The sequence below is a fragment of the Variovorax sp. VRV01 genome (assembly GCF_014852545.1).
GTDB lineage: Bacteria > Pseudomonadota > Gammaproteobacteria > Burkholderiales > Burkholderiaceae_C > Variovorax > Variovorax beijingensis_A.
The window spans coordinates 56041-503085 of sequence record NZ_JACVBS010000001.1; the positions used below are offsets into that span (position 1 = coordinate 56041).

Annotated in this window: 433 protein-coding genes, 7 tRNA genes and 1 riboswitch (2 of these 441 cut by a window edge); of the genes, 244 read left to right on the top strand and 196 right to left on the bottom strand. The window is 67.8% G+C overall.

What is annotated here, in order from left to right; translation table 11 throughout:
* From uvrA to IB278_RS00280, 4 genes are all read left to right on the top strand, one after another.
* Positions 1–3664 carry the 3' portion of an excinuclease ABC subunit UvrA gene (uvrA, locus tag IB278_RS00265; RefSeq protein WP_192322353.1) on the top strand. It extends 2186 nt beyond the left edge of the window, so only the last 3664 of its 5850 coding nucleotides appear in the window; its start codon lies beyond the left edge, outside the window; its stop codon occupies positions 3662–3664.
* A 122-nt stretch (positions 3665–3786) separates the two neighbouring features.
* Positions 3787–4836 (top strand): ornithine cyclodeaminase, encoded by a 1050-nt coding sequence (locus tag IB278_RS00270; protein WP_145739979.1) that lies wholly within the window; start codon positions 3787–3789, stop codon positions 4834–4836.
* 8 nt (positions 4837–4844) lie between these two features.
* Positions 4845–5894: a histone deacetylase family protein gene (locus IB278_RS00275; protein WP_186454107.1), complete on the top strand. Its 1050-nt coding sequence runs from the start codon at positions 4845–4847 to the stop codon at positions 5892–5894.
* A gap of 101 nt (positions 5895–5995) precedes the next feature.
* A complete protein-coding gene (locus IB278_RS00280; protein WP_145739983.1) occupies positions 5996–6979 on the top strand; it encodes a tripartite tricarboxylate transporter substrate binding protein in 984 nt (327 codons plus the stop codon).
* Here the strand turns inward: IB278_RS00280 and IB278_RS00285 are convergent.
* Positions 6966–7535 carry a TetR/AcrR family transcriptional regulator gene (locus IB278_RS00285; RefSeq protein ID WP_145739985.1) on the bottom strand — a complete coding sequence of 190 codons (570 nt, stop codon included), beginning with the start codon at positions 7533–7535 and terminating at the stop codon, positions 6966–6968. The genes IB278_RS00280 and IB278_RS00285 overlap by 14 nt on opposite strands.
* An 89-nt stretch (positions 7536–7624) precedes the next feature.
* Here IB278_RS00285 and IB278_RS00290 point away from each other — a divergent pair, with 89 nt between their 5' ends.
* Positions 7625–8887 (top strand): MFS transporter, encoded by a 1263-nt coding sequence (locus IB278_RS00290; protein ID WP_145739987.1) that lies wholly within the window; start codon positions 7625–7627, stop codon positions 8885–8887.
* On the opposite strand, the gene IB278_RS00295 is transcribed toward IB278_RS00290, so the two are convergent.
* Positions 8877–9713, bottom strand: coding sequence for an HAD-IIB family hydrolase (locus IB278_RS00295; protein WP_192322354.1), 837 nt, complete (start codon positions 9711–9713; stop codon positions 8877–8879). The genes IB278_RS00290 and IB278_RS00295 overlap by 11 nt on opposite strands.
* A 98-nt stretch (positions 9714–9811) precedes the next feature.
* On the opposite strand from IB278_RS00295, the gene IB278_RS00300 reads away from it, so the two are divergent.
* From IB278_RS00300 to IB278_RS00320, 5 genes are all read left to right on the top strand, one after another.
* Positions 9812–10807, top strand: a complete 996-nt coding sequence (locus IB278_RS00300; protein ID WP_145739991.1) for an ATP-binding cassette domain-containing protein — start codon at positions 9812–9814, stop codon at positions 10805–10807.
* Complete coding sequence (locus IB278_RS00305; RefSeq protein ID WP_192322355.1) at positions 10804–11646, top strand: ABC transporter permease; 843 nt, start codon at positions 10804–10806, stop codon at positions 11644–11646. Before IB278_RS00300 ends, IB278_RS00305 begins: the two co-directional genes overlap by 4 nt.
* Positions 11647–11761: 115 nt before the next feature.
* Positions 11762–12952, top strand: a complete 1191-nt coding sequence (locus IB278_RS00310) for a hypothetical protein (protein ID WP_225612634.1) — start codon at positions 11762–11764, stop codon at positions 12950–12952.
* Positions 12949–13989 (top strand): DNA methyltransferase, encoded by a 1041-nt coding sequence (locus tag IB278_RS00315; RefSeq protein ID WP_192322356.1) that lies wholly within the window; start codon positions 12949–12951, stop codon positions 13987–13989. Before IB278_RS00310 ends, IB278_RS00315 begins: the two co-directional genes overlap by 4 nt.
* Before the next feature lie 92 nt (positions 13990–14081).
* Positions 14082–14885: an ABC transporter permease gene (locus IB278_RS00320; RefSeq protein WP_145739995.1), complete on the top strand. Its 804-nt coding sequence runs from the start codon at positions 14082–14084 to the stop codon at positions 14883–14885.
* A 7-nt stretch (positions 14886–14892) separates the two neighbouring features.
* Here the strand turns inward: IB278_RS00320 and IB278_RS00325 are convergent, their stop codons facing one another.
* The 4 genes from IB278_RS00325 to IB278_RS00340 form a co-directional block, all read right to left on the bottom strand.
* Positions 14893–16527: a peptide chain release factor 3 gene (locus IB278_RS00325; RefSeq protein WP_192322357.1), complete on the bottom strand. Its 1635-nt coding sequence runs from the start codon at positions 16525–16527 to the stop codon at positions 14893–14895.
* A gap of 147 nt (positions 16528–16674) precedes the next feature.
* Positions 16675–18660 (bottom strand): serine protease, encoded by a 1986-nt coding sequence (locus tag IB278_RS00330; protein ID WP_192322358.1) that lies wholly within the window; start codon positions 18658–18660, stop codon positions 16675–16677.
* Positions 18661–18869: 209 nt separating this feature from the next.
* A complete protein-coding gene (gene phaP, locus IB278_RS00335; RefSeq protein ID WP_145739999.1) occupies positions 18870–19361 on the bottom strand; it encodes a TIGR01841 family phasin in 492 nt (163 codons plus the stop codon).
* A gap of 143 nt (positions 19362–19504) precedes the next feature.
* On the bottom strand, positions 19505–20143 hold the full coding sequence (locus IB278_RS00340) for a hypothetical protein (protein ID WP_192322359.1): 639 nt from the start codon (positions 20141–20143) through the stop codon (positions 19505–19507).
* A 117-nt stretch (positions 20144–20260) separates the two neighbouring features.
* Positions 20261–20329, top strand: a riboswitch (S-adenosyl-L-homocysteine riboswitch).
* Between the two features lie 66 nt (positions 20330–20395).
* Here IB278_RS00340 and ahcY point away from each other — a divergent pair.
* From ahcY to IB278_RS00360, 4 genes are all read left to right on the top strand, one after another.
* The gene (gene ahcY / locus IB278_RS00345) at positions 20396–21835 is read left to right on the top strand and encodes an adenosylhomocysteinase (protein ID WP_124958737.1); all 1440 of its coding nucleotides are present in this window, start codon (positions 20396–20398) and stop codon (positions 21833–21835) included.
* Positions 21835–22626: a TlyA family RNA methyltransferase gene (locus tag IB278_RS00350; RefSeq protein WP_192322360.1), complete on the top strand. Its 792-nt coding sequence runs from the start codon at positions 21835–21837 to the stop codon at positions 22624–22626. Before ahcY ends, IB278_RS00350 begins: the two co-directional genes overlap by 1 nt.
* A gap of 9 nt (positions 22627–22635) precedes the next feature.
* A complete protein-coding gene (metF, locus tag IB278_RS00355; RefSeq protein ID WP_192322361.1) occupies positions 22636–23460 on the top strand; it encodes a methylenetetrahydrofolate reductase [NAD(P)H] in 825 nt (274 codons plus the stop codon).
* Positions 23461–23549: 89 nt separating this feature from the next.
* Entirely contained in the window at positions 23550–24152 is a 603-nt protein-coding gene (locus IB278_RS00360) for a septal ring lytic transglycosylase RlpA family protein (protein ID WP_192322362.1), read from the top strand.
* Positions 24153–24176: 24 nt separating this feature from the next.
* On the opposite strand, the gene IB278_RS00365 is transcribed toward IB278_RS00360, so the two are convergent.
* Entirely contained in the window at positions 24177–25127 is a 951-nt protein-coding gene (locus tag IB278_RS00365; RefSeq protein ID WP_192322363.1) for a 23S rRNA (adenine(2030)-N(6))-methyltransferase RlmJ, read from the bottom strand.
* Positions 25128–25320: 193 nt separating this feature from the next.
* Between IB278_RS00365 and rplM the strand changes: the two genes are divergently transcribed.
* From rplM to erpA, 3 genes are all read left to right on the top strand, one after another.
* Complete coding sequence (gene rplM, locus IB278_RS00370) at positions 25321–25752, top strand: 50S ribosomal protein L13 (RefSeq protein ID WP_015867439.1); 432 nt, start codon at positions 25321–25323, stop codon at positions 25750–25752.
* A 12-nt stretch (positions 25753–25764) separates the two neighbouring features.
* Positions 25765–26157: a 30S ribosomal protein S9 gene (gene rpsI / locus IB278_RS00375; RefSeq protein ID WP_015867438.1), complete on the top strand. Its 393-nt coding sequence runs from the start codon at positions 25765–25767 to the stop codon at positions 26155–26157.
* 179 nt (positions 26158–26336) lie between these two features.
* Entirely contained in the window at positions 26337–26702 is a 366-nt protein-coding gene (gene erpA, locus IB278_RS00380; protein WP_007827949.1) for an iron-sulfur cluster insertion protein ErpA, read from the top strand.
* Positions 26703–26807: 105 nt separating this feature from the next.
* Here the strand turns inward: erpA and IB278_RS00385 are convergent, their stop codons facing one another.
* Both IB278_RS00385 and IB278_RS00390 read right to left on the bottom strand, forming a co-directional pair.
* Complete coding sequence (locus IB278_RS00385; RefSeq protein WP_192322364.1) at positions 26808–27935, bottom strand: anhydro-N-acetylmuramic acid kinase; 1128 nt, start codon at positions 27933–27935, stop codon at positions 26808–26810.
* Positions 27936–27964: 29 nt separating this feature from the next.
* The gene (locus IB278_RS00390) at positions 27965–29305 is read right to left on the bottom strand and encodes a M23 family metallopeptidase (RefSeq protein ID WP_145740013.1); all 1341 of its coding nucleotides are present in this window, start codon (positions 29303–29305) and stop codon (positions 27965–27967) included.
* 157 nt (positions 29306–29462) lie between these two features.
* Here IB278_RS00390 and tyrS point away from each other — a divergent pair, with 157 nt between their 5' ends.
* The gene (gene tyrS / locus IB278_RS00395) at positions 29463–30695 is read left to right on the top strand and encodes a tyrosine--tRNA ligase (RefSeq protein WP_192322365.1); all 1233 of its coding nucleotides are present in this window, start codon (positions 29463–29465) and stop codon (positions 30693–30695) included.
* A 39-nt stretch (positions 30696–30734) separates the two neighbouring features.
* On the opposite strand, the gene IB278_RS00400 is transcribed toward tyrS, so the two are convergent.
* Together IB278_RS00400 and IB278_RS00405 are read right to left on the bottom strand one after the other, a co-directional pair.
* Positions 30735–31352: an OmpA family protein gene (locus IB278_RS00400; protein ID WP_145740017.1), complete on the bottom strand. Its 618-nt coding sequence runs from the start codon at positions 31350–31352 to the stop codon at positions 30735–30737.
* Positions 31349–31843, bottom strand: a complete 495-nt coding sequence (locus tag IB278_RS00405; protein ID WP_145740018.1) for a FecR domain-containing protein — start codon at positions 31841–31843, stop codon at positions 31349–31351. The genes IB278_RS00400 and IB278_RS00405 overlap by 4 nt, the downstream gene beginning before the upstream one ends.
* 140 nt (positions 31844–31983) lie before the next feature.
* Between IB278_RS00405 and IB278_RS00410 the strand changes: the two genes are divergently transcribed.
* Entirely contained in the window at positions 31984–32898 is a 915-nt protein-coding gene (locus tag IB278_RS00410) for a cation diffusion facilitator family transporter (protein ID WP_192322366.1), read from the top strand.
* Complete coding sequence (gene dtd / locus IB278_RS00415) at positions 32895–33335, top strand: D-aminoacyl-tRNA deacylase (protein WP_145740021.1); 441 nt, start codon at positions 32895–32897, stop codon at positions 33333–33335. The genes IB278_RS00410 and dtd overlap by 4 nt, the downstream gene beginning before the upstream one ends.
* Positions 33336–33350: 15 nt before the next feature.
* On the opposite strand, the gene ybeY is transcribed toward dtd, so the two are convergent.
* On the bottom strand, positions 33351–33809 hold the full coding sequence (gene ybeY / locus IB278_RS00420) for an rRNA maturation RNase YbeY (protein WP_145740023.1): 459 nt from the start codon (positions 33807–33809) through the stop codon (positions 33351–33353).
* Between the two features lies 1 nt (position 33810).
* Positions 33811–34752, bottom strand: a complete 942-nt coding sequence (locus IB278_RS00425; RefSeq protein WP_145740024.1) for a PhoH family protein — start codon at positions 34750–34752, stop codon at positions 33811–33813.
* A 169-nt stretch (positions 34753–34921) separates the two neighbouring features.
* On the opposite strand from IB278_RS00425, the gene ruvA reads away from it, so the two are divergent.
* A complete protein-coding gene (ruvA, locus tag IB278_RS00430) occupies positions 34922–35494 on the top strand; it encodes a Holliday junction branch migration protein RuvA (RefSeq protein ID WP_124958725.1) in 573 nt (190 codons plus the stop codon).
* A gap of 14 nt (positions 35495–35508) precedes the next feature.
* On the opposite strand, the gene IB278_RS00435 is transcribed toward ruvA, so the two are convergent.
* From IB278_RS00435 to IB278_RS00465, 7 genes are read right to left on the bottom strand one after another with little or no spacing between them, the layout of a single operon-like run.
* Complete coding sequence (locus tag IB278_RS00435; protein ID WP_145740026.1) at positions 35509–36135, bottom strand: YdeI/OmpD-associated family protein; 627 nt, start codon at positions 36133–36135, stop codon at positions 35509–35511.
* Positions 36132–37085: a phosphatidate cytidylyltransferase gene (locus tag IB278_RS00440; RefSeq protein ID WP_145740028.1), complete on the bottom strand. Its 954-nt coding sequence runs from the start codon at positions 37083–37085 to the stop codon at positions 36132–36134. Before IB278_RS00440 ends, IB278_RS00435 begins: the two co-directional genes overlap by 4 nt.
* Positions 37082–37804, bottom strand: coding sequence for a lysophospholipid acyltransferase family protein (locus IB278_RS00445; RefSeq protein ID WP_225612636.1), 723 nt, complete (start codon positions 37802–37804; stop codon positions 37082–37084). The genes IB278_RS00440 and IB278_RS00445 overlap by 4 nt, the downstream gene beginning before the upstream one ends.
* Entirely contained in the window at positions 37801–38241 is a 441-nt protein-coding gene (locus tag IB278_RS00450) for a hypothetical protein (protein ID WP_145740029.1), read from the bottom strand. The genes IB278_RS00445 and IB278_RS00450 overlap by 4 nt, the downstream gene beginning before the upstream one ends.
* On the bottom strand, positions 38234–39583 hold the full coding sequence (locus IB278_RS00455) for a phosphatase PAP2/dual specificity phosphatase family protein (protein ID WP_145740031.1): 1350 nt from the start codon (positions 39581–39583) through the stop codon (positions 38234–38236). Before IB278_RS00455 ends, IB278_RS00450 begins: the two co-directional genes overlap by 8 nt.
* 19 nt (positions 39584–39602) lie before the next feature.
* Entirely contained in the window at positions 39603–41372 is a 1770-nt protein-coding gene (locus IB278_RS00460) for a bifunctional alpha/beta hydrolase/class I SAM-dependent methyltransferase (protein ID WP_145740032.1), read from the bottom strand.
* Between the two features lie 42 nt (positions 41373–41414).
* Complete coding sequence (locus IB278_RS00465) at positions 41415–42017, bottom strand: CDP-alcohol phosphatidyltransferase family protein (RefSeq protein WP_145740034.1); 603 nt, start codon at positions 42015–42017, stop codon at positions 41415–41417.
* 86 nt (positions 42018–42103) lie between these two features.
* Between IB278_RS00465 and ruvB the strand changes: the two genes are divergently transcribed.
* The 3 genes from ruvB (at position 42104) to IB278_RS00480 (ending at position 45103) form a co-directional block, all read left to right on the top strand.
* Positions 42104–43168 (top strand): Holliday junction branch migration DNA helicase RuvB, encoded by a 1065-nt coding sequence (gene ruvB / locus IB278_RS00470; RefSeq protein ID WP_145740036.1) that lies wholly within the window; start codon positions 42104–42106, stop codon positions 43166–43168.
* 6 nt (positions 43169–43174) lie between these two features.
* The gene (dmeF, locus tag IB278_RS00475; protein WP_192322367.1) at positions 43175–44143 is read left to right on the top strand and encodes a CDF family Co(II)/Ni(II) efflux transporter DmeF; all 969 of its coding nucleotides are present in this window, start codon (positions 43175–43177) and stop codon (positions 44141–44143) included.
* Between the two features lie 90 nt (positions 44144–44233).
* Positions 44234–45103, top strand: coding sequence for a UDP-2,3-diacylglucosamine diphosphatase (locus IB278_RS00480; protein ID WP_192322368.1), 870 nt, complete (start codon positions 44234–44236; stop codon positions 45101–45103).
* 18 nt (positions 45104–45121) lie between these two features.
* On the opposite strand, the gene IB278_RS00485 is transcribed toward IB278_RS00480, so the two are convergent.
* From IB278_RS00485 to IB278_RS00495, 3 genes are read right to left on the bottom strand one after another with little or no spacing between them, the layout of a single operon-like run.
* Positions 45122–46411, bottom strand: a complete 1290-nt coding sequence (locus IB278_RS00485) for a c-type cytochrome (protein WP_192322369.1) — start codon at positions 46409–46411, stop codon at positions 45122–45124.
* 7 nt (positions 46412–46418) lie between these two features.
* On the bottom strand, positions 46419–47150 hold the full coding sequence (locus IB278_RS00490; protein WP_145740044.1) for a c-type cytochrome: 732 nt from the start codon (positions 47148–47150) through the stop codon (positions 46419–46421).
* Positions 47147–47335: a DUF2970 domain-containing protein gene (locus IB278_RS00495; protein WP_145740046.1), complete on the bottom strand. Its 189-nt coding sequence runs from the start codon at positions 47333–47335 to the stop codon at positions 47147–47149. Before IB278_RS00495 ends, IB278_RS00490 begins: the two co-directional genes overlap by 4 nt.
* A gap of 98 nt (positions 47336–47433) precedes the next feature.
* On the opposite strand from IB278_RS00495, the gene IB278_RS00500 reads away from it, so the two are divergent.
* Both IB278_RS00500 and alkB read left to right on the top strand, forming a co-directional pair.
* Complete coding sequence (locus IB278_RS00500; RefSeq protein ID WP_192322370.1) at positions 47434–48888, top strand: PLP-dependent aminotransferase family protein; 1455 nt, start codon at positions 47434–47436, stop codon at positions 48886–48888.
* Positions 48885–49547 (top strand): DNA oxidative demethylase AlkB, encoded by a 663-nt coding sequence (gene alkB, locus IB278_RS00505; RefSeq protein WP_192322371.1) that lies wholly within the window; start codon positions 48885–48887, stop codon positions 49545–49547. Before IB278_RS00500 ends, alkB begins: the two co-directional genes overlap by 4 nt.
* A 297-nt stretch (positions 49548–49844) precedes the next feature.
* Here alkB and IB278_RS00510 read toward each other — a convergent pair whose 3' ends face one another.
* A complete protein-coding gene (locus tag IB278_RS00510; RefSeq protein ID WP_145740051.1) occupies positions 49845–50171 on the bottom strand; it encodes an NIPSNAP family protein in 327 nt (108 codons plus the stop codon).
* A 229-nt stretch (positions 50172–50400) separates the two neighbouring features.
* Positions 50401–50477: transfer RNA gene (locus tag IB278_RS00515), tRNA-Met, on the bottom strand.
* Positions 50478–50625: 148 nt separating this feature from the next.
* Here IB278_RS00515 and IB278_RS00520 point away from each other — a divergent pair.
* The gene (locus IB278_RS00520) at positions 50626–51294 is read left to right on the top strand and encodes a sigma-70 family RNA polymerase sigma factor (protein WP_145740053.1); all 669 of its coding nucleotides are present in this window, start codon (positions 50626–50628) and stop codon (positions 51292–51294) included.
* The gene (locus IB278_RS33780; protein ID WP_225612637.1) at positions 51291–52514 is read left to right on the top strand and encodes a hypothetical protein; all 1224 of its coding nucleotides are present in this window, start codon (positions 51291–51293) and stop codon (positions 52512–52514) included. The genes IB278_RS00520 and IB278_RS33780 overlap by 4 nt, the downstream gene beginning before the upstream one ends.
* Positions 52515–52554: 40 nt before the next feature.
* On the opposite strand, the gene IB278_RS00530 is transcribed toward IB278_RS33780, so the two are convergent.
* Positions 52555–53334 (bottom strand): enoyl-CoA hydratase, encoded by a 780-nt coding sequence (locus IB278_RS00530; protein ID WP_192322372.1) that lies wholly within the window; start codon positions 53332–53334, stop codon positions 52555–52557.
* Between the two features lie 167 nt (positions 53335–53501).
* On the opposite strand from IB278_RS00530, the gene IB278_RS00535 reads away from it, so the two are divergent.
* Positions 53502–54104, top strand: a complete 603-nt coding sequence (locus IB278_RS00535) for a DUF2325 domain-containing protein (protein ID WP_192322373.1) — start codon at positions 53502–53504, stop codon at positions 54102–54104.
* A 7-nt stretch (positions 54105–54111) separates the two neighbouring features.
* On the opposite strand, the gene IB278_RS00540 is transcribed toward IB278_RS00535, so the two are convergent.
* The 3 genes from IB278_RS00540 to IB278_RS00550 are packed head-to-tail and all read right to left on the bottom strand — an operon-like array spanning position 54112 to position 57847.
* Positions 54112–55968 (bottom strand): M61 family metallopeptidase, encoded by a 1857-nt coding sequence (locus IB278_RS00540; RefSeq protein WP_192322374.1) that lies wholly within the window; start codon positions 55966–55968, stop codon positions 54112–54114.
* Positions 55968–56690 (bottom strand): DsbC family protein, encoded by a 723-nt coding sequence (locus IB278_RS00545; RefSeq protein WP_145740061.1) that lies wholly within the window; start codon positions 56688–56690, stop codon positions 55968–55970. The genes IB278_RS00540 and IB278_RS00545 overlap by 1 nt, the downstream gene beginning before the upstream one ends.
* A gap of 20 nt (positions 56691–56710) precedes the next feature.
* Positions 56711–57847 (bottom strand): FAD-dependent monooxygenase, encoded by a 1137-nt coding sequence (locus IB278_RS00550; RefSeq protein WP_145740063.1) that lies wholly within the window; start codon positions 57845–57847, stop codon positions 56711–56713.
* A 97-nt stretch (positions 57848–57944) separates the two neighbouring features.
* Here IB278_RS00550 and IB278_RS00555 point away from each other — a divergent pair, with 97 nt between their 5' ends.
* Positions 57945–58826, top strand: coding sequence for an MOSC domain-containing protein (locus IB278_RS00555; protein ID WP_192322375.1), 882 nt, complete (start codon positions 57945–57947; stop codon positions 58824–58826).
* A 13-nt stretch (positions 58827–58839) separates the two neighbouring features.
* Here the strand turns inward: IB278_RS00555 and rbsD are convergent, their stop codons facing one another.
* The 6 genes from rbsD to IB278_RS00585 are packed head-to-tail and all read right to left on the bottom strand — an operon-like array spanning position 58840 to position 64938.
* On the bottom strand, positions 58840–59238 hold the full coding sequence (gene rbsD, locus IB278_RS00560; protein WP_145740067.1) for a D-ribose pyranase: 399 nt from the start codon (positions 59236–59238) through the stop codon (positions 58840–58842).
* Positions 59235–60203, bottom strand: coding sequence for a ribokinase (gene rbsK, locus IB278_RS00565; protein ID WP_145740069.1), 969 nt, complete (start codon positions 60201–60203; stop codon positions 59235–59237). Before rbsK ends, rbsD begins: the two co-directional genes overlap by 4 nt.
* Positions 60200–61309: a LacI family DNA-binding transcriptional regulator gene (locus IB278_RS00570; protein WP_145740071.1), complete on the bottom strand. Its 1110-nt coding sequence runs from the start codon at positions 61307–61309 to the stop codon at positions 60200–60202. Before IB278_RS00570 ends, rbsK begins: the two co-directional genes overlap by 4 nt.
* A 25-nt stretch (positions 61310–61334) precedes the next feature.
* Complete coding sequence (locus IB278_RS00575; protein ID WP_145740073.1) at positions 61335–62318, bottom strand: ABC transporter permease; 984 nt, start codon at positions 62316–62318, stop codon at positions 61335–61337.
* Positions 62315–63937 (bottom strand): sugar ABC transporter ATP-binding protein, encoded by a 1623-nt coding sequence (locus IB278_RS00580; RefSeq protein ID WP_192322376.1) that lies wholly within the window; start codon positions 63935–63937, stop codon positions 62315–62317. Before IB278_RS00580 ends, IB278_RS00575 begins: the two co-directional genes overlap by 4 nt.
* A gap of 44 nt (positions 63938–63981) precedes the next feature.
* Positions 63982–64938: a sugar ABC transporter substrate-binding protein gene (locus IB278_RS00585; protein ID WP_145740075.1), complete on the bottom strand. Its 957-nt coding sequence runs from the start codon at positions 64936–64938 to the stop codon at positions 63982–63984.
* Positions 64939–65151: 213 nt separating this feature from the next.
* On the opposite strand from IB278_RS00585, the gene ychF reads away from it, so the two are divergent.
* Both ychF and IB278_RS00595 read left to right on the top strand, forming a co-directional pair.
* A complete protein-coding gene (ychF, locus tag IB278_RS00590; protein WP_145740077.1) occupies positions 65152–66243 on the top strand; it encodes a redox-regulated ATPase YchF in 1092 nt (363 codons plus the stop codon).
* Positions 66244–66252: 9 nt separating this feature from the next.
* On the top strand, positions 66253–66927 hold the full coding sequence (locus IB278_RS00595; protein WP_145740079.1) for a glutathione S-transferase: 675 nt from the start codon (positions 66253–66255) through the stop codon (positions 66925–66927).
* Between the two features lie 10 nt (positions 66928–66937).
* Here the strand turns inward: IB278_RS00595 and IB278_RS00600 are convergent, their stop codons facing one another.
* Positions 66938–67408, bottom strand: a complete 471-nt coding sequence (locus IB278_RS00600; protein WP_015867395.1) for a YqaA family protein — start codon at positions 67406–67408, stop codon at positions 66938–66940.
* 181 nt (positions 67409–67589) lie between these two features.
* Here IB278_RS00600 and dusB point away from each other — a divergent pair, with 181 nt between their 5' ends.
* The 3 genes from dusB to purH are packed head-to-tail and all read left to right on the top strand — an operon-like array spanning position 67590 to position 70532.
* Positions 67590–68648 carry a tRNA dihydrouridine synthase DusB gene (gene dusB, locus IB278_RS00605; RefSeq protein WP_025569407.1) on the top strand — a complete coding sequence of 353 codons (1059 nt, stop codon included), beginning with the start codon at positions 67590–67592 and terminating at the stop codon, positions 68646–68648.
* Positions 68649–68667: 19 nt separating this feature from the next.
* Entirely contained in the window at positions 68668–68904 is a 237-nt protein-coding gene (locus tag IB278_RS00610; RefSeq protein WP_007838304.1) for a Fis family transcriptional regulator, read from the top strand.
* A gap of 20 nt (positions 68905–68924) precedes the next feature.
* A complete protein-coding gene (gene purH / locus IB278_RS00615; RefSeq protein ID WP_192322377.1) occupies positions 68925–70532 on the top strand; it encodes a bifunctional phosphoribosylaminoimidazolecarboxamide formyltransferase/IMP cyclohydrolase in 1608 nt (535 codons plus the stop codon).
* Positions 70533–70578: 46 nt separating this feature from the next.
* On the opposite strand, the gene hemL is transcribed toward purH, so the two are convergent.
* Together hemL and thiD are read right to left on the bottom strand one after the other, a co-directional pair.
* Positions 70579–71874 (bottom strand): glutamate-1-semialdehyde 2,1-aminomutase, encoded by a 1296-nt coding sequence (gene hemL, locus IB278_RS00620; protein ID WP_192322378.1) that lies wholly within the window; start codon positions 71872–71874, stop codon positions 70579–70581.
* Entirely contained in the window at positions 71874–72839 is a 966-nt protein-coding gene (gene thiD / locus IB278_RS00625) for a bifunctional hydroxymethylpyrimidine kinase/phosphomethylpyrimidine kinase (RefSeq protein ID WP_145740084.1), read from the bottom strand. Before thiD ends, hemL begins: the two co-directional genes overlap by 1 nt.
* A 111-nt stretch (positions 72840–72950) precedes the next feature.
* Here thiD and IB278_RS00630 point away from each other — a divergent pair, with 111 nt between their 5' ends.
* The 6 genes from IB278_RS00630 (at position 72951) to IB278_RS00655 (ending at position 83006) form a co-directional block, all read left to right on the top strand.
* Positions 72951–73121: a rubredoxin gene (locus IB278_RS00630; RefSeq protein ID WP_007838397.1), complete on the top strand. Its 171-nt coding sequence runs from the start codon at positions 72951–72953 to the stop codon at positions 73119–73121.
* An 82-nt stretch (positions 73122–73203) separates the two neighbouring features.
* On the top strand, positions 73204–73602 hold the full coding sequence (locus IB278_RS00635) for a response regulator (protein WP_015867390.1): 399 nt from the start codon (positions 73204–73206) through the stop codon (positions 73600–73602).
* Entirely contained in the window at positions 73603–73968 is a 366-nt protein-coding gene (locus tag IB278_RS00640) for a response regulator (protein WP_015867389.1), read from the top strand.
* Positions 73969–73987: 19 nt separating this feature from the next.
* On the top strand, positions 73988–74521 hold the full coding sequence (locus IB278_RS00645; protein WP_145740086.1) for a chemotaxis protein CheW: 534 nt from the start codon (positions 73988–73990) through the stop codon (positions 74519–74521).
* A 42-nt stretch (positions 74522–74563) separates the two neighbouring features.
* A complete protein-coding gene (locus IB278_RS00650) occupies positions 74564–76873 on the top strand; it encodes a methyl-accepting chemotaxis protein (RefSeq protein ID WP_145740088.1) in 2310 nt (769 codons plus the stop codon).
* A 76-nt stretch (positions 76874–76949) separates the two neighbouring features.
* The gene (locus tag IB278_RS00655; protein ID WP_145740090.1) at positions 76950–83006 is read left to right on the top strand and encodes an Hpt domain-containing protein; all 6057 of its coding nucleotides are present in this window, start codon (positions 76950–76952) and stop codon (positions 83004–83006) included.
* Between the two features lie 29 nt (positions 83007–83035).
* Here IB278_RS00655 and IB278_RS00660 read toward each other — a convergent pair whose 3' ends face one another.
* Positions 83036–84124 carry a helix-turn-helix transcriptional regulator gene (locus IB278_RS00660; RefSeq protein WP_192322379.1) on the bottom strand — a complete coding sequence of 363 codons (1089 nt, stop codon included), beginning with the start codon at positions 84122–84124 and terminating at the stop codon, positions 83036–83038.
* A gap of 218 nt (positions 84125–84342) precedes the next feature.
* Between IB278_RS00660 and IB278_RS00665 the strand changes: the two genes are divergently transcribed.
* On the top strand, positions 84343–85974 hold the full coding sequence (locus IB278_RS00665; protein WP_192322380.1) for a hypothetical protein: 1632 nt from the start codon (positions 84343–84345) through the stop codon (positions 85972–85974).
* Positions 85971–86363 carry a hypothetical protein gene (locus IB278_RS00670; RefSeq protein WP_025569396.1) on the top strand — a complete coding sequence of 131 codons (393 nt, stop codon included), beginning with the start codon at positions 85971–85973 and terminating at the stop codon, positions 86361–86363. The genes IB278_RS00665 and IB278_RS00670 overlap by 4 nt, the downstream gene beginning before the upstream one ends.
* On the opposite strand, the gene IB278_RS00675 is transcribed toward IB278_RS00670, so the two are convergent.
* Positions 86314–87861, bottom strand: a complete 1548-nt coding sequence (locus tag IB278_RS00675; protein WP_145740094.1) for a cryptochrome/photolyase family protein — start codon at positions 87859–87861, stop codon at positions 86314–86316. The genes IB278_RS00670 and IB278_RS00675 overlap by 50 nt on opposite strands.
* Between IB278_RS00675 and IB278_RS00680 the strand changes: the two genes are divergently transcribed.
* The 7 genes from IB278_RS00680 (at position 87862) to IB278_RS00710 (ending at position 93227) form a co-directional block, all read left to right on the top strand.
* Positions 87862–88461, top strand: a complete 600-nt coding sequence (locus tag IB278_RS00680) for a YqgE/AlgH family protein (protein WP_015867381.1) — start codon at positions 87862–87864, stop codon at positions 88459–88461.
* Complete coding sequence (gene ruvX / locus IB278_RS00685; protein WP_025569394.1) at positions 88461–88910, top strand: Holliday junction resolvase RuvX; 450 nt, start codon at positions 88461–88463, stop codon at positions 88908–88910. The genes IB278_RS00680 and ruvX overlap by 1 nt, the downstream gene beginning before the upstream one ends.
* Complete coding sequence (pyrR, locus tag IB278_RS00690) at positions 88907–89404, top strand: bifunctional pyr operon transcriptional regulator/uracil phosphoribosyltransferase PyrR (protein WP_145740095.1); 498 nt, start codon at positions 88907–88909, stop codon at positions 89402–89404. Before ruvX ends, pyrR begins: the two co-directional genes overlap by 4 nt.
* Positions 89404–90366: an aspartate carbamoyltransferase catalytic subunit gene (locus IB278_RS00695; RefSeq protein ID WP_145740096.1), complete on the top strand. Its 963-nt coding sequence runs from the start codon at positions 89404–89406 to the stop codon at positions 90364–90366. The genes pyrR and IB278_RS00695 overlap by 1 nt, the downstream gene beginning before the upstream one ends.
* The gene (locus IB278_RS00700; RefSeq protein WP_145740097.1) at positions 90363–91649 is read left to right on the top strand and encodes a dihydroorotase; all 1287 of its coding nucleotides are present in this window, start codon (positions 90363–90365) and stop codon (positions 91647–91649) included. Before IB278_RS00695 ends, IB278_RS00700 begins: the two co-directional genes overlap by 4 nt.
* A gap of 16 nt (positions 91650–91665) precedes the next feature.
* Complete coding sequence (locus tag IB278_RS00705; protein ID WP_145740099.1) at positions 91666–92412, top strand: lysophospholipid acyltransferase family protein; 747 nt, start codon at positions 91666–91668, stop codon at positions 92410–92412.
* A gap of 581 nt (positions 92413–92993) precedes the next feature.
* Complete coding sequence (locus IB278_RS00710; RefSeq protein ID WP_192322381.1) at positions 92994–93227, top strand: hypothetical protein; 234 nt, start codon at positions 92994–92996, stop codon at positions 93225–93227.
* 56 nt (positions 93228–93283) lie between these two features.
* Here the strand turns inward: IB278_RS00710 and IB278_RS00715 are convergent, their stop codons facing one another.
* Positions 93284–93556, bottom strand: a complete 273-nt coding sequence (locus IB278_RS00715) for a DUF4242 domain-containing protein (protein WP_145740102.1) — start codon at positions 93554–93556, stop codon at positions 93284–93286.
* 134 nt (positions 93557–93690) lie between these two features.
* On the opposite strand from IB278_RS00715, the gene IB278_RS00720 reads away from it, so the two are divergent.
* The 9 genes from IB278_RS00720 (at position 93691) to IB278_RS00760 (ending at position 110619) form a co-directional block, all read left to right on the top strand.
* The gene (locus IB278_RS00720) at positions 93691–94704 is read left to right on the top strand and encodes an AraC family transcriptional regulator (RefSeq protein ID WP_192322382.1); all 1014 of its coding nucleotides are present in this window, start codon (positions 93691–93693) and stop codon (positions 94702–94704) included.
* Positions 94705–95155: 451 nt separating this feature from the next.
* Positions 95156–97471: a TonB-dependent receptor gene (locus IB278_RS00725; RefSeq protein WP_192322383.1), complete on the top strand. Its 2316-nt coding sequence runs from the start codon at positions 95156–95158 to the stop codon at positions 97469–97471.
* A gap of 1024 nt (positions 97472–98495) precedes the next feature.
* The gene (locus IB278_RS00730; protein ID WP_145740108.1) at positions 98496–99623 is read left to right on the top strand and encodes a VWA domain-containing protein; all 1128 of its coding nucleotides are present in this window, start codon (positions 98496–98498) and stop codon (positions 99621–99623) included.
* Positions 99623–101692 (top strand): SWIM zinc finger family protein, encoded by a 2070-nt coding sequence (locus IB278_RS00735; RefSeq protein ID WP_192322384.1) that lies wholly within the window; start codon positions 99623–99625, stop codon positions 101690–101692. The genes IB278_RS00730 and IB278_RS00735 overlap by 1 nt, the downstream gene beginning before the upstream one ends.
* A gap of 94 nt (positions 101693–101786) precedes the next feature.
* Positions 101787–105614 (top strand): DUF4132 domain-containing protein, encoded by a 3828-nt coding sequence (locus IB278_RS00740; protein WP_192322385.1) that lies wholly within the window; start codon positions 101787–101789, stop codon positions 105612–105614.
* A 43-nt stretch (positions 105615–105657) separates the two neighbouring features.
* Complete coding sequence (locus IB278_RS00745) at positions 105658–106779, top strand: ATP-binding protein (RefSeq protein ID WP_145740112.1); 1122 nt, start codon at positions 105658–105660, stop codon at positions 106777–106779.
* Positions 106770–109346, top strand: a complete 2577-nt coding sequence (locus IB278_RS00750; protein ID WP_318646663.1) for a DUF5682 family protein — start codon at positions 106770–106772, stop codon at positions 109344–109346. The genes IB278_RS00745 and IB278_RS00750 overlap by 10 nt, the downstream gene beginning before the upstream one ends.
* 232 nt (positions 109347–109578) lie before the next feature.
* Entirely contained in the window at positions 109579–110043 is a 465-nt protein-coding gene (locus tag IB278_RS00755) for a helix-turn-helix domain-containing protein (protein ID WP_192322386.1), read from the top strand.
* Positions 110044–110070: 27 nt separating this feature from the next.
* Positions 110071–110619 carry a PIN domain-containing protein gene (locus tag IB278_RS00760; protein WP_309932333.1) on the top strand — a complete coding sequence of 183 codons (549 nt, stop codon included), beginning with the start codon at positions 110071–110073 and terminating at the stop codon, positions 110617–110619.
* A 28-nt stretch (positions 110620–110647) separates the two neighbouring features.
* Here the strand turns inward: IB278_RS00760 and IB278_RS00765 are convergent, their stop codons facing one another.
* The 3 genes from IB278_RS00765 to IB278_RS00775 form a co-directional block, all read right to left on the bottom strand.
* Positions 110648–111877 carry a tyrosine-type recombinase/integrase gene (locus tag IB278_RS00765; protein ID WP_192322388.1) on the bottom strand — a complete coding sequence of 410 codons (1230 nt, stop codon included), beginning with the start codon at positions 111875–111877 and terminating at the stop codon, positions 110648–110650.
* Between the two features lie 175 nt (positions 111878–112052).
* Positions 112053–112127: transfer RNA gene (locus IB278_RS00770), tRNA-Arg, on the bottom strand.
* Positions 112128–112179: 52 nt separating this feature from the next.
* Entirely contained in the window at positions 112180–112416 is a 237-nt protein-coding gene (locus IB278_RS00775) for a hypothetical protein (RefSeq protein WP_025569434.1), read from the bottom strand.
* Positions 112417–112730: 314 nt separating this feature from the next.
* Between IB278_RS00775 and IB278_RS00780 the strand changes: the two genes are divergently transcribed.
* The 4 genes from IB278_RS00780 to IB278_RS00795 all read left to right on the top strand — a co-directional run bounded on the left by IB278_RS00780 (position 112731) and on the right by IB278_RS00795 (position 116800).
* Entirely contained in the window at positions 112731–113756 is a 1026-nt protein-coding gene (locus tag IB278_RS00780) for a Bug family tripartite tricarboxylate transporter substrate binding protein (protein ID WP_145740118.1), read from the top strand.
* A 116-nt stretch (positions 113757–113872) separates the two neighbouring features.
* Positions 113873–114397 (top strand): tripartite tricarboxylate transporter TctB family protein, encoded by a 525-nt coding sequence (locus IB278_RS00785; RefSeq protein WP_145740120.1) that lies wholly within the window; start codon positions 113873–113875, stop codon positions 114395–114397.
* Between the two features lie 21 nt (positions 114398–114418).
* Positions 114419–115948, top strand: a complete 1530-nt coding sequence (locus IB278_RS00790; RefSeq protein ID WP_025569431.1) for a tripartite tricarboxylate transporter permease — start codon at positions 114419–114421, stop codon at positions 115946–115948.
* Between the two features lie 15 nt (positions 115949–115963).
* Positions 115964–116800: a cytidylate kinase family protein gene (locus IB278_RS00795; RefSeq protein WP_145740122.1), complete on the top strand. Its 837-nt coding sequence runs from the start codon at positions 115964–115966 to the stop codon at positions 116798–116800.
* A 15-nt stretch (positions 116801–116815) separates the two neighbouring features.
* Here the strand turns inward: IB278_RS00795 and IB278_RS00800 are convergent, their stop codons facing one another.
* The gene (locus tag IB278_RS00800; protein WP_025569429.1) at positions 116816–117424 is read right to left on the bottom strand and encodes a Crp/Fnr family transcriptional regulator; all 609 of its coding nucleotides are present in this window, start codon (positions 117422–117424) and stop codon (positions 116816–116818) included.
* Positions 117425–117580: 156 nt separating this feature from the next.
* On the opposite strand from IB278_RS00800, the gene oxc reads away from it, so the two are divergent.
* The 11 genes from oxc to IB278_RS00855 all read left to right on the top strand — a co-directional run bounded on the left by oxc (position 117581) and on the right by IB278_RS00855 (position 129794).
* On the top strand, positions 117581–119401 hold the full coding sequence (gene oxc, locus IB278_RS00805) for an oxalyl-CoA decarboxylase (RefSeq protein ID WP_192322389.1): 1821 nt from the start codon (positions 117581–117583) through the stop codon (positions 119399–119401).
* A gap of 30 nt (positions 119402–119431) precedes the next feature.
* The gene (gene frc, locus IB278_RS00810; RefSeq protein WP_025569427.1) at positions 119432–120709 is read left to right on the top strand and encodes a formyl-CoA transferase; all 1278 of its coding nucleotides are present in this window, start codon (positions 119432–119434) and stop codon (positions 120707–120709) included.
* A gap of 73 nt (positions 120710–120782) precedes the next feature.
* Positions 120783–121220, top strand: coding sequence for a PAS domain-containing protein (locus tag IB278_RS00815; RefSeq protein WP_025569426.1), 438 nt, complete (start codon positions 120783–120785; stop codon positions 121218–121220).
* Entirely contained in the window at positions 121220–122470 is a 1251-nt protein-coding gene (frc, locus tag IB278_RS00820; RefSeq protein ID WP_025569425.1) for a formyl-CoA transferase, read from the top strand. Before IB278_RS00815 ends, frc (IB278_RS00820) begins: the two co-directional genes overlap by 1 nt.
* Positions 122471–122623: 153 nt before the next feature.
* A complete protein-coding gene (locus IB278_RS00825; protein WP_374710065.1) occupies positions 122624–123007 on the top strand; it encodes a hypothetical protein in 384 nt (127 codons plus the stop codon).
* 8 nt (positions 123008–123015) lie between these two features.
* The gene (gene sucC, locus IB278_RS00830) at positions 123016–124194 is read left to right on the top strand and encodes an ADP-forming succinate--CoA ligase subunit beta (RefSeq protein ID WP_145740126.1); all 1179 of its coding nucleotides are present in this window, start codon (positions 123016–123018) and stop codon (positions 124192–124194) included.
* 315 nt (positions 124195–124509) lie between these two features.
* Positions 124510–125409, top strand: a complete 900-nt coding sequence (sucD, locus tag IB278_RS00835; protein ID WP_145740128.1) for a succinate--CoA ligase subunit alpha — start codon at positions 124510–124512, stop codon at positions 125407–125409.
* Positions 125410–125448: 39 nt separating this feature from the next.
* A complete protein-coding gene (locus tag IB278_RS00840) occupies positions 125449–126234 on the top strand; it encodes a fumarylacetoacetate hydrolase family protein (protein WP_192322390.1) in 786 nt (261 codons plus the stop codon).
* A 38-nt stretch (positions 126235–126272) separates the two neighbouring features.
* A complete protein-coding gene (locus IB278_RS00845; protein WP_192322391.1) occupies positions 126273–127286 on the top strand; it encodes a 2-dehydropantoate 2-reductase in 1014 nt (337 codons plus the stop codon).
* Between the two features lie 78 nt (positions 127287–127364).
* On the top strand, positions 127365–128780 hold the full coding sequence (pyk, locus tag IB278_RS00850) for a pyruvate kinase (RefSeq protein ID WP_192322392.1): 1416 nt from the start codon (positions 127365–127367) through the stop codon (positions 128778–128780).
* Between the two features lie 66 nt (positions 128781–128846).
* Entirely contained in the window at positions 128847–129794 is a 948-nt protein-coding gene (locus IB278_RS00855) for a LysR family transcriptional regulator (protein WP_145740136.1), read from the top strand.
* Between the two features lie 42 nt (positions 129795–129836).
* Here IB278_RS00855 and IB278_RS00860 read toward each other — a convergent pair whose 3' ends face one another.
* Complete coding sequence (locus IB278_RS00860; protein WP_186454109.1) at positions 129837–130001, bottom strand: hypothetical protein; 165 nt, start codon at positions 129999–130001, stop codon at positions 129837–129839.
* 505 nt (positions 130002–130506) lie between these two features.
* On the opposite strand from IB278_RS00860, the gene oxlT reads away from it, so the two are divergent.
* Positions 130507–131832, top strand: coding sequence for an oxalate/formate MFS antiporter (gene oxlT, locus IB278_RS00865; RefSeq protein ID WP_192322393.1), 1326 nt, complete (start codon positions 130507–130509; stop codon positions 131830–131832).
* A 23-nt stretch (positions 131833–131855) separates the two neighbouring features.
* Here the strand turns inward: oxlT and IB278_RS00870 are convergent, their stop codons facing one another.
* Positions 131856–132092, bottom strand: a complete 237-nt coding sequence (locus IB278_RS00870) for a hypothetical protein (RefSeq protein WP_025569788.1) — start codon at positions 132090–132092, stop codon at positions 131856–131858.
* Between the two features lie 114 nt (positions 132093–132206).
* Here IB278_RS00870 and IB278_RS00875 point away from each other — a divergent pair, with 114 nt between their 5' ends.
* Complete coding sequence (locus tag IB278_RS00875) at positions 132207–133061, top strand: LysR family transcriptional regulator (protein ID WP_192322394.1); 855 nt, start codon at positions 132207–132209, stop codon at positions 133059–133061.
* Here the strand turns inward: IB278_RS00875 and IB278_RS00880 are convergent.
* The 7 genes from IB278_RS00880 to IB278_RS00910 all read right to left on the bottom strand — a co-directional run bounded on the left by IB278_RS00880 (position 133058) and on the right by IB278_RS00910 (position 142454).
* Positions 133058–133327 (bottom strand): hypothetical protein, encoded by a 270-nt coding sequence (locus tag IB278_RS00880; RefSeq protein ID WP_225612638.1) that lies wholly within the window; start codon positions 133325–133327, stop codon positions 133058–133060. The genes IB278_RS00875 and IB278_RS00880 overlap by 4 nt on opposite strands.
* A gap of 109 nt (positions 133328–133436) precedes the next feature.
* The gene (locus tag IB278_RS00885) at positions 133437–137510 is read right to left on the bottom strand and encodes a translocation/assembly module TamB domain-containing protein (protein ID WP_192322395.1); all 4074 of its coding nucleotides are present in this window, start codon (positions 137508–137510) and stop codon (positions 133437–133439) included.
* Positions 137511–137524: 14 nt separating this feature from the next.
* Positions 137525–139444: an autotransporter assembly complex protein TamA gene (locus IB278_RS00890; protein WP_192322396.1), complete on the bottom strand. Its 1920-nt coding sequence runs from the start codon at positions 139442–139444 to the stop codon at positions 137525–137527.
* A gap of 72 nt (positions 139445–139516) precedes the next feature.
* Entirely contained in the window at positions 139517–140704 is a 1188-nt protein-coding gene (locus tag IB278_RS00895; RefSeq protein WP_192322397.1) for a vWA domain-containing protein, read from the bottom strand.
* Between the two features lie 25 nt (positions 140705–140729).
* Positions 140730–141326, bottom strand: a complete 597-nt coding sequence (locus IB278_RS00900) for a GNAT family N-acetyltransferase (protein ID WP_192322398.1) — start codon at positions 141324–141326, stop codon at positions 140730–140732.
* Between the two features lie 25 nt (positions 141327–141351).
* Positions 141352–141603: a hypothetical protein gene (locus IB278_RS00905; RefSeq protein WP_192322399.1), complete on the bottom strand. Its 252-nt coding sequence runs from the start codon at positions 141601–141603 to the stop codon at positions 141352–141354.
* Positions 141600–142454: an AAA family ATPase gene (locus tag IB278_RS00910; RefSeq protein WP_145740151.1), complete on the bottom strand. Its 855-nt coding sequence runs from the start codon at positions 142452–142454 to the stop codon at positions 141600–141602. The genes IB278_RS00905 and IB278_RS00910 overlap by 4 nt, the downstream gene beginning before the upstream one ends.
* Positions 142455–142616: 162 nt before the next feature.
* On the opposite strand from IB278_RS00910, the gene IB278_RS00915 reads away from it, so the two are divergent.
* Positions 142617–143309, top strand: coding sequence for a c-type cytochrome (locus IB278_RS00915; RefSeq protein ID WP_145740152.1), 693 nt, complete (start codon positions 142617–142619; stop codon positions 143307–143309).
* A gap of 67 nt (positions 143310–143376) precedes the next feature.
* On the opposite strand, the gene pcaG is transcribed toward IB278_RS00915, so the two are convergent.
* Positions 143377–143985 (bottom strand): protocatechuate 3,4-dioxygenase subunit alpha, encoded by a 609-nt coding sequence (gene pcaG, locus IB278_RS00920; RefSeq protein WP_145740154.1) that lies wholly within the window; start codon positions 143983–143985, stop codon positions 143377–143379.
* A gap of 20 nt (positions 143986–144005) precedes the next feature.
* The gene (pcaH, locus tag IB278_RS00925; protein WP_192322400.1) at positions 144006–144731 is read right to left on the bottom strand and encodes a protocatechuate 3,4-dioxygenase subunit beta; all 726 of its coding nucleotides are present in this window, start codon (positions 144729–144731) and stop codon (positions 144006–144008) included.
* 107 nt (positions 144732–144838) lie between these two features.
* Here pcaH and IB278_RS00930 point away from each other — a divergent pair, with 107 nt between their 5' ends.
* Positions 144839–145825, top strand: coding sequence for a LysR substrate-binding domain-containing protein (locus IB278_RS00930; protein WP_192322401.1), 987 nt, complete (start codon positions 144839–144841; stop codon positions 145823–145825).
* On the opposite strand, the gene IB278_RS00935 is transcribed toward IB278_RS00930, so the two are convergent.
* Complete coding sequence (locus IB278_RS00935) at positions 145822–146256, bottom strand: DUF1841 family protein (protein ID WP_192322402.1); 435 nt, start codon at positions 146254–146256, stop codon at positions 145822–145824. The genes IB278_RS00930 and IB278_RS00935 overlap by 4 nt on opposite strands.
* 285 nt (positions 146257–146541) lie before the next feature.
* Between IB278_RS00935 and IB278_RS00940 the strand changes: the two genes are divergently transcribed.
* The 7 genes from IB278_RS00940 (at position 146542) to IB278_RS00970 (ending at position 158551) form a co-directional block, all read left to right on the top strand.
* Positions 146542–149688, top strand: a complete 3147-nt coding sequence (locus IB278_RS00940) for a hypothetical protein (protein ID WP_192322403.1) — start codon at positions 146542–146544, stop codon at positions 149686–149688.
* An 84-nt stretch (positions 149689–149772) separates the two neighbouring features.
* Positions 149773–150276 carry a peptidoglycan-associated lipoprotein Pal gene (gene pal, locus IB278_RS00945; protein ID WP_192322404.1) on the top strand — a complete coding sequence of 168 codons (504 nt, stop codon included), beginning with the start codon at positions 149773–149775 and terminating at the stop codon, positions 150274–150276.
* A 78-nt stretch (positions 150277–150354) separates the two neighbouring features.
* Entirely contained in the window at positions 150355–153429 is a 3075-nt protein-coding gene (locus IB278_RS00950; protein ID WP_192322405.1) for a Mur ligase family protein, read from the top strand.
* On the top strand, positions 153426–153722 hold the full coding sequence (locus IB278_RS00955; RefSeq protein WP_145740164.1) for a hypothetical protein: 297 nt from the start codon (positions 153426–153428) through the stop codon (positions 153720–153722). Before IB278_RS00950 ends, IB278_RS00955 begins: the two co-directional genes overlap by 4 nt.
* 80 nt (positions 153723–153802) lie before the next feature.
* Positions 153803–155647 (top strand): peptidase domain-containing ABC transporter, encoded by a 1845-nt coding sequence (locus tag IB278_RS00960; protein ID WP_145740166.1) that lies wholly within the window; start codon positions 153803–153805, stop codon positions 155645–155647.
* 49 nt (positions 155648–155696) lie between these two features.
* A complete protein-coding gene (locus IB278_RS00965) occupies positions 155697–157001 on the top strand; it encodes an HlyD family type I secretion periplasmic adaptor subunit (protein ID WP_225612639.1) in 1305 nt (434 codons plus the stop codon).
* Positions 156998–158551 carry a TolC family protein gene (locus IB278_RS00970; RefSeq protein WP_192322406.1) on the top strand — a complete coding sequence of 518 codons (1554 nt, stop codon included), beginning with the start codon at positions 156998–157000 and terminating at the stop codon, positions 158549–158551. Before IB278_RS00965 ends, IB278_RS00970 begins: the two co-directional genes overlap by 4 nt.
* A 27-nt stretch (positions 158552–158578) precedes the next feature.
* Here the strand turns inward: IB278_RS00970 and IB278_RS00975 are convergent, their stop codons facing one another.
* The 16 genes from IB278_RS00975 to IB278_RS01050 form a co-directional block, all read right to left on the bottom strand.
* Positions 158579–160012: a sigma 54-interacting transcriptional regulator gene (locus IB278_RS00975; RefSeq protein WP_192322407.1), complete on the bottom strand. Its 1434-nt coding sequence runs from the start codon at positions 160010–160012 to the stop codon at positions 158579–158581.
* Between the two features lie 53 nt (positions 160013–160065).
* Complete coding sequence (locus IB278_RS00980; protein ID WP_192322408.1) at positions 160066–161961, bottom strand: TadG family pilus assembly protein; 1896 nt, start codon at positions 161959–161961, stop codon at positions 160066–160068.
* A gap of 13 nt (positions 161962–161974) precedes the next feature.
* Positions 161975–162466 carry a TadE family protein gene (locus tag IB278_RS00985; RefSeq protein WP_318646664.1) on the bottom strand — a complete coding sequence of 164 codons (492 nt, stop codon included), beginning with the start codon at positions 162464–162466 and terminating at the stop codon, positions 161975–161977.
* The gene (locus IB278_RS00990) at positions 162463–162933 is read right to left on the bottom strand and encodes a TadE/TadG family type IV pilus assembly protein (protein ID WP_192322409.1); all 471 of its coding nucleotides are present in this window, start codon (positions 162931–162933) and stop codon (positions 162463–162465) included. The genes IB278_RS00985 and IB278_RS00990 overlap by 4 nt, the downstream gene beginning before the upstream one ends.
* 30 nt (positions 162934–162963) lie before the next feature.
* Positions 162964–163404, bottom strand: coding sequence for a DUF3613 domain-containing protein (locus tag IB278_RS00995; protein WP_225612640.1), 441 nt, complete (start codon positions 163402–163404; stop codon positions 162964–162966).
* Positions 163401–164333, bottom strand: coding sequence for a hypothetical protein (locus tag IB278_RS01000; RefSeq protein ID WP_192322410.1), 933 nt, complete (start codon positions 164331–164333; stop codon positions 163401–163403). The genes IB278_RS00995 and IB278_RS01000 overlap by 4 nt, the downstream gene beginning before the upstream one ends.
* The gene (locus IB278_RS01005; RefSeq protein WP_192322411.1) at positions 164330–165295 is read right to left on the bottom strand and encodes a type II secretion system F family protein; all 966 of its coding nucleotides are present in this window, start codon (positions 165293–165295) and stop codon (positions 164330–164332) included. Before IB278_RS01005 ends, IB278_RS01000 begins: the two co-directional genes overlap by 4 nt.
* Positions 165292–166272, bottom strand: a complete 981-nt coding sequence (locus tag IB278_RS01010; protein ID WP_192322412.1) for a type II secretion system F family protein — start codon at positions 166270–166272, stop codon at positions 165292–165294. The genes IB278_RS01005 and IB278_RS01010 overlap by 4 nt, the downstream gene beginning before the upstream one ends.
* Positions 166265–167581 (bottom strand): CpaF family protein, encoded by a 1317-nt coding sequence (locus tag IB278_RS01015; RefSeq protein WP_192322413.1) that lies wholly within the window; start codon positions 167579–167581, stop codon positions 166265–166267. Before IB278_RS01015 ends, IB278_RS01010 begins: the two co-directional genes overlap by 8 nt.
* A gap of 9 nt (positions 167582–167590) precedes the next feature.
* Positions 167591–168886, bottom strand: a complete 1296-nt coding sequence (locus IB278_RS01020) for an AAA family ATPase (RefSeq protein ID WP_225612642.1) — start codon at positions 168884–168886, stop codon at positions 167591–167593.
* Between the two features lie 23 nt (positions 168887–168909).
* Positions 168910–170277, bottom strand: a complete 1368-nt coding sequence (locus IB278_RS01025; protein ID WP_225612643.1) for a type II and III secretion system protein family protein — start codon at positions 170275–170277, stop codon at positions 168910–168912.
* A 49-nt stretch (positions 170278–170326) separates the two neighbouring features.
* Positions 170327–171313: a Flp pilus assembly protein CpaB gene (gene cpaB / locus IB278_RS01030; protein WP_192322414.1), complete on the bottom strand. Its 987-nt coding sequence runs from the start codon at positions 171311–171313 to the stop codon at positions 170327–170329.
* A gap of 65 nt (positions 171314–171378) precedes the next feature.
* Positions 171379–171879, bottom strand: a complete 501-nt coding sequence (locus IB278_RS01035; protein WP_192322415.1) for a prepilin peptidase — start codon at positions 171877–171879, stop codon at positions 171379–171381.
* A gap of 7 nt (positions 171880–171886) precedes the next feature.
* Positions 171887–172069: a Flp family type IVb pilin gene (locus IB278_RS01040; protein ID WP_192322416.1), complete on the bottom strand. Its 183-nt coding sequence runs from the start codon at positions 172067–172069 to the stop codon at positions 171887–171889.
* Between the two features lie 414 nt (positions 172070–172483).
* Positions 172484–173911, bottom strand: coding sequence for a L,D-transpeptidase family protein (locus IB278_RS01045; protein ID WP_192322417.1), 1428 nt, complete (start codon positions 173909–173911; stop codon positions 172484–172486).
* On the bottom strand, positions 173911–175101 hold the full coding sequence (locus IB278_RS01050; protein ID WP_192322418.1) for a tetratricopeptide repeat protein: 1191 nt from the start codon (positions 175099–175101) through the stop codon (positions 173911–173913). The genes IB278_RS01045 and IB278_RS01050 overlap by 1 nt, the downstream gene beginning before the upstream one ends.
* 361 nt (positions 175102–175462) lie before the next feature.
* Between IB278_RS01050 and IB278_RS01055 the strand changes: the two genes are divergently transcribed.
* Positions 175463–176176, top strand: a complete 714-nt coding sequence (locus IB278_RS01055) for a helix-turn-helix transcriptional regulator (RefSeq protein WP_318646665.1) — start codon at positions 175463–175465, stop codon at positions 176174–176176.
* Positions 176177–176324: 148 nt separating this feature from the next.
* Positions 176325–177341, top strand: a complete 1017-nt coding sequence (locus tag IB278_RS01060; RefSeq protein ID WP_145740198.1) for a Bug family tripartite tricarboxylate transporter substrate binding protein — start codon at positions 176325–176327, stop codon at positions 177339–177341.
* Positions 177342–177371: 30 nt separating this feature from the next.
* Here the strand turns inward: IB278_RS01060 and IB278_RS01065 are convergent, their stop codons facing one another.
* Together IB278_RS01065 and IB278_RS01070 are read right to left on the bottom strand one after the other, a co-directional pair.
* Positions 177372–178844 (bottom strand): esterase-like activity of phytase family protein, encoded by a 1473-nt coding sequence (locus IB278_RS01065; protein ID WP_192322419.1) that lies wholly within the window; start codon positions 178842–178844, stop codon positions 177372–177374.
* Between the two features lie 94 nt (positions 178845–178938).
* Positions 178939–179724, bottom strand: coding sequence for an IclR family transcriptional regulator C-terminal domain-containing protein (locus tag IB278_RS01070; protein ID WP_192322420.1), 786 nt, complete (start codon positions 179722–179724; stop codon positions 178939–178941).
* Between the two features lie 158 nt (positions 179725–179882).
* On the opposite strand from IB278_RS01070, the gene IB278_RS01075 reads away from it, so the two are divergent.
* The 5 genes from IB278_RS01075 to soxR are packed head-to-tail and all read left to right on the top strand — an operon-like array spanning position 179883 to position 183974.
* On the top strand, positions 179883–180584 hold the full coding sequence (locus IB278_RS01075) for a 3-oxoacid CoA-transferase subunit A (RefSeq protein WP_015867205.1): 702 nt from the start codon (positions 179883–179885) through the stop codon (positions 180582–180584).
* Positions 180581–181231, top strand: coding sequence for a 3-oxoacid CoA-transferase subunit B (locus tag IB278_RS01080; protein WP_192322421.1), 651 nt, complete (start codon positions 180581–180583; stop codon positions 181229–181231). The genes IB278_RS01075 and IB278_RS01080 overlap by 4 nt, the downstream gene beginning before the upstream one ends.
* Positions 181232–181264: 33 nt before the next feature.
* Entirely contained in the window at positions 181265–182470 is a 1206-nt protein-coding gene (gene pcaF / locus IB278_RS01085) for a 3-oxoadipyl-CoA thiolase (protein WP_192322422.1), read from the top strand.
* Positions 182470–183444 carry a Bug family tripartite tricarboxylate transporter substrate binding protein gene (locus tag IB278_RS01090; protein ID WP_192322423.1) on the top strand — a complete coding sequence of 325 codons (975 nt, stop codon included), beginning with the start codon at positions 182470–182472 and terminating at the stop codon, positions 183442–183444. Before pcaF ends, IB278_RS01090 begins: the two co-directional genes overlap by 1 nt.
* A gap of 47 nt (positions 183445–183491) precedes the next feature.
* The gene (gene soxR / locus IB278_RS01095) at positions 183492–183974 is read left to right on the top strand and encodes a redox-sensitive transcriptional activator SoxR (protein WP_021009115.1); all 483 of its coding nucleotides are present in this window, start codon (positions 183492–183494) and stop codon (positions 183972–183974) included.
* Here the strand turns inward: soxR and IB278_RS01100 are convergent.
* Together IB278_RS01100 and IB278_RS01105 are read right to left on the bottom strand one after the other, a co-directional pair.
* Positions 183955–184206: a hypothetical protein gene (locus tag IB278_RS01100; RefSeq protein ID WP_192322424.1), complete on the bottom strand. Its 252-nt coding sequence runs from the start codon at positions 184204–184206 to the stop codon at positions 183955–183957. The genes soxR and IB278_RS01100 overlap by 20 nt on opposite strands.
* A gap of 64 nt (positions 184207–184270) precedes the next feature.
* Positions 184271–185011, bottom strand: a complete 741-nt coding sequence (locus tag IB278_RS01105; protein ID WP_192322425.1) for a response regulator — start codon at positions 185009–185011, stop codon at positions 184271–184273.
* Between the two features lie 202 nt (positions 185012–185213).
* On the opposite strand from IB278_RS01105, the gene IB278_RS01110 reads away from it, so the two are divergent.
* From IB278_RS01110 to IB278_RS01120, 3 genes are read left to right on the top strand one after another with little or no spacing between them, the layout of a single operon-like run.
* A complete protein-coding gene (locus IB278_RS01110) occupies positions 185214–185633 on the top strand; it encodes an organic hydroperoxide resistance protein (RefSeq protein WP_015867198.1) in 420 nt (139 codons plus the stop codon).
* 47 nt (positions 185634–185680) lie between these two features.
* Positions 185681–187060: an ATP-binding protein gene (locus tag IB278_RS01115; RefSeq protein WP_192322426.1), complete on the top strand. Its 1380-nt coding sequence runs from the start codon at positions 185681–185683 to the stop codon at positions 187058–187060.
* A gap of 26 nt (positions 187061–187086) precedes the next feature.
* Positions 187087–188877 carry a cytochrome c biogenesis protein DipZ gene (locus tag IB278_RS01120; protein ID WP_192322427.1) on the top strand — a complete coding sequence of 597 codons (1791 nt, stop codon included), beginning with the start codon at positions 187087–187089 and terminating at the stop codon, positions 188875–188877.
* A gap of 34 nt (positions 188878–188911) precedes the next feature.
* Here the strand turns inward: IB278_RS01120 and IB278_RS01125 are convergent, their stop codons facing one another.
* The 5 genes from IB278_RS01125 to rtcR form a co-directional block, all read right to left on the bottom strand.
* Complete coding sequence (locus tag IB278_RS01125) at positions 188912–189163, bottom strand: hypothetical protein (RefSeq protein WP_145740213.1); 252 nt, start codon at positions 189161–189163, stop codon at positions 188912–188914.
* Between the two features lie 141 nt (positions 189164–189304).
* On the bottom strand, positions 189305–190252 hold the full coding sequence (locus tag IB278_RS01130) for an ornithine cyclodeaminase family protein (protein WP_192322428.1): 948 nt from the start codon (positions 190250–190252) through the stop codon (positions 189305–189307).
* On the bottom strand, positions 190249–191085 hold the full coding sequence (locus IB278_RS01135) for an alpha/beta hydrolase (RefSeq protein WP_192322429.1): 837 nt from the start codon (positions 191083–191085) through the stop codon (positions 190249–190251). The genes IB278_RS01130 and IB278_RS01135 overlap by 4 nt, the downstream gene beginning before the upstream one ends.
* Positions 191086–191140: 55 nt before the next feature.
* Positions 191141–191479: a VOC family protein gene (locus IB278_RS01140; protein WP_192322430.1), complete on the bottom strand. Its 339-nt coding sequence runs from the start codon at positions 191477–191479 to the stop codon at positions 191141–191143.
* Positions 191480–191531: 52 nt separating this feature from the next.
* Positions 191532–193142 (bottom strand): RNA repair transcriptional activator RtcR, encoded by a 1611-nt coding sequence (gene rtcR, locus IB278_RS01145; protein ID WP_192322431.1) that lies wholly within the window; start codon positions 193140–193142, stop codon positions 191532–191534.
* Between the two features lie 699 nt (positions 193143–193841).
* Between rtcR and IB278_RS01150 the strand changes: the two genes are divergently transcribed.
* From IB278_RS01150 to rtcA, 5 genes are read left to right on the top strand one after another with little or no spacing between them, the layout of a single operon-like run.
* Entirely contained in the window at positions 193842–194993 is a 1152-nt protein-coding gene (locus IB278_RS01150; protein WP_192322432.1) for a slipin family protein, read from the top strand.
* A 38-nt stretch (positions 194994–195031) separates the two neighbouring features.
* Positions 195032–196255 (top strand): RtcB family protein, encoded by a 1224-nt coding sequence (locus IB278_RS01155; RefSeq protein WP_192322433.1) that lies wholly within the window; start codon positions 195032–195034, stop codon positions 196253–196255.
* A gap of 3 nt (positions 196256–196258) precedes the next feature.
* A complete protein-coding gene (locus tag IB278_RS01160; protein WP_192322434.1) occupies positions 196259–196609 on the top strand; it encodes a zinc-ribbon domain containing protein in 351 nt (116 codons plus the stop codon).
* A 36-nt stretch (positions 196610–196645) separates the two neighbouring features.
* Positions 196646–197491, top strand: coding sequence for a nucleotidyltransferase domain-containing protein (locus IB278_RS01165; RefSeq protein WP_192322435.1), 846 nt, complete (start codon positions 196646–196648; stop codon positions 197489–197491).
* Positions 197488–198525, top strand: a complete 1038-nt coding sequence (rtcA, locus tag IB278_RS01170) for an RNA 3'-terminal phosphate cyclase (RefSeq protein WP_192322436.1) — start codon at positions 197488–197490, stop codon at positions 198523–198525. The genes IB278_RS01165 and rtcA overlap by 4 nt, the downstream gene beginning before the upstream one ends.
* Before the next feature lie 28 nt (positions 198526–198553).
* Here the strand turns inward: rtcA and IB278_RS01175 are convergent, their stop codons facing one another.
* On the bottom strand, positions 198554–200197 hold the full coding sequence (locus IB278_RS01175; protein ID WP_192322437.1) for an adenylate/guanylate cyclase domain-containing protein: 1644 nt from the start codon (positions 200195–200197) through the stop codon (positions 198554–198556).
* Positions 200198–200226: 29 nt separating this feature from the next.
* On the opposite strand from IB278_RS01175, the gene IB278_RS01180 reads away from it, so the two are divergent.
* Positions 200227–200970, top strand: a complete 744-nt coding sequence (locus IB278_RS01180; RefSeq protein ID WP_192322438.1) for a Crp/Fnr family transcriptional regulator — start codon at positions 200227–200229, stop codon at positions 200968–200970.
* Positions 200971–200976: 6 nt separating this feature from the next.
* Here IB278_RS01180 and IB278_RS01185 read toward each other — a convergent pair whose 3' ends face one another.
* Positions 200977–201456: a DoxX family protein gene (locus IB278_RS01185; RefSeq protein ID WP_192322439.1), complete on the bottom strand. Its 480-nt coding sequence runs from the start codon at positions 201454–201456 to the stop codon at positions 200977–200979.
* A 227-nt stretch (positions 201457–201683) separates the two neighbouring features.
* Here IB278_RS01185 and IB278_RS01190 point away from each other — a divergent pair, with 227 nt between their 5' ends.
* On the top strand, positions 201684–202442 hold the full coding sequence (locus IB278_RS01190) for a sulfite exporter TauE/SafE family protein (protein ID WP_145740236.1): 759 nt from the start codon (positions 201684–201686) through the stop codon (positions 202440–202442).
* A 15-nt stretch (positions 202443–202457) separates the two neighbouring features.
* On the opposite strand, the gene IB278_RS01195 is transcribed toward IB278_RS01190, so the two are convergent.
* The 4 genes from IB278_RS01195 to IB278_RS01210 all read right to left on the bottom strand — a co-directional run bounded on the left by IB278_RS01195 (position 202458) and on the right by IB278_RS01210 (position 205311).
* Positions 202458–202817, bottom strand: a complete 360-nt coding sequence (locus tag IB278_RS01195) for a DUF1428 domain-containing protein (protein WP_145740238.1) — start codon at positions 202815–202817, stop codon at positions 202458–202460.
* A gap of 64 nt (positions 202818–202881) precedes the next feature.
* Positions 202882–204369, bottom strand: a complete 1488-nt coding sequence (locus IB278_RS01200; protein ID WP_145740239.1) for a DHA2 family efflux MFS transporter permease subunit — start codon at positions 204367–204369, stop codon at positions 202882–202884.
* Between the two features lie 40 nt (positions 204370–204409).
* Positions 204410–204829 (bottom strand): VOC family protein, encoded by a 420-nt coding sequence (locus IB278_RS01205; protein WP_145740241.1) that lies wholly within the window; start codon positions 204827–204829, stop codon positions 204410–204412.
* A 38-nt stretch (positions 204830–204867) separates the two neighbouring features.
* Positions 204868–205311 (bottom strand): VOC family protein, encoded by a 444-nt coding sequence (locus IB278_RS01210; protein WP_145740242.1) that lies wholly within the window; start codon positions 205309–205311, stop codon positions 204868–204870.
* 130 nt (positions 205312–205441) lie between these two features.
* On the opposite strand from IB278_RS01210, the gene IB278_RS01215 reads away from it, so the two are divergent.
* Entirely contained in the window at positions 205442–206104 is a 663-nt protein-coding gene (locus tag IB278_RS01215; RefSeq protein WP_192322440.1) for a TetR/AcrR family transcriptional regulator, read from the top strand.
* A gap of 15 nt (positions 206105–206119) precedes the next feature.
* On the opposite strand, the gene IB278_RS01220 is transcribed toward IB278_RS01215, so the two are convergent.
* From IB278_RS01220 to IB278_RS01245, 6 genes are read right to left on the bottom strand one after another with little or no spacing between them, the layout of a single operon-like run.
* Positions 206120–206611, bottom strand: a complete 492-nt coding sequence (locus IB278_RS01220) for a MarR family winged helix-turn-helix transcriptional regulator (RefSeq protein WP_145740247.1) — start codon at positions 206609–206611, stop codon at positions 206120–206122.
* A 40-nt stretch (positions 206612–206651) separates the two neighbouring features.
* Positions 206652–208409 carry an acyl-CoA dehydrogenase family protein gene (locus tag IB278_RS01225; protein WP_192322441.1) on the bottom strand — a complete coding sequence of 586 codons (1758 nt, stop codon included), beginning with the start codon at positions 208407–208409 and terminating at the stop codon, positions 206652–206654.
* A 7-nt stretch (positions 208410–208416) separates the two neighbouring features.
* Positions 208417–209406, bottom strand: a complete 990-nt coding sequence (locus IB278_RS01230; RefSeq protein ID WP_192322442.1) for a Bug family tripartite tricarboxylate transporter substrate binding protein — start codon at positions 209404–209406, stop codon at positions 208417–208419.
* Between the two features lie 46 nt (positions 209407–209452).
* Positions 209453–210217, bottom strand: coding sequence for an SDR family NAD(P)-dependent oxidoreductase (locus IB278_RS01235; RefSeq protein ID WP_145740252.1), 765 nt, complete (start codon positions 210215–210217; stop codon positions 209453–209455).
* Between the two features lie 25 nt (positions 210218–210242).
* Positions 210243–212096: a feruloyl-CoA synthase gene (locus tag IB278_RS01240; RefSeq protein WP_145740254.1), complete on the bottom strand. Its 1854-nt coding sequence runs from the start codon at positions 212094–212096 to the stop codon at positions 210243–210245.
* Positions 212093–212866 (bottom strand): crotonase/enoyl-CoA hydratase family protein, encoded by a 774-nt coding sequence (locus tag IB278_RS01245; RefSeq protein ID WP_145740257.1) that lies wholly within the window; start codon positions 212864–212866, stop codon positions 212093–212095. Before IB278_RS01245 ends, IB278_RS01240 begins: the two co-directional genes overlap by 4 nt.
* Before the next feature lie 104 nt (positions 212867–212970).
* Here IB278_RS01245 and IB278_RS01250 point away from each other — a divergent pair, with 104 nt between their 5' ends.
* Positions 212971–213837 carry an amidohydrolase family protein gene (locus IB278_RS01250; RefSeq protein WP_145740259.1) on the top strand — a complete coding sequence of 289 codons (867 nt, stop codon included), beginning with the start codon at positions 212971–212973 and terminating at the stop codon, positions 213835–213837.
* Between the two features lie 28 nt (positions 213838–213865).
* Here the strand turns inward: IB278_RS01250 and kefC are convergent, their stop codons facing one another.
* Complete coding sequence (gene kefC, locus IB278_RS01255; RefSeq protein WP_145740261.1) at positions 213866–215716, bottom strand: glutathione-regulated potassium-efflux system protein KefC; 1851 nt, start codon at positions 215714–215716, stop codon at positions 213866–213868.
* 2 nt (positions 215717–215718) lie between these two features.
* The gene (locus tag IB278_RS01260) at positions 215719–216381 is read right to left on the bottom strand and encodes an NAD(P)H-dependent oxidoreductase (protein WP_145740262.1); all 663 of its coding nucleotides are present in this window, start codon (positions 216379–216381) and stop codon (positions 215719–215721) included.
* Positions 216382–216473: 92 nt separating this feature from the next.
* Here IB278_RS01260 and IB278_RS01265 point away from each other — a divergent pair, with 92 nt between their 5' ends.
* Both IB278_RS01265 and IB278_RS01270 read left to right on the top strand, forming a co-directional pair.
* A complete protein-coding gene (locus tag IB278_RS01265; RefSeq protein ID WP_145740264.1) occupies positions 216474–217094 on the top strand; it encodes a ParA family protein in 621 nt (206 codons plus the stop codon).
* Between the two features lie 52 nt (positions 217095–217146).
* The gene (locus IB278_RS01270; protein WP_145740266.1) at positions 217147–217617 is read left to right on the top strand and encodes a MaoC family dehydratase; all 471 of its coding nucleotides are present in this window, start codon (positions 217147–217149) and stop codon (positions 217615–217617) included.
* Between the two features lie 8 nt (positions 217618–217625).
* Here the strand turns inward: IB278_RS01270 and trmL are convergent, their stop codons facing one another.
* The gene (gene trmL, locus IB278_RS01275) at positions 217626–218087 is read right to left on the bottom strand and encodes a tRNA (uridine(34)/cytosine(34)/5-carboxymethylaminomethyluridine(34)-2'-O)-methyltransferase TrmL (protein ID WP_015867166.1); all 462 of its coding nucleotides are present in this window, start codon (positions 218085–218087) and stop codon (positions 217626–217628) included.
* Positions 218088–218106: 19 nt separating this feature from the next.
* Positions 218107–218823, bottom strand: coding sequence for a ComF family protein (locus IB278_RS01280; RefSeq protein ID WP_145740268.1), 717 nt, complete (start codon positions 218821–218823; stop codon positions 218107–218109).
* Positions 218824–218846: 23 nt separating this feature from the next.
* Here IB278_RS01280 and IB278_RS01285 point away from each other — a divergent pair, with 23 nt between their 5' ends.
* The 8 genes from IB278_RS01285 (at position 218847) to IB278_RS01315 (ending at position 225285) form a co-directional block, all read left to right on the top strand.
* Complete coding sequence (locus IB278_RS01285; protein WP_145740270.1) at positions 218847–219761, top strand: class I SAM-dependent methyltransferase; 915 nt, start codon at positions 218847–218849, stop codon at positions 219759–219761.
* A gap of 168 nt (positions 219762–219929) precedes the next feature.
* Positions 219930–220406 (top strand): DUF2244 domain-containing protein, encoded by a 477-nt coding sequence (locus tag IB278_RS01290; RefSeq protein ID WP_015867163.1) that lies wholly within the window; start codon positions 219930–219932, stop codon positions 220404–220406.
* Positions 220407–220466: 60 nt separating this feature from the next.
* Positions 220467–221645 carry a cytochrome c oxidase subunit II gene (gene coxB / locus IB278_RS01295; RefSeq protein WP_145740272.1) on the top strand — a complete coding sequence of 393 codons (1179 nt, stop codon included), beginning with the start codon at positions 220467–220469 and terminating at the stop codon, positions 221643–221645.
* A gap of 46 nt (positions 221646–221691) precedes the next feature.
* The gene (gene ctaD, locus IB278_RS01300; RefSeq protein ID WP_015867161.1) at positions 221692–223323 is read left to right on the top strand and encodes a cytochrome c oxidase subunit I; all 1632 of its coding nucleotides are present in this window, start codon (positions 221692–221694) and stop codon (positions 223321–223323) included.
* Between the two features lie 23 nt (positions 223324–223346).
* Positions 223347–223472: a cytochrome oxidase small assembly protein gene (locus tag IB278_RS33785; protein ID WP_370878952.1), complete on the top strand. Its 126-nt coding sequence runs from the start codon at positions 223347–223349 to the stop codon at positions 223470–223472.
* Positions 223473–223500: 28 nt separating this feature from the next.
* Positions 223501–224127, top strand: coding sequence for a cytochrome c oxidase assembly protein (locus IB278_RS01305; protein ID WP_192322443.1), 627 nt, complete (start codon positions 223501–223503; stop codon positions 224125–224127).
* Positions 224124–224333: a DUF2970 domain-containing protein gene (locus IB278_RS01310; protein WP_145740275.1), complete on the top strand. Its 210-nt coding sequence runs from the start codon at positions 224124–224126 to the stop codon at positions 224331–224333. Before IB278_RS01305 ends, IB278_RS01310 begins: the two co-directional genes overlap by 4 nt.
* Positions 224334–224403: 70 nt before the next feature.
* The gene (locus IB278_RS01315; protein WP_145740277.1) at positions 224404–225285 is read left to right on the top strand and encodes a cytochrome c oxidase subunit 3; all 882 of its coding nucleotides are present in this window, start codon (positions 224404–224406) and stop codon (positions 225283–225285) included.
* Between the two features lie 74 nt (positions 225286–225359).
* Here IB278_RS01315 and IB278_RS01320 read toward each other — a convergent pair whose 3' ends face one another.
* Entirely contained in the window at positions 225360–225581 is a 222-nt protein-coding gene (locus tag IB278_RS01320) for a twin transmembrane helix small protein (protein ID WP_015867156.1), read from the bottom strand.
* A gap of 36 nt (positions 225582–225617) precedes the next feature.
* On the opposite strand from IB278_RS01320, the gene IB278_RS01325 reads away from it, so the two are divergent.
* From IB278_RS01325 to IB278_RS01350, 6 genes are read left to right on the top strand one after another with little or no spacing between them, the layout of a single operon-like run.
* Positions 225618–226427 (top strand): SURF1 family protein, encoded by an 810-nt coding sequence (locus IB278_RS01325; RefSeq protein ID WP_145740279.1) that lies wholly within the window; start codon positions 225618–225620, stop codon positions 226425–226427.
* Positions 226411–227094: a hypothetical protein gene (locus IB278_RS01330; RefSeq protein ID WP_145740281.1), complete on the top strand. Its 684-nt coding sequence runs from the start codon at positions 226411–226413 to the stop codon at positions 227092–227094. Before IB278_RS01325 ends, IB278_RS01330 begins: the two co-directional genes overlap by 17 nt.
* A gap of 6 nt (positions 227095–227100) precedes the next feature.
* Complete coding sequence (locus IB278_RS01335) at positions 227101–228321, top strand: COX15/CtaA family protein (protein WP_145740283.1); 1221 nt, start codon at positions 227101–227103, stop codon at positions 228319–228321.
* Positions 228318–229223, top strand: coding sequence for a heme o synthase (gene cyoE, locus IB278_RS01340; RefSeq protein WP_145740285.1), 906 nt, complete (start codon positions 228318–228320; stop codon positions 229221–229223). The genes IB278_RS01335 and cyoE overlap by 4 nt, the downstream gene beginning before the upstream one ends.
* Before the next feature lie 24 nt (positions 229224–229247).
* The gene (locus tag IB278_RS01345) at positions 229248–229865 is read left to right on the top strand and encodes an SCO family protein (protein ID WP_145740287.1); all 618 of its coding nucleotides are present in this window, start codon (positions 229248–229250) and stop codon (positions 229863–229865) included.
* 25 nt (positions 229866–229890) lie between these two features.
* On the top strand, positions 229891–230730 hold the full coding sequence (locus IB278_RS01350) for a DNA alkylation repair protein (protein WP_145740289.1): 840 nt from the start codon (positions 229891–229893) through the stop codon (positions 230728–230730).
* A gap of 52 nt (positions 230731–230782) precedes the next feature.
* Here IB278_RS01350 and rpoH read toward each other — a convergent pair whose 3' ends face one another.
* Both rpoH and IB278_RS01360 read right to left on the bottom strand, forming a co-directional pair.
* On the bottom strand, positions 230783–231724 hold the full coding sequence (gene rpoH, locus IB278_RS01355) for an RNA polymerase sigma factor RpoH (protein WP_145740290.1): 942 nt from the start codon (positions 231722–231724) through the stop codon (positions 230783–230785).
* A 146-nt stretch (positions 231725–231870) separates the two neighbouring features.
* On the bottom strand, positions 231871–232335 hold the full coding sequence (locus IB278_RS01360; RefSeq protein ID WP_145740292.1) for a DUF962 domain-containing protein: 465 nt from the start codon (positions 232333–232335) through the stop codon (positions 231871–231873).
* Between the two features lie 165 nt (positions 232336–232500).
* Here IB278_RS01360 and IB278_RS01365 point away from each other — a divergent pair, with 165 nt between their 5' ends.
* From IB278_RS01365 to IB278_RS01375, 3 genes are all read left to right on the top strand, one after another.
* Entirely contained in the window at positions 232501–233214 is a 714-nt protein-coding gene (locus IB278_RS01365; protein WP_192322444.1) for a response regulator, read from the top strand.
* Between the two features lie 10 nt (positions 233215–233224).
* Positions 233225–235018 (top strand): hybrid sensor histidine kinase/response regulator, encoded by a 1794-nt coding sequence (locus IB278_RS01370; protein WP_145740295.1) that lies wholly within the window; start codon positions 233225–233227, stop codon positions 235016–235018.
* Positions 235019–235146: 128 nt separating this feature from the next.
* Positions 235147–236184: a hypothetical protein gene (locus tag IB278_RS01375; RefSeq protein WP_192322445.1), complete on the top strand. Its 1038-nt coding sequence runs from the start codon at positions 235147–235149 to the stop codon at positions 236182–236184.
* A 24-nt stretch (positions 236185–236208) separates the two neighbouring features.
* Here IB278_RS01375 and ftsY read toward each other — a convergent pair whose 3' ends face one another.
* Positions 236209–237453 (bottom strand): signal recognition particle-docking protein FtsY, encoded by a 1245-nt coding sequence (gene ftsY, locus IB278_RS01380; RefSeq protein ID WP_192322446.1) that lies wholly within the window; start codon positions 237451–237453, stop codon positions 236209–236211.
* 29 nt (positions 237454–237482) lie between these two features.
* Between ftsY and IB278_RS01385 the strand changes: the two genes are divergently transcribed.
* On the top strand, positions 237483–238934 hold the full coding sequence (locus tag IB278_RS01385) for a M16 family metallopeptidase (RefSeq protein ID WP_225612647.1): 1452 nt from the start codon (positions 237483–237485) through the stop codon (positions 238932–238934).
* 17 nt (positions 238935–238951) lie between these two features.
* The gene (locus IB278_RS01390) at positions 238952–240298 is read left to right on the top strand and encodes a M16 family metallopeptidase (protein WP_192322447.1); all 1347 of its coding nucleotides are present in this window, start codon (positions 238952–238954) and stop codon (positions 240296–240298) included.
* 9 nt (positions 240299–240307) lie between these two features.
* Here the strand turns inward: IB278_RS01390 and IB278_RS01395 are convergent, their stop codons facing one another.
* The gene (locus IB278_RS01395; RefSeq protein WP_192322448.1) at positions 240308–241225 is read right to left on the bottom strand and encodes a LysR family transcriptional regulator ArgP; all 918 of its coding nucleotides are present in this window, start codon (positions 241223–241225) and stop codon (positions 240308–240310) included.
* Positions 241226–241306: 81 nt separating this feature from the next.
* On the opposite strand from IB278_RS01395, the gene IB278_RS01400 reads away from it, so the two are divergent.
* From IB278_RS01400 to pcp, 7 genes are all read left to right on the top strand, one after another.
* Positions 241307–241942, top strand: a complete 636-nt coding sequence (locus IB278_RS01400; protein WP_145740304.1) for a LysE/ArgO family amino acid transporter — start codon at positions 241307–241309, stop codon at positions 241940–241942.
* A gap of 30 nt (positions 241943–241972) precedes the next feature.
* Complete coding sequence (locus tag IB278_RS01405; protein ID WP_145740306.1) at positions 241973–242641, top strand: RsmD family RNA methyltransferase; 669 nt, start codon at positions 241973–241975, stop codon at positions 242639–242641.
* A gap of 43 nt (positions 242642–242684) precedes the next feature.
* Complete coding sequence (gene coaD, locus IB278_RS01410) at positions 242685–243188, top strand: pantetheine-phosphate adenylyltransferase (protein WP_015867138.1); 504 nt, start codon at positions 242685–242687, stop codon at positions 243186–243188.
* 10 nt (positions 243189–243198) lie between these two features.
* Positions 243199–243846, top strand: coding sequence for a 5-oxoprolinase subunit PxpB (gene pxpB, locus IB278_RS01415; RefSeq protein ID WP_192322639.1), 648 nt, complete (start codon positions 243199–243201; stop codon positions 243844–243846).
* On the top strand, positions 243843–244841 hold the full coding sequence (locus IB278_RS01420) for a biotin-dependent carboxyltransferase family protein (protein ID WP_192322449.1): 999 nt from the start codon (positions 243843–243845) through the stop codon (positions 244839–244841). Before pxpB ends, IB278_RS01420 begins: the two co-directional genes overlap by 4 nt.
* Before the next feature lie 70 nt (positions 244842–244911).
* Positions 244912–245652, top strand: coding sequence for a 5-oxoprolinase subunit PxpA (pxpA, locus tag IB278_RS01425; RefSeq protein ID WP_192322450.1), 741 nt, complete (start codon positions 244912–244914; stop codon positions 245650–245652).
* A gap of 16 nt (positions 245653–245668) precedes the next feature.
* On the top strand, positions 245669–246328 hold the full coding sequence (gene pcp / locus IB278_RS01430; protein WP_192322451.1) for a pyroglutamyl-peptidase I: 660 nt from the start codon (positions 245669–245671) through the stop codon (positions 246326–246328).
* Here pcp and IB278_RS01435 read toward each other — a convergent pair.
* A complete protein-coding gene (locus IB278_RS01435; protein ID WP_192322640.1) occupies positions 246316–247035 on the bottom strand; it encodes an alpha/beta fold hydrolase in 720 nt (239 codons plus the stop codon). The two genes, pcp and IB278_RS01435, sit on opposite strands and share 13 nt — an antisense overlap.
* A 109-nt stretch (positions 247036–247144) precedes the next feature.
* On the opposite strand from IB278_RS01435, the gene IB278_RS01440 reads away from it, so the two are divergent.
* On the top strand, positions 247145–247837 hold the full coding sequence (locus IB278_RS01440) for a histidine phosphatase family protein (protein ID WP_145740314.1): 693 nt from the start codon (positions 247145–247147) through the stop codon (positions 247835–247837).
* A gap of 6 nt (positions 247838–247843) precedes the next feature.
* Here the strand turns inward: IB278_RS01440 and IB278_RS01445 are convergent, their stop codons facing one another.
* From IB278_RS01445 to IB278_RS01455, 3 genes are all read right to left on the bottom strand, one after another.
* A complete protein-coding gene (locus IB278_RS01445) occupies positions 247844–249439 on the bottom strand; it encodes an N-acyl-D-amino-acid deacylase family protein (protein ID WP_192322452.1) in 1596 nt (531 codons plus the stop codon).
* Positions 249440–249552: 113 nt separating this feature from the next.
* Entirely contained in the window at positions 249553–250911 is a 1359-nt protein-coding gene (locus IB278_RS01450; RefSeq protein WP_192322453.1) for a tetratricopeptide repeat protein, read from the bottom strand.
* 31 nt (positions 250912–250942) lie between these two features.
* Positions 250943–251341 carry a tautomerase family protein gene (locus IB278_RS01455; RefSeq protein ID WP_192322454.1) on the bottom strand — a complete coding sequence of 133 codons (399 nt, stop codon included), beginning with the start codon at positions 251339–251341 and terminating at the stop codon, positions 250943–250945.
* 112 nt (positions 251342–251453) lie between these two features.
* Here IB278_RS01455 and IB278_RS01460 point away from each other — a divergent pair, with 112 nt between their 5' ends.
* On the top strand, positions 251454–252323 hold the full coding sequence (locus IB278_RS01460) for a LysR family transcriptional regulator (RefSeq protein ID WP_192322455.1): 870 nt from the start codon (positions 251454–251456) through the stop codon (positions 252321–252323).
* Positions 252324–252360: 37 nt separating this feature from the next.
* On the top strand, positions 252361–252987 hold the full coding sequence (locus tag IB278_RS01465) for a YitT family protein (RefSeq protein ID WP_192322456.1): 627 nt from the start codon (positions 252361–252363) through the stop codon (positions 252985–252987).
* 36 nt (positions 252988–253023) lie between these two features.
* Here IB278_RS01465 and IB278_RS01470 read toward each other — a convergent pair whose 3' ends face one another.
* From IB278_RS01470 to IB278_RS01500, 7 genes are all read right to left on the bottom strand, one after another.
* Positions 253024–254439, bottom strand: coding sequence for an amidase (locus tag IB278_RS01470; RefSeq protein ID WP_192322457.1), 1416 nt, complete (start codon positions 254437–254439; stop codon positions 253024–253026).
* On the bottom strand, positions 254436–255923 hold the full coding sequence (locus IB278_RS01475; RefSeq protein ID WP_145740327.1) for an ABC transporter substrate-binding protein: 1488 nt from the start codon (positions 255921–255923) through the stop codon (positions 254436–254438). The genes IB278_RS01470 and IB278_RS01475 overlap by 4 nt, the downstream gene beginning before the upstream one ends.
* A 205-nt stretch (positions 255924–256128) precedes the next feature.
* Positions 256129–257613: an ABC transporter substrate-binding protein gene (locus IB278_RS01480; RefSeq protein ID WP_192322458.1), complete on the bottom strand. Its 1485-nt coding sequence runs from the start codon at positions 257611–257613 to the stop codon at positions 256129–256131.
* A gap of 135 nt (positions 257614–257748) precedes the next feature.
* Entirely contained in the window at positions 257749–258579 is an 831-nt protein-coding gene (locus tag IB278_RS01485) for an ATP-binding cassette domain-containing protein (protein ID WP_192322459.1), read from the bottom strand.
* Complete coding sequence (locus tag IB278_RS01490) at positions 258576–259565, bottom strand: ABC transporter ATP-binding protein (protein WP_192322460.1); 990 nt, start codon at positions 259563–259565, stop codon at positions 258576–258578. The genes IB278_RS01485 and IB278_RS01490 overlap by 4 nt, the downstream gene beginning before the upstream one ends.
* 5 nt (positions 259566–259570) lie before the next feature.
* Positions 259571–260446, bottom strand: a complete 876-nt coding sequence (locus tag IB278_RS01495; RefSeq protein WP_145740333.1) for an ABC transporter permease — start codon at positions 260444–260446, stop codon at positions 259571–259573.
* On the bottom strand, positions 260443–261393 hold the full coding sequence (locus tag IB278_RS01500) for an ABC transporter permease (RefSeq protein WP_145740334.1): 951 nt from the start codon (positions 261391–261393) through the stop codon (positions 260443–260445). The genes IB278_RS01495 and IB278_RS01500 overlap by 4 nt, the downstream gene beginning before the upstream one ends.
* Before the next feature lie 63 nt (positions 261394–261456).
* Between IB278_RS01500 and IB278_RS01505 the strand changes: the two genes are divergently transcribed.
* On the top strand, positions 261457–261756 hold the full coding sequence (locus IB278_RS01505; RefSeq protein ID WP_192322461.1) for a YfhL family 4Fe-4S dicluster ferredoxin: 300 nt from the start codon (positions 261457–261459) through the stop codon (positions 261754–261756).
* Here IB278_RS01505 and IB278_RS01510 read toward each other — a convergent pair.
* The 8 genes from IB278_RS01510 to IB278_RS01545 all read right to left on the bottom strand — a co-directional run bounded on the left by IB278_RS01510 (position 261742) and on the right by IB278_RS01545 (position 268267).
* On the bottom strand, positions 261742–262236 hold the full coding sequence (locus IB278_RS01510) for a hypothetical protein (RefSeq protein WP_192322462.1): 495 nt from the start codon (positions 262234–262236) through the stop codon (positions 261742–261744). The genes IB278_RS01505 and IB278_RS01510 overlap by 15 nt on opposite strands.
* Before the next feature lie 51 nt (positions 262237–262287).
* Positions 262288–262920, bottom strand: coding sequence for an aminoacyl-tRNA hydrolase (gene pth, locus IB278_RS01515; protein ID WP_145740337.1), 633 nt, complete (start codon positions 262918–262920; stop codon positions 262288–262290).
* Positions 262921–262994: 74 nt separating this feature from the next.
* The gene (locus tag IB278_RS01520) at positions 262995–263663 is read right to left on the bottom strand and encodes a 50S ribosomal protein L25/general stress protein Ctc (RefSeq protein ID WP_145740340.1); all 669 of its coding nucleotides are present in this window, start codon (positions 263661–263663) and stop codon (positions 262995–262997) included.
* Positions 263664–263759: 96 nt separating this feature from the next.
* Complete coding sequence (locus tag IB278_RS01525) at positions 263760–264731, bottom strand: ribose-phosphate pyrophosphokinase (protein WP_145740342.1); 972 nt, start codon at positions 264729–264731, stop codon at positions 263760–263762.
* A gap of 140 nt (positions 264732–264871) precedes the next feature.
* Positions 264872–264948 (bottom strand) — tRNA-Gln (locus IB278_RS01530).
* Between the two features lie 66 nt (positions 264949–265014).
* Positions 265015–265905, bottom strand: coding sequence for a 4-(cytidine 5'-diphospho)-2-C-methyl-D-erythritol kinase (ispE, locus tag IB278_RS01535; RefSeq protein WP_192322463.1), 891 nt, complete (start codon positions 265903–265905; stop codon positions 265015–265017).
* Entirely contained in the window at positions 265902–266426 is a 525-nt protein-coding gene (locus IB278_RS01540; protein ID WP_192322464.1) for a lipoprotein insertase outer membrane protein LolB, read from the bottom strand. The genes ispE and IB278_RS01540 overlap by 4 nt, the downstream gene beginning before the upstream one ends.
* Positions 266423–268267, bottom strand: coding sequence for a tetratricopeptide repeat protein (locus IB278_RS01545; protein ID WP_192322465.1), 1845 nt, complete (start codon positions 268265–268267; stop codon positions 266423–266425). The genes IB278_RS01540 and IB278_RS01545 overlap by 4 nt, the downstream gene beginning before the upstream one ends.
* A 71-nt stretch (positions 268268–268338) precedes the next feature.
* Between IB278_RS01545 and mutM the strand changes: the two genes are divergently transcribed.
* From mutM to mutY, 3 genes are all read left to right on the top strand, one after another.
* A complete protein-coding gene (gene mutM, locus IB278_RS01550) occupies positions 268339–269151 on the top strand; it encodes a bifunctional DNA-formamidopyrimidine glycosylase/DNA-(apurinic or apyrimidinic site) lyase (RefSeq protein WP_145740350.1) in 813 nt (270 codons plus the stop codon).
* An 89-nt stretch (positions 269152–269240) separates the two neighbouring features.
* Complete coding sequence (locus IB278_RS01555) at positions 269241–271205, top strand: dynamin family protein (protein WP_192322466.1); 1965 nt, start codon at positions 269241–269243, stop codon at positions 271203–271205.
* Between the two features lie 7 nt (positions 271206–271212).
* Positions 271213–272274, top strand: a complete 1062-nt coding sequence (gene mutY / locus IB278_RS01560) for an A/G-specific adenine glycosylase (protein WP_192322467.1) — start codon at positions 271213–271215, stop codon at positions 272272–272274.
* A gap of 15 nt (positions 272275–272289) precedes the next feature.
* Here mutY and rapZ read toward each other — a convergent pair whose 3' ends face one another.
* From rapZ to IB278_RS01575, 3 genes are read right to left on the bottom strand one after another with little or no spacing between them, the layout of a single operon-like run.
* Entirely contained in the window at positions 272290–273168 is an 879-nt protein-coding gene (gene rapZ / locus IB278_RS01565) for an RNase adapter RapZ (protein WP_145740354.1), read from the bottom strand.
* Positions 273168–274847: a DNA repair protein RecN gene (gene recN, locus IB278_RS01570; RefSeq protein WP_192322468.1), complete on the bottom strand. Its 1680-nt coding sequence runs from the start codon at positions 274845–274847 to the stop codon at positions 273168–273170. Before recN ends, rapZ begins: the two co-directional genes overlap by 1 nt.
* Before the next feature lies 1 nt (position 274848).
* Positions 274849–275760: an NAD kinase gene (locus tag IB278_RS01575; RefSeq protein WP_145740358.1), complete on the bottom strand. Its 912-nt coding sequence runs from the start codon at positions 275758–275760 to the stop codon at positions 274849–274851.
* Between the two features lie 28 nt (positions 275761–275788).
* Here IB278_RS01575 and hrcA point away from each other — a divergent pair, with 28 nt between their 5' ends.
* The 6 genes from hrcA (at position 275789) to greB (ending at position 279605) form a co-directional block, all read left to right on the top strand.
* A complete protein-coding gene (gene hrcA, locus IB278_RS01580) occupies positions 275789–276796 on the top strand; it encodes a heat-inducible transcriptional repressor HrcA (RefSeq protein WP_145740359.1) in 1008 nt (335 codons plus the stop codon).
* A gap of 32 nt (positions 276797–276828) precedes the next feature.
* Positions 276829–276905: transfer RNA gene (locus IB278_RS01585), tRNA-Ile, on the top strand.
* A 64-nt stretch (positions 276906–276969) separates the two neighbouring features.
* Positions 276970–277046 (top strand) — tRNA-Arg (locus IB278_RS01590).
* A 301-nt stretch (positions 277047–277347) separates the two neighbouring features.
* Positions 277348–277929 carry an adenylyl-sulfate kinase gene (gene cysC / locus IB278_RS01595; protein WP_225612648.1) on the top strand — a complete coding sequence of 194 codons (582 nt, stop codon included), beginning with the start codon at positions 277348–277350 and terminating at the stop codon, positions 277927–277929.
* 23 nt (positions 277930–277952) lie between these two features.
* The gene (locus tag IB278_RS01600; protein WP_225612649.1) at positions 277953–278984 is read left to right on the top strand and encodes a hypothetical protein; all 1032 of its coding nucleotides are present in this window, start codon (positions 277953–277955) and stop codon (positions 278982–278984) included.
* A gap of 39 nt (positions 278985–279023) precedes the next feature.
* Complete coding sequence (gene greB, locus IB278_RS01605; RefSeq protein WP_145740363.1) at positions 279024–279605, top strand: transcription elongation factor GreB; 582 nt, start codon at positions 279024–279026, stop codon at positions 279603–279605.
* 16 nt (positions 279606–279621) lie between these two features.
* On the opposite strand, the gene IB278_RS01610 is transcribed toward greB, so the two are convergent.
* The 4 genes from IB278_RS01610 to IB278_RS01625 all read right to left on the bottom strand — a co-directional run bounded on the left by IB278_RS01610 (position 279622) and on the right by IB278_RS01625 (position 283758).
* A complete protein-coding gene (locus IB278_RS01610) occupies positions 279622–281880 on the bottom strand; it encodes a RelA/SpoT family protein (RefSeq protein ID WP_145740364.1) in 2259 nt (752 codons plus the stop codon).
* Positions 281881–281980: 100 nt separating this feature from the next.
* Complete coding sequence (rpoZ, locus tag IB278_RS01615; RefSeq protein ID WP_015867100.1) at positions 281981–282184, bottom strand: DNA-directed RNA polymerase subunit omega; 204 nt, start codon at positions 282182–282184, stop codon at positions 281981–281983.
* 30 nt (positions 282185–282214) lie between these two features.
* Positions 282215–282835: a guanylate kinase gene (gmk, locus tag IB278_RS01620; protein WP_015867099.1), complete on the bottom strand. Its 621-nt coding sequence runs from the start codon at positions 282833–282835 to the stop codon at positions 282215–282217.
* Between the two features lie 8 nt (positions 282836–282843).
* On the bottom strand, positions 282844–283758 hold the full coding sequence (locus IB278_RS01625) for a YicC/YloC family endoribonuclease (RefSeq protein WP_025569636.1): 915 nt from the start codon (positions 283756–283758) through the stop codon (positions 282844–282846).
* 91 nt (positions 283759–283849) lie between these two features.
* Here IB278_RS01625 and IB278_RS01630 point away from each other — a divergent pair, with 91 nt between their 5' ends.
* The 20 genes from IB278_RS01630 to IB278_RS01725 all read left to right on the top strand — a co-directional run bounded on the left by IB278_RS01630 (position 283850) and on the right by IB278_RS01725 (position 307165).
* Positions 283850–284857 carry a serine/threonine protein kinase gene (locus IB278_RS01630; RefSeq protein ID WP_015867097.1) on the top strand — a complete coding sequence of 336 codons (1008 nt, stop codon included), beginning with the start codon at positions 283850–283852 and terminating at the stop codon, positions 284855–284857.
* On the top strand, positions 284854–285768 hold the full coding sequence (locus IB278_RS01635; protein WP_015867096.1) for a PP2C family protein-serine/threonine phosphatase: 915 nt from the start codon (positions 284854–284856) through the stop codon (positions 285766–285768). Before IB278_RS01630 ends, IB278_RS01635 begins: the two co-directional genes overlap by 4 nt.
* A gap of 64 nt (positions 285769–285832) precedes the next feature.
* Entirely contained in the window at positions 285833–286564 is a 732-nt protein-coding gene (gene rph / locus IB278_RS01640; RefSeq protein WP_025569633.1) for a ribonuclease PH, read from the top strand.
* Between the two features lie 13 nt (positions 286565–286577).
* Complete coding sequence (gene rdgB, locus IB278_RS01645; protein ID WP_025569631.1) at positions 286578–287177, top strand: RdgB/HAM1 family non-canonical purine NTP pyrophosphatase; 600 nt, start codon at positions 286578–286580, stop codon at positions 287175–287177.
* A 3-nt stretch (positions 287178–287180) separates the two neighbouring features.
* Entirely contained in the window at positions 287181–288440 is a 1260-nt protein-coding gene (gene hemW, locus IB278_RS01650; protein ID WP_192322471.1) for a radical SAM family heme chaperone HemW, read from the top strand.
* Positions 288441–288472: 32 nt separating this feature from the next.
* Positions 288473–288560, top strand: a tRNA-Ser gene (locus IB278_RS01655).
* A gap of 677 nt (positions 288561–289237) precedes the next feature.
* Positions 289238–290557: an MFS transporter gene (locus IB278_RS01660; protein WP_192322472.1), complete on the top strand. Its 1320-nt coding sequence runs from the start codon at positions 289238–289240 to the stop codon at positions 290555–290557.
* Between the two features lie 29 nt (positions 290558–290586).
* Positions 290587–291789: a serine hydrolase domain-containing protein gene (locus IB278_RS01665; protein WP_192322473.1), complete on the top strand. Its 1203-nt coding sequence runs from the start codon at positions 290587–290589 to the stop codon at positions 291787–291789.
* 8 nt (positions 291790–291797) lie between these two features.
* Positions 291798–292526, top strand: a complete 729-nt coding sequence (locus tag IB278_RS01670) for an aspartate/glutamate racemase family protein (RefSeq protein WP_192322474.1) — start codon at positions 291798–291800, stop codon at positions 292524–292526.
* A 54-nt stretch (positions 292527–292580) separates the two neighbouring features.
* Positions 292581–294008 (top strand): dihydropyrimidinase, encoded by a 1428-nt coding sequence (gene hydA, locus IB278_RS01675; RefSeq protein ID WP_192322475.1) that lies wholly within the window; start codon positions 292581–292583, stop codon positions 294006–294008.
* Between the two features lie 25 nt (positions 294009–294033).
* A complete protein-coding gene (locus tag IB278_RS01680; RefSeq protein ID WP_145740376.1) occupies positions 294034–294789 on the top strand; it encodes an aspartate/glutamate racemase family protein in 756 nt (251 codons plus the stop codon).
* A 63-nt stretch (positions 294790–294852) separates the two neighbouring features.
* Positions 294853–295560, top strand: coding sequence for a GntR family transcriptional regulator (locus tag IB278_RS01685; RefSeq protein WP_145740378.1), 708 nt, complete (start codon positions 294853–294855; stop codon positions 295558–295560).
* 19 nt (positions 295561–295579) lie between these two features.
* Entirely contained in the window at positions 295580–296470 is an 891-nt protein-coding gene (locus IB278_RS01690; protein ID WP_145740380.1) for a LysR family transcriptional regulator, read from the top strand.
* A 131-nt stretch (positions 296471–296601) separates the two neighbouring features.
* On the top strand, positions 296602–297576 hold the full coding sequence (locus IB278_RS01695; protein ID WP_192322476.1) for a Bug family tripartite tricarboxylate transporter substrate binding protein: 975 nt from the start codon (positions 296602–296604) through the stop codon (positions 297574–297576).
* Positions 297577–297580: 4 nt separating this feature from the next.
* Complete coding sequence (locus tag IB278_RS01700) at positions 297581–298762, top strand: CaiB/BaiF CoA transferase family protein (protein WP_145740383.1); 1182 nt, start codon at positions 297581–297583, stop codon at positions 298760–298762.
* On the top strand, positions 298759–299517 hold the full coding sequence (locus tag IB278_RS01705) for an enoyl-CoA hydratase (RefSeq protein WP_145740385.1): 759 nt from the start codon (positions 298759–298761) through the stop codon (positions 299515–299517). Before IB278_RS01700 ends, IB278_RS01705 begins: the two co-directional genes overlap by 4 nt.
* Before the next feature lie 138 nt (positions 299518–299655).
* Positions 299656–300597: a class I SAM-dependent methyltransferase gene (locus tag IB278_RS01710; RefSeq protein WP_225612650.1), complete on the top strand. Its 942-nt coding sequence runs from the start codon at positions 299656–299658 to the stop codon at positions 300595–300597.
* 554 nt (positions 300598–301151) lie between these two features.
* The gene (locus tag IB278_RS01715; protein WP_225612651.1) at positions 301152–302390 is read left to right on the top strand and encodes an HlyD family secretion protein; all 1239 of its coding nucleotides are present in this window, start codon (positions 301152–301154) and stop codon (positions 302388–302390) included.
* Between the two features lie 42 nt (positions 302391–302432).
* Complete coding sequence (locus tag IB278_RS01720) at positions 302433–303770, top strand: hypothetical protein (RefSeq protein WP_145740390.1); 1338 nt, start codon at positions 302433–302435, stop codon at positions 303768–303770.
* Positions 303758–307165 carry an efflux transporter outer membrane subunit gene (locus IB278_RS01725; protein ID WP_145740391.1) on the top strand — a complete coding sequence of 1136 codons (3408 nt, stop codon included), beginning with the start codon at positions 303758–303760 and terminating at the stop codon, positions 307163–307165. Before IB278_RS01720 ends, IB278_RS01725 begins: the two co-directional genes overlap by 13 nt.
* Positions 307166–307182: 17 nt before the next feature.
* Here the strand turns inward: IB278_RS01725 and IB278_RS01730 are convergent, their stop codons facing one another.
* Positions 307183–307464, bottom strand: coding sequence for an HU family DNA-binding protein (locus IB278_RS01730; RefSeq protein WP_015867040.1), 282 nt, complete (start codon positions 307462–307464; stop codon positions 307183–307185).
* A 317-nt stretch (positions 307465–307781) separates the two neighbouring features.
* Between IB278_RS01730 and IB278_RS01735 the strand changes: the two genes are divergently transcribed.
* From IB278_RS01735 to IB278_RS01750, 4 genes are all read left to right on the top strand, one after another.
* Positions 307782–307928 carry a hypothetical protein gene (locus IB278_RS01735; RefSeq protein ID WP_185738382.1) on the top strand — a complete coding sequence of 49 codons (147 nt, stop codon included), beginning with the start codon at positions 307782–307784 and terminating at the stop codon, positions 307926–307928.
* Between the two features lie 100 nt (positions 307929–308028).
* Positions 308029–308436, top strand: a complete 408-nt coding sequence (locus IB278_RS01740; protein WP_192322477.1) for a hypothetical protein — start codon at positions 308029–308031, stop codon at positions 308434–308436.
* On the top strand, positions 308429–308674 hold the full coding sequence (locus tag IB278_RS01745; protein WP_192322478.1) for a hypothetical protein: 246 nt from the start codon (positions 308429–308431) through the stop codon (positions 308672–308674). Before IB278_RS01740 ends, IB278_RS01745 begins: the two co-directional genes overlap by 8 nt.
* Before the next feature lie 20 nt (positions 308675–308694).
* Positions 308695–308961: a general secretion pathway protein GspL gene (locus IB278_RS01750; RefSeq protein ID WP_225612652.1), complete on the top strand. Its 267-nt coding sequence runs from the start codon at positions 308695–308697 to the stop codon at positions 308959–308961.
* Between the two features lie 33 nt (positions 308962–308994).
* Here the strand turns inward: IB278_RS01750 and IB278_RS01755 are convergent, their stop codons facing one another.
* The 5 genes from IB278_RS01755 to IB278_RS01775 all read right to left on the bottom strand — a co-directional run bounded on the left by IB278_RS01755 (position 308995) and on the right by IB278_RS01775 (position 314573).
* A complete protein-coding gene (locus tag IB278_RS01755) occupies positions 308995–311001 on the bottom strand; it encodes an AsmA family protein (RefSeq protein ID WP_192322479.1) in 2007 nt (668 codons plus the stop codon).
* 178 nt (positions 311002–311179) lie between these two features.
* Positions 311180–311626 carry a universal stress protein gene (locus IB278_RS01760; RefSeq protein WP_145740399.1) on the bottom strand — a complete coding sequence of 149 codons (447 nt, stop codon included), beginning with the start codon at positions 311624–311626 and terminating at the stop codon, positions 311180–311182.
* A gap of 139 nt (positions 311627–311765) precedes the next feature.
* Positions 311766–312947, bottom strand: coding sequence for a major royal jelly family protein (locus IB278_RS01765; RefSeq protein ID WP_225612683.1), 1182 nt, complete (start codon positions 312945–312947; stop codon positions 311766–311768).
* Positions 312948–313003: 56 nt separating this feature from the next.
* On the bottom strand, positions 313004–313798 hold the full coding sequence (locus tag IB278_RS01770) for an SDR family NAD(P)-dependent oxidoreductase (RefSeq protein ID WP_145740401.1): 795 nt from the start codon (positions 313796–313798) through the stop codon (positions 313004–313006).
* Between the two features lie 70 nt (positions 313799–313868).
* Positions 313869–314573 (bottom strand): type 1 glutamine amidotransferase domain-containing protein, encoded by a 705-nt coding sequence (locus IB278_RS01775; protein WP_145740403.1) that lies wholly within the window; start codon positions 314571–314573, stop codon positions 313869–313871.
* A gap of 121 nt (positions 314574–314694) precedes the next feature.
* On the opposite strand from IB278_RS01775, the gene IB278_RS01780 reads away from it, so the two are divergent.
* Positions 314695–315633, top strand: a complete 939-nt coding sequence (locus tag IB278_RS01780) for a LysR family transcriptional regulator (RefSeq protein ID WP_192322480.1) — start codon at positions 314695–314697, stop codon at positions 315631–315633.
* A 74-nt stretch (positions 315634–315707) separates the two neighbouring features.
* On the opposite strand, the gene ureG is transcribed toward IB278_RS01780, so the two are convergent.
* The 7 genes from ureG to IB278_RS01815 form a co-directional block, all read right to left on the bottom strand.
* The gene (ureG, locus tag IB278_RS01785; protein ID WP_145740407.1) at positions 315708–316358 is read right to left on the bottom strand and encodes an urease accessory protein UreG; all 651 of its coding nucleotides are present in this window, start codon (positions 316356–316358) and stop codon (positions 315708–315710) included.
* A gap of 18 nt (positions 316359–316376) precedes the next feature.
* The gene (locus IB278_RS01790; protein ID WP_192322481.1) at positions 316377–317048 is read right to left on the bottom strand and encodes an urease accessory protein UreF; all 672 of its coding nucleotides are present in this window, start codon (positions 317046–317048) and stop codon (positions 316377–316379) included.
* 65 nt (positions 317049–317113) lie between these two features.
* Positions 317114–317728 carry an urease accessory protein UreE gene (gene ureE, locus IB278_RS01795; protein ID WP_192322482.1) on the bottom strand — a complete coding sequence of 205 codons (615 nt, stop codon included), beginning with the start codon at positions 317726–317728 and terminating at the stop codon, positions 317114–317116.
* A gap of 113 nt (positions 317729–317841) precedes the next feature.
* Positions 317842–319560, bottom strand: coding sequence for an urease subunit alpha (ureC, locus tag IB278_RS01800; RefSeq protein WP_192322483.1), 1719 nt, complete (start codon positions 319558–319560; stop codon positions 317842–317844).
* Between the two features lie 3 nt (positions 319561–319563).
* Positions 319564–319869, bottom strand: a complete 306-nt coding sequence (locus tag IB278_RS01805; protein ID WP_192322484.1) for an urease subunit beta — start codon at positions 319867–319869, stop codon at positions 319564–319566.
* Positions 319870–319877: 8 nt separating this feature from the next.
* Positions 319878–320477, bottom strand: a complete 600-nt coding sequence (locus tag IB278_RS01810; protein ID WP_145740415.1) for a HupE/UreJ family protein — start codon at positions 320475–320477, stop codon at positions 319878–319880.
* A 28-nt stretch (positions 320478–320505) separates the two neighbouring features.
* Positions 320506–320808 carry an urease subunit gamma gene (locus IB278_RS01815; RefSeq protein ID WP_015867014.1) on the bottom strand — a complete coding sequence of 101 codons (303 nt, stop codon included), beginning with the start codon at positions 320806–320808 and terminating at the stop codon, positions 320506–320508.
* Between the two features lie 105 nt (positions 320809–320913).
* Here IB278_RS01815 and IB278_RS01820 point away from each other — a divergent pair, with 105 nt between their 5' ends.
* The 3 genes from IB278_RS01820 to IB278_RS01830 all read left to right on the top strand — a co-directional run bounded on the left by IB278_RS01820 (position 320914) and on the right by IB278_RS01830 (position 326379).
* Entirely contained in the window at positions 320914–324543 is a 3630-nt protein-coding gene (locus tag IB278_RS01820; protein WP_192322485.1) for an ATP-binding protein, read from the top strand.
* A gap of 14 nt (positions 324544–324557) precedes the next feature.
* Complete coding sequence (locus IB278_RS01825) at positions 324558–325589, top strand: response regulator transcription factor (protein WP_145740422.1); 1032 nt, start codon at positions 324558–324560, stop codon at positions 325587–325589.
* A 79-nt stretch (positions 325590–325668) separates the two neighbouring features.
* Positions 325669–326379 carry a hypothetical protein gene (locus IB278_RS01830; protein ID WP_225612653.1) on the top strand — a complete coding sequence of 237 codons (711 nt, stop codon included), beginning with the start codon at positions 325669–325671 and terminating at the stop codon, positions 326377–326379.
* Positions 326380–326410: 31 nt separating this feature from the next.
* Here IB278_RS01830 and IB278_RS01835 read toward each other — a convergent pair whose 3' ends face one another.
* Entirely contained in the window at positions 326411–326719 is a 309-nt protein-coding gene (locus tag IB278_RS01835; RefSeq protein ID WP_145740424.1) for a DciA family protein, read from the bottom strand.
* Positions 326720–326914: 195 nt separating this feature from the next.
* On the opposite strand from IB278_RS01835, the gene secA reads away from it, so the two are divergent.
* The 5 genes from secA (at position 326915) to IB278_RS01860 (ending at position 334398) form a co-directional block, all read left to right on the top strand.
* Positions 326915–329707, top strand: a complete 2793-nt coding sequence (gene secA, locus IB278_RS01840; protein WP_192322486.1) for a preprotein translocase subunit SecA — start codon at positions 326915–326917, stop codon at positions 329705–329707.
* Between the two features lie 34 nt (positions 329708–329741).
* Positions 329742–330971, top strand: coding sequence for a bifunctional glutamate N-acetyltransferase/amino-acid acetyltransferase ArgJ (gene argJ / locus IB278_RS01845; RefSeq protein ID WP_192322487.1), 1230 nt, complete (start codon positions 329742–329744; stop codon positions 330969–330971).
* A gap of 82 nt (positions 330972–331053) precedes the next feature.
* Positions 331054–331929: an ATP-binding protein gene (locus IB278_RS01850; RefSeq protein WP_192322488.1), complete on the top strand. Its 876-nt coding sequence runs from the start codon at positions 331054–331056 to the stop codon at positions 331927–331929.
* The gene (locus tag IB278_RS01855) at positions 331926–332381 is read left to right on the top strand and encodes a (deoxy)nucleoside triphosphate pyrophosphohydrolase (RefSeq protein WP_145740432.1); all 456 of its coding nucleotides are present in this window, start codon (positions 331926–331928) and stop codon (positions 332379–332381) included. Before IB278_RS01850 ends, IB278_RS01855 begins: the two co-directional genes overlap by 4 nt.
* A 61-nt stretch (positions 332382–332442) precedes the next feature.
* Entirely contained in the window at positions 332443–334398 is a 1956-nt protein-coding gene (locus IB278_RS01860) for an acyltransferase family protein (RefSeq protein ID WP_192322489.1), read from the top strand.
* 5 nt (positions 334399–334403) lie between these two features.
* Here IB278_RS01860 and IB278_RS01865 read toward each other — a convergent pair whose 3' ends face one another.
* From IB278_RS01865 to IB278_RS01910, 10 genes are all read right to left on the bottom strand, one after another.
* Positions 334404–334616 (bottom strand): DNA gyrase inhibitor YacG, encoded by a 213-nt coding sequence (locus tag IB278_RS01865; RefSeq protein WP_145740436.1) that lies wholly within the window; start codon positions 334614–334616, stop codon positions 334404–334406.
* Between the two features lie 58 nt (positions 334617–334674).
* Positions 334675–335430 (bottom strand): cell division protein ZapD, encoded by a 756-nt coding sequence (gene zapD, locus IB278_RS01870; protein WP_018906807.1) that lies wholly within the window; start codon positions 335428–335430, stop codon positions 334675–334677.
* Between the two features lie 36 nt (positions 335431–335466).
* Positions 335467–336486 carry a hypothetical protein gene (locus tag IB278_RS01875; protein WP_145740438.1) on the bottom strand — a complete coding sequence of 340 codons (1020 nt, stop codon included), beginning with the start codon at positions 336484–336486 and terminating at the stop codon, positions 335467–335469.
* A gap of 6 nt (positions 336487–336492) precedes the next feature.
* Positions 336493–337986, bottom strand: coding sequence for an MBOAT family O-acyltransferase (locus IB278_RS01880; RefSeq protein WP_145740440.1), 1494 nt, complete (start codon positions 337984–337986; stop codon positions 336493–336495).
* A gap of 78 nt (positions 337987–338064) precedes the next feature.
* Positions 338065–338670, bottom strand: coding sequence for a dephospho-CoA kinase (gene coaE, locus IB278_RS01885; protein ID WP_192322490.1), 606 nt, complete (start codon positions 338668–338670; stop codon positions 338065–338067).
* 10 nt (positions 338671–338680) lie between these two features.
* Positions 338681–339646 carry a prepilin peptidase gene (locus IB278_RS01890; protein ID WP_145740443.1) on the bottom strand — a complete coding sequence of 322 codons (966 nt, stop codon included), beginning with the start codon at positions 339644–339646 and terminating at the stop codon, positions 338681–338683.
* Entirely contained in the window at positions 339646–340875 is a 1230-nt protein-coding gene (locus IB278_RS01895; protein ID WP_145740446.1) for a type II secretion system F family protein, read from the bottom strand. The genes IB278_RS01890 and IB278_RS01895 overlap by 1 nt, the downstream gene beginning before the upstream one ends.
* Before the next feature lie 29 nt (positions 340876–340904).
* Positions 340905–342638: a type IV-A pilus assembly ATPase PilB gene (gene pilB / locus IB278_RS01900; RefSeq protein ID WP_145740448.1), complete on the bottom strand. Its 1734-nt coding sequence runs from the start codon at positions 342636–342638 to the stop codon at positions 340905–340907.
* Positions 342639–342751: 113 nt separating this feature from the next.
* Positions 342752–342828 (bottom strand) — tRNA-Pro (locus tag IB278_RS01905).
* A gap of 49 nt (positions 342829–342877) precedes the next feature.
* Entirely contained in the window at positions 342878–343870 is a 993-nt protein-coding gene (locus tag IB278_RS01910) for a polyprenyl synthetase family protein (protein WP_145740450.1), read from the bottom strand.
* Positions 343871–344058: 188 nt separating this feature from the next.
* Between IB278_RS01910 and rplU the strand changes: the two genes are divergently transcribed.
* The 4 genes from rplU to proB all read left to right on the top strand — a co-directional run bounded on the left by rplU (position 344059) and on the right by proB (position 346976).
* Positions 344059–344370, top strand: coding sequence for a 50S ribosomal protein L21 (gene rplU, locus IB278_RS01915; protein ID WP_015866992.1), 312 nt, complete (start codon positions 344059–344061; stop codon positions 344368–344370).
* A 12-nt stretch (positions 344371–344382) separates the two neighbouring features.
* Positions 344383–344640, top strand: coding sequence for a 50S ribosomal protein L27 (rpmA, locus tag IB278_RS01920; RefSeq protein WP_015866991.1), 258 nt, complete (start codon positions 344383–344385; stop codon positions 344638–344640).
* A gap of 70 nt (positions 344641–344710) precedes the next feature.
* Positions 344711–345799 carry an Obg family GTPase CgtA gene (cgtA, locus tag IB278_RS01925; protein WP_145740452.1) on the top strand — a complete coding sequence of 363 codons (1089 nt, stop codon included), beginning with the start codon at positions 344711–344713 and terminating at the stop codon, positions 345797–345799.
* A gap of 37 nt (positions 345800–345836) precedes the next feature.
* Positions 345837–346976: a glutamate 5-kinase gene (gene proB, locus IB278_RS01930; protein ID WP_145740454.1), complete on the top strand. Its 1140-nt coding sequence runs from the start codon at positions 345837–345839 to the stop codon at positions 346974–346976.
* Between the two features lie 64 nt (positions 346977–347040).
* Here proB and IB278_RS01935 read toward each other — a convergent pair whose 3' ends face one another.
* A complete protein-coding gene (locus IB278_RS01935) occupies positions 347041–347643 on the bottom strand; it encodes a CNP1-like family protein (protein WP_225612654.1) in 603 nt (200 codons plus the stop codon).
* Positions 347588–348259 carry an RNA pyrophosphohydrolase gene (locus tag IB278_RS01940; RefSeq protein WP_145740456.1) on the bottom strand — a complete coding sequence of 224 codons (672 nt, stop codon included), beginning with the start codon at positions 348257–348259 and terminating at the stop codon, positions 347588–347590. Before IB278_RS01940 ends, IB278_RS01935 begins: the two co-directional genes overlap by 56 nt.
* 145 nt (positions 348260–348404) lie before the next feature.
* Here IB278_RS01940 and IB278_RS01945 point away from each other — a divergent pair, with 145 nt between their 5' ends.
* Together IB278_RS01945 and IB278_RS01950 are read left to right on the top strand one after the other, a co-directional pair.
* A complete protein-coding gene (locus IB278_RS01945) occupies positions 348405–350150 on the top strand; it encodes a proline--tRNA ligase (RefSeq protein ID WP_145740457.1) in 1746 nt (581 codons plus the stop codon).
* Positions 350147–350821, top strand: a complete 675-nt coding sequence (locus IB278_RS01950) for a lytic transglycosylase domain-containing protein (protein WP_145740459.1) — start codon at positions 350147–350149, stop codon at positions 350819–350821. The genes IB278_RS01945 and IB278_RS01950 overlap by 4 nt, the downstream gene beginning before the upstream one ends.
* Positions 350822–350927: 106 nt before the next feature.
* Here the strand turns inward: IB278_RS01950 and IB278_RS01955 are convergent, their stop codons facing one another.
* The 6 genes from IB278_RS01955 to hemA form a co-directional block, all read right to left on the bottom strand.
* Positions 350928–352211 carry a hemolysin family protein gene (locus IB278_RS01955; RefSeq protein WP_145740461.1) on the bottom strand — a complete coding sequence of 428 codons (1284 nt, stop codon included), beginning with the start codon at positions 352209–352211 and terminating at the stop codon, positions 350928–350930.
* Between the two features lie 145 nt (positions 352212–352356).
* Positions 352357–352857 (bottom strand): cupin domain-containing protein, encoded by a 501-nt coding sequence (locus tag IB278_RS01960; RefSeq protein ID WP_145740463.1) that lies wholly within the window; start codon positions 352855–352857, stop codon positions 352357–352359.
* Between the two features lie 14 nt (positions 352858–352871).
* A complete protein-coding gene (gene grxD / locus IB278_RS01965; protein ID WP_145740465.1) occupies positions 352872–353204 on the bottom strand; it encodes a Grx4 family monothiol glutaredoxin in 333 nt (110 codons plus the stop codon).
* 29 nt (positions 353205–353233) lie between these two features.
* Complete coding sequence (prmC, locus tag IB278_RS01970) at positions 353234–354085, bottom strand: peptide chain release factor N(5)-glutamine methyltransferase (RefSeq protein ID WP_145740467.1); 852 nt, start codon at positions 354083–354085, stop codon at positions 353234–353236.
* Positions 354082–355170 (bottom strand): peptide chain release factor 1, encoded by a 1089-nt coding sequence (prfA, locus tag IB278_RS01975; protein ID WP_192322491.1) that lies wholly within the window; start codon positions 355168–355170, stop codon positions 354082–354084. The genes prmC and prfA overlap by 4 nt, the downstream gene beginning before the upstream one ends.
* 101 nt (positions 355171–355271) lie before the next feature.
* The gene (gene hemA, locus IB278_RS01980; protein WP_192322492.1) at positions 355272–356543 is read right to left on the bottom strand and encodes a glutamyl-tRNA reductase; all 1272 of its coding nucleotides are present in this window, start codon (positions 356541–356543) and stop codon (positions 355272–355274) included.
* 132 nt (positions 356544–356675) lie between these two features.
* Here hemA and IB278_RS01985 point away from each other — a divergent pair, with 132 nt between their 5' ends.
* The gene (locus IB278_RS01985) at positions 356676–356951 is read left to right on the top strand and encodes a hypothetical protein (RefSeq protein ID WP_145740473.1); all 276 of its coding nucleotides are present in this window, start codon (positions 356676–356678) and stop codon (positions 356949–356951) included.
* Positions 356952–357108: 157 nt separating this feature from the next.
* Positions 357109–357876, top strand: a complete 768-nt coding sequence (locus IB278_RS01990; RefSeq protein ID WP_145740474.1) for a Crp/Fnr family transcriptional regulator — start codon at positions 357109–357111, stop codon at positions 357874–357876.
* Between the two features lie 9 nt (positions 357877–357885).
* On the opposite strand, the gene IB278_RS01995 is transcribed toward IB278_RS01990, so the two are convergent.
* The 3 genes from IB278_RS01995 to flgA all read right to left on the bottom strand — a co-directional run bounded on the left by IB278_RS01995 (position 357886) and on the right by flgA (position 359430).
* Positions 357886–358332: a flagella synthesis protein FlgN gene (locus tag IB278_RS01995; RefSeq protein ID WP_192322493.1), complete on the bottom strand. Its 447-nt coding sequence runs from the start codon at positions 358330–358332 to the stop codon at positions 357886–357888.
* Between the two features lie 5 nt (positions 358333–358337).
* Positions 358338–358634 carry a flagellar biosynthesis anti-sigma factor FlgM gene (flgM, locus tag IB278_RS02000; protein WP_192322494.1) on the bottom strand — a complete coding sequence of 99 codons (297 nt, stop codon included), beginning with the start codon at positions 358632–358634 and terminating at the stop codon, positions 358338–358340.
* 82 nt (positions 358635–358716) lie between these two features.
* Positions 358717–359430 (bottom strand): flagellar basal body P-ring formation chaperone FlgA, encoded by a 714-nt coding sequence (gene flgA, locus IB278_RS02005; protein WP_192322495.1) that lies wholly within the window; start codon positions 359428–359430, stop codon positions 358717–358719.
* 166 nt (positions 359431–359596) lie between these two features.
* Here flgA and flgB point away from each other — a divergent pair, with 166 nt between their 5' ends.
* The 16 genes from flgB (at position 359597) to flgL (ending at position 376538) form a co-directional block, all read left to right on the top strand.
* The gene (flgB, locus tag IB278_RS02010) at positions 359597–360007 is read left to right on the top strand and encodes a flagellar basal body rod protein FlgB (RefSeq protein ID WP_192322496.1); all 411 of its coding nucleotides are present in this window, start codon (positions 359597–359599) and stop codon (positions 360005–360007) included.
* A gap of 15 nt (positions 360008–360022) precedes the next feature.
* Positions 360023–360439 (top strand): flagellar basal body rod protein FlgC, encoded by a 417-nt coding sequence (flgC, locus tag IB278_RS02015; RefSeq protein ID WP_124960768.1) that lies wholly within the window; start codon positions 360023–360025, stop codon positions 360437–360439.
* Positions 360440–360462: 23 nt separating this feature from the next.
* Positions 360463–361149, top strand: a complete 687-nt coding sequence (locus IB278_RS02020) for a flagellar hook assembly protein FlgD (RefSeq protein ID WP_145740484.1) — start codon at positions 360463–360465, stop codon at positions 361147–361149.
* 92 nt (positions 361150–361241) lie between these two features.
* Positions 361242–362456 (top strand): flagellar hook protein FlgE, encoded by a 1215-nt coding sequence (flgE, locus tag IB278_RS02025; RefSeq protein WP_027730591.1) that lies wholly within the window; start codon positions 361242–361244, stop codon positions 362454–362456.
* Between the two features lie 7 nt (positions 362457–362463).
* Positions 362464–363210: a flagellar basal body rod protein FlgF gene (locus tag IB278_RS02030; protein WP_145740485.1), complete on the top strand. Its 747-nt coding sequence runs from the start codon at positions 362464–362466 to the stop codon at positions 363208–363210.
* Between the two features lie 41 nt (positions 363211–363251).
* Positions 363252–364034: a flagellar basal-body rod protein FlgG gene (gene flgG, locus IB278_RS02035; RefSeq protein ID WP_018906819.1), complete on the top strand. Its 783-nt coding sequence runs from the start codon at positions 363252–363254 to the stop codon at positions 364032–364034.
* A 98-nt stretch (positions 364035–364132) separates the two neighbouring features.
* Entirely contained in the window at positions 364133–364804 is a 672-nt protein-coding gene (locus tag IB278_RS02040; protein WP_145740487.1) for a flagellar basal body L-ring protein FlgH, read from the top strand.
* A 116-nt stretch (positions 364805–364920) separates the two neighbouring features.
* The gene (locus tag IB278_RS02045) at positions 364921–366036 is read left to right on the top strand and encodes a flagellar basal body P-ring protein FlgI (RefSeq protein WP_145740489.1); all 1116 of its coding nucleotides are present in this window, start codon (positions 364921–364923) and stop codon (positions 366034–366036) included.
* Between the two features lie 8 nt (positions 366037–366044).
* A complete protein-coding gene (gene flgJ / locus IB278_RS02050; protein WP_192322497.1) occupies positions 366045–367016 on the top strand; it encodes a flagellar assembly peptidoglycan hydrolase FlgJ in 972 nt (323 codons plus the stop codon).
* Between the two features lie 10 nt (positions 367017–367026).
* Positions 367027–367533: a chemotaxis protein CheW gene (locus IB278_RS02055; protein ID WP_145740493.1), complete on the top strand. Its 507-nt coding sequence runs from the start codon at positions 367027–367029 to the stop codon at positions 367531–367533.
* 24 nt (positions 367534–367557) lie between these two features.
* Positions 367558–369234 (top strand): methyl-accepting chemotaxis protein, encoded by a 1677-nt coding sequence (locus IB278_RS02060; protein WP_192322498.1) that lies wholly within the window; start codon positions 367558–367560, stop codon positions 369232–369234.
* Positions 369235–369320: 86 nt separating this feature from the next.
* A complete protein-coding gene (locus IB278_RS02065; protein ID WP_192322499.1) occupies positions 369321–371021 on the top strand; it encodes a methyl-accepting chemotaxis protein in 1701 nt (566 codons plus the stop codon).
* Between the two features lie 20 nt (positions 371022–371041).
* Positions 371042–371557: a chemotaxis protein CheW gene (locus tag IB278_RS02070; RefSeq protein WP_145747820.1), complete on the top strand. Its 516-nt coding sequence runs from the start codon at positions 371042–371044 to the stop codon at positions 371555–371557.
* A gap of 104 nt (positions 371558–371661) precedes the next feature.
* The gene (locus IB278_RS02075; protein ID WP_192322500.1) at positions 371662–373209 is read left to right on the top strand and encodes a methyl-accepting chemotaxis protein; all 1548 of its coding nucleotides are present in this window, start codon (positions 371662–371664) and stop codon (positions 373207–373209) included.
* A gap of 125 nt (positions 373210–373334) precedes the next feature.
* Positions 373335–375293 (top strand): flagellar hook-associated protein FlgK, encoded by a 1959-nt coding sequence (gene flgK / locus IB278_RS02080; RefSeq protein ID WP_145745721.1) that lies wholly within the window; start codon positions 373335–373337, stop codon positions 375291–375293.
* A 36-nt stretch (positions 375294–375329) separates the two neighbouring features.
* Positions 375330–376538 (top strand): flagellar hook-associated protein FlgL, encoded by a 1209-nt coding sequence (gene flgL / locus IB278_RS02085; RefSeq protein ID WP_192322501.1) that lies wholly within the window; start codon positions 375330–375332, stop codon positions 376536–376538.
* A gap of 18 nt (positions 376539–376556) precedes the next feature.
* Here the strand turns inward: flgL and fliR are convergent, their stop codons facing one another.
* From fliR to fliF, 13 genes are all read right to left on the bottom strand, one after another.
* Positions 376557–377351: a flagellar biosynthetic protein FliR gene (gene fliR / locus IB278_RS02090; RefSeq protein ID WP_192322502.1), complete on the bottom strand. Its 795-nt coding sequence runs from the start codon at positions 377349–377351 to the stop codon at positions 376557–376559.
* Between the two features lie 12 nt (positions 377352–377363).
* Positions 377364–377633, bottom strand: coding sequence for a flagellar biosynthesis protein FliQ (gene fliQ, locus IB278_RS02095; RefSeq protein ID WP_015866953.1), 270 nt, complete (start codon positions 377631–377633; stop codon positions 377364–377366).
* Between the two features lie 9 nt (positions 377634–377642).
* Positions 377643–378404, bottom strand: coding sequence for a flagellar type III secretion system pore protein FliP (gene fliP / locus IB278_RS02100; RefSeq protein WP_145745718.1), 762 nt, complete (start codon positions 378402–378404; stop codon positions 377643–377645).
* On the bottom strand, positions 378401–378886 hold the full coding sequence (gene fliO / locus IB278_RS02105; RefSeq protein ID WP_192322503.1) for a flagellar biosynthetic protein FliO: 486 nt from the start codon (positions 378884–378886) through the stop codon (positions 378401–378403). Before fliO ends, fliP begins: the two co-directional genes overlap by 4 nt.
* Positions 378883–379344: a flagellar motor switch protein FliN gene (gene fliN, locus IB278_RS02110; RefSeq protein WP_192322504.1), complete on the bottom strand. Its 462-nt coding sequence runs from the start codon at positions 379342–379344 to the stop codon at positions 378883–378885. Before fliN ends, fliO begins: the two co-directional genes overlap by 4 nt.
* Complete coding sequence (fliM, locus tag IB278_RS02115) at positions 379337–380338, bottom strand: flagellar motor switch protein FliM (protein WP_124956755.1); 1002 nt, start codon at positions 380336–380338, stop codon at positions 379337–379339. The genes fliN and fliM overlap by 8 nt, the downstream gene beginning before the upstream one ends.
* Positions 380339–380359: 21 nt before the next feature.
* The gene (gene fliL / locus IB278_RS02120) at positions 380360–380857 is read right to left on the bottom strand and encodes a flagellar basal body-associated protein FliL (RefSeq protein WP_145745716.1); all 498 of its coding nucleotides are present in this window, start codon (positions 380855–380857) and stop codon (positions 380360–380362) included.
* Between the two features lie 107 nt (positions 380858–380964).
* Positions 380965–382329: a flagellar hook-length control protein FliK gene (locus IB278_RS02125; protein ID WP_192322505.1), complete on the bottom strand. Its 1365-nt coding sequence runs from the start codon at positions 382327–382329 to the stop codon at positions 380965–380967.
* Positions 382330–382344: 15 nt separating this feature from the next.
* Entirely contained in the window at positions 382345–382800 is a 456-nt protein-coding gene (gene fliJ / locus IB278_RS02130) for a flagellar export protein FliJ (protein WP_145745714.1), read from the bottom strand.
* 26 nt (positions 382801–382826) lie between these two features.
* The gene (gene fliI / locus IB278_RS02135) at positions 382827–384263 is read right to left on the bottom strand and encodes a flagellar protein export ATPase FliI (RefSeq protein ID WP_145745713.1); all 1437 of its coding nucleotides are present in this window, start codon (positions 384261–384263) and stop codon (positions 382827–382829) included.
* A gap of 6 nt (positions 384264–384269) precedes the next feature.
* The gene (gene fliH / locus IB278_RS02140; RefSeq protein ID WP_225612655.1) at positions 384270–385013 is read right to left on the bottom strand and encodes a flagellar assembly protein FliH; all 744 of its coding nucleotides are present in this window, start codon (positions 385011–385013) and stop codon (positions 384270–384272) included.
* A 117-nt stretch (positions 385014–385130) separates the two neighbouring features.
* Positions 385131–386126, bottom strand: coding sequence for a flagellar motor switch protein FliG (fliG, locus tag IB278_RS02145; RefSeq protein WP_145745712.1), 996 nt, complete (start codon positions 386124–386126; stop codon positions 385131–385133).
* Positions 386123–387802: a flagellar basal-body MS-ring/collar protein FliF gene (gene fliF / locus IB278_RS02150; RefSeq protein WP_145745711.1), complete on the bottom strand. Its 1680-nt coding sequence runs from the start codon at positions 387800–387802 to the stop codon at positions 386123–386125. Before fliF ends, fliG begins: the two co-directional genes overlap by 4 nt.
* Before the next feature lie 293 nt (positions 387803–388095).
* Between fliF and fliE the strand changes: the two genes are divergently transcribed.
* From fliE to IB278_RS02255, 21 genes are all read left to right on the top strand, one after another.
* A complete protein-coding gene (fliE, locus tag IB278_RS02155) occupies positions 388096–388413 on the top strand; it encodes a flagellar hook-basal body complex protein FliE (protein WP_015866941.1) in 318 nt (105 codons plus the stop codon).
* A 166-nt stretch (positions 388414–388579) separates the two neighbouring features.
* Positions 388580–389818, top strand: a complete 1239-nt coding sequence (locus IB278_RS02160; RefSeq protein WP_145745710.1) for a FliC/FljB family flagellin — start codon at positions 388580–388582, stop codon at positions 389816–389818.
* A gap of 123 nt (positions 389819–389941) precedes the next feature.
* Complete coding sequence (locus IB278_RS02165; protein ID WP_145745709.1) at positions 389942–390289, top strand: flagellar protein FlaG; 348 nt, start codon at positions 389942–389944, stop codon at positions 390287–390289.
* Between the two features lie 42 nt (positions 390290–390331).
* On the top strand, positions 390332–391780 hold the full coding sequence (gene fliD / locus IB278_RS02170; protein ID WP_145745708.1) for a flagellar filament capping protein FliD: 1449 nt from the start codon (positions 390332–390334) through the stop codon (positions 391778–391780).
* Between the two features lie 27 nt (positions 391781–391807).
* On the top strand, positions 391808–392230 hold the full coding sequence (gene fliS / locus IB278_RS02175) for a flagellar export chaperone FliS (protein WP_145745707.1): 423 nt from the start codon (positions 391808–391810) through the stop codon (positions 392228–392230).
* A gap of 25 nt (positions 392231–392255) precedes the next feature.
* Positions 392256–392585 (top strand): flagellar protein FliT, encoded by a 330-nt coding sequence (locus tag IB278_RS02180; protein WP_261380349.1) that lies wholly within the window; start codon positions 392256–392258, stop codon positions 392583–392585.
* 24 nt (positions 392586–392609) lie between these two features.
* Entirely contained in the window at positions 392610–393845 is a 1236-nt protein-coding gene (locus IB278_RS02185; protein ID WP_192322506.1) for a flagellar hook-length control protein FliK, read from the top strand.
* Entirely contained in the window at positions 393842–394135 is a 294-nt protein-coding gene (locus IB278_RS02190; RefSeq protein ID WP_145745705.1) for an EscU/YscU/HrcU family type III secretion system export apparatus switch protein, read from the top strand. The genes IB278_RS02185 and IB278_RS02190 overlap by 4 nt, the downstream gene beginning before the upstream one ends.
* Before the next feature lie 201 nt (positions 394136–394336).
* Positions 394337–394675, top strand: coding sequence for a flagellar transcriptional regulator FlhD (flhD, locus tag IB278_RS02195; RefSeq protein ID WP_186454215.1), 339 nt, complete (start codon positions 394337–394339; stop codon positions 394673–394675).
* On the top strand, positions 394672–395280 hold the full coding sequence (flhC, locus tag IB278_RS02200) for a flagellar transcriptional regulator FlhC (RefSeq protein ID WP_145745703.1): 609 nt from the start codon (positions 394672–394674) through the stop codon (positions 395278–395280). Before flhD ends, flhC begins: the two co-directional genes overlap by 4 nt.
* Before the next feature lie 63 nt (positions 395281–395343).
* On the top strand, positions 395344–396204 hold the full coding sequence (motA, locus tag IB278_RS02205; RefSeq protein WP_145745702.1) for a flagellar motor stator protein MotA: 861 nt from the start codon (positions 395344–395346) through the stop codon (positions 396202–396204).
* 18 nt (positions 396205–396222) lie between these two features.
* Entirely contained in the window at positions 396223–397170 is a 948-nt protein-coding gene (motB, locus tag IB278_RS02210; protein ID WP_192322507.1) for a flagellar motor protein MotB, read from the top strand.
* A gap of 43 nt (positions 397171–397213) precedes the next feature.
* Positions 397214–399271 carry a chemotaxis protein CheA gene (cheA, locus tag IB278_RS02215; RefSeq protein ID WP_192322508.1) on the top strand — a complete coding sequence of 686 codons (2058 nt, stop codon included), beginning with the start codon at positions 397214–397216 and terminating at the stop codon, positions 399269–399271.
* A gap of 27 nt (positions 399272–399298) precedes the next feature.
* Positions 399299–400612 carry an EAL and HDOD domain-containing protein gene (locus IB278_RS02220; RefSeq protein ID WP_192322509.1) on the top strand — a complete coding sequence of 438 codons (1314 nt, stop codon included), beginning with the start codon at positions 399299–399301 and terminating at the stop codon, positions 400610–400612.
* A 12-nt stretch (positions 400613–400624) separates the two neighbouring features.
* Entirely contained in the window at positions 400625–401446 is an 822-nt protein-coding gene (locus IB278_RS02225; RefSeq protein ID WP_145745698.1) for a CheR family methyltransferase, read from the top strand.
* 61 nt (positions 401447–401507) lie between these two features.
* The gene (cheD, locus tag IB278_RS02230; protein WP_145745697.1) at positions 401508–402149 is read left to right on the top strand and encodes a chemoreceptor glutamine deamidase CheD; all 642 of its coding nucleotides are present in this window, start codon (positions 401508–401510) and stop codon (positions 402147–402149) included.
* Positions 402146–403228 carry a protein-glutamate methylesterase/protein-glutamine glutaminase gene (locus IB278_RS02235; RefSeq protein WP_145745696.1) on the top strand — a complete coding sequence of 361 codons (1083 nt, stop codon included), beginning with the start codon at positions 402146–402148 and terminating at the stop codon, positions 403226–403228. The genes cheD and IB278_RS02235 overlap by 4 nt, the downstream gene beginning before the upstream one ends.
* A 30-nt stretch (positions 403229–403258) precedes the next feature.
* Positions 403259–403654: a chemotaxis response regulator CheY gene (gene cheY, locus IB278_RS02240; RefSeq protein WP_026284205.1), complete on the top strand. Its 396-nt coding sequence runs from the start codon at positions 403259–403261 to the stop codon at positions 403652–403654.
* Between the two features lies 1 nt (position 403655).
* Entirely contained in the window at positions 403656–404312 is a 657-nt protein-coding gene (gene cheZ / locus IB278_RS02245; protein WP_124956710.1) for a protein phosphatase CheZ, read from the top strand.
* A gap of 78 nt (positions 404313–404390) precedes the next feature.
* Positions 404391–404942, top strand: coding sequence for a nucleotidyltransferase family protein (locus IB278_RS02250; protein WP_192322644.1), 552 nt, complete (start codon positions 404391–404393; stop codon positions 404940–404942).
* Between the two features lie 16 nt (positions 404943–404958).
* Entirely contained in the window at positions 404959–405432 is a 474-nt protein-coding gene (locus IB278_RS02255; RefSeq protein WP_192322510.1) for a VOC family protein, read from the top strand.
* Here the strand turns inward: IB278_RS02255 and IB278_RS02260 are convergent.
* From IB278_RS02260 to ugpB, 11 genes are all read right to left on the bottom strand, one after another.
* Positions 405429–406160 (bottom strand): RNA polymerase sigma factor FliA, encoded by a 732-nt coding sequence (locus IB278_RS02260; protein ID WP_145745694.1) that lies wholly within the window; start codon positions 406158–406160, stop codon positions 405429–405431. The genes IB278_RS02255 and IB278_RS02260 overlap by 4 nt on opposite strands.
* Complete coding sequence (locus tag IB278_RS02265) at positions 406135–407031, bottom strand: MinD/ParA family protein (RefSeq protein WP_192322511.1); 897 nt, start codon at positions 407029–407031, stop codon at positions 406135–406137. The genes IB278_RS02260 and IB278_RS02265 overlap by 26 nt, the downstream gene beginning before the upstream one ends.
* Positions 407028–409382: a flagellar biosynthesis protein FlhF gene (flhF, locus tag IB278_RS02270; protein WP_192322512.1), complete on the bottom strand. Its 2355-nt coding sequence runs from the start codon at positions 409380–409382 to the stop codon at positions 407028–407030. Before flhF ends, IB278_RS02265 begins: the two co-directional genes overlap by 4 nt.
* Complete coding sequence (flhA, locus tag IB278_RS02275; protein WP_145745691.1) at positions 409379–411472, bottom strand: flagellar biosynthesis protein FlhA; 2094 nt, start codon at positions 411470–411472, stop codon at positions 409379–409381. Before flhA ends, flhF begins: the two co-directional genes overlap by 4 nt.
* Positions 411469–412617: a flagellar biosynthesis protein FlhB gene (gene flhB, locus IB278_RS02280; RefSeq protein WP_192322513.1), complete on the bottom strand. Its 1149-nt coding sequence runs from the start codon at positions 412615–412617 to the stop codon at positions 411469–411471. The genes flhA and flhB overlap by 4 nt, the downstream gene beginning before the upstream one ends.
* Before the next feature lie 125 nt (positions 412618–412742).
* Positions 412743–415193 carry a DUF3772 domain-containing protein gene (locus IB278_RS02285; protein ID WP_192322514.1) on the bottom strand — a complete coding sequence of 817 codons (2451 nt, stop codon included), beginning with the start codon at positions 415191–415193 and terminating at the stop codon, positions 412743–412745.
* Positions 415194–415267: 74 nt separating this feature from the next.
* Complete coding sequence (gene ugpQ, locus IB278_RS02290; RefSeq protein WP_192322515.1) at positions 415268–416017, bottom strand: glycerophosphodiester phosphodiesterase; 750 nt, start codon at positions 416015–416017, stop codon at positions 415268–415270.
* Between the two features lie 3 nt (positions 416018–416020).
* Entirely contained in the window at positions 416021–417028 is a 1008-nt protein-coding gene (locus IB278_RS02295; protein ID WP_145745687.1) for a sn-glycerol-3-phosphate import ATP-binding protein UgpC, read from the bottom strand.
* A gap of 3 nt (positions 417029–417031) precedes the next feature.
* Positions 417032–417883 (bottom strand): sn-glycerol-3-phosphate ABC transporter permease UgpE, encoded by an 852-nt coding sequence (gene ugpE, locus IB278_RS02300; RefSeq protein ID WP_145745686.1) that lies wholly within the window; start codon positions 417881–417883, stop codon positions 417032–417034.
* 33 nt (positions 417884–417916) lie between these two features.
* The gene (gene ugpA / locus IB278_RS02305; protein WP_015866909.1) at positions 417917–418798 is read right to left on the bottom strand and encodes a sn-glycerol-3-phosphate ABC transporter permease UgpA; all 882 of its coding nucleotides are present in this window, start codon (positions 418796–418798) and stop codon (positions 417917–417919) included.
* A 98-nt stretch (positions 418799–418896) separates the two neighbouring features.
* A complete protein-coding gene (gene ugpB / locus IB278_RS02310; protein ID WP_145745685.1) occupies positions 418897–420210 on the bottom strand; it encodes a sn-glycerol-3-phosphate ABC transporter substrate-binding protein UgpB in 1314 nt (437 codons plus the stop codon).
* A gap of 228 nt (positions 420211–420438) precedes the next feature.
* Here ugpB and serA point away from each other — a divergent pair, with 228 nt between their 5' ends.
* The 19 genes from serA (at position 420439) to IB278_RS02405 (ending at position 439881) form a co-directional block, all read left to right on the top strand.
* Positions 420439–421671 (top strand): phosphoglycerate dehydrogenase, encoded by a 1233-nt coding sequence (gene serA, locus IB278_RS02315; RefSeq protein WP_192322516.1) that lies wholly within the window; start codon positions 420439–420441, stop codon positions 421669–421671.
* Between the two features lie 194 nt (positions 421672–421865).
* Complete coding sequence (locus IB278_RS02320; RefSeq protein WP_192322517.1) at positions 421866–425741, top strand: DUF3683 domain-containing protein; 3876 nt, start codon at positions 421866–421868, stop codon at positions 425739–425741.
* The gene (locus IB278_RS02325) at positions 425738–426175 is read left to right on the top strand and encodes an HIT family protein (protein WP_192322518.1); all 438 of its coding nucleotides are present in this window, start codon (positions 425738–425740) and stop codon (positions 426173–426175) included. Before IB278_RS02320 ends, IB278_RS02325 begins: the two co-directional genes overlap by 4 nt.
* A complete protein-coding gene (locus IB278_RS02330) occupies positions 426175–426588 on the top strand; it encodes a gamma-butyrobetaine hydroxylase-like domain-containing protein (RefSeq protein ID WP_145745681.1) in 414 nt (137 codons plus the stop codon). The genes IB278_RS02325 and IB278_RS02330 overlap by 1 nt, the downstream gene beginning before the upstream one ends.
* 155 nt (positions 426589–426743) lie before the next feature.
* The gene (gene ubiE / locus IB278_RS02335; protein ID WP_124956674.1) at positions 426744–427475 is read left to right on the top strand and encodes a bifunctional demethylmenaquinone methyltransferase/2-methoxy-6-polyprenyl-1,4-benzoquinol methylase UbiE; all 732 of its coding nucleotides are present in this window, start codon (positions 426744–426746) and stop codon (positions 427473–427475) included.
* A 34-nt stretch (positions 427476–427509) separates the two neighbouring features.
* Positions 427510–428520 carry a Tim44 domain-containing protein gene (locus tag IB278_RS02340; RefSeq protein ID WP_145745680.1) on the top strand — a complete coding sequence of 337 codons (1011 nt, stop codon included), beginning with the start codon at positions 427510–427512 and terminating at the stop codon, positions 428518–428520.
* A gap of 48 nt (positions 428521–428568) precedes the next feature.
* The gene (locus IB278_RS02345; protein ID WP_192322519.1) at positions 428569–429141 is read left to right on the top strand and encodes an SCP2 domain-containing protein; all 573 of its coding nucleotides are present in this window, start codon (positions 428569–428571) and stop codon (positions 429139–429141) included.
* On the top strand, positions 429138–430703 hold the full coding sequence (gene ubiB, locus IB278_RS02350) for a ubiquinone biosynthesis regulatory protein kinase UbiB (protein ID WP_145745678.1): 1566 nt from the start codon (positions 429138–429140) through the stop codon (positions 430701–430703). Before IB278_RS02345 ends, ubiB begins: the two co-directional genes overlap by 4 nt.
* Before the next feature lie 12 nt (positions 430704–430715).
* Entirely contained in the window at positions 430716–432155 is a 1440-nt protein-coding gene (locus IB278_RS02355) for a sodium:solute symporter family protein (protein WP_145745677.1), read from the top strand.
* A 94-nt stretch (positions 432156–432249) separates the two neighbouring features.
* A complete protein-coding gene (locus IB278_RS02360) occupies positions 432250–432594 on the top strand; it encodes an FmdB family zinc ribbon protein (protein ID WP_145745676.1) in 345 nt (114 codons plus the stop codon).
* Positions 432595–432604: 10 nt separating this feature from the next.
* Entirely contained in the window at positions 432605–433225 is a 621-nt protein-coding gene (locus IB278_RS02365) for a DUF502 domain-containing protein (protein ID WP_145745675.1), read from the top strand.
* A 33-nt stretch (positions 433226–433258) separates the two neighbouring features.
* The gene (gene aspS, locus IB278_RS02370; RefSeq protein ID WP_145745674.1) at positions 433259–435064 is read left to right on the top strand and encodes an aspartate--tRNA ligase; all 1806 of its coding nucleotides are present in this window, start codon (positions 433259–433261) and stop codon (positions 435062–435064) included.
* Between the two features lie 7 nt (positions 435065–435071).
* On the top strand, positions 435072–435545 hold the full coding sequence (nudB, locus tag IB278_RS02375; RefSeq protein ID WP_145745673.1) for a dihydroneopterin triphosphate diphosphatase: 474 nt from the start codon (positions 435072–435074) through the stop codon (positions 435543–435545).
* Positions 435542–436294, top strand: a complete 753-nt coding sequence (locus IB278_RS02380) for an endonuclease/exonuclease/phosphatase family protein (RefSeq protein WP_192322520.1) — start codon at positions 435542–435544, stop codon at positions 436292–436294. Before nudB ends, IB278_RS02380 begins: the two co-directional genes overlap by 4 nt.
* Before the next feature lie 64 nt (positions 436295–436358).
* Positions 436359–437090 carry a GTP cyclohydrolase I gene (gene folE, locus IB278_RS02385; RefSeq protein ID WP_015866893.1) on the top strand — a complete coding sequence of 244 codons (732 nt, stop codon included), beginning with the start codon at positions 436359–436361 and terminating at the stop codon, positions 437088–437090.
* Positions 437091–437092: 2 nt separating this feature from the next.
* Positions 437093–437515 (top strand): BLUF domain-containing protein, encoded by a 423-nt coding sequence (locus IB278_RS02390; RefSeq protein WP_192322521.1) that lies wholly within the window; start codon positions 437093–437095, stop codon positions 437513–437515.
* Positions 437516–437531: 16 nt separating this feature from the next.
* Complete coding sequence (locus IB278_RS02395) at positions 437532–438413, top strand: DMT family transporter (RefSeq protein ID WP_145745669.1); 882 nt, start codon at positions 437532–437534, stop codon at positions 438411–438413.
* 2 nt (positions 438414–438415) lie between these two features.
* Complete coding sequence (locus IB278_RS02400) at positions 438416–439249, top strand: DUF429 domain-containing protein (protein WP_192322522.1); 834 nt, start codon at positions 438416–438418, stop codon at positions 439247–439249.
* Between the two features lie 131 nt (positions 439250–439380).
* A complete protein-coding gene (locus IB278_RS02405; protein ID WP_145745667.1) occupies positions 439381–439881 on the top strand; it encodes a BON domain-containing protein in 501 nt (166 codons plus the stop codon).
* An 87-nt stretch (positions 439882–439968) separates the two neighbouring features.
* On the opposite strand, the gene IB278_RS02410 is transcribed toward IB278_RS02405, so the two are convergent.
* The 6 genes from IB278_RS02410 to IB278_RS02435 form a co-directional block, all read right to left on the bottom strand.
* Entirely contained in the window at positions 439969–440529 is a 561-nt protein-coding gene (locus tag IB278_RS02410) for a ferritin-like domain-containing protein (protein WP_145745666.1), read from the bottom strand.
* Complete coding sequence (locus tag IB278_RS02415; protein ID WP_192322523.1) at positions 440526–441023, bottom strand: hypothetical protein; 498 nt, start codon at positions 441021–441023, stop codon at positions 440526–440528. Before IB278_RS02415 ends, IB278_RS02410 begins: the two co-directional genes overlap by 4 nt.
* A complete protein-coding gene (locus tag IB278_RS02420; RefSeq protein ID WP_145745664.1) occupies positions 441010–441393 on the bottom strand; it encodes a phage holin family protein in 384 nt (127 codons plus the stop codon). The genes IB278_RS02415 and IB278_RS02420 overlap by 14 nt, the downstream gene beginning before the upstream one ends.
* Before the next feature lie 47 nt (positions 441394–441440).
* Positions 441441–441815, bottom strand: a complete 375-nt coding sequence (locus IB278_RS02425) for a hypothetical protein (RefSeq protein WP_124956642.1) — start codon at positions 441813–441815, stop codon at positions 441441–441443.
* A gap of 54 nt (positions 441816–441869) precedes the next feature.
* Complete coding sequence (locus tag IB278_RS02430; RefSeq protein ID WP_015866884.1) at positions 441870–442034, bottom strand: DUF1328 domain-containing protein; 165 nt, start codon at positions 442032–442034, stop codon at positions 441870–441872.
* Between the two features lie 192 nt (positions 442035–442226).
* Positions 442227–443546 (bottom strand): CHASE3 domain-containing protein, encoded by a 1320-nt coding sequence (locus tag IB278_RS02435; RefSeq protein ID WP_145745730.1) that lies wholly within the window; start codon positions 443544–443546, stop codon positions 442227–442229.
* Positions 443547–443677: 131 nt separating this feature from the next.
* On the opposite strand from IB278_RS02435, the gene IB278_RS02440 reads away from it, so the two are divergent.
* Complete coding sequence (locus IB278_RS02440; RefSeq protein ID WP_007837167.1) at positions 443678–444310, top strand: response regulator transcription factor; 633 nt, start codon at positions 443678–443680, stop codon at positions 444308–444310.
* A 28-nt stretch (positions 444311–444338) separates the two neighbouring features.
* Here IB278_RS02440 and IB278_RS02445 read toward each other — a convergent pair whose 3' ends face one another.
* Complete coding sequence (locus IB278_RS02445) at positions 444339–444752, bottom strand: response regulator (RefSeq protein ID WP_015866881.1); 414 nt, start codon at positions 444750–444752, stop codon at positions 444339–444341.
* Between the two features lie 233 nt (positions 444753–444985).
* Between IB278_RS02445 and IB278_RS02450 the strand changes: the two genes are divergently transcribed.
* Positions 444986–446998, top strand: a complete 2013-nt coding sequence (locus tag IB278_RS02450) for an AsmA family protein (RefSeq protein WP_192322524.1) — start codon at positions 444986–444988, stop codon at positions 446996–446998.
* 15 nt (positions 446999–447013) lie between these two features.
* On the opposite strand, the gene IB278_RS02455 is transcribed toward IB278_RS02450, so the two are convergent.
* Positions 447014–447045, bottom strand: the final stretch of a protein-coding gene (locus IB278_RS02455; RefSeq protein ID WP_145745661.1) for a HesA/MoeB/ThiF family protein. Its footprint extends 727 nt past the window's final position; the window shows 32 of its 759 coding nt (coding positions 728–759); the start codon falls outside the window, past its right edge; it ends in the stop codon at positions 447014–447016.

Here is a 447045-nt window from a genome sequence, read left to right on the forward strand (position 1 = left end):
GGGCGCGCACGACCGCCTGCTGGGCGCCGATCACCTGGGTGACGTGGTCTTCGTCGACCAGTCGCCCATCGGCAAGACGGCGCGCTCCAACCCCGCGAGCTACGTGGGCGCATGGGACGCGATCCGCGAGATCTTCGCCACCGCCGCGCTCTCGCGCCAGCGCGGCTACACCGCGAGCAAGTTCAGCTTCAATTCCGGCGATGGCCGCTGCCCGACCTGCGGCGGCTCGGGCTTCGAGCACGTCGAGATGCAGTTCCTGTCGGACGTGTACCTGCGATGCCCCGATTGCGACGGCAAGCGCTACCGCCCCGAGATCCTCGAAGTGAAGGTCGAGCGCAAGGGCCGGGGCTACAACGTGGCCGACGTGCTCGACCTCACCGTGGCCGAAGCCGCAGCGGTGTTCGAGGCCGACCGCGACGTGTTGCGCGTGCTGCAGCCGATCTCCGACGTGGGGCTCGACTACGTCAAGCTCGGCCAGCCCGTGCCCACATTGAGCGGCGGCGAGGCCCAGCGCCTCAAGCTCGCGGGCTTCCTGGCCGAGGCGGCCAAGAGCGCGACCGCCAGCAAGCAGTCGGTCGCGCGCCGGGGCACGCTGTTCCTGTTCGACGAGCCCACGACCGGGCTGCACTTCGACGACATCGCGCGGCTGATGCGCGCGCTGCGCAAGCTGCTCGACGCCGGCCATTCGCTGATCGTGATCGAGCACAACCTCGACGTGATCCGCGCCAGCGACTGGTGCATCGACCTCGGCCCCGAAGGCGGCGAGGGCGGCGGCATGGTGGTGGCCGAGGGCACGCCCGAGCAGTTGCGCGAGAACCGCGCCTCGCTCACCGGCGCGGCGCTGGCCGACTACGACCTGGCGATCGGCCCCGAGGCCTACAAGGTGGCCGAGCGCGCCGCGCGGCGCTACATCGCCAATGCGAAGGCGGCGCCCGGCGGCCATGCGATCGAGATCGTCAATGCGCGCGAGCACAACCTCAAGAACCTCAGCGTGAACATTCCGCGCGGCAAGTTCAGCGTGGTGACGGGCGTGAGCGGCTCGGGCAAGTCGACGCTGGCCTTCGACATTTTGTTCAACGAAGGGCAGCGGCGCTACCTCGAATCGCTCAACGCCTATGCGCGCAGCATCGTGCAGCCCGCGGGCCGGCCCGAAGTGGATGCGGTCTACGGCATTCCGCCCACGGTGGCGATCGAGCAGCGCCTGTCGCGCGGCGGCCGCAAGAGCACGGTGGGCACCACCACCGAGGTCTGGCACTTCCTGCGCCTGCTGTACGTGAAGCTCGGCATCCAGCACTGCATCCATGACGGCGCGGCGGTGCAGCCGCAGACGCCCGACAGCATCGCCGCGCAGCTGATGCGCAACTTCAAGGGCCAGCACATCGGCCTGCTCGCGCCGCTGGTGAGCAACCGCAAGGGCGTGTACACCGAGCTGGCCGACTGGGCGCGGCCGCGCGGCTTCACGCACCTGCGTGTGGACGGCGAGTTCCTGCCGACCACCGGCTTTCCGCGCATCGACCGCTTCAAGGAGCACAGCATCGAGCTGCCGGTGGCCAGCCTCGACGTGCTGCCCTCGAAGGAAACCGAACTGCGCGAGGCGCTCACCAAGGCACTCGAGCACGGCAAGGGCGTGGTGCACGTGCTGAGCCAGCTCGACGGCCTCAAGGCCGCGATGATGGCCGGCGCACCGGCCTCGGGCATCGGCCGCGTCAACGTGTTCTCCACGCTGCGCGCCTGCCCGGTCTGCAGCACCAGCTATGCCGAGCTCGATCCGCGCCTGTTCAGCTACAACAGCAAGCACGGCTGGTGCCCCGACTGCGTGGGCACCGGCGTCAAGCTCAGCAAGGACCAGCGCAAGGTCTTCGACGACTCGATCCGCGACGACGACAGCAAGGGCCGCGAACAGACCTTCGCCGAGCCCGAGATCGAAGACCTGGCCGACACCGCCTGCCCGACCTGCGAAGGCACGCGGCTCAATGCGACGGCACGCGCGGTGAGCTTCGGTGCCTCGCCGGCCGACGGCATGGGCGGCATCGGCATCACCGAGCTTGCGCGCATGAGCGTGACCGAGGTGCGGCAGTGGTTCGAAGGCCTGGCGCTCACGGGGCGCGAAGCCGAGATCGCACGCGACCTGGTGCCCGAGATCAGGAGCCGGCTCGAATTCCTGGAGGAGGTGGGCCTGGGCTATCTCACGCTCGACCGCGGCGCGCCCACGCTCTCGGGCGGCGAGGCGCAGCGCATCCGCCTGGCGGCGCAGCTCGGCAGCAACCTGCAGGGCGTGTGCTACGTGCTCGACGAGCCGACCATCGGCCTGCATGCGCGCGACAACCAGATCCTGCTCGACGCGCTGCACAAGCTCGGCGACAAGGGCAACACGCTGGTGGTGGTGGAGCACGACGAAGACACCATCCGCCGCGCCGACCACATCATCGACATCGGCCCGAGCGCCGGCAAGCGCGGCGGCCGGCTCGTGGCCGAGGGCTCGGTGGCCGACATCCAGAAGGCCGGCGATTCGCAGACCGGGCGCTACCTGCGCGATGCGATCAAGCATCCCTTGCACGCACGGCGGCTGATTCCTGCGCCAGACCCGAAGGCCGAGGACAGCGGCCATTGGCTCACCGTGCACGGCGCCGACCTGCACAACCTGCAGGACGTGACTGCCACGCTGCCGCTGCACCGCCTGGTGGTGGTCACCGGCGTCAGCGGCTCGGGCAAGTCCACGCTCGCGCGCGACGTGCTGCTGGCCAGCGTGCATGCCATCGTGGTCCAGCGCATGACCAAGGCCGGCCGCGACGCCGATGCCGCGGGCAAGCGCCCGGCCTGGTCCGGCTGCGAGCGCGTCGAGGGCTACGAGACCATCGACCGCGTGCTCGAGGTCGACCAGACCCCCATCGGCAAGACGCCGCGCAGCTGCCCGGCCACCTACATCGGCTTCTGGGACACCATCCGCAAGCTGTTTGCCGACACGCTCGAGGCCAAGGCGCGCGGCTACGGGCCCGCGCGCTTCAGCTTCAACACCGGCGAGGGCCGCTGCCCCGGCTGCGACGGCGCCGGCGTGCGCACCATCGAGATGAGCTTCCTGCCCGACGTGAAGGTGCCCTGCGAGGTCTGCCACGGCGCGCGCTTCAACCCCGAGACGCTGGCCGTGAGCTGGCGCGGCAAGAGCATCGGCGAGGTTCTGCAGATGGAGGTGGACGAGGCGGTCGAGTTCTTTGCGGCCATGCCCAACATCAGCCATCCGCTGCAGCTGCTGAAGGACGTGGGGCTGGGCTACCTGACGCTGGGGCAGCCCTCGCCCACGCTTTCGGGCGGCGAGGCGCAGCGCATCAAGCTGGTGACCGAGCTCAGCAAGGTGCGCGACGACGTCACGCGCCGCGGCCAGAAGGCGCCGCACACGCTGTACGTGCTCGACGAGCCGACCGTGGGCCTGCACATGGCCGACGTCGAGAAGCTGATCCACGTGCTGCACCGGCTGGTGAACGGCGGCCACAGCGTGGTGGTGATCGAGCACGACCTCGACCTGATCGCCGAGGCCGACTGGATCATCGACCTGGGTCCCGAGGGCGGCAACGCCGGCGGGCGCATCGTGGCCGCGGCGCCGCCGGAGGAAGTGGTGCGGCTCGGCACGCACACGGGCGTGGCCCTGGCGCCGGTGCTGGCACGTTGATGCGCGCAGGCGCACAATGGCCTGAACCCTTGGCGCAGGCGCATCCTGGATCAGCCATGGTGGAGCGATTGGACCGATGAAGGGATGAAGCGCCGCGTCCGGGCTACGCAAGGAGCCGCGCCATGACCCGCTTCATCGATGTTCACAGCCTGGTTCGCCTGGTGGACGAAACCGGCGTTCCGGAATTCCTCAAGGCCCTGGCCGACGCGCTGCGCGACGACTTCATGCGCTGGCGCGAGTTCGACAAGAAGGCGCGCGTGGCCAGCCACTCGCACCTGGGCGTGATCGAGCTGATGCCGGTGGCCGACGACGGCGCCTACGCCTTCAAGTACGTCAACGGCCATCCGCACAACACGGCCGTGGGGCTGCCTACGGTCATGGCCTTCGGCGTGCTGGCCGAGGTCGACACGGGCTACCCCGTGCTGCTGTCGGAGCTCACGCTCACCACCGCGCTGCGCACCGCCGCCACCTCGGCCATGGCGGCGCAGGCCCTGGCGCGGCCCGGCGCGCGCAGCATGGCGCTGATCGGCAACGGCTCGCAGAGCGAGTTCCAGGCGCTGGCCTTCCATGCGCTGCTGGGCATCGAGGAGGTGCGCGTGTTCGACATCGATCCGCGCGCCACAGACAAGCTGGTGCGCCACCTGTCGGCCTGCACGCCGCTCGAGGTGGTGCGCGCGCCGTCGGTCGCCGATGCGGTGCGCGGCGCCGACATCGTGACCACGGTCACGGCGCACCAGGGCCACGCGGTGGTGCTCGCGCCCGGCATGATCGAGCCGGGCATGCACATCAATGCGGTGGGCGGCGATTCGCCCGGCAAGACCGAACTGCACCCTGACGTGCTGCGCCTGGCGCGCGTGTTCGTCGAATACGAGCCCCAGACCCGCATCGAGGGCGAGATCCAGCAGCTGCCGGCCGACTTCCCGGTGCACGAGCTCTGGAAGGTGCTGCTCGGCAGCGTGCCCGGGCGCGAGAGCGCCGGGCAGGTCACGGTGTTCGACTCGGTCGGCTTTGCGCTGGAGGACTACACGGCGCTGCGCTACATCCACCAGCTGTCGCTGGAGCGCGGCATCGGCCAGCAGATCGCGCTGGTGCCCGAACTCGACGACCCGAAGGACCTGTTCGGCCTGACGGCGTCCGGCCGGCGCCGGGCGGTGCTGCGGCGTGCGGCATGATGCGCGGCATGCTCACCATCTACAACGACCAGCACACATTGCACCAGGGCAAAGTCGAGATGTTCCGCGGCGAGCTGGTGCCGTGCTTCGAGGTGCCCGCCCGCGTCGACCATGTGAAACATGAACTGGAGCGCCGCGGCCTCGGCCCGCTGCAGGTGCCCGATGCCTTCGACGAGGCACTGCTGGCCAGGGTGCATGCGCCGCGCTACCTCGACTTCATCGCCCATGCCTGGGACGAGTGGGTGGCGCTCGATCCGTCGAACGCATCGCGCGATGCCCTGCCTTCGTACTGGCCCACGCGCGGCATGCGCACCGATGTGTTGCCGAAGAGCTTTCCCGCACGCATGGGGCTGTTCTCTTTCGATGCGGGCACGCCGCTCATGGCCGGCAGCTGGGCCGCCGCGCGCCACGGCGCCGCCTGCGCCTGGACCGCGGCGCAGCGCGTTGCTGGCGGCGAGCGCGCCGCCTTCGCGCTCACCCGGCCGCCCGGCCACCATGCGGGCGCCGATTTCTTCGGCGGCTACTGCTTCGTCAACAACGCCGCCGTGGCCGCGCAGGCGCTGCGCGATGCGGGCGTGGCGCGCGTGGCGGTGCTCGACGTGGACTACCACCACGGCAACGGCACGCAGGCCATCTTCTACGAGCGCAGCGACGTGCATTTTGCGAGCCTGCATGGCGATCCGCTGACCGACTATCCCTACTACCTGGGCCATGCCGACGAGCGTGGCGCGGGCGCCGGGCTCGGCTTCAACCACAACCTGCCGCTCACGCGCGGTGCGGACTTCGCCACCTGGCGCGCGGCGCTGAAGGCCGCGCTCGGCGGCATTGCCGAAGTGCGCGCGGGCGCGCTGGTGGTGTCGCTCGGCGTCGACACCTTCGAAGGCGACCCGGTCGCGGGCTTCCGGCTCCAAAGCGACGACTACCTGCGCATGGGCGAAGACCTGGCGCGCGCCGGCCTGCCCACGGTGTTCGTGTTCGAGGGCGGCTACGCGGTGGCGGAGGTGGGCGTCAACGCCGTCAACGTGCTGCAGGGTTTCGAGCAGCAGGCCGCGGGCTGAGCCGCAGGCGACAGCAGTCGGGTGAGCACCGATTGCCGCCGCGCCAAGGGCAGGGCCCAATGCGCCCTTTTGCTTTTTTCCCGTTCCAGGAACCCGCCACCATGTCCCGCCGATCCCTTCTCCGTGCCGCCACGCTCGCCGCAGCCTGCGGGCTTCTTCTGTCTCCGCTGGCGGCGCTCGCGCAGGCCTTTCCCTCCAAGCCGGTCAAGCTGGTCATCGCCTTCCCCGCGGGCGGGCCCACCGACATCACGATGCGCCAGCTGGCCGACAACGCGAGCAAGATCCTCGGCCAGCCCGTCATCATCGACAACAAGCCCGGCGCCGGCGGCACCTTGCCCGCGCAGGCGCTGCAGACCGCGCAGCCCGACGGCTACACGGTCGCGCAGATTCCGCTCGGCGTGTTCCGCCTCGGCTACACCACCAAGATCAACTGGGACCCGCTCAAGGACATCAGCTACGTGCTCAACGTCACGGGCTATGCCTTCGGCATCGTGGTGCCGGCCGACAGCCCGTTCAAGACCTGGGCCGACTTCGTCGCCTATGCCAAGGCCAACCCCGGCAAGCTCACCTACGGCTCCACCGGCAACCTCACGAGCCCGCATCTCACGACCGAACTGATCGCACAGAAGGCCGGCATCCAGCTGCAGCACGTGCCCTACAAGGGCAGCGCCGACCTGATGCTCGCGGTGGTCAGCGGCCAGCTGATGGCGGCCGCCGACAGCACCGGCTTCGCGCCGCAGGTCGAGGCCGGCAAGCTGCGCGTGCTCAACACCTGGGGCGAGAAGCGCCTGGCCAAGTTCCCCGATGCGCCGACGCTGAAGGAACTGGGCTACGACATCGTGCAGAACTCGCCCTTCGGCATCGGCGCGCCCAAGGGCACGCCGCCCGAGGTGGTGAAGAAACTGCACGACGCCTTCAAGCAGGCAATGGAAGAGCCGAGCTATGTGGCCTCGCTCGGCCGCTACGACATGCTGCCCAACTACATGAGCTCGGCGGCCTACACCAGGTTTGCGCAGGACACGGTGGTGCGCGAGAAGGCGGTGATCGAGAAGCTGGGGCTCGCGAAGGAAGTCAAGACGAACTGAGCACGAACAGCTCGTCCACCAGCCGCTTCGCCAGTGCCGGCTTCACGGGGTCGCCGCCGAACACGAGGCGAAACACGATCGGCGCGATCAGGTGATCGATCACCTGCTGCGCCTCGGGTGCCCGCTCGCCACGGGCGTGCGCCTGCTCGACCAGCTTCAGCGCTTCCTTGCGGCGGTTGCGCAGGCAGTCGGTGTCGGCGCCGCCGTCGGCCAGTGCGGCCGCGGCTTTCAACAGCGAGGTGTTGCAGGGGCGCGCAAGGTGCGTGATGAGTTCCTGCGCCCATGCCGTCAGGTCCTGCCGCAGCGAGCCCGTGTCGGGCAGGGGCCGGTTCGGGTCCAGCCGGTGCGCCGCCGTCTCGGCCAGCAGGCCCGACAAGTCGCCCCATCGGCGGTAGATGCTCGAGGCGCTGACGCCGGCGCGCTCGGCCACCGCCGGGACGGTCACACGTTCGCGCCCCTGTTCGGCCACCAGTTCTTCGAGCGCAGTGCGCACCAGCGCCTGCACCTGGGCGCTGCGGCCGCCGGGACGCTTGTTCGGAAGGACGACATCGTTCATGTAAGGACTTTAACGCAAAGATATTTGCTTTAGGAGGGATGCGAGTCTAGAATCGTAAAAGCTAAAAAAGTTGCGTTAAGGATTCGCCCATGCCGTCCTCCTGTCCTGAGCTTGCCGCTGCCACTGCCGCCGCGTCCCGTGCCAAGCCGTGGCGCCTGCCCGCGGCCGCCGGATTTGCGCTGCTGGCGACGGTGCTGTTCGCGTTCTTCTTCGCGGCTGCCGCGCCGTCGCCGCTGTTTGTGGTGTTCCAGCACGCCTGGGGTTTCTCGTCGTCGATGCTCACCGTGGCTTTCGCCGTCTACGCGATCGCGCTGCTGATCTCGCTGCTGGTCGCGGGATCGCTGTCGGACCATATCGGGCGCCGGCCCGTGGTGCTGGCAGCGCTGGTGCTGCAGGCGCTGGCGATGGGGCTCTTCCTGCTGGCGCACGGCATCGGCGGGCTGATCGCCGCGCGCGTGGTGCAGGGCGTGGCCACGGGCGTCGCAAGCGGCGCGCTGAGCGCGGCGGTGGTCGAGGCCGCGCCGGCTGCGCGCAAGCGGCTGGGCGCATTGATCACGAGCGTGTCGCCGCTCGCGGGGCTCGCGGCGGGAGCGCTGCTGACGGGCATGGCGGTGAAGTTCAGCGCCGCGCCGGTGACGCTGGTGTTCGGCGTGCTCGCCGCGGTGTTCGCACTGGGCGCGGCCGCGGTGCTGTGGATGCCCGAGACCGTCACGCCGCGTGCCGGTGCGCTGGCTTCGCTGGTGCCGCGTGTGTCCATTCCCGTTCGGGCGCGGGCCGACTTTGCGCGCGGCCTGCCGGTGTTCATCGTGGTGTGGGCGCTGGGCGGCCTGTATCTGTCGCTCGCACCCTCGCTGATGCACCATGTGTTCGGCATCGACAACGGCGTGGTCAACGGCCTCACGGTGGCGGTGCTTTCGGGCTTCGGCGCGATCGCGCCCGCCCTGCTCGGCCGCCTTGGCGCGCCGCGATCGGTCATCTTCGGCACGGCCAGCATCGCGGCCGGTCTGGCGTTGCTGCTCGCATCGCTGGCCACCCGATCGCTCGCGCTGTTCTTTGCCGGCACCGCGATCGCGGGACTGGGCTTCGGCGGCTCTTTCTCGGCGCTGGTGCAGACGCTCGCACCCCAGGCCGATTCGCACGAGCGCGGCGAGCTGTTCGCCGCCATCTTCGTGGTGAGCTATCTTGCGTTCAGCCTGCCCGCAATGCTGGCCGGCTTCCTGGTGGCGCCGCTCGGATTGCTGGACACGGTGAAGGGCTATGCGGCCGTGCTGCTGCTGATTGCGGCCTTCGGCACCTGGCGCCAATGGTCGGTGCTGCGCCGCTGCGCCCGCAGCGGGCCGGTCAACGGGTAGCACGGGCCGAGAGAATCGCGCGCACCGCCTCGGCAAAGCCCGCGCCGCGCTCGCCCTCCGTCACATAGCGCGGCAGGTGCTCCAGCTGCGGCACGAAGCGCGCGACGTTCGCCACGCCGATGCTGCTCGCGAAGGTGCGGAACATGAGCTGGTCGTTGGTGGAGTCGCCCACGTAGGCCCAGCGGTCGAGTTCGTCGTCGAGCGTGCGGCCCCAGAGCTCGCGCACGATCCAGCGTGCGCCTTCGAGCTTGTCGTTGTCGCCGTACCAGCCGTTGATGTGGATGCTGCTCACGGTGGCGTGCATGCCTTCGCCGCGCATCAGCGCGACGACCTGCGCGATGGTCTCTTCGCCCAGTTGCACGAACTCGCTGTGGTCGATGGCGATGTCGGTCTCGCGGCCCGGTGAATCGGTGGCGCGCCGCGCGCCCGGGATCTCGCGCTCGATGCGCGCGAGCACAGCCTGCATGCGCTCGAAGTTGGCGCTGCGCGTGGGCGCATCCTGCATGTAGCGCTTCTCGATCTTGCCCTCGGCCGTGGGCAGCAGCGCCACCGCGCCGTTCTCCGCCACGATGGCATCGACCGGCCAGGTGTTGACGAAGGGCAGGCTCCAGCCGACGGGCCGGCCCGTGATGGCCACGATGGAAAGGCCCGCGGCCTTGAGATCGCCGAGCGCCTGCAGCGCATCGGGCGTGATCGCGCCCTCGGTGGTGAGCGTGTCGTCGATATCGGTGAACATACCCGCGAGCGTACGGCGCACGGGCGCGGACCAGCGGTCCAGCGGCAGCAGGTGGGTGGGCGAGGGCGGAAGGGAGGTCGGCGAAGGCATGGGGAGCGGGCAATCTCTGCAGAGCCCGTGATCGTACCGGCGGTTTCGTGTAGCATCCCGCCCCCGCCGCGCGTTCCAACGCCGGCGCGGCGCTTTCCATGCCCCACATCCTCGTCGACCAACTCCTCAAGAGCTACCGCATCTCCGAGCGCGAACCGGGCGTCATGGGTGCGCTGCGCGGCCTCGTGCAGCGCCGCCAGCGCACGGTGCAGGCGCTGTCGGGCGTGTCGTTCTCGCTCGAGCGCGGCGAACTGCTGGGCTTCATCGGGCCGAACGGCGCGGGCAAGTCGACCACCATCAAGATTCTCTCGGGCATCCTGCGGCCCGACGGCGGGCGCGTGGAGATCGACGGGCGCGATCCCTTCGCGGACCGCGAGCGGCACGTGGCGCGCATCGGCGTGGTCTTCGGCCAGCGCACGCAGCTGTGGTGGGACCTGCCGGTGGGCGACGGCTTCGACCTGCTGCGCGACATCTACCGTGTCGATCCGCAGCGCTATCGGCGCACGCGCGACGAACTGGTCGCGCTGCTGCATCTGGAGCGCGTGCTCGGCCAGCCGGTGCGCCAGCTCTCGCTGGGCCAGCGCATGCGCGCCGAGATCGCGGCGGCACTGCTGCACGAGCCCGACATCCTGTTTCTCGACGAGCCGACCATCGGCCTCGATGCGCCCTCGAAGCTCGCGGTGCGCGACTTCGTGCGCCGCGCCAACCGCGAGCGCGGCACCACCGTGCTGCTGACCACGCACGACATGCACGACATCGAGGCCCTGGCCCAGCGCGTGATCGTCATCGGCCACGGACGCGTGCTGGCCGACAGCCCGGTCGAGGCGCTGCGCGCGCAGGTGATGGCCGAGCGTCGGCTGGTGGTCGACTTCGCGCAGGATGCGGCGCTGCCCCAGCAGGTGCCCGGCGCCACGGTGCACGCGCGGGACGGCCAGACGCTGGTGCTCGATTTCGATCCCGCGGTCACCTCTGCGCCCGCGCTGATCGCGCGCATCGCGGCCGAGCACGCGGTGGAAGACATCCGCCTCGAAGGCCTGGCCATCGAGGCCGTGATCGCGCGCTTCTATGCCATGCACGGAGCGGCCGAGGCGTGAGCCCGCGCGATCTGCTTCGCCCCTATGCCGCGGCCTTCGTGTCGCGCTTCATGCAGATGCTGCAGTACCGCACTGCGGCGCTCGCCGGCTTTGCAACGCAGTGCTGGTGGGGCGGCATCAAGGTGATGGTGTTCGCGGCGTTCTATGGCGGCAGCGCCGTCGCGGGCGCGGCGTCGCCGATGTCGCTCGCCCAGGCCATCAGCTACACCTGGCTCGCGCAAGGCCTGCTGGTGCTGCTGCCCTGGCTCGGCGACCCGGAGGTGGCGCAGGCCGTGCGCACCGGCGCGGTGGCCTACGACCGGCTGCGGCCGGTGGATGCCTACGCGCTGTGGTTCGCGCGCAGCGCCGGCTGGATCGCGGCGCGGCTGTTGCCGCGCGTGGCGTTGATGGCAGCCTTCTCGGCGGTCGCGTTACCGCTGGCAGGGTTGGGCGAATGGGCCTGGCAGCCGCCCGCGAACGCGGTGGCCGGCATGGCGTTCCTGCTGTCGGTCGGGCTCGCGCTGCTGCTGTCGACCGCGATGGTGATGCTGCTCAACGTGGCGGCCACGGCGGCGCTCAACGAGCGCGGCATCAGTGCGGTGGCCACCCCCGTGGTCATCGTGTTCTCGGGCAACCTGCTGCCGCTGGCGCTGCTGCCCGACGCCTGGCAGACCGCGCTGCTGGTGCAGCCGCTGGCGGGGCTGTTCGACCTTCCGGCGCGGCTGTATTTCGGGCAGCTGGGCGGCTGGCATGCGCTCGGTGGACTGGGGCTGCAGTGCTTCTGGATTGCCGTGCTGGTCGCGCTCGGGCGGGTGGCGATGGGGCGCACCATGCGCAGCCTGCAGGTGCAGGGTGGCTAGGGTGGCTGGCTTGCACCGTGTCGGCGCTTCCCGCGCTGGCGTGCGCAGGGGGCCGCTCCAACCATCGGAGGCCGTGCTGCCGTATCGTGGCGGGTGCGACAATCCCGCCGCTGCCATGCGCCCTGCCATTCCCGCTGAAGCCGATACGCCGGTGCCACGCGCTGCGCGGATCGCGACCTGCGCGATGGAGCAGGTCGCGGTGGCCGACCTGCCGCGCAGCGCGAGCTCCCCCCTCTTCGAGCGCCTTCGCCGCGCTGTGCACGGCGTGACCCTTCGCACGCCGCCCCTGAACGAAGCCGCGCGCTGGCACACGCACACGATCGGCGGCATCGAGCGACGCCTTGCGCAGCCCCTCACGTTCACGCCGTATGCCTCCGTGAAGCCTTGTTCGGCACGCTGCGGCTTCTGCTCGGAAAACCTGCGCAAGGCCGGGGGCGGCACCTCGGCGTCCCGGCTGCGCCCGGCGTCCGGCTACTTCGACGGCCTGTCCCGCGCGCTGCGGGCCTTGCGCGGCGTACCGTTGTCGTGGTCGCTCTCGGGCCTGGAAACGAGCGACGACGCCGACTGGATGCTTCGGCTGCTCCACACCCTGGCCGCGGGCGAAAGCGAGGGGCCGGTGGTCGAGGACCGCGTGCTCTACACCAACGGCGCGGGCTTTGCCGGGCCGCAGGGCGAGGTGCTGCGGCGCGCGCTGCCAAGCTTCGGAATGAGCTGGCTGGAACTGTCCCGCCATCACCACGACGGCGCGGCCAACCAGGCCATCATGCGGTTCCGCCCCGAGGTGGCCATCGGCTACCAGACCGTGTTCGAACGCACCGCGCGCCGGCTCGCCGATACGGTGGCGCTGCGGCTCGTGTGCATCCTCCAGCGTGGCGGCATTGCGCAGCCGCCGGACGTGGCCGCGTACCTCGCGTGGGCACGGGAATGCGGCGCCGGCACCGTCGTCTTCCGGGAGTTCTCGCGGCTCGGCGACGGCTATCGCGACAACGCCACCGCGCGCCACCTGCGCACGGAGCGGGTCTCGATGGACGCGCTGCTGACGGCCTGCCTCGACGACCCCGGCGTCTCGCGCGGGTGGACCCTCGAAAGCCTCACCGAGGGCTACTACTTCTGGAACCTGCGCCTGCGCACCGGGAACGGCCTGACGGTCGTCTTCGAAAGCGCCGACTACGGTGCCATGCACGCGCGCCATGCCACCGGCGATGTCTACAAGCTCGTCTACTTTGCCGACGGCCAGCTCTGCGCCGGCTGGGAACCCGGGCACGACGTGTTGCTCGACACGCGCACCGCGCAGGCCTGCCCATGACCGGTCACAGCTGGCTGAGGCTCGACCATGAATCGCCGCGCCACCGGCTGCCGGACGACCTGCGCGCGCGGGACCCGATGGGTGGGCGCGATTGCGGATGGGTCGAGCAGATGCGGCCCTTCGTGTGCCGGTTCTCGCAACCGGGCGACACGGTGTTCGATCCATTCGCCGGCTTCGGCACGACACTGCTCGCGGCGCGCCTCGATGGCCGACAGGCCTTGGGCTGCGAAGTCGATGCCGGCCGCATCGACCTCATCCGCGAGCGGCTGGCACGCCACGGCCTCGCACACGGTACGACGCTCCTGCACGCCTCGTGCGATGCGCTCGAAGACGCTGCGCTCCCGCCCTTCGACCTCTGCCTGACGAACGTGCCCTACTTCGGTTGCCGCTGGGCCGGTACGCAGACAAGCTCCCAGCTCTACGGCAGCCAGAGCTATGCGCAGCACCTCGACGGCCTGCGCAACGTCTTCCACCGCGTCCGCGCCGGATTGCGCGAGGGGGGCGCCTGCATCGCGATGGTGCAGAACCTCCGGATCGGCGATCGCGTGCTGCCGCTGGCCGTCGACCTCGCGCGCATCCTGGGTTCGCTCTTCGCGATGGAAGAAGAGCGCGTGCTGGTCTATCCGCACGACGCGCAAGACAGCGACGCCGATGCCCGCACCGACCGGCGCCACGAGTACGCGTTGGTCTTTCGCAAGCAGCGCGAGCGCATCGACCTGCCAGCCACCGTTGCGTTGCTCGATGCCATGCGCGCAGAGGGACACGACTTCACGCTGTTCGGCAGCTTCGCGCGCTGGCAGCAGGACCCGCAAGGCACGCCGCCCGCAGACGCCGACATCCGCGTCGACGCCGAGCCGCAGCGCCTGGATGCCCTGCTGCGATGGCTGCGCGAGCGCGGCTTTTCGGTGACGAGCTGGGGCGATCCGGTCGCCGTGCCCCTTCACCTCGACAGCTACCGCGGCCGTTTTTACTTCCGAGCCGACCGCATCGATGCCCGCGGCGCATTGATCCGGCTGGACATCTGTTACGAGCAATGAGTGGCACGACGCAATCTGCACAGCGGTTGAGCGGCCCGCACGAGGACCGCGCCCTGGACCACGGCGAAACAAGCCGAGAAAGCCGCTGAAAGATGGGCGCCCTCCCTCTCTTCTTCCGCCTCATGGCCGCCTCCATCAGCGGCCAGGCCAGATACCCGGCGTCCGCGCTGCTGCTCACGACAGGCCAGTTCCTCGGCACAGGCATCGAGGTGGTCGCCGTCTGGGCGCTGTTCCATCGCTTCGGCGAGGTGCAGGGCTGGGGCATCGGCGAGGTCGCGCTGTTCTACGGGCTGGTGAACTGCATGTTCGCGATTGCCGACGCGCTGGGCCGCGGCTTCGACGTGCTCGGCACCGAGTTCCTGCGCACCGGCACCTTCGACCGGCTGCTGCTGCGCCCGCGGCCGCTGGCGTTGCAGCTCATGGGGCACGACGTACGAATCAGCCGCCTGGGCCGGCTGCTGCAGGGCCTGGTCGTGCTGGTCTTCGCGACCGTCCAGGCCGGCATCGCATGGACCCCGGGCGCCGTGGCGCTCGCCGTGTTCGCACTGGCCGGCGGCATCGCGCTCTTCCTCGGCATCCTGGTGCTGCAGGGCACGCTGTCGTTCTGGACCGTCGAAAGCCTGGAGATCGCCAACGTGCTCACCTACGGCGGCGTGCAGGCGGCGCAGTACCCGCTGGCGCTCTATGCGCAGTGGTTCCGCCGCGTGCTGACCTTCATCGTGCCGCTGGCCTGCGTGGCGTACTACCCGGCGCTCGCGATCCTCGGCAAGCCGGATCCGCTGGGTGCGCCGGGCTGGGTGGGCATGGTGTCGCCGCTCGCGGGCTTCGTGTTCCTCGCGGCGGCATTCGGCGCATGGCGCATCGGGCTGCGCCACTACGCTTCGACGGGCAGCTGAGCCTGCGTCAGCCCGCGTTCTGCAGCGCCAGCCCCGCGTGCTCCCGCAGCGGATGGAAGTGGATCTTCGGAAAGCGCTCCTGCGCGAGCCGCACGTCGTAGGGCGAAGTGCACAGGAAGGCGAGCGTGTCGGCCGCGTCCTTGGCCATGCGCTGTGGATAGGCGTTGACGAATTCGCGCAGCTCGGCCGGCGAATCGGCCGTGATCCAGCGCGCGCCCGTGTACTGGCAGCCTTCGAGCCGCACGTCGGCGTCGTACTCGGCCTTCAGGCGGTGCTGCACCACCTCGAACTGCAGCTGGCCGACGGCACCCAGCAGCATCGGCCCTCCGATCTCGGGGCGGAACACTTGAATGGCACCTTCCTCGCCGAGCTGGGCCAGGCCCTGCTGCAGCTGCTTGGTGCGCAGCGGGTTCTTCAGGATCACCGTCATGAACAGCTCGGGCGCGAAGAAGGGCAGGCCGGTGAACTGCAGGCTCGCGCCGTCGGTGATGGTGTCGCCCAGCTGCACGCCGCCATGCGTGGTGAAGCCCACGATGTCGCCTGCATAGGCCTCTTCGACCGCCTCTCGGCGCTGGCTCATGAAGGTGACCACGCTGGTCGGCCGCAGTTCCTTGGCGGTGCGCTGCACCTTGAGCTTCATGCCCGGCGTGTACTTGCCCGAGGCCATGCGCACGAAGGCGATGCGGTCGCGGTGATTGGCGTCCATGTTGGCCTGCACCTTGAACACCACGCCCGCGAAGTCCTTGTCCTCGGGCTGGATCTCCTTCACCACGGGCTGGCGGTTGACCATCGTGGTGCTGGTGCGCGACTGCGGCGACGGCGCGAGGTCGACCAGCGCGTCGAGCACTTCCATCACGCCGAAGTTGTTCACGCCGGAGCCGAAGAACACCGGCGTCTGCTTGCCGGCCAGGAAGGCTTCGCGGTCCCAGGTCGGTGAGGCGCCGGTGGCCAGCTCCATGCTTTCCATGGCGTGCTCGAAGTCGGCGCCGAAGCGCTTGGTGAGCGTCTCGCGCTCGCTCAGCGGAATGGTCTCGAAGTCCTGCGGCAGCCGCTCGCTGCCCGACTCGAACACCGTCATCGCCTGCGTGCGCAGGTTCATGATCCCGCGGAAGCTCTTGCCCTGGCCCACGGGCCAGGTCATCGGCACGCAGGGCATACCGAGCTCGCGCTCCACCTCGTCGAGGATGTCGAGCGGCTCGCGCACCTCGCGGTCCATCTTGTTGACGAAGGTGATGATGGGCGTGTCGCGCTGGCGGCAGACCTCGATCAGCCGGCGCGTCTGCGCCTCCACGCCGTTGGCCGCGTCGATCACCATCAGGGCCGAGTCCACCGCCGTGAGCACGCGGTAGGTGTCCTCCGAGAAGTCCTTGTGGCCGGGCGTGTCGAGCAGGTTGATCACGTGGTCGCGGTACAGCATCTGCATGACCGACGACGCCACCGAGATGCCGCGCTGCTTTTCGATTTCCATCCAGTCGGAGGTGGCGTGGCGCGAGGCCTTGCGCGCCTTCACCGAGCCGGCGATCTGGATCGCGCCCGAGAAAAGCAGCAGCTTCTCGGTCAGCGTGGTCTTGCCGGCGTCAGGGTGGGAAATGATCGCGAAGGTGCGACGGCGGCGGGTTTCGGAGAGAAAGGGGGATGACACGGGAACTCCAGGGAACCCGTGATTTTCGCAGATGTGCGTCTGCCCGCGCCGGGCCGGGTCGAGCCTCCACTCAACGTCGACTAGAACGGTGAATCCTATGGATCGAACAGTCGACCCACAGAACGCCGCTGCTACAAGGCAAGTGAATCAAAGGCTCGTCCAACCGAAATATGCAATTCCCTCGTACGTGTACATCGGAAGATTTTGTTGAATGCTGTCCCGCTCGCTGGCGTTGATTGTGTAGAAATGGGTCTGAACTTTCGTTTGATAGAACCGGAACATTGGCGTAGCGCTGCTGCTCTGCGAGGTGTTTGCATACCAAGCTACTCCCTCGAACAGGTACCACGGCCAATTGCCCTGCACCCGAGCGCGTTCCTGCTCGTCGATGGTGTAAAAGTGTGCGCCCGTGCGTGTGTTGTAGAACCGATAAACTGGGCTGGTGCCTGGTGCTGCGGCGCCAAACGCGAAGAAGGCAGGGCCTTCGTAGCTGTACTCGTGCAGCTTCGTGATGACGAGGTCACGCTCCGGCACGTTGGAGGTATAGAAATGCGCACCTGTCTTGGTGTTGTAGAAGCGGTAGATGGTCGTGCGCACTGTGGTCGATGGCGCGTTGAGCCACTGCTGCAGCGCAGCGTTGAAAGGAAGATCGAAGCGTCCGTAAAAGTCGTATCCGGCGGGCTGGCTGCACGAAGACGCTCCGCCCAACAACTGCCCGACGAGATAGTCCTTGCCGTTCAACCTCCGGAACAGCCCCGAGCCGCTGCTGCCGCCCTCGGTCACGCCTCGATTCCACCTGACGGCCAGAAACTTGGCGTCGCTTCCCGTTGAGGAGTTGCAGCTCGAACTTCCACAGGCTGCGGTTCCGAGATAGTCGCCTTCACTGTACTTCTGCAAGTCACCCTTCGGATGATGCACGCCGTAAACACCTTGCATGCCGTCAAAGGAGCGAGGTTCGAAGGGGCTTGATCCGGCAAACAACGCCCCGGCCGGCGGTTGCGAATTCAGCCGCATGAAGGAGGTGTCGGTCGTCGACTCGGCATAGAGCAGCGTCGCACCGGAACCGATTGTGACCAGTGCCGGACTGACCTGCGTGCTGTTGCAACTGGCTGACTTGTAGGACCACAAGGTGTAGAGAGTCGACGCAACTGTCTGGTTGGAGATGCAATGGTTGGCGCTCAGGAAGTAGGGCGTACCCGTCGACATGCGGTCGTTGAGCAGCGTGCCGGTGCACACATAATTGCCTCCGTCCTGGATGAAGTCCATCAACGCTACGGACTTGCTGAGGGTGTCGTATTGGGACGCACACGTAACGTCAAGATTGCATGTCCCTGCTTCCCCGATTTTCTGCAACGAATCCTGTTTGGTGATGTCGACCGCCACGTGGGACAGCATGGGAACGGCCACCTTGACTGCATCCAGCACGGCGTTGGGCGGTACCTCGATTTCGACAGTGAGCGCTTCTCCTCCCATGTTGGGCGACCAATAAATTCGCGCGTTGTCGCTTGAATCGCCTGCATCGAGATTGCGTTGGATGGTCGCGAGGATTTCCTGTGCAGACACCTCGTACAGCTTTTTGCTCGTGTCTCCATAGAAGCTCACCATGGTGCCCAAGGGAAGACTCTCAACACGCAGCCCGATGCGAACACCCTTCGCATCCGGTGAAGCGAATCGCAACGCGGCCAGTTTTCCGCCTCGTTCCGACGGTGTCCAACTCATCATGCTCGACACCGACTGGACATTCGCTGTTTCGGCAATGCGGCGCGCAACGCCGATCTTGGTGGGCGTGCCGAAAACCGCAGGTGCCGACTTCAATGGAAGGGCGCTCTCTGTCGGGAGCGACGGCAGGAGGACGTGCCGTGGCACCGGCCGGGCCCCCGCGGGGCGGTCCTTGAACGGGCTGACATCGATTGCCGCGAGTTCTGGCGTCTGCACCCTGGACTCGATGAGCACGGGGGCGGCGTTGGCGTTGGCGGCAGGAGCCGGTGGCGTGCTCTGGGCTGCCGTTTCGGTGCCCGCCACTGCGGCGACTGGGGCGAATCCACCACTGCCACCACCACCGCTTGATCCTCCACATGCAGCCAGCAGAGCTGACAACATGATCGTGCTCAAACCTATCCCGAGACCTGCGCGCATACCTGCTCCCTGAACGTTACGTCTTGACACGCGATTGTCCAGCAAGGCAAGGTTTTTCCAAATTTGCACCGGGATTTACCGTGCGAAACATCACGGGGTCGGTGACTTTGTGCAACAGATTTGCGCTTGTGCGAGCCAGCAGATTAGGCCGCCCAGAAAACTCAATACCAAATGGCTACAGCCAAAGGTTTTAATGCCCTCTTTCGAGATTACTTGCGCTGCAGTAACTTCGTCACTTCATCCACATTGGCCTGGATCCGCTGGCGCACCAGTTCGAACGCGTCGGCCTGCGACTTGGCCGCGAGGTTGGCCAACTCCTTGATGTCGTCGATGGCGCGCTGGAACGACTGACGGCCGAGTTCGTCGAGCTTGGCGAGGTTGGCCTTGGCATCCTTGCCGGGCATTTCCTTGGCGGCCGTCTGCCATTCGGCGATGGCGCTCTTGATCATCTCGGTCTGCCGCTGCACCACGGTCTGCAGGCCCTGGTAGGACTTCTGGTTCGCCTGCATCAGCGCCTGGAGGTCCTTTTGCCCGCTCTCGAGCAGCTTGCTCGCGCCGCCAGTCAGGTTGAGGTCCTGCAGGCGGTCGGTCATGGCCTTGAGATTCTTCAAGGGGTCGAGCATGTCGGCGGCGTCGGGAGCCGCCTTGGTGCTGCTGCTGGCGGTGGTCTTCTTCGCGGCGGCTTTCTTGGCAGTGGCCATGGTGCGGTATCTCCTGTGTCGGGTGAAGAACGGGTGAGCGGCAAGGACCGGCCGGACGGCCGACGGTCCCTCGCCACGATACGCCGCGGCAGCCCGCCCGCGGCGCCGCGGCGGCAAGAATTGCCTGCGGGATTTCCCTTGGGCTACATCGGTGGCGCGAAGCCGTTGCGTCCGGCGGTGACGCGCAGCGCCGTGGGCACGCCGTTCCTTTCCTGCGCATTGACCAGCACCTTGGCGCCGGGCACCAGCAGGGCCTCGGTGCCGGGGCGGAAGGTCACGACCGGCACGTCGGGCGGCACGATGACGGTCTTCTCGCCGCCCTTGTAGGTCAACCGCAGCTGCTGCCCGCCGCGCACTGATGTCGGCGCCGCGGCCAGGTCGGCCACGGTGGCGTTGGTCATGGTGCTCTGCGGCAGCAGGTCCCAGGGACGGTGGCCTTCGCCCGTGCCGCGCGCGGCCTCGGGGAACACCACCACCTCGAGCGCCTTTTGTGTGCCGTCGGCCTGCGGCATGGCGGCGGTGCCGATGAAGCTGCCCTGCCTGATGTCGGACAGCTTGATCGGGTAGACCTCCGACACGGCCATGTCGCCCGGCCTCGCCAGGCTGACGACCTCGCCGCCGCGGTCCTGGACCACGAGGGCCTTGGCGTCGATGCGCACGATGGTGCCGCGGATGCGTACCGGATCGGGGGCGGCCTGCGCAGAGGCCAGGACCGGCGCGCCGGCCACAAGAAGGAAGGCGGCCGAGGCCAGCAGGACGGGGGAGAGTCTGGACAAGCGCATGGGTGGAACTTCCGGCGTTGGGGTCAGGTCAATGTATACCTCGGATGCGAAATGCGCTTTCCGGCATGTGGGATGCCCCGGCGGTTGGCTCGCCTTGGCGCCCCGTCTACAATCCGCGGTTCCGAGGAGCGTTGCAGCGCCGTCAGGCGTGAGGCTCGGACCACATCGCAACCACGCTCACCCGCTGTTCTCGCGGTGAGTCTTTTCCCCGAACGCAGTGGCACCTTTCAAACTAGCTTTGTTGGAGTTCTCATGAGCGCTGTTCTCAAGCCCACCCCCGTTTCCACCGCCGACCAGGCGATTGCCGACCTCTCGCTGGCCGCCTGGGGCCGCAAGGAAATCCGCATCGCGGAAACCGAAATGCCCGGCCTGATGGCGATCCGCGAGGAATTCTCGAAGGCGCAGCCGCTCAAGGGCGCGCGCATCACGGGCTCGCTGCACATGACGATCCAGACGGCCGTGCTGATCGAGACGCTGCAGGCGCTCGGCGCCACCGTGCGCTGGGCCTCGTGCAACATCTTTTCCACGCAGGACCATGCCGCCGCCGCGATTGCCGCTGCCGGCACGCCGGTGTTCGCGATCAAGGGCGAATCGCTGAAGGACTACTGGGACTACACGCACGCCATCTTCGACTTCGGCCCCAAGGGCTCGCAGGGCGAAGGCCCCAACATGATCCTGGACGACGGCGGCGATGCCACGCTGCTCATGCACCTGGGCCAGCGCGCCGAGAAGGACCTGGGCGTGCTCGCCAAGCCCACCAGCGAGGAAGAGCGCATCCTCTACGCCGCCATCAAGGCCAAGCTGGCGGTCGATCCGACCTGGTACACCCGCAAGTCGGCCGAGATCATCGGCGTGACCGAGGAAACGACCACCGGCGTGCACCGCCTGAACGAGATGAGCGCCAAGGGCACGCTGCTGTTCCGCGCCATCAACGTGAACGATTCGGTCACCAAGAGCAAGTTCGACAACCTCTACGGCTGCCGCGAATCGCTGGTGGACGGCATCAAGCGCGCGACCGACGTGATGATCGCCGGCAAGGTGGCCTGCGTGGCCGGCTACGGCGACGTGGGCAAGGGCTCGGCCCAGGCGCTGCGCGCGCTGAGCGCGCAGGTGTGGGTGACCGAGATCGACCCCATCAACGCGCTGCAGGCCGCGATGGAAGGCTACAAGGTCGTCACCATGGAATACGCCGCCGACAAGGCCGACATCTTCGTGACCACCACCGGCAACCGCGACGTGATCCGCCACGAGCACATGGCTGCCATGAAGGACCAGGCCATCGTCTGCAACATCGGCCACTTCGACAACGAGATCGACGTCGCGTCGATCGAGAAGTACGAGTGGGAAGAAATCAAGCCGCAGGTCGACCACATCACCTTCCCCGACGGCAAGAAGATCATCCTGCTGGCCAAGGGCCGCCTCGTGAACCTGGGCTGCGGCACGGGCCACCCGAGCTTCGTGATGTCGTCGTCGTTCGCCAACCAGACCATCGCCCAGATCGAGCTCTTCACCAAGCCCGATGCCTACCAGGCCGGCAAGGTCTACGTGCTGCCCAAGCACCTCGACGAGAAGGTCGCGCGCCTGCACCTGAAGAAGGTCGGCGCGATGCTGACCGAGCTGACGGACGAGCAGGCCGCCTACATCGGCGTGAGCAAGAACGGCCCCTACAAGCCGGACACGTACCGGTACTGATGCGCGCTGACCAATTGCTGGTGGAGCGCGGCTTTGCCGCGTCGCGTTCGCAGGCCGTGCGGCTGATTGCCGGCGGCATGCGCTGGCGCGATGCGGGCAGCGCGGACGCGTGGCGCCCGGTGGTGAAGAACCGCGACGAGGTACCCGAGTCCGCCGAGGTCGAGCTCGACGATGCAGCCGAGGCGCGCTATGTGTCGCGCGGCGGGCTCAAGCTCGAAGGCGCGCTGGCGGCGAGCGGCGTCAGCGCCGACGGCAAGCTGTGCCTCGACGTGGGCCAGTCGACCGGCGGCTTCACCGACTGCCTGCTGCAAGCCGGCGCGGCGAAAGTGGTGGGCGTCGACGTCGGCCATGGGCAGCTGCATCCGAAGCTGCGCGAGGACGAGCGCGTGGTGGCCATCGAGGGCATCAATGCGCGTGCGCTGTCGCCGGACGACCTGCAGGAAGAAGAGGGCGAAGAGCCTTCCGAACTGCGCTTCGACCTGATCGTCGGCGACCTGTCGTTCATCTCGCTCACGCTGGTGCTGCCGGCCGTGGTGCCGTTCCTGGCCGGCGACGGCCAGCTGCTGATGCTCGTCAAGCCGCAGTTCGAACTGCAGCCGGGGCAGGTCGGCAAGGGCGGCATCGTGCGCGACGCGTCGATGTACGCGGTGGTCGAAAAGCGCCTGCGCGATGCCTGCGAGGCGCTCGGGCTGCGCGTGCTGCAGTGGTTCGACAGCCCCATTGCCGGCGGCGACGGCAACCGCGAGTTTTTCATTCACGCCGTTCGCGCGGACCAGGCGAACGGTTCCTAGGAGACGCAGGTGCGCCTTCCATTGAGCTTCGAATTCTTTCCGACCAAGACGCCCGAAGGCGCGGTCAAGCTGCGCGCGGTGCGCCAGCAGCTGTATGCGCGCCAGCCCGAGTTCTGCTCGGTGACCTACGGCGCAGGCGGCTCCACGCACCAGGGCACTTTCGGCGCGGTGCAGGAGATCCTGTCCGAGGGCGTCGATGCCGCCAGCCACTTCTCGTGCATCGGCGCCACGCGCGCCACCGTGCGCGAACAGCTGGCCGAGCTCAAGGCGATGGGCGTGAAGCGCCTGGTCGCCCTGCGCGGCGACCTGCCGAGTGGCTACGGCATCGGCGGCGAGTTCCAGTACGCGAGCGACCTCGTGGCCTTCATCCGCGAGGAGACCGGCCGCGACTTCCACATCGAGGTGGCCTGCTACCCGGAGGTGCATCCGCAGGCACGTTCGCCCGAGGCCGACCTGCAGGCCTTCGCCGCCAAGGTGAAGGCCGGCGCCGATTCCGCGATCACGCAGTATTTCTTCAGCCCCGAGGCGTACTTCCGCTTCGTCGACGACACCCGCAAGCTGGGGCTCGACCTGCCGATCGTGCCGGGCATCATGCCGATCACCAGCTCGACGCAGCTCATGCGCTTCTCGGATGCCTGCGGCGCCGAGATCCCGCGCTGGATCCGCCTGCGGCTGCAGGGCTTCGGCGACGACACGGCCTCCATCAAGGCCTTCGGCCTCGACGTGGTGACCGACCTCTGCGCGCGGCTGCAGGGCGGCGGCGCGCCGGCGCTGCACTTCTACACGATGAACCAGTCGGCGGCGACGCTGGCTGTATTGGAGCGCCTCGGTTGAAGGGGGGGCGTCCAGGAGCGGGGAGCCCGCTGCGCGCGGCGTTTCGGGTTGCGCTTGTCGCAGCAGCCTGTGCGCTGGCCGGCTGTGCGATGCCCCCCGCCACCGAGGGCGGGCCGACCGACAAGGACGCCAAGCTCCTGCCGCTGCCGCGCCAGCTGGCCGTTCCGCCGGGTGCTCCGGCACGATCGAACGTGCCTTCGGTTCGCTACGACCTTGCCGTATCGGGCGCCGGCGAACTGGGGCCCGACGACGGCGTGCCTGGAGACGGCGGCCCGCGCGAGATCTTCGAGCGCGGCGGGGCCTCGTGGTACGGCATCCAGTTCCACCAGCGCAAGACCGCGAGCGGCGAGCGCTTCGACATGACGGCCATGACGGCGGCCCACAAGACCTTGCCGTTCAATACCCGCGTTTGCGTGCGCAGCCTCGTCAACGGCAGCGAGGTGCTGGTGCGCATCACCGACCGGGGGCCTTATGCGCAGGGCCGCATCATCGACCTGAGCCGCGCCGCGGCCGAGCGCATCGGGCTGATCGGGCTCGGCATCAAGCAGGTGGCGCTGACGATCATCGATCGCGAGGGCATGCGTTGCGGCGGCTCCGAGGTGGAAGAGGGCGAGGCTCAGGCGCAAGCTCCGGCGGCTGCACCGGCACCCGCACGCCGTCAGGTGAAAGTGCCGCCGCGCCGCCGCCGATAAGTCCGGCAGAAGGCCGGCCGGGGCCTAGCCGCCCGAGTCGAGCGAGAAGGTGGCGTGCCGGTCCTGGGCCAGTCGTTCCGCCAGCTGGGGCAGGGCGACCGCCAGCAGCGGCTTCAGCGTGTAGGGCGGGTTGATCAGGAACATGCCGCTGGCCGGAAGGCCCGGACGCTGGGTTTCGCCCGTCGGGGTGGTGGTCAGCTTGCTCGACTTGACCGTGAGCGTGGCGTGCAGCCAGGGCTTGCCGGCCTTGGTGGCCAGGGTCTTGAGCCGGCGCGGCAGGTCATGCGCCTCGGGGCGCGGAATGATCGGGTACCAGATGGCGTAGGTGCCGGTGGCAAAGCGCTTGAGCGCCTCGGCCGCGAAGTCGAGCACGCGGCCGTAGTCGCTCTTGATCTCGTAGCTCGGGTCCATCAGCACCAGCGCGCGGCGCGAGGGCGGCGGCAGGAACTTGGTGGCGCTGCCGAAGCCGTCCTCGCGCAGCACCGCGATCTGGCGGCCCGCCTCGAGCTGGGCGATGTTGGCGTCCAGCGTGCGGGCATCGGTCGGGTGCAGCTCGAACAGCTTGAGCTTGTCGTGGTCGCGCAGCAGATGCTGCACGATGAATGGCGAGCCGGGATAGATGCGGGCGCCGCCCTTGGGGTTGAAGTCGTGGATGACGCTCAGGTAGCGTGCAATCGCGTCGGCCAGGGGCGCCTCGGCTTCGGGCGTTGCCTTTTTGGCGGCGGACTTGGCGGCAGGGGTCGGCGAGGCAGGTGCTTTCTTGTCCGCCAGCAGTCGCAGCACGCCTTCGGCGGCCTCGCCACTGGTGCCGGCGTAGTCGCCGTCCAGGCGGTACAGGCCGGCGCCGGCATGGGTGTCGACCACGGTCAGCGCTGCTTCTTTTTCGAGCAGGTGGTCGAGCGTGGCAATCAGCACCGTGTGCTTGAGCACGTCGGCGTGGTTGCCGGCGTGGAAGGCGTGGCGGTAACTGAACATGGGGTCAATGGTAACGGCTTGGGCGGGCGGCCGGCTCGAATTTGCCCAGATTGGCCGATTCTTCGTATAATCGCGGGCTTCGCAGCGTTTTTGTAGCCCCGCGGCGGAGAATTATCCCCACCTAAGAGATTCCCGTCAGAGGAACGCCGACCGTGGAAAAGGGCTCGCCAAACCCTCTTTATAGAGAAAACTCATGACCAAAACGTTCAGCGCCAAGCCCGCTGACGTGACGCACGAGTGGTTTGTGATTGACGCGACCGACAAGGTCCTCGGACGAGTAGCCAGCGAAGTTGCTCTCCGTTTGCGCGGCAAACACAAGGCCATTTACACGCCTCACGTCGATACCGGTGACTTCATCGTCATCATCAACGCAGCCCAGCTGCGCGTCACCGGCGCCAAGCCGATCGACAAGGTCTACTACCGTCACTCGGGCTACCCGGGCGGTATCACGGCCACGAACTTCCGCGACATGCAAGCCAAGCATCCGGGCCGCGCCCTGGAAAAGGCCGTCAAGGGCATGCTGCCCAAGGGCCCGCTCGGCTACGCGATGATCAAGAAACTCAAGGTGTACGGTGGTGCAGAGCACCCGCACACCGCCCAACAGCCCAAAGTGCTGGAACTGTAAGGAGCCTTGAGAATGATTGGTGAATGGAACAATGGCACCGGCCGTCGCAAATCGAGCGTCGCCCGTGTGTTTCTGAAAAAGGGCACCGGCAAGATCACGGTCAACGGCAAGGACATCCAGGAGTTCTTCGGCCGCGAAACCTCGATCATGATTGCCAAGCAGCCCCTGGTGCTGACCAACAACCTCGAAGCATTCGATGTCATGGTCAACGTCAACGGCGGCGGTGAATCGGGCCAGGCCGGCGCAACGCGCCACGGCATCACCCGTGCGCTGATCGACTACGACGCAAGCCTCAAGCCGGTGCTGAGCCAGGCCGGCTACGTCACGCGCGATGCACGTGAAGTCGAGCGCAAGAAGGTCGGTTTGCACTCTGCACGCCGCCGCAAGCAGTTCAGCAAGCGCTGATCCTGTTCATCGCGAACAAAAGCCGCCTTCGGGCGGCTTTTTCATTGCCGCGGCCTTGGCGGATGTGTGTTCGACCCCACTTGTGTTGGGTGCTCGCTGCCTCCCGCCAGCCAGGAATGCGGCATTGCAGTAGCATTGGTCCATTGGCCGCATGTACGGCCCCCAAGGAGTTATCCCCCATGAGCGCTGTTGCCGAAAACATCCAGACCCAGATGCCCGAACCGATCGTCTTCACCGACAGTGCGGCTGCCAAGGTGGCCGACCTGATCGCCGAAGAGGGCAATCCCGACCTCAAGCTGCGCGTGTTCGTGCAGGGCGGCGGGTGCTCGGGCTTCCAGTACGGTTTCACCTTCGATGAAATCACCAACGAAGACGACACCACCATGACCAAGAACGGCGTGTCGCTGCTGATCGATGCCATGAGCTACCAGTACCTGGTCGGCGCCGAGATCGACTACAAGGAAGACCTGCAGGGCGCCCAGTTCGTGATCAAGAACCCGAACGCCACCAGCACCTGCGGCTGTGGATCGAGCTTCTCGGCTTGATGCCCGGCCCAGCATTCGATCTTCAGAAGAAAGCCGCCTTCGGGCGGCTTTTTGCTGCCCGCTGCAACGGCCATGAACGCCAATGAGCCTCGGCGGGCCGACCGGTCAGGCGGGGTAGATCGCCCCGAGCACGCGGCCGCCCCTTGCGCCGGTCACGCTGGCCAGGTTGCCGGCTTCGCGCCGTACCGTGCTTCGGGCCAGCCAGGCAAAGGCCGCGGCCTCGACCTGCAACGGGGGTAGGCCGTGCGCCGCGGAGGCAGCCACTTCCACGCCGGGCAAATGCGCGCGCAGGCGCTCGAGCAGATGATCGTTCAGCGCCCCGCCACCGCAGACGATCAGCAGTTTGCTATCGTTTCCGTAGCGAAAAACGTCCGCTGCGCATACGCCGGCGGTGAACTCGGTCAGGGTGGCCTGCACGTCGGCGGGCGCCGCGCCGGCAGCCGGGGCCAGGCGGGCCGAAAGCCACGCGGGATTGAACAGGTCGCGCCCGGTGCTCTTGGGAGGCGCCTTCGCAAAATACGGATCGGCCTGCAGCCGCGCGAGCAGGTCGGGCAGCACCTGCCCACTGGCGGCCCATTGCCCGCCGCGGTCGAAGGGCTGGCCGGTATGGAGCTGGCTCCAGTGGTCCATCAGGGCATTGCCGGGGCCGCAATCGAAGCCGAGCACCGCCGGCTCTCCCGGCGCGTCGGCCGCGGGTAGCAGGCTCAGGTTGGAAATGCCACCGATATTCAGCACCGCCACGGGTTCGCCAGCGCGTGCGAACAGCGCACGGTGGAAGGCGGGCACCAGCGGCGCGCCCTGTCCACCCGCGGCCAGGTCGCGGCTTCGGAAGTCCGCCACCACGTCGATGCCGGTCAGCTCGGCCAGCAGCGAGGGGTTGCTGATCTGCAGGGTGTAGCCGACGCCGTCGAACTCGGTGGGCCGATGGCGCACCGTCTGCCCGTGCGCGCCGAGGGCCGTCACCTGGCTGGCAGGAGTGCCGCTGTCCGCCAGCAGCTGGCTGGCGACGCCAGCATAGATGCGGGCCAGGCCGTTGCCGGCCAGCGCGGCACGGTGGAGCTCGTTGTCGCCGGGGGTGTTGAGCGCCATCAGCTCGGCGCGCAAGGCGGCTGGAAAAGGCGCCGTGGCATAGGCCCGCACGGCGATGCGGCCATTCGCGAAATCGGCCAGCACGCCATCGACCCCGTCGAGCGAGGTGCCCGACATCAGGCCGATGAACAGTTCGGCGGCCATCTCGATGGGAAGGCGAGCCGCGCCGGGGCTCAGTCCGCGCTGGCCTGGATGACCGAGAACGCGGCCGCCAGCTCGGTGCGTGCGCCGACTGCAATGCGCTCGAAGGCCGGGCGCAGGGACGCAGTGATGGGGGCGCCGCCCTCCTGGGCGATGGAGGTCGGGTCCTGGTACTCGCCGTTCACGCGGAACTCGAAGTGCAGGTGAGGGCCCGTGGCCCAACCGGTGGAACCCACGGCGCCGATCGTCTGGCCCTGGGTGATGCTTTCGCCGGCCTTGACGTTGATGCGGCTCAGGTGGGCGTAGGCCGTCTGCTGGTTGTTGCGGTGCTTGATGATGACGATGTTGCCGTAGCCGTTTTGCGTGCCGGCGAAATCGACCGTGCCGTCGCCGACGCTGCGCACCGCGGTGCCCGTGGGGGCCGCGAAGTCGATGCCGTTGTGCTGGCGCCAGCTGTTGAGGATCGGATGCATGCGCATCGCGAAGCCGCTCGACACGCGCGAGAACTCGACCGGCGAGCTCAGGTAGGCCTTGCGCAGGCTATCGCCATTCGGACGGTAATAGCTGCCCTTTTGGCCCGGGGGCTGGAACCACACGGCCTGGTGCACCTTGCCGCCGCTCTCGAACTCGGCCGAGAGCACGCGGCCGCTGCGCAGCGCCTGGCCGTCGGCTTCGAAGGTTTCGTAGACCACGGCGAAGCGGTCGCCCTTGCGCAGCGCGCGCACGTCGACGTCGCCCGCAAAGATGTCGGCCAGCTGGCTGGCCACCGCGTCGGGCACGCGGGAGTCGTCGGTGGCGGCGAACAGCGAGGTGCGGATGACGCCGCTGGCCAGGCGCGTGCCCGGCGTCAGCGTGTCGCGCTCGGTGAGCGCCACGAAGCCGACCGGCGTGCGCTCGATGACGAAACGCTTGAAGCCGCCGTCGCCATCGGGAATCCAGCGGGCGCTCAGCTTCTTGAGCTGGTTTTCCTGCGTGGCTTCGGCCGTGACGGTGCGCCCGGCGCGGGCGAACAGGGCGTTGCGGGCCTCGCTGCTGCCGCGCACGAAGGCGGTGGCGGCAGGGTCGGAAATGCCCAGGCGCTTCAGCAGGGCCTCGGCCGTGTCGCTGGAGCGCGTGATGTCGGTGCGAAACAGCGTGAAGCTGAAGTTTTCCAGCGATTCGCTCTGTTCGGCGAAAGACAGCGGAGCGGTCGCTTCGAGGATCTGCTGCACCGGGAGGTCGGAGGCGTCGGGGCCCAGGGAGGCCACTGCCAGGGTTCCGGCGCTCAGCAAGGCAGCCGCGATGGCTGCGGTGATCTGCTTGGGATAGGTCCGGAACGTATAGGCCACGCGAGAAGCCAAAAGCTCCTCGGCGGCGAGAATGCCGTTGATCAAACTATGAATTCCAGCTCAGGTTCTGCAAATCCGCGCTGCAAAGCCCAGGACGGACAGGGCGGCAGGGCGGTGCGGAAAAAGCGCCGCTTAGAATTCGGCGCTAGAAAAGTCGGGCTGAGTATAGCTTCGGCAACCTGAAAATCAGCTAAAAAAGCCTATGAATGCCGAATCTGTTACATCCACAAGCCTCTCGGATGGTGTAAGACGAGCGCTCGAAATATCGCTCCGGGGCACCGACGAGCTGCTGCCGCAGGATGAATGGGTGCGCAAGCTGCAGCGCTCGGAAGCCACTGGGACGCCGCTGCGCATCAAACTGGGGCTCGATCCGACCGCTCCCGACATCCACATCGGCCACACCGTGGTGCTCAACAAGATGCGGCAGCTGCAGGATCTGGGGCACCGGGTCATCTTTCTGATCGGCGACTTCACGACCACCATCGGCGACCCCTCGGGCCGCAACAGCACCCGACCGCCGCTCACCCGGGAGCAGATCGAAGCCAACGCCCAGACCTACTACCGGCAGGCCAGCCTGGTGCTGGACCCCGAAAAAACCGAAATCCGCTACAACTCCGAGTGGAGCGACCCGCTGGGCGCCCGGGGCATGATCCAGCTGGCCGCCAAGTACACCGTGGCGCGGATGATGGAGCGCGACGACTTCAACAAGCGCTTCAAGGCCGGCCAGTCGATCTCGGTGCACGAATTCCTCTACCCGCTGATGCAGGGCTACGACTCGGTGGCCTTGAAGAGCGACCTCGAGCTGGGCGGCACCGACCAGAAGTTCAACCTGCTCGTCGGCCGGCATCTCCAGCAGGAATACGGCCAGGAACCGCAGTGCATACTCACTATGCCGCTGCTGGAAGGGCTCGATGGCGTCGAGAAGATGTCCAAGAGCAAGAACAACTACATCGGCATCAGTGAGGACGCCAACACCATGTTCGCCAAGGTGCTGTCGATCTCCGACGAGCTGATGTGGCGCTGGTACACGCTGCTGAGCTTCCAGTCGCTCGCGCAGATCGAGGCGCTCAAGGCCGAGATCGCGGCCGGCCGCAACCCCAAGGATGCGAAGGTGGCGCTGGCCAAGGAAATCACCGCGCGCTTCCACAGCGCGGCGGCGGCCGAGGCGGCGGAACAGGATTTCATCAACCGCAGCAAGGGCGGCGTGCCCGACGACATTCCCGAGCTGTCGCTGGCCGGAGCGCCACTGGGCATTGCGCAGCTGCTCAAGCAGGCCGGCCTTGCGCCCTCGGCCTCCGAAGGCAATCGGCTGATCGATGGCGGCGGCGTGCGCGTCGACTCCGTGGTGGTCAGCGACAAGGCGCTCAAGCTGCCCGCGGGCCGCTACGTGGTGCAGGTCGGCAAGCGCAAGTTCGCGCGCGTGACCCTCGGCTGAGCGGGGCCGGCAGCGCGGCGAGCGCCGCGCGCCTGGCCGTCAGCGGACTTCGATGGTGACGCGCCGGTTGCGCGGCTCGTCCACTTCGTCCGCGGTGGGTACCGCGAGTTCGCGCTCGCCGCGGCCCACGGCCTCGATGCGCCTGGCCGGGAACTGCCGTTCGATGAAGAGCTGCACCACTTCCTGCGCGCGCCGCTGCGAGAGCATGTCGTTCTGCTCGAGCGCGCCCTTGGTGTCGGTGTGCCCGGTCACCACGATGTCGCTGCCGCTGCGGGTTTGCGCGGCAATCAGCGCCTCGTTCATGACCTGCTGCGACGCGGGCGTGAGCGTGGTGCCGCCAACTTCGAAATACACGGTGTAGCGCTGCGGCGCGGGCGGCCGCATGTCGAACAGGATCTTGTGGTCCGCCTGCACCTTGGCCGGGTCGGCTTGGTCGACCACCGGTGCACCGGAGGCGCCGACGGCGGCGGTTGCACGCTGGTAGGGCCTGGAAAGGACTTCCTCGCCGTCCTTCGCGCGCACGATCACGGCGGAAGGCTTGTCGTCCGCCTGCGGCAGCAGCACCACGCGGGTGCCTGGCGCCGAACATGCGGCCAGCAGTGCCGCGGCCAGTGCGGCAATGGAAAGAAGGCCCCGGTTCGTCGTCGCCTCCCTCATGGCTGCCCGTCGGTCTGCACGATGAAGTCGGTTCCGCGGATGCCGATGGTGGCGGTTTGCGTCTCCACCCGTATCGCGTCGGGATTGGTCTTGCCGATCAGGCCGGTGATCATGCGCATGGAGCCTCGCAGCAGCGAGACGAGCACGCCGCCTTCGTGCGTGGTGGCATTGAAGTGGAATTCCTTCAGGTCCAGCCGCGACGAAGGCCCGACCACCAGCGTCGTGTCGTCGCGCAGGACCACCGAGGCGGATGAGTCGGGACCGGTCACGATGCGGTCCACGGCAGCCAGCGCATCGCCTGCGTTGGCTGCGCGGAGCGTGCCGGCGGTGCTGAGCAGCTGCACGTTGCCCCGCACCGATTTCACGAACCCTGCCTGCGGTTCTGCAGCGGGGATGGCGCCCGCAGGACGGGAAGGCGCCTGCGCTTGAGCCAACGCCGCTGCGCCCCAGAAGGCGAAGCCTCCCACGGCGATCAGGAATTTTTTCATCATCACTCTTCTGCGAATGTCTCGCGGTGCCACAAATATTAAATACATGGAGTCGGCAGATGGAGGCCGCGCTCGATAATTCGATCGCGGATGCGGACCTTTGCCGCATTCTTGCCGACTTTTATCGCCTACGCCTTCCCTGCATGACTTTCACGCCCAAGACGCTGCTTCGTGTTTCCGTGGCGGTTGCGCTCGTCACCATCCTGCTCAAGGGCCTGGCGGGCTATGTGACCAACTCGATGGGCTTGATCTCCGATGCGATGGAGTCCTTCGTCAACCTTGCGAGCGCGATGTTTGCACTGGGCATGGTGACCATCGCCTCGCGGCCGGCCGACGAGGACCATCCCTACGGCCACCACAAGGCCGAGTACTTTTCGTCGGGCTTCGAGGGCATCCTGATCGTCGGCGCCGCCGCCGCCATCCTCTGGGTCTCGGTGCAGCGGCTGCTTGCGCCGCAGCCGCTGGAGCAGCTGGGCTGGGGGCTCGGGCTCTCGGTGGTCAGTTCGGGCTTCAACGCGGCCCTGGCTTTTGCGCTGTTCCGCGCCGCGCGAACGCACCGCTCGATTGCGCTCGAAGCCGATGCGCGGCACCTGATGGCCGACGTGTGGACCTCGGCCGGGGTGGTGGTCGGCATCGTGGCCGTGCACTTCAGCGGCTGGCTCTGGCTCGATCCGGTGCTGGCCATTGGCGTGGCGCTCAACATCGTGCGCGAAGGCGTCAGGCTGGTGTGGCGCTCGTCGCAGGGGCTGATGGACGAGGCCCTCGACGCCGAAACCATTGCCACGCTGCGCACCACGCTCGACCAGTTTGCCGCACGCATGCCGGAAGGCACGCGCATGCGCTTCGACGACATGGTGACGCGGCGCGCGGGCCAGCGCCGCTTCGCCGACCTGCACATGCATGTGCCCGGCGAGTGGACGCTGCAGCATGCCGCCGCGATGCGCGACGAACTGGAGCAGGCGCTGATGGACGCCGTGCCGGGCCTGCGCGTGACCATCCAGCTGCTGCCCCTGGGCATGGAAGCACGCGGCCCGCGCATCGAGGAAGAAGCGGTATGAAAGCCGTCGTCCAGCGCGTGGCCAGCGCGCGTGTCGACATCGCCGGGCAGACTGTCGGCGCCATTGGCGCCGGCCTGCTCGTGCTGCTGTGCGCCGAGCGCGGCGATGCCGATGCGATGGCCGACCGCATGCTGGCCAAGCTCTTGAAGCTGCGCATCTTTTCGGACGAGGCGGGCAAGATGAACCGCAGCGTGCAGGACATCGGCGGCGGCTTGCTCGTGGTGAGCCAGTTCACGCTGGCCGCCGACGTGAGCGGCGGCAACCGGCCCAGCTTCACGCAGGCGGCGGCGCCTGACGAGGGGCGGCGGCTCTACGACTATTTCGTGGACCGGGCCCGCGCCGCGCATCCGGTGGTGGCCACCGGGGAGTTCGGCGCCGACATGCAGGTTCACCTGGTCAACGACGGGCCGGTCACCATCCCGCTGCAGATGGCGTAGCGCCGCGCGCGGGCCTCAGCGGCCGTACGGATTGCGGATGCCGAGGCCCGCGAGGATCTCGATCTCGCGCGCTTCCATGGCCTCGGCGTCGGCCTCGCCGGTCTCGTGGTCCCAGCCCTGCGCGTGCAGCGTGCCGTGGACCAGCAGGTGCGCGTAGTGGGCGGCCAGGGTCTTGCGCTGTTCCTTCGCCTCGCTCGCGACCACCGGCGCGCACAGCACCAGGTCGGCCATCACCATCGGACTCTGGGTGTAGTCGAAGGTCAGCACGTTGGTGGCGTAATCCTTGCCGCGGAACTCGCGGTTCAGGCGCTGACCTTCCTCGGCATCGACGATGCGCACCGTGATCTCGCCGTCGATCTCGAGCGCATGGCGGATCCAGCGTGTGACGGCGTGGCGCGGCAGCGCGGCGCGGTGCCGTTCGACGCCCTTGAAGCGCGCGAACTGCAGCGAAAGGGAAAGTGCGGGCAGCGCCATTTCAATGCGCTCCGGCGCGCTTGCGTTGCCCGTCGTAGGCATCGACGATCTTGGCCACCAGCGGATGCCGCACCACGTCGGCGCTGGTGAAGTGCGTGATCGAAATGCCGTTCACGCGCCTGAGCACGCGCTCGGCATCGATCAGCCCGCTCAGCTGCTGCTTGGGCAGGTCGATCTGGCTCACGTCGCCGGTTACCACCGCCTTGGCGCCGAAGCCGATGCGCGTGAGGAACATCTTCATCTGCTCGACCGTGGTGTTCTGCGCTTCGTCGAGGATGACGAAGGCGTTGTTCAGCGTGCGTCCGCGCATGAAGGCCAGCGGTGCGATCTCGAGCGCATTGCGCTCGAAGGCCTTCTGCACCTTCTCGAAGCCCATGAGGTCGTAGAGCGCGTCGTACAGCGGGCGCAGGTAGGGGTCGACCTTCTGCGTCAGGTCGCCCGGGAGGAAGCCGAGCCGCTCGCCCGCTTCCACAGCCGGTCGCGTGAGCACGATGCGCTGCACCGCGGCGCGCTCGAGCGCATCGACCGCGCAAGCCACGGCCAGATAGGTCTTGCCGGTGCCGGCCGGGCCGATGCCGAAGGTGATGTCGTGCTTGGCGATGTTGTCGAGGTACAGCGCTTGCGTGGGCGTGCGCGCGCGCAGGTCGGCGCGGCGGGTGACGAGCAGGGCCGCGTCCTCGTCGCTCATCGAGCCGTCGCCCGCGAGCGTGAGCTGCACCACGGCCGGATCGATCGGACGCTGCGCGATCTCGTACAGCGCCTGCAGCACGTCCATTGCGCGCTGCGCGGAGGCCTTGGGCCCATCGACCTTGAACTGCTCGTGGCGGTGCGCGATCTTCACGCCCAGCGCCTCCTCGATGCGGCGCAGGTGCGCGTCCAGCGGGCCGCACAGGTGGCCCAGGCGCGAGTTGTTGGGCGGGGTAAAGGTGTGTCGCAGAATCACGCGGTATCCATTTCCATCTTTTTGGCAGCCCTATGCAAGACCAGTCATGCTCGAAAAAACGCAATCCAAAGCGGGGAACACCGCGGAACCGGCTTTGCCGGGCCGCCGGTGTTGCCCCCTTGAGGGGGGAGGCGGCTACACGAAGTGAGCAAGCAACGGGGGTGGGCCAATGATAGGCAAACTCACCGGCATCCTGGCCGAGCGCAACCCACCGCAGGTGGTGGTGGACTGCAACGGCGTCGGTTACGAGGTCGATGTGCCGATGAGCACGTTCTACAACCTGCCCGGCACCGGAGAGCGCGTTTCGCTGCTCACGCACTTCGTGGTGCGCGAGGACGCGCAGATTCTCTACGGTTTCGGCACCGCCGAGGAGCGTGCGGCCTTTCGGCAACTCATCAAGATCACCGGCGTGGGCCCGCGCACCGCGCTCGGCCTGCTGTCGGGGATGAGCGTGGGCGAGCTGTCGCAGGCGATCACGACGCAGGAGCTCGGCCGGCTGGTGAAGATCCCGGGCATCGGCAAGAAGACCGCCGAGCGGCTGCTGCTCGAACTCAAGGGCAAGCTGGGTGCCGACATCGGCCTGCCCGCGCATGCGGCCACCGACGCGCAGGCCGACATCCTGCAGGCGCTGGTCGCGCTGGGCTACAGCGACAAGGAGGCCGCGCTGGCGCTCAAGGCGCTGCCCAAGGACGCGACGGTGAGCGAGGGGATCAAGCTGGCGCTGAAGGCGTTGGCGAAATAAGGCGCCGGACCCGCTCAGGGGTGGATCTTCTCGCCCTTCGCGAGCATTTCCACGAACTGCGCAATGCGCTTCGCCCGCGTCTCGGGCTTCTTCGCGCCCTGCGTGCGGAACAGCACCGCATAGCGGTTGCGCGAATCGAGCGTGGCGAAGAAGGCGGCGGCCTTGGGGTTGGCGTCGAGCGCGGCCTGCAGGTCAGGCGGCACGGTGGCGACGCTCTGGGCATCGTAGGCCGCATGCCAGCGGCCGTCGGCTCGGGCGCGCTCCACTTCGGCCAGGCCGGCGGGCTGCATGCGGCCTTGGCCGATCAGCTCCAGGGCCTTGTCGCGGTTGATCTTCGACCAGGTGCTGCGCGCGGTGCGCGGGGTGAAGCGCTGCAGGAAATACTGCGCGTCCTCGCTCTTGCGCTGGCCATCGATCCAGCCCCAGCACAGCGCCTCTTCAAGCGCCGCGGGGTGGTCGATGGAGGCGATGCCGCTGTCCTTCTTCGCGATGCGCAGCCACACGCCGGCGGCGGTGGCATGGTGGCGCTTGAGCCAGCGCTCCCATGCGGCGGCGCTGCTGCATTCGATGGGTGTGTCGTGCGGAACGCGCTGCTCGGCGGCTGCGGGCTTTCTCGTGCGCGTGCTGCTGCCTGTGCTCATGGCACCCACCAGTAGCGCAATGCGTGGAAGTAGATCGGCGCCGCGAAGATCACCGAGTCGAGCCGGTCGAGCATGCCGCCGTGGCCCTCGATCATCGAGCCCCAGTCCTTCACGCCGCGGTCGCGCTTGATGGCCGACATCACGAGTCCGCCGAAGAATCCCATGAGGCAGATGGTGAGCGCCATCAGCGCGGCCTGCCACGGGTTGAATGGCGTGGCCCAGTAGAGCGCCGCGCCCAGCGCCGTGGCGCTGGCCACGCCGCCGACCAGGCCTTCCCAGGTCTTGGAAGGCGAGAGCTCGGGCGCCACCTTGCGCCGGCCGAAAAGCTTGCCCCACACGTACTGCAGCACGTCGCTGCCCTGCACCACAATCACGAGAAACGCGATCAGCAGCAGGTTGCGGCCCTCGAAACCGGGGATCTGCAGCGTGAGCAGCGCGGGCACGTGGCTGATGCAGAACACGCACACCATCAGGCCCCACTGGATCTTGGAGGTGCGCTCCAGGAAGCGCTGCGTGTCGCCGCCCACGGCCGCGAGAATCGGCAGCACCAGAAAGGCGTAGACCGGAATGAAGATCGAATAGAGCCCGTACCAGTCGATCCACACCAGGAAGTACTGCACCGGCAGCCCGATGTAGAAGGCGGCCGCAATCGCATGATGGTCGCCGCGCCGCGTGTAGGCCAGGCTGATGAACTCGCGCAGCGCATAGAACGAGATCAGGTAGAACAGCACGATCACGCCGCCCTTGCCGAACGCAAAGGCCAGGCCGATCACCGCCACCATCACCCACCATGCGTTGACGCGCGCATTGAGGTTGTCGATCACCGAGTTCGGCTGCCCCGCCGCCACGCGCCACTTGAGCAGCGCGCCGATGGCCGAGGCGAGGATCAGCACGCCGGCCACGCCGCCGAACAACTGCAGCGTGGTCTGGGTGGAAGCGGAGATGTTCATGGGGCTGCTGCTGCCTTTTCTTGCTCGGGCAGGCGGTCGTATTCGGGGCGCAGGTCGAGCATGGCGGCGCGCGCGCGGGCGATGAAGGCATTCTTGTCTTCGCCTTCTTCGAGCCGGATCGGCGTGCCGTAGCGCACCGTGCAGGCCAGCGGAATCGGCACCAGCGTGCCCTTGGGCAGCACGCGCTTGAGGTTCTCGATCCAGACCGGCACCAGCCGCACATTGGGGCAGGCGCGCGCCAGGTGATAGAGGCCGCTCTTGAGCGGCAGCAGGATGTCGTCGCCGGTGTTGCGCGTGCCCTCGGGGAACATGATGAGCGAGTCGCCGCCGTCCAGCGCCTCCTTCATCTGCTCGACCGGGTTCTCGCCCTGGCCCGAGCCGTCGCGCCGGATCATCAGTGCGTTGAACACGTCGGCGCCGATGAACTGGCGTAGCCTGGAGGCCATCCAGTAGTCCTGCCCGGCCACGGGCCGCGTGAGCGCGCGCAGGTCGGGTGGCAGCGTGGCCCACAGCAGCACGAAATCGCCATGGCTCGTGTGGTTGGCGAAGTAGAGCGTCTGCTCGGCCTTGGGCGTGGTGCCGCTCCAGATGGCGCGCACGCCGGTCAGGAGGCCCGCCGCGCCGATGATGAGCTTGCCCGCGACCACGGCCAGCGCGCGGCGCAGTACCGTGCTTTCGGGGCGGTGGTCTTTTTCGTTTTTGTCGTCTTCTTCGGTCAAGAGAGATCCTGTGTCATCAAGGCAAGAAGGAACATCGCGCTCTGGCAGGCGACCACGATGGCATGCCGCTGCATGAGCTGGCGGGTGCCCTGCACGCGGTCCTCGAGCGGGCGCAGGGCCTTCGACGCCTCCGCATTGCGCAGCCCGAGCCGGTCGAGCGCGGTGTCGAGCGCGTCCAGCGATGCGATGGCGCTGCGCGCCAGGTCGGCGAACAGCGCCTGGTCGAAGCGCAGCCTGAATGCGAAATAGCGCTCGAGCGCGCCCAGCACCAGCACCGCGCCAAACCCCATGGCGGCCGTGCTCGACAGCGAGCGCAATGTGAGCGCGAGCACCAGCGCCGCAATGCATGTGAGCGCGAAGCCCCACACCGCCAGCACCGCCGCGGCGCGCAGCAACGCGGCCAGCGAGGCGCAGGTGGCGCGTTCGCTGTCAGTCATGGGGCGGTGCTCCCGAAGCGGCGGTGCCCAAGGGCGCGAGCGACATCCGCCACGCCGGCCGCAGCACGATCTGCGGTCGCGCCAGGCGCACGGCATCCTCGGCCTGCGCCAGTCCGCCCACCGCACCGTAGCGGCCCAGCCAGGCGATCACGGCGGCGGCGCTGCGCGAAAAGCCCAGCGCGCAGCAGACCCACACGGCCGCGCCGTCGGCATTGCGGCGCTGGCCTTCGATGACCGCGGCGGCGCGCTGCAGCCGCACGGTCGGCGGCACGGTCAGGTCGAGCATCGGCACGCAGCGCGCGTGCGGCACGCCGGCCGGCACCTGCAGCTCGGCGCACAGGCTCACGAGACGGGGCCGGCCGGCGGCAATCCATTCGGCGCGCGTGGGCCGCCGCCCGAGCAAGAGGCCCGGCACCACTTCGACGAAAGCCGGCAGCCTGCGCGTCCAGAGCCATGCGTTGACGGCCGCGCCGAGGCGATAGGGTGCGAGCAGCCAGCGTGCCGCCCAGCCCATGCGGCCTTGGCCATTCATCTGGAAGCCGCGCGCGCCAAAGCCGATGTAGTTGAGTGCCACCAGCGCCAGCGAGGCCGAAGGCCAGGCGAGCCACAGCGCAACGCCGCCCAGCTGCATGGCCGCCGCGAGGAACAGCGCCGCGCCCACGGCGTAGAAGCCCGCGAGCTTCCGGCGCTGCGCATCGCGCGTGCAGCGCCAGGCGCGCGGCATCGACACCGTGCGCTCCAGCGGCCACAGCCAGACGCAGAACAGTCCGAGCAGCGCGCCGGTCGGAATGTCGATGAAATGGTGCTGCCAGGTCGTGAGCACCGAGGCACAGATCGCGAACGCCCACACATGCAGCACCAGCCTGGCCCACGCGGCGCGCAGGAACTGCCGGTACCAATCCCAAAGGATCACCGCCAGCGCGATGTGCAGCGAAGGCGCCTGGTTGTAGGGCTGGTCGAAGCCGCGCAGGGCGTTGAACAGGAAGGCTGGCGCGCCCTCGACCGCCGGCTGCCCGAAGCTGAAATGCAGCGGCCAGATCACGAAGCAGGTGCAGGCGATGAGTGTTGCGCTCACCAGCCGCAGGGCATGCCGGTCGAGCGTGTGCCTGCTGCGCGCAAGGTACAGCGAGAGCGCGTAGAAGACGTTGATCGTCCAGTACGGAAAGATCGTCCAGGCCCAGAAGGGCAGCTGCCGCTCCCACTCGAAGGCCATCGAGGGCACCTGCGCGCGCGTGGCGGCCCACCAGTTGGCCAGGCCGTAGGTCGCATAGAACAACGGCCCCAGGAACACGAGCCAGGCGGTGGCGCGCTTCCAGGGCCGTTGTGCGAGCCAGTGCTTCATCTGGTGCGCAGCCCGACGCTCACGCGACCCTCACCGCGAGCGAGACGGTGAAGATGCCCCACTCGTCGATGCGCTGGTCGATCTTGCGGAAGCCCGCTTCCTCCACCAGCTGGTCCATCTCGGCCTGCGTGCGGCGACGCATCACCCAGGCTTCGCCCTGGCGATGGCTGGTGAGTGCGCGCGCAATCATCTCGAGCTGCGGATGCCAGGGCTGGCCGGTGTAGACCAGGTAGCCGCGGTCTTCCACCGCATCGCCCACGCCCGCGAGCGAGCGCCGCACCATCTCGTTGTCGGGGAACAGCTCGTAGAGGCCCGACACCACCGCGAGCGTGGGGCGCGGCGTCACGGTGGCCAGGCTGAGGCGGTCGAAGGCGTCGGCCTGCACGAACTGCGCCACGTCTTCCAGGCCCTTCTCGGCAATGAGTGCGCGGCCGTCGCGCACGTTGATGTCGCTGTAGTCGCGCAGCAGGATCGAGCTGGCCTTGACCGGGCTCGCAAGCACCGCGTCGAGCACATAGCGGCCATGGCCGGCCGCGATGTCCATCACGCGCACTTCGCGATGCATCTCGGCCAGGCGCTCCATGGCGATGCGGATCAGCTCCTCGACGTGGATCTTGCGCTGGCGGATGCCGCGCCAGCCGATCGAGTCCAGGTAGGTCCGGTCGATGGCGCGGCCCAGCGCGCCCTTGCCCTGCGGTTCGTTGCGGTAGACGTAGTCGAGCGTGCTGCCCGAATCGAAGCCGGTGTCGTGCCCGAGCTTCACGCCGCGCGAAAGCATGCCGCCCAGGCGCAGGCCGGCGCGCGTCAGCCCCCAGTAGGCGCCGCGTGGCGAGAGCGGCGCCAGCGGCTCGGCCAGCGCGCGCGACTCGTCGGCGGTGTTGCCGCCCAGGTGCGCGGCGCGCAGGTCGACCGGCGCCGGCGGCTGGTCGAACAGCTGCAGGATGAATTCGCGGATGGCCTGCACCGCCGGCGCGCGGTCCTTCTCGCCCAGTGTGTCGTGGAAGAAGCCCGGCAGCTCGAGCTTGGTCTTCACGGCGCTGCCCAGGCGCTCGAAGAACTGGTGCTGCGGCTTGTGGTGCACCACCCAGTCCGATCCCGAGATCAGCAGCTGCACGGGCAGCGTGATCGCGTTGGCATCGGCCACCACGCGGTCGGCGGCTTCGTAGAGGCCGAGCAGGATGTTGACGGCGATCGGCCGCGAGATCAGCGGATCGCTCTCGTAGCTGGCGATGCGCTCGGGGTCGTGCGTGAGGAACTTCGCCTTCACATAGCTGTTGACGAAGAACAGGCCGCGCAGCTTGTGCAGCAGCCCCAGCCCCGCGCGCGCGAACGGCACGTAGAGCTTGACCTTGAAGGCCGGCGAGGCCAGCGTGAGCCCGCGCACCTTGGGCGCGTAGTCATGCGCCCAGGTGGAAACCAGCACGGCGCCCACGCTCTGCGCAATCACGTGGACGTCGTGCTCCGCCACGCCGTGCGTGCTGCCGATGTGCTGGACGAAGGTCTGCACGTCGCGCACCGAGGTGGCAAAGCTCGGGCTGTAGCCGCGCTGGCCCGGCGAGCGGCCGTGGCCGCGCGCGTCCCACGCGAAGAAGTCGAAGTCGGGCAGGTCGAGCTCGTCGACCAGGTGCGCCATGCGCGCGCCGTGCTCGTGGCCGCGGTGGAACAGCACGATCGCGCCGCGGCGCGTGGCGCCGGTGGCCGGCCAGTGCCGGTAGAAGAGCGATTCGCCGTCGTGCGTGCGGAACTGGCGCTCCTGCGGAATGCGTTGCTGGGTGTTGTTGTCGGTCATCGGATCCCTGTGGCTATTTCTCTGTGTTCGTCGTGTGCGGGTTTACGGCGCCTCGGCCAGCGCGCGGCGGACGCGGTTGACCACCGTCCAGGCCACGAGCACCGCGGCAAGCGGCATCAGCCACGCCGCCCAGCCCGGCAGCGGCCAGCCCAGCGCCACATAGAGGCCGAGCGCGCCGAACACGAAGGCGCGGTCGCTCTTGCCGAGCGGCCCGTCGTAGCGGCGCGAGGCACCCACCGTGGGGCCCAGCGCGCCCGCGAATTCGCTCAGGCCCGCCAGCACGATCACCGTGCCGACCCAGAACGGGCTGAACGGCTGCACCAGCGCAAACGGCAGGTACAGCGCGGCGTCGGAGACCACGTCGGTCAGCTCGTTGAGGAAGGCCCCGAGCCTGCTCTGCTGGCCGTGCTCGCGTGCCAGCATGCCGTCGATGGCGTTGAACGCCATGCGCACGAACATCCACGCCGGGATGAGCCCGAAGGCGGCCATCGACGGCGCCGCAAAGAAAAGCCAGAGCCCGAGGACGACCGAAATCGCGCACGCGGCCAGCGTGACCTGGTTGGCGGTGACGCCCAGGGCATGCAGGCGCCCGACGAGCGGCCGCAGCAGCCCCTGGAACCGTGGTTTCAGTTCGTAGATCGACACGTGCCGGCTTCCCCTCGTTTGTTATATGGCCGAAGCATTCTGCCAGTGTGGCAGGCACTAAACTCGTGCTCGCAGCCCCTCATTCCATGACCATCCAGACCGACGACTTCGCCCCTGCCCCGCCCCGCGTGGTGTCCGCCGCCCCCGCTTCGCCCCAGGAAGAGGCCATCGAGCGGGCGCTGCGCCCGAAGCTGCTCGACGAATACGTGGGCCAGGCCAAGGTGCGCGAGCAGCTCGAGATCTTCATCGGCGCGGCGCGCAAGCGCAAGGAAGCGCTCGACCACGTGCTGCTGTTCGGCCCGCCCGGCCTGGGCAAGACCACGCTGTCGCACATCATCGCGGCCGAGCTGGGCGTGAACCTGCGCCAGACCTCCGGGCCGGTGCTCGAAAAGCCCAAGGACCTGGCGGCGCTGCTGACCAACCTGGAGCCCAACGATGTGCTCTTCATCGACGAGATCCATCGCCTGAGCCCCGTGGTCGAGGAAATCCTCTACCCCGCGCTGGAGGACTACCAGATCGACATCATGATCGGCGAAGGCCCCGCGGCGCGCAGCATCAAGCTCGACCTGCAGCCCTTCACGCTGGTGGGCGCCACCACCCGCGCCGGCATGCTCACCAACCCGCTGCGCGACCGCTTCGGCATCGTGGCGCGGCTGGAGTTCTACACGCCCGAGGAACTGGCGCGCATCGTGCGGCGCAGCGCCGGCCTGCTCAAGGTGGACACCGACGCGGCCGGCGGCTTCGAGATCGCGCGCCGCTCGCGCGGCACGCCGCGCATCGCCAACCGCCTGCTGCGGCGCGTGCGCGACTACGCCGAGGTCAAGGGCAACGGCCGCATCACCGAGGACATCGCGCACAAGGCGCTCGCCATGCTCGACGTCGACCCGCAGGGCTTCGACCTGATGGACCGCAAGCTGCTCGAAGCCGTCATCCATCGCTTCGACGGCGGCCCGGTGGGCCTGGACAACGTGGCGGCCAGCATCGGCGAGGAGCGCGACACGATCGAGGACGTGATCGAGCCCTACCTGATCCAGCAGGGCTACCTGCAGCGCACGCCGCGTGGGCGCATCGCCACGCTGGCGGCCTACCGCCACCTGGGTGTGACGCCGCCTTCGAGCCGGTCCGACGGACAGGACCTCTTTGGAGTCTGACAACCCATGCATACCCATGACCTGAGTGCCTGGCAGCACGACCATCACTTCGGCGCTGGCAACGAATCGGCCGAGCGCAGCACCCGCCTCGTGATGTGGATCACCGCCGCAATGATGGTGGTCGAGATCGGTGCCGGCTGGTGGTTCAACTCCATGGCGCTCCTGGCTGACGGCTGGCACATGAGCTCGCACGCGCTGGCCATCGGCCTGAGCGCCTTCGCCTATGCGGCCGCGCGGCGCTACGCGCGCGATCCGCGCTTTGCCTTCGGCACCTGGAAGATCGAGGTGCTGGGCGGTTTTGCGAGCGCGCTGATGCTGCTCGGCGTGGCGGTACTGATGGTGGTGGGCTCGATCGAGCGGCTGCTCTCGCCCTCGGCCATCCACTACCGCGAAGCCGTGGCGGTGGCCGTGCTCGGGCTGGTGGTCAACCTGGTCTGCGCGCGGCTGCTGGGGTCGGCGCACCATCACGGGCATGGGCACGACCATGGCCATGGCCATGGCCATGCGCACCATCATCACGACGACCATGGCCACGCGCACGGACATGACCTGAACCTGCGCTCGGCCTATCTGCACGTGGTGGCCGATGCCGCCACCTCGGTGCTGGCCATCGGCGCGCTGCTCGGCGGCTGGTTCTTCGGCTGGTCCTGGCTCGACCCGGTGATGGGCATCGTCGGCGCGGTGCTGGTGGCCGTGTGGGCCAAGAGCCTGCTCAAGGAAACCGGCAAGGTGCTGCTCGACCGCGAGATGGACCATCCCGTGACGGCCGAGATCCGTGAAGGCGTCGAAACGATGCTGGCCGATTCGGAAACCCGCGTGTCCGACCTGCACGTGTGGCGCGTGGGCCGCGAGGCCTATGCCTGCGCGCTCACGGTGGTGACGCACTCGCCCACGCTCACGGCCGACGAGGTGCGGGCCTGCTTCTCGATGCACGAGGAAATCCGCCACTCGACGGTCGAAATCCAACGCTGCTGAGGACGCCCCCCGAAGCGCGGCCTTCGGCGTCACCGATATGTCACGGGATCGCCATCGCCCGGTCACGCGTTGGTGGGAGCCTACCCGTCCATGCAACGCGACGATGCTTTCCTGCGCGCATGGCGCGACACCGCGACCCGGGCCCCCGAGCCGGAGGACGAGGATCTTGCGCGCCCGCCGCTGCGCTGCCGCACCCTCTGGATCTCCGACCTGCACCTGGGCACCCCCGGCTGCCAGGCCCGCGCGCTGCTCGATTTCCTGAAGCACACCGAGTGCGAGACCCTGTTCCTGGTCGGCGACATCATCGACGGCTGGCAGCTCAAGCGGAACTGGTACTGGCCGCAGGCGCACAACGACGTGATCCAGAAGCTGCTGCGCAAGGCGCGCAAGGGCACGCGCGTGATCTTCATTCCGGGCAACCACGACGAGTTCGCGCGCAAGTACCTGAACCACAACTTCGGCGGCATCGACGTGGCCGAGGAATGGATCCACGAGACCGCCGACGGCCGCAAGCTCTGGATCATCCACGGCGACCTCTTCGACGGCGTGATCCAGTGCGCCAAGTGGCTCGCGCACGTGGGCGATTCGCTCTATGAATTCACGCTCAAGCTCAACCGCCACCTGAACTCGCTGCGCGCACGCATGGGACTGCCGTACTGGTCGCTTTCCAAGTACCTCAAGGGCAAGGTCAAGCGCGCCGTGAGCTACGTGGGCGACTTCGAGAACGCCGTGGCGCGCGAGGCCCGCAAGCGCGGCGTGCAGGGCGTGGTCTGCGGCCACATCCACCATGCCGAGATGCGCGACATCGACGGCATCCTCTACTGCAACGACGGCGACTGGGTCGAGAGCCTGACGGCGCTCGCCGAGCATGCCGACGGCACGCTGGAGATCATCGACTGGTCGCAGTACATGCCGGTGCCGGCCAAAGCGGGCGCGCAGAACCAGCCCGTGGCGGCCTGAGCGGGCACTGCCAGCCCTTCAGCGCCGCATCGTGTCGAGCTGCGTCACGGGCGGGCTGTCATTGCCCCACGATCCGCGGATGAAGGTGAGCACCGCGGCCACGTCGGCCGCATCGAGCACTTGCCCGAACGGCGGCATGCCGTAGGGCCGCGGATTGCCAGCGGTGGAGGGCAGGTAGCCGCCGTGGGCGATCACCTGGATCAGGTTGGTCGTCTGCGCCATGTTCACGGCGCGGTTGCCCGCCAGCGGCGGAAAGGCGCCCGGCGCGCCCTGGCCCTGGTCGCCGTGGCAGTAGGCGCATTGCTGGTCGTAGATTTTGGCGCCGCGGGCCATGGTGCCGGCATCGCGGCGCGTGGACGCGGCTGCCGTGCGTACGGGCGCCGCAGGTTGCGCCGGCACGCCGGGCAGGTCTTTCAGGTAGCTGGCCATCGCGGCCAGGTCGGCCTCGCTCAGGTACTGCGTGCTGCGAAAGACCACGTCGGCCATCGGCCCCATGACCGAGCCGCGCGGCGCAACGCCGTTCTTGAGCAGCGCGACCACGTCGCCCGTCGGCCAATCGGCCACGCCGGCCTGGTGCGGGTCGGCAAGCGATGGCGCATACCAGTTCTCCACCGCGATCAGCCCGCCTGAGAGGCCCAGCTTCGCCTGCGTTGCGCCGAGCGAATCGCGGCTGCCGTGGCAGGCGATGCAATGGCCCAGCCCGCCGACCAGGTAGGCGCCGCGGTTCCATTCGGCCGGCTTGCCCGCGTTGGCCACGAAAGCCTCGGGCTTGAAGGAGAGCGCCCGCCAGACTGCGAGTGCGGCCTGCGTGTCGTAGGGAAAGCGCAGCCGATGCGCCAGGTTGGGCACGGGCGCGGGCGGCACGTTGCGCAGGTAGGCGTAGATGGCATCCGAGTCTTCGCGCGTGACCTGCGTGAAGTTCGGGTAGGGGAAGGCGGGGTACAGCAGGCGGCCGTCCTTGCTGCGGCCGTTGTGCATCGCGCGCCAGAAGTGCGCGCTGCTCCAGCTGCCGATGCCGTTCTGCGCGTCGGGCGTGAGATTGCTCGAATACACGGTGCCGAAGGGCGTCTCGATCGGCAGCCCGCCGGCATAGGGCTGGCCGCCGCGCGTGGTGTGGCAGCCGGCGCAGTTGCCGGCCAGCGCAAGGTAGCGCCCGCGTTCGACCAGCTGCGGCGTGGCGTTGAAGGCTTCGGCCTGTTCGGGCAGCGGGTCTTCGCCGCGCAGGTTCAGCGCGACGATGCCGCCGGCCGCCGCGCCCAGCAGCAGCACGAGAATCAACAGCGTCCAGCCGAGATGTCGCATCTTCATCGGCGCCTCACTTCGGCATGCCGCCGCAGCGCATCGGCAGTGCAGCGGGCAGCGAGGCAGCGGGCTTCGGATCGGCCGGCATCGGCTGCACCGCGAGCCAGCTGGCCACCGCATTGATGTCCGTGGTGGTCATGCGGCGGCCGATCTCGGCCATGCAGTCGGGCGCCAGCGCATGCCGCTCGCTGGTAAGCCAGGCGCCGAGCTGCGAGGACACGTAGAGGCGGGGCAGCCCCAGCAGCCCCGGAATGGCCGGCTGCACACCGGTGAGCGCGGCGCCGTGGCACTGCACGCAGGCCGGAATGCGCCTTGCCGCATCGCCTTCGAGCGCCAGCTGGCGGCCGCGCGCCAGCTGTGCGGGCGGCGCGTCGCTGGCAGGCGAGACGGGCGGGTAGGGCAGGTCCAGGCCCGCGAAGTATTCGGCCATTTCCATCAGGTAGGCGTCGGACAGGTGCTGCACCATGTAGCTCATGTCGGCGTTGAAGCGCCGGCCGTCGCGAAAGCTCCGCAGCTGGTTGAACAGGTAGCCCGCGGGCTTGCCCGAGAGGCGCGGAAAGTAGCCGGCGTTGGTGGTCGCGCCTTCGCGCCCGTGGCAGGCGATGCAGGCGGCCACGCGCTGTTCGATGTCGCTCGCGGAAGAGGCGGCCGGTGCGGCGGGCGCCGCCGCCATGGCGAAGATGCCGTGGCCGAGCAGCAGCAATGCAATCGCGGCGATGCGGCGGGCTGCGTTGTTCTTCTTCATGTGCCGGCCGCGAAGCGCGCCAGCGCCAGCAGTCCCGCAATGAGCAGCAGCACGGTAACCAGCGCAACGCCGATCAGCGGCAAGAGCCCCACCTGTGCGGTGCGCCGGTCGGCCTCCGCGCGGCGGCCGCCCAGCCCGATGAAACTCCAGAGAACCGCGCGTACCGCGCGCATGAGATTGGACATGCACCGACTGTGCCGCAAGCGCAGCCAAAAAAACAGATGCAGATCCAAACCAAATCACCGGTGCAGATAAAGTCCCACCGAATGAAGGCCGCCCTGCCATGAAGCGCTACGAAGCCCTTGCCGCCGACATCGAGGCGTCGATCCGCCACGGCACGCTCAAGACCGGCGACCGCCTGCCCTCGGTGCGGCACACCGGCGAGAGCCGCGGCGTGAGCGCCTCCACCGTGTTCCAGGCGTACTACCTGCTGGAGGCGCGCGGCCTGGTGCGCGCGCGGGACCGCTCGGGCTACTACGTCACGGGCGGCGGGCTGCGCGATGCGCCGCCCGAGGCCAACCTCACGTCGCGCCCGGCCGAGGGCCCCAGGTCGCTCGACGTGAGCGACCACGTGTTCGACATCCTCGAGGCCAGCATGTCGCGCAAGGTGGTTCCCTTCGGCTCGGCGTTCCCGAGCCCGCTGTTGTTTCCGCTGGCACGGCTGGGCCAGTTCATGGCCGCGAGCGCCAAGTCGCTCGATCCGTGGAGCACCGTGGACGACCTCACGCCCGGCAGCGCGGCCCTGCGCCGGCAGATCGCGCTGCGCTACCTGGGCGACGGCATGCAGGTGCCGGCCGACGAGATCGTCGTCACCAACGGTGCGCTGGAGGCGCTCAACCTGTGCCTCGCGGCGGTCACGCGCCCGGGCGATTCGGTGATCGTCGAATCGCCCACCTTCTATGCGGCCCTGCAGGCGCTGGAGCGCATGGGCCTGCGAGCGATCGAGGTGCCGACGCATCCCGGCGAAGGCATCGACCTGGGGGCGCTGGAGCTGGCCATTGCGGCGCACCGGCCCAAGGCCTGCTGGCTCATGACCACGTTCCAGAACCCGCTCGGCAGCCTGATGCCCGACGCGAAGAAGAAAGCCCTGGTGGAGTTGCTCGCGCGGCATGCGCTGCCGCTGATCGAGGACGACGTGTATGCCGAGCTCTACTTCGGCGACCGGCGCCCGCCGCCGGCCAAGGCCTTCGACACGCAGGGCCTCGTGCTGCATTGCTCGTCTTTCTCGAAATGCCTGGCACCGGGCTACCGCATCGGATGGGCATCGGCCGGGCGCTTCGCGCGCAACGTGGCGCGGCTGAAGCTGACGACCACGCTCAGCACCTCGGTGCCCGCGCAGCTCGCGCTGGCAAGCTACCTCGAAAAAGGCGGGCTCGACAAGCACCTGCGCAAGCTGCGCCAGGTGCTGGCTGTGCAGCAGGCGAGCTTTGCGCAGGCAGTGGGCCACTACTTTCCTGCGGGCACGCGCGCCACGCGGCCGCTGGGTGGCTACTTCATGTGGGTCGAACTGCCGGCGCAGGTCGATGCGCTCGCGATCCATGCGCAAGCGCTGGAGCGCGGCATCAGCGTGGCGCCCGGGCCCATTTTTTCGGCCACGCGCGGCTTCGCGCACTGCCTGCGCCTGAACTATGGGCATGCCTGGGACGCGCAGAGCGAAAAGGCGATGCAGACCCTGGGGCGATTGGTGGCAGCGGCCGTGGCAGGCGGCCCGCCGCGCGAGAAAATCGTGCTGCCGTGACCTTCGACCTTTTCTCCGATGCCCTCGAAGATGCCGCATCGCCGCGCGGCAAGCAGTCGATCGGGCCCGGTGCGTTCGTCCTGCGCGGATTCGCGCTGCCTTGTGTCGACGAACTGCTGTCGGGCCTGCACGAGGTCGAGCAGCGCGCCGCCTTCCGCCACCTGGTAACCCCCGGCGGCTTCACGATGTCGGTTGCGATGACCAACTGCGGCCGGCTCGGCTGGATCTCGGACCGGCGCGGCTACCGCTATGGCGAGCACGATCCCGAAACAGGCCTGCCCTGGCCCGCGATGCCGGCCGCTTTCGCGCGCCTGGCCAAGGCATCGGCCGCCGAGGCCGGGTTTGCGGACTTCGAGCCCGACGCCTGCCTGGTGAACCGCTATGAGCCCGGCACGCGCCTGTCGCTGCACCAGGACAAGGACGAGCGCGACTACGGCGCGCCCATCGTCTCGGTATCGCTCGGCATGCCGGCCACCTTCCTCTTCGGCGGACTCGCCCGCAGCGACAAGGCCGCCCGCATTCCGCTGGTGCACGGCGACGTGGCGGTGTGGGGCGGGCCCGACCGGCTGCGCTACCACGGCGTGCTGCCGCTGGAAGACCGGCCGCACGCGCTGCTGGGCCGCCGGCGCATCAACCTGACTTTTCGCAAAGCGGGATGAAGCGGCCGCTCAAGTCAAATTGATGACTTGTTCCTTTTTTCTGTGCACAACTCTGTGGGTTGTCTGAGGACCAGGGTCGGCGGAGCCAGCATTGACGGGGGTTGGCACTAGGTTGCCTGCGGAATGGGCAGGGGGTGGAGCGGTGGAAAAACGCGGGGCGCCTGGAACGGATGTCTCGAAAAATCGAGCCGAATTCGTGACATACATCACGCTTGGGCGAGAGGACGCGATTTCATGGGAGCCCCCAAGGACCTGTCGGAAAGCACTGCGCGCCGCTCCCGTCCACCGCGGAAGAGACTATTTCGCAGGCGAGAAAGAGGTTGGCGCCAAGAACGAGTTGTCCATCTTCGCAACGATCGGTCCGGCTGCCTCGCTCGCCTTTCTGACCTCGACCCATTCGGGATCGACGACGAACTTGCCCCACTTGGTCTCACGATCGGCCAGGCTCTCCCAGACAAGCATGTAGGTCAGCGCGTTGCTGTCAGGTCCGACGGCAGTCGTCCAATATCCGAGCTGACGAATTCCCAGCCGATTCCAGATGCCCACGGTGTGGTCGCGAAATCTGGCAAGAACGTCGGGTAGGCGGCCAGGCATTGCGGTATAGACGCGCAGTTCGTAGATCATCGACCTCAGTCCTGAAAAGATGGTTGCGAGTTGACGGGGTGGCGGGCACGACCGCCCGCTCACATTGTGCTGCCAGAGGTCCATCCACCGTCAAAGGAGATGGTGCAGTGACTGCGCAATGCCTCGGAAGCACCCGGACTGATGCGGGAGCAAGCGCAATGAAAAAAGCCCCAAGTAGTTGATTTACTTGGGGCTTTTAAGCTTCAGCGAGCCATCGCGGAAGCAGTGTTGGTGGCTCTTCACGGACTCGAACCGCGGACCTGTGGATTATGATTCCATCGCTCTAACCGACTGAGCTAAAGAGCCGTTCGGCACAGTTTTGTGCCGAGCCCAAGATTATAGCGCAGGCTGCGGGTCCCGAATCAAGCCCGGCGCGAAGCACTCGGTGTCTTTTTTGCGATGGCCGACCCCGAAGCCGGCCGCCGCCCGTACAACCCCGGGTGAAAATCCGCCGATGTCTGCGCTGCCCCGCGCCCCTTCCGCCAAAGCCGCCACCGAGCGCGACGCCATGCCCGACGACCAGTTGATGCTGGCCTACGCGCGCGGCGATGGCGCGGCGTTCGACGTGCTCTATGCGCGCCACGAGGGCGGGCTGTTCCGCTTCGTCAAGCGGCTGCTGGGCACCCGACTGGCCGCGCAGGCAGACGAGGTGTTCCAGGACACCTGGGTGCGCATCATTTCGGCGCGCGACAGCTTCTCGCCGCAGGGCGCCGCCTGGCGCACCTGGGCCTTCACGATCGCGCACAACCTGGCGATGGACCGGCTGCGCGTGAGCGGGCGCGAGGTGGCGCTCGATGCGCATCCGGGCGATGGCGACGACGCTGCCTTTCCCACGCTCGACCGCGGCGTGCGCGGCGCGATGGATGCCGCGGCGCATCCGTCTGCCGAAGAACTCGCGTTCTGGCGCGCCGCCGGCCGGCGCCTGCTGGCCTGTCTGGACGAATTGCCGCCCGAGCAGCGCGCCGCGTTCCTGCTGCACCATGAAGACGGGCTGACCGTCGAAGCGCTCGCGGCCAGCCTGCAGATCGGCTTCGAAACCGTGCGAAGCCGCCTGCGCTATGGGCTACAGAAACTGCGCGCCTGCATGGAACGCTACCTGTCGGTGCTGGAGCAGCGCGCATGAACACCGGCGGCGGCAACGGCACCCCCGGCTTTGAAGATGGCGCCGAGGACGCGGCGCTGCGCGATCCCGCACTGCGCCGGGCGCTCGACCACGCGCCCGACAGCGATGCATTGCCTGATCCGCGCACCCGCGACGCGATCCGGAAGATGGCGCACAACCTCGCGCCCATTCCCGCGGCGGCGCCGGCGGTCGAAGACAAGGGGGCCGCGCCTTGGTGGCGCCGGCTGTTCGGTGGTGGCGGAGGGTCGCATGCCCGCATGCCGTGGAACGCGGCCTTTGCGACCGTGCTGCTGGCCACCTTCGTGACCGTGCTGTGGCACCGCGAACCGGTGCCCGATGCGCGGCTGGATGGAAAGGCGGGCGTTGCCTCGGCGCCTGCGACCGCTCCGGAGGCGGCGCCGTCTGCGGCTGCAGTTCCGGGCCCAACCGCGGCTCAGGCGCCAGCGCCAGCTCAAGCACCGGCACCAACTGCGGTACCAGCGCCGGCTCCGGCGCAGCCCGAAGCGGCGCGAGACGCGGTGGGCGAAGAGTCAATGCGAAGCAGGGATATCGCAGTGCGCCGATCGGCGCCGCCGCCCTCCGGCGAGAAGGAGGCTGCTGTACCGGCGCCAGAGCCCCAGATCAGCCAGGCAGCGCCAGAGTCCTTGCCACTTCCCGCACCAGCATCACCAGCAGCAGCGATCGCACCGGCGCCGCCTCCTGCCGCCATGGCTCCCGCAGCGCCGCCCGTCACCCGCGAGGCGGTCAGCGGCGACGTTGCTGCTTCCTCTCCAGCCCTGTCGGCGCCGCAGCGCAGCCCCAGTGCCGAGGCCTCCAGCATGTTGCGCTCGGCCCCCGCGCCGCGCGCGGCTGTGGTGGCTGGCAAAGCCGCGGCGAGCCCGGCGGAGGGCGCCGCTGCGTTCTCGGCGCTCGACCAATGGACCTCGCTGAACGCGACACGCGCCGGGCAGGGCGTGCGCCACGCGCGCGGCGACACCGAGGGGCTGGCCGCGCTGGTCAACACGCTGGCCCGTTCGGCCACCACCGCGCCGGGCGCCGAGCTGGCCGCGCCGGTCGAGGCGCGGCTGGAGCTCTACCGCGGCGGCACCTTGCTCGCGGTACTCGAGATCGCGGGCGACCAGGTGCGCTGGACGCCGCAGGGGGCGGGAGCTGGCGCCTCGGTCGGCACGCCGCCGGCGCCGGCGCTGGCCGAATTGAGGGCGCTGCTCGCGCGCCAGTAGTGCGGGGGGCGGCGAGGGGCGCGGCCCCGCGCGCTGTCGCTCAGGCGTTCTTGAAGTCCGGCTGGCGCTTGGCGAGGAAGGCGTCCATGCCTTCCTTCTGGTCGGCCGTGGCAAACAGCGCATGGAACAGCCGGCGCTCGAACATCACGCCGTCGGAGAGGCCGCTCTCGAAGGCGCGGTTGACCGACTCCTTGGCCGCCATCACCGCGATCTGCGAATAGCCCGCGATGACCAGCGCGGCACCGAGCGCCTCGTCGGCCAGCTTTTCATAAGGCACCACGCGGCTCACGAGGCCCGCGCGTTCGGCTTCGGCGGCGTCCATCATGCGGGCGGTGAGCGCCATGTCCATGGCCTTGCTCTTGCCCACCGCGCGCGGCAGGCGCTGCGTGCCGCCGGCGCCGGGGATCACGCCGATCTTGATTTCGGGCTGGCCGAACTTGGCGCTGTCGGCCGCAATGATGAAGTCGCACATCATCGCCAGCTCGCAGCCGCCGCCCAGCGCGAAGCCGCTCACGGCCGCGATCACGGGCTTGCGGATCGAGCGGATGGTTTCCCAGTTGCGCGTGATGTAGTCGCCCTTGTAGGTGTCGATGAAGCTGTACTTGGCCATGGCGGCGATGTCGGCGCCGGCCGCAAAGGCGCGTTCGCTGCCCGTCAGGATGATGCAGCCGATGGCGTCGTCGGCGTCGAAGGCCTTGAGTGCGGTGCCCAGCTCGGTCATGAGCGCGTCGTTGAGCGCGTTGAGCGCCTTGGGCCGGTTGAGGGTGATGATGCCGACCTTGCCTGCTTCGGTCCGCACTTCGATGTTTTCGTAGCTCATGGTGTCTCCGGGAGAAGGAAAAAACGCGCTTCACTATACCCAGCATCCGGCGCAGGCGCGCTGGCGGCGGTTGGTGCGCACAGCCGCCTGCCACCGCCGAGTCCACTTCGTCTTCGGGGCCTAGTTGAGAATTGATCTCATCTAGAATGCCCGCCATGGAGTTCCCGATGCAAGAACATGCCGTGCTGCTGCGGGCCTATGCCCGGGTCCAGGAACGCTGCTCGCAAGTGATGGCCGAGCAGGCCGCGCGCATCGCGCAACTCGAGGCGCAGGTTGTGCGGCTGCGCGGCGCGCTGGTGGCGCGCGATTCCGCCGTTGCGATCGTGCGCGAAGAACTCGCGGCGCGCGCTGCCGCGGGCCGTGCGCTGCCGAAGCGCCTCGATGCGCTGCTGGCACCGGCGGCAAGCCGCCGCCGCGCCATGCCGCGGCCCCATGACGCGGCCCCGGCCGACCTGCGCGAAAAGGCGGTGCTGTGCGTCGGCCGCGAGGAAGATGCACCATCGCTCGCGCGGCAGCTGGTGGAGATTGCCGGCTGCCGCTACCTGCACCACGACGGCGGCGACGATGCCGACGAGCTGGCACTCGAAGCTGGGCTGCGCGCCGCCGACCTTGTCATCTGCCAGACCGGCTGCGTGAGCCACGGCGCCTACTGGCGCGTGCAGGACCATTGCCGGCGAACCGGCAAGCCCTGCGTGCTGGTGGGCGAGCCGCAGCCGATCCAGTTCGTGCGGCAGCCGCCGGCCGCCGCTGCCACGGAAAGCGAACGCTAGCGGGTTCTCAGCGCCGCGCGCCCGGCGCGAGCCAGGCCGCGATCTTTGCCGCGTCGTGCGAGAACAGCCGCCAGGTGGTTGCGCCTTCCGGCAGCACCAGCGGCAGCCTCAGCAGCTTGCGGTCGCGCGCCACCAGTGCGGTGCAGCGCGTGGCGTCGCCGAGGTACAGCGCCAGGTCGTCGAGCTTGGCGATGCGCCAGGCCTGCGCGGGGCGCTGCTGGCCCTTGCGGCCGATGGCGGGCAGTTCGATGCCGATCCACTCGTCGTTGGCCGAGAAGCCGGCCTTTTCGGCGGCGCCGCCGCGCAGCACCACCTTGACCTGGACGCTGCCGTTGGCCTCGGCCACGCGCAGGCCCAGCGCCTGCGCCTGCTGCGAGGGGTCTTCGAGCGCGGCCACGCCGTGCGCGCGCAGCAGTTCGGCCAGCGGCAGTTCGTCGGTCGAGTGGATCCACTGCGCGATTTCTGCCGCATAGGAGCGGCCGCCCACGGCCTCGAGCGCCGCGGCCACGTCGGCTTCGCTGATCGGGCCGCCATCGCCTTGCGTCCACAGGTGGCGCATCACGTCGTCGAGCGTGCCCTTGCCTTCGCGGCGCAGCGTGAGGTCGAAGCACAGCGCCACCAGCGCGCCCTTGGTGTAGTAGCTGACGGTACCGTTGGGCGTCTGCTCGTCCTGCCGGTAGTACTTGACCCAGGCGTCGAAGCTCGCCTCGGCCACCGACTGCACGAGCCGGCCCGGCGTCTGCAGCACTTGGTTCACGGTCTTATTGAGCAGGCGCAGGTAGCCGGCGTCGTCGATGCGGCCGGCGCGGCGCAGCAGCAGGTCGTCGTAGTAGCTGGTGAAGCCCTCGAAGAACCACAGCATCTGCGTGTAGTTCTCGCGACCGTAGTCGTAGTGCGCGAATTCGGCCGGCCGCATGCGCTTGACGTTCCAGGTGTGGAAGTACTCGTGGCTGATCAGGCCCATCAGCGTGGTGTAGCCCTCGGGCTGCTTCTTCGCGCCGCGCTGCGGCAGGTCGCGCCGGTTGCAGATCAGGGCGGTGGAGTGCCGGTGCTCGAGCCCGCCGTAGCCGTCGTCCACGGCATTGAGCATGAACACGTAGCGGTCGATCGGCGGCTTGGGGCCGCCCCGTTTGCCGGCCTTGTCGCCGTGCCAGAAGCGGATCTCGGCTTCGCAGATGGCCTGCGTGTCGGCGATCAGGCGTTCGCCGTCGAACGAGGCGGCGGCACCCGCGATGACGAAGCGGTGCGGCACGCCGCAGGCTTCGAACTCGGCGCTCCAGAAGGGGCCCATCTCGACCGGGCTGTCGGCCAGCTCGTCGTAGCCGGCGGCCAGGTAGCGGCCGAAGCCGTGCTTGTCGATCTTCGCGGGCACGAGCGCGGTGGCGCACGACCAGCGCGCATCGTCGCCGGGCGGCAAAGCGGGCGCGCTGATTTCCAGCACATGCGGCGCATCGGCCTGGCCCTCGACGCGCAGGCACAGGCTGGTGCCGTTGAAGAAGCCGCGGCCGGCATCGAGCCAGGCGGTGCGCACCGAGTTGTCGTAGGCGCAGACCTGGTAGTGCAGCACCAGCGGCTGGCCCGGCACGCAGTCGACCTGCCAGCTGCACTTGTCGAGCTGCGTCAGCGCGGGTTTGCGGCGTCCTTGCGTGGCGCGCAGGCCCTGCAGGTTCTTGGCGAACTCGCGCACCAGGTAGCTGCCTGGAATCCACACCGGCAGCGCCACGCGCTGCTGCGCGGCGGGGGCCTCGATGGTCAGGGTGACGGCGAACAGGTGTGCATGCAGGTCGGCGCACTCGATGCGGTAGTGCACTGCGGCGGCCGGCGCAGCCGCTCGCGCGCGCCGGGAAACGGTCGGCGCGGCCATCAGTTGATGGAGGCAGCGAGTTGCTTCTCGACCTGGTCCGCGGGAATGGCGCCCGGCGCGCGGGTGCCGTCGCTGAAGATCAGCGTGGGCGTGCCGGTGATGTTGTACTTGCGGCCGAACTCGACGTTGCGCTGCAGCGCCGTGACGTCGCAGCTGGTTGCCGCGGTGGCGGGCTTGACGCTGGTTTCCATCCAGTCGCCCCAGGCCTTGCCCTTGTCCTTGCTGCACCAGATGTCGCGCGACTTGACGGCCGAATCGGGGCCGAGCACCGGGTAAAGGAACAGGTAGACGGTGACGTTGTCGACGGTCTTCATGTCTTTCTCGAAGCGCTTGCAGTAGCCGCAGTTCGGGTCTTCGAACACCGCGAGCTTGCGCTTGCCGCTGCCGCGCACGATCTTGATGGCGTCTTTCACGGGCAGCTTGTCGAACGAGACCTGGCTGAGCTTCTCGATGCGCTCCTCGGTCAGGTTCTTGCGCGCATTCACGTCGATCAGGTTGCCCTGCAGCAGGTAGTTGCCCTGCTCGTCGGTGTAGTAGATCTGGAAGCCGTTCACGCGCACTTCGTAGAGGCCCGGCAGCGGCGACTTGGTGACTTCGTCGATGGCGGGGAACTGCGGAATGCGTGCCGGAAGGTTCTTGCGGATCTCGGCCTCACCGGCCAGGGCCGTAGCGGCCGCAGCCAGCGTGCAGGCGGCGAGAAGAAGGTTGCGTGCGAGTTTCATTGGAAGTCCGGTCGATGGATTCATGCCTTCAAGCCCATCGCCTGGTTGGCGATCCAGTGCTTGAGGAGGCGCGTGCGGTCGAAGCCGCGCATGCCCCAGTTGCGCAGCGCGGGCAGGGGCCCCACGCTGTGCGAGAACAGCTGCTGCAGGCCGTCGGTGGCCAGGCTCATCTGCAGCACGTCGGCGCGGCGCGCGCGCTCGTAGCGGCGCAGCAGGCGCGGATCGCCCACGCTGCGCCAGTACTCGCGCTGGCGGATCACGTCGGCCAGCATGGCCGCATCGGCCAGGCCCAGGTTGAGGCCCTGGCCTGCGAGCGGATGCACCGTGTGGGCCGCATCGCCGGCCAATGCCCACGACTGCGCAGCCGTACCCTGCGCCTGCGGCATGGTGCCGGTCCAGCGATCGGCAATGGCGCGCGCGAGCGGCCAGGCGGCGCGCTCGCTCGTGAGCCGAAGCGGGCCGAGCGCGCCATGGCTGGCTTCGCTCACCGCGGCGTTGAATTCCTCGTCGCCTTGCGCCAGCAGCGCGGGCGCGCGGAGCTGGTCGACCGACCACACCAGCGCCAGCGAACGGCCCTGCACGCCGCCCATCGGCAGCAGCGCCAGCACCTCGCCCGTGTCGTTGAACCACTGGCGCGCCACGCCGTCGTGTGGCTGCGCCGCTTCGAGCCGCGCCGCAATCGCATGCTGCGGATAGCGCGTGACGGCATAGCTCACGCCAAGCGCGTCGCGCGTGGCGCTGGCCTTGCCTTCGCACACCACGGTAAGCGGCGCGGGCACGGGTGCAGCCACGACCTCCACCTGGGGCTGGAAGCGCACCGCATCGGCCAGCTGCTGTTCGAGCGCCGGCACGTCGACGATCCAGGCCAGCGCATCGACCTTCTGCCGCACGGCGCTGAACTGCACGCGCCCGCCTTCGTCGCCGTGCACGAGCATTTCGCGCACCGGCGTGGCATGCGCGGCGTCGGGCCAGGCGCGCAGCGATTCGAGCAGGGTGCGGGAGGCGGTGTTCAGCGCATAGGCCCGGATGTCCTGCTTGCCGGCCGCGGCGGGCGGAACCACCAGCGCGACGCGCACGCGCTCGCGTGCGAGCAGCAGGGCCAGCGTGCGGCCCACGATGCCGGCGCCACGAATGCAAACTTCAGGAGGGAGGGCCATCCGGCCATTGTAAGAACAAGCCCAATCCCGGGCTGCGCCCTGGCGGGCCGATGCGGGACAATCGCGGCCCAATTCCAAGGAATCCAAGGAACCCCACGTGCCACAGCCCGCCTTCGACATTGAAGCCACCATTGCGCGCCTGTTCGTCTACCCCGTGAAATCGTGCGCGGGGGTCGAGCTTCCCGAGGCGTTGCTGACCGAAACCGGCCTGGAATTCGACCGCGCCTGGATGGTGGTCGACGCCCAGGGCGAATTCGTGACCCAGCGGCAATTGCCGCGCATGGCGCTGATCCGTCCGCAGATGAAGCACATGGAAGTGGTGCTGCGCGCGCCGGGCATGCTGGCCCTGCACCTGGCGTTCGACCGGGTCGAGAAACCGGTGCGCGTGCGGGTCTGGAAGGACGAGGTGGCGGCCTACGACATGGGCGACATCGCCGCCCAGTGGTTCAGCGACTTTCTCTCCGAGCCGGGCAAGCCGCAGGCGCTGCGGCTGGTGCGCTTCGACCCCGAGCACAAGCGCCTGTCGAGCCTGCAGTGGACCGATGGCATCGAGGCGACCAATCAGTTCGCCGACGGCTTTCCGCTGCTGGTGGCCAGCGAGGGTTCGCTGGCCGAGCTCAACGAGCGGCTGGCCGCCGCGGGCCACGATGCGGTCGGCATCGAGCGCTTCCGGCCGAACATCGTGCTGGCCGGCATCGAATCGCACGACGAGGACCGGGTCGATGCACTGCACGTCGCCACCGGCGAAGGCGAGGCCGAGCTCAAGCCCGTCAAGCCCTGCACCCGCTGCCCGATTCCCGACATCGACCCAGCCACGGCCTCGAGCAGCCCCGAGGTCGGCGACATGCTGCGCACCTACCGCGCCGATCCGCGCGTCGACGGACGCATCACCTTCGGCATGAACTGCATCGTGCTGCAGGGCGTGGAGCACATGCTCAAGGTGGGGCAGCCGGTAGGCGCGAACTACCGCTTCGACTAGGCCCTGGCCGGCTCTAGAAGGTCACGCCGGCGTACAGGACGATGTTGGCGTAGGGCGTGCATTCGCCCGTGCGGATCACCGCCCTGGCGCGTGCGCTCAGGCGCTTGAGTTCCTCGTGCGACACCGTCTCCGGCAGGGCGGCCAGCTGGCCTTCGCACCATGCCGGCAGCTGTCCCGCCGGCAGCTGCCCGATGGCTTCGCGCGCGATCAGCGCGCGCTCCACCTGCATCTCCGAAAGCACGACCTTGAGCACGTCCGCGACCCGCGGAATCCCCGGCGTGAGCGCCAGGTCGATGCGCCGGGGGCCGTCGGGAATCGGCAGGCCGGCATCGCCGATCACCAGCATGTCGCCATGGCCGAGCGCGGCAATCACTTGCGAGAGTTCGGCATGCAGCAGGGCGGTACGTTTCACAGCGCGGTCCAGTCGGGAGGCATGGGGCTTTGCAGCACGGCGTCGCGCTGCGGAATGGAAGGCTGGGCGCCGGGCCGCTGGATGCACAGCGCGGCGGCGCGGATGCCCAGGCGCACGGCTTCGTCGAAGGACTGGCCCTCGCCCAGTGCCACGGCCAATGCGCCCAGGAAGGTGTCGCCTGCGGCCGTGGTGTCGACCGCCTGCACCCTGGGCGCGGGATGGTGGCGCGCGCCGTCGGCATCGATGGCCACGGCGCCGCGCGCGCCCAGCGTGACGACCACGCGCGCGACGCCCTTGGCACGCAAGGCCTGGCCGGCCAATGCGGCTTCCTGCGGGCTGTCGGCGGCCTGGCCGCACAGCGCCTCGGCCTCGATCTCGTTGACGACCAGCGTGTCGATGCGCGGCCACAGCGGCTCGGCGATCGGCTGCACCGGCGACGGGTTGAGCAGCACCCTGCAGCCGGCCTCGTGCGCCACCGAAATGGCGCGCGCGACCTGGTCCATCGGTATCTCGAACTGCGTCACCAGGAAGGCCGCGCCCTGCAGCTGCTGCCGCAGCGCCGCCGCGTCGATCTCGGCCTGCGCGTTGGCGCCCGGAATCATCACGATGCGGTTCTGGCCGCTGTCTTCCACCAGGATCAGCGCGGTGCCCGTGGGCTCGCTGCGGCTCGTGCGCAGCGCGGCGGTGTCGATGCCGTCGCACATGAGCGCGCCGCGCAGCGCCTGGCCGTGCGCGTCGGCGCCCACGCAGCCGATCATGGCCACCCGGGCGCCTTCGCGCGCGCAGCTCACGGCCTGGTTGGCGCCCTTGCCGCCCGGGATATGGGCGATCGAATGGCCCAGCAGGGTTTCGCCCGCGGCCGGTGCATGCGGCACGCGCAGCACGATGTCCATGTTCAGGCTGCCGAGCACCACGATGCGTGGCGGCTGGGCGGCGCTGGAAGAGGGAGAAGGCTTCGAACTCACGGGGTGCGGGACTTTCGGCTTGGCGCGGCTGCCGCTTCGGACGCGGGGGCGGAAGAGGACGAGGAAGAAGAAGACGGTGCGGCGGCCTCGCGGAAGCTCGCGTGCCGCGCGGTCGAGGCGCGCACGCGCAGCTCGGGCTGCAGCACCACCTTGCGCGCATCGCGCCGTTTGCCGCCCACGCGCTCCAGCAGCATGTCGACAGCCAGCGCGCCGATGCGCTCCTTGGGCTGCGCCACGGTGGTGAGCGGCGGGCTGGTGTAGGCCGAGAGTTCGATGTCGTCGAAGCCCACGATCGAGAGCTCGTCAGGCACGCGCACGCCGCTTTCATGCGCGGCGCGCAGGGCGCCGATGGCCATCAGGTCGTTGCAGACGAAGACGGCCGAGGGCGCCTCTTCGGTGCGCAAGATGGCGTGCATCGCCTCGTAGCCGCCCTGGCTCGTGAAGCCGCCGCGCCACAGCAGGGCGTCGGCATTCGGCGCGGTGCCGTTCTCGGCCAGCGCCATGCGCCAGCCCTCGATGCGCTGCTCGCTCGGCATCACGCCCACCGGCCCGCCGATGCAGGCAATGCGCTTGTGGCCGAGCGACAGCAGGTGCCGCACCGCGAGCAGGCCGCCCTGCATGTGGGCGGTTTCCACCAGGTCGCAGGCCGGATCGGCAATCTCGCGGTCGACCAGCACCGTGGGAATGCGCAGGCCGTGCAGCTGCGTGACGAGCGAGTCGTCGTCGCCGGCGCCGGTCGACACCACGATCAGCCCGTCGATGCGGCGCTCGGCCAGCACCTGCAGGTAGACGCTCTGGCGGCGCGGCTCGTCGTCGGTGTTGCACAGCACCAGCGTGTAGCCGGCGCCGAAGCAGCGGTCTTCGACGATGCGCACGATCTCGGCAAAGTAGGGGTTCGAGCTGTTCGGAATCAGCATGCCGAGCGTCGAGGTGGTGTTGCTCTTGAGGCTGCGCGCCATCGCATTGGGCACGTAGCCCAGCTCGCGGATGGCCTGTTCCACGCGCTCGCGGCCCTTGGCGCTCACGTGGCGCGTGTCGTTGACCACGTGCGAGACGGTGGTGACCGAAACTCCCGCGCGCAGCGCGACGTCCTTGATGGTGGCCATGGTGGCTTCCCCTTTTGTTGCAGCGTCAGGCCAGGCGGCGATCGGCCCGGCGCTGGCGCAGGGTGTCGATGATCACCGCAACCACGATGACCGCGCCGGTGATGATGCGTTTGCTCGGCTCGCTGGCGCCCACCTGCGCGAGTCCGGCCTCGAGCACCGCGATGATCAGCACGCCGAAGAAGGTGTTGACTACCGAGCCGCGCCCGCCCATGAGGCTGGTGCCGCCGATCACCACGGCCGCGATCACCTGCAGCTCGATGCCGACGCCGGCATTGGGGTCGGCCGCTTCGAGCCGCGCCGACTGCATCAGTCCCGCGAGCCCGGCCAGCAGGCCGGTGGCCGCGAACACGATGATGCGGATCGGCCGCGGATCGATGCCCGCGAGCCGCATCGCTTCTTCGTTGGTGCCGATGCCCACCACGTGCCGGCCGAACACCGTGCGCGTGAGCACCAGCTGGCCGGCGGCCACCAGCACCACCGCCAGCACGAAGGCCGCGGAGATGCCGCCGAGCCACGGCGCGGCCAGGCCCGAGATGGCATCGCCCACGTACTGGGTGCGCGAATCGGTCACCAGGTAGGCGCCGCCGCGCACCGCCTCCAGCATGCCGAGCGAGACGATGAAGCTCGGCAGCCGCCATGCGACCGACACCGCGCCCGTCACGCTGCCGCACACCAGCCCGGTGGCCAGGCCCAGCGCCGCGGCCACCGGCACCGAGAGCTTCCACTGGAGGATGGCGGCGGCCGTGACCGCCGCGCTGAGTGCAAGCACCGAGCCCACCGACAGGTCGATGCCCGCGATGATCAGCACGAAGGTCATGCCGACCGCCATCACCGCGAGCGCGGGAATCTCGTTGGCAATGGAGATGAAGGTTTCGCGTGTGAGGAAATATTCGCTCAGCGTGCCGAAGAGCGCGACCATGCCCACGAGCACGACGGTCAGGCCCACGTAGGTGCCCAGCTGGCCCTTCAAGGCGGAGGGCGGGGCGGAGGTAGCAGCGGCTGCGGTCATGGTGTGTCGGCGGTGGCCGGTTGGCCCGGATTCGAATCGGAAATGGCGGAGCCCGCCGTGGTGGGGGTTGCCGCATTGGCGGCGCGGCCTGCCGCATCGCTGAAGGCGGCGGCCAGCAGCGATTGCTCGCTCCACTGGCCGCGCTCGAACACCGCGACCAGCCGGCCGGCGCTCATTACGCCGATGCGGTCGCACATGGCCATGAGTTCGCGCAGGTCGCTCGACACCATCAGGAGCGCCTTGCCGGCGTCGGTCATGCGGTCGAGCTCGGCGTACAGGTCGGCGCGCGCACCGACGTCCACGCCGCGCGTGGGCTCGTCGAGCAGCAGCACCTTGCATTCGCGGTGCAGCCAGCGCGCGAACACCACCTTCTGCTGGTTGCCGCCGCTCAGGGTGGCCACCGGCTGCTCGATGCTGCGCGAGCGGATGCGCAGCAGCTCCACCAGCCTCCTGGCAATGCCGCGCTCCTTGGCGCGCTGCAGCCAGCCGGCGTGCGAGATCGCGCCCAGGTCGCTCAGCGTGGCGTTGACGCGGATCGATTGCGCAAGCAGCAGCCCCTGCGACTTGCGGTCCTCGGTCACAAGGCCGATGCCGGCGCGGATGGCCTGCATCGGCGAGCGCCAGCCCTTGCGCACGCGCAGCACCGGCTGCGTGGCGGCGATGCCGTCGTAGAGAAGAATTTCGCCGCGGTCGGCGCGGTCGGCGCCGAACAGCAGGCGCACGAGTTCGGTCCGGCCCGAGCCAACCAGGCCCGCCAGGCCCATGACTTCGCCTGCATGCAGGTCGATGTCGACGTCCTTCACGGCCTCGGCCCGGCCGATGCCGCGCGCGCTCAGCAGCACCGGCCCGGCCACGCGGCGGTCGCGGCCTTCGTGCTCGTGCACCGCGCGGCCCACCATGCGCTGCACCAGCTCGGCTTCGCGCACGCCGGCCATGGCGCGCACGTCCACCAGCCGGCCGTCGCGCAGCACCGCCACGCGATCGGCGATGCGCTGCAGCTCCTCGAGCCGGTGCGACACGTAGACGATGGCCACGCCGCGCGCCTTCAGCAATTCGATCTGCTCGAACAGGTGCGAGGTCTCGCGCGGCGTGAGCATGGCGGTGGGCTCGTCGAGCACCAGCACGCGCGTGTCGTCCTGCAGGTTGCGCGCAATCTCGACCATCTGCTGCTGGCCGATGCCCAGCCGCGCCACGGGCGTGGCCGGGTCGATATGTTCCATGCCGATCTTCGCGAGCTGGCGCGCGGCCAGTTCGTGCAGCTTGCCGCGGCGGATCCAGCCGGTCTGGTTGGGCAGCCGGTCGAGCAGCAGGTTCTCGGCCACCGACAGCGTGGTGACCAGCCCCAGCTCCTGCATGACCATGCGCACGCCCAGGCGCTCGGCGTCGCGGCGGGAAGCAGGCTGGAACGCCGCGCCGCCCAGCAGCATCTGCCCGCGCGTGGGCTGCACCAGGCCGCAGACGATCTTCGAGAGCGTGCTCTTGCCGGCGCCGTTCTCGCCCGTGAGCGCGAGCACCTCGCCGGCGTTCAGCACCAGCGAGACGTCGTCGAGCACCGGCGCCGCATAGTCCTTGCCGAGCGCGCTCAGCGAGAGCACGGGCACGGCAAGGCCGGTATTCATGGCGGCGGCAGGTGCGTTCAACGTCGGCTCTTTTTCTTCTGGGCTTACTTCGCGGAGGACTTGGTGACCAGCACCACGTCGGTCTTCACTTCGGCCGGCATGGCCGACTGCGGCTTCTTCTCGGCCAGCGCCTTGAGCGCGGTCTCGATGCCGAACACCGCCTGCTTGGCCGCGAACTGGTCGGCGGTGGCAAGCACGCGGCCGTCCTTCAGCATTGGCTTGATGGCGCCGATGTTGTCGTAGCCCACCACCAGCACCTTGCCGGTCTTGCCCGCGGCCTTGACGGCAGCGACCGCGCCCAGCGCCATGCTGTCGTTGCCCGCAAGCAGCGCCTTCAGGTCGGGGTGCTCGCGCATCATGCCGGCGGCCACCGTGTTGCCCTTGTCGATTTCCCACTGGCCCGACTGCACGCCCACCACCGTGGCGCCGGCGGCCTTCATGGCGTCCTGGTAGCCGAGGGTGCGCTGCTGCGCATTGAAGGTGGTCGACACGCCTTCGATGATGCCGACCTTGTCGCCGGCCTTCAGGCTCTTGGCGAGCTCGTCGCCCACCAGCTTGGCGCCGGCGCGGTTGTCGGGGCCCACGAAGGGCACCTGGATGCCCTTTTCCTTCAGCGCGGCGGCGTCGAACTGGTTGTCGATGTTGACCACCAGGATGCCGCGGTCGATGGCCGCCTTGACCACCGGCACCAGCGCCTTCGAATCGGCCGGCGCGATGACCAGCGCATTGATCTTCTGCGCCATCATCTGCTCGACCATCTTGATCTGGGCGGCCGTGTCGGTCTCGTCCTTGATGCCGTTGGCCACCAGCGTGTATTCCGAGGCATGCGCCTTCTGGTGCGCCTTGGCGCCGTCTTCCATGGTGCGGAAGAATTCATTGGCCAGCGACTTCATGACCAGCGCGACCTTGGGCTTGTCCTGGGCCAGGGCGGGCGAGGCGGCGAAGGCGCCCAGCAGCGCCAGGGCGGCTGCGCTTTGCAGCGTGCGGCGGGTGAACTTCATGGGTGATGTCTCCTGAGGTGGTTGAGCGGTTCGCCGGTCTGTGGCCGGGGCACCGATGTTAACCAACGAAAACGTTTGCGCAAACGTTTGCTAATCCGGTTTAACCCTGATTTTTCTGGGCACCTTCCAGGGCGAGCGAAGCGGCCTGAAGTACGCACGGCCGAGGGAAAACCTGGACAGCCTAAAATCCCCGGTTACCCAAGAGGACCCCCCATGAGTTTGCAATGCGGCATCGTCGGCCTGCCCAACGTCGGTAAATCCACCCTTTTCAATGCGTTGACCAAGGCCGGCATCGCGGCGGAAAACTATCCGTTCTGCACCATCGAGCCCAACGTGGGCGTGGTGGAAGTGCCCGATCCGCGGCTCGCGCAACTGAGCGAAATCGTCAAGCCCGAGCGCGTGGTGCCCGCGATCGTCGAGTTCGTCGACATTGCCGGCCTGGTGGCCGGCGCCAGCACGGGCGAGGGCCTGGGCAACAAGTTCCTCGCGCACATCCGCGAAACCGACGCCACCGTGAACGTGGTGCGCTGCTTCGACGACGAGAACGTGATCCACGTGGCCGGCAAGGTCGATCCGATCTCCGACATCGAGGTGATCCAGACCGAACTCTGCCTGGCCGACCTCGCCACCGTCGAGAAGGCGCTGCACCGCCACACCAAGGTGGCGCGCTCCGGCGACAAGGATGCGCAGAAGCTGGTCGGCCTGCTCGAACGCTGCCAGGCCGCGCTGAACGAGAACACGCCGGTGCGCGCGCTCGAGTTCACGAAGGAGGAGCAGCCGCTGGTCAAGTCGTTCACGCTGATCACCGCCAAGCCCGCGATGTTCGTCGGCAACGTGGCGGAAGACGGCTTCGAGAACAACCCCTACCTCGACCGCCTGCGCGAATATGCGGCGAAGCAGGGCGCGCCCGTGGTAGCCATCTGCGCCAAGATCGAAGCCGAACTCGCCGAGATGGACGATGAGGACAAGAAGATGTTCCTCGCCGAAATCGGCCAGGAGGAGCCGGGCCTCAATCGCCTGATCCGCGCGGCCTACAAGCTGCTGGGCCTGCAGACCTACTTCACCGCCGGCGTGAAGGAAGTGCGCGCCTGGACCATCCACATCGGCGACACCGGCCCCCAGGCCGCCGGCGTGATCCACGGCGACTTCGAAAAGGGCTACATCCGCGCCCAGACCATTTCGTTCGAGGACTACATCGCCTACAAGGGCGAGCAGGGCGCGAAGGACGCGGGCAAGATGCGCTCGGAAGGCAAGGAATACGTGGTCAAGGACGGCGACGTGATGAACTTCCTGTTCAGTTCGTAGAGCCGCGTCATGCTCACCGTCCATCACCTCAACAATTCGCGCTCGCAGCGCGTGCTTTGGCTGCTCGAAGAACTTGGCCTGCCCTACGAGATCGTCCACTACCAGCGCGACCCGCAGACCATGTTGGCGCCCGCTTCGCTGCGGGCCGTGCATCCGCTGGGCAAGTCGCCGGTGGTGACCACGGACGACGGGCTGGTGCTGGCGGAGTCGGGTGCGGTCATCGAAACGCTGATCGAGCGCCATGGCAGCGGCCGCTTGGCGCCCGCGGCGGGCACGCCGGAGGCGGTGCGCTATCGCTACTGGCTGCATTTCGCGGAAGGCTCGGCGATGTCGCCGCTGCTGCTCAAGCTGGTGTTCGACAGGGTCGAGAACGGCAGGATGCCCTTCTTCGCGAAGCCGATCGCGAAGATGATCTCCGGCAAGGCCAAGGCGGCCATCGTCACGCCCAATATTGAAAGCCACCTGGATTTCATGGAAGCCGAGCTCGGCAAGAGCGAGTGGTTTGCCGGCAGCGAATTCACGGGTGCCGACATCCAGATGAGTTTCCCGGTCGAAGCCGCGCAGGCGCGCGGCGGCCTCGATGCGAAGCGGCCCAGGCTGATGGCGTACCTGGAGCGCATCCATGCGCGGCCCGGCTACCAGCGCGCGCTCGAACGCGGCGGCCCCTACGGCCTCCTGAGCTGAAGCGTTTGCTTCACGACGGGAACACGTAGAGCAGCGCGACCGTCATGCAGACATAGCGCAGGAACTTCCCGATGGCCATGTAGCCCAGGCATGGCCAGAACGGCAGCTTGAGCCAGCCCGCCACCGCGCACAGCGGATCGCCCACCAGCGGCAGCCAGCTCAGCAGGCAGGCCTTGGGCCCGAGCCGCTCCAGCCAGCCCAAGACCCGCACATGGTGTTTCGAGTGCGAATATTTGTCGGCCACCTTGTGCGCGCCGTAGCCCATCCACCAGTCGACCGCGCCGCCCAGTGTGTTGCCCACCGTCGCGACCAGGATCGCCGGCCAGAACATGTCGGGGTTGAGCTTGAGCAAGCCGAAAAGAATGGGCTCCGAGCCCACCGGCAGCAGCGTGGCCGAGACGAAGGCCGCGATGAACAGCGTGGAGAGTCCGTATTGCGGAAGCGCAAGGAGCGCCAGGAGTGCGTCGAGCCAGGCTTGCATAAGGTGAAATGAGTCGACGCAGTATAGGCAGCGAACCTTCTGCGGCAGGTCGGAGAAAACGCCGGATGCAACCGGTGCTTGCGGTGTACCGCGCGCGCAAATCGTTTCAGCGCATGGAATCGCGCGTGGCTACAATCGTGCCTCATTTTTCAGCAGCCGCTCTCGCGACGCTTTCCACTTCATGACCTTGCAGATCGGCACCCACACGCTGGAAAACCGCCTGTTCGTTGCGCCCATGGCCGGTGTGACGGACCGGCCGTTCCGCATGCTGTGCCGCGAACTCGGCGCGGGCTACGCGGTCAGCGAGATGGTCACCTCGCGCAAGGAACTCTGGAACACGCTCAAGACCTCGCGCCGCGCCAACCACGACGGCGAACCCGGTCCCATCGCGGTGCAGATTGCCGGCACCGATGCGGCCATGATGGCCGAGGCTGCGGTCTACAACATCGAGCGCGGTGCGCAGATCATCGACATCAACATGGGCTGCCCGGCCAAGAAGGTCTGCAACAAGTGGGCCGGTTCGGCGCTGATGCGCGACGAGCCGCTGGCGCTCGAAATCGTGCAGGCCGTGGTCGATGCGGCAGCGCCCCACAACGTGCCGGTCACGCTCAAGATGCGTACTGGCTGGAGCGAAGAGCACCGCAACGCGGTGAAGCTCGCGCGCGATTTCGAATCGGCCGGCGTGCAGATGCTCACCGTGCACGGGCGTACCCGCGAGCAAGGCTACAAGGGCAGCGCCGAGTACGACACCATTGCCGCCGTGAAGGCCGCAGTGCGCGTGCCGGTGGTGGCCAACGGCGACATCCGCTCGCCCGAGAAGGCGCGCGAGGTGCTCGCGGCCACCGGCGCCGATGCGGTGATGATCGGCCGCGCCGCGCAGGGGCGGCCCTGGATCTTCCGCGAGATCTCCCATTTCCTGGCCACGGGCACGCACCTTGCACCGCCGCTGGTCGCCGAAGTGCGCCGCCTGCTGCTCGACCACCTGGTGGAGCACTACGCGCTCTACGGCGAATTCAGCGGCGTGCGCACCGCGCGCAAGCACATCGGCTGGTATGTGCGCACGCTGCCGGACGGTGAAGCCTTCCGCGCGCGGATGAACACCATCGAAGACTCCGCTGCGCAGCTGCGCGCGGTCGGCGATTATTTCGACGGGTTGGCGGACCGCATGGACCGCATGCCCGTGCACCAGGCGGCCGAAGAGCTGTCCGGTGAAGAGGAGGCGGCCTGCGCCGCCGATTGAGAGGAAGAGAAGAAAAAACATGAGCAAGAAACACATCGAGGACTGCGTGCGCACCAGTCTGGACAGCTACTTTCGTGATCTGCGCGGCACCGAACCCGACGGCATGTACGAGATGCTCGTGCGTGTGGTCGAGAAGCCCCTGCTCGACGTCGTGATGACGCGCGCCGAGGGCAACCAGTCGAAGGCCGCGCAATGGTTGGGCCTGAATCGCAACACGCTTCGCAAGAAGCTGGTTGAACACAAACTCTTGAAATAAATAACTCCACGGCATATTCCATGGCCCACACCGCACTCATCTCCGTCTCCGACAAAACCGGCATCCTCGAATTCGCGCAGGCGCTGCATGCGCTGGGCATCAAGCTGCTGTCCACCGGCGGCACCGCCAAGCTGCTGGCCGATGCCGGCCTGCCCGTGACCGAAGTGGCCGACCACACCGGCTTTCCCGAAATGCTCGACGGCCGCGTGAAGACGCTGCATCCCAAGATCCACGGCGGCCTGCTCGCGCGGCGCGACCTGCCCGCGCACGTCGCGGCCATCAAGGAACACGGTATCGACACCATCGACCTGCTGGTGGTCAATCTCTATCCCTTCGAAGCCACGGTGGCCAAGGCCGGCTGCACGCTGGAAGACGCGATCGAGAACATCGACATCGGCGGCCCGGCCATGGTGCGCAGCGCGGCCAAGAACTGGAAGGACGTCGGCGTGCTGACGGACGCCTCGCAATACCCCGTGGCGCTGGCTGAACTGCAGGCCGGCGGCAAGCTCAGCGACAAGACCAGGTTCGCGTTCTCGGTGGCCGCGTTCAACCGCATCGCCGACTACGACGGCGCGATCAGCGACTACCTCTCGGCCATCGACTTCGACGCCAGCATCGGCCAGCCCTCGCCCACGCGCTCGCTGTTCCCGGCGCAGAGCAACGGCCGCTTCGTGAAGGTGCAGGACCTGCGCTACGGCGAGAACCCGCACCAGCAGGCCGCGTTCTACCGCGACCTATATCCGGCGCCCGGTTCGCTCGTGTCGGCGAAGCAATTGCAGGGCAAGGAGCTCAGCTACAACAACATCGCCGATGCGGATGCCGCATGGGAATGCGTGAAGAGCTTCGACGTGCCCGCCTGCGTGATCGTCAAGCACGCCAACCCCTGCGGCGTGGCCGTGGGCAAGGACGCGGCCGAGGCTTACGCCAAGGCCTTCAAGACCGACCCGACCTCGGCCTTCGGCGGCATCATCGCCTTCAACCGCCCGGTCGATGGCGAGACCGCGCAGGCCATTGCCAAGCAGTTCGTCGAAGTGCTGATGGCGCCGGGCTACACGCCCGAGGCGCTCGAAGTGTTCCAGGCGACCAAGGCCAAGCTCAACGTGCGCGTGCTCGAGATCGCACTGCCCAAGGGCGGCAGCACCGACTGGGACAACGGCCGCAACGCGATGGACGTCAAGCGTGTCGGCTCGGGCCTGCTGATCCAGACCGCCGACAACCACGAGCTGGCGCTGGCCGACCTCAAGGTGGTCAGCAAGAAGCAGCCCACGCCCGAGCAGCTGCAGGACCTGCTGTTCGCATGGAAGGTCGCCAAGTACGTCAAGAGCAACGCCATCGTGTTCTGCGCCGGCGGCATGACCATGGGCGTGGGCGCCGGCCAGATGAGCCGCCTCGACTCGGCGCGCATCGCGAGCATCAAGGCCGAGCATGCGGGCCTGTCGCTGAAAGGCACGGCGGTGGCAAGCGACGCCTTCTTCCCGTTCCGCGACGGGCTCGACGTGGTGGTCGATGCCGGCGCGAGCAGCGTCATCCAGCCGGGCGGTTCGATGCGCGACCAGGAAGTGATCGACGCTGCCGACGAGCGCGGCGTGGTCATGGTGCTCTCGGGCGTACGCCACTTCCGGCACTGAGTCTCTGCCCCTCGGGCAGGGGCGCCCTTCGGCGCCCCGCAGGAGGTCAGGGAGATGGGATCGTCCTGAAAACCTGCCGCGCAGCTTCGATGGTGGCGGCAATGTCTTCCTCGCCGTGCGCGGCGCTCACGAAGCCGGCCTCGTAGAGCGCCGGCGCGATGTACACGCCGCGGTCGAGCAAACCGTGGAACAGCGCGTTGAACTTCGCGTTGTCGGTGGTCATCACGGTGGCGTAGTTCTGCGGCAGCTCGTTCATCAGGAAGAAGCCGAACATGCCGCCTTCGCTGTCGGCGTTGAAGGGCTGGCCCTCGGCGGCTGCCGCGGCTTTCAGGCCGTCGACCAGCGTGCGGGTCTTCTTCGCCAGTGCTTCGTAGAAGCCGGGCTTCGAGATTTCCTTCAGCGTGGCCAGGCCGCAGGCCGTGGCCACCGGGTTGCCCGACAGCGTGCCGGCCTGGTAGACCGGCCCGAGCGGCGCGAGCTGTTCCATGATGGCGCGCGGGCCGCCGAAGGCCGCCAGCGGCATGCCGCCGCCGATGACCTTGCCGAGCACCGTGAGGTCGGGCGTGATGCCCAGCACGCCCTGCGCGCCGTGCAGGCCGACGCGAAAGCCGGTCATCACTTCGTCGAACACCAGCAGCGCGCCGTGCTGCGTGCACAGCTCGCGGCAGCGGGCGGCGAAGGCGGGCGTGGCGCGCACGAAGTTCATGTTGCCGGCAATCGCCTCGATCATCAGGCAGGCGATGTCGTTGCCGTGCAGCGCGAAGGCTTCCTCGAGCTGCGCGATGTTGTTGTACTCGAGCACCAGCGTGTGCTGCGTGACCTCGGGCGGCACGCCGGCCGAGGTGGGATGGCCGAAGGTGGCGAGGCCGGAGCCGGCCTTCACCAGCAGCGCGTCGGCATGGCCGTGGTAGCAGCCTTCGAACTTGATGATGTGCTTGCGGCCGGTGGCGCCGCGCGCCAGGCGCAGCGCGCTCATGGCGGCCTCGGTGCCCGAGCTCACGAGCCGCACCATCTCCATCGACGGCATCAGCGCGAGGATGGCTTCGGCCAGCTCGATCTCGCGCTCGGTCGGCGCGCCGTAGGAGAAGCCCTCGAGCACGGCCTTCTGCACCGCCTCGACCACCGCGGGGTGGCCGTGGCCCAGGATCATCGGCCCCCAGGAGCCGATGTAGTCGATGTAGCGCTTGTCGTTGGCGTCCCAGAAATAGGCGCCCTCGGCTCGGCGGATGAAGCGCGGGGTGCCGCCCACGGCCTTGAAGGCGCGCACCGGCGAATTGACGCCGCCGGGAATGACGGCGCGGGCGCGCTCGAAAAGAATGTCGTTTTGGTCAGCGTTTTGCATCAGTGTCGGGTGTCGTGGGGGGGCAGGGCAAAGTCTTGCGGCGCATCGGGGTCTTCATCGTCGTCCTCGTCGTCTTCCGGCTCGGCCCAGAACAGGCGGTCCGGCAGCACGTGGCCCATGCCGGGCCGGAAACCCGCGTCGAGGCAGCGGTCCATGTAGGCCAGGGCCTCGGTGGTGGCGGCCACCAGGTCGGTGCCGCTCGCGAGCAGGGCGGCCAGCGCGGCCGACAGGGTGTCGCCCGCGCCGGCGAAGACGGCTTCGAGCCGCTCGTATTTCTCGCTGGCGAGCACCGATTGCGGCGAGGCCAGCACGTTGTCGATGAACTGGTCGGGCAGCACCATGCCGGTCACCAGCGTGTAGGGCACGCCGAATTCGCCGGCGGCCTTGGCAATGTCGCGCGCGCCGGGCGGGCGCTCGCCGCTCCAGTCGGGCAGCAGCCAGCGCCACAGCGTACTGTGGTTTCCAACCAACACTGTGGCCTGGGGCAGCAGCAGCTCGCGGAAGGCGTCGAGATAGCCCTCGATGAGATTCTCGTCCCACCAGGAAAGGTTGGGCATGTAGGCCACCAGCGGCACCTCGGGGTAGTCGGAGGCGGTCTCGGCGATGGTGCTCAGCGCGTCGGGCGTTCCGACGAAGCCCACCTTGATGAGCTGGACCTCCACGTCCTCGAGAATGGCGCGCGCCTGCTCGGCGATGGCCTCCTCCTCGAAGGCGAAATGGTCGAAGATCTCGGCCGTGTCGCGCGCATAGGCGCCCGTCACCACCGGCAGCATGTGCGCGCCGACCGAAGCCATGGCCAGCGCATCGGCGCCCAGGCCGCCGGCGCCACTCGGATCGCTGGCGTTGAAGACCAGCACGCAGGGCGGATTCAGGTCGCGCTCGGCCACCTCTTCGGCGTCCGGCGGGGGGTCGTTAAGATTGCCCGGTTTGCGGGCGTGGTCTGCTGGATGTAAGTAGATGGTCATACGCCGGGCGAAATCCCCTGGATGGTGGCATAGGCGCGACGTTTACCGTCCGCCAGTGAGATACGCATAGATACACTCGTTGCATTTAATGAACAAGGACTTTAAGCTCCGATGAATACGAAAACTTGGATGTGCCTGATTTGTGGGTGGATCTATGACGAAGCGGTTGGTGTACCGGAAGACGGCATCGCGGCAGGCACGGCCTGGGCCGATGTCCCGATGAACTGGACCTGTCCTGAGTGCGGTGCGCGCAAGGAAGACTTCGAAATGGTTGAAATCTAAAAGCATGGCATAGGGCTACGCGATTTGCGCCGATGTACGGCGCGGCGGGCATCCAAGTCTCATCTCAGCAGGAGCATGTGCAATGGGGCCGAATGGATCAGGTTACAAGGTGCTCGTCATTGACGACAGCAATACGATCCGGCGCAGTGCCGAAATATTTCTGAAGCAGGGCGGACACGAGGTTCTTCTCGCGGAAGACGGCTTCGACGCGCTCTCCAAGGTTAACGACCACAAGCCGCATCTGATTTTCTGCGACATCCTGATGCCGCGGCTGGACGGCTACCAGACCTGCGCCATCATCAAGCGCAACGCTCATTTCTCCAATGTTCCGGTCGTGATGCTCTCCTCGAAAGACGGCGTCTTCGACAAGGCTCGCGGCCGCATGGTCGGGTCGCAGGACTACCTGACCAAACCTTTCACCAAAGACCAGCTGCTGCAGGCCGTGCAGCAGTTTGGCACCCTTCAACAGGAAGTGCAGTAAATGCCCATTCGAAAAATCCTCGTCGTCGACGACTCCAAGACGGAACTGGTGTTCCTCTCGGACCTGCTCCAGAAGAACGGCTTTGCGGTCAAGACCGCCGAAAACGCCGAAGACGCCATGCGCCGCCTCGAAGAGGACCAGCCCGACCTGATCCTCATGGACGTCGTGATGCCCGGCCAGAACGGCTTCCAGCTGACGCGCGCGATTGCCCGCGATCCGCAGTACGCCGCCATCCCGATCATCCTGTGCACGAGCAAGAACCAGGAAACCGATCGCGTCTGGGGCATGCGCCAGGGCGCCCGCGACTACATCGTGAAGCCGGTCAACGCGGCCGAGCTGATGTCCAAGATCAGCGCGCTGGCCTGAGCAGGCGCCTGCCGAGTCCATGGCCAATCGCGACGCTCTCCGAGCCTTCCAGTCCCGGCTTGCAAGCCGCCTGCAGGCTGCGCGCACGACCGGCGTCGCCGCCTCGTGGCTCGCGGTCGAGGCGGGCGAGGGCAAGTACCTGTTTCCACTCGGCCACGCGGGAGAGATCTTCCCGTGGACGCCACCCCAGCCCGTGCCCTACACGCAGCCCTGGTTCCTGGGCGTTGCCAACCTGCGCGGCGGCCTTTATGGCGTGGTGCACCTGTCGGCATTCGCCTCGGGCGCGCCGGACAACACGGTCGCCACCGAGGCGGCCCGCATGCAATCGCGGCTCGTTGCCCTCAACGAGCTGCTCGAAGTGAACTGCGCGCTGCTGGTCGACCGGCTGGCGGGACTGCGCGGCGCCGAGGCCTTCACGGCTTCGGAGCCGCCAGGCGCACAGGCACCCGCCTGGCTGGGGCATCTGTACACCGATGCGGCGGGCGAGCGCTGGCAGGAAGTCAACCTGCAGGCGCTTTCGCAGCAACCCGAGTTTTTGAGTATTGGCGCCTAGTGCTTCCGCACAGCCCAAAGACAACCACCTGAAGGACCGACCGTGAGCTCGATCGCCGACAAGTTCAAGAAATTACTGCCCGCGAACAGCGGCAACGACAAGGCCCGCGTCGACGGCTCCGGTTCCATATCGCTCGACGACGTCGACACGGTTCAGGCGCTGGAGGAAAAGACCATTCGGCTGGCCCGCAAGGACGGCGCCCCGGCCGCGCCGCTGCCCGCCGGCTTTGCCGACGAGCTGCTGGGCGGCGGCGAGGCTGCCAACGAAGCGGCGTCGCCCGAAGGGGCCCCGGCGCAGGCGGCCGGCCGCGCGGGTTCGAACCCGGCGCGCCAGCAGCGCATCCTGGCCATCATGCTGGCGGTGGTGGTGCTGCTGCTGCTGCTGGTGGCCGGTTCCGCCATTCTTCGCGCCGAGCGCCTGGCGCAGCAGGTGGCCGCCACCGGCCAGTCGCTGATGCAGTCGCAGCGGCTCGCGAAATCGATCTCCCAGGCCCTCGTGGGCAGCGCGCCCGCATTCGTCGAAGTGAAGGACAGCGCCGACGACCTCACGCGCCGCGTGCAGGGCCTGACCAACGGCGACGATGCCTTGCGCCTGGAGCGTGTGGGCAACCAGTACGACGAGGACATGGCCAAGATCAACCCCCTGGTCGTTCGTGCCGATGCCAGCGCCAAGGTCGTGCTGGCCCAGCGCCAGATCCTGACCCAGGTGGGCGCCGCGCTGCGCGACATCAACCAGCAGTCGTCCGCGCTGCTCGAAATGACGGAAACCGTCGCGTCGCTGAAGATGCAGCAGAACGCCACGCTGCCCGAAATTTCGGCGGCCGGCCAGCTCGTGATGCTGACCCAGCGCATCGGCAAGTCGACCAACGAATTCTTCACGGTCGAGGGCGTGAACCCCGACGCCGTGTTCCTGCTCGGCAAGGACCTGAACACCTTCCAGGAAACCACCCGCGGCCTGCTTGACGGCAATGCGCAGCAGCGCTTCCCCGGCTCGAAAGATCCGCAGACCCGCCAGCAGCTCGAAGCCATTCTCAAGACCTACGAGCAGATGCGCACGCAGGCCTCGGCCATTCTGGGGAACCTGCAGGGCCTGGTGGCCGCGCGCGAGGCGCAGGCGTCCATCCTGACCGACAGCGAACCGCTGCGCAAATCGCTCGGCGAGCTGCAGGACAAGCTGTCCGCGCGCACCGGCCTGGGCGCCGGAACGATCGTGATGCTGTTCGTGCTCTCGCTGGCCGCCCTGGCGCTGGCCGGCGCCATCGGTTTCGTGCAGGTGCGCGAAGGCCGCGAACGTGCCGCCGTGGCCGAGCGCGAGCGTCTCGCGGCCGAGCAGGCCAGCGAAGAGGCGGGCCGCATCAACAACGCCAACCAGGCCGCCATTCTTCGGCTGATGAACGAACTGCAGACAGTGGCCGAAGGCGACCTGACGCAGGAAGCCACCGTGACCGAGGACATCACCGGCGCCATCGCCGACTCGGTGAACTACACGGTGGAAGAACTGCGCCTGCTGGTGGGCAACGTGCAGAACACGGCCACCCGCGTGGCGCAGACCACCTCGCAGGTGGAAAGCACCTCGACCGAACTGCTCGCCGCCTCGACCGAACAGCTGCGCGAGATCCGCGAAACCGGCCAGTCGGTGGTGACCATGGCCGAGCGGATCAACGGCGTGTCCTCGCAGGCGCAGGAGTCCGCCACGGTGGCGCGCCAGTCGCTGCAGGCCGCGTCCTCGGGCCTGCAGGCCGTGCAGAACGCCATCGGCGGCATGAACTCCATCCGCGACCAGATCCAGGAAACCTCCAAGCGCATCAAGCGCCTGGGCGAATCGTCGCAGGAGATCGGCGAAATCACCGAGCTGATCTCGGACATTACCGAGCAGACGAACGTGCTGGCGCTGAACGCCGCCATCCAGGCCGCATCGGCCGGTGAAGCCGGCCGCGGCTTCTCGGTGGTGGCCGAAGAAGTGCAGCGTCTGGCCGAACGCTCCGCCGACGCCACGCGCCAGATCTCGGCGCTGGTGAAGGCCATTCAGACCGACACGCAGGACGCGGTGGGCGCCATGGAGCGTTCCACGCAGGGTGTGGTCGAAGGGGCCAAGCTGTCCGACAATGCCGGTACCGCGCTGTCCGAGATCGACCGCGTGTCGCGCCGGCTTGCAGACCTCATCGAGCAGATTTCGCAGTCCGCCTCCCGCGAGGCCGATTCGGCCAACGTGGTGGCCGCCAACATCCAGCACATCTTTGCCGTGACCGAACAGACCGGAGAAGGTACCCGCAACACCGCCCAGCAGGTGCGCGAGCTGTCGCAGATGGCCGAAGAACTGCGCCGCTCCGTCGCCCGTTTCAAGATCGCCTGATGAAGCTCTCCCCCAGTCTTCGCGCACTTCGTGTCGCTTCGGAAAACTGACAGATAAAGAACGGCGAGCATCCAACGTGTCGACTCAAACCCCTGCCACGGCCCTCCTCGCTGGCAACGTGCCGGCCACCGAAGACCTTGGGCCGCTGGCCTGGGTTCTGGGAGAAATCCAGAAATCCCTCGACAGCGTCGGCAAGTCGCTGCGGCGCTTCGTGCGCGACGTGGGCAATGCCTCGGAGCTCGAAAGCGGCCCGCTGCAGATGGCCCGCCAGCAGCTGCACCAGTCGGTCGGCGCGCTGCAGATGGTGGGCAACACCGCACCGGCGCTGGTGCTCGGCGCCATCGAGTTCGCGGTGCAGGGCTTCATTGCCGAGCCGCAGCGCTGCACCGACAGCGCGGTCCAGAAGATCGAGCGCGCCGGCTTTGCCGTCATCGATTTCCTCAACGCGCTGCTGGCCGGCAAGGCCGTGTCGTCGGTGGCGCTGTTCCCGCAATACCGCGACGTGCTCGAACTGGTTGGCAACGAGCGCGTGCATCCGGCGGATCTGTGGAGCACGGCCTGGCGCTGGGTCGAAGTGCGGCCCGCACTGACCCAGGCCGCCGTCAGCTATGACCCGGCCGTGCGTTCGCGGCTCGACCGCGAGGTGCTGCAGCTGGTCAAGACCGGCGACCCGCAGGCCGCGCGACGGCTGCATGCGCTGTGCCTGGGGCTCGGGCGCGGTGCGCTGCTGCCCCGCGTCGCCAGCTTCTGGACCCTGGCCGCAGGCTTCTTCGAGGCCCTGGCGCTCGGGCTGATTCCCGCCGATGCGTATGTGAAGCGCGCCGCTTCCCGCGTGCTGCTGCAGTACGCCACCCTGGCGCGCGGCGACAGCACGGTGTCCGACCGCCTGGGCCAGGACCTGCTGTTCTTCTGCGCCCAGGCCGCGCCCGGCACGCAGGACGAAGCCGCCACCCTGCGCACCGTCCGCACCGCCTGGGGCGTGGCCGGCGAGCGGCAGGTCGACTATACGGTCGAGCAGTTCGGCCGCTACGATCCGCTGGTGCTGGCGCAGGCGCGCAAGCGCATCGAAACCGCCAAGGAAATGTGGTCGGCGCTCTCGGGCGGCGACATCACCCGCACGCGCCAGGTGGCCGACACCTTTGCGCAGCTGGGCGAATCGCTGCAGAAGCTCCATCCGCCGATCTCGCCGATGGTGGAGGCGCTCACGCATGCGGTCGAGGCCTCGGTGCGCTCCAGCCAGCCGCCCGATACCGAGCTGGCGATGGAAGTCGCCACCTCGGTGCTCTACCTGGAAGCCGCGCTCGAAGACCTGGACCCGAGCGATCCGCAGCTCACCTCCCGCACCCTGCAATTGGCCGGCCGCATCGAGCGCGTGCGCGAAGGCGGGCATTCGGAGCCGCTCGAGCCCTGGATGGAGGACCTGTACCGGCGCGTGAGCGACCGCCAGACCATGGGCACCGTGGTCGACGAACTGCGCAGCCACCTGAGCGAGCTCGAGAAATCGCTCGACCAGTATTTCCGCCGCCCCGCCGAAAAGGCCCTGCTGCGCACCGTGCCGAGCCAGCTGCTGCAGATGCGCGGCGTGTTCTCGGTGCTGGGGCTCGACCAGGCCGCCAGCACCGTCCAGCGCATGCGCGACGACGTCGAGCAGATGCTGGTGGGCAACGCCTCGCCGGTCGAGGAGATGCAGAGCTTCGATGCGCTCGGCAACAACCTGGGCGCGCTGGGTTTCCTGATCGACATGCTGGGCTACCAGCCGACGCTCGCCAAGCGCCTGTTCGTGTTCGACGCCGATGCCGGCGAACTCAAGCCGCTGATGGGCCGCCAGGCCGCCGATGGAGCCGCGGAGGCTGCAACCCCCGGCGCTGCGCCCGCGGCCGCCGAAGCGGTGCTCAGCATCGAGGAGGTCGATGCCCAGATCGCCTCCAAGCTTGCCGCGCTCGCCACGCCCAACCGCAAGGCGAAGGTCTCGCCCATCGAGGAATTCAGCAGCAAGGCCGACAGCTGGACCCACAAGATCGCCGGTCCTGCGGCCCTGCCCGATACCGAGGTGACCGAGCTCGAAGAAGACGACCTGCAGAACATCTTCCTGGACGAAGCCCGCGAGGTGGTGCAAAACGGCCTGGCCGCCATCGACGAGCTGGGCAGCCACCCCGACGACACCGAGGAACTCACCATCCTGCGGCGCGCGTTCCACACCCTCAAGGGCAGTTCGCGCATGGTCGGCCTGACCGATTTCGGCGATGCCGCCTGGTCCTTCGAACAGGTGCTCAACACCTGGCTGGCCGACCAGCGCGCTGCCACGCCCGACCTGCTCACCGGCACCCGCAAGGCGCTCGAGGAATTCAGCCAGTGGGTCGAGGCCATTGCGTCCGGCGCCCAGCACGGCTGGCAGTCGGCGCATTTCAGCCGCGTGGCCAATGCCCTGCTGGCGGGCGAACCCGTGCCCACCGCCCCCACGTGGGTCGCCGATGCCGACGCGCTGGCCGTGGCCGCGCGCCACATTGCCGCGGAGCCGCCGCCGGCCGCTCCCGCACCGGAACCCGCGCAGCTGCTGGAGCTTCCGGAACTGCCCGACCTGTCGCTTTCCCCCGCGGCGCCGGTGGAAACGGCACCCGCCGCGCCATCCGAACTGCCGCCGCAAACGGCGCCGGCCGCTGCAAAGCCCGAAGCCGACGACGACTTCGCCTCCACCGATTTCCTCGACTTCGAATCCCGCCCGGCGCCGGAAGCCGAAGCAACCGAGGCCTTCGACCACAGCGCCGACTTCGATTTTCTCGCGCCCGCGAAAGCGCAGGCGCCGGTCGAGTCGATCGCGCGCTTCACGGCGGAACCCGCCGTCGAACCGGCGCCGGCCGCCGATGCGCCCGAATCGCCGGCCCTGGAGGGGCTGCCCGACCTCGACTGGGCGACCGAGATCGTGCCGGCAAAGGCGGAAGAGCCCGTGGTGCTTGCCGAGGAGCCCGCACCGGCGCCGCCGGAAGCGCCCGCACCAGCAGCAGCGGTGCCCACCGAAGAACCCGTGGCCGCGCCGGCCCTGCTGCTGGAGCTTGAAGAATCCGCCGTTGCCGCCGCCGCCGACGAAGCACCGCCCGCGGCTGCAGAATCGGCGCCCGCCGTCGCCGCCGAAGAAGTCGCCCGGCCGGTGGAGGCCGAGGAAACCGCCGAAGCCGCCGCGGCCTCCGGTGCCGAAGACCAGGTCAAGGTCATCGGGCCGCTGCGCATCGGCATTGCGCTCTACAACGTCTACCTCAACGAGGCCGACGAGTGGTCCAGGCAGCTCGCCACCGAAGTGGGCGAGTGGGCGCTCGAATCGCACGAGCGGCTGCCCGACTCGACCATTGCGCTCGCGCATTCGCTGGCCGGCAGCTCGGCCACGGTCGGCTTCCACAGCCTCTCGGGCATGGCGCGCCTGCTCGAAGCCGCGCTGCAGCATCTGCAGATGCAGGGCAGCGGCTCGCGCGAACAGGGCGTGGTGCTGGTGGCCGCGGCCGACGAGCTGCGCCGCCTGCTGCACCAGTTCGCCGTCGGCTTCCTGCGCGAACCGTCCGAAGGAACGCTGCAGGCGCTGCGCGACATTGCCGCCGCACCGATGCCGGCCGAGGCTGCCGCGCGCGTCGAAACCCGCACGCTCCAGCACCTGGTGGCGCAGGGCAACGTGGCCGACGTGGCGCTGGACGACTCCGAAGACGCGATCGACATGGTCGATGCGGTCGACGTCGACCTGTTCCCCATCTTCGAAGAAGAAGCGGCGGAGCTGCTGCCCCAGCTGGGCCAGGCGCTGCGCCAATGGGCGCACCACCCCGACGACAGCGCGCCGCGCGCCTCGGTGCTGCGCACGCTGCACACGCTCAAGGGCAGCGCGCGGCTGGCCGGCGCCATGCGCCTTGGCGAGCGCGCGCACCGCATGGAGTCCGAGATCGAAGTGCTCGGCACCCAGGGCGGCGCCGACCGGGCCGAGATCGAGAAGCTGCTCACGCGCCTCGATGCGCTGCAGGCCACCTTCGACGCCCTGCGCGCCGCGGACGATGCCACCCAGGCCGAAGTGGCCCAGCTGGTGGCCACGGCCTCGGTGACTTCGCCGGGCGTGCAGCTGGTGCAGGTTCCTGCCGATACCGGCGTGTCCGCCAACGACGAGACGCTGATGGCCGGCAACGAGAACGCCGACGCAGCCGCGGAAGCCGCCGCCGCGCCATCGCTGCTGCCGCGTCCGGCCCACGCGCTGCTGGCGCCGCTGCGTGCGGTGTCGAGCCAGGCCGTGCGCATCCGCACCCAGCTGCTCGACCGCCTGGTGGCGCAGACCGGCGAGGTCATCATCACGCGCTCGCGCCTGGAGGCCGAGCTCGGCCAGCTGCGCGGTTCGCTCACCGACCTCACGGGCAACCTCGACCGCCTGCGCCAGCAGCTGCGCGACATCGAGGTGCAGGCCGAAAGCCAGATGCAGTCGCGCCTGGCCCAGGCCAAGGATTCGCAGCAGAGCTTCGACCCGCTGGAGTTCGACCGCTTCACCCGCGTGCAGGAACTCACGCGCATGATGGCCGAGTCGGTGAACGACGTGGCCACCGTGCAGCGCACGCTGCAAAAGACGGTGCAGGCCACGGAAGACGACCTCAGCGTGCAGGCGCGCCAGACGCGCGAACTGCAGCGCGGCCTGCTGCGCACGCGCATGGTGGAGTTCGAGGGCATCTCCGATCGCCTCTACCGCGTGGTGCGCCAGGCCTCCAAGGACACCGGCAAGCAGGTGCGCCTGGACATCGTCGGCGGCTCCATTGAAATGGACCGCGGCGTGCTCGACCGCATGACGCCCGCCTTCGAGCACCTGCTGCGCAATTGCGTGGCGCACGGCATCGAGGAACCGGCCGTGCGCGAGAAGGCCGGCAAGGACGCCAACGGCCTGATCGTGATCGACCTGCACCAGGAGGGCAACGACGTCTCGGTGAGCTTTCGCGACGACGGCGCCGGCCTCGACCGCGGCCGCATCGCCGAGCGCGCCCGCACGCTCGGCCTGCTCGCGCCCGGTCAGGAACTCTCGCCCGAGGAAGCCACCGAGCTGATCTTCAAGCCCGGCTTCTCGACCGCCGGACAGGTGTCCGAGCTGGCCGGCCGCGGCATCGGCATGGACGTGGTGCGCGCGCAGATCGCCGCGCTCGGCGGCCGCATCGAAACGCACAGCACGCCAGGCCAGGGCACCACCTTCAAGCTGGTGCTGCCGCTCACCACCGCTGTGACGCACGTGGTGATGCTGCGCGCGGGCGAGGTGTCGATCGGCGTGCCGTCCAACCTGGTCGAGCTGGTGCAGCGCGTGAGCAGCACCGAGCTCGAGGCCGCCTACCTGCACAACAGCCATCCGTTCGGCAGCGAGCAGGTGCCTTTCTACTGGGCCGGTGCATTGCTGCAGGCTTCGGCGCGCAGCGAGCATGCCGCGAGCCGGAACAACACCGTCGTGATCGTGCGAAGCGCGGCGCAGCGGGTGGGCCTGCACGTGGACGAAGTGCTGGGCAACCAGGAAGTCGTGGTCAAGAACCTCGGGCCGCAGCTGGCCCGGCTGCCGGGCCTGGCGGGCATCTCGGTGCTGGCCTCGGGCGCGGTGGCGCTCATCTACAACCCGGTGGCGGTGGCCGCGGTGCATGGCGAACAGGCACGCGAGCGCCAGGCCGCCGCGCTGGCCGCGCCGGCGCATGCCGCCGGCGCCGGCCACGGCGCACCGCAGGAACCGCTGCCGGTGCTGGCCCCCGCGGCGCCGCAGGTGCCGCTGGTGCTGGTGGTGGACGACTCCATCACCGTGCGCCGTGTGACGCAGCGCCTGCTGCAGCGCGAAGGCTATCGCGTGTCTCTCGCGGCCGACGGCCTGCAGGCGCTCGAACGCCTGCAGCAGGAGCGTCCGGCGGTGGTGCTGTCGGACATCGAGATGCCGCGCATGGACGGCTTCGACCTGGCGCGCAACATCCGCGCGGACGATTCGATGGCCGGCCTGCCGATCATCATGATCACCTCGCGCATCGCCGAGAAGCACCGCGACTACGCGCGCACGCTGGGCGTCAACCACTACCTCGGCAAGCCCTACTCGGAAGAAGAGCTGCTGCGCCTGGTGCGCAGCTATACCAGCGAGCCCGCCGCGCTGGCTGCGGCCTGAGCCGGGGCCGCCGCCGGCATCCTGGATGCCTACGGCGCGAGCAGCGCCTTGCGCACCAGGTCGACCTGCCGCGTGCAGCCCATCTTGGCCATCAGCGAGCCGAGCTGGCTGCGCACCGTGTGCACCGACACGCCTTGCGCGCCGGCATGCTGCTTGGGCGACTGGCCCGCGGCGAGCGCCGCCAGCACGCGCGCCTCGGCAGGGGTGACGCCGAAGGCGCCGCAGAGGCTGTCGATCGAAGGCACCGCCTGCGAACGGCCGGGGCGGATGCGTGCCAGCACCAGCACCTCCTCGCCGAGGCTCAGCTGCGGCGCGGCGCGTGCCATTTCCAGTTCCAGTTCTTGCAGGCCTGCCGATCCGCCGGAGATGGGCAGCCGGATCCGCTGACGCGATTGCGCCGCCAGGCGCAGGCCGGCCGCGAGCGCCTGCTGCGTCTGCGCATCCGGATGCCAGAGCCGTTGGCTGCGCAGGCGCAGCGAGCGGCTCGCGCCGAAGAATTCCTGCGCGCCGGCCGATGCGCGCAGCACCGTGCCCGCGGGCGTCACCAGCAAGACCGCCTCGCCGAAGGCCGCGAGCGCGGACTCGGCGCCGTCGAGCCACAACCGGGCGCGCCCGTCGCGGCGCGCCAGCCCCTGGCGCAGCGCCTGGGTGACGCGGCGGATCCGCGTGCTGTCGAGCAGCCGGCGCGCATGCGCGGCCGTGCTGCGCTGCACCGTCAGGCCGCCGCGGCGCTGCGCCCCCTCGTCGACGATGCATGCCAGCATCTGGCGCGCGCCGTGGCGGCACATGAAATCGGCGTAGTAGAGGTTCTTCGAGAGAAAGGCCGGCGAGAACAGCTCGTGCGTGTCGAACCAGCTTCCCGGCGCGGCGCCGAGGGTCGGCGGAATCAGGATGTCGTGGGCGCAGAAATGCTGCACATATTCGCGCTCGGCGGCCGGTGAAACGCTGACCTGCTGAAAACTCAGCAGCTCGCTGCCGCGTTCCAGCAGGATGAAGGTGGCGCTGTCGCCGCCGATCACCTGCTGCATGCCCTGCAGCAGGTCGCGCCATGGCGGCTGCGGATCGTCCAGGTGCGCGATGGCATCGAGCGTGCGGCGCAGTGCGAGATTCCGGTTCATGTGATGCCTCCCTGGCCTGCCGGTTTTTTCCCGCTGCCATGATGCGCGCCCGCGTTGCGGGGTGTCAACGCGCAAGGGGTACCTGCTACCGCTTCGCCGATCGCCGCGCATCGTGCATTTGCGTGATGCGCCGTGCGCATCGCCCTCCCAGACTGTTGAGAACGAAGGTTCGCTTTTCGGGCGGCCTTCGTACTCGACACCACCTGGAGGAAAAGACCATGTCCATTCGATTCACCAGAACCGCCGTCCCGTCGGCCTGCGCAGGCCTCCTGCTGGCGCTGTCCGCCTGTGGCGGCGGAGGAGGCGGTGGGGGCGGCGGCTTTGCGCCGTTCGGCCCCCCGGGCGGCGCCAACCCGCCATCGTCCCCGTCGCCGGTCACGGTGTCGGGCAAGGTGGTGGTGCTCGGTCCGGTGAGCGGGGCGCTGGTCTGCGTGGACCGCAACCGCAACGGGGCCTGCGACGAGGGCGAGCCCGCCGTCGCCAACAAGACCGGAGAGGACGGCGCCTACAGCTTCGCCTACACGCCGGCCGACGCGGCCGCAGCGGCCGAACTCGCCGCCGCGCCGCTGCTGGCGCAGGTGGACGGCGGCAATCCCTCGCTGCCATCGTTCTCCCAGCCCTTCACCATGAGTGCGCCGGCCGGACACCGCGGGCAGGTCAATCCGCTGACCACGCTGCTGCAGGCGGGCGTGGCGGGCGGCCTGGCGCCCGAGCGGGCCGAGGCGCTGGTGCTGCTGCAGCTGGGCCTGCCCGAGGCCGCCCAGCTGTACGACTACCAGGGCGTGGCCGTGACCGACCCCGGCCGCTTCGAGGACAACGCCTTCACCGCCGCGCTGGTCACGGCCGATGCGCTGCACAGCGGTGTGGCCTTGCGGCTGGCCGATCCGGCGACTGTCACGCCGGTGGCCTCGGACCAGCTGGCCCGGCTGGATTTCACGCGCGCCGACGACTACCGTGCGCGGACCTATCCGACCGATGGTGTTCCCGATCCGGCCACCGGCAAGCTGAAGCTCACCGACCGGCGCGAAGGCCTGACCAACGGTACGCCGACCCCCCACGACACGCTCTACGGCACCGTGCAGCTGGGCGCCAATGGCTGGGTGCGCTGCGATGAGAACGCGGCCTTCACCAGCACCCTTGGCACGCCGAGCCGCAGCGACTATTGCGCGGGCACCGCGCGCAGCCTCGGCCACACGGCGGTCACCGACATCTCCGGCCGCAAGATGGCCGAAGTGGTGGCCGAGATGCAGGCGGGCGATGGCAACAGCATCTTCGGCGTCGTGCCGCCGGCCGCTTTCGCCAACCCGGACGCCACCTTCCCGGCCGGCTCGCAGCTGCGCTACCGCCGCGGCGTGGACCTGGCGCAACCCTATTCGATCAATCTGGCCAACCCCAGCGAGACGACCGGCTTCGCCACGCTGGAAGCGTTGATCGCGGCCTTCCCGGCCTCGGGCGCCACCCTGCCGGCCGGCACCGGCACCCTCAGCCTGGGCGTGCTGAACGAGCAGCAGACGCGCCTGCTTCGCGCGGCCTTCACCGGCCCTGGCACGGTGCAGTACTACGCCTGCAACTTCGATTCCGCCACCAACGCGTACGACACCTGCGCGGCCGCCGAAACCGGCACGGTGGAGGTCCGCACCGAGGGCGGCGCGCGCGTGCTGGCCTTCAACGGCGGCCATCCGCCGACCGGCGTGGGATCGCTGCGCACCTTCGGCGAATACAGCGGCAAGGTCTATGTGGTGCGCGCGACCAAGTCCGATACGCGATACAACCTCAACGCCGCGCGCCGCCTGAACGGCGTGGCCTGGGAGGCGATGAAGCCCCAGCTGGGCATCGGGAGCGCGGTATGAAGCGCATCTCGTGGCGTGCCGCAGCCTGCGCCGGCATGCTGGCCATGGCCGCCGGGCTGGCCGCGGCGCAGGCGGCCGACGGACTGGAAGGCGACTGGACCGCGCGCATCACGCTCAAGGACGGCCGCCAGATCAACGCGCAGATGCAGCTCCAGTCGGCAGGCGGCACCTGGCGCACGCTCTTGCAGAGCCCCGCCGATCCTTGCGTCGGCATCCCGATCCCGATGCTTTGGCGGCGCGTGGACAGCGGCGTCTACGAGCTGCACTTCCAGAGCAGCAAGGCGCTCACCGGCTGCCGCGACAACCTCGTCACCTTCCAGCAGCTCGACGCGGGCACGCTCAGGGGACGCTCCGACGCCGGCGCGGAGATCGTGCTGACGCGCCGCTGAGCGGCGGCTGGTCGGCGCCGCGCACGGCACCGTAGCGCCGCAGCGTTTGCTCGCGCGCCTCGGCATGGTCCACCACCGGCCTCGGGTAGGTTTCCCCGAGCTTGATGCCGGCGGCCTCCAGTTCCACCGGCGACGCCGTCCAGGGGGCATGGATGGCAGCATTCGACAGCCCCGCGAGCTGCGGCAGGTAGCGCCGGATGAACTTGCCCTCGGGGTCGAAGCGCTCGCTCTGCGTCACCGGGTTGAAGATGCGGAACCAGGGCTGTGCGTCGCAGCCGCTGGAGCTGGCCCATTGCCAGTTGCCGTTGTTCGAAGCCAGCTCGAAGTCGTTCAGGTGCAGCGCAAAGTAGCGCTCGCCGCGACGCCAGTCCAGCCCCAGGTCCTTGCAGAGGAAGCTGGCCACCACCATGCGCAGGCGGTTGTGCATGTAGCCGCTCTGGTTGATCTGCAGCATGGCCGCGTCCACCAGCGGGTAGCCCGTGCGGCCCTGGCACCAGGCCTCGAACAGCTGGTCGGCATGCTTGCCGTGGTGCCACTGGATCTTGTCGTACTCGGGCCGGAAGCTCTTCGACTCGCCGTCCGAATGCACGTGCGGAAAGTGCACCAGGATCTGGAAATAGAACTCGCGCCAGATCAGCTCGCTGAGCCAGGTGGCCGCGCCCGCGTCGCCCTGCAGGAAGAGCTGGTGCGCGACCCCGGCCAGCTGCCGGATCGAGACGGTGCCGAAGCGCAGGTGCACGCCCAGGTAGCTCGGTCCCCGCACCGCCGGAAAATTGCGCGCGGCGTCATAGCGGTCGATGCGCTGGAAGAAGTCCTCGAACAGCGTTGCCGCGCCCTGGCTGCCGGTGGGAATGCCGAGCTCGGAAAGATTGCTCCGCCCAAAGCCGAGATCCTCGAGCGAAGGCACCGGCGTGCGATCGGCCGCAGGCGGCGGCGCCAGCGCGTCGGCATGGCTGCGCACCGGGTACGGCTTCAGGAAGAAGGAATCGACCTTGGCGAGCCAGGCCCGCTTGTAGGGCGTGAACACCGTGTACGGCTGGCCTGTCTTGTTGAGCACCTCGTCGCGCTCGAAGACGGTGGAGTCCTTGTAGGTATAGAAGCTCACGCCCGCGTTGGCCAGGGCGCCCAGCACCTGGGCATCGCGCGCCAGCGCGTCGGGCTCGTTGTCGCGGTTGGCGAAGACGGCCTGCACGTCCAGGCTGTGCGCGAGCGCCGGGATTTCCTCGATGGCGTTGGCGTGCCGCACGATCAGCCCGCCGCTCAGCGCCCGCAGTTCTTCCTCGAGCTCCACCAGCGATTCCCGGATGAATTCCACGCGCCGGTCGATGCGGGGCAGGGGGTCCAGGATCGTCCGGTCGAACACGAAAACGCACACCACCTGCCGGCAGGCCCGCAGCGCGTGGTACAGGGCCGCGTTGTCGTCCACGCGCAGGTCGCGGCGAAACCACATGAGCCCTTTGGGATAGGTCTTGTCGACGGCCAGTAAAATCGGCGGCATATGGCTGCCGATTCTGCCCCGATGAACCTCACGCATCACTTTCTGATCGCGATGCCGGGGATGGAAGATAAAACTTTCAACCGCAGCGTCGTCTACCTGTGCGAGCACAGCGAGCGCGGCGCGCTCGGGCTGGTGATCAACAAACCCAGCGACATCAACCTGAAGGTGCTGTTCGAGAAGATCGAACTGCACCTGTCGCGTCCCGAACTCGGCGACGCACCCGTCTTCCAGGGCGGGCCGGTACAGACCGAGCGCGGCTTCGTGCTGCACGAGCCGGTGTTCACCCATGCCGAAAAGCCCGAGGAATCGGTCTACGCCTCGACCATGACCATTCCCGGCGGCCTCGAAATGACCACCTCCAAGGACGTGCTCGAGGCCCTGGCCACCGGCGCGGGCCCGCGCAAGGTGCTGGTTTCGCTGGGCTATTCGGCCTGGGGCGAGGGGCAGCTCGAGTCCGAACTGGCCGAGAACAGCTGGCTCACCGTGGGCGCCGATCCGGCCGTGATCTTCGATACCCCGGTGGAGCAGCGCTACGACAGGGCGCTGCTGCTGCTGGGCCTGGAAGCCTGGAAACTGTCGCCGGAAGCGGGACACGCCTGATGGCCGCTGCCATGCCGGACGTTCCCGCTCCTCCCGCCGCCCCTGCTGCCGTTGCCGTTCCTCCCCACTTCCAGAGCTTCCTGGCCTTCGACTTCGGCCTGAAGCGCACCGGCGTCGCCAGTGGAAACCGGCTGCTCGGCGCCGCGACGCCACAGGCCACCATCAAGGCCGAGGGCGACGCCCGCTTTGCGCAGGTCGAGGCCCGCATCAAGGAATGGCAGCCCGACGCGCTGGTGGTCGGCGTGCCTTACCACCCCGATGGCGCCCCGCACGAGAACACCCGCCGCGCGCAGAAGTTCGCGCGGCAGTTGCGTGGCCGTTTCAATCTCCAGGTGTTCGAGGTCGACGAGCGCTACAGCACGACCGAGGCGCTGGCCTCCGGCGCCCGCGATGCCGATGCCGCCTCGGCCTGCATCATCCTGGAGCAATTCCTAAGGAGTCTTTCGTGAGTTCAATACCCGATGCCGAAGCGCTCTACACAGGGCTCCTGGCGGGCGTGAAAACGCTGATGCGCCCCGACACCAAGCTAGTGGGCATCACCTCCGGCGGCGCCTGGCTGGTCGAGCGGCTGCAGAAGGACCTGGGCCTGCCTGGGGCACCCGGCGTCATTTCGTCGGCCATGCACCGCGACGACTTCGCGCGCCGCGGCCTCTCGGCCAGCGCGCAGACCGCGCTGCCCTTCGACGTGAACGGCGCCGACGTGCTGCTGCTGGACGACGTGCTCTACACCGGCCGCACGATCCGCGCGGTGCTCAACGAGCTGTTCGACTTCGGCCGCCCGGCCCGCGTGCGGCTCGCGGTGCTGGTGGACCGCGGCGGACGCGAACTGCCGGTGGCGGCCGATTTCGCGGCCGCGAAGCTCACGCTGCCCGATACGCAGCTGCTCGCATTGGCCCGCGCCGACGACGGCGCGTTCAGCCTCAAGGTGGAAGAAAGCAAGTAATGCTCTACAAGCGAAATCCCCAGCTCAACAAGAACGGCGAACTGATCCACCTGCTGTCGATCGAGGGCCTGCCCAAGGACATCGTCACGCACATCCTCGACACCGCCGCCAACTTCACGAGCGTGAGCGACCGCGAGGTGAAGAAGGTGCCGCTCCTGCGCGGCAAGAGCGTGTTCAACCTGTTCTTCGAGAACTCGACGCGCACCCGCACCACCTTCGAGATCGCGGCCAAGCGCTTGAGTGCCGACGTCATCAACCTGGACATCGCGCGCTCCTCGGCCACCAAGGGCGAGTCGCTGCTCGACACCATCGCCAACCTGAGCGCGATGGCGGCCGACCTGTTCGTGGTGCGCCACAGCGAGTCGGGCGCGCCCTACCTGATCGCGCAGCACGTGGCGCCGCACGTGCACGTGGTGAACGCCGGCGACGGCCGCCACGCGCACCCGACGCAGGGGCTGCTCGACATGTACACGATCCGCCACTACAAGAAGGGTTTTGCGAACCTCACGGTGGCGATCGTCGGCGACGTGCTGCACTCGCGCGTGGCGCGCTCCGACATCCATGCGCTCACCACGCTCGGCTGTGCCGAGGTGCGGGTGGTCGGCCCCAAGACGCTGGTGCCCGGCGACATGGCCGGCATGGGCGTGCGCGTATGCCACACACTCGAAGAGGGCATCAGGGACTGCGACGTCATCATCATGCTGCGCCTGCAGAACGAGCGCATGAGCGGCGCGCTGCTGCCCTCGTCGCAGGAGTTCTTCAAGACTTACGGCCTCACGCCCGAGAAGCTGCAGCTGGCGAAACCGGATGCCATCGTCATGCACCCGGGGCCGATCAACCGCGGGGTGGAAATCGATTCGGCCGTGGTCGACGGAAAGCAGAGCGTGATCCTCCCGCAGGTCACTTTCGGCATCGCCGTTCGCATGGCCGTCATGAGCATCGTCGCAGGGAACGAAGCATGAGCAGAACACTGATTACCAACGGCCGCGTCGTCGACCCCGCCTCGGGCACCGACAGGAAAGCCGACATCGCCATCGCCGACGGCAAGATCGTCGGCATCGGCCGCAGCCCGGCCGGCTTCCAGGCCGAGCGCATCATCGACGCCGCGGGCTGCATCGTCGCGCCCGGCCTCGTCGACCTGGCCGCGCGACTGCGCGAGCCCGGCTACGAGCACGAAGGCATGCTCGAAAGCGAAATGGCCGCGGCCATCGCGGGCGGCGTCACCAGCCTCGTGTGCCCGCCCGACACCGACCCCGTGCTCGACGAGCCGGGCCTGGTCGAGATGCTCAAGTTCCGCGCCGAGAAGCTGCAGGGCGCACGGCTCTTTCCGCTCGGCGCGCTCACGCGCAGCCTCGCGGGCGGCGTGCTCACCGAAATGGCCGAACTGACCGAAGCCGGCTGCATCGGCTTCAGCCAGGCCGACGTGCCGCTGGCCGACACCCAGGTGCTGCAGCGCGCGCTGCTCTACGCGAGCACCTTCGGCTACACCGTGTGGCTGCGGCCGCAGGACCGCGACCTTGGCAAGGGCGTGGCGGCCAGCGGCCCGCTGGCCACGCGCCTGGGCCTCTCGGGCGTGCCGGTGTCGGCCGAAACCATCGCGATCTTCACCATCGTCGAGCTCATGAAGAGCACCGGCGCGCGCGTGCACCTGTGCCGCATCTCCAGCGCCGCGGGCGTGGCGCTGGTGCGCGCGGCCAAGGCGCAGGGCCTGCCGCTCACCTGCGACGTCAGCATCAACTCGCTGCACCTGGCCGACACCGACATCGGCTTCTTCGACAGCCGTGCGCGCCTCAATCCTCCGCTGCGCCAGCAGGGCGACCGCGATGCGCTGTCGGCCGCGCTGGCCGACGGCACCATCGATGCGCTGGTGTCCGACCACACGCCGGTCGAGGCCGATGCCAAGACGCTGCCCTTTGCCGAGGCCGAGCCCGGCGCCACCGGGCTCGAGCTGCTGCTGCCGCTCGCGCTGCAGTGGGGCGAGCGCAGCGGCGCGGGCATCGTGCGCGCGCTGGAAGTCGTCACGTCCGCGCCCGCGCGGCTGCTGGCGGCCACCGATGCAGGCACCGGCATCGGCCGGCTGGCCGAGGGCGGCGTGGCCGACCTGTGCGTCTTCGATCCGGGCCTCGAATGGCAGGTGCAGCCCGAAGCGCTCAAGAGCCAGGGCAAGCACACGCCGTTCTCGGGCTATCCACTGCTGGGGCGCGCGCGCCACACCCTCGTCGCCGGCCGCGTGGTCCACGGCTGAAAGGACCCGCTTCTCGATGGTTCATTCACTGAAGGCCTGCTGGCGCCTGCTGCATGCGGTCGGGCACGCGCTGGGTGGCTGGTGGACGATCCGTTTCACCTTTCCGGGCCTTTCGCAGGCGGAGCGCAACCTGCGCGTGCAGCAGTGGTCGCAGCGCCTGCTCGAGATCATGGGCATCACGCTCCAGGTGCAGGGCAGCCCGCCCGCGCAGGGGCCGGTGCTGCTCATCAGCAATCACCTCTCCTGGCTCGACATCACGGCCATCCATGCCGCCTGCCACGTGCGCTTTGTCTCGAAGGCGGGCGTGAAGCACTGGCCGCTGATCGGTACGCTGTCCACCGGCGCGGGCTCGCTCTACATCGAGCGCGAACGCCGCCGCGATGCGCTGCGCGTGGTGCACCACATGACCGAGGCGCTGCGCAACGGCGACCTGATCGGGGTGTTCCCGGAAGGCACGACGAGCGACGGGCGCGGGCTGCTGCCCTTCCATGCCAACCTGCTGCAGGCCGCCATTTCGTCGGGCGCGCCCGTGCTGCCGGCCGCACTGCGCTTTGCCGATGCGGCCACCGGGGAAACCAGCCAGGCGCCGCGCTACATCGACGACGACAACCTGCTGACCTCGCTCTGGAACACGCTGCGCGCGCCGCCGCTCCTGGCCATCGTGCGCTTCGGCGAGCCGCAGCCCTCGCACGGGCGCGACCGCCGCGCCTGGGCCCAGGCGCTGCACGAAGACGTGCAGCAGCTGCGCCGCGAGACCCACTAGCCGCACGGCGCCGGCGGCAGGCAAAAAAAGCGCTCCCGAGGGAGCGCTTAACGACGCACGGAGCGTCGTGAGGAGGAACCGCGATTCGTGCGCTCGACATTGGCCGCGCCTGCGGCCACCGCGTGCGGGAGAAATCAATCCATGCGCGTGGGCAAGTGCCTACAGGGCTGCTCGCTGGAGGGTGCCGGCTATCCCGGCCATGAGAATTGCCAAACCCGCCCGGTGCCGAAGCGTTGCACCATCGAGGCTCTACGCTGGAGAACCCGATGAGAATGCTGAGGAAAATCGTGGGCGGTGCCATCTCCCTTGCGGGAGCAGTGGTGCTCGTCGCCCGGCACCTGTGAAGGCGGCCTGCCGGCCCCTGAAAAGCGGGGGCGCACTCGCCGCGCCGGCCGCATGAATACTATGGTTTGTAGATAAGCGCACAGCAACACTACTGCCCGAGGGGCCGTGCAACCGCACCGGCATTCGGCGCCCATAATCCGCCTGCGACCGCGCCAGAGGCCGCATCGGATACCCCCGGCTCCGCTCCATTCGGGACGAGCCAGCCATATTTTTTCTGGCTTTCACGGGATGACATCATGAGCGTACTGCAGATGTTTCTACCGGCGTCCGAACCGGCGCGCAGCGAGGCCCTCGAGCTGATACGAAGAACACACCACCTGCCACGCCACCTCGTGAGAGGCACCGGGCGAAGAGGGCTGGGCGAATCCGGACCGGGCTTGCTGGTTGGGCCGGTGCAGAGCCAGCAGCAGGCGTCGTCGCGGGGCTTGCAGATCGTGGCCGCGCCGGAAGGCCGGCAGCAGGCCGAATGAGGGCGGCGCCTTCGCGCTGATCCGGCGGCCTTGTTCGGCCGCCCTGCTCAGTAGTCTCACTCGGCCGTGGCCGGGTCGATCACGCTGTACACCCGGTCCACCCGGTCGGCTGGAAAGCCGCCGAGTTCCGCATGCCTGCGCACCAGCGCCTCGTTGGCCGCCTGGTAGATGCAGTAGATCCGGTCGTCGGTCACGTAGCTGTGGATCCACTGGATCTCGGGGCCCATGCTGCCCAGCACGCCGCAGGACTTCTGCGAAATGGCTTTCAGGTCTGCCGGCGTGAACTTGCCGGCGCCGGGGATGTGCCGTTCGATGAGGAATTTGGGCATGGCGATACTCCTGTCTGGATAAAATCGGTCGGAGCGACCAAGACCTATGGTGCCGACGCGAAGCACCGTTGTATTGCCCGCTGCGCCGGACTTGTTGACCGAAACCCCGCCCTCGCTTGCCCCGGGAGGTGACCATGGATGTCTTGTCGGACGTGCTGCGGACCATCCGCCTGGAGGGCGCGCTGTTCCTCAACGGGGACATGCATGCGCCCTGGTGCTTCAAGGTGCCCAAGGGCGCGCACATGGCGCAACTGCTCAGGCCCGGCGCGCAGCGGCTGGCCATCTGCCACCTCGTGCTGCAAGGCGAATGCTGGGCCCAGGTCGACGGCGGAGAACCGATCCGCGCGCATGCCGGCGACGTGATCGCCGTGCCGCATGGCGACTCGCATGTGCTGGGCAGCGGCCTGCTCCAGGCGGCGGTGGATGTGGCGCATGTGGTGAACCCGCGCGCGCCCGAACTGGAGCGCATCCGCTACGGCGGCAATGGTGAGCGCACGGTGCTGGTGTGCAGCTGGTTCGCATACGAAGGCGATGCGCCCAACCCCCTCATGGCGAACATTCCGCGCCTGTTCACCACGTCGCTGCGCAGCAGGCCGGCGGGCCCGTGGATCGAGCAGTCCGTCAACTACGTGCTGGGCGATGCGGCATCGCGCACGCCCGGTTCCGAGATGGTCGCCGCCAAGGTGGCGGAGGTGCTGTTCGCCGAAGTGCTGCGCGGCTACATCGAATCCATGCCCGCCAACAATCCCGGCTGGCTGGCGGGCCTGCGCGACCCCCACGTGAGCCGCTGCCTGGCGCTGATGCACGGCGAACCCGCACGCAACTGGACGGTCGACGAGCTGGCGCAGGAGGTTCACGTCTCGCGCAGCGTGCTGGCGGACCGCTTCACCGAGCTGGTAGGCGCGCCGCCCATGCACTACCTGGCGCGCTGGCGCATGATCCTGGCCGCCGGCATGCTGCGCAAGGACCAGGGCAACCTGGCGCGCATTGCCGAAGGGGTCGGCTACGAATCGGAAGCGGCTTTCAACCGCGCATTCAAGCGCGAGTACGGCGTGTCGCCGGGGGTTTGGCGGCAGAACGGGGCGCGGGCCTCGGTGCCGGATGCGGTGCTTCGACAGGAATCGCAGGTATGTCAAAAATCCGCATGAATATTGAATTCTTTGGGCTGGCACAAAAAAGATACCAACAAAAGTACCGTCGAATTTCAATCCATGGCTTGGATGCATCGTAGGAGGACCCCTTCGAGCCGATTTTGTCGACGCTGCGGTCGACGGGCCTTCCGAGATCAAGCTGTACTGATCTTCGGCGTTCATTTCGAACTGCCGATCTGCTGAAAGCCTGATTCCTCGCAGCTAACGCAGGCGCCTCGGCTGATGCCGCAGCAGCCACCGCCGGCTTGCCCCCACCGCTGTTGCCGCTGCTCCGGAAGACGACCGCGCCGCCTCCTCGGCCGCCAACCGCTCGGCCTGCTCCGGGTCGACGCCGCCACCGGGCGGCGCTGCCCGACGGTCCAGTACAGCCAGGTGAGCTCGGCATTGACCGCGCCGGCCAGGCGCTGGCGGCTGGCGGTGATCAGCGCGCGTTCACTAGAGTATGCGCATGTCCTTCTGCCCATGCGATCTCCTCGCCCGTTCCCTGGCCGTCAGCGCGCTCGCCCTCGGGTTCGCCGTGGAGGCCCATGCACAGCCGACGCCTTTGGACGATGGCGAAACGCTCCCCGCCATCACCGTGGATGCCAGGGGCCGTTCGGAAGCCGCCCAGCAAGTTCCGATCCCGCTGACTTCGATCGATGGCGAGGCCCTCGAGACGCAGCAAAGCTGGCGGCTCGAAGACCTGCAGCAATGGTTGCCGAGTACCAGCATCACCTTCGGCGATCCGCGGCAATCGGCCATCGCGGTGCGCGGCGTCGGCAGGAATCCATCGAACGACGGCCTCGAGGGCAGCACGGGCATCTACCTCGACAACGTCTACCTGGGCCGCGCGGGCATGGCGACATTCGACCTGCTCGACATCGAGCGCGTGGACCTGCTGCGCGGGCCGCAAGGGACGCTATTCGGCAAGAACACGACCGCTGGCGTGCTGGCGTTGCACACGCGGCCGCCGAGCCGCGAGACCGAGCGCAGCCTGCAACTCTCGATCGGACAGCGCGGCCTTGCGCAGGGGCAAGCCATCTTCTCGGGCGCCTTGTCGGAAGAGACGGCGGGCCGGCTGCTGGTGTACGGCACCCATGAACGCGGCAACATCGAGAACATCTACGATGGCGGCAGCGTCAACGGAGGCAATCGATCCGGCATTCGCGGCCAGTGGCTGCTGCGCCGTGGCGACGCCTTCAGCCTGCGCCTGATCGCAGATGCGCACCGCGAGCGCTCCACGTACGGCACCCGCGTCATCTACTCGCTGGGAAGCGGACCGGCGGCAGCCCGCGCACGGGCCGGCGGCGCCACCGGCATCGTCACCGACCCGCGGCGCTATGCGGTCAACACCGACGGCGTAGAGCGGGTCGATCTCGACCAGGGTGGCGTGTCGGCCGAAGCGAGCTGGAAGCTCGGGTCCGGCGCCACCGTCACGTCCATCACCGCCGGCCGCTCATGGAAGTTCGTGCCGACGACCAATGACAACCTCAATATCCCCGTGCTGATCGACGGCGGCTCCCGCGTGCGCCAGCAGCAGTTCTCGCAGGAGCTGCGCTACGCGGGGCCCACCGGCGGTGCGGTCGACTATGTGGTGGGCGCGTTCTACATGCGCCAGCGCATGCGCAACGAGATATTCACCGTGTTCGGTCCGCGGGCGGACATCGTTCTGCAGGGAACGTCCTTGCCGGTGCTCGCCAACGCGAGCACCGTGAGCTTCGGCGCGCTCGACACGGAGAGCTTCGCGCTCTTCTCCCAAGCCACCTGGCACGCCACGTCCAGGCTCGACCTCACGGCCGGCCTGCGCATCACGCAGGAGCGCAAGGACGGGCGCACCCATCGCGGCGATTCGACCGGTGGTGCCGCTGCCACCGCGTTCCTGCGCAATCGTCCGATCGTGCTTGGTGCCTACGACACAGGCCCCCTGGCCATCCGGAAGACCAGCCCATCGGCGCTCCTGGGTGCGAGCTACCGGCTGGATGACGATGCGATCGGCTACGCGAGCTTTTCGCACGGCGAGCGGTCGGGCGGGATCAATCTGGCGGGGCCGGGTGCCGCTCCCGGCCCGCTCGGCGCCTCGTCGCTGATCATCGGGCCCGAACGTGTCGACAGCCTGGACGTCGGCGTCAAGAGCAGCCTGTGGAATGATCGCCTGACACTCAACCTGAACGCCTTCTTGGCAGGCGTGCGCGGCTACCAGACGTCGATGTTCGTGCCCGCCGGCGCAGGCGCGGGCAACTACGTCGAGATCCTCACGAATGCGGGCGATCTCCGTAGCCGGGGACTGGAGCTGGATGCCACTGCGCGACCGACGCGCGGGCTGACCGTGTGGGCCAACGCTGCCTTCAACGATGCACGCTATCGACGCTATGAGGACGCGCCTTGTCCGTCAGAACGCGCGTTCATGCCGCAGGGGCGCTGCAGCCTGACCGGACGGCAGGTTGCCGGGACGCCGCGCTGGACATTCAACGTGGGCGCCGAATACCGCAGGTCCGTGAGCCCCACCACCCAGCACTTCGTTTCAGCGGCGTACGCGTGGCGGTCCGCACAGGACGGCACGCTCGACGGGTCGGTCCACTCGCGCATCCCGGCCTATGGCCTGCTGAACCTCGCCACCGGTTGGAAGGTCGCACGGGGCAATGAAATCTGGAGCATTTCGCTTTGGTTGCGCAACGCGCTCGACAAGAAGTATTTCCCGACCGTGGCCGCGACCGCGAACGGTGCCTACGTGGCATCGGTCGGGACGCCGCGCACGCTGGGACTGACAGTCCGGCTGGACTACTGACCTGTTGGATTCCGCCGATCTCTGACCCCAGTACCTGCACGAATCTGCTGCACGGACAGCCGGAAGGCATTGATGTGAGAACGCCTGTGTGAGGCGCTTGGCCCTTCCCAAGGCCGCGGTCGATGCGCCGGCGATGAAGTAGCGCAGCGATCAGAGTTCCATAAGCCCTGGATTCTGAACCGCGTCGGCAGGGCGCCGGGCCTGCCACGCCGGCGGTCCAGGCCCGCCGGTTTCGTGCCACGTCGCCGGCTACATCCAATTTGGACGCTCCTTCGCGGCTCACGCACGATCTATCTCGATGTTGCCGCTGCTGCGTCCTCTTTGCTTGATCGTCTACTACGACTTCCATGGCCAAGGAACTTACAAGAGCGACGAGCCCTTAGATTCGAGAAGACTACCCATCGGCGTGGTACGTCGAACAGGAAGCGTATCTCGCCACCCTCTGCAGACCCGGAGTGAAACGGCTGAGTAGCTTCGGCTTGCTCGTTGAACGCAAAAATCGCGCTCAACGTAAGGCAGCTTTGGAGAATTCTGTACAGCCGCTTAGGGCCCGAGTGGGCATCGAAGCCTTTGGTCATCGAGCTATCTGAAAATTGTGGGGGTGGGGCGGCTCAGCGGACCTGCACACAAGCTTCGATGGCAGCTTTCAGGGTGGCGATTTCCTGTGGCCCCAACGCTGTTGGTGACGGCGGCACGCTCGGCGCCTTTGTCGCTTGCATTTCCTGCACTGTTTCAAGGGCAGCAACGGGTCGTACATGCCCGTCGCTGCCGCCGCTCCCGCAAATCGACGATCACTGTGTCGCCGCCGACTTCCGCGGTCTGGTATCGGCCGTCGGGCGAGGTGAATGCGTAGGCCGCCACTTGCCCGGACAGAGGTGCGATCAGTGCAACAGACGGATGAAGCCTGGTCATGAGGAAAAGAGACGAGTAAGGCGTGAGCATGACGCGCGCTGCCGTCTGATAAGCTGCCGGCGCTCCTCTCCCCCGGCTGTTCCTTCCACCCGTCCTTGCGAACACATTGCGCATGTCGTCCGAAGAAACCCTGCGCCGCTGGCGCCTGATCCTCGGCCGCTATGCGGCGCAACCCCTGTCGCAAACGCAGTTCTCGGCGGGCGACTGGAGGCTCGACCAGGCGCTCGAATATCTCTACGGCCGTGAATACGAAGGCCGCGGCCTGGGCAGGCCCAATGGCGGGCCGGGTTCGCTCGACCCGAGCCAGTTGCGCGCGGTCGACTGGCTCAACCGCTCGCGGAGTCTATTTCCACAAGAGGTGTTCGAGCGCATGCAGACGCAGGCGATCGATCGCTACCAGCTGACCGACCTGCTCTCCGACCCGGCGGTGCTGCGCTCGCTCGACGCCACGCCCGGCCTCGCCAAGGCGCTGCTGGGCATGCGCGGGCGGCTGTCGGGCCAGATGCGCGACGCGGTGCGCGAGGTGATCCAGAAAACCGTCGACGAGATCACGCGCAAGCTCAGGAACGACTTCGTCAACGCGCTCGTCGGCCGGCGTAACCGCATGCGGCGCTCGCACATCAAGAGCGCGCAGAACTTCGATGCGCGCGCCACCATCGCGGCCAACCTCAAGCACTACGACGTGGAGCGCAGGCAAATCGTCATCGAGCATCCGCGCTTCAATGCGCGCGTGAAGCGCAACCTGCCCTGGGACGTGGTGCTTTGCGTCGACCAGAGCGGCTCGATGATGGATTCGGTGATCTACAGCGCCGTCATTGCCGGCATCATGAGCTCGCTGCCCGCGGTGCGCGTGAAGCTGGTGGTGTTCGACACCAGCGTGGTCGACCTCACGCACCTGGCGCACGATCCGGTCGAGGTGCTGCTCACGGTGCAGCTCGGCGGCGGCACAGACATCGGCCGTGCGGTGGCGTATTGCGAGTCGCTGGTGGGCAACCCGCAACGCACGGTGTTCGCGCTCATCAGCGACTTCATGGAAGGCGCCGCGCCCGGGCCGCTCCTGGCCGCGGTGCAGCGCATGGCACAGTCGCGCGTCAAGCTGCTCGGGCTGGCCGCGCTGGACGAATCGGCCAACCCCGTGTACGACCGGCAAATGGCGCAGCGCCTGGCCGACAAGGGCATGCACGTGGCGGCCCTCACGCCCACGCATTTCGCGCAGTGGCTCGCGGAAGTGATGAACTGATGGCCTGGTACGACGGCTATCGCGCCTACGACGACGACACACTGGCCACGCTCGCCAACCCTGGCTTGCTTCGGCGTGCCGCAAAGGACGTGGAGGCGGGCAAGATCGCATGGGCAGAGTACGGCACCGAAGCTGGCGTGGTGACGGCGGACGGCCAGCGCGTGCAGCTCGATGCACGCGGCCCGCAGCAGGCGCGTTGCGACTGCCCGGCACCGGGCATCTGCAAGCACATACTTGGCGCGGCGCTGTGGCTGCGTGCATTGGAGCCGGCCGCGCCAGGCAGGCCAGCCGGCGTGCCTTCGGACGGGCCGCAAGAGACACGCGCGCCGGCCGGTGCCGACCCGCTCGCGGAAATCCTCGCGCTCGATGCCGCGGCCCTTTTCAAGGCCGCGGGCGTGGCGGCCGTGCGGCGCGCCGCAGCCGCTGCCAGCAGCATTGTCGAATGGCGGGTGCAGGGAGGCGCGCTCGTCATGGACTTGCCCGAGCTCGGCGCCTCGTGCCGCTGGGTGGCAAGCGCGGGTTTTACGGGCATGGTGTCCGAGGTGCTTGCCGCGGAACGCAAGGCGGTGCACCTGATCGCCATTGCCGCGCTGCGCAGCGCGCACGGACGGCCCTTTGCATGGCCCGCGAGTGCACGGCCCGCGCCGGTCGAAGACACCGCGCGCCTCGGCGAGCGGGAGCGTGCGTTCCTGCTGCAGGTCGAGTCGATGCTGGAAGAACTGCTGACGGGCGGCCTCTCGCACGTGAGCGAGCTGACGTCGGCGCGCCTCTTGGCACTCAACATGTCCGCGCGCGGCGAGGGCTTGCCGCGCCTGGCGGCCTTGCTGCGCAACCTGGGCGGCACGGTCGACCTGCTGGTGCGGCGCGATCACCGCGCCGAGGAGCGCGACGCTTTTGCACTCATGGCGCGCATCCATGCGCTGTGCGCCGCGCTTGCGCGGGCCGAGGGCGGCCTCGCCGCGGCGTTGCGCGGCCGGCTCAAGCGCGACTTCGACGAATCGGCCGCCCTCGACCTGCTGCCCCTCGGTGCCCACTGGTGGCAGACGCGCGGCGGCGCGCGCGGCCTCACGGTGGCGTTCTGGGACCTGGCCGGTGCGCGCGTGCTGCAGGCCTCGCTCGCCCGGCCCGACGCAAGCGACACAGCCTTCACGCGCAGCAGCGCATGGTCCGCGAACGCGCTGTGGTCCGGCGCGGGCGCCGCGCAGAGCGTGTGCGAAGCCGCCTTGCGTCTCGAACAACCCCGCCTTGCCGAAGACGGCCGCCTGGCGCTTGGCGGCGCCACGCGTGCCCAGCCTCTGCCTGCCTGGGCGGCGGACGATCCGCGCCTGGAGTCGATCGGCTGCGGCAACTGGTCCGAACTCGGCGAGCGCTTGCGCGACGCCACCGGCCTTTCGGCCGAGCCTTTCGACGCCGTGCTGCTGCGGCCTTCGGACACGCGCCCGCCGGTGCTCGACGAAGCACAACAGCGCCTCGACTGGCTGGTGCAGGACGATGCGGGCCAGTGGCTGCGCCTTGGCATCCCCGTCGGCCCGGAGCACCGGCAGCGCGTCGACAACCTCGACCGCCTCGCCGCGCGCCGTGCTCCAGTGCATGCCGTGCTGGTGCGTATCGAGCGCTCTGCCGCGAGCACCGAACTCATGCCCGTCGCCGTGCTGAGCAGCAACGCGAAGAAGGCGCTGCAAGCGGTGTCGCTCGACTTTGCCGACGAGGCCGCGCGCACCACGTCGCTCGCCAACCGCATCCTGCGCATGCTCGAGGCGCGGCAGCAGCAGCGGCAGGCGGCGCCCGTGGGTGCGCCCACGCTGGCGGCGCGCCTGCTCGCTCCCCTGACAGAAGTGACCGAGACGCAGGCCGCCACCGGGCGCATGGCATTGACGGCGGCGCAGCGGCAGCGCCTGCACGATGCACTCGACCGCGCAAGCTCTGTCGGCCTGGAGGTGCTGTCGAGTGCGCTGCGTGCGCACCTCGCTGCGCCGGCTGCGGTGCCGTTGCTGAAGCTGGGCTTTCTGTGCCAGTTGCTTGGCGAACTCGACGGCTTGCCGGAGCAAAGGAAAGCGCAGCCGGCTTAGAACCTTTGGCTTCGGTTGTTTCCGCAGGCCGCGAACTGGCCGAAGCGTCACGTCCAACTGCCAAAATCAGCGCCCAGGAGAACGAGGAGAACGCATGGGATTTCTGGACAAGATCTTGGGCGCCGTCACGGGCAGCGCCGGCACCGCAGCCGCCAACGGCCTGACGCGCGAGCAGGCGCAGCTGTTGAAGCAGGCCTTCGAGCCGCTCGAAAAAGCAGGCAAGGAGCTGCCCCAGAAGGGCACCGCGTTCCTGGTCGACGGCACGCAGGAAACCGTGCTGCTCGACCTGCAGGCTGCCAAGTCCTTCGAGCCAGGGCAACTGCTCGGAGCCCCCGGCCGCCTGCGTTGGGGTTTCAGCAACCACCAGAACAAGGCGCTGGAGAAGATCGGCAACCAGAGCCTCGAGCAGCGCGGCCGCTTCTACGCCAGCGTGGATGCCGGTGCTCCTGCGCTCGACGTGCTGGTGCGACTGGGCAAGCTGCTGGCTGCAGCCGACGGCGGACAGTCGCTCGAGCATCCCGGCGCGCCGGTGCCCGACTGGCTTCAGTACCTCATCAACGACGCGGTGTTCGCGAGCTTCAGCAAGAGCAGCTCCGGCAACGCTGCCGAGCGCGATCTCGCCAAGCACCGGCCCGCGTGGAACGTGCATCTCATTGCAGCCTTGCTTGCGCACGAAGGGCTCGATCCGCATGTCGCCCTGCAAGAGGTCTTCGAGCGCAAGGGACTGGACAGCTGGTACCACGACCGGCTCGACGGCCTGGTCGAGGCCCCTGCCGTCGCCGACTACATGCGCAGCCAGCGCGATGCCGCCGAGGCGTTGCCCGCAAAGCTGTCGGCTGCGGGCCGAGTTCTGCTGGCCAGGCGCATCGGCAAGGACAAGGCGCTTTTGAACGACTTTGCGCCGCTGTTCCTGCGCCTGGCCATCGACGGCAGCAAGACGGTGCGCGCCGAGGCGACGCCGCACCTCGAGGGCATTGCCGAGGCACAGCGGCTCGAACTCCTGGGGCAACTGCTCAAAGACGGCGACACCACCCAGCGCACGCAGGCCGCCGAACTGCTTGCGCGCCTGCCGGGTGACGCCGCGCGCGCGTTGCTCGCCGTGGCGGCCGGCACCGAGACCAGCAAGGCCGTGCAGCAGGCCATCCGCTCGGCCATGTCGCGGCTCGACGCCGCGGGCGACGCGGGCGAGCTCGAATTGCCCGAGCCGCCGGCCTGGCAACCCTTCGAGGACATTCCGCTTGGTGAAGAGGCGGTGCAGTTGCTCATTGCCAACCGCATCGAGCTGCTCGAGAAGAACCGCGTCGCGGCCGAGGCCGAGATCGAGGAGAACAAGGCCTCCAAGCAGACCTACAGGTACAAGTGGCGCCAGGACAACTACGCCGCCCACAAGAAGCTCACCGACGAGGACATGCGCGTGGCCGTGCGCGTGCTCAATGGACAGGGCAGCAAGAACGACCAGAACCGCGCGAAGAACGGCCAGCTGCAGCAGGTCGTGGGTTTCGGCAATCGCCTGCAGTCGATGCCGGGGTTCGGCATGCCGCACTTGATCCGCTGGCTGGCCGTGTCGCGCCACTGGACCAGCTTCTGGTTCGACGACGGCTTTCACAAGTGGCTCGGCCGCCAGCCCGTGGGCTCGGTCGACCTGCGCGCGCTGGCCGAGCTGCTCAAGCGCTCCGGCATGCCGATCGACGATGTGGCGCACACCGCGCTTTACCAGTATTGGAACCAGGCCACAGCGGTCGAGGTGTTGCCGGCCGACCGCGTGTGGCCTTTCTTCGCGGAGCACCCCGAGTACATCGACGAAGGCCTGGGCCTTGTCGCGCCGCCAAAGCGGGAAGGCCGCCAGACCCAGCTCGACCTGAACGCCACGCTGCGCACGCTGGCGGTCTTTCCGACCGTGCAGGCACGTTGGCTGCCGCGGGTTATGGAACTGGCGCTCGGCGAAGGCAAGACGCACCGCGCGGCCGCGCAGAAGGCACTGTCGATGCTGCCCGACATCGGCCGGCGCGTGGTCGAGTCGCTCGGCGCCACCAAGAGCGAGGTGCGCATCGAGGCCGCCAACTGGCTGGCTGAGCTCAGGTACGCCGAGGCCGTGCCCGCCATTACCAAGGCGCTCGAGAAGGAAACCCGCGAGACCGTGCGCGCGGCCTACCTCACGGCGCTCGAGGCGCTGGGCGACGACATCTCCGCGCGCCTTGCACCGGCGATTCTTCTGGCCGAGGCGAAGAAGGGCCTGAAGGCCAAGCCCCCGGCGGGCCTTGCGTGGTTCTCTCTCGACGCGCTGCCCGCCTGCAAATGGCTGGACGGCAGCCCGGTAGAACCCGAGATCGTGCGCTGGTGGGTGGTGCTCGCCTGCAAGCTCAAGGAGCCGGGCGGCAACGCGCTGCTCACGCGCTACCTCGGCCTGCTCGATGCAGCCAGCCGCCAGGCCATCGGCAGCCTGGTGCTGCGCCAGTTCATCGCACACGACACGCGCCACCCCACGCTCGACGAAGGCATTGCGCATGCCAACGCCCATGCACCGCAGCGCTACCAGGGCAACCAGCAGCGCTACCAGAACGCGAAGGCCGAGCACAAGCAGTACTACGAAGCCGACTTCCAGAAGACGCAGGAGCAGGTCTTCGAGGAGTGCAAGCGCGAGAAGATGGGCGAATACCTCGGCAGCGCGATTGGCGAAAAAGGCACTCTTGCCCTGACCGCCCATGCGCCGGGGCACGAGGTCGTCACGCTGCTGCAGCAGTACATGCGCGACCATTACCAGCGCCGCTCGCAGATCGAAGCCATGCTCGAAGGCGTGGCACCGGGCAACGACCCAGTGGTGATCCAGTTGCTGCTGGGCATATCGCGCCGCTACCGCACTGCCTCTGTCCAGGAGAAGGCGCGCGCGCTGGTGCAGCAGATTGCCGACCGCAACGGCTGGACGCAGGACCAGCTCGCCGACCGCACCATTCCCACCGCGGGCCTGGACGACACCGGCAAGCTCGAGCTCGCGTACGGCGACCGCATCTTCACCGTGGTGCTCGACGCCGCGATGAAGCCCGAACTGCGCAACCCAGAAGGCAAGATCGTCAAGGCCCTGCCCGAGCCGCGCCAGAACGACGACCCCGTGCTCATCAAGGATGCGAAGGCCCAGTTCTCGACCAGCAAGAAAGAGCTCAAGCAGGTCATCGACCTGCAGACCGCGCGCCTGTTCGAAGCCATGTGCACCGGCCGTATCTGGCCGCAGGCCGAGTGGCGCGAATACCTGCACCGGCACCCGATTGCCGGGCGTCTGATACAGCGGCTCGTGTGGCTCGAACTGGATGCGGAAGGCGCGGTGCGCGGCAGCTTCCGGCCCACCGAGGACGGCAGCCTGATCGACACGCAAGACGACGAGGTCGAGCTTGCGGCCGACAGCCAGCTGCGCCTGGGTCACGCTTCGCTGGTCGACGAAGGCACAGCGGCCACGTGGAACAAGCACTTCAAGGACTACAAGCTGGTGCCGCTCTTCGCGCAGATGACGCGCAAGTCCCCTGCAGTAGCGTTTATCGACGACAAGGGCCAGCCGGTGAGCGAAATCAACGACAGGCTGGGCTGGATCAGCGACACCTTCACGCTGCGCGGCAGCTTTGCCAAGCTCGGCTACCAGCGCGCCCAAGCCGAGGACGGCGGCTTCTTCTACCAGTACACCAAGGAGTTTTCGTCGGCCGGCGTGCGCGTGGCCATCGAGTTCTCGGGCAACACCCTGCCGGAAGAGAACGTGCCCGCGGCGCTCAAGACGCTGGGCTTCGAGGACATGAAGACCCGCGGCTACAGCGACCGGGCGCTGCCGCTGTCGAGCGTGCCGCCAGTGCTCCTGGCCGAGGCCTATGCGGACTACCTGGCCATCGCACAGGCCTGCGCCGGGTTCGACGCGGGCTGGGAAAAGAAGATGCCGTGGTAAGCCCGCCGCGCCGCCCCGCAGAAAAACCAGCAGCAACATCATCATGAGCACCGGCACATCACCGTCTTCTTCCCCCGCGACCCAGGCCGTGCGCCTTGCCCCCGAGGCGCGCTATGCGGACGAGCTCGCGCGGCTGCATGCGGCCGACACCGATGCGCGGCCCACCGGATGGAAGCTCTCGCCGCGCGCGGTGCGGCGCTTCATCCTCGGCGACGAGAAGCTGCAGGTGAGCCGCAAGTTCTACGGCGATGATCCGCTGGTCGACCGCGCCATCGTGACGCTCATGGGCCACCAGGGCCTCATGCTGGTGGGCGAGCCAGGCACCGCGAAGTCGCTGCTCTCGGAGCTGCTTGCAGCCGCCGTCAGCGGTGATTCGGGCCTCACGGTGCAGGGCACCGCCGGCACCACCGAAGACCACATCAAGTACAGCTGGAACTACGCACTGCTGCTGGCCGAGGGGCCGAGCCAGCGCGCGCTGGTGCCTTCTGCGCTCTACCAGGCCATGCGCGCGGGCAAGCTGGTGCGCTTCGAGGAAATCACGCGCTGCCCGCCCGAGATCCAGGACGTGCTGATTTCGTTGATGAGCGACAAGCAGCTCATGATTCCAGAGCTGGGCGACGATGCCCGGCTCTATGCACAGCGCGGCTTCAACATCATTGCCACGGCCAACCTGCGCGACCGCGGCGTGCACGAGATGTCGTCCGCGTTGAAGCGCCGGTTCAACTTCGAAACGGTAAAGCCCATCCGGGACCATTCGTTCGAAGTCGAACTGGTGATGGCCCAGCTGAAGCGCGAACTCGACGGCGGCGGCGAGTCGCCGGTCGATGTGCCGCGCGACGTGGTGGCGCTGCTGGTTACCACCTTCCAGGAGTTGCGCGCGGGCCAGACGCAGGATGGCACCGCCATCAAGGGCCTCGATGCCGTGATGTCCACGGCCGAGGCGGTGAACGTGGGTTATGCGGCGGCCCTGCAGGCGCGCCATTTCAACGGCGGCCGGCTCACCGTGCGCGAGATCGCGGGCCAGCTGCAAGGCGTTGTTCTGAAGGACAGCACCGACGATGTGAAGCGCGTGCGCCACTACTTCGACACCGTCGTGCGCGAACGCGGCAAGCGCGACGCGCAATGGAAGGCCTTTCACGACGCGGCACGTGCGCTGTGGCAGTAGTTGCAGAAGCCGGCAGCGTTCTGCCTGCCGGGCTGGAGGCCGCGCGCGGCCGGCTGTTCGGCGAGGGCGGCGAGGGCGTGTTCTTCGTGCCCGTGAGGCACCACAGCCCGGCCTGTGCATTCGCATTGAGGGCGCTGCTGCGCGAGGTCAGGCCGGCGGCTGTGCTGATTGAAGGACCGGACGACCTGGACGCACTGCTGCCGCTGCTGCAGCACCCGCAAACCACCGCCCCCGTTGCATGGCTGTGCCAAAGCACCCGGCAGGTTCCGGTCGATGACCCCGACTCGGAAGAGAAGACGCACACGGGATCGCGCACGTCGTTCTTTCCCTTTTGCGACTACAGCCCCGAGTGGATTGCGGTGCGCGAAGGGGCGGCGCTCGGCGCGCGCCTGGGGCTGATCGATCTTCCCTGGAGCGACAAGGCCTGGCATCGCGACGAAGGCGACGAGGGTGGGGGCGACGAAGGCGATGCACGCGACGCAGCGCGCAGCCTGATGGAAGAGCGCCATTTCGCGCACAGCCGCTACCTCAACGCCATGGCCGCCCAGATCGGCTGCGTCGACCATCAGGAGCTGTGGGACCGCCTGTTCGAACTGCGCACGTCGGTCGCTCTCGGCCACTGGCGTGCCTTCTTTTCCGACGTGTTCAGCTGGTGCGCCATGGCGCGGCTCGACTACGAGCCCGAGGTGCTCGAGGCCGAGCTGAGCCTGCCGCGGGAGCGCCACATGGCGGCGCATATCCGTCGCTGGCGCAACGAGGTCGAGGGGCCGATCGTGGTCGTCACCGGCGGCTTCCACACGCTCGAGCTGGTCAACCAGTGGCAAAAGGCCAAGCCCTCGAAGGCGCCCGCCGGCAAGGACGCACCAGACAACGCATGGCTGATCCGCTACAGCTTCGAGCGGCTCGACGCGCTCAACGGCTATGCCTCGGGCATGCCGTCGCCCGGCTACTACCAGCAGGTGTGGGACCGGCTGGAGGCTGGCGAAGCCGATCCGTTCACCGCGGTGACGCTCGACAGCCTCGCCCGCTTTGCGCGCCAGACCCGTGCGCAGGACCAGGTCGATGCGGTGTCCACCGCGCTGGTGCAAGCCGCCGCCGCGCAGGCCATGCGGCTCGCGTCGCTGCGCGGCAATGCGGGGCCGGGCCGTCAGGATCTGCTCGATGCGATCCGCTCCTGCTTCATCAAGGGGGCGATCGACGAAGGTACGCGCGGCTTTACCGCCGACCTGCGCAACTTCCTGAGCGGCACGCGCATCGGCGACGTGCCGCCTTCGGCCGGCTCGCCGCCGCTGATCGAGGACGCACGGCGGCTCGCCCGCCAGGCCGGTGTGCGGCTGGACGACAGCACCGCGCGCGTGGCGCGGCTGGATCTTTATCGAAAGCCTTCGCACCGCGAGCGCAGCCGCTTCTTCCATGCCATGGCGTACCTCGATGCCGGGCTCGGCACCTGGCTCGCGGGCCCGGATTTTCTTGGCAACAGCCGTTTGCATTTGCTGTTCGAAGAGTGGCGCGCCGCCTGGTCGCCGCTGGTGGAGGCGCGGCTGATTGAACTGGCGGGCGATGGCGCAAGCGTGGAGGCCGTCTGCATGGCCAAGCTGCGAAAGGAAGAGATCGCGCTGTCCGACGAGGGCCGCGGACGCAGCGCGAGCGCGGCCGTGGCGCTGTTGCTGCGCGCCTGCCTGGTCGGGCTGCAGTCGCGCCTGCCCCAGCTGCTCTCGATGCTTTCCACGCACCTCGACGAAGATGCCTCGCTCGGCTCGGTGGTCGAGTGCGGGCATCGGCTCGTCACGCTCTGGCGTGCGCGGGAGCCGCTGGGCGTGCAGCAGCATCCGCAGCTGCGCAGCCTGCTGGAGCGGGTATGGCCCGCGGCGCTGTTCCTGCTGCCCGATGTGGGCGGGTGCCCAGAAGAAGGTGAGGCGGGCGCGGTGAAGCAACTGCTTTCGCTGCGCGAGCTTGGGCGCCTGCTGGCCTCGCTGCAAGGCGAACCGGGGGAAGCCGGTGACGGTGCCATCGACCTCGACCTGCTGCGTACGCAACTCGAACGATTCGCGACCGGCGCGTCGGCCGCGCCCGCGGTGGCCGGCGCTGCTTCGGCCCTGCTGTACCTCGATGGACACTGGGACGAGAACGCGCTCGACACCGTGGTGCGGCAACGCTTCGGCGCGGGCGCGCAGCCGCGCGACGCGGTACGTTTTCTCAACGGGGTGATGGCCGCGGCGCCCGAACTGCTGCTGCGCCTGCCCGCGCTGCTCGAAGGCCTCGACGGCCTGGTGCAGGGCTGGGACGCCGAGGCTTTCGTGGCGCATCTGCCCGATCTGCGGCAGGCCTTCACGCGCCTCAAGCCGCAAGAGACGTCCGACCTGGCCGGCCGCATTGCCGCGCTGCATGGCATGGGCGAAACAGGGGGCCAGGCGCTCTACCAGATGCACTACGAAACCACCGAACAAGACCTGCACGAAGGCGCGCAACTGCAGCTCGCGCTGGTCGAGTGCATGCGCCGCGACGGGCTTGCCGCGTGGCTGGCGGCCCCAGAGCACAAGAAGAACAACATCGAGAGCCCGACATGACCATCGATCTCCAGACGCTCAAGTGCGGCGAATGCGGCAGCAGCGCGCTCAAACGCCCCTCTTGGGAGGCATGGCCACCAGACTGGTGGCCGCAGGATCCGGCCGCTGAATGAAGGCACCCGCTGACAAGCGTGCCATCTTCTTTCCGGCGCCCATCAGTTGCGAATATTGCGTTTAATGCGTATATTTCGCTTGGGGCGCCGGCGTAGCGCCAGCTATGAAAGGACCCAGCATGACCCAGATACTCGACCCAGCCAGCGAAATGGAAGCGGAAATGGCCGGTGCGGCGACGGCGTGCCTGGTTGCGGCCCTGGGTCACTCGAAGGCAAAAGCGATCAAAATAACCATCGAAGTGGACGGGGACGGCAAGGGCGAAGCCCCGGTTCTGCTCCTGCCTCCGCGTGCCTTGCACTTCCTTGCCGACGTGTTGCGCCAGATGGCCAAGCGCGAGCCGATGATGCTCGTCCCGCAGAAGCGGGAACTCACGACGCAGCAAGCTGCGGCACTCCTGAATGTGTCGCGCCCCTTCGTGATCAAGGAGATCGAGGCTGGCCGGCTGAAGTGCCGGCTGATCAACCGGCACCGCCGCATCGAGTTCGAAGAGCTCATGCGCTACAAGGACGAGCAGAAGCAGCGGTCGGCCGGCGCCCTCAAACGATTGAACGACCTCTCCCAGGAGATGGGCGAGGAGCTGTGAGTGACAGGAAGCGCCCGGTACACAGCGGTGCTCGATGCCAACGTCCTGTGTCCGGCGTTGCTGCGCGACGTGCTGCTCAGCCTGGCCGACGCGGACCTCTATAGCGCGAAGTGGTCCGTCCACATCCGTGATGAGTGGACGCGCAGCCTGCTGCGGGACCGGCCCGGCATGGGAGTCCAGATTGCCGCTGCCGCGCAAGCCATGGAGGACGCCATTCCGGACTGCCTCGTCTCAGGCTACGAACACCTGATCGAGGGCCTGAAGCTACCGGACCCCGATGACCGCCATGTGCTGGCGGCTGCGATCACTGGACACGCGGATGCGATCGTGACGTGGAACGAGAAGGACTTTCCCAGGGAAGTGCTGGACCCATTCGGCATCGAAGTACAGACCCCTGACGAATTCGTCCTCAACCAGTTGATGCTGGAGAAGCTCACCGCCCTCGCGGCTTTGAAGCGAATGCGCGAGCGCTGGGCCCGGCCGCAGGTCGACGCGATCGCGCTGGTCGCCCTGCTCGAAAAGCGCGGGTTGCCCCAGACTGCGGCGCACCTGCGCGATGTCGTGGCACTCCTCTAACTGGCTTGGCAGGAGATCGCGGACTTGGCTATGTCATCTGGCGCGGCTTCAAGGGAAGCACGTCGGCACCGATGCGCAGCTTGTCCAGGTAGTCCGCCCAGCGCTGCATCATTTCCCGACGCGCGGGGAGATGTGCGGTGCGGTTGTACGCACGACCGTTGGTATCCCTGACCATGTGGGAGAGCTGGTGCTCGATGAAGTCCACGCGCTCGCCGAGCACTTCATCCATGAGGGTCCGCGCGGTTGCCCTGAAGCCATGGGCCGTGTGGACTTCGGCGCTGTAGCCCATCCCGCGCAGAGCGGCGTTGATCGTGTTCTCGCTCATGGGGCGTTCACCCGTCCGTATGCTGGGAAACACAAACCGTCCATGGCCTGTGATCGGGTGGAGGTTCCGCAGGATCTCCACCGCTTGGGTTGCCAGCGGCACGACGTGATCGACCTTCATTTTCATCTTCGGGCCGGCGATGCGCCACTCGGCCGCGTCCAGGTCGATCTCAGCCCATTCCGCGGTGCGCAACTCGCCAGGCCGGACAAACAGCAGGGGGGAAAGCTTCAGCGCGGCAACGGTGGTGGGGTGGCCGCTATAGGCATGGATCGAGCGCATCAGGTCTCCGACTCGCTTGGGCTCGGTAATGGCGGCGAAGTGCTTGGTCGCTTTCGAGGCCAGAGCCTCGCTCAGATCGGCGGTTACGTCCCTCTCTGCCAGTCCTGACACCACTGCGAAGCGAAACACCTGTCCGCAAAGCTGCTTGACGCGGTGGGCGGTATCGATAGCGCCGCGTGCTTCCAGCTTGCGGACCACTCGCTCCAGAATGTCGCGCGGACCGATGGTGGACATGGGCATCTTGCCGATGAAGGGGAACACGTCCTTCTCGAGCCATGTCTTGACCTTGAGCTGCGTTCCGCTCGCTCGTTTGGCCGCAGTCTTTCCCAGCCACTCGTGCGCAACCGCCTCGAACGTATTCGCCGCTGCGTCGGCTCTGGCTCTCTTTTCTTCGCGCTTGGCCGCGCTCGGGTCGGTCCCGTCTGCCAGCAGCTCGCGGGCGGCGGCGCGGCGATCCCGAGCTTTGGCCAGCGAGACCTCTGGGTAGGTTCCCAGCGCCAGCGTTTTCCGCTTGCCGGCGAAGGTGTAATCCATTCGCCAGTATTTCCCGGCCGTCTTCACCAGCAGGTACATGCCGGCGCCGTCGGCATATTTGTCGCCGATGGCCTTCCCGGTGGGCTTCACCTGCCGAACAAACGTGTCTGTCAGTGCCATCTCCACTCCTCAACGGTATCTCGTCACGGGGATTTCCGGGATACCGGCAAAAGTAACGGTATTTCCGTGCGATGGGATCGCTACGCCGCGCGTCGTCGCGAGGCAAAGAAAAACCCGCTACGCCTTGGAGCGTACGGGTTTCTGATGAGGGGTGAGACGCCGTGATTCGGGTCTTTGGTGCCTTCGACAGGAATCGAACCTGTATCTGAGTCTTAGGAGGACCCCGTTCTATCCATTGAACTACGAAGACGGAGGGCGGCCCGGACTTTACCAGTTCGGCGCGCCGCCGCGCAGCGGCCGGCTCAGCGCAGGCCGATGCGCGAGGCGTGCCAGCGCAGCACGTCGGCGCGCAGCGGGTCGGTGGCCTCGATGCGGTTGGCGCGCACCTGCAGCGCGCGCATCTGTTCGACTTCCTCGATCACCTTGCCGGGGCTCAGCAAGGCCTGAACGAGCACGCTGGCCTCTTCGGCGAACGCCTTGAGCGCGCCAGCCAAGCCACCGGATGCGCTCGCGCTGGTCGATCGGTCAAGGGTGGACATACGGGAACTCCTGGAATGGGGTGGTCGGGAACAGAGGCTATTTTAGGGTTTACCCGGATTCCACCTGGATGCAAGGCAAAAAGTGCACGCGATCGGTGCTGTGGCATGCGCTCGTCCGCATGCCGTTTCCCTTGATGGCTCCGCCGCCAAGCCCGTGTCTGCCCGGCAATCGGCGCGGGCTAACCCCAAGACAAAATCTTGGAAAAGTTGACCATGGTCAAGCAGGCTGAGTTCTTCCTGCGCGCACCATCGCCCCTGTTCGCATCTCGGCTCAGATCCACAAAAAAAAGAGCGCACCTTACACAGGAGACAACATGATGAAGAACTTCTTTTCGCGCACCCGCGCTTGTCGGGCCAAGGTCTTCACCGCAGCCATGTTGGCGCTCGCGGTCGCTGCGCCAGCCTCCGCATGGGAGCCCACCAAGCCGGTGGAGTTCGTGATCCCGGCGGGCACCGGCGGCGGCGCCGACCAGATGGGCCGGCTGCTGCAGGGCATCGTCATCAAGTACAAGCTGATGAAGGAGCCGCTGATCGTCGTCAACAAGTCGGGCGGCGCGGGGGCCGAGGGCTTTCTTGCCGTGAAGGAAGCCAAGGGCGATCCGCACAAGATCATCATCTCGCTGTCCAACCTGTTCACCACGCCCATGGCCACCGGCGTGCCCTTCAACTGGAAGGACATGACGCCGGTCGCGATGATGGCGCTCGACCAGTTCGTGCTGTGGACCAACGCCGAGCAGCCGTACAAGAACGCCTCGGAGTTCATCGCGGCGGCCAAGGCGGCGGGCCCGAGCAAGTTCAAGATGGCCGGTACCGGCTCCAAGCAGGAAGACCAGATCATCACGGTGGCGCTCGAGAAGGCCACCGGCACCAAGTTCATCTACGTGCCGTTCAAGGGCGGCGGCGAGGTGGCGGTGCAACTGGTGGGCGGCCACGTGCAGTCGACCGTCAACAACCCGATCGAGGCGGTGGCCCAGTGGCGTGCGGGCAAGCTGCGCGCGCTGTGCGTGTTCGACGACCAGCGCATGCCGTTCAAGGCCAAGGTGACGGAGACGCAGTCGTGGAACGATATCCCCACCTGCAAGGAAGCGGGCGTTCCCACCAAGTACACGATGCTGCGCGGCATCTTCATGCCCGCCGGCGTGACGCCCGACCAGCTCGCCTTCTACGTGGACCTGCTGACCAAGATCGCTGCCACGCCGGACTGGAAGGAATACATGGAGAAGGGCGCCTTCAACCCGACCTTCATGACCGGCGACGCGTTCACCAAATGGCTCACGGAAGCGGAAGCCACGCACCGCACGCTGATGACGGAAGCCGGCTTCCTGGCCAGCAGCAAGTAGCAATCATCGAGCGTCGCGCGGCGCTCCTTGCCTGACGAGACGGCCGCCCGCAGGGGCGGCGGGGCGGAGCGCTGCACTTTGGGTTTCACGGCATACACACGAACGATGGGGACTCCATGGAGCACGAAGAGAATTCTGCAGACGGTCCGGTGCGCACCGGCGTAGCGACCCACGTGGTCGAGGCAGTGGTCGCACTGGTCCTGGTGGCCATCGGCCTGTTGGTGATCTACGAGAGCCAGCGGCTGGGCTCCGGCTGGACCAGCGACGGGCCCGGCGCGGGGTACTTCCCCTTCTACATCGGCGTGATCATCACGATTTCCGGCGCCGGCATCCTGTACCAGGCATTGCTGGGCAAGCACAGGAAGACCGAGGTCTTCGTCGACTCGGTGCAGCTCAAGCGCGTGCTGTCGGTGCTGCTGCCGGCCACGGTGTACGTGGGGGCGATCTCGTTGCTCGGCCTCTATGTGGCATCGGCGATCTACATCGCGCTGTTCATGGTGCTGCTGGGCAAGTACTCGTGGGTGAAGAGCGCCATTGCGGCGCTGGTCGTCAATGTGGTGTTCTTCTGCATGTTCGAGGTGTGGTTCAAGGTGCCGCTGTTCAAGGGCGCGCTCGATCCTCTCCGGTTTCTCGGCTACTGAATCTCACGGAGCAAATGCGAAATGGATGAAATCAGTGCCCTGATGCAGGGCTTCTCGGTAATCCTCACGCCGATGAACATCGGCCTGATGTTCGTCGGCATCATCCTGGGGGTGCTGATCGGCGTGCTCCCGGGATTGGGCGGCGCCAACGGCGTGGCGATCCTGCTGCCCCTCACGTTCACGATGTCGCCGACCTCGGCGATCATCATGCTGTCGTGCATCTACTGGGGGGCGCTGTTCGGCGGGGCCATCACCTCCATCCTGTTCAACATCCCGGGCGAGCCGTGGTCGGTGGCCACCACCTTCGACGGCTACCCGATGGCGCAGCAGGGCAATGCGGGCGCCGCGCTGACCACGGCCTTCACCTCGTCGTTCGTCGGCGCGCTGCTGGCGGTGATCATGATCACCTTCCTGGCGCCGCTGGTGGCCAAGTTCGCGCTCAAGTTCGGCTCGCCCGAATTCTTTGCGGTGTACCTGCTGACCTTCTGCAGCTTCGTGGGCATGGGCAAGGGCTCGCCGTTCAAGATCCTGGCGTCGATGGCGCTCGGCTTCGCGCTGGCCAGCGTGGGCATGGACACGGTCACGGGCCAGCTGCGGCTCACCTTCGGCCAGTCGGAGCTGATGCGCGGCTTCGACTTCCTGATTGCGGTGATCGGCCTGTTCGGCATCGGCGAGATCCTGCTGTCGATGGAAGAGGGCCTGAAGTTCTCGGGCAAGAGCGCGAAGATCGATCCCAAGGTGGTGCTGCAGACCTGGAAGCAGCTGCCGCAGTACTGGGTGACTTCGCTGCGCAGCTCGCTGATCGGCATCTGGATGGGCATCACGCCTGGCGGCGCCACACCGGCTTCGTTCATGGCCTACGGCCTGGCCAAGAAGATGTCCAAGCGCGGCTCCAAGTTCGGCACCGGCCAGATGGAGGGCGTGGTGGCCCCCGAGACCGCGGCGCACGCGGCCGGCACCAGCGCGCTGCTGCCAATGCTGGCACTCGGCATTCCGGGCTCGCCCACCGCCGCGGTGCTGCTGGGCGGCCTGCTGATCTGGGGCCTGCAGCCCGGACCGCTGCTGTTCGTCGAGCAGAAGGACTTCGTCTGGGGCCTGATCGCCAGCATGTACCTGGGCAACATCGTGGGCCTGATCGTGGTGCTGAGCACGGTGCCGCTGTTCGCTTCGATCCTGCGCATTCCGTTCTCGATCATTGCGCCGGTGATCATCGTGATCTGCGCCATCGGCGCCTACACGGTGCACAACGCGATGCTCGACATCTGGTTCATGCTCGGCTTCGGCGTGGTGGGCTACCTGTTCAAGAAGCTCGACTTTCCGCTGGCGCCGCTGGTGCTGGCGCTGGTGCTCGGCGACAAGGCGGAAGACTCGTTCCGCCAGGCCATGCTGGTCTCGCAGGGCGACGTGACGATCATGTTCTCGAACCCGCTGGTCGGCGGCATCACCACCCTCGCGCTGCTGCTGCTGTTCTGGCCGCTGATCTCCAAGGCGCTGGCGTTCGTCAAGCCCAAGAAGCCTGACGAGTTCGCCGTCGAGCGCCCGGTGGACTGAACGGAGAACAACCACATGCCAGTCATTGCACTCACCCAGGAGATGGGTTCCCTTGCCAAGGACGTGTCGCTTCGGCTTGCCGAAACGCTCGGGCTGGAGGTCATGCGCCACGAGACGATCGAGCGCGTGGCCGACCGCATGCAGGTGCCGACCAGCTTCATCGGCCGCCTGCGCGACGGCAAGGCCGGCTTCGTCGAACGGCTCACCGCCGACCGGCGCAGCCTTGCGCTCTACACGGCCGAGGAGCTCTTCGCGCTGGCCGACCGCGGCAACGTGGTGCTGCGCGGCTGGGGCGCGACCTGCCTGCTGCGGCCGGTGCCGCACGTGGTGTGCGTGCGCATCACGCGCTCGATGAAGAAGCGCGTTGAATGGCTGATGGCGCACCTTGAAACCGATGATGCCGAATTCGCCGAAGCCGAGATCCGTCGCAGCGACGACGCGCACGCGGCGCGCATGCATGCGCAGTTCGGCGTGACCTGGGGCGACCCGGTGCTCTACGACCTGGTGCTCAACACGGACCGCCTCTCGGTGGACAGCTGCGTGGCGCAGATCCGCGCGCTGGTGGAGCGCCCGGAGTTCGCCGAGACACCGGCCTCGCGCGCGCTGCTGGCCAACATGGCGCTTGCGGCGCGGGTGAAGTCGGCACTGAAGGACAACGAGGCGACCGGCGACATCCGCGTGACCGTCGAGGCCAACCAGGGCCAGGTCAAGCTGAGCGGCATCGTGCTCGATGCGCAGGAGCGCATGCTCACGCAGGATGTGGCTTCCAGGGTCGACGGCGTGAGCGGCGTCGACAACGCGCTGCGCCTGATGACCGTTCCGCGCCGCTTCGCGTCCGCCAAGCAGACCTGAAAAAGAACAGGCGAGCTAGATTTTTCCGCGCTTTCGGAGCCGGCTCAGGGTTTCCGCGGAGAGATTGAGATACGACGCGAGCTCCTTGCTGGGGATGCGGTCTTCCAGCTCGGGGTGCTTGCGCATGAAGCGGTGCACGCGGCCCGGCGCGTCGAGCAGGTGAAGCGTGATGGTGTGCGCCATGATTTCGCTCATACCGCGCATCACGCAGTACTCGAACAGTTCCTTGGTCTCGGGGTGGCGGTCCAGGAAAGCGATCCACTCCTTCAGCGGCAGGCTGGCCACGCGGGCCTTGGTGACGCAGACGATGCCGTAGGGCGTGGGCGTGCCCAGCCGCAGCGCCGCGTAGCTGGTTTCCATGTCGTGCGCATCGGCAAAGCGCAGGATCATTTCCTTGCCCTCGGGGTTGCTCACCACCCGCTTGAGGATGCCGTCGAGGATGAAGTACTGCTCCATCTCGCGCACGCCCTGGTGCAGCAGGAAGTCGCCCTTGTTGCCGTCCACGATGACGAGATGGGTTTCCAGCTCGGCGCGATCGCTCTCGCTCAGGTCCTTGAGAAGGATGTTCTGCCGGAGCTGCGCGCGAATGATGTTTTTCTCCGGGTGGTTTTCCAACAGCGTCATGGGTCCCGTCTTGCTCGAATGCGCAACAACAACTTCTGGTTCATCTGGCCGGTGCCGTTTTCCGGAAAGTTGACCGAGGTCAACGCCCGAAAGCATGCCCCCGAATCATAGTCCCGGCTCGGGCCTCGGCCATTCACCCAAGCAAGAAGGAGAGACATGTCTTCAGTAAGAACGGACAAAGAGGCATCCACCACCCTGGACGACGCCCTCAAGCCCAAGAACAGGGCCAACGACGGCGACGCGGTCGTGCTGGCCCTCAAGCAGCCCACGGAGGAGGCGCACGACACGACGATCGATGGCTTCCACCTGGTCATCGATGCGCTCAAGCTGAACGACATCGACACCATCTTCGGCCTGCCGGGCATTCCCATCACCGACCTCACGCGCATGGCGCAGGCAGAGGGCCTGCGGGTCATCTCGTTCCGCCACGAGCAGCATGCGGGCAACGCCGCCGCCGCGGCCGGCTTTCTCACGCAGAAGCCCGGCATCTGCCTGACGGTGTCGGCGCCCGGCTTCCTGAACGGCCTCACGGCGCTGGCCAATGCCACCACCAACTGCTTCCCGATGATTCTCATCAGCGGCTCGAGCGAGCGCGAGATCGTCGACCTGCAGCAGGGCGACTATGAAGAGATGGACCAGCTCGCAATCGCCAAGCCGCTGTGCAAGGCCGCCTTCCGCGTGCTGCACGCGGAGGACATCGGCGTGGGCATTGCGCGGGCGATCCGCTCGGCCGTGTCGGGCCGCCCCGGCGGCGTGTACCTGGACCTGCCGGCCAAGCTGTTCGCGCAGACCATGGATGCAGCCAAGGGCAGGGCTTCGCTCATCAAGGTCATCGATCCCGCGCCGCGCCAGATCCCCGCACCCGACGCGGTCAAGCGCGCGCTCGACCTGCTCAAGGGCGCCAAGAAGCCGCTGATCCTGCTCGGCAAGGGCGCGGCCTACGCGCAGGCCGATGCCGACATCCGCGCGCTGGTCGAGAAGACCGGCATTCCCTACCTGCCGATGTCGATGGCCAAGGGCCTCTTGCCCGACACGCACGCCCAGTCGGCCGCGGCCGCGCGCTCCTACGTGCTGCAGGAAGCCGACGTCGTGATGCTGGTGGGCGCGCGCCTGAACTGGCTGCTGTCGCACGGCAAGGGCAAGACCTGGGGCCAGGACAAGGGCGCCAAGCAGTTCATCCAGATCGACATCGCGCCGACCGAGATCGACAGCAACGTGGCCATTGCCGCGCCGGTGATCGGCGATATCGGCTCCTGCGTGGCGGCGCTGCTCGCGGGCGTGGATGCCAAGTGGGTCAAGCCGCCGGCCGAATGGACCGGCGCCATTGCCGAGCGCAAGGACAAGAATCTCTCGAAGATGGCCGTGACGCTGGCCGCGCGGCCCTCGCCGATGAACTTCCACAGCGCGCTCAGCGTGATCCGCGACCAGGTGAAGGCGCGGCCCGACGCCATCGTGGTGAACGAAGGCGCCAACACGCTGGACTTCGCGCGCAGCATCGTCGACATGTACGAGCCGCGCAAGCGCCTGGACGTGGGCACCTGGGGAATCATGGGCATCGGCATGGGCTTTGCGGTGGCCGCCGCGGTGGTCACCGACAAGCCGGTGATCGCCATCGAGGGCGACAGCGCCTTCGGCTTCAGCGGCATGGAGGTGGAGACCATCTGCCGCTACAACCTGCCGATCTGCATCGTCGTCTTCAACAACAACGGCGTCTACCGCGGCACCGACGTGAATGCGAGCGGCACATCCGATGTGGCGCCCACCGTGTTCGTGAAGAACGCGCGCTACGACAAGCTGATGGAAGCCTTCGGCGGCGTGGGCGTCAACGCCACCACCGCGGATGAACTGCAGAAGGCGCTGGCCGAAGCCGTGGCTTCCCGCCGTCCCACGCTCATCAACGCCGTGATCGACGAGACCGCCGGCACTGAAAGCGGCCGCATCACCAGCCTCAATCCGGCCACGGCCAAGAAGAAGTAAGCCTTTCCATTCAATCAGGAGATACGCAGCATGAGCAGCAACAACAAACCCCTCAACGGCATCAAGATCATCGACTTCACGCACGTGCAAGCCGGTCCGGCCTGTACCCAGATGCTGGCCTGGTTCGGCGCCGACGTGATCAAGGTCGAGCGCCCCGGCGCCGGCGACGTCACCCGCAGCCAGCTGCGCGACATTCCGAACGTCGACGCGCTGTACTTCACCATGCTCAACAGCAACAAGCGCTCGATCACGCTGGACACGAAGAAGCCCGAGGGCAAGGCCGTGCTGGAGAAGCTGATCCGCGAATCCGACGTGCTGGTGGAAAACTTCGGCCCCGGCGCACTCGACCGCATGGGCTTCACCTGGGCGCGCATCCAGGAACTGAACCCCAAGATGATCGTCGCCTCGGTCAAGGGCTTCAGCGACGGCCACCACTACGAGGACCTGAAGGTCTACGAGAACGTGGCGCAGTGCGCCGGCGGCGCCGCCTCCACCACCGGCTGGTGGAAGGGCGAGAACTCGGTGCCGACGATCTCGGCCGCCGCGCTGGGCGACTCCAACACCGGCATGCACCTGGCCATCGGCATCCTGACGGCCATCATCGGCCGCCAGCAAACGGGCAAGGGTCAGAAGGTGGCCTGCTCGATGCAGGACGCCGTGCTCAACCTGTGCCGCGTGAAGATGCGCGACCAGCAGCGCCTGGACAGCGTGGGCTACCTGGAGGAATACCCGCAGTACCCGCACGAGATGGACGCCTTCAAGGACAAGGTGGTGCCGCGCGGCGGCAATGCCGGCGGCGGCGGCCAGCCGGGCTGGATCCTGAAGTGCAAGGGCTGGCAGACCGACCCCAACGCCTACATCTACTTCACGGTGCAGGGCCACGCCTGGGACCCGATCTGCGACGCGCTCGGCAAGCCCGAGTGGAAGACCGATCCCGACTACATGACCCCCAAGGCCCGCCAGCCGCACATCGACCAGATCTTCGCGACCATCGAGGACTTCATCAAGGACAAGACCAAGTTCGAGGCAGTGGACATCTTCCGCAAGCACGACATTCCCTGCGCCCCGGTGCTGTCGATGAAGGAACTGCTGCACGACGAGTCGCTGCGCAAGAGCGGCTCCATCGTCGAAGTGCCGCACAAGGAGCGCGGCAGCTACTGGACCATCGGCAGCCCGATCAAGTTCTCGGACCTCAAGCCCGAGGTCACCGCCTCGCCGCTCCTGGGCGAGCACACCGAAGAGGTGCTGGCGGAACTGGGCTACACCAAGCAACAGATCGACAACCTGAAAGAAGCAAAAGCCGTGTAGCGGCTCCCCTGGCGCCGCCCGTTCGAAGGTACGGGCGGCGCCGGGAAATCGACATGAAGCGCCAGAGGAAAACATGCAAGCGAACGTTGATTTGAAGCAGCTCGTCGAAGGCGCCGGCGACGCGATCATGGTGTGCGACGCGCAAGGGGCGATCACGCTCTGGAACCGCGCGGCCGAGCGCATCTTCGGCTTCACCGAAGCCGAGGCGCTGGGCCAGTCGCTCGACATGATCATTCCCCAGCGGCAGCGCCAGCGCCACTGGGACGGCTACCAGAAGACCATGGAAACCGGCATCACCAAGTACGGTGCGGACTTGCTGCGCGTGCCGGCGCTGCACAAGGACGGGCACACGCTGTCGATCGCCTTCACGGTGTCGATGCTGTTCTCGCAGAGCCGTGAAGTCACGGGCATCGTCGCCATCGTGCGCGACGAAACCACCCGCTTCGCCGAAGAGCGTAAATTGCGCGCTCGTCTGCAAGAAGCAGAGGCCACGATCAAAGGAGACAGCTGATGAGCAGCAAGGCACTTGAGGGCGTTCGCATCCTCGATTTCACCCACGTGCAGTCCGGTCCCACCTGCACCCAGCTGCTGGCGTGGTTCGGCGCCGACGTGATCAAGGTGGAGCGCGCCGGCGAAGGCGACGCCACGCGCGGCCAGCTGCGCGACATTCCCGGCGTGGACAGCCTCTACTTCACGATGCTCAACCACAACAAGCGCTCGATCACGCTCGACACCAAGAAGCCCAAGGGCAAGAAGGTGCTCGATTCGCTGATCAAGACCTGCGACGTGCTGGTGGAGAACTTCGCGCCCGGCGCGCTCGAGCGCATGGGCATCACCTGGGCCCACATCCAGGAGCTCAACCCGCGCATGATCGTGGCGTCGGTCAAGGGCTTCGGCCCCGGCAAGTACGAGCACTGCAAGGTGTACGAGAACGTGGCCCAGTGCGCCGGTGGCGCGGCCTCGACCACCGGCTTCGAGGACGGCCCGCCGGTCGTCACGGGCGCGCAGATCGGCGACAGCGGCACCGGCCTGCACCTGGCGCTGGGCATCGTGGCGGCGCTCTACCAGCGCAACAGCACGGGCCGCGGCCAACAGGTGCTCGCGCCCATGCAGGACGCGGTGCTGAACCTGTGCCGCGTGAAGATGCGCGACCAGCAGCGGCTGGAGCGCACCGGCACCATGCACGAATACCCGCAGTACCCCGACGGCAAGTTCGGCGACGCGGTGCCGCGCGCGGGCAATGCCTCGGGCGGCGGCCAGCCGGGCTCGATCCTCAAGTGCAAGGGCTGGGAGACCGATCCCAACGCCTACATCTACTTCATCACGCAAGGCGCGGTGTGGCCCGCGGTGTGCAAGGTCATCGGCGAGGAAGGCTGGATCGACGACGAGGCCTACGCCACGCCGGCCGCGCGCCTGCTGCACCTGAAGCCGATCTTCGCGCGCATCGAGCAATGGACCATGACCAAGACCAAGTTCGAGGCCATGGACATCCTCAACCAGTACGACATTCCGTGCGGGCCGATTCTCTCGATGAAGGAAATCGCCGCCGATCCGTCGCTGCGCGAGACCGGCACCATCGTCGAGGTCGACCACCCCACGCGCGGCAAGTACCTGACGGTGGGCAACCCCATCAAGATGTCCGACAGCCCGACCGAGGTCACGCGCTCGCCGCTGCTTGGCGAGCACACCGACGAGGTGCTGATGCAGCTGGGCTACACCGCCGGCGACGTCGAGGCGCTGCGCGCCGAGGGCGTCATCTGAACTGAGGCGCGGTTTTTTAAAGGCACCGTAAAACCGCAGGCGGTAATACGCCTGCGATGGGAATTCGTCGCCGGTTATGTATAACTTATCAAGAATGCATTCAATAAAATAGTTTAACTATTATTTATCTATCATCGAATCTACATTTTGATCATGCCGATCCGCAAACCATTTGACGCCCGGCATTCAATTTCTAGGAGAAATTTCATGATCGATGATTTGCCAATTCAATACTGGAGCAGCGAAACCGAGCGCAACGCCTACAACGCGGCGTTCTACGAATTGGGGTTCCGCTGGCACTGGGACCGTGAAGTCTATTGCCAGCTGCTGCGCGAAAGCCAGGACGGCGTCGAGCGGATCTGCCATTACCTGCGCACCCACCAGCCTCATCTTTTGCGCGCCTACGACGCCAAATTCCTGGCCGAGGTGATCGAGCAGAAAAAGGAAGAGCATCAAAAGCGCGAGCTCGAAGCCGGCGCCATGAAAAAGCGCTATTTCAACTGGGCCGAAACCCGCGGCGCCGAACTCGGCACCTGAAAGCCATCATGAATATCCACGAATACCAGGGCAAGGACGTATTGCGCAAGTACGGCGTTCCCACGCCGCGTGGATATGCATGCTTTTCGCCCGACGAGGCGGCCGATGCCGCCGCGCGGCTTGGCGGCCGGGCCTGGGTGGTCAAGGCGCAGATCCATGCGGGCGGCCGCGGCAAGGGCGGCGGCGTGCGGCTGGCCTGGTCGGCGGCCGAAGTGCGGCGCCATGCCGACGAACTGCTCGGCATGACCCTGCGGACGCACCAGACGGGCCCGCAAGGCCGGCTGGTGAAGCGGCTGCTGGTGGAGGAGAGCGTCGAGATCGAGAAGGAGTTCTACCTCGGCATGGCGGTCGACCGCGAATCGCGCCGCGTGGCCCTGATGGCCTCGAGCGAAGGCGGCATGGACATCGAGGACGTGGCGGCGCGCACGCCGGAAAAGATCCGCAAGCTCTTCGTCGATCCCTCCACCGGCGTGAAGGCGGCTGAGGCCGACGGCCTGGCACGCGACATCGGCTTTTCCGGAAAGCTGCTGCCGCAGGTGCGCACGCTGGTGCAGAACCTCTACCAGGCCTTCGACGCCTGCGATGCTTCGCTGGCCGAGATCAACCCGCTGGCGCTCACGCGCGACGGCCGCGTGCTGGCGCTGGACGCCAAGTTCAACTTCGATCCGAACGCGCTGTTCCGCCAGCCCGAGATCGCCGCGATGCGCGACCTCGACGAGGAGGACCCGGCCGAGGTCGAGGCCTCGAAGTTCGATCTTTCCTACATTGCGCTCGACGGCGACATCGGCTGCCTCGTGAACGGCGCGGGCCTCGCGATGGCCACGATGGACGCGATCAAGCTCTACGGCGGATCGCCCGCCAATTTCCTGGACGTGGGCGGCGGCGCCACGGCCGAGAAGGTGACCGAAGCCTTCAAGCTGATGCTGCGCAATCCGAACCTGCGCGCGATCCTGGTCAACATCTTCGGCGGCATCATGAAGTGCGACGTGATCGCGCGCGGCGTGGTGGCCGCGGCGCGCGAGGTCCAGCTGGCCGTGCCGCTGGTGGTGCGCATGAAGGGCACCAACGAGAGCCTGGGCAAGACCATCCTCGGGCAGTCGGGCCTGCGGATCATCAGTGCGGACGACATGGCGGAGGCGGCCGGGCTGGTCGTGACTGCGGCACGGCGGGGGGGCATAGGACCATGAAGTCTTTTGTGCATCGCGTTGTGTTTGGCTTGCCCTGTTCAGGGCGCGCTCCCGCCGACGGGGTACGCGGCGAAGCGAATGTCCCCCGCCTTCGGCTCCTCCTTTATTTCGCTGCGCAAGGCACCCCATCGGCGGGATCGTTGGACAGAGCGGTCGTTGATCAGCGATACACGAGCATCGTGCCCTCGGGCACAGGGCATCGGGTGCTCCCCGCAGCGAGATCAAGGAGGAGGCCGAAGGCCGGGGGACATTCGCCGAGGGGAGTACCCGGTGGCCTGTGCACGCGCCCTGAACAAGAACAACAGCGAGGCTGACATGTCGATCCTCATCAACAAGCACACCCGCGTCATCACCCAGGGCATCACCGGCAAGACCGGCCAGTTCCACACGGCGATGTGCCGCGACTACGCCAACGGCCAGAAATGCTTCGTCGCCGGCGTGAACCCGAAGAAGGCGGGCAAATCCTTCGACGGCATTCCGGTGTTCGGCACCGTGGAGGAAGCCAAGGCCGAGACCGGCGCCACGGTATCGGTGATCTACGTGCCGCCGCCGTTCGCCGCCGCGGCCATCGACGAGGCGGTGGATGCGGGGCTCGAGCTCGTCGTGTGCATCACCGAAGGCATTCCGGTGCGCGACATGATCCGCACCCGCCACCGCATGGAAGGCAGCAAGACCCTGCTGCTCGGCCCCAACTGCCCGGGCCTCATCACGCCCGAGGAAATCAAGATCGGCATCATGCCCGGCCACATCCACCAGAAGGGCCGCATCGGCGTGGTGTCGCGCTCCGGCACGCTGACCTACGAGGCCGCGAGCCAGCTCGCGAGCTTCGGCATCGGGCAGTCGACCGTGGTGGGCATCGGCGGCGATCCGGTCGGCGGGCTGCGGCACATCGACGTGCTGAAGATGTTCAACGACGACCCGCGCACCGACGCCGTGATCATGGTCGGCGAGATCGGCGGCAGCGACGAGGAAATCTGCGCGCGCTGGATCAGCGAGCACATGCGTAAGCCCGTGGTCGGCTTCATCGCCGGTGCCAGCGCGCCGCCGGGCAAGCGCATGGGCCACGCGGGCGCCATCGTCTCGGGCGGCAAGGGAACGGCGCGGGAAAAACTGGCAGTGATGAAGGAGTGCGGCATCCACGTGACCGACAACCCGGCCGAGATGGGAAAGCTGCTCGCCTCGCTGGTGATCCCCGACTACCTGCCCTTCGACTGAACGCAGAACCACTCCAACAGAAAGCAAAGGAAGGCCGACATGCAGCAGCAACAGCAGCAACAACAACGGTGGCTCCGTTTCGAACACGGCGGTGAAACCGGCTTCGGCACGCTCGAAGGCGATGCCGTGCACGAGCACCGCGGCAACATGTTCGACCGCCCGGAGCCGACCGGCCGCGTGTTCCTGCTCTCCGGCGTGCGGCTGCTCACGCCCACCGAGCCGACCAAGGTCATCGCGCTGTGGAACAACTTCCACGCGCTCGGCGAGAAGCTCAAGCTCGCGGTGCCGGCCGAGCCGCTGTACCTGCTGAAGGCGCCCAACTCCTACCTTGCGCCCGGCGCGGCCATCCGCAAGCCCCTGTGCGAGGGCAAGGTGGTGTTCGAGGGCGAGCTCGGCATCGTCATCGGCAAGGCGTGCACGGCCGTGTCCGAGGCCGACGCGCTCGGCCATGTGTTCGGCTACACCTGCGCCAACGACGTGACCGTGGCCGACATCCTGAACCGCGACGCCTCGTTCGCCCAGTGGGTGCGGGCCAAGGGCTTCGACACCTTCTGCCCGATGGGCCCGGTGGTGGCCACCGGCCTCGATCCCGCCACGCTCACCGTCACCACGCGGCTCGACGGCGAAGTGCGGCAGAACTATCCGATCAGCGACATGCGCTTTTCGGTCCAGCAACTCGTGAGCCTGATCTCCCAGGACATGACCCTGCAGCCCGGTGACGTGATCCTGTGCGGCACCTCCATCGGCGTCGGCTCGATGAAGCCCGGCAGCCTGGTCGAAGTGGAGATCGGCGGCATCGGCAGGCTCGGCAACCGCTTCGGTTGAAACCCGCGCCGGAAGAATCAACAACCTTGGGGATCGACATGAAGATAGCAGTCATCGGAGCGGGCGCCATCGGCGGCCTGGTGGGCGCGAAGCTCGCCCTGGCCGGCGAGGACGTGACGTTCATCGTGCGCGGGAAGAATCTCGACGCCATTGCCACCAACGGCTTCAAGCTCATCGGGGCCGATGGCACGGAACAGGTGGCGCGCAACGCCCGGGCCACCGACCGCTACGAGCAGGCGGGCCCGCAGGACATCGTGATCCTCGCGATGAAGGCGCACCAGGTCGAGGCGGTCGCGAACGATGTGCCCAAGCTCTTCGGGCCCGAGACGGTGGTGGTGACGATGCAGAACGGCATCCCGTTCTGGTACTTCCACAACCACGGCGGCGCGCTGGCAGGCACGCCCGTGCGCAGCGTCGATCCCACCGGCCTGGTGGCCGCGAAGATCCCGGCCGGGCGCGTCATCGGCTGCGTGGTGTATCCCGCCTCCGAACTGACGGCGCCGGGCGTGGTGAAGCACATCGAGGGCGACCGCTTTCCGGTCGGCGAGCTCGATGGTTCTTCGAGCGAGCGCGTGAACCGCGTCTCGGCCTGCCTGGGCGCGGCCGGCTTCAAGGCGCCGGTGCTCGACAACATCCGCGCCGAGATCTGGCTCAAGCTCTGGGGCAACCTGACCTTCAACCCGATCAGCAGCCTCTCGCACTCCACGCTGGTCGACATCTGCCAGTACCCGCCGTCGCGCGAGCTGGCCGCCGCGATGATGCGCGAGGCGCAGGCGGTGGCGCACAAGCTGGGCATCGAGTTCCGCGTGACGCTCGACAAGCGCATTGCAGGTGCCGAGAAGGTGGGCAAGCACAAGACCTCGATGCTGCAGGACGTGGAGGCCGGGCGCGCGCCGGAGATCGATGCGCTGGTGGGCGCGGTGGTCGAGCTGGCCCGGCTCACCGACACGCCAACGCCGCACATCGACACCGTGTATTCCCTCGTCAAGCTGCTGGCGCGTACGATGGAAGAGCAGCGCGGCCGCGTCTGCCTTCACGAGATGGCGGACTAGCTCCACTCAGGCTGCGCAATCCGGCGCCGAGGGGGCGCCGGTCGTGCGCTGTGATCGATCGATGAAATGGAACGGATGATGCGACGTACACGCAGCGCGAAGATCGTGGCCACACTGGGCCCCGCCACCACCGACGAGCCGGCCATCCGTGCCCTGTTCGAGCGCGGCGTGGACGTGTTCCGGCTCAACTTCAGCCATGGCACGCAGCATGACCATACGCGCCGCCTCGACACCATCCGGCGGCTCGAGAAGGAGTTCGGCCGGCCCATCGGCGTGCTGCTCGACCTGCAGGGGCCCAAGCTGCGGCTGGGCACCTTCGAAGGCGGCCGCGCGCAGCTCGATGCGGGGTCGCGCTTTCGGCTCGACATGGACGCGGCGTGCGGCAGTGCGCGCCGCGCGCCGCTGCTGCATCCGGAAATTTTCGCGGCGCTGCAGGTGGGCACCGATCTGCTGCTCGACGACGGCAAGCTGCGGCTGCGCGTGGACAGCTTCGGCCCCGACTTCGCCGAGACCACGGTGCTGGTCGGCGGCCCGATCTCCGACCGCAAGGGCGTCAACGTGCCGAGCGTGGTGCTGCCGATCTCGCCGCTGACGCCCAAGGACCTGGACGACCTGGCCTGCGGACTGGCCATGGGCGTGGACTGGGTGGCGCTGTCCTTCGTGCAGCGCCCCGAAGACATCGAGGAGGCGCGCGCCATCATCGGCAAGCGCGCCTGGATCATGGCCAAGCTCGAGAAGCCCGCGGCCATCGACCACCTGGACGCGATCGTCGACCTGTGCGATGGCGTCATGGTGGCGCGCGGCGACCTTGGCGTGGAGCTGCCGCCCGAGCGCGTGCCCGAGCTGCAGCGCCTGATCGTGCGTGCCTGCCGCAAGCGCGGCAAGCCGGTGGTGGTGGCCACGCAGATGCTCGAATCGATGATTGCCGTGCCGGTGCCCACGCGCGCCGAGGTGTCCGACGTGGCCACTGCCGTGTACGACGGCGTGGACGCGGTGATGCTGTCGGCCGAATCGGCTTCCGGCAAGTACCCGCTGGAGGCCGTGGCCATGATGGACCGCATCATCTCGCGCGTGGAGGCCGATGCCTCGTACCGCATCGGCATCGACGCCACGCACGAGGCGTCGCTGTCGACCACGGCCGACGCGGTGTGCGCATCGATGCGGCAGGTGGCCGCGCTGCTTGCGCCTGCTGCCACCGTCACCTACACCTCGTCGGGCTTCACCAGCCTGCGCGCCGCGCGCGAGCGGCCGGCCGTGCCCATCATCAGCCTCACGCCCGACGTGGCCACGGCGCGCCGCATGGCGATGGTGTGGGGCGTGCATGCGGTGCTGGTCGACGACGTGCACGACGTGGCCGAGATGATCGAGTGCGCCTGCCGCAACGCCTGCACCGAGGGCTTCGCGAGCAGCGGCACGGACGTGGTGGTGGTCGCGGGCCTGCCGTTCGGGCTGTCGGGAACGACGAACCTGCTGCACGTCGCGCGCATACCCTAGGCCCTCCCCGAGAGCGGCCCCGGGGCGCAGTACGATGCCCGCTCGATTGCAGCCACTCTTTTCCGAATGAAGCACGCGACCCTGCGCCAGTTGAAAGTCTTCGAGGCGGTGGCGCGGCTGCTGAGCTTCTCGCGTGCGGCGGAGGAGCTTCACCTGACGCAGCCGGCCGTCTCCACGCAGGTGCGCAAGCTCGAGGAGCACGCGGGCAATGCGCTGTTCGAGCAGTTCGGCAAGAAGATCTACCTGACCCCCGCCGGCACCGAGCTGCTGCAGATCAGCCGCGCGATCATCCAGCAGTTCGAGGCGGCCGAGAACGCGATGCTGCAGTTCAACGGCGTCTCGGGCGGCAAGCTCAACGTGGGCGTGATCAGCGCGGGCGATTACTTCTTTCCGCGCCTGCTGGTGGAGTTTGCGAGCCGGCACCGCGGCGTCACGCTGAACTTCACGGTGCACAACCGCGAAGGGCTCATGACCCACATCGCGGAGAATCTCACCGACCTGGCGATCATGGTGCGGCCACCGACGGACCTGGACACCGTCAACCAGCCGTTCGCGCCGCATCCCTACGTGATCGTCGCGGCGCCCAACCATCCGCTGGTGGGCGTGCCGCGCATCCCGCTCGCGCGGCTCATGCGCGAACCCTTCGTGGTGCGAGAGAAAGCCTCGGACACCTGGCATTCGATGGAGGAGGGCTTTGGCGGCGACCTCAGCGGCATCAACATCGCGATGGAGATCCGCAGCACCGAGACCATCAAGCAGGCGGTGATCGCGGGCATGGGCGTGAGCTTCGTGTCGGCCCACACCATCAGCCAGGAGATGCGCGCCGGCAGCCTGCGCGTGCTCGATGTGCAGGGCTTTCCGCTGATGCTCAACTGGTACGTGGTGCACCGGCGCAGCAAGCGGCTGCCGCCGGTGGCTCAGGCCTTCAAGGACTTCCTGCTGGCCGACGGGCCGGCGCTCATCTCGCAGATCGTGCCGTTCGAGAGTCCCAACGAAAAAGAGCGCGGCGAATGACTCGCGCGCGCTCTTGATGGAGAGTGAATCTGCTGCGGCGGCTCAACGCTGCACGGCCGCCGAACGGCGTTGCATCAGCGCGGCGCGTGCGGCCTTGTAGAAGATCACGATGGGCATGGCGGAGAACAGTTCGCGCATGGCATTGCTGGCGGTCGTCGACGAGGCCGGCGTGCGGAAGGCGCTGGAATTCAGGGTGGTGTGGCTCATGAGGGCTCCAGGAAGATTGAATCGAAAAGACCGAAGGGATTACCCTGGATTTTAGGGTTTACCCTAGACGGGCGCAAACGCCATTTTTGGGTTTCTTGACCGAGGTCAATTTTTCTGGCCACAAAACAGGTCTCTGCATCCGCGCGCTGCTGGAGTGCTTCGCAAGCGGATGCGGGCGGGCGCGCAATGCGCGATGCGCCACACGCAACGCGAAGGCCATCGCATGCGCCGCGGCGTATGCACGCGAGCCGCGCACGCGCCGAGGCCTCGTGCTAGGGATATCACGGGGGACGCGAGAGCGCGCGATTCGTGTGAACTTGACTGCGGTCAAGAGTTTTTGAGTCGCTCGGTCCGACAGTCATTCACGCGCAGAAAACTGGCGATTCCCCTGCCGCGTAGCGATGTCAAAGAAGCCTCGTCGCCTGTCGATGCGCATCGATCGCTCGACCGATTGCTCCGTATTCGCAGCCTGTCGGAATTCAACGAAAACACCTAGGACAACTCCATGACTCGGCCCACCTCCACGATCGCAGGTTCCAACCCCGCGATATATCCCCCATCCGAAACCTATGGCGCCAGCGCGACCCGTTCCGAGGCCTACCGATGGGGCCAGCTGCTGATCGGCATCGTGTGCATGGCGATGATCGCCAACCTCCAGTACGGCTGGACGCTGTTCGTCAATCCGATTGCGGAGAAGCACGGCTGGAGCCGCGCCGCCATCCAGGTGGCCTTCACCATCTTCGTGCTCACGGAAACATGGCTCGTGCCGATCGAAGGCTACCTCGTCGACCGCTTCGGCCCGCGGCCGGTGGTGCTGGTGGGCGGCATCCTGTGCGGCCTCGGCTGGGTGATCAATTCGGTGGCCTCCACGCTGCCGCTGCTCTACATTGCGGCGGCCATTGGCGGCATCGGCGCCGGCGCCGTGTACGGCACCTGCGTGGGCAATGCGCTCAAGTGGTTTCCAGACCGGCGCGGCCTTGCGGCCGGCATGACGGCCGCGGGCTTCGGCGCGGGCTCGGCGCTCACGATCATTCCGATCTCCGCGATGATCCGCACCAGCGGCTACGAAGCGGCGTTCCTGTATTTTGGGATCGGGCAGGGGCTCATCGTGTTCCTGCTCGCATGGATGCTGACCCGCGCGCCCCATCACGCCAAGGCATCGAACAGCCGCAACGTGCAGCAGGCGGGCCGCGACTATGCGCCTTCCGAGGTGCTGCGCTCGCCCGTCTTCTGGGTGATGTACGCGATGTTCGTGATGGTGGCCGCGGGCGGTCTCATGGCCACGGCCCAGCTCGCGCCGATCGCGCAGGATTTCAAGATCATGGACGTGCCCGTCAACATCATGGGCCTGGTGCTGCCCGCGCTGACCTTCGCGCTGGCGATCGACCGCGTGCTCAACGGGCTCACGCGGCCCTTCTTCGGCTGGGTGTCCGACAAGATCGGGCGCGAGCAGACGATGTTCATAGCCTTTGCGCTCGAATCGGTGGGCATCCTGATGCTCTACCACTACGGCCACAACCCGATCCTCTTCGTCGTGCTCACGGGCATCGTGTTCTTTGCCTGGGGCGAGATCTACAGCCTCTTTCCTTCGACCTGCGCCGACACCTTCGGCTCCAAGTACGCGGCGTCCAACGCCGGCATGCTCTACACCGCCAAGGGCACGGCCTCGCTGCTGGTGCCGCTGTCCAGCGTGCTCGCGGCCGCCACCGGCAGCTGGCAGGCCGTGTTCATTGCCGCCAGCGCGGTCAATGCGGCCGCGGCGCTGCTCGCCTGGTTCGTGCTGCGCCCGATGCGGCGCAAGCACATCGAGCAGAGCCGGCATTCGTCGTAGTCCGCAAGCGCCGCTCGCCGCCTTCAGCGCAGGCCGATGCGCGAGGCGCGCGAGCGCAGCACCTCGGCCCGCGCGGGATCGGTGGGCTCGATGTCGTCCGCCGCGACCTGCAGCGCCCGCATCTGCTCCACATCGCCGATGATCTTGTTGGGGCTCAGCAGGGCCTCTCCCAGCATCAGGGCTTCGTCGACGAGCGCCTTGAATGCTTCAAGAAAACCTTCGGTTGCGCCGGCACGAAACGGTTCGCGAAGAGTGGGCATCGATCAACTCCTGGTTGCGTTGGATGCCTTTATCTTGGGCCCGCCTTCGCATCAAGTAAAACGATATTAATTGCCAGTTGAGTGCAAAATTAATGCACTCAAACGGGATGTGGCATGGACATCAACCTGGCCCGGACTTTCCTCGAGATCGTGCAGACGCGCAGCTTCCAGCGCGCCGCCGAGCGGCTGCACGTCACGCAGACTTCGGTGAGCGCGCGCGTGCGAACGCTCGAAGAACTGCTGGGCCGGCCGCTCTTCGTGCGCAACAAGGCGGGCGCGGTGCTCACCGCGGCCGGCGAGCAGTTCCTGCCGCACGCGACCACGCTGGTGCAGGTGTGGGAGCGCGCGCGCCACCAGGTCGCGGTGCCCAGCGGCAGCCGCGCGGTGCTCGCCATCGGCTGCGAGATCAGCCTGTGGGACCCGCTGCTGCTGCAATGGCTGCTGTGGATGCGCACGGCCGCGCCCGAGCTGGCCATCCGCACCGAGGTGGGCTTTCCGCACGACCTGCTCGACAAGGTGGCCGCGGGCGTGCTCGACATCGCCATCGCCTACGCGCCGCAGCAGCGGCCCGGCCTGCGCGTGGAACTGCTCATCGAGGAGAAGCTGGTCATGGTCACGACCGCACAGCGCCCGCGCGTGCCGCGGCCCGCGGACTATGTGTACGTGGACTGGGGCCCGGAGTTCGCGGCGCAGCACGGCCTGGCGTTTCCCGAGCTTTCCAATGCCGCGGTGAGCGCCGGGCTCGGGCCGCTCGGGCGCGAGTTCCTGCTGGCCGCGGGCGGCACTGGCTATTTCCGGCACGACGTGGTGCGCAGCCACCTCGAATCGGGCCGGCTGCGCCGCGTGCCCCACACGCCGGAGTTTCTCTACCCGGCGTATGCGGTGTATGCGGTGGGAGCGGACGCCGCCATCGTCGATCCCGCGCTTGCGGGCCTGCGGCAGGTGGTCAAGGCGAAGCCGGAGGCCTAGGCAGCCAGCATGTGCCTTGCACGCTCCACGCGCTCTTCATGCGACTGCAGCAGCGACTCGTAGTACAGGCACAGCGGCATGGCAACGAACACCATGCCCGCGACGTAGACGATCAGCCCCATCAGCGGAAAGTCGTCGCCTCCCCAATAGGGAATGGACGCCACCGCGGCGCCTGCTGCAATGACTGCCATCACGCACTGGAGCGCGTGGCGCAAGAACGTGGTTCGCGAGTAGCCCGGCGGGTCGTACTTCTGACGGTCCAGCATGGAACACTCGCCCTTGTCTCCTTCACCGTGCATCGTCGTTCCTTGTTAGAAGGGCGTTAACGATTTTTAACCCTGCGAATTACCGCGGTCAAGGCGGCAGACCCGCAGCTCAGTCGTACTTGAGCGTGTAGATCAGGTCGAGCCCGCTGGTCTGGCCGGCCTGTCCGCGCAGCGTGAGGCGCTGCGTCAGGTCGTAGAAGATGAAGATGGTGCCGAAGGTGCCACCCAGGCTGCGCTCGTAGGTGAGGTAGAAATCCTTCGACAGCCGCTTGCCGAGCGTGACGGCCGACTCGCGCAGGTCGCCGCCGTTGCCGGGGCCCTTGAAGCCGAGTTCGTCGAGGCCGAAGCGGCTGGCCAGGCTGCCGCCGCTCGTGCCCTTGCTGACATGGCCGATCAATGCGAGCGCCGCCTGCTGCAGCAGCGCCGATTCGCCGCCGCTGGTGGCCGAGGCGCGGCCGAGCACCACCCAAGACAGTGTCTCGGCGTCGGACAGCGCGGGCTCGGAATAGAGCTTGACGCGCGGCGACTGTGCGGTGCCCGTGATCTGCACGCCGGCGCGCTGCGAGATGTTGGGCCGGATGGCCAGGATGTCGAGCGCGGGATTGTCGAAGGGCCCGTTGAAGCGGGCCACGCCGGTTTCCACGTCGAGCTGCTGGCCATAGGCGCGGTATTGGCCGCGCACGGTCTTCACCTCGCCGGTGATGCGCGGCGGCGCATCGAGCCGGGTGCTGCGGATCTCCAGGTCGCCCTCGAGCCGCGTGGTGATGCCGCGCCCCTGCACCGCGAAGTCGTCGCCGAGGTCGAAGTTCACCACGATGTCGGGCGGCTTCGCGGTCTGCGGCCTGGCGGCCTGCGCCTCGTTGCGCGCGGCATCGCGCCGCGCCTGCTCGGCCATCTCGCGGTCCTTGGCGGCGGAGCGCACCACCACGTCGGTGCCAAGGCTCGGCGCGGTCTCGTCGGGCAGGATGATCACCGCGCGGTCGGTCCTGAGCTTGCCGCGCACGCTGAACTGGCCGTTGTCGAGCCGCGCCTGCAGGTTGCCCGAGAGCGTGAGCTGCCGGTCGGTGCGCACCAGCACGCGCAGCGCGCGCAGGTCGGCCTGCAGCGCCATGCGGATGCCCGTCCCCGCGGCGCCGGCCGCACCCCAGGCCATGTCGCCGCGTGCCGAGAGCGAGCCGCCGTCGCTCGCGGCCTGGCTGGCCGCGGTGCTGCGGTTGCCGCTCTGGCCGCCGATGCGCACCGTGCTGCCGGCGCCGCCCTTGAGCGTGAATTCGGTGATCTCGACGCGCTCTCCGGTGAGCGTGGCGCGCAGCCGGCCGTCGCGCAGGTCCAGCCCTTCGACCGGCGCGCGCAGCGCGAGCTTGTCGGCGCCCAGCGTGCCGTTCCAGCGCGGCGCCGCGCGGTTGCCCGAGAGCGCGGCATCGGCATCCAGCGTGCCCGCCACGCGCCAGCCCGGTGGCGCGAGCATCGACCACACGCCAAGGTTGGGCAGCGTGGCCTTGACCTTGCCGGCCAGCGGCGCATCGGGCGCCCATTGCCAGCCGCCTGCGCGCTGCTGCATGCGCGTGTCGAGTTCGGCGTTGATCCTGCCCGCGCGTTCGCTGTCCCAGGCCAGCGTGGCGCGCACGGCCTCGCCTTGCGCATCGAGCCGCAGTTCGGCCTGGCGCAGGCCGGCCGGCGTGCTGGGCGTGGTGCCTTGCGCGGTGGCGGAATTCATCGTGCGCTCGCTGGCCGTGCCGGTGCCGCGGCTCGTGATGCGCGTGACCAGTGCGGCCTCGCCCGCCTGCACGCGGATGTCGCCGCTCTGGCGCGCGATCCGCGCATGGGCGCGCAGGGTGTCGCCGGCATCGATGTCCCAGTCGCCGTCGAACAGGAGGTCGCCGCTCACGCCGATCTCGTTGAAGGTGGCGCTGGCGCCGAAGGCCTCGGCCCAGGCCATCGGCAGCCCCTGCAGCTTGCCCTTGGACTGCAGGCGGAAGGCCTGGTTGGGCGCCGCGCCGCTTTGCGTGAAGCGCAGCGGCTGCCATTCGATGCGCACGGTGCCGGGCGCCGGCCCGCGCAAGGTGGCGGCAGCGGCCGAGGCTTCGAGGTCGAGGCGGCTGCTGCTGCCGCTTCCGCTGGTCTTGAGGGTGGCGGTGAGCTCGCGGCCGAGCTCCAGCGTCCAGGGCGCGCTGGCGGTGGCGGGCCGCGTGCTGTCCTGGGCCTGCAGGCGCAGGCTGGCGAGCGCCGCGCGCCACTGGTTGGGTCCTGCAAGGCCGCCGCTCGCGCGCGCGTCGAGCGCGAGCTTCTGCGTGCCGGTGCTGGCTTCGCCCTGCAGCGAGAGCGTGGCCTGCGCCAGGCTGCCGGCAAGGTCCGCGCGCAGGTCTTTCAGCTGGACCGTGGTGGCCGCTGCATTGCCATCGGCAGCCGGCATGCGCAGTTCCAGGTGCGGCACGCCCAGCGCGGCCTTGAGGCTGGGCTCCGCAACGCCGCGCTGGACCGGCGCATGGGGGTTCTCGAGCCGGCGCTGGATGGTCTGCCAGCCGCCCTGCCAGCTGGCGTCGAGCCGCGCGGAGCCCTTGGCGGTCTTGCCCGCGAACAGCTTCGACAGTTCGGGCAGGCCTTCGATCCAGCGCTGCACGGCTTCGGCGTCGTCGATGCGCGCCTTGATCTCGCCGGCCCCCTGCGCCGGCGCCATGCGGCCTTCGAGCTGCGCGCCGCCGCCCGGCAGCGTCAGGTCGAGCTTGCCGCTCGCGGCCTGCTCGGCCACGCGCACCTGGAGCCGGCCCGCGATGCTGGCGCGCTCGGCCTCGAGGCGCAGCGTGCGCAGGTCCAGCACCTGGTTCTTCCACTGGCCCTGGGCGAGCACGCGGTCGAGGCCGAAGCCCGGCATGGCCGCACTGCCGGCACCGCCCGCGGCACGCAGCGCGAGGTCGAAGCCGATGGTGTCCTCGCGCTGCTGCGCCGTGGCCGTGCCGTTGATCGGCGCGCCCGACAGGTCGCTGTGCAGCAGGCCGGGCCGCACGCCGCGCACGGTGGCGCGCGCCTGCCAGGGTGCGGGCGCGGGGCTCCAGCGGCCTTCGGCGTCGATGCGACCGCCGCCCGCGCGCAGCGTGGCTTCGGGGATCGTCCAGCTGGTGCCGTCGAAGCCCACGCGCGCCTCGACCTGCTCGAGCGGCAGCGCGCCCTTGTCCCAGGGCCCGGGCAGCGCGTTGCGGATGCTGGCCGAGGCCTGCCAGGCGGCGGGCCCGGTGGCTGCGTCGGGCTGCAGCTCGACCGTGCCGGTCAGGCGGGTCCGCGGTGCGCCGGGCCAGAGGCTGGCCGCGTCGACGTTGCGCAGATCGGCCTTGGCATCGATGACGGGCTGCGGCAGCCAGGGCGCGACGTTCGCCTGCAGCTTCGCTTCCATGGGCGCTTCGGCATCGGGCTCGGCCGGCTTCAGCTCGGCCGCCACCTGCAGGCGCGCGCCGGTGCCCGCGAGAGTGCCCTTGATGGCGGCCTGGGCCAGCACCTCGATGCTGCGGCCCTCGGCCAGCGGCGCCTTCACGCGGCCATCGAGCGCGGCGTCGAGCGCCATCGGCGCGGGCCCCTGCAGCTTGACGCGCGCGCTGTAGTGGCCGTCGGCAATGTCGACGCCCTTGACCTCCAGCTGGTGCTCCGCGCCGGTGTAGCGGTAGCTGCCCGCAAGCTGGTTGGCCTGCAGCGCGGGCGGGCCGGTCCAGCGCAGCTCGTCGATGCGGAACGGCAGCTCGACCTCGATGGGCAGCGCGAGCTGTTCGAGCGGCTCGGTGGGCGTGTCGCTCGGCGGGCCGCGGCGTTCGATGAGCAGCCGTGCCGCATGCACTTCGCCGAGCTGCAGCTTGCGCTGGAACAGCGGCGCCAGCTGCCAGCCGACGCTGGCCTCCTGCACCTCGACCGACAGTTTCTCGCTTTGCCAGCGCAGCCAGCCGATGCGCCCACCGGTGCGCAGCGAGCCCGTGACCTCGCGGCTTTCGAGCGTCTGGCCGGCGGGCAAATAGCGCGCGGCCTTGGCCAGCGCGAAGGCCAGCGACTGGTTGGAGCCGATCCACCACCATGCGGCCGCGCCGATCACGAGCACCAGCGCGAGCAGGCCCGCGAACGTCCAGCCCAGCGCACGCAGCGCGCGCCGCGTGCGGGAGCGCTGTGTGCGTGGCGTGGACTGGGGTTCGGCGTCGGTCTGCATCGATGCGTGCGCGCTCAGAAAGTGAAGCCCAGGCGAAAGTGCAGGCGGAACTTGCGCGTGTCCACGCCGTAGGCAAGGTCGGCCTGCACCGGCCCGACCGGGCTGCGCCAGCGCGCGCCCACGCCCACGCCGACCTTCGGCTTGAGCTCGCCGGGCTTGTCGGCCACGGCGCCGGCGTCCACGAACACCACGCTCTCCCATTCGGTGAGCTTGTCGTTGTAGACGAAGGGCCGCTGCCACTCGGCGCTCACGACGCCGAGGTAGCGGCCCGCCACGATCTGGCCGTCGCTGCGCACGGTGCCGATCTGGCGATAGCTGTAGCCGCGCACCGTGGTGTCGCCGCCCGTGAGGAACATCAGCGTGGAGGGAATCTGCGCGCTGTCCTTGGCGGCCACGGCGCCGGCCTCGGCGCGCAGCTGCAGCCGGCTGCGGCGCGCCAGCGTGGCGGCGTCGCGGTCTTCGGCGAAGCCCAGCGGCAGCACGCCGAGCCAGCGCGCATAGGTGCGCGTGAAGGGCAGGCGCTCGCCTGTCAGCGTGTAGCCGGCGCCCAGTTCGAGCGCCAGGCCGAAGCCGCGCGTGGGCACGGCGTTGTCGTCGAAATAGCGGCCGGTCCAGCCCCAGTTGGCGGTCACGGCAGAGGCCGAGGGCGGGGCGTTGGTGCCGCGGTTCTGCGCGTAGTCGTACTGCAGGAAGTAGCTGCGGTCGATGTGGCCGCTGGACTTGCTGCGCCCGCTGCGCAGGCGGCCGCTGTCGACCACGTAGCTGCCCGAGGTTTCGCTCTTGAGCCCGGCGCCCGCGAACCATCGCCAGCCGCGGTCATCGGGAATGGCGTTCCACTCGGTGCCCAGCGACTTGATGTCGCTGTCGACCGACAGGCGCGACACGGCGCGCCAGCCGAGCAGCGGCAGCCGGTTGTGGATGTGGTCCACCGACAGCCGCGGGCCGTTGTCGGTGGTGAAGCCGGCGCCCAGCACCACCTTCTGCATCGGGGCTTCGCGCAGCTGCGCGATCACGGGGGCTGCCAGCGGCGTGCCGCTTTCGGTGTCGAGCGTGAGGAACACCGAGTCGTAGTAGCCGCTGCTGGCCAGGCGCTGCTGCGCGTCGAGCAGCTTCTGCTGGTCGTAGTCGGCGCCGGTGGGAAGCTGCGCGATGCGGCGCGCACCATCGGCGTCGTAGCGCTCGGTGCCGCGCAGCACGAGCGGGCCGAAGCGGTAGGCCGGGCCCGACTGGTAGGTGACGCTGAGCCGCGCCTCCTGCCGGTCGGCATCGATCTCGGCGCGGCTCACTTCGACGCTGCCGGTCGGAAAGCGCCTGGCCGTGAGGCTGCGCAGGGCAATGGTCTTGGCGTTGTCCCAGCCCTGCTGCGTGAAGGGCTGGCCTGGGCGCAGCGTCCAGCCGGTGCGGATCGAATCGCGCTGCGCCTCGGCCGTGGGGTCGTCGGCAATCGCGCCGCCGTAGCTGATCTGCACATTGCTCACGCGCGTGAGCTCGCCCGGTTGCACCGTGATGACGATCTCGCGCGGCGCCTTGGAGCTGGCCGGCGTTTCGTTGAGCTCCAGCGTCAGCGTGGGCGTGAAATAGCCCAGCGTGCCGAGCAGTTCGCGTGCATTGCCTTCGGCCGCCACCATGAGCCGCGAGATCTCGGTGGCGCCCAGGTCGTCGAGCGTGCGGTAGCGTTGGATGTCCAGGTGCAGCGTGAGGTACTCGCGCACCGCGTCGGGCCCGCGCACCTCGACGGTGAAGGCGTCGCGCCGTGGCGCGTCCTTGCGTGCTTCGCCGGCGGCCGCGCCATCGCCGCGCACCAGCGCGGGGGTGGCCGTGTCCTGCGCGCTGTCCTTCTTCGGCAGCAGGCTGCATCCCTGCAGAAGCAGTACGCCGCAAAAAAGCAAGGCCGGCAAGCACGCCGGCGCAATGACTGGAACCACCCTGAGCATGGGCGGATTTTGACAGCAAGGCGCGACGGTTCCGTAAGCATCCGGAAACAGTTCCGGGCTTCGCGCCGCGCCTTACTTAGAAAGCATTCGCATTGCTTCTTCGAGGCCGCGCAGCGTGAGCGGGTACATGCGGTTGGACATGAGCTGCTGCATCACCGCGATGCTCTGGCGGTACTGCCACACGCCCTGGGGCTCGGGGTTGATCCAGGCGAACTTGGGGAAGGTGTGCGTGAGGCGCTGGATCCATTCGGCGCCGGCTTCCTCGTTGTTGTATTCGACGCTGCCGCCGGGCTGCAGGATCTCGTAGGGGCTCATGGTCGCGTCGCCGACGAAGATGAGCTTGTAGTCCTTGTTGTACTTGCGCAGGATGTCCCAGGTCGCGAACTTCTCGGAGAAGCGGCGCTTGTTGTTCTTCCACATGAAGTCGTAGACGCAGTTGTGGAAGTAGAAGAACTCCAGGTGCTTGAACTCGGTCTTCACGGCCGAGAACAGTTCCTCCACGCGCTGGATGTGCTCGTCCATGGTGCCGCCCACGTCCATCAGCAGCAGCACCTTGACGTTGTTGTGGCGCTCGGGCCGCATCTTGATGTCGAGGTAGCCGGCATTGGCTGCGGTGGAGTGGATGGTGTCGTCCAGGTCCAGCTCTTCCTCGTGGCCCTCGCGCGCGAACTTGCGCAGCCGCCGCAGCGCCACCTTGATGTTGCGCGTGCCGAGTTCCTGGCTGTCGTCGTAGTCCTTGTAGGCGCGCTGGTCCCACACCTTCACGGCGCTCTTGTTCTTGCCCGCGCCGCCGATGCGCACGCCCTGCGGGTTGTAGCCGCCGTGGCCGAAGGGCGAGGTGCCGCCGGTGCCGATCCACTTGTTGCCGCCGTCGTGGCGCTCCTTCTGCTCCTCGAAGCGCTTCTTGAGCGTTTCCATGAGCTCGTCCCAGCCCATCTTCTCGATCTTGGCCTTTTCCTCGGCCGTGAACTCGCGCTCCAGCGTCTTGCGCAGCCAGTCGAGCGGCACTTCCTTGGTGAAGTCGGCCAGCATCTCCACGCCCTTGAAGTAGGCGGCGAAGGCGCGGTCGAACTTGTCGTAGTGCTTCTCGTCCTTGACCAGCGCTGTGCGCGAGAGATAGTAGAAGTCGTCCAGGCCGAAGGCGCCGTCGGAGTTGGGCCCCACCACGTCGGCCTGCAGCGCCTCGAGCAGCGTGAGGTATTCCTTGACCGAGACCGGCAGCTTGGCCGAGCGCAGCGTGTAGAAGAAATCGATCAGCATGGTCGGGCTTTCCTTGGACTTCTCTTCAGCTTCGCGGCTTGTCGAGCAGGTAGAGCAACTGGGCCTTCACCTCGGGCCACTCGCCCACGGCAAGGCTGTACATGACGGTGTCGCGGATGGTGCCGTCGCGGCGCATCGCGTGGCCGCGGATCACGCCGTCCTTTTTGGCGCCGAGCCGCTCGATGGCGCGCTGCGAAGCGAAGTTGAAATTGTCGGTGCGCCAGCCCACCACGTTGCAGCCGAGGGTATCGAAGGCGTGCGTGAGCATGAGCAGCTTGCAGGTGGTGTTGACGTGGGTGCGCTGGCAGCGCCTGGCGTACCAGGTGTAGCCGATCTCCACGCGCTTCACGGCCGGCAGGATGTCGTGAAAGCTCGTGGTGCCGAGCACGGTGCCGGTTTCGGCCTCGGTCACGGCAAACGCAAAGCGGTGGCCGGCTTCGCGCCCCTGCAGCGCGGCTTCGATGTAGGCGCGGGTGTCGTGCGGCTCGGGCACCGAGGTGACGCGCAGCTTCCAGAGCTCGCCGTCGGCCGCGGCGGCGCGCAGGCCTTCTTCATGGGCGAGCGACAGCGGCACCAGCGCCAGGTCGCGGGCCTTCAGCGTGACAGGTTCGACGAACGCCATCTTCCAGACACCCTTCTGAAATTTTTCAGCGCTGCGGCTTGCCGTACTTGCGGTCGTACCACGCGCGCGCCAACTGCACCCCGCCGCCACCGCCCACGCCGATCAGCAGGATGCCGAAGATCTCGCGGTTGCCATAGCCATTGGGGCCGAAGGCATCGAGCCCCAGCTGGAGCCCGATCCAGCGGCCGAGCAGCGCACCCGCCACGAACAGCACCGCCTGCGCCACGCCCAGCCTGAGCAGCTGGCCCACGGGATGCGGCGCTTGTGGCTGGCTCATCGGTTGTTGCGCTGCATGAAGACGAGCTTCTCGAAGAGCGTCACGTCCTGTTCGTTCTTGAGCAGCGCGCCCACCAGCGGCGGCACGGCCACCTTGTCGTCCTTGCTCTGCAGGGCCTCCAGCGGAATGTCCTCGGCCACCAGCAGCTTGAGCCAGTCGAGCAGCTCGGAGGTGGAGGGCTTCTTCTTGAGGCCGGGCAGGTTGCGCACGTCGTAGAAGGTCTTCATCGCGGACGTGAGCAGTTCCTGCTTGAGGCCGGGGAAGTGCACCGCGACGATGCTCTTCATCGTTTCCGCGTCGGGGAACTTGATGTAGTGGAAGAAGCAGCGGCGCAGGAAGGCGTCGGGCAGCTCCTTCTCGTTGTTGGAGGTGATGAACACCACCGGCCGGTGCTTGGCGCGGATGAGCTCGCGCGTCTCGTAGCAGTAGAACTCCATGCGGTCGATTTCGCGCAGCAGGTCGTTCGGGAATTCGATGTCGGCCTTGTCGATCTCGTCGATCAGCAGCGCCACCGGCTGGTCGGCCGTGAAGGCCTGCCAGAGCACGCCCTTGACGATGTAGTTGTTGATGTCGCTCACGCGCTCGCCGCCGTCGAGGTCCTTGAGCTGCGAGTCGCGCAGGCGGCTCACGGCGTCGTATTCATAGAGGCCCTGCTGCGCCTTGGTGGTCGACTTGATGTGCCATTGCAAAAGCGGCAGCCCGAGCGATTGCGCCACTTCCTCGGCCAGCATGGTCTTGCCCGTGCCGGGTTCGCCCTTGACGAGCAGCGGGCGCGTGAGCGTGATGGCGGCATTGACGGCCAGCATCAGGTCCTGAGTGGCGACGTAGTTGTCTGAGCCCTTGAATTTCATGAGTGAACGCGAGCAAGGTGGAGAAGGCGGGGTGGAGAAAAGAACACACTCGATTCGCTTCGCGCAGCCACTTGGACGGCTTGAAGGGGTTCCCGGGGGACCCTTGCATATAATCGAATGTTGATTCGAAAAACTGTATCTCCACGAGATTGTGCGCGCAAAATGAACAAGTTGTTGACCACGATGTTTGCCTTCGCTGTCGCTTGCGTGACGGTCTCGGCCCAAGCCCAGCAAGTCACGGGCAATGCCCAGGAGGGCGCCAAGAAGGTTGCCATGTGCGTGGGCTGCCACGGCATCATCGGCTACCAGGCCAGCTTTCCGGAGATCCACAAGGTTCCGATGATCGCCGGCCAGAGCGCCAGCTACATCACCTCGGCCCTCACCGCCTACAAGGGCGGCGACCGCAAGCACCCCACCATGCGCGCGATTGCCGACACCCTGAAGGAGCAGGATATCGCCGACCTGGCCGCCTACTACAGCCAGCTGGGCCTGAAGGAAGGCGACGCGCCCCCGGCCGCGCTCGCCAAGCCCATGCCTGACAACGTGCAGGCCCTGGTGTCGCGCGACAAGGACAACAGCTGCACCAAGTGCCACGGCGCCAACTTCAACACGCCCAATGACGGCACCGTGCCCAAGCTGGCCGGCCAGCATGCCGACTACCTCTTCGTGGCGCTCAAGTCGTACCGCGTCAAGAACAACCTGCACCTGGGCCGCTCGAACGCGGTGATGGCGCAGCAGGTCGAACCCAAGAAGTTCACCAACGCCGAACTCAAGACGCTCGCCAGCTACATCAGCTCGCTGCCCGGCGACCTCAAGACGGTGCCGGAATCGCGCATCCACCGCGCCGCGCAGTAAGCGTCGGCCCGTCCCATGAAGAAAGCCCGCATCGAGCGGGCTTTCTTGTTTGCGGGGCCGGCTGTGTTCAGACGTCGAAGAACACCGTCTCCTGGGGCCCCTGCATGCGGATGTCGAAGCGATAGCTCACCGCGCCGCCTTGCTCCACGCGCTCGGCAATCAGCGTGTGGCGCCGCTCGGCCGGCACGCTGGCCAGCACGGCGTCCTTGGCGTTGGCTTCGGCCTCGTCGCTGAAATACACGCGCGTGAAGGCATGCAGCAGCAGGCCGCGCATCAGCACGATCGCATTGATGTGCGGGGCTTCTCCCGGCGATTCGGCGCCCGGCTTCACGGTGTGGAACACGAAGCGGTTCTGGGCATCGGTGCCGGTGCCGGCGCGGCCGAAGGCGCGAAAGCCCATTTCGCGCGCTTCGGCGGGCGTCTGCGGATAGCGGCCCTCGCCGTCGGGCTGGCTGATCTCGACCAGCGCATCGTTGATGGGGTTGCCGTCGCCGTCGATCACGCGGCCTTCGAGGCGGATGCGCTCGCCGGAGGCGTTGTCCAGGGCTACCACGGTGTCGAAAGGCTGGTCGAAGTCGTAGCCGTACTGCGCGGCGGTGAGGCCGTAGGCGAAGTAGGGGCCCACGGTCTGGGAGGGGGTCTGGCCGAAGTCGGCTTCCTGTGCGGTCATCAACATGGTGTGTGTCTCCTTCTTGCTCAGCGGTTTTCGAACGGCGTCTCGTCGGCGCCGCGCAGCACGACGTCGAACTGGTAGCCCAGTGCGTAGCCTTCCTCGGTGATGTCGAGGCTGAAGTCGGCAATCAGCCGGTTGCGGTAGCGCTCGGGGGTGCCGGTGACCATGGGGTCGTACTGCAGCAGCGGATCGCCGGGGAAATACATCTGCGTGACCAGGCGGCTGGCAAAGCTCTGGCCGAACAGCGACATGTGGATGTGCTGCGGGCGCCAGGCGTTGGGGTGGTTGCCCCAGGGGTAGGCGCCGGGCTTGATGGTGAGGAAGCGGTAGCGGCCCTCGCTGTCGGTCAGACAGCGGCCCGCACCCAGGAAGTTGGGGTCGAGCGGCGCATCGTGCTGGTCGACCTTGTGCACGTAGCGGCCGGCGGCGTTGGCCTGCCAGATTTCGACCAGCGTGTTGGCCACCGGGCGGCGGCGTTCGTCGAGCACCTGGCCGGTGAGGATCATGCGTTCGCCGAGCGGCTCGCCGTTCTTGCACGCATTGCGCGTCAGGTCGTGGTCGAGCTCGCCGATGCTGTCGTGGCCGTACACCGGCTGCTGCAGTTCGCCGAGCGAGGCCTTCAGCGGGACCAGAGGCTTTTGCGGGCCGCGCTTCGCGGTCGACTTGTAGCCGGGGTAGATGTAGGAAGGGTGGGCCTTCCAGTCGCGGGGGGTGAGGATGGCGGGGGAGGCCTGGGTTTTCGTCAACATGCCGTTGTCTCCTGTCGTGGGACGAATCGAATTCGGAAGCTGAACTTTAGAAGTCCCGTTCGATGATGTAAATTGAAGATTGGTCTGTTTTGCATAACCATCAGTAATTGAAAACTCCCGCCGACCTTCGCCAGGACTTTGTGCGCAACGTGCAGCTGCGCCACCTGCGCTGCCTTGTCGCGGTGGCGCAGGAGCGCCATCTCGCGCGCGCCGCCGAGCGGCTGTCGCTGAGCCAGCCGGCGGTGTCCAAGACGCTGTCCGAGCTGGAGGCCATCGTCGGGGCGCGCCTGGTCGAGCGCGGCAATGCCGGGCGGCGCGGCGTGCAGGGGCTCGCGCCGGCGGGCGAACAGCTGCTGGTCCACGCGCTGCGCGTGCTCGAGGCCATCGACGCCAGCGCGCAGGCGGTGGCGCCGGCTTCCGGCGAGCGCGTCGAGCGGCTGCGCATCGGCGCGCTGCCGAGCGTGGCGCCGGCGCTGCTGCCGGCGGCGCTCGCGCGCTTTCGCGAGCGCTGGCCTTCGGTGCAGGTGGTGGTGAAGAGCGCGGCCAACCCGGTGCTGCTCGATGAGCTGCGCGCCGGCGAACTCGACCTGGTGGCGGGCCGCATGAGCGATCCGCGGCTGATGGGCGGGCTCAGCTTCGAGCTGCTCTACACCGAGCCGCTGGTGTTTGCGGTACGCCCCGGCCATCCGCTGGCGAACCGGTCGACCCGGGCGGTGTCGGTGCAGGCGGTGCTCGATTTCCCGCTGGTGGTGTATGGCGAGGGCACCATCCCGCGCCACAACACCGAAAGCTTTCTGTCGGCCCGCGGCCTCGCGCTTCCGCCGCACGCGCTGCAGACGCTCGACGTTGCGGTGGCGCGCGGCCTGGTGGCGGTGTCCGATGCGGTCTGGATCACGCCGCTGGGCGCCGCGCGCGGCGAGCTGGCCGACCAGCGGCTGGTCCGGCTGCGCATCGAAACCGCCGGCACCGACGAGCCGGTGGGCCTGCTGCTGCGCAGCGACGCCGAGCCCTCGGCGCTGCGCAGCGCCATGGCCGCGCTGCTGCGCGAAGGCGCCAGGCAGCAGGGCGCGCCGCCTTCCCGGAAGGCCGGTTAGTCCTTGGTTGCACGCCGCTGCACGCACGCGACGTAGCCGTCGCCATCGGGCGGGCGGCCGGCGCGCTGGCTCTCCCACATCATCTGGCCGAGGCACTCCATGGCCTCGTGATGCGCGTCGAGCAGCGAGCCACGGCGGGCAGCCAGCAGCTCGACGGCCTGGCGGATGCCTCGCGGCTGGTCGATGGAGCACTGCTCGCTGATCGAAAGATGCATCGACAAGTGCAGGAACGGGTTCTCGCGGCCGTTCGAACCGTCGTACACGCGGGCCACGGCGGCATCGGCGTCGGCCAGGTCCTCGTGGTATTCGGGGTGCGCGTCGATCCATCCCGCGGCAATCGTCTCGAGCGCTTCCATCGGCAGGCCTTGGAGGTGCTTGGCGTACACGTCGCAAAAGAAGCGGCGCACGTCTTCCTGGGAGGGATTGAACATATCTGTATGGAGAAGCTGGAAAGGAAAAAGAGGGGAGAGAAAACCGCGCGCCTGCAGCTCGAAAGGTGCCCGATGTTCCGGTAGCGGGACGTTACGCCGTAACGTAACGAATGGTCAAAACAGCATCCAAAGCGCTGTTTCGGTCGATCGCGCGGACACCGGTTTTCAGAAAAATATCCATAAAAATCAATAGCTTGCGTTCTTGACGACCCGGTGGCTCAAAAGAGTTGGCAGCACGGCACGCTAGTTGCCCCTGTAGATGCATCTTTTGTCACAGAGGCTGTCATGAACGCACCACAAGCACCGACCAATTCGACCGAAGGACTTGCCGCCAGTGGCGTTGCTCCTGTGGTCATCGCCCAAGCCACCAGCACACCGCTCGGCGCACCCGCCGCGATGAGCTCGTCGGCACCTGCCGCCGCTGCGGCGGCACCCGCCAGCGTGGGCACATTGTCCAATGCTACGCCGGGCGTCGCGGTGATGCGCGAGGGTGTCCGCATTCCGGTGGACGGCAACCAGACCCTGATCGCGGGTGACCGCGTGATCGTTCCCGAAGGCGGACAGGCCAACGTCCTGTTCCCCGGCTCGGCCACCAACAAGGCGCCGCTGGCCGGCGTCTTCACCGGCGGCACCGACGCCACCATCGGCTCGACCAAGCTGCCCGGCGGCCTCGAACAAGTGAATGTGGACGTCGCCTCGGGCGACCTGCAGGTGACCCCACCCGACAGCGACGCCGACGCGGCCGCACTGGCCGTCACCAAGAAGGTCGCGGCCGGTAGCGGCCTTGGCCTCGGCGAATTCGCGCTCGGCGCACTGGGCGCGGCTGCGCTTGGCGCCGCGCTGGGCGGCGGTGGCGGTGGCGACGGCGGCGGAGTGATCCCGTTCTTCGCCGGCGGTGGCGGTGAGGGCGATGCGGATGCAGACGCCGACGCGGATGCCGATGCGGATGCCGACGGTGATGCAGACGCCGACGCCGACGCCGACGCCGACGCCGATGCCGACGCAGATGCTGACGCTGATGCTGACGCTGATGCTGATGCTGATGCTGATGCTGACGCTGACGCTGACGCTGACGCTGACGCTGATGCTGATGCTGATGCCGACGCAGATGCAGATGCAGATGCAGATGCAGATGCAGATGCAGATGCAGATGCAGATGCCGATGCCGACGCAGACGCAGACGCAGACGCCGACGCAGACGCGGACGCAGACTCCGATGGCGGCGACAGCCTGCTCGATCCGGGCGATGGCGCGGCCGGCGGCCTGGTCGGTTCGATCGGCGACACCGCGGGTCTTGGCGACTCGCTCGACCCGGTGCTGGGCGTGGTCGACGGCGTGACCGACGTGGTCGACGACGTGCTGGCCCCGGTGCTCGGTTCCGAGTTCTCCGAGAACGATCCCAACCAGCTCGATCCGGCGGACGATTTCGTCGAGACCGTGGCTGAAGGCGTGGGCGGCGTGGCCAGCCCGATCGTCGATGGCCTCCTGGGCGAAGGCGCGACGGGTGCGCTGGTCGACCAGCTGGTCAAGCAGGTCGACTACGTCACCGACGCCCTCCAGAACGGTCTGGACAACCTGGTGGGCGAGGAAGGCATCCTGAGCGGCCTCACCGGCAGCCTTGGCCTGGACGGCGCGCTCGAGGAGCTCGTGGGCGACGACGGCGTGGTCGGCAACGTGGTCGAAGGGCTGCTCGGCCAGGACAGCCTCCTCGCCGGACTCGTCGGCGAAGAAGGCCTGGTGGGCGGCCTGCTCGCCGAAGGCGGCGCGCTGGACGGCCTCATCGGTGAAGGCAGTGCCATCGGCAGCCTGCTGGACAACGTGGTCGGCGACGAAGGCATCGTCGGCGGCCTGCTCGGCGACGACGGCGCCCTTGGCGGCGTGCTCGGCGGCGTACTGGGCGAAGAGGGCCTGCTGGGTGGCCTGATCGGCGAAGGAAGCCCCGTGGGCAGCCTGCTCGGCGGCGACGGCGTGGTGGGCGGCCTGCTTGGCGGCGACGGCGCGCTGTCCAGTCTGCTGGGCAGCGACGGCCTCTCCGGCGGCCTGCTGGGCCAGGACGGCGTGGTCGACAACCTCTTGGGCGCCGACGGCGCGGTGGGCGGCCTGCTCGAAGACAGCCCGCTGGGCGGCTTGCTCGGCGGCGAAGACGGCCTGCTCGGCGGCGTGACCGATGGCGTGCTGGGTGAAGACGGTCTGCTGGGCGGTGTGCTTGGCGATGACGGCGTGGTCGGCGGGCTGCTCGGCGAAGACGGCTTGCTCGGCAGCGGCGGCGCCATCGGCAGCCTGCTTGCCGAGGACGGCCTGCTCGGCGGCGTGCTCGGTGAGGATGGCCTGCTGGGCGGCCTGCTCGGCGGCGACCTCTTGGGCGGTGACTTGCTCGGTGGCGATCTCCTGGGTGGCGTGCTGGGTGAAGACGGCCTGGTCGGCAACCTGCTTGGCGGCGACCTCCTGGGCGGTGACTTGCTCGGCGGTGATTTGCTGGGTGGCGTGCTGGGTGAAGACGGCCTCGTCGGCAACCTGCTTGGCGGCGACCTCTTGGGCGGTGACTTGCTCGGTGGTGATCTGCTGGGCGGCGTGCTGGGTGAAGACGGCCTGGTCGGCAACCTGCTCGGTGGCGACCTCTTGGGCGGTGACTTGCTCGGTGGCGATCTGCTGGGCGGCGTGCTGGGTGAAGACGGCCTGGTCGACAACCTGCTTGGCGGCGACCTCTTGGGCGGTGACTTGCTCGGTGGCGATCTGCTGGGCGGCGTGCTGGGCGAAGACGGCCTGGTCGGCAACCTGCTCGGTGGCGACCTCTTGGGTGGTGATCTGCTCGGTGGTGACCTGCTCGGCGGCGTGCTGGGCGAAGACGGCCTCGTCGGCAACCTGCTCGGTGGGGACCTCTTGGGTGGCGACCTGCTCGGTGGTGATCTGCTGGGTGGCGTGCTGGGCGAAGACGGCCTGGTCGGCAACCTGCTCGGTGGCGATCTGCTGGGCGGTGACTTGCTCGGCGGTGACCTGCTCGGCGGCGTGCTGGGCGAAGACGGCATCGTCGGCGGCCTGCTCGGTGGCGATCTGCTTGGCGACGATGGCCTGGTCGGCAGCCTGCTCGGCAGCGATGGCCTGCTCGGCGGCGTGCTGGGCGGCAGCGGCCCGGCGGCCAACATCCTGGAGCCGGTGCTCGACACCGCAAGCACGCTCGGCGAGGCACTGGAGCCCGTGGTGGCCGCCGTGTCCGAGGTGGCAGAGCCCGTGACCGACATCCTGGCCGGCGCAACCCCGACGCTTGACCCGGTGATCGAGACCGTCCACAACAGCCTGGTGCACACCGTGGAGGACGCCGCGCCGATCGTGACCGACGTGGTGACCCCGATCACCAGCCTGGTGGACCAGGCCGCCGGCACCGGCAGCGTGCTCACCCCGGTGACGAACATCCTGCACGGCCTGCTGGGCTAAGGAACAAGAGCAGTAGAGGAGAAGGAAGAAAAACAACGCACCAGGGCCAGGCCGCCACCGGCCTGGCCCGAGAAAGGATTTGATATGAAGAACAGCAGCAGCTACCGGATACTGACCATCGTCGCCCTTGCAGCAAGCCTTGCCGCTTGTGGAACGGCCTCCAAGAGCGGACGCGAAGACGCGACCTACTACTACTCGAACAAGGCGCCGGTGGCGAAGGTGGAACCGCCCCCGCCCGCACCGGTGCAGAACGGTCCCGTCGCGCTGAAGATCGTGTACTTCGACTTCGACAAATACGACATCAAGCCGCAGTACCGCAACGTGGTGGAAGCGCATGCGAGCTATCTCAGGAACCGTCCCGCCAGCAAGGTGGTGATCGAGGGCCACACCGACTTGCGCGGCGGCCGCGAATACAACCTCGCGCTGGGCCAGCGCAGGGCCGAATCCGTGCAGCGCGCGCTCACGCAGCTTGGCGTGCCGGGCGAACGCATCGAGGCCGTCAGCTGGGGCATCGAAAAACCTGCATCGCTCGAAACCACCGAGGAGGGCCATCAGCTCAATCGCCGAGCCGAATTCAGCTACCGCTGAAACACGGAGAAACGCGATGCCTTCGATGGGAGTTCCCGGTCCGGGTGCGACCGGCCTCCCGCATTCGACTGGGGCCGAATGATGTCCTTCTCCGACCAGCTCCATGCCTGCCACGAGCGCCTGGTCTCGGTGTGTGCGGCGTTGCCGGCGCCTTATCCGGCCTTTACGCTTTTCTTCTCGGTGAGCGACGGGTCGCAGCGCGCGCACGTGGTGCACGCGCGCGCGGCCGATTTCGAAACCGCGTGGCACGAAGGTGCCGAGGCCGTGGAGCGCTGGGTGCGCGACTGCGGCATCGTCTCGCCATGGCTGCGCATCGACTGGGTCGAGGGCGCAAGCCCGATGGACTGGGCGCAGTTCAAGGCCCAGCTCGCCGGCGTCAAGCGCAACTACTTCCGCCTCGGCCTGGCCTTCGACCAGGACTTCGAGACCGCGTTCACCGAGCAGGAGCTCAACGCCAACGCCATGCTGAGCGGCGATTCGACCATTGCGCATGCGGTGGTGAATGTGCGCAACTTCGAGGCCTATGGCCAGGCGCGCTTCGCACGTGCGCTCCCGCTCGAGCTGCCGGCCGACCGGCGGGTCTACCTGCTGGCGACGGTGGGCGTGTTCTGCCAGGCCGACGGCGTCGTGCACAAGCTCGTGGGCACGGGGCTCGATGCCGGACGCCGCCAGGCGCCGGCCCTCACTCCGCAGTCGGCGCTCGACCTGGTGCGCAGCGGCGCGTCGTACCTCGCGCGCCAGGTGCAGGACGACGGGCTCTTCGTGTACGGCTACTTTCCGTGCTTCGACCGGCGCATTCCGACCTATGACGCGATGCGCCACGCGAGCGTGCTGAGCGCCATGATCGAGGCGTGGGAGCTCGTGCGCGACGACAAGCTGCGCCTGGCCATCGACCGCGCGCTCGATCATCTCGCGAACACGCTCATCCGCAGCTACACGCTCGCCGACGGCACCGAGGTCGCTTTCCTCGTCGACACCGGCGAAGAGATCAGGCTGGGCGGCAATGCCGCCTGCGTGCTGGCCCTGGTCAAGTACTGCGAGGCCATGGACACGCGCGACTGGCTGCCGCTGCTGGAAAAGCTGGCGCTGGGCATCGCGTCGCTGCAGGACGGCGCCACCGGCAGCTTCAGCCACGTGCTGCATGCCGGCGACCTGCGCGTGAAGCAGGCCTCGCGCGTCATCTACTACGACGGCGAGGCGGCCTACGGCCTCATGCGCCTTTACGGCCTCACGCGCGATGCAAGGTGGCTCGCCGTGGTCGAGAAGGCCTTCGACCACTTCATCGCGAGCCAGCACTGGCAGGCGCACGACCACTGGCTGAGCTGCTGCGTCAACGAACTCACGCGCTGGAACCCGCAGGAAAAGTACTTTCGCTTCGGCCTGCAGAACGTGGCCGGGTACCTGGACTTCGTGCTCGACCGCAAGACCACCTTTCCGACGCTGCTCGAGCTCATGCTCGCGGCCCAGCAGATGCTGCAGCGGCTCGAGGCCACGCCCGCCATGCGGCACCTGCTGGACGAGCTCGACACCGAGAAGTTCTACCGCGCGCTGGAGTACCGCGCCCACTACCTGCAGAACGGCTTCTTCTGGCCCGAGATGGCGATGTACTTCCGCCGGCCTTCCACCATCGTCGGCTCCTTCTTCATCCGGCACCACGCGTTCCGGGTGCGCATCGACGACGTGGCGCAGTACGTGTCGGGCTTCGTGGCCTATCGCCGCTACCTGCTGGAGCGCCCGGCCGTGCCCGGCGCGGGGAGCGCGAGGGACGACGGCGGCGCCGCCTGGACCGCGAGCGAAATGGCGCGCGTGACCGGCGGCGAATGGGTGGTGCGCCCGGAAGACGGCTGGCGCGCCAGCGGCGTGACGCAGCGCTCCTTCCTGCGCAAGGGCCGCGTGGTGTTCGAGCACCAGCCGCGGCCCTCGAAGACGCCGCTGGCCGCGGTGGCGCTCAAGGGCGTGCTGCAGCCGGCGGCCGCCGTGCTGTGCACCGATCCCGCACCGCACCTCGACAAGCGGGTACCGGTGCTCCAGGTGGACGACGTGCCGCAGGCCGTGCTCGCGCTGGGCGCGCATGCGCGCACCGAATTCACGGGGCGCGTCTGCGGCGTGCTGGGCAGCGGCACGACCGGCAGCACCGTGGCCGCGATGCTGGCCGACGCCCTGGCCGTGTGGGGCGAGGTCGGCCGCCCCGAAGGCAACGTCAGCCTGCCCTCGGGCATGGCCTGGAACCTGACCTGCATGCCGCGGCATGCGGCCTACTGGGTGCTGGAGATGGGCTCGCCGCACATGCTGGCCTCGACCCAGCTGGTGCGGCCGATGCTGGCCGTGGTGACGGGGCTGTCGGCCGCGTCGCAAAAGCACCGCGGGCCTTCGGAAGCCGCCGCGCGCATGGACAGCCGCATCTTCGAGGGCATGGCGCCCGGCGACAGCGCGGTGCTGAACCGCGACCTCCCCGAGTTTGCGACCTTTGCCGAAGCCGCCATGGCGCACCAGCTGCAGATCGTGACCTATGGCGAGCACAGGGACGCCGACGTGCGGCTGCTCTCGTTCGACCATGGCGAGGTGCAGGCCCAGGTGCTCGGCGAGCCGTTCCAGCTTCGGCTCAATGCGCCGGGGCGCCACATGGGCGCGAGCGCCGTGGCGGCGCTGGCGGCCCTGCAAGCGATGCGCCTGAAGCTGGCCGCCGCGGTCGAGCCCTTTGCGCAGTTCGAGCCGCCGGGCGGACGGGGCGCGCTGCACACCATCCACATCGGCGGCGGCAGCTTCAAGCTGATTGACGAGACCTACGACGCCAACCCGAGCTCGATGCGCGCGGCGCTGGAACTGCTGTCGCAGGCGCCCTGCGAGCCGGCACGCCGCGTGGCGATCCTCGGCGACATGCAGGAGCTCGGCCCCGCCGCGCAGCGCCACCACCTCGATCTGGAGCCCGAGCTGCTCGCATCGCAGCCCGACCGCGTGCTGCTGTGCGGCCCGCTGATGCGGGCGCTGCATGCGCGCATCCGCACCAAGGTGCGCTCGCACTGGTTCGTCGATGTGTCCGATCTGTCGACCGCGCTGGGCGGTCTGCTGCAGCCCGGCGACTGGGTGCTGGCCAAGAGTTCTGCCGGCGTCGGCCTGTCCCGGCTGGCCCGGGTTCTGAAAGCATTGCCATGATCAAACTGAATGCCCAAGCCTCCTTGCCCTACCGCCGCGAGGCGGCACCGCAGCGCCGGTGGTGGCTGGGCTGGCTGCAGCTGCTTTGCGCCTGGCTGCTTTGCATGTTGCTGTGCGCCAACGTCGCGCTGGTGCTGGCGCAGGGCCTGCCGAAAGACGAGGCGGCGCCGGTCGCGGCAAGAAAAGCGGCGGACTGCAGCCTGTGGGTCGAGACCGCCAAGGATGCTGCGGCGGCCCATGCCGAATCGGTGTCGCACACGCTGAGACGTATGTCACGCTGCAGCACTTCGTAAGCATAGATTTTGTCTTGTAACAACTGGGTAACAGTCGATAATGGCGCAGGCGTCATTGCCGGACGGATCGGCCCTTTCCCATGATCAAGTTTCTCTTGCCCAGCCAACTGGTGGCCGAGGTGCCCGAAAAACCAGGTGCGAGTCCGTATGCGGGTGCCCTGCACACCGCGTTCCGGGCTGCCTACCCGCTGGTCAAGAGCGCGGCCTGGCGCTCGCTGCCCATCAGCCTCTTCGGCCTGCTGCCATCGATCTTCCTGCTCCAGGTGTATGACCGCGTGCTGTCGCGCAGCGGCGTCTCGACGCTGGCCGCGCTGGTGTGCGGCATCCTGTTCTTTCTTTGCATCGAGTTCTGGCTGCGGTCGGGGCGTTCGCGCCTGTTGCGCAATGCGGGCGCCATCATCGACCACGGCGTGTCGGGCGCGCTGCTGCATTCGATGCTCAATCGTCCGCTGCGTGCGCTCGAAGCGCGCCCCGCCTCGATCTGGCATCAGTTCTTCCGCGACGTGGCCTCGGTGCGCGGCACCGTCACCGGCGGCCTGGCGCAATCGATCTTCGACTTGCCGATGGCGGTCTTCGCACTGGCCGTGATCGGCATCGTGGCCTTGCCGGTCTTGCCGGTGGTGGTGCTGTTCCTTGCCATCATGGTCTTCCTGGCCTGGTGGTGGGCCGACGAGGTGCGCAGCGGGCGGGTCGAGGAAGTGCAGCGCGGCCGCGGCCTCGACCGCATGACCTCGGAAATCTGCAACGCGCGCGAAACGCTCAAGACGCAGGCCAACGACGGTCCCACCATCGAGATGTGGCGCCAGTCCTATAACTCCTGGCTGAGCGAAAGCTTCAGCAAGAACGGGCAGATCGAAACCGCGCGCGACGGCACCACCGTGCTGATGATGGTCTTCTCGGTCATCGTGGTCACGGTGGGCGCCATTTCGGTGATGGAGCAATGGATGACGGTGGGCGGCCTGGTCGCCTCCAACATGCTGGCCCTCAAGGCGCTGCAGCCGGTGGCCGGCCTGGTGTCGAGCTGGCGCTCGCTGGCCGCGGCCAAGGAAGCGGCCAAGCGGCTCGAGACGGTGCTCGGCGAGCCGGTCGAAAAGGCACCCACCGGCATGACGCTGCCGCAGCCGCTGGGCCGCGTCACGCTGAAGGACGTGAGCTTCAGCTTCACGGAAGACGCGCACCGGCCGGTGCTCGAGAACGTCGACCTCGACATCGGGCCGGGCGGGCTGCACGTGATCGTCGGGCGCAACGGCGCCGGCAAGTCGACGCTGGTCAAGCTGCTCTCGGGCCTGTACACGCCCACGCGCGGCGTCATCAGCATCGGCGAGTACGACCTTTCGCAATTCGGCCGCGAAGAGCTCTCGCGCTGGATCAGCTACCTGTCGCAGGAGGTGTACTGGTTCGGCGGCCCGCTGATCGACACCATGCGCCGCACGGCCCCGGGCCAGAGCGACGAGCAGGTGGTGGCGGCCTGCAAGCTCTCGGGCGCGCACGACTTCATCTCGCGCATGCCCGACGGCTACCGCACCGTGGTGGGCGAGGGCGGCACCGGCCTCTCGGTGGGCGAGCGACGCAAGCTCGCGCTGGCCATGAGCTTCCTGCGCAAGCCTTCGGTGCTGGTGCTCGACGAGCCCAGCAACGATCTCGACTTCCAGAGCGAGCGCACCCTGCTTGCCACGCTGCTCGCGGTGGCCAAGGTGCGCACCGTGGTGGTGGTCACGCATTCGCTTCGCATCGTGTCGGCGGCCAGCGTGGTCTACCACGTGACCGGGCAGGGCAACGTCGAACAGGGCACGGCCGCCGTCATGGTGCCGAAGCTCTTCGGCGTGAAGAAGGCGCTGGTGGCGCTCCCCGATTCCACCGCGGGCGAGGACGATGCCGAGGCGCATCCGCAGCAAGGCGCCGCCGCCAACCGTTCCATGGCCTGAGCAGCCGATCGATCGAAGAGTAATTGGGGACCGCGACTTGAAATCAGATTTGCCGCAGATACTTCAGGACGAGGATCACAAGCGCGCCACGCAGACATCGCCCGAGGGCCGGCGCCGAAAGTGGGTCATTGGCGGTGCGGTTGCGCTGCTGGCCGTTGTGGGCCTGGGCTTTCCGATGGAAACCGTGGTGGTGGCGCCGGGCCGCGTGATCCCGTCGGACCGCGTCAAGTCGATCCAGCATCTGGAAGGCGGCATCGTCAGCAACGTGCTGGTCAAGGAAGGCGACAGGGTCACGCAGGGCCAGTCGCTGGTGGAGATCGACCTGGGCGGCAGCGGCCTCAATTTCGAGGAACTCACCGCGCGCTATGCCGCCACCCAGGCCACCCGCATCCGGCTCATGGCCGAGAGCCGCGGGCAGCCGCTCAGGCGCGAGAGCTTTGCCGCCGACATCGACGAGAGCGTGCTCGACGGCGAAACCGGCGCCTACGAGGCGCGCGCGCTCGAGCAGCGCGGCGTGATGGCCGGTGCGGTGTCCGGCCTGGAGGGCGCGCGCAGCAAGCAGCTCGAGCAGCAGGCCAAGGTCAAGGGCCTGAACGACCGCCTCGCGCTGATGCAGAAGGAACTCGAGATCTCGGAACAGCTGCTCAATGAAAAGCTGGTCGGGCAGGTCGAGGTGCTCGAGAAGCGCCGGCAGGTCGAAGGCGTGCGAAGCGAGCTGGCCGTGGCGCGCCAGGGCGCCATTTCCGCGAGCGCCGCCATCACCGAGGCGCAGGCCAAGATGGCCGAGGCCGAAGGCCGCTTCCGGCGCCGCGCGTCCGACGAGCTGGCCGCCGTGGAGCGCCAGTTCGCGAGCCTGAGCGAAGACCTCGCGCGTGCACGCACCCAGCGTTCCCGCACCATGGTGAAGGCGCCCGCCGACGGCATCGTCAAGGGGCTGCGCAGCGCCAGCCCGGGCTGGGTCATCAAGCCCGGCGAAGCCATCATGGAAGTGGTGCCCGACAAGGACGAGGTCATGATCGAGGCGCGCCTGAATCCGAACGACCGCGGCTTCGTCGAAGTCGGCCAGGCGGCGCGCGTGAAGATCACGGCCTACGACTACCTGCGCTACGGCGCGGTCGAAGGCAAGGTCACCCTGGTGGCCGCCGATGCCGACCGCGATCCGGCCATTGCCAATTCGGCGCCGTACTACCGCATCCTCGTCAGCACCGACCAGGCCTACGTGGGGCGCGAAGAAAACCGCGTCACCGCCGGCATGGAGTCGGAGGTCGACCTGAAGGTGGGGACCGATCCGTTCATCTGGTACATCCTTCGTCCCGTGCTCAAGCTGCGGCGCGAAGCCTTCCGCGAACCATGATGGGCCGCAACCTGGCTGGCCGGCGCCGAACGGGCCCCGGTGTTCTTTGCGCAGTGCTGTGCGCGAGCTTCGCGCTTCCTCCTGGCGCCCTGGCGCAGGAGGCGCCCGCGCAGCTGGCGGCGGCGCGCCGGCTTTCCGCGCCGTCGATCGGCGCCGCCAGCTATGCGCAGCGCGTCAAGCAGGCGCTCATTGCGCTGTCGCAGGACTACCCCGAAGTGCAGACCGCGCAAGCCGCCGCCAACACCAGCAGCTTTGGCGTGGACGCCGCCAAGAAGGCCCGCTACCCGCGCTTCAAGATGGGCACCGCCTCCGGCACCTACAACAGCGGCGCGGACAACGCCAAGAGCGAGAGCTACACCGTGCTGACCGCCGAGGCGCGCCTGAGCCTGATCGACGGCGGTGCCATGAACGCCGCGGTGCGCGCCGCCGAGGCCGGCAACCAGGCCGACGACGAGGCCGTCGCCACCACCTCGCAGAAGGTAGTGCTCGACGCACTGACCGCCTACCTGCAGGTGCAGCGCTTCGACCTCAAGAAGCAGATCGCGCGCAAGTCCACCGAGGTGGTGGCCGAGCTCTCGAAGGCCGAGGCCCGCCGCGTGGCCCTGGGCGCCGCCGGCGAGAACGACCTCAACATGGCGGCCGCGCGCCGCGCCAGCGTGGCTGCGCGCGAGTCCGACTTCCAGGCGCAGCGCGACGAGGCGCTGGCCAAGTTCAACACCTACTTCAGGTTCACGCCCAACACCGATTCGCTGCCCGTACTGGCCGCGCCCGCGTACTGGCGCATCGCCTCGCAGGAAGAGGCCCTGCGCCGCGCCGAGGAGCGCAGCACCGAGATCGCCGAAGCCAAGGGCCGCGTGGCGCGCGCCCAGGCCCTGGTCGACCAGCAGGAGGCCAGCATCTGGCCGACCGTGGACGCGGTGGTCGTCAAGAGCAAGGACCCGCGCGGCGTGTCGCCGCAAGACCCGACGCGCGCGGCCTTCGAGCTCAACTGGAACTTCGGCAACGGCTTCGACCGCCAACTGCGCCTGAAGTCGGCCCTGGCCGAAGTCGCCAACCAGGAAGCCAAGCTCGAAGGCGTGAAGCTCAACCTGCTGGAGCTCACCTCGGCCTCATGGGCGCGCACCGTGTCCGGACGCGAGCGCGAGCGGCAGCTGGCGGAGGCCGTCAGCACATCGGGCCAGGCCTTCCGCGGGCGCCGCCGGCTGATGGAATTCGGCCGCGAAACACTGCCCGCGGTGCTCGACGCGCAGCTCGACTACTACAACCTGCTGTTCGACTACGTCGACGCCGTGTTCGACCTGCGCATCACCGAGCTGCGCCTGGCGCGCACCACCGGCGAACTGCGCATCGACCCGGACGCGAGCAACGCCTGGATCGACCGCATCTTCGGCCCGCCGAACCGCCCCGCGCTGAGCGAAGACGGCCTGCTCACCGCGCTGTGCATCTCGAGCAACGCAGGCTGCGCGAGCGAGCCCGTGGCCGACCGCGGTGCCACCGCAACCGCGGCGAACCCGCCGCTGCGCCGGGCCGCGCGGCTGGCAAATCGCTGATCGTTGGTTGGCTGGATCGAAGCGAGTTCAGACATCCTCGGGGATGCCCGGCTCGCCGTCGAGGATCTGGTACTTGCGCATCTTCTCCCACAGCACCTTGCGGCTGATGCCCAGGTGCTGTGCCGTGTCCTGGCGCTTCCAGTCGTTGATCTCCAGCGCCGCGATGATGCGGTTGCGCTCGCTGCTGTTCCATCCCTTGCGCTCGCCATTGCCGTCCAGCGCCACGCCGTTCATCGCGCCGCCGCCATGGCCGTTGCGCTCCGCAGCAGCGCCCGAGGCCAGCGTCGGCGTGCCGCGCGTGAGCGCGATGGCGCGCTGGATCAGGTTCTGGTCCCAGCTGTGCAGCTGGCGTGCGATCACACCCACCCGCTCGGCCAGGTTGCGCAGCTGCCGCACGTTGCCGGGAAAGTAGGTTTCGGCCACCGCATCGCTGAGCCAGTGCGGCGTTTCGCCGAGCGCCTCGAGCTCGTCGCCCAGCACGTTGGCCAGCAGCGCCTTGAAGATCGCGATCTTGTCGATCTCCCCGCGCTCCTCCAGGCTGGGCACGTGCAGCTCGATCACCGCGAGCCGGTAGAACAGGTCGGCTCGGAACTCGCCGCTGGCCACCATCTCGCGCAGGTTGCGGTTGGTGGCGGCCACCAGCCGGAAGTCGACCCGGATCGGCGCCGTGGCACCCAGCCGCGTGACCGCGTTGTCCTCCAGCACGCGCAGCAGCTTTACCTGCTGGTAGCGCGGCAGGTCGCCGATCTCGTCGAGGAACAGCGTGCCGCCCGTGGCCTGCTCGAAATAGCCGCGATGCGCATGCACGGCGCCCGTGAACGAGCCCTTGGTGTGGCCGAAGAACAGCGACTCGAAGAGACCATCAGGAATCGCGCCGCAGTTCACCGCCACGAACGCGCCCTTGCTGTAGTGCTGGTGCCCCAGGTGCAGCTGCTGCGCGATGCGCTCCTTGCCCACCCCCGTTTCGCCGCGCACCAGCACGCTGTGGTTGCAGTCGGCAAAGGCCGCCACTTCGGCCAGCAGCGACTTCATCGCATCCGAATGCGCCACCAGCACATCGGGCGCCTGCGGCGCCACGTCGCGCGCACGCAGCTGCCGCACCAGCTTGGCCACCATCGTGCGCAGCTCGGCGCAGGTGAAGTCGTAGGGCAGCACGTGCAGGTACTCGGGCGGATAGGTGCGCGAGTCCCGCTCCCGCGAGGCCGCCGCCACCCAGATCACCGGCATGCCCTGCAGCAGCTCGGTGGCATGCGCCAGGCCGCCGCTGTCGATCACCGTGACACTGAGGATGGCAACCGAAGGCCGCAGCGCAGTGCCGCGGTCCTGCTGCGGAGGCGGCAAGCCATCGGCCCGGATCACCTCCACGTCGAAGCTCGCCATGCACCGCGCGATACGGTCGAGGATGTCGGCCTTGCCTTCCCAGACAAAGAGGTCGAGTTCGTCGAAGTTGGGGGAGCTCATTTAGACGCTATTCTCAAATTTCACAAGTGCTTGGTGTAAGTTCGTATGCAAACTCAATAGACCAAGCGTGCATTGCCGTCACAGCTGGCAGAGAGTAGCTGTACATCCGCGTACCCAATTTGGATGCCAAGCGTCTTGAGAAGGGGGGCGAGCAGTGCACTGTCGAGCTGGCTAAGCACTGGTAAGAGTATGAAGTTGAGAGCCCCCAGTACGCCGGAAATGACGGTAATCAGGCCGTTGGCGATAGTATCCAAAATGGGGGCAGATGTAGCGAGCTCTATCTTGAGCATTCCCGAACCAATGGCGCTCGCGATTGCAGCGCCAAGGTTTTGCTCCGTACCAACGGTGTGCATCAGATCCTGCTGCGATGCGGGGATTGTGGGATCGAATTGATAGTTCAGCGTCTGCCTCGTAGTGGTTCCACTCCCTGGGATAGAGAGATCCATCTTCGCCAAGAGCTTGATGTCGATCGGTATCCCGCCTCCGAGGATGCTCAGAAGAGTGACTTGGATATTTAGTAGATCGAACTGCTCTTTCGGCAGGTCCTTCCACGCGCTCGTTCTGTTCGTGAACGCGGTTGGAACTTTCCCCAGGAAAATATGTGCAAGGCCGGGGGCCGCTGCGATCTTGACGTCGTATTTGCTATCGGGCCCATTGCATTGAATCGAATCGAGTTCGGCGTCTCCTGACGCAACTTCTGCATAGATAGGCAGCCTGATAAGCTGGCCTGATGGCAATGAAACTCTGACAACGAGCGGAATGTTCAATAGGTCGCTTCCGGCAACCGGAGTCAGGATCTGAGTGTCCAGAAGTATTCGGATCTGGCCGGTGTGCGCCCGGGTTTTTGCTGTACCGTCCGGATAGTAGCCTGGGGGCCCAATGGCAATACTGGGGGGCTCGATGACCTTGGCCTGAAGTTGCACATTCGCGAGCGGTTTGAGTGGAATCGCGATCCCCGCTGAGACAGCTGATTGACTATCAGCGATCTGCAACGCGACCAGCAGGAGATTCAATGCGTTGATGTTTCCGTTCAATGCGGTGCGTGGATCTTCGGTGTTGAGATCGACGTTGAGCAGACCGGCTTGCTCGGCGGTGCTCAGCAAATTAATTCGTACTGTGCTTAGGTCGAGCCCTCCACTCAGATCCAAAAGGCCGTTCAACACACCGGCGGCGAGCCCAGCCGTGGCACTGTCGTTGTTTTGAGGCAGTACTTCGATTGCTGCAGTGAGCAAATCGGCCAAAGTGACATTGGCACTCGCCAACTGCTCGTATGTGCCCACATTGAGGTTCAAGGCATCCGCGATCCCGAGCAGATTGAGCTTGGTGTTGAGCAGGCCGGTGTAGTCACCAATGCTCAGGTTGACGGTTGTTCCCAACAGCATGCTCAGTACTTGATTGAGCAACCCCTCGTTCAGCCGCGCGACTCCACTCCCGATCGATATTGCACCGAGGGGTTCGTTTAGCGAAGCAACCGCCTGGACGCAGATGGTGCGACTGGCCTGAAAGAAGGGGAACAACGTCGGTGGAGCTTTCTCTATTCGCACACGAATAGCATTCTTTGTTGACGCATCAGGAAGGAAGTGATCGTCTACATTGGAAAAGCAGCCCGCATTAGCTGGTGTTGTATTCGACGATGCCCAGTGACCGCATTCCGGTTGTTGGAGCACGATGCCTGGTATGTTCTGACCTGCATTGGCAACGGCAGCTCCTTGCGCGGCAACACATACGTCAGTGCCTGCCGAAGGCACGAGCTTCTGCGCGCCGGCCAATGCGGCCAGATCCGCAGTCTTCTGAAACTCGCGCTTCATATAGAAGAGATACCCCAACTCCGTGCCAACGAGTGTGATCACGATCAGGCTCAGCGCAATGGCCGTGTTGATGAGGACGGAGCCTCGGGCGCGCCGGTGGCCGCTCGGTTGAAAAGCTTGGCGCGTCGTGGATGCGTTCATGCCAAAAGCCGTTTCATGATGTTTTGAGCGCAGCGGTGGCGCTGCCTTGTAATTGGTCAGGCACCCAACTGGTATCCAACAGCGACACAGAAGGCAGGATGCGATTGTTCTTGTAGAGGTAGGTGACAGTCACTACGCAGCTTGCAGCAGTCGACGCGGCCGCGACGGTGACATTGGCGGAGATCCAGTTCTTTCTGCTGACCGTATCGGCATTGTGGGAAGTGGGAACGACGAGTGAGCGCGCAAGCGAATCGAAAACGACTTGGCGCACGCTTTCCTGATCCGGTGGTTGCGGCAGCAGCATCGCTGCGCGTGCACCATCTTCTGCGGCGCGTGAGACGGCTTGCTGCGTGTAGAAGATCGCGCCAAAGCTCACCAGTCCGTACATCACAAGAAAGAGAAATATGAAAACGAAGGCGAACTCGATAGCGGCAACACCACGCTGAACGTGGAGAGCGGTGGTTCTGCTGCGCAGTCGGATGCTTGCGGCGGACACGGCTTTCACCTCAACTCAAGCAGCATGCTCGCCTTGCCGGCGATCTGGGTCGGCACGGCGAAGCTCGGCAAAGGAGGCAGCAGCGATCCAAGGTTGTCGGCTCGTACGAGAACTTCGACTTGGCATCGTTGGCTCCATGACGGTCCGCAAGTGATCGGAGAGCATTGGTTGATTCCCTCAACTCGACAGATCTGTGCAGACACGATGGGCTTCACCACTTGCGGCATCCAGTCGCTTTGAAAGGCTGCGACATCCGCTGCGCGCTTTCTTCGGTCCTCGAGACTGCTCTGATATTGAAGTGCTGCTCTCGCGCCGTCTTCGGCCGCGTTCTGCAGTCCGAGCCGGAAGGCGAACAGCATCCCGTAGCAGATGACGGCATAGAGAATGCTGAAGAAGACCATGAACACCACCGCGAACTCAATTGCATACACGCCGCGTTGGTGGCGCGGTGTTGAGAGTGCCCGGATGGTCTTCATTGACCGCAATGAGTCAGCTGTTATGGCCGCCTACTTCGCACCGCCGCTACCGGTGGTGCTCTTGACCGACGAACTCAAACGTTCCGGTATCGGAAATTCGAAACTCTTCAGATAGCGCTCATAGCTGCGCTGCGCAACGCTTCCCCCGATTGGGCGCGGTGTCTTGGACGCGATATCGCCACTGCGCTGCCAAGCCAGCAATCCTTGGGTGGCGTCACCCACTTGTAGCGGCGCATAGTCAAGCTCCTCGGCATCCTCGGCATCCTCGGCATCCTCTGCGTTCGCGGCTTCGTTCTGAGGCGGATTGGTCGACGTATGAGGCGTGGCCTGCGCGGTTTCCACCGTGGAAGAGAGGGTCGAACCGGAAGTTGCCGCGCTCTGCGCCATCGCTGCTGACGGAAAGGCAAGAATTGCGATGAGCCAGCTGTATGCGGACAGGGCGCGGAAAGCGGTGTCGATTTTTTTGTTCATGGTGTACCTCGCGAAGTCGAGATCGGTGACAGGGTTGTCGAGGAGGCGTTTGTCGCTTGATTCGATTGAATGGCGGTGCGCTCACCAATCATGTTGGAGGAGCGCGATGCCTTGAGCACGAGTGGCGGAGCAACTTCGTCGCGGACTGTCATCCCAGTAGCGAGGGCTGAGGCGGAGGTCACAGCACCGCCACGACGGAGTTGCTGCGCAGCCTCCTTGATCGCCAGACGTGCGGCGGGAGACATCCGGTTCGCATCCATCATGGCGGCCGCCTGCTCTTGCTGATTGCTGAGTTCGAGATACAGCGCAAGATTGGCCTGTGCCTGTGCACTATCAGGACGAAGCTGCAGAGCCTGCATCAGCGGAAGCCGGGCTTCGTCGATCGAGCCCGCACGCAATTGGGCATAGCCCAGGTCGCTCAGCAGCAAGGCATCTGTTGGCGCTCGGTGCTGGGCTTGTCTCAGAAACTGCACAGCTTCGGGGTAGTTGCTGCGCGCTCCGGCCAGGAGTCCTAATCCACGGTAACCGGCCCCCTCAAGCGGTGTACCCATCAGCCGCTTGTAGGAGGCTTCGGCAGCGGTGGCCTGCCCTGTTTGGCGCAGCGCTTCGGCGCGCACGCGTGTGGACTCGGGCGATACGCCCCACCGTCGTTCGAGTGCGTCGATGTGCGCGAGCGAGGCAAACCACAGGTCTTCCTTCTGCATCTGCTCGACGAGCTTGAGATAGGTTGCTTGGGTGTCTACAGACGCCCCCGCCTTCGTGTCCGCGGCTGCTTCGGCGGCCATACGCTGTTGCGCGTCCGCGCTGGCGGCGTACTGATCCTTGATGCTCGAGCAGCCGCTGAAGACGAGAGCCGCTACGCCCGCGGAGGCGAAAGTCAGCAGGCGACGCATGGCGGGCGAGCAGGTGCAAAAGTCCAGCGTTTTCATTTGGCGACAGCTCCAAGAGATCGGAATATCGCGATGAAGCCTGGTCCTGCCGTAACGATGACCAGCGCTGGCATCAGCGTGGACACCATGACGGCAGTCATCTTCACAGTGATCTTTCCGATTTTTTCCTTCATTTCGGAACGCCGGTGTTCGCGCAGCCGGTCGCTGAAGATGCGCAACGGTTCCTGTACGGCGCCGCCGTGCTTGTCGACCTGCACCAGCAAAGACACGAGCCCTCGGAGGTTCTCGTTCTTGTGCAAGGTGGCGAGGCGCTGCAACGAGTGCTCGCGGCTGCGACCGCGGCTGTACTGGTTGTTGGCCAAGGTCAGTTCGTAGCCGAGCACGCGCAGCACATGCGAGAAGTCGCTGGCCATGATCTGCAGACTCTGATCCAGGCTCAGTCCAACGCCCTGAAGAAGACGCAGCAGGTCGATGAAGAGCGGAAGCTCCTGATTCGCCCGCTCGCGTCGCGTGGCAGCAAAACGGCCGAGCACCCATTTCGGCGCCATGAAGCCAATGACGAACGCAGCCGCAAGGACGATAACGACGGTGCGCTGTGTATGGCCCGCGCTCCACAGAAAATAGGCGAGAAATGGAAGAAGGAACGCAAGAAAAACACGAACCACCAAGAAGACCAGTTGCGCCCGCTTCGAGGAAAGGCCGCACTGGTCGATGAGATTGCGGTCTTCATCCGCCACCAGCGTCCGGCCGAGCCGCGAATCGAGCCAGTGGAACGGCAGTTCGATATCGGACTTCGTCGAGGTGTCTGACTCTCCACCAATATCGGCGGAAGCTTTCGAAAGATCTGGAGTCTTCACAACCTGGTGGATGGCACGGCCTATGACTTTTCCGCTCCGCGCGCGACGCAGTTCGGCCGCAATCAGTGCGCCCGCTCCCGCCATGAGCCCTAGCGCGAGTAATGCCAGGCTAAGAACGGCGAGTTGATTGGGCGACAGCGTCATGACAGTCTCGCCAGTCGATAAAGGAGGGCGGCGCCGACCAGCTGAAGGCCTGCCGAAGAGAAGATCAGCATGCGACCTGTACCGTCATTCCACATCCCTACGAAGTAGCCGGGATTGGTCATGATGAGGAAGGCGCCCACGCCCACGGGGAGCAGCCCCAGGACCCAGGCGGAGAGCCGGGTTTCCGATGACATGGCTACCAGCTCGTGCTCCGCCTGCTCACGGTCGCGCATGAAGTTACCTACGCGCTCCAGCAGCAGATCAGAGCGGCCGCCATAACGCACACCCAGGCCGAGAATGGAGGCCAACAGAAACATCTCGTCTATTCGGACACTGCTGGCTGTCTGATGCAGCGCGCGGTCGAGATCTATGCCCGCACGCACCAGGGATGCCGCGCGTTCCAGTTGGCCGCGTAATGGAGCCTCCGTTGTGGCAATCGCCAGCTGGAAAGCCGCTTGCGTGGAATTACCAATGGTGATCAGGCGCACCATAGCGTCGATGTAGCCGGGCAACTGGCTGACCAGCTTGCGTCGGAATTTCTGCAGCCGCAGCCAGATCGCAAAGACTGCGAGGAGTGCCAACAAGGTGAGCGCACTCAACGCCGCAATCGAGCCGCCGAACAAACCGGCAAGAGCAGCCAACATCACGATGGCTACCAGACCCAGTGCGGCCATGCGCGGCTCGATCACGCCAATCAGCCACTCGGGCATGGCTCTTTCAAGAAGCCCGGCGGGTTCAGAAGCCGTGGCGCTCGCATCGGTTTCGAGCCACGGGTCAGTCATGAGCGCATCGCTCGGCAGATCCCGCAAGGGCATCGGCGTTTGCACCGCAGCCGCCGTGCTGGCCAGGATCTGCTGGTCCAAATGGCGCGTCGCCGCCTGCCGAGCCTGCCGCCCCTTTGCCCATTGCCACAGCAGCAGCCCCGCGGCTGCAAGCAGCAGCGCGACGCAAGCCACCGTCAGCAGGACCTTAGCCACGGCTGTCTCCCTGCTGGCTTCGTGCCAGCGACTGGCGGAAGCGCGTGATCTTGGGTGAATGCGGCGCAATGCCCAGCGATATCCAGCGATCGCGCTCCTCGCCGTCGGGCGAGGTGATCGGCTCGTAGCGATAGAGCTCCTGCATTGCGACCACGTTATCGTTGACGCCGGTGACTTCGCTCAATGAAAGGATGCGGCGCTGCCCACTCGACAGGCGTCCGATCTGTACGATGAAATCGATGGCATTGGCAATCTGCCGGCGCAGGCTCACTTCGCTGCCCTGGTAGCCGGCAAAGCCCGCGAGCATCTCAAGCCGGTAGAGGCATTCGCGCGGTGAACTGGCATGGATGGTGCCCATCGAACCTTCATGGCCCGTGTTCATCGCCTGCATCATCTCGATCACTTCGGCGCCGCGCACCTCGCCCACGATGATGCGGTCCGGCCGCATGCGCAGGCTGTTGCGCAGCAGGTCGCGGATCGACACCACGCCCGTGCCGTCGAAGCCACCGGGGCGGCTTTCGAGCCGGACGACGTGGCTGGTGCCTAGCGAAAGCTCCGCCGTGTCTTCGATGGTGATGACGCGCTCGCGCGCAGGGATGAAGGTGGCAAGCGCATTGAGCAGCGATGTCTTGCCCGAGCTGGTGCCGCCGCTCACAAGGATGTTGCAGCGCGCCCGCACCGCAATCTCCAGCAACTGCGCCATGCCGGCGTCGAAGGTGCCGAGCTTCACCATGTCGGCCGGCGTGAGCGGTTCCTTGCGGAACTTGCGGATCGAGACCGAGAGCCCGTCGATGGCCAGTGGCTCGATGATCACGTTGATACGGCCGCCATCGGGCAGGCGCGCATCGACCATCGGATTGGATTCGTCGAGGCGCCGGCCGAGCGGCGCCAGGATGCGGCGCACGATGCGCATCACGTGCTCTGCATCGGCAAAGCGCACGGTCTCGCGCTCCAGCATGCCGTGGCGTGACACGTACACGTTTTGGTAGCCGTTGATCAGGATGTCTTCGACGGCAGGGTCGTTGAGCAGGTCTTCGAGCGGCCCGAAGCCTGCAAGCTCCTTGGTCAACGCATCGGAGATGAGCTGCATCTCACGGTTGTTGATTGGCACGCGGCGCAGCCGGACGAAGCTGTCGACCTCCAGTTCGACAAATTGCTGGATCGAAGCGCGCGACCAGCGGCCGAACTCCGCCCCCAGTTCTTCGATGCGGCTCAGCAGATGGTCATGCGTCCAGCTCTTGATGTCCTGGAACTGCTGGGAGTTGACGAACGCCTGGTCGTCGTCGGCGAATTCGAGATCGTTGGACATAGAGGCGTTTCAACCTTGACTAGAGCTTTTCCAGAAGCCGGCAACTTGCGACATTCGAGCCAACCAATTGGACTCCTTGGCTGGCGGCTCGCCCGCGTCGGACATGTATTGCTGGTTCAATCCGCGTGCGAGGCCGGCCACGGCTTGCGAATACGCGTCGTTGCGCGCGGTGCGCACCAGCATCTCGCCGCGGCTCGCTGCCGCCAGAAGTTGCGTTCCTCGCGCCGGCAGCAAATGGTGCAGCGGCAGTTCGAGACGATCGGCAATGTCCTTGGCCGGCAGCCCCACATGGCTGTCGAACTTGTTGACCACGAGCGACAGCCGATCGGTGTCGATGCCTCGGGTGCGCAGTTCCTTGAGCATGTTCGCGGTAGAGACGATCGCGCCGATGCTCTGGTCGCACACCACCCAGCTGTGCTGGGCAATCTTCACGGTCTGTGCAACGAAATCGAGGGTTGAAAAACCGCCGAGGTCGGCAATCTGAAAATCGAAGAAGTCGCCGAGCCGCTTGATCAGCGCCATCGAATCGGCATGCGAGATCTCGCGCACCTGCGCAAGGCTTGCGGGCAGCGGAAGTACAGCCACGCCGCTCGTGTGATGGGCCAGCGCGGTGTGTAGCAGCGTTTGGTCGAGGCGGCGCAGGCTGCGCACGCCATCGACAAAGCTGAAGCCGCTTTGGGTGTCCAGATACAGAAGACCGTCGCGGGCCGGCAACCCGAGATCGAGCAACGCCACGCCGCGGCGCGTGTTGCGGCTGTGAGATGGTGCGGCTGCTTGGGACGGATGCTCATTGAGCATCAACGCCAGGCTGGCTGCGAGCGTGGTCACGCCGATGCCTGGCCTTGCGCCAAGCAGTGCAAGCGTGCAGCCACGGGCACGGCTTTGCAGCGTGCTTTGACGATCGACCAGCTTGCGCAGCGTGTTGATTGCATCGGTCGGCGGCGCGCTCATGTCGACGAAATCGTCCACGCCGGCACGCAGCGCGGCAAGCATGGAAGCCGGCTCGGCTGAAATGCCTGTCGCCAGCACCGGCAGTGTCGGCCATTCGCGCTTGAGTCGCTGATGGAGTTCGCCCGCCGCCGCGGCGTGGTCGCCCGAGAAATCGAGAAAGACCGCCGCCGGACTGAGCATGGCGATCCGCTCGTCGATCGACTTGGGCTCGGAGGGAAGGATCACCACCGCGCCCAACTGGTTGAGCGCGTCGCTCAGCCATGTGATGTGGCTGCTGTTCTGCGATGCGAAGAGATAGGTCTCTGCACCGATTTCAGGAAGGCTGTCGCGTGGAGCGTTCATGGCGTCGGCCAAGGGCTTTGCGTAGTTAGGTTCGGTCAACGCGAGAAGCCCGGCACCGTCGTGCCTGAAGCCGGCCCCAGCAGATGCGCGCGCCACACGGGGCCATCGCGCTGTTCGGCGCCACCCGGCAGATACGGACCAAGATCCGTACCTCGCGCAATCGGCTTCACCAGATGCGGCGTGACAAGGATCACCAGCTCCTTCTCGTTCATCTGGTATTTGTTCTGCTTGAAGAACGTTCCGAGCACCGGAATGTCGCCGAGCAGCGGAACCTTGTCGGCATTCGAAGTCGTGGTGCGGCTCACGAGGCCGCCGATGATGAAGCTCTCGCCGTCGCCCAGTTCCACCGTGGTGTCGGCGCGGCGCGTGCTGATGGCCGGCACTGCGACACCGCCGATGCTGAGCGAGTTGGTGTAGTCCAGGTCGCTCGCTTCAGGCGCCACCTTCAGCACGATGCGTTCGTTCGACAGCACGGTGGGCGTGAGCGTGAGGCCAATGCCGAAAGGCTTGTATTCGATGCTGGTGGTCCCAAGGCCCTGGGGTGCGGGCACGGGCAGTTCGCCGCCCGCCAGGAAGCTCGCGCTCTGGCCCGAGAGCGCCACCAGCGTCGGTTCAGCAAGCACGCGGGCCATGCCGTTGCCTTCGAGGAAGCCGACGTTCAGGCCAATGCCGGCCTTGCCGAAGTTGAACAAAAGGCTGAAGGCCTGGGCGAGCGGGTTGTTGTATTCCCCGCTGATCGAACCATCACTTGCGAACGTTGTGGAGCGCAGCGACGACGGCGTGAACACGCCGAAGCTGAAGCCGTTGGAATTGGCGCGCGTGCTGAAGATGTTGAGGCCGGCCTGCTTGAGCACGCTGCGGTTGAACTCGACGATCTTGACTTCGACCTGTACGGTACTGCTTCGCACATTGACGACGGAGCGGTCGATCAGCGCCGTTTTTTCTCCGCCGGCGGCCATGGCCGCGTCGCGTGCTTCCTGGTGCGCGGTCATGCTGTTGAGCGAGCCGGAGAGCGTGGAGGCGCGGCGCCGCACTTCAAGCGCATAGACCGTAGCGGTCGATTGGCCCTTTTCCCAGATCATCAGCGTGGTCCGACCCGCAGCCTTGCCGGTGATGATGAGCCGCGCGGCCGGTGAGTTGGGTGATTGGCGGGTGAGTGCGACGCCGGCGACCGTTTCGTCGGCGGTGGCCATGCGCTCGATACCCTTGCTGATCAGCAACTCCTTCTGCGTGCCGGCATCGACCCGCAGTTGCAGCGCGGGGCGGGCGGATGCCGCCTCTGCCGCATCCGCGGCGGCGGACACTCCGGGCCAGACGCCCGATGCCAGCAAGCACAGCGCTGCGAGTGTGGGACGCAGAGGACGTGCCGGACCGGTTGTTTTCGCGCGAAAGGCGATCGTCATGGTGTTCGTTTCCTGCGGGGCGTGAATGGGCGTGCCACTTGTTTGCTGGTCAGTAGTTGATGGTTTCGCTGCGGTCGCCGCGAATGACTTCGACCTTGAGCCCGCCGCGGGACTCACTGGTGGTAGTCGTTGGAGCCCGCGCGGAAGAGACGGCCGGGACACGCAGGGCGCCCGGCTTGCCACCGGTCACGAAATCTGCTGTGGTGACGCCGGCCTGCGCGCGGTCCAAACCTTCGAGCGGCGGGCGGCGCGGTTCGCCGGCTTTCAGCGGAGGCGGCTGCAGGGCGGTGGGCAGCTCGGCAAAAAGCTTCGGATCGGGTTCCGACATGTCGGTCGGGTTGCGCAGCGCCAGCAGCAAGCGGCCGCTGTTTTCAGCCAGGGTCAGCCGGTTGATGTCCTCCACCGGAACGGCGAGCACTGCGGTGCGGGCCGCTTCGGCGCGCTGGGCCTGCTGCGCGCCACCGTTCTTGTCCATCTTGGAAGGCAGGCCGTCGACGGAAGCGGTGCCGTAGGCGAGCACACGCTTACGCGACAGGAGCAGGCGCGCCTGGCTGCGGTCAATGTCCTTGCCGTCGGACTTGAGCATCAGGAACACGTCGACAAAGTCGCCGGGCTGAACCTTGTTGCCCACGCCCATGGTCTCGTCGGCCTTGATGGCGACCGCACGTTCGCCTTCGGCGACGCGCAGGGCCAGACCGGAAACGAGCTGGCCTTGGAGTAATGGCGAGCCTTCGCTCAGGTCGATCACCGGCACGCGGCCCGCGAGCGGCCCGGTTTCCTGGAAGGCGCCCACGGGATTGATCGTCAGGCGCTCGATGCGAAGTGCGTCGGCCGGGATCGCCTGTCCCGCAGGCAGCGGCTTGGCCGCCACGACCACGGGGAAGGTCTGCGCCTGGGCGGCCTTGCTGGAAGCTGCAGCGGAGGGGGCGACGGCGACGGGCGGTGGGGGCTGGCGGCTGAGCATCCATGCATAGCCGCCGAGCGCGAGGGCCAGGAGCACGAGGATGGCGGCGATGACTTTGGTGAGATTGATCATGGGCGGCGTGTCAAGGGAGGAGCAATTCGAGAGCCATCGATGAACAGCTCGTGGCGGCGGAGCGATTAGCTACCCTGTCGACCCCAAACCATCCACACCGCGGCGGCCAGTGCGAGATAAGCCGCATAAGGAACGACGCGAACCCGGCGAGATGGGACGTCGGGTTCGGAAGAGCGCGACGGGCCGGCCAGGAACAGGGCGAGTCGCGGAAAAAAAGGCCAGCGCTTAAGGGATAGCCAGAGGACGCCATGGATGCTGGCCAACAGACTGGCAATGATCCAGATCGGCGCCAGGGCCGACACGCCGACCCACAGTCCTAAGGCGCCAGCGAACTTCACGTCACCTGCCCCCATGAGGCCTGTGGCATAGAAGAGCAGGAGAAATCCGAAGCCTGCCCCCCCGCCGAGAAGTGCCGCACGCCAATCGTGCCCGAGAGGCCCGGCTCCCAAAGCCAGCGCTCCGAGCGCAAAGACAGCGCCTGCGAGCACAAGCCAATTGGGTGCGCGGCGCATCCGGACGTCATAGACGACAACAAGAATCAGCCACAGGAGAAAGGTGACCTTCAATTCAAATTCAAAGAGTTTTAGGAAGCGCGCCGGCGATGGTCGTAAACATATTTGTCAGCGCAAGCCCAAGGCCGCTATCCGCGCTAAATGCTGTTACCAAAACAACTGCCATCAACCCCGCAATAATTCCATATTCAATTGCAGTAGCACCTTCTTCATCGCGCAGAAAACGAGTAATAGAGCGAAGCATGATTTCCCCTTAAAAAAGTGTTAACAAGTGAGGCTGGCCAGGTGGATGTTATACAGCGTAACTCCGTGTATCAACAACAGTAACCCGTGGGTTCAAGGCCTTCCTGTGCTAGGCCGTGTGGTCTAAGCAGGAAGGCGGCCAGCCCTTCGCCGTCCCCAGGAAGCCCTCGCTTGGAAGCATGAGTAACAGTCCTGGAACACATTTTTCCCTCTGACACGGTGTATGCGCATCCCATGAATGAGTGAACAACGTTACGTTCCTTGGGAACATTCAGCCGGTGTTTGTTACGGGAACAAAGTCGTTACGTGTTACGTAGCACGCGGTTGTAACGGTAGATGTAACGCCCAAGATAGGTGCGTTGCTTGTGCAAAAAGTCACACCTATGGGGTACCTACCCCTCCGCCGAGAGGGGTCTCAGCCGAGGATTTCTTCGTGGAAAAGCTTCCACTCGCTGCCTTGGCGCAGCCAGTACTGGCGCCTGGTGCGCCCGCTTTTCTCGCCTTCGAAGACTTCGCCGAAGGTGGCGACCATGGTGTCGTCGCCGTCGCGCCAATGCAGGAAGGACATGTCCTTGAACTGCACGCGTTTGCCCTGGGCATATTCCACTTCGTCGTGGAGCACCGAAAAGCCGTCGGTGTTTTTCTTGCTGCTGCTGTTGCGCTGGAAATCGGGCAAATAGAATTTCTTCAATTGCGCTTCATTGCCATTGGCCCTGGCATCTTTCCAGGCCGAAATTGCACTGGTGAAGGTCTGGGCTTCCTTTTCGGCCTGCGGGCGCGGAATCCACTGCAGGCTGGGCGCGGTGACCACGGGGGTGGCGCCGATCTGCACCTTGCGCAGCAGCTGCTTCAGGTCGGGGTTCGCCATGACGACGCAGCCGTCGCTCGCGAGCGGCGCGCGCGAGAACTGCTGGGGCGGGGTGCCGTGCAGCCAGATGCCGCTGCCGGTCTTGCCGCGCCGCACGTCGTAGGGGTTGGGGTAGTTGATGGGTAGCGCGCCGGCGCCGTAGAAGTCGCGCAGCGACTTCGGGTCGAGGCTGCTGGTGACGTAGTACACGCCCAGCGGCGTGCGCGCATCGCCCTCGGTGGCCTTGCCGATGCCCGACTTGCCGACCGAAACGTAGTAGTCGGCCACCAGCTGCAGCCCCTTGTCGGAGTTCTCGAGCAGGTAGAGCCGCGAGCGCGAGGCGTCGACCGCAATGGCATAGCGGCTGCGCGTGGACAGCGCCAGGAACTGCGAAGGCACGGTGCCGGCCGGCGGCCTGTCGCGCAGAGCCTGCAGGCGGCGGCGGGATTCCTCGCGCAGGTCGGCCATGGCGGGGTCGCTGCGCAGCCGCGCGATGCCGGTGGCGTCGGAAAAGGCGTGCGCGGGCGGCACCTGGGTTGCGAGCAGGTCGGCATAGACGAGCTGCGCGAGCTGGAAGTTGGGATAGTCGCGCACCAGGTCGCGGGCCTTGGCCAGCGCGGGGCGCGGCTGGCCGCGTCCGAACAGTTCGTAGACCGCGATCAGGCGGGCTTCGGCGCTGCTGGCCTGCTGAAGGGCTGCGGGGGAAGATGCGGCTGCCGCCTTGCTGCGCGGGGCGCCCTTGGCTGCGGCCGCGATTCTTGCGTCTGCGGCGGAAGCCTTTTTTGCCGTCCTGGCCTTGGCTTCCCGGGCGGCTGGGCGGCCGGCCGAAGCCTTGGCCTTGGCGCCGCTGGTCTTGGCGTTCGCGGACTTGGTCGATGCGGCCGCGCCGTGTGTTGCCAACAGCAGGGCCGATGCCGCCATGAGCGCGGCAAGCATGTTCGCGCCACGCCGCAGCGCGGGGTTCCGAAGCCGGCTGCGCCGGACGATGTCTGCCACTAGCCGCCGACGCTTTCCTTGCGAATGTGCCACTGGTTGCCGGCGCGCTGCAGTTCGAGCGTCTTGCGGCTCGAGATGTTGAGGTTGTCGGCGCGGTAGATCTGGCGGAACTTGGCGGTCGCGGCTTGTCCGTTGACGCTGATCACGAGGTTCTCGATGTTCACGCTGATGCTCGACTTGCCGACGATGCGCGCGCGGCGTTCTTCTTCCCAGCTCTTGCGGCTTTGTCCGCCGCCGGGGTTGAAGTCGGCGCCGTAGGAGGCAAGGTAGCGGTCCATGTCCTGGCCGGCCCATGCGGCAGCCCATCCGCGCACGGCCGATTCGACTTCGGCGGTGGCGGTGGAAGAGGGCGCGGCGGCCGGTGCTGGCGCGGGCGCCGCGGGCACCGGAGCAGCCTCGGGTGCCTTGGCCACCACCGTGGGGGGCGGTGGCGGTGCTGCAGGCGCTGGTGTGGCTGCGGGAGCCGCTGCTGCCTTGACGGGTGCCGGTGCAGGCGTGGGGGCGGGCGCGGGCGCCGGAGCGGCAGGCGCCTTCGCGACGGGAGCGGGCGCCGGAGCAGGTGCCGCAGCATTCGCAGCCGGCGCCGCGCGGGACGTGGCATCGGGCGCTGCCGCCGCGACAACGGCGGAGGGCTTGCCGCCGGCCGGCGCCGGCGTGAACAGGGTGCGGATCACCGCGAGCTTGGGCTGCACCGCGGTGTTGTTCTGGTCGAGCTGCAGCGCCTTGCTGTAGGCCTGGCTGGCCAGCCGCGCATACACGTCGCCGAGGTTCTCTTGCGCGGTGGCATAGCTCGGGTTGGTGCGGATGGCGCTCTCGAGCGCGCTGCGCGCCTTGTCGAACTGGTTCTGGCTCGCGTAGATGACGGCGAGGTTGTTGTAGGGCTCGGGCAGTTCAGGGGCGTCCTGCGTGAGCTGGGTGAAGGCGGCAATGGCCTCGGCGCGCTTGCCGGTGTCGAGCTGGATCACGCCCTTGAGGAAGCGCATCTGCGGGTCCTTGGGCTTGTCCTTCAGGAAGGCATCGGCGCGGGTCATGGCCTCGTCGAGCTTGCCGGCCTGCATGAGCCGGTCGACTTCATCATGCTCAATGGCGGCGAGCACCGGCAACGCCATGCCACAGGCGGCGGCCAGGAGCAGGGCACGCACGGTGGGTGAAAAGCTGAAGCGCGTGCGCGGCAGGGGGCTCTTTGGCATTGCGGACGAGACCTGGTAGGGGGAAGGAATGATGCGGCAGGGATTGTAAGTGGGGGAGTAACCTTCGGACACAGTGCGGGCACCCGAATTGACCGCTTCAAACCTGTGTGGCCGAGGGGTGTGTTACGTAACAGGCGCTGTGGCAAATGCGTAACGCGAGGCCTCAAAAACGGCCGTTCCAGCCGCACCTTCCAAGCCTCTGAAAAGCAGGTCCAGAGCCGGTTCGCCAATGAAGATCGAAGTGCCTGCATGCATCGAAATGCCGGGCGCCACACGGCCTCCCCGGCCGGGCATCGTTCATGCAATGTTCAGGCCAAAGATCAATCTCGGCACGCCTTGTGCGGCCGAAAGGAAAGTGCGCGTGGCCAATCAGATATCCGCCGGCAGCCCTGGTGCCGGCATGCGCGGTGGCACCCTCGTCGTCGAGGGCAGCCCGAGCGTGTCCGAGCGCATGCGGCGCATTCTTGCCATGGCAGCGCCTGGCCTGCAGCTGGCGGCCGCTTCGACGCAGGCCGAGGCCCGCTTCATGCTGGCCGCGCAGGCCTTCAGCGTCGTTCTCGTGGGCATGGACGGGCCGGAGACCGATGGCGCGGCATTGATCCGCCACGTTCGCACGGCCCATCCGCACATCGACGCCATCGCCATGTCGGAAACCGACGATGACGGCCTGGTGGGCGCCGCCATTGCCGCGGGTGCCGTGGGCTACGTGCTGACCGAGGCCGACGATGCCGAACTCGCGTTCCTGCTGCGCTCCATCGAACGCGGCGGCGCGCCGGTGGATTCGCGCATTGCGCGCCGCATCCTCGGCCTGTTCGCGGCCTCCGCCCAGCCGAAGCCGATCGCCATCCAGCCCATGCCCGCGGGCCCGGCAGAGGGCAAACCGCTGCTGTCGCCGCGCGAGCTGAAAGTGCTGCGCCTCATTGCCCAGGGCTGGAGCAACCAGCAGATTGCCGAGGCGGTGTCGCTTTCGGTCAACACCATCGAATTTCACGCGAAGAACATCTACCGCAAGCTGTCCGTCAAGTCGCGGACCCAGGCGGTGCACCAGGCCACGCAGCAGGGCCTTTTCAACTGACACGGCGCGGACTGGGGCGCGGAGGCTGGCGCGCGGGCGTGCCTGCAACAGGGTCAACGGTTGCGCAATGCAGCACGATCCTGTAACGTTATGTAAGTGCGACGTCAGCAACGTTGCCGGACTCTCTCCCACTCTTTCTGGAGCCATCTTGAAGATCACCAAACGCCGCTTGCTCGAAAGCGGCGCAGCAGCAGTTGCCGCATCGCTTTTTGCACCCGGTTCGTGGGCCCAGCGCGCCGGCACCGCCGCTGCCGGCGGCGACGCCGCCTGGCCGACCAAGCCCGTTCGCATCCTCGTGGGGTTTCCCGCCGGCGCATCGCCCGACCTGGCGGCGCGCGCCATTGCCGAGCCGCTGTCGAAGATCCTGCGTCAGCCGGTCACGGTCGAGAACAAGCCCGGCGCCAGCGGCAACCTGGTGGCCGACCAGGTGGCCAAGGCGACCGACGACCACACCATCGGAGCGCTGATCAACGGCAATCTCACCATTGCCAGGCTGCTCAATCCCAAGCTGAGCTTCGACCCCGAGAAAGACTTTGCGCCGGTCGGCATGATCGGCACCGCGCCGCTGGTGCTGGCGGTGTCGGGCAACGCCCCGGGCAAGACCTCGGCCGAACAGCTGCTGTGGGTGCGCAACCTCGGCAGCGGCGGCAAGTACGGCACGCCGGGCGTGGGCACGGTGGGCCACCTGGGCATGGAACTCATCAAGAGCCGCGCCGCCATCACGGCGCAGCACAAGCCCTATACGGGCAACCCGCAGGTCATTGCGGGCCTGCTGGCGGGCGAGATCCAGCTGGCCCTGCTGCCGCCCGGGCTGGCCCTGCCGCACGTCAAGTCGGGAAAGATCAAGGCCATTGGCGTGACCTCGCCCGAGCGCAGCCCGCTGGCGGGCGAGCTGCCCACCATCCGCGACGCCGACGTGCGCGGCGCCGACCTGGAAATCTGGACCGCGCTGGCCGCGCCCGCGGGCATGAAGCCCGCGGCCATCGCCAGGCTCAACGCCGCGCTGGTCGAAGTCATCAGCTCGGCCGACGTGAGCCAGGCGCTGCTGAAGACCGGCTGGCAGGCCCAGCCCGGCTCGCCCGACGCGCTGGCCAAGCGCATGCGCGCCGACACCACGCGCCTGGGCGGCGTGATCATCATGAAGGGCATCCAGTCGGAGGGCTGATGCCCTCCGGGGCCCGCACCGGGGGCGTCGTCAGGTCTTCGGCGTGCCGCGCTTGAACAGCGGCTGCTCGAAGCGGATCGTGATGATCTCGGTGTCGTCCGGCTTGCCGGGCACGCGGCCGTCCTCGCTCGGGAAGTTGGTGTCGATGGCGACGGCGAGCGTGTAGTCGTCCACCACCTCGACGCTCTCGACGGAGTCGAAGGGCATGCTGAACTTGCCGTTCGCGACGTTGGCCAGCGGACCGCCGATGTCGGCGGGGTCGGAGATGTTCAGCAGGTCGACCAGCAGCGTCTTCTTGAGCGCGCCGTCGGCGTCCTTCACGTCCAGGTCCACCATGTAGAGCCGCTTGACCACGGCTTTCGAGCCGTAGAGGCTGTCGCGCTCGATCAGCACGAACCTGTTGCCGCCGATGTTGGTCATGTCGCCGATGACGATCTGGTTGTCCTTGGCAGGCCCGTCCTTCCTGTAGACCGGGTTCTTGCCGGTGTAGAGCATCGAGGCGGGATCGAACTCGAAGAAGTTCAGGTAGCGCTCGTCGTCGGCCACCGGGCGCAGCGAGGCCAGCGATGGCGCTGCCTCGGGCACCGCATAGAGGCGGGTCTTGTCGCCGTTGAAGGCCAGGCTCTCGAAGCCGCGGCTCGAAAGCGAAGTCGCGGTGGCGCCTTCGTTCATCACCAGCGGGTTGGACGGACTGCGCAGGAAGGGATGCGGCACCGGGTCGGCCATCAGCGTGCCATCCTTGTCGAAGTGCAGGATGTAGGGGCCGAACTCCTCGCCCACGAAGTAGGTGCCGTCGTTCGCGCGGGCGATCGACTCGACGTCGAGATCGAAGCCCGTCAGCAGGCGCCCGCTGACGATGCGCGAATCCACCGGCTTGCCGCTGTCGACGAGGTTATTGCCCGAGACCGTCTGGTAGTTGGCGAAGTCGGCGGTGATCTTCAGGTCCACGCCCTTGCCGTCCTTCAGGAAGCCCTTGGCGTCGTTGAAGGCGATGTGGCTGTTGGCCTTCACGGTGCCGGGAACGGTCGTGCCGTTGGCCACCGTGCGGAAGTCAATGCTGACGTTGTAGAAGCCGACCACGAAGTCGCCGGAGTTGCTCTTGCTGCCGTAGCCGTTGTCGGGCATGGCGGTCCAGGTGCCGTCGTCGTTCTTCAGCAGCGCCGAGAAGCCGGGCAGCGGCTGGCCGTCGACGAAGGGCGGCGTCACGCCGAGCGCGCTGGTGATGAACTGGCCGGTGGTCGGGCCGGGCCGGCGGAAGCTGTCGGGCAGCGAGGCCCAGCCGGTGAGCTTGTGCGGCAGGCCGGCGCTGGGGTCCTGCGGTGGGGGCGCAGGCGCAGGCGAAGGCGCGGGTGCAGGGGCCGGCGAAGGAGCGGGCGTGCCCGCCACGGGTGGAAAGACGATGCCGTTGTTGCCACCGCCGCCGCACGCGGCGAGGACTGCGGATGCAATGGCGGCGATCGCCAGATGGCGCGGCAAGGCGGACGAGATGAAGCGACTGGACATGATTGACCCTCCGGTTTTGTTGTGAGGGTGCAATCTAGAAAGCCGGTGTGACCTGGCCGTGAATGTCCTTTCGCTCAGGGCGAATCGGGGGCGCTCAGAGCAACCGCGAGATCCGGTCCGCCGCTTCGCGCAGTGCGGGCAGCATGGTTTCCTGCATCACCTTGGCGCTGGTGCGGTTGGCCTGCCCGCTGATGTTGAGCGCGGCCACCATGCGGCCCTGGCGGTTGACGATGGGCGCAGCCACCGAGATCAGGCCTTCTTCCAGTTCCTGATTGACCAGGCACCACTGCTGCCTGCGCGCCTGCGCCACCTTGGCCATGAGGGCATCCACGTCGGTCACCGTGTGCTTGGTGAGCGCCTGGCGGTCGGAGGCCTCGAGACGCGCGCGCACCTCGTCGTCGTCCAGGTCGGCCAGCAGCAGCCGGCCGAGCGAGGTGCAGTAGGCCGGCAGGCGCGAGCCCACGCCCAGGCTGATGTGCATGATCTTCTTGGTGGGCACGCGCATCACGTAGACGATGTCGGTGGCATCCAGCACCGCGGCCGAGCAGGACTCCTGCACCTGCTGCACCAGCGCTTCCATCACCGGTTCGGCGCGGTTCCAGATCGGCATCGAGGAAAGATATGCAAAGCCCAGGTCGAGGATGCGCGGCGTGAGCGTGAAGAGCTTGCCGTCGCTCACCACGTAGCCCAGCGTCTGCAGCGTGAGCAGGATGCGCCGCGCGCCGGCCCGCGTGAGCCCGCTGGCGGCCGCTACCTCGCTGAGCGTCTGGCGCGGCGCGCTTTCGCTGAACGAGCGGATCACCTGCAGGCCTCGCGCGAACGACTGCACGTAGCTGTCGCCGGGGGCGGGCGTCTCTGTTTGCGGGGTATGGGTTGCCATGTGGAACGATCCTCTTTAGAATTCATTATACGAACAAATGTTCTTCATACGAACAAATCGGCGATTCGCAGAATCAGCCGGTCGGGTCGGATGGTTCGGGCAGGTCGTTCGCACGGTTCGATTTCTCTTTCTTTCCCTCACTCCCGGAGACAGGCTTCATGATCAACAAGATCGCGCGCTCGGTCGCCGATGCCCTGGCAGGCATCCCAGACGGCGCCACGGTTCTCATCGGCGGTTTCGGCACCGCCGGCATTCCCGGCGAACTCATCGACGGCCTCGTCGAGCAGGGCGCCAAGGACCTCACCGTCGTCAACAACAACGCCGGCAACGGCGAAACCGGCCTGGCCGCGCTGCTCAAGGCCGGCCGCGTGCGCAAGATCATCTGCAGCTTTCCGCGCCAGGCCGACAGCCAGGTGTTCGACGGGCTCTACCGCAGCGGCAAGATCGAACTCGAACTGGTGCCCCAGGGCAACCTGGCCGAGCGCATCCGCGCCGCGGGTGCGGGCATCGGTGCCTTCTTCTGCCCCACGGGCTATGGCACGCAGCTCGCGGGCAACCGCGAAACCCGCGAGATCGACGGCAAGCAGTACGTGCTCGAATACCCGATCCACGGCGACGTGGCGCTCATCAAGGCCGAGCGCGGCGACCGCTGGGGCAACCTGGTCTACCGCAAGGCCGCGCGCAACTTCGGCCCCGTGATGGCCATGGCCGCGAAGAAAACCATTGCCACCGTGCACGACATCGCCGAGCTCGGCACCCTCGACCCCGAGACCGTCGTGACCCCGGGCATCTTCGTGCACCAGGTGGTGCGCATCGAACGCGTGGCCACCCAGGCCGGCGGCTTCAAGAAGGCAGCATGACCATGACAACCTACCAACGTCGCACCAAGGACCAGCTCGCAGCCCGCGTGGCGCAGGACATCTTCGACGGCGCCGTCGTCAACCTGGGCATCGGCCAGCCCACGCTGGTGGCCAACCACTTGCCCAAGGGCCGCGAGGTCATCCTGCAGAGCGAGAACGGCATTCTCGGCATGGGCCCCGCGCCCGAGGCCGGCGAGGAAGACTACGACCTCATCAACGCCGGCAAGCAGCCCGTGACGCTGCTGCCGGGCGGCTCGTTCTTCCACCATGCCGACAGCTTCGCGATGATGCGCGGCGGCCACCTCGACATCTGCGTGCTCGGCGCGTTCCAGGTCTCGGCCACCGGCGACCTGGCCAACTGGCACACCGGCGAGAAGGATGCCATTCCCGCGGTCGGCGGCGCCATGGACCTCGCCATCGGCGCCAAGCAGACCTGGGTCATGATGGACCTGCTGACCAAGCAGGGCGCAAGCAAGCTGGTGAAGGAATGCAGCTATCCGCTGACCGGCATCGCCTGCGTCAAGCGCGTGTACTCCGACCTGGCCACGCTCGAATGCACGCCCGAGGGCCTGAAGCTCGTCGACCTGGTCGAGGGCCTGAGCCGCGAGGAACTCGAGAAGCTGGTCGGCCTGCCGATCGCTGCCTGATCCCATTCAACCCATCAGAGAGAGACAACTCACATGACCACCCAAGCCTTCATCTGCGACGCCGTCCGCACCCCCTTCGGCCGCTACGGCGGTTCGCTCAGCAGCGTGCGCACCGACGACCTCGGCGCCGTGCCGCTCAAGGCGCTGATGGAACGCAACAAGAACGTCGACTGGCAGGCCGTGGGCGACGTGCTCTACGGCTGCGCCAACCAGGCCGGCGAAGACAACCGCAACGTGGCGCGCATGTCGGCGCTGCTCGCGGGCCTGCCGCTCGAGGTTGGCGGCGGCACCATCAACCGCCTGTGCGGTTCGGGCCTCGATGCCGTGGGCACCGTCGCGCGTGCCATCCGCGCCGGCGAAGCCGGGCTGATGATCGCCGGCGGCGTCGAAAGCATGAGCCGCGCCCCTTTCGTCATGCCCAAGGCCGAGAGCGCCTTCAGCCGCAACAACGCGGTGTACGACACCACCATCGGCTGGCGCTTCGTCAACAAGCTCATGAAGGCGCAGTACGGCGTCGACTCCATGCCCGAGACGGCCGAGAACGTGGCCACCGACTACAAGATCGAGCGCGAGGCGCAGGACCTGATGGCGCTCAACTCGCAGCTGCGCGCCGTGGCCTCGCAGAAGTCCGGCTTCTTCGACGCCGAGATCGTGCCCGTGACCGTGCCGCAGAAGAAGGGCGACGCCATCATCGTCAACAAGGACGAGCATCCGCGCGAAACCAGCCTTGAATCGCTCGCCAGGCTCAAGGGCGTGGTGCGCCCCGACGGCACCGTGACGGCCGGCAATGCCAGCGGCGTGAACGACGGCGCCTGTGCGCTGCTCCTGGCCGACGAAGCCAGCGCCGCCAGGCATGGCCTCACGCCCCGCGCCCGCGTGGTCGGCATGGCCACGGCCGGCGTGGCGCCGCGCGTGATGGGCATCGGCCCGGCGCCCGCCACGCAGAAGGTGCTGGCGCTCACCGGCCTCACCATCGACCAGATCGACGTGATCGAACTCAACGAAGCCTTCGCGGCGCAAGGCCTGGCCGTGCTGCGCCTGCTGGGCCTGCAGGACAACGACCCGCGCGTCAACATCAACGGCGGCGCCATTGCGCTCGGCCACCCGCTGGGCGCCAGCGGCGCCCGCCTGGCCACCACCGCGGTCAACCAGCTGCACAAGGGCGGCGGCCGCTATGCGCTGTGCACCATGTGCATCGGCGTGGGCCAGGGCATTGCCGTGATCCTGGAACGCGTCTGATGGACCGCGCCCGACGCGGCCTGCTGCTGGGGCTGGCGGCCGCGGCAGCGCTGCCCGCGCATGCGCAGGCCGACGCCCGGCCGATCCGCATCGTCGTGCCCTTTGCGGCCGGCGGCGGCAACGACGTGTTCGCGCGCCAGATGGCCAAGGGCCTGGGCGAGCTGCGCAGGCAGGGCGTCATCGTCGACAACAAGCCCGGCGCGGGCGGCAACCTCGGCACCGAGCAGGTGGTGCGCAGCGCGCCCGACGGCAGCACGCTGCTGCTGGGCCACACGGGCACCGTGTCGATCAACCCGGCGCTCTACAAGGGCCTGAAGTTCGATGCGCGCAAGGACCTGCTGCCCGTGGCCATGTTCGCTTCGTCCGCGCTGGTGCTCGTGGTGCCCGCCGCATCGAAGATCCGCAGCGTGGCCGAGCTCGTCGCCGAAGCCAAGGCGCGGCCGGGCCTGCTCGACTACGCCTCCAGCGGCAGCGGCACCGGCGGCCACCTGACCGGCGAGCTCTTTGCAGAGCGCACCGGCACGCGGATCAATCACATCCCCTACAAGGGCACCAACCCCGGCCTCACCGACCTGGCGGGCGGGCAGGTGCAGATGATGTTCAGCGTGGTTCCGCCCGCGCTCGCGCTGGTCAAGGGCGGCCGGCTGCGCGCCATTGCGGTCACGGGCGCAAAGCGCCTGCCTTCGCTGCCCGACGTGCCCACCGTGGCCGAGTCGGGGCTGCGCGAACTCGCGGGTTTCGAGAGCACGCTGACCTACGGCATCCTCGCGCCGCGCGGCACGCCGGACGCCTTCGTGAAGGAGCTTTCGGCGCAGATGCTCCAGGTGGCGGGCAGCGCTGAATTCCAGTCGCGCCTGGGCGTGGAAGGCGCCGTGCCGCTGCTCGGCGGCCCGGCCGAGTACGCTGCCCTCATCGCGAAGGAAAGCGCGCTGTGGGCGGATATCGTCAAGGCTTCCGGCGCCACCGTCGAGTGAGCACGCGGTCTCCAGCCCTCAACTAAAGTCGAGGGCCAGAGGCCTCCATGAAATCCAAGCCAGCAGAACCACCGCACGATTTTCCCGCCACGCTGTCCGTGGGCGAGGTCGCGCAGCGCAGCGGGGTGCCGGTGTCCACCCTTCACTTCTACGAAGCCAAGGGCCTCATTGCGAGCCACCGGGCGCCAAGCAACCACCGCCGTTATGCGCGCGACGTGCTCCGGCGCGTGGCGTTCATCCGCGTCGCGCAGCGGGTGGGCATTGCGCTGGCCGACATTGCCGATGCGCTGGCCACGCTGCCCACCTCGGCCGCGCCCAGCCGCGCCGACTGGGCGCGGCTTTCCGCCGGCTGGCGCGCGGAGCTGGACGAGCGCATGGCCCAGCTCAAGAAGCTGCGCGACACGCTCGACGACTGCATCGGCTGCGGCTGCCTGTCGATCGACCGCTGCCGCCTGCGCAATCCGGCCGACAAGCTGTCGTCGGAAGGGCCCGGCGCCCGCCGCCTGGTGATCAGGCGCGCGGAAGATTGAGGGACTGCCGCACTTCGCCGAGGGGGAGCAGCGGCATCAATTCGTTTCTTTCCGCCGCAGACATTGCGAGCATCAGCCGCTCGAATTCGGCGCGGTAGCAGGGCAGCATCAGCGTGGCCGTCAGCGCATGGACGCCGTCGTTCTGCGCAAGGTGTGCATGGCATGCCGCGATGCTTCGATGGATCTGGAGCGCCTGCGCGACGCGGGCGGAGGGTTGCGGGTCATGGTTCATGCTGCGCAATGTGCAGCCTCAACCTAACTTGAGGTCAAGCGGGATGAAAAGCCCTGGTTCGCGGTCAGTCCATGGCTGCGACGGCCGAAGCGAGCACATAGCCTTCGCTGCGCACGGTCTTGATGTAGCGGGGCTCGCGCGCATCGTCGCGCAGGCGCTGGCGCAGCCGGCTCACGAGCAGGTCGATGGAGCGCTCGAAGAGCTCGGCCTCGCGGCCCTGGGTGAGGCCGAGCAGCTGGTCGCGGCTCAGCACTTTCTGCGGATGGTCGAGGAACACGCGCAGCAGCCGGTATTCGGCGCCGCTCAGCGCCACCATCGTGCCGCTGTCGTCGATCAGGTGGCGCGCCACCGTGTCGACCTGCCATTCGCCGAAGGCCAGTTTCTGGGAGGGCTCGACCGCGCCCATGTTCGGCGGCAGCATGCGCGTGCGGCGCATCACGGCGCGCAGGCGCGCGAGCAGCTCGCGGGCGGAAAAAGGCTTGGCCAGGTAGTCGTCGGCGCCCATCTCCAGGCCCAGGATGCGGTCGGCCTCCTCGCTGCGCGCGGTCAGCATCAGGATGGGCGTGGCCTTGTACTTGCCGGTGCGCAGGTCGCGGCAGAGCGTGAGCCCGTCTTCGCCCGGCAGCATCAGGTCGAGGATGATCAGGTCGAACGGGCCCGACTCTTCGAGCGCGGCGCGCATGTGGCGGCCGGTGGGCACCGCGACCACGCGCAAGCCGTTCTTCACCAGGTAGGTGGTGAGCAGTTCGCGGATTTCCCGGTCGTCGTCGACGATGAGGATGTGGTCGGAGGTCTTTGGCGTCATGGCAGTGAGCAAAAAGGGTGGGTGCGGGAAGCGCCCCGCAGCCGCAATGTAGCCTCCCGCCCGCTGCCGGCCGGCGGTTTTGTATTCGCAAGTATCTGGGGCGGCGGGCGCGGTACACAGGCATACGCGATCTGCGCGGGCAGGGGGAGGGCGGCTCAACAATCCGTGCGTTCCCGAACCAACCCTTTCCAAGGAAACCACCATGACCCGCATCGAAAAAGTTCTCTACACCGGCAAGACCCGCACCTCTTCGGGCGGCCGCGACGGCGAGGCGCGCAGCTCCGACGGCCGCCTGGACATCAAGCTCTCGTCGCCCGGCAGCGCCGGCAGCGGCACCAACCCGGAACAGCTGTTCGCGGCCGGCTGGTCGGCCTGCTTCATCGGCGCCATGGGCAAGGCGGCGGGCAGGATGAAGGTCGCCTTGCCGCCTGACCTGGCCGTCGATGCCGAAGTCGACCTGGGCACGGCGGGCAGCGAGTACTTCCTGCAGGCGCGCCTCAACGTGAGCCTGCCGGGCCTGGACCGCGAAGTGGCGCAGGCCCTGACGGATGCGGCGCACCAGACCTGCCCCTATTCGAAGGCCACCCGGGGCAATATCGACGTTTCAATCCACCTGGTGTGAGCCAGCGGCGGCGTGCAGAGCCACGCCGCATGAACAAGAAGGTGTCCATGTCCTCGACTTCCGCGAATCCTCCTGCGAACCCGGCCGGCGCTGTGCGCGGCTGGCACCGGCTGCTGCCCGGCTCGCTGTTCTCCCGCGTGACGCTGATCATCGTGGTGGGCCTGGCGATCGCGCAGCTGCTCACCTTCGCGGCGATCCGCTACGAGCGGAACATGGCGCTGCGCGAGCTGATGATGATCGGCATCGAGCGCGACATCGCGAGTTCGGTCGCCATCCTCGACCGCCTGCCCGCGGCCGAGCGCGCCGGTTGGCTCGACCGGCTGGAGCGGCGCAACTACCGCTTCGTGCTGGGCGGCAGCGCAGAGGGCACCGAACCGGCCTCGGAGCAGTCGCGGCAGTTTGCCGCGGCCATCGTCGATGCGATGCGCCCGTTCCCGATCGTCAAGGTCGGCGAGGTGGCCTGGCCGCCCGAGGGCCTGCAGATCCAGGTGCGCCTGGGCGACGGGTCTTCCGTGGTCGTTCATGCGATGCGCGTGGGCATGCCGGTGTCGGGCTGGGTGATGTGGCTGCTTGCGGCCCAGCTGCTGGTGCTGGCCGTGTGCGCCTGGTATGCGGTGCGCCTCGTGACGCGGCCGCTCGCGCAGCTTTCCGAGGCGGCCGACGGGCTCGGGCCCGACCTCAAGGGCCGCACGCTCGCGGAAGAGGGCCCCACCGAGGTGGCGCATGCGGCGCGCGCCTTCAATGCCATGCAGCAGCGCATTGCCGGCTACATGTCCGAGCGCGTCGAGATCCTCGCGGCCATCTCGCACGACCTGCAGACACCCATCACGCGGATGCGGCTGCGCACCGACCTGATGGACGACGAGCGCGACCGCGAGAAATTCCGCCAGGACCTCGACGCCATGCACTCGCTGGTGCGCGAAGGCGTGACCTATGCGCGCACGCTCCACGGCGCCGCGGAGCCGCCGCTGCGCATCGATGCCGACGCGCTGCTCGAGAGCATGGTGGCCGACTACGAAGACGTGGGCCAGCAGGTGCGGCTCGAAGGCAAGGCCGGCGCGCCGATCGTGAGCCGCCCCCATGCGCTGCGCCGCATCCTGATGAACCTGATCGACAACGCGCTCAAGTTCGGCAGCGACGTGCGCCTGCGCGTGCATGCCGAAGAAGACGGCCGGCTGGTTCTGAGCGTGCTCGACGACGGCCCCGGCATTCCGCCGGACGAGCTCGATGCCGTGCTCAAGCCCTTCTACCGCGTCGAGAGTTCGCGCAACCGCAGCACCGGCGGCACCGGGCTTGGCCTGGCGATTGCGCACCAGCTGGCCATGGCCATGGGCGCCGAGCTCACGCTGAAGAACCGCGCCGAAGGCGGGCTCGAGGCCCGGCTCGCGCTGGACGCCGCGCCCGCCCGCACCGCCCTCCAGGGCTGATTCGCCACCGACAACCCCCAAACATCATGCTCGTCCTCCTCATTGCCTACCTGGGCGGGGTGCTCACCATCCTGAGCCCCTGCATCCTGCCGGTGCTGCCTTTCGTGTTCGCGCGCGCCGACCGTCCGTTCCGCTCGCACGGCCTGCCGATGCTGCTGGGCATGGCGCTGGCCTTTGCCGCCGTGGCCACGCTGGCGGCGGTGGGCGGCGGCTGGATCGTCACGCTCAACGAGTACGGGCGCCAGGCCGCCATTGCCGTGCTCGCGCTGTTCGGCGTGAGCCTGCTGTTCCCGAGCGTTGCCGACCGCATGAGCCGGCCGCTGGTCGCGCTGGGCATCCGCATGTCCGAGCCGCGCGGCGATGGCGGTGCGGCAGCGGCCTCGATGTTCTCGCCGTTGTTGCTGGGCGTGGGCACGGGGCTGCTCTGGGCGCCGTGCGCGGGGCCGATCCTCGGCCTGATCCTGACGGGCGCGGCGCTCAATGGCGCGAGCGTCGGCACCTCGCTGCTGCTGCTGGCCTATGCGGCCGGCGCGTGCACCTCGCTCGCGGCCGCGCTGCTGTTCGGCGGGCGGCTGTTCTCCATCATGAAGCGTTCGCTGCATACCGGCGAATGGGTGCGGCGCGCGGCCGGCGCGGCCGTGCTGGCGGGCGTGGGGGCCATTGCGCTGGGGCTGGACACGGGCCTGCTCGCACGCCTTTCCCTGGGCACCACCTCGGCGCTGGAGCAGGCGCTGGTGGACAAAATCAAGCCAGGCAAGCCGCACGCGGAGCCGGTCGCGCTGCGCGAAGCCCCGGGCCTGATGCGCGTGTCGGACAACCGAACGGCCCCGCCGCCCGCGCGCGAACTCAAGGTCGAAGGCCGCTTTCCCTCCTTGGCGGGCGCCACCGAATGGATCAACTCCGTGCCGCTCGCGCCCGAGGCCCTGCGCGGCAAGGTGGTGCTGGTCGACTTCTGGACCTATTCGTGCATCAACTGCCTGCGCACGCTGCCCTACCTTCGGGCATGGGCCGAGAAGTACAAGGACGCGGGGCTGGTGGTCATCGGCGTGCATTCGCCGGAGTTCGCGTTCGAGAAGAAGCCGGCCAATGTGCGCAAGGCCGTCAAGGACCTGGGCATCGGCTTTCCGGTGGCGCTGGACAATGACTTCGCAGTCTGGCGCGGCTTCGACAACCAGGCCTGGCCCGCGTTCTATTTCATCGATGCCGAGGGCCGCATCCGCCACCACCAGTTCGGCGAGAACCGCTACGACAAGGCCGAGCAGGTCATCCAGCAGCTGCTGGCCGAGGCCGGGCAGACCCGCATCGCCGCCGGGCTGGTGGCGCCGCTCGGGCAGGGCACCCAGGCCGCGCCCGGCGCCGAGCCGCCGCTGTCCGGCGAAACCTACCTGGGCCACGAGCGCGCGCACGGCTTTGCCTCGCCCGGCGGCATCGCGCGGGACCGCGCGACGGTCTACCGGCCGGCCGCCTCGGCGCTGCGCACCAACCAGTGGTCGCTGGCGGGCGACTGGACGGTGGAGGCCGAGCGCGCGGTGCTGAACAGCGCCAATGGCCGCATCGCCTATCGCTTCCAGGCACGCGACCTGCACCTGGTGCTGGGCCCGGCGGCCAACGGCAGGCCGGTGCGCTTCAGGGTGCTGGTGGATGGAAAGCCGCCGCTCGCGGACCATGGTGCCGACACCGATGCACAGGGCCACGGCGTGATCGATGCACAGAAGCTCTATCAGCTGGTGCGGCAGGCGGAGGGCAGCCGGGAGCGGCTGTTCGAGATCGAGTTTCTCGACGCCGGCGCGCAGGCCTACGCGTTCACTTTCGGTTGAGCGCTGACGCGGCTCGGGCGGGCGAGGGTGCCTGTCAGGCGGCCCAGGCGCTCAGCGAAAGCCGCCGCAGCATGTCGGTCTGGCGCGATTCCTCGGCATCCCGCAGGCTCTTGGCGGCGCGGGCGGCCACATAGCTGACATACAGCGTCTCGATGGCCTTGGCCCAGTCGTGCATCTTCTGGGACACCGCGCTGGTCGAGGTGGCCGAGGCATCCTCGGCCGGACAGGCGGGCACCTCGAAGCCGGCTTTGCTGAGGATGGTGGCTTTCTGAAAAATGGTAAGCATGGGGCGGGCCTCCTGGCCTTTGGGTATGGGCATCAGGTTAGCGTCGGCGCAAGAGGCGTGCCATCCGCTGCATGACGTATGTGACTGTCGGTAAGTGACGCTCCCGCTGCGCCGCGGCCGCGGTTTTCTAGGCCTTAAGCCTTAGGCCGGCGTCGATTTGGCGTGCTGCCAGACCAGCGTGGCGGCCGCCAGGTCTTCGAGCGCGCTGCCCACGGCCTTGAAGACGGTGCGCTCTTCGCTGCCCGTGCGGCCCGCGCGTTCGCCCCGGCAGAGTGCGGCCAGCGTGCCTTGCACCGCATCGGCGCGCAGCGTGCCGGCCGCGATGGCGTCGAGCAGTTCGCCGGCCTTCTGCAATGCCTCGGTGGTGTCGACGAAGGTGCGCGCCCCGTCGAAGCAGCGCACGTCGGCCTCGCGCATGGCGGGCGTGAAGCTGCCGATCAGGTCCAGGTGCGAGCCCGGCGCCAACCATTCGCCGCGCACCAGCGGCGCGGTGGCCAGCGTGGCGCAGCTCACGATGTCGGCCTGGCGCACGGCCGCTTCGAGGTCCGTGGCGGCCCGGGCGTTGACCCCTTCGGCCCGCCATTGCGTGGCCAGGGCCTGGGCGCCTTCGGCCCGGTGGTTCCACACGAGCACCTCGTCGATGGGCCGCACGCCCGCATGCGCGGCGGGCAGCAGCCGCGCGATGCGGCCGGTGCCCAGCACCAGCAGGCGGCGCGCATCGGTGCGCGCCAGGAACGAGGCGCCCAGCGCCGATGCCGCGGCCGTGCGGCGCGCGGTGAGTTCGTTGCCGTCCATCATGGCCAGCGGCACGCCGGTGCGCGCGTCGTACAGCACATAGGTCGCATGAAGGCCGGGCAGGCCGCGTGCGCTGTTGCCCGGAAAGACATTGATGGTCTTGATGCCCAGGAAGCCCGCGTCGCTCCACGCCGGCATGATGAGCACGGTGCCCTTGTCGGCGCCGGCGGTTTCGATGCTGTGCACATGGCGCGGCGGCACGTGAGCTTCGGCCGCGAAGGCTGCGCGCAGCGCGGGCACGAGCCGCTCGAAGGCCAGCGGCTCGCGAGTGGCGGTTTCGTCGAAATGCTTCATGGCTGGCGTGGACGCAGCGAGGCGTCGAAGAATTCCACCAGCGCCTGCTGGCAGGTGGCGCCGAAGCGCTCGGTCATCGGCTCGAGGTGGCCGGCGCCGGGCACCTCGAGCAGGCGCCGGGGCTCGCGCGCGGCCTCCAGCAGGCGCCGCGAATGGGAATCCGGAATGATCCGGTCGACCGTGCCGTGGATCAGCAGCAGGGGGATGGGCGCGACGGCGGCGACGTATTTCGATGCGGCGTAGTCGTCGCCCACCAGCAGCCCGGCGCCGGGGAGCTTCTCGTTCGCAATCGAGGAATACGAATAGAAGGTCGATTCGATGGCCGCTGCCTTCACGCCGGCCCGGTTGCCCGAGCCCAGCACCGCAATCGCGTTGGCGCCGCCCAGGCTCTGGCCGAAGACGAGGAGGCGCTCGGGGTCGACGTCGCCGCGCGATCGCACGTGGCCGAGCGCGGCGCTGGAATCCTCGAACACGCCCTTGGGCTCCGGCTTGCCGGCCGATTCGCCGTAGCCGCGGTAGTCGAACACGAACACGTTGAAGTCCTGCTTCGGCAGCCAGGCCACGAAGCGCCAGTGCGTGCTCATGTTCTGGGCGTTGCCATGAAAGTGGACCACCGTGCCCTTGGCCTCCTTCGGATTGCTGCGGCCCGCGGCAGGAAGAAACCAGCCGGTCAGGCGCGTGCCGTCGGCGCTGGCGAACTGCACCGCCTCGTAGCGCAGCCCGAGCGCGTCGGGCGTTTCGTAGCGCACGCGGTCGGGGTAATAGAACATCGACTGGACGCAGCCGGTGAGAAAGGGGGACAGGGCTGCGAACAAGGCCAGCTTCCAGTTCATGGGGGAGTGCTTTCCGTGGCGCCCGGCCCGCGTGGGCGTCTTCCGGATCGGCCGCTCAGGCCTGCTGCCGGAACCCAAGGTGATAGCCGTTGCAGTCCACCACGCCGAACTCCGTGGAGCCGTAAGGCATGTGCTGCAGCGGCCACGCAATGGAGGCCTTGTCCTTGACGGCGGCGTAACAGGCCGCCGCATCCGCCACGGCGAAATAGAAGGTGCCGGAGCAGGTGGGCGGGCTCTTCCAGAGATCCTGCTGCGTGAAGATGAGCTTGCCGCCCTGCTTCTCGACCGTCAGGGTGCCTTCTGCCGAATCCTCAGCCGCGAAGCCGAGGACATCGGCGTAGAAGCGCCGGGTCTGGGCCAGATCGTGGCAGCGCAGGAGCAGTGTCAGCGGCATGGGTTTCTCCGTGGAATGCGGCAGTTCCGGCGCAGGATAGCTCAGCCCGCGCTCAGCCCGCGGTAATGCGGCTCCATTCGAGCCCGTGCTTGGCCAGGTACTTGCGCAGCCGGTCGGCATCGTTCACCACGCTGCGCTGCGTGCGCGAGGCCTGGAAGAGTTGCCGCCCCGCATCCGACAGGCTGCGCGATTCGCGGCACACGCGCACCACCGCTTCGAGCTGCAGCCGGTCGAACAGGTCGAGCGCGGCCGCGCGGTCATCGCCGAGCAGGCTGCCGAGGCCGACGTCGGCAGCGCCTGCGCTTGGCCTTGCCGGGCCCTCGCGGTTCCAGAGCCAGCGCAGCCGCTCGATCTCCGCCTCGACCAGCGCCACCGGAATGCGTCCGCCATCCGCCAGCGTGGCCAGCCGCGTCACGCTGGCCGAGAGGTCGCGGAAGTTGCCGCACCACAGCGCCTCGCCGCTCTGCGCAAAGCGCAGGTAGGCCGCGCGCGCCTCGGCGTTGAAGCGCACCACGCGGTGGTTCTCGGCCGCATGGAGGGCCAGCAGGTGGTCGATGTTGGGCTCGATGTCCTCGGGCCGCTGTGCGAGGCCGGGCAGGTTGTAGGTCCAGAGATTGATGCGCGCGAACAGGTCTTCGCGGAACCGCCCCTCGGCCACGTCGCTGCGCAGGTCGCGGTTGGTGCCGGCGATCAGCTGGAAGTCGCTCTCCACTTCCTTGTCGGCGCCGACCGGGAAGAAGCGCTTCTCCTCGATGGCCTTGAGCAGCATGGCCTGCTCGTCGAGCCCGAGCTCGCCGATCTCGTCGAGGAACAGCGCGCCCTGGTTCGCCGTGCGCAGCAGTCCGGCCCGGTCGCTTGCCGCGCCGGTGAAGGAGCCCTTCCTGTGGCCGAACAAGGTGGAGGCCGCGCCGTCGCCGCGCAGCGTGGCGCAGTTCACCTCGACGAAGGGCCCGCTCATCTGGTGCCGCGCCTGCTTCAGCTCGAACATGCGCCGCGCGAGAAAGGACTTGCCCGCGCCCGTCGGCCCCACCAGCAGGATCGGCGCGCGCGATCGCACGGCCACGCGCTCGATCTCGTCGATCAGTGCGTTGAAGCGCGCGTTGCGCGTGGCGATGCCGCTCTTCAGGAAGGCGACCGCGTCGCGCTGCTCCGCATCGAAGCGCCGCGCGATCACGTCGTAGCGCGACAGGTCGAGGTCGATCAAGGTGCACTTGCCGGCCTCGCCTTCGCGCTGCTTCCGGGGCGGCGAGGTCTGCGCGAGCACGCCCGGCACCACGCGCGATTCCGACAGCAGGAACATGCAGATCTGCGCCACGTGCGTGCCGGTGGTGATGTGCGTCCAGTACTGCTCGCGCTCGGTGTCGAAGGTGTAGGCGCGCGCCCAGTCGTACAGGCGCGTGTAGACCTCGCCGAAATCCCAGGGGTCCGCGAGGTCGAAAGGCACGAGGTTGACCGTGGTCTCGGGCGACACGGCCTCGATGTCGGCCTTCACCACCTCGGCCAGCGCCTTGTGCTTGAGCGTGTAGAGCAGCTCCATGCGCGAGACCACCATGTCGTCGTGCTGCGCGAGCGAGACGGTGGGGCGCCACTTGTTCCAGCGGCCCGCGCCCTGGCCGGCGTCGAGCTGGGTGCCGAGGAAGCCGATGACGACGACTGGTTTCATGGATAAAAGACTAGCTGAATTTCTATATTTATTAGGATCCTATCAGGACCGAAGGCGAAGCGGTACGCGCGCCGGAAGAAAAATTCCTGTTGAATATCAATGACTTGCACTGCTCGCGGGAGGATTCCGGTGCGGATCCTCATCACCTGGCACGGCGGCTGCAATGGATGAACCGTCCGGATGCAGTTCATCCGCTCGCAGGTGCCGCATGAAAGCGGCCCGGTGCCGCAGGCCAGATCCTGTCTTGGGTCCGCGGTATGCCGCTGTTGAACTGGCTGGCGACTGAACTTGATTCAGTTCTGCTCATGGTTGAGCACCGTGCTAACCACATGGCGTTGCGGGTTCGATTCCCGCGAAAAACCCTGGCAGTGCTTGCACTGCCATCTGATGGGGCGAAAGCCCCCCGCCCCGGCACACCGGAGCGTGCGGCGCAAGGCGAAGAGGCCTTGCGGGCGCGCGACACCGTGCCAAGCGCAGGCGGCTTGCGCACCGTGCGTGCGGCAAGGAGCTGCGTGCCGCCATCGGACGGCGAGGGAAGTGACGGCGTTGCCCATGCGGCGCCGGGCACCGACCGGACCCGACGACCGCTGCACGAAAGCCTGGCCCCACCGCAGTGCCCGCCGCCTGCCCTTTCGAGGGCCTGGATCGAATGAACGAACGACACGAACAACTGAACCGAACAACGAGTGGGAGAAAAAAATGCTGGGTTTCAATCAATACACCGTCAAGAAGAACGAACGCGCGCTGCTGCTGCGCAATGGCGACTTCGAGCAACTGCTCGGCCCGGGAAAGCACCGGGTGTTCTCGCGCTTCGATAGCCTGAAGCTGGAGCGCTTCTCGCTGGCCGAGCCGGCGTTCGAGCACGAACTGGCCGACTACTTCCTGGCGCGCGAGCCCGAACTGGTCGAGCGCGAGTTCGTGCAGGTGTCGCTCGGCGAAACCCAGGTCGGCCTGCGCCATGAAGACGGCGTGCTGGTGCAGATCCTGCCGCCCGCCACGCGCAAGCTGTACTGGCGCGGCCTGCGCGAGCAGCGCGTGGACGTCGTCGACGTGGCGGCCGATGCGCGCCTGCCGGCGGGGCTGCTGGCAAAGCTGCAGAGCGTGGCCCTGCGTCCACGTGCGGTGCAGGGGCTCGACGGCGTGCTGCTGGTGCAGGTGCCCGAATTCCATGCCGGCGTGCTGACGCTCGAAGGGCAGATGCAGGCGATGCTGCCGCCGGGAAACCACGGTTTCTGGCGCTTCAACCGGCAGGTGGCCGTGACTTGCGTGGACCTGCGTTCGCAGATCGCCGAGGTGAGCGGCCAGGAGATCCTGACCCGCGACAAGGTGGGGCTGCGGCTGAACCTGTCTGCGGTATGGCGCTTCACCGACGTGCGCCAGGCGCTGGCGCAAATGCCCAAGCCGGCCGAACATGTCTATCGCGAACTGCAGTTCGGCCTGCGTGCCGCGGTGGGCGAGCAGACGCTGGACGCGCTGCTGGAGAACAAGGCGGCCATCGACCAGACGGTGCTGGCGCAGATGCGCGAGCGGCTGAAGGATTCGGGCGTGGTGCTGGAGAGCGTGGGCGTGAAGGACATCATCCTGCCGGGCGAGATGAAGACCATCCTGGCCCAGGTGGTGGAGGCCGAGAAGTCGGCCCAGGCCAACGTGATCCGCCGCCGCGAGGAAACCGCGGCCACGCGCTCGCTGCTGAACACCGCCAAGGTGATGGAGGGCAACCCTGTCGCGTTGCGGATGAAGGAGCTCGAGACGCTGGAACGCGTGGCCGAACGGATCGACAAGATCTCGGTGGTCGGTGGCCTGGACCAGGTGCTCAACGGATTGGTGACGCTGCGGCCGAACGGTTCCTGAGGCGCATTGAAGAACGAACGATGGAAGAGAGAAAAGAAATGGAACAGAACTACAAACTGCATGAAGTGGCCAACGGCGTCCCCGTGAAGATGTGGACGAACGGCGTGCCTGTGGAAGACGAGGCGCAGAAGCAGCTCGAGAACGCCGCGCGCCTGCCCATCGTGTTCAAGCACATCGCGGCCATGCCCGACGTGCACTACGGCATCGGCGCCACCGTGGGTTCGGTGATCCCGACCTTCAAGGCCATCATCCCGGCCGCGGTGGGCGTGGACATCGGCTGCGGAATGATGGCCTGCAAGACCACGCTCGATGCGCGCGACCTGCCCGACAACCTGGGCCCGCTGCGTTCGGCGATCGAGAGGGCCGTGCCGCACGGAAGCAATCCCAGGCGCATGGGCCGCGACAAGGGCGCGTGGGAAACGCCACCCGACGAAACCGACGCCGCCTGGGCCAAGCTGGTGGATGAGTTCGACCTGATCTGCGAGGACTACCCGCGCATCAGGAACACCAACAACCACAAGCACCTGGGAACGCTGGGTACCGGCAACCACTTCATCGAGGTGTGCCTCGACGAAGCGGGTGCCGTGTGGTTCATGCTGCACTCGGGTTCGCGCGGCGTGGGCAACGCGATCGGCACGCACTTCATCGAACTCGCGAAGAAGGATGCCGAACTGCACCAGCGCAACCTGCCTGACCAGGACCTGGCGTACTTCGAGGAAGGCGCCAGGTACTTCGGCGACTACGTGCGCGCGGTGGGCTGGGCCCAGAAGTTCGCGCGTGCCAACCGCGAAGTGATGATGCAGCGCGTGGTCGCGGCCGCGCGCAAGGTCATCAGCAAGCCCTTCGAGGCGCACGTGGAAGCGGTGAACTGCCACCACAACTACGTGAACCGCGAGACGCACTTCGGCGAAGACGTGCTCGTCACGCGCAAGGGCGCGGTGAGCGCCAAGGCTGGCGAGCTCGGGATCATCCCGGGCAGCATGGGGGCCAAGAGCTACATCGTGCGCGGCAAGGGCAACCCCGAGTCGTTCATGAGCTGCAGCCACGGCGCGGGCCGCAAGATGAGCCGCACCAAGGCGAAGAAGCTCTTCACCATCGCCGACCAGATCGCCGCGACCGAAGGCGTGGAATGCCGCAAGGACGCCGACGTGATCGACGAGATCCCGATGGCCTACAAGGACATCGACGCGGTGATGGAGGCGCAGAGCGACCTGGTGGAGGTGGTCCACACGCTCAAGCAGGTGGTGTGCGTGAAGGGATAGGCCATGAAAAGCAACAAGCAGCGCCGCGCCGAGATCAAGGCGCACCGCCTCGAACGCGCCGCGCGCCGGCTGGCCGAGCAGCGGCTGTCCGTGGACGCGCGGCCCGTGAGCGGTGCCGGCCTGGTGGTCGCCGATACGGCGCTGCTGGCCGCGCACAACAATACCTACGGGCCGCTGCCCGCGTTCTACGTGGACAAGGCCTTCACCTGCCGCGACTGCGGCGCCGACGAAGTGTGGACGGCCAAGCAGCAGAAGTGGTGGTACGAGGTGGCGCTGGGCAACATCAACAGCACGGCGGTGCGCTGCCGTGCCTGCCGGATCGCAAGGCGCGCTTTTGCGGCAGGCCTGCAATGAACGAATAAAACCAGACGAAGCGGCGACGCTGATTCCATGACTGCACAAGAAGAAAAATCCGGCGAGCTCCTGCGCTCTGCCCATCCCATCGACCCCGCCATGCGCGCGCAGATCATGCAGGCCCTGCGCGATATCGAAACGCGCCATGACGTCACGGTGCTGTTCGCCTGCGAATCCGGCAGCCGCGGCTGGGGCTTTGCCTCGCCCGACAGCGACTACGACGTGCGCTTCATTTACGTGAACCGACTGCCTTGGTACCTCACGGTGACGCCGCGGCGCGACGTGATCGAGCTGCCGATCAGCGGCGAGCTCGACGTGAACGGCTGGGACCTGCGCAAGGCGCTGGGCCTGATGCGCGAGTCGAACCCCACGCTGCTCGAATGGCTGCGCTCGCCCGTGGTGTACCGCGACGATGCGGCCGCGATGCCGCGTTTCCGCGCGCTCTCGGAGGCGGTGTTCTCCAACGCGCGCGGCTGGCATCACTACACCTCGATGGCGAAGAAGAACTTCCGCGAGCACCTGCAGGCCGACGAAGTGCGCTACAAGAAATATCTTTACGTGCTGCGTCCGCTCTTGGCCGCGCGCTGGATCCGCACGCAGGCCGGCGTGCCGCCGATGCGCTTCGCCGAGCTGGCGCAGCGCACGCTCGACGCCGTGCACGACGCCGCGCTGATCGATGAAATCAACGCGCTGCTCGCAGTGAAGATGCGCGCCGGCGAGGCTGCGACCAGCCCGCGCTGGCCCGGCATCCATGCATTCATCGAGGCCGAACTCGCGGCCCATGCGGCCGAGCCGATCACGCCGCTGCCGCAGGCCGAGAACGCGGGACTCGATGCATTCCTGTACGAGACGGTGCTGCGCATCGAAGGAGGCCGCGCATGATCGAACTCGACGGTTCGCAGGGCGAGGGCGGCGGGCAGATCCTGCGCACCAGCCTGGCCCTGTCGGTCGCCACGGGCCAGCCCGTGGCCATCGAGAAGATCCGCGCAGGCCGCGCCAAGCCGGGCCTGATGCGCCAGCACCTGGCCTGCGTGAATGCCGCGGCGCAGATCAGCGGCGCGCAGGTCGAAGGGGCCGAGCTCGGCTCGCAGTCGCTGCGCTTCGTGCCCGGGCCGGTGCGCGCGGGCGACTACCGCTTCGCGATTGCCAGCGCGGGCAGCTGCATGCTGGTTCTGCAGACGGTGCTGCCGCCGCTGCTGCTGGCCGGTGCGCCGAGCCGTCTGCATCTGAGCGGCGGCACGCACAACCCGATGGCGCCGCCTTTCCACTTTCTGGAGCGCGCCTTCGCACCGCTGGTGCGCCGCCTGGGCGCGGACCTGCAGCTGGTGCTGCGCCGCTGCGGTTTCTACCCTGCCGGCGGCGGCGAGGTCGAAGCGGCCATCGTGCCGGACGTTGATGGACTGCGGTCTTTCGATCTGATGAGCCGCGGCGCGCTCCTGTCGGCCCATGCGGAGTGCCTGGCGCCGGGGCTTGCGCGCCACGTCGCCGCGCGCGAGCTGGAGACGCTGGGCAAGGCCATGGGATGGTCCGGCGAGCAGCTGCGCACCGGCACCGCGCGCCAGAACGAAGGGCCCGGCAACGCGCTGCTTGCCACGCTGGCGTACGAACACGTCACCGAGGTCTTCACGGCTTTCGGCGAAAAGTCGCTGAGCGCCGAGCAGGTGGCGCACGGGCTGGTGAAGGAGCTGCGCGGGTTCCAGAAAAGCCAGGCGGCCGTGGGGCCGCATCTTGCGGATCAGCTGGCGCTGCTGCTGGGCCTGGCGGCATGGCGAAGCGGCCGCGGCGGCAGCTTCACCTGCAGCGAAGTGACCGGGCACACGCGCACCAACTGCGCGGTGATCGAGCGCTTCCTGCCGGTGCGCTACGCCATCACGCAAGCGCCCGATGCGGCCACGGTGGCAGTGGCGCCGGCCTGAAGCAGGCCGCGTCGGTCGGCTGCTGCTGCTAGTCGGAGCAGATCACCGCGATCGGCTCGGAGCGGCCGCGCACGGCCAGCATCTCGACCTGTCCTCCGGCATGCGCGAAGCCGGCCTGCTGCGCGGCATACACCGAGACCACCAGGCGCGACGCGGCCGTCTTGGCGTGGTCCTGCAGCCGGCTCGCGGTGTTGACCACTTCGCCGATCGCGGTGAAGGTGGTGGTGTCGAGGTAGCCCACTTCGCCCACGGCCGCGCGTCCGGCGTGCAGGCCCATGCCGAAGTCCAGGCGCTGGCCGAACTGGGCTTCGAAGCCTTCGCTCCACGCATCCATGCGCTGGCCGATCAGTTCGGTCGCGCGCAGCGCCTGCCGGCAGGCGGTGGGCAGGTCGGTGCCGAGGCCGAAGATCGCCATCACGCTGTCGCCGATGAACTGGTTCGGCACGCCGCCGCATTCGCGCACCGCGGCGCCCACGGTGGCAAAGTAGCGGTCGAGCACATAGGCTAGGTCGAAGGGCCATTGCCCTTCCGCCAACCCCGACCAGCGTCGCAGGTCCACGAACAGGATGGCCACGTCGCGCTCGCGGCCGAAGCTGCTGGCCGGCGCCGGCTGTCTTCCGCGGCTTGCGGGCGCGAACAGCGGGATGACCTCGATGTCGCCTCGCGGGCGCAGTTGGCAGGCCAGCCGCACGCCTTCCGGTGCACGCACGCGGTCGAGCGTTCGCTGCTCGTCGCGGTCGGGCGGGTCCCAGTGCTGTGCGGGGCCGAGCACGCGCACGCGGCAGGTCGAGCAGCGCGCCCGGCCGCCGCACACCGAGAGATGGGCGATGCCGTGCGACCGACTCGCTTCCAGCACGCTCCAACCGTGCGGCACGTGCACCGTGCGGCCGGGGTAGCGCAGCGCAATCGACGCGCCGCGCGCGCGGCGCGCGAACCAGTTGCGCGCCGCATAGGCTGCCAGCAGGGCGGCCAGGCCGAGCGCGTAGAAGAGCTTGATGCGGCCCTCCGCCATGCCGAGCGCCCGGCCCTGGGCCGGGGTCGGCAGCACCGCGGGCGGCACGCCGGTCCACTGGAATTCCCGCCCCATCGAGACGAAACCCATCATCGCCGCGAGCGGCAGCACCACGGCAATGGCCAGCAGCAGATAGGAAAGGCGGCGGTAGGCCGGCCGCGCCCGCAGCGCGAAGTGGATGCCGAGGCAGCCATGGGTCCAGGCCGCGAGCAGCATCGTGAACTGCGCGCCGGCGCCCGGCAGGCTCCACAGGCCCGAGACCACGCGGACATAGGAGCCCTCGATGCCATAGGCCAGGAAGGCGCCGCGCATGGCGGTCAGGTGGGTGGCCAGCAGCAGCGGCAGCGCAAAACCCAGCAGCACGCGCAGGCCCTCGAGCGGCGGCATGCGCAGCGTGCGGCGCTCCCACAGCGCGGCCACGGCCAGCGCCAGGTGCACGGCGGCCGCGCCATACAGCAGCAGCGTGCCCGGCAGGCTGTGCCAGAAGAGCTGCACGTTGCGCAGCACCGCCTCGGCCGCAGCGAAGGAGGCAATGCCCAGCGAATGGTTCAGCAGGTGCGCCGTGACATAGGCCATCAGCACCAGTCCGCTCGTCCATCGGAGGTTGCGCCGGGTCGGCGGTTTCGGCAGCCGGGCGATGGGTGGGGAGCGTCTGTCCATGAATGGCTTCGAAAGGGCACCCGAGCATAATGCGCGCGCCCCTCTCCACCGGCATGGCCTCCACTCCAATCACTCCCCGTTCCAGCCTCGCGCTGCGCCGCATCGCGCTGTTCGAAGGCCTTTCAGACCAGCGGCTCGACCTGCTCGCGCAGCAATGCCTGTGGCACAGCGTCGAGGCCGGCAAGCCCTTGCTGCTGCGTGCCGAGCAGCAGGGCGAGGTGTTCCTGCTGGTCTCGGGCCGGGTCCGCGTGACCACCTACGCGGCCAACGGGCGGCAGGTGACCTTCAGGGATTCGGAAGCCGGCGAGCACTTCGGCGACATTGCCGCCATCGACGGCGGGCCGCGTTCGGCCGACGTGGTCACGCTGCTGCCGAGCGTGCTTGCGAGCCTCGACCGCGCCGCCTTCCTGGCCCTGCTGCGCGAGGAGCCGCTGGTGGCCGAGCGGGTGATGCAGCGGCTGGCCTCGCTGGTGCGGCAGCTGTCGGAGCGCGTGATCGACCTGAGCACGCTGGGGGTCCAGAACCGGCTGCATGCCGAGCTGCTGCGCCTCGCGCGGGCTGCGGGCGTGGCGCACAACCAGGCGCGGCTGGAGCCGGCGCCCAGGCACGCAGCCCTGGCGGGCCAGATCAGCACCAACCGCGAGCAGGTGACCCGCGAACTCAACGTGCTGGCACGCAGCGGCGTGCTGCAGAAGGACGGCAAGGCCCTGCGGGTGGCCGACGTCGCCCGGCTCGAGGCGATGGTCTCGCAGGTGCGGGGCGACGCCGGCTGAGCCGGATCAGTTCCAGCGGCCGCGCAGCCCGCCAAGGCTGAATCGGCCCGCGCCCAGCAGCACCACGGTGAGCGCGCCGAACAGGTACAGGCCCTGCAGCTCGAGCGCCCAGCCGCCCTGCTTGGTCAGAGCGAACAGGTCGGCCATGTGCACCAGGCCGAAGGCCGCGAGCATGTTGATGACGACCACGCCGGCCGCGGCGCGGGTCCAGAAGCCGGCGATCATGAGGAGCGGCGCCACGATCTCGCCCACGTACACCAGGTAGGCCAGCCCGCCCGGCAGGCCGGCCTTCGCCAGCATCGCGCTCACGAAGCCCACGCCGGCCGAGATCTTGAAGATGCCGTGCAGCAGCACGAGCACGCCGATCGCCAGGCGCAGCAGCAGCTTGCCGGCGTCGTCCGGCGTGGCGGGGGAGAAGGCGGAGGAAGCCTGCGAAGGTGCGATCGGCGCACGCGCGGCGTTGGCGGCTACGGTCTGGGTGTTCATGGCGGATCCTTGAAAAATGAGAGGGCGGCCGCGGAGTGCGGCGGTTGCGGTTCCAGTGTGCGCAGCCGCTGCCTGGCGGTATGTGCGTTTACGCACAGTTTCCGAAGACGGTCCACGGCCGCAAAGTGCCGTGCCGAAGCGCCTGCAGGGCCCGCGCCATCCTGCTACGCTCGGGTGGCCCGCCAGCGCCGACACGGCGGGCTTTTTTCTGCGCCGCTTCCTTTCCCATGGTCTTTCCCCTCATCACCGATCCGCATTTCTATGCGGTGGCCGTTCCCGCCGTGCTGCTGCTGGGCATCAGCAAGAGCGGCTTCGGCGCCGGCTTCGGTTCACTGGCGGTGCCGCTGATGGCCCTGGCGGTCACCGTGCCGCAGGCCGCGGCCATCCTGATGCCGCTGCTGCTCTTGATGGACCTGCTCGGCCTGGCCGCCTTCCGCAACGACTTCGACCGCGCGCTGCTCAAGTTCCTGATTCCTTTCGGACTGCTCGGCACGGTGATCGGCACGCTGCTGTTCCGCACGCTCTCGGCCCACACCGTGGCCGGCATCGTCGGCGTGTTCACGCTGCTGTTCCTTGCGCAGCGGCTCGCGTTTCCGCCCAGGCCGGACGATCCGCTGCCCTCGCGCGCGGTGGGCGCGGCGCTCACCGCGGTCTCGGGGTTCACCAGCTTCATCGCGCATGCCGGCGGGCCGCCGATCAATGCCTACGTGATTCCGCTGCGGCTCAAGCCGGTGGTGTTCACCGCCACCATGGCGTATTTCTTCTTCGTGGTGAACCTGAGCAAGTGGATTCCCTACGCATGGCTCGGCCTGATCGACCTGCGCACGCTGGCCACATCGGCAGCGCTGATGCCGCTGGCGCCGCTCGGCGTGTGGGTGGGCATCCGCATTGCCCGGCGCATCGATGCGACCTGGTTCTATCGCTTCGTGTACCTGGGCATGCTGCTCACAGGCCTCAAGCTCGTCTACGACGGATTCTTCGCCTGAGGCCGGAGCTTTCGCTCAGAACTCGACGATCGACTTGAAGCCGCCGAAGATCATCCGCTTTCCGTCGAAAGGCAGGGTCTTGGGGTCCATCGCGGCAATGCGCGGGTCGGCCATGACCTTGGCGTTGACCGCGTCGCGGTGCTTGCGCGACTTGTAGACGATCCACGAGAAGGCCACGGTTTCGTCGGCCTTCTGCTTCACGCTCTGCGGAAACGAGGTGAATTTTCCCGGCTTCACGTCGTCTGCAATGCATTCCACATATTCGAGCGCGCCGTATTCCATCCAGATCTTGCCGGCCTTGCGGGCCAGCTTGCGGTAGGCCTCGACGTTGTTCGAGGGAACGGGGACGAGAAAGCCGTCGACATAGCGAGCCATTGAAAGTCTCCTTGAAAGAAACGGAAAATAGAAAAGAAAAGCGGGTCGCCGGATGGGCGGGCCCTCAAGACGCCGCTGCACGGTTTGCCGTGCTTGCGGATGCCGCGGCTCCCTTGTTGTTCTTGTCGTTCCGAGTGGACCCCGGAGATGCGGTGCGAAGCAGCAGCGCCCCAAGCAAACCTGCCAGCGCCGCGAACACGGCGCCGACAAGAAACGCGAGGTTGTAGCCGCCGGTGAGCGCAAGGGGCATCTGCGCCCCGGCCGCTTCCATCGAACTGGTGCGCGCCGCGGCGGCACTGGCCAACACGGCGAGCCCGAGTGCGCCGCCCATCATGAAGGCGGTGTTGACCACGCCCGAGGCGAGGCCCGAATCGGCCGGGTCGACCTCGCTCATGGCCGCGAGCAGCACCGGGTTGAACGCCATGCCGGCACCCAGGCCGAGCAGCATCATCCCGGGCAGCACGTCGATGACGAAACTGCCGTTGACGGGGGCGCGCGCGAAGAGTGCAAGGCCGATGGCCGCGAGCCAGAGTCCGGCCGCGAGCGGCTTGCGGATGCCGAAGCGCATCACCAGCCTGGCCGAGAGGCCGAGCGAGAACACCGCCATGATGATGTTGGCTGGCAGGAAGGCGAGGCCGATCTGCATCGGCGTGTAGTTCAGTACCAACTGCATGTAGAGCGCGGAGATGAAGAACCACGCGAACATCGCCGCCGCCCACAGCACGCCCACCACGTTGGCGACCGACACACTGCGCAGGCGGAAGAGACCGAGCGGCATCAGCGGGTGCTGCACGCGCGCCTCGATGGCGATGAAGATCGCGAGCAGCACCACGGCAGCGCCGAGCAGGCCCAGCGTTTGCGCGGAGCCCCAGCCGGCTTCGTTGCCGTTGACCACACCGTAGACCGCGAGCATGAGCGACAGCGTGACAGTGACGGCGCCGGCCACGTCGAGCTTCTCGCCATGCGCGTGGCCGCGCGCGCTGGGCAAGAGCGCCATGCACAGTGCATACACGGCCACGCCGATCGGCAGGTTCACCAGGAAGATCCAGTGCCAGCTCAGCGAACTCGTGAGCAGCCCCCCCAGCAGCACGCCGATGCTGCCGCCGCCCGCGCAGACGAAGCCGTAGACGCCCATCGCCTTGGCACGGTCGGCCGGCTCGGTGAACAGATTCATGATGAGCGAGAGCGAAACGGCCGAAACCACCGCGCCGCCCAGCCCCTGCACCGCGCGCGCCGCGACCAGCAGCACCTGCGAATTGGCGAGGCCGCAGGCCAGCGAGGCCAGCGTGAACAGCACGAGGCCGATCAGGAAGAGCCTGCGGTGGCCATACAGGTCGCCCAGCCGTCCGCCCAGCAGCAGGAAGCCGCCGAAGGTCAGCATGTAGGCGTTCACCACCCAGACCAGCGAGGTCTCGGTGAAGCCGAGGTCGGTGCGGATCGAGGGCAGTGCCACGTTCACGATCGTGGTGTCGAGCACGATCATCAGCACGCCGAGGCACAGCACCATCAGTGCGAGCCAGCGCTTTCGGTTGTTGTCGAGTGTGTCGGTCATGAAGAGCGGTTCCTGCGGGTTGCGGATGGGAGGGGCGGGGTCAGACCAGCGGCTTGCCGCCGTTGATGAGCCAGGGCGTGCCGAAGCGGTCGGTCACCATGCCGAATCCCTCGACCCAGAAGGTCTTCTCGAAAGGCATCGTGACCTTGCCGCCTTCGGCGAAGGCGTCGAACACGCGCCTGGCTTCCGCGACGGTCTCGATCGTCAGTGCCACGCCGAAGCCCTTCATGCCTTCATAGGGCTGGCCGGGCATGGTGTCGGAGGCCATCAGCATGCCGTCGCCGTAGGCCAGGGCCGCATGCATGATGCGTTTTTCGGCGCCGGGCGGAAACTGCCCGGCGCCCGGGGCTTCGCCCATGGTCATCATCATCTGCATGGTGCCACCAAGCGTCTTTTCATAGAAGCGCATGGCCTCGGCCGCATTGCCGTCGAACGAGAGATAAGCGTGGATGGGAGACATGAGGTTTTCCTTGGTTGTTTTCTTGCCGAGCCCTGCTTTCAGGCGGAGGCGGCGGGCGCCACCACCAGCAGCCAGCCCACGCCGAAGCGGTCCGCGAGCATGCCGAAGCTGGAGCTGAAGAAGGTCGGCGTGAGCGGCTGCATCACCTGGCCGCCGTCGGCCAGCGCATCGAACCACTGGCGCGCCTGGGCGTCGGTGGAGGCGGTGAGGGCCAGCATGATGCCCTTGAACTCCGGCTGGCCCGAGCACCGGCCGTCGGAGGCCATCAGCTCGGTTTCGCCGATGCGCACCACCGCGTGCATCACCTTGTCGGCCGCCGGCGCGCCGCCGCCGCAGCTGGCGTCGGCATCGGACGAGGGCGGCATTTCGGGCGCCTCGCTGTAGCGCATGAGCTGCACGACCTCGGCGCCGAGCGCCTTCTTGTAGAACCCGAGCGCTTCGTCGCAGCGGCCTTCGAAGGACAGATAGGACTGGACTTTCATGGCATTTCCTTTGGACTGAGGATGAAAGGATGCGCAGGGACCTGCGCGCATACGGAATAACTAAGTTTGTGTACACCGTCCACAAAGAATAGCAGACATAATGGACACTGTCCACATGGAGATTTCTTTGATGAGCCCCCGCATCGTCCCGCCAGCCCCCAGTCCGCCCGCGGCCCGCAGCACCTACCGCCACGGCGACCTGCGCCGCGCGCTGCTCGACGCAGGCATCGAACTGGCGCGCGACGGCGGCCCCGAGGCGGTGGCGCTGCGCGAAGTGACGCGGCGCGCGGGCGTGGTGCCCAATGCGGCCTACCGCCATTTCGCGAGCCGGCGCGAGCTGCTGCTGGCGGTGCGCGCGGCCGCGCTGTCGGCGGCAGCCGGGGCCATGGAGAAGGAGCTGGCGGTGCTGCCCTGCGACCAGCCGCCCGTCGACTTCGCGCGGGCGCAGGTGCGGGCCATCGGTACCGCCTATCTGCGCTTTGCCCAGGCCGAGCCGGGCCTGTTCCGCACCGCCTTCGTGGTGTCGTCGGAAGACGCCGAAGGGGAGGTGGGGCCGGCGAGGGCCGGCGCCAGCGGCAAGGACCCGTTCCAGCTGCTGGGCGCCGCGATCGACCGGCTCGTGGAAGCGGGTGCGCTCGACCCTTCGCACCGCCCGAACGCCGAATACCTGGCCTGGTCGGCCGTGCACGGCCTGGCGCTGCTGATCATCGAAGGACCGCTCAAGGGCATGGATGCGCAAGCCAGCCACGCGCTGGGGCAGCGGCTGATCGACATGGTGGAGCGGGGGCTCTAGCCTGGGCGGCCTCGGCTACAGATAGATCTTCTGCAGCAGCCGGATCAGCGTTTCGCGCTCGCGTGCCGTGAGCCGGGCGCTGGCGTCGGCCTCGAGCTGCGTCACGGTCTGCTCGGCCTCGCGGATCAGCTTTTCGCCGGCCTCGGTGAGGTGCAGGCCCACCGCGCGGCCGTCGTGCGGATGCGGGCGGCGCTCGATGAGCCCGCGGCTGTCGAGCGTGGCGACCAGGCTCACCAGGTTGGGCGGCAGGATGTCGAGCGTGTTGCACAGTTGGCGCGAGGTGGCGCCCGGGTTGTGCGCGAGCAGCGACAGCACCGAGAAGTCGATCTGCTTGAGGCCGTACGGCGCCATGCGCTCGGCGAACACGCTGCTCACGATGAGCCAGGCGCGGCGCGCGTTGTAGCCGACCAGGGCTTCCAGCATGCGGGCGTCGAGCCGCTCCGATTTGCCGCTTGGCGCTGCGGCCGGCTCTGCTTTGGCGGGACTGTTCTTGGATGGACGGGGCATGGCCCGAGCGTAACTCGTGGCCGGCCCGGCCGGGCTTCCGTCAGCGCGCGGCGGCGGGAGTTTTTGTGGCGTCGTGCGTCATCGCGACACCTTCGCAGGCGCGCTTGACGATGGCCAGCCGCATGTCGAATTCGGGCAGCACCCAGCGCCGCAGCGCGGCCGCCGGGCCGGCCCTGGCGGCGCGCTCGGCCGGCGTTGCCTCGGCCGCATCGATGCGCGCCCAGGCCCAGGCCAGCATCGCGAGCATCACCGCGCGCAGGTAGTCGTCGGCCACTTCGTAGGACAGCACGGGGTTGGCATGCGCGGCCATCGCGATGGTGGTGCCCAGGTAGCGCAGCTGCGCAAGCCGGCGCTGCACGTCGGCATCGGCCTCGCGCGAGGCGTCGAGCGCGTCGCGCAGTTCGAGCAGCACGGCCGACATCGCGGCGCCGCCGTCAGGCAGCACCTTGCGCACCAGCAGGTCGATGGCCTGGATCTCGTTGGTGCCCTCGTAGATCATGGTCACGCGCGCATCGCGCACGATCTGCTCGATGCCCCATTCGCGCACGTAGCCGTGGCCGCCGAACACCTGCAGGCATTCGCTCGCGCCATGGAAGGCCTGCTGCGTGCAGGCGGCCTTGAGCACGGGCGTGACCAGCGAACACCAGTGCTGCGCGCGTTCGCGCGCCTTGGGGTCGGCGTCGTGCGCGGCCACGTCGAGCATCAGTGCGCTGCGGTAGGCAAGCGTGCGCGCGCCGTCGATCCAGGCGCGCTGGGTGTCGAGGATGCGGCGGATCGCGGGGTGCTCGGCGATCAGGTCCGCGGCTTCGGCGCCGCGGCTGGCGGGCACGGCGCCGGGCGCACGCATCTGGCGGCGCTCGGCCGCATAGGCCTCGGCCTTCTGCCAGGCGGCGTCGAGCAGGCCGATACCCTGCAGCGCCACATGCAGGCGCGCCGCATTCATCATCACGAACATCGCGGCCAGGCCGCGGCCCGGCTCGCCGACCAGCCAGCCGGTGGCGTCGTCGAAGCGCATCGTGCAGGTGGGGCTGCCGTGCAGGCCCATCTTCTCTTCGATGCGCTCGCAGTGCACCGCATTGCGCGTGCCGTCGGGCTGCAGCTTGGGCACGAGCACCAGCGACAGGCCCTTGGGGCCGGCGGGTGCATCGGGCATGCGGCACAGCACCAGGTGCACGATGTTGGGCGTGAGGTCGTGTTCGCCGCCCGAAATGAAGATCTTGCCGCCGTTCACGCGCAGGCTGCCGTCGGCCTGCGGCACGGCGCGCGTGCGCACCTGGCCCAGGTCACTGCCCGCGTGGGCCTCGGTCAGGCACATGGTGGCGAGCCATTCGCCGGTGGCAATTTTCGAAAGGTAGCGTGCCTTCAGTTCGTCGCTGCCGTGGTGCTTGAGGCAGGCGTAGGCGCCGTGCAGCAGCCCCGGCGCCATCGTGAGGCCGTGGTTCGCCGCGCTCAGCCATTCGTAGAGGATGGCTTCGAGCACGGCCGGCAGCCCCTGGCCGCCGTCTTCGACTGCGGCCGACAGGCCGGGCCAGCCGCCGTCGACGAGGGCCTGGTAGGCCGCGCGGAACCCGGGTGGCGTGGCGACCTCGCCGTTGGCGAAGCGGCAGCCGATTTCGTCGCCGCCGCGGTTGATGGGTGCCACCGCCTCGGCCACGAAGCGCGCGGCTTCCTCGAGCACCTGTGCCTGCAGCGCTTCGTCGACCTCGGCGAAGGGCGCGAGCGCACGCAGCCTCGAAGGTGCATCGAGCACCGCGTTCAGGATGAAGCGGCTGTCCTCGGGGCGGGGGCGGTAATCCATCGGTGTCTCAGGACTCGGCGGTGAAGCCGATCTTCTTGACCAGCGGACCCCAGCGCTCGTATTCGGACTGGAGCGATTTCTTCATGTCCTCGGGCGAGGAGCCGTGCGCGACCAGGCCGACCGACAGCAGGCCGTCGGCCACGGCCTTGTCCTTGAGCGCGGCCTGGATCGCCGTGCTCGCGGCGGCGATGACGGGGGCGGGCGTCTTCGCCGGCGCGAAGAAGCCGAACCATTCGTCGGCCACGATTTCCGGGAAGCCCTGTTCGGTGAAGGTGGGCACGTCGGGCAGGTAGGCTGCGCGCTGGGCGCCCGAGGTGGCGAGCACGCGCAGCTTGCCGGCCTTGGCGAAGGGCAGGTAGTCGCCCACGGGCGTCATGCTCGAGGCGATCTGCCCGCCCACCACGTCGTTGATGGCCGGCAGCGAGCCGCGGTAGGGAACGTGGCGCAGGTCGGTGCCGGTGTTCAGGCCCAGCAGCGCACCCAGGAAGTGCGGCGTGGAGCCCGCGCCCGGCGAGCCGTAGCTGGCCTGGCCGGGATTGGCCTTGGCCCAGGCGATGTAGTCCTTCAGCGTCTTCACGCTGGCCGGCACCATCGGGCCGACGGCCAGGCCGTGCGTCATCACGGCGCCGATGGAAACCGGCGCGAAATCGGCAAGGCCGTAGCTCAGCTTGGTATAGATGTGCGGGTAGGTCGAGAGCGCCGAGGCCTGCGCGAGGCACAGCACCGAACCGTCGGCCGGCGAGGTCTTGAGCGTGTCGAGCGCGATGCGCCCGCCCGCGCCGGGCTTGTTCTCGACCACCGCGTTGATCTTCGAATAGGGCGTGTCGCCCAGTTTCTCGGCCACCCGGCGCGCCACGCTGTCGCCCGCGCTGCCGGCCGGAAAGCCGTAGTAGATCTTGGCCTGCTGCACGGCCTGGGCGAGTGCGGCAAGCGGATGCAGGGCGCCGAGCGCGGCTGCGCCGCCGAGTGCCTGCACGAATTGGCGTCTGTTGGTCATGGTGTTGTCTCCTTGTCTTCCGGGCTCTGTTTGCTGGGGCTGAAAATCAGCGCGGCGCCATGCGCAGGGCGCCGTCGAGGCGAATGACTTCGCCGTTGAGGTGGCCATTGGTCACGATGTGGCAGGCCAGCTCGGCAAATTCCGAAGGCTTGCCCAGGCGCGGCGGAAACGGGATCGATGCGGCCAGCGATTGCTGCACGGCCTCGGGCAGTTCCATCAGGAGCGGCGTGGCGAAGAGGCCCGGCGCCACCGTGCAGACGCGGATCGCATGCTGCGCGAGGTCGCGTGCCATCGGCAGCGTCATGCCCACGAGGCCGCCCTTGGAGGCGCTGTAGGCCTGCTGGCCCACTTGGCCGTCGAAGGCCGCGACCGAGGCGGTGAAGAGCATCACGCCCTTCTCGCCGTTGTCGAGTGCTTCCAGCTTGGCGCAGCGGGCCGCAAAGAGGCGCGCCATGTTGTAGCCGCCGATCAGGTTGATGTTGACCACGCGCACGAAGTCTTCGAGCGGCGCCGGGTTGCCGTCCTTGCCGACGATGCGCTTGGCGCTGCCGATGCCCGCCACGTTCATCAGGATGCGCGCGGTGCCGTGGGCGGCCTCGGCCTTGTCGAGCGCGGCATTGACGCTGTCGGTGTCGGTGATGTCGCAGACGCAGGCGACGCCGCCGATCTCTGCGGCCACCTTCTCGGCCAGCTCGGCGTTGCGGTCGAGCACGGCCACCTTGGCGCCCAGGCGCGCCAGTTCGCGCGCGGTGGCTTCGCCCAGGCCCGATGCGCCGCCGGTCACGAGTGCGGCTTGTCCTTCGATCTTCATGGTGTATGTCTCCTCGGGTGGTGGTTCAGCGGGGCTTCAGGGTGAAGGGCAGGGTGTCGGCATGCAGCGCCTCGACGATTTCGGCGCGGTGCTTGAGCACGGCGCGCTGGTTGATGGAGCCCTTGTCGGTCACTTCGCCCTTGTCGATGGAGGGCGGCTCGGCCATCAGGTGCAGCCGTGCGATGCGGTTGGCGCTGCCGGTGCCCATGGCCGCCAGCGCGTTGGCCACCTGCTGGAAGTGCGCCTGCACCGGTGCGCTTTCGAGCACCTGCTGCATGGTGGCGCTGCCGGGCAGGCCGGCCAGCTCCCGCACCTTCTGCGTCGGGAAGACCAGCGCGCCGACTTCCTTCAGGTTGATGCCGGTCAGTACCGCGTCCTGCACATAGGGCGCGCCGGCCGCGATGATCTTGGCGCGCAGCGGGCCCACGCTCACGAAGGTGCCGGTGGCCAGCTTGAAGTCTTCGGCGATGCGGCCGTCGAAGCGCAGCCCGCGGTGGATGTTCGACTCGTCGATCCATTTCACCGCGTCGCCGGTCGAGAAGAAGCCCTCTTCGTCGAAGGCTTCGGCCGTGGCCTCGGGGGCGCGCCAGTAGCCGGGCGTGATGTTGGGGCCGCGGTAGCGCACCTCGGTCTTGCCGTCGACCTCGATCAGCTTGAGCTCGATGCCGGCCGCGGGCAGGCCCACGTCGCCCGACTTGACCTCGGGCCCCGTGACGTAGAGCGCGAACGGGCCGGACTCGGTCATGCCCAGGCCCGTGCCCATCACGATGCGTTCGCCGACCTCGGACTCCTGCGTGCGGTGCAGGCTGTCCCACACGGGCTGCGACAACGCGGCGCCCGAGTAGAAGAACATCTTCACGCGCGACAGCAGGTTGCGCCGTAGCACCGCATCGGTTTCCATGGCGTGCGCAATGGCCTCGAAGCCGGTCGGCACGTTGAAATAGATGGTGGGCGCGATCTCGCGCAGGTTGCGCAGCGTCTCGGCCATGCCGCCTGGCGTGGGCTTGCCGTCGTCGATGTAGAGCGTGCCGCCGTTGTCAAGCACGATGCCCACGTTGTGGTTGCCGCCGAAGGTGTGGTTCCAGGGCAGCCAGTCGACCAGCACCGGCGGCTCCTCGCCCAGGGCGGGAATCGACTGGCGCAGCTGCTGCTGGTTGGCGCACCACATGCGGTGCGTGTTGATCACCGCCTTGGGCATCTTGGTGGAGCCCGAGGTGAAGAGGAACTTGGTGATGGTGTCGGGGCCGGTGGCGCGCATCGCGGCGTCGATGGCGGGCGTGGCGGGCGTGGCGGCCAGCGCATCGAACGCTGTGACCGCGCGGCCTTCGGGCGTGCCTTCGGCTATCACGACTTCGGTGTCGGCAGGCACGGCGGCGGCGATGGCGCGGCCGAAGCGCGCGGCGTCGGCGGCGAACACCAGGCCCGGCGTGAGGGTGTCCAGCACGTGGCGCAGCTTCTCGAAGTCCTGGCTCACCACCGAGTAGGGCGGCGACACCGGGCAGTACGGCACGCCCGCATAAAGGCAGCCGAGGGCCATCAGGGCGTGTTCGATACCGTTCTCGCTGAGGATCGCGACCGGGCGCTCCGCATCCAGCCCGCGGTCGAGCAGTGCCTGGCCGATGCTGCGCGCCTTCTGCAGCGCCTCGGCGTAGCTCACGCGCTGCCAGTCGCCGGTGCTGCCGTCGGCCAGCCGTTCGCGGCGGGCGATGAAGGTGCGCTCGGGCGCCTGTTCGGCCCAGTGCGCGAGGCGGTCGGTCATGCGGTCGCGGTAGGGTCCGAGCGCTGTCTCGGCCCGCAGGTACTGCGTGCCCGGCGCACCTTGGCGCAGCACGGCGCGCGTGACGCCGAAAGCCAGCGGACGGTATCGGATGGTGGTCATTCCTTGCTCACTTTCGCGCCGCGGCCTTCGAGAAAGTCGCGCACGCGGGCCTTGGCTTCGGGCGCGTTCTGCACGATGCCGGACATCAGCGCTTCGGTGAAGAAGCCGTGGTCGGCCGACTGCTCGGCGATGCGCGGCAGCGCATGCATCAGCGCGTAGTTGGTCAGCGGGGCGTTGGTGGCCACGCGCTTCGCGAGTTCGAAGGCCTTGTCGAAGGCCGCGCCCTCGTCGACCAGGTACTGCGCGAAATTGGCACGCTCGCCGTCCTCGGCGTTGTAGACGCGGCCGGTCATCATCATGTCGGTCATGCGGGCCACGCCGATCAGCTTGGGAATGCGCACCGAGCCGCCGCCGCCCACGAAGATGCCGCGCGAGCCTTCGGGCAGTGCGTAGAAGGTGCTGCGGTCGGCCACGCGGATGTGGCAGGCGCTCGCCAGTTCGAGGCCGCCGCCCACCACCGCGCCGTGCAGCGCCGCGATCACCGGCACCGGGCCGTGCTGGATCAGGTCGAGTGCGCCGTGCCACAGCCGCGAATGCTGCATGCCCTGGCCGGCGTCGCGCTCCTTCAGCTCGCTCAGGTCGAGGCCGGCGCAGAAATGCGGGCCCTCGCCGTCGAGCACCGCGGCGCGCACCGTGGAAGGCAGCGTCTCGAAGGTGTTGCGCAGCGCGAGGATCAGGCCGTCCGAAAGTGCGTTGCGCTTGGCGCCGCGCGTCAGGCGGACGATGGCCACGTCGTCGCGGATGTCGAGTTGGAGGTCGGGATTGGTCATGATTGCATTCGTGTGTGAGTTGGATTATGGTTATGATAAATAATCAATTCAAGGCACTTGAGCCCCCCGATCCCTAGGGACTTACCCGTACTGGAGACAACGACATGGACCACCAGAACCTGATCGCCATCGACATCCACACCCACGCCGAAGTGAGCTGCTGGAACCCGTTCGACAACTACGGCGAGGAATACGACCGCGCCGCCGACAAGTACTTCGGCTCCAGCGGCCGGCCCACCATTGCCGAGAGCGTGGCCTACTACCGCGAACGCAGGATCGGCCTGGTGATGTTCATGGTCGACGCCGAATCGAACATGGGCCGCCGCCGCATCCCGAACGAGGAAATCGCCGAAGCCGCGCAGAAGAACAGCGACATGATGATCGCCTTCGCGAGCATCGATCCGCACAAGGGAAAGATGGGTGCGCGCGAGGCGCGCCGGCTCATCGAGGAGCACGGCGTGAAGGGCTTCAAGTTCCACCCGACGGTGCAGGCCTTCCATCCCTACGACAAGATGGCCTGGCCGCTCTACGAGGTGATTGCCGAGCACCAGCTGCCGGCCATCTTCCACACCGGCCACAGCGGCATCGGCTCGGGCATGCGCTGCGGCGGCGGCCTCAGGCTGGAGTACAGCAATCCGATGCACCTGGACGACGTGGCCATCGACTTCCCGGACATGCAGATCGTGATGGCGCACCCCAGCTTCCCCTGGCAGGACGAGGCGCTGAGCGTGGCCACGCACAAGCCGAACGTCTGGATCGACCTGTCGGGCTGGAGCCCCAAGTACTTTCCGAAGCAGCTGGTGCAATACGCCAACACGCTGCTGAAGGACCGCATCCTGTTCGGCAGCGACTATCCGCTGATCACGCCTGACCGCTGGCTGAAGGACTTCGAGACCGCCGGCTTCAAGCCCGAGGTGATGCCGGGCATCCTGAAGGGCAATGCGGTCAGGCTGCTGAAGCTGGAGGGCTGAGCGCCCGGAGGCGGGCCCAAGGGGCGGGCTACGCGTCCGCCTCTTCCTTGTCCTCGATCAGGTTCCAGTCAAGGCCCGAGCGGCGCTGCCGTTCCTCGCGTTCGCGCGCCATCTGTTCCTCGAACTGCTGGCGGCCGGCCTTGCTGGCCGCGATCAGCTTGGCGCGGTCCTTGTAGTGCGGGTACATCTCGTCGCTGAGCTTGAGGTTCCGGCGGCGAAAACGCATGGCCGATTCGCGCGCCTCGTGCGCCGGCCAGCCCAGCGCCTCGAGCGTGCTGCGCGCGCTGCGCAGCGACGATTCGAACACCTCGCGCTCCACATCCGTCACGCCGCGGTCGCGCAGCTGGAAGAGGTGGTTCACGTTGCGGGCCCGCGCGATGATGCGGGCCTTCGGAAAGTGCTCCTTCACGAGGTCGACGATCTCCAGCGACTGCTCGATGTCGTCCACCGCCACCACGATGGCCTTGGCCGTGCCGGCACCCGCGGTGCGCAGCAGGTCGAGCCGCGTCGCGTCGCCATAGAACACGCGGAAGCCGAACTGGCGCAGGCCTTCGACGGTGTCGGCGTCGTGGTCGAGCACCGTCACGCGCAGGCCCTGCGACATCAGCATGCGGCCCACGATCTGGCCATAGCGCCCGAAGCCGCAGATCAGCACCTTGGCGTCCTGCTGCTCCGAGATTTCTTCCAGTTGCGTGCCGTTGCTGCGGCTGTAGCGCGGCAGCACGAACTTGTCGAGCAGCACCAGCAGGAGCGGCGACAGCAGCATCGACAGCGCCACCGCGCCGATCAAAAGCGAGGTGGTCTCGGGCGGCAGCACGTCGGGCCCCGCAGCCTGGAACACCACGAACGCGAACTCGCCGCCCTGCGCCAGCAGCAGCGTGAACACCGGCCGCTCCTGGTAGGCCAGGCCCATGGCCTTGGCCAGCGCGTAGATCACGGCCAGCTTGATGGCCATGAAGCCGACCACCAGCAGCGCCATCAGCCCGGGACTCGCGATCAGCACGCCGAAGTCGATCGACATGCCCACGGCAATGAAGAACAGGCCCAGCAGCAGGCCCTTGAAGGGTTCGATGTCGGTCTCGAGCTCGCGCCGGTATTCGCTCTCGGCCAGCAGCACGCCGGCAAGGAAGGCGCCCAGCGCCATCGACAGGCCCACGAACTGCATCAGCGCGGCGATGGCCACCACCAGCAGCAGCGCCGCGGCGGTGAAGATCTCGGGCGTATCGCTGCGCGCGATCCAGCGCAGCAGCGGCCGCAGGGCCAGCCGGCCGCCGAGGATGATGCCGGCGATCACGCCGACGATCTTCAGGCCCTCGAGCGTGCGGTCCAGCCCGCCGAGCGACTGTTCGGCCGCCGTGGCGCCCGCCAGGAGCGGCAGCAGCGCGAGGATCGGGATGGCCGCCACGTCCTGGAACAGCAGGATCGAGAAGCCCGCCTGGCCGCTCGGCGTCTTCAGCAGGTTGCGCTCGCCCAGCACCTGCAGCGCAATCGCCGTGGAAGACAGCGCCAGGCCGAGCGCCGCCACCAGCGCCACGCGCCATGCCACGCCCGCGGCAAAGCCGACGGCGAACAGCGCCAGCGCGCAACTCAGCACCTGCGCGGTGCCCCAGCCGAAGATCGGCCGGCGCAGGTTCCACAGGCGCTTGGGTTCGAGCTCCAGGCCCACCAGGAACAGCATCAGCACCACGCCGAACTCGGCGAAATGCAGCACGTCTTCCACGCTGGAGACGAGCCCGAGCCCCCAGGGGCCGATCGCGATGCCGGCCACGAGGTAGCCGATGATCGAGCCCAGGCCCAGCGCCTTGGACAGCGGCACCACCAGCACGGCGGCGCCCAGGTAGATCAGGCTGTTGGTCAGCCAGGCGGGTGCGTGTTCCATGCTCAGGCCATGCCTTTTTCGTCGTTCTGTTCTTCGGCGTCGGCCGGGCGGTCGGTTTCGGGCACCGGGCAGGCCACGCAGGCTTCGAGCTCCTCGAGCTCGGGCCATTGGGGATAGCTGCCGAGCCGCTGGGCGAACACGTCGACGTGCGCCGCCACCTCGTCCTCGGCGGCGCTGCGTGCGCCGTGCAAGACCAGCGGCGGCAGGAAGCGCATGCCGCACAGCGCCGCGGTCTGCTCGTAGGGCGGCAGAAAGGCGTCGAAGAAATAGCGGTGGTAGCTCTGGGGGTGGTAGCTCGGCTCGGGGCTGCCCGTGGTGGCGACCAGCCAGCAGTCCTTGCCCTGCAGGGCCGTGCCGCCAGGACCGTAGGCCCATCCGTAGCTGAGCACGTCGTCGAGCCAGAGTTTCTGCAGCGCCGGCATCGAATACCACTGGATCGGGTGCAGCAGCACCACCAGGCTGGCCCTGGCGAGCCGAGCGTGTTCGGCCTCGACGTCGATCGCGAAGTCGGGGTAGCTGCCGTAGAGGTCGTTCACCTCGACCCCTGGCACGCCGCGCGCGGCGGCCAGCATGCGCCGGTTCACGCGCGAGTCGCGCCAGTGCGGGTGGGCCGCGAGCACGTAGATGCCGCCGGTGTCGCCGGCGGCCGATGTTGTTGTCGTCATGCCGCGAACATAGCGCAGGTTTGGCGCTTGCCGGGACCGGGCGCATCCCGTGTCGCTACGATGCGGGGGTTTCCAGCTCTGGAGGAGATGCTATGCCGGTGGTTCTGGTCGCCAATCCCAAGGGCGGCGTGGGCAAATCGACGCTCGCAACGAACATTGCGGGCTACTTTGCGAGCCGCGGCCATGCGGTGATGCTGGGCGACGTGGACCGCCAGCAGTCCTCGCGCCTCTGGCTCGGCCTGCGCCCGCCGCAGGCGCGCCCCATCGCCACCTGGGAAGCCACCGGCGACAGCGCCGTAGTGCGGCCGCCGCGCGGCACCACGCACGCCGTGCTCGACACCCCCGCCGGACTGCACGGCTGGCGCTTCAAGGAGGTGCTGGCGCTGGCCGACCGGGTGATCGTGCCGCTGCAGCCGAGCATCTTCGACATCTACGCCACGCGCGACTTCCTCGACCGGCTCAAGGAGCAGCGCCGCGCCGAAAAGACGAGGATCAGCCTCGTGGGCATGCGCGTGAACGCCCGCACCCTGGCGGCCGACCGGCTGCACGAGTTCATCGCCAGCCTCGGCGTGCCGGTGCTCGGCGAGCTGCGCGACACGCAGAACTACGTGCAGCTCGCGGCGCGCGGGCTCACGCTGTTCGACATCGCGCCGGGCCGGGTGCAGCGCGACCTGGCGCAGTGGCAGCCGATCTGCGACTGGCTGGAAGGCTGAGGACCGTGGCTGTCGCAAGGCCGACAGCCAGGCCGCCGGCCTTCGCGCCAGAATGCCCCGCATGACCAAAAAGACATTCCAGACGCTTCAGGATCTTGCGGCCTGCGTCGGCCAGGAAGTTGCCGTGAGCGACTGGATCGCCATCACGCAAGAGCAGGTGAACCAGTTCGCCGAGGCCACGGGCGACCACCAGTGGATCCATGTCGACATCGAGCGTGCCAAGGCCGGGCCCTTCGGCGGGCCGATCGCCCATGGCTTCCTGACGCTGTCGCTGCTGCCGCGCTTCTTCGAGACGGCGCTCGAGGTGGTCGAATCGCGCATGGGCGTGAACTACGGCCTGAACCGGGTGCGCTTCATGTCGCCGGTGCCGGTGGGCAAGCGGCTGCGCGCGCGCATGAAGCTGCTCACGGCGGAGCCGATCGCCGACGACGGCATCCAGATGACCTGGGAAGCCACGATCGAACTCGAAGGCGTGGCCAAGCCGGCCTGCGTGGCCGAATCGGTGGTGCGCCGCTACCGCTGAGGCTCGGCTCAGCCGAAGCCGTTCTGGCGCCAGGCCTCGAAGACGGTCACCGCCACGGCGTTCGAGAGATTCAGGCTGCGCTGCCCCTCGCGCATCGGCAGCCGAAGGCGCTGCGGTTCGGCAAAGCCCTCGCGCACCGCGGGCGGCAGGCCGCTGGTTTCCGAGCCGAACACCAGCCAGTCGCCCGGCTGGAAGCGCACATCGTGCACGGCCCGCGTGCCGCGCGTGGTGAGCGCGAACATGCGCTCGGCGGCCGGCCGCTCGGCCTCGAGCAGCGCCTGCCAGCCGGCGTGGCGCTTCACTTCGGCATATTCGTGATAGTCGAGCCCGGCGCGGCGCAGCAGGCGGTCGTCCATCGAGAAACCCAGCGGCTCGACCAGGTGGAGCGTGCAGCCGGTGTTGGCGGCTAGGCGGATCACGTTGCCCGTGTTCGGCGGGATTTCGGGCTGGACCAGGACGATATGGAACATTCGCCGATTGTCGCGGTGCTCAATGCGGCGGATCGGTGCGCGCGAACACGATGGCCGCGACATGCGCCGCGCCCGCCAGCCGCAGCGCCGCGGCGGCCGCGAACAGCGAGGCGCCGCTGGTCATCACGTCGTCGACCAGCACCACGCGCCGGCCTTGCAGCTCGTGGGCGCGCAAGGGCTCCACCGCGAAGGCGCCGCGCAGGTTGCGCAGGCGCTCGGCGCGCGCAAGACCGCTCTGCGCCGGCGTCTCGCGGGTGCGCAGGAGCAGCGCCGCGTCGGTCTTGCCGGGCGCGAGCCGGCGCGCTAGTTCGAGCGCCTGGTTGAAGCCGCGCTCGCGCAGCCGGGCCGGCGCCATCGGCATGGGCAGCACCCGGTCGCACTGTTCCAGCGCCGGCTCCACCCACGGCACGCTGCGCATCAGCGTGGCGAGCGGTCCGGCCCAGCCGGCCTCGCCATGGAACTTGAATTGAGCAATGCAATCGGGCCAGGGCCACACATAGGCGCAGGCTGCGAAGCAGGCGTCGAGCGGCGGCGGATCGCGCAGGCATTCGCTGCACCGGGCCACGCCCTCCGGCACCGGCAGGGCGCAGCTGCCGCAGCGCGCGGCCGGCGGCGCGAAGCGCGCCACGCAGGCATCGCAGACGCGCCGCGAAGGCCATGCGCGGCACACCTCGCACTGGCTGGGCAGCCGTGCGAGCAGAGAGGTCAAAGGCCGGTCGGCCCAACGGCTGAACATGGGCTCAATATACTCACGGCCCCATGGCCACCGACCCCGCAAGAAGACCGCCGACCATCGATCCCACGGCGGCCGCGCGCTGGAGCCGGCTCGCGCCTGCCGACGGCTCGCCCTGGCTGCACGAGGAAATCGGCCGCCGCATGGAAGACCGGCTGCAATGGATCAAGGCGCAGCCGCGCACCTGGGCCGACTGGGCGCCGCTGCGCGGCGGCCTCGAGGCGCACGAGCTGGTGGCCCGGCGCTACCGCGAAGCCGCCTGCTTCGTGATCGAACCCGAGGCGAACCTGGCCGCCGCGGCCGGCGAGGCGCTGGCCGCGCCCTGGTGGAGTGCGCGCCGCTGGCAGGGCAGCAAGCTGCGCTTCGACGCACCGCCCGAAGACGGCGTGGACCTGCTCTGGGCCAACATGTCGCTGCACATGGCGGCCGACCCCGAGGCGCTCATCGCGCGCTGGCACCGGCTGGTGGCGACCGACGGCTTCCTGATGTTCTCGTGCCTGGGCCCCGACACGGTCCGCGAGCTGCGGGCACTGCACGCGCGCCTGGGCTGGCCGGCCGCGGGCCACGAATACACCGACATGCACGACTGGGGCGACATGCTGGTGCATGCCGGCTTCGCCGAGCCGGTGATGGACATGGAGCGCATCGTGCTCACCTGGGCCACGCCCGAGGCGGCGCTGTCCGAACTGCGCACGCTCGGGCGCAACCTGCATCCGGCGCGCTTCCCGGCGCTGCGCGGCAAGGCATGGCACCGGGCGCTCAAGCATGCGCTGCCCGAGCTGGCGCCGGCGCAGGAGGGCGGCGGGCGCATCGCGCTGACCTTCGAGGTCATCTACGGCCATGCCTTCAAGCCCGCGCCGCGCGTGGCGCTTTCCGCCGAGAGCGCGGTGTCGCTGCGCGAGATGCGTTCGATGCTGCAGCGCGGACGGCCCGGCGCCTGACCGGCGCGCCCGGCCGGCTGCGCATCCGCGACTGGGCGCCTGTGTCTACCCGCTACAATCCGCCGTTGCGTGAAACTCGCGGGTAGTGTTCCGCGAACGAGGTCTGTCCGATCCTGTGGAGACAAGGGGTTGGGCAGCCGTCGACGCACCGATTTGCTGAACTCGCCCGTGTCGAATTCCGTGTTTCGTTTTGCCACCGTTTCAGGCCAGAACATCCACTGGTTCCTGAAGCGCAACTGCTCGGTGACGCCGAGCCAGCTGGGCTGGCTCTACGCCTCGCTGTGCGTGGTATCGCTCGGTATCGGCGCGGTCTTCTGGATGCTCGGTGCGCCGCTGGTTCTGCCTTTTGCCTGGCTCGAACTGGCCGCGGTGGGTTTCGCGTTCATGCTGTACGCACGGCACGCAACCGATGGAGAACGGATTGCGCTGCAGGGCGGCCGGCTGGTGGTGGAGCTCGAGAACGGTGGAGACTACGAGCGCACGGAATTTCTGCCGCACCAGGTGCGGATCGAACCGCAGGCCAGCGATCGTTCGCTGATCGAGGTCTCGGGTCAGGGTCGATCGGTCAGGGTGGGGCGCTATGTACGCCCGGAGTTGCGAGCCGCATTGGCGCGCGAGATTCGCATGGCGTTGCGTGGCGCCTGAGGGCTCGCGCGGCGCTGCACGGTTGGGTTTGTTGAAAAAAATTGAAGAAACGTGAACACGATGAAGAGCATTTGGCGCAATAAGTACAGGCCGGCGAATCTGTTGCTGGCGGCCGGCGCGGCTTTCAGCGGCGCGGCGCACGCAGTCAACGATCTGCCCGGCGGTCCGTCGGTGCGCCAGCTGAATCTTCCGCTGGGCGTCACCAAGATTGCGCAGGAACAGCATTTCCTGCATACGGTGATGATGATCCTGTGCACGGTCATCTTCGTTGCCGTGTTCGCGGTCATGTTCTATTCGATATGGAAGCACCGCAAGTCGGTCGGCCACAAGGCGGCCAACTTCCATGAATCGGTGGTGGTCGAGGTCATCTGGACCATCGTGCCCTTCATCATCGTGATCGTGATGGCGCTGCCCGCCACCAAGGTGCTGGTGGCCCAGAAGGACACCACCAACGCCGACCTCACCATCAAGACCACCGGCTACCAGTGGAAGTGGGGCTACGACTACCTGAACGGCGAAGGCGAGGGCCTGGCCTTCATCTCCACGCTCGACAGCTCGCAGCGCGCCATGTCCGACGCCGGCGCCAAGGGTGCCATGCCCGACGACTACCTCTTCAAGGTCGACAACCCGCTGGTGGTTCCGGTCCAGAAGAAGGTCCGCATCATCACCACCGCCAACGACGTGATCCACGCGTTTGCCGTGCCCCAGCTGGGCATCAAGCAGGACGCGATTCCCGGCTTCGTGCGCGACACCTGGTTCCGCGCCGAGACCGTGGGCGACTACTACGGCCAGTGCCAGGAACTCTGTGGCAAGGAACACGCCTACATGCCGATCCACGTGAAGGTGGTCTCGGCTGCCGACTACACGGCCTGGGTCGATGGCAAGCGCAAGGAAGCCGCGGCCAAGCTCGACGATCCAGGCAAGGTCTGGGCCCTGCCCGAGATGCTGACGCGCGGCGAGAAGGTCTATGCTGCCAACTGCGCGGCCTGCCATCAGGCCAACGGCAAGGGCGCCGGCCCGATCAAGCCTCTGGACGCCAGCCCCAAGGTGCTCGATGCGGACCACAAGGTGCAGCTGATGGTGCTGCTCAACGGCCAGAACAACGGTGCGATGCCCTCCTGGAAGCAGCTGAGCGACACCGACCTCGCGGCCGTCGCCACCTACACCAAGAACAGCTGGTCGAACAAGACGGGCCAGCTGGTGCAGCCGGCCGAAGTTCTGGCCCTGCGCGGCAAGTGACCGTGCCCAAGCGCCCCGCGACGAAGAAATTGCAAGGAACAACGAAATGAGTGCAGTCCTCGACCCCCACGGTCACGCCCACGACGGCCACGCACACGACGAGCACCACGCAGCGCCCACCGGCTGGCGCCGCTGGGTGTTTGCCACCAACCACAAGGACATCGGCACGCTCTACCTGCTGTTCAGCTTCACCATGCTGATGGTGGGCGGCGTGCTTGCGCTGCTGATCCGCGCCGAGCTGTTCCAGCCCGGCCTGCAACTGGTGAACCCCGAACTGTTCAACCAGTTCACCACCATGCACGGCCTGATCATGGTGTTCGGCGCCATCATGCCGGCCTTCGTCGGCTTCGCGAACTGGATGATCCCGCTGCAGATCGGCGCATCCGACATGGCGTTCGCGCGCATGAACAACTTCAGCTTCTGGCTGCTGATCCCCGCCGCGCTGATGCTCGTGGGCTCGTTCTTCATGCCCGGCGGCGCGCCCGCCGCGGGCTGGACGCTCTACGCACCGCTCACGCTGCAGATGGGCCCTTCGATGGACGCCGGCATCTTCGCGATGCACATCATGGGCGCCTCGTCGATCATGGGCTCGATCAACATCATCGTCACCATCCTGAACATGCGCGCCCCCGGCATGACGCTCATGAAGATGCCGATGTTCTGCTGGACCTGGCTCATCACCGCCTACCTGCTGATCGCCGTGATGCCCGTGCTCGCCGGCGCCATCACCATGACGCTGACCGACCGCCACTTCGGCACCAGCTTCTTCAACCCCGCCGGCGGCGGCGACCCGGTGATGTACCAGCACATCTTCTGGTTCTTCGGCCACCCCGAGGTCTACATCATGATCTTGCCGGCCTTCGGCATCATCAGCCAGATCGTGCCGGCGTTCTCGCGCAAGCGGCTGTTCGGCTACGCCTCGATGGTGTACGCCACCTCGTCGATCGCGATCCTGTCGTTCATCGTCTGGGCGCACCACATGTTCACGACCGGCATGCCGGTCACGGGCCAGTTGTTCTTCATGTACGCGACCATGCTGATCGCAGTGCCCACGGCTGTGAAGATCTTCAACTGGATCGCCACCATGTGGCAGGGCTCGATGACCTTCGAAACCCCGATGCTGTTCGCGGTGGGCTTCATCTTCGTGTTCACGATGGGCGGCTTCACCGGCCTCATCCTGGCCATCGCCCCGATCGACATCCAGCTGCAGGACACCTACTACGTGGTGGCCCACTTCCATTACGTGCTCGTGGCCGGTTCGCTCTATGCCATGTTCGCGGGCTACTACTACTGGGCACCCAAGTGGACCGGCGTGATGTACAACGAAACGCGCGGCAAGATCCACTTCTGGTGGTCGCTGATCTCGTTCAACGTCACCTTCTTCCCGATGCACTTCCTCGGCCTGGCGGGCATGCCGCGCCGCTATGCCGACTACCCGATGCAGTTCGCCGACTTCAATGCGGTGGCTTCGGTGGGTGCGTTCGCCTTCGGTCTCGCGCAGGTGTACTTCTTCTTCTTCATCGTGCTGCCGACCATGCTCGGCAAGGGCGAGAAGGCAGCGCAGAAGCCCTGGGAAGCGGCTGAAGGCCTCGAGTGGGAAGTGCCGTCGCCGGCGCCCTTCCACACCTTCGAGAACCCGCCCAAGCTCGATGCGACCGCGACCAAGGTGATCGGCTGAACGGCACCAGGCCGCCGGCTTGCATGACCACGATGACCACGCCCGAACAAAAAAGGAACAACCGCCGCATGGGGCTCACGCTGGCCTCCATTGCCGTGCTGTTCTTTCTCGGATTCCTGGTCCGCATGATCTGGTTCGGCGGACGCTGAAGCAGACGCCAACGGAGCCGTCCACGTCATGAGCCTCGGTCAACGCATCAAGCGCGCCAATGTCCGCATGGTCGGCAAGCTGGCCGTGGTGACCTGCGGCATGTTCGCGTTCGGCTATGCCCTGGTGCCGCTCTATCGCGCCATCTGCGAAATGACCGGCATCAACATCCTCGCGCTCAACGAGCTCGAGGTGCCGGGCGGCGCGAGCGGCGGCAAGAACGTGCGCGTGCCCGACAACACGCAGGTCGACACCACGCGCACGATCACGGTCGAGTTCGACTCCAACGTGCGCGGCGGCCTCTGGGATTTCAAGCCCGCCGAGCGGACGATGCAGGTGCACCCCGGCCAGCTCAACACCGTGCTCTACGAATTCCAGAACGTGCAGAACCGCCGCATGGCGGCGCAGGCCATTCCGAGCTATGCGCCGCAGCAGGCCGCGCCGTACTTCAACAAGCTGGAGTGCTTCTGCTTCAACCAGTACACGCTCGACCCGGGCGAGAAGAAGCAGTGGCCCGTCGCCTTCGTGATCGACCCGAAGATCTCCAGGGACGTGAAGACCATCACGCTGTCCTACACCTTCTTCGAAGTCGGCGGCAAGACGCCCGCGGCGCCGGTGGCCGCTGTTTCGAATGCTGCCCATGAGCCCCGTTCGTGACCGCGCCGGACACGCCACCCAAGGCCACGCTGTGGGACACGGTGAAGGCCGTGTGCTGGTCGTTCTTCGGGGTGCGCAAGAAAAGCGCCTACCAGGACGACCTGGCCAAGCTGAACCCGCTGCACATCATCGCGGTGGCCTTTGCCGCGGTCATCGTTTTCATCGTCGGCCTGGTGCTGCTGGTGCGCTACGTGGTTGCGCCCTGAACCCGGTCCGCATGGCCCACGACATCCAGAACCCATCGAATCGAGAGAAGAAAGAAAGCCAGGAGCTGATATGAGTTCAACCACCCACGGCACCACGCCCTACTACTTTGTGCCCGGGCCGTCCGCCTACCCGGTCATGGCCGCGACCGGCCTGTTCTTCGTGATTCTCGGCGCGGGCCAGTGGATCAACGGCCACCAATGGGGCGCCTGGTCCCTGCTGGCGGGCATGGTCGCGTGGCTCGCCACGCTGTTCGTCTGGTTCCGCACCGCCATCGGCGAAAGCGAAAGCGGCCAGTACGGCCACAAGATCGACCTCTCGTTCCGCTGGAGCATGAGCTGGTTCATCTTCTCCGAAGTGATGTTCTTCGGCGCCTTCTTCACCGCGCTGTGGTGGACCCGCACCCATTCGCTGCCGGCACTCGGCAGCCTCGACAACGCACTGCTCTGGCCCGACTTCAAGGCCGTCTGGCCCAGCGTTGCCGCCGGCGCCACCGGTTCGCCGGCCGACATCGTCGAGCCCTTCCAGACCGTCGGCCCGTTCTGGCTGCCCACGATCAACACCGCGCTGCTGCTGAGCTCGGGCGTGACGCTCACCATTGCCCACCACGCGCTGCGCGCCGGCCATCGTGCCCAGACCATCCGCTTCATGTGGCTCACCGTGCTGCTCGGCGTGCTCTTCCTGGGCGTGCAGGGCTACGAGTACCACCACCTGTACACGGACCTGAACCTCAAGCTCAGCTCCGGTGCCTACGGCTCGACCTTCTTCATGCTGACCGGCTTCCACGGCCTGCATGTGTTCATCGGCATGCTGATGCTGCTGTTCATCACGCTGCGCCTGCAGAAGGGCCACTTCACGCCGGAGCGCCATTTCGGCTTCGAGGGCGCGGCCTGGTACTGGCACTTCGTCGACGTGGTGTGGCTCGGCCTCTACATGCTGGTGTACTGGCTTTGAGCGACCTCCGCGGCATGCAGAAAAAAAGGCGCCGGAAGGCGCCTTTTTCATGGTTCTCGTGGAACGAGCACCATCTACTTGCCGAGCGGGAGCCCGGTGGGCTGGATGTAGCCGAATTTCCAGGCCAGCAGCATGCAGAGGAACAAAAACACCGACAGGCCGATCCGAAAGGTGAGCGCGCGCGCCATGCCGCCGCTCTTGGCGCGCCCGTTGCGCCCGTCTTTCAGCATGTAGAAGAGCGCGAAGGCAAGGCTCGCGAAGATGCCCACGAAAACCAGGGCGACGAAATATTTCATGACCCCGATTATCGGCCGCACGCCTCATCCACTCCAGTGACGCCGGAACCCCTTCATTCCGCCCGCCCGAGGCCCAGGCGGGGCCGCTTCCTGGTGGTCACGCTGGCCGCGGTGCTGGCCCTTTCCGCCACAGTGTCGCTGGGCCGCTGGCAGTTGTCGCGCGCCGCGCAGAAAGAGGCGCTGCAGGCCGAGATCGAGGCCCAGAAGCAGAAACCGCCGCTGGCCCAGGCCGAGTTCCTGGCGCTCGAGGCGCCGGCCGGCGAACTGCACCGGCCCGTGCGGCTGCGCGGCCTCTGGCTGACGCCCCAGACGGTCTACCTGGACAACCGTCAGATGCATGGCGTGCCGGGCTTCTACGTGCTGACGCCGTTCGCCCTGGAAGGCAGCGACCAGGCCGTGATGATCCAGCGCGGCTGGGTGCAGCGCAACTTCAACGACCGCACGCAGCTGGGCGCGGTCGAGACGCCGCCGGGCATCGTCGAGGTCACGGGCCTGATCGAGCCGCCGCCGGGCCATTTGTTCGAACTCGGCAAGCCGGCTGCGGCGGCCTCGGCACCGGAATCCGCGGGGTCTTCGCCCATCCGGCAGAATCTCGACCTGGAAGCGTTCCGCGCCGAAACCAAGCTGCCGCTGCGGACCGATGTGTCGCTGCAGCAGGTCGGCCCCGCTTCCGAGGGGTTGCAGCGCGACTGGCCGGCCCCCGCTCTGGGTCTGGAGAAGCACTACGGCTATGCATTCCAGTGGTTCGGGCTTTCGGCCCTCGTGGTCATCCTCTATGTCTGGTTCCAAATCATTTCCCCCTACCGCCGCTCGCGGCGCCGCGCACGCGATGAACGCAGCCTCTGACGAACCGCTGGGCCTGACGGTGCACTCGATGCCGTCGCCCAACCAGGCGCTCGACGGCGCCGAGGGCCGCCGCACGGTGGCCGGGCGCTGGAAGATGATTGCCGTGATGCTGATGTGCGCCGCGCCCGTCATCGCGTCCTACTTCACCTACTACGTGATCCGGCCCGAGGGGCGCAGCGTCTACGGCGAACTCATCGATCCGCAGCGCACGCTGCCGGCATTCACCGCAACGGACCGCAGCGGTGCGCCGGTCGACCTGGCCACGCTCAAGGGCCAGTGGCTGCTGGTGGCGGTGGCCGACGCAGCCTGCGACGCGCTCTGCGAACAGCAGCTCTACCTGCAGCGCCAGCTGCGCGAAAGCCTGGGCCGCGAGAAAGACCGGCTCGACCGCGTCTGGCTCGTGAGCGATGCGGCGCCCGTTCCGGCGCGGCTGGACAACGGCCTGCGCGGCGCCACCGTGCTGCGCGTGCCGCCCGAGCAGCTCGCCAGGTGGCTCGCGCCGGTTCCGGGCCATGGGCTGGCCGAGCACCTGTACGTGGTCGATCCGATGGGCAACTGGATGATGCGTTTTCCGGCCCGCATGGACGCCGCGGGCGCCAGCCGCGCCAAGCGCGACCTCGACCGCCTGCTGCGCGCTTCTGCCTCCTGGGACGAGCCCGGCCGCTAGCACCGCATGATGGACACCGGCTCGCTCTACGACCTCACCCCCGTCGCCTGGCTGATGGCGGCCGGCGTGCTGATCGCGCTCGGCCCGCTGCTGTGGGTGTGGCGCCGCAACGCGGGCGCCGGACCGGCGCGCCGGCTGCATGCACTCACCGTGCTGACGCTGTTCCTCACCTTCGACCTCACGCTGTTCGGCGCCTTCACCCGGCTCACCGATTCGGGCCTGGGCTGCCCCGATTGGCCGGGCTGCTACGGCAACGCGAGCCCGGTGGGCGCGCGCCACGAGATCGCCATGGCGCAGTCGGCCCAGCCGACCGGTCCGGTCACGCACAGCAAGGCCTGGGTCGAGATGGTGCACCGCTACCTGGCCACCGGCGTCGGCGTGCTGATCCTCGCGCTTGCGGGCGCCACCTGGGTCGTGCGGCGGCGCCAACGCCGCGCGCCGCCCGCGCCGGGGGACGGCGAGCACGCCACGCTCAGCGCCTGGTGGCCCGCGCTCACGCTGGCCTGGGTCTGCCTGCAGGGCGCGTTCGGCGCGCTCACGGTCACCTGGAAGCTCTTTCCCGCCATCGTCACGCTGCACCTGCTGGGCGCCGTGGTGCTGCTGGTGCTGCTGTGCATCCAGGCGGTGCGCTACCGGCAGGCCGCCGCGGACCGCTTGCCCACGGCCGTGTCGCCCGCGCTGCGCAACGGGCTGATCGCCACCTCGGCCCTGCTGCTGCTGCAGATCGCACTCGGCGGCTGGGTCAGCACCAACTATGCGGTGCTGGCCTGCACCCAGTTCCCGACCTGCCAGGGCAGTTGGTGGCCGCCAATGAATTTTGCGCAGGGCTTCGAGATCTGGCGTCACCTGGGCGTGACCGGCAGTGGCGTGCCGCTCGATTTTTCCGCGCTCACTGCCATCCACTACGTGCATCGGCTGATGGCGTACGCCGTGTTCGCCGCGCTGGGCGTGCTCGCGTGGCAGCTGCGCCGCACGCCGCCGCTGCGGCCGCAGGCGCGCTGGCTCGCGGGGCTCGCGCTGCTCCAGCTGGCCACGGGCCTGGGCAATGTGCTGCTCGGCTGGCCGCTGCTCGCTGCGGTCCTGCACACCGGGGGCGCTGCGGCGCTGGCCGTGGTGCTGACATGGGCGCTGTGCGAGAGCCGTCGCGGGGCTGCGGCTGCTTTCGCACACGACAGAGACAAGGCGCCTGGCGCCCCACACAACAACCAGAGGGAGGCCGCCGCGTGAGCACGCCGATTTCCGTGCAGCAGACAAGTACTGCCAATGTGCTGCGCCAGTTCTATGCGCTGACCAAGCCGCGCGTGGTGCAGCTGATCGTTTTCTGCGCCCTCATCGGCATGGTGCTGGCCGTGCCCGGGCTGCCCTCGTGGGCCGACGTGCAGCGCGCCGCGCTGGCCTGCATCGGCATCTGGCTGGTGGCGGGCGCGGCGGCGGCGTTCAATTGCCTGGTCGAGAAGGGCATCGACGCCAAGATGAAGCGCACTGCCTGGCGTCCCACGGCGCGCGGACAGCTCAGCGACCTGCAGGCGCTGGTGTTCTCGGCGCTGCTGTGCGCGGCCGGTTCGGCGCTGCTGTGGTTCCAGGTCAATCCGCTCACCATGTGGCTGACCTTTGCCACCTTCGTCGGCTACGCAGTGATCTACACCGTGATCCTCAAGCCGCTGACGCCGCAGAACATCGTGATCGGCGGCGCCTCGGGCGCGATGCCGCCGGTGCTGGGCTGGGCCGCGATGACCGGCGACGTGGGCCCCGAGGCGCTGATCCTGTTCCTGATCATCTTCCTGTGGACACCGCCGCATTTCTGGGCGCTGGCGCTCTACCGCGTCGAGGACTACCGCAAGGCCGGCCTCCCGATGCTGCCCGTCACGCACGGCAACGAGTTCACGCGGCTGCAGGTGCTGCTCTACACCTTCATCTTGTTCGCGGCCTGCCTGATGCCTTTCATCTACGGCATGAGCGGCTGGCTCTACCTGGCGGTGGCGGTGGGCGTGAGCATCGGCTTCACGGGCTACGCCTTCGCGCTCTGGCGCAACTACTCCGATGCGTTGGCGCGCAAGACCTTCCGGTTCTCGCTGATCCACCTGAGCGTGCTGTTCGCGGCACTGCTCGTCGACCATTACCTCCGTTGATTGACTGATCGGACGCCCGTGCCCATGAACAAGCGAAATGCCCTGAAACTGATTGCCGGCGGTGCGGGATGGGCCGGCGTGGCCGCCACTCTTGGCCTCGGTCTTTCGGCCTGCAGCGAAGCCAAGCCCAGCTTCAATGCGGTCGACATCACAGGCGCCGACTACGCCCGCGACTTCTCGCTGAAGGACGCCGACGGCAAGCTTCGCACGCTGGCCGACTTCAAGGGCAAGGTGGTCGTGCTGTTCTTCGGCTATGCGCAGTGCCCCGATGTCTGCCCCACCACCATGACCGAGATGGCGCAGGTCAAGCAGCAGCTCGGCAGCGATGGCGACAAGCTGCAGGTGCTGTTCGTCACGGTCGACCCGGCGCGCGACACGCCCGAGGTGCTCAAGGCCTACATGGGCGCATTCGACCCGGCCTTCGTCGCGCTGATTCCCACGGCCGACCAGCTCGCCCAGCTCGCCAAGGACTTCAAGGTCTACTACAAGAAGGTCGAGGGCAAGACCCCCACCAGCTACTCGATGGACCATTCGGCCGCCAGCTTCGTCTACGACACTGACGGCCGGCTGCGGCTTTACGCGCGCTATGGCGCCGGCGCGGCGCCCATGGTGTCGGACGTCAAGGCGCTGCTCAAGTCCTGACCGGGCCGTGACCTATCTGCCTCCCATGGACGCCGCCGTCGCCGTGGCCTCCGTCGAGCACCTGAAGGCGCGCCGGGGCGCCTTCCGCATCGCTCTCATCCCGCCCGAGGTGCTGCGCGCGCTCAACGACGGGCTGCTCGAGACCGTCAACCTCAACGAATTCATGGCGCTCGAATTGCCGCAGCTCGCGCGCAGCGTGGCGGCCCATATCGGGCTGGATCCGGCGAGCGAACGGCTGGCCGACACCATCGCCATGCTCGGCGCGTTCAAGCCGATGCAGCGGCACGGCCATATTGCGCGGGCGCTCTACGACCTGGCGGCGCTGCATGCCGAGCGCGACGCCGTTGCCCACCGGCTGGCCACGCACGCAAGCGACGTCGCGCGCTGCTGGGCCGCGCAGTGGGTCACGCTCTCTGGCCTGCCGCTGGCGGCGCAGCTGGAGGCGGTGCGGCGCTTTGCCGCCGACCCGCACTTCGGCGTGCGCGAAATCGCCTGGATGGCGGTGCGCGATGCGGTCATCGGCTCGCTCGACGAGTCGCTTGCGCTGCTGCAGCCGTGGACGGCCGACGCCGATCCGAACATCCGCCGCTTCGCCAGCGAGCTCACGCGCCCGCGCGGCGTCTGGTGCGCGCAGATCGATGCGCTCAAGACCGAACCCTGGCGCGCGCTGCCGCTCATCGAGCCCTTGCGGGCCGACGCCAGCCGCTACGTGCAGAACTCGGTGGCCAACTGGCTCAACGACGCGAGCAAGACCGAGCCGGAGTGGGTCGACCGGCTCTGCGCGCGCTGGGTGGCCGAGTCGGACACACCCGCCACCCGCTACATCGCCCGGCGGGCCCTGCGGACGCTGGCCAAGCAGGCATGAAAAAAGCCCGGCGCGCGGCCGGGCTTGTTCGGGTGAAGCGCAGGGACGGGGCTCAGGCGAAATCTGCCAGCGCCTTCTTCATCTTCTTCATGGCCGCGACTTCGATCTGGCGAATGCGCTCGGCGCTCACGCCGTACACCGCCGCCAAGTCGTGCAGCGTCATGCCGCCCGAGCCGTCGTCGTTGACCTTGAGCCAGCGCTCTTCGACGATGCGGCGGCTGCGGTCGTCCAGCGCTTCGAGCGCGGTGGCGATGCCGTCGCTCGAGAGCCGGTCGCGCTGCTGCGACTCGAGCAGGGCGGTCGGCTCCTGCGTGGCATCGGCCAGGTAGGCGATCGGACCGAAGGCCTCGTCGCCGTCGTCCGACGGACCCGGATCGAGCAGCACGTCGCCGCCCGACAGGCGGGTTTCCATTTCCAGCACTTCTTCGGGCTTGACGTTGAGCCGGGTCGCCATCTGCGACACCTCGTCGGGGCTCAGCGTGTCGCGGTGCGTGCCGTTGTCGGCCGCAGCCGAGTCGGCCTTGAAGCCCTGCTTCATCGAGCGCAGGTTGAAGAACAGCTTGCGCTGGGCCTTGGTCGTCGCGACCTTGACCATGCGCCAGTTCTTCAGGATGTACTCGTGGATCTCGGCCTTGATCCAGTGCATGGCGTAGCTCACGAGCCGCACGCCCTGGTCGGGGTCGAAGCGCTTCACGGCCTTCATGAGGCCGACGTTGCCTTCCTGGATCAGGTCGCCGTGCGGCAATCCGTAGCCCAGGTACTGGCGCGAAATGGACACCACGAGGCGCAGGTGCGAGAGGATCAGCGCACCGGCCGCTTCGAGGTCGTTGTGGTCGCGCAAACGGCGTGCGAAGCCCTGCTCTTCTTCGAGCGTGAGCATCGGCAGGCGGTTGGCGGCCGAAATATAAGCATCCAGGTTGCCCAGCGGCGGCACCATCGACCATGGATTGGCGACGGCGAGCTGGTTGGCAGAGGCTCCAGACAGCGTGGTCATCAGGGGAAACTCCTTTGTATTGGGCATATTAGCACTCGATTAGAGGGAGTGCTAAACCAAGGGTTCCCCCTAAGTTTCTATCGCACCGATAGCCAAAGCTGTCAGCCGGACGGCGATACGGCCCGCGGCGGCGTCCGACCTGGGGATCACCAGCGGATACCGAGGCGCAAAAACAGCTTCGAAAGTACGAACAGCGGCCCCACCCAAAGATATTGGATGTCTTCGAAGAAAGAAGGTTTCCTGCCTTCGATCCTGTGGCCGATGAACTGGAAGATCCAGGCCACCACGAAGATGGCGGCGGAAATAGGCAGTACAAGGCTTCCCATGGCATGAACCAGCGCCAGCACGAGGGCCGTGCCGGCCAGCATGGCGGCCAGGAAGGCAGGGGAGCGCAGGGTGGCGTAGTAGACCAGGCTCGCGGCCACGAAGACGTAGGCGGCCCAGGGATGCAGCGCATACAGCAGGCCGACGAGGCTCAGCATGATGGCCGGGATCGCGGCGAAGTGAATCAGCTCGTTGGTCGGATGGCGGTGGCTTTCGCCATAGTGGGCCAGCAGCCGGTCGACCTTGCGCTCGCCCGCTGCCAGCGGGACATCGGCGGTGTGCATCATGCTTGTCTCCAAAACGCCGTTCGATGCGGCGGGTAGCGCATGGTGCTCCCGCGCGCAGTGGATGGCAAGTGCTATGAAAAGAAGAGCAAGCGCTGCCCCGAAACGGCGGCTACCCCATGACTTAGTGCACTGTTGCGCGCCGGGCGCGTCGCTAAGATCGACCGCGTGGCTTCGCTCGAATCTCCCTCCAACCCGCTGCCGCCGACCCTGGAGGGCGGCATCCCCGCGCATCCGCCCGGCGCGATCCTGGTGGTGGACGACCACGACCTGCTGCGGCTCGGCGTGCGCGCGCTGATCGAGGCGCAGACCGCTGCGTCGGGGGCGGGCATCGAGGTCTTCGAGGCCGCCAGCGCGGCCGATGCGCTGGCGCTCTACGAAAAGCACCGCGAATCGATCCGCCTCGTGCTGCTGGATCTGGCGCTGCCCGATACCCACGGCCTGAGCGGCCTCGCGGAATTTCGCCTGCGCCACCCGTCCGCCCGCATCGTGGTGCTGTCGGGCACTGGCAACACCTCCCTGGCACAGGGAGCGGTGGCACTGGGCGCGAGCGCCTTTCTTCCGAAGTCGGCGGACCTGAAGGAGGTGGTGGGATTCATCCGCGCCTGCGGCCTGCTCGAGCCCGGCGCGTCTGAAGCTCCCCCTCCCGCCACCGTGCCGAAGGCGCCCGGCAGCTATGCCGAATCGGCCCAGGCCAGCGCCTGGCAGGAGCTCACGCCGCGCCAGATGCAGGTGCTGCAATGGGTGCTCGACGGCAAGGCAAACAAGGAGATCGCCCAGCTCGCGAACCTGAGCGAAGGCACGGTGAAGAACCATGTATCGACCATCCTGCTGCTGTTCGGCGTGCGTTCGCGTGCGCAGCTGATCAGCAGCCTGCGTTGAGCCGCCGCGCATGGCCGACACGCCGCTGAACCAGCGCGTGCTGCGCGAGCACGTGGCGTCGGTCTATTTCAACTACAACGCCACCTTCCTGGCCCGCGTCGTCTTCGTGCTGGTGCTCGGTGCGTTCATGTACCTGCAGCTGGGCGACCCGATGGTGCTGCCCTTCGTCGTGCTGCACCTGACGCTGTATCTGTGCATGTACTTCACGCCGCGCTGGAATCCGTCGGTCCCGGCGGCGGACAGTGCCTGGTGGGCGCGCAGGATCACCCGCATCGTGACCCTGCTCGGGTTTGCCGATGCGCTGGCGCCGTGGATCTTCGTGCCCGCGGGCAACCTGCCGGTCACCGCCGCGCTGATGGTGGTGATGATGGGCAACTGCGCCCGGGCCGTGCAGTCCCTGCGGCCGCTGAAGGCGGCGCTGTTCGGCCACACGCTGCCCATGATGGGCGGGCTGATCGTTGCGCTGGCGTGGCAGCGCGATTCCATCCATCTCTTTCTCGCGGCCTTCGCCTCGATCTACCTTTTTCTCATGCTGCGCGTCGGCGTGCAGGAGCACAGGCTGCTGGCGGACTCGCTGGTCCTGCGCTTCGAAAAGGAAGCCCTGGCCGTGCGGCTGGAGGAGCAGATTGCCGCCACCGAGCGCGCCAGCCAGGAAAAGACCCGCTTCCTGGCCAGCGCCAGCCATGACCTGCGCCAGCCGCTGCATGCCATCGCGCTGTTCGGCGCCGCGCTCGAGAACGAGCTGCGCGGCCGGCCGGAGGAAGTGAATGCGCAGCGCCTGATGCGCGCCGTCAATGCGCTGGGCGCCTCGCTCGACATCATGCTCGACATCTCCCGGCTGGATGCCGGCGTGGTCACGCCCGTGCTTCAGGCCGTTCAGCTCGATGCCCTGTTCCTGCCGCTCAATCACACCTTCTCGGCCCAGGCCGAGCAAAAGCAGTTGCAGTTGCGCGTGCGCGCCAGCGGCTTGTGGGTGCGCAGCGACCCCCAGCTGCTGCATCGGATGCTGTCCAACCTGCTGGACAACGCCCTCAAGTACACCGCGCGCGGCGGAGTGACGGTGACGGCCCGCGAACGAGGGGAGTTCGTGTGGATCGAGGTGCGGGACACCGGCATCGGCATTGCGCCCGAGCAGTCGAGCCGGATCTTCGAGGAGTTCTATCAGATCGACAATCCTGGGCGCGACCGCTCGCGCGGGCTGGGCATCGGCCTGTCGATCGTGCAGCGGCTCTCGCAACTGCTGGGCCATCCGGTGCAAATGCATTCGCGGCTGGGTCGCGGCACCCACTTCCGCGTGGTGCTGCCGGCCGTTGCGCCGAAGGCCGGCGCGCTGGCCGGACACTTCCCGCCCGACGCTGCGGCGCCACGGCAGGAAAAGCGGCCCGGGCGAGCGGCGCCGGCACTGCCCGCGCGGGTGCTGCTGCTGGACGATGAATCGGAAATCCGGGAAGCCATGACGGGCCTGCTGCGCTCGCATTCGATCGACGCGCTCGCCGTCGCGGATGAAGCCGCCGCCGCCGCGGCCTTGCAGCAGGCGAGCAGAGAAGGGCGGGCCTTCGACCTGTTGATGTGCGACTACCGCCTGGCCGATGGTGTCGATGGGCTGGATGTCGGCCTGCGCCTGAGCGGCCGAGGACAAGGCGGGCCCGCGACCCCGTTGCTGCTGATCACAGGCGAGACCTCGCCCGACAGGCTGCAGCGTGTCCGGGAATCGGGCGTTCCCGTGCTGTTCAAGCCCGTGGCCACCGATTCGCTGTTCCGGATGATGGTCACAGCGGCAAGCTCGGAACGCCGCAGGATTTAGTACTTTTGAGCTCGTTGCCGGCAATTGGCAGGAATTGCCGGCAATGTCATGACTTTTGGCACTGGTGGCCCTCAGGCCCCTCGACATACCTTCCATGGGTCGCACACATCGATCAGGGAGGATTCCAAATGCGTTTCAAGCTTGCAGCGGTTGCGGCCGCAGTGGCCGCCACACTGGCCCTCGCGGCCTGCGGTGGCGGGGGAGGTGGAGGGGGTGGCGCATTGCCGATCGGCTGGGGCAACGGGGTTCCGCCGCCTCCCGCACCGGCTCCGGCGCCCGCACCGGCTCCAGCCCCCGCGCCAGCGCCAGCGCCGGCGCCCGCTCCGGCCACCCGCACCTTCATGTACGAGGCCTTGCCGCCTGCCGCCGACGCTGCGGCGTTTCTCGATCAGCTCAATGCACAGGGCGCCAGGGCCTTCCGCTTCTTCAGCGGCCTGGCCTTCCCCACCAGCCCGACCGGTGCGGAAGTCGTCGAGGCCTACGTGAAGGACGCCGGCACCACCTACGCCTTCGAGCTGCTGCCGGACACCGGCTCGGTCGCGGACCTGCAGGCCCAGCTCAACGCCCAGGGCGCCCGAGGTTTCAAGTGGGGCGGGCCCTATGTGGTCGGCGGCCAGATCCGCACGCTCTACCGCAAGGACAACGGCTCCGCATCGACCTACACCTATGCCGTGCTGGCGGCACCCACCGACAGCGCCGCCTATCTGGCCCAGATCAATGCGCAGGGCGGCAACGGCTACTACAGCGTCGGCGGTGCTTACATGGTTGGCGGAGCCACGGTGCTGGTCTTTCAAAAGGACGCGCAAGGCAGCGCCACCTACGGCTATGAAGCGCTGGACCAGCCCGGCAGCGACGCCGATTTCCTGGCGCAGCTCGAGGCGAAGGGCGCCCAGGGCTTCCGGTTCAAGACCGGTTATGTCTTTTCGGACGGCACGAAGCTGCTCTACGAGAAAGATCTGTCGCAATCGGCCACGTTCAGCTACCAGAACCTGCAGCCCGCGGCCAACAGCGCGGGCTACATCGCGCAGGCGAATGCCGAAGGTGCCAAGGGCAACGCCCTGGTGGGCGACTACATGCTGCCGGGTGGCCAGATCAGGACCCTCTACGTCCGGCCCGCCAACTGCAGCGGCTTTCTCTGCGATACCCGCTCGCTCTTCGGCTTTTGAGCGGCGCGTTCTGCTGCTGGCGCGTCAGCCCAGCAGCGCCATGGCGAACTCGCGTGCGTTGAAGGTCTCGAGGTCTTCGAGCTTCTCGCCCACGCCGATGAAGTAGACCGGAATCGGCCGCTCGCGCGCAATCGCGCAGAGCACACCCCCCTTGGCGGTGCCGTCGAGCTTGGTCACCACCAGGCCAGTGAGGCCCAGGGTCTCGTCGAAGGCCCTGACCTGCGCCAGGGCGTTCTGCCCGGTGTTGCCGTCGATCACCAGCAGCACCTCGTGCGGCGCGCTGGCGTCGGCCTTGGTGACGACGCGCTTGATCTTCTTGAGCTCGTCCATCAGGTGCAGCTGCGTCGGCAGCCGGCCTGCGGTGTCGACCAGCACCACGTCCTTGCCGCGCGCCTTGCCGGCCGTGACGGCGTCGAAGCTCACGGCCGACGGGTCGCCGCCTTCCTGGCTCACGATCTCGACCGTGTTGCGGTCGGCCCAGACCAGCAGCTGCTCGCGCGCCGCCGCCCGGAAGGTGTCGGCCGCCGCCAGCAGCACCGAGGCACCCTCGCTGGCCAGGTGCTTGGTGAGCTTGCCGATCGAGGTGGTCTTGCCGGCGCCGTTGACGCCCGCCACCATGATCACCGTCGGCGTGAACTGGCCGATCACCAGCGGCTTTTCGAGCGGCTGGAGCAGGTCGGTGATGGCATCGGCCAGCAGCCGCTTCACTTGCGCCGCGTCGGTGGCCATCTGGCGCTTGACGCGGCCGCGCAGGTCCTCGAGAAGGTACTCGGTGGCCTTGACGCCGGCATCGGCCATCAGCAGGGCCGATTCGAGTTCCTCGTACAGCGCTTCGTCGATCTGGGCGTTGACGAACACCGCCTGGATGCCGGTTCCGGTCTTGCGCAGGCCGGTCTTGAGCTTGTCGAACCAGCCCTTGCGCTCGGCCGGCATGGCGGCCTCGGTGGCGAGGGTGGGCGGGGGCGGGGGTACGGTCGGAACGGCCGGCGTGGGTACCGGTGCAGCAGGCACGGGGGCGAGGTTCGGCGCCGCGGCTGGCGCCGGAGGGGGCGCGACCGGGGGCGCCGTGTCTGGCGCTGCAGGCGGCGGCGCCGCTTCCTCTGCGGCAGGCTTGGAGCCGAACCAGCTCGACGGAGAGAACACCGAGCGCGCCGGTGCGGCAGCGGGCGCAGGGGCGGGCTCGGGTGCAGGTACCGGCTCGACGGCCCGTGAGGGCGCCGGCGCGGCCGGGGATTCGGCAGGCGGTTTTTTCTTGAAGAAACTGAACATCGGGAGCTTTTTACAATCCGACCCATTCTATGAAACACCCCTCGCCACGCCGTGCTGCGTCCGGTGCGGTGCTGGCAATGGCGCTTTGCGCGCCGTGGGCCATGCCTGCGCAGGCCCAGTCCACACCGGTTTCCGCCGCTCCATCCGACACTGCCGCGGCCGCATCCGCACCCCAGCAATTCACTCTCGCCAACGGCATGACGCTGCTGGTGCAGCCCGACAGGCGCGCGCCCACCGCAGTGCAGATGCTCTGGGTTCGCGTGGGCTCGGTCGACGAGGTCGACGGCACTTCGGGCGTGGCCCACGTGCTCGAGCACATGATGTTCAAGGGCACCAAGGACATCAAGCCCGGCGAGTTCTCGCGCCGCGTGGCGGCGCTGGGCGGCCAGGAGAACGCCTTCACCACGCGCGACTACACCGGCTACTACCAGCAGATTCCCGTGGGCAGCCTGGAGCAGGTCATGAAGCTCGAATCGGACCGCTTCGCCAACAACCAGTGGTCCGACGACGAGTTCAGGCGCGAGATCGAGGTGGTCAAGGAAGAGCGCCGCCTGCGCACCGAAGACCAGCCGCGCGCGCTGCTCGGCGAGCAGCAGAACGCGGTTGTGTTCATGGCCTCGCCCTACCACCGCCCGGTGGTCGGGTGGATGAGCGACCTCGACGCCATGACACCCGACGACGCGCGCGCCTTCTTCCGCCGCTGGTACGTGCCCGCCAATGCCGCCGTGGTGGTGGTGGGCGACGTCGACGTGGCCCAGGTGCGCGCGCTGGCCGAGAAGTACTACGGCCGCATTCCCGCGCGCGCCGTGCCGGCGCGCAAGCCGCGCACCGAGCCCGCGCAGCGCGGCATCCGCCGCATCGAATTCAAGGCGCCGGCCGAGCAGGCCTACGTGTCGCTCGCCTTCCGCATTCCGCAGCTGGAGAGCATCGATGCCGCGGACAGCGACGTGTGGGCGCTCGAGGTGCTGTCGGCCGTGCTCGACGGCTACACGGGCGCACGGCTCGACCGTGCCCTGACCCAGGGCCCCGACCGCGTGGCCGATTCGGCCGGTGCCTATTCCGGCCTGGCCGGCCGCGGGCCTCAGCTGTTCACGCTGGTGGGCGTGCCGGCCCACGGCAAGAGCGCCGAAGCGGTGGAGGCGGCGCTTCGCGCCCAGGTGGCGCGCGTGGCGAAGGAAGGCGTGAGCGAAGCCGAACTCGCGCGCGTCAAGACGCAGTGGGTGGCCAGCCAGACCTACAAGCGCGATTCCGTGATGGCGCAGGCCCGCGAACTCGGCAGCAACTGGGTCCAGGGGCTGCCGCTGGACACCAGCGCGCGCATCGTCGCGAAGCTGCAGGCCGTGACCCCGGCCCAGGTGCAGGCCGTGGCCGGCAAGTACTTCGGCGACGACCAGCTCACCGTGGCCACCCTGCGCCCCCTGCCGCTCGAAGCCAGGCCGCGCGGCCGCGGTTTTGCCGCCCCGCAGGGCGAGCTGCGCTGAAAGGCCCGGATTCTTCAATGACCCCCATGACAAAAATCCTGCGCTCCGCGCTGTTCGCGGCCGCCACGGCCTTCGCAGGCCTGAACGCCGCACAGGCTGCGCTGCCGATCGAGCACTGGACGCTCGCGAGCGGCGCTAAGATCTACCTGGTGTCGACCCAGGCGCTGCCCATCGTCGACGTGCAGATCGATTTCGACGCCGGCAGCCGGCGCGATCCGGCTGGCCAGGCCGGCCTGGCCAGCGCGACTGCGACCATGGTCGAGAAGGGCGTGCGCGCCGGCAGGAACGGCGAGCCCGCGCTCGACGAAAACGCGCTCGGCGAAGCCTGGGCCGACCTGGGCGCCGAGTTCGGCACCAGCGCCGGCACCGACCGCGCCAGCTACTCGCTGCGCACCCTGTCCGATCCGGCGCTGCTGGCCAAGGTGGTGGCGCTGGCCTCGCGCGAGATCGGCGAGCCGGCCTTTCCCGACGACGTCTGGCAGCGCGAGCGGGAGCGCATCAATGCCTCGCTGAAAGAGGCCAATACCAAGCCGGCGACCATCGCGGGCCGTGCCTTCGCGAAGGCCGTCTACGGCAGCCATCCCTACGGGCAGGAAGTCACCGAAGCCACGCTCGCGCGGATCGACACCGCCGCGATGCGGCAGCGCTACCAGGAGCTGATCGTGCCGTGCCGGGCCAAGCTCAGCATCGTGGGCGCCGTGACCCGCGCCGAGGCCGAAGCCATGGCCACCGCGCTGCTCTCCCGGCTGCCCGGGCCCGAGGCGTGCACGCCGCTCCCGGCGATCGCACCGGTGGCCGCGCTCACCGCGCCCAAGGACGAGCGCATTCCGTTCGCCTCGGCCCAGGCCCACGTGCTGATCGGCCAGCCCGGTTACCCGCGCAAGGATCCCGACCATTTCGCGCTCACGCTCGGCAACTACGTGCTGGGCGGCGGCGGCTTCGTCTCGCGGCTGACCAACGAAGTGCGCGAGAAGCGCGGCCTGGCCTACAGCGTCTACAGCGGCTTTGCGCCGGGCCTGGACGCCGGGGCGTTCCGCGTGGGCTTCCAGACGCGTCCCGACCAGGCCGAAGAAGCGGTGAAGGTCTCGCGCGACGTGCTCGCCAGGTTCGTGGCCGAAGGCCCGACCGCCGCCGAGCTCAAGGCCGCGAAGGACAACCTGATCGGCGGCTTTCCGCTCTTGCTGGACAGCAACCGCAAGCTCATCGGCAACGTGGCCAACATCGCCTGGCACGACCTGCCGCTCGACTATCTCGACACCTGGACCGCGCGCATGGACGCGGTCACGGCGGCCGAGGTCCGGGCCGCCTTCGCGCGCAAGCTGCAGCCCGAACGCATGGTGACGGTGGTGGTGGGCGGCAAATAAGGCAGCGTTTCAGCGCAGGGCGTGCGCGCCGCTTGCAGCGGCCGCGCGCACCGCGGCCTTGAGGCGCTCGAGCAGTTGCGGCGCGGCGCGTGCCTGCTGCCAGTAGAGCGGCACCTGCAGCGCCGATCCCGGCACCAGTTCCACCAGCGCGCCCGTGCGCATCGCCTCGGCCGCCATGCTGGCCGGCAGCATCCCCCAGCCCATGCCGGCGCGCGCCGCGTCGACGAAGCCCTGGGCCGAGGGCAGCCAGTGCCGCGGCGTCTCGATGCTGCGATGGCAGATGCGCCGCACCCAGCGTGCCTGCAGCCGGTCCTTGCGGTCGAACACCAGGCTCGGCGCATGGGCCAATGTGCGCGCGCCCACGCCCCTGGCGAAGTAACACTCGACGAACTCCGGGCTCGCGGCGGCCACGTAGTGCATGCTGCCCAGCGCCTCGCTGTTGCAGCCGGCCACGGGTTGAGCCAGCGCGGTGACGGCCGCCAGCACCGCGCCGCTGCGCAGGCGCTCGGCGGTATGGTCCTGGTCGTCCACGGTCAGGTCGAGCAGGGCGGATTCCTCCTGCCTTGCAAAGGCCGCGGCGGCGGCCATGAACCAGCTGGCCAGGCTGTCGGCGTTCACCGCCACCCGCACCGTGACGCGCTCTGCCCTCTTGCCATTCCTGCCGCCCGTGCCGAGCGCGGGCAGCGCCTCGCGCAGCTCGTGCTCCAGCATGCCCACGCGCTCGAAGTGCCGGCAGAGCTGCTCCCCGGCTTCCGTCGCCACGCAAGGCTGGCCCCGCACCAGCAGCGCGCCGCCCGTGCGCTCCTCGAGCAGCTTCACGCGCTGCGAGACGGCCGACGGCGTGACGTTCAGTGCGCGGGCCGCGCGCTCGAAGCTGCCTTCGCGCACCACGGCGGCCAATGCATTCAGGGCGGCGTAGTCGAGCATGGTTCGCGGGAATTAGAAAAACTGAATATGGCTTAGGAAGTTTAGTTTGAGTTAATAGAACTGAAGCGGCAAGCTGACGCCATGGTCATCGAACAAATCTCCACCGCATTCGTCAACGGGTTTCTCATGAGCCTGGTGCTCATCGTCGCCATCGGTGCGCAGAACGCCTATGTGCTGCGCCAGGGGCTGCGGCGCGAGCATGTGAGCGCCGTGGTGCTGTTCTGTGCGGCCAGCGATGCCATCCTGATCACGGCAGGCGTGGCTGGCATGGCGCAGGCGCTGAAAGGGCGGCCCGCATTCGCCACCGCACTCGCCGGCCTCGGTGCGCTGTTCCTGGGGGCCTACGGGCTGCGCGCGCTGTGGCGTGCCCGGCAGCCCGGCGCGCTGCACGCAAAGGCCCAGGGCGCATCGCTCTCGCGCACCGCGGTGCTGGCGCAGGCGGCGGGCTTCACCCTGCTGAATCCGCATGTCTACCTCGACACCGTGCTGCTCGTGGGCAGCACCGGCGCCCAGTACGGCGGCGCGCTCAAGGCCTGGTTCGTCGCCGGTTCGGCGATGGCGAGCGCGCTGTGGTTCTCGGCGCTGGGCTTCGGTGCGCGCTGGCTGGCACCGGTGTTTGCGCGGCCGCGCGCCTGGCAGATGCTCGACGCGCTGATTGGCGGCACGATGCTGCTGCTTGCCGCGCTGCTGGCGCGGCGGGCCTTGCTTGGCACCTGAGCTCGCATGCGGCGGCGTTAAGCTTGCCGCATGCCCCAGAAGAAAGCCGCAGCCGCCAGGCGTTCCCCCTCGACGCCGTCGCCGTCGCCATCACCAAGATCGAAATCGCTGCCGCGCGAGGTGCGCATCATCGGCGGCCTGTGGAAGCGCAGCCGCCTTTCCGTGGCCGACAAGCCGGGCCTGCGCCCCACGCCCGACCGCGTACGCGAGACGCTGTTCAACTGGCTCGCGAGCATCGCGGGCGCCGGCGGCGGCGAGCTGCCGGGCTGGCATTGCGTCGATGCTTTCGCGGGCACCGGCGCGCTCGGCCTGGAGGCCGCGTCGCGCGGTGCCGCGAGCGTGCTGCTCTGCGAGCAGGACGCCGCGCTGGCGGCCCAGCTGCAGGCCGCCAAGGCCAAGCTTTCGGCCGAGGCCGTGCGCATCGAGCGCGGCAACGGGCTCACCGCGCTCGAGCGCGCGCCCGCGGGCAGCCTGGATGCGGTCTTTCTCGACCCGCCTTTCGACAGCCCCGCCCTCTACGAACCCGCGCTGCGCGCCGCCGCGCGTGCCGTGAAAGCCGGGGGCGCGATCTACCTGGAGGCACCGCGTCGCTGGAGCGACGAGGAGCTGGCCACGCTCGGCCTTGTAGGTTTTCGTTACCTCAAGGCCGGGGCCGTGCATGCGCACTTGCTGAGGCAGGCCGCAAACGGGACTGCATAATCCGCCGAACAAGCCGCACCGGCTGCATGAGGAAGAAGCAACCATGGCCAGCAACGTGATCGCGGTTTATCCCGGCACTTTCGATCCCATCACCCTCGGCCACGAGGACGTGGTGCGGCGTGCAACCCAGCTTTTCTCCAAGGTCATCGTCGCGGTGGCGGCGGGCCATCACAAGAAGGCGCTGTTCAGCCTGCAGGAGCGCATCGAGATGGCGCGCGAGGCCGTGAAGCCCTACAGCGACCAGGTCACGGTCGAGAGCTTTTCGGGCCTGCTGCGCGACTTCGTGGTGGCGCGCGGCGGCAAGGCCATGGTGCGCGGCCTGCGCGCCGTGACCGACTTCGACTACGAGTTCCAGCTCGCGGGCATGAACCGCTCGCTGATGCCCGACGTCGAAACCGTGTTTCTCACGCCCAGCGACAAGTACCAGTTCATCTCGAGCACCTTCGTGCGCGAGATCGCCATGCTCGGCGGCGAGGTCCACAAGTTCGTTTCGCCCGACGTGGAGAAGCAGCTCGCGGCCAAGGTGCGCAGCCTGGGCCGTGAGTAGCCGGTTTCCCTTGCCGCGCCTGCATCCGCTCGGCGATGCGGCGCTGCTTTGCGAGCTGCCGCCGCCTGCCACGCTGGCGCAGCAGCAGCAGATCTGGGCGCTGGGCGCCGAGGTGCAGCAATGGGCCGGCGTGGGCGAGGTGCTGCCGGGCATGAACAACCTCACGCTGACCTTCGATCCGACCGCGATCGATATCGAGGCGCTGATGGCGCACGTGAACGAGGCCTGGCCGCGGCTCGCGGCCACGGCCGTCGAGGGCCGCAGGGTGGAGATTCCGGTGGCCTATGGCGGCGAGCACGGGCCTGACCTGGCCGATGTCGCGGCCCACACCGGGCTCACGCCGGCCGAGGTGGTGCGGCGCCACAGCGGGGCCGACTACGTGGTCTACCTGCTCGGCTTCCTGCCCGGCTTCGCCTTCATGGGCGGGCTGCCGCCCGAGCTTGCCACGCCGCGCCGCGCCGAGCCGCGCACGGCGGTGCCCGCGCGCTCGGTCGGCATCGGCGGCGAGCAGACCGGCATCTATCCGCTGGTGTCGCCCGGCGGCTGGCAGCTGATCGGCCGCACCTCGCTCGAACTCTTCGATCCGTCGGCCGAGCCGCCCACCCTGCTGCGGCCGGGCGACCATGTCCGCTTCGTCGTCGAAAGCGTGCAGGCATGATGCTGGTGCAGAAGCCCGGCATGCTGGCCTCGGTGCAGGACCTGGGGCGGCATGGGCACCGCCAGCTCGGCATCTGCCCCGGCGGTGCGCTCGACGTGCTGGCGCTCACGCTGGCGAACCGGCTGGTCGGCAATGCCGACGGCGCGGCCGGCCTCGAGCTCACCATGGGCGGTAGCGAGATCCGCTTCGAGACCGCCACCCGGATCGCGCTGGTGGGCGACGGCTTCGGCGCGCGGCTCGACGGCGCGCCGCTCTGGCCCTGCTGGAGCATGCCTGTCGCTGCCGGGCAAACGCTCAAGCTCGCGGGCGCCAACGCAGCCGGCGGCAAGAAGGCCGGCTTGCGCAGCTGGCTCGCGGTGGCGGGCGGCATCGACGTGCCGCTGGTGCTCGGCTCGCGCAGCACCGACCTGAAGGCCGGCTTCGGCGGCCACCAGGGGCGCGCGCTGCGCAAGGGCGACCGGCTCCCGCTGGGCGCCACGCCGCTCGATGCCGCCCAGCTCGCCCGGCGTCCGTTCGGCCTGCGCGGTCCGGACTGGGGCCTCGAGGAAAGCGATTCGGCCATCGCCCTGCGCGTCCTGCCCGGCCCCGAGTTCGACCAGTTCACCGTGGCTTCGCACGCGCTGCTCTGGAGCGAGCGCTGGCGCATCACCGCGCAGAGCAACCGCATGGGAAGCCGGCTCGCGGGCGCCGAGCTCAAGCGCAGGCGCAGCGCCGACATGCTCTCGTCGGGCGTCATTCCCGGCACGATCCAGGTGCCGCCCTCGGGCCAGCCGATCATCCTGATGGGCGACGCGCAGACCACCGGCGGCTATCCGCGCATCGGCGTGGTGATCCGCGCCGACCTGTGGAAGCTCGCGCAGGCGCCGCTGGATGGCCGGCTGCGGCTGGTGCAGGTCGACATGGCCGCAGCGCTCGAGGCGTGGGCCGAGCAGCAGCGCTATCTCGCGCAGGTGGCGCAAGGGCTCGCGGCAGCGGGCTGGCCGAGACCGGCATAGACTGTGCGAGCAGCTGGCGCGCGGGCTTGTCCTGGCGCGCCAGTCCGCCTTGAAGAAGGAACAAAGCTCTATGCAAATCGACCTGAATGCCGACCTCGGCGAAGGCGCCGGCAGCGACGAAGCGTTGCTCGGCCTCGTGAGCTCGGCCAACATCGCATGCGGCTGGCATGCCGGCGACGCCAGGACCATGCGGCAATGCGTGCGCTGGGCCATCGAGCGCGGCGTGGCCATCGGCGCCCATCCGAGCTTCCCGGACCGCGAGAACTTCGGCCGCAGCACTATGCACCTGCCGCCCGACGAGATCGTGGCCAACGTGCTCTACCAGGTCGGCGCGCTGGCCGCGATCGCCAAGGCCGAGGGCGGCCAGCTCTCGCACGTGAAGGCGCACGGCCAGCTCTACAACCAGGCGGTGAAGGAGCCCGAACTCGCCGACGCGCTCTGCGAGGCGGTGCGGCGTTTCGACCCTTCGCTGCGGTTCTTCGGCCTCGCGGGCAGCGGCATGATCGACGCCGCGCGCCGCGCCGGGCTCACGCCGGTCGAAGAGGTGTTTGCCGACCGCGGCTACATGCCCGACGGCAGCCTGGTGCCGCGCAGTCAGCCCGGCGCGCTGATCGAGGACGAGGAGCAGTCGCTCGCCCAGACGCTCTCGCTGGTGCGCGACCGCAAGGTGACGGCCATCGACGGCAGCATCGTGCCGGTCAATGCCCAGACCGTGTGCCTGCATGGCGATGGTGCCCACGCGCTGGCCTTTGCGCGGCGCATTCGCGAGCGCCTGGAGCAAGAGGGCATCGTGGTTCGCGCGACGGCCTGAGCGCCCGGGTCAAGCCGTGGCACAGCGAACCGATGTCCTGCTGACCGGATTCGATCCGTTCGAACGCGAAGCCCTCAACCCCTCATGGGAGGCCGTGCGCGCACTCGACGGCTGGCGGTGCGGCCACGCCACCGTGCATGCGCGCCGGATGCCCTGCGTCTTCGGCCAGGCCATCGAGGCGCTGGCGGGTGCGATGGACGAACTGCAGCCCCGGCTGGTGCTGTGCATCGGCCAGGCCGGCGGCCGCGCCGAGATCACGCCCGAGCGCGTGGCCATCAATATCGACGACGGCCGCATCGCCGACAACGCGGGCCGCCAGCCGATCGACCTGCCCGTGGTGCCCGGCGCGCCCGCCGCGTATTTCTCGACGCTGCCGATCAAGGCCATGGTGCGCGACCTGCGCGCGGCCGGCATTCCGGCGTCGGTCTCGAACACGGCCGGCACCTTCGTCTGCAACCATCTCTTCTACGGCCTGATGCACCGCATCGCCACGCATCCGGCGGCCGGGCTGCGCGGCGGCTTCATCCACATTCCCTACCTGCCCGAGCAGGCCGCGCGTTTTCCCGGCGCGCCGAGCATGTCGCTGGCCACCATGGTCGAGGGGCTGCGCATCGCGGTCGCCACAGCGCTGGCCGTTGAAAAGGACGTGGCCGAAACCGGCGGTCAGCTCCACTGAGCGAGCCAGGCGAGCAGCGCCGCATTGACGAAAGCGGGCTTCTCCATCGTCAGCATGTGGCCGCATTGCGCCACCCACACCACCTCGGCATGCGGCACCAGCGCCGCGATCTCGCGCGTGCAGTCGGGCGGGGTCAGCCGGTCCGTGTCGCCGCAGACCAGCAGCACCGGCGCTCGCAGAGAGGGCAGGTGGGTGCGTGCGTCGGGGCGCCGCATCACCGCGCGGTTCTGGGTGATGAGCTGCTGCGTGCCGGCGTCCAGCACGATGTCGACGTAGCGCTGCACCAGCGCCTCATCGGCGGCCTGTGCCGGGTGGAACGCAAACACGACGTTGGGCTCGATCACGTCGCGCAGCTCGCCGCGCTCGAACAGTTCGATCGCGCTTTCGCGCAGTTCGTACATCTCGGGCGCCTCGGGCCGTGCGTTGGTGCCCAGCAGCGCGAGCCCCGCGATGCGATCCGGCGCCTGCCGCGCAGCTTCCATCGCGACCATGCCGCCCATCGACGCGCCGCACAGCACGAGCGGCCCGGGGTTCTCGCGCAGCACGGCCGCGGCCATGGCTTCGATGGTGTCGTGCCGCATGTGGGCGTCGCTCACGCGCGTTTCGAACAGGGGCGCGAGCGCGGGAATCTGGGCCTCCCAGATGCGCTCGTCGCAGGCAAGGCCGGGCAGCAGGACAAGGTGGGGCATGGCCGGATTTTGCGCCATCGCCGGCGCGGCGAGCGCGGCGCCGTTCGCGCTGCAGGTGGCGGCCCTGCAACAGATGCAGCCACCCAGGTCCCCGAGCGTCACGCACGCAGTGGAGAATGGGCGTTCCATGCCCATGCCTCCACCCGACTCCGCGACCGAACTCATCCTGATCCGCCACGGCGAGACCGCCTGGAACCGCGAGCTGCGCTTCCAGGGGCATGCCGACGTGCCGCTCAACGACATCGGCCACGAGCAGGCGCGCCGCCTCGGACTGCGCCTGGCGGGCGAAACCGCGCAGCACATCATCAGCAGCGACCTCATGCGCGCGCAGCAGACCGCCGCGCCGGCCGCGCTGCAGCTGTCGCTGCCGGTGGTCACGTCGGCGGGCTTGCGCGAGCAGTACTTCGGCATCGTCGAAGGCATGCGGGCCGACGAGATCCAGGCGCTGCATCCGCGTGCCTGGGAGCAATGGCTGGAGTTCCGCGAGGACCACGCCATGCCCGAAGGCGAGACGGCGCGCGAATTCCACACCCGCATCGTCGCGGCCATCGGCGCACTGGCTGCTGCGCACCGGGGGCAGCGGCTGGTGGTCGTCACGCACGGCGGCGTGCTCGACATGGTGTGGCGCACCGCGCGCGGGCTCAGCCTGAGCGGGCCGCGCCAGAGCGACATTCCCAACGCGGGCTTCAACCGCATCCGCATTGCCGATCCCGCCATGCCCGATGCCATCGAAATTCTCGACTGGGCCGACACGCGGCACCTGGCCGACCTGCCGCCGCAGCCGACCTACGACCAGCGGCGGCATCTGAAGAAGAGCTGAGCCGCCTCAGGTGCAGCTGCCGGCCTTCGGCGTGCGCAGCAGCGGCTGGCCCGCGCCCACGCCCGTGGGCTTGCCGGCATCCACCGCCAGGCGGCCGTTCACCAGCACCGCGACCACGCCTTCCGACAGCAGTGCCGGCTGCGTGTAGGTGGCCCTGGCGGCATAGCGTGCGGGGTCGAACACGACCACGTCGGCGTAGTAGCCCGGCCGCAGGTGCCCGCGCTGTCGGAGCCCCAGCGTGTCCGCGGTCAGCGACGAGCTGCTGCGGATGAACTGGCCCATCGAGATCGTGTGTTCCTTCACCACGTACTGGTCGTACTTGCGCGCGAAGGTGCCGTAGGCGCGCGGATGGCCCAGCGAGGAGTCGGACGAGGTCATGACCCACGGCCGCTTCATGAACGCGCGCACGTCGTCGTCGCTCTGGTTGAACGAGGCGATCATCAGGTCGCCGTCGCGCAGCACGGCGATGGCGGCATCCACCGGATCGGCATTCGAGGCCTTGGCCACGTCGGCCAGCGTCTTGCCCACGTACCTGGTGCTGCCGGCCGAGAACAGGATGGTCTCCGGACCGCCGCGCAGGCGCAGGTTCTCGCGCATGCCGGTGCGCAGGCGCTCCTGGACGGCCGGGTCGTCGAAGCGCTTGAGCATTGCCGCGCGGCCGCCATCGACCGCCCAGGGCGGCACGAGCGCGGCCGAGAAACGCGTGCTCGATGCCGTCCACGGATAGTGGTCGGCCGTGATGTCGAGGCCGGCGGCGCGCTCCTTCTCGATGCGGCGGATGATGTCGCCGCTCTGGCCCTGCACGTCCACGCCCAGTGCCTTGATGTGCGCCACATGCACCGGCAGGCGGGCTTCGCGGCCGATGCGGATCACTTCCTCGATGGCGCCCTTGAGCCCGATGTTGTACATCGACTCGTCGCGGATGTGGCTGTCGTAGAGCCCGCCGTGATGGGCCGCGACTTTCGCGAGCTCGATCACTTCCTCGCTCTTCGAGAAATTCTGCGGCGGATAGAAAAGCCCGGTCGAAAGCCCCAGCGCGCCGTCGCACATGGCGCGGCTCACGTGCCGGCGCATGGCGTCGAGCTGCTCGGGCGTGGGCGTACGGTTGGCTTCGCCGAGCTGGTCGATGCGCACGGGGCCGAAGCCCACGTACATGGCGACGTTGGTTCCAACGGGCGCCGATCGCAGGCGCTGCGTCTGCGCGGCGATGTCGAAACCGCCGAAGCCGTCGTTGCCGATGACCGCGGTGGTCACGCCCTGGGTGAGAAAGGGAATGTTCAGGCGCTTGTGCGGATCGGTGGAATGCAGGTCGGCATCGGCGTGGGTGTGCGCATCGATGAAGCCCGGCGCCACGACCAGGCCGGCCGCGTCGATGGTTCGCCGCGCGCTGAACTGTGGCGGCGCCTTCCGGCCAGCGAAGACGATGCGGTCGCCCGCGATGCCGACGTCGCCCACCACGGGCTCGTCCGAATCGCCGGTGTAGACGGTGCCTCCGCGCAGCAGCAGGTCGAGCTCGACGAGGGCATCGGTTGCGCCGGGGGCTGCGGATGAGAGGCTTGCCAAAGCCGCGGAGATGGCGAGCACGACGACTGATTTCTGCATGGGAGGGAGCCCGGAGCGATGTGGAGCGGGCAGTTTAGAAGTCGCCCCCGCGCGTCCGTTAATTCCTTTTGCGCCACCTCCCATGACCGGAATGCATGGCCTTCGCCCGCGCCTCAGGGACGGGGAGCGAGCTGCCCGAGGCCGAGCCGCGCATAGACCTCGCCGGCCTGGCGCCGCAGGCGCAGCGATTCGGGCTGGCCGTTGAGCTGCTGCTGCAGGATGCCCTGGGCGCCCGCGAGCGCGGCCTGGCTGCCGATGCGTATGAGCGCATCGAGGTACACCTGCTCGAACAGGTCGCGCTGCGCATGGCTGCCGCCGATCTCGACCAGGCGCGGCAGGGCGCTGCCGAGTCCTTCGATGGTGGAGGCGAAATCGCCGCGCGCATGGGCCGCGAGCCCGCGCGCGGCCGGCACGCACACGCTCTGCCAGGCGGCGCGCGTCGAGAGCGGCGCGCGCGGCGCATGGGCCTCGATGTTGCGCAGCAACGCATCGGCTTCAGGGCGCCCGGCGCGCGCCAGGCCATACAGGTACTGCAGGTCGAGGAAAGGCAGCACATGGTCGGTGGTGCGCTGCAGCAGGTGGCCCGCCACGTCGTCCCACCGCGCGCCCACCTCGATGCCCGCGAGTTCGAAGCGCGCCAGCAGCGAGACGGCGCCGATCTGGTCCTGCGAATAGTCCTTCACCACGCCCCACACCTCGCGGTCGTAGAGCGCGAGCGCTTCGTCGTCGCGGCCGAGCTCGATCAGGAACAGCGCCACGTGCCACCAGTTGTGCGTGACCATGAACGAATTGAGACCGCTCCAGGTGTCGCTCACGCCCTGCATGAAGGCCAGCCCTTCGCGGAGCCGGCCTTCGGTGAGCATCACATGCGCCAGCGCATGGTGCGCCCAAGGCTCCTTGCGGCACATGCCGATGGCGTGGCGCGCGCTGGCCTCGGCCTCGCGCATCAGGTGGCATTGCTCGTAGCCGAAGGCGGCCATGCCGTGCACATAGGGCACCTCGGGCGCGGCCGGCAGCGCGGCGAGCGCGAGCCGGAGCATGCCCGGACAGTCGCCGGTGTTGAAGCAGTGGTATTGCCCCAGCTTCACCGACACCAGGTCGCGTGGGTATTCCCGTGCCTGCTCGGCGTGCAGGGCGATGGCCTTGGCGATGTCGCCCTCGGCCCAGGCCTCGATGGCTGCGATGTAGCGCCGCTCGCGCGGCGTGGCGCGCCCGGACGCGGCGCGGGCCCTTGCGAGGAAGGGGCGTGCATTGGCTGCGGCGTCGCGCGATTCCGCAAAGAGGTGCAGCGTTGCGCAGTAGGCCTGCACCATGGGGCTCGCGTCGCGGTCGGCGAGGGCCAGCAGGTTGACCGCGCGCGCCTCGGTCGACACGAAGCCCATGACGAAGTCCTCGACCAGCGGCAGGCTGGCCGCATCGTCGAGCGTGAGCGGGTTGCCGAAGCTGTCGGCGTGCAGGGTGGCGGAGGGCATGGCCGGATGGTGCCATGCCCCGCCACAGGCTTCAAACGCCCGCTTGCTGGTGGCGGTACTCCTGCGTCTTTCCGCCGTAGCCGTAGGCCGCGCCGCGGGCGTCGATCACATGGATGTACGACACCTCGTGCAGATCGGGCCGCAGCCGCGCCATGGCCGCATGCACCTCGCGCAGGTAGCGTGCCTTCTCGGCCTTGGTGTTGGTTTCGTCGGTGACGCTGATGTCGAGGTGAAAGGCCGACTTGCCGAGCGAGGCCAGCGACTGCCCGCCGATGAACCATGTGTCGGCGGCGATGTACTGCACCGTGATGGCGATCACCGGCAATTGCTTGCCGAGCACGCTCTGGGTCAGTTCGGCGACCGCGTCAACGGTCTTGCGCGTGAGCTGGGCGTCGGGTTCGCCCGAGAGGTGGACAACGATGTGCGGCATAGGGAACTCCATGAAGGGATGAGTGAACGATGGGGCTATTGTGGGAATTCCCATGACATCGGAAAAGCGGGAAGATATGATGGAATCCATCGGATATGCGGATGGATGAACCATGCAGACCTTCGACCTGGAACAGCTGCGCACCCTGGCCGCGGTGATCGATGCCGGCAGCCTCACGGCCGCGGCGCCGCGCGTCTTCCTGTCGCAATCGTCGGTCAGCGAGCAGATACGCAAGCTCGAGCAGCGGGCGGGGCAGTCTCTGCTCACGCGCAGCAAGGCCGGCGTGGCGCCGACCGAGGCCGGCATGCGGCTCCTGGCCTATGCGCGCCGCATCCTCGCGCTCAGCGACGAGGCATTCCGCGACCTGCATGGCGAGACGCTGCAGGGCGAACTGCGGCTCGCCGTGACCGACTACTTTCGTCCCGGCGATCTCACGCGGCTGCTGGGGCGCCTTGGCGAGAGCTATCCGCAGGTGCGGCTGCACGTGAGCATCATGAAGAGCGACGCGCTGCGGGCCGCCTATGCGCACGGCGATTTCGACGTGGGGCTGGCGATGAACATTGCCGGGTCATCGCCATCGCCCGAGCAGGGTGCGAAGGCACCGGTGATCCGGCGCGAATCGCTCGCGTGGCTCGGCGCGGCCGGCATGCGGCTCGCGCGCGGCGAGCCGGTCCGGCTGCTCGCCTTGCCGGATACCTGCTCATTGCATCAGTACACCGTGGCGCTGCTGCGGCGGCGGCGCGTGCCGTATGTGCTGGCGCACGTGGCCTCGGGCGTGGCGGGATTGCAGTCGGCGCTGGCCGCGGGGCTGGGGGTGGCCTGCCTCAACGAATCGGCGGTGTGCGAAGGGGTCGCCCGGCTCGCGCCGCCGCACGGACTGCCGGCCCTGCCCCGGGTCGCGTTCCAGTTCCTGCCCGCGCGCCGCGGAGAGACCGAATTCGTGACGCGCGCGCGGGAGATGCTGGCAACCCACCTGGTCTGAGGCCGCCGGGTGGCGCGGGATTTGCGTCAGGTCCGCCATGGATGCGCCACAACCCACCACGCGGCCCGAACTGCTGCGTCACTCCCGCTTCGACGACGCGCAGGCCATCTTTTCGGGCACGCTGTTCGTTGCCATTGCCATGATGCTGTTCGGCCAGGCGGGGCTGCTCACGGGCGGCACGGCCGGTGTCGCATTCCTCTTGCACTACGCCACGGGCGTGAGCTTCGGCAAGGTGTTCTTCCTGGTGAACCTGCCGTTCTACTGGTTCGCATGGCGCCACATGGGAAGGGCCTTCACGGTCAAGACCTTCTCGGCGATTGCGCTGCTGTCGGTGATGACCGACTGGGCGCCGCGCTACATCTCGATCGATTCGCTGCACCCGGCTTTCGCAGCGGTGCTCGGCGGCCTGCTGTTGGGCACCGGCTGCCTGTTCCTCGCGCGCCATCGCGCGAGCCTGGGCGGCGCGACGGTGCTGACGCTGTACCTGAAGGAAAAGCGCGGCTGGCCCGCCGGCAAGGTACAGATCGGCATCGACTGCACGGTGGTGCTGCTCGCGCTGTTCGTGATTCCGCCGCAGCGCGTGGGCTGGTCGGTGCTGGCTGCGGTGGTGATGGGGCTTTTTCTATGGATAAACCACAAGCCGGGGCGCTACGCCGCGACTTGATTTTCTGGCGCTGCTGTTTTGTTCAGGCGCTGTTGTTCAAGGCGACACAGGCCAGGGCCGCTGCGGCTCCCGTATCTGCTCGAACGCACGCGACACGCGCAGCACGCCAAGGTCGTCGAAGCGCTGCCCTGCGATCTGCAGCCCGATCGGCAATCCGCCCGCCGAGTAGCCGCAGTTCACCGACGAAGCCGGCTGCTCCGACATGTTGAACGGCACCGTGAAGCCGATGTGCTCCAGGGGCCGCAACGGATCGTTGGTGGGCGAAGGCGCCTCCGCGGCCGCGGGCATGTTCGGCGACACCGGCGAGATCACGTAGTCGAAGCGTGCGCAGGCCTGCACCGTGGCCACGCGCGTCGCATGGAACTGGCTGAAGCCGCGGAACACATGCTCGCCGCTGAATTCGGCCGCGCTCTCGGCCCACTCGCGGATGTAGGGCAGCACCTTGGCGCGCTGGTCGGGGCGCAGCGCCTTCATGTCCACCAGCGAGCGCATGCGCCACAGGTGGTCCATGCCGTCGAGCATGGCTTGCGACATGAACGGCTGCATCGGTTCGACGATGGCGCCCGCCTTTTCGAACAGGCGCGCCGCATGCTCGACCGCCGCCTGGATCTCGGGCTCGACCGCGAGGCCGCAGCCCGCGTCCAGCAGCAGCCCGATGCGCAGTCCGCGCAGGTGGTCGGGCGATACGTCGAAGCTCTCCCAGGCGATGTCCTGCGGCGGCAGGCTCATGCTGTCGCGTGCATCGGGCTTCGAAAGCACCTGCATCATCAGCGCGGCATCGCCGACGCTGCGCGTCATCGGACCGGCCGCGCGGCCCATGTAGGGCGGATCGATCGGGATGCGGCCCAGGCTCGGCTTGAGCGTGAAGATGCCGCACCAGCTCGCGGGCAGCCGGAGCGACCCGCCGATGTCGGTGCCGATGTGCAGCGGGCCATAGCCCGCGGCGGCCGCCGCACCGGCGCCGGCGCTCGAGCCGCCGGGGGTCCGGCTCAGGTCCCAGGGGTTGCGCGCCAGCGTGTGAAAGCTCGAGAGCCCCGAAGACAGCATGCCGTAGTCCGGCATGGTGGTCTTGCTCACGATCACCGCGCCGGCTTCCTTCAGGCGCGCGGCGGGCGGTGCATCGGCGGGCGCGGGCTTCAGGTCGACGGCGGCCGTACCGGCCGGCATCGGATCGCCGCGGGTCGCGATGTTCTCCTTGATGGTGGCCGGCACGCCGTCGAGCGGACCGAGCGCATCGCCGCGCTGCCAGCGCGCTTCCGAAGCGCGCGCCTGCTCGAGCGCGGCTTCGGGCCTGAAAAGCCAGGTGGCCTGCAGCTTGGGCTCGCAGCGCTCGATCTGCGCGATGACGGCCTGCGTGACTTCGACAGGGGACAGGCGCCTGTCGCGGTAGGCGGCGGAGAGTTCCTGGGCGGAAAGCTCGTTCAGTGAAGAAGACGACACGTCGGCACTCATCCCCATGACAGCGCCGAGAGGTCGTTCACGAAGATCGGGTTCTCCTTCCACAGGCCCTTCACGTTCTTCTTCGCGATGGTGGGGAACTGCGGCTGGTAGAGGAAGCCGTTGGCCGCGTCGACCGCCAGCATCTTCTGCGCTTCGCCGAGCAGCTTGTTGCGCTCGGCGGCATTGGCCGTGGTCTTGATCTTGTCGAACAGCGCGTTGAAGGCCTTCGACTGGTAGCCCCAGTAGTAGTCGGGCTTGGCGTAGTTGCCGAGGTCGAAGGGCTCGACGTGCGAAACGATCGACAGGTCGTAGTCCTTGTTGCCGTAGGTGCCGCTGAGCCACTGCGCCCACTCCACGTTCTGCACCTTGACCGTGATGCCGATCTTGGCGAGCTGCGCCACGATCACCTCGCCGCCCTGGCGCGCGTAGGGCGGCGGCGGCAGCGTCATGGTGAGTTCGAGCGGCGTCTTCACGCCGGCCTCGGCCATCAGCTTCTTGGCCTTCTCGACGTCGAAGGGGTTGAGGCCCGTGGTGTCGACATAGCCTGCGGCACCCGGCACGTAGTGGCTGCCGATCGGCACGCCGAAGCCGTCGGCCGCGCCCTCGATCACGGCCTTGCGGTCGATGGCCGCGAGGATGGCGCGGCGCACGCGCACGTCGTCGAGCGGCTTCTTCTTGTTGTTGATCGACAGGATGGTCTTCGCGCGCGAGCCGGCCAGGATCACCTGGAACTGCGGATTCATCTTGAACTGCGGCACCGCGCGGGTGCCGATGCGCGTGAACACGTCGACGTCGCCGGCCATCAGCGCGGCGGCCTGCGCGGCCGTGTCGGATATGAAGCGGAAGGTGACCTTGTTGATCTTGGCCGTGGCCGGGCTGCGGAAGCCCTCCCACTTGCTCAGCGTGATCGACGAGCCCTTGGCCCAGCTGTCGAGCTTGTAGGGGCCGGTGCCGACCGGCTTGGTGGCGTTGCCGTCGGCGCTCTTGGGCTCGACGATCACGGCCGTGGCCTGGCCCAGCACGAAGGGCAGGTCGGGGTCGATTTCCTTGTTGATGACCACCACCGTGTAGTCGTCCACCACCTGCGTGCTCAGGTTCGCGAAGGTGCGCTTGTCCTTGTTGGTGCTCTTCTCGCCGCCGGCGCGGTCGAAGGAGAACTTCACGGTGGCGGCATTGAAGGGCTCGCCGTTCTGGTACTTGACGCCGCGGCGGAGCTTGAAGGTGTAGGTCTTCAGGTCGGGCGAGACTTCCCAGCTCTCGGCCAGCAGCGGCGCGACGCTGCCGTCGGCGTTGATCTTGGTGAGCGTCTCCAGGATGTTGTAGTGCACCACCTCCGCGATGGCGGCTGCGGCGCCGGCGGTCGGATCGAGCCCCGGCGGCTCGAGCGCCATGCCGATCACGATGGCGTCCTTCCGCCCCTGCGCCATGCCGGCGATGGGAGAGGCCAGCGCCACGGTGGCGCCAGCGGTGGCAAGGAGGGTGCGACGGTTCAACATACGTTGTGATCTCCGGAAAAACGATGGGTGCGAATGGCTGCTTCCCATGCGCGGCGCGCCCCGATTGGAGGCGCGGCGGCACGAAGGAAGGACACGCAGCACGAAAGATGCCACGCGCGGGCAGCGAGCCATTCTCTCGCAGCGCAGGCTTTGGCGCTGGGCCGCGCAGGGGCTTTTTCCTCGGGACGTTCCCGGATGCCGGACCTCAGCTCCAGGAGAGCGCGGCGATGTCGTTGACGAAGATCGGCGTGTCCTTCCAGAGCCCGCGCAGGCCGCGCGCCGCCACCGTGATGAACTGCGGCTGGTAGAGGAAGACATTGGCCGCGTCCTCGGCCAGCAGGCGCTGCGCATCGCCCAGGTAGCGCAGCCGGTCGGCGGTGCGCGCGCTGTTGCGCGCCTTGTCGAACACCTCGTTGAACCTGGCCGACTGGTAGCCCCAGTAGTACTCGGGCTTGGTGTAGTTCACGAGGTCGAAGGGTTCCACGTGCAGGATCAGCGAGAGGTCGTAGTTTTTGTTGCCGTAGGTGCCGCTGATCCACTGCGCCCACTCGACGTTCTGGATCCTGGCGACGATGCCCACCTTGGCCAGCTGCGCGGCAATGAGCTCGCCGCCCTGCCGCGCATAGGGCGGGGGCGGCAGCACCAGCTCGAGTTCGAGCGGCGTCTTCACGCCCGCCTCGGCCAGGAGCTGCTTCGCCTTCTCGACGTTGTAGGGGTTGATGCCCGTGGTGTCGACGTAGCCCGGCGCGCCCGGCACGTAGTGGCTGCCGATGGGCACGCCGCGGCCGTCCGCGGCGGCCTCGATCACCGCCTTGCGGTCGATGGCCGCGGCAATCGCGCGGCGCACGCGCACGTCGTCGAGCGGCTTGCGCCTGTTGTTGACGGCCAGGATGGTCTTGCCACGCGAGGCATTGAACAGCACCTGGAAGCGCTTGTCGTTCTGGAACTGCGGCAGGCTGCGCGAGACCGAGGCGTGCGGGAACAGGTCGACGTCGCCCGAGAGCAGTGCCGTCGCCTGTGCGGCCGGCTCGGAGATGAAGCGGAAGCTCGCCTTGCGGATCTGCACCGCGTCGGCGTTGCGGTACCCCTCCCACTTGGCGAGCACGATGGCCGAGCCCTTGGCCCAGCCGTCGAGCCGGTAGGGGCCGGTGCCCACGGGCTTGACGGCGTTCGTCTCCACCGTCTTGGGCTCGACCATGATGGCCGAGGCCTGGCCCAGCAGGAAGAGCAGCTCGGGCTCGATCTCCTTGCTGATCAGCACCACCGTGTGCTGGTCGACCACCTGTGTGGCGATGTTGGTGAAGGTGCGCTTGTCCTTGTTGGTGCTGTTGGCCGCAGCGGCGCGGTCGAACGAGAACTTGACGGTGTTGGCGTCGAAGGGCTCGCCGTTGTGGAACCTGACGCCGCGCCGCAGCTGGAAGGTGCAGGTCTTGAGGTCGGGCGAGACTTCCCAGCGCTCGGCCAGCAGGGGCGAAACGCTGCCGTCGGAATTGATCTTCGTGAGCGTCTCGAAGACGTTGTAGAGCACCACCTCTGCAATCTCGGCACCGGCCTTGGCCGTGGGGTCGAGCCCGGTGGGCTCCAGCGTGAGCGCCAGCACCAGCGCGTCCTTTTTTCTTTGCGCGAAGGCGGTTGCCGGCAGCGCCAGGGCTGCGGCGCCAGTGGCCAGCAGGGTGCGTCGTTTGAGCATGAAGCGGTGTCCTCGGAACAAGGGGGCAGGCATCTTGCGCGAGAGAGGGCGGCCGCGCAACCAGATGCTTATGACCCACTCATCCTAGGGTCGGCGCGCGAAGCTTCGATGTCAGGCCACCGCCCGGCGGAGTGTTCAGGCCGCCAGCAGCGTGCCGCCGGCGGGCGTGCGCGGCACCGCCTCGAGCAGCGTGCGCGTGTACGGATGCTGCGCATGGCGGAACAGCTCGCCGGGCGGGCCCTGCTCGACGATCTTGCCTTTCCACACCACGCAGACCTCGTCGCACAGATGGTTCACCACCGCAAGGTCGTGGCTGATGAGCAGGTAGCTCACGCCGAACTGCTGCTGCAGGTCCTGCATGAGGTTGAGCACCTGGGCCTGCACCGACACGTCGAGCGCGCTCACGGGCTCGTCGGCCACGATGAGCTTGGGCCGCGTGATGAGCGCGCGCGCAATCGCGATGCGCTGGCGCTGCCCGCCCGAGAATTCGTGCGGGTACTTGTCCATGTCGGTGGTGCGCAGGCCCACGGCGGCCAGCGCCTCGGAGGCGCGCTCGCGCTGCTCGGCGCGGCTGGATTCGGCCAGCGCTTCGAGTGGCTCGGCGACGATGCGCGCCACGGTCTGGCGCGGATCGAGCGAGCCGTAGGGGTCCTGGAACACCATCTGGAAGTCGCGCCGCGCCGTGCGCAGCTCGCCCTTGGGCAACCGATGCAGGTCGCGGCCCAGCATGCGCACGCTGCCCGAGGTGGGCGTGTCGAGCGCCATCACCAGGCGTGCGATGGTCGACTTGCCCGAGCCCGATTCGCCCACGATGCCCAGGCTGCGGCCCGCTGCGACGCTGAAGCTGACGCCGTTGAGCGCCTTCACCAGCGGCGGCGGCCCGAAGAGCTTTTCGCGCGGCAGGGCGTAGTGGCGAACAAGGTCCGTCACCTCGAGCAGGGGCTGCGTGCTGGTGGGCTGATTCATGGTGCCAGGGCGCCTTCTGCGGCAATTTCCTCGAGCCGGATGCAGCGCACCGCGTGCGCGTGCCGCAGCACGGTGGGTGGCGGCCGCATCGTGTGGCAGGCATCGACCGTGTACTTGCAGCGGCCCGCAAAAGGGCAGCCCGGCGGCAGGTCGACCAGTTCGGGCACGCTGCCCCGGATGGTGGCCAGGCGAATGCCGCGCGGCGCGCCGAGCGCCGGCCGCGCCGCGAACAGGCCCTGCGTATAGGGATGCGCGCGTTCGGCAAACACGATTTCGGTCGGGCCGCTCTCGACCACGCTGCCGCCGTACATCACCAGCATCTTCGAGACGCTCTGCGCAATCACGCCCAGGTCGTGCGAGATCAGGATCAGTGCCATGCCGCGCTCCGCGACCAGGCCCTGGATCAGTTCGAGGATCTGCTTCTGGATGGTGACGTCCAGCGCCGTGGTGGGCTCGTCGGCAATCAGCAGGTCGGGGCCGCAGGCCAGCGCCATGGCGATGCCGATGCGCTGGCGCTGCCCGCCCGAGAACTGGTGCGGATAGGCATCGAGCCGCGAAGCCGCATCGGGAATGCCCACGCGCTCGAGCAGCGCCAGCACTTCCTTGCGCGCTGCGGCGCCCGTGAGCCCGCGGTGCAGCCGCAGCGGCTCGCCGACCTGCCGCGCAATGGTGTGCACCGGGTTCAGCGCCGTCATCGGCTCCTGGAAGATCATGCCGATGCGGTTGCCGCGGATCTGGCACATGGCTTTTTCGTCGCGGCCGACGAGCTCGGCGCCGTCGAAGCGGATGCTGCCGCTGACCTCGGCGGTCGACGGCAACAGGCCCATCAGCGACATCACCGTGATCGACTTGCCGCAGCCCGACTCGCCCACGATGCCCAGCGTTTCGCCGCGCTCGAGCGTGAAGCCGATGCCGCGCACGGCCTCGGCGGGGCCGCGCTGCGTTTGCAGTTTGACATGCAGGTCCTGGACTTCGAGAAGAGGCATATCGCTTAGCGGGCGCGCGCAAGGCGCGGATCGAGCAGGTCGCGCAGCCCGTCGCCGAGCAGGTTGAGACCGAGCACCGCCATGGCAATGGCCATGCCGGGGAACACCGCGAGCAGCGGTGACTGGAACATCATCGTCTGCGCCTCGCTGAGCATGCGGCCCCACGAGGGCTGCGGCGGCTGCGTGCCCAGCCCGAGGTAGGAAAGGGCGGCCTCGGCCAGGATGGCGATCGCGAAGCGGATCGTGATCTGCACGATCAGCACCGCCGAGATGTTGGGCAGCACATGCTGCATCGTGATGGCGAACGAACCCTTGCCGCAGGCGCGCGCGGCCGCCACGTACTCGCGCGACCAGATGGCATTGGCCGAGGCGCGCGTGATGCGGGCAAAGGTCGGGATGTTGTAGATGCCGATCGCGATGATCGCGTTGACGATGCCGGCGCCGAACACCGCCGTCATCATGATGGCCGACAGGATGGCCGGAAACGCGAGCGAGAAATCGGTGAGCCGCATGATCGCTTCCTCGACCCAGCCGCGCCGCGCCGCTGCGAGCAGGCCCAGCGCCGTGCCGACGACAAGGCCGATGCCCACCGCGATGACGCCCACCAGGATGGACGCCCGCGCGCCCACGAGCAGCAGCGAGGCCACGTCGCGTCCAAAGGTGTCGGTGCCCAGCCAGTGCGCGCCCGAGGGCGGCTTGAGCTTGCTGGCCATGTCCATCTCGTAGGGCGACCAGGGCGTCCACACCAGCGAGACGGCGGCCGCCAGCAGCAAGAGCAGCGTCAGCACGCCGCCGAGCACGAAGCTGCGGTGCCTGAGCGCGCGGCGCCAGAAGCCCGGCACCTTGAGCGCCGCTGCGCTCGGAGCGGTTATCGCGGTCATATGTCGCTCGCCTTGATGCGCGGATCGATCACGGCATAGAGCACGTCGACCACGAAATTCACGATGACCACCAGGGCCGCGAGCAGCATCACGCAATTGCGCACCACGATCAGGTCGCGGTTGCTGATGGCCTGGAAGATCAGCCGGCCCAGGCCCGGCAGGTAGAACACGTTCTCCACCACGATGGTGCCGGCCAGCAGCTCGGAAAACTGCATGCCCATGACCGTGACCACCGGGATCATCGCGTTGCGCAGCACATGGGTCCAGAGCACCGCGCGTTGCGAAACGCCCTTGGCCCGCGCCGTGCGCACGAAGTCTTCGCGCATCACCTCGAGCACCGCCGAGCGCGTGATGCGCGCGAGGATCGCGGCCTGCACCACCGCCAGCGACAGCGCCGGCAGCAGCAGGGACTTGAGGCCCGCGAAGATGCCTTCGCCCCAGCCCTCGAAGCCGCCGGCCGAGAACCACTGCAACTGCACCGAGAACACCAGGATCAGCAGGATCGCGAACCAGAAATTGGGAATGGCGATGCCCACCTGCGTGAGCCCCATCAGGCCCACGTCGCCGAGCTTGTTGTGGCGCGCGGCGGCGGTCACGCCCACCAGCAGCGCGAGCACCGTGGTGAAGGCCATCGCGAGCAGCGCGAGCGGCACGGTCAGCGCGAGGCGTTCGAGGATGAGGTCGAGCACCGGCGAGCTGTAGGCGTAGCTGTCGCCCAGGTTGCCGGTCAGGAGGCCCGCGATCCAGTGCCAGTAGCGCGTCCAGGCCGGCTGGTCGAGCCCGAGCTTGGTGGCCAGGGCGGCGACCGCCTCGGGCGCGGCGTCGGGCCCCATGAGCATCTGCGCGGCATTGCCGGGCAGGATCTCGAGGACGAGGAAGACGATGACCGAGGCGCCGATCAGCGTACCGATCAGCGTGGCGAGGCGCTTGAAAATGAACAGGCTCATGGGGCGGGGCGCAGCATAACCCGACTCGTGCAACAACCGTGCCTTGTTCGCGATAATCGGGGCATGGCTCTCATGATCACCGACGAATGCATCAACTGCGATGTCTGCGAGCCCGAGTGCCCGAACGATGCGATCTACATGGGCGCGGAGTTCTACGAGATCGACCCGCACAAGTGCACCGAATGCGTCGGCCACTTCGACGAGCCGCAGTGCGTGCAGGTCTGCCCGGTGGCGTGCATCCCGATCAACCCGGCGCACGTGGAAAGCCGCGAAACGCTCTGGCAGAAGTTCGAGCGGCTCGCCGCGGCCAAGGCAAAGGCCGCGGCCGCCGAGCCGCCTCAGGCGCCCTCAGCCGGCGCCTGAATCATTCCGCTTTTTCCTGCGGCTGTTGCCTTGCGCGGCGGCAGGCCTGTCGTTGGCCGCACCGCTGAAGCGCGGGCTCGATTTGCGGGGTTCCGCGCCGAGTCTCTGGGCGCGCGCCCGCGCCAGCTGTTCGGAAGACGCGAGCCGGCGTTCGGCCATGGCGGCCTGCCGGGCATCGTGCGCCGAGCGGCGGCTGCGCTCGTAGGCCTCTTTTTCCTGCGACAGGCGGATGCGCTCGAGCTGGTCGGCGCGCTGCTCGGCGCGGCGCGTGGCGGCATCGGCCGCGCGGCGGTCCGCCTCGGTGCGCGCGTCGTCCAGCGCCAGCTGCTTTCCGCCTTCGCAGGGACGGTCCGTGTAGGTGTTGCCGCAGCGGTAGGTCTCGGACCTTCCCTGCGCCGCGGCGGGCATCCAGAAAGTGCCGCAGGCCGCCAGAAGCAAGGCGGCACCCATTGCTTTCCTGGCCCTGGTCTTATTTTTCATTTCTTTTTCTCTCCCTTTTCTTTTCTCTCCCGCGCTCTCGTGGCCGGCTGACTAGGCTGTAGCGGGTGTGCCTCCGTCGCCGGGCTCCCGCCGCGGCGGTTTGGGCCGGGGCGGTTTGCTCGTGTGGATGATCAAGGTGGCTTTTTCCATTTCGCCCGCCACCAGCGCGGGCGCCGCGTGCAGCGTGCGCACGATCGCGTCCTCGATGGCTTCGCGCTGTTCCTTGAGCGGCTTCTTGAGCACCCAGTTGATGACCTCCGACTTCACGCCGGGGTGTCCGATGCCCAGGCGCAGGCGCCAGTAGTCGCCGGTGCCCAGCTGCGCATGGATGTCGCGCAGGCCGTTGTGGCCCGCATGGCTGCCGCCGAACTTGAGCTTGGCCTGGCCGGGCACCACGTCGAGCTCGTCGTGCACCACGAGGATTTCCTCGGGCGCGATCTTGAAGAAGCGCGCAAGCGCGCCCACCGATTTGCCCGACAGGTTCATGAAGGTCTGCGGCTCCAGCAGCCAGACGCTTTGCCCGTCGATGTTCGCGCGCGCCGCAAGGCCGTGGTAGCTGCGCTCGGGCACGAGGTTGAGCTTCCAGTCGCGCGCCAGGGCGTCGATCCACCAGAAGCCCGCGTTGTGCCGGGTGGCTTCGTATTCAGGCCCCGGATTCCCGAGGCCGACAAACAGCTTGATCATGAGGGGAATTATCTCGCCGCCCAAAAAGCAGAAGGCCCGCACGAGGCGGGCCTTCTGCAGGGACGCGAGAGAAATTACTTCTTCGCGGCGGGCTTTGCCGTCTTGGCGGCAGGCTTGCCACCGGCTGCTGCTGCGCCTTCGGCAGGTGCTGCACCTTCGGCGGCGGGGGCCGGCTCTTCGGAGACCAGCGGCGGCACGGCCGACACGATGACGGGGTTCAGCTTGCCGTGGCTCACGAACTTCACGCCCTTGGGCAGCTTGATGTCGCTCACGTGCAGCGTGGCGTTCTTCTTGAGGCTCGAGAGGTCCACCTCGATGAACTCGGGGAGGTCGGCCGGGAGGCAGCTGACTTCGAGTTCGTTCATGACGTGGGTCACGAGGTTGTGGTCGAGCTTAACGGCGTCGGACTCTTCTTCACCCTTGTAGTGAAGCGGCACCTTCATGTGCATGCGGGTCTTGGCGTCGACGCGCTGGAAGTCGATGTGCTGCACCAGCTGGCGGAACGGGTGGTACTGCACGTCGCGCAGCAGCACCTTGCTGGTGGCGCCGCCGAGTTCCATTTCGAGGATCGACGAGTGGAAGGCTTCCTTCTTGAGGGCGTGCCACAGCGCGTTGTGATCGAGCTCGATCAGCTGGGGCTTGCCTTCACCACCGTAGACGATACCGGGCGTCTTGCCCGAGATGCGGAGACGGCGGCTCGCACCCGTGCCCTGCTTGGCGCGCTCAAAAGCGACGAATTTCATAACAACTCCTGTAGGAGTCCACCGCGACCAGTGCGACTCCGGTTCAACAAGGGCGCCATTCCAAAAAAGGAAGGCGGCGCCCGCTTTTTGCCCAGATCAGAACAGGTTGTCCTGGTCCGAGAACAAACTCATGACCGACTCGCCCTTGGCAATGCGCTGGATCGTCTCGGCGATCAGCGGTGCCACGGAGAGCTGGCGGACCTTTCCGCACGCCAGGGCGCTGTCGGAGAGGGGAATGGTGTTGGTCACGACCACTTCGTCGAGTGCGGAGTGGGTGATGCGCTCGATGGCCGGGCCCGAGAAGATCGGGTGCGTGCAATAGGCGTAGACGCTTTTCGCGCCGCGCTCCTTGAGCACTTCGGCCGCCTTCACGAGCGTGCCGGCGGTGTCGATCATGTCATCCATGATCACGCAGTTGCGGCCGTCGATTTCGCCGATCACGTTCATGACCTCGCTCACGTTGGCCTTGGGACGGCGCTTGTCGATGATGGCGAGGTCGCAGTTCAGTTGCTTGGCCAGCGCGCGGGCGCGCACCACGCCGCCGACGTCGGGCGAGACCACGATCAGGTCTTCGTAGTTCTTCTGGCGCAGGTCGCCCAGCAGCACCGGCGACGCATAGATGTTGTCGACCGGGATGTCGAAGAAGCCCTGGATCTGGTCGGCGTGCAGGTCCATCGTGAGCACGCGCTCGACGCCCACGGTTTCGAGCAGGTTGGCCACCACTTTGGCCGAGATCGGCACGCGGCTCGAACGCGGGCGGCGGTCCTGGCGGGCATAGCCGTAGTAGGGAATCACCGCGCTGATCCGCTCGGCCGAGGCGCGCTTGAGCGCGTCGACCATGATCAGCAGTTCCATCAGGTTTTCGTTGGTCGGTGCGCAGGTCGACTGCACCACGAACACGTCGCGCGCCCGGACGTTCTGATTGATCTCGACGGTGACTTCGCCGTCGGAGAAACGTCCAACGCGCGCGGCACCCAGCGAGGTACCGAGGTTCTGCGCGATTTCTGCGGCGAGGCCAGGATTGGCGTTGCCGGTGAAAACCATGAAATCAGGGTGATTAGCCTGCATGAGCGCGTCCCGGCAGTGCGAATTGGCTTTTAGGAAGCCGCCAAAGAGTTCGAGTCGTGGCAGCCCGAGGGCCACCGATTATTGCAGCGGGCATGCTGCAAAAGAAGCACTGCGGCCGGTGGGCCGCAGTTTGAAGAGTTTGGCAGGGGAGAAAGGATTCGAACCTTTGCATGCTGGAATCAAAATCCAGTGCCTTAACCAGCTTGGCGACTCCCCTACACGGGTCGATGGCTTTCGCCACAAACCGATATGTCGCATCGGACCCATGAGAGTCCGACTATCTTCAGGTCGCCCATCCCCAAAGTGGATGAACGGCCAGGTTGCTGCATTGGCGAACCTGCCAGCCCGGTGGGGCTTTTGCCAGTTCCGCTTCCTGCGGCGCTTGCGGCATTTTCGCGAAAACCGAACTTCCCGAGCCGGTCATCCGGGCTTTCAATCCTTGGGCGCCGAGCCATTCGATGGCGTCGGCGACCGCGGGGCAAAGCCGCTGGGCAACCGGCTGCAGGTCGTTGTGGCCGAAGTCGAAAACCTTGAAAGCGCTGCTTTCGGGGTTTGGGGCTTCAAGCTGTTCGCTATCTGCAGCAAAGCCCGAGATTATAGCAACAGGAGTGGCACGTTGAAGGTCGGGCGCAGAAAAAATTAGCTTTGTGTCGAGTCCCTGGGGTGGCTTGGCCACCACGAACCGTGCGGAAGGGATGTCCACGGGCCTGATTTTCTCGCCGATTCCCTCGACCCAGGCATTGCGCCCGCCCAGGAAGAAGGGCACGTCGGCACCGAGTTTCACGCCGATCTCGGCCAGGCGCGAGAGCGGCAGGTTCAGCCCCCACAGGCGGTTCAGCGCCAAGAGGCAGGTGGCGGCGTCCGAGGAGCCGCCGCCCATGCCGGCCTGCGCCGGCACCTGCTTGGCAACGCCGATGTGGGCGCCCTGGCCGGGCGCCGCATGCGCCTGCAGCGCCCGCGCCGCGCGCAGCACAAGGTCGTCGGGCGGCAGTTCGGTCGTGAGGTCTTCGCGGCTGAGCTGGCCGTCGCTGCGGAGTTCGACGTGGAGCGTGTCGCACCAGTCGATCAGCATGAAGACCGACTGCAGCAGGTGGTAGCCGTCTTCGCGCCGGCCGGTGATGTGCAGGAAGAGGTTGAGCTTGGCCGGTGCGGGAAGGTCGTAGATCGCCTTCATGACCGCTCGAAGACGATGCGCAGGTCCGCCGTGGGGCCGGGGGACTCGCGGGTGGCCTGCAGGCGGCCGTTCGCAACCTGCGCGAGGTCGGGGCGCCAGCCCGGCACGCGCTCGTCGCGGCCCGCGAGCCAGCCGAACAGCGCACCGACCGGTATGGCCGCGCCGGTGGCGGCCTCGATCAGTGCATCGACCGAGTCGAAGCGCCGGGTCTCGCTGCCGTTCTTGAGCAGGGCTTCGCCGGGCGACCAGTGCAGCTGGGCCAGGGTGCTGCCGATCGGGCTCGTGAGCGAGAGCTCGCCCGCCTCGGGGGAGCCGCGCAATTCGAACAATGCCGAGAAGGTCTGTACCGGCTGGCTGTCGATGCGCAGCGACATGCGGCCGCTCCAGCTGTCCGCGCTTCGGGGTGCGGAGGAGCCGCCCGCCAGCTGGGCGCAGCCGGCGATCGAGAGCAGCGCGGCCCCGCCCGCGAGGAGGAGGGCGCGGCGGCCCCCGTCGGCAAGGCGGGGGGCGGGCACGCTCACGGCTTGACCCGCAGGCGCTTGAGCGTTTCCTGCAGGGTCTCGTTCTCGGCATCGCTCAGCAGGGCTTCCTTCCAGATCGTGACCGCACGGTCCTTCTGGCCGGTGGCCCAGAGCACCTCGCCGAAATGCGCGCCGATTTCCGGGTCGGGCCGGGTCTTGTAGGCTGTCTCGAGGATGCGAATGGCCTCGGTCGTGTTGCCCAGCCGGAATTCCACCCAGCCCAGGCTGTCCGCGATGAACGGGTCTTCAGGCGCCAGCTGCACGGCCTTCTGGATCAGCGTGCGGGCCTCGTCGAGGCGGATCTTGCGATCGGCAAAGGAGTAGCCGAGCGCGTTGTAGGCGTTCTGGTTCTCGGGCTTGAGCTCGATCAGCTTGCGCAGCAGCCGCTCCATCTCGTCGAGGCGGTTGAGCTTTTCGGCCACCATGGCCTGGTCGTAGACGAGGTCGCTGTCGTTCGGGGCAGCGGCGGAAGCCTGCGCCAGCATGTCGTAGGCCGCCTGGTACTGCTTGGCATCGCGCAGCAGCTGTACTTCGGCGAGGAATTTCTGCTTCTTGTCTTCGGGCGTGCGCTCGGGCAGGCCGCGCACGAGTTCGCGCGCCTGCGGCAGCTTGCCCTGGCGCGCCAGCAGGCCCGCGCGGCGCGTCTGCGCGACCACGAGGTCGTCGGTGCTGTCGACGCGTGCGAGCCAGCGCTCCGCGGCCGTGAAGTCCTTGCGGCGCTCCGCCAGCTGCGAGAGGACGAGGTAGGCCTGCGTGGTGCCGCGCTGGCGGTCGTCCGGGTCTTTCTGGTTGGCCGCCAGCTCGATGTAGCGCTTGAGCGACGTTTCGGCCGCCGCGTCCTGCCGGGCCTGCGCCTGCAGGCTGCCGAGCAGCAGCCAGGGCTCGGCCAGTTCGGGCCGCGCCGCGGTGAGCGCCTGCAGCTGCGCGGTGGAATCCGCATAGCGCCGGTTCTCGACCAGCACGCGCGCGTAGGCGATGCGCAGGTCGGGTGGCGCCTTGGGGTTGTTGGCCAGGTAGCGCGTGACGATCGGCTCCGCGAGCGGCTGGCCGGGGTCGATCATCTCGAGCGCGAGCGCGGCCGGTGCATCGGAGGCGGGGTCCATCTGCTGGCCCTTGAACGCGGCGTCCAGGGCGCCGGAGGTGTCGCCGGCATTCAGACGCATGCGGCCGATGGTGGCCCAAGCCAGCGCGCCGGTGGCCGGGCTCTTGAGTTCGTCGGACAGCGCCTGCTCGACCACCGAGGCGGCCTGCTTCTTGTCGGAGGCGCGCGAGTAGTTGCGCGCGATCACCGCCATCAGCATCGGCTTCTCGATCTGCGGCGTGGCGGCGATCTCGGCCCGCAGCGGCTCCACCGTTTCGCCGATGCGGTTGAGCGCGATCAGTATCTGCAGCTCGATGCGCCGTGCATCGCGCGAGTTGGGCAGCGTCTCCTGCCAGGCACGAGCGGCCGCGAGCGCCGCGTCGCCGGAGCGCGACTGCAGCGCGATCTCGACCGCGCGCTGGAACAGCTTGCCGTCGCGCAGCCGCCGGGCCGCGTCGAGCACCAGCGCATAGCCCGATCCGGGATCGCCGGAGCGCGCAGTCATCTCGCCCATCAGGATTTCGTAGAACAGCTCGGCCGTCAGTGCGGAGGGCTGGGCCTCGGGGTCGCCGGCCGGCTTCGCGGCGGCTGCGGCCGGCGCCGGCCTGGTCCCGGGGCGGGATGGTGCCGGCCGTTCGATGGCGGGGGCCGGGCCCTTGGGCGCGGCGGGATCGGAGCTTTGTGCCTGGGCGGCACAAGCCAGCAACACGACGAAAGACGCGGCCGCCGCAAGGCGGTGTCGGCGGAGCGATGGAATCATCGAACCATAATAATCCAAGCTTTTGAGCGAGCACCGCGTGGGGCTTCGTTGCAGCCCGGAGTTTTTATTTCATGCCTGAGCTTCCTGAAGTCGAAGTGACGCGGCGCGGTTTTGCCGAACGCATCGCCGGTGCACGCATAGCTGCGGTCCGCATCGGCAAGCCCTTGCGCTGGGCGCTGATGGTGGTGCCCGAGGCGCTGGTCGGGCGCCGCGTGCTGCAGGTGCGCCGGCGCGGAAAGTACCTGCTGATCGACCTGGACCGCGGCCTGCTGCTGCTGCACCTGGGCATGTCGGGCAGCCTGCGCTTCGATGCGGCGCTGCCTCCGCCGGGCGTTCACGATCACTTCGATCTGGTGACCGAGCTCGGCACGCTGCGGCTGAACGATCCGCGCCGCTTCGGCGCCGTGGTCTACGTGGAAGACGAGGCCGCGCCATGGGCCATCAAGCTGCTCGGCGGCCTCGGCATGGAGCCGCTGGGCGACGCTTTCGACCTGGACGCGTTCCACGCAGGCCTTCGCAAGCGCAAGGCCGCGGTGAAACAGGTGCTGCTCGCGGGCGACGTGGTGGTGGGCGTTGGAAACATCTACGCGTCAGAGGCCTTGTTCCAGGCCGGCATCCGGCCCACGCTTTCGGCTGCGCGCATCAGCCGGCCGAGGGCGGCCCGGCTCCATGCGGCCGTGCGCGAAATCCTGGCCAGGGCGGTCGAGAAGGGCGGCAGCACGCTGCGCGACTTTTCCAATGTGGACGGGCAGAACGGCTATTTCCAGCTCGAGGCCACCGTCTACGGGCGGGCCGGCGAGCCCTGTCGGGTCTGCGCAACGCCCATCCGGCTGCTGCGCCAGGGGCAGCGTTCCACTTACTATTGTCCGAATTGTCAAAAATAGTGTCTTAGCCGCCAGGTTGGCATATCCTGCAATCGCCTGCTTCCCAGTTTGCAATGCTATATTTGTAAGTTCTTTCTTACATATTTCCCTTGAGCCGCTCTTTCAATCAACAACTCGATCAGCACGGTGCCTGGCGAAGCAATTTCGCGCACCGCCTGCAGTGGCTGTCCCGCTGGCTGACCGAGAACGAGCTGCTCGACCAGGCGGTGGCCGAGCGCCTGCGCGGCCTCGAGCTGCAGATCCGCACCAGCAAGGTCATGGTGGCCTTCGTGGCGGAGTTCTCGCGCGGCAAGTCGGAACTCATCAACGCGATCTTCTTCGCGGCCTACGGTCGCCGCATCATGCCGGCCAGCGCCGGGCGCACCACGATGTGCCCGACCGAGCTGGGCTACGACGCCGCGCTGTCGCCCAAGCTGCGGCTGCTGCCGATCGAGACCCGCCTGGAGCCCCATTCGCTTACGCACTGGCGCGAAAAGGCCGCGCGCTGGACCGAAATCGCGATCGACGTGGCCAATGCCGACCAGCTGGCCCAGGCCATGAGCAAGGTGGCCGAGGTGCGCTGGGTCAGCAAGGACGAGGCGCACGCGCTGGGCTTCTGGAACGAGGAGACGCCGGACGACAACCCCGTGCAGGACGCCGAGGGCCGGGTCGAGATTCCGCGCTGGCGCCATGCCATCCTGAACATGCCGCATCCGCTGCTGGAGCAGGGGCTGGTGATTCTCGACACCCCGGGCCTGAACGCCATCGGCGCCGAGCCCGAACTCACGGTGAGCCTGATCCCGCAGGCGCATGCCGTGGTCTTCATCCTGGGCGCCGAAACCGGCGTCACGCGCTCCGACCTGTCGATCTGGCGCGAGCACCTGGTCACCGAAAGCGAAGGCAGCGACACGCGCTTCGTGGTGCTCAACAAGATCGACACGATGTGGGACTCGCTGAGCACGCCCGCGCAGATCGAACTGCAGATCGAACGCCAGCGCGAGGTCGCGGCCAAGTTCCTCGAGGTGCCGCTGGTGCAGGTGCTGCCGGTGTCGGCGCAGAAGGGCCTGCAGGCAAAGATCCAGCGCGATGCGCGGCTGCTCGACGCGAGCCGGTTGCCGGCCTTCGAGACGCTGCTCGCGGAAGGCGTGCTCGGCAAGCGCGAAACCATGCTGCGGCTCGCGGTGGATGCCGGCATGGTGGCATTGCGGACCGAGGCCGAGCGCATCCTGAAAGTGCGCCAGCGCGACCTGTCGGAGCAGGCGCTCGAGCTGCAGGGATTGCGCGGCAAGAACGTGTCGGTCATCCGGCACATGCGCGCGCGCATCGACCAGGAACAGACCGAGTTCGAGGGCAGCAACACGCGCATCCTTGCGCTGCGTTCCGTGCAGGGCAAGCTGCTGCGCGAGGTGTACGCCGTGCTCGGCCGCACTGCGCTGAAGGAAGACATGGTGCGGCTTTCGGCTGCGCTCAAGCGCCCGGGCGTCAAGTTCAACGTGCGCAAGGTGTACGGCGAGACCTTCGACTCGCTGCGCAACAACCTGCGCGAAGTGCAGGCGACGACGGCCGAGATCCAGTCGATGCTGCACGCCACGTTCCGCCAGCTCAACGCGGAGCAGGGCTTTACCCTGCAGGCGCCCGCCGAGCCCGACCTGACGAGCTTCGAGCAGGAGCTCAGCCAGATCGAGCGCAGCCACATCCACTACCTGGGCGTGGGTAATCTGCTGAAGCTCGCGCAGGCGGACTTCTGCGACAAGCTGGTGCGGGCGCTCGCAAGCCGGCTGCGGCTGGTCAACGAAGCGGCCATGACCGAGGTCGAGCGCTGGAGCAAGGGCGCCAGCGCCCAGATCGATGCGCAGCTGAAGGAGCGCCGCCGCAATTTCAGCAAGCGCATCGAGGCGATCGAGCGCATCCAGAATGCGGCTGGCAACCTCGATGAACGACTGCTCGAGCTGGCCCAGCAAGAAAGCAGCCTGGCCGAGCTGCAGCTTCGGCTCCATGAATTCACCTCGGCCATTGCGCAACAGGGAAGGCCGGCAGCCGCTGCCGCCGTCGGCGAGCTGCGTGCGGCGGCCTGATCGTCCGGTGCCGGCTGCGGCCGTGCAGCCCCAGGCGCCGGCCGATTTTGCCGAGCGCGTCGTGGCCTGGCAGCGCAGCCACGGGCGCAGCGCGCTGCCTTGGCAGAACACGCGGGATCCCTACCGCGTGTGGCTGTCGGAGATCATGCTCCAGCAGACCCAGGTCTCGACCGTGCTCGGGTACTTCGCGCGCTTTCTCGAACGCTTTCCGACCGTGCGGGCGCTGGCCGACGGCACCGAGGACGAGGTCTTCGGGCTCTGGAGCGGCCTGGGCTACTACAGCCGTGCCCGCAACATGCACCGCTGTGCGCAGGAGGTGGTGGCGCGCTTCGGCGGCGAATTTCCGCGCACGGCCGCCGAGCTCGAGACCCTGCCCGGCATCGGCCGCTCCACTTCCGCGGCGATCGCGGCCTTCTGCTTCGGCGAGCGGGTCGCGATTCTCGACGGCAACGTCAAGCGCGTGCTGACGCGCGTGCTCGGCTTCGGCGGCGACATGTCTTCGTCGGCGCAGGAACGCGCACTGTGGGACCGGGCCACCCGGCTGCTGCCGCCGGCCGAACAGAAGGAAGCGATCGCGAGTTACACGCAGGGCGTGATGGACCTGGGCGCCACGGTCTGCCTGCCGCGCAAGCCAAGCTGCATGATCTGTCCGCTGAACAAGACATGCGTGGGGCTGCGCGAAGGCCAGCCGGAGCGCTACCCGGTCAAGACGCGCAAGCTCAAGCGCAGCGCCCAGTCGCTCTGGGCGCTGCTCGCGCGCGATGCGCAAGGCCGGGTCTGGCTGGAGAAGCGGCCGGCCAAGGGCATCTGGGCCGGGCTCTACTGCCCGCCCGTGTTCGAGAGCCGCGAAGCGCTGTTGGCCGCGCTGCCGCCGGCGGCGCTGGCGGGCGCCCGGGACCTGCCCCCTTTCGTGCATGTGCTGACCCACAAGGACCTGCACCTGCACCCGGTCCTGCTTCAGGACAGCCAGCCGCAAGGCGATGCCGCACGCTGGGTGGATGCCCAGGAGTGGGGCCGGCTGGGGCTGCCGGCGCCGATGCGCAAGCTGCTCGAGAGCAGCGCGGACTAGCCGGCGGACACGGGCTCAGCCCGCGTCGAGTTCGCGGTGCCGCTTGAGGGCGACCCAGCGGGCTCCGAAGGCCCGCGCGAGCTGCTCGACCAGGAACACCGAGCGGTGCTGGCCGCCCGTGCAGCCGATGGCCACGGTCACGTAGCTGCGATGGTCCCGCGCCAGCGCATCGAGCCAGCGCGAGAGGAACTGCTCGATGTCGTCGTACATGCGCGCGACGTCGTCGTGCTCGCGCAGCCATTCGACCACCGGCGCATCGCGCCCCGTGAGCGGCCGCAGCGCGGGCACGTAGTGCGGATTGGGCAGCATGCGCACGTCGAACACGTAGTCGGCATCCAGCGGCACGCCGCGCTTGAAGGCGAAGGATTCGAACACCAGCGTCAATGCGCTGCTCTGCGGCGCCGAGATCAGTGCCTTGATGTAGCTCTGCAGCTGGGCCGGCCGGATGAGGCTGGTGTCGATCACGTCGGCGCCGTCGCGCAGGTCGGCCAGCAGCTCGCGCTCGAGTTCGATGGCCTGCACCAGCACGCGCTCCTGTTCGGGCACGTCGTTGCGGCCCTCCTGGCGCGACAGCGGATGGCGCCGGCGGGTTTCCGAATAGCGCCGCAGCAGTGCGTCGGTGGTCGCGTCGAGAAAAAGCGAGCGCAGCGACACGCCGTCCTGCCGCAAGGCCTCGAGCTGCTGCGGGACGATCGGCAGCGACACGCCGCTGCGCACGTCCATCGCAATGGCCACGCGCGTGGCCTGCTGTTCGTGCTGCAGCGCGATGAAGGCCGTCAGCAGTTCGGGCGGCAGGTTGTCGACGCAGTAGTAGCCGGCGTCTTCCAGCGCATGCAGCGCCACCGACTTGCCCGAGCCCGACATGCCGGTGATGAGCACGAGGTCGAGGTCCATCACAGCGCCGCCGAAGTCTTGTGGCCCAGCATTTCACGGGCATGCGCCAGCGAGGTCTGGGAAAGCTTCTCGCCGCCGAGCATGCGGGCGATTTCACGGGCGCGGGTGTCGTCGTCGAGCCGCGAGACGCCGCTTTCGGTGCGCGGGCCGTCCTGGCCGATGGCCGTGGTCTGGCGCTTGGCCACCACCAGGTGGTGGTCGGCGCAGGCGGCGACCTGCGGCAGATGGGTGACCGCCAGCACCTGGCGATCGCGCCCGAGCTGCTTCATGAGGCGGCCCACGGTCTCGGCCACGGCCCCGCCGACGCCGGCATCGACCTCGTCGAAGATCAGCGTCTGCGCGGCGCCGAGCTGGCTGGTCGTGACCGCGATGGCCAGGGCGATGCGCGAGAGTTCGCCGCCCGAAGCCACCTTGCCGATGGGGCGCGGCGTGCTCCCGGGATGGCCGCTCACGAGAAAGGCAACGTCTTCGAGACCCGCGCGGCCCGGCTGCGCCAGCGGCTGCAGCTCGACCTCGAAGCGCCCGCCCTGCATGCCAAGCCCCTGCATCGCCTGCGTGACCGCGTCGGACAGCCGCGGGGCGGCCAGCTTGCGCGCCTTGGCGAGCGCCTTGGCTTCCTTCATGTAGGCCTGCTGCGCAGCTTGCTCGGCGCGCTCCAGGCCTGCGAGATCGCTCTGCGCGTCGAGCGCCTGCAACTCGGCCTGCCAGCCGGCCAGCAGCGCCGGCAGGTCGTCCGGCGTGCGTTTATAGCGGCGCGCGAGCGACATCCACAGCCCCATGCGCTCGTCGAGCTCGGCCAGCTGCTTGGGATCGGCCTCAGCGTCGCGCAGGTAGCTGTGCAGCGTGTGGGCGGCATCGGAAGCCTGGGCGACGCTGGAGGCCAGCACCTCGCCGAGGGCGCGGAATTCGGGCTCGATGTGCTCGCAGTTCTGCAGCAGCGTGACGGCGCGCGACAGCGCGGCGAGGGCGCCGTTGTCATCGTCTTCGAGCGCCTGGCTCGCGCCCTGCGCCGCGTCGATCAGCGCCTGCGCATTGGAGACGCGCGCGTGCTGGGTCGAAAGCTCTTCCCACTCGCCTTCGGCCGGCGCCAGCTTCATGACTTCGGCGATCTGCCATTGCAGCCGCTCGCGTTCGCGCAGCAGGGAGTCCTGTGCCGAGCGCGCATGGTCGAGCGCGGAAAGCGCCTGGCGCCAGCTCTGCCAGGCCGCGTCCAGCGCATCGGTGCGCACGCCGGCATAGGCGTCGAGCAGGCCGCGCACGGCCTCGGGGCGCGTCAGGCTTTGCCATGCATGCTGGCCGTGGATGTCGAGCAAACGGTCGCCGAGCTCGCGCAACTGGGTGGCGGTGGCCGGGCTGCCGTTGATCCAGCCGCGGCTGCGGCCCTGCAGGTCGACGGTGCGGCGCAGCAGCAGGGCGTCGCCGGTTTCGAATCCGCCCTCATCGAGCCAGGCCGCAAGCGCCGGGTCGGCGTCGAATTCGGCGCTGACGTCGAGCCGTTCGGCGCCTTCGCGCACCGCGCCCGCGTCGGCCCGGTTGCCGAGCGCCAGCTGGAGCGCATCGATCAATATCGACTTGCCCGCGCCGGTCTCGCCGGTCAATACCGTGAAACCTGCCGACAGGTCGAGTTCGAGTGATCGCACGATCACGAAGTCGCGCAATGCGATGCGTCGCAGCGCCATGTCAGGAGCCCCCTTCGTTCCAGTGAAGTTTCTTGCGCAGCGTGTCGAAATAGCTCCACCCGCGTGGGTGCAGGAAGCGCACGCGGAAGTCGGATCGGCGCACCACCACGCGATCGCCGATCGCGAGCGATGCCAAGGACTGCATGTCGAAATTGGCGCTGGCGTCGCGCCCCGCCACCAGTTCGATCACGATCTCGTCGGCGTCGGGCAGCAGCACCGGGCGGTTCGACAGCGTGTGCGGCGCAATGGGCACCAGCACCCAGCCCGGCACCGCCGGATGCAGCAGCGGCCCGCCGGCCGAGAGCGCATAGGCCGTCGAACCCGTGGGCGACGCGATGATCAGGCCGTCGGCGCGCTGGTTGGCCACGAAATGCCGGCCCACCGAAACGCGCAGCTCGACCATGCCCGAGGTGGCGCCGCGGTTGACCACCACGTCGTTCATGGCCAGCGCATCGAACACCGAGGCACCGTCGCGCATCACCTGCGCATGCATGAGGCTGCGGTGGTCTTCCTCGTATTCGCCGGCCAGCATCGGAATCAGCGTGGCCTGGTAGTTGTCCAGCGGAATGTCGGTGATGAACCCGAGCCGGCCGCGGTTGATGCCGATCAGCGGGATCCCGTAGCAGGCAAGCTGCCGGCCGATGCCCAGCATGGTTCCGTCGCCTCCCACCACCAGGCCCAGATCGCAGCGCTGGCCGATTTCCTCGACGCTCAGCGGCTGGTAGCGGCCGCCGACGCTGGCGTGTGCATCGGCCTCCTCGGCCGCCGATTTTTCGACGAACACCTCGCACCCTTGCGATTCCAGGAAGGCGCCGATATCTTCCATCACGCCGTCGCGGGCATCGGCCTGCGCCCGGGCGCCTGAAGCCTGGTATTTGCCGATCAGCGCGACGTGACGAAAGCGGGAAGTCATCTACAAATTACAACACTAAAATCTTGCAATGCTGGACGACCGTGCCAAGTTGCTCCTCAAGACGCTGGTCGAGCGTTATATCGCCGAAGGCCAACCGGTCGGGTCGCGGACTTTGTCGCGCGCCCCGGGCCTTGACCTGTCTCCCGCGACCATCCGCAACGTCATGTCCGACCTGGAGTCGCTGGGGCTGATCGCGAGCCCGCACACCTCGGCCGGACGCATTCCCACCGCGCGCGGCTACCGGCTGTTCGTCGACACCATGCTCACGGCGCAGCGCGAGCAGATGAACACACCAAGCCTTGCGCCAGACCAGCCGCAGAAGGTGATTGCCAACGCGGCCAACCTGCTGTCCAACCTGTCGCAGTTCGTCGGCGTCGTCATGGCGCCGCGGCGGGCTTCGGTCTTCAAGCAGATCGAGTTCCTGCGGCTTTCGGACCGGCGGCTGCTGGTGATCATCGTTTCGCCCGACGGCGACGTGCAGAACCGCGTGATCTTTCCGGAGGCCGATTACACGCAGTCGCAGCTGGTGGAAGCATCCAACTACATCAATGCTCACTACGCGGGCCTGACCATCGAGCAGGTGCGCGACCGCCTGCAGTCCGAAGTCGAAAAACTGCGTGGCGAGATTGCCGCGCTGATGCAGGCGGCGGTCAAGGTCAGTTCCGAAGTGCTCACCGAGGCGCAGGAAGACGACGTGGTGATATCCGGCGAGCGCAACCTGCTTTCCGTCACCGATTTTTCGAGCGACATGGGGCAGCTGCGCCGTGCCTTCGAGCTCTTCGAGCAGAAGGCGCAGCTCATGCGTCTGCTCGATGTGTCGAGCAAGGCCGAGGGTGTGCGCATCTTCATCGGCGGCGAGAGCCAGGTGGTACCGATCGAGGAGCTTTCCATCGTCAGCGCCAACTACGAGGTCGACGGGCAGGTGGTGGGCACGCTGGGCGTGATCGGCCCGACCCGCATGCCTTATGAGCGCATGATCCAGATCGTCGACATCACCTCGCGGCTGGTCAGCAATGCGCTGAGCCACCGCAAGTGAGCGGCGCCGCGAATAGAATCGTGGCCTCTCGTGGGCCGTTAGCTCAGCTGGTTAGAGCAGCGGACTCATAATCCGTTGGTCGATGGTTCAAGCCCATCACGGCCTACCACCTGCATTCATTTCTGAGCTTGGTCCGCCAAGAGCCAAAAATGGATGCTATAATCGATAGCTGTGCGGCTGTAGCTCAGTTGGATAGAGTACTTGGCTACGAACCAAGGGGTCGTGGGTTCAATTCCTGCCAGCCGCACCACTCTTTGAAGGGTTAGGACATTACGTGTCCTAACCCTTTTTCTTTTTGCGCGCCTCTCTGCGGAATCTTTTTCCGTTCAACGAGATCACTGGCAATGTTCCCGTTCCGGGGCTCCGTGCGATGCGGCCGATCCTGCGCCAGACGCTCTCGACCTTCGGGTGTTGTTGAGGCATTCTTGCTGTTCACCGGAGGAGCCGGAAGAAAACGGGCCGCTTGAGAACCTTCGTCTTCCTTCACGCCGGGTGAGCCCCTGTCCTGGGGCGCCGCGTCCGGCCAGACCTGTTTTTCGATGCCAGAACAGTTGCAGAATCCCGACGACGATCGTCCTGCCTCGACAACACTGCGGCCGCCTCCCGTCATTTGGCTCACGGGGCTGTCCGGCGCGGGAAAGTCCACCATCGCCGCTGCCTTGCAGCCCTTGCTGCGCGCCAGGGGCGTGGGTGCCGTGCGGCTGGACGGCGACGAGGTCCGCGAGGGTTTGAACCGCGGGCTCGGCTTCAGCGCGGAAGACCGCCACGAGAACATCCGCCGCATTGCCCACATCGCGCGGCTGTTGAACGAGCAGGGCATCGTGGCAATCGTTGCCGTCGTTTCACCGCTGCAGGCGCTCAGGGAGCTCGCACGCTCGATCGTCGGCCCTTCGTACCACGAGGTCTTCGTGCATGCGCCCTTGGAAGTCTGCGAGCGGCGCGACCCCAAGGGGATGTACGCGCGAGCGCGGCAGGGCGCGATTACGCGCTTCACCGGCGTGTCCGACACCTTCGAAGCCCCGGCAAACCCTGCTCTCACCGTCGACACTTCCAGTTGCGATGTCTCCGTCGCGGTGGAGCAGATCATGGCTTCGCTGGAAGGACCGGCGCCAACCCGGACGCTGCACGGATGACGCCTGCAAGAAAAAACCACCTGATGATTGCCGGCACGGGGCGCGCCGGCACCACCTTCCTCGTTCAGTACCTGGCGGCTTGCGGGCTGGATACGCACCTTGCCAGGCATCCGGCAGCGAGCACCTATAACGAGGACGCCAACGCGGGGCTCGAGGACCTGCCGTTCGACAACCCCGAGCTGCCCTACGTCATCAAGTCGCCCTGGCTGCATGCCTACGCCACGCGCCTGCTCGCGGATCCGTCCATCGCGCTCGATGCGGTGATCTTTCCGATGCGCAGCATCGTGGAAGCCTCTGCCAGCCGCGTGGTCAACGAACTGCGTGCGCGGTATGCCATGGAAGGCCTGCCGGACGATTGCCGGCTTTGGGAGTCGTGGGGGACCACGCCGGGCGGCATCGTCTATTCGCTCAACCCGATCGACGAAGCGCGCCTTCTTGCGCTGGGCTTTCATGAATTGATGCACACGCTGGTCAAGCACGACGTGCCGCTGGTGATGCTCGACTTCCCGCGTCTCGTCGAGGACCCGGCGTACCTCTATGACAAGCTGCATCCGGTCCTCGGCGCGAAGGTCGACAGGGAACGGGCACTGTCGGCTCATCGGGAGACGGCGGTGCCGTCGAAGGTCCGGGTGGGCAGGGAGCTTGCTGCCCACACCGCGCAGGCGCCCGGCATCGAATTTCCTTCCCAGGCCACCCTGGACCGCGTGGCGATCAAGCGCGAGCTCGACAAGGCCGTGTCCGAGCGTGCGGTTCTCCAGCGGAAACTCGATGAGGCGATGGCCGGCCGCGCCGGGCAGCAGCGCGAACTGGATGAGGCCATTGCCGGCCGTGCGGCCTGCCAGCATCAATTGAGCGGGGCGATCGCCGAAGGTGTTTTGCGGCAGCGTGAACTGGATGAGTTACAGCGCAGCCATGCCGTTCTGGCGCAGGACCTGGAGCGCGCGAGATTGCGCGCCTCGCACCTGGAAGCGCAATGCGCGGCACTGCGGACCTCAAACTCGTGGCGCGTGACGGCGCCGCTGCGTGTCCTGTCGCGAATGCTGAAAATACGGTGAAAAGCCCATCCCTTCCTTGAGACCAGAGGTTCTACCAAGTTGAGCAAAGCATTCACCAAGGAAACCGAGAGCGACGGTGACGACGACGGCGGCGAAAGCACCGCGCCCGCGCTGCCGAGCGGCAGCAAGAACTACATGACGCCGGCCGGCTATGCCCGGCTGCGCGACGAACTGCTTCAGCTGATGGACGAAGAGCGGCCGAAGGTTGTCGAGGCGGTGCACTGGGCCGCCAAGAACGGCGACCGCTCCGAGAATGGCGACTATCTCTACGGCAAGAAGCGGCTGCGGGAGATCGATCGGCGCATCCGTTTTCTCACCAAGCGGCTCGAAATCGCCGAAGTGACCGATCCCTCGGTCCATCATGGCAGCGACCAGGTGTTCTTTGGCGCGACGGTGCGCTATGTCGACGAGACCGGCGACGAGCGCAGCGTGACGATCCTGGGCATCGACGAGGCGGACAGCGCGCAGTCGCAGGTCAGCTGGATTTCCCCGATCGCCCGCGCGCTGCTCAAGTCGCGTGAAGGCGACGTGGTGAAGCTCGTGACGCCGGGCGGTGCCCATGAGGTCGAGCTGTTGTCGGTCAGCTATCCGGCGCCACCGGGCGCGGGCACGGCGCGCTAGCCTTCCTGCCCGCCGGTCAGGGCGCGGGAACCGTTCTTGCGGCGGTCAGCACCGAGGCCGTGCGCCGCGCGGCGCGCAGCACGCTGTCGAGGTGGGTGCGGTCGCGCACGGCAATCACGAAGCGCAGGTCGGTCGAATCCTGCGGCGTCTCGTCGGCCATTTCGACGTGCGTGATGTCGGCTTCGGCGTCCGCCAGGGTCGCGGCCACGCGCGCGAGCACGCCCTTGTCGTTGCGCACCGTGATGACCACGCCGGTTTCGAAGGTGCGGGTCGGTTCGTCCGCCCATTCGACCGCGAAAAAACGCTCGCTGTCCTTGTGGCGCAGGCGCTGGCCCACGCCGCAGGACTCGGTGTGCACGACCAGCCCTTCGCCATGGCCGAGGTAGCCGATGATCTCGTCGCCCGGAATCGGCCGGCAGCACAGCGCAAAGCGCACCGACGAGTTCTCGCTGCCGTCCAGCGTGACGGCGCCCTGGGAAATGGTTTCGTGCGAGATGAAGCGCTCGCGGCTCAGCAGCAGCGCATCGGGCCGCTCGCCGAGTTCGGACAGCATGGCCACCAGCCGCTTTGCCACGATGCTGGCAATCCGCTTGCCCAGGCCGATGTCGGTCAGCAGCTCGGCGCGCGTGCGGTTGCCCGTGAAGCGCAGCAGCTTTTCCCACAGCGCCTGGTGCTCGGCATCCTCGGCCGGCAGCTTGCTGAGGCCTTCGGCGCGCAGCGCCTGCGCCAGCAGCTTCTCGCCCAGGCCTTCGGATTCGGCATGGGCCAGGGTCTTCAGGTAGTGGCGGATCTTGGAGCGCGCCCGGCCGGTTCGCACGAAGCCGAGCCACGCGGGATTGGGCGTGGACACGGGCGCGGTAATGACCTCGACCACGTCCCCGTTCTTGAGCTCCGTGCGCAGCGGCACCTGGTCGCCGTTGATGCGTGCCGCGGAGGTGTGGTCGCCGATGTTGCTGTGGATGGCGTAGGCAAAGTCGACCACCGTGGCGCCGCGCGGCAGTGCCAGGATCTGGCTCTTCGGCGTGAAGACATAAACGGCGTCCGGAAACAGGTCGACCTTGACGTGGTCCCAGAACTCGGCGGCGTCGCGGGTTTCGTCCTGGATGTCGAGCAGCGACTGCAGCCACTTGGTGCCGAGCCGGTCGTTGCTGGCCGCATTCGGCTCGGCCGCCTTGTAGAGCCAGTGCGCCGCCACGCCCGATTCGGCCACCACGTGCATGGCCTCGGTGCGCAGCTGGAATTCCACGTTCACGCCGGCCGGGCCCACCAGCGTGGTGTGCAGCGACTGGTAGCCGTTGAGCTTGGCGATCGCGATGTGGTCCTTGAACTTGCCCGGCAGCGGCTTGTACATCTGGTGCAGGATGCCCAGGCCCGTGTAGCAGGCGATCACGTTCGGCACGATCAGGCGAAAGCCGTAGATGTCGGTCACCTGGGCGAAGCTCAGGTGCTTCTCCTCCATCTTGCGGTAGATCGAATAGAGCGTTTTTTCGCGTCCGGCAATGCGCAGCGTCATGTTGGCGTTGGCAAAGGCGGTCTCGACCTCGCGCTGCACCTTCTGGATCAGGTCGCGGCGGCGCCCGCGCGCCTTGGCCACGGCCTTGGACAGGGTGGCGTAGCGCCAGGGTTTCAGGTGGCGGAACGACAGCTCCTGCAGTTCGCGGTAGGTCTGGTTCAGGCCCAGCCGGTGCGCGATGGGCGCGTAGATCTCGAGCGTTTCGCGCGAGATCCGGGCCCATTTCTCGCGCGGCGCATCGTCGAGCGTGCGCATGTTGTGCGTGCGGTCGGCCAGCTTGACCAGGATGACCCGCACGTCGCGCGCCATGGCCAGCAGCATCTTGCGGAATGATTCGGCCTGGTTTTCCTCGCGGGTATTGAACTGCAGCTTGTCCAGCTTGGTGAGCCCGTCGACCAGTTCGGCCACCGGCGCGCCGAAGCGCTCGATCAGTTCGGGCTTGGTGACCCCGCAGTCCTCGATGGCATCGTGCAGCAGGGCGGCCATCAGCGCCTGGGCGTCGAGCTTCCATTCGGCGCACTGCGCCGCCACGGCGATGGGGTGGGTGATGTAGGGCTCGCCGCTGTTGCGCAGCTGGCCCAGGTGGGCTTCGTCGGCAAAGCGGTAGGCGCGGCGGACCAGCTCGGTGTCTTCGGGGCTCAGGTAGTCGAGCCTGGCGGTCAGCGCGGCAAAGCTCGCGGCAGCCGCATTCAGCGCCGCCGGACTCGGCTTGGGCGTGCCCCCCGCGGGGGCATGGGACTGATGTTTGGCAACCGCGCTCATGGCTACCACTTTAGCGTGACCGCTCTATGGACGCGTCCAGACGTAAAAAAAGCACCGCTCGGCGGTGCCTTTTCGTTGCAGGGCTGCGTCAGAACAACGATCAGCCCGGCACCTTCTTGAGCATTTCGAGGCCGATCTTGCCTTCGGCGATTTCGCGCAGGGCCGTGACGGCGGGCTTGTTCTTGCTCTCGATCTTGGGTGCATGGCCCTGGCTCAGCATGCGCGCACGGTAGGTGGCGGCCAGGACCAGCTGGAAGCGGTTGGGGATCTGAAGCAGGCAATCTTCGACGGTGATGCGGGCCATGATGGAATCTTTCGGTCGGTGAGCAGGAAATCAGGGGATGTTCAGGGCGGCGAATGTGTCGGCACGTGCGCGGCGCTGTGCAGAATACCGAAGCCGCTGAGCGTGGACGATCGCCTTGAGATCGAAAAGCGCGCGCTCAAATAACTCGTTGATTATAACGAAGTCGAATTCCCCCGCCCGGGCCATTTCTTCGGCGGCGTTCTTGAGGCGCAGCTCGATGACGGCCGCGCTGTCTTCGCCGCGCCGCTCCAGCCGGGAGCGCAGTTCTTCCCAGCTGGGCGGCAGGATGAAGATCATGACCGCATTGGCGAAGGTCTTGCGGATCTGGATGGCGCCCTGGAAGTCGATTTCCAGGATGACGTCGGCCCCCTGGGCAATGCGCTCCTCGATGGCCTTCTTGGAGGTGCCATACCGGTGCCCGTGCACGTGGGCCCATTCCACGAAGCCGTCCGCCGCGATCATGGCGTCGAATTCGGAGGGCGAGGTAAAGAAGTACTCCCGGCCGTGCTTTTCCTGCCCGCGCGGCGGCCGGGTGGTGTGGGAAACCGAGGGCTGGACGGCCGTGTCCAGCTCCATGAGCGCCTTGACCAGGCTCGATTTGCCGGCACCGCTCGGTGCCGCCACGACAAAGATGTTGCCTGGATAGTCCATTCGCTCGCTCATTCGATGTTCTGTACCTGTTCGCGCATCTGCTCGATCAGCACCTTCATGTCCACGCCGATGCGGGTGAGCTCCAGCGCCGCCGACTTGGAGCCCAGTGTATTGGCCTCGCGATGCAGTTCCTGGATCAGGAAGTCCAGCCGCTTGCCGATTTCGCCGCCCTTCTTGAGCAGCCGCTCGATCTCGTCGAGGTGCGAATTCAGGCGCGTGAGCTCTTCCGCCACGTCGATGCGGATGGCGAAGGCGGTTGCCTCGGTCAGCGCGCGGTCCTGGGCGGCCTCGGGCAGGGTGCCGCCGGTCAGGCCCATGGCTTCCTGCCAGCGCTCCAGGAAACGAGCGCGCTGCTGCTCGACCAGCTGCGGGATCAGCGGACCGGCCTGTTCGACCAGGGTGCGCAACTGGGCCAGGTGGGCCTCCAGCATCTTGGCGAGCCGCGCGCCTTCGCGCTGGCGGGCCGACATCAGCGCATCCAGCGCCTTGCCGGCCACCTCGAGCAGGTCGCTGCCCCAGTCGCCGCGCATGGCGCTGTCGCCGCCGGCCAGGCGCAGCACGTCGGCCACGCTCAGTTCGCGGGCGCCGGGCAGCCAGGCCTTGATGCCGTCCTGCACGCCGTTGAGCCGCTGCAGCAGCTTGACGGAGGGCTCGACGACGCCCGCCTGGGCGGTGTTCTCGATGGCGGCGCGCACCTCGACCTTGCCGCGCTTGAGCTTGCCCGTGAGCAGCTCGCGCAGCGCGGTTTCATGCTGGCGCAGTTCCTCCGGCAACTTGAAGGTGAGGTCGAGGAAGCGGCTGTTGACCGAGCGGATTTCGACCCCGAGGCGGCCCGCGGCGGCAGGCCGTGCTTCGGCTTCGGAGTGGCTGCCGGCGGGGCCGTTCTGGCCACTGGCATAGCCGGTCATGCTGTAAACTGGCATTGCGCCTCACTATGGTTTTGCTTGCAAGCACCGAGGCGTCGGCATGGCGTTCGCTTGCCGCACCATCGCCTTCGGGCGAAACTCCCGGATTATGTCAAAGGTCAAGCCTTCGCCCCTGCTGCCCGATACGGTCATTGGCGGTTACCGCATCGTTCGCCGGCTTTCCGCAGGCGGTTTTGGCGTTGTCTACCTCGCCATCGACCCCAGCGGACAGCAGGTTGCTATCAAGGAATACCTGCCATCTTCGCTGGCCACGCGCGGGCCGGGCGAGCTCACGCCTGAAGTCGCACCCGAAAAGCTCTCGCTCTACCGGCTCGGCCTCAAGAGCTTTTTCGAGGAAGGGCGCTCGCTCGCGCAGATTTCGCATGCCTCGGTGGTCAGCGTTCTCAACTTCTTTCGCGAGAACGAAACCGTCTACATGGTCATGAACTACCTGGAGGGCGCCACCCTGCAGGACTTCGTGGTGACCGCGCGCGACCTGAAAAGGCCCAAGGTCTTCCGCGAATCGACGATCCGCTCGCTGTTCGACGAGATCCTGCGCGGCCTTCGCATCGTGCACCAGTACAAGATGCTGCACCTGGACATCAAGCCCGCCAACATCTTCGTCACCGACGACGACCGGGCGGTGCTGATCGACTTCGGCGCCGCGCGCGAGGTGCTCAGCAAGGAGGGCATCTTCATCCGCCCCATGTACACCCCCGGCTTTGCCGCACCCGAGATGTACCGGCGCGACTCGTCGATGGGCCCCTGGACCGACATCTACGCCATTGGCGCCTGCATCTACGCCTGCATGCAGGGCTACCCGCCCAACGACGCCCCGCGCCGCATCGAGAAAGACCGGCTCAGCCTGTCGCTGTCGCGCCTGCGCGGCGTGTACTCCGACAACCTCATCGAGGTGGTCGAATGGTGCATGTCGCTCGACCCGCTCTCGCGCCCGCAGTCGGTCTTTGCGCTGCAAAAGGAACTCAGCCGCGAAGGCGAGCGCCGCTACACCAAGCTCACCGTCGGCGAAAAGGTGCGGCTTTCATTCGACAACATCCGCTCCTTCGACAAGAAGGCCCTGCCCAGGGCGGCGGCACCTACCACGCGCCCGGCATGAAATTCTCGGTATTCCAGGTCAGCCGCAAGGGCGGCCGTCTCAAGAACGAAGACCGCATGGGCTACTGCTACACGCGGGAATCGGGCCTTTTCGTGCTGGCCGACGGCATGGGCGGCCACCCCGAGGGCGAGGTTGCGGCCCAGTTGGCGCTGCAGACCATTGCGGCCCTCTACCAGCGCGAAGCGCGCCCCACCGTCAAGGACGTCAAGGCCTTCCTGGCCGAATCGGCCATGGCGGCGCACCAGCAGATCATGCGCTATGCCAGCCACAAGGCCATGCTCGACACGCCGCGCACCACCGTCGTCGCGGCGCTGCTCCAGGGCACCACGGCCACCTGGATGCACTGCGGCGACTCGCGCCTCTACGTGGTGCGCGACGGCCGCCTGCTGACCCGCACGCGCGACCATTCGCATGCCGAGCGCCCGCGTCCGCATGGCGCGGACATGCCGGTCAACCGCAACCTGCTGCTCACCTGCCTGGGCTCGCCGACCACGCCGCTGTTCGATATTTCGGCCCCGCTGCAGCTGCAGCGCGGCGACCGCATCATGCTGTGCTCCGACGGCGTCTGGGGCGTGCTCGACGACGCCGTCATCGTGCACACGCTGTCCTCCGACAAGCCGGTGTCCGATGCCGCGCCCGACCTGGCCGAAATGGCATTGCGCAAGGGTGGCGCGCACAGCGACAACGTCACGCTCATCGCCCTCGAATGGGAGATGCCCGATTCCACGGGTGAAGACCGCGGCGTTTCCACCGAGACCATCGACGACGGCGTCTTTGCCTCCACCATCCAGGCCGGCATGCCCGCGGACGGCGAGCTTGATGCGCTCGACGACCTCGACGAAGACGCCATCGAGCGCTCGATTGCCGAAATCAACGAAGCCATTCGCCGCTCTGCCGCCAAGAAAACCTGATCCCCTGGCTGCTTCGGTTTGCGTAGCCGTCTGCGCTTTTTGTTCCACATACCTCTCATAGAAAATGACTGCTTTCACACGAAGCGGCGGCCGTGCCGCCGACCAGTTGCGCCCGGTGCGCATCACCCGCGGTTTCACCATCCACGCCGAGGGCTCGGTGCTCATCGAATTCGGCCAGACGCGCGTGCTGTGCACCGCCTCGGTCGAAGAGCGCGTGCCGCCGCACAAGCGCGGCAGCGGTGAAGGCTGGGTCACGGCCGAGTACGGCATGCTGCCGCGCGCCACCCACACGCGCAGCGACCGCGAGGCCGCCCGCGGCAAGCAAAGCGGCCGCACGCAGGAAATCCAGCGCCTCATCGGACGCTCGATGCGCGCCGTGTTCGACCTGGCCGCGCTGGGCGAGCGCACCATCCACCTCGACTGCGACGTGCTGCAGGCCGATGGCGGCACCCGCACCGCCGCGATCACCGGCGCCTTCGTTGCCGCGCAGGACGCCGTCAACAAGCTGCTGGCCGCCGGCACGATCCCCGCGTCGCCCATCAGGGGCCACGTGGCCGCCATTTCCGTCGGCATCGTTGCCGGCACGCCGCTGCTCGACCTCGAATACACCGAAGACTCCGCCTGCGATACCGACATGAACGTCGTGATGACCGGCGCCGGCCACTTCGTCGAAGTGCAGGGCACCGCCGAGGGCGCGGCCTTCTCGCGCGAAGAGATGAACCTCCTGCTCGGCCTGGCCGAGAAAGGCATTGGCGAACTGATCGTGCTGCAGCAGCAGTCCCTCCTTTCGAAGTGATCGGTCGATGGCGATGAAACTGGTCCTGGCCTCCAACAACGCCGGCAAGCTTGCCGAACTCCAGCAGCTGTTTGCGGAGCTGGCAGTGACGCTCGTGCCCCAGTCGGCATTGGGCGTGGGCGAGGCCGAGGAGCCGTTTCGCACCTTCGTCGAAAACGCCCTGGCCAAGGCGCGCCATGCCAGCGCCGCAACGGGCCTGCCGGCCATTGCGGACGATGCGGGGCTTTGCGTCGACGCCTTCGGCGGGCTGCCGGGCGTGGACACCGCGTTCTATGCCACGCAGTTCGGCTATGCCAAAGGCGATGCCAACAACGTCAAGGCGCTGCTCGAGCAGCTCGACGGCGTCGCCAACCGGCGCGCCGCGCTCGTCAGCACGCTGGTTGCGCTGCGCGGGCACGATGACCCCGAGCCGCTCATCGCAGTCGGTCGCGTGGTCGGTGAAATCACGCACGCGCCCATCGGCGACAACGGCTTCGGCTTCGATCCCGTCATGTACCTGCCCAACTTCGGCAAGACCTTTGCCCAGCTGCCGCCCGAGGTGAAAAACGCCAACAGCCATCGGGGCCAGGCGGCCAAGGCCATGCTGGCCCTGATGCGCGAACGCTGGTTCTGAGTGATGGCCTCTGTCGTTCCGATCCAGCCTGCGCAGCCCGCCGGCGCACCGCAGGCCAACGACGTGCTGCACTGGATGCGGCCCGGCCCGCTGCAGCTGGCGGCGCTGCCGCCGCTGTCGCTCTACATCCATCTGCCCTGGTGCCTGCGCAAGTGCCCGTACTGCGACTTCAACTCGCACGAGTGGCGCGCCACCAGCGAGGCCGAGGCTGAGGGCATTCCCGAGGCGGCGTACGTCGACGCGCTCGTTGCCGACCTGGACGCCGCGCTGCCGCTCATCTGGGGCCGCACCGTCCACACCATCTTCATCGGCGGCGGAACGCCGAGCCTTTTTTCGCCGCAGGCCATCGACCGCCTGCTCAGCGACGTGCGCGCCCGCCTCAAGCTGGCGCCCGAGTGCGAGATCACGCTCGAAGCCAATCCCGGCACCTTCGAGCGCAACCGCTTCCGCGCCTACCGCAGCGCGGGCGTCACGCGCCTTTCAGTGGGCGTGCAGAGCTTCAACGACGGGCACCTGAAGGCGCTGGGCCGCGTGCACGACCGTGCCCAGGCCATTGCCGCCCTGGAAGAAGCCGCGAGCGCGTTCGACACCTTCAACCTCGACCTGATGTATGCGCTGCCGGGCCAGACGCTCGAGGGGCTGGACGCCGACCTGACCCAGGCGCTGGCGCTCGCGCCGCCGCATATCTCGGTGTACCACCTGACCATCGAGCCCAACACCTGGTTCGCCAAGTTTCCGCCGGCCCTGCCCGAAGACGACCTGGCCTACGCCATGCTCGACCGCATCACCGAGCGAACCGCCGCCAGCGGCATGTCGCGCTACGAGGTGTCGGCCTATGCGCGCAGCGGCCACACCTGTGCGCACAACCTCAACTATTGGCAGTTCGGCGACTACCTGGGCATTGGCGCGGGCGCGCACAGCAAGCTGAGCTTCGCGCACCGCATCGTGCGCCAGGTGCGCTTTCGAGAGCCGCGCCTGTACATGAGCAACGCCCGCGCCGGCGCTGCCGTGGCGCAGAGCGACGAAGTGGCGCTGGCCGACCTGCCGTTCGAGTTCATGCTCAATGCGCTGCGCCTGAAGGAAGGCTTCACGCTGCCCCAGTTCAGCGAGCGCACCGGGCTTGCCATGACCAGCATTCAAAAGGGGCTGGAGGAAGCCGAGCGCAAGGGCCTCGTCGCGCGCGACCTCTATCGCGTGTGGCCCACCGAGCGCGGACTCGATTTTCTGAGCGACCTGCAGTCGCTCTTCCTGCCCGAGGAGTGAGCGGCCGGGGCCAGCATAAAATCGACGGTTCCGGAGAGTTGGGTGAGTGGTTTAAACCAGCAGTCTTGAAAACTGCCGACGGGCAACCGTCCGTGAGTTCGAATCTCACACTCTCCGCCAGAATCAGTCTGAGCAAGTTTCAAGAAGTCCCGCGCGGTCCATGCGACGGGACTTTTTTCATTGGGGACGCATCCGTATTCCCGCTGCTCGGCTCGGGGGGAAGCACCATCAGAAGTGTCAGGGATCTCGGTGGGTGCCGCTTTTACAGGCGTAGCGTCGCTACGCAGGCGTGGCAACGCTCGGCGGCGATTCGAGCGTGGTTCTCCACCGTCTTATCCACCGCAATGGTGGAGAACTTTCCCTCGGTGAGCGGCCCCATCGAGGGCGGCCCCCGGCGAGGTTGTACACATTTGGTAGTACATATCGACCATAACTAACTGCGGTGTGTCTGGAGGCTGCAGCTCAGGCCGTTTTTCTGTCCCGCAGACCGCGCATTGGTCTTGAGGCACCTGGCTGCTCGCCATTAAGTGTTTACGATAGTGTCGATTAAAATATAAACATCATTGTTGACAATGATGTCGACGAAACTTAGATTCGCTCCACAGCCTGCGGTCGATTGCTGAAGAACGGCGCCGACGCAGGCTGCCTTCCCGCCGATGGGCCGCGGAAGCCGGATGCGCCGAAGAGCGCACGGGCGTTCCTTGCACAGCGGCCTGCCGTGCTTCAACCATGCGATGGGGTGCGCCTTCGCGCCGGGCTCCGGGCCCTGCGGCAGTGCGCCTTCAAGGAGACAACCAATGCAATCGACAACGACGGTATCGGCGCCTGCGGCGTCCGCCAACCCAGCCCACCAGCCCACCAAGGTGCGCTGGAAGATCTTCCTGATGATGTTGTTCCTGATCTCGATCAACTACATCGATCGCGCCTCGCTGTCGGTGGCCATGCCGCTGATTGCCAAGGAGTTCGACATCGGGCCCGCGGTGCAGGGCCTGCTGCTCAGTTCCTTCTTCTGGACCTATGCGCTCATGCAGATTCCCGGCGGCATGCTGGCCGACCGCTACGGCCCGCGCGTGGTGATTGCCGGCGCGACGCTGGGCTGGGGCTTCTTCCAGGCGATTGCCGCCGCCTGCACGGGCTGGGTTCCGCTGCTGCTGACCCGCCTGGGCCTGGGGGCGGCCGAGGCGCCGATCTACCCGGCGGGCGGCAAGCTCAACGGCATCTGGATGACCCAGACCGAACGGGGCCGCGGCGCCACCTTGCTCGATGGCGGCGCGCCGCTGGGCGCCGCGCTCGGCGCGATCCTGATCTCGGGGCTGATCGCCGTGCTCGGCTCCTGGCGCATGGCGTTCGCCATTGCCGGAGGCGGGACCGTGCTGGCCGGCTACTTCGCCTGGCGCTACATCCGCAACCATCCGCGCCAGCATCCTGGCGTGAACGAGGCCGAGGCGCGCTACATCGAGGCCAGCCATGCAGCCGACGCCGCCAAGGAATCGGCGGACGCGAGCGGACGGGTGCTCGACTTCTTCCGCTTCCGCTCGGTGTGGGGCATGTTCTTCGGCTGGATGTGCTTCAACGCGCTGTTCTACGGCCTGCTCACCTGGATGCCGAACTACCTGTCGAAGGTGCACGGCTTCGACATCAAGCAGATGGGCGGTGCGGTGTTCATCATGTTCTTCTCGGGCTTCGTGGGCGAGATGTTCGGCGGCTGGCTGGCCGACAAATGGCAGGCGGCCGGCGCCTCGCAGAGCAAGGTGCTGCGTACGCTGTTCGGCATCTCGTCGATCATCGCCACCATCGCCATCTTCATGGTGACGCAGATCAAGGATCCGGTTGCGGTGGTCGTGCTGCTGTCGGTGACGCTGTTCTTCCTGCGCTGGTGCGGCCTGTTCTGGTGCGTGCCCTCGATCCTCGGCACGCGCGCCCGGGTCGGCTTCCTGGGCGGCACGATGAACCTGGGCGGCAACGTGGCGGGCATCGGCGTGCCGATCGTGGTGGGCCTGATCGTGCAGGCGACCGGCTCGTACTTCATGGCGCTGATGCTGTTCACGGCCGCGGGCGCGGGCCTGTTCGTCTGCTCGACGATGCTGATCGACTACAGCAAGAAGCTGCCGGTCTGAGGCACGCAACCCTCCAGGAGAAGACAACCATGTCCATGGTCCATGTCCGCCCTGCGGCCATCGCGCTGGCCTTGCATCTGGCCCTGGCCGGCAGCGCGCTGGCCCAGTCCGTGGCCCCGGCCGACGACGCCCGGCCCGCGATCGCCGCCGCAATGCCCGAGGCCGCCGGCGTCGATTCGCGCCCGCTCGTGCGGCTGTCCGAGTGGATCCGCAAGGAAGATCTCGACGTGCGCAGCTTCCTCGTGGTCAAGGACGGCAAGCTGGTCTTCGAGCGCTACAGCCGGGGGCTCGGCCGCGACCACAACTACGAGCTGTACTCGATCACCAAGAACGTCACGGCGCTGGCCGCTGGCGTGCTGATCGACGAAGGCCGAAGCCGCCTCGACGAGAAGGTGGCGCCCGTGCTGGCCAAGGCGCGCCCGGACCTGCAGGCGGCGCTCGCGGACAAGCAGGCCATCGAACTGCGGCATGTGATGTCGATGTCGACCGGCCTGTTCTACGACTTCAAGCCAACCGACGATCCGATCTATTACGGCGCGCCCGATCGCCTGAAGCTCGCCGCCGAGACCACGCCCAGGCGCCCGCCCGGCGAAGCCTTCGACTACACCGACGTCAACCCGATTCTTGCGAGCGCGACGCTGGGCGCCGATGCCGGCATGCCGCTGCACGCCCTTGCCGAGCAGAAGATCTTCAAGCCGATGGGCATGACGCACTACGCCTGGGAGCGCGCCGACGGCAAGGGGCTGGTGTCGGCCGGCTGGGGTCTGCGGCTGCGTGCCGTCGACATGGCCAAGCTCGGCATGCTGGTGCTCTCGGGCGGCCGCTGGAACGGCCGGCAGATTGTGTCGCAGGCCTGGATGCGGACCATGACCGCGCCGTCGTCGGCGCCGTGGTACGGGCAGTTCTGGTGGATCAACGACATCGTCGCCACCGAGCCCGAGGTGCATGCCATGGGCTTCAAGGGCCAGTTCATCGTGGCGTTGCCGGAGCGCAACGCGGTGGTCGTGATGACCAGCATGCTGCCCATCGAAGGCGGCCTGCGCGAGTCGAAGAACGTGCTGGCGATCCGCAAGATGGTCAAGGACTTCGTGCTGCCCGCGCTCGACAATCCCTCGCACGCCGCGCCGACGCCCGCCCGCCGCAAGGCCCTGGCGCACGAGCTCGACCTGGCCTCGCGCCACCAGGGAAAGCCCGGCGCACCGGCCGACCCGACCGACACCCCTCGCCTCTGAAGACGACCATGACCCCACGCAAACTCATCGGCGTGCTCACGCCCTCCTCGAACACCGCGCTCGAGCCGCTGACCAGCGCGATGGTCAGCGGCGTGCCCGGCGTCTCGGCGCACTTCTCGCGCTTCACCGTCACCGAGATCTCGATGCGCGGCGCCTCGCTCAGCCAGTTCGACGACAGCAAGATCCTCGAGGCCGCGCGGCTGCTGGCCGACGCGCGCGTCGACACCATCTGCTGGAGCGGCACCTCGGCCAGTTGGCTCGGCTTCGAGAAGGACGAGGCGCTGTGCGCGCGCATCACCGAGGCCACCGGCATTGCGGCCAGCACCTCGGTGCTGGCGCTCAACGAGCTGCTGGCCGCGCAGGGCGCGCGCACGCTCGGCCTGGTGTCGCCCTATGTCGAGGACGTGCAGCAGCGCATCGTCGCCAACTACGCGGGCATCGGCATCGACTGCGTGGCCGAACGGCACCTCGGCCTGACGGTGAACTTCGCATTCAGCGAGGTCGAGCCCGACACGCTGCGCCGCATGCTGCGCGAGTTGGCGCAGCAGCGGCCCGACGCGATCACCATCATGTGCACCAACCTGCACGGCGCGCAGCTGGTGGAAGAGATGGAGCGCGAGCTCGGCATTCCGATCTACGACTCCGTCGCCACCGTGGTGTGGCGGGCGCTGAAAACCGTCGGCATCGATCCCGGCGCCGTGCGGGGCTGGGGCCGGCTGTTCGGGCCGCCGGCCTGAGCGCCTTCGCGCAGCCGCGCAGACAAGACACCGACAGACCCACAGAGAAAGAACATGACCTTCCGCGACCTCGACCTCGTGGTGCGCAACGCCCGGGTTGCCACCGCCAGCGACACCTTCGATTCGGACATCGGCATCCGCGACGGCCGCATCGTGCAGCTGGGCCTCGCGCTGCCGGCCGGGCGGCGCGAGATCGATGCCGCCGGCCGCTACGTGACGCCGGGCGGCGTCGACGCCCATTGCCACCTCGACCAGCCGATGGAGCCGCCGGTGCGCATGGCCGACGACTTCGACACCGGCACCCGCGCCGCGGCCTGCGGCGGCACCACCACGGTGATTCCGTTCGCGGCGCAGCACAAGGGCCAGTCGCTGCGCGCCGCCGTGCAGGACTACCACCAGCGCGCCGAAGGCCGTGCCCACGTCGACCACGCCTTCCACCTGATCGTCAGCGACCCGACCGAGGAGGTGCTGAAGCACGAGTTGCCGCAGCTGATCGCCGAGGGCTACACCTCCTTCAAGATCTACATGACCTATGACGACCTGAAGCTCGACGACGGCCAGATCCTCGACGTGCTGGCGGTGGCCAGGGAGCATGGCGCGATGGCCATGATCCATGCCGAGAACGCCGACTGCATCGAATGGCTGACCAGGCGGCTCGAAGCCAGCGGCCGCACCGCACCGCGCTTCCATGCGCATGCGCGGCCGATGCTGGTGGAACGCGAGGCGACCCACCGCGCGATCGCGCTGTCGGAGCTGGTCGACGTGCCGATCATGATCGTGCACGTGTCGGGCCGCGAGGCCGTCGAGCAGATCCGCTGGGCACGTGCGCACGGCCTGAGCGTGTTTGCCGAGACCTGCCCGCAGTACCTGTTCCTGACGGCCGAGGACTTGGGGCTAGACGACAGCTACCAGGGCGCGCGCTGCGTCTGCAGCCCGCCGCCGCGCAACCGCGAGAACCAGCAGGTGATCTGGAACGGCCTGTCCGACGGCCTGTTCACCATCTTCTCGTCCGATCACGCGCCGTTTCGCTACGACGCGCCCGAGGGCAAGAAGCCCGGCGGCGAAGAGGTGGCCTTCCGCCACATTCCCAACGGCATTCCGGGCATCGAGACGCGGCTGCCGCTGCTGTTCTCGCACGGCGTGCTCGACGGGCGCATCACGATCAACCGCTTCGTCGAGCTCACCTCCACCAATCCCGCCAAGGCCTACGGGCTGCATCCGCGCAAGGGCACGATTGCCGTCGGCGCCGACGCCGATCTCGTGGTCTGGGGCACCACGCCGCGGCCGGTCCGCAATGCCGACCTGCATCATGCGGTCGACTACACGCCCTACGAAGGCATCGAGGTCAAGGCATGGCCCGCGCTGACATTGGCGCGCGGCGAAGTCGTGTGGGACGGCGAGCGCTTCCATCCGCGCGCCGGGCGCGGCGAATTCCTGCGCCGCACGCAGCCGACGCTGCTGCCGGCGCGCCGGCCCCACTGAAACCCGAACGCCCTGGAGACCCGCCATGAACCTGCTGCTGATCAACCCCAACACCTCGCAAAGCGTCTCGGACCTGATCGCGGCCGAGGCCCGGCGCGCCGCCGCGAGCGACACACGCATCGAGGTGCTGACGGCGCCCTTCGGCGTGGCCTACATCGAGACCCGGTTCGAGTCGCTGATCGGCGCCTATGCGGCCGCCACGCTGGCCGCGGAGCATCACGCGCGGCACGATGCGATCGTGGTTGCGGCCTTCGGCGACCCCGGCATCGACGGCCTGCGCGAGGCGCTCGACATTCCGGTGGTCGGCCTCACCGAGGCGGCGCTCATGAGCGCCTGCCTGCTCGGCAAGCGCTTCTCCATCATCGCGATCTCGCGCCGCATCACGGCCTGGTACCGCGAGTGCGTGCAGGCCAATGGCCTTTTGGAGCGGCTCGCGAGCATCCGCAGCCTGGAGGGGCCGCTCAAGGATATCGGGCGCGTGCAGGACGACCATGGCGAGCGTCTGCAGGCGCTCGCCATGTCGGCCGTCGAGGATGACGGCGCGGACGTGATCATCATCGCCGGCGCGCCGCTGGCGGGCCTTGCGCGCTCGATCAAGGACCGGATCCCGGTGCCCGTGGTGGACGGCGTGTCCAGCGCGGTCTGCCATGCGCAGACGCTCGCATCGCTGGCGCCCGCGCCGGCGCGCCTGGGCAGTTTCGCGCCGCCGCCGCTCAAGCCGAACCAGGGGCTGCCCGATGCGCTGGCGCGCCTGCTGGCCCGCGATGCCGCCCGCGCCTGAGGCCGCAGCGGACGCCGCGCGCCACCCGGCCGCGGGGAGGGCTCGTCGATAGAATCGGCTGCGATGTCCACCAAAGCTTCAGTACGCAAGGCCAGTGCCGCCAACTCCCGCGAGCACAGCGTCGACGAGATTGCCGAGAAGATCTCGGCGGCGATCCTCGAGCACCGGCTTGCGCCGGGCACCAAGCTCGGCGAGGACAGGCTGGCCGCGATCTTTGCCACCAGCCGCGCGAAGGTGCGCGAAGTGCTGGCCCGGCTGGCGCACGAGCAGATCGTCGAGCTGGTCCCGCAGAAGGGTGCTTTCGTTGCCAAGCCGACCATCGAGCAGGCGCAGGACGTGTTCGAGGCGCGCCGGCTGATCGAACCGGGCGTTCTGCGCCGGCTCGTCCGCACGCTCGACGACGTGAAGCGCCAGCGCCTGCGCCGCCACATCGACCTGGAGGCTGACGCGCGCAGCCGCGACGACAAGCGTGCCATCGTGCGCCTCTCGGGCGAATTCCACGTGCTGCTGGCCGAGCTCGCCGGCAACTCCGCGCTGGCCCGCTCGATGCGCGAGCTCTCGGCACTGACCTGCCTGATCATCTCGCTGTACGACGCGCCCACTGCCACCAGCTGCCGCGCGGACGAGCATGAGGAAATCGTCGCCGCGGTGAACCGCGGCGACGTCCAGCGCGCCGAGAAGCTGATGCTCCATCACCTCGACCACATCGAGCAGAGCCTGAAGCTGGACAGCAGCGCGGAAGAAGCCGATCTGGAGAGCGTGTTCAGCTGATGGTGCGGCGAGCGGCGCCATGAAGCTCGACTCCACCACCGTCCAGCTGGTCCTCTGCATCGCCGAGGAAGGCAGCATCTCGCGGGCCGCCGACAAGCTGAACCTGGCGGTGGCGGCTGCCTCCAAGCGCGTGACGGACCTGGAGGCGCAGCTGGGCGCCAGGCTGTTCAAGCGGGTGCCGCACGGCGTCTTGATCACCGAGGCCGGCAGCCGGCTGATGGCGCACATCCGGCAGATCGACAACCTCATCGGCCGGCTCGAAGGCGATGCCCAGGCGCTGGGCCGCGGCCAGGACGGGCGCATCCTCATCGGCGCGCCGAAGGCGGCCATCATCCAGTTCCTTGCGAATGACATCGCCCGGCTGCGTGACGCCTATCCGCAGATCACGCTGAAGATCCTGGAGGAGAACAGCAAGATCGTGCAGCAGCTGCTGCGCGACAAGGTGATCGACGTCGGCATCTACGAGAAGAAGAGCGGATTCCTGGACCTGCCGAAGTTCGACTACCGGCAGGACCGGCTGGTGCTCGTGTACAGCCGCCGGCATTTCCGGTTTGCGGATGCGGCTGTTGGCATCGACGACTTCCTGGACTTGCCGGTCGTGAGCCTCGGCAAGGGCTCGGCGATCCTGTCCGCCCTGCAGGGGGCCTACCGCAGCCGCGGCCGATCGTTTCCGAACAACTTCTCGACCAGCGGCTTCGACACCATGCTCGCGCTGGTGCGCCACGGCCTGGGCGTGGGCCTGATGCCGCCCGAGGTGCTGCGCAGCTTCCACCCCGAAGACGACCTGGGTTCGGCCGAGATCGAGGGCGACTGGCACCAGCGCGCCTATGTGCTGTCTTGTGTCGAAGGCCATGCGCAGGCGCAGACGCTGCGCAACGTGGTGGCCCAGTTGATCGGCGCCAGCACCTAGAAGAAAGCAGCGCTCCTGCGGCCACGGCTTCGCGGATCACGAAGCCAGGCATGCCTTCCACGTTCTTGCGACGTCCTCTGCGCTACGGGAGAGTAGCGGCACGACTACAGCAGAGACAAAGGACGCACGACATGAAACGCCGAGACTTCATCGCGGCCAGCGCCGGCGCGCTGGCCGCACCCTGGGCCCTGGGAGCCACCGAGCTGCCCAAGGGCATCGTCAAGATCTACGTGGGCTGGGCGCCCGGCGGCGGCACCGACGTGTTCGCCCGCATCGTGGGCCAGCAGCTCTCGCAGCTGTGGGGCCGCTCGGTGGTGGTCGAGAACAAGCCCGGCGCCACCGGCGCGCTGGCCGCGGACTTCTTTGCGCGCACCCGCTTCACCGAGGGCGTGAACCTGCTGATGGCCCACGTCAACACCCATGCCATCTCGCCGCACATCTTCAAGAGCATCAGCTACGACCCGCTGAAGGACTTCGCGCCCGTTGCCATGGTCGGCGCCACGCCGCACATCCTCGTGACCCGCGCGAAGAACTCCGCGGGCTCGGTCAAGGAGGTGGTCGAGCAATGCAGGCAAAGCCCGGGGAAGATCAGCTTCGGCTCCTCCGGCACGGGATCGGTGCAGCACCTGGCGGCCGCGATGTTCAACTTGGCGGCCGAGGTCAAGAGCATCCACGTGCCCTACAAGGGCTCGGGTCCGATGCAGACGGACCTGATCGGCGGGCAGATCGACTACAGCTTCGACACCATGACGGCGGCCACGGCGCAGGTCAAGGCCGGGCGCATGGCGGGCATCGTGCAGACGCGCCTGCAGCGGGCCAAGGGCTTTCCCGACATGCCGACCATGGACGAACAGGGCTTCAGGGGCTTCGACGTTTCCAGCTGGTATGGCGTGGTCGGTCCCAAGGACATGTCCAGGGACCTGGCGCTGCAGATCAACGCCGACATCAACAAGGTGCTGGCACTGCCGGATGTGGTTGCGCGCTTCGACGGCTATGGCGTGGAGGACGGCGGCGGATCGGTCGACAAGTTCGCGGCCTTCATGGCCGCCGAGTTCAGGAAATGGGGCGAGGTGGTGCGCACCGCCAAGGTCACCGAGGAGGGCTGAAAAAATGAACCAGGCAAGACAACTGCCGCTGCAGGGCATCCGGGTGCTGGACGTGAGCCAGGTCATGGCCGGGCCGTTCGCCTGCATGCTGCTGGCCGACCTCGGGGCCGATGTGATCAAGGTCGAGCCGCCGGGCGGCGACCAGACGCGCGGCGCCATGGGCTTCAAGATGAAGGGGCCGGACAGCATGGGCTTCCTGAACATGAACCGCAACAAGCGCTCGCTGACGCTGGACCTCAAGAGCGAGGAGGACCGCGCGGCCTTCTACAGGCTGGCCCGGACCGCCGACGTGATCGTCGAGAACTACCGTCCCGGCGCGGTGCAGCGCCTGGGCATCGACTACGAGTCGATCAAAAAGATCCATCCGAAGATCGTGTACGTCAGCATCTCCGGCTTCGGCCAGAGCGGCCCGTGGGCCGAGCGGCCGGGCTTCGACCTGATGGCGCAGGCCATGTCCGGCGTGATGAGCGTGACCGGCTACCCCGGCGAGAAACCGGTCAAGGCCGGCGTGCCGGTGGCCGACATCGGCTGCGCGCTGTTTGCCACCTACGCGCTGCTGGCGGCCTACATCGGCGCACAGAAGTCGGGCGTGGGCCAGCACATCGACGCCTCGCTGTTCGACGCGGCCATGGCCTTCTCGGTCTGGGACATGTCCGAGTACTGGGGCACGGGCGTGCCGCCGGCACCGCTGGGCACCAGCAACAAGATGAGCGCGCCCTACCAGGCGGTCAAGGCGCGCGACGGCTACTTCGTGATGGGCGCGACCAACCAGAAGCTCTGGACCCGGCTGTGCGAGCTGCTGCAGCGGGCGGACCTCGCCGCGCACCCGGACTACGCCAGCGTCTCGCTGCGCCTGAAGAACCGCGAGGCGCTGATCGAGGTGCTGGAACGGGAGTTCGGCCGGCGCGACAGCGCCGACTGGATCGACGCCATGCTGGCCGCCGGCATCCCGGCCGGGCCCATCCTGTCGTATCCGGAGGCCTTCGAGGGCGAGCACGGCACGCACCGCCGCATGTGCATGGAGATCGACCACCCGATCGAGGGCAAGGTCAGGAACATCGGCTTTCCCGTCAAGCTGCTGGGTACGCCGCAGCAGGTGCGCCGGCACCCGCCATTGCTGGGCGAGCACAACGAGGAAATCCTGGCCGAGATCAACGCGCCGGCCGGCGCGGCGGTGGCCTCATGAGTCCTGCTGAATGCGTGCAGCTCGGCGTCCATGCGTCGGGCGTGGCCGAGATCGTGATCCATCGCCCCGAACGCCACAACGCGATGACGCGGGAGATGTACGAGGCGCTGCTGGAGCACATCGGCACGTGCGCGCGCAACCCGGCGGTGCGCAGCGTGCTGTTCAAGGGGGCGGGCGGCAAGTCTTTCATCTCGGGTACGGACATCGCCCATTTCAAGGACTTCCAAAGCGGCCGCGACGGCATTGCCTACGAGGCTTTCGTGGAGCGCGTCATCGATGCGGTCGAGCGCATGCCCTTGCCCACCGTGGCCGTGGTCGACGGCTGGGCCGTTGGCGGTGGCCTGGCGCTGGCCACGGCCTGCGATTTCCGGGTCTGCAGCGACGCATCGCGCTTTGGTGCGCCGATTGCCAGGACGCTGTCCAACACCTTGTCGTCGCGCAACATCGCGCGGCTGCAGGCCGCCCTGGGCGTGCCGCGGGTCAAGCGGATGCTGCTGCTCGCCGACCACCTGACGGCACAGGAAGCGCTGACCTGCGGCTATGTGCATGCGGCCTGTGCGGCGGGCGAGCTGGATGCCGCAGCCCATGCGCTGGCAGGGCGGCTCATGGCGCTGTCGCCGGTCACGCACAAGGCCGTGAAGGAGAGCATCCGCCGCATCGTCGCCGAGCAGCGGCTGGACGACGATGACCTGATCGACGAGGTGTATGGCAGCCAGGCATTCCGCGACGGGGTGGCCGCTTTCATTGGCCGATGACAGGCGAATATCGATGCCTGAGATGACCCAAATGAGGTAACCAACAGGTCAGTTTTTAAATCGCGCAGCTTGTAAACGTATTAAAAATACTGACAGCGGAATCCAAAGTCATGTAATTCTTAAGCATAACTTGTCTCAATGCCGGCCCGGTTTTTTGAAGGATTCAAGATGATTGGAGACATCTTATTGCCGCATGCGAGCTTGAAACGCTCGGGGGCTTACTTCGAATCGGGACTCGAACGCAAAACCGACGCCATTACCGCCAATGCCACCTATTTTGGAAACGCGCAGTGGGCCCAGGAATACCTGGATTTCTGCCACCGCGATGCGCATTTCAAGAGCCGGTGGCTCGCGGCCGCCGGCGACTGGACCGACAAGGTGGTCATCGACCTGGGCTGCGGGCCGGGCAACATCTTTGCCACCCTCGGTGGAAAGCCGCGGCTCCTGATCGGCGTGGACGTCGCGCCCGGCTCGCTGGAGCTGGCGGCCAAGCTGGGCTATACGGCGGTGCTGGCCGATGCGGCCTACACGCCTTTCCGCTCGCAGGTGGCGGACATCGTCGCCATCAATGCGTCGCTGCACCATTGCGACGACATGGCCGCGGTGCTGCGGGAGGGGGCGCGGCTGGTGAAGCCGCATGGACTTTTGGTCACCGACCATGATCCGCAGCTCACCGCCTGGGATTACAGGGGCCTCGCCAGGCTGATGTGGGATGCGCGGCTGTGGGTCTACCGGGCGATCGGGCATGGCTTCCACAAGACCGGCAGCCAGCAGTCGTGGGGGCTGCGGACCGAGGTCCATCACCAGCCGGGCGACGGGGTCACGAAGGAATTCTTCCATTCGACGCTGGAGCCGCTGGGTTTCGAGGTGCGCGTCTACCCGCACAACCACCAGATCGGCGCCGATGCGCTGCGCGGCGTGGTGGGGCCGGCGCAATGGAAATACCGCCTGGGCAACATGCTGTCCGGCCGGCGGCCCTCGTCGCCTACGAGCGCGCTGTCGCTGATGTGCGTGGCTCGGCGCCGCGGCGAGCCCGCATCGGTTGCGGCGGCCGTGCCGGAACAGCGAACACCAGGATGACCTCGCATCCGGCCGGGCCGTTTCCGGCTGCATCCCTGTTGCGATGGCTGCGCCAGGCGGCCTGAACAGCCCCGGACACGATCGGTATCGTTACTGAATCTTCCCCGCAGCCACATTTCCGCGGCTTCGCGGTCAAATGACGAGGTGCCCCGCCGTGCCGGCTTGCGGCACCTTTCGCCCCGGCCTCTCCGAGGGAAAACCCGGCCCTTGCGCCGCTCTGCATGCCCAATGCGGCCTTTTGTGGTCAATTGCGCGCAATCCGACAGCAATGTAGGACTTTTTCTCGACCTTCGGTGTTGCCGGAATGTGAATTCAGCACATCTTGTTTCGCACCGAAGCAGTCCTGACCAGGGTTTGGACGTACCTTGATATTGCACCGCAACATGCGGACGCGAGTTCGTGGCTCGGCGTCCGTGTGCTGCGGGGCAGGTCCTTCAATTTGATATCGCGCCGCTTCATGCGGCGCGATTTGGTTTTCACGAGAGGTGGCTATGCGTGTGTCAAAACCGGGTTCGGTTCTCTTTCCTCAGTGCCAGCGGCGCATCGCTGGTGCCATGGGCGGCCGCGTTTCCGGCGCTGGTTGCCGGCGCCGGCAATCGGGCGCCTTCGTTCCCAAGCTCGCGGCCTATGCGCTGCTGGCCTTCGTGCTGTGGCTGATGGTTGCCACGCTGGTCCAGCCGCTGTTGTCTTCGCAGGCCACCCGCGCCGTCCTGCAGGCGCCGGTGGGCCTGATCACTTCGCCGATCAACGGCGTGGTGTCGCAGATGGTGGTGCATGCGCGCGACAAGGTGGAGCCCGGCACCATCGTGGCCACGGTGCGCAACCCGACGGTGAGCCAGGAAATCCTCACCACCCTGAGGTCGCAGCGTCTTTCGCTGCAAAGCCAGCTGGCCCAGCTCGGCAACCAGTACAAGTCCGACAACCAGGAGATGCGGTCCGTCGGCCAGGAAGCCGGCGTTCACCGCGAAGCCTCGCTGGCCCAGGCCTGGGAGGCCTGGCAGATCGCGCGGCGCCAGCGCGACGTGGCGCACAGCGTGGTGGAAGAGCAGGAGAACAAGGTCCGCACCAACCAGGCACTGCTGGAGCAGGGCGCGATCAGCGAGCAGGTGATGAACGCCTCCATGGCGCAACTGAACACGGCGCGCGCCAATGCCGCGGTGGCGGAACAGTCCTTTGCCGGCCAGGCCCAGACGGTGGCGAGCGCCGGGCAGGGCGCCTTCGTGGGCACCGGCGGCAGCAACCTGTTCCAGACGCTCGCCAGCCGCCGCGAGGCGCTGCGCAACAGCGTCGGCCGCGCCCAGCAGGACGCCGCCGCCATCTTCAAGCAGCTCAAGGAGGTCAGGGACCTCGAGGAAGAGGAGCGCCGCCGGGTCGAAAAGCTCTCCTTCTACGAAATCAAGGCGTCGCAGGCGGGGCAGGTCCATTCCGTGCTCGCACCCGAAGGCGCGTATGTCACGGCGGGTGCCTCGCTGGTGCGGGTGACCGACTGCAGCCGGCTCGGCGTGGTGGCGGTGTTTCCGGCGCGGGTGGCCAAGCGGCTGGGTATCGGCTCCGTGCTCGACGTGAAGCTCGCTGAATCCGCGAGGCCCGTGCCGGCGCGCGTGGAGCAATTGCTGCCCGTGGCCTCGGACGCGCTGCAGAGCACCTACAGCGTGCCGTTCCCGTTTGCCGAGCAGGGTTCCATCTACGCCGTGGCCCGCATCGAAGGCAAGGAGCCGCAGGAGGCTCCGCCGGACGGCGGCGGCAACATGTGCGCGCCCGGCAAGGTGGTGTCGGCCAGCCTCAGGTCCTGAGCGCAGGCGCAAAGGCAACCCCGTCCGCATCGGAACAGAACCATGTCGGTCTTCCCGTTTTCCCGGCCCCTGGCGTCCTGCCTTGCCGCATCGATGGCACTGGCCTTGCCGATGTCCGCTGCCCTTGCCCAGCCATCTCCGGGCCGGCAGGCCGCCAGCGCCACGCAGCAAGCGCTGGCGCGGCAAAGCTGCGAGGGGCTGCGGCGCGCGGTTGCCGAGGACCAGAAGGGCGCGGCTTCCGGCCCGCTGTTCCTGGCCAGCTACCGCGTCGCCGACCCGAAGCAGGGTGCGCCGCTGGAGCCTGCATTGGCGGGCGCCGCCTTCACTTATGACAACGCGCTCGCGGGCATCGCGCTGCTGGCCTGCGGCGACGCGGCCTCGGCCCGGCGCATCGGCGATGCCGTGGTGCGCGCCATGGAGCGCGACCCGAACACGGCCGACGGGCGTGTGCGCAACGCCTACCGCGCCGGCCCGATGACCGAGGAAAAGGCCGCGCTGCCGGGGCGCTGGGATGCGGCCAGGAACCAGTGGATCGCCGACGCCTACCAGGTGAGCACGGCCACCGGCAACGTGGCCTGGGCCGCCTTGCTGCTGCTGAACCTGAACGAGGCCGAACCGTCGCCCGCCTACCTCGCGGGCGCGCGCCGGCTGCTCGGCTGGATCGAACAGCGCACCCGCGCCAGGAATGCACCCGACGGCTACAACGGCGGCTGGTACGGCTGGGACAACGCGCAGCGCGCCCAGACCTGGAAATCCACCGAGCACAACATCGACATCGCGGTGGCGGCCGCCTGGGCGGCGAAGAGCGCAGGTGGGCAGGCCGAAGCCGAACGCCAGCAGGCGCGCACCGCGCTCGACTTCGTCAACCGCATGTGGAACGCATCGGAGCAGCGCTTCAACATCGGCACCAAGGAAGACGGCGCCACCATCGCAACGGATGGCTCCGGCCTCGACGCCCAGCTGTGGCCGCTGCTGGCGGCGCCCGAAGGTTCCTGCCCCTGGATGAGGGGGCTCGACTGGGTGGAGAAGCACCATCGCTTCGGCGAAGGCTACGGCTTCTCGCGCAGCCCCGACGGCATCTGGACCGAGGGCAGTGCCCAGGCGGCCGCCACGCTGGTGGCGCGCAAGGGCGCGGCGCCCGAGGCCCTGTGGCAGCTGCTGGCGTCGCAGCGCGCCGGCAACGGCCTTTACTACGCCACTCCCAGTGCCCGCATATCGACCGGGCTGGCCATCGGCCCGGACTCGGCCGGGGCCGACTTCTTCTACTACCGCTGGCCACACTTGGGCGCGACTGCCTGGATCGCGCTGGCCGCCACGGGGTTCAACCCCTTCACCGGCAAGACCGCCGCAACAGGAGCTACGTCACCATGTCCCACCTGATCGCCACACCGGAGTTCCAGCTCAACGCACTCGTTGCGGGCCTGGCCCTCCTCCTGATGACGTGGGGGCGGATCGACCGCATCTCCCACCGCGCGCTGTTCGGCGCGCTGACCGCGCTGCTGCTGATGCGCTATGCCGTCTGGCGCGTGGTTGCGACCATGCCGCCTTCGGACCTGGGCTTCGAGACCCTGTTCGCCTGGGTGTTCCTGTGCTTCGAGCTGACGGCCATCGTCTACACGCTGATGTCCATCCACATGTTGGTCCGGCGGCGCGACAACCACCAGCTGGCCGACCGCGGCGAGGCGCTGCTGCGCGGCCGCGGCGCGCAGGTGCCGGCGGTGGACGTCTTCATCTGCACGTACAACGAAGAGCTGGCGGTGCTGGAGAAGACCATCATCGCCGCGCAGGCCATCGACTATCCGAACCTGAACGTGTGGGTGCTCGACGACACCCGGCGCGACTGGCTGCGCGAGTATTGCGAACGCAAGGGCGTGCACTACGCGCGCCGGCCCGACAACAGCCATGCCAAGGCCGGCAACCTCAACAACGGCCTGCGGCTGTCGGCGGGCGTGACCAATGCGCCCTACATCCTGGTGCTCGACGCCGACTTCGCGCCGCAGCGCCAGATCGTCTACCGCATGCTGGGCCTGTTCGCGGACCGCAAGGTCGGACTGGTGCAGACGCCGCAGTTCTATTACAACGCCGACCCCATCCAGCACAACCTGCGCGCCACCGACAGCTGGGTGGACGAGCAGCGCGTGTTCTTCGACGTGCTGCAGCCCGCCAAGGATGCCGTCGATTCGGCCTTCTGCGTGGGCACCTCCTTCATCGTGCGGCGCGACCTGATCACCGCCGCGGGCGGCTTTCCGGTCGGCAGCGTGTGCGAAGACATCCACACCACCTACCTGCTGCTGCGGCACGGCCACATCACGCGCTGGCTCGGCGAGCGGCTGTCGAACGGCCTGTCGGCCGAGAGCATCGTCGACTACATCAACCAGCGCAGCCGCTGGTGCCTGGGCACGGTGCAGCTCGCGCTGCTGCCCGACGGCCCGCTGCGCGGCCGGGGCTTCAGCTTCCCGGCGCGGATGCACTTCCTGCACGGGCTGCTGCACTGGCTCGGCAAGCCGTTCATGGCGATGGTCATGCTGGCGCCCGCGCTCTACTGGTATGCCGGGGTCTCGGTGTTCCATGCCACGCCGCAGGCCTTTGCTTCCTTCGGACTGCCGCCGCTCGTCATGTTCTGGGCCTACAGCTACTGGATCAGCGGGCGGCGCTGCCTGCCCGTGTTCAGCGAGGTGAGCCAGCTGGTGGCGGCCATGGCCGTCACCAGCACGCTCGCGAGCGCCGTGCTGCGGCCTTTCGGCCGGCCTTTCAAGGTGACGAACAAGGGGCTCGACCGCTCGAAGACGGTCGTGCATTGGAAGCTGGTCGCCATGTTCGGCGGGCTCCTGGTGGCGCTGCAGCTCGGCGGCGCGTCGGTCGCCTTGAGCGGCGAGGCGCTCACGCCGGGCGACGAGCTCAACCTGGTGTGGACCGGCATCGCACTGCTGCTCTGCCTGGCTGCGCTCATGGCCTGCGTCGACCTGCCGCGGCCGGAGCAGGAGGAGCGCTTTCCCTGGCGTGCGCGCACCCGGGTGCGCACCGCGGCGGGCGAGGGCGAATCACGCTTCGTCAACATCGCGGCCGACGGCGCGCTGCTGGAAGCCAAGGCCCCGCTGAAGCGCCTGCGCGTGGGACAGCCGCTGGAGGTCTACGTCGAACCGGTGGGATGGCTGCCGGCCCGCCTGGCCGCCAGAAGCTCCGCGGGCGCCGAGTTGCGCTTCGCCGGCACCGAGGCCCAGCGCGAGCAATTGGTGAGCCACGTCTTCAACGTGCCGCCGAGCCACGTCGCGGTCCAGGTGCGGCCATGGAAGGCCGCGTCGGCATTGCTGGCGAGCGCGGGCTTCGGATCTCCCGGCGCGGGCTTCGTGCGGCTGGCCCTGCGGCTGCTGCTGCTGGTGCTGGCGACCTGCGTGGTGCTGGTGGTGAGCGGATGCAATCTGACGCCGCCGCTCAAGCAGCCCGACCTGACGGTGCCCTCGCAGTGGCCGGCCGGCACGACGGCGCCGAATGCGGAACCCGTCGACTGGCGCAGCTTTGTGCAGGACGACGAATTGCGCGGGCTCATCACCACCGCCCTCGCGCAGAACCGCGACCTGCGCGTCTATGCCGCCCGTGCCCGCGAAGCCCGGGCCGTGTATGCCGGCAGCCGCGCCTCGCTGTTTCCGCAGATCGGCCTGTCGGGCCATGCGCAACGGGCGCAGACCACCACGCAGGGTTCGCTCAGCCCGCTGGGCAACGTGCCGACCGACGGCCGGGCTTCCAGCAGTTTCGACATCCAGGCTGGCGTCACCTCGTACGAGCTCGACTTCTTCGGCCGCCAGCAGAGCGCGACCCAGCAGACCGGTGCGCTGGCCGAGGCGGGCAACAAGGACTTTGCGGCTGCGCACATGAACCTGGTGGGAGAGGTGTCGAATGCCTACCTCACGCTGCGCGCCGACCGCGCCCTGCTCGCCCTGGCCAATGCCAACGAATCGGGCCTGGCCGCCAATGCCGACATGATCGGGCGCGCCAAGGCGGTGGGCGGCGCGGCGCAGCTGGACGTCTACCGCGCGCAGTCGCTGCTGCAGAACGCCCGCGTGAAGCAGGAGGAATTCCGCATGCGTGTCGCGCAGGATCTTCAGTGGCTGAACGTGCTGGTCGGCCAGCCGGTCTCGCCCGACACGGGCAGCGCCCGGCCCTGGCCGCAGCGCTCCACCGCGCAGGTGGCGGCGGGCCTGCCGTCCAGCCTGCTGCAGCGCCGGCCCGATCTGCTGGCGGCCTATTCGCGTGTCGAAGCCGCCAATTCGGGCGTGGGCGCGGCCAAGGCCGCAATGCTGCCGACCATCTCGCTCACGGCGCTCGCGGGCGGCGTGAGCCGGGAGCTGTCGACGCTGCTGGCGAGCGGCAACAGCAGCTGGGCCGGGGTGCTGGGGGTGTCGCTGCCGCTGTTCGACTGGGGCCGCCGTTCGGCCAACATCACGGCCAACGAGGAGCGGCTGGCAGCGGCCATGGCGTCCTATGAGCACGCAGCGCAGATGGCATTCCGCGAAACCGCCAACGCCCTGATTGCCGATGACCACCTGCGCCCGCAGCTGGAGGCGCAGCAGGCCCGCGTGCAGGCGCTGGAGAAGGTGGCGAACATTGCGCGCACGCGCTTTCGCAGCGGCCTGGAAGACTACTTCGCGAGCCAGGATGCCCAGCGCGAGCTCTATGCCGAGCAGCAGCAGCTGATCGAGCTGCAGCTCAAGGAGGCCGTGAACATGGTCAACCTCTACAAGGCGCTGGGCGGAGGGTGGCAGGGCGCACAGGCCTGAGCCGCCCCCAGGGATGATCAGCCCACCTGGTTGATGGCGTCCTTCAGCGCCTTGCCGGCCGCGAATTTCGCGCTCTTGCTCGCCTTGATCGTGATCTGCTCGCCGGTCGACGGATTGCGGCCGGTGCGCTCTGCACGGTCGGCCACGCTGAAGGTGCCAAAGCCGATCAGCTGCACGGTTTCGCCGCGCACCAGGGCGCGCGAGAGTTGTTCGAGCGCCGAGTCGAAGGCGCGGCCAGCGTCGGCCTTGCTGAGGTTGGTGTCTTCTGCGATCGCGGCGATGAGTTCGGTCTTGTTCAAAACAGGAATTCCTTTCGATAGAACATTTGTGAAAACCACGGAGGGTCGTACCCGAGTTTGACCGAATGCGGCGGCCGGATTCCCGCCTCGGCCTGCAGATGTGCTTCTAAATCTGCGGACCTGTGACGGATGTCCGCTTCGCGCATTCGTGAAGTACTGGGCAGAACAGGAGGCTGGTTACTGTTTCTCACGTAAACCAAAGCTGATCGTGAAGCATTTCCTGTCTAAATGTTAGTAATTCACATATCTTCTGGCCTCGCTGACGGCCAGGGCGCCCATCCCAAGCAGCGCCAGACAATTTCAACCAAGGAGTCCGCATGAAAAAAACAGCCGCCACCGTGATCTTCTCGTTTGCGATGACCTTGCTCCTGAGCGCTTGCGTCTACCCCGTGGTGGATCCGGGGCCAGGGCCGGGCAAGGGCGGTTTCTGCCCTCCTGGGCAAGCCAAGAAGGGCAACTGCTGACCCGGTGTTCTTGTGCAGCCTGCGCGGGCGGCAGTGCCGCGCGCCAGGCCTGCCTGAATCGAAAGCCCGATCCGGGCCGGGAACACGAAGCCGCCACCTCATGACTTCTGCATACACGCTCCGCCAGAACCGGATCGCGCTCGTGGACTCCGACGCCCTGCAGCGCCTGTGCACCGGCAGTTCGCTGAAAGCCATCGGCATCGACCACGCCTCCTTCGAGCATCTTCATGGCCTGATCGACGCCGCCCGTGAAGGGCGGCGCTTCGATGCGATTCTTCTTGGACTGCACGCGGATGCAGCGCCGGTCGTGGCGCTCATTGCCGACGTGTGGAGCGCGCTCGGCCAGCGTGTTCAGGTGTTCTTCATGGCGCATCCGACCGAACTGCCCCACGCGCGGGAGGCGCTTTCGCGCTCGGCTGTCAGCGGATGGCGTTCGCAGGTGATTCTTTCCCCTGCGAGCGATGCCGAATTGCGCGCCGTCTTTCATGGCAAGGGATTCCATGCGTAGTCCGTTCCTCGGAGACCTGAGTCCGGACGAGCCGCCTCCACCGCCCGAGCGGCCGGTCTGGCTGGCCTTGCTGCCCGTGCTCCTGTACGTGCTGGCGGCCATTTCCTTCCTGGCCCTGGCCATGCGTGTGCCGAACATCGTTGCCGCGGCCCTGTTCGTGACCGCAGCCATCGTGTCGCTCGGGGCGGGCCTCATGCTCGGCTTGAGCCTGTGGCTCTTCCCGGAGCTTCCGCGCTAGTGTTCTTCTGCCGCTTCGCAATGACAACGATCAAGAAGCCCGAACCGTCGATCTTCCGCATCCAGGACTGGCGCGGAACCTTGATTGCCGCCCTGGTCGGCCTCCTGATCGTGATGGCCGTGGTCATGAAGTGGCTGGTCGAATTCCAGGTTTCGGCGGCGCAGGAGCGCCGCTCGCTCGAGGCGCTTGCCCGCCGGGCCGAGGCGCACTGCTTCGGACTCGCAACGCATCGCGCCACGCAGGCCTGCCTGGCGCAGCGTGCGGTCCAGGCCAATCTCGCAAAATAGAAAGTGCCTTGAGGTCCGCAGGTCCGCGGCGCCCTAGCGTGCCTTGGGCTGCCTGCCGGCCTTCGGCTTCTGGCGCGCGGCAGCCTCCAGCGGCGCGCATTGCGCGAACTCCTGCGAGCCCATGTTCAACAGCGGCAGCAGCGCGGCAGCGGGCGCCACCGCGCCCAGCGCAATCGCCGAGCCCAGCTTGAGCGCCACGGCGCCCTTGTCGACGCCGACGTCGGGGTTCTTGAACGTGCCCTTGACGTACAGCGGCGAGCGCAGCGACAGCACGCGCAGCGCCTTGTTCCGCGGCTGGATCTCCAGCGCGAGCTGTTCCCTGGAAAGATCGATGAGCCCGGTCACGTTGACCACCGATTCGTCCGTGTCCAGCACGAAGGAGCGCGCCTGCATGACGCCCTGCGTCACCTTGAAGTCGCTCGCAAGGCAGTTCAGCTGGACCTGCCTGTCGCCGAACAGCTGGGTTGCCACCACGCTGCCGATGTTCAGCCCCATGGCCTCGAGCAGGAACTTGCTCACCGTGCCCTTGCTCACCAGCGCCTTCACCTCGCCGTTGGACGTGCCCAGCAAGGCCGCGACGGAGTTGCCGGAGGCGGAAAGCGCTGCGTCGCCGCCGACTTCGCCCAGGCTGGCCTGCAAGGTGTCGAGCGTTGGAAAGAGTTCCTTGATCCTGAGCCGGCGCGCCGACAGCTGCAGGTTGGCGCGGATCGGGTCCTGGCTGCCGTCGAGCCTGACCGTGGCGGCCAGGGTGCCGCCCGCCACGCCAAAGCTCAATGGCGTGAGCGAGAGCACGCTGTCCTTCAGATGAAGATCCGCCACCAGGCTGTCGATGGGCAGGTCCTTCGCATGGAGGATCTTGCGGCCGGCAAACTTGACGTCCGCATCGATGCTGCCCCAGCTTGCGGTGTCGAACTTCTCCACCGGCAGCAGCTTGCCCGCCGGCTGGACGGCCGGGGCGCCCCGCTTGGCCTTGCTCGCGTTCGAATCGGCGCCGATCAGCGGCGCCAGGTCTTCCAGCCGCAGCTGGTTGGACTGCACCTGGCCGCGCAGCAGCGGCCGCGGCTGCTGCGCGACGTATTCCAGCGTGCCCGCAATGTCGCTGGCACCCACGCGGCCCTTGAAGTTCTCGTACAGCCAGCGCCCGCCGGCCTTGTCGAGCTTGCCGACCAGATGGCCTTCGGTGCTGAACGGCGGCGTGTTGGGCAGCGTAATGCCGGTGATGGGATACAGATGCGCCATGCTCGCGCCCGAAAGCTTGAGCCGAAGGTCCAGTGCCGCCAGCGCGTCGGGCTTGGTCAGCGTGCCGGCGATGTCGATGCGCGTGGCACCCACCTGCACGCTGGCCTGCAACGGATAGGGCTTCGTGTCCTGCTGCAGCGAGAGCACCGCGCCGGCCTTGCCGCTTCCCTTCACAGGCGCCTGGCGGAAGGTCCCGCCGAGCTTCCAGCCGATGCCATAGCCCTCGACGCTTTCCGCGGGCAGGCTGTCGATGTCGACCTTGAGATCGAGCCTTGCGGTTGCATCGGCAAGCTTCACCGTGCCCTGGCTCAGCACCAGCCGCTGCAGGTCGAGCTTCCATGGCGAGGGCTCCGCGCCGCCGGCTGCCAGCGTCCAGTTGTTCTTGCCGTCCGCGGTACGTTCGAGCGAAAGAACGGGGCCGGCGAGCTCGAGCGTGGGAATGCGGATCGTGTGGTTCAACAGGGGCAGCGGGTTCAGCGAGAAGCTCAGCTGCCTGATCTCGGCCAGGTGCGGGCCGGTCTTGCCCCAATCGGCATTGCCCAGCGTGATGTCCTGTGCGCTCAGCCTCGGCCAGGGCACCCAGCGGCGCCAGCCTGTTTCGGCTTCGGGGCTCGACCATTGCAGGACCAGGTCGCCGCGGATCGCGAACGGGCGGCCCGTCGCTTCGCTCACGCGCTGGTTGATCCATGGCCTGGCGCGGTTCCAGTCGAAGCTCAGGAGGGCCGCGATGCACAGCGCCGCCAGGGTCGACAGCAGAAGCAGGCCCCAGCCCACGGCGCGGGAAAACATCGATGATTTCATTTTCACTCCCTTGAAACGGCCCTTGCGCAATGCAGCCATTGCAGGGCACTGTACCTTCCGCAGCCCTGCGCGGGCTGCGAATGGCAGTCAGGGGGTGAGTCGCCCCGGGAGCGGCGCGTTCACGAGGGGCGGCCGATGCCTGCGCCCGATCGTGAAAAATTTCACTTCGATCGGGCTTCTACCGCAGCACCAGCACCGGAATGTGCGAGTGGGTCAGCACATGCAGTGTCTCGCTGCCCATCAGCAGCCGCGCCAGGCTGCGCCGGCCGTGCGAGGCCATCACGATCAGGTCGCACTCCTGGTTCTTGGCCGTGGCGATGATGGCTTCCGCCACCTGGTTGGACTTCATGACGATGGCCTGCGCACTGCGCACGCCCCTGGCGACCGCGGCGTTCCTGACCGCATCGACCAGGCGCTGTGCGGACTGCTCCACCTGTTCCTGCGAGGCTTCGATTTCGCGCTGGTTCAGCACCATCGAGCCTTCGAAATAGCCATAAGGCTGGAGGTGCGCGACGGTGACGCTCACCAGTTCGGCACCCGCCAGCAGCGCCAGGTCGATGGCAGTGGCGACCGCCTGCTCGGAGAGCGAAGAGCCATCGGTGGGGACGAGGATGCGCTTGTACATGGCCGGCTCCTTGGCCCCCGGCACTGCGGGTGCCTTCGCATTTCAGTCTAGTTCCCGGGCATGGGCGCTACAAGCAAAGAAGCTGGGCTCCCGCCCCTAATCGCAAACGACGGGAGCGGCCTGTGCCGCAATGTCCCGATCAGTTTGCTTTCAGCTTCCGGCCGCCGAGTGGAAGGCGCCAGAGTTCGTAGCGCTCCCGCCCGTTCTTGACCGAACCCGCGAAATGTTCGTTCAACGCGCTCGAGGTGAAGACCAGGGCGCCGTCCGGATGAATGGCGGGCGTGTCAGGCCAGCGTACGCCGTCGTCCGATGCGATCAGCGACATCGCCTGCGTGCGCGGGTCGTAGCGCACGATGCCGTTGCGCGTCACGTCGGTGATGTAGAGGCGGCCCCTCGCGTCGGTCACGATGCCGTCGGTGTTGCCGCCCACCGCGCCGAGGTCGCGGATTGCGGCAGCGATCTGTTGATCGCTTGCATCGGCCTTGCGCAGGATCGCGGTCCGAAGCGACCGGACGTGGGTCCCCGTTGTCACCGTCCAGTACAGCGTGAGGCCGTCCGGCGACAGCGCGATGCCGTTGATGCCGAGCAGCAACGGATTGCCAGGCCACACCTCGGTGCCGTGGGACATGACCTTCACACCAGGTTCGATCTGCAGGGCCGGATGCTTGTCCAGCACGCGTCGCGCCTGGCCCGAGGCGAAGTCCACCACGATCAGGCCCACCATGTTGTTCGGCGCGCTGCGCATGCCGCTGTCGGAGATGTAGGCGACGCGGCGTCGCTCGTCCACCGCAATGTCGTTGAGGAAGCTGCCACTGCGGTCCGCCACGCCGTCCAGCGCAATGCGCTTCACTGTTCGCCCGGTTTGCAGGTCGAGCACCAGCACCTTCTGCGCGCCCGCCGGTGCCTCGGACTCGCCGGCGACGAAGCCCATGTCAAGGGCCCACAGCCAGCCGTTCTTGCGGTCGACGTGGAAGCCCAGCACGTTGCGCAGGCTCCGGTCGGGCGCTCCCGTCACGGCGTTGCCGGCGGTCGAAGGAAATGCCGTCAGTCGCGCCGGTCCGCTTTGCGCCCGGGTGTCCAGTGTGCTGAGCGTTGCCAGCGCGCCAGCGGACACCAGGCGCGGCGTGCTGACGTAGGCCGTGCCTTGAGCATCGAAGTGCAGCCCGGCGATCGGTGCGTCGACCGATGCGGCGAACGGTGCCGGGTCTGCGCCGTCCCTCGGCTTTTCCCAACTCACGCCGGCGTAGCTGCGCCAGCGTTCGAGCGGCGCGGTATCGGTGGCGTGACCCGTGGTGGTGGAGAGGATGGCCAGGACGGCCAGCGCGATGGAAGCGAGTTTGGGCACAACGAGAGGAGATGACACGGTGAATCTCCGGGTCAGAGGATTGAACGGAAGGTGCCGCCTTCGACACGCACGGCGGCGCCGTTGGACGCAGCGCCCAGGGGGCTGGCCAGCAGCGCCACCATGGCCGCGATCTCGTCTGGTTCGATCATTCGGGCAATCAGCGAACTGGGCCGGTAGGTCTGGAAGAAATGGGTTTCGATTTCGGCATCGTTCATGCCGGCGCGTGGCGCCGTCTGCCGCAGGTAGTCCACGATGCCTTCGGAGCGGGTGGCGGCAGGCAGCACGCTGTTGACGGTGACGCCGGTGCCCTTGGTCAACTCGGCCATGCCGCGCGACACCGCGAGCTGCGCCGACTTGCTGACACCGTAGTGCACCATGTCCGGCGGTGTGAATGCACCGACCTCGCTCGACATGAAGATCACCCGTCCCCAGTTTCTCTGCAGCATGCGCGGGAAATAGTGGCGCGACAGGCGCACGCCCGACATCACGTTGACGTCGATCATGCGAAGCCAGTCTTCGTCGGTGATTTCGGCGAAGGGCTTGGCTTCGTAGAAGCCCAGGTTGTTCACGAGGATGTCCGTGTCCGGCTGCGCCTCGATCAGCTGCGCCGCGCCGTGTGTGGTGCTCGGGTCGGCGACCACGACCGTCACCTTGCTGCCCGGCGCGGCGGCCGCGATCCGGCCCGCCGCGGCATCCAGTTTGTCGCGGCTGCGCCCGGTGATCGTGACCGACACGCCTTCGCGCGCCAGGGTGCTGGCGATGGCCAGTCCGATGCCGGCCGTCGCGCCGGTGACGATGGCAGTCTTGCCCTTGAGTTGCAGATCCATGATGGGTTCCTTGATAGATTTATTTCAGGCGCTCGAGCAGCTCGAGGCCCACGCTGAAGACGCGTCGCGTTCAGTCCTGGCGCAGCAGCAGTTCGCGCATCGCGGCGCCGACGCCTGCGGCCGACTGCGGGTTCTGCCCCGTGACGAGCCGGCCGTCGACGACGACCTTGGCCGTCCAGTCGGGCGCCGGATGGTGATGTGCGCCGCGCCGCGTGAGCGTGCTGGCGAGCAGGAAAGGCACGACCTTGTCGAGTTGGACTGCGCGTTCCTCGTCGTCGGTGAAGGCGCTGAGGTTCTTGCCCGCGACCAGGTAGGCGCCGTTGCCAAGCGTCACGTTGACCAGCGCCGCGGGGCCATGGCATACCGCGCCGACCACGCCGCCTGCCTCGTGGATTTCGCGCGTCACGCGGGCCACCGCAGGGCTTGCCGGGAAGTCCCACATCGCGCCGTGGCCACCGGCAAAGAAGATTGCGGCGTACTTCGAGCTGTCGACATCGTCCAGGCGCCGCGTGTGGCGCAAAGCCTGGCGGAACGCGCCGTCGTTCCAGTAGCGCGCGTTGACTGCGTCATCGAGGTCCAGGCCGTCGACCGGCGGCTCGCCGCCCTGGATGGAGGCGAGCTCGAACGGAATGCCGGCGGCCTCGAGTTCGGCCAGCGGGTGGGTCAGTTCGCCCAGATAGAAGCCGGTCGGCTCGCCGGTGGTGCCCTTGGTGCCGTGGCTGGTGAGCACCATCAGGACGGGGCGGACTGGCCCGGATACGGCGGTTGAAGTCATCGTGTGCTCCTTGAAGAAAAAAACGCGGGCCGGATCGCCCGATGGATGGCTTGACTGTATTGATGGCTGTTAAGGAGATAAACTGGCCTTCAGGGAAAACATTTGTTCTTCAAAAGTCAGAATGGGACGGCGATTCGATCACTTGGCAGATGTGGAAACCTTCGTCACGGTGGTCGAGAAGGGTTCCATGACGGCCGCTGCCGTGGCATTGGCCACCACACCGTCGGTGCTCAGCCGTGCCATCACCCGGCTGGAAACGCGGCTGGGCGTGCAACTGCTGCGCCGCACGACGCGGCGCTTGAGCCTCACGGAGCAGGGGCGGGCCTACCTCGAGCAGTCGCGCGCGGCTTTTGCGCTGATCGACGATGCGGAGCGCGCGATGCAGGGCCAGGGCGACGAGCTGGCGGGCAGCGTGCGCCTGAGCGTGCCGACCACTTACGGCCACCATCGGCTGCCGGCGCTGCTGCAGCGGTTTTCCGCGCGGCACCCGCAGGTGCGCGTCGAACTGAACATCACCAACCGGAACGTGGACTTGGTGGCCGAGGGCTACGACCTTGCGATCCGGCTGGGCCAACTGCCCGACAGCGGCCTGGTCGCGCACAAGCTCGAAGACGCGCCGATGTGCCTGCTCGCGGCGCCGGGCTACGTCGCACGCGCAGGCGCGCCGGCCAGCATCGCGGAGCTTGCGCATCACAGCTGCCTGCCCTTCGTGATGCCGAGCACCGGCCGTGTATCGCCCTGGCTGCTGCGCGAGGACGGGCGCGACGTGGACTGGCTTCCCCATGGCGGCCTGCAGGTATCGGACGATGTGCTTGGCGTGGTCTCGCTGGCCCTGAGCGGCCTGGGCATCTGCCAGACCTACGATTTCATCGCACGCGATCTCGTTGCACAGGGCCGGGCCGTCGAACTGCTGGCGCAGGCGCGCGGGCGCACACGGCCTTTTTCAGTGATCTACGCGCCGCATCGGCGGCTCTCCTCCGCTTCGCGCGCGCTGATCGAGTCGCTGGCGGGAAATGCTCAGCCTGGCCCCGGCGCCTCTCACGCAAACCCCACGTTGTAGACCGGGCGGATCCAGTCGTGCGAGGGCGTGGCGGCGCCCAGCTTGCGCCGCGGGTTCTTGACGTAACGGCCCGCTCAGGCCGCGCCGAGCATGCCGCGCTTTTCGATGAACGCCACCACTTCGGCCACGCCGGCGTGGGTCTTGAGGTTGGTCATCACGTAGGGCCGCTGCCGGCGCATGCGCTGCGTGTCCTGTTCCATCACGTCGAGGTTCGCGCCGACGTAGGGGGCGAGGTCGGTCTTGTTGATGACGAACAGGTCGCTCTTGGTGATGCCGGGGCCGCCCTTGCGCGGAATCTTCTCGCCGGCCGCCACGTCGATCACGTAGATCGTCAGGTCCGACAGCTCGGGGCTGAAGGTGGCCGCGAGGTTGTCGCCGCCCGATTCGACGAACACCACGTCGGCATCGGGAAAGTCCTCGAGCATGCGGTCGATGGCCTCGAGGTTGATCGAGGCATCTTCGCGGATGGCGGTGTGCGGGCAGCCGCCGGTCTCCACGCCCATGATGCGTTCGGCGGGCAGGGCACCGGCCACGGTCAGCAGGCGCTGGTCTTCCTTGGTGTAGATGTCGTTGGTGATGGCGACCAGGTCGTACTTGTCGCGCATGGCCTTGCAGAGCATCTCGAGCAGCGTGGTCTTGCCCGAGCCGACCGGGCCGCCGATACCCACGCGCAGCGGCGGCAGTTTCTTGGTGCGGTGGGGAATGTGGTGCAGGGCGGAGGTCATGGAGGTTGTCCGGTTCGATCAGCTTCGGAAAAGGCGGGAATATTGTGTTTCATGGCGGGCCGACAACACGGCCAGCAGAGGCGCAAAGGCCTGGCGTTCATCGTCGCAGAGGCTTGTCGCACGCTCGACGGCGGCGGGAATCTCGTTGGCGAGCCGCGCCAGGATGCGCTGGCCCGCGCTCTGGCCCAGCGGCACGGCCTTGACCGCCGCGGCCACCATGTTCTCGGCCCAGCCGAAGGCGAAGGCCAGGCAGCCGTCGTGCACCGAGGCACCGGTGCGGCTCGCGGCAAAGGCAAAGGCGATGGGATAGCTCGCGGGCAGGTCGGCAAAAACGGCAGCTGTGTCGCCGTGGTGCAGCTTGAGCCATTCGACGAAGGAGCGGCCCATCTGCTCGGTCTGCAGGAAGAATTCGGCCGACTCGCGGGTGGTCATCACCCATGCGTTGAGTTCGCGGATGCGCGCCGCATCGCCCGCGCGCCAGGCCGGGATGGCTTGTGCCACGAGCGCGAGGTCGCCGCGCGCGAAGCTCAGGTGCAACTGGTCGGAGAGCCACTCGATGGCCTTGGCTTCCGAATCGATGCCGGCCCATTCGACGGCCGCCTCGACGCCTTCCGAATAGGAAAAGCCGCCGACGGGCAGGGCCGGGGAGGCGAGCCAGATGAGCTGCAGGAGGCTGCGGGCGTCGGGCATGTCAGCTTTTCGCCGCGCGCTGTGTTGTGGGGTGCTCGCGGCGAAACAACAAGCAGGATCTCATTTCAGTGAGAGTGCCCGTGGTGGCCGTGGTCGTGATCGTGCGAATGGTCATGGTCATCGAGCAGTTCCGGTGCGAGCACGAGCGGCTTCGGGCCTTTGCTGCTGCCGTGCGCGTGACCATGGTCGTGCGCGTGATCGTGGCCGGCGCCGTGCGAATGCTCGTGCGAGCCATAGGCGCCGCCCTCGGGCTCGAAGGCTTCCTCGACTGCCACGACGATCAGGTGCATCGAACGCAGCATGTCGGCCAGCACATGGTCGGGCTCGATCTTCAGGTGGTCGGGCTTGAGCTCGATCGGCACATGCCGGTTGCCCAGGTGATAGGCCGCGCGCGTCAGGTCGAACGGCGTGCCGTGGGCCGTGCAATGCGTGATGCGCAGCACCGGCTGCGGCGCCGCGATGACGCGGACCAGCGAGCCGTCCTCGGCCACCAGCACATCGCCGCCGCGCACGGCGGTGCCGCGCGGCAGGAACACGCCGATCTGCCGGCCCTGCGAATCGGTGGCGTCGAAGCGGCTTTTCTGGCGCACGTCCCAGTCGAGTTCGACGGTGGCGGCGCGCTTGAGCAGCACGGGCGCAAGGCCGCGGCCTTGGGGCATGAGTTTGTTGGCGGTGAGCATGGTGCGGATGGAACGCCCCAGGAGGCGTGAAACGACAGGATGAATACCTGTGAGGATACGCAGCCTGTCAAGGGGATGCCCGAGGGGCGCTTCAAGGCCCCGCAGGCTTCGCGTCAGAACAGGAAATACCGCTGCGTCAGCGGCAGCTGCACCGCCGGATCGCAGGTCAGCAGATGCCCGTCGGCGCGCACCGCATAGGTCTGCGCATCAATCTCCATCTTCGGCGTGTAGCCGTTGTGGACCAGATCCTTCTTGCGCACGTTGCGGATGTTCTTCACCGCGCTCAGGTGCTTCGAAAGACCATAGCGTTCCTTGATGCCCGCGGCCAGCCCGGCCTGCGAGACGAAGGTCAGCGAACTCCTGGCCAGCGAGCCGCCGTAGCTGCCGAACATCGGGCGGTAGTGCACCGGCTGCGGCGTGGGGATCGATGCGTTGGGGTCGCCCATGGCGGCCATGGCGATGGTGCCGCCCTTGAGGAGCGTGAAGGGCTTCACGCCGAAGAAGGCGGGCTTCCAGATCACGATGTCGGCCCACTTGCCGACCTCGATCGAGCCCACCTCGTGCGCGATGCCGTGCGAGATGGCGGGGTTGATCGTGTACTTGGCCACGTAGCGCTTCGCGCGGAAGTTGTCGTTGCGCTCGTTGTCCTCGGGCAGCTTGCCGCGCTGCAGCTTCATCTTGTGCGCGGTCTGCCAGCAGCGCAGAACCACTTCGCCGACGCGGCCCATGGCCTGGCTGTCGGAGCTGAACATGCTGATCGCGCCCAGGTCGTGCAGCACGTCCTCGGCGGCGATGGTTTCCTTGCGGATGCGCGACTCGGCAAAGGCCAGGTCCTCGGCAATGCCGGCGTCCAGGTGGTGGCACACCATGAGCATGTCGACGTGCTCGTCGAGCGTGTTCACGGTGTAGGGCATGGTGGGGTTGGTGGAGGAGGGCAGGAAATTGTCCTCGCCCACCACGCGCAGGATGTCGGGCGCATGGCCGCCGCCCGCGCCTTCGGTGTGGAAGGCGCAGATCGCGCGGCCGCCCACGGCCGCGATGGTGTTCTCGACGAAGCCCGATTCGTTGAGCGTGTCGCTGTGGATCGCCACCTGCGTGTCGGTGGCGTCGGCCACGTCCAGGCAATTGCTGATGGCCGAAGGCGTGGTGCCCCAGTCTTCATGCAGCTTGAGTCCGATCACGCCGGCCTCGATCTGCTCGTGCAGCGCATCGGGCAGGCTCGCGTTGCCCTTGCCGAGGAAGCCCAGGTTCATCGGGAACGCATCGGCGGCCTGCAGCATGCGCTCGATGTGCCAGGGGCCGGGCGTGGCGGTGGTCGCGAAGGTGCCGGTGGCGGGGCCGGTGCCGCCGCCCAGCATGGTGGTGATGCCGGAGGCGAGTGCTTCCTCGATCTGCTGCGGGCAGATGAAGTGGATGTGGCTGTCGATGCCGCCGGCCGTGACGATGTTGCCCTCGCAGCTGATGATCTCGGTGCCGGGGCCGATGACGATGTCCACGCCCGGCTGCACGTCGGGGTTGCCGGCCTTGCCGATGGCGGCGATGCGCCCGTCCTTCAGGCCGATGTCGGCCTTCACGATGCCCCAGTGGTCGAGGATCAGCGCGTTGGTCAGCACCGTGTCGACCGCACCCTGGGCCCTGGTGCGCTGCGACTGCGCCATGCCGTCGCGGATCGTCTTGCCGCCGCCGAACTTCACTTCCTCGCCGTAGCCGCCGGCGCGCAGCGTGTAGTCGGCCTCGACCTCGATGACGAGCTCGGTGTCGGCGAGCCGCACCCGGTCGCCCACGGTGGGTCCGAAGATCTCGGCGTACGCACGCCGTCCAATCGTTGCCATGGCTTAGAGCTTTCCTTGAACGAGGCCGCGAAAGCCGTAGACGATGCGATCGCCCGAAAAGTCGACGAGCTCGACCGTGCGCTGCTGGCCCGGCTCGAAGCGCACCGCGGCGCCCGAGGCGATGTTCAGCCGCATGCCGCGCGCGGCCTCGCGGTCGAAGCCGAGCGCGCCGTTGGTTTCGGCGAAGTGGTAGTGCGAGCCGACCTGGATCGGCCGGTCGGCGGTGTTCTGCACCACCAGCGTGAGGGTGCGGCGGCCCGGGTTGAGCGTGTGCTCGCCGTCGTCGGTGAAGAGTTCGCCGGGGATCATGGCCCGCCTCAGATGGCCTGTGCCAGCAGCGTTGCGCCCAGGCCGAGCACTGCGGCGCCGGCCATGCGCGGCAGCCATGCGTTGGCGTGGCGCAGCGCCCAGCCGGCGGCGATGCCCGCTGCGTGCAGCAGCACGGTGGCGCCGACCATGCCGGCCAGCGTGAGGGCGGCGCCCTGTTCGCCCGCGAGTTCGTGGCCGTGCGCCACGCCGTGGAAGACGGCGAACAGGCCCACCAGCGCCGCAGCCGCTGCGGCCGGCAGGCGGATGCGTGTGGCGACCAGCAGGCCCAGCACCAGCAGCGAGGCCGCGATCATCGGCTCGACCGCCGGCAGCTGCACGCCCGCCAGCCCCATCAGCGCGCCCACGAGCAGCATGCCCGCGAAGGCCAGCGGTGCCCACAGCAGGTCGGGCCAGGCGCGGCGCGCGGCCAGCGCGCTCCAGAGGCCGACCGCGACCATGGCCGCCAGGTGGTCGGCGCCGGTCAGCGGGTGCAGGAAACCGGTGGCAAAGCCGTGGTGCACGCCGCCGTCGGCGCCGGTATGGGCGCCGGCTGCGAGCGGCAGCAGCATGGCAATGAGGGCAAGCGTCTTGGAAGCGTTGTGGCGCATGGCAGGCTTTCTTGTTCTGTAGGGAAAGTCAGACGATGGGTTGGTGGACGGTGACCAGCTTGGTGCCGTCGGGAAAGGTGGCCTCCACCTGGATGTCCGGGATCATCTCGGCGATGCCGTCCATCACGTCGGCGCGGGTGAGCACGGTGCGGCCCTCGCTCATCAGCGCCGCCACGCTCTTGCCGTCGCGCGCGCCTTCCATCACGGCGGCGGAGATCAGCGCGACGGCTTCGGGGTAGTTGAGCTTCAGCCCGCGCGCCTTGCGGCGCTCGGCCAGCAGTGCTGCGGTGAAGATCAGCAGCTTGTCTTTTTCGCGCGGGGTCAGTTCCATGGGAGGCGGCTTCGGGTGGCGTGGAGGTCGGCCATTATTGGGCAGGCTTCGTCTTTGCAACAGTCGTGCCGGTGTTCGCCAAAAGACGTATGGATGGCACGAAAGATGCACCGAAACGGTGTGAACCCCGATGCCGCCACCTCCAGCCCCGATGACGCGCCCCAGCGCATCGTCAAGGTGCGGCGCGACTACAACAGCTGGGTGGCGAGCGAGACGCTCGAGGACTACGCGCTGCGCTACACGCCGCAGCGCTTTCGCAAGTGGTCCGAATGGCGCGTGGCGAACACGGCCTTCGGTGCGGCCTCGTTCCTGGTGCTGGAGGCGGTGGGCGCGACGCTGCTGGTGCAGTACGGCTTCGCCAACGCGTTCTGGGCCATCGTGGCCACGGGGCTCATCATCTTCCTGGCGGGCCTGCCGATCAGCGTGTATGCCGCGCGCTACGGGGTCGACATGGACCTGCTCACGCGCGGCGCGGGCTTCGGCTACATCGGCTCCACGCTCACCTCGCTGATCTACGCATCGTTCACCTTCATCTTCTTCGCGCTCGAAGCGGCGGTGATGGCCTATGCGCTCGAGCTCGCGCTCGGCGTGCCGCCGGTCTGGGGCTACCTGGTGTGCGCGCTGGTGGTGATTCCGCTGGTGACGCACGGCGTCTCGGCCATCAGCCGGCTGCAGCTGTGGACCCAGCCGCTCTGGCTGGTGATGCTGGTGGTGCCTTTTGTCTTCGTGCTGGTGCGCGATCCTGGTGCGTTCGCGGGCATCGTGCACTACAACGGTGTGAAGGCCGGCGCCAAAGGCTTCGACCTGCACCTGTTTGGCGCGGCGCTGACGGTCGGCATCGCGCTGATCACCCAGATGGGGGAACAGGCCGACTACCTGCGCTTCATGCCCGCGCGCACCGCCGCGGGTGCGCGGCGCTGGTGGGCCGGCGTGCTGGCCGGCGGGCCGGGATGGGTGGTGCTGGGCGTGGTCAAGATGCTGGGCGGCGCGCTGCTGGCTTATCTGGCGATCACGCACATGGTGCCGGTCGAGCGGGCGGTCGATCCCAACCAGATGTACCTGGCGGCCTACGAGTACGTGTTTCCGAACTACGGCTGGGCCGTGGCCGCGACCGCGCTGTTCGTGGTGATCTCGCAGCTCAAGATCAACGTGACCAACGCCTATGCGGGCTCGCTGGCCTGGAGCAATTTCTTCTCGCGCGTGGCGCACAGCCATCCGGGGCGCGTGGTGTGGGTGGTGTTCAACGCGCTCATTGCCTTCATGCTGATGGAGATGAACGTGTTCGAGGCGCTGGGCGACGTGCTCGGCCTGTTCGCCAACATCGCCATCGCCTGGATGATGGCGGTGGTGGCCGACCTGGTCATCAACAAGCCGCTGGGCCTGTCGCCGCCGGGCATCGAGTTCAAGCGGGCCCACCTGTGGGACATCAACCCGGTGGGCGTCGGCGCGATGGCGCTGGCCTCGGTGCTGTCGATCACCGCGCACCTGGGCGTGTTCGGGCCGCTCGCGCAGGCTTTCTCGGCGCTCATCGCGCTGGGCACGGCGCTGGTGGTTTCGCCGCTGCTGGCCTGGGCCACGGGCGGCAAGTACTACCTGGCGCGGGGCTCGGCCGGCCATGGCGCAGTCGCCTTCGCGCCGGCCGCGGGCCCGCGCGCGGTGCGCTGGGCACGGGTCGAGCACGCTGTGGACGAGGGTGGCGCGGAAGGCAGCTACCAGCGCCTCAAAGTGCAGCACTGCGTGATTTGCGAGCGTGAGTACGAAGGCCCCGACATGGCTCACTGCCCGGCCTACCAGGGCGCAATCTGCTCGCTGTGCTGCACGCTCGACGCGCGCTGCGGCGACCTGTGCAAGCCGCATGCGAGCCTGTCGGCGCAATGGTCGTCGGTGCTGCGCTGGCTGCTGCCGCGCTTCAGCTGGCGCTACCTCGACACCGGGCTGGGGCACTTCCTGCTGCTGATGCTGATCATCGTGCCGGTGCTGGCGGTGGTGTTCGGCGTGCTCTACCAGCAGGAGCTGCGCGCATTGGCCGAGAGCGCGCAGCAGCTCGCCTCGCAGTCGGAACTGGCCGAGGCGCTGGCCGGCGTGCAGCAGTCCGCGCTGCGCTCGGGCTTTCTGAAGGCGTACATGGCGCTGCTGGTGATTGCGGGCGTGGTGGCCTGGTGGCTGGTGCTGGCGCACCAGAGCCGGAGAGTCGCGCAGGAAGAATCGAACCGCCAGACCCATCTGCTGATGCGAGAGATCGAACTGCACCACGCGACCGACCGCGCATTGCAGTCGGCCAAGCAGACCGCGGAGGAGGCGCGCGAAGTCGCCGAGCAGGCCAAGCTCGCGGCCGAGCAGGCGCGGCGCGCCGCCGACCAGGCCAACCAGGCCAAGAGCCGCTACATCAGTGCCATCAGCCATGAGCTGCGCACACCGCTCAACAGCATCCTGGGCTACGCGCAGCTGATGGGCGAGGACCAGTCCGTGCCGCCGCACCGCCAGCAGGCGGTGGCGGTGATCAAGCGCGGCGGCGAGCATCTGCTGTCGCTCATCGAGGGCACGCTGGCCATTGCGCACATCGAGGCCGGCAAGCTCACGCTGCATGCCAGGCCCATGCGTTTTGCCGACACCCTGCGCGAGCTGGCCGACATGTTCGAGCTGCAGGCGGCCGAGAAGGGCCTGCGCTTCCGCTTCGAGACCACGGGCAGCTTGCCCGAGGTGGTGCGCGCCGACGAGAAGCGCGTGTGCCAGATCCTCATCAACCTGCTGGGCAATGCCATCAAGTTCACGGCCGCGGGCGAGGTGACGCTGAGGTTGTCCTATGCACGCGAATTCGCCTCGGTCGAGATCGAGGACACCGGCCCCGGCATGACGGCCGAAGACATCGAGCGCATCTTCGAGCCCTTCACGCGCGGCGATGCGGCCGCGGCCTCCACGCCTGGCGCGGGGCTGGGCCTCACCATCGCCAAGATGCTGACCGACCTGATGGGCGGCGAGATGAAGGTGCGCAGCACCCCGGGCGAAGGTTCGCTCTTCTGCGTGCGGCTCTTCCTGCCGCGCGTGCACGATGCGGCCGGCGCCCCGGGCCGGCCGGTGCCGCTGCAGCCTGCGCGGCGCGGCTACGAAGGCCCGCGCCGGCGGCTGCTGGTGGTCGACAACGAGGAGGCCGACCGCGAACTGCTCGGCCACGTGCTGGCGCCGCTCGGCTTCGAGCTGCGCAGCGCCGCCAGCGGCCACGATGCACTCGACCTCGTCGCGGCCGGCTACCGCCCCGATGCGATGTTCGTCGACCTCGCGATGCCGGGCATCGATGGCTGGGAGACGATCCGCCGGGCCCGCAGGCTCGGCCTGGCCGATGCCTGCGTGGCCATCGTCTCGGCCAATGCCTTCGACAAGGGCCTGGAGAACGACGTGGGCATTGCGCCGGAAGACTTCTTCGTCAAGCCGGTGCGCCACACGGAACTGCTCGACTGGCTCGAGCGCCGCCTCGGCCTGCGGTGGACCGACACGGCGGCCAAGCCCGCGCCCACCGCCGCGGCGCGCGCCATGCGGGCGCCTTCGCTGGCGCGGCTGCGCGCACTCGACGAAGCGGTGAACCTGGGCTACTTTCGCGGCATCATGAACCAGCTCGACGAGATCGATACCGAAGAGCCCGAATGCCTGGCCTGGACCGAGGCGCAGCGCGTGCTCGCGCGCCAGTTCCAGTTCGAGGCCATGAGCCGGGCGCTGGCTGCCGCGGTCAGCGCGGCCTGAAGAACAACAAGTCCATGGAAACCACACCGCTTGCAAGAACGCTGCGCGAACAGGGCGCCAACAGCGACCTGGTGCTGATCGTCGACGACGTGCCCGACAACCTCGCGGTGCTGCACGATGCGCTCGACGAGTCGGGCTACACCGTGCTCATTGCCACCAACGGCGAACAGGCGCTGCAGCGCGCCGCGCAGGCGCGCCCCGACATCGTGCTGCTCGACGCGATGATGCCGGGCATCGACGGCTTCGAGGTGGCGCGCCGGCTCAAGGCCGATGCCGCGACGGCGCACATCCCCATCGTGTTCATGACCGGCCTCACCGAAACCGAGCACCTGGTGGCCGCGCTCGAGGCCGGCGGCGTCGACTACGTCACCAAGCCGATCAAACCCAAGGAAGTGCTGGCCCGAATGAACGTGCACCTGCAGGGCGCCCGCCGCGCCCGGCAGGACGCGCGCCAGGCCGGCCAGGCGCGCAATGCGCTCGACGCCTTCGGCTACGCGAGCATCACGGTGCGCCTGCCCGAGGGCAAGCTGATCTGGCAGACGGCGCTCGCGCGCGAGCTGCTGCAGCGCTACTGCGACACCCGCGCGCCCGAGACGCCGCCGGTGGTGCTCGAATGGCTGCGGCGCCATGCGCCCGAGGCCAGGCAGCAGGGCATCGAGCCGCCGGCGCTTTCCATCGTGCAGGGTTCCGCCGGCCCGTCCCAGGGCGCGAGCGCGAGCAGCCTGAGCCTGCGCCTGCATCGGCAGACCGGGCAGGACGACGACGGCGACGAATGGATGATCGTCATGCGCGAGGTCTCCGACACCGCCGTGATCGAGGCCATGAGCCTGAGCCTGAAGCTTACGGCGCGCGAGGCCGAAGTGCTCTACTGGGTGGTCAAGGGCAAGACCAACAAGGACATCGGCGAGATCCTGGGCAGCAGCCCCGCCACGGCCAAGAAGCACCTGGAGCGGGTGTACGTGAAGCTCGGCGTCGAGACTCGCACCGCCGCCGCGGGCGTGGCCATCAAGCGCATCCGCGAGCTGCAGCCGCAGTTCGAGATCTGAGAATCGGCCCCGCGGGCGCCGCGCCGCCGCGGCGACTTTTGCCCTCCCTAGAATGCCGGGGACTTCGGGATGACGGGCGATGAAAAAGAACAGACGCAGAACAACAACCATTCGACGGCCGCAACCTGCCTGGCCGTGGGTGGCGGCCTGCCTGGTGGCAAGCGCGGGTGCGCACGCGGCAGGCCATTTCGACGTCGACGACGCCGGCATGCTCGATCCGGGCCAGTGCCAGTACGAAGCCTGGTGGGGCCGCACCGGCACCGAACCGGTGAACGGGCTGCACATCGGTCCGTCCTGCCGTGTCGGGCCGGTCGAGCTCGGGCTCAATGCCGACCGGCTGTCGGCGCAGGGCGTGCACTCGGTCATTGCGGGGCCGCAGCTCAAATGGAATTTCTACGGACCCGCGGCCGATGCGCCGCTGAGCGCGGCGCTGTCGCTCGGCGCCGTGTTCGACCTCAGGCGCGGCGGCCGTGCCGGCGGGCAACTGGTGCTGCCGGTCACCTGGCGTCCCGCGGACAGCCTGCAGGTCCATGCCAACCTCGGCGCCGACTGGGCCACCGGCACGGGCGCGCGCACGCCGCGCGGCGGGCTGGCGGCGGAGTGGGCGCTCGATGACAAGGTCTCGCTGATCGCCGAGCGCAGCCGCGCTTCGGGTGTGTGGACTTCGCGCGTCGGCGGGCGCTTCAGCCTCACGCCGCAGGTCAGCGTGGATGTGAGCGCCTCCAGGACGGGGCCCGGCGGCGTGCGCGGCTTCGTCGTCGGGCTGAACCACGAGTTCGGGTGGAAGTAGCTGGCGGCAGGCCTGGGCCCGTTCGTTCCGGTCAACGCCCGGATTGCACCTTGATCCGGATCGTGTTCACGTCCCAGCCCTTGCTGCGCAGCCGGCTGACCAGCATCGGCGACAGCTGGCGCAGCTTGGCGGCGGCCGCGCTGCCGTTGACCAGCAGGCACCACACGTCGCCTTCGGCCGGGCCGGCCTGCACGGCCGGTCGCATGGCCGGCGGAATCAGCCCCTCGACCGCCCGCAGCCGCTCGCTCGCGTCGCGCGCACGGGCGATCAGGCTCGCCAGGGTGGGCGAACCTTCGGCGGCCTGCTGCAGCGTGAAGGGGGGGACGGAACGGCGATTCATGGGTAATCCGGAGGGTGGAACAAGGGCAGCTAAAATGCCCGGTTTGCCGACGCTTGCGCCGGCAGATCCGGTCTGGAGCCGCTTGCCTTCTTCGGAGCTTGCATTCGAAGAAGATGCGCCCAACTGCTTTCACCATATCTTAGGGAATCCGGTCGCAGTGCCTGCCTGGTCAGGTGCACGCCCATCTCCACGCCAATGGCAACCAACTTCCTGACCCAGATTTTCGGCAGTCGCAACGACCGGCTCCTCAAGCAGTATCGCAAGACGGTGGAGCGCATCAATGCACTCGAACCCGAATTCGAGAAGCTCAGCGACGATGGGCTGCGCGCCAAGACCCAGGAGTTCAAGGACCGCATCGCCAAGGGCGAAAGCCTCGACGACCTGCTGCCCGAAGCCTTCGCCACCGTGCGCGAAGGCTCCAAGCGCGTCATGAAGATGCGCCACTTCGACGTGCAGCTGCTCGGCGGCATGGCCCTTCACAACGGCAAGATCGCCGAAATGCGCACCGGCGAGGGCAAGACCCTCACGGCCACGCTGCCGGTGTACCTGAACGCGCTGTCCGGCAAGGGCGTGCACGTGGTCACGGTGAACGACTACCTCGCCAACCGCGACGCCCAGTGGATGGGCCGCCTGTACAACTTCCTGGGCCTCACGGTGGGCATCAACCTGCCGCAGATGCCGCGCGAGGAAAAGCAGCAGGCCTACGCCAGCGACATCACCTACGGCACCAACAACGAGTACGGCTTCGACTACCTGCGCGACAACATGGTGTACGAGCCCGGTGACCGGGTGCAGCGCGTGCTGAACTACGCCATCGTCGACGAGGTGGACTCCATCCTGATCGACGAGGCCCGCACGCCGCTGATCATCAGCGGCCAGGCCGAAGACCACACCGACCTCTACCTGGCCATCAACAAGGTGGTGCCCCTGCTGACCAAGCAGGAAGGCGAGGCCGATCCGCGCACGGGCGAGGGCGTCACGGTGCCGGGCGACTTCACGGTCGACGAGAAGACCCACCAGGTGTTCCTCACCGAGGACGGCCACGAGAAGGCCGAGCAGCTGCTGGGCGAATTCAAGCTGCTGCCCGAGGGCGCTTCGCTCTACGACCCGGCCAACATCACGCTGATGCATCACCTGAACGCCGCGCTGCGTGCGCGGCACCTGTACCACCGCGACCAGCATTACGTGGTGCAGCAGGGCGAAGTGGTCATCGTCGACGAATTCACCGGCCGCCTCATGACCGGCCGCCGCTGGAGCGACGGCCTGCACCAGGCCGTGGAAGCCAAGGAAGGCGTGCAGATCCAGGCCGAGAACCAGACGCTGGCCTCCATCACCTTCCAGAACTACTTCCGCCTCTACAGCAAGCTGGCCGGCATGACCGGCACGGCCGACACCGAGGCCTACGAGTTCCAGGAAATCTACGGCCTCGAGACGGTCATCATCCCGCCGAACCGCATCAGCAAGCGCGACGACCAGCTCGACCGCGTCTACAAGACCACGCGCGAGAAATACGAAGCGGCCATCCAGGACATCCGCGAATGCTACGAGCGCGGCCAGCCCGTGCTGGTGGGCACCTCGTCGATCGAGAACTCCGAGATCATCGACGGCCTGCTCACGCAGGTGGGCCTGCCGCACCAGGTGCTCAACGCCAAGCAGCATGCACGCGAAGCCGACATCGTGGCGCAGGCCGGCCGCACGAAGATGATCACCATCGCGACCAACATGGCCGGCCGCGGCACCGACATCGTGCTGGGCGGCAACATCGAGAAGATGATCGAGGCCATCGAGAACGACGAAGGCCGCGACGAAGCCACCAAGGCAGCCGACATCGCGCACGTGCGCGCCGAATGGACCAAGGACCACGAGTTCGTCAAGTCCCTGGGCGGCCTGCGCATCATCGCGACCGAACGCCATGAGTCGCGCCGCATCGACAACCAGCTGCGCGGACGTTCGGGCCGCCAGGGCGACCCGGGCTCCTCGCGCTTCTACCTGAGCCTGGACGATCCGCTGATGCGCATCTTCGCGGGCGACCGCGTGAAGGCGATCATGGACCGCCTCAAGATGCCCGATGGCGAGGCCATCGAAGCGGGCATCGTCACGCGCAGCATCGAGAGCGCGCAGCGCAAGGTCGAGGCGCGCAACTTCGACATCCGCAAGCAGCTGCTCGAGTACGACGACGTCTCGAACGACCAGCGCAAGGTGATCTACCAGCAGCGCAACGACATCCTCGACGCGGCCGACCTCTCGGCGCAGATCGCGGCGCTGCGCGAAGGCTGCTTCACCGACCTCGTGCGGCAGTACGTGCCGGCCGAATCGGTCGAGGAGCAGTGGGACCTGCAGGGCCTGGAGAAGACGCTTTCCAACGAATGGGGCATCGACATGCCCCTGAAGCAGCAGGTCGAGGCGGCCGAGGCGGTGAGCGACGAGGACATCGTCGACATGGTGGTGAAGGCCGCCAACGACAGCTTCGATGCCAAGGTGGCGCTGATCGGCCAGGAAAACTTCACCCAGTTCGAACGCATGGTGCTGCTGCAGAGCATCGACACGCACTGGCGCGAGCACCTGGCCTCGCTCGACTACCTGCGCCAGGGCATCCACCTGCGCGGCTATGCGCAGAAGCAGCCCAAGCAGGAGTACAAGCGCGAGGCCTTCGAACTCTTCGGCCAGCTGCTCGATTCGGTCAAGAACGAAGTCACGCGCCAGCTCATGACGGTGCGCGTGCAGTCGGGCGAGCAGCTCGAGGAAGCCGCGGAAGCGCTCGAGAGCCGCGGCGAGAACGTGTCGAACATCACCTACAGCGCGCCCACCGAAACCGGCGAGGTCGAGGTGCGGCTGGATGAGGAAAACCAGCGCCGCATCGCGGCCGCCGGGCTGGGGCTGGGCACGCTCGGTGCCGAGGCCGCGGCCTTCGCCCGTGTCGGCCGGAACGACCCTTGCCCCTGCGGCAGCGGCAAGAAGTACAAGCACTGCCACGGCAAGCTCAGCTGACCCAGAAACTCCCTTCCGAGAAGAGAAAACCGCCATGCCCGTGAACCTGTCCGCCCCTGATCCTGCCGCCTTGTTCGCGGTGCCCGGCGTCCGCATCGGCGTAGCCGAAGCGGGTGTGCGCAAGGCCAACCGCAAGGATCTGACCGTCGTGCTGATCGACGAAGGCTCCGCGGTCGGCGGCGTGTTCACCCAGAACCGCTTCTGCGCAGCGCCGGTGCAGGTCTGCCGCGACCACCTGGCAGCCAACTACGGCATCCGCGCCATGGTCATCAACACCGGCAATGCCAACGCCGGCACCGGCGAAGACGGCCTGATGCGCACGCGCTCCACCTGCATTGCGCTCGCGCGCCAGCTGGAGATCGCGCCCGAGCAGATCCTGCCGTTTTCCACCGGCGTGATCATGGAGCCGCTGCCGGTGGACCGCATCGAAGCCGGCCTGCCCGCCGCGCTGGCCGACGCTTCGGAGAACCACTGGGCGCGCGCGGCCGAAGGCATCATGACCACCGACACCATCCCCAAGGCGTTCAGCCAGCGGGTCCAGGTCGGCGGCGCCACCGTCACCATCACCGGCATCAGCAAGGGCGCCGGCATGATCCGCCCGAACATGGCGACCATGCTGGGCTTCATGGCGACCGACGCCAAGATCGATCCCGCGCTGATCCAGCCGCTGGCCAGGCGGCTGGCCGATGCCTCGTTCAACCGCGTGACCATCGACGGCGACACCTCGACCAACGATTCCTTTGTGGTCATCGCCACCCAGAAGGCCGCGCACGCCGCCATCAGCTCGCTCGATTCGCCCGAGGGCAAGGCCCTGGTCGACGCCATGCAGAACGTCGCGCGCCTGCTCGCGCAGGCCATCGTGCGCGACGGCGAGGGCGCGACCAAGTTCATCACCATCCAGGTCGAGGGCGGCCGCAATGCCGCCGAGTGCAGGCAGGTGGCCTATGCCGTGGCCCATTCGCCGCTGGTCAAGACGGCCTTCTATGCGAGCGACCCGAACCTCGGCCGCATCCTCGCGGCCGTGGGTTACGCGGGCATCGAGGATCTCGACCAGACCGGCATCGACCTGTTCCTCGACGACGTGCACGTGGCCGTCAAGGGCGGGCGCAACCCGTCCTACCGCGAGGAAGACGGCCAGCGCGTGATGAAGCAGAGCGAGATCACGGTGCGCATCGGCCTGGGCCGCGGCAATGCCAGCGAAACCGTGTGGACCTGCGACTTCAGCCACGAGTACGTCACGATCAACGCCGACTACAGGTCATGATGGCCCCCACGCTACGCACTTCGTGTCTTCGCTGCCCCCCGAGGGGGCGCTCAACGCCCTTCGGGCGGCCGGGCGGTCGTCGATGAACGAAAAGTTCGAAAAGCTGATCGAGCGCGCCGAGCAGCTGATCGGCCGCATCGAATCGATCCTGCCCCAGCCGCTGGCCGCCCCTGCCGACTGGAACGCCTCGATCGCCTGGCGCTACCGCCGCCGCAGCTCGGGCCACGGCGTGCTCGAACCCGTCAAGCACGTGGCCGCCATGGCGCTCGACAGCCTGAAGGAAATCGATGTCCAGAAAGAAAAGATCGAGCGCAACACGCGCCAGTTCGTCGAAGGCAAGCCGGCCAACAACGTGCTGCTGACCGGTGCGCGCGGCACGGGCAAGTCGTCGCTGATCCGCGCCTGCCTGCAGGCCTATGCGCCGCAGGGGCTGCGGCTGATCGAGGTCGACAAGGCCGAACTCACCGACCTGCCCGACATCGTCGAGGTGGTGTCGCAGCGGCCCGAAAAATTCATCGTGTTCAGCGACGACCTGAGCTTCGACGAGGGCGAGCCGGGCTACAAGGCGCTCAAGTCCATTCTCGACGGCTCGATCGCCGCGGCCACGCCCAACGTGCTGATCTACGCGACCAGCAACCGGCGCCACCTGCTGCCGGAATACATGAAGGACAACCTCAGCTACACCCACACCGAGGACGGCGAAGTCCATCCCGGCGAGGTGATCGAGGAAAAGATCTCGCTGTCGGAGCGCTTCGGCCTCTGGGTCAGCTTCTATCCGTTCAGCCAGAACGAATACCTGGCGATCGTCGCGCAGTGGCTGTCGTCGTTCGGCGTCGACACCGCCGCCATCGAGGCGGCGCGGCCCGAGGCGCTGGTCTGGGCGCTCGAGCGCGGTTCGCGCAGCGGCCGCGTGGCCTACCAGTTCGCGCGTGACTACGCCGGACGGGCCACGGCATGAGCAGCCAGCCGCAAGGCCGCAAGCACACCGAGGTGGCCGTCGGCGTGCTGATCCGGCCGGCCGACGGTGCGCTGCTGCTGTCCACCCGCCCCGAGGGCAAGGCCTATGCGGGCTTCTGGGAGTTTCCGGGCGGCAAGATCGAAGCGGGCGAAACGGTGGAGCAGGCACTGCGCCGAGAGCTGGAAGAAGAACTCGGCATCACCATTGCGGGGGCCGAGGTCTGGAAGGTCACCGAGCACGACTACCCGCATGCGCTGGTGCGGCTGCACTGGTGCAAGGTCACGGCCTGGAGCGGCGAGTTCGAAATGCGCGAAGGCCAGGCCATGCGCTGGCAGCAGCTGCCGCTGGACGTGGCGCCGGTGCTGCCGGGCGCCCTGCCGGTGCTCGAATGGCTGACCCAGGAGCGCGGCCTGCCGGCCTCGGCGGCGCTGGCGGTCTCGACGCTGGCCTGATGGACGGGGCCGCGCAGGCGGACGGGCGCGTGCAGCCGGCGCCGCGGGCCTGAAGCACCACATGATGCACCCCAAGTACCGCCCCGACATCGACGGCCTGCGCGCCGTGGCGGTGGCCTCGGTGCTGGCCTTCCATGCGTTTCCCGATGCGCTGCCGGGGGGCTTCATCGGGGTCGACATCTTCTTCGTGATCTCGGGCTTCCTGATCACGACCATCATCATGCAGAGCCACGCGGCGGGCGACTTCAGCTACCGCGACTTCTACGCACGCCGCATCCGGCGGATCTTTCCGGCGCTCACGCTGGTGCTGCTGGCCACGCTCGGCTTCGGCTGGTATGCGCTGCTGCCCAGGGAGTTCACGGAACTCGGCAAGCAGGCAGCGGGCGGCGCCGCCTTCATCGCCAACTTCGTCTTCTGGAGCGAGGCCGGGTACTTCGACACGGCGGCCGAAACCAAGCCGCTGCTGCACCTGTGGTCGCTGGGCATCGAGGAGCAGTTCTACATCTTCTGGCCCCTGCTGCTTGCGCTGGCCTGGCGCCGGCGCTGGCCGGTCCTTCGGCTGCTCTGGGTGCTTGCGGTGGCATCTTTTCTCGTCAATGTGCTGACCATCCATCCCTATCGCACGGCGGCCTTCTATTCGCCCGCTTCGCGCTTCTGGGAACTGATGGTGGGTGGCATCCTGGCCTGCATGCGCCTCAAGGCCGCGGGCAAGGCGCCGGCGCCGGCCTGGCGCAGCCACCTGCAGTCCTGCCTGGGCGTGGGGCTGATCGTGCTCGGGCTCGTGATGACCCGCAGCGACAAGGCCTTTCCAGGCTGGTGGGCGCTGCTGCCCACGCTGGGCGCCGCGAGCTGCATCGCGGCCGGGCCTGCAGGCCTGCTCAACAGGCATGTGCTTGCGAGCCGGCCGATGGTGTGGATCGGGCTCATCAGCTATCCGCTCTACCTGTGGCACTGGCCCCTGCTGGTGTATGCGCGCATCGTGGAAGAGGGCGAGCCGGCGGCGTGGATCCGCGCCTGCCTCGTGCTGGCGAGCGTGGCGCTGGCCTGGCTCACCTATCGCTTCGTCGAGCGCTTCACCCGCGCGCGGACCCAGGTGGGCATGCTGCGTTCGCTGGTGGCCGGCAGCATGGCGATTGCAGTGGCCGGCCTGCTGGCGCTGGGCGGCATGCCGCCGCGCAACGGCAGCGACCTGCTGCGCAAGGTGACCGACGCCACCGTGGACGACAACTACTACGCCGGCTTCGAGCAGCAGAAGATCGGCGCCTATCCGGTCAAGCGCGTGGGCAGCGGGCCGCGCACGGTCCTGCTGATCGGCGACAGCCACATCCTGCAGTACGCACCCCGCGCCCTGGCGCTCGCGGACAGCGCGCCCGCGCGCGTGGCGACGACGTACTTCTCGACCTATGGCGCCTGCCCGCCGGTGCCCGGCATGGTCGCCGAAGGCAACCCGGGCTGCGAAAAGGCGCGCGACGAGATGCTGGCGCTGGCGCTCGATCCGCGGATCGACACGGTGGTGGTCGGGGCCTGCTGGAACTGCTATTTCACGGGCAACTTCGCGCTGCCCTTCTACTTCCGCGAAGGCGATGCAGCCTACCTCGTGAACAACGGCGGCGAAGGCCTCGGCCGTTCGCTGGCCTCGCTCGAGCAGCTGCTGGCCGAACTGGTGCGGCAAAAGAAGAAGGTCTACCTGCTGCTGGACAACGCCAGCGGTCCCGAGTTCGAGCCGCGGCGCCTCATCGAAGGCAGCCGCATGGGCCGGATGGTGGCATTGCGCAGCACGCCCACGGCGCCGCTGCCGCCGGAGCAGGCGCGGCTCAACGAGCAGCTGAAGGCGCTGGCGCGGGCGAGCGGCGCGGAGCCCATCGACGTGATGGCCAGGCTTTGCAGCGGCGGGCAGTGCCTGCGTGCAACGCCGGACGACGCGCCGGTCTACAAGGACCGGGAGCATCTGCGCCCGGCCTACGTGCGCCAATACGCAGACTATCTGGACGGCGTCCTGCTCGCGCCGCAGCCGTAGCGCGCCTACTGGACTTTCTTCGGATCGCCGAAAGGCTCGTCGTCGGCCGGCGCTTCGGCCGGCATCCGGAACTCCTCGCTGGCCCAGGCGCCGAAGTCGATGCCCTTGCAGCGTGCGCTGCAGAAGGGGCGAAAGGGGTTGCGTTCGGCGTAGACACTGTCGCCGCCACACGAGGGGCAGCGGACGATCCGCTCGCCGATCTTGTTCACGTCGCTCATGGGATGGATAACCTTCGTGCTTGCCCTGCGGTGCGCGCCCTGGAGACGAGCCGGCGGCTCAGGCGCAGAGCGTGAGTTCGAATGCGACGTCGTCGCTGCTCGGGTGCAGGCGGTCGTCGGCTTCGTGCCGCATCATCCGCACCGACACCATGAGCCGGTTGCCGCTGATTTCGGGAATCAGCCCCAGCTGCGGATCGATGCGCAGGCGCAGCAACTGGAAGCTGCGCCCCTGCGGCAGGTTCTGCTGGAATTGTCCGCCGGTGGCGATGACCTTGTAGGGCACATCGGCATCGCGCAGCAGCTTGAGCAGCAGGTAGATGGATTCGGCCAGCGGCGAAAGCGTGGCCGACCAGCGTTCGAGGTCGGCGCGGCGGCTGGCCGCGCTGCGGTGCTGCCAGGCGTAGTAGGCGGGCAGGTCGAATTCGCAGGTGCCGCCCGGAATGCCCGCGCGGCTGCGAATGCTCATGAGCCACTCGTTCTCGGTCAGCGACTGGCCGGCCTTGCCGGCAACGGCATTGAGGGTGGCGAAGTTGCGTTCGAGCTGGCCGACCACCTGGTCGAGCACGGCCTCGGCAATGGCCGGATTGCCGCGGTAGCTGTTGAAGACGTTCTTGTGCTTGTCCAGGTCGCGCATCACGTCGGCCTTGAGGTCGGCGCGCGCGGCGACATCCATGATCTCGAAGATCGTGACCAGGGCGTAGTGGTGCGAGAGCGCGGACTCCGAGGGCACCAGCTCCCCGAGGCGGCGGAACAGGTGCTCCAGCCGCAGGTAGGTGCGGATGCGCTCGTTGAAGGGGTACTCGTAGAGGATCACGCGGTTCTATAGCTTTCCTGTCGAGCCATCATAGCTTCAGGGCGATTTCGAGGGAGGCGTCGGCACCACCTCGCGCACGGCCGCCAGCATGCGTTCTCCCAGCGCGAGCTGGCCATGCATGGACATGTGGGTGTCGTTCGAAAAATAGAAATCGTGGATCTGCGTGCGCTTCTCGCGCGTGAACGCGTAGAGATCCGGTCCCGCCAGCCCGGAGGTGCGGAACCCGGCTTCGAAATCCTTCGAGTAGTCGGGCTTCAGGTACACGGTGGTCTTGTTGGGAATCACCATCCACATGATAGGAAGCTTGCTGTGCGCCTTTGTGAAATTCTTCATCCATTCCAGGTGCGCAAGGGTCAGCGGCCCATTGTCGTCATCTTCAGCGAAAAAGGGCATCTTGTCGCACAGGCGGTGGGAGAAGAGCTTGCAACCGTCGGGCACCGGGCGCACCCAGGTGTTCCAGTCGAAGTGGATGTCTGTTGCAGACTTTTTCGCTTTCCAGGTGTTGTAGTAGGTCGTGATGCCGGTCAGGAACTGCACGTTCCAGTTGGGCGCGGGGCTGGGCACGGTCTCGTCGGGCGTGATCAGCGGATGGTCCATGGCGTCGTAGGGCCGGATCATCTTCTGGCACTTCATGCTGTCCTTGGTGCGGTCGCCGAGCAGGCGTTCCACGCTCTCGATGATGATCAGCTTGCCCTTGAAGCCCGTGCGCTCGATCCATTGGTCGAAGTCGCTGCACAGCGCGTTCTCGTACTGGCCCCAATAGGTGGTCGTGACGCGGTAGCCGGCCTTGGCAAGCACCGACTGCCAGCGGAAGGTCATGGAGAAGCTGTCGCCGATCACCATGATGTCGGCCTGGTCCACCGGCGTGCCCTTGAGATAGGCGGGGTCGACCTTGGGCGGCGGGGCGGTCCAGCCGAATTCGCGCTCGGACAGGCGGCCGATCCGCGTGAGGTCGCCGTAAGGCACGGGGCTGGTGAGCGAAACGATCCACAGCGCCATCAGGACGATGTAGCCGATCAGGAAGAACCGCAGCCAGACTTTCGCGGGCGTCGTCATGTCGAATCAGAATTGGAAGTAGAGGAACGGGCTGTAGTTGCCCAGCTTCGAGACGCACCAGGCGAAGAGCGCGAAGGTACCGATCGCCAGCACGGCCGAGGAGCACCACGCCATGACGCGCTGGCCGGCCACCGCCTTCGGGTGGGGAATCCAGCGCTCGAGCGTGATCGTCGGCGGCAATGCGAGGCAGATCACGATGCCCACGAGCATGGTCTGGAAGAACTCGGGCTTGCGGAACGGAACCGGCCCGAACTCGCTGAACGCGGAAGGCGGTGCGCCGTGCAGGCCGAGCATGCCCTTGTAGATGGCCATGGCCGTGTGGACGCCATCGGCGCGGAACACGATCCAGGCCAGTACCACGCACAGGAAGGTCAGGAACCAGCCCAGCACGCGCGCGACCGGCCCTGCCGGAATGTTGCGCCGCACCTTGGCGTTCCAGAGGTGGTTGATCATCAGGAACACGCCATGCAGCGCGCCCCAGATCACGAAGGTCCATGCGGCGCCGTGCCAGAGCCCGCCCAGCAGCATCGTGAGGAACAGGTTCAGGTAGCGCCGGGCCGGGCCCTTGCGGTTGCCGCCCAGCGGCACGTAGAGATAGTCGCGCAGGAAGTTCGACAGCGAGATGTGCCAGCGCCGCCAGAACTCGATGATGTTGGTCGACTTGTAGGGCGAGCGGAAGTTGAGCGGAAGCTGCACCCCCAGGCACAGCGACAGGCCGACCGCCATGTCCGAATAGCCCGAGAAGTCGAAATAGATCTGCAGCGTGTAGGCGAGCGCGCCGAACCACGCGGTGTAGAGCGTGGGCTCGATGCCCTTGTGCACGCCGTTGAACATCATGTCGGCGTACTGCCCCACCGGATCGGCGATCAGCAGCTTCTTGGCGAGGCCGAAGGTGAAGATCGCAATGCCGAGCGCCACCTTGTTGGGGTCGAACCGGTAGGTGGCCGCGTTGGCGAACTGCGGCATCATCTGCGCGTGGTGCAGCACCGGGCCCGCGATCAGGTGCGGAAAGTAGGTGACGAACAGCACGTAGTGGATGAAGCTGCGCTCATGCACCTTGCCCTGCCAGCAGTCGACCAGGAAGGCGATCTGCGTGAAGGTGTAGAACGAGATGCCGATCGGCAGCACGATGTGCAGCAGCGGGATCTGCGACAGGCCCGCTGCGGCCAGCCCGTCGTTCACGTTCGAAACGAAGAAGTTGGCGTACTTGAAGACCGCGAGCACGCCCAGGTTGACCACCAGCGCCGCCACCAGCAGCGACTTGCGCTTGCGGTCGTCCCGGCCCGGCGCGGGCGACAGGCGCAGCCCGAACCAGTAGTTGATGCAGATCGACGCCACCAGCAGCGGAAGCGCCTTGACGCTCCACCAGCCGTAGAAGAACAGCGAGGCCAGGGCAAGGAAGCCCGCGGCGGACCGGGCGTTGCGCTTGCCGATCAGGAAGAACCCGATCAGTACCAGCGGGAAGAAGACAAAAATGAAGGGATACGAATTGAAAAGCATCGCAGGAGGTGAGGGCACTCCGGCGAGCGCCTTTTTTGTCTTGGTCGTTATGCGGCCGCTCTGGCGGCCAGTCCCGGATTATCGCGTGCCGGGCGGGACCCACCGCTTCCAGAGACTCCGGACCTCTGCAGCGAGTTCCTCCAGCGAGAGCGACTCGTTGAAAATGACCGCGTCCGCGGCCGCCCTGCGCAGCCCGCGCGGCGCCTGCTGGGCGATCACCGCGCGCACCGCCTCGGGCGTCCAGCCGGAGCGCGCCACGACGCGCCGCAGCTGTGTTTGCTCGGTGGCATCGACCACCAGCACCCGGTCGACCAGGGCCCGCCAGCGGCCGGATTCGACCAGCAGCGGCACATCGAAGACCACCACCGCGTCCGGGCCGGCGTTGGAGGCCATGCGTTCCGTCTCGGCGCCGATCAGCGGATGCAGGATCGATTCGAGGCGCTTTTTGGCGCTGTTGTCGGCGAACACGAGCTGCCGCATCGCTGCGCGGTCGAGTCCGCCGTCCGCCGCGATGACGGTGGGCCCGAAGGCGGCCTCGACGGCCGGCATCGCGATGCCTCCGGGCAGCGCAATGCGGCGTGCGATGGCGTCGGTGTCGACCAGCACGGCGCCTTCGGCGACCAGCAGGGCCGCGACCGTGCTCTTGCCGCTCCCGATGCCGCCCGTCAGGCCGATGCGCCGCATCACGCGCTCCTCAGCGAGCGAATGCGCCGAGCGGGAAGGCGAAGGGAATCCATTGCCTCACGAGCTCCGGGCCCGCCACCAGGCAGACCAGGCCGGCACCGGCCAGAAAGGGACCGAAGGCCATGGGAATGTCCTTGTGCGCCAGCTTCCCGACAAGACGCAGCGTGATGCCGATCACGGCGCCCACCAGCGATGAGACGAGGATGATGGCAATGAGGTAGTCGGCCCCGAGCCAGGCGCCGAGCGCCGCCAGCAGTTTGAAGTCGCCATATCCCATGCCTTCCTTGCCCGTGGCCAGGCGATAGCCATGGTACACAAGCCACAGGCTCAGGTAGCCGAACACGGCGCCCCAGACCGCCGAGCTCAGCGCGGTGCCGGTCCAGCCCATGGCCGCGCCGACGAGCCCGAGCCAGAGCAGCGGATAGTTGAGCGCGTCGGGCAGGAACTGGGTGTCGAAGTCGATCAGGAACTGGCAGACCAGGAACGCCGCGAACGCCGCCCAGAGCGCGCCGGTGGGCGTGAGGCCGAAGCGGTAGGCGCACAGCGCGAACAGCGCGCCGGTCACCAGTTCGACCAGCGGATAGCGCGGGCTGATCGGCGTGCCGCAGGCGGCGCAGCGGCCCCGCAGCACCAGGTAGCTCAGCACCGGAATGTTCTGGTACCAGCGGATCTTGTGGCCGCAGGCGCCGCAGCGCGAGGCAGGCCGGGTCAGATCGAACGGCGGCAGCGCCTCGATGGCCACGGCCGCCTTGTCCGCCGCAGCCTCGAGCCCGGCCGGGGGCTGCGCCTTCGGCCCGAACACCAGCGACCAGAGCGACGGAACGTCCTTGGACGACATCAGGTTGGCCACCGCGTCGGCCAGCCAGCTCCGGTACATCATGACCGGGGTGCGGTAGATCACCACGTTGAGAAAACTGCCGACCAGCAACCCGAGGACGCCGGCGAACGCGGCGTCGAACTCCTGCGACACCAGCATCAAACGACCTGGCCCAACTTGAAGATCGGCAGGTACATCGACACCACGATGCCGCCGATGATCACGCCCAGGAACACGATGATGATGGGCTCCATCAGGCTCGAGAGGCCGGCCACCATGTCGTCCACCTCGGACTCGTAGAAGTCGGCGGCCTTGCCGAGCATGTGGTCGATGGAGCCGGACTCCTCGCCGATCGCGGTCATCTGGATCACCATCGAGGGGAACAGGTTGACGTTGGTCATGGCCGTCGTGAGGCTGGTGCCGGTCGAGACCTCCTGCTGGATCTTGGCCGTGGCGTCGCCGTAGACGGTGTTGCCCGAGGCGCCGCCCACCGAGTCGAGCGCCTCGACCAGCGGAACGCCGGCGGCGAACATGGTGGCAAGGGTGCGGGTCCAGCGGGCCACGCACGACTTCTCGATCAGTGTGCCGAAGATCGGCACGCGCAGCAGCGCACGGTCCATGACCCGCTGCACGCGCTCGTTGCGCTTCCAGGCCTGCAGGAAGAAGTAGGTGCCGCCGCCGATCACGCCGAAGATCAGCCACCAGTAGGAGACGAAGAATTCGCTCATCGCCATCACGAACAGCGTGGGCGCGGGCAGGTCGGCGCCGAACGAGGTGAACACCTGCTTGAAGGCCGGGATCACGAAGATCATGATGATGGCCACCACCACGAACGCAACCACCACCACGGAGGTGGGATACATCAGTGCCGACTTGATCTTCGACTTGATCGCCTCGGTCTTCTCCATGTAGGTGGCCAGCCGGTCCAGCAGGTCTTCCAGGATACCGGCCGCTTCGCCGGCTTCCACCAGGTTGCAGTAGAGGTTGTCGAAGTACTTTGGAAACTTCCGGAAGGCGGATGACAGCGAGGTGCCGGTCTCCACGTCGCTGCGGATGTCGTTGAGCAGCTTGGCCACGCTCGGGTTCGCATTGCCGCGGCCCACGATGTCGAACGACTGCAGCAACGGCACGCCGGCCTTCATCATGGTTGCGAGCTGGCGCGTGAAGATCGCGATGTCCTTGGGCTTGATGGACTTGCCCGAGCGCATGCGGCGCTTCTTGATCTTGGACGCGAGGACCCCCTGGCGCCGCAGGGCGGCCTGCACCTGGTTCTCGCCGGCGGCCCGGAGCTCGCCGCGCACCAGCTTGCCGTTGCGGTCCTTGCCCTCCCACTCGTAGACAAATTCCTTGAGCGTGTTCGGGGTGCGGGTGGATGCCACTGTTGCCATTCGATCTCCGATTTCTTGCAGTGTGTTCGTTATTCGTTCGTGACCGCCACCACTTCTTCGAGTGAGGTGAGCCCTTGCATGACTTTTCTCAGGCCAGACTGCCGCAGCGAGCGCACGCCCTCGGCCTCGGACTGTCGCGCGATGTCCTGTGCGCTGCCGTCGCGCAGGATGATGGCCTGGATCGCCTCCGAGATCGGCATCACCTGGTAGATGCCGACCCGGCCCTTGTAGCCATTGCTGCACGCTGCGCAGCCGACCGGCCGGTAGGGCTTCCAGGTACCGTCAAGCTGTTCTTCCTTGAAGCCCGCATCGAGCAGCGCCTGGCGCGGCACGTCGGCCGGCGCGCGGCACATGTGGCACAGGCGCCGCGCGAGCCGCTGCGCCGTGATCAGGATCACGCTGGAGGCGATGTTGAACGGCGCAATGCCCATGTTGCGCATGCGCGTGAGCGTGGTCGGCGCGTCGTTGGTGTGCAGCGTCGAGAGCACCAGGTGGCCCGTTTGCGCGGCCTTGATCGAGATGTCGGCGGTTTCGAGGTCGCGGATTTCGCCGACCATGATGATGTCGGGATCCTGCCGCAGGAAGGCGCGCAGCGCCGCCGCGAAGGTAAGTCCGGCGCGCTCGTTGACGTTCACCTGGTTGACGCCCGGCAGGTTGATTTCAGAGGGGTCTTCCGCCGTCGCGATGTTGACGCCCGGCTGGTTCAGCAGGTTCAGGCAGGTGTAGAGCGACACCGTCTTGCCCGAACCGGTGGGGCCCGTGACCAGCACCATGCCGTAGGGGCGGCTGATCGCATGCAGCAGGCGCTCCTTTTCGTCGGCGTCGTAGCCCAGGGCGTCGATGCCCAGGCGCGCGCTGCTCGGGTCGAGGATACGGATCACGATCTTCTCGCCGAACAGCGTGGGCAGCGTGCTGACGCGGAAGTCGATGACGCGGTCGGGCCCGATCTTGAGCTTCATGCGGCCGTCCTGCGGCACGCGCTTCTCGGAAATGTCGAGCCGTGAAATGACCTTGATCCGCGAGGCCAGCTTGTCCTTGATGAGCGTGGGCGGGCTCGCGATCTCGCGCAGCTCGCCGTCGATGCGAAAGCGCACGCGGTAGTTGTGCTCGTAGGGCTCGAAGTGGATGTCCGAGGCCCGCATGCTGACGCCGTCGAGCAGCATCTTGTGCAGGAAGCGCACGACCGGCGCGTCCTCGACCTCGGCGATGGCCTGTTCGTTGGCATCGCCCGAAGTGTCCGCGGTGACGTCGTCGAACTCGAACTCGGCACCGACGATGCTATTGATGGATTCCGCTGCGGTGACTGCGGCGGCCTCGATCATGCGCGACAGCTTGTCGTACTCGGCAATGACCCAGTCCACACCCATCTGGGAAGCGAACTTGATCTTTTCCACCGCCTGCTGGTCCGAAGGGTCGGCCGTTGCAACGATGAGACGGTTGTTGCGCTTGCTGAGAACCACGATCCGGTAGGCGTGGCACAGCTTCGGGTCGAGCAGGTCCTTGGGCAGGCGCTGGTGATCGATGGCGTCCAGGTCGAGCAGCGGCGCACCGAAGGCGCTGGACAGCGTGTGGGCGAGGTCGGCGGCCGAGACGGCGCCGCTGCCGGTCAGCTCGGCAATGAAGCTGGTGCGGCCGTTCAGCGACTTCTGGTAGATGTCTTCCGCGGTCTTCGCCGGAAGCTTGCCAGCAGAGACCAAGGCACGCGCAAGGCCCGGGAGGGCGATTTGCGTGTTTTCTTTAACAGGAAGTTCGGCAGCAGCCATTCAGCGAATTGCAAGAGATGTGAAAAAGTGCTTCACGATCATCGCTGAACCACCCGTCCCTGTAAATCGCTACGCAGCAACAGGCACGGGCATTATTTGTGCCAGCCAAAGGCTGGTCGGGGTGAGAGGATTCGAACCTCCGGCCTCTACGTCCCGAACGTAGCGCTCTACCAGGCTAAGCTACACCCCGATTGGTTGCAAAAAAAGAGAATTCGTCCTTGCCAACTCTTGTGAGGTGTTCAGGCACGTCGCTCAAGCAACTGAGCCGCCAATTGTAGCAAACCGTCGGCATGCAAATTGGACGGAAAGTCGCGCAATGCGTGAATTGCGCGTTTTGCCTCGTCGGCCGCGGCAGCGCGCGAGGCTTCCAGGGCGCCGGTGGCGTGGACGATTTCGACGATCTTGCCCAGCTGGGCGGTGTCGCCGGCCTCGATGGCCGCACGCACCAGCGCGGCCTGCGCGGGGCTGCCGCGCCGCATGGCGAAGATCAGCGGCAGCGTGGTTTTGCCTTCGCGCAGGTCGTCGCCCACGTTCTTTCCCGTTTCGTGCGCGTCGCCGGCGTAGTCGAGCACGTCGTCGATCACCTGGAAGGCCGTGCCCAGGGCCTGGCCGTAGGTGGCGCAGGCTTCCTCGACCTCGGGCGTGGCGCCCGCCAGCACGGCGGCGAGCCGCGTGCTGGCCTCGAAAAGCTTGGCGGTCTTGGAGCGGATCACGCGCAGGTAGGCGGATTCGTCCAGCGTCGCGTCGTGCATGTTCATCAGCTGGAGCACTTCGCCTTCCGCGATCACGTTGGTCGCCTCGGCCAGGATCTGCATGATGCGCATGTTGTTTGCATCCAACATCATCTGGAAGGCGCGCGAATAGAGGAAGTCGCCGACCAGCACGCTGGCCGGGTTGCCGAACGATTCGTTGGCCGTCGGGCGCCCGCGCCGCAGGGTCGATTCGTCGACGACGTCGTCATGCAGCAGCGTGGCCGTGTGGATGAACTCCACCACCGCCGCCAGGTTGAAGCGCTGCTCGCCCGTGTAGCCGAGCGCGCCCGACATGAGCAGCAGCAGCGCCGGGCGCAGGCGTTTGCCGCCGGCCGAGATGATGTACTTCGACACCTGGCTGACCAGAGGCACGCCCGTGTCGAGGCGCTGCGCGATCACACGGTCGACTTCGACCATGTCGCCGGCGATCAAATCCAGCACGGTGGCGGTGGGGGAGGTATCGGCGGCGTGAACTGGCAAGGCGTTTGCGCGCGGCGCGTCTGAATGCGAAAGTGGCAGCGGCACAAGGCCGGAAGGCGCAGATTATAGGGAGGAGCGCGCGCCGTCCCGGCGGCTCTCCGGCCCGAACCATGTTAGCGCGTGCAAACCGTGCTAGAATCTAGGGCTCTGCGGAATTCGCCGTAGAGCTCATTCCTTAAGAGGTTCACATGTACGCGGTCATAAAAACCGGCGGCAAGCAGTATCGCGTTGCTTCCGGCGAAAAAATTAAAGTAGAACAGATTGCTGCGGATGTAGGCCAGGAAATCGTGATCGATCAGGTTCTTGCAGTCGGCAACGGCAGCGAAATCAAGATCGGTACGCCCCTGGTGTCCGGCGCAACGGTGACAGTCACGGTACTGTCGCACGGCAAGCACGACAAGGTCGGCATCTTCAAGATGCGCCGTCGCAAGCACTATCAGAAACGTCAAGGCCATCGCCAGCAGTTCACGGAACTGCAAATCGGCGCGATCGCCGGCTAAGGAGCAGATTCCATGGCACAGAAAAAAGGCGGCGGCTCAACGCGAAACGGGCGCGATTCCAAGCCCAAGATGCTCGGTGTGAAGGCCTTCGGCGGCGAACTGATCAGCGCAGGCTCGATCATCGTGCGCCAGCGCGGCACCCAGTTCCACCCCGGCGTGAACGTCGGCGTGGGCAAGGACCACACGCTGTTTGCACTGGTTGACGGCCACGTGTCGTTCGGTGTCAAGGGCGCACTGAACAAGCACATGGTCAACGTGACCCCGGCATAAGCCCGAGTCACTTCGATCAGCTCGAAGCCCCGCTTTGTCGGGGCTTCTTCATTTGTACACTGGATACCCCATGAAGTTCGTCGACGAAGCCTTCATCGACATCGCCGCGGGCGATGGCGGCAACGGCTGCGTGTCGTTCCGTCATGAAAAATACAAGGAATTCGGCGGCCCCAACGGCGGCGACGGCGGCCGCGGCGGCCATGTCTACGCGGTGGCCGATTCCAACCTCAACACCCTGGTCGACTTCCGCTATTCGCGCCGCCACGAGGCCAAGCGCGGCGAGCACGGCATGGGCTCCGACATGTTCGGCGCCGCGGGCGACGACATCCTGCTGAAGATGCCGGTCGGCACCATCATCAGCGACGCCGAAACCGGCGAGGTGCTGTACGAACTGCTGAAGGAAGGCGAGGTCGTCACCATCGCCAAGGGCGGCGACGGCGGCTTCGGCAACATGCGCTTCAAGAGCGCCATCAACCGCGCGCCGCGCCAGAAGACCCCGGGCTGGCCGGGCGAGAAGAAGAGCCTCAAGCTCGAACTCAAGGTGCTCGCCGATGTCGGCCTGCTGGGCATGCCGAATGCGGGCAAGTCGACCCTGATCAGCGCCATCTCGAATGCGCGCCCGCGCATTGCCGACTATCCCTTCACCACGCTGCACCCGAACCTCGGTGTCGTGCGCGTCGGCCCGGAGCAGAGCTTCGTGGTGGCCGACCTGCCGGGCCTGATCGAGGGCGCATCCGAAGGTGCGGGCCTCGGCCACCTGTTCCTGCGCCACTTGCAGCGCACACGGCTCTTGCTGCACGTGATCGACATGGCGCCGTTCGACGACAGCGTTGATCCGGTTGCGCAGGCCAAGGCCATCGTCGGCGAGCTCAAGAAGTACGACGCCGCGCTCTATGAAAAGCCGCGCTGGCTGGTGCTGAACAAGCTCGACATGGTGCCCGCGGACGAGCGCGCCGCGCGCGTGAAGGACTTCGTCAAGCGCCTGCGCTTCAAGGGCCCGGTGTTCGAGATCTCCGCACTCACGCGCGAAGGCTGCGAGCACCTGGTGCAGGCCGTGTACCAGCAGGTCAAGGCGCAGCAGGCGGCGGAACACGTGCCGGTCGAGGTCGATCCGCGCTTCGTCGAGCTGCCGCCCGATCCCTCGACTTCCTCCTCCTGACGCTCCGCACGCCGCATTCACGACCGCCACGCCTCCCATGACCTCGAACTCCGGATCCACTGCCTTGCGGGATGCCCGCCGTATCGTCGTCAAGGTGGGCTCCAGCCTCGTGACCAACGAGGGGCGTGGCCTCGACGAGGCGGCGATCGGCGAATGGTGCCGGCAGCTGGCGGTGCTGGTGCAGGGCGGCCGCGAAGTCGTGATGGTGTCCAGCGGCGCCATTGCCGAAGGCATGAAGCGCCTGGGCTGGCGCACGCGGCCGCACGAGGTGCATGAACTGCAGGCCGCCGCGGCCGTCGGGCAGATGGGCCTGGCCCAGATGTACGAGACCAAGCTGCGCGAGAACCGGATCGGCAGCGCCCAGGTGCTGCTGACCCACGCCGACCTGGCCGACCGCGAGCGCTATCTCAATGCGCGCTCGACCCTCGTCACGCTGCTCGGGCTGGGCGTGGTGCCGGTCATCAACGAGAACGACACGGTCGTCAACGACGAGATCAAGTTTGGCGACAACGACACGCTGGGCGCGCTGGTGGCCAACCTGGTCGAAGCCGATGCGCTGGTGATCCTCACGGACCAGAAGGGCCTCTACACGGCCGACCCGCGCAAGGACCCGGACGCGAAGTTCGTGCACGAGGCGGCGGCCGGCGACCCCGCGCTCGAAGCCATGGCGGGCGGGGCGGGCTCCAGCCTCGGCCGCGGCGGCATGATCACCAAGATCCTTGCGGCCAAGCGCGCGGCCGGCTCGGGCGCCTCCACCGTGATCGCCTGGGGCCGAGAACCCGATGCGCTGCTGCGCCTCGTTGGCGGCGAATCCATCGGCACGCTGCTGGTGGCTCAGACGGCCAAGCACCAGGCGCGCAAGCGCTGGATGGCGGACCACCTGCAGCTGCGCGGCGCGGTCACCGTCGATGCCGGTGCGGCCGCCAAGGTGCGCGCCGAGGGCAAGAGCCTGCTGCCGATCGGCATGACCGGTGTTTCGGGCGAGTTTTCACGCGGCGACGTGATCGCCGTGCGCGATGCCGATGGCGTGGAGCTGGCCCGCGGCCTGGCCAATTACTCGAGCGTCGAGGCCCGGCTGCTGTGCCGCAAGCCCTCGTCGGAGTTCGAGCGGCTGCTCGGCTATGTGGCGGAGCCGGAAATGGTCCACCGCGACAACATGGTGCTGATGCGCGGCTGAGGCCGGGCTCAAATGGAAACGGGGCCCTTTCGAGGCCCCGTTCGAACACCGCCTGCAGCCGGCCTTATTGCAGCTGGCGCGCCGGGTCCCGCATGTTCGTGACCATGTCCTTGACCGAGACCCGGGGCGCATGGCCGCGGCACAGGCCCTGCTGCGCCAACTGCTTGGCGTAGCTCGAGTTCAGGTCGCGGAAGCTCTTCCACTCGGACCGTTCGACCTTGCTCCAGGCGCCGTTGTTGTATCGCGCGTAGCTCTTCACCTCGTCAGTCGAGCAGCGCACGCCTTCGTAGAAGGCGTTCAGCGCCGCGTCCCCGCCGCTGCGGCTGGTTGCGACCACCACGTAGCGCACCACACCGTCGCCGGTGATTGTGATGGTGGCCGGATCGACGCCAAACTTCAGCGACATGTAGGGCGGCATCGCGATTGGCTCGAGGCGCTTGACGTCGAAGGCCGGCGGCGGCGGCGCTTCGCTTTCCTTCCATTCGGCATCGGTTTCGTAGCGCTTGGGCGGCGGCGGCATGCCGGCCTGCGCCCAGTCGGGATTGCTGGTGTCGTGCGGCCCCGATGCGCATCCGGCCAGCAGGGCCAGGCACACGGCGAGCAGGATGCCCTCAGCGCTGCGATGGAAGGAAGGGCGCTTTGTGGGGGAGAGGAGGGGAAGGGTCATCGCTCGCAGAAGTAATGTCGGGATGCGGGTCGAAACTGCCGCCGGGCGGCAGGTCCAGCCCCGCGGGCGCGCCGCCATCGGGCATGTGGCGCTCGAACTCCCGGGCGCGCACGTTGCTGCGCAGGAAGCGGTTGCGGAAATCCTGCCGCGGCAGGTAGCGAGCAAGCTCGGTCAGTGCCATCTCGTAGACGCCGCGTTTGAATTCGACGACCACATCGAGCGGCACCCAGTAGTCGTGCCATCGCCAGGCGTCGAATTCGGGGTGGTCGGTCGCGCGCAGGTTCAGATCCCAGTCGTGACCGATCAATTGCAGCAAATACCAGATTTGCTTCTGGCCCTTGTAGTGGCCCCGTGCGTCACGGCGAATGAACCGATCCGGCACCTCGTAGCGCAACCAGTCACGGGTACGGGCCACGATGCGCACGTGCTCCGGATGGAGTCCGACTTCCTCGTGCAGTTCCCGGAACATGGCCTGCTCGGGACTTTCGCCGCGGTCGATGCCGCCTTGCGGAAACTGCCAGGAATGCGTGCGTATGCGTTTGCCCCAGAAAACCTGGTTTCTCTGGTTGAGCAGGATGATGCCGACGTTGGGCCTGAAGCCGTCCCGGTCGAGCATAATCAAACCCCAATTTTTGAACTGAGTCGATTATGCATGCCGGGTTGCACTCGGCAAGCGGCCAGTTCGAGGCCCGCGGGTTCCCGGTGGTCTCTCCGCCGGCATCCGTCTTCCCCACGATCTTCGAATCCACCAGCCGATCCCGATGAAAGCTTCCCGATTTTTTGTCTCCACCCTCAAGGAAGCGCCCGCCGACGCCGAGGTCGCGAGCCATCGGCTCATGATGCGCGCGGGCATGATCAAGAAGCTCGGCACGGGCATCTACACCTACATGCCGATGGGGCTGCGCGTGATCCGCAAGGTCGAGGCGATCGTGCGCGAGGAAATGAACCGCGCCGGCGCGGTCGAACTCACGATGCCCGTGGTGCAGCCGGCCGAGTTCTGGCAGGAGACCGGCCGCTTCGACAAGATGGGCCCCGAGCTGCTGCGCATCAAGGACCGGCACGACCGCGACTTCGTGGTCCAGCCCACGAGCGAAGAGGTGGTGACCGACATCGCGCGCCAGGAAATCCGCAGCTACAAGCAGCTGCCGAAGAATTTCTACCAGATCCAGACCAAGTTCCGCGACGAGCGCCGTCCGCGCTTCGGCCTGATGCGCGGGCGCGAATTCATCATGAAGGACGCCTACAGCTTCGACCGCGACCTGGATGCCGCCAAGGCCAGCTACCAGGTCATGGCCGATGCCTACCGCCGCATCTTCGACCGCTTCGGCCTGCGCTACCGCGCCGTGGCGGCCGACAGCGGCGCCATCGGCGGCGACCTGAGCGAAGAGTTCCAGGTGATTGCCGCCACCGGCGAAGACGCCATCGTCTACTGCCCCGGCAGCGATTACGCGGCCAACATGGAAAAGGCCGAGGCGCTTGCTCCGGCCGGCCCGCGCCCCGCGGCCGCCAAGGCGCTCGAGAAGACGCCCACCCCCGGCAAGAGCACCTGCGCGGCCGTGGCCGAACTGCTCGGCGTGCCGCTCTCGACCACCGTCAAGTCGCTGGTGCTGGCCACCGACATCCTCGACGAGGCCGGCAACCCCAAGGGTGCGCAGGTCTGGCTGCTGCTCTTGCGCGGCGACCACGACATGAACGAGATCAAGGTCGGCAAGGTACCGGGCCTGGACAAGGGCTTCCGGTTCGCGACGCTGGCCGAGATCGAGGACCACTTCGGCTGCAAGCCCGGCTACCTCGGCCCGCTGAACCTCAAGAAGCCCGTCAGGCTCGTGGTCGACCGCGAAGTCGTGGTCATGGCCGACTGGATCGCCGGCGCCAACGAGATCGACTTCCACATGACCGGCCTCAACTGGGGCCGCGACCTGCCCGAGCCCGAACTGGTGGCCGACCTGCGCAACGTGGTGGCAGGCGATGCCTCGCCCGACGGCAAGGGCGTGCTCGCGATCGAGCGCGGCATCGAGGTGGGCCACGTGTTCGTGCTCGGCACCAAGTACAGCAAGGACATGAACGCCACCTACCTCGACGAAGCCGGCAAGCCGCAGTTCCTCGAGATGGGCTGCTACGGCATCGGCATCACGCGCCTGCCGGCCGCCGCCATCGAGCAGAACCACGACGAGCGCGGCATCATCTGGCCCGACGCACTGGCGCCGTTCACGGTGGTGGTCTGCCCGATCGGCATGGACCGCAGCCCCGAGGTCAAGGTGGCGGCCGAGGCGCTGTACGAGCAGCTGCTCGCGGCCGGCGTCGACGTGCTGCTGGACGACCGCGGCGAGCGCCCGGGCGCGATGTTTGCCGACTGGGAGCTGATCGGCGTGCCGCACCGCGTGGTCATCTCCGACCGCGGCCTGAAGGAAGGCCAGCTCGAATACCAGCATCGCCGCGACACGGCAGCCACCAAGGTGCCCGCGGCCGGCATCGCCGAATTCATCACTGGCAAGCTCGCGAAATGAGCCTGCAGGGCGGCCTCTCGCGGCGCCAGTGCCTGGGTGGCGCGGCGGCGGCGGGCGCCCTGGCGGCGCTGTCGCTGCCGCAGGCCGCGCGCGCCGGCGCACAGATCGAGGAGCCGCTGATCGACTCGGTGCGCACCGCGCTGAGTTCGGCCGTGCACAACAAGGCGCCGCCGGTGCCCGAGTTCTCGAACACCGAGGCCCGCCTGACCTACCTGCGATGGCTGGGCGAGATGAGCGAGCGCCTCAAGAAGAAGATTGCCGACTGGCCCACGCGCAAGGAATTCCTGCAGACCGTCTGGTATGAAGCCAAGCGCTCGGGCCTGGACGTGAGCCTGGTGCTCGGGCTGATCCAGGTCGAGAGCAACTTCCGCAAGTTCGCGGTGTCCAGCGCCGGTGCGCGCGGCTACATGCAGGTCATGCCGTTCTGGACCCGCGTGATCGGCGACAGCGACCCGGCCAAGCTGTTCCACATGCAGACCAACCTGCGCTTCGGCTGCGTGATCCTGCGCCACTACCTCGACCGCGAGAACGGCGACCTGTACATGACCCTCGGGCGCTACAACGGCAGCCGCGGCAAGGCGCCGTACCCGAATGCCGTGTTCGCGAACCAGCGCCTGTGGACCTACGACGACAAGGCGCGAGAACGCGAGCGGGACCGCTCGGCAGCCTGAATATCTGTTTCAGGAATACCGCGGAACCGGCTTTGCCAGGCCGCTGGTATTGCCCCCGGTAGGGGGTTGGCGAAGCGACACGAAGTGCGCGCAGACTGGGGGCGAGCTAAGTCCTTGTGACCATCACCTGGTCGATGCGGTAGCTGTCGACGTCCATCACCTCGAAGGTGTAGCCGCCCCAGCTCACGCTGTCGGTACGCTTGGGCACGCGCCGCAGCATCACCATCAGGAAGCCCGCCAGCGTTTCGTAGTCGTCCGGATGCGGCATCTCGTCGATGTGCAGCGCGCGCTGCACGTCCTGGATGGGAGTGACACCGTCGATCAGCCACGAGTTCTCGTCGCGCTTCACGATCTGCTCCTCGTCGGGCATGGACACGAGGTCGCCCATCACCGTGCTCATCACGTCGTTGAGCGTGATCACGCCCACCACCAGGCTGTATTCGTTGACCACGATCGCGAAGTCTTCATGCGCCTGCTGGAACTGCTCGAGCACTTCGGTGAGCGTGAGCCGGTCGGGAATGACCAGCGCCTTGTGCAGCGTGAGGCCCTGGTCGAAGGCCAGCGGCTGGCCGCTGAGCACGCGCTGGAACATCTCCTTGGCGTCGACGTAGCCGAGCACATGGTCGATGTCGCCGTCGCACACCGGGTAGGCCGAAAAAGGCTCGGCCACGATGCGCGCCCGCAGCACCGACTCCGGGTCGTCGTGCAGGAACCAGGCGATGTTGTCGCGCACCGTCATCACGCTGCTGACCAGCCGGGTGTCGAGCTCGAACACGTTGGCGATCACCTGCTGCTCGCGCACCGCGAGCACGCCCGCGCGCGCGCCGGCCTCGGTCATGGCCAGGATGTCGGCCGAGGTGATCTTGTCGTCGCGCACCAGCGGCATGCCCAGCAGCTTGAAGAGCATGTCGGTGGAGCGCGTGAAGAACCACACCAGCGGCTTGAAGGCCGTGATCAGCACCATCATCGGGCCCACCATGCGAACCGCGATGCGCTCGGGGTCGCTCATGCCCAGGCGCTTGGGGAACAGGTCGGCAAACACCAGGAACACCGCGATGACGATCACGAACGAGCACAGGAAAGCCAGGTTCGCCGAGGCCTCCACGCTCATCCAGCCCTCGAGGAAGCGCGCGAAGTAGGGGCTCAGCGAGCCCTCGCCGACCACGCCGCCGAGGATCGCCACCGCGTTGAGGCCGATCTGCACCACGGTGAAGTAGTGGCCCGGCTGCTCTTGCACGCGCAGCACGCGCTCGGCCCGCGCATCGCCCTCGTCGGCCATCTGGCGCAGGCGCAGGCGGCGCGAGGCGGCCAGCGTGATTTCGGCAAGGGAGAAGAACGCGCTCATCGCGATCAGCAGGACGATGATGAGCAGGCTTTGGGTGAGAGTCATGGTGGCACGGCGAAGTGCACCATGGTGCCATGACCCGGGGCACATTCCAGCGAACACCGCGGAACCGGCTTTGCCGGGCCGCCGGTGTTGCCCCCGGAAGAGGGAGGGAGAAGCGACACGAAGTGCGCGCAGCCTGGGGGAGAGCCTAGATTCCGCCGTGCGGATGGGTCGGGTCGACCCACAGCACCGATTCTGGTTTTTCCACCGGTTCGATGTCGAGGTTCACGGCAACCGCCTCGCCGTCGCTGCGGCACAGCACGCATTCGAGCGTCTCGGTGGCGCTGGCGTTGATTTCCTGGTGCGGCACGTAGGGCGGCACGTAGATGAAGTCGCCCGGACCGGCTTCCGCCGTGAACTCGAGCTTCTCGCCCCAGCGCATGCGGGCCCGGCCGCGCACCACGTAGATCACCGATTCGAGGTGCCCGTGGTGGTGGGCGCCGGTCTTGGCGTCGGCGTGGATGGTGACGGTGCCGGCCCAGAGCTTCTGCGCGCCGACGCGGGCGAAATTGATGGCCGCGGCGCGGTTCATGCCGGGCGTCTGGGCCGTGTTGGCGTCGAGCTGGTTGGCCGCGATCACGCGCACGCCGTCGTGCTTCCAGGCCGGCGCGGCCTTGCCCTCGTGGTCATGGCCGTGGTCGTGGCTCATGGCGGGCGCGGAAATCAGGCCGCGTTGCTGCTGCCGCCCAGCACCTGCTGCAGCTCGCCCGACTCGTACATCTCCATCATGATGTCCGAGCCGCCGACGAATTCGCCCTTCACGTAGAGCTGGGGAATCGTCGGCCAGTTGCTGTATTCCTTGATGCCCTGGCGGATGCCGTCGTCTTCGAGCACGTTGACGGTCTTGAGCGTCCTGGTGTCGACGCCGACCGCCTTGAGGATCTGGATCGCGCGGCCGGAGAAGCCGCACATCGGAAAGCTGGCGTTGCCCTTCATGAAGAGCACGAGGTCGTTGGACTTGACGAGATCGTCGATGCGTTGCTGGGCGTCGGACATGGGGACTCCTGAAAAATGGGCTGGGGGGATTATTTCACCGTGCGCCAGATCCCGCCGGAACAGCGCTGGATGCCGGCAAGGTCATCGCGGCTTTGCACCTCGGCAAAGCCGCGCGTCTGGAGCAGCTGGCGCACGGCCGCGGCCTGGTCGTGGCCGTGCTCGAGCAGCAGCCAGCCGCCGTCCGCAAGGTGCGCGGGGGCCTGCTGCACGATCTGCCGGATATCGGCCAGCCCGTCGGGCCCGGCCACCAGCGCCGCCAGCGGCTCGTGCTGCAGCGCCGCCAGGTGCGGGTCGCCGGCTGCGATGTAGGGAGGATTGCTGGCAATGACCGCATAGCCGCCGGCCGCGCCGTCGAGCCAATGGGCCCGGCGAAAGCGCACCGGCAGGCCCAGGCGCTGCGCATTGGCCTCGGCGACCGCCAGTGCATCGGCGCTGGCATCGACCGCATCGACCTCTGCATCGGGGCGCGCATGCTGCAGCGCCAGCGCGATCGCGCCACTGCCGGTGCCCAGGTCGAGCACGCGCGGGGCACTGCGTCCCTCGAGGCATTGCAGGGCCCAGTCGACCAGCGTTTCGGTGTCGGGGCGCGGCACCAGCACCCGCGCGTCCACCTGCAGGCCGAGGCCGTGGAATTCCTTTTCGCCGAGCAGGTAGGCCACCGGCTCGCCCGCCAGCCGGCGCGGCAGCTGCGCCGAAAGCGCCGACCAGGCCGCGTCGGAAACGGCGTCGGTGTCGTGCGCCAGCAGCCAGGCGCGGTCGTTCGGCGCGCGGCCGAGCGCATGCAGCAGCAGCAGTTGCGCGTCGAGCCGGTCGATGCCCAGCGCCACGGCCGCGGCCAGCGCCTGCGCCACGGTGGATGGCGTGGTGGCCGTGGCCGTCATGCCGGCAGGCTCGATTCGAGCTCGGCCAGCTGCTCGGCCTCGCGCGCGGCGCGCAGCGCGTCCAGCACGTCGCCGAGGTCGCCCTCCATGATGGCCTGCAGCTTGTAGAGCGTGAGGTTGATGCGGTGGTCGGTGAGCCGGCCCTGCGGGAAGTTGTAGGTGCGGATGCGGTCGGAGCGGTCGCCGCTGCCGATCAGCCCCTTGCGCATGGCGGCGTCCTTGGCGGCGCGCTCGCTGCGGTCCTTTTCCTGGATGCGCGCGGACAGCACCTGCAGCGCCTTGGCCTTGTTGCGGTGCTGGCTGCGGTCGTCCTGGCACTCGGCCACGATGCCCGTCGGGATGTGCGTGATGCGCACGGCCGAGTCGGTCTTGTTGATGTGCTGGCCGCCGGCGCCGCTCGCGCGGTAGGTGTCGATGCGCAGGTCGGCCGGGTTGATCTGCACCGCCACGGTTTCGTCGGGCTCGGCCAGCACGGCGACGGTGCAGGCGCTGGTATGGATGCGGCCCTGGGTCTCGGTGGCGGGCACGCGCTGCACGCGGTGGCCGCCCGATTCGAAGCGCAGGCGGCCAAAAACATCGTTGCCGGCGATGCGGATCACCACTTCCTTGTAGCCGCCGAGCTCGCTTTCGCTCTCGCTCACCACTTCGCAGCGCCAGCCGGCGCGCTCGCAGTAGCGCGTGTACATGCGCAGCAGGTCGCCCGCGAACAGCGCCGACTCGTCGCCGCCGGTGCCGGCGCGGATTTCGAGGAAGGCGTTGCGCGCGTCGTCCGGGTCCTTGGGCAGCAGCAGGCGCTGCAGCTCTTCCTCGAGCTGCACGAGCTCGGCCTGCGCGCCCGCGATTTCTTCGCGCGCCATCTCGGCCATGTCGGGGTCTTCGAGCATTTCGGCCGCACCGGCGATGTCGGCTTCGCGCTGCTTGTAGCGCTCGTAGCGGCCGGCGATCTGCGTGACCTCGGCATGCTCGCGCGAGATGGTGCGGTACTGCGCCATGTCGCTCATGATGTCTTCGCGCGAAAGCAGGAAATCGAGTTCGCCGAGGCGGGCGGCGTAGCGTTCGAGTTGGTGGCGCAGAAAGGTCTTCACGGCGGAAAGGAGCTCGAAAAAATGGGGGGAAGGGCGCCGCGGTGCCGCGGCAGGGCGCATGGGGGACCGCGGCCGCGGGGCCGGGCCGCTGGCGAGCGTCGCTAACGCTCTTTGCGCAGGAACAGGCGCGAGATGGTCTGCGCGGTGTGCTCGCGCGATGCCGCATCGCCCGCGTGCAGTTCGGCCATGGCGCCGTGCAGCAGCTTCTGCGTGAGCCCGCGCGACAGGGCCTCGAGCACCGCATCGATCGGCTCGCCCCGGGCCAGCAGCTTGCGCGCGCGGGCCATTTCGGCGGCGCGCCATTCGTCGGCCTGGGCATTGAGCTGCTGGATCAGCGGCACGGTGCCGCGCTGGCCCAGCCAGTGCATGAAGCTCTGCACGCCGGCGTCGATGATGACCTCGGCCTGCGCCACGGCGGCCTGGCGGTTGGCCTGGCCCTGCTGCACCACCTGGGCGAGGTCGTCGACCGTATAGAGATAGATATCCTCGAGCGCCTTCACCTCGGGCTCGATGTCGCGCGGCACGGCCAGGTCGACCATGAACATCGGGCGGTGCTTGCGGGCCTTGAGCGCGCGTTCGACGGCGCCCAGGCCGATGATCGGCAGCGTGCTGGCGGTGCAGCTCACCACGATGTCGAACTCGGCCAGCCGGTTCGGCAGGTCGGCCAGCCGCATCGCCTCGCCGCCGAAGCGCGAAGCCAGCTTTTCGCCGCGCTCGAGCGTGCGGTTGGCAATGGCGATGGCCTTCGGGTCCTTGGCCGCGAAATGCGTGGCGGCCAGGTCGATCATTTCGCCCGCGCCGACGAACAGCACGCGCGTCTGGTGCAGGTCTTCGAACAGCTGGCCGGCCAGCCGGACGGCCGCCGCGGCCATGCTGATGGAATGCGCGCCGATCTCGGTGGCGGTGCGCACCTCTTTCGCGACCGCGAAGGAACGCTGGAACAGCTGGTTGAGCGTGCTGCCGAGTGCGCCGGCGGTTTCGGCCGCGCGCACGGCGTCCTTCATCTGGCCGAGGATCTGGGCCTCGCCGAGCACCATGGAATCGAGCCCGCTGGCTACCCGGAAGACGTGGCGCGCGGCCTCGTCGTCGTGCAGCGTATAGGCATGCGAGCGCAGCAGCGCGGGCGCGACGCCGCCGCTTTCGGCCAGCCAGCCGACCGTGTGGTCGAGCGCGGCATGCTCGGCGGCGCAGTAGATCTCGGTGCGGTTGCAGGTGGAGATGATCGCGGCCTCGACCTGCGGATGGCGGCCGCTGGCGAAGGAGCTGCGCAGGCTCTGCAGCGTGGGTGCCAGCTGATCGAGCGCGAACGCGAAACGACCGCGCAGATCGAGCGGCGCGGTCGTGTGGTTCAACCCGAGGGTCCAGACTGACATATCCACTGATTATAAAATCAGCAGCAGCCGTGCTGCCGCGGAGGGGCTTGGCCGCATCCAACTCCACATAAAACAAGGGCGCCGCGAGCGCCCTTGGCTTTATCCGGCGGCCCTCGATACCCATTCCTACCCATGTCCCTGCTGGATCTCCTCAATCACCTGCTGAACTTCGTGGCGCCCGCGCTGACCGTCGGCTTCCTGTGCGCGCTCATGGGCCGGGCCTTCCGGCGCAAGGCGGGCGGCCGGGCATGGTGGGCCCAGGGCGCGATCAATTCAGGCGTGGGAGCGCTGGTGTTGCTGGTCGGGGTGGTCCTTTCGGGCCGCGACGGCGCGATGGCGACCTACGCGGCACTCGTTGTCGCCTGCGGTACAAGCCAATGGCTGGTTTCGGACGGCTGGCGCAAGTAGTTTTCGTCAAGTCATGCGATGATGTCGCGTGTCCAGATGTTACTGACTGTTAGTATATGAATCTCATCTGGTAAATATTCACATTTTGAAGAGCGGGAAGAGTTGCAGGCAGCCGCTTTGAGCCAATATGCGGCAAGGCAGCCCATGGACGGTACAGATGTATTTGCATCCTCTTATTGCCAGCGTTCCCCCGGATGAGCGCACAGCCTTTGTCCAGCGCATCGAACTTCGGTCCTACCGGCGCAACGAAGTCGTGCTGGCGGCGGACGAATGGTCCGACCGCATCTACTGCGTGGCCACGGGCCTGCTGCGGGTGGTCGTGCAGGGGAGCGAAGACAGCGGCGACGTCACGACCGACTTCATCCGCCAGGACGACTTCTTCCTGAACTCGGCCCTGATCGAGGAGCGCTACCAGGCCGGCGCGACACTGGTGGCGGCATTGCCCACCTCGCTGTACCTGGTGCCCACGCTGGAATTCAAGGCGCTATGCGACCGCCATCCGGCCGTGACGATGGGCCTGCTCGATGTGGTGATGAAGCGCACCACGGTGCTGCGCAGGCAGATCCGGCAGATTTCATCGGCTTCGTCGGAGCGGCTCATCAGCCGCATCCTGCACGAACTCACCGTCCTGGCCCCGGGCACCGACGGCGGCTACGACAAGCGCATCACCCAGTCGGTCATCGCCTCCTATTCGGGGCTTTCCAGGATGCAGGTCAACAAGACCATGCGGGACCTGGAACGCCGCGGCCTGGTCAGGAGGGACGAGCACGGGGTCTATGTGCCGCCGCATTTCGCGTCGTCGGATTTCCAGGAGCTGCCGTCCGCCGAGCCGAGCCGCGCTGCCAAGGACTCGGGTGAGGTGAATCCGTCGTTCTTCTCGGAGCTGTTCGAGGCGCCGCCCAAGTCGGGCAAGTCCCGCAAGTAGGTTTGCGGCTCAGCCCACCGCCAGCCGCGTTCCCGCGGCGCTGGCGGGCTTGCGGATGCCGTCCGGCCCGTAGAAGGGCTGCGCGCCGGCCTGCAGGTAGTGCAGCGCGTTGTGCGTGAAGTCGAGCTGGCTGTACACCATGGCGCCGTTGCGGCGGTTGCTGGCCTTGGCCTGCTGCGCCAGTTCGACCAGCGCCGTCCAGGCGGCGAGCGAGGCCTCGCCGTCTGCCGCGGCGGCGGCATCGGCACCCGCGCGCCCGGGCTCGAAACCCCGCGCCACCTGGGCCGATTCGCGCGCCTGGTCGAGTGCCGCCATGCGGTCGAGCAGGCCGGCCTTGCGCCCGGTAAGCACGGGCAGCTCGGCAAAGAGGCCGTTCTTCATGGCCTGCGCCTCCTGCTCCAGCACCGACAGGAATTCCTCGACACAGGCTTTTTCGGCCAACAGGTGAACCAGCATGGCGTTCAGAGCTTTCCGTTTTCGTTGAGCAGGTCGCGCACGCTGGCGAGCAAGCCGCGCGCGATGCGGTCGGGGTGGATTTCGTAGCGCCCGGCCCGGATGTCCTCGCGGATCGAGGCAACGCGCGCCGCGTCGAAGTCGGAATTGGGCGCCTCGGGCATCGAATGCACCTGGGCCGACGAGAGCTTCACCGCGTTCCTGCCGCCCTGGACGGCATCGGTGCCGCTGGCGGGCGAGGACGCTGCGCCCTTGTTCGTTCGGGGGAGCGGTGTGGCCGAAGGGGCGAATGGATCGATTTTCAAGATGGTTCCTCAAAGGGCTGCCTGATGTATCGGCAGTTCGGGCCAGAACTTTAGGGCAGTGCGCATCGCGGCATGAATGCGGCTACTGCGGCAGGCGGATCTGGCCTTCCCCGTCGGCCACGCCGCTGACCATGCGGCCGTCCACGGTCCTGGCCCGCACGGCCGCGCCCGCGCTGGCGCTGGTCATCGCCCGCGCTTCGGTGCTGACGGCGTAGCCCGGGCCTTCGGCAACGACCTTGATGGTCTGGCCCTGCTGGATCACGGCCACGCCGCGCATCAGTTCGCGCCTGAGCGGCGCGCCGGCCGCGATGCGGTTGGCGGCCACCACGCCCTGCAGTTCGGCGGCGTCGGTCACGACCGAGCGCGGCAGCGCGCTGAGATCGCCGTCGCGGATGGTGAAGTCGCCCGCAGACAGGGCCTGGCCGGTATCGATGTTGCGCGCGGCCACCAGGTAGCGCCCCTCGACCGCGACATGGGCCAGCACATAGCGCGTCCAGGGCTTCAGCTCCGAATGGCAGCGCAGGCCCACCGACACCCGGCCCCACGCCGCGGCACCGCGCGGCAGGAAGGCCTCGAGCGCATCGCAGGCCGGCAGCGGACCCGATGCCGGCGCCTCGACGCGGATGGCGACCTTGCCCGGCAGTCCGGCGGCCTGGGCCTGCAGCAGCCGGTCGACGGCGGCGCGCGCATCGCCCGCGAGCGGCGCCGCAGCCACGCACATCGCCGCGCTCAACCCCGCCGCCAGGGCTGGCAGCACGAGCTTCAGGCGGTGCGGGCGACAGGAGATTTTTTCCATGATGGGTGCCCGGCAATTCTAGGAAGGCGCACCCGATCCGAAGATTCGAAGTGCACGCCAAATGCCCCTTTGTTCGGGCCATTGCGAACGCAGTGCATGCATAGACTCGCTTTCCATCTGTCGCCATGCCCCGCCAGGGACGCGACGCCTCGAAAGATGGAAACACATGATCGACAAGCTGGATGCGGCGCTTCGCTTCAACCGCGAAGCGCTGAACCTTCGGACGCAGCGCCAGGAAGTGCTGGCTGCCAACATCGCCCACGCCGACACGCCCAACTACAAGGCGCGTGACTTCGATTTCGCGAGCCGCCTGACGCAGGCGGTCGAGCACGGCCGCGCAGCGCAGCAGCCGGTGCAGATGGCCGTCACGTCGGCGCGCCACATCCAGGCCGATGCGCTGCCCTCGATGCCCGAGCGCGACCTGCTGTACCGCGTGCCGAGCCAGGCCAGCATCGACGGCAACACGGTCGAGATGGATGCCGAGCGCATCAACTTCGCCGACAACGCGCTGCGCTACGAAGCCAATCTCACGGTGGTCGGCGCCAAGATCAAGTCGCTGCTCTCCGCCGCGCAATAAGAAGAGGAGCCGCACATGCCCCATCCCGGCGCATCCATGAACATCTTCAGCGTGGCGGGCTCCGCCATGGCCGCGCAGTCGCAGCGCATGAACGTGACGGCCAGCAACCTCGCCAACGCCGAGAGCGTGGCCGGCCCCGACGGCAAGCCCTACCGCGCCAAGCAGGTGGTCTTCGAAGTGGCCGCCTCGGGCCAGCAGGACATCGGCGGCGTGAAGGTGGCCGGCGTCATCGAGGACCCCTCGCCGCTGAAGATGGTCTTCGACCCGAAGAACCCGCATGCCGATGCCAAGGGCTACGTGGCCATGCCCAACGTCAACGTGGTCGAGGAGATGACCAACATGATCTCCGCCTCGCGCAGCTACCAGGCCAACGTCGAGGTGCTCAACACCGCCAAGACGCTGATGGTCAAGACGCTGAGCATCGGCCAGTAAACCCCCACATCCCAACAAGAACCATGGCCATCTCCGACACCTCTTCCATCTCCGGGCTCAACGCAGCCACCGCCGCGTCGAGCGCCGGCAACGTCTCGGGAGCGGACAGCGAGCAGCGCTTCCTGAAGCTGCTGGTGACGCAGCTCAACAACCAGGACCCGCTCAACCCGATGGAGAACGCCGAGCTCACCTCGCAGCTCGCGCAGATGAGCACCGTGAGCGGCATCGAGCGCCTCAACACCGCGCTCAGCGGACTGGTGAACCAGACCGGCGCCAACCAGGTGCTGCAGGCGGCATCGCTCATTGGCTACAACGTGCTGTCGCCCGGCAACACCATCGCCGCCGCGGAGCCGAAGGCCGGCGAGGCGCCGGCGGCCGTGCCCTTTGCCGTGCAGCTGCCGGCCACCGCCGGCACCGTCGAAGTGAAGATCGTCAATGCCGCGGGCAACACCGTGCGCACCTTGACGCTCGGCCCGATGACCGAAGGCGTCAATGCCGTCAGCTGGGACGGCAAGGCCGACGACGGCTCCACGGCCCCGGCGGGCGCCTACAGCTTCAGTGTCTCGGCTGCCAACAACGGCACGCGCGTGGAGGCCACTTCGCTGGTCTTCTCGCAAGTGGCCGCCGTCAAGCAGGGCGCCAGCGGCGTCACGCTCGAACTCATGTCGGGCCAGAGCATCGGCCTGGCCGACGTGCGCATGTTCCTCTGAGCAGCTGCCGCGTGCTGTCTTCCTCATCGGCAGCGGCCCGTGCGCCGCAGGCCATTTCTTCTTCTTCATTGCACTGAAACAAGGATTCGATCATGGGCTTTTCCCAAGGCATCAGCGGCCTGTCCGCAGCCGCCGCCAACCTGGACGTCATCGGCAACAACATCGCCAACTCCGGCACGGTCGGCTTCAAGTCGGGCGCGGCGACCTTCCAGGACGTGTATGCAGGCTCGCGCGTCGGCCTGGGCGTGGCGGTGTCGGGCATCGTGCAGAACTTCACGCAGGGCTCGGTGCAGACCAGCAGCCGGCCGCTGGACGTGGCGATCCTCAACGGCGACGGCTTCTTCCGCCTCAGCAGCCCGAGCGGCGAGGTGATGTATTCGCGCAATGGCCAGTTCACGCGCGACAAGGACGGCTTCATCGTCAATGCCGCCGGCCTGCGCCTGACGGGCTACGGCGTCTCCGCGACGGGCGGCCTGGACGGCGGCACGCCGGGCCCGCTGCAGGTCCAGACCACGGCCATGAGCCCGAAGGCGACCACCGCCATCAACGCCACTTTCAACCTGGACGCGCGCGGCACGGTGCCCACCAAGACGCCGTTCTCCGCGACCGATTCGGCCACCTTCAATTATTCGAATGCGCTCGGCCCGGTGTTCGATTCGCTCGGCAATCCGCATGAGCTCGGCGTCTTCTTCGTGAAGACCGGCGCCAATGCCTGGGACGTGTATGGCGCGGCCGACGGCAGCGCGCTCAATGGCGGCGCGCCGATCTCGACGATGAGCTTCGACGGCAACGGCAACCTGCTCACGCCCGCCGGCGGCAAGCTGACGCTGCCGGCCATGAACTTCGGCAACGGCTCGGTGGCGCTCAACGCCACGGTCGACCTCTCGGGCACCACGCAGTTCGGCAACGTCAACGAGATCAAGACGCTCAAGCAGGACGGCTACACCTCGGGCACGCTGACCTCGTTCTCGATCAACCCCGACGGCACCATCACCGGCAAGTTCTCCAACGAACAGACCACGCTGATGGGCCAGGTGGTGCTGACCTCCTTCGCCAATCCCAACGGCCTGGAGCCGATGGGCGAGAACGTCTGGGGCGAAACGCTGGCCTCGGGCCAGCCGCTCACCGGCACGCCGGGCGCGGGCACCAAGCAGGGCTCGCTCGCCTCGGGCGCGCTGGAGGCATCGAACGTCGACCTGACCTCCGAACTCGTCAACCTGATCGTTGCGCAGCGCAGCTACCAGGCCAATGCGCAGACGGTGAAGACGCAGGATCAGGTCGTCCAGACCCTGATCAACATCCGCTGAGCCGCCCATGGACCGCATGCTGTATGTCGCGATGAGCGGCGCCAAGCAGGCCATGGAGCAGCAGGCTTCGGTCGCCAACAACATGGCGAACGCCTCCACGCCCGGGTTCCGCGCGCAGATCAACAGCTTTCGCGCCGTGCCGGTGACCGGTGGCACGCAAGCACCGACGCGCGCCTACGTGGTCGCCACCACGCCCGGCGCCGACTTCAGCCACGGTCCGCTCACGGAAACCGGCCGCGCGCTCGATGTCGCCATCCACGGCGACGGCTGGCTCGCGGTGCAGACGCCCGACGGCGGCGAGGCCTACACCCGCGTGGGCAACCTGCAGGTGAACGCCGAAGGCCAGCTCACGACCATGGGCTCGCTGCCCGTGGCCGGCGATGCCGGCGCGCTGGTGGTGCCGCCCGGCTCCACCGTCGCGATCGCCGCCAACGGCCTGGTCACGGCACGCGGCGCCGGCGACCCGGCCATCGGCATTGCCGAGGTGGGCCGGCTGAAGCTGGTCAACCCGCCCGTGGCCGACCTGGTGCGCGGCGCCGACGGCCTCTTTCGCATGCGCGAGGGCCTGCCGCCGGCCGAGCCCGATGCGGCCGTGAGCGTGACCACCGGCGCGGTCGAGGGCAGCAACGTCAATGGCGTGGAGGCCATGGTGGCCATGATCGCCAACGCCCGCAGCTTCGAGATGCAGATGAAGTCGATGCGCAGCGCGGACGAGAACGCGCAGTCGGCCAACAAGCTGCTGGCGTACGGCTGAGCCCGCGTCCCACTCCCAAACTTTCCAAGGATTTTTTCGTCATGATGCGCTCGCTCTACATCGCCAAGACCGGCCTGGATGCCCAGCAGACCCAACTCGACGTGGTGTCGAACAACCTCGCCAACGTCGGCACCACGGGCTTCAAGCGAAGCCGCGCCGTGTTCGAGGACCTGATGTACCAGAACCTGCGCCAGGTCGGTGGCCAGACCTCGGACCAGACCCGGCTGCCTTCGGGCCTGCAGGTGGGCACCGGCGTGCACGTGGTCGCGACCGAGCGCATCCACTCGCAGGGCAACCTCACCAAGACCGACAAGCCGACGGACGTGGCCATCAACGGCGGCGGCTTCTTCCAGGTGCTGATGCCCGACGGCACCACCGCCTACACGCGCGACGGCTCGTTCCAGACCGACCGCGACGGCCAGCTCGTCACGGCCAGCGGCTTCCCGGTGCAGCCGGCGATCACGCTGCCCGCCAACGCCACCAGCCTGACCGTCGGCCGCGACGGCATCGTGTCGATCACGCAGGCCGGGCAGACCAACACGGTGCAGGTCGGGCAGCTGCAGCTGGCCACCTTCCTGAACCCGGCCGGCCTGCAGAGCAAGGGCGAGAACCTGTATGCGGAAACCGACGCCTCCGGCGCGCCGAACCAGGTCAACCCCGGGATCGACGGCGCGGGCATCCTGAGCCAGGGCTATGTGGAGGCCTCGAACGTCAACGTGGTCGAGGAGCTGGTCAACATGATCGCCACGCAGCGCGCCTACGAGATCAACAGCAAGGCGGTCCAGACCTCGGACCAAATGCTGCAGCGTTTGGCGCAGTTATGACCTCCCCCAGTCTTCGCGCGCTTCGTGTCGCTGCGCCAACCCCCTCGCCGGGGGCGACACCGGCGGCCCGGCAGAGCCGGTTCCGCGGTGTCCCTGGAATGGGCCGCGGGCTGTGGATGGTGTTGGGGGCGTTGGCGGCAGCGGGATGTGCGCAGGTTCCGCGCGAGCCGCTGGTGCACCAGCCGATGACGGCGCGGGCGGACAACATGGCTTCGATGCCGCGGCGCGCCAACGGGGCGATCTTCCAGGACGGTCCCGGCGGCAGCGCGCTGTTCGAGGACCGCAGGCCGCGCAACGTGGGCGACATCCTGACCATCGTCATCAGCGAGCGGGTCAATGCGAGCAAGAACTCGGGCGCCTCGGCAAGCCGCACGGGCAGCATGGCTGCCGATTTCGCCGGCATTCCGAAGCTGCTGGGCTCGCTGCTCGACGGGCAGGACGCCAAGCTGTCGGGCGGCAACAAGCTCGATGCCAAGGGCGGTGCCAACGCCAACAACACCTTCAACGGCGTGATCACGGTCACGGTGGTGGACGTGATGCGCAACGGCAACCTGCTGGTCAGCGGCGAGAAGCAGATGGGCATCAACCAGGGCACCGAATACATCCGGTTCTCGGGTGTGGTCAACCCGCGCACGGTCTCGGGAACCAACACCGTGCCTTCGACGCTGGTGGCCGATGCGCGCATCGAATACACGGCCAAGGGCTACATCGACGAGGCCCAGCACATGGGCTGGATGCAGCGCTTCTTCCTCAACGTCATGCCGTTCTGATGACTCACCCCCAGTCTTCGCGCACTTCGTGTCGCTACGCCAACCCCCTCGCCGGGGGCGACGCCAGCGGCCCGGCAAAGCCGGTTCTGCGGCGTCCCGCGAAAGGGAATACCACCATGAATTTTTTCCGCAATGTGCGTTCGTTGATCGGCTTCGCGGCGCTGTGCGCCATCACCCTGTGTTCGCCGGCGCAGGCCGAGCGGCTGAAGGAACTCGCGAGCATCCAGGGCGTGCGCGACAACCCGCTGATCGGCTATGGCCTGATGGTCGGGCTCGACGGCACGGGCGACCAGACGATGCAGACGCCGTTCACCACGCAGAGCCTCAACAACATGCTGCAGCAGCTGGGCATCACGATTCCGCAGGGCGTGAACATGCAGCTCAAGAACGTGGCGGCGGTGATGGTCACGGCCACGCTGCCCTCGTTCGCGCGGCCGGGCCAGAACATCGACGTGACGGTGTCCTCGATGGGCAATGCCAAGAGCCTGCGCGGCGGCACGCTGCTGATGACGCCGCTCAAGGGGGTCGATGGGCAGGTGTATGCGATCGCGCAGGGCAACATGGTGGTTGGCGGCGCGGGCGCGTCGGCCAACGGCAGCAAGGCACAGGTCAACCAGCTTGGCTCGGGCCGCATTCCGGCCGGCGCGCTGGTGGAGCGCAGCGTCGAGGCACCGGTGGGCGGCGACAGCACGTTCACGCTCGAACTCAACCGCTCCGATTTCGGCACGGTGCAGCAGGCGGTCGACGCCATCAACCGGCAGTTCGGCGCGGGCACGGCGCAGGCACTCGACGCCCGCGTGATCCAGGTGCAGGCGCCCGCGGCGCAGCAGCGCGTGGGCTTTCTCGCGCGGCTCGAAAGCCTGGAGGTCACGCCGACGCAGGCGGTCGCGCGCGTGGTGGTCAATGCGCGCACCGGCTCCGTGGTCATGAACCAGGCCGTGCGTGTGAACGACTGCGCGGTGGCGCACGGCAACCTCTCGGTGGTCATCAACACCGAGCCCGTGGTGAGCCAGCCCAATGCGTTTTCCGGCGGCTCCACCGTGGTCGGGCAGACCTCGCAGATCTCGATCAACCAGGGCGGCGGCGCGCTGCAGATGGTGCGCGGCGGCGCCTCGCTGGCCGACGTGATCAAGGGCCTCAACAGCCTGGGCGCCAATCCACAGGACCTGGTGTCGATCCTGCAGGCCATGAAATCCGCCGGCGCGCTGCGTGCCGAGCTCGAGATCATCTGAGCACCGCCATGGCCATCACCGAAAGCAGAAGCGGCGCGCTGGACCAGCGCCTTGCACTCGACGTGCAGGGCGTCGATGCCTTGCGCTACACCGTGCGCAGCTCGCCCGAAGAGGGCCTGAAGCAGGTGTCGCGGCAGTTCGAGGCGCTGTTCATGAACATGGTGCTCAAGAGCATGCGCGAGGCCACGCCTTCGAGCGGGCTGCTCGAGAACCGCGACCAGAAGATCTACATGTCGATGCTCGACCAGCAGCTCGCGCAGAACCTCTCGGGGCGCGGCGTGGGCCTGGCCGAAGCCATGCTCGCGCAACTCAGCCGCGCGGCGCCCTCGGGCGAAGCAGACGGCAGCGGCAGCGAAGGCATCTCGCTCGCGCCTCGCGCCGGGATTCCTCTCACGCCGCAGTCGGGCATTCCGCTCGGCTCGTCGCCCTTGCAGTCCGCGCCGCCCCGGCCAGCGGCCGCATCGGTGGACCTGGGCATCTACCAGCGCAACAGCGACCGCTCGGCCGCGGGCGCCGTGGCCTCGCTGCAGGGCAGCGTCGACAGCTTCGTGCAGCGCATGGGTGGCTCCGCGCAGGTGGCGAGCGAGGCCAGCGGCGTGCCGGCGCCGCTGATCCTGGCGCAGGCCGCGCTCGAATCGGGCTGGGGCAAGCGCGAGATCCGCGCCGACGACGGCACCCAGAGCTTCAACCTGTTCGGCATCAAGGCCGACCGCGGCTGGAAGGGTCCGGTGGTGGAGACCACCACGACCGAATACGTGGACGGCGAACCGCAGCGCGTGCGCGCGAAGTTCAGGGCCTACGCGTCCTACGACGAGGCCTTCACCGACTACGCCCGGTTCATCACGCGCAATCCGCGCTACGCCAACGTGCTGGCCGCCGACACGCCCGCCGAGGCTGCGCACGGCCTGCAGAAGGCCGGCTACGCCACCGATCCGCAGTACGGGCAGAAGCTCGTTCGCATCATGCAGAAGTTCAGCTGAAGGAATTTATATGGCAGAGATCCTGACCCCCCCACCACATCGCGGCGCCGCGGCGCCTGCCACCTCGAGCCGGCTGGAGGTGGTGACCTTCACGCTGGGCCAGGAGGAATACGGCATCGACATCCAGAAGGTGCAGGAGCTGCGCGGCTACGACGCGGTGACGCGCATTGCGAATGCGCCGGAATACATCAAGGGCGTGGTGAACCTGCGCGGGATCATCGTTCCGATCATCGACATGCGCATCAAGTTCAGGCTGGGCACGCCGAGCTATGACCAGTTCACGGTGGTGATCGTGCTGAACATCGCAGGGCGGGTGGTGGGCATGGTGGTGGACAGCGTGTCGGACGTGATCACCTTGAGCGCGGAGCAGATCAAGCCGGCGCCGGAGATGGGCTCGGTGCTGGACACCGACTACCTGATCGGGCTGGGCACGCTGGACGAGCGGATGCTGATCCTGGTGGACATCGACCGGCTGATGTCCAGCGACGAAATGGGCCTGGTCGAAAAGATCGTCTGACATGACGCGCGAGGAGCAACCGGCATGAAGAACCTCAAGATCGGCACGCGCCTGGGCATCGGCTTTGCGCTGGTGCTGGCGCTCATGGCCTGCATCGCGGGCATCGGCGTGTTCCGCCTGCAGGGGGTGGGCGACGCGGTGCAGGAGATGGTGCAGCGCTCGCTCGTGAAGGAGCGCCTGGCCGCCCACTGGCTGCTGAACACCAGCAGCAACAGCGTGCGCACCTTTGCATTGGTCAAGAGCAACGATGCGGAAGTCCAGGAGTATCTGCAGAAGCAGATGAGCAAGACCAGCGCGGGCATCTCCGAGACGCAGGCCAGGCTCGAGGCCATGCTGGATTCGCCCGAGGAGCAGGCGATCAGTGCCGACATCAAGGAAAAGCGCAGCCAGTACGTGGGCCTGCGCAACGCCATCCTCAAGCTCAAGGCCGAAGGCAGGCAGGCCGAGGCGGCAGCGCTCACCAACGACAAGCTGGTGCCGATGCTCGAGGTCTACGACGCGAGCATCCGCGGCATGCTGACGCACCAGGCCGAGCGGATCGACAGGGCCGCCGACGCCGTGGACAGCCTGAACCGCGCGGGCCGCATGAACGTGATCGTGCTGGCCGTGGCCGCGCTGCTGCTCGGCGCCGTGCTGGCATGGCTGCTGACCCGCAGCATCACGCGTCCGTTGACCGAGGCCGTGCGCGTGGCGCAGACCGTGGCGGACGGCGATCTCACCAGCCGCATCGAATCGTCGTCCCGCGACGAGACGGGCCAGCTGATGCTGGCATTGAAGAACATGAACGCGAGCCTGGCCACCGTGGTGAGCGGCGTGCGCCAGGGCACTGATGCGATTGCGACGGCCTCGGGCGAGATTGCCGCGGGCAACCAGGACCTGTCCTCGCGCACCGAGGAGCAGGCCAGCTCGCTGGAGCAGACGGCCGCCTCGATGGAAGAGCTCACGAGCACCGTGAAGCAGAACGCCGACAACGCGCGCCAGGCCAACCAGCTCGCGCTCTCGGCTTCCGAAGTGGCGGTCAAGGGCGGGAATGTCGTGGGCCAGGTGGTGGACACCATGGCCTCGATCAATGCCTCCTCGAAGAAGATCGTCGACATCATCGGCGTGATCGACGGCATCGCGTTCCAGACCAACATCCTGGCGCTGAACGCAGCCGTCGAAGCGGCACGCGCAGGTGAACAGGGCAGAGGCTTCGCGGTCGTCGCTTCCGAAGTGCGCAACCTCGCGCAGCGCTCGGGCGCAGCGGCCAAGGAAATCAAGGGCCTGATCGACGACTCGGTGGGCAAGGTGGACATGGGCAGTGCGCTGGTGGACGAAGCCGGCAAGACCATGGCCGAGATCGTGGGCAGCGTGAAGCGCGTGACCGACATCATCGGGGAGATCACGGCGGCGAGCCAGGAGCAGAGCACGGGCATCGAACAGGTGAACCAGGCGATCGCGCAGATGGACCAGGTGACGCAGCAGAACGCGGCGCTGGTGGAAGAAGCGGCCGCGGCGGCGCAGTCGATGCAGGAGCAGGCCGCGAGCCTGGTCGAGTCGGTCAGCGTGTTCAGGCTGGATGGAACACAGGCCGCTCGTCCCGAGATCGCATTCGCCGCGCCGAAGGCCCTGCGCCCGGCGCCGGCCAGGAAGAGCGAGGCTGCCGCAGTCCCGCAGCTGGCCACGGCCGGCACGGCGAATGGCGATTGGACGGAATTTTGAGCTGAAGGCCTCAAGTTTTGCGCGCGGATGCCGATAGACCTGTGGACAGAGCACCGCACAAAAGACATCCACCCAAGGAAGAGACCATGTTCAACCGCTTGAATCCGCGCGCCCTCAGCATCGGGCAGAAGCTCGGGCTGCTCACGGCCAGCGCCATCGTGGGCGTGGCGGCGCTGACGGCCCTTTTCCTGATGTCGGAGCGCAAGCTCATCCTGGAAGAGCGGCAGGCCAGCGTGCGCCAGGTGGTGGAAAGCGCGCATGGCCTGCTGGTTCATTACCACGCGCTCGCCGCCAAGGGCACGCTGACCGAACCGCAGGCGAAGGAGCAGGCGATGCAGGCAATCCGCGGCCTGCGCTACAGCGGCAGCGAGTATTTCTGGATCAACGACATGCAGCCGCGCATGCTGATGCACCCGATCAGCCCGGCGCTCGAGAACAAGGATCTGTCCTCCAACAAGGATGCCACCGGCAAGCAGCTGTTCGTCGCGTTCGTCGACACCGTCAAGGCCGACGGTGCGGGCTTCGTTAACTACCTCTGGGCCAAGCCGGGCAGCGACAAGCCGGTGCCCAAGGTCTCCTACGTGAAGGGCTTCGAGCCCTGGGGCTGGATCATCGGCTCCGGCGTCTACGTGGACACGGTGCAGGCCACGATCATGAGCCGGGCCATCGGCCTGTCGATCAGCGCGCTGGTGCTGGCCGCAGCACTCTTCGCGCTCGGCTGGGCGATTTCGCGCGGCCTGCTGAAGCAACTCGGCGGCGAACCGATGGTCACGGCCGGCATCGCGCACCGTATCGCAGAGGGCGACCTGGCGGTCCGCATCGACCTGAAGCGCGGCGACCAGGCGAGCCTGCTGCATGCGGTCCAGGCCATGCGCGACAGCCTGGCCAAGGTGGTGGGCGAAGTGCGCCACGGCACCGATGCGATCGCGACGGCCTCGGGGCAGATCGCCGCGGGCAACCAGGACCTGTCTTCGCGCACCGAGGAACAGGCGAGTTCTCTGGAGCAGACGGCCGCCTCGATGGAAGAACTCACGAGCACCGTCAAGCAGAACGCCGACAACGCGCGCCAGGCCAACCAGCTGGCCGTCTCCGCTTCCGAAGTGGCGGTGCGCGGCGGCGGCGTGGTGAGCCAGGTGGTGGACACCATGGGCTCCATCAACAGCTCGTCCAAGAAGATCGTCGACATCATCGGCGTGATCGACGGCATCGCGTTCCAGACCAACATCCTGGCCCTGAACGCGGCCGTCGAAGCGGCAAGAGCCGGCGAGCAAGGCCGCGGCTTCGCAGTCGTCGCTTCCGAGGTGAGAAACCTCGCGCAACGCTCCGGCGCAGCCGCCAAGGAAATCAAGGGCCTGATCGACGACTCGGTGGACAAGGTCGAGGCCGGCAGCCGCCAGGTGGCCGAGGCGGGGCGCACGATGGACGAGATCGTGGACAGCGTGAAGCGCGTGACCGACATCATGGGCGAGATCACGGCCGCGAGCCAGGAGCAGAGCACCGGCATCGAACAGGTGAACCAGGCGATTGCGCAGATGGACCAGGTGACGCAGCAGAACGCGGCGCTGGTGGAAGAAGCGGCCGCCGCGGCGCAGTCGATGCAGGAGCAGGCCGCGAGCCTGGTGGCGTCGGTCAGCGTGTTCCGGCTCGAGGCCGGCAGCGCCGCTGCCACGCCCCAGGCTTCCGAGAAGTCCCGGCGCCTCGTGCCGGGCAAGAAGACCCACGAAGCACCCGCGTCACCGCAGCTGGCCATGGCCGGCGCAGCCGGTGGCGGGTGGCCAGAGTTCTAGCCAACAGCGACAGATATCCGATGAGCACTACAACATCCCAACAGACCGCCGACAGCCGCAACACCGCCCCGTCGCGGGCCGGCCGCCCCCTGGAATTCCTTTCCTTCACGCTGGGCCAGGAGGAATACGGCATCGACATCCAGAAGGTGCAGGAGCTGCGCGGCTACGACGCGGTGACGCGCATTGCGAATGCGCCGGAATACATCAAGGGCGTGGTGAACCTGCGCGGGATCATCGTTCCGATCATCGACATGCGCATCAAGTTCAGGCTGGGCACGCCGAGCTACGACCAGTTCACGGTGGTGATCGTGCTGAACATCGCAGGGCGCGTGGTGGGCATGGTGGTGGACAGCGTGTCGGACGTGATCACCCTGAGCGCGGAGCAGATCAAGCCGGCGCCGGAGATGGGCTCGGTGCTGGACACCGACTACCTGATCGGGCTGGGCACGCTGGACGAGCGGATGCTGATCCTGGTGGACATCGACCGGCTGATGTCCAGCGACGAAATGGGCCTGGTCGAAAAGATCGCTGCCTGAGGCCGCCGCGGCCCGAGAGAAATCGGCCGGCGCGCACAACCTTTTCCTGCGGCAAGTGCGCGCGTTGCGTGCTTGCCCTTTCCTGATCTTCTGGAGTGACGAGCATGTTTCTGAGCAATATTTCCATCGGCAAGCGGCTGGCCGTCGTGATCGGCGTCATCCTCGCCCTGTCTCTCACGAGCAGCGTGCTTGCCGTGCTGAAGCTGCGGCAGCTCGGCGAGGAAATCAATGCGATGGTCGAGAAGAACATCAAGACCGAGCGTGCGGGCGCCGACTGGCTGCGCAACACCAACTCGGGCATACAGCGCGCCGCAGCCATTGCCAAGAGCAGCGATGCGAGCCTGATCGCCTACTTCGCGCCGGCCACGGCCCTCTCCATCAAGGAGACCAACGATCTGCAGAAGTTCATCGAGGAACAGATGGACACGCCTGAAAAGAAGGCGGTGTACGACAAGGTCGGCGAGCTGCGCAAGGCGTACCTCGCGGCCCGCGAGGAGGTCAGCAAGGCCAAGCTGGCGGGCGACATGGAAGGCGCCAACCGGATCTTCAACGAACGCTTCGAGCCCACCTCGCGCAGCTATCTCGCGGGTGTGCAGCAGATGGTGGACACGGAGCGGGCGCTGCTCGACGCCGCGGCCGAACGCAGCAAGGAGACGCGCGCCAGCACCAGCCTGATGCTGGTCGTCTTCGGCGCGCTGTCGCTGGGCCTGGGCCTGGTGCTCGCCTGGCTGCTGGTGCGCAGCATCACCCATCCGCTGCGCCGCGCTGTCGAGGTGGCCGAAGCGGTGGCCGCCGGCGACCTGACCAGCCGCATTGAAGTGACGACGAAGGACGAGACCGGCCAGTTGATGCACGCGCTCAAGGGCATGAACGGCAGCCTGGCCAAGGTGGTGGGCGAAGTGCGCCACGGCACCGATGCGATCGCGACGGCCTCGGGGCAGATCGCCGCAGGCAACCAGGACCTGTCGTCGCGCACCGAGGAGCAGGCCAGCTCGCTGGAGCAGACGGCCGCCTCGATGGAAGAACTCACGAGCACCGTGAAGCAGAACGCCGACAACGCGCGCCAGGCCAACCAGCTGGCCGTCTCCGCTTCCGAAGTGGCGGTGCGCGGCGGCGGCGTGGTGAGCCAGGTGGTGGACACCATGGGCTCCATCAACAGCTCGTCCAAGAAGATCGTCGACATCATCGGCGTGATCGACGGCATCGCCTTCCAGACCAACATCCTGGCCTTGAATGCGGCGGTGGAAGCTGCAAGAGCGGGTGAACAAGGCCGCGGCTTCGCAGTCGTCGCTTCCGAGGTGAGAAACCTCGCGCAGCGCTCGGGCGCAGCCGCCAAGGAAATCAAGGGCCTGATCGACGACTCGGTGGACAAGGTCGAGGCCGGCAGCCGCCAGGTGGCCGAGGCGGGGCGCACGATGGACGAGATCGTGGACAGCGTGAAACGCGTGACCGACATCATGGGCGAGATCACGGCCGCGAGCCAGGAGCAGAGCACCGGCATCGAACAGGTGAACCAGGCGATTGCGCAGATGGACCAGGTGACGCAGCAGAACGCGGCGCTGGTGGAAGAAGCGGCCGCCGCGGCGCAGTCGATGCAGGAGCAGGCCGCGAGCCTGGTCGAGTCGGTCAGCGTGTTCCGGCGCGCCGCGTGAAAGCGCAACCAGCCGAAATGTTCCAGCGGGCACTTCATTTTCCGCGCCGCCTGCCGATAGACAGGAAGCAGGTATCGCAAGCGATGCCCGGTGCCAACAAGAAAACGTTCTACAGGTAAAGCCTCATGTCGATGTTCCAAACGGGCCTGTCCGGCCTGAGCGTCGCGCGATCCGCGCTCATGACCACGGCCCACAACACGGCCAATGTGTACACGGCCGGCTACAGCCGGCAGACGGCGCTGGTCTCGTCCAACGGCGGCACGACGACCGGTGCGGGTTTCATCGGGAATGGCGCGCGCGTCACCACGGTGCAGCGCAGCTACGACGGCTATCTCACGGCCCAGCTCAACGGCGCCGAAGCCGCGGGCGCCGCGCTCGCGAGCTACGGATCGCAGATCAACCGCATCGACTCGCTGCTGGCCGACAAGACCGCGGGCCTCACGCCGCTGATGCAGAGCTTCTTCGCCAGCGTGCAGGGCGTGGCCAACACGCCGGCCGACCCGGCGGCGCGCCAGCAGCTCATCAGCGCGGCGCAGACGCTGGCCAACAAGTTCCGCGCCACCGACCAGTACCTCACCGACCTGAACGGTTCGGTCAACGACCAGATCGAAGGCAGCACCGCGCAGATCAACACCTATGCCAAGCAGATCGCGAGCCTGAACCAGCAGATCAGCCAGCTCAGCGCGATGGCCGGCGGCCAGCCGCCCAACGACCTGATGGACCAGCGCGACCAGCTGGTGAGCGAGCTCGGCAAGATCGTGGGCGTGAAGGTTCTGGAGCAGGACAGCGGCCAGTACAACGTCTTCATCGGCAACGGCCAGACGCTGGTGCTGGGCGACCGGGCCGCGCAGCTGCAGGCGGTTTCGTCCGCCGCCGACCCGACGCGCAAGGCAGTGGCGCTGGTCGGCCTCACGGGCACGGTGTCCGAGCTCAACGACGACGTGATCAGCGGCGGTTCGCTGGGCGGCCTGCTGGCCTTCCGCGCCGAGACGCTCACCACCACGCAGAACGCCGTCGGCCGCCTCGCGATGGCGCTGGGCAGCGAGTTCAACGAGCAGCACAAGCTGGGCGTCGACCTGAACGGCGTGCTGGGCACCGACTTCTTCTCGCAGGCCGTGCCGGGCGTGTTCTCCAATGCGCGCAATGCGGGCGACATGGTGCTCGGCGCCAGCGTGAGCGACACCTCGCAGCTCACGACCAGCGACTATTCGGTGCAGGTGAAGGACGTGGCGGGCACGCTCACCTACAGCGTCACGCGGCTGTCGGACAAGCAGCCGATGGGCGACTTCACCACCTTTCCCGCCAGCTTCGACGGCGTGAGCCTCGCAGTGGCCAGCGGTACCGCGCAGGCCGGCGATTCCTTCCTGGTGCAGCCGACGCGCAGCGGCGCGCGCGACATGGACGTGCTGGTGCGCGACACGGCCAAGGTGGCCGCCGCATCGCCGCTGGCCACGGGCAAGGCGGTGGGCAACAAGGGCACCGGCGCGCTGAGCCCCGCCGTGGTCGACGCGGGCTACCTGGCCACGCCGCTGGCCGCGACGGTCACGCTCGCCTACGACGCCGCGGCCAACGCGCTGTCGGGCTTTCCGGCCACCTCCCCCGTGACGGTGACGCTGGCCGATGGCACATCGACCAACTATGCGGCCGGCACGGCCGTGCCCTACACCGCGGGCGCCTCCATCCGCTTCGACGGCATCGAGGTCAAGCTCAGCGGCGCGCCCGCCGATGGCGACACCTTCACCATCGGCAAGAACGCGGGCGGCGTATCCGACGGCAGCAATGCATTGCTGCTTGGCGCGCTGCAGCGCAAGACCGCGATGGACGGCGGCACATCCACCTTCAACGGTGCCTTCGCCAAGCTGGTGAGCGAGGTGGGCAACCGCGCCATGGAAATCCGCGTGGCAGAGAAGACGCAGGAAAGCGTGACGGGCCAGATCCGTGCGAGCCGCGACTCGATCTCGGGCGTGAACCAGGACGAGGAAACCGCCAACCTGCTGATGTACCAGCAGATGTACCAGGCCAATGCCAAGGTGATCCAGACCGCATCGACCATGTTCGACGCGATCCTGGGCATCCGCGGCTGAGCTGGCCGCCTTTAGAAAAGAACCTACGGAGCCGCGATGCGCATCAGCACCCAATCCTTCTACGCCCAGAGCATGAGCTCGCTGGGTTCGCAGCAGCAGCAGCTGTTCCGCATCCAGCAGCAGCTCGCCGCGGGCACCAAGTTCCTGACGGCTGCCGACGATCCGGTGGCCGCCGCGCGTGCGCTGGGCGTGAGCCAGTCGATGGCGGAGTCGGCGCAGTACGCCACCAGCCGCAGCCGCGCGATGCTCTCGCTCTCGCAGGAAGAGACCGCGCTGAAGTCGGCCACCTCGATCATGCAGAACATGAAGACGCTCGCGGTGCAGGCCGGCAACGGCACGCTGTCGGACGCCGACCGCGCCTCGCTGGCCACCACGCTGCAGGGCAACCTGGACCAGCTGGTGAACGTGGCCAATGCCGACGACGGCAACGGCCAGTTCCTGTTCGCCGGCTTCAAGAGCGCGAGCCAGCCCTTCGTGGCGGGGGCCGGCGGCATCCAGTACATGGGCGACCAGGGCCAGCGCCTGATGCAGATAGACGTGTCGCGCCAGATGTCGACCACGGACGACGGACGCAGCGTGTTCAAGTCGGTGCAGGGCGGCGCGGGCTACGTGAGCTCGGCGGGTGCCGGCAACACCGGCTCCGGCGTCTTCGGCGCCGTGGGCGTGACCGATGCGAGCGCGGCCAACTACGGCAAGGACTTCGTGATCAGCTTCAGCGGCGGCAACTACACGGTGGCCACGCAGGACACGCCGCCCGTGGTGGCCGCATCGGGCGCCTACGTGCCGGGCGCCGCGATCTCGTTCGGCGGCCTGCAGATCACCATGAGCGGCGCGCCGGCCGACGGCGACACCTTCCAGGTGGCCACGGCGCGCAATGCCGGCACCGACGTGTTCGCCGCCATCGGCGAGCTGGTCACTGCGCTCAGGCAGCCGCTGGCCGGCAACGGCGACGCGGCGAAGGCCGATCTGCTCAACGCGCTGAGCACCTTCAACGTCAAGATCACCAATGCGCACGACAACGTGCTCACGGTCATGTCGTCGGTCGGCTCGCGCATGAACGAGCTCGACGCGCTCAACACCAGCGGCGCCTCGCGCGACCTGATCGACAAGGGCTACCTCTCGGAGCTGGTGGACCTGGACCCGGCCAGCGCCATCTCGGAATTCCTGCAGCGCCAGACCTCGCTCCAGGCCACCCAGCAGACCTTCGCGCGGCTGCACAGCATTGCGCTGTTCAACTACCTGTGAATGCGAGCGGCGTGCGGCTCAGGGCCGCAGCGCCTGCATCAGCTGGGGCAGCGAAGACAGCGCGGCGGCAAAGCGCGGCTCCATGAAGGCGCCGAGCTGCGGCATCAGCAGCTGCAGCATGCCGATGCCCGCCAGCAGCGTGAGCGGAAAGCCGACCGCAAAGATGCTGAACTGCGGCGAAGCCCGGTTCAGGATGCCCATCGCAAGGTTGAGCGTGAGCAGCGCGGTCACCAGCGGCAGCGCCAGCATCAGCCCGTTGGCAAAGATCCGTCCGCCGCCGGACACCAGCAGCATCCAGCCCTGCGCGGCCAGCGGCGCATCGGCGATCGGCAGCGTGTGGAAGCTCTCGGCCAGCGCCGCGAGCATCAGCAGGTGGCCGTCCACCGCCAGGAAGAGAAGAATGGCCAGCATGTGCATGAGCCGCGCAACCACCATGGTGGCGCCGCCGGCCATGGGATCGAAGAAGGACGCGAAGGACAGGCCCATCTGCAGGCCGATGTACTCGCCCGCGGCCAGCACGGCCGCGAACACCATGCGCATCGCGAAGCCGATGGCACCGCCGATGAGCACCTGCTGCACGATGATCCACACGCCGCCCGCGGAGACCACCGGCACCGCGGGCATGGGACCGAGCGTGGGCGCAATGGCCACCGCCAGCAGCGCGGCAACAGCCACCTTGGTCTGGCGCGCGACGCCGGGCTCGCCGAACACCGGTGCGGTGCTCACCAGCGCCAGCATGCGCACGAAGGGCCACAGGAAGGCCGTCAGCCAGGCGGTCAGCTCCGCCGAGGTGACGGAGAAGATGGCGGGCATGTCAGCGCGCGCTCAGGCGACCAGCTGCGGGATGCTCGAGAACAGCGTGCGGATGTAGTCGAGCATCTGCGCCAGCATCCAGGGGCCGGCAAGCACCAGCACCGCGAACACCGCCAGCAGCTTGGGAATGAAGGACAGCGTGGCTTCGTTGATCTGCGTCGCAGCCTGGAAGATGCTGATGACCAGGCCCACCACGAGCGCCACCAGCAGCATCGGCGCGCCCAGCAGCAGCGAGACGTGGATGGCCTGGCTGCCCAGGGACATGACGGATTCGGGAGTCATTGCGCGCCTCTAAAGATAAAAGCTCTCGGCCAGTGCGCCGATCAGCAGCTGCCAGCCGTCGGCCATGACGAACAGCATCAGCTTGAAGGGCAGCGCGATGGAGGCGGGCGGCACCATCATCATGCCCATCGACATCAGCACGCTGGCCACCACCAGGTCGATGATCAGGAACGGAATGAAGATCGTGAAGCCGATCTGGAACGCGGTCTTCAGCTCGCTGATCACGAAGGAGGGCAGCAGGATGCGCAGCGGCACTTCCTCGGGGCCCTGCATGTCGGGGATCTTCGCGAGCCTGGCGAACAGGGCCAGGTCGTTCTCGCGGGTCTGCTTCAGCATGAAGGACTTGAAGGGCGCAATGCCCTTCTCGAGCGCCTTCTCGGCCGTGATCCTGTTTTCGGAGAAGGGCTTGTAGGCCTCGTCGTGGACCTTGTCGAACACCGGCGCCATCACGAAGAAGGTGAGGAACAGCGACAGGCCCACCAGGATCTGGTTGGGCGGCGACGACTGCGTGCCGATGGCCGTGCGCAGCAGGCCCAGCACGATGAGGATGCGCGTGAAGCTCGTCATGCTCAGCAGCAGCGCCGGCAGGAAGCTGAGCGAGGTCAGCATCACCAGCGTCTGCACGCTGAGCGACCAGGTCTGGCTGCCGCCCGGGCCGGGCGTGCTGGTGAGGCCGGGCAGGCCCTGCGTCCAAGCCGCCGTCGGCAGCGCCAGGGCGAGCAGCATCAGCGCGAAGCCGGCAAGGCTTCGCTGGCGGGCGGTGCGCATCATGGGTGGGGCCGCTGCGCAAGGCCGAGCGAGTCGCGCAGCTTCTGGGCGAACAGGCCCGCCGCGCCGGCCAGGCGGGCGTCGGGCATTGCGCGTGCAGGGGCCGCCGCGGGCAGCGCCTGCGCCGGCAGCGAATGCAGCGCATTGACCCGGCCGGCCGCAACGCCCAGCACCAGCCAGGTGCCGCCGACCTCGACCACGACCACGCGCTCGCGCTGGCCGACCATGGTGCTGGAGATCACCTTCACCGATTGGCCGCCGCCCAGGCGCTGCAGGCCGAAGCGGCGCGCGGCCCAGGCGCACAGGAAGATCAGGGCCAGCACCGCGAACATGCCGAAGCCGGCCTGCAGCAGGCTGGAGGCGCCGACGGCCGGCGCCGCCTCGGCGGGCGAGGGCACGGTCGGCAGCGCCGCGTGGGCTGCGAGGCATGCGGCAGCCGCAATCGATGCGGCAGCCTGCGGCAGCCGCCTGGCAAGGAGATTCATGACCGCCCGAGCTTCTGCATGCGCTCGGAGGGCGTGACGATGTCGGTCAGGCGGATGCCGTACTTCTCGTTGACCACCACCACCTCGCCCTGCGCGATCAGGTAGCCGTTGATCAGCACGTCCAGCGGCTGGCCGGCCAGGCCGTCGAGTTCGACCACCGAGCCCTGCGAGAGCTGCAGCAGGCTCTTGATGGTGATGCGGGTGCGGCCGAGCTCGGCCGTGAGCTGCACCGGCACGTCGAGGATGCGCTCCACGTCCACGGGCGAGCCGGCGCCGGTCGCCATGGCCTGCAGCGGCTGGAACACGCGGCTGCCGGCGGGCGCGGCGGCCGGTGCGGGAGCGATCGCCGGCGGGGCGGCGGGAGCGAAGGCGGGAGGGGGCGCGGAGGCCGCGGTCTGTTCGGCCAGCGCGCTGGCCCAGTCGTCCGCATCGCTGGTGGATGGGGTGTTGTCAGTCATGGTCGTTCTTCGGATCGCTGTCTTGGTGGGAGATCATCTGCAGCACGCGCAGGGCATAGCGTTCGTTCGACACCCCGTAGCCGCATTCCATGACCGGAATGCCGTCCACGCGCGCGGTGATCGAGGAAGGGAGCTCGATGGGCAGCACGTCGCCCACCTGCAGTTTGAGCACCTCGCCGATGGTCGAGGGCAGCGTGATGAATTCGGCGCTGAGCTCCACGTCGGCGCTCTGCATCTGCTGCGACATCTGGCGCACCCAGCGCTTGTCGACCTCGATCTCGTCCTGCACCGGGTTGGACAGCAGGTCGCGGATCGGCTCGATCATCGAATAGGGAATGCACACGTGCAGGAAGCCGCCCACCGGGCCGAACTCGATCTGCAGCGTGGTGTTGATCACCACTTCGTTGGGCGCGACGATGTTGGCGAGCTTGCCGTGCATCTCGGCGCGCACGTAGTCGAAGCTCAGCGGGAACACCGGCTGCCAGGCGTCGGCATAGCACTGCAGCGTGAGGTTCAGGAGCCGCTTGATGATGCGCTGCTCGGTGCGCGTGAAGTCGCGCCCCTCGACGCGCACGTGGTAGCGCCCGTCGCTGCCGAACAGGTTGTCGACCACCAGGAACACCAGCTTCGGATCGAACACGAACAGCGCCGTGCCGCGCAGCGGCTTCATGTGCAGCATGTTGATGTTGGCCGGCACCGGCAGGTGGCGCACGAATTCGCCGTACTGCTGGATGTGCACCGGCCCGACCGAGATGTCGGGGCTGCGCCGCATGAAGTTCAGCAGCGAGCTGCGCAGGTGGCGGGCAAAGCGCTCGTTGATGACCTCCAGCGTGTGCATGCGGCTGCGCACCACGCGGTCGGGCGCGCCCAGGTCGTACACCGGCAGGCCGTCCGTGCGGGCGGCGGCGCCGTCGCTCTGCTCGGGCGCGCCGCCGGTGACGCCCTGCAGCAGCGCGTCGACCTCGTCCTGGGAGAGCACTTGTTCATAGGCCATGGATCGGCGGTCCGGAAAGGGTTACTGCACCACGAAGGTGTTGAAGGACACGCTGGCGATCTCCTGCGGCGGCAGGCCTGCGCCCAGCGGGCGGCTCAGCTCGGCGCGGATCTCCTCGGCCAGACGGGCCTTGTCGGCGGTCGTCACCAGCGATTCGGGCGGGCGGTTCGACAGCAGCAACAGCACCCGGCTGCGGATCTCGGGCATGAATTCGACGATGCGCGCCTTGGCCTGTTCGTCGCGCACCTTGAGGGCGATGCCCACGTGCAGGAAGCGGCCGCGGCCTTCGGACTGCACGTTGACAGTCAGCGGCTCGAGGGTCACGAAGATCGGCTTCTCAGGCACGGGTGCAGCGGCTGCGGCGGGTTCGGCCGCGGCGCGCTGGCGCAGCAGGAAATAGCCGCCGGCGGCGGCCAGCGCGCCGGCCAGCACGACGATCAGGAGCACGATCCACAGCCTGGACGAACGTGCGGGGGAAGGGGGAACGGGAGCGAGTGCGACAGGAGGACTGGTAGCCATATGGGTGCTGCGAAGCGAATCGGTTTCGGACTATTCTTTGCCAGGTGGCTGGCAGGCGAAGGGCTGATCAAGCGCGGGAAAAGCTCTCAGATCCCGCGTTCGCCATCTCATGCGAAGGTGTCGACGCCGGCACTGGGCCTGCGAAGCGCCGCAGGCGCCGGCATGCTGCGCAGCGGCTCGGTGGTGGCGATGGCTTGTGCGCGGCTGGCCGCGGCGTAGTCGGCCTGCCGCGGCGATCCCTGCGGCTGGGGCTGCTGGCCGAAGGCGCCGCTTTGTCCGGGCGAGGGATGCGATTCCGCGCCGACCGAGGCCTGGCCCAGGCTGATGCCGTGGTCGGCAAGGCTCGCGCGCAATTGCGGCAGCGCGACTTCGAGCGCCTTGCGCACGCTCTCGTGGGCCGAGGCGAACATCGCCTGCGCCTGGTTGTCGCCCATGGTGAGCGTGACCTTGAGCGGGCCGAGGCCGGCCGGGTTGAGGTTCAGCTCGGCCACCTGATAGCCCGCGGCGGTCATGCGCAGCACCTGGTGGCCGATGGCCTTGCCCCAGGCGGCCGAGCCGACCGACGGCTCCACGCTGAGGATGGGCGTGTGCGGCGAGGCCGGCGGCACGTTCGTGCGCGCGGCGGCGGCCGCGGCCGGCGTGAACGGCATCGGGGTGGGCACGCTGTCGGAGGCGGGCGCCGCCGCGTCGGATGCGGCGGCCAGGTCGGCGGTCTTGTCGGCGGAGATCATGGCGGTGGCCGGTGCCGAGTGGGTGTCGGCATCGGCGGAGAGGGAGGCGGTGGATGCGCCGCGTGGGTCGGTGGCGGCCGCTGCAGGAGCCGCGGCGATGTGGGTGCCGGTTTCGGGCGGCGCAGCGTCGGCGGCCGGGGTCGCGGCCGTGTCTGTGCCTGTGCCAGCGGCCGGCGGCGGCACAGCGGCTGCGGCCTGCACGGCGGCGCGTGCATCCGCCGGCTGCGCGGCGTCCGGGGCTAGCGCCTGCTGCGCACCGTGTGTCGGCTTCGTTGGCGCAGTTGTTTCGCCTTCGGCATCCGCCGCAATGGCTGTCTTGCCTGCCGCAGCGTCTGCGGTCTCTCCAGCCAGCGTGTCGGCCGGCGCATCGCCCGGCAGCACGGCCTGGATGCCGTCGGGCATCGAGGCCGCCGCGGGTGCACCGGCCGCCAGCGCAGCGGTGGCGGCGGAGGGTGGCGCCACCAGCGGCGCGAAGAAGGACATCGGCAACAGCTCGGCGGCAAGCTCGTCCTTGCGATCGCCGGCGCGCGAGGCCTTTCGGCGGTGCGTGGCTTCGAGTGCGGACGATTCGGCCTCTTCGGGCGCCTGCGCTGCGCCCGCGTTGCGCGACCGGGCCAGCGCCGCATCGAAGCTGCGGCCGCCGGGCTCCTCGGCGTTGCGGCCGCGTGCACCGGAGGCAGCGGAAGAAGCCGCGGAGGCAGTCGCACTTGGGCTGAAGGAAGGGGCAATGGGAGAAGGCATGGCGGGGCGGGTGCGTCAGGGTGTCGGTTGGGAGGCGCGGTCGAAGAACTTGCGTGCCGTGCGTTCGTCGCTGTCGCGCTGCTCGCGCCGCGCACCGACCACGAGTTCCTGCCGCCGCGCGCGTTCGGCCAGCGCATCGAAGGAGTTGAGGCGCCGCTTGTGCTGCTGCCATTCGCTGCGGCCATGGTCGAGCCGGCTGGCCGCCTGCGCGGCGATGGCCTGCTGCTGCTTGATGGCGCCGTCGAGCGTGCCGAGGAAGTTGCGGTAGTTGTGCCACTGGGCCGAGGGCAGGCCGTTCGCCATCAGCACCTGCAGCTGGTCGCTGTAGTCCTGGCGGTATTGCAGCAGCAGCTCCAGCTTCTGGTGGGCGCTGACCTGCGCGTTCTGCAGCAGGCCGAGCTGGCGCGCCGCATCGTCGGTCCGGGTGCGGGCGAGGTCGGTGAGCGTATCGAGCGGAAGCTTGTGCGGCATGGCGACTCCTGTGGAAGGGGATGGGATCAGGCGGGTTCGAAGAGGCGGCCCATGCGCTCGATGGACGCGGCGTAGTCGCAGCGCTCGTGCATCGACTGCTGCAGGAAGGCCTCGATGCGCGGATAGAGCGCAATGGCCTGGTCGAGCTGCGGGTCGTGGCCGGCCGCATAGGCGCCGACGCTGATGAGGTCGCGGTTGCGCTGGTAGCGCGAGAGCGCCTGCTTGAAGCGCCGCACGGTGTCGAACTGCGAGGGCTCGATCAGCGCCGTCATCGCGCGGCTGATCGAGGCCTCGATGTCGATCGCCGGGTAGTGGCCGGCCTCGGCCAGCGTGCGCGACAGCACCACGTGGCCGTCGAGGATGGCGCGCGCCGAATCGGCGATCGGGTCCTGCTGGTCGTCGCCTTCGGACAGCACGGTGTAGAAGGCCGTGATCGAGCCGCCGCGGCCGTTGGCATCGCGCGCGCCGTTGCCGGCGCGCTCCACCAGCGCGGGCAGCTTGGCGAACACCGAGGGCGGATAGCCCTTGGTGGCCGGCGGCTCGCCCACTGCGAGCGCGATCTCGCGCTGCGCCATCGCATAGCGCGTGAGCGAATCCATGATCAGCAGCACGTCGCGGCCCTGGTCGCGGAAGTACTCGGCCAGGCAGGTGGCATAGGCCGCGCCCTGCAGCCGCATCAGCGGCGAGTTGTCGGCCGGCGCGGCCACCACCACCGAGCGGGCCAGGCCTTCCTCGCCCAGCGTGTTCTCGATGAAGTCCTTGACCTCGCGGCCGCGTTCGCCGATGAGGCCGACCACGATCACTTCGGCGCTGGTGTAGCGCGCCATCATGCCCAGCAGCACGCTCTTGCCCACGCCGGAGCCCGCGAACAGGCCCATGCGCTGGCCTCGGCCCACGGTGAGCATGGCGTTGATGGCGCGCACGCCCACGTCGAGCACCGAGTCGATCGGCGCACGCGCGAGCGGATTGATCGGCGGCGCGCCCAGCGGCACCCTGCGGCTCGCGTCGAGCGGACCGAGCCCGTCGAGCGGCCGTCCGGCGGCGTCGACCACGCGCCCGAGCATGCCTTCACCCACCGGCAGCCGCTTGGTGTGGGCATCGCCGGAAGCGCCGCCCGCGAACTGCGCGGGGCCGGGCCGCGCAAACACGCGCGCACCGGGCAGCAGGCCGGCCACTTCGCTTTGCGGCATCAGGAACAGGCGGTCGCCGGCAAAGCCGACCACCTCGGCCTCGGCATGGCGCTGCGGATAGCCGGGCGGCAACTCGATCAGGCAGTCGCTGCCGACCGGCAGCTGCAGGCCCACGGCCTCCAGCACCAGGCCGACGGCGCGCGTCAGGCGGCCCGAGGTGGCGATGGTCGCGCACAGGCCGACCTCGCTGCGGGCCTGCGCGAGCGTGCCGAGCCAGGACTTGAGGTGCGGATTGACCGCGCCGGGCGCGGCGGTGATTGTGGCGGCTTGCATGGTTTCTCAGGCTCCATCGGGTTCGGCATCGCGCGAGAAGGCGCCGGCCACGCGCTTCCAGCGGGTCGCGAGCGTGGCGTCCATCTCGCCGCTCGTGCTGCGCACGCGGCAGCCGCCGCGGGCCAGGGTGTCGTCGGCGCGCAGCTGCCAGCCGGCGGCCTGCAGTTCGCCGCCGAGGCTGTTCTTCACCAGTGCCAGGTCCTCGGGGTGCAGCAGCAGGCGCGGCTCGCCCTGCAGCGCGGGTTCGGTGTGCAGCAGGTCCTGCACCAGCGCCAGCACCCATTCGGGCTCGACGCGCAGGGTGCGGTGGATCACCTGGCGCGCGGCATCGAGCGCGAGCGCCAGGACGGCATCGCCCAGCTCGCTCTCCGCGCTGCGCAGCGCGGCCGGCAGCGCCGCCGCCAGTGCGCGCAACTGCTCGGCATGCGCGCTGGCCGCGGCCAGGCCGGCGGCCAGGCCTTCGGTGCGCCCTTCGGCATGGCCCTGGGCCCAGCCCTCGCGGCGGCCTTCGGCTTCGCCGGTGGCGCGCGCTTCCAGGCGCAGGCGTTCGAGCTCGGCCTCGCGTGCCAGCGCGGCCGGGTCGATGCGCGGCGGTGCGGGCGCTTCGATGCCGGCGCTGTGCGCCGCGATCGCTTCCGCGTCGATCGCGCCCATCTCCCAGCGCTGCCAGGCGGACAGGCGCGGCTGGGAGAGCATCGGCGGCGTGTCCTGCCGCGCGCGAGCGCCGAAGGAATGAGGGAAGGAGGTCATCTCATCGACTTCCAGGAACACCGCAGAACCGGCTTCGCCGGGCTGCAGGTGTTGCCCCCGGCGAGGGGGTTGGCGCAGCGACACGAAGTGCGCGAAGCTTGGGGGAGAGCAACATGTCTAGACGAAATCATCGGTTCCAGGCGCGGCAACGACGATCTCGCCGGCATCGGCCAGGCGGCGCACGACCTGCAGGATCGCCTTCTGCTCGGTCTCGACCTGCGACACGCGCACCGGGCCGCGCAGCTCGATGTCCTCGCGCAGCGTCTCGGCCGCGCGCTGCGACATGTTCTTGAGGAACTTCTCGCGCAGCTCGGGCGCCGAGCCCTTGAGCGCGACGATGAGCGAATCGGACTCGATGTCCTTGAGCAGGCGCTGGATGTAGCGGTCCTCCAGGTCGAGCAGGTTCTCGAACACGAACATCTCCTCGACGATGCGCTGGGCCAGCGCCTCGTCGTGGGCGCGCACGTGGGCAATGGCCTCTTCTTCCTGCGCGCTGTTCATCAGGTTGACGATCTCGGCCGCGGTGCGCGCGCCGCCCAGGCGGCTGCGCTTGAGGCCTTCGCCCGAGAGCATCTCGGTGAGCACGTCGGTCAGCTCGGCCAGCGCGGCCGGCTGCACGCCGCCGAAGGTGGCCACGCGCAGGATCACGTCGTGGCGCAGGCGCTCGGGCAGTCTTTCGAGCACCTCGGAGGCCTTCTTGCGGTCCAGGTGGACCAGCAGCGTGGCCAGAATCTGCGGATGCTCGTCGCGCACCAGTTCCACCACTTCGCTGGCTTCCAGGTCGTTGAGCCGCTCGATGCCGCCGTGCGGCTCGTCGGGCTGCAGGATGTCTTCGAGCAGGTTGCTGGCGCGGTCGTCGCCCAGCGCCTTGCGCAGCACGGCGCGGATGTAGCTGCCCGAGCCCAGGTGCAGCGCGGACAGCTGCTCGGTCTCCATGCGGAACTCGGCCAGCACGGCCGCGAGTTCGTCCTTGGAGACCTGGCTCAGCTTGGCCATTGCGACGCCCAGCGCCTGCACCTCGGTGGCGGGCAGGTGGTGCAGCGTGGCGGCGGCGCGGTCTTCGCCCAACGACATCAGCAAGATTGCGCTTTTCCGGGTGCCTGCGTCGCTCATGAATTCATCCAATGCTTGATCAGCGTGGCCACCAGGCGCGGATCCTGGTCGGCGGTCTGGTGCGCGTAGTCGAGGTCGGCCTTCTGGCGCTCGATCTCGCGCAGCCGCGCGTTGTTCTGCGAGGCCGCCTCGTCGTCGGCTGCGCCAGGGGCGGCCGGCGCCGTTTCGGGCACCGCGGCGGCGGGCGGCGCGAGGTGCCTGCGCAGCAGCGGCCGCAGCACCGCGAACCAGGCGAACAGCGCGAGGCCGGCCACCAGCAGGTACTGCGCGATGGTCATGGCGAGCCCGAGGTTGGCGGGGTCGCGCCAGAACGGCAGCGCGGGGCCGGCCTGCTCGTCGCCGCCTTCGCGGGCGAAGGCGCTGTTGACCACGTTGAGCGAGTCGCCGCGCTCCTGGCTGAAGCCCATCGCTTCCTTGACGAGGTTCCGGATCTGCTCGAGCTCGGCCGGCGTGAGCGCGCGCTGGCTCGGCTTGCCGGCGCTGTCCGCGGCTTCGCGGTGGTTCACCACCACGGCCACCGACAGCCGCTTCACCCCGCCCGCGCCTTGCTGCACATGGCGGATCGAACGGTCGAGCTCGTAGTTGGTCGTCACGTCCTTGCGTGAGCTGCCCGGTGCCGTGCCGGCCGCCGTGGTGGTTGCGGCAGTTCCCGGCGCCGGTGCCGCGGCGTTCGGCGGCGCGGTGATGGGCGCGCTCGGCGCCTGCGGCGGCTGGTTCGACAGCGCGCCCGGCACGCCGCCCGGCGGCGTGGCGCCCTGCTGCATCGACTCGCTCGACTGCTGGCTGCGGACAGCCGCGGTGCGCGGGTCCTGGTTCGGCTTGTAGCTTTCCTCGGTGCGCTCGACCACGGAAAAGTCGATGTCGGCCGCCACCTGCGCGCGCACGTTGCTCGCGCCCACGATGGGCTGCAGGATCGCCTCGATGCGGCGGATGTAGCCCTGCTCGATTTCCTGCGCGTATTTCAGCTGGCTCACGTCCAGTCCGCGCGCGCCGGCGTTGGCGGCCGACAGCAGGTTGCCGTGCTGGTCGACCACGGTCACGCTCTTGGCGTTCAGGTCGGGCACGCTGCTGGAGACCATGTGCACGATCGCGCTGACCTGGCCCTCGTCGATGCTGCGGCCGCGGTGCAGCGTCAGGATCACCGAGGCCGAGGGCTTCTTCTGGTCGCGCACGAAGAGCGAAGGCTTGGGCAGCGCCAGGTGGATGCGCGCCGACTCGACCGAGCCGATCGATTCGACCGAGCGCGCCAGCTCGCCTTCGAGCCCGCGCTGGTAGTTCACCTGTTCCGCGAAGTTGCTGGTGCCGAACTTCTGGTTGTCCATCAGCTCGAAGCCGACCCCGCCGCCCTTGGGCAGACCCTGGGCGGCGAGCTTCAGGCGCAGCTCGGGCACCTTGTCGCGCGCCACCATGATCGCGCCGCCGCCTTCGGCGAACTTGTAGGGCACGTTCATCTGCTGCAGCGACGCGATGATGGCGCCGCCGTCGCGCTCCGTCACGTTGGTGTAGAGCACACCGTAGTCGGGCGCGCGGCTCCACAGCAGGAACGCCGCGGCGGCCGCGGCGATGGCGGCCGCGCCGACGATCAGCGGCAGCTTCGGCTGGGCGCGCAGGCGCTCTGCAAGGCCGGAGGCGGGCGAGGGCGCCGGGCTGGCGCCCGCGGGGGCCGCCGAACTCATTGCGCAAGCTCCGCCGCGGCCAAATGCACGAGGCGGCGCGGGGTCATGGCGAGGGGCTGGAGGCTTCGATGTTCTGGGGTCATGCCGAGGGGGCCGTGGTGTCGTCAGCGAGCTATGGGTTCGGCGTTGATTCTCAGCAGCCGGGCCATATTCGATTGGTCGAACAACTGCGGGTTTTGCCGTCAGTTGGGCGCATGTCTCCGAGGCTTCGCCTGCTACGCTGAAAACACGCGGGAAGGCCCCTGGGCCTCCTTGTCCACACCCGGATCCAACCTATCAAGAGAAAGCCCTCCATGTCGATCACCGCCATCGAATCCGTCCTGCAGCAGATGCGCGCCACCGCGCTCCAGAGCGGCATCGCGCAACCCGCCGCCGAGGCGGCCCAGCCGGGGGGATTCGCGGCCGAGCTGCGGCGCTCGCTCGACAGCATCAGCACCGCACAGACCAAGGCCTACGGCCAGGCCGAGGACTTCGAAATGGGCAAGCCCGGCGTGGCGCTGAACGACGTGATGGTCGACCTGCAGAAGGCCAACGTGGCTTTCCAGACCGGGCTGCAGGTGCGCAACCGGCTGGTGGCGGCCTACCAGGAAGTGATGAACCTGCCCGCCTGAACCCGGAGGTTGTGGGGTGCGCATCTTTTTTTGCGCCGGACTCTAAATGTTTGAAAAGCCCTGCCGATAACTAAACCAACGATGGCTTGAGTCTCACAGTGGGAGCGGGTCCAGCGTTGCGGCCTGAGGGCCGGAGTCCACAACCTTTGTCTATCAGGAGTCGAACATGGCGCAAGTCATCAACACCAACAGCCTTTCCCTGCTCACGCAGAACAACCTCAACGCGTCGCAATCGTCGTTGAACACGGCGATCCAGCGCCTGTCTTCCGGCCTGCGCATCAACAGCGCCAAGGATGACGCCGCCGGCCAGGCCATCGCCAACCGCTTCACGGCCAACATCCGCGGCCTGACGCAAGCCTCGCGCAACGCCAACGACGGCATCTCGCTGGCGCAGACGACGGAAGGCGCGCTCAAGGAAGTGAACAACAACCTGCAGCGCGTTCGCGAACTGTCGGTGCAGGCCGCCAACGGCAGCAATTCGGCCAGCGACCTGCAATCCATCCAGGACGAAATCAAGCTGCGCCTCGGTGAAATCGACCGCGTGTCGAAGCAGACCGACTTCAACGGCGTGAAGGTCCTCTCGTCGTCGGCCAAGCCGCTGACGGTTCAAGTGGGTGCCAACGACGGCGAAACCATCGACATCGACCTGAAGGAAATCAGCTCGAAGACGCTCGGCATGCAAGGCTTCAACGTTGCCGGCCCCGCCGCCACGGCCGCCTTCGCCTTCGACGGCGTGACCGGTTCGGCCGCAGGCGATGCGCCCACGGCTGCCCAGCTGAAGTCGCTCTACGGTTCCACCACGGCCGTCACCACGACGACCGTCGCCGAGAAGACCACCGACGACCTGTCGACCAAGCTCGGCCTGGCCGCGGGCGGCGCCACGCTCACCGGCAACACCGTTGCCGACAAGAACGGCAACCTGTTCGCCGAAGTCTCGATCACGCCCACCGGCGCAGGCGAAACCTCGTCGTTGATCAACCAGGGCTTCACCGGCGCGGTCGACGGCACCGCCATGTTCCGCTACATCGCGCTTGACCCGGCTTCCGCCGACACGGCCACGACCGCCGGCACGGCCGCTTTCACCGTCGATACCTCGAAGGTGTCCGTGGCCAGCCTGCAGACCGGCTCGACGGCCAGCCCGCTGGAAGCGATCGACGCGGCACTGAAGCAAGTCGACGACCTGCGCAGCTCGCTGGGTGCGGTGCAAAACCGTTTCGACTCGGTGATCTCCAACCTTGGCACCGCCATCACCAACTTGTCGTCCTCGCGCTCGCGCATCGAAGACGCCGACTACGCAACCGAAGTGTCGAACATGACCCGTGCGCAGATCCTGCAGCAAGCCGGTACCTCGGTGCTGGCCCAGGCGAACCAGACCACGCAAGGCGTGCTGTCGCTCCTGCGTTGATCTGAGAAGGCATTGCGCAGCCGTCGGGCGAAAGCCCGGCTCCGGCTGCGCTGTTCCCTGCGGCCTGGCTCCGGCCAGGCCGCAGACGACAGCGAAAGCAATCAAGACAAGAAGGTGGAAATCATGTCGATCCCCGTAAGCCCCGCGGCAGACGGCCCGTGGTGGATGCAGGCGCTCTCCGGGCGCACCGCCGGCAAGGCCGCCGAGGAGGCCGTGGCCGCGCCATCGGACGCCGTGGACGAAGCCACGCCCGTGCAGGTCGCGCAGGCGGTGAAGGAGGCCAATGCTTCGCTGCAGAGCCGCTCGGTCGGGCTGCAGTTCGAGATGGACGAGGACACCGACAAGCTCATCGTCAGGGTGGTCGACCGGGAAAGCGGCGAGGTCATCCGCCAGATCCCTTCCGAGGAAGTGGTGCGCATCGCCAAGGTGCTGGGCAAGGCGCCCGGCCTGCTGGTGAGCCGGGAAGCCTGACAGGCGCCGCCTTTTCATTCACAGACATCAGGAAATCTCAACATGGCATCGATCAGCAGCCTGGGCGTTGGCGCCAACCTCGAACTGGGCACCCTGCTCACCCAGCTCCAGACGGCGGAAAGCCAGCCGCTGGTGGCGCTTCAGCAGCGCCAGGTGAGCTACACGAGCAAGCTCTCGGCCTACGGCACGCTGCAAAGCTCGCTCGGCACGCTGCAGGCCGCGGCCAAGAAGCTGTCCGACCCCGCGCTGTTCCAGGGCGTGAAGGCTGCCTCCAGCGCCACCGACGTGCTGACCGCGGCGGCCGCAAGCACGGCCGCGGCCGGCACCTACGCCATCGAGGTGACGCAGCTCGCGCAGTCGCAGTCGCTGGTTGCGGCGGGCCAGGCGAACACCACCACGGCCATCGGCAGCGGAACCATCACCATCGATTTCGGCACCGTCACCGGCGGCGCGCTCGACGCGGCCACCGGCACCTACAACGGCTCGGGCTTCACCAAGGACGCCACCCGCACGGCCGTGCCGATCACCATCGACGGCAGCAACAACACGCTCGCAGGCATCCGCGACGCCATCAACGCCGCCAAGGCCGGTGTCTCGGCCAGCATCGTGAACGACGGCAGCGGCACGCCCAACCGGCTGGTGCTGACCTCCTTGCAGACCGGCGAGGCCTCGAGCATGCGCGTCTCGGTGGCCGGCGATGCGGCGCTGCAGAACCTGCTGAACAATGACCCCGCGGGCACGCAGAACCTGCGCCAGACAGTGGCAGGGCAGAACGCCAAGCTCACCGTCAACGGCATCGCCGTGACCAGCGCGAACAACACCGTCAAGGAAGCCATCCAGGGCACCACGCTGACGCTGCTCAAGACCGGCAGCAGCAGCCTCTCGACCCAGGCCGACACGGCCGCGGTGGAGACGGCCATCAACGATTTCGTCAAGGCCTACAACAGCCTGCAGGCCACGGCCAACACGCTGACCGCCTACAACAAGGACTCCAAGACCGGCGCCGCGCTGGTCGGCGATTCGACGCTGCGCAACCTGCAGACGCGCATCCGGCAGGCGCTCACCACGCCGCAGGCCGGCGGCCCCGACGACATGAAAGTGCTGTCGGAAATCGGCGTCGCCTTCCAGAAGGACGGCACGTTGGCGGTCGATTCGACCAAGCTCAAGTCGGCGCTCGCCAGCAACCTGGCCGGCGTTTCCGGGCTGTTTGCGAGCGCCACCGGCAGCACCGCCGGCTACGGCAAGCAGCTGAGCGCGCTGGTGGACGACCTCACCTCCACCGGCGGCGCGCTCAAGGTCGCCTCCGATGGCATGACCGCATCGCTCAAGCAGCTCGACGAACAGTACGCCGACATGAAGACGCGGGTCGATGCCAAGGTGGAGCGCTATCGCACGCAATTCACCCAGCTCGACCTGCTCATGAGCCAGATGAACCGGACCAGCAGCTATCTCACGCAGCAGTTCGCGAGCATGCAAAACAGCGGCAAGTAGTAGCCATTCCAGCGGAGCAAGCAGCCCATGTACACCCCCCACACCTTCAGGACCGGCGCCAGCGCGTATGCGCGCGTCGGCATGGAGACGCGCACCATGAGCGCGTCGCCGCACCAGCTCATCGTCATGCTGTTCGACGGCGTCGTCACCAGCATCGGCATGGCACGCCACCACATGGCCACCGGCGAGATGGCCGCCAAGGGCAACGCGATCTCCAAGGCCGTGAGCATCGTCGACAACGGCCTGAAGGCCGCCCTCGATGCCAAGGCCGCGGGCGCGGCTGGCGCCGAACTGGTGGGCAATCTCTCGGCGCTGTACGACTACGTGATCCGCCGGCTGCTCTATGCCAACCTGCACAACGAGCCGAAGGCGCTCGACGAGGCGGAGGCATTGCTCGAGAACGTCGCGTCCGCATGGCGCGAGATCGGCGGCGCCAGTGCCGGCAATTGACATCTTCACATTGGAAGCGCAGGCCGTGCCCGTCCGCCACGAAGTCATCCGTTGCTATGGCGAGCTCGCTGCGGCCATGTCGCTCATGGCCTCGCTGGCCCGCGCGAGGGAATGGGACCGGCTGCCCGAGCTCGAAGCCCGCTGCGCGGCGCTGGTCGACCGGCTCAAGGCCGTTGGCGCAGTGTCGCTCGATGCGGCGCAGCTCGAAGAAGTGCGCGGCCTGATCGCGCGCATCCACGCCGACCAGGCCGAGGTGTGCGGACTGGTCAAACCGCAGCTCGAACGCCTGGTGGCCAAGATGGCCCAGCTGCAGAACCGCAGCGATCTGGGCAAGGCCTACGGCCTGCCGCACTGATCGCCCGACGCTGCGCCCATGGCCATGAACAGACCGATCGGACCTGCCGTCGATGCGCTGCTTGCCGCGAAGCTTTCTTCGACGCGGCCGGACCTGGCCGTGCTGCAGACCGAGGTCGGCACCAGCATGCCCGTCGGGCCGACGGCCGAGATCCAGAAGGTCAAGAACGATGTCCGGCTGCCGTCGCACGCCATGCTCGAGGCGCCCCTTGCGGCCGGTACGCCGCCCGCGCTGCCGCGCGCCGATGCGCCGCCCTCGATCGACACGCGGTGGTCCGCGGCGGCACGCGTCATCGGCGCCGTGCTGGCGGACCTGCATGCCGAACCGGAGCCGGTGCGCGGCGCGACGCCGGTGTGGACGTCGCCACAGGAGGCGCCGGCCGGCGCCGTGCTCGCGGCCGCGCTGGGACGATCGGTGAGCGGCAGCGGACTCTTCTACGAATCGCATCTGCTCGAATTCGCCATGGGGCTGCGCACGCTGTCGCAGCTGGCCGAGGAGCCGCAGGTTCGGCTGACGCAGCTGACGCAGCCGCTTCAGCAGCCGGCCGTGCCTGGCACCTCCGGGGCGCCACCCACTGCGATGCCCCAGCCTGCTGTCGCCCAGCGTGCTGCCGCGGCGCCACGCTTCGCTGCCGGCGGGCCCACTGCGCCCGTGGCGTCCGGTGCATTGCCGCAGGCACTGCCGTCCGAAATCGCTTCGCGCGCCGGCGCGCCGTCCGCCCAGACCCACCAGGCCGCGCTTGCCTCGACAAGCCATGTGGCCGCGATGGCCGGCGAGGAGCGCACGGCCAGCCTCGGCGCCGCTGAAGCCGGTGCAGCCAATGCTCCGGCGCGCGCGGCGGCGCCCGCCGCGGCCGAGCTGGTCCATCCGCAGACCGCCGCGCTGGTGCACCAGCAGCTCGACCTGCTGGCCACCGCCGTGTTCCGCTGGAGCGGCCAGGCGTGGCCGGGTGTGCCGATGGCGTGGTCGATCCACGAAGAAACCGAACAGCCCGGCGATGCGCCCGAAGGCCGCGGCGATGGGGGCGGCACGCCTGCGCGCCGCTGGACGACCACGGTGTCGCTCACGCTGCCGAAGCTGGGCGCGGTGGATCTTCGCCTGAGCCTGGCTGGCGAACTGGTCCAGGCGCACCTGAGCGCCAGCGAGGCCGCGACGCTGGTCCGGCTGCGCAGCGACGGCGGCGAACTGGCATCGCGTCTCCAGGCCGCCGGCCTGCGGCTGCAGGACCTGCAGATCACGGCCATGGAGCGCACCGCATGACGACCCCCGCGCAACCGCGCCAGAGCGCAGTGGCCCTGTCCCACGCCGACACCGCGAAGGCGCCAGTGGTGGTGGCCAAGGGCTATGGCGTGACCGCGGAATCGATCCTTCGGCAGGCGCGCGAGAACGGTGTCTACGTGCACGCCTCGCCGGACCTGGTCCGGCTGCTGATGCAGGTGGACCTCGATCGGCAGATTCCGCCGCAGCTTTACCTGGCGGTGGCCGAGGTCATGGCGTGGATCCATGGCATCGAGAACGACAGGGGCCAGGCAGCTGGCCGATCCGATTAATGTTTTTTCATTGAATCGCCATCTTTGTGAGAGCCGGTCGCGTCGGCGGAAGGCTCGTCGTGCGATTGCAACAAAGGCTTACATGTACTTGTAGCCCTGTTTACAGTTTGAGTAGTGCAGAAGGTTACAAGTGTTAAATATTGTGAATAATCCCAATCAGGACATGACTGAACGGAGTGCATTTTGGAAACGGATAACGTGATGAGCGTAGCCAACGGCGAAATCTCCCGGGAAATCGGCGACATCAACCTCGCCTACATGCTGCTGGCGCAGAAGCTGGTCAAGCAGGACCGCGTGGCGGCGATGTTTCGGCTCGGCGTGAGCAGCGAACTGGCCGACATGCTGGCCGGCATGTCGCTGGCGCAGATCGTCAAGCTGGCGGCGTCGAACTTCCTGCTGTGCAGTTTCAGGCTGGACGAGCATGCTTCGATGTCGGCCGTAGTTGGCGAAGGTAAGGACACGATGCTGCAACAAGCACACATGTCGATCCTGATGTCGGCACGAAGCCTGCAGACCCGAAAAGCAGCGGTGGCCGCATGACGCGCAAGAGCGTCCTGGGCGAGGTGCGGGAAGTCCAGCTTGCGATCCAGCTGATCCAGCTGGGCGCCCGCCTGCAGTTCCTGGAGGCGGAAGTGGGCCTGAGCCGCGAGCGGCTGATCCGCCTCTACAAGGAAATCAAGGGTGTTTCCCCGCCCAAGGGACTGCTTCCCTTTTCAACCGATTGGTACATGACGTGGCTGGCGAATATCCATTCGTCAATGTTTTACAACATGTATCAATTCATGAAGATTCATTCGGACGAAGAAAAAGTCTGGATATTGATTAAAAGCTACAAACTTTATTTGCAGCAAATTGCGGCGCAGGACAGCGAGCCAATTCTGGATTTCACGCGCGCCTACACGATGGTGCGATTTTTCGACAGCGACATGCTGCAGCTGAGTACCTGCTGCCGCTGCTCGGGGCAGTTCGTCGCGCATGCGCACGACCACAAGAGCGGCTACGTGTGCGTGCTCTGCCGGCCGCCGTCGCGCGCGGGCAAGGCGCGCGGCGCCAAGCGCGGCGCGGCGGGCGAGGCCACCACGCTCGGCATCGAAGGCATGGGTTTTGGCGTGGAGGCGGCGCCGGGCGGCGCGGGGCTCCACTGACACGGACCCTGCCCGCCGGGCAGGGCTTTTGAATCGACGCCTCAAGGGCAATAGGGGAAGCGCGTGCTCCTTCTGGTTGGGTATCTGGTGGTGATTGGCGCCGTCTTCGGCGGCTATGCGCTGATGGGCGGGCACTTCGGCGTGCTGTTCCAGCCGGTCGAACTGCTGATGATCGGCGGCGCGGCGCTGGGCGCCTTCCTTGCGGGCAACAACGGCAAGACGATCAAGGCCACGCTCAAGGAGCTGCCGCTGCTGCTGCGTTCGTCCAAGCACAACCGGCAGCTCTACCTGGACCTGCTCGCGCTGCTCTACGAGCTGCTGGCCAAGGCGCGCAAGGAAGGGATGATGAAGCTGGAGTCCGACGTGGAGGACCCGGCGCAGAGCCAGATCTTCAGCCGCTACCCCGAGATCCTGGCCGATGCCGGCGTGATGGAGTTCCTGTGCGACTACCTGCGGCTGGTCATCAGCGGCAACACCGACGCATTCGAGATCGAGGCGCTGATGGACCACGAGATCGAGACCATCAAGCACGAGGCCGAGATGCCCGTGCACAGCCTCTCGCGCGTGGGCGATGCGCTGCCTGCGCTGGGCATCGTCGCGGCCGTGATGGGCGTGGTGCATGCGCTGGGCTCGGCCGACCTGCCGCCCGCGGAAATGGGCGCGCTCATCGCGCACGCCATGGTGGGCACCTTCCTTGGCGTGCTGCTGGCCTACGGCTTCGTCTCGCCGCTGGCTTCGCTGATCGACCAGAAGGTGTCCGAGGGCATGAAGCTGTACCAGTGCGCCAAGGTCACGCTGCTCGCCAGCCTCAACGGCTACGCGCCGCAGCTGGCGGTGGAGTTCGGCCGCAAGGTGCTGTTCTCGACCGAGCGGCCCAGCTTCACCGAGCTGGACAGCCACGTGCGCGAAGTCAAGGCGCGCTGAGCGGCGCGGCGCATCGTCATGAGCACGGAAAAGCACAGGGTCGTGGTCAGGCGGGTCGCTGCCCATGGAGGCGGCGGGCACGGCGGCGGGTGGAAGATCGCCTATGCGGACTTCATGACCGCCATGATGGCGTTCTTCCTCGTGATGTGGCTCTTGTCCAATACCTCGCCCAAGCAGCGCGAGGGCATCGCCGAGCACTTCCGCATGCCGCTGAAGGTGGCGCTCAGCGGCGGCGAGAAGAGCAGCACCAGCATCAGCGTGGTGCCCGGCGGCGGCATGGACCCGAGCGCGCGGATCGACGGCGAGGTGCAGCGCGCCGACGCCGAGGACGACGCCGACGCGGACCGCCTGGCCAGCATGAAGGAGCGGCTGGACAAGCTCATCGAGAACAGCCCGGTGTTCCGCCAGTTCCGCTCGCAGATCCTGATCGACATCACGACCGAGGGCCTGCGCCTGCAGATCGTCGACAACGAGAACCGCCCGATGTTCGACCTGGCCAGCGCGCAGGTGGTGCCGCACATGCGCGCCATCCTGCGCGAACTCGGACCCACGCTCAACGAGCTGCCCAACAAGATCACGCTGTCGGGCCACACCGATGCCTTCGTCTACAGCAACGGCGACCGCTCCTACGGCAATTGGGAGCTGTCGGCCGACCGGGCCAACGCCTCGCGGCGCGAGCTGGTCATGGGCGGCATGGCCGAGAACAAGGTGCTGCGCGTGGTCGGCCTGGCCGACAGCATGCACCTGGACCGCAGCAATCCGCGCAACCCGATCAACCGGCGCATCAGCATCATCCTGCTCAACCACCGCACGCAGCAGCAGATCGAGCACGAGAACAGCGGCGGCGGCGGCACTGCCGGCGCCCTCCGGCCCGCAAAGTCGAAGGCTTCGCAGCCGCCGCTCTTCGCCCCCGCAGACAACCTGAAGGTGACCGTCAAAGGATCGCCGGCACCCACGCACCCTTAAAGACATTGACGCCGGCACGCATGCACGCCGGTTCGGAGCAACGATGGATCTCAGTCAGTTCACACAGGCATTTTTCGTCGAAGCCGTCGAGCTTCTGGCACAGATGGAGCAGCTGCTTCTCGAGCTGGACGCCGAGTCGCCCGACAGCGAGCAGCTCAACGCCATCTTCCGTGCCGCGCATTCGATCAAGGGCGGCGCGGCCACCTTCGGCTTCGTCGCACTGACCGACACCACCCACCTTCTGGAAACCCTGCTGGACCGCGCGCGCCACGGCCAGCTGACGCTGAGCCGCTCGATGATCGATTCATTCCTGGAAACGAAGGACGCCTTGCAAGAACAACTGATGGCCTACCAGGCCGAGAACGAACCCGACCCCGAGCGCGTGGCGCACATCTGCGAGGTGCTGCGCCAGCTGGCGCTGGAGAGCGACGGTGCGCAGGCGGCGCCCGCACCGGCACCCGTGCCTGCGCCCGCACCCGCACCCGCCGCCGTGCCCGCTGCTTCCGCCGCCGCGGTGTCCGCGCCGGGCGGGGCGCTGCGCATTCGGTTCTCGCGCCTGTCCGACAGCGAATGCGAGCTGCTCGCCGACGAGCTCGGCAACCTCGGCAAGCTGCTGTCGCGTACGCGCAGCGGCGACCAGCTCACGGTGCTGCTCGACACCAGCTGCGCGCCCGACGACATCGTGGCCGTGTGCTGCTTCGTCATCGACGAGTCGCAGATCGAGATCACGGCCGAGCCTGCTGGCGATGCGGCTCCTGCGGCCGCGCCCATTGCCGCCGCGCCAGCCGCACCGGCGGCCGCGGCATCGCAGCCCGCTCCAGCGCCGGCCGGCCCAGCGTCCAGGCCGGCGTCTTCTTCGGCTGCCGCAGCGGGCGCCAAGGATTCGAGCTCGATCCGCGTCGACGTGGAAAAGGTCGACCAGCTCATCAACCTGGTGGGCGAACTGGTGATCACGCAATCGATGCTCACGCAGGCCGCCACCATGCTCGATCCGGTGGAGTGCGAGCGCTTCCTGAGCGGCCTCGGCCACCTGGAGCGCAATGCGCGCGACCTGCAGGAATCGGTGATGTCGATCCGCATGATGCCGATGGACTACGTCTTCAGCCGCTTTCCGCGCGTGATCCGCGACGTCAGCGCCAAGCTCGGCAAGGAGGTGCGCCTGGACACCTTCGGCAAGGAGACCGAGCTCGACAAGGGCCTGATCGAACGCATCATCGATCCGCTCACCCACCTGGTGCGCAACAGCCTGGACCACGGCATCGAGACGCCGGCACAGCGCATCGCCAAGGGCAAGGAAGCCGAAGGGCAGCTGCTGCTGTCGGCACAGCACCATGGCGGCAACATCGTGATCGAGGTCAGCGACGACGGCGCGGGCCTGAACCGCCAGAAGATCCTCGCCAAGGCCATGCAGCAGGGCCTGCCCGTGACCGACACCATGCCCGACGACGAGGTGTGGCAGCTGATCTTCGCGCCCGGCTTCTCCACGGCCGAGCAGGTCACCGACATCTCGGGGCGCGGCGTCGGCATGGACGTGGTCAAGCGCAACATCCAGGAGATGGGCGGGCACGTGGAGATCAGCTCGCGCGAGGGCTGGGGCACCACCACCCGCATCGTGCTGCCGCTCACGCTGGCCATCCTCAACGGCATGTCGGTCAAGGTGGGCAGCGAGGCCTACATCCTGCCGCTGAGCTACGTGATCGAGTCGCTGCAGCCGCGCACCGAGCACCTGCATTCGATCACCAGCGACGGCCACGTGATCAAGGTGCGCGGGGAGTACCTGCCGCTGATCGAGCTGCACGGCGTGTTCGACGTGGCCGGCGCGCAGACCGACCCGACCCAGGGCATCCTGGTGATCGTGCAGGCTGGCGAGACGCGCTTCGCACTCCTGGTGGACGAGCTGCTCGGCCAGCACCAGGTGGTGGTCAAGAACCTGGAGACCAACTACCGCAAGGTGCCGGGCATCTCGGCCGCGACGATCCTGGGCGACGGCAGCGTGGCTTTCATCATCGACGTGGATGCCATGCCGCGCATCCAGCGCGCGCACGTGGAGCGTGCCACCGTGCTGGCCCGTGCGGCGCGCGCGGAGCCGGTCGCGGCCTGACGGATACAACCCCACGGAGACGATGCAATGCGTTTTGATTTTTTCCGGCGCGCCACGGCCGAGGAAACGCCGGCAGCCGAAGCGGCCCTGGGCCTGGCGGCTCCGCGCAATGCAGAGGGCTTTGTGGCCTACACCTTGCTGCTCGATGCGCACAAGCGCGTCGCAGGCTACAAGCTCGACTGGCGCGCGGCTGCCAGGCCCGAAGAAGCGCCGGATGCGATCAGCCAGTTCAAGTCGCTCGTGGCCTGCGTGACCGAGCACCTCAACCCGCCGGACACGCCGTGGCGGCTGGGGCGCAGCGAACTGTTCTTCGACGTGAATGCCGAATCGCTGGCGCTGGGCGCGCTGCAATCGCTGCCGCCCGAGTTCACCGTGCTCTGCCTGGAGCTCGGCGACCTGGCCAATGAGGAGCTGCGGCCGATCCTGCACTTCCTGCACGAGCAGGGGTTCAGCTTCATGCTGTGCCGCGCCAATGCGCTGCCGGAAGATCCCGAACTGCTCGGCCTGGTGAGCCATTTCGACGTGGGTGCCGGCGATCCCCTGCTGGTGGCGGCCGCGCGCGGCAAGGAGCAGCCCGACCACATGCCGATCCAGCCGATCGCCACGCGCATGGCCTCGTGGAAAGACTTCGAAGCCTGCGCTGCCCGCCGCGTCGACGTGTTCGCCGATCCGAACTGCGGCCTGCCGCCGCCTGCAGCGAGCACCGGCAGCCATGCGCTGCAGCCCGAGTCGGTGCTGATCATGCGGCTCTTGCAGATGATCCAGCGCAACGAGGACCTGCGCGAGATCGAGGCCGCCCTCAAGCGCGATGCCGCGCTCACCTACCGGCTGCTGCGCCACATGAATTCACCGGCCGTGGGGGCCGGCGTCGAGATCCATTCGCTGCACCACGCGGTGACGATGCTCGGCTATTCGCCGCTGTTCCGCTGGCTCTCGCTGCTGCTGGCCACCAGCAACCCCATGGGCAGCCCGCCCTTCATGATGAAGAGGGCCATCATGCGCGGCCGCTTCGTCGAGCTGATGGGCGAGATCATGCTGCCGCGGGGCGAGTCGGACAACCTGTTCGTGGTGGGCATGTTCTCGCTGATCGACCAGCTGCTGGGCATTCCGATGCAGGAGGTGCTGAACAAGGTGCAGCTTTCCGATTCGGTCCAGCAGGCCATCCTCACGCGCGGCGGCGTGTACGGCCCCTTCCTCTCGCTGGCCGAGGCCTGCGAACTGGACACCGGCGAGGCGGCGCGCCTGGCGGAAGCGCTGCTGCTGAGCGCCGGCCAGGTGAATGCCGCACACCTGTCGGCACTGGCCTGGTCGCAGGACGTGATCCCGGCCGAAGCCGCCTAGCGAGACGCGCGCATGACCTCCGAATTTCTTTTCACCGACAGCGATTTTTCGCGCATTCGCACGCTCATCCACCGGCGCGCCGGCATCGCGCTGGGCGAGCACAAGCGGCAGATGGTGTACAGCCGGCTCTCGCGCCGGTTGCGCGAGCTCGGGCTGCCCGAGTTTTCGGCCTACCTGGCCATGCTGGAAGACAGTCGCGACGGCCAGGAGTGGCAGCTGTTCATCAACTCGCTGACCACCAACCTGACTTCGTTCTTCCGCGAGGCGCACCACTTTCCGGTGCTCGCGGAACTGGCGCGCAAGTGCGCCCAGCCGCCCACCGTGTGGTGCGCGGCCGCATCGACCGGCGAAGAGCCCTATTCGATCGCGATCACGCTGATGGAGGCGCTCGGCGAGCGTGCGAGCGCAGCGCGCGTGATTGCCACCGACATCGACACCGCGGTGCTGGCCCGCGCGTCGGCCGGCGTCTTCACGATGGAGCAGGTCAACCGCATGTCGACCGACCGCCTGCGGCGCTTCTTCAACAAGGGCACGGGTGCGAACGCCGGCAAGGTGCGGGTGCGCCCCGAGGTGGCTGCCATGGTCAAGTTCTCGCGGCTCAACCTGCTCGATGCCTCATGGCCCGTGAAGGAGCCGGTGGACGCGATCTTCTGCCGCAACGTGATGATCTATTTCGACAAGCCCACGCAGAAGAAGCTGCTCGACCGCTTCATGCCGCTGCTCAAGCCGCACGGCCTGCTGTTCGCGGGGCATTCGGAGAACGCCTCGCTGGTCAACCAGAGCTTCAAGACGGTCGGGCAGACTGTGTACGCGCTGGGCAAGGCGCGTGCATGAGCGCAGCGCCGGGCCGCCCCAAGCAAGCTCGCACCGCAGTGCGAAGCACGAAGGTACGCCAATGAACACGAACCTCGCTGCGCAGAAGGGCTTCCTGCCCGCGGCCGTGCCGGGTTCGGTGGCCACGCACCACTACTTCGACCGCGACTTCGATTGCGCCGCGGTCAAGCTGCTGCCGGCGGAGTACTACGTGACCGATGCCGGCATCCTCTTGACCACGGTGCTGGGCTCCTGCGTGGCAGCCTGCATCACCGACGTGGAGGCGGGCGTGGCGGGCATGAACCACTTCATGCTGCCCGACGACGCCGAGGCGGGCTCGCGCGAGCAGGCCGGCGCCATGCGCTACGGCGCCCATGCCATGGACGTGCTGATCGCCGAGCTGCTGCGCGCGGGCGCGCGCCGCGAGCGGCTCAAGGCCAAGGTCTTCGGCGGCGCCGCGGTGCTGGCGAACATGACCATGCTCAACATTGGCGGGCGCAACGCCGATTTCGTGCTGCGCTACCTCGAGAAGCAGCGCATCACCGTCGTTGCGCAGGACCTGCGCGGCCTGCATGCGCGCCGCGTGTGCCTGCTGCCTGAGAGCGGCAAGGCGGTGGTGCGCAAGCTGCGCGCACCGGTCGATATCCAGGCGGTCCAGCGCGACGAAGGCGAACTGCTGCGCAAATGGTCCGCCACATATGGCAAGGGAAGCTGGATCGCATGAAGAAAATCAAGGTACTTTGCGTCGACGACTCGGCGCTGATCCGCAGCGTGATGACCGAGATCATCAACAGCCAGGCCGACATGACGGTGGTCGGCACCGCGGCCGATCCGCTGCAGGCGCGCGACCTCATCAAGCTGACGAACCCCGACGTGCTCACGCTCGACGTCGAGATGCCGCGCATGGACGGCCTCGAATTCCTCGAGAAGCTCATGCGCCTGCGGCCGATGCCGGTGGTCATGGTGTCGTCGCTGACCGAGCGCGGCTCGGAGATCGCGCTGCGCGCGCTGGAGCTGGGTGCGATCGATTTCGTGACCAAGCCGCGGCTCGGCGTGCGCGATGGCCTCTTGCAATACACCGAGCTCATCGCCGGCAAGATCCGCACGGCCGCCGCGGCGCGGCTGCTGCCGGGCCGGCACGGCGCCTCGGCCAAGGGCGCGGCAGACAGCAACCCGCAGGAGCCGCTGCTGCGCAGCCCGCTCCTGAGCACCGAGAAGCTCGTCATCATCGGCGCCTCCACCGGCGGCACCGAGGCCATCCGCGAGGTGCTGCTGCCGCTGCCGCCCGATGCGCCCGCGGTGCTCATTGCACAGCACATGCCGGCCGGCTTCACGCGCTCGTTCGCGCAGCGCCTGAACGGCCTGTGCCGCATCACCGTGAAGGAAGCCGAGCATGGCGAGCGCGTGCTGCCGGGCTATGCCTACATCGCGCCCGGCGGCTTTCACCTGTCGCTCGGGCGAAGCGGCGCCAACTACGTGGCGCAGCTCGACCAGGAGCCGCCGGTGAACCGCCACCGGCCCTCGATCGACGTGCTGTTCGATTCGGCCGCCAGGCACGCCGGCAAGAACGCGATCGGAATGATCCTCACGGGCATGGGCCGGGACGGCGCCGAAGGCCTGCTGCGCATGAAGCAGGCCGGCGCCTACACCTTCGCGCAGGACGAGGCCAGCTGCGTGGTCTTCGGCATGCCGCGCGAGGCCATTGCACTGGGTGCCGCCGACGAGGTGGCGCCGCTGGCAGAGATGGGGCGCCGCGTGCTGGCCCATCTGCGCACCTTCGGCGAACGCACGAACCGGGTTTGAAAAACGAACTGTTGGAGTTGAAGAATCGTGATTGACAAGAGCATCAAAATTTTGGTCGTGGACGACTTCCCGACCATGCGGCGCATCGTGCGCAACCTGCTGAAGGAACTCGAGTTCCTCAACGTCGACGAGGCCGAGGACGGCGCGGCCGGCATCGAGAAGCTGCGCGGCGGCAACTTCGGCTTCGTGGTGTCGGACTGGAACATGCCCAACATGGACGGCCTCACCATGCTGCAGACCATCCGCGCCGACCCCGAACTGGCCAAGCTGCCGGTGCTGATGGTCACGGCCGAGGCCAAGAAGGAAAACATCATCGCGGCCGCGCAGGCCGGCGCCAACGGCTATGTGGTCAAGCCCTTCACGGCGGCCACGCTCGAGGAAAAGATCACCAAGATCTTCGAGAAGCTCCAGAAAGAGGCGGCCTGACATGACACACGCAGCGCTCGAACCCGCGGAGCACGGGAACACGGCCGAAGAGTTGCTCGGGCGCATCGGGCAGCTGACCCGGCAGTTGCGCGAGGGCCTGCGCGAGCTGGGCCTGGACAAGCAGGTTGCCAAGGCCGCGCAAGCCATTCCCGATGCGCGCGACCGCCTGGGCTACATCGCCTCCATGACCGAGCGGGCGGCGCACCGCGCGCTCAACGCCATCGACCTGGCGCAGCCGCTGCAGGAAGACCTTGCCAGCAATGCCAAGGGGCTGAGCCGGCGCTGGGACGAGTGGTTCGCCAACCCGGTCGAGCTGGACCATGCGCGCCAGCTCGTGATGGACACGCGCGGCTACCTGCAGGACGTGCCGCAGAAGGCCGGCGCCATCAACACGCAGCTGATCGAGATCCTGATGGCGCAGGACTTCCAGGACCTCACGGGCCAGGTCATCAAGAAGATGATGGAAGTGGTCAACGACGTCGAGACGCAGCTGCTGCAGGTGCTGATCGACAACTCGCACCTCGACAAGCACGCCGAGAAACGCCACGAGGCCGAAGCCAGCAGCCTGCAGAACGGCCCGCAGGTGGTGCCGGGCAACCCGGAGGCCGTGACGGGCCAGGCGCAGGTGGACGACCTGCTGGAGAGCCTCGGGTTCTGAGGCTGCGCGGGTCCGCCGGCTTACCATCGGGGCATGACTTCAAGCCCCAAGGCAGACCATGCGCAGAGGCTTGCCGCCATGGTGGCCGCATCGGACGAGTTGATGGCCGCACTGCGAGCCGTCCGTTCGCTCGGACTGCGGTCCTGGTGCATTGGCGCCGGCGCCGTCCGGTCCCTGGTGTGGGACACGCTTCATGGCTTCGAACGGCGCTCGGCCGTCGAAGACCTGGATGTCGTCTACTTCGACGCGGAGGCTGGTCCGGAGCATGATGCCGGCCTCGAGAAACGGCTTCGTTCCGCCATGCCGGGCTTCAATTGGGAGGTGACGAACCAGGCAGGCGTGCACCACTGGCTTGCCGCCGCCCTCGGCCAGGTAGTGCCCCCTCTCGCATCCTTGGAAGAAGGCGTTGCGACCTGGCCGGAATTTGCAACCTGCGTCGGCGTCTGGCTGAACGAGGATGAATCGCTGGGCGTGGTCGCGCCGCATGGACTCGATGACCTGTTCGAGCTGCGCGTCCGGCACAACCCCCTGCGGGCGAGTGCTGCAACCTACCGGCAGCGGGTTGAGGCGAAACGGTTCGGCGAGCGGTGGCCGCGGCTTTCGGTCGAATGGCCTCGGGCTCCACACTGAGGAGAGGAAGAAGGATATGACGCTCAAACGCATGGACAACGTCCTTGTCGTTGTCGACGACCTTGAGGCGACCAAGGCGTTCTTCATCGAACTGGGCCTCAAGCTCGAGGGGGAAACGACGGTGGAAGGGCCTTTGATCGGACAACTGATCGGGCTCAAGGATGTCCGCGCCACCCTGGCGATGTTGCGGACGCCCGATGGACAGGGCATCGAGCTGGACAAGTTCCACACGCCCGGCGCGATCAGGTTTGGTCCGGTGGACCCGCCGGTGAACACGCTGGGCATCCGCCGCATCATGTTCGCCGTCGATGACATCGACGCCATGGTCGCGCGCATGCGCGCCCACGGGGCCGAGATCATTGGCGAGATGCAGTACGAGGAAAGCTACCGCCTCGCCTACATCCGCGGGCCCGAGGGCATCATCGTCGGGCTTGCCGAGCAGCTCGGGGGAGGCGCGCCCGGCGCATCGAGCCATCGGCAAGATCCCTAAAGCGAATCCTTCAACTTCGCCCGCAGCCGGCTGATCGCCTGGCTGTGCAGCTGGCATACGCGCGACTGGGTCACCTCGAGGATCGCGCCGATCTCGCGCAGGTTCAGCTCTTCCTCGTAGTACAGGTTCAGCAGCAGCTGGTCGCGCTCGGGCAGCGCGGCAATCGCATCGACGAGCTCATGGCGGAAACCCGCCTCGAGCAGCTGCGCGAGCGGATCGTCGCCGCCCAGCCGGCCATCGGCTTGGGCCTGCCGCTCGAGCCAGGGGTTTTCGGCCTCGCCGTCCTGCGCGAAGTCTTCCACGTAGAGCAACTGGCAGCCCTGGATGTCCTGCAGCAGCGACTGGTAGTCGTCCAGCTCCATCTTCAGTTCCCTGGCGATCTCTCCTTCGCTGGCGGAGCGGCCCAGCCGGTGCTCCAGCGCCTGGATCGCCTGTTCCACCTTGCGCGCCGACTGGCGCAGGCCGCGCGAGCCCCAGTCGTTCGCGCGCAGTTCGTCGAGCATGGCGCCGCGGATGCGCTGGCTGGCGAAGGTCTCGAACTGCGCGCCGCGGTTGTCCTGGTAGCGCGTGGACGCGTCCAGCAGGCCGATCATGCCGGCCTGGATCAGGTCGTCGAGCTCCACGCTGGCGGGCAGCTTGGCCAGCATCTGGAGCGCCATGCGGCGCACCATCGGCTGGTGCTGCTTCAGCAGGTGGGACTTCTCAAAGGTTCCCTGCGCGGTGTACACGGCCGCCCCTTTCTTCCTCTTGTGCCACAGCCGATTCCGGCTCCGCTGCCAGCGCCTCGGGCCGCCAGAGCGCGGTGCGGGTGTCCTGCGGCCGCACGGCCGGGCGCCAGGGCCACTGCGCGACGGCGGCGGCGATGACGCGGAAATCCACGGCCGCCGGGCTGGCCGGGAAGGCCTCCACCACGGTGCGGGCGAGGCGCCTGGCATCGGCCAGGTGCGGATCGGCGCGGACCCAGCCGGCCGGCTGTATGGAGACCGCCAGGTAGCGGCTGCCGGTGTCGACCAGGTTGGCCATGGTCTGGCGCGCGGCTTCGGGGTCGGCCACCCCATTGACCAGCAGGCGAAGCTGCCGCAGCGCGTGCGCATAGTGCAGCCGCTTGATGCCCGAATAGGTGGCGGTGATGGAAGCCGGGTGGGGCTGCAGCACCACCACCAGCTCGTCCGCCAGCCGCGCGAGCGGCGACAGGTTGCCGACGGCGTCGAGCGCCGCGTCGACCAGGATCATGCTGCCGTCCCACAGCAAGCGCGGGTCGGTGTGGTCGGGCTGGCCGCCGAGCGGCGCCGGCAGCACGTGCACGCCGCACTCGGTGCGCGCGGCGGCGCCTTCGGAGGTCAGCCGCTGCGAGGCGACGTCGCCCAGCGTTCCGAGCGGATCGGCGGCCCATGCGGCACACGCCGTATCCGGCCCCGGCCCGTGCTCGTCGAGCAGCAGCACGTCCTTGCCCATGTGGGCCAGCGCGGCGCCCAGGTTCATGGCCGCCGTGGTGGCGCCCGGGCGGTTGCCCATGCTTGCGATCGCGATGATGCGTGCGGACGACTGCGCCAGCAGCCGCCGCAGCCCATCGGCTTGATCCGACACCAGCTTGCTCACGTGTCCAGCGCCTCCAGCAGGAAGAACAGCTTGCCCACGCCGGCGTACAGCACGTTGCCCGACACGGGGCGGCCGGGCCGCGCGGGCCGGCCGGTCAGCTGCGACAGCAGCGCGCGGGTGCGGCCGGCCCAGTCGCCGCCGGCCTGCTGCAGGCGCCAGACGGTGGTGGTCACCTGGCCTGCGATGAGCAGGCGCTTCATCATGTGCGGATCGCCCGCCTCGCCAAGCCCGCCCAGCACCGAAAGGCCTTGGCGCAGCAGGCGCAGGCAGGGCTCGGCCTCGGCGGCCCAGCCCTGCCACTGCGCGAGCTGCTGCGACGCGATGTCGCGGCCGATGTTGGTGAGCGCGTAGCTCTGCGCCAGCACCTTGTGGCTGCGCGCATCGGTCAGGCGCGTGGCAATGCAGCGCAGGCCAGGCAGGCCGCCGTCGGTGCGCAGCGTGACGCGCGCCTCGGCCACCGATTGCAGCGCGGCGCGGCCCTTGAAGACCACGGCGCGCGCATCGCCGAAATCGAAGTCCAGGCCGGTCAGCGTGGCGTATTCGCCGGTGCGCGGATCGGTCACCGCCGTGGAGCCCGGCGCGCGCGCCATCCATTGCTGGCGCTGCACCTGCCACTGCAGCATGAGCTCGGCCGCGGGCAGCCGCGGCAGCATGTGCACCACGGCCTTGCCGAAGTCCTGCTGGCGCAACCACTGCACCTGCCGCACGCCTGGCTTGCGCGTGGGGTCGGCGGGGCTGCGGGTCGCGGTGGTCGAGAGCCACTGGTTGGGCGCCGCGAGCGGCTGCCCGCCGCGGTCGGACAGCAGCAGGCTGCCCTGGCACTGGTAGGCATCGCCGCCTTCGTCGGACTTGAGCCCGACCTGGCCGCTGAGCGCCAGCACGTGGGTGTCGCAGCTGGCGCCGATCTCGCTCGCCGCATGCGCCATGAGCGCCTGCAGCACCGCCTTGTGGCTCACGTTCTCGTCGGCGGCCATCCGCCAGAGCGTGCGCGCCTGCTCGAATCCGAGCGGCGCGGCCGCGAGTGCCGAGGCCGCGGCGGCCACTTCCTGCGCGTCGTGCGCCATGGCGCGGATCAGCTGCCGGTACTGCAGCCGCTGGCGTTCGGCCTCCGCGTGGGCCGCGGAAGCCTCGGCATTCGCCGATCCGTCCTGCAGGTCGCCTTCGCCGGGCACGAACAGCGCGCTGCGGCTGTTGGCCTGGAACGCACTGTCCACCAGCTGGGTGCGGTCGGCGCGCATCAGGTTCTCGGGCACCTTCTGGCCGCTGGAGACGTAATGCACCGGCAGGCGGTGGCGGATCACGGTGTCGATCAGCGCGCCGGGATGCGTGGCCTCGTCGACCTTGGTGAAGATGCAGCCCGCGAGATCGCTGCCGCTGCCGTGCCGGTAGGCGTGCACCACCTCGTTGAGCGTGTCGCCATGGCTCGTGGCGTTGAGCAGCAGCAGCCGCTTCACCGGCCGCTGGCTGCTGCAGAGCATCGCGATCTGGTCGGACACGGCGCGGTCGCGCTGGCTCATGCCGACGGTATCGATCAGCACCATGTGCTTGCCCTGCAGGTCCTGCAGCACCAGGTGCAGGTCGGCCGCGTCCTTCACGGCGTAGACCGGCACGTTGAGGATCTGGCCGTAGATGCGCAGCTGCTCGTAGGCGCCGATGCGGTAGCTGTCGGTGGTGACGAGCGCGAGCTTGTCCGCGCCGAAGCGCATCACGCAGCGCGCCGCGAGCTTGGCCGTGGTGGTGGTCTTGCCGACGCCGGTGGGTCCCATCAGCGCATAGACGCCGCCCTGCGCCAGCAGCGCGTCCTCGTCCTCGTGCACCGGCAGCGTGCGGATCAGTTCGGAGCGCACGAAGGCCATGCCCTGGGCGTAGCTCTGGCCCGTGGGCAGGTGCTCCAGCATGGCCTTGGAGAGGCGGGCGCTGAAGCCGGCGCCCAGCAGCGTGCGCAGCAGGCGCCCGCGCATCGGATCGCGCCGCTGCTTCTCGTTCCATGCCACGCCGGCGAGCTGCTCCTCGATCATGCAGCGCATCGAATGGAGTTCGCCGAGCACGCTGTCCGCGGCCAGGGGGGCGGGGGCTGCGGCAGGCGCCGCGATGGAGGCCATGGCGAGCGTGGGAGCCGCCATGGCTGCCGGCAATGGCTGGGGTGCCGGCGGCGTGGCGGCCGCGCTCGCGCGCACTTCCTCCACGTCCTCCTGCACCATGGCCACGATCTCGACGCCTTCGGCGGTCACGCGGTTGGTCAGCACGATGGCTTCGTCGCCGAGCGCCTGGCGCGCGAGGCGCAGCGCTTCCCGGCTGGTGGGCGCGACGAACTTGCGCGCGCTGGTGCGGACGTCTGTCGGGATGTTCAAACTCTTCCTCCGATGGTGGCGGTGATCTTGATGTGGCGGGTGTCAGGAATCTCTGCATGCGAGAGAACCTTGAGCTGGCGGAAGCTGCGGCGCAGGAAGCGCGAGAGCAGCACGCGCAGCGAATGCTGGACGACCAGCACCGGCGCCAGGCCCAGCTGTTCCTGGCGCGCGATGGCCGCGCGGGTCTGCTGCATGAGGCTGTTGGCAAGCCCCGGCTCGATGCCGTTGTTGTTGGTGAGCGCCTGCTGCAGCACGCCGTCGAGCGCGCCGTCCAGGCCGATCACCTGCAGTTCGGAATCGCCCGGGAACAGCTGCTGCGTGATCGCGCGGCCAAGCGCCAGGCGCGTGAGCGAGGTGAGTTCGGCGGCGTCCTTGACGGTGGGCGCGTGCTCGGCCATCACGTCGAGGATGGTGCGCATGTCGCGGATCGGCACCTCTTCGTCGAGCAGGTTCTGCAGCACCTTGTGCAGCGTGCTCAGCGAGATGATCTTGGGCACCAGGTCCTCGGTGAGCTTGGGCGCGGTCTTGCCGATCTGGTCGAGCAGCTGCTGCACTTCCTGGCGGCCGAGCAGCTCGGCGGCGTGGGTCTGAATCAGGTGGTTCAGGTGCGTGGCCATGACCGTGCAGGCATCGACCACCGTGTAGCCGAGCACCTGAGCCTCCTGGCGCAGGCTGGCGTCGATCCACACCGCGGGCAGGTGGAAGGCCGGGTCCTGCGTCGGCGTGCCGGGCAGGGTGCCGCTCACCTGGCCGGGGTTGATGGCCATCCACTGGTTGGGGAAAGCCTCGCCGCGGCCGATCTCGACGCCCTTCAGGCTGATCACGTAGGTGTTGGGCGGGATTTCCAGGTTGTCGCGGATGTGGACCACCGGCGCCAGGAAGCCGATCTCCTGGGCCACCTTCTTGCGGATGCTCTTGATGCGGCCCAGCAGTTCGCCGTTCTGCGTCTGGTCCACCAGCGGGATCAGCCGGTAGCCGACCTCCATGCCCAGCGGGTCGACCAGCGCCACGTCGTCCCAGGTCGCTTCGGGCGCCTCGGCCGACGGCATGGCCGCAGCCTGGGCTGCGGCGGCCTGTTCGGCAGCGGCCTGCGGCGCGCGCCCGAGCATGCGCCGGCCGAGCCACGCCAGGCCGCCCGCGATCAGCAGGAAGGCCAGGTTCGGCATGCCGGGGATCATCCCCATCAGGCCGATCAGGCCGGCCGTGAGGAACAGCACCTGCGGATTGGAGAACAGCTGGCCGGTCAGCTGGCGGCCCACGTCTTCGTCGGTGGTGACGCGCGAGACGATCACGCCCGCGGCGGTCGAGATCACCAGCGCCGGAATCTGCGCCACCAGGCCGTCGCCGATGGCCAGCAGCGTGTAGGTCGTGCCGGCGGTGCCGAAGTCCAGCCCGTGCTGCAGCATGCCCACCACCAGCCCGCCGATGATGTTGATCACCATGATCAGCAGGCCGGCAATCGCGTCGCCGCGCACGAACTTGCTGGCGCCGTCCATCGAGCCGTAGAAGTCGGCTTCCTGCGCGACTTCCTGGCGGCGCTTGCGCGCCACCTCCTCGCCGATCAGGCCGGCGTTCAGGTCGGCGTCGATCGCCATCTGCTTGCCGGGCATGGCGTCGAGCATGAAGCGCGCGCCGACCTCGGCGATGCGTCCCGCGCCCTTGGTGATGACCATGAAGTTGATCAGCACCAGGATGATGAACACCATCACGCCGACCGCGAAGTTGCCGCCCACCAGGAAGTGGCCGAAGGCCTCGATCACCTTGCCCGCCGCGTCCGGCCCGGTGTGGCCGTGCATCAGCACCACGCGCGTGGAGGCCACGTTGAGCGACAGGCGCAGCAGCGTCGAGAACAACAGCACGGCCGGGAAGGCCGCGAAGTCCAGCGCCTTCATGGTGTACATGCTCACCAGCAGCACCATCACCGACATCGCGATGTTGAAGGTGAACAGCAGGTCCAGCAGGAAGGGCGGCAGCGGCAGCACCATCATGCTCAGGATCAGCACGATCAGGATGGGACCGGCGAGGCCCTTCCACTGGGTGCCGGAGAACAGCTGCGCCTGCAGGCGCGTGAGGGTGGCCATGGCGTTCATGCGGCGGCAGTCTTCGGCGAGTATTCGAGCGATTCGGGGATCGGCAGGTCGGCCGGCGTGCGCGGCGCTTCACCGCCTTCGCTTTGCCAGCGCTTGAGCTGGTAGACCCAGGCCAGCACCTCGGCCACCGCGGTGTAGAGGCCGGCCGGGATCTCGTCGCCGAGCCGGGTGTGCTTGAAGAGTGCGCGCGTGAGCGGCGGCGCCTCGAGGATCGCGACCTTGTTCTCGCGCGCGATCTCGCGGATGCGCGCGGCCATCAGGTCGCTGCCCTTGGCCACCACGCGCGGTGCGCGCATGTCGTGGTCCACATACTTGAGCGCCACCGCGAAGTGCGTGGGGTTGGTCACCACGATGTCGGCCTTCGGCACCTCGGACATCATCCGCCGGCGCGCCACCTGCTGCTGCTGGCGGCGGATCTGCGCCTTGACGTGCGGATCGCCCTCGCTTTCCTTGTGCTCCTGGCGCAGGTCTTCGCGCGACATGCGCAGCTTGCGGTGGTAGCTCCACAGCTGGTAGGGAACGTCGACCAGCGCCACCAGGAACAGCGCGGAGGCGATCAGTGCGCAGTTGTGCGCCACCAGCACGATCATCTGCGGCAGCGCGGCGCGCTCCGACTGCGCCATCAGTGCCGAGACCTCGTCCACCTTGCCCATGATCACCAGCCAGGCCACGCCGCCGATCAGCAGCGACTTGGCCAGCGCCTTGAACAGCTCCGACAGCGCCTGCGCGGAAAACATGCGGCCCACGCCGGCCACCGGATCGAGCTTGCTGAACTTGGGCGCGAGGGCCTTGGCCGAGAGCAGCCAGCCGCCGAGCATCAGCGGCGCCGCCAGGGCCGCCACCAGCATCATGCCGAACAGCGGCGCAAGCGCGAGCAGCGCCTGCTGGCCCATGAGCCCGGCGCGCGCCAGCATGTGAGAAGGGTCGAATGCCGCGGCGCGGTCGAAGTGCATCCCCTGGGCCAGTGCGCCGCGCAGGGTGGCCCCCAGCGAATCGGCCGTGAGCCACAGGCCGGCGACGGCGGTGCCCAGCAGCACGAAGGTCGCGAGCTCGCGCGACCGCGCCACGTCCCCTTGCTCGCGCGCCTTTTCGAGGCGCTGCGGTGAGGCGGGTTCGGTTTTTTCGAGGTCGCTTTCTTCAGCCATTGATGCTCCGGGCGAGCGTTGGCGACAGCACGCCTGCTCATGGCTGATTGTTGGTTTGGGAGCCTCCGGACAATTGATCGATCAGCGCGGGCATTCGCCCGCTGCTTGGACGATCGGTGCGGCGCCTAGGCGGCCGGGGTGGCGGCGGCCGGGCCGGCGCCGTCCGCGGCGTGCGGCGTGGGCGCGGACGCAGGCATTGGCGCAGGCGGCGCCGCATACGGCATCAGCGGCAGCTGCTCCGCGTCCAGCCGCTCCAGGATGGTGAACAGCAGGTCGCTGCGCACGCTGCCCGCCAGGCGCGGGCTCGGCACATAGGCAATGGCCTGGAAGATGAGCAGGCCGCCCTCGATGCCTTCGAGCGTGAGCGAAGGCGCCGGCGTTTCCAGCACGCTCTCGTGTGCGCGGCATGCGTCCAGGATGAGCTCGCGAACGCGCTGCGCGTTGGTGGTCAGCGGCATCGGCAACCGGATGAGCACCCGGCCCTCCGCGTTGGTCAGCGTCATGTTGCGCACGGTCTTCGTGATGAACTCGGAGTTCGGCACGATCACCGTCGAGCGGTCTCCGAGCTGGATCTCCGTGGCACGCACGTTGATGCGCCGCACGTCGCCCTCGGTGGTGCCCAGCACCACCCAGTCGCCCACCTTCACCGGCTGCTCGGCCAGCAGGATGAGGCCCGAGATGAAGTTCTGCACGATGGCCTGCAGGCCGAAGCCGATGCCCACCGACAGCGCGCTGGCCACCCACGCGATGCGCTCGATGCCGATGCCCAGCGCCGACAGCGAGAACGCGACCACCAGGATGCCGCCCACGTAGCCCAGCAGCGTGGTGATCGAGCTCTGCATGCCCGGCTCGAACTGCGTGCTGGGCAGGTAGCTGCGCGCGAGCCAGCGCTTGAACACCCTGAGCACGATGAAGCCGATCACGGCCACGGCCACGGCGCTCAGGATGGCGCCCGGCACCAGCTGGAACTCGCCCACCTTCACGCCGGTGCCGAACTTGCCGCTGCGCTGGAACACTTCGCTGGGACCGGTGCCCAGCGGTGCCGCCAGTGCGATCAGCATGTAGAAGAACAGCGCCACCCGGCTCAGGCCCGAGAGCACGGTGGCGGCCTGGTCGAGCGTCTGCGGCGCCAAGCCGAAGCTCTTCTGCAGTCGCTGGCCGAAAGTGCTGCGCGAGGACACGCCGGCCATGAAGACGTCGTCGGCAAACTTGAACAGCACGTAGAAGGCGGCCGCGACGATGCCGCTCCAGGTGAGCTGCGAGGCCAGGAAGCTCGCGAGCGCCACGTAGCCCACGGCCACCAGCACCCAGATGGCCACCATCAGCGCGCCGATGCAGGCCACCAGCAGGCCCACCCACATCGGCCGCTCGGGCGGATCGGCGTCCGGCGTATCGGCGCGCATTGGCCGCAGCCGATGGAGCACCGCGCCAACGAGCGCAGTGAGCACCAGCGCCGTGAGCACGTGCGTGGCCACCACGGCCGCAAAGCTTGCTTCCACCAGCGCGTTGATCTCCACCGGTGCCCAGGCCAGCGCCGCCACCGCCGCAACCAGCCAAGGCAGCGGCGCCAGGCGCGTGGCCATGGCGTCGGGTATCGGCGGCAGCCGCCACGACGGGCGCCGCGTGGCCAGCAGCCCGCGGCCCAGCCCGATGACGAAGGCCATGAACACCAGCGCCTGCGCCATCGAACGCATCGCCTTGCGCGCCTGCGGCTCCCAGGTGGCGTATTCCTCGAGCACCCACACGAAGCCGTGCGCCGCCACGGCCACCAGCAGCACGTGGCTCGCGACGATGGCAATCACCAGCAGCGAACGCCGCAGCCGGCCCGCCGGCAGCAGCCGCGCGGCGATCCGCGTCAGCAGATGCTCGGCCACCCAGTTGCCGAGCACCGCGAACAGCACCGCCAGGAGCAGCGCCCAGAGCACCGCCATGCGCGGGCCTTGCTGCATGGCCTGCGAGAACCCGTCGCGCAGGTCGGAGGCCATGGCCTGCAGGCGCGCCAGGTCGCTCGGCCAGGCTTCCTGCAGGTCGCGCCAGAACTCGCCGGTGAGCGGCGAGGGCGCGCGCTCGGTGATCTGTGCCTCGAAAAGCGCGCGGCGCTGGGTCACCAGTTCGGCGGCACGCTGCCGCACGTCGATGGCCAGCAGCCGAGCGAGCCGGATGTCGGCGTCCAGCGCGTTGCGCTCCTTCGTGAGGCGGGCGCGCTGGCGCGTGATGTCGGGGTCTTCGGTGGCGCCCGCGGCCGGCGGATTGCCGAGCTCGCCGAGGCGGGCGTTCAGGTCGGCCAGCTCGCCGGTGCGCGCGGCAACGAACTTGTCGGCCTGTGTGCCGATGTCGTTGATCTGTGCGAGCAGCTGGCGCAGGTCCCCGGTGGAATCGGCATCGGTGCTGATCTTGGCGAACTGCGCGCGCAGCTCGGCCACCGTGGGTTCGGGCGCCGGGGCCGCGGCAGCGGCGGCGGTGGTGCCGCCGACGCCGCCGGTGCCCGGCTGGGCCGTCGCGGCGCCGCACATCAGCAGCAGGGCGGCCAGGCAGAAGGCCATCAGGCGGGGGATCGAACGCATGGCTGCCATCATAGAAGGCGCCATTTGCGGCCCGCGGCGGGGGGCGTGACAGCGTGTGTCTGCCGGGCCGCGCCGGCGGGAAGCGGTCAACCGGCCGGGCTGAACAGGTCGACCCGATCGGTGATGATGCCGTCGGTGCCCAGTTCAATGAGCCGCTGCGCGGCCCATTCGTCATTGACGGTGTAGCTCAGCGCGCGCATGCCCGCGCCGTGCACTTGCGCCACGGTGGCGGCGTCCCAGAGCGCGTGGTTGCAGACGACCGCGGCGCAGTCCAGGCCGGTGGCCGCGGCCAGCCAGCCGTCGCGCAGCGTGTCGAGCAGGAGCCCGCGCGGCAGCCCGGGCTGGACCGCCTTCGCTCCCGCCAGCGATTCGGCCTGGAACGAGGTGAGCAGCGGCGGTATGGCCGCGCCCTGCCACAGCCGGGCCGCCAGCCGCGCCACCGCTTCGCCGGTTTCGCGCTCGGTGCCCGGCGTGGGCTTGATCTCGATGTTGAGCAGGTGGCCGTTGGCCAGGCAGAAGCGCGCGAGGTTCTCCAGCGTGGCGAGCGGTTCGCCCGCGAAGGCGCGCGAATGCCAGCCGCCGGCGTCGAGCTGAGACAGCGCGCTCCAGGGCTGCGCACCACCGGTGCCGCGGCCGTTGGTGGTGCGCTCGAGCGTGGCGTCGTGCATGAGGAAGGCCACGCCGTCGGCGCTGAGCTTCGCATCGCACTCGAACATGCGATAGCCGTGCGCCGCGCCAAGCCGGAAAGCGGCCAGCGTGTTCTCGGGCGCCAGCCTGCCGGCGCCGCGGTGCGCGATCCAGCGCGGATAGGGCCAGGGTTTCATCAGTGCTGGCATCGTTCAGTCGGCCCGCTTGCCGGAGCCGGCATCGAACCAATGCAGCTTGTCCTCGCGCGCCGCGATCTTCACGGTGTCGCCCGCGACCGGCGGATGGTCGCTTTCATCGGTGCGCATGATGATCTGCTCGTCGCCGATGCGGCCGTACACCAGCCGCTCGGCGCCCAGCAGCTCGACCGATTCGACCTGCACCGACCAGCCGCTTTCGTCCAGCGTCAGGTGCTCGGGGCGGATGCCCAGGATCTGGCCGGGCCGCACGCCCGGCGCGTGCTGCAGCAGGTTCATCGGCGGCGAGCCGATGAAGCTGGCAACGAAGGTGGTGGCGGGCCGGTTGTAGACCTCTTCGGGCGTGGCGAACTGGTCCATCACGCCGGCGTTCATCACGATGATGCGCTGCGCCAGCGTCATGGCCTCGACCTGGTCGTGCGTGACGAACAGCGAGGTGATGCCGAGTTCGCGGTGCAGCTTCTGGATCTCGATGCGGGTCTGCGCGCGCAGCTTGGCGTCGAGGTTGGACAGCGGCTCGTCGAACAAAAACACCTGCGGCTGGCGCACGATGGCGCGGCCCATGGCCACGCGCTGGCGCTGGCCGCCCGAGAGCTCGCGCGGCTTGCGCTCGAGCAGGTGGCCCAGCTCGAGGATCTTGGCCGCCTTGTCGACGCGGGTCTTGATCTCGGGCACCGGCACCTTGGCGATCTTCAGGCCGTAGGCCATGTTCTTGAACACGCTCATGTGCGGATAGAGCGCGTAGTTCTGGAACACCATGGCGATGTCGCGCTCGGAGGGTTCGAGGTTGTTCACCACGCGCCCGCCAATGGAGATTTCGCCGGCCGAGATTTCCTCGAGGCCGGCCACCATGCGCAGCAGGGTGGACTTGCCGCAGCCTGAAGGGCCGACGATCACGATGAATTCATGGTCGGCGATCTCGGCGCTCACGCCGTGGATGACCTGGTTGGCTTTCGGCCCGTGGCCGTAGCGCTTGATGACGTTGCGTAGGGAGAGAGCTGCCATTTGTTATTTCTCGGTATCCACAAGACCCTTGACGAACCACTTCTGCATCAGCACCACCACCAGCGCGGGCGGCAGCATGGCGAGGATGGCGGTGGCCATCACTACATTCCATTCGTTCTGGCTGTCGCCGCCGGCAATCATCCGCTTGATGCCGACCACCACGGGGTACATGTCTTCGCCGGTGGTGGCGAGCAGCGGCCAGAGGTACTGGTTCCAGCCGTAGATGAACTGGATCACGAACAGCGCCGCAATCGACGTTTTCGACAGCGGCAGCAGCACGTCGAAGAAAAAGCGCATCGGGCTGGCGCCGTCCATGCGCGAGGCCTCGGTGAGCTCGTCGGGCACCGTCAGGAAGAACTGGCGGAACAGGAAGGTGGCCGTGGCCGACGCGATCAGCGGCACCGTGAGGCCCGCGTAGGTGTTCAGCATGTTCAGGTCGGACAGCACCTTGTAGGTGGGCAGGATGCGCACCTCCACCGGCAGCATCAGCGTCACGAAGATGGCCCAGAAGCAGATCTTCTTGAACGGGAACCGGAAGTAGACGATGGCAAAGGCCGACAGCAGCGAGATGGAAATCTTGCCGATGGAGATCACCAGCGCCGTCACCAGGCTCACCCACATCATGTGGGCCACGGGCGCGTTGGAGCCGCTGCTGGTTTCGCGCCCGAAGAGCGCGCCCTTGTAGCTGTCCAGCATGTTGCTGCCGGGCAGCAGCGGCATCGGCGCCTGCACGATCTCCTGCGCCGTGTGCGTGGACGCCACGAAGGCCAGGTAGAGCGGGAAGGCGACGATGAACACGCCCAGGATCATCACCACATGGGCCAGGATGCCGTGGGTGCCGCGTTTCTCAACCATGGAACGCCTCCGCCAGATTCTTGTCTTGCTTCATCAGTATTGAACCTTCTTCTCCACGTAGCGGAACTGGATCACGGTGAGCGCCACCACGATCACCATCAGCACCACCGACTGCGCCGCCGAACCGCCAAGGTCCATGGCCTTGAAGCCGTCGTAATACACCTTGTAGACCAGGATCGCCGTGTCCTTGCCCGGGCCGCCCTGGGTGGCCGCATCGACGATCGCGAAGGTGTCGAAGAAGGCATAGACCACGTTGATCACCAGCAGGAAGAAGGTGGTGGGCGAAAGCAGCGGGAACTGCACGGTCCAGAAGCGGCGCCACGGGCGCGCGCCGTCGATGGCGGCGGCCTCGATGAGCGACTTGGGAATCGACTGCAGCCCGGCCAGGAAGAACAGGAAGTTGTACGAAATCTGCTTCCACACCGAGGCCATCACGATCAGCGTCATGGCGTGGCCGGAGTCCAGCAGGTGGTTCCAGTCGATGCCGATCTTGCCGAGCGCATAGGCCACCACGCCCAGCGACGGCGAGAACATGAACACCCACAGCACGGCCGCTACGGCGGGCGCCACGGCGTAGGGCAGGATCAGCATGGTCTTGTAGAAGGTGCCGCCGCGCGTGATGCGGTCGGCAAACACCGCGAGCCCCAGCGACAGCGTGATGCCGATGCCCGCCACCAGCACCGAGAACAGGGCGGTGGTCTTGAACGACTCCACATAGCTCGGATCGCTGAATATCTGGCGGAAGTTGTCGAGCCCGACGAACTCCACCGACGTGCCGAAGGCGTCCTGCTGCTGCAGCGACTGCAGTAGCGCCTGCGCCGCCGGCCAGAAGAAAAACACGAGGATCACCGCCATTTGCGGCGTCAGCAGCAGCCAGGGCAGCCAGCCCGAGCGAAAGAAAACGCGTTTTTCCATGAACCCTCTGCATAAAAAATCCCGCCTGGCCCGCTCTTGCGCACGAGCGAACGGGGGCGGGCGATATTAGCCGGACCCGCGGGCCCGGCCGTTAATCGTTAGCTTTTGTTGGCTTTCTGGAAGCGTTCCAGCTGCTCGTTGCCGCGCGTGACGATCGAATCGAGGGCTTCCTTGGCGGTCTTCTTGCCGCTCCAGACCTGTTCGAGCTCTTCGTCCTCGATGGCGCGCACCTGCACGTAATTGCCCAGGCGGATGCCGCGGCTCTTGTCGGTGACCTTGCGGATCATCTGCGTCACAGCCACGTCGGTGCCGGGGTTCTGCTTGTAGAAACCCGATTCCTCGGTGAGCTTGTAGGCCGCCGTGGTCACCGGCAGGTAGCCGGTGCGCTTGTGGCTGGCCGACTGCACTTCGGGCGTCGAGATGAAACTGAAGAACTTGGCCACGCCCTTGTATTCGGCCGGCTTCTTGCCCGACATCACCCAGAGGCTGGCGCCGCCGATCACCGTGTTCTGCGGTGCGCCGGGCACATCCGGGTAGTAGGGCAGGGGAGCGACCGCATAGGCGAACTTGGCGTTCTTGGCGACGTTGCCGTAGAAGCCGGACGAGGTGTTGATCATTGCGCACTCGCCCGAGACGAACGAGGCTTCCGGCACGTTGCCGCGGCCCTTGTAGATGAAGAGGCCCTGCTTGGCCATGTTGGCCAGGTTCTCGATGTGGCGCACGTGCAGCGGCGAATTGATCTTCATGCGGGCGTCGAGCCCGGCCAGCCCGTTGCTCTTGGTCGCGAACTCGACGTTGTGCCAGGCCGAGAAGCTCTCCAGCTGCGTCCAGCCCTGCCAGGCGGTGGTGAACGGGCACTTGTGGCCGCTGGCCTTCAGCTTGGCCGCGGCGGCCGTCACCTCGGGCCAGGTCGCGGGCAGCTTGGCGGTGTCGATGCCGGCGGCCTTGAAGGCGTCCTTGTTGATATAGAACACCGTGGTCGAACTGTTCAGCGGGAAGCTCAGCATCTGGCCGTTGGGCGCGGTGTAGTAGCCGGCCACGGCGGGGATGTAGGCGGCCGGATCGAACTTCTCGCCCGCGTCCTTCATCACCTGGCCCACCGGCACGATGGCGCCCTTGCTGGCCATCATGGTGGCGGTGCCCACTTCGAACACCTGCAGGATGTGCGGTGCGTTGCCGGCGCGGAAGGCGGCAATGGAGGCCGTCATCGATTCGTCGTACGTGCCCTTGTAGGTCGGCACGACCTTGTATTCCTTCTGGCTCTCGTTGAACTGCTTGGCCAGATCGTTGACCCACTCGTTGTTGACGGCAGTCATGGAATGCCACCACTGGATCTCAGTCTGGGCATGTGCCACATTGAACAGCGTGGTGGCGGCCAGCGCCGATGCCAGCGCGAGCGTCTTGAATCGCATGAAGACTCCTGATGGGAAAATGGAAGCGCGGATGCTAGGCCATGTGGATGACACGGCCGCGTCACATTTGCGCACGGACTGTTGCTAATTTCCAATCGGGAAAACCCCTTTGGCGCAGGGCTTCCCACGGGGTGCGCGCCTTCATGCTGCGGCGCAGCATGCTAGCATCGACCTCCCCCTTTTTTCGGCCTAGCCTGTTGCCGCGGCCGGGGCTTCCGCGAGTACGCCATGAGCAGCAAAACCTCCCTCGACAAAAGCCGGATCAAGTTCCTTCTGCTCGAGGGCATCCATCCTTCGGCGGTGGAGGTCCTGCGCGTTGCGGGCTACACCAACATCGAGACGCTGCCGGGTGCGCTGCCCGATGCGGAGCTCAAGGCCAAGATCGCCGACGTCCACTTCCTGGGCATCCGCTCGCGCACGCAGCTCACGGCCGAGGTCTTCGCGGCTGCCCACAAGCTGGTGGCGGCGGGGTGCTTCTGCATCGGCACCAACCAGGTCGACCTGGAGGCCGCGCGCGAACACGGCGTGGCGGTGTTCAACGCGCCGTACTCCAACACCCGTTCGGTGGCCGAGCTGGTGCTGGCCGAAGCCATCCTGCTCTTGCGCGGCGTGCCCGAGAAGAGCGCGGTCGCGCACCGCGGCGGCTGGCTCAAGTCGGCCGAGAACGCCTTCGAGATCCGCGGCAAGACGCTCGGCATCGTGGGCTACGGCTCCATCGGCGCCCAGCTGTCGGTGCTCGCCGAGGCGCTGGGCATGAAGGTGGCCTTCTACGACGTGGTCACCAAGCTGCCCCTGGGCAATGCGCACCAGGTGCGCGAACTGCACCAGTTGCTGGCCCAGAGCGACATCGTGACCCTGCACGTGCCCGAGACGCAGGCCACCCAATGGATGATCGGCGCGGCCGAAATCGCCGCCATGAAGCCCGGCGCGATCCTGATCAACGCCTCGCGCGGCACGGTCGTCGCGATCGAGCCGCTGGCCGAGGCGCTGAAGCAGAAGAAGCTGCTGGGCGCCGCGATCGACGTGTTCCCGGTCGAGCCGCGCACCAACAAGGACGAGTTCCAGTCGCCGCTGCGCGGGCTCGACAACGTCATCCTCACGCCCCACATCGGCGGCTCGACGATGGAGGCGCAGGCCAACATCGGCCTGGAGGTGGCGGAGAAGCTGGTGAAGTACAGCGACAACGGCACCTCGACCTCGTCGGTCAACTTCCCCGAGGTGGCGCTGCCGGCCCACCCCGGCAAGCACCGGCTGCTGCACATCCACCGCAACGTGCCCGGTGTGCTGTCGGAGATCAACAAGATCTTCTCGGACAACAACATCAACATCTCCTCGCAGTTCCTGCAGACCAACGAGAAGATCGGCTACGTGGTGATGGACATCGATGCAGCCTATTCCGACCTGGCGCTGGAAAAGCTGGCCAAGGTAAACGGCACGATCCGCAGCCGCGTGCTGTTCTAGGAAGGCACTCCCGGTCGGTCTTCCTCCCTCTCCCTCCGGGAGAGGGCCGGGGTGGGGCCGGCTGCGCCGCACCGCCTGCCGGGCGCCCAACCAAAGGGTAACGCCACCCGCCCGAGGCAAGACCCCGCCCCCTGCCCTAAAATCCCACCCCCGGCTAGATGGGCGCGCAGCGCCTGGCCGAGGTGCCACCCCCGATGAATGCTCCGACCGCGTTGACCACGCTGTTGTCGCAGGCCGCAGAGCCTGTACGACTGCGCGAGATCCCCTATAACTACACCAGCTTTTCCGATCGCGAGATCGTGATCCGCCTGTTGGGCGAGCGCGGCTGGGAACTGCTCCAGACCCTGCGCGCCGAGCGCCGCACCGGCCGATCGGCGCGCATGCTGTACGAAGTGCTCGGCGACATCTGGGTGGTGCAGCGCAACCCCTACCTCGTCGACGACCTGCTCGACAACCCGCGCCGCCGCGGCCAGCTGGTCGATGCGCTCCGGCACCGCCTGGCCGAAGTCCAGAAGCGCCGCACGCCCGACAGCGACCTGCCGCGCGACCAGCTCGTGGGCGAACTCACGGACCTCGTCGGCCAGGCCGTCGCGGCTTTCGACACCGCCTTCCGCGACGTGGCGGCCCTGCGCCGCAAGGCCACGCGCGTGCTGGGCCGCCTCACGGCCAAGGACAACATCAAGTTCGACGGCCTCTCGCGCGTCTCGCACGTCACCGACGCTACCGACTGGCGCGTGGAATACCCCTTCGTGGTGCTGTGCCCCGACACCGAGGCCGAGATGGCGCTCTTGGTCAAGGGCTGCATCGAGCTGGGCCTGACCATCATTCCGCGCGGCGGCGGCACCGGCTACACCGGCGGCGCCATCCCGCTCACCTGGAAGAGCGTGGTCATCAACACCGAGAAGCTCGAGACCATGACCGAGGTCGAGCTGGTCCCGCTGCCCGGCCTCGCCAATCCCGTGCCCACCATCTGGACCGAGGCCGGCGTCGTCACCCAGCGCGTGGCCGACGCCGCCGAGCGCGCGGGCTTCGTGTTCGCGGTCGACCCGACCTCCGCCGAGGCCTCGTGCGTCGGCGGCAACGTGGCCATGAACGCGGGCGGCAAGAAGGCCGTGCTGTGGGGCACGGCGCTCGACAACCTGGCTTCGTGGCGCATGGTCACGCCGCAGGCCGAATGGCTCGAGGTCACGCGCATCGGCCACAACCTCGGCAAGATCCACGACGCCGAGAGCGCCGTGTTCGATCTGCAGTACTACGCCGCCGACGGCAAGACGAAGCTGCGCACCGAGCGCCTGGAGATCCCCGGCCGCACCTTCCGCAAGGAAGGCCTCGGCAAGGACGTGACCGACAAGTTCCTCTCGGGCCTGCCCGGCATCCAGAAAGAGGGCTGCGACGGCCTCATCACCAGCTGCCGCTGGGTGGTGCATCGCATGCCGGCGCACACCCGCACCGTGTGCCTCGAATTCTTCGGCAACGCCAAGGACGCGGTGCCCAGCATCGTCGAGATCAAGGACTTCATGTTCGCCGAGCAGAAGCGCTCGGGCGTGCTGCTGGCCGGCCTCGAGCACCTGGACGACCGCTACCTGAAGGCCGTGGGCTACGCCACCAAGTCGAAGAAGCACGGCGGCCTGCCCAAGATGGTGCTGTTCGGCGACATCGCGGGCGACGACGCCGATGCGGTGGCGCGCGTCACCTCCGAAGTGGTGCGCATCGCCAATTCGCGCAGCGGCGAAGGCTTCGTCGCCATCAGCCCCGAGGCGCGCAAGAAATTCTGGCTCGACCGCAAGCGCACCGCGGCCATCAGCAAGCACACCAACGCCTTCAAGATCAACGAGGACGTGGTCATTCCGCTGCCGCGCATGGCCGAGTACAGCGACGGCATCGAGCGCATCAACATCGAGCTCTCGCTGCAGAACAAGCTCGCGCTCACCGACGCGCTCGAGGCCTTCCTGCTGCGCGGCAACCTGCCGCTCGGCAAGACCGACGACGCGCACGAGATCCCGGCGGCCGAGCTGCTCGAAGACCGCGTGGCGCAGGCCGTGGCGCTGGTGCAGAGCGTGCGCGCGCTCTGGGCCGAATGGCTGCGCGACGTCGATGTGCTGTTCCCGCAGCTGCAGGACCATACGTTGCGCGCCAGCTGGAAGACCCAGCTGCGCCAGCCGCTGCAGGAAATCTTCTCGGGCGCCGAGTTCACGCCGATCCTGGCCGAATGCACCGCCATCCACCAGCAGGTGCTCAAGGGCCGCGTCTGGGTGGCACTGCACATGCACGCGGGCGACGGCAACGTGCACACCAACATCCCCGTCAACAGCGACAACTACGAGATGCTGCAGACCGCGCATGCCGCGGTGGTGCGCATCATGGCGCTGGCGCGCAGCCTCGACGGCGTGATCTCGGGCGAGCACGGCATCGGCATCACCAAGCTCGAATTCCTGAGCGACGAAGAGCTTGCGCCCTTCATGGACTACAAGCGCCGCGTCGACCCCGAGGGCCGCTTCAACAAGGGCAAGCTGTTGCGCGCGCCCGCCGGCGAAACCGCGCTGCCGCACGCCGACCTGACCAATGCCTACACGCCGAGCTTCGGCCTCATGGGGCACGAGTCGCTCATCATGCAGCAGAGCGACATCGGCGCCATTGCCGACAGCGTGAAGGACTGCCTGCGCTGCGGCAAGTGCAAGCCGGTGTGCGCCACCCACGTGCCGCGCGCCAACCTGCTGTACAGCCCGCGCAACAAGATCCTCGCGACCTCGCTGCTGGTGGAAGCCTTCCTGTACGAAGAGCAGACCCGCCGCGGCATCAGCATCAAGCACTGGGAAGAGTTCGAGGACGTGGCCGACCACTGCACCGTGTGCCACAAGTGCCTCACGCCCTGCCCGGTGAAGATCGACTTCGGCGACGTGTCGATGAACATGCGCAACCTGCTGCGCAAGATGGGGCAGAAGAGCTTCCGGCCCGGCAACGCGGCCGCGATGTTCTTCCTCAACGCGACCAACCCGCAGACCATCAAGGCGGTGCGCGCGGGCATGGTGGGCATCGGCTTCAAGGCGCAGCGCCTGGCCAACGACCTGCTGCGCGGCCTCGCGAGGAAGCAGACCGCCGCGCCGCCCGCCACGCTCGGCCCGGCGCCGCTCAAGGAGCAGGTGATCCACTTCATCAACAAGAAGATGCCAGGCAACCTGCCGAAGCAGACGGCGCGCGCGCTGCTCGACATCGAGGATGCCGACTACGTGCCGATCATCCGCGACCCGAAGGCCACCACCTCGGAAACCGAGGCGGTGTTCTACTTTCCGGGCTGCGGCTCGGAGCGCCTCTTCTCGCAGGTGGGCCTCGCCACCCAGGCCATGCTCTGGCATGCGGGCGTGCAGACGGTGCTGCCGCCCGGCTATCTCTGCTGCGGCTATCCGCAGCGCGGCAGCGGCCAGTACGACAAGGCCGAAAAGATGATCACCGACAACCGCGTGCTGTTCCACCGTGTGGCCAACACGCTCAACTACCTCGACATCAAGACCGTGGTGGTGAGCTGCGGCACCTGCTACGACCAGCTGCAGGGCTACCAGTTCGACAAGATCTTCCCGGGCTGCCGCATCATCGACATCCACGAATACCTGCTCGAAAAGGGCATCACGCTGGCCGATGCGGGCGGCGGCTACCTGTACCACGACCCCTGCCACAGCCCGATGAAGCTGCAGGACCCGATGAAGACCGTGAAGGCGCTGGTCGGCGACAACGTGCTCAAGAACGACCGCTGCTGCGGCGAATCGGGCACGCTGGGCGTGTCGCGGCCCGATATTTCCACGCAGATCCGCTTCCGCAAGGAAGAAGAGCTCAAGAAGGGCGAGGCCGCCTTGCGCGCGAACGGCCAGGTCGGCGAGAAGGACAACGTCAAGATCCTGACCAGCTGCCCGAGCTGCCTGCAGGGCCTCTCGCGCTACGGCAACGACCTGAACAACGGGCTGCTCGAAGCCGACTACATCGTGGTCGAGATGGCCAACAAGATCCTCGGCAAGGACTGGATGCCCGAATACGTGGCCGCCGCCAACCAGGGCGGCATCGAGCGGGTATTGGTATGAAGGTAGAAGACTGTCCCTTCTGCGAAGGCCCCGGCGGCCGCATCGTGTTCGAGGGCGCGAAGCTTCGCGTCATTCATGCCGAGGAGGCCGGCTTCCCGGCCTTCTACCGCGTGATCTGGCGCGCGCATGCGGCGGAGTTTTCCGACCTCGACGCGGCCGACCGCGTGCTGTGCATGGAGGCGGTGACGGTGGTCGAGCAGTGCCTGCGCGAGCATCTGTCGCCGGCCAAGATCAACCTTGCGGCGCTCGGCAACATGGTGCCGCACCTGCATTGGCACGTGATCGCGCGCTTTGTGGACGACACCCATTTCCCGGGCTCCGTCTGGGCGCCGGTGCAGCGCGAAGCGAATGCGGCCCGGGAAGCCGACGTGGCCGCGCACCTGCCCGCACTCGAGAGTGCGATGATGGCCCGACTGGGCACAAGGAGCTTCTGATGGCAGGTTTGCAAGCCGGCGCACCGACGCCGCAATCGATCACCGTGCACGGCCAGTCGCGCGTGCTCGAGGTCGGCTTCTCCGACGGCGCCACCTTCCGCATTCCGTTCGAGCTGATGCGCATCTATTCGCCGTCCGCCGAGGTGCAGGGCCACGGCCCGGGCCAGGAAGTGCTGCAGACCGGCAAGCGCGAGGTCGATCTGGTCGACCTGAAGCCGGTCGGCAACTACGCCGTGCAGCCGGTCTTCAGCGATGGCCACGACACCGGCATCTTCTCGTGGAACCTGCTGTACGAACTCGGCGCCAACCAGGTTGCGCTCTGGGCCGAATACGAGCGCCGGCTCGCCGCTGCGGGCGTCGACCGCGATGCGCCGATGATCGACAAGGGCGGCTCCGCCTGCGGCAGCCACTGACCCGCCAGACCCCGTCCGCTCCTGAAAAAATAGCCCCGCACGCAGGCGCGGCGCGCCTTGCCGCGGCCCGCGATTTCAAGAAAAAGCAACAAATGTCCGCCGTCGCCGCAGGGTCGCCTTCTTGAGCTGTGTGCTTCCGGCCTAATATCAGGCGCATGAGCACCACCCACTTCGGCTTCGAGAAAGTCGACGAAAGCGAGAAAGCGCAACGTGTCCGCGGCGTCTTCGATTCCGTCGCGACGCGTTACGACCTCATGAACGACCTGATGTCGATGGGGCTGCACCGCGCCTGGAAGGCCTACACCGTGATGGTGGCCAACGTGGGCGAGGGCTCGCGCGTGCTCGACATCGCAGGCGGTACCGGCGACCTCGCGCTGGCCTTCTCGAAGAAGGTGGGCGCCAGCGGCCAGGTGGTGCACACCGACATCAACGAAGCCATGCTGCGCACCGGCCGCGACCGCCTGCTCGATGCCGGCGTGGCGCTCCCCACGCTGGTGTGCGACGCCGAGAAGCTGCCGTTCCCCGACAACCACTTCGACGTCGTGACCGTGGCCTTCGGCCTGCGCAACATGACGCACAAGGACGTGGCGCTGAAGGAAATGAACCGCGTGCTCAAGCCGCGCGGCAAGCTGCTGGTGCTCGAGTTCTCGAAGGTCGCCAAGCCGCTGGCCAAGGCCTACGACTGGTATTCGTTCAACGTGCTGCCGCGCCTGGGCAAGCTGGTGGCCGGCGACGACGCGAGCTACCGCTACCTGGCCGAATCGATCCGAATGCATCCCGCGCAGGATGAACTCAAGACCCTCATGAAAGAGGGCGGTTTCGGGCATGTGGACTATCACAACATGACGGGGGGCGTGGTGGCCCTTCATGTTGGAATCAAATGTTGATGAGGCGAATTCTTCGCTCGAAAGAGGAGACGACATGAAAAGTTTGAGTTCTTTGTTCCTGGCTTGTGTGCTGGCCCTGGTCAGCGTCCAGGCAGACGCAGCTCGCATCGGCGGCGGCAAGTCGTTCGGCCGCCAGTCGTCCAACGTGACGCAGCGCGAATCCGCAGCGCCCACCGCACCCGCGCAGCAAAGCGCGACCAATGCGGCGCCGAAGCCCGCAACGCCGGCGCCCGCCGCCGCAGCGCCCAAGCGCCCCTGGGGCGCCATGCTCGGTGGCCTCGCCGCCGGCCTGGGCCTCGCGTGGCTCGCGAATTCGCTGGGCCTTGGCGCCGGCTTTGCGAACATCCTCTTGATCGGCCTGCTCGTGATGGCCGGGCTGTTCGTCTGGCGCATGTTCAAGGCCCGCTCGGCCGCATCGTCGGGCGCCGGCCGCCCGGGCGGCTTCGCGTTCGAAGGCGCCGGCAACCCGGCAAACGCCAGCGCGCCCGCGCAGTACAGCCCCGCCAACGTCGGCAACGACGCTTCGGCGCGGCCCTGGGAGCGCAACACGGCCGCCTTCGACGCCGGCTCCGCGCATGGCAGCAGCCTGTCCGCGGCAGGCGCGGCGGCCGGCGGCAGCATGATCGGCTCGGCGCTCTCGGGCTCGCAGTCGTGGGGCATTCCGGCCGGCTTCGACGTGGACGGCTTCCTGAGCGCCGCCAAGCGCAACTTCGTGACGCTGCAGGACGCATGGGACCGCGCCGACGTCGGCATGCTGCGCTCCATGATGACCGACGACATGGTCGAGGAAATCCGCAGCCAGCTGGCCGACCGTGCAAGCCACACCGGCGGCGCCTCGAACAAGACCGAGGTCGTCATGCTCGACGCCAAGCTGCTCGGCATCGAGGAACTGGCCGATGCCTACCTCGCGAGCGTGGAGTTCTCCGGCATGATCCGCGAAGATGCCTCCGCCGGCCCGGGTCCGTTCCGCGAAGTCTGGAACATGACCAAGCCCACCAGCGGCACCAGCGGCTGGCTGGTGGCGGGCGTCCAGGCCCTGCAGTAAGCACATTCGGGCGGCCGCGGGGCCGCCTGCAGAACCGATAATGGGGACATGGCCACACCATCGTCCCCATTTTCTTTTCTCGACGAGCTGTTCAATCGCATCGGCGAGCGCCTGCAGCCGCCCGCCTGGGCGGTGCACGAGATCCAGCACCGCGCGGTGCTGTTCCTGAACCATGTGCTGCAGCAGGAACCCGAGGCCCAGCAGCGGCTGCTCAGGCAGCAGGGGCGGGTGGTGCGCTTCCAGTGGCGCTTCGTGACGATGGAGATGGTGGCCACGCCGGCCGGCTTGCTCGACCTCGCGCCCGCCGGCTCGGTGCCCGAGCTCACGCTCACCGTCACGGACGAATCCCCCTTCGAACTGGCCCGCGCCACGCTGCGCGGCGGCAAGCCTTCGGTACAGATCATCGGCGACGTGCAGCTTGCCGCCGAGGTCAACTGGCTGGTGGACCACGTGCGCTGGGACGTCGAGGACGACCTCGCCCGCCTCGTGGGCGACGTGCCGGCGCACACCATTGCCAACGGCGCGCGCCGGGTCGTGGATGCGCTGCGCCAGTTCGTTGGCGGCCGCAGGCCCGGGCAGTCCGGCGGTCCGTCGACCGGCTCGGCGAGCACGGCCGAATGAGGCGCTTCTACCGCGGAATCTTCATCGTCTGGGTCGCGCTGCGCTACGGCCTGGACGAGCTCGTGCTCACGAGCTTCCAGAAACCCTGGCTGCGCGTGGTGGCGCGCGTCGTCTCCATCGGCCGCAATCTCGACGCACCGCGCGGCCAGCGGCTGCGCGAGGCGCTCGAACGCCTGGGCCCGATCTTCGTCAAGTTCGGCCAGGTGCTGTCGACCCGGCGCGACCTGCTGCCGCCCGACATCGCCGACGAGCTCGCCTTCCTGCAGGACCGCGTGCCCCCGTTCCCCTCGTCGGTGGCCATCGCCACCATCGAGCGCGCGTTCCGCCGGCCGGTGGGCGACGTGTTCGTGCAGTTCGACGAGACGCCGATCGCCAGCGCGTCGATCGCCCAGGTCCACTTTGCGACCATCCGCACCGATGAGGGCGAGGTGCGCGAAGTCGCGGTGAAGGTGCTGCGCCCCAGCATGCGCGGCGTGATCGAGAAAGACCTGGCGCTCATGGCCATGATGGCCGGCTGGGTCGAGAAGCTCTCGCCCGACGGCAAGCGCCTGAAGCCGCGCGAAGTGGTGGGCGAGTTCGACAAGTACCTGCACGACGAACTCGACCTGGTGCGCGAGGCGGCCAACGCGGCCCAGCTGCGCCGCAACATGGCCGAGCTCGACCTGGTGCTGATCCCCGAGATGTTCTGGGACTTCTGCCACCCCGAGGTGATCGTGATGGAGCGCATGGACGGCGTGCCCATCGCCCAGCTCGACCGCCTGCGCGCGGCCGGCGTCGACATTCCCAAGCTGGCGCGCGACGGCGTCACGATCTTCTTCACCCAGGTGTTCCGCGACGGCTTCTTCCATGCCGACATGCACCCGGGCAACATCCAGGTGAGCCTGGCGCCGGAGACCTTCGGGCGCTACATCTCGCTCGACTTCGGCATCATCGGCACGCTGACCGAGTCGGACAAGGAATACCTGGCGCAGAACTTCGTGGCCTTCTTCCGGCGCGACTACAAGCGCGTGGCCGAGCTGCACCTGGAGAGCGGCTGGGTGCCCGAGGGCACCCGCATCGACGAGCTCGAAGGCGCGATCCGCACCGTCTGCGAGCCGTACTTCGACCGGCCGCTGAAGGAGATCTCGCTCGGCATGGTGCTGATGCGCCTGTTCCAGACCTCGCGCCGCTTCCACGTCGAGATCCAGCCACAGCTGGTGCTGTTGCAGAAGACCCTGCTCAACATCGAGGGCCTGGGCCGCCAGCTCGACCCCGAACTCGACCTCTGGCACACCGCCAAGCCCTTCCTCGAGAAGTGGATGGTCGACCAGATCGGGCCGAAGAAGCTGTTCCAGCAGCTCAAGGCCGAAGCGCCGCGCTATGCAAAACTGCTGCCCCAATTGCCGCGCCTGCTGCACGATTTCCTGGAAAATCGGCCCGCCGACCACCGCCGCGAGCTGCTGGAACTGCTGGCCGCCCAGAAGCGCACCAACCGGCTGCTGCAGACCATCATCTACGGTGGCATAGGATTTGTATTGGGGTTGCTCGCCATGCAAGTGCTGGTGCGCGTGAAATTGTTCTAGAGGAGTGTCCCCGTGCTGCTGACGCTGGTTGTCGTTTATCTGCTGGTCACCATCGCGATCGGCCTGTACGCCGCCAAGCGGGTGAAGAACACCACCGACTTCGCCATCGCCGGGCGGCACCTGCCGCTCTACATGATCGTGACGACCACCTTCGCGACCTGGTTCGGCTCCGAAACGGTGCTCGGCATTCCGGCCAAGTTCATCGAAGGCGGCCTGAACGGGGTCATCGAAGACCCGTTCGGCGCCGGCACCTGCCTGATCCTGGTGGGCCTGTTCTTCGCGGGCAAGCTCTACCGCATGACGCTCCTGACCATCAGCGACTACTACCGCGAGCGCTACGGCCGCGGCGTCGAGGTGGCCTGTTCGCTCATCATCATGCTGAGCTACCTGGGCTGGGTGTCGGCGCAGGTCACGGCGCTGGGGCTGGTGTTCAACGTGCTTTCGGCCGGCGCCATCTCCATCCCCGCGGGCATGGTGATCGGCGTGGTCTCGATCCTGGCCTACACGCTGTTCGGCGGCATGTGGTCGGTGGCGGTGACCGATTTCATCCAGATGATCATCCTCGTGGCGGGGCTGGCCGGCATTGCGGTGTTTGCCGGCAACCTGGCCGGCGGCGCCGACAAGGTGGTGGCCTTCGCGGTCAGCAAGGAGCTCTTCAAGTTCTGGCCCGAGCCCAACTGGCACGACATGGTGTTCTTCTTTGCCGCGGCCATCACGATGATGCTGGGCTCCATTCCGCAGCAGGACGTGTTCCAGCGCGTGATGTCGGCCAACAGCGTCAAGGCCGCCACCCGCGGTCCGGTGATCGGCGGCGTGGCCTACATCCTGTTCGCCTTCGTGCCGATGTTCCTGGTGGCGAGCGCGCTGCTGATCATGCCGGAGCAGACCGCCGCGCTGCTGAAGGAAGATCCGCAGAAGGTGCTGCCCACGCTGGTGCTCGAGAAAATGCCCTTCGTGATGCAGGTGCTGTTCTTCGGCGCGCTGCTGTCGGCCATCAAGTCGACCGCCTCGGCCACGCTGCTCGCGCCGAGCGTCACATTCACCGAGAACATCTGGCGCCAGTTCCGGCCCGCGGGCACCGACCGCCAGAACCTCATGACCATGCGCATCACGGTGCTGGTCTTCAGTGCGGCCGTGCTGGCCTATGCCATCCGCATGCAGGGCACCCCCATCTACGAACTGGTGTCGGGCGCCTACCAGGTGCCGCTGGTCGGCGCCTTCGTGCCGCTGGTGTGCGGGCTCTACTGGCGCCGCGCTACCACGCAGGGCGCGCTGGCCTCCATTGTGCTGGGCATCGGCACCTGGCTGCTGTTCCTGGCCATGCCCTGGGGCCGCGAATTCCCGGCCCAGCTGGCCGGTGTGCTGGCCTCCTTTGCCGGCCTGGTGGCCGGATCGCTGGCGCCCCAATGGGTCGCCAACACCCGCACGCCGCACCGGATGCTGGCTGTCTAGGGCGTCCCCCCCCGAAGCGCGGGGGCGCCCTTATAATCGAGGGCTTTGCGAGCGGTCCCTGCGTCATTTTTGCGCCGCTTTTTCACTCAATTCCATGCCCATCTACGCCTACAAGTGCAGCGCCTGCGGCTTCGCCAAGGACGCCCTGCAGAAAATGTCCGATGCACCCCTCACGGTGTGTCCGGCGTGCGGCGCAAGTGCATTCGAGAAGCAAGTCACCGCCGCCGGTTTCCAGCTCAAGGGTTCCGGCTGGTACGTGACCGATTTCCGCGATGGCGGCGGCAAGAAGGCCGAGCCTGCAACCGCGGCCAAGAACGGCGACGCCGCCGCCGCTCCGGCCGCCAGCACCGCGGAAGCTTCCAGCCCAGCGCCCGCCGCCGCCCCCGCCCCCGCCCCCAGCCCGGCCCCCGCGCCGGTTGCCGCCGCCAAGAGCGACTGAGAAGCCATCCATGCTCGCCCTGCGCAAATGGCTGTTCTCCGGCTTGCTGGTGATCGTTCCGCTGTTCATCACCCTGGCGGTGCTGAAGTGGATCATCGACACGCTGGACCAGACGCTCTGGGTGCTGCCTTCGGTCTGGCAGAAGTGGCTGTACGACAACAACGTGCGCGGGCTCGGCGTGCTGCTCACGCTGGCCATCCTGCTGGGCGTGGGCGCCATTGCGAGCAATTTCGTGGGCAAGCGCCTGCTCGGATGGGGCGACGCCGTGGTGCGGCGCATCCCGGTCGTGCGCTCGATCTACTCCAGCGTCAAGCAGGTGTCCGACACGCTGTTCTCCGAGAATGGCAACGCCTTCCGCACCGCGGTGCTGGTGCAGTGGCCCCGCGAGGGAGTCTGGACCATCGCCTTCGTGACCGGCATGCCCGGCGGCGACGTGGTCGAGCACCTGGGCGGTGGCGACTACCTCAGCGTCTACGTGCCGACCACGCCCAATCCCACGGGCGGCTATTTCGTGATGCTCAGGCGCAGCGACTGCATCGAACTCAAGATGAGCGTGGATGAAGCGCTCAAGTACATCGTCTCGATGGGGGTGGTCGTCCCCGGCGGCCCGTCCTCCCTCGCGAACAAGTAAAAAACGCGCCCCCGCGGCGCCGGAATCCAAGATATGGCCATGCGTACTCACTATTGCGGTCTCGTGACCGAAGCCCTGATGGGCCAAACCGTCACCCTGTGCGGCTGGGTCAACCGCCGCCGCGACCATGGCGGCGTGATCTTCATCGACGTGCGCGACCGCGAAGGCTACGTGCAGGTGGTGTGCGACCCCGACCGCGCCGCCACCTTCGCCGTGGCCGAGAACCTGCGCAACGAGTTCTGCGTGCAGATCACCGGCCTGGTGCGTTCGCGCCCCGAAGGCACCACCAACGACCACCTCAAGAGCGGCAAGATCGAAGTGCTGTGCCATGAGCTCAAGGTGCTGAACCCCTCGGTCACGCCGCCGTTCCTGCTGGACGACGACAACCTGTCCGAAACCACGCGCCTCACGCACCGCGTGCTCGACCTGCGCCGCCCGGCCATGCAGCGCAACATGATGCTGCGCTACAAGGTGACGATGGAAACGCGCAAGTTCCTCGACGCCAACGGTTTCATCGACATCGAGACCCCGATGCTCGGCAAGTCCACGCCCGAAGGCGCACGCGACTACCTGGTGCCCAGCCGCGTGCACGACGGCAGCTTCTTCGCGCTGCCGCAGTCGCCCCAGCTCTTCAAGCAATTGCTGATGGTGGCCGGCTACGACCGCTACTACCAGATCGTGAAGTGCTTCCGCGACGAAGACCTGCGCGCCGACCGCCAGCCCGAATTCACGCAGATTGACATCGAGACCTCGTTCCTCGCCGAGGAAGAGATCCGCGAGATGTTCGAGGGCATGATCCGCAACGTGTTCCGCAACGCCGCGGGCATCGACCTGCCGGTGTTCCCGACCATGACCTACGGCGACGCGATGTTCAAGTACGGCTCGGACAAGCCCGACCTGCGCGTGAAGCTCGAGTTCACCGAGCTCACCGAGCTCATGAAGCGCGTCGAGTTCAAGGTGTTCTCGAACGCCGCCACCATGAAGGGCGGCCGCGTGGTCGCACTGCGCGTGCCGGGCGGCGGCGCCGAGGGCGGCCTTTCGCGCGGCGAGATCGACGCCTACCAGGAGTTCGTCAAGATCTACGGCGCCAAGGGCCTGGCCTACATCAAGGTCAACGACGCCGCGGCCGGCCGCGAAGGCCTGCAGAGCCCGATCGTCAAGAACCTCGACGACGCCTCGCTGGCCGAGATCATCGCCCGCACGGGTGCGCGCAACGGCGACATCCTGTTCTTCGGCGCCGACAAGGAAAAGATCGTCAACGACGCGATCGGCGCGCTGCGCGTGAAGATCGGCCACAGCGCCTTCGGCAAGAAGGCCGGCCTGTTCGACGACCGCTGGGCACCGCTGTGGGTGGTGGACTTCCCGATGTTCGAGTTCGACGAGGAAGGCCAGCGCTGGAGCGCCGTGCACCATCCGTTCACCGCACCGAAGGACGGCCATGAAGACCTCATGGACACGGCTCCCGAGAAGTGCATCGCCAAGGCCTACGACATGGTGCTCAACGGCATCGAGATGGGCGGCGGCTCGGTGCGTATCCACCGCGAGGAAGTGCAGAGCAAGGTGTTCCGCGCGCTCAAGATCAGTGCCGAGGACGCGCAGCTCAAGTTCGGCTTCCTGCTCGACGCGCTGCAGTACGGCGCGCCGCCGCACGGCGGCATCGCCATCGGCCTGGACCGCCTGGTCATGCTCATGACCGGTGCCGAGTCGATCCGCGACGTGATCGCTTTCCCCAAGACCCAGCGCGCGCAGGACCTGCTCACGCAGGCGCCGAGCCCGGTCGACGAGAAGCAGCTGCGCGAGCTGCACATCCGGCTGCGCAACGTCCAGCAACCCGCGTGATGCGCCCATGACCGCCAGCGCCCGGCCCTGGAAGATTCCGGAGTCGGTGCTGGTCGTCATCCATACGCGGGCGCTCGATGTGCTGCTGATCCGCCGCGCCGACGCCGAGGACTTCTGGCAGTCGGTCACCGGCAGCAAGGACCTGGCCGACGAGCCGCTGGCGCTCACCGCCGCGCGCGAGGTGGCCGAGGAAACCGGCATCCAGTGCGGGGAGGGCAGCCCGCTCGCATCGCAGCTGGTCGACTGGCGGCTGCGCAACGTCTACGAGATCTATCCGCGCTGGCGCTCGCGCTATGCGCCCGGCGTGACGCACAACACCGAGCACCTGTTCGGGCTGTGCGTGCCCGAGCGCGTGGTGCCCACGCTGGCGCCGCGCGAGCACACCCACTGGAAGTGGCTGCCCTACCGCGAGGCGGCCGATGCGTGTTTTTCCCCATCCAACGCCGAAGCCATTCTGTTGCTGCCAGAATTTGTGCGATGAACCTGCCGGCATACAACCTCCGGGTGGCCACCTACAACATCCACAAGGGTGTGCAGGGCATCGGGCTGGCCCGGCGACTGGAAATCCACAACCTGGGGCATGCCATCGAGCAGCTCGATGCCGACATCGTCTGCCTGCAGGAGGTGCGCAAGATGAACCGGCAGGCCGCGCTTCGCTTCGAGCGCTGGCCCGAGCTTCCGCAGGCCGACTTCCTGGCGCCCGAGGGCTACACCGCCGTCTACGAGACCAACGCCATCACGCGCCACGGCGAGCACGGCAATGCGTTGCTCACCCGCTGGCCGGTGATCCGCACCGGCCACCAGGACATTTCCGACCACCGCTTCGAGCAGCGCGGCCTGCTGCACGTCGTCATCGAGGTGGAGGGGCGGCCGGTGCATGCCATCGTGGTGCACCTGGGGCTCATCAAGGGCAGCCGCGTGCGGCAGGTGGCGCGGCTGCGCGAATTCATTGACCGCGAGGTGCCGCCCGGCGAGGCGGTCGTCGTCGCGGGCGACTTCAACGACTGGGGCGCGCGCATGCGCTATGCCATGAACGCGATGGGCCTGCGCGACACCAGCGACCTGCGCGGGCCGCGAACCCTCACTTACCCTTCGCGCCTGCCAGTGGCGCAGCTCGATTTCGTCTACGGGCGCCAGCTCGAGCCGGTGGCCTGCTCGGTGCCGCGCGGCCCGATCTGGGCGCGGATGTCCGACCACCTGCCGCTGGTGGCCGATTTTGCGATGGCATGAACGGCGCCGGCGCGGTGTTCCCCGCCGGCCCCGGCCGGAATGCGTTCGCTGATACCATGCGCGGATGCTGAGGAAAACCGACGTGGAACCGCGCCCTGACGGCAACAACGACGACGAGGGCACGCCCGTCTCGGTGAAGATCCGCGAGCGCCTGACGGCCGCGCGCAGGCGCTTCAATGCCAACGACAACATTGCCGAGTTCATCGAACCCGGCGAGCTCGAGTCGCTGCTCGACGAGGTCGAGGTCAAGATGAAGGGCGTGCTCGAAAGCCTGGTGATCGACCTCGAGAACGACCACAACACCGGCAACACCGCGCGCCGCGTGGCCAAGATGTACCTGAACGAAGTGTTCAAGGGCCGCTACGTGGCGCCGCCCTCGCTCACCGAATTCCCGAACGCCGAGCACCTGAACGAGCTGATGATCGTCGGCCCGATCACCGTGCGCAGCGCCTGCTCGCACCACTTCTGCCCGATCATCGGCAAGCTGTGGATCGGCATCATGCCCAACGAGCATACCAACGTCATCGGCCTGTCGAAGTACGCGCGCCTGGCCGAATGGGTGATGGGCCGCCCGCAGATCCAGGAAGAGGCCGTGGTGCAGCTGGCCGACCTCATTCAGGAAAAGACACAGCCCGACGGCCTTGCGCTCGTGATGGAAGCCGAGCATTTCTGCATGGCCTGGCGCGGCGTGAAGGAAATGGACAGCAAGATGATCAACTCCGTCATGCGCGGCGTGTTCCTGAAGGACCCGAGCCTGCGGCGCGAATTCCTTTCCCTGCTGCCACGAAGGAGCTGAACATGCTGGTCCGACTTCTCTACGCCAGCCGCGCGGTCGATACCAGCCCCGAGGCCATCGAAGCCATCCTCGCGCAATCGCGCACGCACAACCCGGCCTGCGGCATCACCGGCATTCTTTGCTACGGCGCGGGCACTTTCCTGCAGGCCATCGAGGGCGGGCGCATGGCCATCAGCGAGCTGTACGGCCACATCCAGCGCGATGCACGCCACAAGGACGTGGTGCTGCTGCACTACGAGGAAATCTCCGAGCGCCGCTTCGGCGGCTGGACCATGGGGCAGGTCAACCTCTCGAAGCTCAATGCCTCGACGCTGCTCAAGTATTCGGAAAAGCCCGAGCTCAATCCTTACGCAGTGTCGGGCAGGGTCTCGCTGGCATTGCTCGAGGAGCTGATGGCCACCGCGGCCATCGTCGGGCGCCACTGAATCCCGTTTTTCCGGGGTGCCGCTTTCCGCCTTTGCGCTGATCCTGCTTGCCGGGATCGTCCATGCCAGCTGGAACATCGCCGCCAAGAAGGCGAACGGCGATGCGCGCTTCGCCTTCCAGAGCGGCGTGTTCATGGCCATCGTCTGGGCGCCCGTGGGCATTGCACTGGGCTGGCGCGTGGTGCCGGGCTGGGGCTTGCGGGAGTGGGGCTTCGTCGCAGTGAGCGGCGTGCTGCACGTCTTCTACTACGTCATCCTGCTGCGCGGCTACCGCAAGTCCGACCTCACGGTGGTCTATCCGCTGGCTCGCGGCTCGGGTCCGCTGCTGTCGTCGCTGGTGGCCATCCTGTTCCTTGGCGAGCGCATCAGCCTGGTGGGTGTGGCGGGCATCTTGGGCGTGGTGCTCGGCGTGTTCCTGGTGGCGGGCGGGCCGGGCCTCTGGCGCAAGGCGCATGACCCTGTCCAGCGCGCGCGGGTGCACAAGGGCCTCCGCTACGGCGTGCTGACCGGCGCCTTCATTGCGGCCTACACGGTGGCCGACAGCTATGCCGTGAAGTTCCTGGCGATGTCGCCGATCCTGCTCGACTACTTCAGCAATTTCGTGCGCGTGGGGCTGCTGCTGCCCGCGGCGCTGCACGACCGCGCCGCTACCGCGCGGATGTGGCGCGCGCAGTGGAAGTACGCACTGCTGGTGGCGGCGATCAGCCCGGTCTCCTACGTGCTCGTGCTCTACGCGGTGCAGCAGGCGCCCATTTCGCATGTTGCGCCGGCGCGCGAGGTCTCGATGCTGTTCGCCGCGCTGATCGGCGGCCATCTGCTGCGCGAGGGCGACCGCCTGCTGCGGCTGCTGGGCGCCGGCTTCATCGCGGCTGGCGTGGTGGCACTCGCGCTGGGGTGACGATGAGCGCCGCGCTGCTGTTCGGCTGCGATTTCTCCTGCGCACCCACGGCGCGCAAGCCGATCGTCGTGGCCAGCGGCAGCATCGGCGATGCGGGCGAGCTGGTGCTGGCGGACCTGCGGCATTTCGCGGCGCTCGATGCCTGGGCCGCATGGCTGCGCAGCGAACCCGCATGGATCGGCGGCTTCGATTTTCCGTTCGGGCTTCCGCGCGAGCTGGTGGAGCATCTGCATTGGCCGCGCGAATGGAAAGCGCTCATGAGCCACTACGCGGGCCTGGGCCGCGCCGAGATCCGTGCCACCTTCGCGGCCTTCTGCGCCGCCCGCCCGGCCGGCGGCAAGTTTGCGCACCGGGCGACCGACGGACCCGCGGGTTCGAGCACGTCGATGAAATGGGTCAATCCGCCCGTGGCTTTCATGCTCCATGCGGGCGTGCCGCCGCTGCTGGATGCAGGCGCGAGCCTGCCGGGGCTGCACGTCGGCAGCAACGGCAGCCGCGTTGCGCTCGAGGCCTATCCGGGGCTGCTCGCGCGCGAGCTGATCGGCCGCCGCAGCTACAAGAGCGATGAGCCTGCGAAGCAGACGCCCGAACGGCTGGCTGCACGCACCGACCTGCTCGCGGCGCTCGAAGGCGGCGCCACGCGGCTCGGCCTGCGGCTGGCGCTCAGTGGCACCCAGGTCACCGAGCTGCTCGGCGACGCCCGCGGCGACCACATCGATGCGGTGCTTTGCCTCGTGCAGGCCGCCTGGGGCGCGCAGCGCGCTTCCATGCCCGGCCCGGGCTACGGCTTGCCGGAGCAGTTCGATCCGCTCGAAGGCTGGATCGTCACGGCTTGACCCTTCCGTCCTACAGGGTTTCGCGCCGCCGGCCATCCTTGCCGGCTCGATCCGAAAGCTAGAGTGGGCCGTGGGCGGTCCCTTCGGACCACGCCCTTTCCTGCTCCCTGCGAGCGACTGGAGGATTCCAAATGAACAATATTCGTCGAACAACCATCGCCATGCCGTCTTCGCGCGCATGGCTCGCCGTGCTGCTGGCCGGTACCGCGCTGACCCTTGCCGCGTGCGACAACGCGGGCAACCGCACCGCGGGCGAGAAGCTGGACAGTGCCATCGAAAAGACCGAGAAGGCGGCCGACACGGCCGCCGCCAAGACCGCGGAAGCCCTGAAGGACGCGAAGGCGAAGATCGACGCCTCCGGCACCGCCGCCGAGGTGAAGGACGCGGCAAAGAACGCCGGCGCGGCCGTGAGTGCCACGGTGGACGATGCCGCGATCACCGCGTCGGTGTCCGCAGGCCTCGCCAAGGACCCGGACCTGAGCGCGATCAAGATCGACGTCGACACCAAGGGTGGCGTCGTGAACCTGAAGGGCCCCGCACCCACGGCAGCCGCCAAGGCGAGGGCCGAGGAAATCGCCAAGGGGGTGCAGGGCGTGACCTCGGTGAACAACCAGCTCGAGGTCAGAAGCTGACCGTTCCCTTGCCCAGCAAAAAGCCCGGTTCGTCCGGGCTTTTTGCTGGGCAAGAGAGGGCTGCGTTCGGCCCCCCGGAGATCGTGCTCAGTGGCCGAGCCAGTCCTTGAGTTCGTCCGCGTGCTCTTCCTCGTCGGAAAGAATGTCTTCCAGCATGCGCCGGGTGGTCGGATCCTTGTCGCCGATCAGCGCGATCATCTGCCGGTACGTTTCGACGGCGATGCGCTCGGCCACGAGATTGGCGCGCACCATGGCCTGCAGGTCGGTGGATTCGTCGTAGCTCGCGTGGCTGCGCTCGAGCAGGTGCGTCGGCGCGAAGTCTGGCTCCCCGCCCAGCTGGACGATGCGTTCCGCAATGCGGTCGGCATGGGCCGACTCCGCATTGGCGTGTACCAGGAATTCCTCGGCGATCTTGGGCGACGACACGCCGTTGGCCGTGAAGTAGTGGCGCTTGTAGCGCAGCACGCAAACCAGTTCGGTGGCCAGCGCGTCGTTCAGCAGCTTGAGTACATCGTCGCGCCAGGGGCCGTAGCTTGGCGTGACCGCGCCTTCGTCGAGGCTCCTGGCGGCGGCGCCGATGGCCTGCTCGTCGAGCACCAGGCGCTGATGTTGTGGCGCACCCGTGGCGGTGGAAGCATTGGCATTCATGGAGAATCCTTTCGTGGGCTGGTGTTTTTCTGCATCAACGTGTTGACGACGTCAGCCACGTCCGATGTCTTGAGCACAGCCGCCAGCACCGCCGTGAAGGAGAGCAGGCGCCACGGCTTGGTCAGCACGAGCACCGCCCCCGTGGCGGCCGCCAGCGCCATGAGCTTGGCAGGCTCCTTGCGGGCATAGTGTTCGAGCAGAGGGCGGGCGAGCTGGCCCACCGCATGGGCCGGATGGCGGCGCCACCAGCGCTCGGTCATGCTGCGGGCCATCGACACCCATTGATTGCGCCCGCGCGCCGACGAAGCTCGCCGGTGGTCCGCCGTTTCGCCGGCGACGTGCATTTCTTCCGGACGTTCCTGCGCCGTGCGGCGCCTGCCGCGACCGCCACCGTCCTCAGGCTCATCCTCGCCATTCAACTGCCTGACGAGCGCACGGCGCGAGATGGCCAGCCGCTCCTGCGGCGTCAGGAAGCTGCGCTCATTGCCGTCCATGGCGAACTCCGGCTTCGTGCAGCGCCCTCAGGTCGGCATCGACCTGGGCGCGCAGATCGTCGAATCCATAGCCGGGGAACGGCCGGGCCGCCATCCAGGCGCAAATGGCGGCGATCACCAGCGCAACGCCGGGCACCGCCACCAGCACCCAGTGGAAGCTGCCGTGGAGCACGCCCATCAGCACGGCCACGCCGATCAGCCCGAGGGCCAGCAGAGCGCTGCCGACTGCCAGGACGCCGGCCACGATGCGGGCAACGATCCCGCGCCCCGCTTCCGAGGCCTCCTGTCTTACCAGCGCCGCGTAGTTGGCGGCGTGGTCGGCGATGAGTTCCGGATGCCCGAGCACCGTGGAAAAAATCGGATGAAGCATGGTGCGCGGAACGGGTGGAACTGCGTGCGTGCCTTCAGCGGATCAAATCAGTAGTCGTCCCGGCGGTTGCGGCTGGCCAGCACGATGAGGGCGGTGATCGCGGCGCCGGCTGCGGCCGCAATCAGCACCGAGCGCACGGGCTGGTCGGAGATGTAGCGTCCGGTCACGTCGGCCGCCTGCTCCAGCCGGCGCTGTGCGCGCGCGCTGGTGGTGGAGGCCGCATCGAGGCCGCGCTGCACGGCCTGCTGTACGCGTGCGGCCAGTTGTTCGACCGCGGGTTCCGCGTCGCGGCGCAATTCGCGGACCTTCTCGCCGGCCGCATTCACCGCGTTCTGTGCATAGGCCCGGGTCGTTTCCACCGCATCGTTGGCGGTCTGGCGGGCCTCGTCGGCAATTTGCGAGGGAGTCTTGGTCGTGTTCATGAATTTTTCCTTTCCGGGGAGATGAATTGCGGGAGCCTGTGGATCGTACCTACGCTACTTGCGTCGTAGCAAGCCGGCCAGGAAACTGGCGATGGCAAGCACGGCGAAGATCACGAAAAGGATCTTGGCGATCCCTACCGCGCTGGCTGCAATGCCGCCGAAGCCGAACACGGCGGCGATCAGTGCGATGACCAGAAACACCACTGCGTAATACAACATGTGGACTCCTTCGAGGCTTCGCTCGTTGTTTGGAAATTGCGCGTCCAAGAGGAAATGAACGGCACGTGGGCAACCTTAAGTGGCCCCCCCTGCGAGGGGCTGTCAGCGGCTGGGCGCGGGGAGCGTAGGAGATGGCCGAGTTCCTTGCGCGCCGATCCGTGCAGAAATGCCGAAGGGGATGCCGGCGAGCGCTCAGAGCGGCTTCGCAATGGGCAGCATGGCGCTCACGCGGGTTCCGCGGCCCGGCGTCGACGAGATCGTGAGCTTGCCCCGGGCCGCCTCGACCCGGTGGCGCATGCCGGCCAGGCCATGCGTCGAGGGGCGCAGGCGCTGGGGGTCGAAGCCCTTGCCGTTGTCGGCCACTTCCACCACCGCGTGGTTCTCGTAATTCTTCAGGACGATCGTCGCTTCGCTGGCCTCGGCGTACTTGCCGATGTTGGTCAGGCTCTCCTGCACCATGCGGTAGATCGTGAGCTGGCGCGATTCGTCCATGGCCACCGGTTCGAGCACCATCTGGACCTGGATGCCCGAGCGTTCGGCGAACTCGCGTCCGAGGATCTCGAGCGAGGCGACCAGCCCGAGGTTCGACAGCGACGACGGCCGCAGGTCCTCGATGATGCGGCGCTTGAGCGCGATGCCGCTGTTGAGCAGCTCGGTCAGGTGCTGCAGCCGCTGGGTGGCGTCGGGCGCCTCCAGCAGCCGCGACTTCAGGCGGGCCACGTCCAGCTTGGCGGCGGTCAGCAGCGAACCGAGTTCGTCGTGCAGCTCCCGCGCGAGATAGCCGCGCTCGGTTTCGCGCACGTCCTGCAGGTGCGTGGCCAGCTCGGCCAGCGATGCGGTGCGTTCGCGCACTTCGTCTTCGAGCGCATTGCGCTCGCGCTGCAGTGTTTCCTGCTGGCGCTCTCCGATGGTGCGCAGCGCGTGCGCCTGCCGCAGGTAGAGGAAGAAGGCCAGGAACGCGGCAAGCGCGACGATGGCGGTGCCGATGCGCGCGAGCCGCAGCGACTTCATCACCTGGATCTGGCTCTGGTGCAGGGTCTGGTTGCTGATCTCCGCCAGTTCGCCGGCGGCCTTGCGAATGGAATCCATTTCCTCGCGCCCCACGTCCGTCGTGATGACGAATTTCCAGGCCTCGTCCTTGCCGTCCTGCCGCAGCCGCACGCTCATGTCCATTTCAGCGATCTTGCGCAGCACGTGCTTCGAAAGCTCCGCCAGCCGCGTGCGCTCGGCCGGGCGTTCGGCGTACAGTTGGCGCAGTGCCGCAAGGTGCCCGTCGACCTGCTTGACCGCCGTGTCGTAGGGTTGCCGGTAGCTGGCTTCGCCGGTCAGGAGGTAGCCTCGCTGGCCGGTTTCGGCATCGAGCATGTTCTGCAGGATCTGGTTGAGCGTACCGCGCACCTTCAGGGCCGCGTCGATGTCTGCCAGGGCGCGGCTCGACTGGCGGTAGCCGGCCTCGTTGATGCCGACGAGGGCCAGCGCGGCCAGCGCCGCGAGCAGCAGGCTCACGGCCATTTTTGGAGGGGCTAGCCAATGCATGAAACTTTCGAGGGTGCTTTCAACACAAGTTCGTGAATAATCGACAACAACCAGGGGACCGGCATGCTGCGGCTTGCGCAGGCGCGGCACAACGAAGAAAGTAACAGATGATCAAAATTGGAATTGTGGACGACCACGCCATCGTCAGATCTGGCCTGAGGCAGTTCTTCTCCGAACACGTCGATTTGCGCGTGGCCGGCGAAGCCGCCAGCGGGCGAGAGGCCATCGAGCTCGTGCGCACCACGGAGCTCGACGTGCTGGTGATGGACCTTTCCATGCCGGGGCAGAGCGGCATCGACGCGCTCGCCATGATCCGCGCCAAGGCGCCGGACGTGGGCATCCTCATCCTGAGCGGCTACCCTGAAGAGCACTACGCGATGAATCTCATCCGCCAGGGTGCGAGCGGCTACCTCAACAAGGAGTGCGATCCGATCGAGATCGTCAACGCCATTCGCACCATCTCGCTGGGCCGCCGCTACATCACGCCGGCTGTGGCGGAACTGCTGGCACGCCAGCTCGACCGCAAGGACGATGCAGCGCCGCACGAGCAGCTGTCGGAGCGGGAGTTCCAGGTGTTCCTGAAGCTTGCCAAGGGCGAGACCGCGGGCGACATCGCCAAGACGCTCTCGCTGTCGGTGAAGACCGTCAGCACCTACCGCACGCGCCTGATGGAGAAGATGAACCTGTCCTCCAACAGCGACCTCACCTACTACGCGCTGAAGAACAAGCTGATCGATTGACGGCGGCTTCCGGCTTCCGGCTCTTTCTTCAGCCGGTGCCGCCGGTGCCGCTGGTGGGGCGGTGAGCCACTGCCTCCAGGATGCAGAAGTCGACCAGCGCGTCGATCTCGTTCGACTTGTCGAACACCGCATCCACGCCGAACTCGGCGCAGCGCCGCCGGATGTCGGGCGTTGCATAGTTGCTGAGCACCACCACCTTCTGGTTCGCCCGGCGCGAGGTGCAGGCCTGGAGCACGCCCAGGCCGCTGCCTTGCTTGAGAAAGAGGTCGACCACCGCCAGGTCCCACTCCTCGCTGTGATCGTGCAGCCACTGCCTCGCGTGGGCTTCGGTTTCGGCAAAGCCGACCACCGTCGTGCAGGTAAGTTCTTCCAGGGTGCCAATGAGGTTTTCACGGATCGTGAGGTTGTCTTCGACGATGTAGGTCTGCAATCTTGTCTCCATGCCGAACCGCGCTTCCTCTGACGTTGGCAGGTGTCTTCGACGCCCCGCTGGCGAATGCCTGCACACCGTAAATTTGTGGCGCCGCCGACGAGCATCATGCAAGTTTCGGGGGAAGGGTGTTGTAGGCGCGTTCTGACGAGAGGGCCGGCGAGGCCGTTCCGTAGGCAATGCCTCACGGTTTCTGCGGTCCATTGCCGACCCGCGATGCGGCGCGGCGGATATATCCAGCTTTCATGGCAACGAACGTCCTTCGCAACCGGCCGCTCTGGCTCAAGCTGCTTGCGGCTGTGGTGCTGCTGCTTGCTGCGCTGGCGGTGCTGCTGGCGTTCTTCCCGTGGGACACGTTGCGCGGGCCCGTGAATCGCTATGTCAGCGAGAAGACCGGGCGCAAGTTCGAGATCACGCGCCAGCTCGATGTGGGCATCGGCCTGCGCGGCGCCACCGTCAAGGCCGACGGCATCGAGTTTGCCAATCCGCCCTGGGCCCGCGACCCCTACCTGGTCAAGGCCGAGCGTGCCGAGTTCGACATCCGGCTGTGGCCGCTGCTCCTCACGCAGAAGGTGGTGATCCCGCGGCTGGCGCTTTCTTCGCCCATCCTGGGCCTGCAAATGGAACAGGACGGGCGCCGCACGTGGGCGCTCGGCAAGGACACCTCCGATCCCGGCACCGTTCCGGTCATCGGCCAGATGCAGGTGGACAGCGGCGCGGTCGATTTCCTGGCCACGCACCTGGGCGTCGACCTGCATGCGGACGTGAGCTACGACACCAGCCGCGGGGCGCTTCCCCTGAACTTTCGCATCAAGGGCCGTTACAAGGGCCAGCCGCTGAGTGCGGAGGGCCGCACCGGCAACGTGCTGCAGCTCAAGGCGGCCGGCCAGCCGCCGTTCCCGATGGAGATCGATGCCGCGGCCGGCCACACCCGGCTGAAGGCATCGGGCACCGTGACCGACTTCGCCGACCTCGACGGCATCGAGGCCAGGTTCGATCTCAAGGGCCAGACCCTCGGCGCCCTGTTCCCGCTGCTGGGCATCGCACTGCCGGAAACCTCTCCTTATGCACTGAGCGGCGACCTGCGCAAGCGCGGCAAGGTGTGGGAGGTGGCGGGACTCAAGGGCCGGCTCGGCCTGTCCGACATCGCCGGCGACATGCGCTTCGACAAGGCCGGCCGGGTGCCGCATCTGGCAGGCGAGTTGCGCTCCCGGCTGATGGACATGGACGACCTGGGCCCGCTGATCGGCCTGCGGCCCACCGAACGCTCGGCCCGGGCGGTGGAAGGCGTGGCGCCGCCGCCGACCATCACCCAGGCCAGGCGCCCCGGCGGCAAGGTGCTGCCCGCGGCCCCGCTCGACTTCGAGCGCGTGCATGCGATGAACGCCGACGTGAAGTACACGGCGGACCGCATCCGGAACGTACGCGACATCCCGCTCGATCGCGGCAGCGTGCAGGTCAAGCTGGCCGACGGCGTGCTGACGCTCGATCCCCTCGACCTCGGCATAGCCGGCGGCAGGATGAGCGGTGCGATCCGCATCGATGCCTCGAAGAACCCGGCAGACATCCGGGCCTCGCTCGACGTGCGCGCGATGCAGCTGGCGCGAGTTTTCCCCAAGCTCGAAACCACGGGCAACAGCGTGGGGCGGCTGGACGGACGCATCAACCTGTCGGGCCCGGGCAGCACCGTGGCCAACTGGCTCGGGGGCGCCTCGGGCGACGTGGCGGTCATGGCGGGGCGCGGCCAGTTCGGCAACCTGCTGCCTGTGTTCGCGACACTGGTGGGCGGCGACATCATCAAGTTCCTGCTGCGCGGCGACCGCAACGTCGAACTGCGCTGCGCGGCGCTGGCGTTCGACGTGAACAAGGGGCTGATGACGGGGCGCACGCTGATGCTGGACACGACCAATGCCGTGTTCACCGCCACGGGGCAGGCCAACCTGGCCACCGAGGGCCTCGATTTCGTGGTCTATCCGGAGCCCAAGAGCAAGAGCATTTTGTCGGTCCGCACGCCGCTGGTGGTGAGCGGCACCTTCGGCGCACCGAGAGGCGGCCTGAAGGTGGTTCCGCTGGCCCAGCGTGGCCTGGCCGCGCTGGCGCTGGGTGCCGTCAATCCGCTCCTGGCACTGGCCGCGACCGTCGAAAGCGGTCCGGGCGAGGACTCCGATTGCAAGAGCGTGCTGGGGCAGGCCAACAAGCCCAGCGCCGGTCCGGCGGCCGCTGGTGCCGCCAAGGCCAAGGGCGCGAGGGCGCGCTGAGCCGCAGGCGCCCGCTCAGGCGCGCGCGCGCTGCGCGCACACGCTGC

Excerpts from the sequence above, each read along its gene's own strand:
- IB278_RS00270 (WP_145739979.1), top strand. The coding sequence starts at position 3,787 with ATGACCCGCTTCATCGATGTTCACAGCCTGGTTCGCCTGGTGGACGAA.
- IB278_RS00275 (WP_186454107.1), top strand. The coding sequence starts at position 4,845 with ATGCTCACCATCTACAACGACCAGCACACATTGCACCAGGGCAAAGTC.
- IB278_RS00280 (WP_145739983.1), top strand. The coding sequence starts at position 5,996 with ATGTCCCGCCGATCCCTTCTCCGTGCCGCCACGCTCGCCGCAGCCTGC.
- IB278_RS00285 (WP_145739985.1), bottom strand. The coding sequence starts at position 7,535 with ATGAACGATGTCGTCCTTCCGAACAAGCGTCCCGGCGGCCGCAGCGCC.
- IB278_RS00290 (WP_145739987.1), top strand. The coding sequence starts at position 7,625 with ATGCCGTCCTCCTGTCCTGAGCTTGCCGCTGCCACTGCCGCCGCGTCC.
- IB278_RS00295 (WP_192322354.1), bottom strand. The coding sequence starts at position 9,713 with ATGCCTTCGCCGACCTCCCTTCCGCCCTCGCCCACCCACCTGCTGCCG.
- IB278_RS00300 (WP_145739991.1), top strand. The coding sequence starts at position 9,812 with ATGCCCCACATCCTCGTCGACCAACTCCTCAAGAGCTACCGCATCTCC.
- IB278_RS00310 (WP_225612634.1), top strand. The coding sequence starts at position 11,762 with ATGCGCCCTGCCATTCCCGCTGAAGCCGATACGCCGGTGCCACGCGCT.
- IB278_RS00315 (WP_192322356.1), top strand. The coding sequence starts at position 12,949 with ATGACCGGTCACAGCTGGCTGAGGCTCGACCATGAATCGCCGCGCCAC.
- IB278_RS00320 (WP_145739995.1), top strand. The coding sequence starts at position 14,082 with ATGGGCGCCCTCCCTCTCTTCTTCCGCCTCATGGCCGCCTCCATCAGC.
- IB278_RS00330 (WP_192322358.1), bottom strand. The coding sequence starts at position 18,660 with ATGCGCGCAGGTCTCGGGATAGGTTTGAGCACGATCATGTTGTCAGCT.
- phaP (WP_145739999.1), bottom strand. The coding sequence starts at position 19,361 with ATGGCCACTGCCAAGAAAGCCGCCGCGAAGAAGACCACCGCCAGCAGC.
- IB278_RS00340 (WP_192322359.1), bottom strand. The coding sequence starts at position 20,143 with ATGCGCTTGTCCAGACTCTCCCCCGTCCTGCTGGCCTCGGCCGCCTTC.
- ahcY (WP_124958737.1), top strand. The coding sequence starts at position 20,396 with ATGAGCGCTGTTCTCAAGCCCACCCCCGTTTCCACCGCCGACCAGGCG.
- IB278_RS00350 (WP_192322360.1), top strand. The coding sequence starts at position 21,835 with ATGCGCGCTGACCAATTGCTGGTGGAGCGCGGCTTTGCCGCGTCGCGT.
- IB278_RS00360 (WP_192322362.1), top strand. The coding sequence starts at position 23,550 with ATGCCCCCCGCCACCGAGGGCGGGCCGACCGACAAGGACGCCAAGCTC.
- IB278_RS00365 (WP_192322363.1), bottom strand. The coding sequence starts at position 25,127 with ATGTTCAGTTACCGCCACGCCTTCCACGCCGGCAACCACGCCGACGTG.
- rplM (WP_015867439.1), top strand. The coding sequence starts at position 25,321 with ATGACCAAAACGTTCAGCGCCAAGCCCGCTGACGTGACGCACGAGTGG.
- rpsI (WP_015867438.1), top strand. The coding sequence starts at position 25,765 with ATGATTGGTGAATGGAACAATGGCACCGGCCGTCGCAAATCGAGCGTC.
- erpA (WP_007827949.1), top strand. The coding sequence starts at position 26,337 with ATGAGCGCTGTTGCCGAAAACATCCAGACCCAGATGCCCGAACCGATC.
- IB278_RS00385 (WP_192322364.1), bottom strand. The coding sequence starts at position 27,935 with ATGGCCGCCGAACTGTTCATCGGCCTGATGTCGGGCACCTCGCTCGAC.
- tyrS (WP_192322365.1), top strand. The coding sequence starts at position 29,463 with ATGAATGCCGAATCTGTTACATCCACAAGCCTCTCGGATGGTGTAAGA.
- IB278_RS00400 (WP_145740017.1), bottom strand. The coding sequence starts at position 31,352 with ATGAGGGAGGCGACGACGAACCGGGGCCTTCTTTCCATTGCCGCACTG.
- IB278_RS00405 (WP_145740018.1), bottom strand. The coding sequence starts at position 31,843 with ATGATGAAAAAATTCCTGATCGCCGTGGGAGGCTTCGCCTTCTGGGGC.
- IB278_RS00410 (WP_192322366.1), top strand. The coding sequence starts at position 31,984 with ATGACTTTCACGCCCAAGACGCTGCTTCGTGTTTCCGTGGCGGTTGCG.
- dtd (WP_145740021.1), top strand. The coding sequence starts at position 32,895 with ATGAAAGCCGTCGTCCAGCGCGTGGCCAGCGCGCGTGTCGACATCGCC.
- ybeY (WP_145740023.1), bottom strand. The coding sequence starts at position 33,809 with ATGGCGCTGCCCGCACTTTCCCTTTCGCTGCAGTTCGCGCGCTTCAAG.
- ruvA (WP_124958725.1), top strand. The coding sequence starts at position 34,922 with ATGATAGGCAAACTCACCGGCATCCTGGCCGAGCGCAACCCACCGCAG.
- IB278_RS00435 (WP_145740026.1), bottom strand. The coding sequence starts at position 36,135 with ATGAGCACAGGCAGCAGCACGCGCACGAGAAAGCCCGCAGCCGCCGAG.
- IB278_RS00440 (WP_145740028.1), bottom strand. The coding sequence starts at position 37,085 with ATGAACATCTCCGCTTCCACCCAGACCACGCTGCAGTTGTTCGGCGGC.
- IB278_RS00450 (WP_145740029.1), bottom strand. The coding sequence starts at position 38,241 with ATGACTGACAGCGAACGCGCCACCTGCGCCTCGCTGGCCGCGTTGCTG.
- IB278_RS00455 (WP_145740031.1), bottom strand. The coding sequence starts at position 39,583 with ATGAAGCACTGGCTCGCACAACGGCCCTGGAAGCGCGCCACCGCCTGG.
- IB278_RS00460 (WP_145740032.1), bottom strand. The coding sequence starts at position 41,372 with ATGACCGACAACAACACCCAGCAACGCATTCCGCAGGAGCGCCAGTTC.
- ruvB (WP_145740036.1), top strand. The coding sequence starts at position 42,104 with ATGACCATCCAGACCGACGACTTCGCCCCTGCCCCGCCCCGCGTGGTG.
- dmeF (WP_192322367.1), top strand. The coding sequence starts at position 43,175 with ATGCATACCCATGACCTGAGTGCCTGGCAGCACGACCATCACTTCGGC.
- IB278_RS00480 (WP_192322368.1), top strand. The coding sequence starts at position 44,234 with ATGCAACGCGACGATGCTTTCCTGCGCGCATGGCGCGACACCGCGACC.
- IB278_RS00485 (WP_192322369.1), bottom strand. The coding sequence starts at position 46,411 with ATGAAGATGCGACATCTCGGCTGGACGCTGTTGATTCTCGTGCTGCTG.
- IB278_RS00490 (WP_145740044.1), bottom strand. The coding sequence starts at position 47,150 with ATGAAGAAGAACAACGCAGCCCGCCGCATCGCCGCGATTGCATTGCTG.
- IB278_RS00495 (WP_145740046.1), bottom strand. The coding sequence starts at position 47,335 with ATGTCCAATCTCATGCGCGCGGTACGCGCGGTTCTCTGGAGTTTCATC.
- IB278_RS00500 (WP_192322370.1), top strand. The coding sequence starts at position 47,434 with ATGAAGCGCTACGAAGCCCTTGCCGCCGACATCGAGGCGTCGATCCGC.
- IB278_RS00510 (WP_145740051.1), bottom strand. The coding sequence starts at position 50,171 with ATGATCTACGAACTGCGCGTCTATACCGCAATGCCTGGCCGCCTACCC.
- IB278_RS00520 (WP_145740053.1), top strand. The coding sequence starts at position 50,626 with ATGTCTGCGCTGCCCCGCGCCCCTTCCGCCAAAGCCGCCACCGAGCGC.
- IB278_RS33780 (WP_225612637.1), top strand. The coding sequence starts at position 51,291 with ATGAACACCGGCGGCGGCAACGGCACCCCCGGCTTTGAAGATGGCGCC.
- IB278_RS00530 (WP_192322372.1), bottom strand. The coding sequence starts at position 53,334 with ATGAGCTACGAAAACATCGAAGTGCGGACCGAAGCAGGCAAGGTCGGC.
- IB278_RS00535 (WP_192322373.1), top strand. The coding sequence starts at position 53,502 with ATGCAAGAACATGCCGTGCTGCTGCGGGCCTATGCCCGGGTCCAGGAA.
- IB278_RS00540 (WP_192322374.1), bottom strand. The coding sequence starts at position 55,968 with ATGGCCGCGCCGACCGTTTCCCGGCGCGCGCGAGCGGCTGCGCCGGCC.
- IB278_RS00545 (WP_145740061.1), bottom strand. The coding sequence starts at position 56,690 with ATGAAACTCGCACGCAACCTTCTTCTCGCCGCCTGCACGCTGGCTGCG.
- IB278_RS00550 (WP_145740063.1), bottom strand. The coding sequence starts at position 57,847 with ATGGCCCTCCCTCCTGAAGTTTGCATTCGTGGCGCCGGCATCGTGGGC.
- IB278_RS00570 (WP_145740071.1), bottom strand. The coding sequence starts at position 61,309 with ATGGCCACCATCAAGGACGTCGCGCTGCGCGCGGGAGTTTCGGTCACC.
- IB278_RS00575 (WP_145740073.1), bottom strand. The coding sequence starts at position 62,318 with ATGACCGCAGCCGCTGCTACCTCCGCCCCGCCCTCCGCCTTGAAGGGC.
- IB278_RS00580 (WP_192322376.1), bottom strand. The coding sequence starts at position 63,937 with ATGAATACCGGCCTTGCCGTGCCCGTGCTCTCGCTGAGCGCGCTCGGC.
- IB278_RS00585 (WP_145740075.1), bottom strand. The coding sequence starts at position 64,938 with ATGAAGTTCACCCGCCGCACGCTGCAAAGCGCAGCCGCCCTGGCGCTG.
- ychF (WP_145740077.1), top strand. The coding sequence starts at position 65,152 with ATGAGTTTGCAATGCGGCATCGTCGGCCTGCCCAACGTCGGTAAATCC.
- IB278_RS00595 (WP_145740079.1), top strand. The coding sequence starts at position 66,253 with ATGCTCACCGTCCATCACCTCAACAATTCGCGCTCGCAGCGCGTGCTT.
- IB278_RS00600 (WP_015867395.1), bottom strand. The coding sequence starts at position 67,408 with ATGCAAGCCTGGCTCGACGCACTCCTGGCGCTCCTTGCGCTTCCGCAA.
- dusB (WP_025569407.1), top strand. The coding sequence starts at position 67,590 with ATGACCTTGCAGATCGGCACCCACACGCTGGAAAACCGCCTGTTCGTT.
- IB278_RS00610 (WP_007838304.1), top strand. The coding sequence starts at position 68,668 with ATGAGCAAGAAACACATCGAGGACTGCGTGCGCACCAGTCTGGACAGC.
- purH (WP_192322377.1), top strand. The coding sequence starts at position 68,925 with ATGGCCCACACCGCACTCATCTCCGTCTCCGACAAAACCGGCATCCTC.
- hemL (WP_192322378.1), bottom strand. The coding sequence starts at position 71,874 with ATGCAAAACGCTGACCAAAACGACATTCTTTTCGAGCGCGCCCGCGCC.
- thiD (WP_145740084.1), bottom strand. The coding sequence starts at position 72,839 with ATGACCATCTACTTACATCCAGCAGACCACGCCCGCAAACCGGGCAAT.
- IB278_RS00630 (WP_007838397.1), top strand. The coding sequence starts at position 72,951 with ATGAATACGAAAACTTGGATGTGCCTGATTTGTGGGTGGATCTATGAC.
- IB278_RS00635 (WP_015867390.1), top strand. The coding sequence starts at position 73,204 with ATGGGGCCGAATGGATCAGGTTACAAGGTGCTCGTCATTGACGACAGC.
- IB278_RS00640 (WP_015867389.1), top strand. The coding sequence starts at position 73,603 with ATGCCCATTCGAAAAATCCTCGTCGTCGACGACTCCAAGACGGAACTG.
- IB278_RS00645 (WP_145740086.1), top strand. The coding sequence starts at position 73,988 with ATGGCCAATCGCGACGCTCTCCGAGCCTTCCAGTCCCGGCTTGCAAGC.
- IB278_RS00660 (WP_192322379.1), bottom strand. The coding sequence starts at position 84,124 with ATGAACCGGAATCTCGCACTGCGCCGCACGCTCGATGCCATCGCGCAC.
- IB278_RS00665 (WP_192322380.1), top strand. The coding sequence starts at position 84,343 with ATGTCCATTCGATTCACCAGAACCGCCGTCCCGTCGGCCTGCGCAGGC.
- IB278_RS00670 (WP_025569396.1), top strand. The coding sequence starts at position 85,971 with ATGAAGCGCATCTCGTGGCGTGCCGCAGCCTGCGCCGGCATGCTGGCC.
- IB278_RS00675 (WP_145740094.1), bottom strand. The coding sequence starts at position 87,861 with ATGCCGCCGATTTTACTGGCCGTCGACAAGACCTATCCCAAAGGGCTC.
- IB278_RS00680 (WP_015867381.1), top strand. The coding sequence starts at position 87,862 with ATGGCTGCCGATTCTGCCCCGATGAACCTCACGCATCACTTTCTGATC.
- ruvX (WP_025569394.1), top strand. The coding sequence starts at position 88,461 with ATGGCCGCTGCCATGCCGGACGTTCCCGCTCCTCCCGCCGCCCCTGCT.
- IB278_RS00695 (WP_145740096.1), top strand. The coding sequence starts at position 89,404 with ATGCTCTACAAGCGAAATCCCCAGCTCAACAAGAACGGCGAACTGATC.
- IB278_RS00700 (WP_145740097.1), top strand. The coding sequence starts at position 90,363 with ATGAGCAGAACACTGATTACCAACGGCCGCGTCGTCGACCCCGCCTCG.
- IB278_RS00705 (WP_145740099.1), top strand. The coding sequence starts at position 91,666 with ATGGTTCATTCACTGAAGGCCTGCTGGCGCCTGCTGCATGCGGTCGGG.
- IB278_RS00710 (WP_192322381.1), top strand. The coding sequence starts at position 92,994 with ATGAGCGTACTGCAGATGTTTCTACCGGCGTCCGAACCGGCGCGCAGC.
- IB278_RS00715 (WP_145740102.1), bottom strand. The coding sequence starts at position 93,556 with ATGCCCAAATTCCTCATCGAACGGCACATCCCCGGCGCCGGCAAGTTC.
- IB278_RS00720 (WP_192322382.1), top strand. The coding sequence starts at position 93,691 with ATGGATGTCTTGTCGGACGTGCTGCGGACCATCCGCCTGGAGGGCGCG.
- IB278_RS00725 (WP_192322383.1), top strand. The coding sequence starts at position 95,156 with ATGTCCTTCTGCCCATGCGATCTCCTCGCCCGTTCCCTGGCCGTCAGC.
- IB278_RS00730 (WP_145740108.1), top strand. The coding sequence starts at position 98,496 with ATGTCGTCCGAAGAAACCCTGCGCCGCTGGCGCCTGATCCTCGGCCGC.
- IB278_RS00735 (WP_192322384.1), top strand. The coding sequence starts at position 99,623 with ATGGCCTGGTACGACGGCTATCGCGCCTACGACGACGACACACTGGCC.
- IB278_RS00740 (WP_192322385.1), top strand. The coding sequence starts at position 101,787 with ATGGGATTTCTGGACAAGATCTTGGGCGCCGTCACGGGCAGCGCCGGC.
- IB278_RS00745 (WP_145740112.1), top strand. The coding sequence starts at position 105,658 with ATGAGCACCGGCACATCACCGTCTTCTTCCCCCGCGACCCAGGCCGTG.
- IB278_RS00755 (WP_192322386.1), top strand. The coding sequence starts at position 109,579 with ATGACCCAGATACTCGACCCAGCCAGCGAAATGGAAGCGGAAATGGCC.
- IB278_RS00765 (WP_192322388.1), bottom strand. The coding sequence starts at position 111,877 with ATGGCACTGACAGACACGTTTGTTCGGCAGGTGAAGCCCACCGGGAAG.
- IB278_RS00775 (WP_025569434.1), bottom strand. The coding sequence starts at position 112,416 with ATGTCCACCCTTGACCGATCGACCAGCGCGAGCGCATCCGGTGGCTTG.
- IB278_RS00780 (WP_145740118.1), top strand. The coding sequence starts at position 112,731 with ATGATGAAGAACTTCTTTTCGCGCACCCGCGCTTGTCGGGCCAAGGTC.
- IB278_RS00785 (WP_145740120.1), top strand. The coding sequence starts at position 113,873 with ATGGAGCACGAAGAGAATTCTGCAGACGGTCCGGTGCGCACCGGCGTA.
- IB278_RS00790 (WP_025569431.1), top strand. The coding sequence starts at position 114,419 with ATGGATGAAATCAGTGCCCTGATGCAGGGCTTCTCGGTAATCCTCACG.
- IB278_RS00795 (WP_145740122.1), top strand. The coding sequence starts at position 115,964 with ATGCCAGTCATTGCACTCACCCAGGAGATGGGTTCCCTTGCCAAGGAC.
- IB278_RS00800 (WP_025569429.1), bottom strand. The coding sequence starts at position 117,424 with ATGACGCTGTTGGAAAACCACCCGGAGAAAAACATCATTCGCGCGCAG.
- oxc (WP_192322389.1), top strand. The coding sequence starts at position 117,581 with ATGTCTTCAGTAAGAACGGACAAAGAGGCATCCACCACCCTGGACGAC.
- frc (WP_025569427.1), top strand. The coding sequence starts at position 119,432 with ATGAGCAGCAACAACAAACCCCTCAACGGCATCAAGATCATCGACTTC.
- IB278_RS00815 (WP_025569426.1), top strand. The coding sequence starts at position 120,783 with ATGCAAGCGAACGTTGATTTGAAGCAGCTCGTCGAAGGCGCCGGCGAC.
- frc (WP_025569425.1), top strand. The coding sequence starts at position 121,220 with ATGAGCAGCAAGGCACTTGAGGGCGTTCGCATCCTCGATTTCACCCAC.
- IB278_RS00825 (WP_374710065.1), top strand. The coding sequence starts at position 122,624 with ATGCCGATCCGCAAACCATTTGACGCCCGGCATTCAATTTCTAGGAGA.
- sucC (WP_145740126.1), top strand. The coding sequence starts at position 123,016 with ATGAATATCCACGAATACCAGGGCAAGGACGTATTGCGCAAGTACGGC.
- sucD (WP_145740128.1), top strand. The coding sequence starts at position 124,510 with ATGTCGATCCTCATCAACAAGCACACCCGCGTCATCACCCAGGGCATC.
- IB278_RS00840 (WP_192322390.1), top strand. The coding sequence starts at position 125,449 with ATGCAGCAGCAACAGCAGCAACAACAACGGTGGCTCCGTTTCGAACAC.
- IB278_RS00845 (WP_192322391.1), top strand. The coding sequence starts at position 126,273 with ATGAAGATAGCAGTCATCGGAGCGGGCGCCATCGGCGGCCTGGTGGGC.
- pyk (WP_192322392.1), top strand. The coding sequence starts at position 127,365 with ATGCGACGTACACGCAGCGCGAAGATCGTGGCCACACTGGGCCCCGCC.
- IB278_RS00855 (WP_145740136.1), top strand. The coding sequence starts at position 128,847 with ATGAAGCACGCGACCCTGCGCCAGTTGAAAGTCTTCGAGGCGGTGGCG.
- IB278_RS00860 (WP_186454109.1), bottom strand. The coding sequence starts at position 130,001 with ATGAGCCACACCACCCTGAATTCCAGCGCCTTCCGCACGCCGGCCTCG.
- oxlT (WP_192322393.1), top strand. The coding sequence starts at position 130,507 with ATGACTCGGCCCACCTCCACGATCGCAGGTTCCAACCCCGCGATATAT.
- IB278_RS00870 (WP_025569788.1), bottom strand. The coding sequence starts at position 132,092 with ATGCCCACTCTTCGCGAACCGTTTCGTGCCGGCGCAACCGAAGGTTTT.
- IB278_RS00875 (WP_192322394.1), top strand. The coding sequence starts at position 132,207 with ATGGACATCAACCTGGCCCGGACTTTCCTCGAGATCGTGCAGACGCGC.
- IB278_RS00880 (WP_225612638.1), bottom strand. The coding sequence starts at position 133,327 with ATGCTGGACCGTCAGAAGTACGACCCGCCGGGCTACTCGCGAACCACG.
- IB278_RS00885 (WP_192322395.1), bottom strand. The coding sequence starts at position 137,510 with ATGCAGACCGACGCCGAACCCCAGTCCACGCCACGCACACAGCGCTCC.
- IB278_RS00890 (WP_192322396.1), bottom strand. The coding sequence starts at position 139,444 with ATGCTCAGGGTGGTTCCAGTCATTGCGCCGGCGTGCTTGCCGGCCTTG.
- IB278_RS00895 (WP_192322397.1), bottom strand. The coding sequence starts at position 140,704 with ATGCTGATCGATTTCTTCTACACGCTGCGCTCGGCCAAGCTGCCGGTC.
- IB278_RS00900 (WP_192322398.1), bottom strand. The coding sequence starts at position 141,326 with ATGGCGTTCGTCGAACCTGTCACGCTGAAGGCCCGCGACCTGGCGCTG.
- IB278_RS00905 (WP_192322399.1), bottom strand. The coding sequence starts at position 141,603 with ATGAGCCAGCCACAAGCGCCGCATCCCGTGGGCCAGCTGCTCAGGCTG.
- IB278_RS00910 (WP_145740151.1), bottom strand. The coding sequence starts at position 142,454 with ATGAAATTCAAGGGCTCAGACAACTACGTCGCCACTCAGGACCTGATG.
- IB278_RS00915 (WP_145740152.1), top strand. The coding sequence starts at position 142,617 with ATGAACAAGTTGTTGACCACGATGTTTGCCTTCGCTGTCGCTTGCGTG.
- pcaG (WP_145740154.1), bottom strand. The coding sequence starts at position 143,985 with ATGTTGATGACCGCACAGGAAGCCGACTTCGGCCAGACCCCCTCCCAG.
- pcaH (WP_192322400.1), bottom strand. The coding sequence starts at position 144,731 with ATGTTGACGAAAACCCAGGCCTCCCCCGCCATCCTCACCCCCCGCGAC.
- IB278_RS00935 (WP_192322402.1), bottom strand. The coding sequence starts at position 146,256 with ATGTTCAATCCCTCCCAGGAAGACGTGCGCCGCTTCTTTTGCGACGTG.
- IB278_RS00940 (WP_192322403.1), top strand. The coding sequence starts at position 146,542 with ATGAACGCACCACAAGCACCGACCAATTCGACCGAAGGACTTGCCGCC.
- pal (WP_192322404.1), top strand. The coding sequence starts at position 149,773 with ATGAAGAACAGCAGCAGCTACCGGATACTGACCATCGTCGCCCTTGCA.
- IB278_RS00950 (WP_192322405.1), top strand. The coding sequence starts at position 150,355 with ATGATGTCCTTCTCCGACCAGCTCCATGCCTGCCACGAGCGCCTGGTC.
- IB278_RS00955 (WP_145740164.1), top strand. The coding sequence starts at position 153,426 with ATGATCAAACTGAATGCCCAAGCCTCCTTGCCCTACCGCCGCGAGGCG.
- IB278_RS00960 (WP_145740166.1), top strand. The coding sequence starts at position 153,803 with ATGATCAAGTTTCTCTTGCCCAGCCAACTGGTGGCCGAGGTGCCCGAA.
- IB278_RS00970 (WP_192322406.1), top strand. The coding sequence starts at position 156,998 with ATGATGGGCCGCAACCTGGCTGGCCGGCGCCGAACGGGCCCCGGTGTT.
- IB278_RS00975 (WP_192322407.1), bottom strand. The coding sequence starts at position 160,012 with ATGAGCTCCCCCAACTTCGACGAACTCGACCTCTTTGTCTGGGAAGGC.
- IB278_RS00980 (WP_192322408.1), bottom strand. The coding sequence starts at position 161,961 with ATGAACGCATCCACGACGCGCCAAGCTTTTCAACCGAGCGGCCACCGG.
- IB278_RS00990 (WP_192322409.1), bottom strand. The coding sequence starts at position 162,933 with ATGAAGACCATCCGGGCACTCTCAACACCGCGCCACCAACGCGGCGTG.
- IB278_RS00995 (WP_225612640.1), bottom strand. The coding sequence starts at position 163,404 with ATGAACAAAAAAATCGACACCGCTTTCCGCGCCCTGTCCGCATACAGC.
- IB278_RS01000 (WP_192322410.1), bottom strand. The coding sequence starts at position 164,333 with ATGAAAACGCTGGACTTTTGCACCTGCTCGCCCGCCATGCGTCGCCTG.
- IB278_RS01005 (WP_192322411.1), bottom strand. The coding sequence starts at position 165,295 with ATGACGCTGTCGCCCAATCAACTCGCCGTTCTTAGCCTGGCATTACTC.
- IB278_RS01015 (WP_192322413.1), bottom strand. The coding sequence starts at position 167,581 with ATGTCCAACGATCTCGAATTCGCCGACGACGACCAGGCGTTCGTCAAC.
- IB278_RS01025 (WP_225612643.1), bottom strand. The coding sequence starts at position 170,277 with ATGACGATCGCCTTTCGCGCGAAAACAACCGGTCCGGCACGTCCTCTG.
- cpaB (WP_192322414.1), bottom strand. The coding sequence starts at position 171,313 with ATGATCAATCTCACCAAAGTCATCGCCGCCATCCTCGTGCTCCTGGCC.
- IB278_RS01040 (WP_192322416.1), bottom strand. The coding sequence starts at position 172,069 with ATGCTTCGCTCTATTACTCGTTTTCTGCGCGATGAAGAAGGTGCTACT.
- IB278_RS01050 (WP_192322418.1), bottom strand. The coding sequence starts at position 175,101 with ATGCCAAAGAGCCCCCTGCCGCGCACGCGCTTCAGCTTTTCACCCACC.
- IB278_RS01065 (WP_192322419.1), bottom strand. The coding sequence starts at position 178,844 with ATGTCCAGTCGCTTCATCTCGTCCGCCTTGCCGCGCCATCTGGCGATC.
- IB278_RS01070 (WP_192322420.1), bottom strand. The coding sequence starts at position 179,724 with ATGGCAACCCATACCCCGCAAACAGAGACGCCCGCCCCCGGCGACAGC.
- IB278_RS01075 (WP_015867205.1), top strand. The coding sequence starts at position 179,883 with ATGATCAACAAGATCGCGCGCTCGGTCGCCGATGCCCTGGCAGGCATC.
- IB278_RS01080 (WP_192322421.1), top strand. The coding sequence starts at position 180,581 with ATGACCATGACAACCTACCAACGTCGCACCAAGGACCAGCTCGCAGCC.
- pcaF (WP_192322422.1), top strand. The coding sequence starts at position 181,265 with ATGACCACCCAAGCCTTCATCTGCGACGCCGTCCGCACCCCCTTCGGC.
- IB278_RS01090 (WP_192322423.1), top strand. The coding sequence starts at position 182,470 with ATGGACCGCGCCCGACGCGGCCTGCTGCTGGGGCTGGCGGCCGCGGCA.
- soxR (WP_021009115.1), top strand. The coding sequence starts at position 183,492 with ATGAAATCCAAGCCAGCAGAACCACCGCACGATTTTCCCGCCACGCTG.
- IB278_RS01100 (WP_192322424.1), bottom strand. The coding sequence starts at position 184,206 with ATGAACCATGACCCGCAACCCTCCGCCCGCGTCGCGCAGGCGCTCCAG.
- IB278_RS01105 (WP_192322425.1), bottom strand. The coding sequence starts at position 185,011 with ATGACGCCAAAGACCTCCGACCACATCCTCATCGTCGACGACGACCGG.
- IB278_RS01110 (WP_015867198.1), top strand. The coding sequence starts at position 185,214 with ATGACCCGCATCGAAAAAGTTCTCTACACCGGCAAGACCCGCACCTCT.
- IB278_RS01115 (WP_192322426.1), top strand. The coding sequence starts at position 185,681 with ATGTCCTCGACTTCCGCGAATCCTCCTGCGAACCCGGCCGGCGCTGTG.
- IB278_RS01120 (WP_192322427.1), top strand. The coding sequence starts at position 187,087 with ATGCTCGTCCTCCTCATTGCCTACCTGGGCGGGGTGCTCACCATCCTG.
- IB278_RS01125 (WP_145740213.1), bottom strand. The coding sequence starts at position 189,163 with ATGCTTACCATTTTTCAGAAAGCCACCATCCTCAGCAAAGCCGGCTTC.
- IB278_RS01130 (WP_192322428.1), bottom strand. The coding sequence starts at position 190,252 with ATGAAGCATTTCGACGAAACCGCCACTCGCGAGCCGCTGGCCTTCGAG.
- IB278_RS01135 (WP_192322429.1), bottom strand. The coding sequence starts at position 191,085 with ATGAACTGGAAGCTGGCCTTGTTCGCAGCCCTGTCCCCCTTTCTCACC.
- IB278_RS01140 (WP_192322430.1), bottom strand. The coding sequence starts at position 191,479 with ATGCCGCTGACACTGCTCCTGCGCTGCCACGATCTGGCCCAGACCCGG.
- rtcR (WP_192322431.1), bottom strand. The coding sequence starts at position 193,142 with ATGAAACCAGTCGTCGTCATCGGCTTCCTCGGCACCCAGCTCGACGCC.
- IB278_RS01150 (WP_192322432.1), top strand. The coding sequence starts at position 193,842 with ATGCTGGGTTTCAATCAATACACCGTCAAGAAGAACGAACGCGCGCTG.
- IB278_RS01155 (WP_192322433.1), top strand. The coding sequence starts at position 195,032 with ATGGAACAGAACTACAAACTGCATGAAGTGGCCAACGGCGTCCCCGTG.
- IB278_RS01160 (WP_192322434.1), top strand. The coding sequence starts at position 196,259 with ATGAAAAGCAACAAGCAGCGCCGCGCCGAGATCAAGGCGCACCGCCTC.
- IB278_RS01165 (WP_192322435.1), top strand. The coding sequence starts at position 196,646 with ATGACTGCACAAGAAGAAAAATCCGGCGAGCTCCTGCGCTCTGCCCAT.
- rtcA (WP_192322436.1), top strand. The coding sequence starts at position 197,488 with ATGATCGAACTCGACGGTTCGCAGGGCGAGGGCGGCGGGCAGATCCTG.
- IB278_RS01175 (WP_192322437.1), bottom strand. The coding sequence starts at position 200,197 with ATGGACAGACGCTCCCCACCCATCGCCCGGCTGCCGAAACCGCCGACC.
- IB278_RS01180 (WP_192322438.1), top strand. The coding sequence starts at position 200,227 with ATGCGCGCGCCCCTCTCCACCGGCATGGCCTCCACTCCAATCACTCCC.
- IB278_RS01185 (WP_192322439.1), bottom strand. The coding sequence starts at position 201,456 with ATGAACACCCAGACCGTAGCCGCCAACGCCGCGCGTGCGCCGATCGCA.
- IB278_RS01190 (WP_145740236.1), top strand. The coding sequence starts at position 201,684 with ATGGTCTTTCCCCTCATCACCGATCCGCATTTCTATGCGGTGGCCGTT.
- IB278_RS01195 (WP_145740238.1), bottom strand. The coding sequence starts at position 202,817 with ATGGCTCGCTATGTCGACGGCTTTCTCGTCCCCGTTCCCTCGAACAAC.
- IB278_RS01200 (WP_145740239.1), bottom strand. The coding sequence starts at position 204,369 with ATGACCGACACACTCGACAACAACCGAAAGCGCTGGCTCGCACTGATG.
- IB278_RS01205 (WP_145740241.1), bottom strand. The coding sequence starts at position 204,829 with ATGTCTCCCATCCACGCTTATCTCTCGTTCGACGGCAATGCGGCCGAG.
- IB278_RS01210 (WP_145740242.1), bottom strand. The coding sequence starts at position 205,311 with ATGAAAGTCCAGTCCTATCTGTCCTTCGAAGGCCGCTGCGACGAAGCG.
- IB278_RS01215 (WP_192322440.1), top strand. The coding sequence starts at position 205,442 with ATGAGCCCCCGCATCGTCCCGCCAGCCCCCAGTCCGCCCGCGGCCCGC.
- IB278_RS01220 (WP_145740247.1), bottom strand. The coding sequence starts at position 206,611 with ATGCCCCGTCCATCCAAGAACAGTCCCGCCAAAGCAGAGCCGGCCGCA.
- IB278_RS01225 (WP_192322441.1), bottom strand. The coding sequence starts at position 208,409 with ATGGATTACCGCCCCCGCCCCGAGGACAGCCGCTTCATCCTGAACGCG.
- IB278_RS01230 (WP_192322442.1), bottom strand. The coding sequence starts at position 209,406 with ATGACCAACAGACGCCAATTCGTGCAGGCACTCGGCGGCGCAGCCGCG.
- IB278_RS01235 (WP_145740252.1), bottom strand. The coding sequence starts at position 210,217 with ATGAAGATCGAAGGACAAGCCGCACTCGTGACCGGCGGCGCATCGGGC.
- IB278_RS01240 (WP_145740254.1), bottom strand. The coding sequence starts at position 212,096 with ATGACCACCATCCGATACCGTCCGCTGGCTTTCGGCGTCACGCGCGCC.
- IB278_RS01245 (WP_145740257.1), bottom strand. The coding sequence starts at position 212,866 with ATGACCAATCCCGACCTCCAACTCGACATCCGCGACGACGTGGCCATC.
- IB278_RS01250 (WP_145740259.1), top strand. The coding sequence starts at position 212,971 with ATGGACCACCAGAACCTGATCGCCATCGACATCCACACCCACGCCGAA.
- kefC (WP_145740261.1), bottom strand. The coding sequence starts at position 215,716 with ATGGAACACGCACCCGCCTGGCTGACCAACAGCCTGATCTACCTGGGC.
- IB278_RS01260 (WP_145740262.1), bottom strand. The coding sequence starts at position 216,381 with ATGACGACAACAACATCGGCCGCCGGCGACACCGGCGGCATCTACGTG.
- IB278_RS01265 (WP_145740264.1), top strand. The coding sequence starts at position 216,474 with ATGCCGGTGGTTCTGGTCGCCAATCCCAAGGGCGGCGTGGGCAAATCG.
- IB278_RS01270 (WP_145740266.1), top strand. The coding sequence starts at position 217,147 with ATGCCCCGCATGACCAAAAAGACATTCCAGACGCTTCAGGATCTTGCG.
- trmL (WP_015867166.1), bottom strand. The coding sequence starts at position 218,087 with ATGTTCCATATCGTCCTGGTCCAGCCCGAAATCCCGCCGAACACGGGC.
- IB278_RS01280 (WP_145740268.1), bottom strand. The coding sequence starts at position 218,823 with ATGTTCAGCCGTTGGGCCGACCGGCCTTTGACCTCTCTGCTCGCACGG.
- IB278_RS01285 (WP_145740270.1), top strand. The coding sequence starts at position 218,847 with ATGGCCACCGACCCCGCAAGAAGACCGCCGACCATCGATCCCACGGCG.
- coxB (WP_145740272.1), top strand. The coding sequence starts at position 220,467 with ATGAAGAGCATTTGGCGCAATAAGTACAGGCCGGCGAATCTGTTGCTG.
- ctaD (WP_015867161.1), top strand. The coding sequence starts at position 221,692 with ATGAGTGCAGTCCTCGACCCCCACGGTCACGCCCACGACGGCCACGCA.
- IB278_RS33785 (WP_370878952.1), top strand. The coding sequence starts at position 223,347 with ATGACCACGATGACCACGCCCGAACAAAAAAGGAACAACCGCCGCATG.
- IB278_RS01305 (WP_192322443.1), top strand. The coding sequence starts at position 223,501 with ATGAGCCTCGGTCAACGCATCAAGCGCGCCAATGTCCGCATGGTCGGC.
- IB278_RS01315 (WP_145740277.1), top strand. The coding sequence starts at position 224,404 with ATGAGTTCAACCACCCACGGCACCACGCCCTACTACTTTGTGCCCGGG.
- IB278_RS01320 (WP_015867156.1), bottom strand. The coding sequence starts at position 225,581 with ATGAAATATTTCGTCGCCCTGGTTTTCGTGGGCATCTTCGCGAGCCTT.
- IB278_RS01330 (WP_145740281.1), top strand. The coding sequence starts at position 226,411 with ATGAACGCAGCCTCTGACGAACCGCTGGGCCTGACGGTGCACTCGATG.
- IB278_RS01335 (WP_145740283.1), top strand. The coding sequence starts at position 227,101 with ATGATGGACACCGGCTCGCTCTACGACCTCACCCCCGTCGCCTGGCTG.
- IB278_RS01345 (WP_145740287.1), top strand. The coding sequence starts at position 229,248 with ATGAACAAGCGAAATGCCCTGAAACTGATTGCCGGCGGTGCGGGATGG.
- IB278_RS01350 (WP_145740289.1), top strand. The coding sequence starts at position 229,891 with ATGGACGCCGCCGTCGCCGTGGCCTCCGTCGAGCACCTGAAGGCGCGC.
- rpoH (WP_145740290.1), bottom strand. The coding sequence starts at position 231,724 with ATGACCACGCTGTCTGGAGCCTCTGCCAACCAGCTCGCCGTCGCCAAT.
- IB278_RS01360 (WP_145740292.1), bottom strand. The coding sequence starts at position 232,335 with ATGATGCACACCGCCGATGTCCCGCTGGCAGCGGGCGAGCGCAAGGTC.
- IB278_RS01370 (WP_145740295.1), top strand. The coding sequence starts at position 233,225 with ATGGCCGACACGCCGCTGAACCAGCGCGTGCTGCGCGAGCACGTGGCG.
- IB278_RS01375 (WP_192322445.1), top strand. The coding sequence starts at position 235,147 with ATGCGTTTCAAGCTTGCAGCGGTTGCGGCCGCAGTGGCCGCCACACTG.
- ftsY (WP_192322446.1), bottom strand. The coding sequence starts at position 237,453 with ATGTTCAGTTTCTTCAAGAAAAAACCGCCTGCCGAATCCCCGGCCGCG.
- IB278_RS01385 (WP_225612647.1), top strand. The coding sequence starts at position 237,483 with ATGAAACACCCCTCGCCACGCCGTGCTGCGTCCGGTGCGGTGCTGGCA.
- IB278_RS01390 (WP_192322447.1), top strand. The coding sequence starts at position 238,952 with ATGACCCCCATGACAAAAATCCTGCGCTCCGCGCTGTTCGCGGCCGCC.
- IB278_RS01395 (WP_192322448.1), bottom strand. The coding sequence starts at position 241,225 with ATGCTCGACTACGCCGCCCTGAATGCATTGGCCGCCGTGGTGCGCGAA.
- IB278_RS01400 (WP_145740304.1), top strand. The coding sequence starts at position 241,307 with ATGGTCATCGAACAAATCTCCACCGCATTCGTCAACGGGTTTCTCATG.
- IB278_RS01405 (WP_145740306.1), top strand. The coding sequence starts at position 241,973 with ATGCCCCAGAAGAAAGCCGCAGCCGCCAGGCGTTCCCCCTCGACGCCG.
- coaD (WP_015867138.1), top strand. The coding sequence starts at position 242,685 with ATGGCCAGCAACGTGATCGCGGTTTATCCCGGCACTTTCGATCCCATC.
- IB278_RS01420 (WP_192322449.1), top strand. The coding sequence starts at position 243,843 with ATGATGCTGGTGCAGAAGCCCGGCATGCTGGCCTCGGTGCAGGACCTG.
- pxpA (WP_192322450.1), top strand. The coding sequence starts at position 244,912 with ATGCAAATCGACCTGAATGCCGACCTCGGCGAAGGCGCCGGCAGCGAC.
- IB278_RS01435 (WP_192322640.1), bottom strand. The coding sequence starts at position 247,035 with ATGGCGCAAAATCCGGCCATGCCCCACCTTGTCCTGCTGCCCGGCCTT.
- IB278_RS01440 (WP_145740314.1), top strand. The coding sequence starts at position 247,145 with ATGCCCATGCCTCCACCCGACTCCGCGACCGAACTCATCCTGATCCGC.
- IB278_RS01445 (WP_192322452.1), bottom strand. The coding sequence starts at position 249,439 with ATGCAGAAATCAGTCGTCGTGCTCGCCATCTCCGCGGCTTTGGCAAGC.
- IB278_RS01450 (WP_192322453.1), bottom strand. The coding sequence starts at position 250,911 with ATGCCCTCCGCCACCCTGCACGCCGACAGCTTCGGCAACCCGCTCACG.
- IB278_RS01455 (WP_192322454.1), bottom strand. The coding sequence starts at position 251,341 with ATGCCGCACATCGTTGTCCACCTCTCGGGCGAACCCGACGCCCAGCTC.
- IB278_RS01460 (WP_192322455.1), top strand. The coding sequence starts at position 251,454 with ATGCAGACCTTCGACCTGGAACAGCTGCGCACCCTGGCCGCGGTGATC.
- IB278_RS01465 (WP_192322456.1), top strand. The coding sequence starts at position 252,361 with ATGGATGCGCCACAACCCACCACGCGGCCCGAACTGCTGCGTCACTCC.
- IB278_RS01470 (WP_192322457.1), bottom strand. The coding sequence starts at position 254,439 with ATGAGTGCCGACGTGTCGTCTTCTTCACTGAACGAGCTTTCCGCCCAG.
- IB278_RS01475 (WP_145740327.1), bottom strand. The coding sequence starts at position 255,923 with ATGTTGAACCGTCGCACCCTCCTTGCCACCGCTGGCGCCACCGTGGCG.
- IB278_RS01480 (WP_192322458.1), bottom strand. The coding sequence starts at position 257,613 with ATGCTCAAACGACGCACCCTGCTGGCCACTGGCGCCGCAGCCCTGGCG.
- IB278_RS01485 (WP_192322459.1), bottom strand. The coding sequence starts at position 258,579 with ATGAATCAGCCCACCAGCACGCAGCCCCTGCTCGAGGTGACGGACCTT.
- IB278_RS01490 (WP_192322460.1), bottom strand. The coding sequence starts at position 259,565 with ATGCCTCTTCTCGAAGTCCAGGACCTGCATGTCAAACTGCAAACGCAG.
- IB278_RS01495 (WP_145740333.1), bottom strand. The coding sequence starts at position 260,446 with ATGACCGCGATAACCGCTCCGAGCGCAGCGGCGCTCAAGGTGCCGGGC.
- IB278_RS01500 (WP_145740334.1), bottom strand. The coding sequence starts at position 261,393 with ATGAGCCTGTTCATTTTCAAGCGCCTCGCCACGCTGATCGGTACGCTG.
- IB278_RS01505 (WP_192322461.1), top strand. The coding sequence starts at position 261,457 with ATGGCTCTCATGATCACCGACGAATGCATCAACTGCGATGTCTGCGAG.
- IB278_RS01510 (WP_192322462.1), bottom strand. The coding sequence starts at position 262,236 with ATGAAAAATAAGACCAGGGCCAGGAAAGCAATGGGTGCCGCCTTGCTT.
- pth (WP_145740337.1), bottom strand. The coding sequence starts at position 262,920 with ATGATCAAGCTGTTTGTCGGCCTCGGGAATCCGGGGCCTGAATACGAA.
- IB278_RS01520 (WP_145740340.1), bottom strand. The coding sequence starts at position 263,663 with ATGAAATTCGTCGCTTTTGAGCGCGCCAAGCAGGGCACGGGTGCGAGC.
- IB278_RS01525 (WP_145740342.1), bottom strand. The coding sequence starts at position 264,731 with ATGCAGGCTAATCACCCTGATTTCATGGTTTTCACCGGCAACGCCAAT.
- ispE (WP_192322463.1), bottom strand. The coding sequence starts at position 265,905 with ATGAAGGCGATCTACGACCTTCCCGCACCGGCCAAGCTCAACCTCTTC.
- IB278_RS01545 (WP_192322465.1), bottom strand. The coding sequence starts at position 268,267 with ATGATTCCATCGCTCCGCCGACACCGCCTTGCGGCGGCCGCGTCTTTC.
- mutM (WP_145740350.1), top strand. The coding sequence starts at position 268,339 with ATGCCTGAGCTTCCTGAAGTCGAAGTGACGCGGCGCGGTTTTGCCGAA.
- rapZ (WP_145740354.1), bottom strand. The coding sequence starts at position 273,168 with ATGGACCTCGACCTCGTGCTCATCACCGGCATGTCGGGCTCGGGCAAG.
- recN (WP_192322468.1), bottom strand. The coding sequence starts at position 274,847 with ATGGCGCTGCGACGCATCGCATTGCGCGACTTCGTGATCGTGCGATCA.
- IB278_RS01575 (WP_145740358.1), bottom strand. The coding sequence starts at position 275,760 with ATGACTTCCCGCTTTCGTCACGTCGCGCTGATCGGCAAATACCAGGCT.
- hrcA (WP_145740359.1), top strand. The coding sequence starts at position 275,789 with ATGCTGGACGACCGTGCCAAGTTGCTCCTCAAGACGCTGGTCGAGCGT.
- IB278_RS01600 (WP_225612649.1), top strand. The coding sequence starts at position 277,953 with ATGATTGCCGGCACGGGGCGCGCCGGCACCACCTTCCTCGTTCAGTAC.
- IB278_RS01610 (WP_145740364.1), bottom strand. The coding sequence starts at position 281,880 with ATGAGCGCGGTTGCCAAACATCAGTCCCATGCCCCCGCGGGGGGCACG.
- rpoZ (WP_015867100.1), bottom strand. The coding sequence starts at position 282,184 with ATGGCCCGCATCACCGTCGAAGATTGCCTGCTTCAGATCCCCAACCGC.
- gmk (WP_015867099.1), bottom strand. The coding sequence starts at position 282,835 with ATGGACTATCCAGGCAACATCTTTGTCGTGGCGGCACCGAGCGGTGCC.
- IB278_RS01625 (WP_025569636.1), bottom strand. The coding sequence starts at position 283,758 with ATGCCAGTTTACAGCATGACCGGCTATGCCAGTGGCCAGAACGGCCCC.
- IB278_RS01630 (WP_015867097.1), top strand. The coding sequence starts at position 283,850 with ATGTCAAAGGTCAAGCCTTCGCCCCTGCTGCCCGATACGGTCATTGGC.
- IB278_RS01635 (WP_015867096.1), top strand. The coding sequence starts at position 284,854 with ATGAAATTCTCGGTATTCCAGGTCAGCCGCAAGGGCGGCCGTCTCAAG.
- rph (WP_025569633.1), top strand. The coding sequence starts at position 285,833 with ATGACTGCTTTCACACGAAGCGGCGGCCGTGCCGCCGACCAGTTGCGC.
- rdgB (WP_025569631.1), top strand. The coding sequence starts at position 286,578 with ATGAAACTGGTCCTGGCCTCCAACAACGCCGGCAAGCTTGCCGAACTC.
- hemW (WP_192322471.1), top strand. The coding sequence starts at position 287,181 with ATGGCCTCTGTCGTTCCGATCCAGCCTGCGCAGCCCGCCGGCGCACCG.
- IB278_RS01660 (WP_192322472.1), top strand. The coding sequence starts at position 289,238 with ATGCAATCGACAACGACGGTATCGGCGCCTGCGGCGTCCGCCAACCCA.
- IB278_RS01665 (WP_192322473.1), top strand. The coding sequence starts at position 290,587 with ATGTCCATGGTCCATGTCCGCCCTGCGGCCATCGCGCTGGCCTTGCAT.
- IB278_RS01670 (WP_192322474.1), top strand. The coding sequence starts at position 291,798 with ATGACCCCACGCAAACTCATCGGCGTGCTCACGCCCTCCTCGAACACC.
- hydA (WP_192322475.1), top strand. The coding sequence starts at position 292,581 with ATGACCTTCCGCGACCTCGACCTCGTGGTGCGCAACGCCCGGGTTGCC.
- IB278_RS01680 (WP_145740376.1), top strand. The coding sequence starts at position 294,034 with ATGAACCTGCTGCTGATCAACCCCAACACCTCGCAAAGCGTCTCGGAC.
- IB278_RS01685 (WP_145740378.1), top strand. The coding sequence starts at position 294,853 with ATGTCCACCAAAGCTTCAGTACGCAAGGCCAGTGCCGCCAACTCCCGC.
- IB278_RS01690 (WP_145740380.1), top strand. The coding sequence starts at position 295,580 with ATGAAGCTCGACTCCACCACCGTCCAGCTGGTCCTCTGCATCGCCGAG.
- IB278_RS01695 (WP_192322476.1), top strand. The coding sequence starts at position 296,602 with ATGAAACGCCGAGACTTCATCGCGGCCAGCGCCGGCGCGCTGGCCGCA.
- IB278_RS01700 (WP_145740383.1), top strand. The coding sequence starts at position 297,581 with ATGAACCAGGCAAGACAACTGCCGCTGCAGGGCATCCGGGTGCTGGAC.
- IB278_RS01705 (WP_145740385.1), top strand. The coding sequence starts at position 298,759 with ATGAGTCCTGCTGAATGCGTGCAGCTCGGCGTCCATGCGTCGGGCGTG.
- IB278_RS01710 (WP_225612650.1), top strand. The coding sequence starts at position 299,656 with ATGCCGGCCCGGTTTTTTGAAGGATTCAAGATGATTGGAGACATCTTA.
- IB278_RS01715 (WP_225612651.1), top strand. The coding sequence starts at position 301,152 with ATGGGCGGCCGCGTTTCCGGCGCTGGTTGCCGGCGCCGGCAATCGGGC.
- IB278_RS01720 (WP_145740390.1), top strand. The coding sequence starts at position 302,433 with ATGTCGGTCTTCCCGTTTTCCCGGCCCCTGGCGTCCTGCCTTGCCGCA.
- IB278_RS01725 (WP_145740391.1), top strand. The coding sequence starts at position 303,758 with ATGTCCCACCTGATCGCCACACCGGAGTTCCAGCTCAACGCACTCGTT.
- IB278_RS01735 (WP_185738382.1), top strand. The coding sequence starts at position 307,782 with ATGAAAAAAACAGCCGCCACCGTGATCTTCTCGTTTGCGATGACCTTG.
- IB278_RS01740 (WP_192322477.1), top strand. The coding sequence starts at position 308,029 with ATGACTTCTGCATACACGCTCCGCCAGAACCGGATCGCGCTCGTGGAC.
- IB278_RS01745 (WP_192322478.1), top strand. The coding sequence starts at position 308,429 with ATGCGTAGTCCGTTCCTCGGAGACCTGAGTCCGGACGAGCCGCCTCCA.
- IB278_RS01750 (WP_225612652.1), top strand. The coding sequence starts at position 308,695 with ATGACAACGATCAAGAAGCCCGAACCGTCGATCTTCCGCATCCAGGAC.
- IB278_RS01755 (WP_192322479.1), bottom strand. The coding sequence starts at position 311,001 with ATGAAATCATCGATGTTTTCCCGCGCCGTGGGCTGGGGCCTGCTTCTG.
- IB278_RS01760 (WP_145740399.1), bottom strand. The coding sequence starts at position 311,626 with ATGTACAAGCGCATCCTCGTCCCCACCGATGGCTCTTCGCTCTCCGAG.
- IB278_RS01770 (WP_145740401.1), bottom strand. The coding sequence starts at position 313,798 with ATGGATCTGCAACTCAAGGGCAAGACTGCCATCGTCACCGGCGCGACG.
- IB278_RS01775 (WP_145740403.1), bottom strand. The coding sequence starts at position 314,573 with ATGACTTCAACCGCCGTATCCGGGCCAGTCCGCCCCGTCCTGATGGTG.
- IB278_RS01780 (WP_192322480.1), top strand. The coding sequence starts at position 314,695 with ATGGGACGGCGATTCGATCACTTGGCAGATGTGGAAACCTTCGTCACG.
- ureG (WP_145740407.1), bottom strand. The coding sequence starts at position 316,358 with ATGACCTCCGCCCTGCACCACATTCCCCACCGCACCAAGAAACTGCCG.
- IB278_RS01790 (WP_192322481.1), bottom strand. The coding sequence starts at position 317,048 with ATGCCCGACGCCCGCAGCCTCCTGCAGCTCATCTGGCTCGCCTCCCCG.
- ureE (WP_192322482.1), bottom strand. The coding sequence starts at position 317,728 with ATGCTCACCGCCAACAAACTCATGCCCCAAGGCCGCGGCCTTGCGCCC.
- ureC (WP_192322483.1), bottom strand. The coding sequence starts at position 319,560 with ATGGCAACGATTGGACGGCGTGCGTACGCCGAGATCTTCGGACCCACC.
- IB278_RS01805 (WP_192322484.1), bottom strand. The coding sequence starts at position 319,869 with ATGATCCCCGGCGAACTCTTCACCGACGACGGCGAGCACACGCTCAAC.
- IB278_RS01810 (WP_145740415.1), bottom strand. The coding sequence starts at position 320,477 with ATGCGCCACAACGCTTCCAAGACGCTTGCCCTCATTGCCATGCTGCTG.
- IB278_RS01815 (WP_015867014.1), bottom strand. The coding sequence starts at position 320,808 with ATGGAACTGACCCCGCGCGAAAAAGACAAGCTGCTGATCTTCACCGCA.
- IB278_RS01820 (WP_192322485.1), top strand. The coding sequence starts at position 320,914 with ATGCACCGAAACGGTGTGAACCCCGATGCCGCCACCTCCAGCCCCGAT.
- IB278_RS01825 (WP_145740422.1), top strand. The coding sequence starts at position 324,558 with ATGGAAACCACACCGCTTGCAAGAACGCTGCGCGAACAGGGCGCCAAC.
- IB278_RS01830 (WP_225612653.1), top strand. The coding sequence starts at position 325,669 with ATGAAAAAGAACAGACGCAGAACAACAACCATTCGACGGCCGCAACCT.
- IB278_RS01835 (WP_145740424.1), bottom strand. The coding sequence starts at position 326,719 with ATGAATCGCCGTTCCGTCCCCCCCTTCACGCTGCAGCAGGCCGCCGAA.
- secA (WP_192322486.1), top strand. The coding sequence starts at position 326,915 with ATGGCAACCAACTTCCTGACCCAGATTTTCGGCAGTCGCAACGACCGG.
- argJ (WP_192322487.1), top strand. The coding sequence starts at position 329,742 with ATGCCCGTGAACCTGTCCGCCCCTGATCCTGCCGCCTTGTTCGCGGTG.
- IB278_RS01850 (WP_192322488.1), top strand. The coding sequence starts at position 331,054 with ATGAACGAAAAGTTCGAAAAGCTGATCGAGCGCGCCGAGCAGCTGATC.
- IB278_RS01855 (WP_145740432.1), top strand. The coding sequence starts at position 331,926 with ATGAGCAGCCAGCCGCAAGGCCGCAAGCACACCGAGGTGGCCGTCGGC.
- IB278_RS01860 (WP_192322489.1), top strand. The coding sequence starts at position 332,443 with ATGATGCACCCCAAGTACCGCCCCGACATCGACGGCCTGCGCGCCGTG.
- IB278_RS01865 (WP_145740436.1), bottom strand. The coding sequence starts at position 334,616 with ATGAGCGACGTGAACAAGATCGGCGAGCGGATCGTCCGCTGCCCCTCG.
- IB278_RS01875 (WP_145740438.1), bottom strand. The coding sequence starts at position 336,486 with ATGACGACGCCCGCGAAAGTCTGGCTGCGGTTCTTCCTGATCGGCTAC.
- IB278_RS01880 (WP_145740440.1), bottom strand. The coding sequence starts at position 337,986 with ATGCTTTTCAATTCGTATCCCTTCATTTTTGTCTTCTTCCCGCTGGTA.
- coaE (WP_192322490.1), bottom strand. The coding sequence starts at position 338,670 with ATGCGGCGCATCGGCCTGACGGGCGGCATCGGGAGCGGCAAGAGCACG.
- IB278_RS01890 (WP_145740443.1), bottom strand. The coding sequence starts at position 339,646 with ATGCTGGTGTCGCAGGAGTTCGACGCCGCGTTCGCCGGCGTCCTCGGG.
- IB278_RS01895 (WP_145740446.1), bottom strand. The coding sequence starts at position 340,875 with ATGGCAACAGTGGCATCCACCCGCACCCCGAACACGCTCAAGGAATTT.
- pilB (WP_145740448.1), bottom strand. The coding sequence starts at position 342,638 with ATGGCTGCTGCCGAACTTCCTGTTAAAGAAAACACGCAAATCGCCCTC.
- rplU (WP_015866992.1), top strand. The coding sequence starts at position 344,059 with ATGTACGCGGTCATAAAAACCGGCGGCAAGCAGTATCGCGTTGCTTCC.
- rpmA (WP_015866991.1), top strand. The coding sequence starts at position 344,383 with ATGGCACAGAAAAAAGGCGGCGGCTCAACGCGAAACGGGCGCGATTCC.
- cgtA (WP_145740452.1), top strand. The coding sequence starts at position 344,711 with ATGAAGTTCGTCGACGAAGCCTTCATCGACATCGCCGCGGGCGATGGC.
- proB (WP_145740454.1), top strand. The coding sequence starts at position 345,837 with ATGACCTCGAACTCCGGATCCACTGCCTTGCGGGATGCCCGCCGTATC.
- IB278_RS01935 (WP_225612654.1), bottom strand. The coding sequence starts at position 347,643 with ATGACCCTTCCCCTCCTCTCCCCCACAAAGCGCCCTTCCTTCCATCGC.
- IB278_RS01940 (WP_145740456.1), bottom strand. The coding sequence starts at position 348,259 with ATGCTCGACCGGGACGGCTTCAGGCCCAACGTCGGCATCATCCTGCTC.
- IB278_RS01945 (WP_145740457.1), top strand. The coding sequence starts at position 348,405 with ATGAAAGCTTCCCGATTTTTTGTCTCCACCCTCAAGGAAGCGCCCGCC.
- IB278_RS01950 (WP_145740459.1), top strand. The coding sequence starts at position 350,147 with ATGAGCCTGCAGGGCGGCCTCTCGCGGCGCCAGTGCCTGGGTGGCGCG.
- IB278_RS01955 (WP_145740461.1), bottom strand. The coding sequence starts at position 352,211 with ATGACTCTCACCCAAAGCCTGCTCATCATCGTCCTGCTGATCGCGATG.
- IB278_RS01960 (WP_145740463.1), bottom strand. The coding sequence starts at position 352,857 with ATGAGCCACGACCACGGCCATGACCACGAGGGCAAGGCCGCGCCGGCC.
- grxD (WP_145740465.1), bottom strand. The coding sequence starts at position 353,204 with ATGTCCGACGCCCAGCAACGCATCGACGATCTCGTCAAGTCCAACGAC.
- prmC (WP_145740467.1), bottom strand. The coding sequence starts at position 354,085 with ATGACGGCCACGGCCACCACGCCATCCACCGTGGCGCAGGCGCTGGCC.
- hemA (WP_192322492.1), bottom strand. The coding sequence starts at position 356,543 with ATGTCAGTCTGGACCCTCGGGTTGAACCACACGACCGCGCCGCTCGAT.
- IB278_RS01985 (WP_145740473.1), top strand. The coding sequence starts at position 356,676 with ATGTCCCTGCTGGATCTCCTCAATCACCTGCTGAACTTCGTGGCGCCC.
- IB278_RS01990 (WP_145740474.1), top strand. The coding sequence starts at position 357,109 with ATGTATTTGCATCCTCTTATTGCCAGCGTTCCCCCGGATGAGCGCACA.
- IB278_RS01995 (WP_192322493.1), bottom strand. The coding sequence starts at position 358,332 with ATGCTGGTTCACCTGTTGGCCGAAAAAGCCTGTGTCGAGGAATTCCTG.
- flgA (WP_192322495.1), bottom strand. The coding sequence starts at position 359,430 with ATGGAAAAAATCTCCTGTCGCCCGCACCGCCTGAAGCTCGTGCTGCCA.
- flgB (WP_192322496.1), top strand. The coding sequence starts at position 359,597 with ATGATCGACAAGCTGGATGCGGCGCTTCGCTTCAACCGCGAAGCGCTG.
- flgC (WP_124960768.1), top strand. The coding sequence starts at position 360,023 with ATGCCCCATCCCGGCGCATCCATGAACATCTTCAGCGTGGCGGGCTCC.
- IB278_RS02020 (WP_145740484.1), top strand. The coding sequence starts at position 360,463 with ATGGCCATCTCCGACACCTCTTCCATCTCCGGGCTCAACGCAGCCACC.
- flgE (WP_027730591.1), top strand. The coding sequence starts at position 361,242 with ATGGGCTTTTCCCAAGGCATCAGCGGCCTGTCCGCAGCCGCCGCCAAC.
- IB278_RS02030 (WP_145740485.1), top strand. The coding sequence starts at position 362,464 with ATGGACCGCATGCTGTATGTCGCGATGAGCGGCGCCAAGCAGGCCATG.
- flgG (WP_018906819.1), top strand. The coding sequence starts at position 363,252 with ATGATGCGCTCGCTCTACATCGCCAAGACCGGCCTGGATGCCCAGCAG.
- IB278_RS02040 (WP_145740487.1), top strand. The coding sequence starts at position 364,133 with ATGGGCCGCGGGCTGTGGATGGTGTTGGGGGCGTTGGCGGCAGCGGGA.
- IB278_RS02045 (WP_145740489.1), top strand. The coding sequence starts at position 364,921 with ATGAATTTTTTCCGCAATGTGCGTTCGTTGATCGGCTTCGCGGCGCTG.
- flgJ (WP_192322497.1), top strand. The coding sequence starts at position 366,045 with ATGGCCATCACCGAAAGCAGAAGCGGCGCGCTGGACCAGCGCCTTGCA.
- IB278_RS02055 (WP_145740493.1), top strand. The coding sequence starts at position 367,027 with ATGGCAGAGATCCTGACCCCCCCACCACATCGCGGCGCCGCGGCGCCT.
- IB278_RS02060 (WP_192322498.1), top strand. The coding sequence starts at position 367,558 with ATGAAGAACCTCAAGATCGGCACGCGCCTGGGCATCGGCTTTGCGCTG.
- IB278_RS02065 (WP_192322499.1), top strand. The coding sequence starts at position 369,321 with ATGTTCAACCGCTTGAATCCGCGCGCCCTCAGCATCGGGCAGAAGCTC.
- IB278_RS02070 (WP_145747820.1), top strand. The coding sequence starts at position 371,042 with ATGAGCACTACAACATCCCAACAGACCGCCGACAGCCGCAACACCGCC.
- IB278_RS02075 (WP_192322500.1), top strand. The coding sequence starts at position 371,662 with ATGTTTCTGAGCAATATTTCCATCGGCAAGCGGCTGGCCGTCGTGATC.
- flgK (WP_145745721.1), top strand. The coding sequence starts at position 373,335 with ATGTCGATGTTCCAAACGGGCCTGTCCGGCCTGAGCGTCGCGCGATCC.
- flgL (WP_192322501.1), top strand. The coding sequence starts at position 375,330 with ATGCGCATCAGCACCCAATCCTTCTACGCCCAGAGCATGAGCTCGCTG.
- fliR (WP_192322502.1), bottom strand. The coding sequence starts at position 377,351 with ATGCCCGCCATCTTCTCCGTCACCTCGGCGGAGCTGACCGCCTGGCTG.
- fliQ (WP_015866953.1), bottom strand. The coding sequence starts at position 377,633 with ATGACTCCCGAATCCGTCATGTCCCTGGGCAGCCAGGCCATCCACGTC.
- fliP (WP_145745718.1), bottom strand. The coding sequence starts at position 378,404 with ATGATGCGCACCGCCCGCCAGCGAAGCCTTGCCGGCTTCGCGCTGATG.
- fliO (WP_192322503.1), bottom strand. The coding sequence starts at position 378,886 with ATGAATCTCCTTGCCAGGCGGCTGCCGCAGGCTGCCGCATCGATTGCG.
- fliN (WP_192322504.1), bottom strand. The coding sequence starts at position 379,344 with ATGACTGACAACACCCCATCCACCAGCGATGCGGACGACTGGGCCAGC.
- fliM (WP_124956755.1), bottom strand. The coding sequence starts at position 380,338 with ATGGCCTATGAACAAGTGCTCTCCCAGGACGAGGTCGACGCGCTGCTG.
- fliL (WP_145745716.1), bottom strand. The coding sequence starts at position 380,857 with ATGGCTACCAGTCCTCCTGTCGCACTCGCTCCCGTTCCCCCTTCCCCC.
- IB278_RS02125 (WP_192322505.1), bottom strand. The coding sequence starts at position 382,329 with ATGCCTTCTCCCATTGCCCCTTCCTTCAGCCCAAGTGCGACTGCCTCC.
- fliJ (WP_145745714.1), bottom strand. The coding sequence starts at position 382,800 with ATGCCGCACAAGCTTCCGCTCGATACGCTCACCGACCTCGCCCGCACC.
- fliI (WP_145745713.1), bottom strand. The coding sequence starts at position 384,263 with ATGCAAGCCGCCACAATCACCGCCGCGCCCGGCGCGGTCAATCCGCAC.
- fliH (WP_225612655.1), bottom strand. The coding sequence starts at position 385,013 with ATGACCTCCTTCCCTCATTCCTTCGGCGCTCGCGCGCGGCAGGACACG.
- fliG (WP_145745712.1), bottom strand. The coding sequence starts at position 386,126 with ATGAGCGACGCAGGCACCCGGAAAAGCGCAATCTTGCTGATGTCGTTG.
- fliF (WP_145745711.1), bottom strand. The coding sequence starts at position 387,802 with ATGAGTTCGGCGGCCCCCGCGGGCGCCAGCCCGGCGCCCTCGCCCGCC.
- fliE (WP_015866941.1), top strand. The coding sequence starts at position 388,096 with ATGTCGATCACCGCCATCGAATCCGTCCTGCAGCAGATGCGCGCCACC.
- IB278_RS02160 (WP_145745710.1), top strand. The coding sequence starts at position 388,580 with ATGGCGCAAGTCATCAACACCAACAGCCTTTCCCTGCTCACGCAGAAC.
- IB278_RS02165 (WP_145745709.1), top strand. The coding sequence starts at position 389,942 with ATGTCGATCCCCGTAAGCCCCGCGGCAGACGGCCCGTGGTGGATGCAG.
- fliD (WP_145745708.1), top strand. The coding sequence starts at position 390,332 with ATGGCATCGATCAGCAGCCTGGGCGTTGGCGCCAACCTCGAACTGGGC.
- fliS (WP_145745707.1), top strand. The coding sequence starts at position 391,808 with ATGTACACCCCCCACACCTTCAGGACCGGCGCCAGCGCGTATGCGCGC.
- IB278_RS02185 (WP_192322506.1), top strand. The coding sequence starts at position 392,610 with ATGAACAGACCGATCGGACCTGCCGTCGATGCGCTGCTTGCCGCGAAG.
- IB278_RS02190 (WP_145745705.1), top strand. The coding sequence starts at position 393,842 with ATGACGACCCCCGCGCAACCGCGCCAGAGCGCAGTGGCCCTGTCCCAC.
- flhD (WP_186454215.1), top strand. The coding sequence starts at position 394,337 with ATGAGCGTAGCCAACGGCGAAATCTCCCGGGAAATCGGCGACATCAAC.
- flhC (WP_145745703.1), top strand. The coding sequence starts at position 394,672 with ATGACGCGCAAGAGCGTCCTGGGCGAGGTGCGGGAAGTCCAGCTTGCG.
- motB (WP_192322507.1), top strand. The coding sequence starts at position 396,223 with ATGAGCACGGAAAAGCACAGGGTCGTGGTCAGGCGGGTCGCTGCCCAT.
- cheA (WP_192322508.1), top strand. The coding sequence starts at position 397,214 with ATGGATCTCAGTCAGTTCACACAGGCATTTTTCGTCGAAGCCGTCGAG.
- IB278_RS02220 (WP_192322509.1), top strand. The coding sequence starts at position 399,299 with ATGCGTTTTGATTTTTTCCGGCGCGCCACGGCCGAGGAAACGCCGGCA.
- IB278_RS02225 (WP_145745698.1), top strand. The coding sequence starts at position 400,625 with ATGACCTCCGAATTTCTTTTCACCGACAGCGATTTTTCGCGCATTCGC.
- cheD (WP_145745697.1), top strand. The coding sequence starts at position 401,508 with ATGAACACGAACCTCGCTGCGCAGAAGGGCTTCCTGCCCGCGGCCGTG.
- IB278_RS02235 (WP_145745696.1), top strand. The coding sequence starts at position 402,146 with ATGAAGAAAATCAAGGTACTTTGCGTCGACGACTCGGCGCTGATCCGC.
- cheZ (WP_124956710.1), top strand. The coding sequence starts at position 403,656 with ATGACACACGCAGCGCTCGAACCCGCGGAGCACGGGAACACGGCCGAA.
- IB278_RS02250 (WP_192322644.1), top strand. The coding sequence starts at position 404,391 with ATGGTGGCCGCATCGGACGAGTTGATGGCCGCACTGCGAGCCGTCCGT.
- IB278_RS02255 (WP_192322510.1), top strand. The coding sequence starts at position 404,959 with ATGACGCTCAAACGCATGGACAACGTCCTTGTCGTTGTCGACGACCTT.
- flhA (WP_145745691.1), bottom strand. The coding sequence starts at position 411,472 with ATGAACGCCATGGCCACCCTCACGCGCCTGCAGGCGCAGCTGTTCTCC.
- flhB (WP_192322513.1), bottom strand. The coding sequence starts at position 412,617 with ATGGCTGAAGAAAGCGACCTCGAAAAAACCGAACCCGCCTCACCGCAG.
- IB278_RS02285 (WP_192322514.1), bottom strand. The coding sequence starts at position 415,193 with ATGATGGCAGCCATGCGTTCGATCCCCCGCCTGATGGCCTTCTGCCTG.
- ugpQ (WP_192322515.1), bottom strand. The coding sequence starts at position 416,017 with ATGCCAGCACTGATGAAACCCTGGCCCTATCCGCGCTGGATCGCGCAC.
- IB278_RS02295 (WP_145745687.1), bottom strand. The coding sequence starts at position 417,028 with ATGGCAGCTCTCTCCCTACGCAACGTCATCAAGCGCTACGGCCACGGG.
- ugpE (WP_145745686.1), bottom strand. The coding sequence starts at position 417,883 with ATGGTTGAGAAACGCGGCACCCACGGCATCCTGGCCCATGTGGTGATG.
- ugpA (WP_015866909.1), bottom strand. The coding sequence starts at position 418,798 with ATGGAAAAACGCGTTTTCTTTCGCTCGGGCTGGCTGCCCTGGCTGCTG.
- ugpB (WP_145745685.1), bottom strand. The coding sequence starts at position 420,210 with ATGCGATTCAAGACGCTCGCGCTGGCATCGGCGCTGGCCGCCACCACG.
- serA (WP_192322516.1), top strand. The coding sequence starts at position 420,439 with ATGAGCAGCAAAACCTCCCTCGACAAAAGCCGGATCAAGTTCCTTCTG.
- IB278_RS02320 (WP_192322517.1), top strand. The coding sequence starts at position 421,866 with ATGAATGCTCCGACCGCGTTGACCACGCTGTTGTCGCAGGCCGCAGAG.
- IB278_RS02325 (WP_192322518.1), top strand. The coding sequence starts at position 425,738 with ATGAAGGTAGAAGACTGTCCCTTCTGCGAAGGCCCCGGCGGCCGCATC.
- IB278_RS02330 (WP_145745681.1), top strand. The coding sequence starts at position 426,175 with ATGGCAGGTTTGCAAGCCGGCGCACCGACGCCGCAATCGATCACCGTG.
- ubiE (WP_124956674.1), top strand. The coding sequence starts at position 426,744 with ATGAGCACCACCCACTTCGGCTTCGAGAAAGTCGACGAAAGCGAGAAA.
- IB278_RS02340 (WP_145745680.1), top strand. The coding sequence starts at position 427,510 with ATGAAAAGTTTGAGTTCTTTGTTCCTGGCTTGTGTGCTGGCCCTGGTC.
- IB278_RS02345 (WP_192322519.1), top strand. The coding sequence starts at position 428,569 with ATGGCCACACCATCGTCCCCATTTTCTTTTCTCGACGAGCTGTTCAAT.
- ubiB (WP_145745678.1), top strand. The coding sequence starts at position 429,138 with ATGAGGCGCTTCTACCGCGGAATCTTCATCGTCTGGGTCGCGCTGCGC.
- IB278_RS02360 (WP_145745676.1), top strand. The coding sequence starts at position 432,250 with ATGCCCATCTACGCCTACAAGTGCAGCGCCTGCGGCTTCGCCAAGGAC.
- IB278_RS02365 (WP_145745675.1), top strand. The coding sequence starts at position 432,605 with ATGCTCGCCCTGCGCAAATGGCTGTTCTCCGGCTTGCTGGTGATCGTT.
- aspS (WP_145745674.1), top strand. The coding sequence starts at position 433,259 with ATGGCCATGCGTACTCACTATTGCGGTCTCGTGACCGAAGCCCTGATG.
- nudB (WP_145745673.1), top strand. The coding sequence starts at position 435,072 with ATGACCGCCAGCGCCCGGCCCTGGAAGATTCCGGAGTCGGTGCTGGTC.
- IB278_RS02380 (WP_192322520.1), top strand. The coding sequence starts at position 435,542 with ATGAACCTGCCGGCATACAACCTCCGGGTGGCCACCTACAACATCCAC.
- folE (WP_015866893.1), top strand. The coding sequence starts at position 436,359 with ATGCTGAGGAAAACCGACGTGGAACCGCGCCCTGACGGCAACAACGAC.
- IB278_RS02390 (WP_192322521.1), top strand. The coding sequence starts at position 437,093 with ATGCTGGTCCGACTTCTCTACGCCAGCCGCGCGGTCGATACCAGCCCC.
- IB278_RS02400 (WP_192322522.1), top strand. The coding sequence starts at position 438,416 with ATGAGCGCCGCGCTGCTGTTCGGCTGCGATTTCTCCTGCGCACCCACG.
- IB278_RS02405 (WP_145745667.1), top strand. The coding sequence starts at position 439,381 with ATGAACAATATTCGTCGAACAACCATCGCCATGCCGTCTTCGCGCGCA.
- IB278_RS02410 (WP_145745666.1), bottom strand. The coding sequence starts at position 440,529 with ATGAATGCCAATGCTTCCACCGCCACGGGTGCGCCACAACATCAGCGC.
- IB278_RS02415 (WP_192322523.1), bottom strand. The coding sequence starts at position 441,023 with ATGGACGGCAATGAGCGCAGCTTCCTGACGCCGCAGGAGCGGCTGGCC.
- IB278_RS02420 (WP_145745664.1), bottom strand. The coding sequence starts at position 441,393 with ATGCTTCATCCGATTTTTTCCACGGTGCTCGGGCATCCGGAACTCATC.
- IB278_RS02425 (WP_124956642.1), bottom strand. The coding sequence starts at position 441,815 with ATGAACACGACCAAGACTCCCTCGCAAATTGCCGACGAGGCCCGCCAG.
- IB278_RS02430 (WP_015866884.1), bottom strand. The coding sequence starts at position 442,034 with ATGTTGTATTACGCAGTGGTGTTTCTGGTCATCGCACTGATCGCCGCC.
- IB278_RS02435 (WP_145745730.1), bottom strand. The coding sequence starts at position 443,546 with ATGGCCGTGAGCCTGCTGCTCGCGGCGCTGGCCGCGCTGGCCCTCGTC.
- IB278_RS02440 (WP_007837167.1), top strand. The coding sequence starts at position 443,678 with ATGATCAAAATTGGAATTGTGGACGACCACGCCATCGTCAGATCTGGC.
- IB278_RS02445 (WP_015866881.1), bottom strand. The coding sequence starts at position 444,752 with ATGGAGACAAGATTGCAGACCTACATCGTCGAAGACAACCTCACGATC.
- IB278_RS02450 (WP_192322524.1), top strand. The coding sequence starts at position 444,986 with ATGGCAACGAACGTCCTTCGCAACCGGCCGCTCTGGCTCAAGCTGCTT.